Origin of the sequence: Butyrivibrio hungatei (assembly GCF_001858005.1) — a bacterium.
GTDB classification, from domain to species: domain Bacteria; phylum Bacillota; class Clostridia; order Lachnospirales; family Lachnospiraceae; genus Butyrivibrio; species Butyrivibrio hungatei.
Genome location: NZ_CP017831.1, coordinates 1,437,399 through 1,898,771 on the forward strand (window position 1 = coordinate 1,437,399; position 461,373 = coordinate 1,898,771).

At 38.7% G+C, this 461,373-nt stretch carries 385 protein-coding genes, 2 tRNA genes, 2 other RNA genes, 3 pseudogenes, 1 riboswitch and 1 other annotated feature (2 of these 394 running past the window's edge); of the genes and pseudogenes, 107 read left to right on the forward strand and 285 right to left on the reverse strand.

What is annotated here, in order from left to right:
* The 35 genes from bhn_RS06790 to bhn_RS06960 form a co-directional block, all read left to right on the forward strand.
* Nucleotides 1-301: the 3' end of an SGNH/GDSL hydrolase family protein gene (locus tag bhn_RS06790; RefSeq protein WP_071175980.1), read on the forward strand. It extends 818 nt beyond the left edge of the window; 301 of the gene's 1,119 nt are visible here — the last part of the coding sequence; its start codon lies off the left edge, out of view; the stop codon is at nt 299-301.
* A 17-nt stretch (nt 302-318) separates the two neighbouring features.
* The gene (locus tag bhn_RS06795; RefSeq protein WP_071175981.1) at nt 319-777 is read left to right on the forward strand and encodes a PaaI family thioesterase; all 459 of its coding nucleotides are present in this window, start codon (nt 319-321) and stop codon (nt 775-777) included.
* Between the two features lie 125 nt (nt 778-902).
* Nucleotides 903-1,085 carry a 50S ribosomal protein L32 gene (gene rpmF / locus bhn_RS06800; RefSeq protein WP_071175982.1) on the forward strand — a complete coding sequence of 61 codons (183 nt, stop codon included), beginning with the start codon at nt 903-905 and terminating at the stop codon, nt 1,083-1,085.
* Between the two features lie 171 nt (nt 1,086-1,256).
* Nucleotides 1,257-2,267 (forward strand): phosphate acyltransferase PlsX, encoded by a 1,011-nt coding sequence (gene plsX / locus bhn_RS06805; RefSeq protein WP_071175983.1) that lies wholly within the window; start codon nt 1,257-1,259, stop codon nt 2,265-2,267.
* Nucleotides 2,268-2,319: 52 nt separating this feature from the next.
* A complete protein-coding gene (acpP, locus tag bhn_RS06810; protein WP_071175984.1) occupies nt 2,320-2,556 on the forward strand; it encodes an acyl carrier protein in 237 nt (78 codons plus the stop codon).
* A 77-nt stretch (nt 2,557-2,633) separates the two neighbouring features.
* Nucleotides 2,634-3,347 (forward strand): ribonuclease III, encoded by a 714-nt coding sequence (gene rnc, locus bhn_RS06815; protein WP_071175985.1) that lies wholly within the window; start codon nt 2,634-2,636, stop codon nt 3,345-3,347.
* Nucleotides 3,328-6,885 (forward strand): chromosome segregation protein SMC, encoded by a 3,558-nt coding sequence (smc, locus tag bhn_RS06820; RefSeq protein ID WP_071175986.1) that lies wholly within the window; start codon nt 3,328-3,330, stop codon nt 6,883-6,885. The genes rnc and smc overlap by 20 nt, the downstream gene beginning before the upstream one ends.
* Entirely contained in the window at nt 6,885-7,814 is a 930-nt protein-coding gene (gene ftsY, locus bhn_RS06825) for a signal recognition particle-docking protein FtsY (RefSeq protein ID WP_071175987.1), read from the forward strand. The genes smc and ftsY overlap by 1 nt, the downstream gene beginning before the upstream one ends.
* Before the next feature lie 18 nt (nt 7,815-7,832).
* The gene (gene ilvA / locus bhn_RS06830; RefSeq protein WP_071175988.1) at nt 7,833-9,059 is read left to right on the forward strand and encodes a threonine ammonia-lyase; all 1,227 of its coding nucleotides are present in this window, start codon (nt 7,833-7,835) and stop codon (nt 9,057-9,059) included.
* 2 nt (nt 9,060-9,061) lie between these two features.
* Nucleotides 9,062-9,940 carry a YitT family protein gene (locus bhn_RS06835; RefSeq protein WP_071175989.1) on the forward strand — a complete coding sequence of 293 codons (879 nt, stop codon included), beginning with the start codon at nt 9,062-9,064 and terminating at the stop codon, nt 9,938-9,940.
* Nucleotides 9,941-10,035: 95 nt separating this feature from the next.
* The gene (locus tag bhn_RS06840; RefSeq protein WP_161487308.1) at nt 10,036-11,031 is read left to right on the forward strand and encodes a glycoside hydrolase family 25 protein; all 996 of its coding nucleotides are present in this window, start codon (nt 10,036-10,038) and stop codon (nt 11,029-11,031) included.
* A 4-nt stretch (nt 11,032-11,035) separates the two neighbouring features.
* On the forward strand, nt 11,036-11,881 hold the full coding sequence (locus bhn_RS06845) for an AraC family transcriptional regulator (protein ID WP_071175991.1): 846 nt from the start codon (nt 11,036-11,038) through the stop codon (nt 11,879-11,881).
* A gap of 80 nt (nt 11,882-11,961) precedes the next feature.
* A complete protein-coding gene (gene ylxM / locus bhn_RS06850; RefSeq protein ID WP_071175992.1) occupies nt 11,962-12,312 on the forward strand; it encodes a YlxM family DNA-binding protein in 351 nt (116 codons plus the stop codon).
* A complete protein-coding gene (gene ffh / locus bhn_RS06855; protein WP_071175993.1) occupies nt 12,312-13,682 on the forward strand; it encodes a signal recognition particle protein in 1,371 nt (456 codons plus the stop codon). Before ylxM ends, ffh begins: the two co-directional genes overlap by 1 nt.
* Nucleotides 13,683-13,761: 79 nt before the next feature.
* Nucleotides 13,762-14,007: a 30S ribosomal protein S16 gene (rpsP, locus tag bhn_RS06860; RefSeq protein WP_071175994.1), complete on the forward strand. Its 246-nt coding sequence runs from the start codon at nt 13,762-13,764 to the stop codon at nt 14,005-14,007.
* 44 nt (nt 14,008-14,051) lie between these two features.
* The gene (locus bhn_RS06865) at nt 14,052-14,279 is read left to right on the forward strand and encodes a KH domain-containing protein (protein WP_071175995.1); all 228 of its coding nucleotides are present in this window, start codon (nt 14,052-14,054) and stop codon (nt 14,277-14,279) included.
* Between the two features lie 59 nt (nt 14,280-14,338).
* The gene (trmD, locus tag bhn_RS06870; protein ID WP_071175996.1) at nt 14,339-15,082 is read left to right on the forward strand and encodes a tRNA (guanosine(37)-N1)-methyltransferase TrmD; all 744 of its coding nucleotides are present in this window, start codon (nt 14,339-14,341) and stop codon (nt 15,080-15,082) included.
* A 3-nt stretch (nt 15,083-15,085) separates the two neighbouring features.
* The gene (rimM, locus tag bhn_RS06875) at nt 15,086-15,598 is read left to right on the forward strand and encodes a ribosome maturation factor RimM (RefSeq protein WP_071175997.1); all 513 of its coding nucleotides are present in this window, start codon (nt 15,086-15,088) and stop codon (nt 15,596-15,598) included.
* Between the two features lie 90 nt (nt 15,599-15,688).
* Nucleotides 15,689-16,465 (forward strand): uridine phosphorylase, encoded by a 777-nt coding sequence (gene udp / locus bhn_RS06880; protein ID WP_071175998.1) that lies wholly within the window; start codon nt 15,689-15,691, stop codon nt 16,463-16,465.
* A 48-nt stretch (nt 16,466-16,513) separates the two neighbouring features.
* Nucleotides 16,514-17,704: a BMP family lipoprotein gene (locus bhn_RS06885; RefSeq protein WP_071175999.1), complete on the forward strand. Its 1,191-nt coding sequence runs from the start codon at nt 16,514-16,516 to the stop codon at nt 17,702-17,704.
* Between the two features lie 153 nt (nt 17,705-17,857).
* Nucleotides 17,858-19,399, forward strand: a complete 1,542-nt coding sequence (locus bhn_RS06890; protein ID WP_071176000.1) for an ABC transporter ATP-binding protein — start codon at nt 17,858-17,860, stop codon at nt 19,397-19,399.
* Entirely contained in the window at nt 19,399-20,541 is a 1,143-nt protein-coding gene (locus bhn_RS06895) for an ABC transporter permease (protein WP_071176001.1), read from the forward strand. Before bhn_RS06890 ends, bhn_RS06895 begins: the two co-directional genes overlap by 1 nt.
* The gene (locus bhn_RS06900) at nt 20,538-21,482 is read left to right on the forward strand and encodes an ABC transporter permease (RefSeq protein ID WP_071176002.1); all 945 of its coding nucleotides are present in this window, start codon (nt 20,538-20,540) and stop codon (nt 21,480-21,482) included. The genes bhn_RS06895 and bhn_RS06900 overlap by 4 nt, the downstream gene beginning before the upstream one ends.
* Before the next feature lie 5 nt (nt 21,483-21,487).
* Nucleotides 21,488-21,910: a cytidine deaminase gene (locus tag bhn_RS06905; protein WP_071176003.1), complete on the forward strand. Its 423-nt coding sequence runs from the start codon at nt 21,488-21,490 to the stop codon at nt 21,908-21,910.
* Nucleotides 21,911-22,013: 103 nt separating this feature from the next.
* Entirely contained in the window at nt 22,014-22,364 is a 351-nt protein-coding gene (gene rplS, locus bhn_RS06910) for a 50S ribosomal protein L19 (protein ID WP_071176004.1), read from the forward strand.
* Nucleotides 22,365-22,434: 70 nt separating this feature from the next.
* On the forward strand, nt 22,435-23,031 hold the full coding sequence (lepB, locus tag bhn_RS06915; RefSeq protein ID WP_071176005.1) for a signal peptidase I: 597 nt from the start codon (nt 22,435-22,437) through the stop codon (nt 23,029-23,031).
* 16 nt (nt 23,032-23,047) lie between these two features.
* Nucleotides 23,048-23,923 carry a ribosome biogenesis GTPase YlqF gene (ylqF, locus tag bhn_RS06920; RefSeq protein ID WP_071176006.1) on the forward strand — a complete coding sequence of 292 codons (876 nt, stop codon included), beginning with the start codon at nt 23,048-23,050 and terminating at the stop codon, nt 23,921-23,923.
* Nucleotides 23,924-23,955: 32 nt separating this feature from the next.
* On the forward strand, nt 23,956-24,489 hold the full coding sequence (gene lepB / locus bhn_RS06925; protein ID WP_071176007.1) for a signal peptidase I: 534 nt from the start codon (nt 23,956-23,958) through the stop codon (nt 24,487-24,489).
* Complete coding sequence (locus bhn_RS06930) at nt 24,489-25,250, forward strand: ribonuclease HII (RefSeq protein ID WP_071176008.1); 762 nt, start codon at nt 24,489-24,491, stop codon at nt 25,248-25,250. Before lepB (bhn_RS06925) ends, bhn_RS06930 begins: the two co-directional genes overlap by 1 nt.
* On the forward strand, nt 25,247-26,911 hold the full coding sequence (gene fliK, locus bhn_RS06935; RefSeq protein ID WP_071176009.1) for a flagellar hook-length control protein FliK: 1,665 nt from the start codon (nt 25,247-25,249) through the stop codon (nt 26,909-26,911). The genes bhn_RS06930 and fliK overlap by 4 nt, the downstream gene beginning before the upstream one ends.
* Nucleotides 26,912-26,925: 14 nt before the next feature.
* Nucleotides 26,926-27,210, forward strand: a complete 285-nt coding sequence (locus bhn_RS06940) for an EscU/YscU/HrcU family type III secretion system export apparatus switch protein (protein WP_071176010.1) — start codon at nt 26,926-26,928, stop codon at nt 27,208-27,210.
* Complete coding sequence (locus bhn_RS06945; RefSeq protein WP_071176011.1) at nt 27,207-27,569, forward strand: YraN family protein; 363 nt, start codon at nt 27,207-27,209, stop codon at nt 27,567-27,569. The genes bhn_RS06940 and bhn_RS06945 overlap by 4 nt, the downstream gene beginning before the upstream one ends.
* A 54-nt stretch (nt 27,570-27,623) precedes the next feature.
* Nucleotides 27,624-28,490, forward strand: coding sequence for a peptidoglycan editing factor PgeF (gene pgeF, locus bhn_RS06950; RefSeq protein ID WP_071177459.1), 867 nt, complete (start codon nt 27,624-27,626; stop codon nt 28,488-28,490).
* Between the two features lie 90 nt (nt 28,491-28,580).
* Entirely contained in the window at nt 28,581-29,276 is a 696-nt protein-coding gene (locus bhn_RS06955; protein WP_071176012.1) for a response regulator transcription factor, read from the forward strand.
* Nucleotides 29,273-31,735 (forward strand): HAMP domain-containing sensor histidine kinase, encoded by a 2,463-nt coding sequence (locus tag bhn_RS06960; protein ID WP_071176013.1) that lies wholly within the window; start codon nt 29,273-29,275, stop codon nt 31,733-31,735. Before bhn_RS06955 ends, bhn_RS06960 begins: the two co-directional genes overlap by 4 nt.
* Before the next feature lie 66 nt (nt 31,736-31,801).
* Here the strand turns inward: bhn_RS06960 and bhn_RS06965 are convergent, their stop codons facing one another.
* Nucleotides 31,802-33,001: a ribose-phosphate pyrophosphokinase gene (locus tag bhn_RS06965; RefSeq protein WP_071176014.1), complete on the reverse strand. Its 1,200-nt coding sequence runs from the start codon at nt 32,999-33,001 to the stop codon at nt 31,802-31,804.
* A 135-nt stretch (nt 33,002-33,136) separates the two neighbouring features.
* Here bhn_RS06965 and bhn_RS06970 point away from each other — a divergent pair, with 135 nt between their 5' ends.
* The 4 genes from bhn_RS06970 to bhn_RS06985 are packed head-to-tail and all read left to right on the forward strand — an operon-like array spanning nt 33,137 to nt 37,575.
* Nucleotides 33,137-34,501 carry a DUF512 domain-containing protein gene (locus bhn_RS06970; RefSeq protein ID WP_083385804.1) on the forward strand — a complete coding sequence of 455 codons (1,365 nt, stop codon included), beginning with the start codon at nt 33,137-33,139 and terminating at the stop codon, nt 34,499-34,501.
* A gap of 3 nt (nt 34,502-34,504) precedes the next feature.
* Nucleotides 34,505-35,833, forward strand: coding sequence for a ribosome biogenesis GTPase Der (gene der / locus bhn_RS06975; protein ID WP_071176015.1), 1,329 nt, complete (start codon nt 34,505-34,507; stop codon nt 35,831-35,833).
* 4 nt (nt 35,834-35,837) lie between these two features.
* Nucleotides 35,838-36,539: a glycerol-3-phosphate 1-O-acyltransferase PlsY gene (plsY, locus tag bhn_RS06980; RefSeq protein ID WP_071176016.1), complete on the forward strand. Its 702-nt coding sequence runs from the start codon at nt 35,838-35,840 to the stop codon at nt 36,537-36,539.
* A gap of 13 nt (nt 36,540-36,552) precedes the next feature.
* Entirely contained in the window at nt 36,553-37,575 is a 1,023-nt protein-coding gene (locus tag bhn_RS06985) for an NAD(P)H-dependent glycerol-3-phosphate dehydrogenase (RefSeq protein WP_071176017.1), read from the forward strand.
* A gap of 786 nt (nt 37,576-38,361) precedes the next feature.
* Here the strand turns inward: bhn_RS06985 and bhn_RS06990 are convergent.
* Both bhn_RS06990 and bhn_RS07000 read right to left on the reverse strand, forming a co-directional pair.
* Nucleotides 38,362-38,994 carry a folate family ECF transporter S component gene (locus bhn_RS06990; protein ID WP_083385805.1) on the reverse strand — a complete coding sequence of 211 codons (633 nt, stop codon included), beginning with the start codon at nt 38,992-38,994 and terminating at the stop codon, nt 38,362-38,364.
* A gap of 66 nt (nt 38,995-39,060) precedes the next feature.
* A riboswitch (THF riboswitch) is annotated at nt 39,061-39,156 on the reverse strand.
* A 674-nt stretch (nt 39,157-39,830) separates the two neighbouring features.
* Nucleotides 39,831-40,127 carry a hypothetical protein gene (locus tag bhn_RS07000; RefSeq protein WP_071176019.1) on the reverse strand — a complete coding sequence of 99 codons (297 nt, stop codon included), beginning with the start codon at nt 40,125-40,127 and terminating at the stop codon, nt 39,831-39,833.
* A gap of 148 nt (nt 40,128-40,275) precedes the next feature.
* Nucleotides 40,276-40,530, forward strand: a binding site (T-box leader).
* A 64-nt stretch (nt 40,531-40,594) separates the two neighbouring features.
* On the opposite strand from bhn_RS07000, the gene tyrS reads away from it, so the two are divergent.
* The 13 genes from tyrS (at nt 40,595) to trpS (ending at nt 55,441) form a co-directional block, all read left to right on the forward strand.
* Nucleotides 40,595-41,815: a tyrosine--tRNA ligase gene (gene tyrS / locus bhn_RS07005; RefSeq protein WP_071176020.1), complete on the forward strand. Its 1,221-nt coding sequence runs from the start codon at nt 40,595-40,597 to the stop codon at nt 41,813-41,815.
* A gap of 36 nt (nt 41,816-41,851) precedes the next feature.
* On the forward strand, nt 41,852-43,585 hold the full coding sequence (locus bhn_RS07010) for a glycoside hydrolase family 27 protein (RefSeq protein ID WP_071176021.1): 1,734 nt from the start codon (nt 41,852-41,854) through the stop codon (nt 43,583-43,585).
* A gap of 18 nt (nt 43,586-43,603) precedes the next feature.
* Nucleotides 43,604-43,993, forward strand: coding sequence for a hypothetical protein (locus tag bhn_RS07015; protein WP_071176022.1), 390 nt, complete (start codon nt 43,604-43,606; stop codon nt 43,991-43,993).
* A gap of 164 nt (nt 43,994-44,157) precedes the next feature.
* On the forward strand, nt 44,158-44,517 hold the full coding sequence (locus tag bhn_RS07020) for an ArsR/SmtB family transcription factor (protein WP_071176023.1): 360 nt from the start codon (nt 44,158-44,160) through the stop codon (nt 44,515-44,517).
* Between the two features lie 35 nt (nt 44,518-44,552).
* On the forward strand, nt 44,553-44,771 hold the full coding sequence (locus tag bhn_RS07025; protein WP_071176024.1) for a cation transporter: 219 nt from the start codon (nt 44,553-44,555) through the stop codon (nt 44,769-44,771).
* Between the two features lie 22 nt (nt 44,772-44,793).
* Complete coding sequence (locus tag bhn_RS07030; RefSeq protein ID WP_071176025.1) at nt 44,794-46,689, forward strand: heavy metal translocating P-type ATPase; 1,896 nt, start codon at nt 44,794-44,796, stop codon at nt 46,687-46,689.
* Nucleotides 46,690-46,694: 5 nt separating this feature from the next.
* Nucleotides 46,695-48,635, forward strand: a complete 1,941-nt coding sequence (locus bhn_RS07035; protein ID WP_071176026.1) for a serine hydrolase domain-containing protein — start codon at nt 46,695-46,697, stop codon at nt 48,633-48,635.
* Nucleotides 48,636-49,473: 838 nt separating this feature from the next.
* Entirely contained in the window at nt 49,474-50,304 is an 831-nt protein-coding gene (locus bhn_RS07040) for a purine-nucleoside phosphorylase (protein WP_083386078.1), read from the forward strand.
* Nucleotides 50,305-50,325: 21 nt separating this feature from the next.
* Nucleotides 50,326-51,630: an amidohydrolase gene (locus bhn_RS07045; protein ID WP_071176027.1), complete on the forward strand. Its 1,305-nt coding sequence runs from the start codon at nt 50,326-50,328 to the stop codon at nt 51,628-51,630.
* Nucleotides 51,631-51,633: 3 nt separating this feature from the next.
* Nucleotides 51,634-53,307 (forward strand): MutS-related protein, encoded by a 1,674-nt coding sequence (locus tag bhn_RS07050; RefSeq protein ID WP_071176028.1) that lies wholly within the window; start codon nt 51,634-51,636, stop codon nt 53,305-53,307.
* Entirely contained in the window at nt 53,307-53,801 is a 495-nt protein-coding gene (rnhA, locus tag bhn_RS07055; RefSeq protein ID WP_071176029.1) for a ribonuclease HI, read from the forward strand. The genes bhn_RS07050 and rnhA overlap by 1 nt, the downstream gene beginning before the upstream one ends.
* 16 nt (nt 53,802-53,817) lie before the next feature.
* Complete coding sequence (locus tag bhn_RS07060; protein ID WP_071176030.1) at nt 53,818-54,450, forward strand: metallophosphoesterase; 633 nt, start codon at nt 53,818-53,820, stop codon at nt 54,448-54,450.
* The gene (gene trpS / locus bhn_RS07065) at nt 54,440-55,441 is read left to right on the forward strand and encodes a tryptophan--tRNA ligase (RefSeq protein WP_071176031.1); all 1,002 of its coding nucleotides are present in this window, start codon (nt 54,440-54,442) and stop codon (nt 55,439-55,441) included. The genes bhn_RS07060 and trpS overlap by 11 nt, the downstream gene beginning before the upstream one ends.
* An 83-nt stretch (nt 55,442-55,524) precedes the next feature.
* On the opposite strand, the gene fsa is transcribed toward trpS, so the two are convergent.
* Nucleotides 55,525-56,178, reverse strand: a complete 654-nt coding sequence (gene fsa / locus bhn_RS07070) for a fructose-6-phosphate aldolase (RefSeq protein WP_071176032.1) — start codon at nt 56,176-56,178, stop codon at nt 55,525-55,527.
* Between the two features lie 284 nt (nt 56,179-56,462).
* Here fsa and bhn_RS07075 point away from each other — a divergent pair, with 284 nt between their 5' ends.
* From bhn_RS07075 to bhn_RS07090, 4 genes are all read left to right on the forward strand, one after another.
* The gene (locus bhn_RS07075; protein ID WP_071176033.1) at nt 56,463-60,704 is read left to right on the forward strand and encodes a SpaA isopeptide-forming pilin-related protein; all 4,242 of its coding nucleotides are present in this window, start codon (nt 56,463-56,465) and stop codon (nt 60,702-60,704) included.
* A complete protein-coding gene (locus bhn_RS07080; RefSeq protein WP_071176034.1) occupies nt 60,691-61,305 on the forward strand; it encodes a class D sortase in 615 nt (204 codons plus the stop codon). Before bhn_RS07075 ends, bhn_RS07080 begins: the two co-directional genes overlap by 14 nt.
* A 92-nt stretch (nt 61,306-61,397) precedes the next feature.
* Complete coding sequence (locus bhn_RS07085; RefSeq protein ID WP_071176035.1) at nt 61,398-62,951, forward strand: sodium:solute symporter family protein; 1,554 nt, start codon at nt 61,398-61,400, stop codon at nt 62,949-62,951.
* 11 nt (nt 62,952-62,962) lie between these two features.
* Nucleotides 62,963-63,433: a GNAT family N-acetyltransferase gene (locus bhn_RS07090; RefSeq protein WP_071176036.1), complete on the forward strand. Its 471-nt coding sequence runs from the start codon at nt 62,963-62,965 to the stop codon at nt 63,431-63,433.
* Between the two features lie 55 nt (nt 63,434-63,488).
* Here the strand turns inward: bhn_RS07090 and bhn_RS07095 are convergent, their stop codons facing one another.
* From bhn_RS07095 to iorA, 4 genes are read right to left on the reverse strand one after another with little or no spacing between them, the layout of a single operon-like run.
* Complete coding sequence (locus tag bhn_RS07095) at nt 63,489-63,923, reverse strand: ACT domain-containing protein (RefSeq protein WP_071176037.1); 435 nt, start codon at nt 63,921-63,923, stop codon at nt 63,489-63,491.
* Between the two features lie 37 nt (nt 63,924-63,960).
* Nucleotides 63,961-65,262 carry a phenylacetate--CoA ligase family protein gene (locus bhn_RS07100; protein WP_071176038.1) on the reverse strand — a complete coding sequence of 434 codons (1,302 nt, stop codon included), beginning with the start codon at nt 65,260-65,262 and terminating at the stop codon, nt 63,961-63,963.
* 26 nt (nt 65,263-65,288) lie between these two features.
* Complete coding sequence (locus bhn_RS07105; protein WP_071176039.1) at nt 65,289-65,867, reverse strand: indolepyruvate oxidoreductase subunit beta; 579 nt, start codon at nt 65,865-65,867, stop codon at nt 65,289-65,291.
* A 3-nt stretch (nt 65,868-65,870) separates the two neighbouring features.
* Entirely contained in the window at nt 65,871-67,625 is a 1,755-nt protein-coding gene (gene iorA / locus bhn_RS07110) for an indolepyruvate ferredoxin oxidoreductase subunit alpha (protein WP_071176040.1), read from the reverse strand.
* Nucleotides 67,626-67,814: 189 nt separating this feature from the next.
* On the opposite strand from iorA, the gene bhn_RS07115 reads away from it, so the two are divergent.
* From bhn_RS07115 to bhn_RS07140, 6 genes are all read left to right on the forward strand, one after another.
* A complete protein-coding gene (locus bhn_RS07115) occupies nt 67,815-69,449 on the forward strand; it encodes a class I adenylate-forming enzyme family protein (protein WP_071176041.1) in 1,635 nt (544 codons plus the stop codon).
* A gap of 344 nt (nt 69,450-69,793) precedes the next feature.
* A complete protein-coding gene (locus bhn_RS07120) occupies nt 69,794-70,114 on the forward strand; it encodes a metal-sensing transcriptional repressor (protein ID WP_071176042.1) in 321 nt (106 codons plus the stop codon).
* A 14-nt stretch (nt 70,115-70,128) separates the two neighbouring features.
* Complete coding sequence (locus tag bhn_RS07125; RefSeq protein ID WP_071176043.1) at nt 70,129-72,726, forward strand: heavy metal translocating P-type ATPase; 2,598 nt, start codon at nt 70,129-70,131, stop codon at nt 72,724-72,726.
* A gap of 29 nt (nt 72,727-72,755) precedes the next feature.
* Nucleotides 72,756-73,193: a dUTP diphosphatase gene (locus bhn_RS07130; RefSeq protein WP_071176044.1), complete on the forward strand. Its 438-nt coding sequence runs from the start codon at nt 72,756-72,758 to the stop codon at nt 73,191-73,193.
* A gap of 82 nt (nt 73,194-73,275) precedes the next feature.
* Entirely contained in the window at nt 73,276-74,739 is a 1,464-nt protein-coding gene (gene gltX / locus bhn_RS07135; protein WP_071176045.1) for a glutamate--tRNA ligase, read from the forward strand.
* A complete protein-coding gene (locus bhn_RS07140) occupies nt 74,729-76,648 on the forward strand; it encodes an ATP-dependent helicase (protein WP_071176046.1) in 1,920 nt (639 codons plus the stop codon). Before gltX ends, bhn_RS07140 begins: the two co-directional genes overlap by 11 nt.
* Here bhn_RS07140 and bhn_RS07145 read toward each other — a convergent pair.
* A complete protein-coding gene (locus bhn_RS07145; RefSeq protein ID WP_083385809.1) occupies nt 76,579-76,941 on the reverse strand; it encodes a DUF1292 domain-containing protein in 363 nt (120 codons plus the stop codon). The two genes, bhn_RS07140 and bhn_RS07145, sit on opposite strands and share 70 nt — an antisense overlap.
* 175 nt (nt 76,942-77,116) lie before the next feature.
* On the opposite strand from bhn_RS07145, the gene bhn_RS07150 reads away from it, so the two are divergent.
* The 23 genes from bhn_RS07150 to bhn_RS07260 all read left to right on the forward strand — a co-directional run bounded on the left by bhn_RS07150 (nt 77,117) and on the right by bhn_RS07260 (nt 104,034).
* Nucleotides 77,117-79,063 carry an alpha-amylase family glycosyl hydrolase gene (locus tag bhn_RS07150; protein WP_071176047.1) on the forward strand — a complete coding sequence of 649 codons (1,947 nt, stop codon included), beginning with the start codon at nt 77,117-77,119 and terminating at the stop codon, nt 79,061-79,063.
* Nucleotides 79,060-80,304, forward strand: a complete 1,245-nt coding sequence (pepT, locus tag bhn_RS07155) for a peptidase T (RefSeq protein ID WP_071176048.1) — start codon at nt 79,060-79,062, stop codon at nt 80,302-80,304. Before bhn_RS07150 ends, pepT begins: the two co-directional genes overlap by 4 nt.
* A gap of 3 nt (nt 80,305-80,307) precedes the next feature.
* A complete protein-coding gene (gene miaB / locus bhn_RS07160) occupies nt 80,308-81,750 on the forward strand; it encodes a tRNA (N6-isopentenyl adenosine(37)-C2)-methylthiotransferase MiaB (RefSeq protein WP_071176049.1) in 1,443 nt (480 codons plus the stop codon).
* A gap of 65 nt (nt 81,751-81,815) precedes the next feature.
* Complete coding sequence (gene mutS / locus bhn_RS07165; protein ID WP_071177464.1) at nt 81,816-84,458, forward strand: DNA mismatch repair protein MutS; 2,643 nt, start codon at nt 81,816-81,818, stop codon at nt 84,456-84,458.
* On the forward strand, nt 84,459-86,381 hold the full coding sequence (gene mutL / locus bhn_RS07170; RefSeq protein ID WP_071176050.1) for a DNA mismatch repair endonuclease MutL: 1,923 nt from the start codon (nt 84,459-84,461) through the stop codon (nt 86,379-86,381).
* Nucleotides 86,378-87,316, forward strand: coding sequence for a tRNA (adenosine(37)-N6)-dimethylallyltransferase MiaA (gene miaA, locus bhn_RS07175; RefSeq protein WP_071176051.1), 939 nt, complete (start codon nt 86,378-86,380; stop codon nt 87,314-87,316). The genes mutL and miaA overlap by 4 nt, the downstream gene beginning before the upstream one ends.
* Nucleotides 87,309-88,592 carry a methionine gamma-lyase family protein gene (locus tag bhn_RS07180; RefSeq protein ID WP_071176052.1) on the forward strand — a complete coding sequence of 428 codons (1,284 nt, stop codon included), beginning with the start codon at nt 87,309-87,311 and terminating at the stop codon, nt 88,590-88,592. Before miaA ends, bhn_RS07180 begins: the two co-directional genes overlap by 8 nt.
* 97 nt (nt 88,593-88,689) lie before the next feature.
* Complete coding sequence (gene radC, locus bhn_RS07185) at nt 88,690-89,385, forward strand: RadC family protein (RefSeq protein ID WP_071177465.1); 696 nt, start codon at nt 88,690-88,692, stop codon at nt 89,383-89,385.
* A gap of 9 nt (nt 89,386-89,394) precedes the next feature.
* Nucleotides 89,395-90,399, forward strand: a complete 1,005-nt coding sequence (mreB, locus tag bhn_RS07190; protein WP_071176053.1) for a rod shape-determining protein — start codon at nt 89,395-89,397, stop codon at nt 90,397-90,399.
* Nucleotides 90,400-91,269, forward strand: a complete 870-nt coding sequence (mreC, locus tag bhn_RS07195) for a rod shape-determining protein MreC (protein ID WP_071176054.1) — start codon at nt 90,400-90,402, stop codon at nt 91,267-91,269.
* Between the two features lie 5 nt (nt 91,270-91,274).
* A complete protein-coding gene (mreD, locus tag bhn_RS07200) occupies nt 91,275-91,799 on the forward strand; it encodes a rod shape-determining protein MreD (protein WP_083385813.1) in 525 nt (174 codons plus the stop codon).
* Entirely contained in the window at nt 91,792-94,650 is a 2,859-nt protein-coding gene (locus tag bhn_RS07205) for a penicillin-binding transpeptidase domain-containing protein (protein ID WP_071176055.1), read from the forward strand. Before mreD ends, bhn_RS07205 begins: the two co-directional genes overlap by 8 nt.
* A gap of 12 nt (nt 94,651-94,662) precedes the next feature.
* On the forward strand, nt 94,663-95,787 hold the full coding sequence (locus tag bhn_RS07210; RefSeq protein ID WP_071176056.1) for an FtsW/RodA/SpoVE family cell cycle protein: 1,125 nt from the start codon (nt 94,663-94,665) through the stop codon (nt 95,785-95,787).
* Between the two features lie 4 nt (nt 95,788-95,791).
* The gene (gene mgsA / locus bhn_RS07215; RefSeq protein ID WP_071176057.1) at nt 95,792-96,187 is read left to right on the forward strand and encodes a methylglyoxal synthase; all 396 of its coding nucleotides are present in this window, start codon (nt 95,792-95,794) and stop codon (nt 96,185-96,187) included.
* 28 nt (nt 96,188-96,215) lie between these two features.
* Nucleotides 96,216-97,136 carry a D-alanyl-D-alanine carboxypeptidase family protein gene (locus tag bhn_RS07220; RefSeq protein ID WP_236845978.1) on the forward strand — a complete coding sequence of 307 codons (921 nt, stop codon included), beginning with the start codon at nt 96,216-96,218 and terminating at the stop codon, nt 97,134-97,136.
* 71 nt (nt 97,137-97,207) lie between these two features.
* Nucleotides 97,208-97,627: a twitching motility protein PilT gene (locus bhn_RS07225; RefSeq protein WP_071176059.1), complete on the forward strand. Its 420-nt coding sequence runs from the start codon at nt 97,208-97,210 to the stop codon at nt 97,625-97,627.
* Nucleotides 97,628-97,740: 113 nt separating this feature from the next.
* Nucleotides 97,741-99,288 (forward strand): HlyD family efflux transporter periplasmic adaptor subunit, encoded by a 1,548-nt coding sequence (locus bhn_RS07230; RefSeq protein WP_236845979.1) that lies wholly within the window; start codon nt 97,741-97,743, stop codon nt 99,286-99,288.
* Nucleotides 99,289-99,368: 80 nt separating this feature from the next.
* On the forward strand, nt 99,369-99,896 hold the full coding sequence (locus tag bhn_RS07235) for a cell division protein SepF (protein WP_071176060.1): 528 nt from the start codon (nt 99,369-99,371) through the stop codon (nt 99,894-99,896).
* A 69-nt stretch (nt 99,897-99,965) separates the two neighbouring features.
* Nucleotides 99,966-101,069 carry a 3-dehydroquinate synthase gene (gene aroB / locus bhn_RS07240; protein WP_071176061.1) on the forward strand — a complete coding sequence of 368 codons (1,104 nt, stop codon included), beginning with the start codon at nt 99,966-99,968 and terminating at the stop codon, nt 101,067-101,069.
* Between the two features lie 14 nt (nt 101,070-101,083).
* Nucleotides 101,084-101,623 (forward strand): signal peptidase II, encoded by a 540-nt coding sequence (lspA, locus tag bhn_RS07245; RefSeq protein WP_193399767.1) that lies wholly within the window; start codon nt 101,084-101,086, stop codon nt 101,621-101,623.
* On the forward strand, nt 101,623-102,552 hold the full coding sequence (locus bhn_RS07250; RefSeq protein WP_071176062.1) for an RluA family pseudouridine synthase: 930 nt from the start codon (nt 101,623-101,625) through the stop codon (nt 102,550-102,552). The genes lspA and bhn_RS07250 overlap by 1 nt, the downstream gene beginning before the upstream one ends.
* Before the next feature lie 34 nt (nt 102,553-102,586).
* Entirely contained in the window at nt 102,587-103,222 is a 636-nt protein-coding gene (locus bhn_RS07255; RefSeq protein WP_071176063.1) for a cytidylate kinase-like family protein, read from the forward strand.
* A 227-nt stretch (nt 103,223-103,449) separates the two neighbouring features.
* Complete coding sequence (locus tag bhn_RS07260; protein ID WP_071176064.1) at nt 103,450-104,034, forward strand: DUF6033 family protein; 585 nt, start codon at nt 103,450-103,452, stop codon at nt 104,032-104,034.
* A gap of 63 nt (nt 104,035-104,097) precedes the next feature.
* Here the strand turns inward: bhn_RS07260 and bhn_RS07265 are convergent, their stop codons facing one another.
* The 4 genes from bhn_RS07265 to bhn_RS07280 form a co-directional block, all read right to left on the reverse strand.
* A complete protein-coding gene (locus bhn_RS07265; protein ID WP_071176065.1) occupies nt 104,098-105,108 on the reverse strand; it encodes a tyrosine-type recombinase/integrase in 1,011 nt (336 codons plus the stop codon).
* Between the two features lie 161 nt (nt 105,109-105,269).
* Nucleotides 105,270-106,397, reverse strand: a complete 1,128-nt coding sequence (locus bhn_RS07270) for a D-alanyl-D-alanine carboxypeptidase family protein (protein ID WP_071176066.1) — start codon at nt 106,395-106,397, stop codon at nt 105,270-105,272.
* A 138-nt stretch (nt 106,398-106,535) separates the two neighbouring features.
* The gene (locus bhn_RS07275; protein WP_071176067.1) at nt 106,536-108,059 is read right to left on the reverse strand and encodes a DHH family phosphoesterase; all 1,524 of its coding nucleotides are present in this window, start codon (nt 108,057-108,059) and stop codon (nt 106,536-106,538) included.
* 57 nt (nt 108,060-108,116) lie between these two features.
* Nucleotides 108,117-108,533: a LysM peptidoglycan-binding domain-containing protein gene (locus bhn_RS07280; RefSeq protein ID WP_071176068.1), complete on the reverse strand. Its 417-nt coding sequence runs from the start codon at nt 108,531-108,533 to the stop codon at nt 108,117-108,119.
* Nucleotides 108,534-108,706: 173 nt separating this feature from the next.
* Here bhn_RS07280 and lexA point away from each other — a divergent pair, with 173 nt between their 5' ends.
* Entirely contained in the window at nt 108,707-109,327 is a 621-nt protein-coding gene (lexA, locus tag bhn_RS07285; RefSeq protein WP_071176069.1) for a transcriptional repressor LexA, read from the forward strand.
* A 46-nt stretch (nt 109,328-109,373) separates the two neighbouring features.
* Here lexA and rsfS read toward each other — a convergent pair whose 3' ends face one another.
* The 31 genes and pseudogenes from rsfS to bhn_RS07440 form a co-directional block, all read right to left on the reverse strand.
* Nucleotides 109,374-109,736: a ribosome silencing factor gene (gene rsfS, locus bhn_RS07290; RefSeq protein WP_071176070.1), complete on the reverse strand. Its 363-nt coding sequence runs from the start codon at nt 109,734-109,736 to the stop codon at nt 109,374-109,376.
* A gap of 7 nt (nt 109,737-109,743) precedes the next feature.
* A complete protein-coding gene (yqeK, locus tag bhn_RS07295) occupies nt 109,744-110,328 on the reverse strand; it encodes a bis(5'-nucleosyl)-tetraphosphatase (symmetrical) YqeK (RefSeq protein WP_071176071.1) in 585 nt (194 codons plus the stop codon).
* Nucleotides 110,325-110,933, reverse strand: a complete 609-nt coding sequence (gene nadD / locus bhn_RS07300; protein WP_071176072.1) for a nicotinate-nucleotide adenylyltransferase — start codon at nt 110,931-110,933, stop codon at nt 110,325-110,327. The genes yqeK and nadD overlap by 4 nt, the downstream gene beginning before the upstream one ends.
* 30 nt (nt 110,934-110,963) lie before the next feature.
* Nucleotides 110,964-111,275 (reverse strand): ribosome assembly RNA-binding protein YhbY, encoded by a 312-nt coding sequence (gene yhbY, locus bhn_RS07305; protein WP_071176073.1) that lies wholly within the window; start codon nt 111,273-111,275, stop codon nt 110,964-110,966.
* On the reverse strand, nt 111,272-112,618 hold the full coding sequence (gene obgE / locus bhn_RS07310) for a GTPase ObgE (protein WP_071176074.1): 1,347 nt from the start codon (nt 112,616-112,618) through the stop codon (nt 111,272-111,274). The genes yhbY and obgE overlap by 4 nt, the downstream gene beginning before the upstream one ends.
* A 69-nt stretch (nt 112,619-112,687) precedes the next feature.
* Nucleotides 112,688-112,975, reverse strand: a complete 288-nt coding sequence (gene rpmA / locus bhn_RS07315) for a 50S ribosomal protein L27 (protein ID WP_071176075.1) — start codon at nt 112,973-112,975, stop codon at nt 112,688-112,690.
* A gap of 3 nt (nt 112,976-112,978) precedes the next feature.
* Entirely contained in the window at nt 112,979-113,308 is a 330-nt protein-coding gene (locus bhn_RS07320; protein WP_071176076.1) for a ribosomal-processing cysteine protease Prp, read from the reverse strand.
* A 21-nt stretch (nt 113,309-113,329) separates the two neighbouring features.
* Nucleotides 113,330-113,638: a 50S ribosomal protein L21 gene (gene rplU, locus bhn_RS07325; protein WP_071176077.1), complete on the reverse strand. Its 309-nt coding sequence runs from the start codon at nt 113,636-113,638 to the stop codon at nt 113,330-113,332.
* An 85-nt stretch (nt 113,639-113,723) separates the two neighbouring features.
* Entirely contained in the window at nt 113,724-114,890 is a 1,167-nt protein-coding gene (locus bhn_RS07330; RefSeq protein WP_071176078.1) for a ribonuclease E/G, read from the reverse strand.
* The gene (locus tag bhn_RS07335; RefSeq protein WP_071176079.1) at nt 114,883-115,611 is read right to left on the reverse strand and encodes a TIGR03936 family radical SAM-associated protein; all 729 of its coding nucleotides are present in this window, start codon (nt 115,609-115,611) and stop codon (nt 114,883-114,885) included. The genes bhn_RS07330 and bhn_RS07335 overlap by 8 nt, the downstream gene beginning before the upstream one ends.
* Nucleotides 115,604-117,484 carry a TIGR03960 family B12-binding radical SAM protein gene (locus bhn_RS07340; protein ID WP_071176080.1) on the reverse strand — a complete coding sequence of 627 codons (1,881 nt, stop codon included), beginning with the start codon at nt 117,482-117,484 and terminating at the stop codon, nt 115,604-115,606. Before bhn_RS07340 ends, bhn_RS07335 begins: the two co-directional genes overlap by 8 nt.
* 9 nt (nt 117,485-117,493) lie before the next feature.
* Nucleotides 117,494-118,711 carry a bifunctional phosphoribosyl-AMP cyclohydrolase/phosphoribosyl-ATP diphosphatase HisIE gene (gene hisIE, locus bhn_RS15425; RefSeq protein ID WP_083385819.1) on the reverse strand — a complete coding sequence of 406 codons (1,218 nt, stop codon included), beginning with the start codon at nt 118,709-118,711 and terminating at the stop codon, nt 117,494-117,496.
* Between the two features lies 1 nt (nt 118,712).
* Nucleotides 118,713-119,303: an imidazoleglycerol-phosphate dehydratase HisB gene (hisB, locus tag bhn_RS07350; RefSeq protein WP_071176081.1), complete on the reverse strand. Its 591-nt coding sequence runs from the start codon at nt 119,301-119,303 to the stop codon at nt 118,713-118,715.
* Nucleotides 119,304-119,486: 183 nt separating this feature from the next.
* Nucleotides 119,487-120,776, reverse strand: a complete 1,290-nt coding sequence (gene hisD / locus bhn_RS07355) for a histidinol dehydrogenase (protein WP_071176082.1) — start codon at nt 120,774-120,776, stop codon at nt 119,487-119,489.
* Nucleotide 120,777: 1 nt separating this feature from the next.
* A pseudogene (hisG, locus tag bhn_RS07360) lies at nt 120,778-121,415 on the reverse strand (ATP phosphoribosyltransferase).
* An 11-nt stretch (nt 121,416-121,426) separates the two neighbouring features.
* A complete protein-coding gene (hisZ, locus tag bhn_RS07365) occupies nt 121,427-122,539 on the reverse strand; it encodes an ATP phosphoribosyltransferase regulatory subunit (protein WP_071176083.1) in 1,113 nt (370 codons plus the stop codon).
* A 75-nt stretch (nt 122,540-122,614) separates the two neighbouring features.
* Nucleotides 122,615-123,163: a Holliday junction resolvase RecU gene (locus bhn_RS07370; RefSeq protein ID WP_071176084.1), complete on the reverse strand. Its 549-nt coding sequence runs from the start codon at nt 123,161-123,163 to the stop codon at nt 122,615-122,617.
* A gap of 1 nt (nt 123,164) precedes the next feature.
* Nucleotides 123,165-124,139: an RluA family pseudouridine synthase gene (locus bhn_RS07375; protein WP_071176085.1), complete on the reverse strand. Its 975-nt coding sequence runs from the start codon at nt 124,137-124,139 to the stop codon at nt 123,165-123,167.
* An 11-nt stretch (nt 124,140-124,150) separates the two neighbouring features.
* Nucleotides 124,151-124,753: a hypothetical protein gene (locus tag bhn_RS07380; protein WP_071176086.1), complete on the reverse strand. Its 603-nt coding sequence runs from the start codon at nt 124,751-124,753 to the stop codon at nt 124,151-124,153.
* A 9-nt stretch (nt 124,754-124,762) separates the two neighbouring features.
* Nucleotides 124,763-125,425, reverse strand: coding sequence for an HAD family hydrolase (locus bhn_RS07385; RefSeq protein ID WP_071176087.1), 663 nt, complete (start codon nt 125,423-125,425; stop codon nt 124,763-124,765).
* A gap of 3 nt (nt 125,426-125,428) precedes the next feature.
* Nucleotides 125,429-126,157, reverse strand: a complete 729-nt coding sequence (locus bhn_RS07390) for a pseudouridine synthase (protein WP_071176088.1) — start codon at nt 126,155-126,157, stop codon at nt 125,429-125,431.
* 22 nt (nt 126,158-126,179) lie between these two features.
* A complete protein-coding gene (locus bhn_RS07395; protein WP_071176089.1) occupies nt 126,180-127,229 on the reverse strand; it encodes an N-acetylmuramoyl-L-alanine amidase family protein in 1,050 nt (349 codons plus the stop codon).
* Nucleotides 127,230-127,285: 56 nt separating this feature from the next.
* Nucleotides 127,286-127,984 (reverse strand): ATPase, encoded by a 699-nt coding sequence (locus tag bhn_RS07400; protein WP_071176090.1) that lies wholly within the window; start codon nt 127,982-127,984, stop codon nt 127,286-127,288.
* A gap of 18 nt (nt 127,985-128,002) precedes the next feature.
* Nucleotides 128,003-128,488, reverse strand: coding sequence for a pantetheine-phosphate adenylyltransferase (coaD, locus tag bhn_RS07405; RefSeq protein WP_071176091.1), 486 nt, complete (start codon nt 128,486-128,488; stop codon nt 128,003-128,005).
* Entirely contained in the window at nt 128,485-129,042 is a 558-nt protein-coding gene (gene rsmD / locus bhn_RS07410) for a 16S rRNA (guanine(966)-N(2))-methyltransferase RsmD (protein WP_071176092.1), read from the reverse strand. Before rsmD ends, coaD begins: the two co-directional genes overlap by 4 nt.
* Nucleotides 129,039-131,276: a DNA gyrase/topoisomerase IV subunit A gene (locus bhn_RS07415; RefSeq protein WP_071176093.1), complete on the reverse strand. Its 2,238-nt coding sequence runs from the start codon at nt 131,274-131,276 to the stop codon at nt 129,039-129,041. Before bhn_RS07415 ends, rsmD begins: the two co-directional genes overlap by 4 nt.
* A 21-nt stretch (nt 131,277-131,297) precedes the next feature.
* Nucleotides 131,298-133,220 carry a DNA gyrase/topoisomerase IV subunit B gene (locus bhn_RS07420; RefSeq protein WP_071176094.1) on the reverse strand — a complete coding sequence of 641 codons (1,923 nt, stop codon included), beginning with the start codon at nt 133,218-133,220 and terminating at the stop codon, nt 131,298-131,300.
* Between the two features lie 35 nt (nt 133,221-133,255).
* On the reverse strand, nt 133,256-134,125 hold the full coding sequence (locus bhn_RS07425) for a DegV family protein (RefSeq protein ID WP_071176095.1): 870 nt from the start codon (nt 134,123-134,125) through the stop codon (nt 133,256-133,258).
* 70 nt (nt 134,126-134,195) lie between these two features.
* On the reverse strand, nt 134,196-136,265 hold the full coding sequence (recG, locus tag bhn_RS07430; RefSeq protein WP_083385821.1) for an ATP-dependent DNA helicase RecG: 2,070 nt from the start codon (nt 136,263-136,265) through the stop codon (nt 134,196-134,198).
* A gap of 68 nt (nt 136,266-136,333) precedes the next feature.
* Nucleotides 136,334-138,100: a DAK2 domain-containing protein gene (locus bhn_RS07435; RefSeq protein ID WP_071176097.1), complete on the reverse strand. Its 1,767-nt coding sequence runs from the start codon at nt 138,098-138,100 to the stop codon at nt 136,334-136,336.
* A 39-nt stretch (nt 138,101-138,139) separates the two neighbouring features.
* Complete coding sequence (locus bhn_RS07440; RefSeq protein WP_071176098.1) at nt 138,140-138,502, reverse strand: Asp23/Gls24 family envelope stress response protein; 363 nt, start codon at nt 138,500-138,502, stop codon at nt 138,140-138,142.
* 208 nt (nt 138,503-138,710) lie between these two features.
* Here bhn_RS07440 and rpmB point away from each other — a divergent pair, with 208 nt between their 5' ends.
* Nucleotides 138,711-138,896: a 50S ribosomal protein L28 gene (rpmB, locus tag bhn_RS07445; RefSeq protein WP_071176099.1), complete on the forward strand. Its 186-nt coding sequence runs from the start codon at nt 138,711-138,713 to the stop codon at nt 138,894-138,896.
* Nucleotides 138,897-138,950: 54 nt separating this feature from the next.
* Here rpmB and bhn_RS07450 read toward each other — a convergent pair whose 3' ends face one another.
* The 8 genes from bhn_RS07450 to bhn_RS07485 form a co-directional block, all read right to left on the reverse strand.
* Nucleotides 138,951-139,355 (reverse strand): hypothetical protein, encoded by a 405-nt coding sequence (locus tag bhn_RS07450; RefSeq protein ID WP_148661928.1) that lies wholly within the window; start codon nt 139,353-139,355, stop codon nt 138,951-138,953.
* 13 nt (nt 139,356-139,368) lie between these two features.
* Nucleotides 139,369-140,136, reverse strand: a complete 768-nt coding sequence (locus tag bhn_RS07455; protein ID WP_071176101.1) for an RNA polymerase sigma factor region1.1 domain-containing protein — start codon at nt 140,134-140,136, stop codon at nt 139,369-139,371.
* Nucleotides 140,137-140,148: 12 nt separating this feature from the next.
* Nucleotides 140,149-141,027, reverse strand: a complete 879-nt coding sequence (locus bhn_RS07460) for a hypothetical protein (protein WP_071176102.1) — start codon at nt 141,025-141,027, stop codon at nt 140,149-140,151.
* 17 nt (nt 141,028-141,044) lie between these two features.
* Nucleotides 141,045-143,762, reverse strand: a complete 2,718-nt coding sequence (locus bhn_RS07465) for an ATP-binding protein (protein WP_071176103.1) — start codon at nt 143,760-143,762, stop codon at nt 141,045-141,047.
* A gap of 116 nt (nt 143,763-143,878) precedes the next feature.
* Nucleotides 143,879-146,146 (reverse strand): HD-GYP domain-containing protein, encoded by a 2,268-nt coding sequence (locus bhn_RS07470; protein WP_236845895.1) that lies wholly within the window; start codon nt 146,144-146,146, stop codon nt 143,879-143,881.
* A gap of 114 nt (nt 146,147-146,260) precedes the next feature.
* Nucleotides 146,261-147,034: a response regulator gene (locus bhn_RS07475; protein WP_071176105.1), complete on the reverse strand. Its 774-nt coding sequence runs from the start codon at nt 147,032-147,034 to the stop codon at nt 146,261-146,263.
* Between the two features lie 12 nt (nt 147,035-147,046).
* The gene (locus bhn_RS07480) at nt 147,047-151,261 is read right to left on the reverse strand and encodes a hybrid sensor histidine kinase/response regulator (protein ID WP_071176106.1); all 4,215 of its coding nucleotides are present in this window, start codon (nt 151,259-151,261) and stop codon (nt 147,047-147,049) included.
* 12 nt (nt 151,262-151,273) lie between these two features.
* Nucleotides 151,274-153,409, reverse strand: coding sequence for an HD domain-containing phosphohydrolase (locus bhn_RS07485; RefSeq protein ID WP_071176107.1), 2,136 nt, complete (start codon nt 153,407-153,409; stop codon nt 151,274-151,276).
* 227 nt (nt 153,410-153,636) lie between these two features.
* On the opposite strand from bhn_RS07485, the gene bhn_RS07490 reads away from it, so the two are divergent.
* Nucleotides 153,637-157,884 (forward strand): 2-hydroxyacyl-CoA dehydratase, encoded by a 4,248-nt coding sequence (locus bhn_RS07490; protein ID WP_071176108.1) that lies wholly within the window; start codon nt 153,637-153,639, stop codon nt 157,882-157,884.
* Between the two features lie 47 nt (nt 157,885-157,931).
* Here bhn_RS07490 and bhn_RS07495 read toward each other — a convergent pair whose 3' ends face one another.
* The 49 genes from bhn_RS07495 to bhn_RS15430 form a co-directional block, all read right to left on the reverse strand.
* A complete protein-coding gene (locus bhn_RS07495) occupies nt 157,932-158,414 on the reverse strand; it encodes a hypothetical protein (protein WP_071176109.1) in 483 nt (160 codons plus the stop codon).
* 75 nt (nt 158,415-158,489) lie between these two features.
* Nucleotides 158,490-159,314 carry a polysaccharide deacetylase family protein gene (locus bhn_RS07500; RefSeq protein WP_071176110.1) on the reverse strand — a complete coding sequence of 275 codons (825 nt, stop codon included), beginning with the start codon at nt 159,312-159,314 and terminating at the stop codon, nt 158,490-158,492.
* A 14-nt stretch (nt 159,315-159,328) separates the two neighbouring features.
* Complete coding sequence (gene metA, locus bhn_RS07505) at nt 159,329-160,294, reverse strand: homoserine O-acetyltransferase MetA (protein WP_071176111.1); 966 nt, start codon at nt 160,292-160,294, stop codon at nt 159,329-159,331.
* Nucleotides 160,295-160,316: 22 nt separating this feature from the next.
* Nucleotides 160,317-162,335 (reverse strand): NAD-dependent DNA ligase LigA, encoded by a 2,019-nt coding sequence (ligA, locus tag bhn_RS07510; protein WP_071176112.1) that lies wholly within the window; start codon nt 162,333-162,335, stop codon nt 160,317-160,319.
* Between the two features lie 44 nt (nt 162,336-162,379).
* Nucleotides 162,380-163,093: a pseudouridine synthase gene (locus tag bhn_RS07515; protein ID WP_071176113.1), complete on the reverse strand. Its 714-nt coding sequence runs from the start codon at nt 163,091-163,093 to the stop codon at nt 162,380-162,382.
* A 70-nt stretch (nt 163,094-163,163) separates the two neighbouring features.
* Nucleotides 163,164-164,042 carry an adaptor protein MecA gene (locus bhn_RS07520; RefSeq protein ID WP_071176114.1) on the reverse strand — a complete coding sequence of 293 codons (879 nt, stop codon included), beginning with the start codon at nt 164,040-164,042 and terminating at the stop codon, nt 163,164-163,166.
* Nucleotides 164,043-164,097: 55 nt separating this feature from the next.
* Nucleotides 164,098-165,216: a hydrogenase expression/formation protein HypE gene (gene hypE, locus bhn_RS07525; protein ID WP_330393183.1), complete on the reverse strand. Its 1,119-nt coding sequence runs from the start codon at nt 165,214-165,216 to the stop codon at nt 164,098-164,100.
* The gene (gene hypD / locus bhn_RS07530; RefSeq protein ID WP_071176116.1) at nt 165,122-166,168 is read right to left on the reverse strand and encodes a hydrogenase formation protein HypD; all 1,047 of its coding nucleotides are present in this window, start codon (nt 166,166-166,168) and stop codon (nt 165,122-165,124) included. The genes hypE and hypD overlap by 95 nt, the downstream gene beginning before the upstream one ends.
* A complete protein-coding gene (locus bhn_RS07535) occupies nt 166,168-166,386 on the reverse strand; it encodes a HypC/HybG/HupF family hydrogenase formation chaperone (protein WP_071176117.1) in 219 nt (72 codons plus the stop codon). The genes hypD and bhn_RS07535 overlap by 1 nt, the downstream gene beginning before the upstream one ends.
* Nucleotide 166,387: 1 nt before the next feature.
* Nucleotides 166,388-168,667 carry a carbamoyltransferase HypF gene (gene hypF / locus bhn_RS07540; RefSeq protein WP_071176118.1) on the reverse strand — a complete coding sequence of 760 codons (2,280 nt, stop codon included), beginning with the start codon at nt 168,665-168,667 and terminating at the stop codon, nt 166,388-166,390.
* A complete protein-coding gene (locus bhn_RS07545) occupies nt 168,667-169,170 on the reverse strand; it encodes a 4Fe-4S binding protein (RefSeq protein ID WP_071176119.1) in 504 nt (167 codons plus the stop codon). The genes hypF and bhn_RS07545 overlap by 1 nt, the downstream gene beginning before the upstream one ends.
* 25 nt (nt 169,171-169,195) lie before the next feature.
* Entirely contained in the window at nt 169,196-170,275 is a 1,080-nt protein-coding gene (locus bhn_RS07550; RefSeq protein ID WP_071176120.1) for a hydrogenase large subunit, read from the reverse strand.
* A 15-nt stretch (nt 170,276-170,290) separates the two neighbouring features.
* The gene (locus bhn_RS07555; protein ID WP_071176121.1) at nt 170,291-170,623 is read right to left on the reverse strand and encodes an NADH-quinone oxidoreductase subunit C; all 333 of its coding nucleotides are present in this window, start codon (nt 170,621-170,623) and stop codon (nt 170,291-170,293) included.
* A complete protein-coding gene (locus bhn_RS16065; protein ID WP_071176122.1) occupies nt 170,623-171,306 on the reverse strand; it encodes an NADH-quinone oxidoreductase subunit B family protein in 684 nt (227 codons plus the stop codon). The genes bhn_RS07555 and bhn_RS16065 overlap by 1 nt, the downstream gene beginning before the upstream one ends.
* Nucleotides 171,307-171,329: 23 nt before the next feature.
* Nucleotides 171,330-172,199 carry a complex I subunit 1 family protein gene (locus bhn_RS07565; RefSeq protein ID WP_071176123.1) on the reverse strand — a complete coding sequence of 290 codons (870 nt, stop codon included), beginning with the start codon at nt 172,197-172,199 and terminating at the stop codon, nt 171,330-171,332.
* A complete protein-coding gene (locus bhn_RS07570; protein WP_071177469.1) occupies nt 172,199-174,082 on the reverse strand; it encodes an NADH-quinone oxidoreductase subunit 5 family protein in 1,884 nt (627 codons plus the stop codon). The genes bhn_RS07565 and bhn_RS07570 overlap by 1 nt, the downstream gene beginning before the upstream one ends.
* Before the next feature lie 95 nt (nt 174,083-174,177).
* Nucleotides 174,178-174,474, reverse strand: coding sequence for a metal-sensing transcriptional repressor (locus bhn_RS07575; protein ID WP_071176124.1), 297 nt, complete (start codon nt 174,472-174,474; stop codon nt 174,178-174,180).
* Nucleotides 174,475-174,608: 134 nt separating this feature from the next.
* Complete coding sequence (locus bhn_RS07580; protein ID WP_071176125.1) at nt 174,609-175,052, reverse strand: MarR family winged helix-turn-helix transcriptional regulator; 444 nt, start codon at nt 175,050-175,052, stop codon at nt 174,609-174,611.
* 89 nt (nt 175,053-175,141) lie between these two features.
* Nucleotides 175,142-175,420 (reverse strand): cell division topological specificity factor MinE, encoded by a 279-nt coding sequence (minE, locus tag bhn_RS07585; RefSeq protein ID WP_071176126.1) that lies wholly within the window; start codon nt 175,418-175,420, stop codon nt 175,142-175,144.
* A 15-nt stretch (nt 175,421-175,435) separates the two neighbouring features.
* Nucleotides 175,436-176,215: a septum site-determining protein MinD gene (gene minD, locus bhn_RS07590; RefSeq protein ID WP_071176127.1), complete on the reverse strand. Its 780-nt coding sequence runs from the start codon at nt 176,213-176,215 to the stop codon at nt 175,436-175,438.
* Nucleotides 176,216-176,227: 12 nt separating this feature from the next.
* Nucleotides 176,228-176,989: a septum site-determining protein MinC gene (gene minC, locus bhn_RS07595; RefSeq protein WP_071176128.1), complete on the reverse strand. Its 762-nt coding sequence runs from the start codon at nt 176,987-176,989 to the stop codon at nt 176,228-176,230.
* Nucleotides 176,990-177,148: 159 nt separating this feature from the next.
* The gene (tsf, locus tag bhn_RS07600) at nt 177,149-178,102 is read right to left on the reverse strand and encodes a translation elongation factor Ts (RefSeq protein ID WP_071176129.1); all 954 of its coding nucleotides are present in this window, start codon (nt 178,100-178,102) and stop codon (nt 177,149-177,151) included.
* A gap of 76 nt (nt 178,103-178,178) precedes the next feature.
* Nucleotides 178,179-178,928, reverse strand: coding sequence for a 30S ribosomal protein S2 (rpsB, locus tag bhn_RS07605; RefSeq protein ID WP_071176130.1), 750 nt, complete (start codon nt 178,926-178,928; stop codon nt 178,179-178,181).
* 304 nt (nt 178,929-179,232) lie between these two features.
* The gene (locus bhn_RS15715; RefSeq protein ID WP_071176131.1) at nt 179,233-179,988 is read right to left on the reverse strand and encodes an MltG/YceG/YrrL family protein; all 756 of its coding nucleotides are present in this window, start codon (nt 179,986-179,988) and stop codon (nt 179,233-179,235) included.
* Nucleotides 179,989-180,003: 15 nt separating this feature from the next.
* On the reverse strand, nt 180,004-181,002 hold the full coding sequence (locus tag bhn_RS07615; protein ID WP_071176132.1) for a DUF6115 domain-containing protein: 999 nt from the start codon (nt 181,000-181,002) through the stop codon (nt 180,004-180,006).
* A 72-nt stretch (nt 181,003-181,074) separates the two neighbouring features.
* Nucleotides 181,075-181,464 carry a hypothetical protein gene (locus bhn_RS07620; RefSeq protein ID WP_071176133.1) on the reverse strand — a complete coding sequence of 130 codons (390 nt, stop codon included), beginning with the start codon at nt 181,462-181,464 and terminating at the stop codon, nt 181,075-181,077.
* 42 nt (nt 181,465-181,506) lie between these two features.
* Complete coding sequence (locus bhn_RS07625) at nt 181,507-183,084, reverse strand: DUF342 domain-containing protein (RefSeq protein WP_071176134.1); 1,578 nt, start codon at nt 183,082-183,084, stop codon at nt 181,507-181,509.
* 33 nt (nt 183,085-183,117) lie between these two features.
* Nucleotides 183,118-183,891 (reverse strand): FliA/WhiG family RNA polymerase sigma factor, encoded by a 774-nt coding sequence (locus bhn_RS07630; protein ID WP_071176135.1) that lies wholly within the window; start codon nt 183,889-183,891, stop codon nt 183,118-183,120.
* Nucleotides 183,892-183,917: 26 nt separating this feature from the next.
* The gene (locus bhn_RS07635; protein ID WP_071176136.1) at nt 183,918-184,253 is read right to left on the reverse strand and encodes a hypothetical protein; all 336 of its coding nucleotides are present in this window, start codon (nt 184,251-184,253) and stop codon (nt 183,918-183,920) included.
* The gene (locus bhn_RS07640; RefSeq protein WP_071176137.1) at nt 184,250-184,735 is read right to left on the reverse strand and encodes a chemotaxis protein CheD; all 486 of its coding nucleotides are present in this window, start codon (nt 184,733-184,735) and stop codon (nt 184,250-184,252) included. Before bhn_RS07640 ends, bhn_RS07635 begins: the two co-directional genes overlap by 4 nt.
* 14 nt (nt 184,736-184,749) lie before the next feature.
* Nucleotides 184,750-185,382, reverse strand: a complete 633-nt coding sequence (locus tag bhn_RS07645; protein WP_071176138.1) for a chemotaxis protein CheC — start codon at nt 185,380-185,382, stop codon at nt 184,750-184,752.
* Between the two features lie 14 nt (nt 185,383-185,396).
* Complete coding sequence (locus bhn_RS07650; RefSeq protein WP_071176139.1) at nt 185,397-185,891, reverse strand: chemotaxis protein CheW; 495 nt, start codon at nt 185,889-185,891, stop codon at nt 185,397-185,399.
* A gap of 36 nt (nt 185,892-185,927) precedes the next feature.
* On the reverse strand, nt 185,928-188,039 hold the full coding sequence (locus tag bhn_RS07655; protein ID WP_071176140.1) for a chemotaxis protein CheA: 2,112 nt from the start codon (nt 188,037-188,039) through the stop codon (nt 185,928-185,930).
* Nucleotides 188,040-188,178: 139 nt separating this feature from the next.
* Nucleotides 188,179-189,249 carry a protein-glutamate methylesterase/protein-glutamine glutaminase gene (locus bhn_RS07660; RefSeq protein WP_083385830.1) on the reverse strand — a complete coding sequence of 357 codons (1,071 nt, stop codon included), beginning with the start codon at nt 189,247-189,249 and terminating at the stop codon, nt 188,179-188,181.
* Nucleotides 189,250-189,251: 2 nt separating this feature from the next.
* Nucleotides 189,252-189,974, reverse strand: a complete 723-nt coding sequence (locus bhn_RS07665) for a flagellar brake protein (RefSeq protein ID WP_071176141.1) — start codon at nt 189,972-189,974, stop codon at nt 189,252-189,254.
* Nucleotides 189,975-190,009: 35 nt separating this feature from the next.
* On the reverse strand, nt 190,010-190,942 hold the full coding sequence (locus bhn_RS07670; RefSeq protein WP_071176142.1) for a MinD/ParA family protein: 933 nt from the start codon (nt 190,940-190,942) through the stop codon (nt 190,010-190,012).
* 24 nt (nt 190,943-190,966) lie between these two features.
* Nucleotides 190,967-192,226, reverse strand: coding sequence for a flagellar biosynthesis protein FlhF (gene flhF, locus bhn_RS07675; protein ID WP_071176143.1), 1,260 nt, complete (start codon nt 192,224-192,226; stop codon nt 190,967-190,969).
* A gap of 1 nt (nt 192,227) precedes the next feature.
* Nucleotides 192,228-194,285: a flagellar biosynthesis protein FlhA gene (gene flhA / locus bhn_RS07680; protein WP_071176144.1), complete on the reverse strand. Its 2,058-nt coding sequence runs from the start codon at nt 194,283-194,285 to the stop codon at nt 192,228-192,230.
* Nucleotides 194,286-194,325: 40 nt separating this feature from the next.
* Entirely contained in the window at nt 194,326-195,486 is a 1,161-nt protein-coding gene (gene flhB, locus bhn_RS07685; protein WP_071176145.1) for a flagellar biosynthesis protein FlhB, read from the reverse strand.
* Nucleotides 195,455-196,240 (reverse strand): flagellar biosynthetic protein FliR, encoded by a 786-nt coding sequence (gene fliR / locus bhn_RS07690; protein WP_071176146.1) that lies wholly within the window; start codon nt 196,238-196,240, stop codon nt 195,455-195,457. The genes flhB and fliR overlap by 32 nt, the downstream gene beginning before the upstream one ends.
* A gap of 9 nt (nt 196,241-196,249) precedes the next feature.
* The gene (gene fliQ / locus bhn_RS07695) at nt 196,250-196,522 is read right to left on the reverse strand and encodes a flagellar biosynthesis protein FliQ (protein WP_071176147.1); all 273 of its coding nucleotides are present in this window, start codon (nt 196,520-196,522) and stop codon (nt 196,250-196,252) included.
* 11 nt (nt 196,523-196,533) lie between these two features.
* A complete protein-coding gene (gene fliP / locus bhn_RS07700) occupies nt 196,534-197,469 on the reverse strand; it encodes a flagellar type III secretion system pore protein FliP (RefSeq protein ID WP_071176148.1) in 936 nt (311 codons plus the stop codon).
* Nucleotide 197,470: 1 nt separating this feature from the next.
* Entirely contained in the window at nt 197,471-197,809 is a 339-nt protein-coding gene (locus bhn_RS07705; protein ID WP_071176149.1) for a flagellar biosynthetic protein FliO, read from the reverse strand.
* 11 nt (nt 197,810-197,820) lie between these two features.
* Complete coding sequence (gene fliY / locus bhn_RS07710) at nt 197,821-199,056, reverse strand: flagellar motor switch phosphatase FliY (protein WP_071176150.1); 1,236 nt, start codon at nt 199,054-199,056, stop codon at nt 197,821-197,823.
* Between the two features lie 3 nt (nt 199,057-199,059).
* Nucleotides 199,060-200,043 (reverse strand): flagellar motor switch protein FliM, encoded by a 984-nt coding sequence (gene fliM, locus bhn_RS07715; RefSeq protein WP_071176151.1) that lies wholly within the window; start codon nt 200,041-200,043, stop codon nt 199,060-199,062.
* Nucleotides 200,044-200,091: 48 nt separating this feature from the next.
* A complete protein-coding gene (locus tag bhn_RS07720) occupies nt 200,092-200,628 on the reverse strand; it encodes a flagellar basal body-associated FliL family protein (RefSeq protein WP_071176152.1) in 537 nt (178 codons plus the stop codon).
* Between the two features lie 19 nt (nt 200,629-200,647).
* Nucleotides 200,648-201,481, reverse strand: a complete 834-nt coding sequence (locus bhn_RS07725; RefSeq protein WP_071176153.1) for an OmpA/MotB family protein — start codon at nt 201,479-201,481, stop codon at nt 200,648-200,650.
* On the reverse strand, nt 201,481-202,284 hold the full coding sequence (locus tag bhn_RS07730; RefSeq protein ID WP_071176154.1) for a motility protein A: 804 nt from the start codon (nt 202,282-202,284) through the stop codon (nt 201,481-201,483). The genes bhn_RS07725 and bhn_RS07730 overlap by 1 nt, the downstream gene beginning before the upstream one ends.
* Before the next feature lie 65 nt (nt 202,285-202,349).
* The gene (locus bhn_RS15430; RefSeq protein WP_083385831.1) at nt 202,350-202,523 is read right to left on the reverse strand and encodes a flagellar FlbD family protein; all 174 of its coding nucleotides are present in this window, start codon (nt 202,521-202,523) and stop codon (nt 202,350-202,352) included.
* Between the two features lie 577 nt (nt 202,524-203,100).
* On the opposite strand from bhn_RS15430, the gene bhn_RS07735 reads away from it, so the two are divergent.
* A complete protein-coding gene (locus tag bhn_RS07735) occupies nt 203,101-203,829 on the forward strand; it encodes an ion transporter (RefSeq protein ID WP_071177471.1) in 729 nt (242 codons plus the stop codon).
* Between the two features lie 58 nt (nt 203,830-203,887).
* Here the strand turns inward: bhn_RS07735 and bhn_RS15940 are convergent, their stop codons facing one another.
* From bhn_RS15940 to bhn_RS07850, 23 genes are all read right to left on the reverse strand, one after another.
* A complete protein-coding gene (locus tag bhn_RS15940; protein ID WP_071176155.1) occupies nt 203,888-207,148 on the reverse strand; it encodes a flagellar hook-basal body complex protein in 3,261 nt (1,086 codons plus the stop codon).
* Nucleotides 207,149-207,262: 114 nt separating this feature from the next.
* Complete coding sequence (locus bhn_RS07745; protein ID WP_071176156.1) at nt 207,263-207,697, reverse strand: TIGR02530 family flagellar biosynthesis protein; 435 nt, start codon at nt 207,695-207,697, stop codon at nt 207,263-207,265.
* A gap of 67 nt (nt 207,698-207,764) precedes the next feature.
* Nucleotides 207,765-208,463, reverse strand: coding sequence for a flagellar hook capping FlgD N-terminal domain-containing protein (locus bhn_RS07750; RefSeq protein WP_071176157.1), 699 nt, complete (start codon nt 208,461-208,463; stop codon nt 207,765-207,767).
* 22 nt (nt 208,464-208,485) lie between these two features.
* Nucleotides 208,486-209,976 carry a flagellar hook-length control protein FliK gene (locus tag bhn_RS07755; RefSeq protein ID WP_071176158.1) on the reverse strand — a complete coding sequence of 497 codons (1,491 nt, stop codon included), beginning with the start codon at nt 209,974-209,976 and terminating at the stop codon, nt 208,486-208,488.
* Nucleotides 209,977-210,072: 96 nt separating this feature from the next.
* A complete protein-coding gene (locus bhn_RS07760) occupies nt 210,073-211,011 on the reverse strand; it encodes a MotE family protein (RefSeq protein ID WP_083385833.1) in 939 nt (312 codons plus the stop codon).
* Nucleotides 211,012-211,013: 2 nt separating this feature from the next.
* The gene (locus bhn_RS07765) at nt 211,014-211,472 is read right to left on the reverse strand and encodes a flagellar export protein FliJ (protein ID WP_071176159.1); all 459 of its coding nucleotides are present in this window, start codon (nt 211,470-211,472) and stop codon (nt 211,014-211,016) included.
* A gap of 3 nt (nt 211,473-211,475) precedes the next feature.
* Nucleotides 211,476-212,795: a flagellar protein export ATPase FliI gene (fliI, locus tag bhn_RS07770; protein WP_334293128.1), complete on the reverse strand. Its 1,320-nt coding sequence runs from the start codon at nt 212,793-212,795 to the stop codon at nt 211,476-211,478.
* Nucleotides 212,796-212,846: 51 nt separating this feature from the next.
* Nucleotides 212,847-213,728: a FliH/SctL family protein gene (locus bhn_RS07775; RefSeq protein WP_071176161.1), complete on the reverse strand. Its 882-nt coding sequence runs from the start codon at nt 213,726-213,728 to the stop codon at nt 212,847-212,849.
* On the reverse strand, nt 213,721-214,758 hold the full coding sequence (gene fliG, locus bhn_RS07780; RefSeq protein ID WP_071176162.1) for a flagellar motor switch protein FliG: 1,038 nt from the start codon (nt 214,756-214,758) through the stop codon (nt 213,721-213,723). The genes bhn_RS07775 and fliG overlap by 8 nt, the downstream gene beginning before the upstream one ends.
* A 24-nt stretch (nt 214,759-214,782) precedes the next feature.
* Nucleotides 214,783-216,402, reverse strand: a complete 1,620-nt coding sequence (gene fliF / locus bhn_RS07785) for a flagellar basal-body MS-ring/collar protein FliF (RefSeq protein WP_071176163.1) — start codon at nt 216,400-216,402, stop codon at nt 214,783-214,785.
* Nucleotides 216,403-216,433: 31 nt separating this feature from the next.
* Nucleotides 216,434-216,778: a flagellar hook-basal body complex protein FliE gene (locus bhn_RS07790; RefSeq protein WP_071176164.1), complete on the reverse strand. Its 345-nt coding sequence runs from the start codon at nt 216,776-216,778 to the stop codon at nt 216,434-216,436.
* Between the two features lie 23 nt (nt 216,779-216,801).
* Nucleotides 216,802-217,251: a flagellar basal body rod protein FlgC gene (flgC, locus tag bhn_RS07795; protein ID WP_071176165.1), complete on the reverse strand. Its 450-nt coding sequence runs from the start codon at nt 217,249-217,251 to the stop codon at nt 216,802-216,804.
* Between the two features lie 15 nt (nt 217,252-217,266).
* Nucleotides 217,267-217,659, reverse strand: a complete 393-nt coding sequence (gene flgB, locus bhn_RS07800; protein WP_071176166.1) for a flagellar basal body rod protein FlgB — start codon at nt 217,657-217,659, stop codon at nt 217,267-217,269.
* Nucleotides 217,660-217,866: 207 nt separating this feature from the next.
* Entirely contained in the window at nt 217,867-218,646 is a 780-nt protein-coding gene (gene codY / locus bhn_RS07805; protein ID WP_071176167.1) for a GTP-sensing pleiotropic transcriptional regulator CodY, read from the reverse strand.
* Nucleotides 218,647-218,781: 135 nt separating this feature from the next.
* Nucleotides 218,782-220,896: a type I DNA topoisomerase gene (topA, locus tag bhn_RS07810; RefSeq protein WP_071176168.1), complete on the reverse strand. Its 2,115-nt coding sequence runs from the start codon at nt 220,894-220,896 to the stop codon at nt 218,782-218,784.
* A gap of 132 nt (nt 220,897-221,028) precedes the next feature.
* Nucleotides 221,029-223,788 carry an FAD-dependent oxidoreductase gene (locus bhn_RS07815; RefSeq protein WP_071177473.1) on the reverse strand — a complete coding sequence of 920 codons (2,760 nt, stop codon included), beginning with the start codon at nt 223,786-223,788 and terminating at the stop codon, nt 221,029-221,031.
* A 136-nt stretch (nt 223,789-223,924) separates the two neighbouring features.
* Entirely contained in the window at nt 223,925-224,269 is a 345-nt protein-coding gene (locus bhn_RS07820; protein ID WP_071176169.1) for a hydrogenase maturation nickel metallochaperone HypA, read from the reverse strand.
* Nucleotides 224,270-224,389: 120 nt separating this feature from the next.
* Nucleotides 224,390-225,058: a hydrogenase nickel incorporation protein HypB gene (gene hypB, locus bhn_RS07825; protein WP_071176170.1), complete on the reverse strand. Its 669-nt coding sequence runs from the start codon at nt 225,056-225,058 to the stop codon at nt 224,390-224,392.
* On the reverse strand, nt 225,058-226,179 hold the full coding sequence (locus tag bhn_RS07830; RefSeq protein ID WP_071176171.1) for a DUF5692 family protein: 1,122 nt from the start codon (nt 226,177-226,179) through the stop codon (nt 225,058-225,060). Before bhn_RS07830 ends, hypB begins: the two co-directional genes overlap by 1 nt.
* A gap of 173 nt (nt 226,180-226,352) precedes the next feature.
* The gene (hemZ, locus tag bhn_RS07835; RefSeq protein WP_071176172.1) at nt 226,353-227,768 is read right to left on the reverse strand and encodes a coproporphyrinogen dehydrogenase HemZ; all 1,416 of its coding nucleotides are present in this window, start codon (nt 227,766-227,768) and stop codon (nt 226,353-226,355) included.
* Nucleotides 227,769-227,787: 19 nt separating this feature from the next.
* Nucleotides 227,788-228,450 (reverse strand): MBL fold metallo-hydrolase, encoded by a 663-nt coding sequence (locus bhn_RS07840; RefSeq protein WP_071176173.1) that lies wholly within the window; start codon nt 228,448-228,450, stop codon nt 227,788-227,790.
* Nucleotides 228,450-230,729, reverse strand: coding sequence for a RelA/SpoT family protein (locus tag bhn_RS07845; RefSeq protein WP_071176174.1), 2,280 nt, complete (start codon nt 230,727-230,729; stop codon nt 228,450-228,452). The genes bhn_RS07840 and bhn_RS07845 overlap by 1 nt, the downstream gene beginning before the upstream one ends.
* Nucleotides 230,730-230,735: 6 nt before the next feature.
* Nucleotides 230,736-231,260 (reverse strand): adenine phosphoribosyltransferase, encoded by a 525-nt coding sequence (locus bhn_RS07850; protein WP_071176175.1) that lies wholly within the window; start codon nt 231,258-231,260, stop codon nt 230,736-230,738.
* A gap of 921 nt (nt 231,261-232,181) precedes the next feature.
* On the opposite strand from bhn_RS07850, the gene bhn_RS07855 reads away from it, so the two are divergent.
* Nucleotides 232,182-232,254: transfer RNA gene (locus bhn_RS07855), tRNA-Thr, on the forward strand.
* 204 nt (nt 232,255-232,458) lie between these two features.
* Here the strand turns inward: bhn_RS07855 and glgB are convergent.
* From glgB to bhn_RS07925, 14 genes are all read right to left on the reverse strand, one after another.
* Nucleotides 232,459-234,963 (reverse strand): 1,4-alpha-glucan branching protein GlgB, encoded by a 2,505-nt coding sequence (gene glgB / locus bhn_RS07860; protein ID WP_071176176.1) that lies wholly within the window; start codon nt 234,961-234,963, stop codon nt 232,459-232,461.
* Between the two features lie 33 nt (nt 234,964-234,996).
* Nucleotides 234,997-236,256, reverse strand: a complete 1,260-nt coding sequence (locus tag bhn_RS07865) for a DUF1015 domain-containing protein (RefSeq protein ID WP_071176177.1) — start codon at nt 236,254-236,256, stop codon at nt 234,997-234,999.
* Between the two features lie 84 nt (nt 236,257-236,340).
* The gene (locus bhn_RS07870) at nt 236,341-237,510 is read right to left on the reverse strand and encodes a phosphoglycerate dehydrogenase (protein ID WP_071176178.1); all 1,170 of its coding nucleotides are present in this window, start codon (nt 237,508-237,510) and stop codon (nt 236,341-236,343) included.
* Complete coding sequence (gene serC / locus bhn_RS07875) at nt 237,510-238,592, reverse strand: 3-phosphoserine/phosphohydroxythreonine transaminase (RefSeq protein WP_071176179.1); 1,083 nt, start codon at nt 238,590-238,592, stop codon at nt 237,510-237,512. Before serC ends, bhn_RS07870 begins: the two co-directional genes overlap by 1 nt.
* 409 nt (nt 238,593-239,001) lie before the next feature.
* The gene (locus bhn_RS07880; protein ID WP_071176180.1) at nt 239,002-240,516 is read right to left on the reverse strand and encodes a L,D-transpeptidase; all 1,515 of its coding nucleotides are present in this window, start codon (nt 240,514-240,516) and stop codon (nt 239,002-239,004) included.
* A gap of 25 nt (nt 240,517-240,541) precedes the next feature.
* A complete protein-coding gene (gene ilvB, locus bhn_RS07885) occupies nt 240,542-242,230 on the reverse strand; it encodes a biosynthetic-type acetolactate synthase large subunit (RefSeq protein ID WP_071176181.1) in 1,689 nt (562 codons plus the stop codon).
* Nucleotides 242,231-242,266: 36 nt separating this feature from the next.
* Nucleotides 242,267-243,943: a dihydroxy-acid dehydratase gene (ilvD, locus tag bhn_RS07890; RefSeq protein WP_071177474.1), complete on the reverse strand. Its 1,677-nt coding sequence runs from the start codon at nt 243,941-243,943 to the stop codon at nt 242,267-242,269.
* Nucleotides 243,944-243,961: 18 nt separating this feature from the next.
* Nucleotides 243,962-245,656 (reverse strand): glycosyltransferase family 39 protein, encoded by a 1,695-nt coding sequence (locus tag bhn_RS07895; protein ID WP_071176182.1) that lies wholly within the window; start codon nt 245,654-245,656, stop codon nt 243,962-243,964.
* Complete coding sequence (leuB, locus tag bhn_RS07900) at nt 245,631-246,734, reverse strand: 3-isopropylmalate dehydrogenase (RefSeq protein ID WP_071176183.1); 1,104 nt, start codon at nt 246,732-246,734, stop codon at nt 245,631-245,633. Before leuB ends, bhn_RS07895 begins: the two co-directional genes overlap by 26 nt.
* 75 nt (nt 246,735-246,809) lie before the next feature.
* Complete coding sequence (gene yajC, locus bhn_RS07905) at nt 246,810-247,172, reverse strand: preprotein translocase subunit YajC (RefSeq protein WP_071176184.1); 363 nt, start codon at nt 247,170-247,172, stop codon at nt 246,810-246,812.
* Nucleotides 247,173-247,248: 76 nt separating this feature from the next.
* Nucleotides 247,249-248,463, reverse strand: a complete 1,215-nt coding sequence (tgt, locus tag bhn_RS07910; protein WP_071176185.1) for a tRNA guanosine(34) transglycosylase Tgt — start codon at nt 248,461-248,463, stop codon at nt 247,249-247,251.
* Nucleotides 248,442-249,557, reverse strand: coding sequence for a M15 family metallopeptidase (locus bhn_RS07915; protein WP_071176186.1), 1,116 nt, complete (start codon nt 249,555-249,557; stop codon nt 248,442-248,444). Before bhn_RS07915 ends, tgt begins: the two co-directional genes overlap by 22 nt.
* 84 nt (nt 249,558-249,641) lie before the next feature.
* Nucleotides 249,642-250,751, reverse strand: a complete 1,110-nt coding sequence (gene aroC / locus bhn_RS07920; RefSeq protein ID WP_071176187.1) for a chorismate synthase — start codon at nt 250,749-250,751, stop codon at nt 249,642-249,644.
* Between the two features lie 101 nt (nt 250,752-250,852).
* Nucleotides 250,853-251,917, reverse strand: coding sequence for a lactonase family protein (locus bhn_RS07925; protein ID WP_071176188.1), 1,065 nt, complete (start codon nt 251,915-251,917; stop codon nt 250,853-250,855).
* Nucleotides 251,918-252,134: 217 nt separating this feature from the next.
* On the opposite strand from bhn_RS07925, the gene bhn_RS07930 reads away from it, so the two are divergent.
* The 3 genes and pseudogenes from bhn_RS07930 to bhn_RS16100 all read left to right on the forward strand — a co-directional run bounded on the left by bhn_RS07930 (nt 252,135) and on the right by bhn_RS16100 (nt 255,867).
* A complete protein-coding gene (locus bhn_RS07930; RefSeq protein ID WP_071176189.1) occupies nt 252,135-253,208 on the forward strand; it encodes an ABC transporter ATP-binding protein in 1,074 nt (357 codons plus the stop codon).
* Between the two features lie 37 nt (nt 253,209-253,245).
* The gene (locus bhn_RS07935; RefSeq protein ID WP_071177475.1) at nt 253,246-254,019 is read left to right on the forward strand and encodes an ABC transporter permease; all 774 of its coding nucleotides are present in this window, start codon (nt 253,246-253,248) and stop codon (nt 254,017-254,019) included.
* Nucleotides 254,019-255,867 (forward strand): annotated as a pseudogene (locus bhn_RS16100) (extracellular solute-binding protein). Before bhn_RS07935 ends, bhn_RS16100 begins: the two are co-directional and overlap by 1 nt.
* A 244-nt stretch (nt 255,868-256,111) precedes the next feature.
* On the opposite strand, the gene bhn_RS07950 reads toward bhn_RS16100, so the two are convergent.
* The 20 genes from bhn_RS07950 to bhn_RS08045 form a co-directional block, all read right to left on the reverse strand.
* Nucleotides 256,112-256,798, reverse strand: coding sequence for a hypothetical protein (locus bhn_RS07950; protein ID WP_071176192.1), 687 nt, complete (start codon nt 256,796-256,798; stop codon nt 256,112-256,114).
* Nucleotides 256,799-257,466: 668 nt separating this feature from the next.
* Nucleotides 257,467-258,543 carry a S66 family peptidase gene (locus bhn_RS07955; protein ID WP_083385841.1) on the reverse strand — a complete coding sequence of 359 codons (1,077 nt, stop codon included), beginning with the start codon at nt 258,541-258,543 and terminating at the stop codon, nt 257,467-257,469.
* An 18-nt stretch (nt 258,544-258,561) separates the two neighbouring features.
* Complete coding sequence (locus bhn_RS07960) at nt 258,562-259,662, reverse strand: class II aldolase/adducin family protein (protein WP_071176193.1); 1,101 nt, start codon at nt 259,660-259,662, stop codon at nt 258,562-258,564.
* A gap of 24 nt (nt 259,663-259,686) precedes the next feature.
* Complete coding sequence (locus tag bhn_RS07965; protein ID WP_071176194.1) at nt 259,687-260,928, reverse strand: glutamate-5-semialdehyde dehydrogenase; 1,242 nt, start codon at nt 260,926-260,928, stop codon at nt 259,687-259,689.
* Nucleotides 260,929-261,099: 171 nt separating this feature from the next.
* Nucleotides 261,100-261,669: a 5-formyltetrahydrofolate cyclo-ligase gene (locus tag bhn_RS07970; protein ID WP_071176195.1), complete on the reverse strand. Its 570-nt coding sequence runs from the start codon at nt 261,667-261,669 to the stop codon at nt 261,100-261,102.
* A 12-nt stretch (nt 261,670-261,681) separates the two neighbouring features.
* Nucleotides 261,682-263,565, reverse strand: coding sequence for an RsiV family protein (locus tag bhn_RS07975; protein ID WP_071176196.1), 1,884 nt, complete (start codon nt 263,563-263,565; stop codon nt 261,682-261,684).
* 68 nt (nt 263,566-263,633) lie between these two features.
* Nucleotides 263,634-265,301, reverse strand: a complete 1,668-nt coding sequence (locus tag bhn_RS07980; protein WP_071176197.1) for an NAD(P)/FAD-dependent oxidoreductase — start codon at nt 265,299-265,301, stop codon at nt 263,634-263,636.
* A 331-nt stretch (nt 265,302-265,632) separates the two neighbouring features.
* Nucleotides 265,633-266,859 carry an aminoacetone oxidase family FAD-binding enzyme gene (locus bhn_RS07985; protein ID WP_071176198.1) on the reverse strand — a complete coding sequence of 409 codons (1,227 nt, stop codon included), beginning with the start codon at nt 266,857-266,859 and terminating at the stop codon, nt 265,633-265,635.
* Nucleotides 266,860-266,861: 2 nt separating this feature from the next.
* Complete coding sequence (locus bhn_RS07990; RefSeq protein WP_071176199.1) at nt 266,862-268,499, reverse strand: MATE family efflux transporter; 1,638 nt, start codon at nt 268,497-268,499, stop codon at nt 266,862-266,864.
* A 16-nt stretch (nt 268,500-268,515) separates the two neighbouring features.
* The gene (gene ybeY / locus bhn_RS07995; RefSeq protein WP_071176200.1) at nt 268,516-269,019 is read right to left on the reverse strand and encodes an rRNA maturation RNase YbeY; all 504 of its coding nucleotides are present in this window, start codon (nt 269,017-269,019) and stop codon (nt 268,516-268,518) included.
* The gene (locus bhn_RS08000; RefSeq protein WP_071176201.1) at nt 269,000-270,211 is read right to left on the reverse strand and encodes a hypothetical protein; all 1,212 of its coding nucleotides are present in this window, start codon (nt 270,209-270,211) and stop codon (nt 269,000-269,002) included. The genes ybeY and bhn_RS08000 overlap by 20 nt, the downstream gene beginning before the upstream one ends.
* A 2-nt stretch (nt 270,212-270,213) precedes the next feature.
* Nucleotides 270,214-271,239 (reverse strand): PhoH family protein, encoded by a 1,026-nt coding sequence (locus bhn_RS08005; protein ID WP_071176202.1) that lies wholly within the window; start codon nt 271,237-271,239, stop codon nt 270,214-270,216.
* Between the two features lie 9 nt (nt 271,240-271,248).
* A complete protein-coding gene (gene rlmH / locus bhn_RS08010) occupies nt 271,249-271,731 on the reverse strand; it encodes a 23S rRNA (pseudouridine(1915)-N(3))-methyltransferase RlmH (protein WP_071176203.1) in 483 nt (160 codons plus the stop codon).
* Nucleotide 271,732: 1 nt separating this feature from the next.
* A complete protein-coding gene (locus tag bhn_RS08015; RefSeq protein ID WP_071176204.1) occupies nt 271,733-272,758 on the reverse strand; it encodes an MORN repeat-containing protein in 1,026 nt (341 codons plus the stop codon).
* A gap of 159 nt (nt 272,759-272,917) precedes the next feature.
* Entirely contained in the window at nt 272,918-274,303 is a 1,386-nt protein-coding gene (gltA, locus tag bhn_RS08020) for an NADPH-dependent glutamate synthase (protein ID WP_071176205.1), read from the reverse strand.
* A 29-nt stretch (nt 274,304-274,332) separates the two neighbouring features.
* Nucleotides 274,333-275,208, reverse strand: coding sequence for a sulfide/dihydroorotate dehydrogenase-like FAD/NAD-binding protein (locus bhn_RS08025; protein WP_071176206.1), 876 nt, complete (start codon nt 275,206-275,208; stop codon nt 274,333-274,335).
* 100 nt (nt 275,209-275,308) lie between these two features.
* Nucleotides 275,309-276,757 carry a chitobiase/beta-hexosaminidase C-terminal domain-containing protein gene (locus bhn_RS08030; protein WP_071176207.1) on the reverse strand — a complete coding sequence of 483 codons (1,449 nt, stop codon included), beginning with the start codon at nt 276,755-276,757 and terminating at the stop codon, nt 275,309-275,311.
* Nucleotides 276,758-276,770: 13 nt separating this feature from the next.
* Entirely contained in the window at nt 276,771-277,631 is an 861-nt protein-coding gene (gene folD / locus bhn_RS08035; protein WP_071176208.1) for a bifunctional methylenetetrahydrofolate dehydrogenase/methenyltetrahydrofolate cyclohydrolase FolD, read from the reverse strand.
* A gap of 94 nt (nt 277,632-277,725) precedes the next feature.
* The gene (locus bhn_RS08040; protein ID WP_071176209.1) at nt 277,726-279,402 is read right to left on the reverse strand and encodes a formate--tetrahydrofolate ligase; all 1,677 of its coding nucleotides are present in this window, start codon (nt 279,400-279,402) and stop codon (nt 277,726-277,728) included.
* Nucleotides 279,403-282,246, reverse strand: a complete 2,844-nt coding sequence (locus bhn_RS08045; RefSeq protein WP_071176210.1) for an FtsK/SpoIIIE family DNA translocase — start codon at nt 282,244-282,246, stop codon at nt 279,403-279,405. It lies immediately after the preceding gene.
* 168 nt (nt 282,247-282,414) lie between these two features.
* On the opposite strand from bhn_RS08045, the gene bhn_RS08050 reads away from it, so the two are divergent.
* Nucleotides 282,415-282,987 (forward strand): hypothetical protein, encoded by a 573-nt coding sequence (locus bhn_RS08050; RefSeq protein WP_071176211.1) that lies wholly within the window; start codon nt 282,415-282,417, stop codon nt 282,985-282,987.
* 57 nt (nt 282,988-283,044) lie between these two features.
* Here the strand turns inward: bhn_RS08050 and glmS are convergent, their stop codons facing one another.
* The 3 genes from glmS to ssrA form a co-directional block, all read right to left on the reverse strand.
* Nucleotides 283,045-284,913: a glutamine--fructose-6-phosphate transaminase (isomerizing) gene (glmS, locus tag bhn_RS08055; protein ID WP_071176212.1), complete on the reverse strand. Its 1,869-nt coding sequence runs from the start codon at nt 284,911-284,913 to the stop codon at nt 283,045-283,047.
* A 78-nt stretch (nt 284,914-284,991) separates the two neighbouring features.
* A complete protein-coding gene (proB, locus tag bhn_RS08060) occupies nt 284,992-285,795 on the reverse strand; it encodes a glutamate 5-kinase (RefSeq protein ID WP_071176213.1) in 804 nt (267 codons plus the stop codon).
* Between the two features lie 120 nt (nt 285,796-285,915).
* Nucleotides 285,916-286,271, reverse strand: a transfer-messenger RNA (tmRNA) gene (gene ssrA / locus bhn_RS08065).
* A gap of 203 nt (nt 286,272-286,474) precedes the next feature.
* Between ssrA and bhn_RS08070 the strand changes: the two genes are divergently transcribed.
* Nucleotides 286,475-287,653, forward strand: a complete 1,179-nt coding sequence (locus bhn_RS08070) for an acyltransferase family protein (RefSeq protein ID WP_071176214.1) — start codon at nt 286,475-286,477, stop codon at nt 287,651-287,653.
* Between the two features lie 35 nt (nt 287,654-287,688).
* On the opposite strand, the gene smpB is transcribed toward bhn_RS08070, so the two are convergent.
* The 8 genes from smpB to bhn_RS08110 all read right to left on the reverse strand — a co-directional run bounded on the left by smpB (nt 287,689) and on the right by bhn_RS08110 (nt 297,708).
* Nucleotides 287,689-288,159, reverse strand: coding sequence for an SsrA-binding protein SmpB (gene smpB / locus bhn_RS08075; protein ID WP_071176215.1), 471 nt, complete (start codon nt 288,157-288,159; stop codon nt 287,689-287,691).
* Nucleotides 288,160-288,177: 18 nt separating this feature from the next.
* Complete coding sequence (gene rnr / locus bhn_RS08080) at nt 288,178-290,637, reverse strand: ribonuclease R (protein WP_071176216.1); 2,460 nt, start codon at nt 290,635-290,637, stop codon at nt 288,178-288,180.
* An 83-nt stretch (nt 290,638-290,720) separates the two neighbouring features.
* Nucleotides 290,721-290,963, reverse strand: coding sequence for a preprotein translocase subunit SecG (gene secG / locus bhn_RS08085; protein ID WP_071176217.1), 243 nt, complete (start codon nt 290,961-290,963; stop codon nt 290,721-290,723).
* Nucleotides 290,964-291,050: 87 nt separating this feature from the next.
* The gene (gene gpmI, locus bhn_RS08090) at nt 291,051-292,598 is read right to left on the reverse strand and encodes a 2,3-bisphosphoglycerate-independent phosphoglycerate mutase (RefSeq protein WP_071176218.1); all 1,548 of its coding nucleotides are present in this window, start codon (nt 292,596-292,598) and stop codon (nt 291,051-291,053) included.
* 144 nt (nt 292,599-292,742) lie between these two features.
* On the reverse strand, nt 292,743-294,464 hold the full coding sequence (locus bhn_RS08095) for a DUF4153 domain-containing protein (protein WP_071176219.1): 1,722 nt from the start codon (nt 294,462-294,464) through the stop codon (nt 292,743-292,745).
* Between the two features lie 18 nt (nt 294,465-294,482).
* On the reverse strand, nt 294,483-295,676 hold the full coding sequence (locus tag bhn_RS08100) for a cation diffusion facilitator family transporter (protein WP_071176220.1): 1,194 nt from the start codon (nt 295,674-295,676) through the stop codon (nt 294,483-294,485).
* Nucleotides 295,673-296,344, reverse strand: a complete 672-nt coding sequence (locus bhn_RS08105) for a thiamine diphosphokinase (protein WP_071176221.1) — start codon at nt 296,342-296,344, stop codon at nt 295,673-295,675. The genes bhn_RS08100 and bhn_RS08105 overlap by 4 nt, the downstream gene beginning before the upstream one ends.
* Nucleotides 296,344-297,708, reverse strand: a complete 1,365-nt coding sequence (locus bhn_RS08110) for a tetratricopeptide repeat protein (RefSeq protein WP_071176222.1) — start codon at nt 297,706-297,708, stop codon at nt 296,344-296,346. The genes bhn_RS08105 and bhn_RS08110 overlap by 1 nt, the downstream gene beginning before the upstream one ends.
* A 226-nt stretch (nt 297,709-297,934) precedes the next feature.
* Here bhn_RS08110 and bhn_RS08115 point away from each other — a divergent pair, with 226 nt between their 5' ends.
* Nucleotides 297,935-298,579 carry an RpiB/LacA/LacB family sugar-phosphate isomerase gene (locus tag bhn_RS08115; RefSeq protein ID WP_071176223.1) on the forward strand — a complete coding sequence of 215 codons (645 nt, stop codon included), beginning with the start codon at nt 297,935-297,937 and terminating at the stop codon, nt 298,577-298,579.
* A gap of 62 nt (nt 298,580-298,641) precedes the next feature.
* Here the strand turns inward: bhn_RS08115 and bhn_RS08120 are convergent, their stop codons facing one another.
* The 20 genes from bhn_RS08120 to bhn_RS08215 all read right to left on the reverse strand — a co-directional run bounded on the left by bhn_RS08120 (nt 298,642) and on the right by bhn_RS08215 (nt 320,719).
* The gene (locus bhn_RS08120; RefSeq protein WP_071176224.1) at nt 298,642-300,558 is read right to left on the reverse strand and encodes an alpha-L-arabinofuranosidase C-terminal domain-containing protein; all 1,917 of its coding nucleotides are present in this window, start codon (nt 300,556-300,558) and stop codon (nt 298,642-298,644) included.
* Complete coding sequence (locus bhn_RS08125) at nt 300,551-301,405, reverse strand: HAD-IIA family hydrolase (RefSeq protein WP_071176225.1); 855 nt, start codon at nt 301,403-301,405, stop codon at nt 300,551-300,553. Before bhn_RS08125 ends, bhn_RS08120 begins: the two co-directional genes overlap by 8 nt.
* Nucleotides 301,398-302,624 carry an ion transporter gene (locus bhn_RS08130; RefSeq protein ID WP_236845896.1) on the reverse strand — a complete coding sequence of 409 codons (1,227 nt, stop codon included), beginning with the start codon at nt 302,622-302,624 and terminating at the stop codon, nt 301,398-301,400. The genes bhn_RS08125 and bhn_RS08130 overlap by 8 nt, the downstream gene beginning before the upstream one ends.
* Before the next feature lie 15 nt (nt 302,625-302,639).
* Nucleotides 302,640-304,484 (reverse strand): DEAD/DEAH box helicase, encoded by a 1,845-nt coding sequence (locus tag bhn_RS08135; RefSeq protein ID WP_083385845.1) that lies wholly within the window; start codon nt 304,482-304,484, stop codon nt 302,640-302,642.
* A 28-nt stretch (nt 304,485-304,512) separates the two neighbouring features.
* Complete coding sequence (pgsA, locus tag bhn_RS08140; RefSeq protein ID WP_071176227.1) at nt 304,513-305,055, reverse strand: CDP-diacylglycerol--glycerol-3-phosphate 3-phosphatidyltransferase; 543 nt, start codon at nt 305,053-305,055, stop codon at nt 304,513-304,515.
* Nucleotides 305,055-306,413 (reverse strand): 30S ribosomal protein S12 methylthiotransferase RimO, encoded by a 1,359-nt coding sequence (gene rimO, locus bhn_RS08145; protein WP_071176228.1) that lies wholly within the window; start codon nt 306,411-306,413, stop codon nt 305,055-305,057. Before rimO ends, pgsA begins: the two co-directional genes overlap by 1 nt.
* Nucleotides 306,410-306,661: a DNA-directed RNA polymerase subunit omega gene (gene rpoZ / locus bhn_RS08150; RefSeq protein ID WP_330393188.1), complete on the reverse strand. Its 252-nt coding sequence runs from the start codon at nt 306,659-306,661 to the stop codon at nt 306,410-306,412. Before rpoZ ends, rimO begins: the two co-directional genes overlap by 4 nt.
* Nucleotides 306,662-306,728: 67 nt before the next feature.
* Nucleotides 306,729-307,352, reverse strand: a complete 624-nt coding sequence (gmk, locus tag bhn_RS08155; protein ID WP_071176230.1) for a guanylate kinase — start codon at nt 307,350-307,352, stop codon at nt 306,729-306,731.
* Nucleotides 307,342-307,605, reverse strand: a complete 264-nt coding sequence (locus bhn_RS08160) for a DUF370 domain-containing protein (RefSeq protein ID WP_071176231.1) — start codon at nt 307,603-307,605, stop codon at nt 307,342-307,344. The genes gmk and bhn_RS08160 overlap by 11 nt, the downstream gene beginning before the upstream one ends.
* Nucleotides 307,598-308,485 carry a YicC/YloC family endoribonuclease gene (locus bhn_RS08165; RefSeq protein ID WP_071176232.1) on the reverse strand — a complete coding sequence of 296 codons (888 nt, stop codon included), beginning with the start codon at nt 308,483-308,485 and terminating at the stop codon, nt 307,598-307,600. Before bhn_RS08165 ends, bhn_RS08160 begins: the two co-directional genes overlap by 8 nt.
* A gap of 85 nt (nt 308,486-308,570) precedes the next feature.
* Complete coding sequence (locus bhn_RS08170) at nt 308,571-309,935, reverse strand: PFL family protein (RefSeq protein WP_071176233.1); 1,365 nt, start codon at nt 309,933-309,935, stop codon at nt 308,571-308,573.
* Nucleotides 309,936-309,958: 23 nt separating this feature from the next.
* Entirely contained in the window at nt 309,959-310,231 is a 273-nt protein-coding gene (locus bhn_RS08175) for an ACT domain-containing protein (RefSeq protein WP_071176234.1), read from the reverse strand.
* An 88-nt stretch (nt 310,232-310,319) separates the two neighbouring features.
* Entirely contained in the window at nt 310,320-311,117 is a 798-nt protein-coding gene (locus tag bhn_RS08180; protein ID WP_071176235.1) for an MBL fold metallo-hydrolase, read from the reverse strand.
* Between the two features lie 75 nt (nt 311,118-311,192).
* Nucleotides 311,193-313,352 (reverse strand): cell division protein FtsA, encoded by a 2,160-nt coding sequence (locus bhn_RS08185; RefSeq protein WP_071176236.1) that lies wholly within the window; start codon nt 313,350-313,352, stop codon nt 311,193-311,195.
* A complete protein-coding gene (coaE, locus tag bhn_RS08190; protein WP_083385847.1) occupies nt 313,352-313,972 on the reverse strand; it encodes a dephospho-CoA kinase in 621 nt (206 codons plus the stop codon). The genes bhn_RS08185 and coaE overlap by 1 nt, the downstream gene beginning before the upstream one ends.
* Before the next feature lie 4 nt (nt 313,973-313,976).
* On the reverse strand, nt 313,977-316,091 hold the full coding sequence (gene polA, locus bhn_RS08195) for a DNA polymerase I (protein ID WP_071176237.1): 2,115 nt from the start codon (nt 316,089-316,091) through the stop codon (nt 313,977-313,979).
* A gap of 22 nt (nt 316,092-316,113) precedes the next feature.
* Complete coding sequence (locus tag bhn_RS08200; protein ID WP_071176238.1) at nt 316,114-316,437, reverse strand: zf-HC2 domain-containing protein; 324 nt, start codon at nt 316,435-316,437, stop codon at nt 316,114-316,116.
* Between the two features lie 117 nt (nt 316,438-316,554).
* Complete coding sequence (locus bhn_RS08205) at nt 316,555-318,003, reverse strand: glycoside-pentoside-hexuronide (GPH):cation symporter (protein WP_236845897.1); 1,449 nt, start codon at nt 318,001-318,003, stop codon at nt 316,555-316,557.
* Nucleotides 318,003-319,475, reverse strand: coding sequence for a DUF6937 domain-containing protein (locus tag bhn_RS08210; RefSeq protein ID WP_071176239.1), 1,473 nt, complete (start codon nt 319,473-319,475; stop codon nt 318,003-318,005). The genes bhn_RS08205 and bhn_RS08210 overlap by 1 nt, the downstream gene beginning before the upstream one ends.
* A gap of 158 nt (nt 319,476-319,633) precedes the next feature.
* Nucleotides 319,634-320,719, reverse strand: coding sequence for an HD-GYP domain-containing protein (locus bhn_RS08215; RefSeq protein ID WP_071176240.1), 1,086 nt, complete (start codon nt 320,717-320,719; stop codon nt 319,634-319,636).
* A gap of 189 nt (nt 320,720-320,908) precedes the next feature.
* On the opposite strand from bhn_RS08215, the gene bhn_RS08220 reads away from it, so the two are divergent.
* Nucleotides 320,909-321,505: an NUDIX hydrolase gene (locus bhn_RS08220; RefSeq protein ID WP_071176241.1), complete on the forward strand. Its 597-nt coding sequence runs from the start codon at nt 320,909-320,911 to the stop codon at nt 321,503-321,505.
* Nucleotides 321,506-321,593: 88 nt separating this feature from the next.
* Nucleotides 321,594-321,676: transfer RNA gene (locus tag bhn_RS08225), tRNA-Leu, on the forward strand.
* Between the two features lie 36 nt (nt 321,677-321,712).
* On the opposite strand, the gene bhn_RS08230 is transcribed toward bhn_RS08225, so the two are convergent.
* The 14 genes from bhn_RS08230 to bhn_RS08295 all read right to left on the reverse strand — a co-directional run bounded on the left by bhn_RS08230 (nt 321,713) and on the right by bhn_RS08295 (nt 341,307).
* The gene (locus bhn_RS08230) at nt 321,713-322,015 is read right to left on the reverse strand and encodes a hypothetical protein (RefSeq protein WP_071176242.1); all 303 of its coding nucleotides are present in this window, start codon (nt 322,013-322,015) and stop codon (nt 321,713-321,715) included.
* A gap of 86 nt (nt 322,016-322,101) precedes the next feature.
* A complete protein-coding gene (locus bhn_RS08235; RefSeq protein WP_071176243.1) occupies nt 322,102-323,748 on the reverse strand; it encodes a putative manganese-dependent inorganic diphosphatase in 1,647 nt (548 codons plus the stop codon).
* A gap of 99 nt (nt 323,749-323,847) precedes the next feature.
* Nucleotides 323,848-325,578 carry an ABC transporter ATP-binding protein gene (locus tag bhn_RS08240; RefSeq protein WP_071176244.1) on the reverse strand — a complete coding sequence of 577 codons (1,731 nt, stop codon included), beginning with the start codon at nt 325,576-325,578 and terminating at the stop codon, nt 323,848-323,850.
* Nucleotides 325,575-327,299, reverse strand: coding sequence for an ABC transporter ATP-binding protein (locus tag bhn_RS08245; RefSeq protein WP_071176245.1), 1,725 nt, complete (start codon nt 327,297-327,299; stop codon nt 325,575-325,577). Before bhn_RS08245 ends, bhn_RS08240 begins: the two co-directional genes overlap by 4 nt.
* Complete coding sequence (locus bhn_RS08250) at nt 327,292-328,800, reverse strand: RsmF rRNA methyltransferase first C-terminal domain-containing protein (RefSeq protein WP_083385851.1); 1,509 nt, start codon at nt 328,798-328,800, stop codon at nt 327,292-327,294. The genes bhn_RS08245 and bhn_RS08250 overlap by 8 nt, the downstream gene beginning before the upstream one ends.
* A 707-nt stretch (nt 328,801-329,507) precedes the next feature.
* Nucleotides 329,508-334,634 (reverse strand): InlB B-repeat-containing protein, encoded by a 5,127-nt coding sequence (locus bhn_RS08255; protein ID WP_161487311.1) that lies wholly within the window; start codon nt 334,632-334,634, stop codon nt 329,508-329,510.
* Nucleotides 334,635-334,810: 176 nt separating this feature from the next.
* A complete protein-coding gene (locus bhn_RS08260; RefSeq protein ID WP_071176247.1) occupies nt 334,811-335,182 on the reverse strand; it encodes a metal-dependent transcriptional regulator in 372 nt (123 codons plus the stop codon).
* A 123-nt stretch (nt 335,183-335,305) separates the two neighbouring features.
* Entirely contained in the window at nt 335,306-336,850 is a 1,545-nt protein-coding gene (gene rny, locus bhn_RS08265) for a ribonuclease Y (protein ID WP_071176248.1), read from the reverse strand.
* A gap of 170 nt (nt 336,851-337,020) precedes the next feature.
* Nucleotides 337,021-337,632 carry a regulatory protein RecX gene (locus tag bhn_RS08270; protein WP_071176249.1) on the reverse strand — a complete coding sequence of 204 codons (612 nt, stop codon included), beginning with the start codon at nt 337,630-337,632 and terminating at the stop codon, nt 337,021-337,023.
* Between the two features lie 53 nt (nt 337,633-337,685).
* Nucleotides 337,686-338,753: a recombinase RecA gene (gene recA, locus bhn_RS08275; protein WP_071176250.1), complete on the reverse strand. Its 1,068-nt coding sequence runs from the start codon at nt 338,751-338,753 to the stop codon at nt 337,686-337,688.
* Between the two features lie 245 nt (nt 338,754-338,998).
* The gene (locus bhn_RS08280; protein ID WP_071176251.1) at nt 338,999-339,535 is read right to left on the reverse strand and encodes a J domain-containing protein; all 537 of its coding nucleotides are present in this window, start codon (nt 339,533-339,535) and stop codon (nt 338,999-339,001) included.
* A gap of 23 nt (nt 339,536-339,558) precedes the next feature.
* Nucleotides 339,559-339,951, reverse strand: coding sequence for a GerW family sporulation protein (locus tag bhn_RS08285; protein ID WP_071176252.1), 393 nt, complete (start codon nt 339,949-339,951; stop codon nt 339,559-339,561).
* A 16-nt stretch (nt 339,952-339,967) separates the two neighbouring features.
* Nucleotides 339,968-340,969 carry a hypothetical protein gene (locus bhn_RS08290; protein ID WP_071176253.1) on the reverse strand — a complete coding sequence of 334 codons (1,002 nt, stop codon included), beginning with the start codon at nt 340,967-340,969 and terminating at the stop codon, nt 339,968-339,970.
* An 11-nt stretch (nt 340,970-340,980) separates the two neighbouring features.
* A complete protein-coding gene (locus tag bhn_RS08295) occupies nt 340,981-341,307 on the reverse strand; it encodes a hypothetical protein (RefSeq protein WP_071176254.1) in 327 nt (108 codons plus the stop codon).
* 107 nt (nt 341,308-341,414) lie between these two features.
* Here bhn_RS08295 and bhn_RS08300 point away from each other — a divergent pair, with 107 nt between their 5' ends.
* Nucleotides 341,415-342,476: an HD-GYP domain-containing protein gene (locus bhn_RS08300; RefSeq protein ID WP_071176255.1), complete on the forward strand. Its 1,062-nt coding sequence runs from the start codon at nt 341,415-341,417 to the stop codon at nt 342,474-342,476.
* Here bhn_RS08300 and bhn_RS08305 read toward each other — a convergent pair whose 3' ends face one another.
* From bhn_RS08305 to bhn_RS08565, 53 genes are all read right to left on the reverse strand, one after another.
* On the reverse strand, nt 342,477-343,928 hold the full coding sequence (locus bhn_RS08305) for a peptidoglycan D,D-transpeptidase FtsI family protein (RefSeq protein WP_071176256.1): 1,452 nt from the start codon (nt 343,926-343,928) through the stop codon (nt 342,477-342,479).
* Nucleotides 343,897-345,267: an FtsW/RodA/SpoVE family cell cycle protein gene (locus bhn_RS08310; protein WP_071176257.1), complete on the reverse strand. Its 1,371-nt coding sequence runs from the start codon at nt 345,265-345,267 to the stop codon at nt 343,897-343,899. The genes bhn_RS08305 and bhn_RS08310 overlap by 32 nt, the downstream gene beginning before the upstream one ends.
* Before the next feature lie 4 nt (nt 345,268-345,271).
* A complete protein-coding gene (locus tag bhn_RS08315) occupies nt 345,272-347,509 on the reverse strand; it encodes a peptidase U32 family protein (protein ID WP_071176258.1) in 2,238 nt (745 codons plus the stop codon).
* A gap of 62 nt (nt 347,510-347,571) precedes the next feature.
* Nucleotides 347,572-347,979 (reverse strand): cell division protein ZapA, encoded by a 408-nt coding sequence (zapA, locus tag bhn_RS08320; protein ID WP_071176259.1) that lies wholly within the window; start codon nt 347,977-347,979, stop codon nt 347,572-347,574.
* 50 nt (nt 347,980-348,029) lie between these two features.
* Nucleotides 348,030-349,040, reverse strand: a complete 1,011-nt coding sequence (gene ruvB, locus bhn_RS08325) for a Holliday junction branch migration DNA helicase RuvB (RefSeq protein ID WP_071176260.1) — start codon at nt 349,038-349,040, stop codon at nt 348,030-348,032.
* A gap of 29 nt (nt 349,041-349,069) precedes the next feature.
* The gene (gene ruvA, locus bhn_RS08330; RefSeq protein ID WP_071177480.1) at nt 349,070-349,687 is read right to left on the reverse strand and encodes a Holliday junction branch migration protein RuvA; all 618 of its coding nucleotides are present in this window, start codon (nt 349,685-349,687) and stop codon (nt 349,070-349,072) included.
* Nucleotides 349,688-349,793: 106 nt separating this feature from the next.
* The gene (locus tag bhn_RS08335; protein ID WP_071176261.1) at nt 349,794-350,825 is read right to left on the reverse strand and encodes a branched-chain amino acid aminotransferase; all 1,032 of its coding nucleotides are present in this window, start codon (nt 350,823-350,825) and stop codon (nt 349,794-349,796) included.
* Nucleotides 350,826-350,898: 73 nt separating this feature from the next.
* Nucleotides 350,899-352,314 carry an AI-2E family transporter gene (locus bhn_RS08340; RefSeq protein ID WP_071176262.1) on the reverse strand — a complete coding sequence of 472 codons (1,416 nt, stop codon included), beginning with the start codon at nt 352,312-352,314 and terminating at the stop codon, nt 350,899-350,901.
* A 26-nt stretch (nt 352,315-352,340) separates the two neighbouring features.
* Entirely contained in the window at nt 352,341-353,159 is an 819-nt protein-coding gene (locus bhn_RS08345) for an Mrp/NBP35 family ATP-binding protein (protein WP_071177481.1), read from the reverse strand.
* A gap of 25 nt (nt 353,160-353,184) precedes the next feature.
* On the reverse strand, nt 353,185-354,168 hold the full coding sequence (locus bhn_RS08350; RefSeq protein WP_071176263.1) for a glycosyltransferase family 2 protein: 984 nt from the start codon (nt 354,166-354,168) through the stop codon (nt 353,185-353,187).
* Nucleotides 354,169-354,276: 108 nt separating this feature from the next.
* Complete coding sequence (gene leuD / locus bhn_RS08355; RefSeq protein WP_071176264.1) at nt 354,277-354,765, reverse strand: 3-isopropylmalate dehydratase small subunit; 489 nt, start codon at nt 354,763-354,765, stop codon at nt 354,277-354,279.
* A gap of 18 nt (nt 354,766-354,783) precedes the next feature.
* Nucleotides 354,784-356,055, reverse strand: a complete 1,272-nt coding sequence (leuC, locus tag bhn_RS08360) for a 3-isopropylmalate dehydratase large subunit (protein WP_071176265.1) — start codon at nt 356,053-356,055, stop codon at nt 354,784-354,786.
* A gap of 85 nt (nt 356,056-356,140) precedes the next feature.
* Nucleotides 356,141-358,579 (reverse strand): YfhO family protein, encoded by a 2,439-nt coding sequence (locus bhn_RS08365; RefSeq protein ID WP_071176266.1) that lies wholly within the window; start codon nt 358,577-358,579, stop codon nt 356,141-356,143.
* 92 nt (nt 358,580-358,671) lie between these two features.
* Entirely contained in the window at nt 358,672-359,700 is a 1,029-nt protein-coding gene (ilvC, locus tag bhn_RS08370; RefSeq protein ID WP_071176267.1) for a ketol-acid reductoisomerase, read from the reverse strand.
* A 214-nt stretch (nt 359,701-359,914) separates the two neighbouring features.
* On the reverse strand, nt 359,915-360,418 hold the full coding sequence (gene ilvN, locus bhn_RS08375; protein ID WP_071176268.1) for an acetolactate synthase small subunit: 504 nt from the start codon (nt 360,416-360,418) through the stop codon (nt 359,915-359,917).
* 270 nt (nt 360,419-360,688) lie between these two features.
* Nucleotides 360,689-361,999, reverse strand: a complete 1,311-nt coding sequence (locus tag bhn_RS08380; RefSeq protein WP_071176269.1) for a sensor histidine kinase — start codon at nt 361,997-361,999, stop codon at nt 360,689-360,691.
* Nucleotides 361,987-362,784: a LytR/AlgR family response regulator transcription factor gene (locus bhn_RS08385; RefSeq protein WP_071176270.1), complete on the reverse strand. Its 798-nt coding sequence runs from the start codon at nt 362,782-362,784 to the stop codon at nt 361,987-361,989. Before bhn_RS08385 ends, bhn_RS08380 begins: the two co-directional genes overlap by 13 nt.
* A 115-nt stretch (nt 362,785-362,899) precedes the next feature.
* Nucleotides 362,900-366,604, reverse strand: coding sequence for a hypothetical protein (locus tag bhn_RS08390; protein ID WP_071176271.1), 3,705 nt, complete (start codon nt 366,602-366,604; stop codon nt 362,900-362,902).
* Between the two features lie 442 nt (nt 366,605-367,046).
* Nucleotides 367,047-367,529, reverse strand: coding sequence for an acetolactate synthase small subunit (gene ilvN / locus bhn_RS08395; RefSeq protein ID WP_071176272.1), 483 nt, complete (start codon nt 367,527-367,529; stop codon nt 367,047-367,049).
* A gap of 42 nt (nt 367,530-367,571) precedes the next feature.
* Nucleotides 367,572-369,197: a biosynthetic-type acetolactate synthase large subunit gene (ilvB, locus tag bhn_RS08400; protein ID WP_071176273.1), complete on the reverse strand. Its 1,626-nt coding sequence runs from the start codon at nt 369,195-369,197 to the stop codon at nt 367,572-367,574.
* A gap of 18 nt (nt 369,198-369,215) precedes the next feature.
* Nucleotides 369,216-371,657 (reverse strand): homocysteine S-methyltransferase family protein, encoded by a 2,442-nt coding sequence (locus bhn_RS08405; protein ID WP_071176274.1) that lies wholly within the window; start codon nt 371,655-371,657, stop codon nt 369,216-369,218.
* Nucleotides 371,654-372,706 carry an acyltransferase family protein gene (locus bhn_RS08410; RefSeq protein WP_083385856.1) on the reverse strand — a complete coding sequence of 351 codons (1,053 nt, stop codon included), beginning with the start codon at nt 372,704-372,706 and terminating at the stop codon, nt 371,654-371,656. The genes bhn_RS08405 and bhn_RS08410 overlap by 4 nt, the downstream gene beginning before the upstream one ends.
* On the reverse strand, nt 372,703-373,203 hold the full coding sequence (locus bhn_RS08415) for a hypothetical protein (RefSeq protein WP_071176276.1): 501 nt from the start codon (nt 373,201-373,203) through the stop codon (nt 372,703-372,705). The genes bhn_RS08410 and bhn_RS08415 overlap by 4 nt, the downstream gene beginning before the upstream one ends.
* 38 nt (nt 373,204-373,241) lie before the next feature.
* On the reverse strand, nt 373,242-373,667 hold the full coding sequence (gene atpC, locus bhn_RS08420) for an ATP synthase F1 subunit epsilon (protein ID WP_071176277.1): 426 nt from the start codon (nt 373,665-373,667) through the stop codon (nt 373,242-373,244).
* Nucleotides 373,668-373,670: 3 nt separating this feature from the next.
* Complete coding sequence (gene atpD / locus bhn_RS08425) at nt 373,671-375,062, reverse strand: F0F1 ATP synthase subunit beta (RefSeq protein WP_071176278.1); 1,392 nt, start codon at nt 375,060-375,062, stop codon at nt 373,671-373,673.
* Nucleotides 375,049-375,981, reverse strand: coding sequence for an ATP synthase F1 subunit gamma (gene atpG, locus bhn_RS08430; RefSeq protein WP_071176279.1), 933 nt, complete (start codon nt 375,979-375,981; stop codon nt 375,049-375,051). The genes atpD and atpG overlap by 14 nt, the downstream gene beginning before the upstream one ends.
* The gene (gene atpA, locus bhn_RS08435) at nt 375,968-377,761 is read right to left on the reverse strand and encodes a F0F1 ATP synthase subunit alpha (protein ID WP_083385858.1); all 1,794 of its coding nucleotides are present in this window, start codon (nt 377,759-377,761) and stop codon (nt 375,968-375,970) included. The genes atpG and atpA overlap by 14 nt, the downstream gene beginning before the upstream one ends.
* Nucleotides 377,754-378,245, reverse strand: coding sequence for an ATP synthase F0 subunit B (locus tag bhn_RS08440; RefSeq protein WP_071176280.1), 492 nt, complete (start codon nt 378,243-378,245; stop codon nt 377,754-377,756). The genes atpA and bhn_RS08440 overlap by 8 nt, the downstream gene beginning before the upstream one ends.
* Before the next feature lie 14 nt (nt 378,246-378,259).
* Nucleotides 378,260-378,478 carry an ATP synthase F0 subunit C gene (gene atpE / locus bhn_RS08445; RefSeq protein WP_071176281.1) on the reverse strand — a complete coding sequence of 73 codons (219 nt, stop codon included), beginning with the start codon at nt 378,476-378,478 and terminating at the stop codon, nt 378,260-378,262.
* A 21-nt stretch (nt 378,479-378,499) separates the two neighbouring features.
* Entirely contained in the window at nt 378,500-379,189 is a 690-nt protein-coding gene (locus tag bhn_RS08450; RefSeq protein ID WP_071176282.1) for a F0F1 ATP synthase subunit A, read from the reverse strand.
* A 141-nt stretch (nt 379,190-379,330) separates the two neighbouring features.
* Nucleotides 379,331-381,625 (reverse strand): hypothetical protein, encoded by a 2,295-nt coding sequence (locus tag bhn_RS08455; RefSeq protein ID WP_071176283.1) that lies wholly within the window; start codon nt 381,623-381,625, stop codon nt 379,331-379,333.
* Between the two features lie 57 nt (nt 381,626-381,682).
* Entirely contained in the window at nt 381,683-382,003 is a 321-nt protein-coding gene (locus tag bhn_RS08460; RefSeq protein WP_071176284.1) for a PilZ domain-containing protein, read from the reverse strand.
* Nucleotides 382,004-382,225: 222 nt separating this feature from the next.
* Nucleotides 382,226-384,745, reverse strand: a complete 2,520-nt coding sequence (locus tag bhn_RS08465; RefSeq protein ID WP_071176285.1) for a DUF342 domain-containing protein — start codon at nt 384,743-384,745, stop codon at nt 382,226-382,228.
* Nucleotides 384,746-384,776: 31 nt separating this feature from the next.
* On the reverse strand, nt 384,777-385,184 hold the full coding sequence (locus bhn_RS08470) for an ATP-binding protein (protein ID WP_071176286.1): 408 nt from the start codon (nt 385,182-385,184) through the stop codon (nt 384,777-384,779).
* Nucleotides 385,185-385,251: 67 nt separating this feature from the next.
* Entirely contained in the window at nt 385,252-385,929 is a 678-nt protein-coding gene (locus tag bhn_RS08475; protein ID WP_071176287.1) for a TVP38/TMEM64 family protein, read from the reverse strand.
* A gap of 33 nt (nt 385,930-385,962) precedes the next feature.
* Complete coding sequence (locus bhn_RS08480) at nt 385,963-387,009, reverse strand: FAD:protein FMN transferase (protein ID WP_071176288.1); 1,047 nt, start codon at nt 387,007-387,009, stop codon at nt 385,963-385,965.
* The gene (locus bhn_RS08485) at nt 387,006-389,276 is read right to left on the reverse strand and encodes a glycoside hydrolase family 31 protein (RefSeq protein WP_071176289.1); all 2,271 of its coding nucleotides are present in this window, start codon (nt 389,274-389,276) and stop codon (nt 387,006-387,008) included. Before bhn_RS08485 ends, bhn_RS08480 begins: the two co-directional genes overlap by 4 nt.
* A gap of 16 nt (nt 389,277-389,292) precedes the next feature.
* Nucleotides 389,293-391,512, reverse strand: a complete 2,220-nt coding sequence (locus bhn_RS08490; protein ID WP_071176290.1) for a glycoside hydrolase family 95 protein — start codon at nt 391,510-391,512, stop codon at nt 389,293-389,295.
* Between the two features lie 18 nt (nt 391,513-391,530).
* Nucleotides 391,531-393,375 (reverse strand): glycoside hydrolase family 36 protein, encoded by a 1,845-nt coding sequence (locus bhn_RS08495; protein ID WP_071176291.1) that lies wholly within the window; start codon nt 393,373-393,375, stop codon nt 391,531-391,533.
* Nucleotides 393,376-393,500: 125 nt separating this feature from the next.
* The gene (locus tag bhn_RS08500; RefSeq protein WP_071176292.1) at nt 393,501-395,261 is read right to left on the reverse strand and encodes a type 2 periplasmic-binding domain-containing protein; all 1,761 of its coding nucleotides are present in this window, start codon (nt 395,259-395,261) and stop codon (nt 393,501-393,503) included.
* A 41-nt stretch (nt 395,262-395,302) separates the two neighbouring features.
* Nucleotides 395,303-396,190 (reverse strand): carbohydrate ABC transporter permease, encoded by an 888-nt coding sequence (locus tag bhn_RS08505; protein ID WP_071176293.1) that lies wholly within the window; start codon nt 396,188-396,190, stop codon nt 395,303-395,305.
* Between the two features lie 30 nt (nt 396,191-396,220).
* Entirely contained in the window at nt 396,221-397,156 is a 936-nt protein-coding gene (locus bhn_RS08510; RefSeq protein WP_071176294.1) for an ABC transporter permease, read from the reverse strand.
* 139 nt (nt 397,157-397,295) lie between these two features.
* Nucleotides 397,296-399,773 carry a glycoside hydrolase family 2 TIM barrel-domain containing protein gene (locus tag bhn_RS08515; RefSeq protein WP_071176295.1) on the reverse strand — a complete coding sequence of 826 codons (2,478 nt, stop codon included), beginning with the start codon at nt 399,771-399,773 and terminating at the stop codon, nt 397,296-397,298.
* A 37-nt stretch (nt 399,774-399,810) separates the two neighbouring features.
* Nucleotides 399,811-402,045, reverse strand: coding sequence for a helix-turn-helix transcriptional regulator (locus bhn_RS08520; protein WP_161487312.1), 2,235 nt, complete (start codon nt 402,043-402,045; stop codon nt 399,811-399,813).
* Nucleotides 402,046-402,326: 281 nt separating this feature from the next.
* Complete coding sequence (gene ppdK, locus bhn_RS08525; protein WP_071176297.1) at nt 402,327-405,155, reverse strand: pyruvate, phosphate dikinase; 2,829 nt, start codon at nt 405,153-405,155, stop codon at nt 402,327-402,329.
* Nucleotides 405,156-405,355: 200 nt separating this feature from the next.
* Nucleotides 405,356-406,216: a glycerophosphodiester phosphodiesterase family protein gene (locus bhn_RS08530; protein ID WP_236845898.1), complete on the reverse strand. Its 861-nt coding sequence runs from the start codon at nt 406,214-406,216 to the stop codon at nt 405,356-405,358.
* Nucleotides 406,217-406,469: 253 nt separating this feature from the next.
* Nucleotides 406,470-407,153 (reverse strand): hypothetical protein, encoded by a 684-nt coding sequence (locus bhn_RS08535; protein ID WP_071176299.1) that lies wholly within the window; start codon nt 407,151-407,153, stop codon nt 406,470-406,472.
* A gap of 32 nt (nt 407,154-407,185) precedes the next feature.
* Nucleotides 407,186-408,661 carry an MBOAT family O-acyltransferase gene (locus bhn_RS08540; protein ID WP_071176300.1) on the reverse strand — a complete coding sequence of 492 codons (1,476 nt, stop codon included), beginning with the start codon at nt 408,659-408,661 and terminating at the stop codon, nt 407,186-407,188.
* Nucleotides 408,662-408,687: 26 nt separating this feature from the next.
* On the reverse strand, nt 408,688-410,169 hold the full coding sequence (locus bhn_RS08545) for a hypothetical protein (RefSeq protein WP_071176301.1): 1,482 nt from the start codon (nt 410,167-410,169) through the stop codon (nt 408,688-408,690).
* Nucleotides 410,170-410,199: 30 nt separating this feature from the next.
* The gene (locus bhn_RS08550; protein WP_236845899.1) at nt 410,200-412,269 is read right to left on the reverse strand and encodes a glycosyl hydrolase 115 family protein; all 2,070 of its coding nucleotides are present in this window, start codon (nt 412,267-412,269) and stop codon (nt 410,200-410,202) included.
* Between the two features lie 126 nt (nt 412,270-412,395).
* The gene (locus tag bhn_RS08555) at nt 412,396-413,676 is read right to left on the reverse strand and encodes a sensor domain-containing diguanylate cyclase (RefSeq protein WP_161487313.1); all 1,281 of its coding nucleotides are present in this window, start codon (nt 413,674-413,676) and stop codon (nt 412,396-412,398) included.
* Nucleotides 413,677-413,943: 267 nt separating this feature from the next.
* Entirely contained in the window at nt 413,944-415,251 is a 1,308-nt protein-coding gene (locus tag bhn_RS08560; protein ID WP_071176304.1) for an MFS transporter, read from the reverse strand.
* A gap of 26 nt (nt 415,252-415,277) precedes the next feature.
* A complete protein-coding gene (locus bhn_RS08565) occupies nt 415,278-416,918 on the reverse strand; it encodes a CoA transferase (protein WP_071176305.1) in 1,641 nt (546 codons plus the stop codon).
* 520 nt (nt 416,919-417,438) lie between these two features.
* Here bhn_RS08565 and bhn_RS08570 point away from each other — a divergent pair.
* Nucleotides 417,439-418,326: a DegV family protein gene (locus bhn_RS08570; protein ID WP_071176306.1), complete on the forward strand. Its 888-nt coding sequence runs from the start codon at nt 417,439-417,441 to the stop codon at nt 418,324-418,326.
* A 45-nt stretch (nt 418,327-418,371) separates the two neighbouring features.
* Here bhn_RS08570 and bhn_RS08575 read toward each other — a convergent pair whose 3' ends face one another.
* From bhn_RS08575 to bhn_RS08630, 12 genes are all read right to left on the reverse strand, one after another.
* Nucleotides 418,372-418,620: an HPr family phosphocarrier protein gene (locus bhn_RS08575; protein ID WP_071176307.1), complete on the reverse strand. Its 249-nt coding sequence runs from the start codon at nt 418,618-418,620 to the stop codon at nt 418,372-418,374.
* A gap of 123 nt (nt 418,621-418,743) precedes the next feature.
* On the reverse strand, nt 418,744-420,402 hold the full coding sequence (locus bhn_RS08580; protein WP_071176308.1) for a putative bifunctional diguanylate cyclase/phosphodiesterase: 1,659 nt from the start codon (nt 420,400-420,402) through the stop codon (nt 418,744-418,746).
* A 189-nt stretch (nt 420,403-420,591) separates the two neighbouring features.
* Entirely contained in the window at nt 420,592-420,870 is a 279-nt protein-coding gene (locus bhn_RS08585; protein WP_071176309.1) for an HU family DNA-binding protein, read from the reverse strand.
* A 144-nt stretch (nt 420,871-421,014) separates the two neighbouring features.
* Nucleotides 421,015-422,274 (reverse strand): 6-phosphofructokinase, encoded by a 1,260-nt coding sequence (locus bhn_RS08590; protein ID WP_071176310.1) that lies wholly within the window; start codon nt 422,272-422,274, stop codon nt 421,015-421,017.
* Between the two features lie 67 nt (nt 422,275-422,341).
* Nucleotides 422,342-423,424, reverse strand: a complete 1,083-nt coding sequence (locus bhn_RS08595) for an endonuclease/exonuclease/phosphatase family protein (protein WP_071176311.1) — start codon at nt 423,422-423,424, stop codon at nt 422,342-422,344.
* 73 nt (nt 423,425-423,497) lie between these two features.
* Entirely contained in the window at nt 423,498-423,704 is a 207-nt protein-coding gene (locus tag bhn_RS08600) for a hypothetical protein (protein WP_071176312.1), read from the reverse strand.
* 41 nt (nt 423,705-423,745) lie between these two features.
* Nucleotides 423,746-424,891, reverse strand: coding sequence for an AI-2E family transporter (locus bhn_RS08605; protein ID WP_071176313.1), 1,146 nt, complete (start codon nt 424,889-424,891; stop codon nt 423,746-423,748).
* A complete protein-coding gene (locus bhn_RS08610) occupies nt 424,881-425,714 on the reverse strand; it encodes a YihY/virulence factor BrkB family protein (protein WP_236845900.1) in 834 nt (277 codons plus the stop codon). The genes bhn_RS08605 and bhn_RS08610 overlap by 11 nt, the downstream gene beginning before the upstream one ends.
* 57 nt (nt 425,715-425,771) lie before the next feature.
* Nucleotides 425,772-425,980, reverse strand: a non-coding RNA gene (gene ssrS / locus bhn_RS08615) — 6S RNA.
* 119 nt (nt 425,981-426,099) lie between these two features.
* A complete protein-coding gene (locus bhn_RS08620; RefSeq protein ID WP_071176314.1) occupies nt 426,100-427,923 on the reverse strand; it encodes an aminopeptidase P family protein in 1,824 nt (607 codons plus the stop codon).
* Nucleotides 427,924-428,041: 118 nt separating this feature from the next.
* Nucleotides 428,042-428,524 carry a hypothetical protein gene (locus tag bhn_RS08625; RefSeq protein WP_071176315.1) on the reverse strand — a complete coding sequence of 161 codons (483 nt, stop codon included), beginning with the start codon at nt 428,522-428,524 and terminating at the stop codon, nt 428,042-428,044.
* Nucleotides 428,525-428,684: 160 nt separating this feature from the next.
* Nucleotides 428,685-430,439 (reverse strand): GDSL-type esterase/lipase family protein, encoded by a 1,755-nt coding sequence (locus bhn_RS08630; protein WP_071176316.1) that lies wholly within the window; start codon nt 430,437-430,439, stop codon nt 428,685-428,687.
* 215 nt (nt 430,440-430,654) lie between these two features.
* On the opposite strand from bhn_RS08630, the gene bhn_RS08635 reads away from it, so the two are divergent.
* Both bhn_RS08635 and bhn_RS08640 read left to right on the forward strand, forming a co-directional pair.
* Entirely contained in the window at nt 430,655-432,295 is a 1,641-nt protein-coding gene (locus bhn_RS08635; RefSeq protein WP_071176317.1) for an ABC-F family ATP-binding cassette domain-containing protein, read from the forward strand.
* Between the two features lie 84 nt (nt 432,296-432,379).
* Nucleotides 432,380-433,252 carry a phosphoribosylaminoimidazolesuccinocarboxamide synthase gene (locus tag bhn_RS08640; RefSeq protein WP_071176318.1) on the forward strand — a complete coding sequence of 291 codons (873 nt, stop codon included), beginning with the start codon at nt 432,380-432,382 and terminating at the stop codon, nt 433,250-433,252.
* 68 nt (nt 433,253-433,320) lie between these two features.
* Here bhn_RS08640 and bhn_RS08645 read toward each other — a convergent pair whose 3' ends face one another.
* The 5 genes from bhn_RS08645 to bhn_RS08665 form a co-directional block, all read right to left on the reverse strand.
* Nucleotides 433,321-435,351: a methyl-accepting chemotaxis protein gene (locus bhn_RS08645; protein WP_071176319.1), complete on the reverse strand. Its 2,031-nt coding sequence runs from the start codon at nt 435,349-435,351 to the stop codon at nt 433,321-433,323.
* 257 nt (nt 435,352-435,608) lie between these two features.
* On the reverse strand, nt 435,609-437,633 hold the full coding sequence (locus bhn_RS08650) for a methyl-accepting chemotaxis protein (RefSeq protein WP_071176320.1): 2,025 nt from the start codon (nt 437,631-437,633) through the stop codon (nt 435,609-435,611).
* A 443-nt stretch (nt 437,634-438,076) separates the two neighbouring features.
* Nucleotides 438,077-438,679, reverse strand: a complete 603-nt coding sequence (gene thrH / locus bhn_RS08655) for a bifunctional phosphoserine phosphatase/homoserine phosphotransferase ThrH (RefSeq protein ID WP_071176321.1) — start codon at nt 438,677-438,679, stop codon at nt 438,077-438,079.
* Between the two features lie 11 nt (nt 438,680-438,690).
* Nucleotides 438,691-440,067 carry a TrpB-like pyridoxal phosphate-dependent enzyme gene (locus bhn_RS08660; RefSeq protein ID WP_071176322.1) on the reverse strand — a complete coding sequence of 459 codons (1,377 nt, stop codon included), beginning with the start codon at nt 440,065-440,067 and terminating at the stop codon, nt 438,691-438,693.
* A gap of 70 nt (nt 440,068-440,137) precedes the next feature.
* Nucleotides 440,138-441,001, reverse strand: a complete 864-nt coding sequence (locus tag bhn_RS08665; protein ID WP_071176323.1) for a PHP domain-containing protein — start codon at nt 440,999-441,001, stop codon at nt 440,138-440,140.
* 161 nt (nt 441,002-441,162) lie between these two features.
* On the opposite strand from bhn_RS08665, the gene bhn_RS08670 reads away from it, so the two are divergent.
* Together bhn_RS08670 and bhn_RS08675 are read left to right on the forward strand one after the other, a co-directional pair.
* Nucleotides 441,163-442,095: a UbiA family prenyltransferase gene (locus bhn_RS08670; protein WP_202816783.1), complete on the forward strand. Its 933-nt coding sequence runs from the start codon at nt 441,163-441,165 to the stop codon at nt 442,093-442,095.
* A 4-nt stretch (nt 442,096-442,099) separates the two neighbouring features.
* Nucleotides 442,100-443,605 carry a glycosyltransferase family 39 protein gene (locus bhn_RS08675; RefSeq protein ID WP_071176325.1) on the forward strand — a complete coding sequence of 502 codons (1,506 nt, stop codon included), beginning with the start codon at nt 442,100-442,102 and terminating at the stop codon, nt 443,603-443,605.
* A gap of 34 nt (nt 443,606-443,639) precedes the next feature.
* On the opposite strand, the gene bhn_RS08680 is transcribed toward bhn_RS08675, so the two are convergent.
* Genes bhn_RS08680 through pheA form a run of 6 tightly spaced genes read right to left on the reverse strand, consistent with a single transcriptional unit; the run spans nt 443,640 to nt 450,199 of the window.
* Nucleotides 443,640-444,458, reverse strand: coding sequence for a Cof-type HAD-IIB family hydrolase (locus tag bhn_RS08680; RefSeq protein ID WP_071176326.1), 819 nt, complete (start codon nt 444,456-444,458; stop codon nt 443,640-443,642).
* Between the two features lies 1 nt (nt 444,459).
* A complete protein-coding gene (locus tag bhn_RS08685; RefSeq protein ID WP_071176327.1) occupies nt 444,460-444,714 on the reverse strand; it encodes a glyoxalase in 255 nt (84 codons plus the stop codon).
* A 15-nt stretch (nt 444,715-444,729) separates the two neighbouring features.
* Nucleotides 444,730-445,314 carry a Maf family protein gene (locus bhn_RS08690; protein WP_071176328.1) on the reverse strand — a complete coding sequence of 195 codons (585 nt, stop codon included), beginning with the start codon at nt 445,312-445,314 and terminating at the stop codon, nt 444,730-444,732.
* Between the two features lie 17 nt (nt 445,315-445,331).
* Nucleotides 445,332-447,482 carry an RNA degradosome polyphosphate kinase gene (locus bhn_RS08695; protein ID WP_071176329.1) on the reverse strand — a complete coding sequence of 717 codons (2,151 nt, stop codon included), beginning with the start codon at nt 447,480-447,482 and terminating at the stop codon, nt 445,332-445,334.
* Nucleotides 447,483-447,506: 24 nt separating this feature from the next.
* Nucleotides 447,507-449,054, reverse strand: a complete 1,548-nt coding sequence (locus bhn_RS08700) for a Ppx/GppA phosphatase family protein (protein WP_071176330.1) — start codon at nt 449,052-449,054, stop codon at nt 447,507-447,509.
* Nucleotides 449,055-449,071: 17 nt separating this feature from the next.
* Nucleotides 449,072-450,199 (reverse strand): prephenate dehydratase, encoded by a 1,128-nt coding sequence (gene pheA / locus bhn_RS08705; protein ID WP_071176331.1) that lies wholly within the window; start codon nt 450,197-450,199, stop codon nt 449,072-449,074.
* 103 nt (nt 450,200-450,302) lie between these two features.
* Between pheA and bhn_RS08710 the strand changes: the two genes are divergently transcribed.
* From bhn_RS08710 to bhn_RS08720, 3 genes are read left to right on the forward strand one after another with little or no spacing between them, the layout of a single operon-like run.
* Nucleotides 450,303-451,307 carry a DUF5050 domain-containing protein gene (locus bhn_RS08710; protein ID WP_071176332.1) on the forward strand — a complete coding sequence of 335 codons (1,005 nt, stop codon included), beginning with the start codon at nt 450,303-450,305 and terminating at the stop codon, nt 451,305-451,307.
* A 50-nt stretch (nt 451,308-451,357) separates the two neighbouring features.
* Entirely contained in the window at nt 451,358-452,305 is a 948-nt protein-coding gene (gene pyrB, locus bhn_RS08715) for an aspartate carbamoyltransferase (RefSeq protein WP_071177484.1), read from the forward strand.
* A gap of 27 nt (nt 452,306-452,332) precedes the next feature.
* Nucleotides 452,333-452,776: an aspartate carbamoyltransferase regulatory subunit gene (locus tag bhn_RS08720; RefSeq protein WP_071176333.1), complete on the forward strand. Its 444-nt coding sequence runs from the start codon at nt 452,333-452,335 to the stop codon at nt 452,774-452,776.
* A gap of 77 nt (nt 452,777-452,853) precedes the next feature.
* Here the strand turns inward: bhn_RS08720 and queA are convergent, their stop codons facing one another.
* From queA to deoC, 6 genes and pseudogenes are all read right to left on the reverse strand, one after another.
* Nucleotides 452,854-453,894, reverse strand: a complete 1,041-nt coding sequence (gene queA, locus bhn_RS08725) for a tRNA preQ1(34) S-adenosylmethionine ribosyltransferase-isomerase QueA (RefSeq protein ID WP_071176334.1) — start codon at nt 453,892-453,894, stop codon at nt 452,854-452,856.
* A 4-nt stretch (nt 453,895-453,898) separates the two neighbouring features.
* Nucleotides 453,899-455,398 carry an aminopeptidase gene (locus bhn_RS08730; RefSeq protein WP_071176335.1) on the reverse strand — a complete coding sequence of 500 codons (1,500 nt, stop codon included), beginning with the start codon at nt 455,396-455,398 and terminating at the stop codon, nt 453,899-453,901.
* Between the two features lie 142 nt (nt 455,399-455,540).
* A complete protein-coding gene (gene pheT, locus bhn_RS08735; protein ID WP_071176336.1) occupies nt 455,541-457,964 on the reverse strand; it encodes a phenylalanine--tRNA ligase subunit beta in 2,424 nt (807 codons plus the stop codon).
* 37 nt (nt 457,965-458,001) lie between these two features.
* Nucleotides 458,002-459,023, reverse strand: a pseudogene (gene pheS, locus bhn_RS08740) (phenylalanine--tRNA ligase subunit alpha).
* 1,095 nt (nt 459,024-460,118) lie between these two features.
* Complete coding sequence (locus tag bhn_RS08745; RefSeq protein ID WP_071176337.1) at nt 460,119-460,760, reverse strand: manganese efflux pump MntP; 642 nt, start codon at nt 460,758-460,760, stop codon at nt 460,119-460,121.
* 57 nt (nt 460,761-460,817) lie between these two features.
* On the reverse strand, nt 460,818-461,373 hold the 3' portion of the coding sequence (gene deoC, locus bhn_RS08750; protein WP_071176338.1) for a deoxyribose-phosphate aldolase. It continues 104 nt past the right edge of the window; only the last 556 of its 660 coding nucleotides appear in the window; its start codon lies off the right edge, out of view; the stop codon is at nt 460,818-460,820.

Below are 461,373 nucleotides of genomic sequence, written 5' to 3' on the forward strand. Positions count from 1 at the left end.
TAGAGAAGATGAGCTTAAGGTTGTCAATGCAGCAATTTCTTTCCTTGAGATGCTTAGAAAACACAATCATCACGCCCATATCATCTGGGCTTATGGAATGCTTGAAAGCAATCTTAATCTGACTCTTACAGAGGCTATTAACAAATATAGAGAAAAGAGCGGTGACAACAACGTATCTTTCTTCCAGCTTCCAAATACAACTATGAGAACCTTTGGCGCACATATGCATCCTGGAGCACAAGCACATCTTGAAGCCAGCAAAGTTCTCGTGGATTATATAAAAGAAATATTTAATCGTTAATTGGAGTCTATTTAGTAATGAGAAAAGCAAGAAATGAAAAAGAAAATGCCATTAGAGAAAAGCTTATTGATGAGCTTTACGGCAATAAATATAATCAATTTATTGGTTTTGAGATCCTTGAACTTAGTAGTACCTATAGTAAGTCCAGGATCAAATGCGATGAGAGGCTTCATAACAGCTATGGAAGTATCCATGGGGGAGCGCTTCTTTCTTTTGTAGATGCCATGGCCGGGGCAACAGGAAGCATGAGTGGAAGATATGTGACAACAGTTTCTGCCAATCTTAATTTTCTTTTGCCTGCAGTTAATACAGAATATATTTATTGTGAGTGCATGAAGCTAAAGACCGGCAAACATATTCTTGTATTTGATATCAGAGTCACTGATGATAGTGGAAATCTCCTTGATAGCGGTGAGTTTTCATTTTTTGCAAGCAAGGTAAATGTTCTTGAAGACAATCTTAAAATTGGTCAATAAAAAAACTGTTGACAAATAGTAGTCTCATGGGTATACTACATAGGTATGCTAATGAATAAACGTAAACAATTGCCTTAAAACATAGGCAGTTTCTTATACGGTTACTGTAAGGAGGTGTTACTCAAATGTCAATCTGCCCAAAGAATAAGTCATCAAAAGGCCACAGAGACCAGAGAAGAGCTAACTGGAAAATGACAGCTCCAACTCTTGTTAAGTGCAGTCATTGTGGAGCTCTTATGCAGCCACATATGGCATGCAAGAAGTGCGGCTATTATAACAAGAAGAGCATTGTAGAAGTTGAGGCTTAATTAGTTTTTGTTTCACCTTATATGTTCCGATTTATAAGGCTTTCCGATTTGATTCGGAGAGCCTTTTGTTATGCTTAAAATCCCCCAAATATTGCTTTTATATTCTATTGATTTTTGGTTTTTAACCTAGTATATTAGAATAAGTCAAAAATCAGACAGGGGGATGCGTACATGTCAGAGCTTGTAAGAGTTGCTGTTGATGCAATGGGTGGAGACAATGCTCCATTTGTCACAGTAAAAGGAGCTGTTGATGCTGTCAGTGAGTCAGCTAATCTTAAGGTTTTCCTTGTTGGTCAGAAGGAAGTTGTTGAGAAGGAACTCTCAGCATATCAGTATGACAAGGAAAAAATCGAGATTGTTGATGCTACTGAGGTTATAGAGATGGCTGAGCCACCAGTAATGGCCATCAGAAAAAAGAAAGACTCATCCATCGTTAAGGCTATGTACATGGTCAATCATGGTGAGGCAGATGCTTATGTTTCAGCTGGTAGTACCGGCGCTACACTTGTAGGTGGACAGGTTATCGTAGGCAGATTAAAGGGGGTAGACAGAGCACCACTTGCTCCACTTATTCCTACGGAGAAGGGAAGCTCACTACTTATAGATTGCGGCGCAAATGTTGATGCCAGATCCAATCATCTTGTTCAGTTTGCCAAGATGGGAACTGTATACATGGAGAATATCATGGGCATCAAGAATCCAACAGTTGCTATTGTCAACATTGGTGCTGAGGAAGAGAAGGGTAACGCTCTTGTTAAGGAGACATTCCCGCTTCTTAAAAATTGTCCAGATATTAACTTTATTGGAAGTATCGAGGCTAGAGATATTCCAGCTGGTTTCGCAGACGTTATCGTATGCGAGGCTTTCACTGGTAACGTTATTCTCAAGATGTACGAGGGCGTTGCCAAGTCACTTATGCATGTTATCAAGAAGAGTCTTATGGGCAGTCTCAAGACCAAGATTGGTGCACTTCTTATTAAAGATGATCTTAAGAAGTCACTTTCAAACTATAGCATGGATCAGTACGGCGGAGCCCCTATGCTGGGACTAAAAGGTCTTGTAGTTAAGACTCACGGAAGTGCTAACGCGGTTGAGGTCAAGAATTCAATCCTTCAGTGCGTAACCTTCACTGAGCAAAAGATCAACGAGAAAATTAGTGCAAAGATTTCGCAAGAAAACTAAGGCATTGATTATATTTTTATTATATTTTTGACAGTAAGAGAGGTCGATTATTATGGAATTCGAAAAGATGAAAGAAGTTATTGCAAATGTTTTAAATGTTGATCCTGAGGAGATCACAATGGAGACAACATTTACTGAGGATCTTGGTGCTGATTCACTTGATCTTTTCCAGATCATCATGGGTCTTGAGGATGAGTTTGATGTACAGATTGATCCTGAGAAGACTGAAAACATCACAACTGTTGGCGAGGCAGTAGAGCTTCTTAAGACAGCACTTTTAGATAAATAATTTTTATTCGGATTTGATAATGCATTTTGGATGAGGCAGAATAAAAACTGCCTCATTTCCATTTAAAAGAGGTAATTATGCTTACAGCAGCAGATATTGAAAGTTTTGAAAAAGCAATCGGATATACATTTAAGGATAAGGCACTTATTACACAGGCTTTTACTCACAGCTCTTTTGTTAATGAGCAAAAGATAAACAAAAAGTCTGACTACGAAAGACTTGAATTCCTTGGAGATGCAGTTCTTGAGATGATCTCAAGTGCATTTCTCTTTAGAAAATATCCTCAGAAAAAGGAAGGTGAACTTTCCAAGATCAGAGCATCACTTGTTTGTGAGCCTGCACTTGCTTTTGCTTCAGAGAAACTTAACATCAAGAAATATATGCAGCTTGGTAAGGGCGAAGAGGCCACAGGAGGCAGGAATAAAGAGTCTATCATAGCAGATATGATGGAAGCTGTTATAGGAGCTCTTTTCCTGGATGGCGGAATCGAAGAGTCCAAGCGCTTTATTGATACATATGTGCTCACAAACGTTGAGAGCATGCAGATGTTCAGTGATAGCAAATCTATACTTCAGGAGATTGCCCAGGGGCAAAATTTGGGAGCTGTCAGATATGAAATATGTGGCGAAAGTGGTCCTGAACATGATAAAATATTTGATGTCCGCGTTTTTGTTGGAGATAAGAATTTGGGAGAGGGGTCAGGAAAAACCAAAAAAGCTGCCGAGCAAAAGGCTGCTTATGAGGCGCTTCTTGTATTAAAGAAAAAGAACAATGTATTTAAAGAGCATTGAGATTCATGGCTTTAAGTCATTTGCTAATAAAATAAAATTTGATTTTCACAACGGAATCACTGGTATTGTAGGACCTAACGGCTCAGGTAAGAGTAATGTTGCCGATGCTGTCAGATGGGTCCTTGGTGAGCAACGTATCAAACAGCTGCGTGGAGGATCCATGCAGGATGTTATCTTTTCGGGAACTGAGCTTCGTAAGCCTTTGGGCTACGCTTATGTTGCCATCACTTTGGATAATTCAGATCATTCACTTGCAATCGATTATGATGAAGTAACTGTCTCCAGACGTCTCTATCGTTCTGGAGAGAGTGAATATATGATCAACGGCTCAGCATGTCGTCTCAAGGACGTCAACGAGCTCTTTATGGATACAGGTATCGGTAAAGAGGGCTATTCTATCATCGGACAGGGCCAGATCGACCAGATTCTTTCCAGTAAGCCTGAGGATAGACGTAATCTTTTTGATGAGGCTGCCGGTATCGTTAAATTTAAGTCCCGCAAAGAGACTGCTATCAAGAAGCTTGAAGAGGAAAAGATCAACCTCACAAGACTTAGTGATATCTTATCAGAGCTTGAAAAACAGATCGGACCTTTGGAGAAGCAGTCAGAGGTTGCCAAGGAATATCTTAAGCTCCGTGAAAGGCTCAAGACTTTGGATGTTAATATGTTCCTTGTTGAAAACAAGAATCAGAAGGAACAGCTTGATGCAGCTGAGAAAAACCTTGAAATTGCTAATGGTTCACTTGCTGAGGCAAAAGATAATTACGAAAATGCCAAGGTTAGCTATGAGGAAATCCAGAAAGAACTTGAAACCCTCGATAGAGAGATCGATGAAGCAAGAGCAAAGATCACAGATTCTTCTGTAAAAAGAGAGAAGCTTGAAGGACAGATCGGTATCTTAAACGAGAAGATCAAGGCAGCTTCTACAAATGATGCTCATTACAAGACCCGTATCGAAGATGAGCAGGCTAAGATTGCTGATAAGAATAAAGAAAAAGAAAAGTATAAGGCAGAAAAAGATGTTATAGATTCAGAAGCTGAGAAGCTTTCTGAGAGTAGAAATGAAGCTAGAAAAGAGCTCGATAGGGTACTTACACAGATCTCTAATATCAATGACGAGATCGAGGAGTGCAAGAGCACAATCATTGAGACTCTTAATAATAGAGCTACTATTAAATCCAAGCTTTCATCCCTTGATACTATGAAGGAGCAGGTCAACATCAGAAAGGCCGAGCTTACTGGTAAGCTTGTTAGAGCACAGTCTGACGAGTCCAAGCAGCAGGAGACTATTCAGAAACTCAAGGATGAATTTGACAGGATCACAGCTGAGATCTCTGAGATGAACAAGAAGCAGAAAGAGACGGACCAGGAGATTGTTTCTATCAGAGAGAGCATGACACAGAAGGATGCTGAGCTTCGTAAGACTCAAGGGCTTTATCAGCAGGAAAAATCAAGACTTGAAGCTCTTGCTAACCTTACTGAGAGATATGAAGGTTACGGCGGCTCTGTCAAGAAAGTTATGGAGCGCAAGGATGATACTAAAGGTATTATTGGCGTAGTAGCTGATATCATCAAGACAGAGCCAAAGTATGAGACAGCTATCGAGGTTGCTCTTGGCGGAAATATCCAGAACATCGTTACTGACGATGAAGAAACGGCCAAGAAGATGATCAGATATCTAAAGGATACAAAGGCAGGTAGAGCTACATTCCTTCCTCTTACATCACTTGATAATCCTCCTGAACTCAAGGCAAAAGAGGCACTTAACGAGCCTGGTGTTTTAGGAATGGCTGATGAGCTAGTAGATACTGATCCTAAGTACAGATCTGTTGCTAAGGCTATGCTTGGCAGGATCGTTGCTGTAGACAACGTAGATAATGCGGTCAAGATCGCAAGAAAATATAATTATACTGTTCGTATGGTTACCCTTGAGGGTGAACTTCTTGTTCCTGGTGGCGCTATCAGTGGTGGTGCTTTCAAGAATAACAGCAATCTCCTTGGAAGACGTCGTGAGATGGATGACATGGAGAAGAATGTCAAGAAGTACAAGGAACAGATGGATACTCTCCAGAAAGAAATCGAGGAAGCCAAGGCTAAGAGAAATGAACTCAGAACTCTTTCTGAAGAACTTAGAACAGAACTTCAGGGAAAATTCATCGAGCAGAATACTGCAAGACTTAATGTTCAGAATGAGGAAGAGAGACAGAAAGAACAGAAGGCTGGCTATAGCGACCTCAAGGCTGAGAATGATGAGATAGAGAACAAGATCGAAGAGATCGCCAGAGAAAAAGAAGCGGCTGAGTCAGCTCTTTTATCATCTGAAAATACTGAAAAGCTCTGCACAGAGAAAGTTGAAAAGTTCCAGAAGGAACTTGAAGGGCTCCACCAGATCGAAGAAGCTGAGAACGAAAAGGTTTCTAAGTGGGATATCGAGTACGAGAAGATTGCTCAGAAGCAGGAATTCCAGCAGCAAAATATCGATCGTGTAGATGCTGATATTGAAACTGAAGAGAAGGCTCTTTTAGAGATTCAGGAAGCTATGGCTGAGAATGCTGCAGCACTTGAACAGAACAAGCATGATATCGAAGAGATCAAGCTTACTATTGAGGCTTCAGCAGATGTCCAGTCTGGTGCTACCAAGGAACTTGATGAAAAGAAGGAGAGGAAGCTTGCTCTTTCTGAGTCACAGAAGGAATTCTTTGGAAAGACAGAAGAACTTAACAAGCAGATGTCTGACCTTGAGAAGGAAGTAATAAGACTTACTTCCAAGAAGGAAAAATGTCAGGAATCTATTGAGTCACATATTAACTACATGTGGAATGAATACGAGATTACTCTTTCAGACGCTGCTGAACTTAGAGATGAAGAGATGACTGATGTTCCTGCCATGAGAAAAGAAACTAATTCTCTTAAGGACTCCATCAGAAAGCTTGGCGATGTAAACGTCAACGCCATCGAGGATTATAAGAACCTCATGGAGAGATACACATTCATGAAGACTCAGCATGATGACCTTATTGAGGCTGAAAGACAGCTCAAAGAGATCATCAAAGAGCTTGATGAGTCAATGCGTAAGCAGTTTATTGAACAGTTCAGACTTATTAACAATGAGTTTGATAAGGTATTTAAAGAGATGTTTGGAGGCGGTAAGGGTAGCCTTGAACTTGCTGAGGACGAGGATGTCCTTGAGGCAGGAATCAGGATCAATGCTCAGCCACCAGGAAAGAAACTTGTTAATATGATGCAGATGTCCGGTGGTGAGAAGGCACTTACAGCTATTGCGCTTCTTTTTGCTATCCAAAATCTTAAGCCTTCACCATTCTGTCTTCTTGATGAGATTGAGGCGGCGCTTGATGAAAACAACGTAGTACGTTTTGCCAAGTACCTGCATAAGCTTTCAAGTACACAGTTTATTGTAATCACCCACAGGCGTGGTACAATGGAAAGTGCTGACAGACTTTACGGTATCACTATGCAGGAGAAGGGGGTATCTACTCTTGTTAGTGTCAACCTTATTGATAAGGAGCTTACGAATTAATGGCTAATAATTTTTTTAGTAGATTACAGGAGGGCCTGTCAAAGACAAGAGATAATATTACAAAAGGCTTTGACAATGTATTTAGTGGCTTTTCTAGTATCGATGAGGACTTCTACGAAGAGCTTGAAGAGATCCTGATCATGGGTGATATTGGTGTAAATGCCACCAGCAGGATAATGGATCAGCTCAGAGAAGAGGTCAAGAAGCAAAAGATTAATAATCCTAATGATTGTAGGGAACTGCTTATTTCTATTATCAGACAGCAGATGAAGACTGACGAGCATGCCTATGATTTTGAGGATAAGAAAACAGTTATATTTGTTATCGGTGTAAATGGAGTTGGCAAGACAACATCGGTTGGTAAGCTTGCATCTATTTACAAAAACAGGGGCAAAAAAGTTCTGATTGCTGCGGCTGATACATATAGAGCAGCTGCAACAGAGCAGCTCAGAGAGTGGGCTAACAGAGCTGATGTACCTCTTATTGCGGGCAAAGAAGGTGCTGACCCTGCCAGCGTTATTTATGATGCGGTAGGTGCATATAAGGCAAGAGGCTGTGATATCCTTATTGTTGATACTGCCGGTAGACTCCATAATAAAAAGAATCTTATGGAAGAGCTTGCCAAGATGAACAGGATCATTGATAAGGAGCTTTCTGATATCTGCAGAGAGAACTTTATCGTTCTTGATGGAACAACTGGTCAGAATGCTATCATTCAGGCTAGAGAGTTTGGAGAAGTTGCAGATCTGACAGGTATCATCCTAACTAAACTTGATGGAACAGCAAAGGGCGGAATTGCAGTAGCAATCGTATCAGAGCTTAATATTCCTGTTAAGTTTATTGGAGTTGGTGAAGGAATCGATGATCTTCAGAGATTCAACTCTGATGAATTTGTTACAGCACTCACTGAATTTGACAAAAAAGACTAAAAAGCGAGGAGACTAGAAATGGCAGACGATAGCAAGATGACACTTGATAAATTTGAAGAAGCTTATGAAGATGTAAAAAAAGTAACTCTTGAAACAAAGCTTATTTACAGCGATTATTTTAGTAACTTATCTGGCAACAAGGTTTATCTCAAGCCTGAGAATCTTCAGAGAACCGGTGCATACAAGGTTAGAGGCGCTTATTATAAGATCACAACTCTTTCAGATGAAGAGAGAAAAAAGGGACTTATAACAGCTTCTGCTGGTAACCATGCTCAGGGCGTTGCTTATGCTGCCAAAGCTTACGGTGTTAAAGCTACTATCGTAATGCCAACTTCTACACCTCTTATTAAAGTTAACAGAACCAAGGCTCTTGGAGCTGAAGTTGTTTTACATGGTAATGTCTTTGATGAAGCTTATGAACATGCTTGCAAGCTTGCTGAAGAGAACGGCTATACAATGGTTCATCCTTTTGATGACCTTGATGTAGCTACAGGACAGGGTACGATCGCTATGGAGATCATCAAAGAGCTTCCAACAGTTGATTACATTCTTGTTCCTATTGGAGGAGGCGGACTTGCTACAGGCGTTTCTACACTTGCAAAGCTACTTAACCCTAAGATCAAAGTTATTGGAGTTGAGCCAGCTGGTGCTAACTGCATGCAGGAATCTCTTAAAGCTGGACACGTTGTGACACTTCCAACAGTTAATACCATTGCTGATGGTACAGCTGTTAAGAAGCCAGGAGAGAAGATATTCCCATATATCTCCAAGAATATTGATGAGATCATCACAGTTCCTGATGAAGATCTTGTAGTTTCCTTCCTTGATATGGTAGAAAATCACAAGATGGTAGTTGAAAATTCAGGTCTTTTATCAGTTGCTGCGCTCAAGCAGCTTGATGTTAAGGACAAAAAGGTTGCCTGTGTATTGTCAGGTGGTAATATGGATATTATAACAATGTCATCTGTAGTTCAGCAGGGTCTTATTATGAGAGACAGAATCTTCACAGTTTCAGTTCTTTTACCAGATAAGCCAGGTGAACTTTCAAGAGTTTCTGGAATTATTGCAGATGTAAATGGTAATGTTATCAAGCTTGAGCATAACCAGTTTGTATCTATTAACAGAAGTGCGGCCGTTGAGCTTAGGATCACACTTGAGGCCTTCGGTACCGAGCACAAAGAGCAGATAATGAATGCTCTTAATGAAAATGGCTATCAGCCAAGGATAGTAAGGACGAATATTTAAAAATGAAAATCGGTAAATCTAAAACAACAAAAAGAATCGCAGAGTATGGACTCATAACATTGGGTGCTATTTTATATGGAGCAGCTACAGCACTTATGATCGATCCAAATAATATAGCGCCTGGAGGACTTACAGGTCTTGCCATCGTACTAAATCGTATCGTTAATATTGGTACTGGTCTTTGGTTCATGATCATGAATATTCCTATCTTGATCATAGCGATATGGAAGTTTGGTATTAGATTTACTGTTTCTACGATTTATTGTACTGCAGTTATTTCCTGGGTTACTGATCTTTGTACCAAGTATTTATCAGGCTTTATTGTGAGGGATACTTTTCTTGGTGCAACTTTTGGTAGCGCCATACTTGCTGTAGCTATTGGATTTGTATTTAAATGTCATGCCACAACTGGTGGTACAGATGTTATAATCAAATTACTTAGAATTAAATACCCACATATCAAAACTGGAATGCTTTATCTTTTGACTGATGTGGTAATTCTGATGATAGCGGGATTTGTATTTGGAGATTTCAAAGCATCTCTATATTCATTTATGTCAGTTATGGTTACATCTTATTGCCTTGATCTTGTTTTATATGGTAGAGATGAGGCTAAGCTTATCTATATTATTTCTGACAAGCCTGATATCATTACATCAAGACTTCTTGAGGAGCTTGATATTGGTGCAACACATGTTTTTGCCAAGGGTGCGTACAGCGGCGAAGACAAGAAGGTTATCATGTGCGCAATTAAAAAGAGACTTTCACCTCTTGCTGAGGATATCGTAAGAGACGAGGATCCTAATGCATTTATGATCATCTCAAGTGCAAGTGAGATCTACGGTGAAGGATACAAAAGCTACTTTGATGAGAGAATCTAATTATGAATAATACTAGCTTGGACACTCGTGAGAGACGAGGGGTGCGTAATACTCATAACATAATTTCTATTATATTTTTGAGCTTACTTGCTGTAATGGCATTTATCTTTAGTATCACTTTGCTTATCAAGAATGCAACTCTTCAGAGAGAAGAAGAGGCAGTCAAGAGCGAGTTGGAAGCTCTTAACAATGAGGGCTACTATACAGAGTCAGAAGCCAGGATCATGCTTGATGAAGCTAAAAAAGAGGCTGAGGAAAAGACTAAGAAGTCTTTTAGAGACATGATCCAGCAAAAGCTTGAAGCTGGTGAAGGCACTACAGCTACAATCAGATCTCTTTTCCCTGATCAGATAGTTGTTGCAAGTGCAGGAAGATATTACTTCTTCCCAATATCTGACCAGATTGAGCATCACGGATTCTCACAGGGAGATTTTGCTTATAATGACAAGGGATTTCTTGAATATGTGGGTCCTGATATCAATGTTAAAGTGAAACAGGGCGTTGATGTATCAAGATTCCAGGGTAAGATCAACTGGGAGAAGGTTGCAGCACAGGGCATAGATTTTGCATTTATCAGAGTTGGCTTTAGAGGTAATACTGAGGGCAAGATCGTTCTAGATGACTGCTTTACAGATAATATTGAAGGCGCTTTAGCGAATGGTATTGATGTTGGTGTGTATTTCTACACACAGGCTATCAATGAGCAGGAGGCCCGTGAGGAAGTTCAGATACTTCTTGATATGATCGAGCCTTATGATATCAAATACCCTGTAGTTATTGATGTTGAGTCTGCTGAGTCTGATTCAGCCAGAACTTTAAATCTGACTACTGATGAATATGAACTTATAGCTAGGACTTTCTGTGACACAGTCAAGAAGGCTGGCTATACTCCTATGATCTACGGCAATGTTAAGTCCTTTACATTGCTTATGGACGCAGCAGATGTTGATGATTATGACATCTGGATCGCATATTATGGAGAAGAACAGTATTATCCATATCACTTTAATATCTGGCAGTATACAGATTCTGGTAAAGTGGATGGAATCGATGGAAACGTTGACCTTAACATTTGTATAACTGATTATTGATACTATGAATAATATTGATAAAAGCTATGAACAAAAGGGTTATTTGAATCAGGATTATAAGTTCTTTCACATCAAAAATAGTGAAAAGCTTGATGTTCCTTTTCATTATCATGATTTTCATAAGCTGATACTTGTTCTTGGCGGAAATGTAAAATATATAATCGAAGGGCGAGAGTATGATCTTTTGCCCTTCGATTTTGTGCTTGTAAACAGGTATGCCATTCATAAGCCTGTTTTTGAGGCTGGTGATGGCAAGGATTATGACAGGATCATTCTTTATCTGAGTAACGATTTCCTTGAAAAGTATGGTCTTTTAAATGCCTTTGATAAAACAGAAGAAGTGGCAAGCCACGTGGTGAGATTTCCGGCAAATGTAAGTGCTGATATCTATGATTCTTTGATTAAGATCAAAGAGGATCTTAATATAGAGGATAAGGAGTACGCAGGTAAGCTTACTACCAGGATCGATGTTTTGCGGTTCCTTATTTCTTTTAACAAGGCCTGCATTGAGGAAAATTTCGGATTTAAGCCAGAGGCAAGATATAACAGAAAAGTTGTGGATCTTATCGAATATATAAATGAGAATCTTAGTAAAGATCTTTCAATCGATTTTCTTGCAGATCACTTCTTTATGAGCAAATATCATATGATGAGGATCTTCAAAAATGAAACTGGATATTCTGTTCATCAGTACATTTCTGAAAAGAGGATATTGATGGCCAGAAACCTGATAATGTCAGGAATGCCGGCTACTACAGCCTGCCTTGAGTGTGGCTTTAAAGATTATTCCTCTTTTAGCAGAGCATTTAAAAATCAGCTTGGAATCTTACCATCTGATGTCAAAATATAGGTGTCAAGAAAAAATACTTGACACCTATTATTATTTTGTATAATATATTCATTGTGCAATTTTGCCGGAAGAGGTCATTCATGAAAAAAATCGTAGAGCAAGGCTTGTTGTATGATTTTTACGGCGAGCTTCTAACTGAACATCAGAGAAAAGTATATGAAGCAGCTGTTTATGACGATCTGTCACTGACTGAGATTGCAGATGAACATGGTATCAGCAAGCAGGGAGTACATGATCTTATCAAGAGATGTACCAAGACCATGCAGGGATATGAAGATAGACTTCACATGATCAGAAGATTTGAAGCTATCAAGGAGAATGCAGAACAGTTGCAGAAGCTTTCCAAGGGATCCACTGATATCAGTGATATAGAATTTCGAAACAAAGTAAACACTATTTCCAGTAATATATTAGAGGAGCTAAATAGTTAATGGCTTTTGAAAGTCTTACAGATAAATTACAAAATGCCTTTAAAGGGCTTAAGAGTAAGGGTAAGTTAACAGAAGATGACGTTAAGCTCGCATTAAAAGAAGTCAAGATGGCGCTTCTTGAAGCGGACGTTAGCTTTAAGGTTGTTAAACAGTTCATTAACGCTGTACAGGAGAAGGCAATCGGTGAGGATGTTTTAAACGGACTCAATCCTGCACAGATGGTAATCAAGATTGTCAATGAAGAGTTGACCAATCTTATGGGTTCTGAAGCTACTGAACTTCAGCTTCAGGATAGCAAGTACATCACAGTTATCATGATGTGCGGTCTTCAGGGTGCTGGTAAGACTACTACAGCAGCCAAGCTTGCAGGCAAGCTTAAGAACAAAAGAAAACCTCTTTTGGTAGCCTGCGATATTTACAGACCAGCTGCTATTGATCAGTTGGAAGTAAATGCCAAGAAACAGGAAGTTGACTTTTTCTCAATGGGAACAGATGTTAGTCCTGTTAAGATTGCCAAGTCAGCTATGGATTATGCCAAGGAACACGGCCACAATGTAGTAATTCTTGATACTGCTGGTCGTCTTCAGATAGATGAAGCAATGATGAAGGAACTTAGGGACATCAAGGATGCCGTAACAGTTCATCATACACTTCTTGTAGTTGATGCCATGACTGGTCAGGAAGCAGTTAATGTTGCTGAGCAGTTTAATGAAAAGGTCGGCATCAATGGAATCATCCTCTCCAAGATGGATGGTGATTCACGAGGCGGTGCAGCTCTTTCAACCAAGGCTGTTACCGGTAAGCCTATCATCTATGTATGTATGGGTGAGAAACTTACAGATATTGAGCAGTTCTATCCAGATAGAATGGCAAGTCGTATCCTTGGAATGGGAGATGTCTTAAGTCTTATTGATAAGGCTGTAGAGGCAAATCAGGAACGCGATATTGAAAAAGATCGCGAGATGGCTTCCAAAATGAAGAAGGGCAAGATCGATTTTGAGATGTACCTTGAGAGCATGAAGCAGATGCGCAACATGGGTGGCCTTTCAGCAATCATGGGAATGCTTCCTGGAATGGGCAAGATCAGTGATGATCAGCTCCCGGATGAAAAGAAACTTGCAAGAATTGAAGCCATCGTGCTTTCAATGACGCCTGAGGAACGCAAGAATCCTAAGCTTATGAGCCCACAGAGAAAGTTCAGAATAGCTAAGGGATCAGGTAATGACATTGCAGAAGTTAACCGCTTTATCAAGCAGTTTGAACAGATGCAGAAGATGATGAAACAGATGCCAGGACTTATGGGCGGTAAAAGAGGCTTTGGCAAATTTGGTGGCCTTGGCGGCTTTGGCAAAGGTGGATTCCCATTTTGATATGTCTTTCAGCGAAATGCTGTTTAACACATATAAAATTAAAAATTCTATTTTATTTATTTAATGGAGGAAATTTAAAATGGCAGTAAAGATCAGATTAAAGAGAATTGGTAAGAAGAAGGTTCCTTTCTACAGAATCATCGTTTCTGATTCAAAGTTCCCTGTACAGGGTAAGTTCATCGAGGAGATCGGAACATACGATCCTAACACAGATCCTAGCACAGTTAAGGTTAACGAGGAGCTTGCAAAGAAGTGGATCGCTAATGGTGCACAGCCTACAGAGTCAGTTGCAAAGCTTTTCAGACAGGCCGGTATCACAAAGTAATTTGTATTGATATTTAAAAAATTACTTATGCCGGAGGTTAACATATGAAAGAGTTAGTTGAAGTAATCGCAAGGGCGCTTGTTGATAATCCTGACGAGGTAGTTGTTACCGAGAAGGCTGACGGGCGTAATATTATGATCGAGCTTCATGTTGCACCTTCAGACATGGGCAAGGTAATTGGCAAACAGGGCCGTATTGCTAAGGCAATCAGAGCTGTAGTTAAGGCAGCATCTACTAGAGAAAACGTTAAGGTTGATGTTGAAATAGTTTAAGCCAGATATGAGTCGAATAGAGTTAATACTTTATTCGACTCATTTTTAAGAGAAAGATTATGAATTTTCATATTATGACTTTGTTTCCTGAGATGATACAGCAGAGTCTTTCCAACAGTATTACCGGAAGGGCCAGTGATAAGGGTTATATATCCTTTAATGCTGTTAATATCAGGGATTATACTAATGACTATAAACATCATAAGGTTGATGATTATACATACGGTGGCGGAGCTGGTATGCTTATGCAGGCTCAGCCTATTTATGATTGTTATTTGTCTATTAAGAATAAGATTTCAGAAAAGACAGATAAAAAGCCACGTGTGATCTATGTTACTCCTCAGGGCAGCGTATTTAACCAGAAAATGGCGGCAGAACTTGCCAAGGAAGAAGATATTATTTTTCTTTGTGGCCATTATGAAGGCGTTGATGAGAGAGTTCTTGAAGAAATCGTAACAGAGTATGTTTCTATTGGCGATTATGTACTTACTGGTGGTGAGTTACCAGCTATGGTCATGATCGATGCCATTTCCAGACTTGTCCCTGGAGTTCTTAGTAATGATGAATCAGCTATGACGGAGAGTTTTAACAACAATCTCCTAGAATACCCTCAGTATTCTAGACCTGAAGAGTGGATGGGCAAAAAAGTGCCTGCAATACTGCTTTCAGGAGATCACAAAAAAGTTGATGAATGGCGCTTAGAACAGTCTATAATTAGAACTAAGGAACGCAGACCTGATCTCTATGAAAAATGGCTTTTGGAAAATCCACCAAAGCCTGAAAAAAAGAAGAGAAAGAGGTAGTAAATGACAGATAGATTCCAAGTTGGCGTAATAGCCTCTACCCATGGACTTCATGGTGAAGTTAACGTTTTTCCTACTACTGAAGATCCAAACAGATTTAAAAAGTTAAAAAAGGTAACTCTTCATACAAAGCGAGGTGAAGAGATAGAACTTGATGTTCAGAGTGCCAAATTTTTCAAGAAATTTGTTATCGTTAAGTTTAAACAGTTCAACGATATAAATGAAGTTGAGAAGTTAAAGGGCTGTGAACTTACAATCGAGAGAAAGGATGCAATAAAGCTTCAGCCTGGGGAATATTATTGTGCTGATCTTATTGGCCTTACGATCGTAGATGAAGAGGGAACAGTTCTCGGAACATTGGTAGACGTCATTCAGACTGGAGCCAATGATGTCTATGAAATGAAAAGAGAAGATGGCGAAGAGAATGTTTATATTCCAGCCATAAAGGATTGTATCTTGGATATTGATATAGAAAATAAGCAGATCAAGATACATGTGATTCCAGGTCTTTTATAATTGATGATGACTTTTATTATCAATTAATCTATAATATTAGTGGGTTTTTTAAATTTTCTTTTAATTTAAATGGAGTGAATTAAGGTATTTATGGTAGATTATACTGAAGGTGCTGGTTATCAGTACCATACACATGTTGGTAAGGGGGATGTGGGCAGATATGTCATTCTTACAGGTGATCCTGGAAGATGTGAATATATTGCTAGTTTCTTCGATGATCCCAAATTTGTTGCATATAACAGAGAATATAATTGTTACACTGGCACTTTGAATGGTGAGAAGGTCAGTGTTATTTCTCATGGTATCGGTGGAGCTTCTACAGCAATCTGTGTTGAAGAGCTTGCAAAGTGCGGAGCTGATACTTTTATCAGAATGGGCACATCAGGCGGAATGCAGGATGATGTCATTGGTGGAGACGTAGTTATTGCTTCTGGTGCTATCAGAGCAGAGGGAACTTCTAAGGAATATGCTCCTATCGAGTATCCGGCAGTAGCTACATTTGATGTTGTAACAGCGCTTGTACAGGGTGCCAAGAAGACTGGCGCCAAGTATCACGTTGGGGTTGCACAGTGCAAGGATTCATTCTTTGGTCAGCATGAGCCAGAGACTAAGCCTGTGGGACCAGAGCTTTTGTATAAATGGGATGCATGGATAAAGTGCGGTGCACTTTGTTCTGAGATGGAGAGTTCTACACTCTTTGTTGTGGGAGATTATTTGAGAGTCAGAACAGGTTCTATCCTTTTAGTTGTTGCCAATCAGGAAAGAGCCAAGAAAGGACTTTCAAATCCTCAGGTCCATGATATGGATATAGTCTATAAGACCACAATCGAAGCGGTTAAGAATCTTATTGAGTGGGATAAAGCCTAAATGGTTTTATTATAAAAATTTTCATCAATCAAAAAATGGAGGACGATTATGAAAAAGAAATTCCTTGCAGTACTTATGGCTGCAACAATGGTAGCTTCTCTTGTAGCTTGTGGTTCAACAGAAGCACCTGCAACTGAGACACCTGCTACAGAAGAGCCTGCAACAGAAGAGGCAGCTCCAGAAGCAGACAACACAGAGGCAACATCTGACATTAAGATCGCTATGATCACAGACTCTGGTGACATCACAGATATGTCATTCAACCAGACAACTTACGAGGCTTCAGATGCTTTCGCTAAGGCAAATGGTCTTGATTTCCAGTACTACAAGCCAACAGAGGACTCTGATGAGGCTCGTACAGCAGCTTTCAACAATGCTGTTGCTGATGGCTATAACGTAATTGTTGTTCCTGGATATCTTTTCGCTGGAATGATCGCATCAGTAGCTGATTCTAACCCAGAAGTAAGAATCATTGCTCTTGACGTTTCACAGGGTGACTTCGAAGGCGCTGGTGTTACAGAGCTTCCTGCAAACGTTTGCTCATTCACATACCAGGAAGAGCTTGCTGGTTACATGGCTGGTTATGCTGTAGTTAAGGAAGGCTACAAGAAGCTTGGTTTCCTTGGCGGTATGGCAGTTCCTGCTGTTGTTCGTTATGGTTATGGTTTCGTTCAGGGTGCAGACGCTGCAGCTAATGAGCTCGGTATTGCTTCTGACGTAGAAGTTAACTATGTATACGGCGGACAGTTCTTCGGTGACGAAGCTATCACAGCTACAATGGATACATGGTATTCTAACGGAACAGAAATCGTATTTGCTTGCGGTGGCGGTATCTTCACATCAGCTGGTGAGGCTGCTAAGAAGGTAGACGGTAAGCTTGTTGGTGTTGACGTTGATCAGTCTGGCACAATTGATGGACTTTATGGTGAAGGTGTTTGCGTAACATCTGCTATGAAGGGTCTTGCTGCTACAGTTAATGCAACACTTACAGATGTAGTTGCTGGTAACTGGGATGCTCACTCAGGAAAGATCGAGAACCTCGGTATTGTTTCAGGTGATGATCCATCACTTAACTATGTTCAGCTTCCAACAGATACATGGTCAATGAAGAACTTCACAGTTGACGATTACAAGGCTCTTGTTAAGTCAATGGCTGATGGCACTGTAACAGTAGATAGCAATATCGATGCTATGCCTACAACAGCTATCAAGGTTACAACATTTGATAACATTCACTAATTAAATATTTCTAATTTATGTTGTTCTTCAAAAGGGAAGGAAACTTTATTCCTTCCCTTTTTTCAAGAACATAATAATTTCTATTACAGATCAGTAGTGGAAATTATTATGGTTTTGCCATGAAAAAATTTTGTTAGGAAGGTGTTTTTAATTATGGATGATTATGTAATTGAGATGTTGCATATCACTAAAGAGTTTCCTGGCATAATTGCAAATGATGATATCACTTTGCAGTTAAAGAAAGGTGAGATTCATGCACTCCTTGGAGAAAACGGTGCAGGAAAATCGACTCTTATGAGTGTTCTCTTTGGCCTTTACACACCAGAGAAAGGCGTAATCAAGAAAGATGGTAAAGAGGTTACTATCAAAAATCCTAATGATGCTACTGACCTTGGTATTGGTATGGTGCATCAGCATTTTATGTTGGTAGATATTTTCTCAGTTCTTGATAATATTATTCTGGGAGCCGAACCTAGTAAATTTGGCTTTTTGACCAAAAAAGATGCAAGAAAGAAGGTTCTTGCTCTTTCTGAGAAATATAATCTTAAGGTTGATCCTGATGCTCTTATTGAGGACATTACTGTTGGAATGCAGCAGCGTGTTGAAATACTTAAGATGTTATACAGAGATAATGATATCCTTATTTTTGATGAACCAACTGCGGTACTCACACCTCAGGAAATTGATGAGCTTATGAAGATCATGAAGAATCTTGCTGCAGAAGGTAAGTCGATTCTTTTTATTACTCACAAGCTTAATGAGATCATGGAAGTTGCTGACCGTTGTACGATCCTTCGAAGAGGTAAGTATATTGGTACTGTTAATGTTGCAGATACTACCAAGGAAGAGCTGTCATCTATGATGGTTGGCCGTGATGTTAAATTTGCGGTTGACAAGGAAGTAGCTAAACCTGGTAAGGAAATACTCAGAGTAGAGAATGTCTGCGTAAAGAGTAAGATCCATCAGAATGATTCTGTTCATAATGTTTCCTTCAATGTTCGAGAGGGCGAGATTGTTTGTATCGCCGGTATTGACGGAAATGGTCAGACTGAATTTATTGGGGCGCTTACAGGTCTTGATGATATTTCAAGTGGTACTATCAAATTTATGGGTGATGACATCACACATAAATCTATCAGATACAAGAATACACATGGTATGAGCCATGTCCCTGAAGATAGACATAAGCATGGTCTTGTTCTTGACTATACTCTTGAAGAGAATATGATCCTTCAGAGATATTTTGAACCTCAGTTTTCTAACCATGGTTTCATCAAGAAGAATGAGATGAGAGAGTATTCAGATAGGCTATCAGAAGAGTTTGATGTAAGATCTGGTCGTGGGGCTCAGACAATTGTTAGATCTATGTCCGGAGGTAATCAGCAGAAAGCTATTATTGCAAGAGAAATGGATAGAGATCATAAGCTTTTGGTAGCTGTACAGCCAACGCGAGGACTTGATGTTGGTGCTATTGAATATATCCACAAAGAAATAGTCAAGCAGCGTGATGAGGGATGTGCTATCTTACTGGTTTCACTTGAACTTGAAGAGGTTATGAATCTTTCAGACAGAATTCTGGTAATGCATGACGGTGAAATCGTAGGTGAAGTTGACCCTAAGACAACAACACTTCAAGAACTTGGACTTTATATGTCCGGAGCTAAACATGATGAGAGAAAGGAGGTATTTAGGTAATGAAAGAGAAGTCTAGTTTTTTTAAGAAACCTGCAGTTCAGACTATATTAGCATCAATCCTATGTGCCGTCCTTGGTATTATATTAGGTTATATTATTCTTCTTTGCATGAATCCAGCTCATGCAACAGAAGGAATGGTGGCAATTCTTAAGAATTTCTTTAAGTTTAGTGCTAAGCCTCAGCAGCTTATGTATTATCTTGGTTCAACCCTTGTTAAGGCTGTTCCTGTTATTCTTTGCTCTGAAGCTATCCTTTTCGCATATAAGGCAGGCCTTTTCAATATTGGCGCAGCAGGACAGTATACAGTAGGTATTCTTGCCAGCCTTTATACTTCACTAGCTCTTGGCTGGAATTGGTTTTTCTGTTTGCTTGCTGCTGTGATCGCAGGAGCTTTATGGGGAGCTATCTGTGGCTTTTTCAAGGCTTTCTGTAATGTCAATGAAGTTATTGCCGGTATCATGCTTAACTGGATATCACTTTATATCTGCAATATCGTTCTTAGCAATGAGACTTGCATGAATACAACCAAGTCTGAGACATATGATATAGCAGCCAAGAATCCATCAGGAATTCTTCCTGGATTTTTGCAGGAACTGTTTGGTAAGAACCAGTACATGACAATTGCTGTTCCTATTACAGTGATTGTTGCTATCATTATCCTTCTTGTTCTTAATAAGACTACTTTTGGCTATGAGCTCAAAGCTACAGGACATAATAAGGATGCAGCCAAGTATGCGGGCATGAATGCTAAGAGAAATATTGTGCTTACACTTCTTATTTCAGGTGCTATTTCAGGCCTTGCAGCTGCTCTTTATTATCTTACAAGTATTGAGCATTACAAGATTGCTTCATCTGTTCCAGGAATGGGCTTTTCAGGAATTGCTGTTGCTTTCCTTGGAGGTCTTCATCCTATTGGAGCTATCGTTGCAGGTCTTTTCGTTGAGTATATTACACTTGGTGGTCAGTACCTTAATACAAATTATTTCAATCCACAGGTTGCTGATCTGATGATCGCTATCATCATTTATCTCTGCGGATTTGTGCTTTTCTTTAAATCTATAATCAATAGGCCTAAAAAGGTGCAAAAGTCTGGCGCTGAGGCTGATAAGAATGCGTCAATAAAGAAGGAGGTGCAGAGATGATACTACTGATCCAATATACACTCATCTTCTCAGCAGTACTTATCCTTGTTGCTTTGGGCGGCATGTTTTCAGAGCGAAGCGGTATTATCAATCTGGGACTTGAAGGAATAATGGTATTTGGTGCAATGGCTGGTGCTATGGTAATGGTTCTTTTGCCAGAATCAGCTTCTAAATTTACACTTGTGTTTCTTACACTTGTTGCAGCAGCTCTTGCAGGAATGATCTCTTCACTGCTCATTGGTGTTGCATGTATCTATTTCAAGGCGGATCAGACACTTATTGGTACAGCTGTAAACATGCTTGCTACAGCTGCAGCTACAGTTATTGTTAAGGCATTTAACACTAACCGTTCAAAGGGATCGGATTTCTCTGCTAAGCTTGATTATGTCAGAGGACATGATGCTTTTATGTTTAATATCGGACCCTTACAGCTTAGCTGGTTTATAGTAATTGCTGCAGTTCTTCTTGTGGCTGCTATTATCTTTTTCTATAAAACAAAATTTGCACTTAGACTTCGTGCTTGTGGTGAGCATCCTCAGGCTGCAGATTCTGTAGGTATCAATGTTTATGTAATGAGATATTCAGGAGTGCTTTTGTCAGGATTTCTTGCAGGCCTTGGCGGCATTATTTATATTGCGGCTGCCAACTCTACATGGCATTTTGATTATGGTGTTGCAGGCGCAGGCTTTCTTGCTCTTGCTGTTATGATCTTTGGTCAGTGGAAGCCTGAGAGAATTGCATGGTCTGCTGTACTCTTTGCAGTATTTAGATCATTGTCAAATGTATATATGGGAATAGGCTTCCTTCAGGCACTTAAGATTCCAGGAACTATTTACAATATGTTCCCTTATATTGTTTCACTTATCGTACTTGCATTTACATCACAGAAATCAAGAGCTCCTAAGGCTGAGGGTATTCCTTACGATAAGGGATCAAGGTAATTATTATGAATGAGAATGAGATTAAGAGTTTGATCCGCAGAGCGCTTGATATGAGACTTTTCTCATATACACCATATTCCCACTTCAATGTGGGAGCTGCGCTTCTTGCAAAGAATGGTGAAGTATATACAGGCTGCAACATAGAAAATGCCTCTTATACACCTACTAACTGCGCTGAGAGAACTGCATTTTTCAAGGCTGTTAGTGAAGGCGTTAAGGAATTTAAGGCTATTGCTATTGTTGGAGGCGAGGATGGTGCAAAAGAACTTGATTATTGCCCACCTTGCGGAGTATGCAGACAGGTTATGAGTGAATTTTGCAACGATGAGTTTATCGTTATCATTGCAAAGTCAGAAGATGAGTATAAAGTCTATACTTTACCCGAAATACTTCCAGAAAGATTCGGACCTAAAGATCTTTTAGGTTGACTTTTGACATAATATTGTGTTATATTATACTGCGTTGTATAAATCAGACGGTCCTCTGTTGCAATAGGTGCATTAAGAACGTCCATAGAATAGGAGAAAAGAAATGAGTACAATTATCGAAGAGCTCGAGAAAGAGCAGTTAAACGCAAACGCACCTGAGTTCAATACAGGTGACACAGTAAGAGTTCACGCTAAGATCAAGGAAGGAAACCGTGAAAGAGTACAGATCTTCGAAGGAACAGTTAAGAAGATCCAGGGTGGTAGCAACCGTACAACATTCACAGTTAGAAAAGAGTCTTACGGCGTTGGCGTTGAGAAGACTTGGCCACTTCACTCACCTATCGTTGAGAAGGTTGAGGTTGTTAGAAGAGGTAAGGTTAGAAGAGCTAAGCTTAACTACCTTAAGGGTCTCACAGGTAAGAAGGCAAAGGTTAAGGAACTTGTTACCAGATAATTTGTGTTTTAAAAGGGCAGTTACTTTTTAGTAATTGCCTTTTTTCATATAAAAGTATGAGGTGCGGGGTATGTTTAGAAGGAAAAGAAACAGATATTCTTTCTATCAGAAAAAGAAAACATTAACACCTAAGATCATCAGAGAGGTGTTATCATGGCTTTTTGTAACAGTTGTTGCAGTTGCTCTTGCGTTTGTCTTTGTCAGTGTATTTGGCATGCAGGTTAGCAATATAGGAGATTCAATGACTCCTACTTTTTCTAATGGTCAGATTCTCTTAGTAAACAGACTTTCATACAAGATCCTTAGACCATCTAAGGGCGATATTATAGTTTTTTTACCAAATGGAAATACCAATTCTCATTACTATGTTAAGAGAGTTGTTGCTGTCTCTGGTGATGTTGTTCAGATCATTGATGGCAAACTATATATAAACGGAGAAATCGCTGAGGAAGATAGCGAATTATATGATAAAATGGAAGATGCAGGTATAGCTGCTAATGAGATCAAGCTTAAGAGCGGAGAATATTTCGTTCTTGGAGATAACAGAAATAGCAGTGAGGACTCGCGCAGTGCCAACATTGGTGTTGTAACAGGCAAGATGATTGTTGGAAAAGTTTGGTTCAAATTTAAAGCCGCTGATGCAGGCGGTGGATTTGTTCTCAAATGATAAGAAAGGTAGTTAGATGAATTTACAGTGGTATCCTGGTCACATGACTAAGGCAATCAGAATGATGCAGGAGAATATCAAGCTTATTGATATCATTATAGAGATTACTGATGCCAGAATCCCAGCATCAGGTAGAAATCCTGATATTGATGAACTTGGCAAGAATAAGTTCAGACTCATCATTTTGAACAAGGCTGATCTTGCGGATCCAGCTATTACTAAAAGATGGAAAGAATATTATCAGAAACAGGGCTATTTTGTAATGGAGATGAACTCCAAGACTGGTAATGAAGCTGGTAAGGTGAAGGAACTCATTCAAAATGCCTGTGCTGAAAAGATAGAAAAGGATAAAAAAAGAGGTATTGTTGGAAGACCTATCAGAGCTATGGTTGCAGGTATTCCTAACGTTGGTAAGTCAACATTTATCAATAAGCTTGCAGGTAAGGCTTCTGCCAAGACAGGAAATAAGCCTGGTGTTACAAAGGGTAAGCAGTGGATCTCCCTTGGCAAGAACCTTCAGCTTCTTGATACTCCAGGTATTTTATGGCCTAAATTTGAGGATCAGACTGTAGGTCTTCATCTTGCATTTATTGGCTCTATGAATGACGAGAACATCGATACAGATGAACTTGCCTGCGAACTTATCAAGATATTAAAACAGTACTATCCTAATGCTATTTCTGAGAAGTATAATATTACTGATGAACAAATAGATGAGCTTATGGAGGATCAGTATCAGACTCCAGCAAGTGCTGTTTTATCAGCTATAGCTATTAATAGAAAATGTTTTAAACAGGGGGCTACTCCTGATATTTCAAGGGCATCTGCGCTTCTACTTGATGATTTTAGAAATGGAAGGCTTGGCAGACTTTCTCTTGAAAGACCAGACTAATTAGTGTATCAGACACGGAAACGGCGGAATGTATGAAAAGGGTCTTAAAGGAAATTCTTAGTACAGTAGCGTATATTGCGGTTATCTTTTGCCTTACATATCTTTTTATTACATTTGTAATGCAGAGAACTGAGGTTAGTGGAACTTCAATGGAACCAACTCTTCAAAATGGTGACTCATTGTTGATTGAGAAGGTATCCTATAGATTCAGTGGACCTAAGCGTTTTGAGATAATCGTATTTCCATACAAATATGGAAATCAGCAGTTCTTTATCAAAAGAGTCATTGGCCTTCCCGGGGAGACGGTAAGGATCGATTACGCTGGAAATATCTATATTAACGGCGAGATTCTTGAAGAAAACTATGGAGCTGAAATAATGAGAGATCCTGGTAGAGCCGAGACGGAAGTTGTACTTGGTGATGATGAGTACTTTGTTCTTGGAGATAACAGGAATAACAGTATGGACAGCAGAGATATTTCTGTTGGAAGTATCAAGAAAAAAGATATTATGGGACGAGCCTTTCTTAGAATCTTTCCTTTCGATAAGATGGGAGGAATTGATTGATGAAGGCTATGTCTGAGATAAAGTCTTTACTTTCAGGGCTTGGGACTATTGATGAGTATTCCATGTTTATTGATGAGTTTTCTTCTGACGAGAGAGCTGGAGTTCAGAAGATGGTGGCTACTGCCCACAAGAAGGTAGAAGCCATCCAAAAAGAGCTTTTGCGTCTCGATGAGATGAAGAAATATGAAAAGGAATATGCTTCTTTAGGTTATCTTTGTGGTATCGATGAAGTTGGTAGAGGACCTCTTGCAGGTCCTGTGTATGCCGCGGCAGTTATTTTGCCAAGCGATTCCAATATTCTTTATATTAACGATTCCAAGAAATTATCCGAAAAAAAGAGAGAAGAGCTTTATGATATCATCATGGATGAAGCAATAGCTGTAGGTATTGCTTGTAATTCTCCTGAGAGGATCGATGAGATCAATATTTTGCAGGCTACCTACGAGGCTATGACTATGGCTGTTAATAACCTTAAGGTTAAGCCTAATGCTCTTTTGATAGATGCTGTTCACATTCCTCAGCTTGAAGATTACAAACAGATATCTATCATAAAAGGTGATGCCAAGAGTATGTCAATTGCTGCGGCAAGTATCATTGCCAAGGTTACAAGGGACAGACTTATGAAGGAGTATGCCAAGAAGTATCCTGAATACGGTTTTGATTCAAATAAAGGATATGGCAGTGCAGATCATATCGCAGCTCTAAAAAAATACGGACCTTGTGAACTACATCGAAGATCATTTATAGGTAACTTTGTATGAGTAATATACAGAGCGTATCACAATCAAATAATACTATCCTTGTGAATGGTAGTCAGCTTAATCAGGTAGGAGCAGATAAGCAGCCTCTTGAGCTTAAGAATGGTTCTACCATTCAGGGGAAGGTATTGTCTATAGAAGATGCAGAAGGCGAGAAGATAGTTAATATCAGCGTTGGCGATAATGTATTGTCAGCAAGGCTTTCTGAGGGCATGGGGCTTAGAGAAGGCCAGATGCTTAATTTTGTTGTAAAATCTCTTTCATCTAACAATGTTTCTATTACTCCTTTGTATGAGAATACATCTATTGATCAGAGTACAGAAAAAGCTTTAAATGCTGCTGGGCTCGAGGTCAATCGCGACAATGTCCAGATGGTGAAGACTATGATGGAGCATTCGCTTCCAATCGATAAGAATTCACTTCAGGATATGAGTAAAGCCCTTTCAGCTTTTCCCAATACTTCAATTGATACTTTGGTAGAGATGAAAGCCCTTAATATTCCAATAACTGATAACAATATAAAAGGTTATGAGAGCTATAGAAACTATGAGCATCAGGTTATAAATGAGATGCAGAATATCATAGATGAGCTTCCAAATGCCTACGAAACTCTTACAAATAGCGGAAATTCTGACACAGCTATGAAACTTTATGGCGAGGTACTTAAGCTGTTTGGAAATGAAGAGGCAGCTGTTTCTGAAGGAACTGTTAATGCTGAAACGGTAATTTCTCAAAACGAACAGACTGTTACTGATGTAGCAAAAGAGCTTCCCAAGGCCGAAGTACTTCTAAATGAAGCTGTTGAAGAAACTGTTTTGGACAAAGCAGATAACAAAGCCCAGAACACAGCTCATTTTTCTGACACCTTAAAAGAGCTTGGAATAAAGGAAGAGACTATAAACAGGTTTTTAAGTGATGTTAAGGGAAGTAGCGGTTCTTTGTCTGAAAAAGAGCTACTTGGAGAGCTTGCAAAAGCTTTTAACGAAGCAGATCTAACCAATAATGCAGAAGCTGCTGCCTGGAAAAAGCTCTTTTCATCAAATGAATACAATAAGCTTCTTAAGAATAATATTGCTGATCAATGGATGCTAAAACCTGATGAAGTAGAAAACAAGGAAAATATCCAAAACCTTTATCAAAGGCTTGGTAAACAGATAAATAATCTTACTGAGACCATCAATAATACTATGGGAGCTGAATCAAAGCTTGGTCAGGCTGCCAATAACCTGCAGAACAATCTGGATTTCATGAATCAGCTAAATCAGATGTTTCAATATGTTCAGCTTCCGCTTCAGATGACAGGGCAAAATGCTCATGGAGATCTGTATGTATATAGAAATAAAAATAAGCGTATGAGTGAGGACGGCTCCGTCAGTGCTATGCTTCACCTTGATATGGAGAATCTTGGACCTGTAGATGTTTATGTGAAGATGCTGGAAAAGAAGGTTTCTACCCATTTTTATGTAGCAGATGACTCAGTACTTGACCTTATAAATGACAACATCCATATACTTAATGAACGACTCGAAAAGCGCGGCTATTCTATGCAGGTCACAATGAAGCTTCATACTGATGAAGATGGAAAGGATATGGCAGTAGATGAGATGCTGGATGTAAGTAAGATGCCAATCATATCAACAGCTTCTTTTGACGCAAGAGCATAACTTGAGGACTAGAAATGGAAAATAAGAAAAATAAGACTGCGGTAGCACTTGGATATGATCCAAATGAAGATGGCGCTCCTAAGGTAATAGCTTCTGGTAAGGGCGCCCTTGCTGAAAAGATCATTGAAAAGGCTAAAGAAAATAAGATACCTGTCCATGAGGATGACAAACTGGCAGATACTTTGTCGAGACTTGAGATTGGCGAAATGATCCCGCCTGAACTCTACGAAGTAGTTGCAGAGATCCTTGTGTTTGTTGATGCCATGGACAAGATCAAAGCAAAGGATAAGACCAGGTGAGTAGTAAAGAAATAGGAAAATGGTATGAAATTGTTGCCCGGGAATATATTAAAAGCAACGGCGGACGGATATTAGATGCAAACTTTCGGGCAAAATGTGGTGAAATAGATATTATAGCTGGTGATGGAGAATATCTATGTTTCATAGAAGTTAAGTATCGTAAAGATGCAAAATATGGCGGCCCGGAAGCCGCCGTTAGTTTGTCAAAACAAAAGAAAATCTGTAAAACTTCTTTGTTTTATCTTTTTTGTCATTCTCTTTCTGAAGACATTCCCATTAGATATGATGTGATAAGTATTTCAGGCGAACAGGACAGCGTTTCCATTCATTGGGACAAAGACTCATTTGACTTCATATAGCCAGATGCTATAGTGTGTAAATATAAGAATGAATTGTAGAGGCAGATTATGAACATGGATTTACATATAAAAAGAACTGGCGAAAACAAGACGATGGAGCTTAGAGAAGCCGATGGCCTTAAATATCTTGTTTTTCCAAAAATTGAAGAACTTGGTATCGTGGACCATATGTTTAGCACAAGGCTTGGTGGCGTATCAACAGGATATTTTTCAGAGTGCAACTTGAGTTATACAAGAGGCGATGATAAAGACCATGTAGATGAAAACTACAGAAGAGTTGCAAATGCTCTTGGACATGGCAGGACTTTAGATGATTTTGTTCTGACATTTCAGACCCATACTACAAATATCAAGGTTGTAACGGAAGAAGACAGAGGAAAAGGGCCTGCCAAAGCTCGTGATTATACTGATATTGATGGGCTTATTACAAACGTCCCAGGCATCATTCTTGGAACCTTCCATGCAGACTGTCCACCTATATATATTGTTGATCCTGTTCATAAGGCCATCGGAATGGTACATTCTGGCTGGAAGGGCACCAAAGGTAAGATTGGAGCCATTGCTATTAAAAAGATGCACAAAGAGTATGGAACAGATGCAAAAGACTGTATCTGTGCCATCGGTCCTTCAATCTGTGGTGACTGTTATGAGATTGGCGATGACGTAGCAAAAGAGTTTTCTGAAAGCTTTACAGATGCTGAACTTTCAGATGAACGTATTTTGGTTCCTTATCCTAATGGAAAATACAGACTCTTTTTATGGAATGCAATAAAGCTGACATTAAGACAGACTGGTGTTAAAGAGGAAAATATATTGGTTACGGATATCTGCACAAAGTGCAATCCTGACCTATTATTTTCACACAGGGTTCATCATGAAGAGCGCGGTAATCTCTGCGCATTTTTGTCACTGAAAAAATAAATTGTAATTCTTAAGAAATCTTAAGAAATTTCGTAGGTAAATCTTAAGATTTTGATGGTTTAATTGATTATAGGAATATGTGAGGTTTATATGGAAAATATTTTAGTATGCGATGATGATAAAGAAATAGTTGATGCTATTGAAATCTATCTTCAGCAGGAAGGCTACAGAGTCTATAAGGCTTATGATGGGGAACAGGGACTTGAGATCTTGAAAAACGCCAGTATTCAGCTTGCTATCGTAGACGTGATGATGCCTGTGCTTGATGGTATCCATCTTGTGATGGAGCTTAGAAAATTCAGCACAGTTCCAGTTATCTTTTTATCTGCAAAGTCAGAAGACTCTGACAAGATTCTTGGCCTTAATATTGGCGCTGATGACTACATAACAAAGCCTTTTAACCCACTGGAGCTTGTTGCAAGGGTTAAGTCTAATCTGCGCAGGTACATGAAGCTTGGAAGCAGAGAGAGTCAGGAAAATGTTTATTCTACTGGCGGACTTGTTGTTGATGAGAACTCAAAAGAGGTTACAGTTTATGGCGAGAGTATCAGACTTACTCCTATAGAGTACAGTATTTTAGCTTTCCTTGTGAAAAATAAGGGAAAGGTATTCTCCATCAACCAGATTTATGAGCAAATCTGGAGAGATTCTGCAGTTTGTGCTGACAATACTATTGCAGTCCATATAAGACATATCAGAGAAAAAATAGAAATAAATCCTAAAGATCCAAAGTACCTTAAGGTGGTTTGGGGAGTTGGGTACAAGATTGAGGACGAAGTTATATGACGAAGTATTTAAAACACCCTAAATTATTAAGCTTTTTACAGCATCTCATGGCTGCTTTTATTGCATTTACTTATTTTTATGTATTTGCTGGATCAAGCATTATTATTTCAGGTGTTAGAGGAGATTATTCTTATAATCTTTATGAGTCGGACAGAACTAAGGGCTATGAAGAATCATATCTTTTTAACAATATTCTTGGAAACAATATCTCAGATGTATTAAAGCTTGTGGCAGAGCGAAGCCAGCTTGAAACATCAGGAGAATATGATGGCAAAAAGAAGATTGATGTTACTGCCTACGTAAATAGAGGAACGACGCTTCCTGGAGATTATATTACAGCTACCTATTATCTTTCTGATCTTCTTAAATGGGGACAGAGCGGTTTTGAGTATGAGACACGTGATTTTACTGGTGAAGAAAGTGCTAAATTCCTTAGTAAGTCAACTACTTATACACATCTAAAGAACAATATTGTATCTGGTGGCATGAATTCTTATCTTAGTTCCCAGCTTGAAGATAATAGCATGACCTTTACTATTACAAGCAGTACACAGCCTGAAGGAGGCAAACACAACATCCTTGTATCAAGATACGAGACAGTTGATGGCAAGAATGTTGAGGACCTTGTATCTAACTGGGAGGAGTACAATCTCCTTTGTTCTTATGTAGAAGAGGCGGCTCTTACACTTACTAATAATTTCGAGGATTACGGCAAGCTGATTTCTTATTATAGCTATCAGAACAGTAATGTTAGATATTTTATATCAAGAACCATAAACGGTAAGACTGAGACCTATACCAATGTTGAAGAGCTCTCTAAAGAGACTACTGGAATCGACATCAAGAGTATGTTCGAAGGCTATGGCAAATACATTTATTATTGCCCTTATGAACTTCAGTATGAGACCAATACTCTTATAAAAGAGAGTGTAGTTCGTTCTCTTGTAAAGAGTTACAAATTTGCTTTCCCTGATCAGATCAAGGTGTATATTGCTGTTGATACCAATGATTATCCATGCATTGATGGCTTTACTCAAGGAAAGATAAGCTTTTCAAAATATATGCCTTACAGAACGCAGCTTTATATCCTTAGCTTTGTTGCTGCAGTAGTATATCTCTTTATTCTGGTGATCAGACTAAAAGCTAGTAATAATGGTGCTGATGAAGAGCGCAAAAAAACTATATACACAGGTGCGATCATTGGGATTGGTTTAGGCATAATTCTGATTCCTTTTGCGGCGTTTGTTATTACGAGCCTTATTATGGATATCAGCTATGGTAAGCTTCTTCAGATAGCACATTTTCCGGTTTATGCTGCCATGGGAGCATTTGTCTTTGATATCGGTCTGTTGTACCTTGTTTATGGACTTTTTAAGAAGTACAAGGAAAAGACCCTGTGGAAGGATTCTTTTACGAGACAGGTGATCATAAAGGCCAAAAAGCTTATCCTTTCAACAACTGATAATGCTAACGTTATCATCAGAACCTGGATCCCTTATGTTGGCTTTGTGGTTCTTAACACACTTCTTTTTAATATTGGACTCGCCGGAATTGTGCTGGCAGTTATTTTTGATGTATTGGTTGGAGTGTATCTTTACAGGCAAAACCTTGATAGAGACAAGATCATACATGTAATAGAGAATATTCAAAATGGCGACGTTAAAGCAAAGGTTAAGATTGATAATCTCCACGCAGATAATATAAGTCTTGCTGAAGCTGTTAATACAATTGGTGAAGGCATAGACAGAGCTGTAGATACCAGTATGAAGGATGAAAAGCTAAAGGCTGACCTTATTACTAATGTATCCCACGATATTAAGACTCCTCTTACATCTATCATCAACTATGTTGATCTTATTAAGAGAGAAGATATCGATAATGCAAGAGTAAAAGAGTATGTGGCAGTGCTTGAGGCTAAATCTCAAAAACTCAAGCAGTTAACAGAAGACCTTGTTGAAGCTTCAAAGATAAGCTCAGGTAATATCAGTATTCAGCTTGATAAAATCGATTTTGTAGAGCTTGTTAATCAGACTATTGGTGAATTCTTTGAAAAACTTGAAGCCAGCAAACTTACTCCTGTATTTAAAGCAGAAAAGCCATCAATTATTATCATGGCAGATGCAAGACATCTCTGGAGAGTTGTTGAGAACCTCATCAATAATGTATGCAAATATGCACTTCCTGGCACAAGAGTCTACATGGATATGCGTATCAAAGAAGAAAATAACAAGAAATACGTGGTATTTACAATCAAGAATATTTCAGCTAATGAGCTCAATGTAGATGAAGGAGAGCTTACAGAGAGATTTATTAGAGGAGATGAGTCCAGAACTACAGAAGGAAGCGGACTTGGTCTTTCTATTGCCAAGAATCTTACAATATCTCAGGGCGGTAAGTTTGATATCAAGCTTGATGGAGATCTTTTCAAGGCAATGCTTACTTTTGAAGTGATCGAATAAAGCTTTATTGCATAATACAATATCAAAAAACGAGGCTATAAAAGCCTCGTTTTATTTTGTAAAAGATTATTCAAATAACTCTTCAGGAGTCTTGCATCCTGAGTTGTACTTACCAACGATCTCGTGAATCTTGTCTGTTGGCATGTTAACTGTTGACATTGAAGCATCGTGATTAAGGAAATCAATGATAGTTGCAAGAAATTTACCCATATCAGCGATGAATACATATTCTCTTGAAGTGATCTCTTCATTCATGTATGTAAGGTTAGTAGTGATGACTGCGTCGAAGTAGCCATTCTTGTAACCTTCATCAAATTTATGCATACCATCTGTGAAAAGACCAAAGGTTGTGCAGATAAATACTCGCTTAGCACCCATGTTCTTGAGCTGCTTGGCTGTATCTATCATACTTGATCCTGATGAGATCATGTCATCGATTACGATAACGTCACGACCTGAAATATCAGAACCAAGGAATTCGTGAGCAACAATAGGGTTTGTTCCGTTAACTACGTGAGCATAGTCACGTCTTTTGTAGAACATACCTGTGTCAGCACCGATTACGTTTGCAAAGTAAACGGCTCTATCCAGAGCGCCTTCATCAGGGCTGATAACAGTAAGATGGTCCTTGTCTACAACAAGGTCATCAATATGAGATAAAAGAGCCTTCATAAACTGATATGAAGCAAGGAAGTTATCAAATCCACCAAGTGGCTTAGCGTTTGAGATTCTAGGATCATGAGCATCAAATGTAATGAAGTTTGAAATACCCATGTCATGAAGCTCTTTAAACATCTGAGCTGCATCAAGAGACTCCATTCCGTTTCTCTTGTGCTGACGGCCTTCATAAAGGAAAGGCATGATAACATTTATTCTTTTTGCTTTACCTGTGATTGCACCAATGACTCTCTTAAGATCCTGGTAATGATCGTCAGGAGACTTGTGATTGATATAGTTGTACATTTTGTATGTAATGCTATAGTTACATACATCTGTGAGAATATAGACGTCACTTCCGCGAACACTTTCATTGATTGTACATTTAGCTTCGCCACTTCCAAATCTGTCCAGGCTGTAAGCTGTCTGATAAGTGCTTTTTACATATCCGTGAAAAGCGGGATCATTTTCCGGCATTTTATACAAGTCGTGTCTGAACTCTGAAATATAGCGGTCTACACTGTCTCCAAGTTCCTTGGCAGACTCCATAACAATAAGACTAAGTGGGGCAACTGGAATAGTACCTTCCAGCTTGTGAAAATCTGGCATAATAATCCCTTCCTTTTTTGCATTTATAAAAGAACATAATTCTACATTTATTGTTTTACCATCATGAATGCTGACACGTCAATAAAAAAAATGTATAATATTGTGACGAAGTATTTAAAGATAAAGGAAATTTTTATGCCAAAAGAAAAAGGTCATCTTATAGGTAGAATAGATGAGAACAGTATTGCAGAAGAATTAAATATAGAACCGGGAGACAAACTCCTTAAGATAAATGATCAGGAGATCACAGATATTTTTGATTATCAGTATCTTGTTCAGGACGAACATCTTGATGTTTTGATTCTCAAACAAAATGGTGAAGAGTGGCTTCTTGATATAGACAAGGATTATTACGAAGACCTTGGTATTGAATTTGAAAATGGTCTTATGGACAACTACAGACGTTGCTCCAATAATTGTATCTTTTGCTTCATAGATCAAATGCCAAAAGGTATGCGAGATACATTATATTTTAAAGATGATGATTCAAGACTTTCTTTTTTGCAGGGGAATTATGTAACACTTACGAATATGTCTGACGCAGATATAGACAGGATACTTAAATATCATTTATCCCCTATCAATGTGTCTTTTCAAACGACTAATCCGGAACTTCGATGCAAGATGCTGGGGAACAGATTTGCAGGTGAAGCTCTCAAGAAAGTAGACAGACTTTGTGCACCCGGGTCTGGTATTGAGCTTAATGGACAGATTGTTTTATGTAAGGGAGTCAATGATGGTGCGGAGCTTGAGAGATCAATAAGGGATATGTCCAAGTATATTCCTAATCTTCAGAGTGTGTCTGTTGTACCAGTAGGTCTTTCCAAGTATAGAGACGGACTGTATCCTCTTGAACCATTTGATTCCAAGGATGCAGCAGAAGTTATTGATCTGATAGAGAGCTGGCAACGCAAGATCTATGATGAACATGGTATCCACTTTATTCATGCCAGTGATGAATGGTATTTCCTTGCTGGCAGGCCTTTCCCTGAGGCTGATAGGTACGACGGTTACATTCAGCTTGAAAACGGCGTTGGAATGGTGAGACTTTTAATTGATGAGTTTGATGAAGCCCTTGAGGTTGCTGTTTCTGAGCATGGAGATCACATTGCTGGACTTGAAAGAGAGATTTCGCTTGCTACAGGAAGACTTGTTTATCCTTGTATAAAAGAGCTGGTTGAAAAGGCTATGAAAGTTTCAACTGGACTTAAGGTACATGTTTATGAGATAATAAATGAGTTTTTTGGCGAGAGAATCACAGTTTCCGGACTTTTAACTGGACAGGATATCATCAAACAGCTTAAAGGCAGGGAACTTGGTAGCACACTATATCTCCCTGAGAATCTTCTTAGAAGTGGTGAAGACTATCTATTAGATGATGTGAGGATCGGAGACATAGAAAAGGCTCTTGATACTAATGTAGGAATATCAAAGTGTGATGGACACAATCTTGTATCACTTCTTTTGGATATTCCTGAAGATGAATTATATAAAGGATAAGAAATGAGTAGAAAAAATATTGTTGCAGTAGTAGGAAGGCCAAACGTTGGTAAATCTACTTTATTTAACGCTCTTGCTGGTAGCAGGATTGCTATTGTTCAGGATACTCCTGGCGTAACAAGAGACAGGATCTATCAGGATGTAGAATGGCTTAATCATAACTTTACACTTATTGACACAGGCGGTATCGAGCCTGATTCAAAGGATGTCATTCTGTCTCAGATGAGAGAGCAGGCACAGATCGCTATTGATACAGCTGATGTCATTATCTTTATGGTGGATGTCAAACAGGGACTTACTGACTCTGACTCAAAGGTTGCAGATATGCTCCGTAAGTCAGGTAAGCCAATAGTTCTTTGCGTCAACAAGGTCGATAATTTTAATAGAGACAGCCTTGATGTTTACGAGTTCTATAATCTCGGTATCGGTGAGCCATTCCCGATATCTGCTATCAACAAGCAGGGTATCGGTGATCTTTTAGAAGAGGTTGTAAGCCATTTTGTAAAAGATTCTGTGAATGATACGGAGGATGACACTACTAAGATAGCTATCATCGGTAAGCCAAACGTAGGAAAATCATCTATTATCAATAAGCTTATTGGTGAGAACAGACTTATTGTATCAGATATTGCAGGAACCACACGTGATGCCATTGATACAGAAGTTAAGTACAATGGCAAAAAGTATACATTTATTGATACAGCTGGTCTTCGCAGAAAGAACAAGATCAAAGATGAGCTTGAGCATTACATGATCGTTAGAACTGTAGGTGCTGTAGAAAGGGCTGATATAGCAATTCTTGTTATCAACGCTGAAGAGGGCGTTACAGAACAGGATGCAAAGATCGCTGGTATTGCTCATGAAAGCGGTAAAGCTGTTATCATCGCTGTTAATAAGTGGGATCTTATTGAGAAGGATAATCATTCTGTAAAAGAATTTACAAAGGATATTAGAAATACTCTTGCATTTATGAATTATGCCGAGATCATCTTTATTTCAGCTGAAACAGGTCAGAGACTTGTTAAGCTCTATGATATGATCGATATGGTAAGCGAGAATCATGCCCTTAGAGTTTCTACAGGTGTACTTAATGAAATCATGACACAGGCGGTTGTAATGCAACAGCCACCTAGTGACAAGGGTAAGATACTTAAGCTGTATTACATTACTCAGGCATCTGTTAAGCCTCCTACATTTGTAATATTTGTCAATGACAAGAAGCTTATGCATTTTAGCTACACCAGATATATCGAAAATCAGATAAGAGAAGCCTTTGGTTTCAAGGGAACTCCTCTAAGATTCATTATCAGAGAGAGAAAAGAGGAAAAATAAAGAAATGAACAGCTTGAGTTTGTTTGGGGTTAGAGTATTTTGCCTTGTTGTTGGATACGCATTTGGTATGTTCCAGACTGCAGTTTTGTATGGAAGACTTAAAGGAGTAGATATCCGCAAGGTTGGAAGTGGTAATGCAGGTACAACCAATACTTTGAGAGTACTTGGAACTAAGGCTGGTTTTATAGTCCTTTTTGGAGATATGATCAAGTGCATTCTCGCTATATTCCTTACAGGATTTGTATTTAAGCAGATTTTTGGAAGTGAAGTATATGCAAGTTACAATTACTTCCTTAAGATCTATACAGCAGCTGGATGCGTACTTGGACATGATTTCCCATTTTTCCTTAAGTTTAAGGGTGGTAAAGGAATAGCAGTTACTTCAGGCTATATTATTGCAACAGGAACTCCTTTTGTTTTAGTAGGTCTTCTTGCTTTCCTTGTTCCATTTAATATTACACATTACGTATCACTTGGAAGTCTTTGCCTTTATACATGCTTTTTTATCCAGCTTATTGTTGAAGGCCAGACAGGAATCTGCAATATGGCTATCAATGTAATGCCTCAGGGCGTTAGGATTGAGATGTATGTTGTTGCATTCCTTATGACAGTTCTTGCTTTTTATCAGCATAGAACCAATATCCAGAAGCTTTTATCTGGAAATGAAAGAAAAACATATTTGTTCAAAAAGAACAAGATTGACTAAATGAGGGAAAATTGTGAGTAAAAACATCGGTATAATTGGTGCAGGAAGCTGGGGAATTGCTCTTGCTTACCTTCTTACCAATAATGGACATAAGGTTACAATCTGGTCCAGAAGCGATTCATCTGTTGAAAAACTAAAGAGTTATCATGGAAATGAAGATAAGCTTCCAGGAGTTAAGCTTCCAGATGATGTGATCTATACCTCAAAGATTCAGGAGGCAGTTGAGGACAAGAATATTATCGTTCTTGTTATTCCTTCTGCTCATATGAGAGAGACAGCAAGGCTTATTGCTCCATATATCAATCCTACTGAGGAATGTCAGCAGATCATTGTCAACTGCTCAAAGGGTATCGAAGAAGATACTATGATGCTTATGTCTGATGTCATTCTTGATGAGATACCAGGAAGTAATGTTTGCGTATTATCAGGCCCTTCGCATGCTGAGGAGGTTGGTCGTAAGATGCCAACAACTATAGTTATTGGAGCCTTTGATAAAGATATTGCAAGATACGTACAAAACGTATTTATGAATAACGTTTTTAGAGTTTATACTAGCCCTGATATGCTTGGTATTGAGATTGGTGCAGCTTTAAAGAATGTTATTGCTCTTGCAGCAGGAATTGCTGATGGCCTTGGATGTGGAGATAACGCTAAGGCAGCTCTTATTACAAGAGGTATTGCTGAAATGTCCAGACTTGGAATGGCAATGGGCGGCAAACTTGAGACCTTTAGCGGACTTTCAGGAATAGGTGATCTTATAGTTACCTGTGCATCTATGCATTCCAGAAATAGAAGAGCTGGAATCCTCATCGGACAAGGCAAATCCTATCAGGAAGCCATGGATGAAGTTAAGATGGTTGTAGAAGGCGTATATAGTGCTAAAGCTGCACTTAAACTTTCTGAAAAATACGAAGTTGAAATGCCTATAGTATCTGAAGTAAATGAGATACTTTTTAAGGGAAAAAAACCAGAAGATGCTTTAAGAAATCTGATGGAAAGAGATAAGAGAACAGAAAACAGCTCCCTCGATTGGTGAGGAAGCTGTTTGTTACCATTCACAGTTTTTGGGAGCCGCAAACTGGTTCCCTGGGGCCGTGCCCTGCCTCTGACCAGCAAACTGCGGTGGGGCCGCCAGCCTGAAGTTTGTTTTTGTTCATCCTTCGGATTTTTATGTTCATGGCATTATATTTCTTACTTTAAATTCTTTGAAACAAACTCGCCTTTGATTGCCATTTTTTGCATGTAAAGTTTTGGGTTTGAACAATTTCAAAAAAACGCCATTTTCTTATGCTCATAAGCAGCTTTTGAAACGCATGCGGTTTGCGTTGTCTGAAGCAGGGCGTTAAGAATTTATATAAGTGGTCACGCCCGCTTTTGGCGGGCTTTGTAAAAAGGAATAAGAGGTGACTCTGCAAGCTAGCTTGCGAGATCACCTCTTTTCCTTTTATTGGAGCGTAGCTCCTATGACCACTTATTATAAATTCCGCCCTGCAAGTATATGGCAAGAGCATGCGTATTAAAACAAAAGCTGCATGAGCATATAGAAAAGTATCGTTTTTTTGATTAGGGCAAAACAAAACTTTACAGTAAAAATGGCATCAAAGACTCAGACAGTGTTTCAAAACAGAATTTAAAGTAAGAAATATAACGCTCATGAACATAGAAAAATCCTTAGAGATTTACAAAAACAAACTTCAGGCTGGCGGCCCCACCACAGTTTGCTGGTCAGAGGCAGGGCACGGCCCCAGGGAACTAGTTTGCGTTTTCTCAAAAAACTGAGAATGGTAACAGCTGTTTTTTCTTTACTATATTTTGAAGATCATTAGTTTTTCTTCGGCTTGCAGACTACGTTCCCATGTGGTTTTCTACCGGATTCAAACTCAGGTCTTAGGATCTTGTTGACGATAGGTAAGAGGATCAGCATTATAGCAACGTCGCATGGAAGCTTACCTGCATTGGTGATTATTCTTGGAAGCATGATAGCTTTAAAGGCATTTCCTGTTGTGAGCATGATAAAGTAAGTGTTCATTCCAAGGTTGCAGATGATCTTAACGAGTAGCTCAGCAAAAAAGATATTCCAGATATTGATCGGTCTCTTGTAGAGGAAGAATCCGTATATAAGACCACTTACCATTGGAACTAAAGTGAACAAAAAGTTAAACTGTCCGTCAGGGTGAACCATGAACTTTACTATATCCATGGCTCCGCCAAAGATCATTCCAATCCAGGGTCCAAACAGAAAAGCAACAATTTGGTTTGGAATACTTGAAAAACCAATCCTTAAGAAGTCACCAATCTTAATGGTTGCAACTGAACTTAGGACAACAGCAATTGCTCCCATGACTCCGCAAAATACCATAACTCTGGTATCGGTAAGCTGATTCATGGTTTTTGGACTTAATCTTTCTTTGTTAAAAAAATTGGAGTTGGTGCTAGAATCAAGAAATTCATTCATAATAATACCTCCTTTGCAGTTTTTCCTTTACCACATCGGAGGATAAAAAAGATATTCAAACGATGTAGCAGCGGGATGCGAGACGTAAACCGCGGATAAACCTTCGTCCTAATGACAACTCCCTGTTCAAAAGGCACTTAACGCTTATGTCTCTACTCTGCGTTTGTTTTTTATTTTCTAGCATCATAATACTTTAGTGTAGTTTTTTTTTCAACAACTTTTTTGTAGTTATCATTCACAGTTTTGGGTAGCCGCTGGCTGGTTCACTGGGGCCGCGCCCTGCTTCTGCCTAGTCTAGCTAAGTGGGGCCATCAGCCTAAAGTTTGTTTTTGAGAATCTCTGAGGATTTTTCTATGTTCATGAGCGTTATATTTCTTACTTTAAATTCTGTTTTTGAAACACTGTCTGAGTCTTTGATGCCATTTTTGCTGTAAAGTTTTGTTTTGTCCTCATCATAAAAACGATACTTTTCTATATGCTCATGCAGCTTTTGTTTTAATACGCATGCTCTTGCTGAGCGCAAACCGCATGCGTTTCAAAAGCTGCTTATGAGCATAAGAAAATGGCGTTTTTTTGACAATCGTTCAAACCCAAAACTTTACAGCTAAAAATGTGCCTAAAAGACGAGTTTGTTTCAAAGAATTTAAAGTAAGAAATATAATGCCATGAACATAAAAATCCAAAGGATGAACAAAAATAAACTTTAGGCTGGCGGCCCCACTTAGCTAGACTAGGCAGAGGCAGGGCGCGGCCCCAGTGAACCAGCCAGCGGCTATCCCCAAAAATGTGAATGGTGATTTTGGACAAAAGAAAAAACTTCCCAAAAGAGGGAAGTTTTATCTATTTACGGTACGTAACATGTACTTTTGAAGTAAAAATGAAAGTGGTGCGTAGAACCTGTTCCAAGTAATAGCAGCTCTCATGAGTTTTAATTCGTTGTCATTGTATGACATGTAGCCATTTTCTAATTTGTTTGTAAGAGTACTATACTGATTGTTACTTTTGTCAATGTCAAAGTCAGTTTGAAGATTCTTTAAGTATTCGCTTAACTTTCTACGTTGACGCTTGGTCATCATAACTGCAAATGTACTTGGGTTGTTTTTTTGTAGCGTATAAAGACTTGTTGTAAACATTTTATTTCCTCCTTGAAAATTGCCTTTATTATTTTCTGAAAATATTGTGTCGAAAATGTGTACATGGTTTTAACAAATTTCAAAATTTATGTTTACAAAAACTTGACATAGTTTCCATAGAATCTTAGAATAGGCTATAAATATAAAAGAAAAGGCATTGATCGGAATAAGTAATTGTCACAGCCTGACAACAGAGAATAGCTGGTTGGTGAGAAGCTTTAGTTAAGAGTGATGATGAATACCTCCGTGAGCAGCAGAGGCGAAATTGCAGTAGTTTCTGACGGAGACTGACCGTTATATCAGGAGAGTATCGTCTTTTTAGTTTTAAGATCGTACTTATTGAGGCATATGGTGTGAGCTGTATGTGAATGAAGGTGGTAACACGGATTTTTTCGTCCTTCGCAATCAGATTGGTTGCGGAGGATTTTTTTATGCCTTCGCACCGTGAATAGAAAAAGGAGACAGATATGAAGATTTTCGAGGAACTTAAGGCAAGAGGACTTATCGCACAGGTAACTGATGAAGAACAGATAAGAGACCTTGTAAACGAGGGAAAGGCTACATTCTACATTGGATTTGACTGTACAGCTGATTCACTTACAGCTGGTCACTTCATGGCACTTACACTTATGAAGAGACTTCAGGAAGCTGGTAACAAGCCAATCGCACTTATTGGCGGCGGTACAACTATGATCGGTGATCCTTCAGGCAGAACTGATATGAGAAAGATGCTTACTAGAGAAGATATTGATCACAACGCAGAGTGCTTCAAGAAGCAGATGGAGAAATTCATTGATTTTGGCGAAGACAAGGCTATGATGGTCAACAACGCTGACTGGCTTCTTAACCTTAACTACATTGAGCTTTTAAGAGAGGTTGGTGCATGCTTCTCAGTAAATAACATGCTTAGAGCAGAGTGCTACAAGCAGCGTATGGAAAAAGGACTTAGCTTCCTTGAGTTTAACTACATGATCATGCAGTCATACGACTTCTATTACATGTTCCAGAAGTACAATTGCAACCTTGAGTTCGGTGGAGATGATCAGTGGAGCAACATGCTTGGCGGTACAGAGCTTATCCGAAGAAAGCTTGGTAAGGATGCTCACGCTATGACAATTACTCTTTTAACAGATTCTCAGGGAAAGAAGATGGGCAAGACAGCTGGTAATGCTGTATGGCTTGATCCTAACAAGACTTCACCATTTGACTTCTACCAGTACTGGAGAAACGTAGGCGATGCAGATGTTGATAAGTGCATCAAGATGCTTACATTCATTCCTATCGAAGAGATCCTTGAGATGGAGAAGTGGGATCCTTCAAGAATTAATGAAAAGAAGGAGATCCTTGCATTTGAACTTACTTCACTTGTACATGGCAAGGAAGAGGCTCAGAAGGCTCAGGATGCTGCTAGAGCTCTTTTTGCTGGCGGTGGAGATATGGCAAACGTTCCATCTGTTGCTCTTAAGGAAGAGGACTTCAGAGATGGCGTAGTTGATATCATGCAGGTTCTCGTTTCTGCAGGTCTTTGCGCAACAAGAAGCGAAGCCAGACGTGCTGTAGAGCAGGGCGGTGTTCTTGTAAATGATGAAAAGGTTACAGATGTAAAGACAACATATGCTAAGGACTTCTTTGCAGATGGAATCATGGTTAAGAAGGGTAAAAAATCCTTCAAGAAGGTTACATGCTAATAGACTGAATATTATTACTTAAGGGGTATTTACTGCATGGGTTACGACAACTTATTTCCTGATCATATCGGGGAAGAGGGTAGGTTTGATCAATTTGATAATGGGAAGGTCCTGGCAGGCAAGCAAAAAAATAAGCTTCCTGCCATGGGCTGGAATAGCTGGAATGCTTTTGGAAGTGGCAACACAGAGGCACTTACAAAGGTTATGGCTGACAAGATCGTAGAACTTGGCCTTGATAAGCTTGGTTATGAATATGTCATTCTGGATGATGGCTGCTATAAGCCAGAAAGAGTAGACGGCAGGCTTTCTAACGAGGAAGTTAAGTTTCCATCAGGCTTTAAGGCTTTATCTGACTATGTTCATGATAAAGGCCTTAAATTTGGCATGTACAATGACATTGGTACAAATCTTTGCGCCGGAGCACAGGTTGGAAACTGCGGCTACGAAGATGTAGATGCAAAGAGTTATCTCGAGTGGGGCGTTGATTTTTTAAAGGTTGATAATTGCTATTATCCTTTTGATAATGCCACTTTTTCTAATGCTGAAAATGCCAGATTTACATTTGCACCTAATATCAAGGCAATTAAGGTTGATGGCTTTGAGTATAAGGTAACTTCTGATGGTAAGATCACTGGTGATCTTGCAAGATTAGAGGATGACCATGTTACATTTCTTGGAACCTATGATGGTACTGGCCCTGATGCCAGTCCTGTTGGTCCAAGAAGTAGCGAGCTTATATTTGATATCTTTTCAGATTCAGAAAAGATTGTCAGCTTAAATGTTTTATATGCTACGGGCAAGAAAGAAGGCATTGGCCAATGGCTTCAGGTTGCCGTTGAGGACAGCTTTTTTTACGATGACCTGTTAAAAGAAACTGAGACAGAAGGAAGCTATGAGTGGAGCCAGGAAATTAAGATCTCTTTATCCAGAGGTAATAATAAGCTAAGGCTTATGAACCACAGAAGACAGGAAAATACTCTTAATTCCTATGCCAGACTTTTAAAAGAACTTAAAAAACTTGATCCTGACAAGGATATTTATTACTCGGCCTGTGAATGGGGCAAGACTCAGCCACATAACTGGGGCTATAAAGTTTGTGACTCCTGGAGAATCCTTAATGATATTACCTTTAGAGTTGGAAGCGACGGAGATCCTGGTCATGGCGCATGGATAGAGGACTATACTACAAGTGTTACAACTCAGTACAATAAGGCGGTTATCATGGATGAGTTTTCAGGCCTTGATAAAGGCTGGAATGACCCTGATATGCTGATGATCGGCATGGATGGTCTTACTGAAACTCAGAATAAGACTCACATGGCTATGTGGTGTATGATGAATTCACCACTTATGCTGGGAGTTGACCTTAGAAGAGTAAGTAAAGGCGATGAGATCTATAATATAATTGCCAATGAAGACCTTATAGCAATAAATCAGGACAAACTTGGAGTTCAGGCTAAACGTGTATATTCAAGCCTTGCTAAGGATGATCCATCAAGGGAATACATCAGAGACATTGACAGAGTCGATATCCTTAAAAAGAACTTATCTGACGGCAGACTTGCCATAAGCTTCATTAACCTTAGTCTTAAGGACAATAATGAGGAATATGCAGTTACATTGCATGATTTTAATCCTAAGGGATTTCAGAAGTACATGGTAAAAGATGTATATACCAAGGAAGAAGTCTTAAATGATAAGGATGTTTTAATGGTCAAAGGTCTCAAAGCCTGCGACAACAGGACATTTATCTTAACTCCAGTAGATTAATGGCTTTTGAGCAAAAGTATGAATTCTAAAGATTTTACTTATGAGCTTATAAGTAAATATGAAAAGTTAACAGGGCAAACCCTTTCAACCGATGATATAGGTTTCTATCTGACTGAGATCATTGATGAAAAGGGGAATGCCCTTTTTGAATTGCAGCTAACTAAAAGACAGGCAGCCAGAATATGCTATGAATTTATGAAAAATGCTCTTAAACTAAAGGATGAAGACTGGAAGGATGCTGGAAAGCTTAAAGACATCTATTCCTGTAAGGTCTGTGCTAATCCTATTGCACAGTGTTACGTAAGAGGAATCATATTGCCTCTTAGAGAAGACTTATTTGGATGTGATGATATCATTGGAACCGATGAAGCAAAAATGATAGTTAATAAAATAATGGCTCTAGTGTAGCTGTTTTATATCAAGAAATATAAGTGCTCCAATTATTTTTAAAACAAAGTGTTGACAAATAATTGGAGTAGTTTTATATTGAACATATGAACAGTCATTCATATGTTCAAATCAAAAAATGAAACTCGTATTTGGAATATGCATTTACTTAGGAGGTAAGAGATATGGCACTTAATGATGTTGAACACTGCGACGTGCACCATTGCCACAGCAATATTGTGCTGAAGGTTCATAGAAAACTTCCAAGTGAAGATGAATTATATGATCTTGCAGAGCTGTTTAAAGTATTTGGTGATTCCACCAGGATCAAGATATTGTTTGCTTTATTTGAGTCAGAAATGTGCGTTTGTGATATAGCTGAATCATTGGAAATGACGCAATCAGCAATATCGCATCAGCTCAAGATCTTAAAACAGAGCAAGCTCGTAGGTAACAGACGAGAAGGTAAACAGGTAGTTTATTTCCTTGCAGATGATCATGTCAGAACTATTATCGATCAGGGACTTAATCATATTGAAGAGTAAATTTTTAAAGCCGATCACGGCGGAAAGGATAAGTTATGAAAAAGACATTTAAGTGTGAGGTTGATTGTGCAAACTGTGCAGCAAAGATGGAGGAAGCAGTTAAGAAGATCAGTGGCGTTGAGAATGCCAGAGTTAACTTTATGACTCAGAAATTTACTTTAGAGGCTGCTGAGGAAGAATTTGATAAGGTTTTAGATGAAGCTGTTAAGGCTTGTAAAAAGGTTGAGCCAGATTGCGAGATCGAACTTGCCTAACTTATTTTAGAGGTTTATGGCTATGACAAAGAAACAGAAAAAAGTTAGAAATAGAATACTAATAGTTCTTGCTCTATTTGTTATCTTACTTATTTGTGACAAGACTGGGCTTTTTGATAAGACGCCAGAACTTGTAAGATTTGTATTATATCTGATCCCATACATCATCATTGGCTATGATGTTATCAGAAAGGCAGCTATCAACATAAGCCACGGACAGGTCTTTGATGAGAATTTTCTTATGATGATCGCTACATTTGGTGCATTTGGAATCAGAGAGTACTCAGAAGCCCTTGCAGTAATGCTATTTTATCAGGTTGGTGAGCTGTTCCAGAGCTACGCTGTTGGTAAGTCAAGACAGTCAATTACTGAGATGATGAGCATAGCTCCTGAGTTTGCCAATATTGTATCAGATGATGGGCAGGTAAAAGAAGTAGATCCTGAAGAAGTTAGTATTGGCGACGTGCTTCTTATCAGAGCAGGAGAAAAGATTCCTGTAGATGCTGAGGTTGTAGAGGGGGATTCCTTTATCGATACAGCAGCTCTTACAGGTGAATCTGTTCCTAGAAGAGTTGCAGTGGGAGATCAGGTTATCAGCGGATGTGTAAATGGTGAGGGTGTTCTAAAGGTCAGAGCTACCAAGGTTTATGAAGATTCTACTGTTGCCAAGATCTTAGAGCTTGTTGAAAATGCAAGTAATAAGAAGTCCAGAATGGAGAATTTCATCACAAGATTTGCCAAGTACTACACACCTGTAGTTACTATTGGAGCAGTGCTTCTTGCAGTACTTCCTCCACTTTTTGGTCAGATGGCATTTTCAGATAGTATCAGAAGAGCCTGCGTATTTCTAATAGTTTCTTGTCCTTGTGCTCTTGTTATTTCTGTTCCTCTTGGTTTCTTTGGAGGAATTGGAGCAGCATCAAAGATTGGTGTCCTTGTTAAAGGAAGTAACTATCTCGAGGCAGTATCCAAGGCAAGTACAGTAGTGTTTGACAAGACAGGAACACTTACAAAGGGTGAATTCAAGGTTACCTCAGTAACTCCTTATGAAAATGCTGTTACAGCTGATGAGCTTTTAAAGATCGCTGCGTTTGGTGAAGCTGTTTCTAATCACCCTATTGCAAAATCTATAGTTACTGCTTATCAGGAAAAATTCGGTGAAGCAGCCTTAAAGGATATGCTTTCAGATGCTAATTCCAAAGAACTTGCTGGACATGGTCTTGTTTCAACCTATGAAGGCAAGGAACTTCTCTTAGGTAATGCCAAGTTAATGTCCGATGAAGATATCTCTTTTGACCTGGCAAAAGAAGTTGGAACAGCAGTATATGTAGCTCTTGATAAGAAATTTATAGGTTCGATCGTTATATCAGATGTCATTAAGTCTGAAGCAAAGGATGCCATCAGTCTTATGAAGAAGGTTGGCGTAAAGAATACAGTAATGCTTACTGGAGACAGAAAAGAGACTGCTCTTGATGTGGCTTCTAAGATAGGCATAGATACTGTAGAATCTGAGCTTCTTCCAGCTGACAAGGTTGCGAAAGTTGAAAAATTACTCACATCAGAGGATAATGATAATAAACTTGTATTTGTGGGTGATGGTATCAACGATGCTCCTGTTCTCATGAGAGCAGATGTAGGAATTGCCATGGGGTCACTTGGAAGCGACGCTGCGATTGAAGCTGCAGACATCGTTATCATGGATGATGACATCAGGAAAATTTCACAGATCATCAAGATTGCCCGCAAGACTATCACAATCGTGAAGGAAAATATCGTATTTGCTCTGGCTGTTAAACTACTTATTCTTGTACTTGGAGCACTTGGTATTGCTTCTATGTGGCTTGCAGTATTTGGAGATGTTGGAGTAGCGGTTTTGGCTATCCTAAATTCCATGAGAGCATTGCGTCTTGAGAGGTAAGATAAATGGCTAATGCAGGACTTGACGTTGGAGAACTTCTTTTAAAGCTTATGACCAGGGAAACTGGTGAGATCAGTAAGGTTGACTATAAACCTCAGAAACCTGAGTTTTCTAGTAACCCTTTACCTGGAGAGGAAGCGTTATTAAGGAAGTCACCTGAATCACAGGGCGTCAGTTCTGCATTTTTTACTGGTCTAATAAGAGAACTTTCTGAAAACAAGGAATGTAATATGCATAAGATCATGTTTTTAAGGCATGGTTATGTGGTTGCGGAATGTTCTTTTGAGCCATATGTGATGGACACCTGGCATGTCTCATATTCTATGTGTAAGAGTATTGTTGGCATGGCTATAGGTATCCTGGTTGATGAAGGAAAGCTTTCGATCACAGATAAGCTTTCAGATATCTTTAGTTCTAGAATGGGACCACTAGGTCTTTTCAAAAAGCCTGTAACAGTTCAGAATCTCCTAAATATGAGCAGCGGCGTTTCATTTAACGAAGCCGGTGCCATAAGCGGAAATGACTGGAGAAAGAGCTATCTTAGTTCGAGCTTTAATTTTGAACCCGGATCAAAGTTTGAGTATAACAGCATGAATACTTATATGCTGTCTGCCATAGTAACTGAGATCACAGGTGAGTCTTTATTTGAATTCTGTAAAAAAAGAATATTTGATCCTATGGGCATTAAGAGAGTCTTTTGGGAGAGCTGCCCACAGGGTATTACAAAAGGCGGTTGGGGCCTGTTTATGCGTATTGAGGATATGGCTAAAATGGGACAGCTTTATCTTCAGAAGGGCATGTGGCACAAAGCTCAGATCGTACCAGCTCAGTGGGTAGTGGAATCCACCTCATGGCAGATAGAAACAGGTCAGAACGATAATGAGCATTATGGCTACCAGCTTTGGATAAATGATGACAGACCTGGATCATATGCTTTTAACGGTATGCTTGGACAAAACGTCTTTGTATATCCGGATATAGATATGGTAGTTGTCACAAATGCTGGTAATTCTGATATTTTCCAGACTTCACTTATGGCAGTTACCATAAGAAAAGCCATGAAATCTGATATAAAAACTAGTCTTGTTCCTTTGGATGATGACTTTGCAGCTTTATCAGAGCTTAAAGCTATCTGTAAGTCAGTAAGCGGAAGAATCAAGGATTTTCCAGTGATAAGTAGCGGAGGCTACAAGAAAAAGACTATTTCAATGACCTGTGGAAGTACAAGGAGAGTAAAGCTGTCTCATGACAATAAGAGAGGATGTTTTAGAGCATCACTTGATACTTATAATCTTAGAAATGAGAACCAGCTCTTAAGTAAATGGCTTACTAAGCTGGATGGCCTTTTTTATGACCTTGATGTAACGGGTGTTGGCATTTTTCCACTTATGATGCAGGTTGTACATAACAACTTTACTGATGGCATGTACAAAATTGGCTTTAGGAAAGGAGCCAATAACTCCTTTTACATTGATATCTTCGAAGGCACTGATATTTACTCTCTTCGATGCGGCTTTGGAGGTAAGAGATATAAGAGCCTGATCAATATGCATGGGGAAAAATACATAGTGTCGATGGCTTCTATGTGCACCACAGATGAATATAACAGATTCGTTATCAGAAATGAGGTCTATTTCCTAGAAGAAGCCTGCTCAAGGACTTTCAATATTTATTTTAGTGATGATTCTGTAGACAGGATCGACAGAAAGGGCACTTTTATCCATCCTTCAGTTCCATCGGGGATTGAGCTTAGGCTCTTTGAGACACCAGGCACTGATATGCTGATAGATACGATGAAAAATATAGCACCTGAAGGAATTACAGGAGTTCAGGGTGTTATTTTTTCAAAGATCGTCAAGGGTGGTATGAAAGAGGTACTTGAGGAAGCTGTTAAGAATACTATTCAGCCTGTAATTCATGGAAAGTTGTTAACATTCACAGTTTAGGGATAGCCGCTGGCTGGTTCACTGGAGCCGAGCCCTGCCTCTGCCTAGTTCAGCCCAGTGGGGACGCCAGCCTGAAGTTTATTATTTGTGAATCTCTGAGGATTTTTCTTTGTTCATGAGGGCCTGATTTCATCCTTGAAATTCCGTTTTTGAAACACTGTCTGAGTCTTTTATGCCATTTTTGCTGTAAAGTTTTGTTTTGCCCTCATCAAGAAAACGATACTTTTCTATATGCTCATGCAGTTTTTGTTTAATACGCATGCTCTTGCTACAGACTTGCAGGGCGGAATTTATAATAAGTGGTCATTAGAGCTTCGCTCTTATAACAGAAAAAGAGACGACTCTCCAAGCTAGCTTGAGAGATCGTCTCTTTGTTCTGTTAACAAAGCCCGCAAAAAGCGGGCGTGACCACTTATTATAAATTCTTACCGCCCTGCTTCAAACAACGCAAACCGCATGCGTGTCAAAAACTGCTTATGAGCATAAGAAAATGGCGTTTTCTTGACAATCGTTCAAACCCAAAACTTTACAGACAAAAATGTGCATAAAAGACGAGTTTGTTTCAAGGAATTTCAAGGATGAAATCAGGCCCCATGAACATAAAAATCCGAAGGATGAACAAAAATAAACTTCAGGCTGGCGGCCCCACTGGGCTGAACTAGGCAGAGGCAGGGCGCAGCTCCAGTGAACCAGCCAGCGGCTATCCCAAACTGTAAATGGTAACGGAAAGTTAAGCTCATGAATACTAAATAAGTGATTTTTATGGTATGATAACAAGGTCGGAAATATGTATGTTTTCGGCCTTGTTTTTCATTTTGTTATAGAAAGGGTGATCATAATGGCTAATAAAGTTTATGAAAAGCTTGTAAGTTGCAAGGAGGAGATTAGAAAGAGAACTGATTTTGTGCCTGACGTGGCTTTGGTTCTTGGATCTGGTCTTGGTAACTACGCTGATAATATAAAGATCGAAACAGAAATTGAATATAAGGATATTCCAGGTTTTCCAGTATCTACAGTTCCTGGACACGCAGGAAAGTTTATCTTTGGATATGTTGGAGATACTAAGGTTGTATGCATGAAGGGAAGAGTCCACTTCTATGAAGGCTATGACATTAGTGATGTTGTTCTTCCAGCAAGACTTATGGGAATGCTTGGAGCCAAGATTCTTTTCCTTACAAATGCTTCAGGCGGACTTGGCAAGGGATTTAAGGCTGGAGATCTTATGCTTATTACAGATCATGTTTCAGTTTTTGCTCCAAATCCGCTTATTGGTGCAAATCTTGATGAACTTGGTCCTAGATTCCCTGATATGTCCAATGTTTACAAAAAGGATCTTCAGGAAGTCATCAGAGAAACAGCAAAAGAGAACGGAATAGACCTTAAGGAAGGCGTTTATTGCCAGCTTACAGGTCCTTCATTTGAGTCACCTGCTGAGATCAGACTTCTTGCAGGACTTGGAGTTTCAGCTGTTGGCATGAGTACTGTAAATGAGGCTATTGCTGCAAATCACATGGGACTTAGAGTCTGCGGTGTATCTTGCATCAGTAATCTTGCTGCTGGTCTTTCGGACAATCCACTTTCACATGAAGAAGTTCAGGAAGCAGCTGATAAGGCAGCACCTCTTTTCACAAAGCTTGTGACAGAGTCTATCAAGCGCTTTAAATTATAATAATATTTTATGGGAGTAGGTATGAGATATCGTTTTTTTAACGCCAGAGTACTTACTATGGAGCCTGGCAGGGACATTTTTAATGGGGAAGTTTGGGTTGTTTCAGACAGGATCAAATTTTCCGGGACTGAAGAGGAAGCTAGTACATATTGTGAGAGTCATCCCGATGAGATGCTTGTCTGGGATGAGGAGATTGACTGCAAAGGAAATCTCTTAATGCCTGGTTTTAAGAATGCGCATACTCATTCAGCTATGACACTTATGAGGTCCAGTGCTGATGATCTGCCACTTTCTGATTGGCTGAATAAACAGATATTCCCAATTGAAGCCAAGATGACAGCGGAAGACATCTATGAACTTTCCAAGATATCTATTTTGGAGTATTTGACTAGTGGTATCACTGCTGCTTTTGAGATGTACCTTACTCCTTTTTCTGTTGCTGATGCATTTAGAGACTGCGGATTTAGATGCGTACAGACTAGCTGTGTAAATAACTTTAGTCAGTCAGTAGAACTTTTGGAAAAATACTACAAGGAGCTCAATGGAAGAGATGAGTTTAATTCATTTATTCTTGGAGTTCATGCAGAATATACGTGTTCAAAAGAGCTTTTAGAAAAGTGTGCAGAACTTGTTCACAAGTACAAGGCTCCATTCTGGGCTCATATTCAGGAGACAGAGTCTGAGACTAAGGAGTGCATGGATAGATATGGCATGACTCCTATAGAATTCTTTGATTCTCTTGGGCTTTTTGATTACGGCGGAGGTGGTTATCACCTTGTTTGGACTAGTGACAAAGACAGAGAGATCATGAAAAAGAGAGGCCTTTATGCTGTTACTAATCCAGGGTCAAATACAAAGCTTGCTAGTGGTATCGCTCCTATAAAGGAATATCTTGAATGTGGCATTCCTGTAGCTATTGGTACTGATGGACCTGCAAGTAATAACTGCCTTGATATGTTTAGAGAGATGTTCCTTGTGACAGGACTTGCTAAACTTAAGAATATGGACGCATCTTGCATTGATGCCGCAGAAGTTCTTAAGATGGCAACTGTTAATGGCGCAAGATGTATGGGACTTAATGATGCAGACTACCTTACAGAAGGCAAGCTTGCGGATATGATCATGATCGATATGTCTCAGCCAAATATGCAGCCTATTAACAACATAGTTAAAAACCTTGTTTATAGCGGCAGTAAGAGTAACGTCCTTATGACTATGATAGGCGGCGTTATCCGTTATCAGAATGGTAAATTTAATATTGGGGAAGAGCCTTTAGAAATCTATGAGAAGGCTGAAAAAATTAAGAAAAGGATTTACGGCTTATAAAGTATGGAAAGTATAATTTTTTTAAGTGTGCTTGTTGGTATTTCATTTATTGCATACATATTAGGAATACGTGATCAGAAGAATTCTGAGAGATATCTTTTAAACAAACTTAAAAAGAACTTTGGTGAGGCACCAAACAGAGAATACAAGGCTGATGAGCTTGATCATCTTCTTGGTTATTTTAAGGCCCACAAAGAGGAGTTTCAGATTGATGATACAACCTGGAATGACCTTAACATGGACGGCGTTTTTGCTAGAATGAACTATTGCCTTAGTGCCACTGGTGAAGAGTATCTTTATTATCTTTTAAGGTCACCAAAGACTGAAGATGATTTTGAGGAACTTGAGAAAAAGGTTGAGTACTTCAGAACTCATGATGAAGACAGAAGAAAGCTTCAGCTTATTTTTTCAAAGATAGGAAGACAGATCAGATATTCAATCTACGACTATATTGATTACCTTGATGATGTAACAAACTTTAGTAACAGAGAGCATTATCTTATGCTTTTGATCATTGCTATTACGATTCCGGTTTGTTTCATCAACTTTAGGATAGGCTTTATCGCATTTCTTCTGGCAGTTGCATATAACGTTGTAAGATATTTCAAAGTTAAGGGGGATATTGATCCCTATCTTGCTTCTTACAGATATATCATGAGAGTCATCAATACTGTGGCTTATTTTGAAAAGTTCGATATGGATATTATCTCTGATGATGTGGCGGATATGAAAGAGGCAGGCAAAAAGCTTAGTTCTATTACAAAGGGATCATATATTTTGATGTCTCCAAATCGTATGAATTCCAGTGGAAATCCTGCCGAACTTATGCTTGACTACATCAGAATGGCAACTCACGTTGACCTCATTAAGTTTAATCAGATGTACAAGCAGATCATGAAAAATAGAGATGAGCTTGATAAGGTTATTACTATTACAGGTAAGATCGAAAGCTATATTTCAATTGCTTGCTTTAGAGAGAGTTTTAAGGAGTTTTATTGCATCCCTGAATTTGCTGATGGATCATATGAGGCAAAAGAGCTTCTTCATCCACTTATTGAGGGGGCAGTTACTAACAGTATCTCAACTGATAAGGGCGTTCTTATCACAGGTTCAAATGCTTCTGGTAAGTCAACCTTCCTTAAGTGCTGTGGTATAAATTCACTACTTGCTCAGACTACTCATACTGTGCTTGCAAAGAGCTATAAAGCTCCTCTTTATCTTATCTATTCATCTATGGCTCTCAATGATGATATCTTTGAAGGCGATAGCTACTACATTGTTGAGATCAAGTCTATCAAGAGGATTCTTGATGCAGCAGCAAATGCTCACAAGAAGGTGCTGTGTTTTGTAGATGAGGTTCTAAGAGGAACTAACACTATTGAAAGAATCGCAGCTTCAACTGAGATTCTTAAGACCTTTGCGGTTAATGATGTGACATGCTTTGCTGCAACACATGATATCGAGCTTACAACTCTTTTGAAAAATGAATTTGGTATTTATCACTTCGAAGGAAATGTAACGGATAACGATGTTCACTTTGATTACACTATCAAGGAAGGTCCTGCAACTACCAGAAATGCTATTAAGCTTCTAGGTGTTCTGGGATATGATGACAAGATTGTTCAGAACGCCCAGTCACTTGCAGATAATTTCCTTGCAACAGGAGTTTGGAAATAATGAAGGTTGAATTATATTCTGATGGTTCAGCCAGGGGGAACCCTGATGGACCAGGCGGATTTGGAACAATCCTTAGAGTCGTTGATTCTAAAGGTGAGGTTCATGAAAAAGAGATAAGCGCTGGCTTTGACAAGACCACAAATAACAGAATGGAGCTTCTTGGAGTTATCAAAGGTCTGGAGAGTCTTAACAGGCCCTGTGAAGTCTTTGTTTATTCTGATTCCCAGTATGTTATCAAGGCATTTACTGATAACTGGATCAGTGGTTGGATCAAAAAAGGCTGGAAAACAGCAAGTAAGCAGCCAGTTAAAAACGTCGATCTCTGGAAAAGGTTACTTCAGGCTACAGAGCCCCATAAGATAACCTGGAACTGGGTTAAGGGACATGCTGGCCATCCGGAGAATGAGAGATGTGATGAGCTTGCCACAACAGCTGCTGATCAGGATGTGTCGCTTTTATATCATGATGATGGCGGCGACCTTAGAGTAATATGATTGACGAGGATTTATATTGATATACTACATTGCGGATTGCCATTTTTTTCATGGTGCACTTAATGATAGGATGGATAAGAGAGGCTTTGAAAGCGTAGAAGCAATGAATGACTATATGCTTACAAAGTGGAACAATAAGGTTACGAATGCAGATACAGTTGTTATTCTGGGTGACCTTTCTCTTGGAAAGGTTGATGAGACCAACGAGCTTATTCATAAGCTCAAAGGAAAGCTTTGTCTCATAACTGGTAATCACGACAAATACATCAAATCAGCTGATTTTGACGCTTCAAGATTTGAATGGATCGAAGATTATAAGGAGATAACTGATTCTCAAAAGAAGGTAATCTGTAGTCATTATCCAATTCCGTTTTATGATGGACAGTATAGACTTCGTCACAATGGTGATCCCAAGACTTATATGCTCTATGGTCATGTTCATGAGACAAGAGATGAAGTTCTTATGAAAAAAATCATTGAGATGATAAAGACTACGCCTTATAATCCTATTGGAAGCACACATGAAAGTTTTATTCCCTGCAATATGATAAATTGTTTCTGCAAAAGATCTGATTATACGCCACTTACGCTTACGGAGTGGATCAAGTTAAATAAAGCAATAGAGGAGAATTCTGATTATGGAAAATGAAAAGAAGATTATGCTTTCAGGAATTCAGCCAAGTGGGGACCTTCACCTTGGTAATTATCTTGGAGCGATCAAAAATTGGGCGGATAGAGTTAACGAATTTGAATGCTATTATTTCATGGCAGATATGCATACAATAACAGTTCGTCAGGATCCTAAGGAGCTTCGTCGTCGTTCACTTGAGATGCTTGCTCTTTATATTGCATCAGGCCTTGATCCTGAGAAGAACACATTGTTCCTTCAGTCACATGTACCTGCACACGCACAGCTTGGATGGGTTCTTGACTGTTATACAATGTTTGGTGAGCTTTCACGTATGACACAGTTCAAGGATAAGTCAGAAAAGCACAAGGATAACATCAATGCTGGTCTTTTCACATATCCGTCTCTTATGGCTGCTGATATCTTGCTTTATCAGCCACATTATGTACCAGTTGGTGAGGATCAGAAGCAGCACGTAGAGCTTACAAGAAATATCGCAGAGAGATTCAACAATATATACGGTGATGTATTCCGTATTCCTGAACCATATATTGCCAAGACTGGTGCTCGTATCTATGGTCTTACAACACCAGGTTCCAAGATGAGCAAGTCTGAGCCAAACGGTTGCGTATTCCTTATGGATGAAGATGATGTCATCATGAAGAAGTTCAAGAGAGCAGTTACAGACTCAGATACAGAGAACTGTGTACGCTATGATAAGGAAAATAAGCCTGGCGTAGCAAACCTTATGAACATTTATTCAACTATCACAGGCAAGAACTTTGAAGAGATTGAAAAAGAGTTTGAAGGTAAGGGCTATGGTGTATTCAAACCTGCTGTAGGCGAAGCTGTAATTGAGACAATTGCTCCTATTCGTGATGAAGCTAAGAGACTTATTGCAGATAAGGCTTATCTTGAGAATGTTTATAAAGAGGGTGCTGACAGAGCAAACTATATTGCCAACAAGACTCTTCGTAAAGTTTATAAGAAGGTTGGATTCTATCAGTTATAATTTGATTATTTACTGTAAAAAAGCTCCTTGTAGTATTTTACACTACAAGGAGCTTTAATTATTTAGCGTATTTCAAAATTGAATTATTCACCAAATACTGCAAGATAGTCCTTCTGGAATTTCTCAATACCTGCATCTGTAAGTGGATGATGTGTCATCTGCTCAATTACTTTGTAAGGAACAGTTGCGATATCAGCACCTGCAAGTGCGCAGTCTGTAACGTGCATAGGATGACGGATACTAGCAGCGATGATCTCTGTCTGGATGTTGTGAATGTTGAAGATCTCAGCAACTTCTGAGATAAGATCTGTTCCACGAACGCTGATGTCATCAAGTCTTCCAAGGAATGGACTTACATATGCAGCGCCTGCTCTTGCGCAAAGAAGAGCCTGGTTTGCTGTGAAGATAAGAGTCATGTTAACCTTGATACCTTCGCTTGAAAGAACCTTACAAGCCTTAAGACCTTCAATTGTCATAGGAATCTTAACAACCATGTTCTTGTGAAGCTTAGCAATTTCTCTACCTTCTGCGATCATGCCTTCTGCATCAACTGTAGTAGCCTTAACTTCGCCGCTGATTGGTCCGTCAACGATAGAAGCGATCTCTTTAACTACTTCATATACGTCACGGCCTTCCTTAGCGATAAGTGAAGGGTTTGTTGTTACACCGCAGATAACTCCCATGTCATTTGCTTTTTTGATTTCTTCAATGTTGGCTGTGTCTACAAAAAACTTCATTTTACTTACTCCTTTTGACTTAATTTATATGCTTTTTAAGCAATTTTTGAACTTTTGTTTATTACTTTGCCTAGAATATGATAGCACTTATGTTTTGGGAAATATATTTGCATATTGCTTATTTTCACTCACTTAATGCTATGTGAGTTTTCACAGTTTTGTCACATATTAAACACAGAATGTTTAGATATACTTATTGCTGTTATATGGTGATTTGCTTATCATATTATTGAAATAAAATGTAGACTTAATATCATTACATGATTGCTCAAGGGGAAGGCATAATGAAAAGTATATCAAGAATCTTTATAAGTCTGGTGCTTTGCATTAATTTGCTTGGCACTGGTTTTTTATCGTATGCTGAAAATTTAGATAATGAGGACTTTGCAGACGATGTCTATACTACATCTGATGAACCAGGTTTTGCAGCATCTACTGATGAAGATGATGATCTGTGGGAGACTATTCCAGATGAGGATAAGGATAAAGTAGAAAATAAGGACAATACTGATAATAAAGAAAATGTCACATCTGATGATAAGAAGGTTGATGATGAGCAAGCTTTGATCGGAAATGAAGATGAGACTTTAGATGATGACCCTGAATCATCTCTTATTTTTTCAACATTTAATCTAGGATCATCAGGGGCATTAGATCCTGCACTTCTTGGAGAATCAAAGATTGTAGTTCCTGGAAAATCAGCGCCAACAGATGCAGACCTTTTATCATCTGTCACAATGACCATAAATGGTAAGAATGTAACTGATATAGAAGCTCTTTCTCTTGACGATGTTATCACAGTTAATTACCAGTTAAAGAGTCCTATTGGTGTTAACTATAGTGATGAGGATATTGCGGCTGATAGTGAGCCAGCTCCTGTTTATGTAGCAAAGGGAGAGGTTTTCTATTTTGATACACCAAACGTCGGCTTTGATTACAGCGGTATTTCTATTCCTACACTTACATGTAATGGAAATGATTTTGCAACTGTTGAGTTTGAAGGCGGTAAGATCAAGCTCACAATTGTAGATGAAGAGTATGAAAAGAATGAAAATGCTCAGTTCGGCTTTCAGTTTACTCTTAACAAAGTGGCAGATGCATACAAAAATCAATCTGAGATAGACCTTAAGATCGGTGATAGAGACGTTCTTGTAAAGGTATCTGAAAACCAGCCTAAGGCACCAAGCTTAAATAAGACTGGTACTTATGATAATGCTAATGATGTTATCAACTGGACGGTTAATATTGACAGAGACGCTAATGCAATTTCCTATGCTAACGGCTTTAAATTCGTTGATACTTTTGCTGGGGAACAGGTCTATGTTGATGGCTCTTTTAAGGTGAATGACACAGCAGTTACTGATGGACTTAATGTTTCAACTAGTTCCATAGAGTATGCTGTACCAGCAGCAACTACAGATTCAGATATAGTCATCAAATATCAGACTAAGCCAACTGCTGACTTCATGAAGGATTCTTTTAAAGATAATACTTCAGGTGGCAAGACTATCAAATTCTCAAATAGTGCAAAGATCCTTGATGATGCTGATAAAGAAATTGCAACAGATAGCGCTACTGTTCCTGTTACTAAGGAGTACAATCAGTGGATAAAGAAGGAAGGCGGAGAGATCGACCTTTCAACTGGTAGAGCAAACTGGACTGTAACTATTGATACTAATAACTATGGCCTAAAGAACCTTAAGCTTTACGATAAGTTTGATACAGATAATGAAACTACTATGGAGCTTGTAAGTGGAAGCCTTTCTATTGACGGACCTGCAGGCACATTAGAGGGCGCAGGAAGCGGATATGATTTCTGTGTTTCTTTTGGTAATGTTTCAAATGCAGGTACTATCAAGGTTTCTTATACTACACAGATCAAAGATTTTGAAGAGTTTCAGAAGACTAATAGAAAAGTTCCAGAAAACAAGGCTTGGATCTCATATGAAGACGAAGATGGAACAGAAGTATTTACCAAGAACGTTGGGGTTGGTATAAAAGGTCTTTCTGTAAAAGCTGGTATTCACAAGGAATATACTGCTTATGATTCAAAGACTCATCAGATCACCTGGACCGTAACAGCAAACAAGAATAAGATGCCTATTACTGATATTACTATCAAAGACGTTTTACCAGCTGATCAAAAGCTTATTGTGATCAATAACATCAAGATAAGTGACGGAACAACTCTTCCTGATGTGACTTCTTTTGCTGACCCGAATGAATATTCAATTGTTTTTGATGATAAGCTTAATGGAAATAGCGTTACGTTTAACGTTGTGTCTGAGATAGTTGATAAGAACTTCTGGGCAAATAATAAGTCTCAGGCTTTTTCTAATAAAGCAGAGATATATACAGGCGATAAACTACTTGCTCAGGATACAGCATCCAAGACACTTACAAGTACAGTTATCACAAAGACTTCAAGTTCATACAACTATGATACTCATGAGATCGAATACAAGATAGTTGTTAACGAAAATAAGATGGCCATGAAGAGTGTTACCGTTACTGATGAACTTATCAAAGCTGGTGTAGAGCTTGTTGATGGTTCACTTAAGATAAATGGAAGCGCAGCTAGTGGTTACACCTATAAAAATGGCGTTTTGACAATAGACCTTGGAGATATTGCTGCTGGTGACGATTCCAAGAAGACTATTACCTTTAGCGTTAAGGTTAAAGATGAGCTGATATTAGGTCTTAAGAATAATGAGTCCACTCAGATAAAGAATGAGGCAACAGTTAAGTTTGATGATAACGCAGCAGGTCTTTCTTCAAACTGCACTACACCTATTAAAAACGTTATTCTTTCCAAGAAGGGTAAGATAAATCCTTCGACAGGACTAGTTGATTATACTGTTTACTTAAACTATGGAAAACAGGAAATTCCAGCTGGAACAGTACTTAGAGATACTCTTGGCGCAAGTTTTGAATTTATCTCTGATTCAATTCATCTTTATGAATGCACAGTTGATCCATCAACCGGAGATCTATCTGCAACATCTACTGAGGTGCCTTCTAAAGTAACTGTAGAAAAAGATGGCGACAAGACAAGAATTGATATTAAGCTTACTAGTGGCACAAATAAAGCCTGCGTACTTGTTTACTCAGCAAGTATGGAGGATAAGTCACTTAATGACTTTACTAATGATGTAAAGCTTATTGGCTTCCAGGAAAATGAGGATATTTCCTCAAATTGCAGCTTCTCTGCAAGTGAGTTTAGTTCAGTTAATAACTCATCTTCAACAAGACTTGTTATTACAAAAAAAGATTTTGAAGACGGATCTCTTTTGCCAGGTGCTACATTCCAGATCCTTGATGCAGATAAAAAGGTAATTGCTGAAGTAACAACTAACTCAAAGGGTCAGGCAAGACTTGTAAATAAGCTTGTTAAGGGCAATACCTATTACCTTAGAGAAACAAAGGCTCCAGATGGATATCAGGTTAATAAGGACGATATAGAAGTTGTATTTAACAAGAATTCTCTTGAAGCTACTGTAACAAACAAAAAGATCGGATATGATCCCAAGAAAAATATATTTGAGCTTAGTGTAAATGATCTTTCTGACAAGCAGTCTGAAAAGCTTACAGGAGCAACACTTGTAGTTAGCAAAAATGCTGATGGTTCAGATCCTATTGCTACATGGAATACAGACGGAACCAATAAGTCAGTAGAGCTCAAAGAAGGCGAGTATTACATAGTTCAGAAGGATGCTCCAAAGGGCTTTATTAAAGCAGATGCAATGAAGATCAAGATTGCAAAAGACGGAAATAAATTAAAGCTCTTTTCATGGAATGGTTCAAGCTATACACCAGTAGATAATAATCTTTTAAGCGTTGTTAATAAGGTTGATACATCTAAGAAGAGTGGCATTTCTGTTGAAGGACTTGGACCTGATGGAAATCCTTTAGATGGAACAAAGGTCACTGTTAGCGTGCTTGAAGGGGGCTCAGCTGGAGATCCTCTTGCAACAGGAATTGTTCCAAATGATTCTACTAATGGAACTGCAAATGTTAACTATCAGACCAAATACATTGCAGTTCAGGATGAGGTTCCAGAAGGCTATCTTAAGGCTGACCCTATCATATTTAAGATTGATAGTGATGGTAATATATGGACTTTGAATGCAGATGGTTCCTTTACAAATACTGGCAGCAAGAAGCTTGTATTTAAGAATAAGCTGATTCCAAAATCAAATCCTTCAAATGGCTCATCTTCAAATGGTGGTGAGTCTGGATCAGGGGATGGTAATGGTTCAGGAAGTGGCTCTGATTCACAGAGCTCAAGCGGTGGTGCTACAACAACTGCCGCTAATACTAATGCTCAGGCTGTGAAGAAGCCTATAGACATGAGTGTTCTTCCAGATGTTCTTGGCGAGTATCTTGGCGATGAAGATGAAAGCGGAGCTCCTAGACTTGCTAAGACATCAGGATTCTTTGGAACTGTTTTGTCCTATGTATTTGGACTTGTCATGCTTTTAGTTGGTATGTACTTATGTTTTGGTAAGAAGAATGAAAAGAAATAAATTTGTTAGATTCCTTGGCTTTGTTCTAATGGTAATTGGTGTCCTGGTACTTGTGACATCAATTACCGTTAATACCTTCCAGTATCTTACTAAGCTCGAAGCCATTAATTCATTTAATGAGGATGATACTTGGGAAAAAATAGAAGATACTGAGGATATAGTTTCAAGTGAAGGTGAGAATTCTGAAGAGGAAGCTCCTATCTTTGGTTCCAAGATAAATTATCTTGTTAGGATTCCAAAGATTGATTCTGTTGAACCTGTAAGTGAAGGAACTTCAAAGGAAGCTCTTGCTAATTCTCTTGGACATGATACATCTACTGTAAATCCTGGAGAAAAGGGTAACTGCGTAATAGCAGGACACAGAAATTATACCTTTGGAAAGTTTTTTAACAGACTTGATGAAGTTGAAATCGGCGACATGATCTATGTTGATACACATGAAGAGACTTATACCTACAAGGTAAAAGAAATAAAGGTCGTGGAGCCTGAAGATGTCAGTATATTGGAAAATACAGAAGAAGAGATATTAACTCTTTATACCTGCACACCTATCTATATAGCTACTCACAGACTTGTTGTGATTGCTGAAAGAGTTGAATAAAAAGTACATTTAGCCTCGCAATTTTGTTGACTAACTCGATTTAAAGCATTAAAGTATTAAAGAGGGTTATTTCAAAATTGGGAGGTTTTACTATGCTTATCAAAGTTCTTCTTTTACTTGTCTTTTTTGCTGTAATGCTGATTATCGGCTTTATCTGCAGAAAGAACTCGACAGATGTTAATGGTTTTGTATTGGGCGGAAGAGCAGTTGGTCCTTGGGTTACAGCTTTTGCTTATGGAACAAGCTATTTCTCAGCTGTAGTATTTGTGGGCTATGCCGGACAGTTTGGCTGGAAATACGGTATTGCTGCCACATGGGCTGGAATTGGAAATGCGCTACTTGGCTCACTTCTTGCATGGGTTGTTCTTGGAAGACGTACCAGGATCATGACTCAGCACCTTGATTCAGCTACTATGCCTCAGTTCTTTGCAGCGCGCTTTGGAGGAAAATCTTTAAAAATAGCAGCATCTGTAATTACCTTTATTTTTCTTATTCCTTACACAGCATCTCTTTATAATGGGCTTTCAAGGCTATTTGGAATGGCCTTTAATATTGATTACTCTGTATGCGTTATCGTTATGGCTGTTTTAACCGGTATTTATGTTATTGCAGGCGGATATATGGCTACAGCAATAAATGACTTCATTCAGGGCATTATAATGCTTATAGGCATATCTGCAGTTGTAATATCTGTATTAAATAGTCAGGGCGGTTTCATGGCTTCGCTAAATGGTCTTGCAGCTATTACAGATGAAAGCGTATCTAGTGCTCCAGGAGTCTTTGCTTCATTTTTTGGACCAGATCCTGTTAACCTTCTTGGTGTTGTTATCCTTACTTCTCTTGGAACCTGGGGACTTCCACAGATGGTTCAGAAGTTCTATGCAATTAAAAGCGAAAAGGCTATAGCTAAGGGAACAGTGGTTTCTACAGTATTTGCCTTTGTGGTTGCTGGTGGATGCTATTTCCTTGGAGGCTTTGGAAGACTCTTTTCCGATAGGATAGATATTGCGGCTAATGGCTATGATAGCGTTATTCCTACAATGCTATCAGGTCTTCCTGATATTCTGATTGCAATAGTTGTAGTCCTTGTTTTATCTGCTTCTATGTCTACGCTTTCATCGCTTGTTCTTACAAGCAGCTCAACCCTTACGTTGGATCTTTTAAAGGGGCATGTGATAAAAGACATGAATGAAAAGAAGCAGCTTCTTATAATGAGAGCGCTTATTGTCGTGTTTGTGGCTATTTCTGTTGTGATTGCCATTGTTCAATATAGGCAGAATGTCACATTTATAGCTCAGCTTATGGGAGTATCCTGGGGAGCTCTTGCAGGAGCATTCCTTGCACCATTTCTCTATGGACTATATTGGAAAAAGACCACAAAGACAGGAGTATGGTGCAGCTTTATCTTTTCAACTCTTGTGATGCTTGCAAATATGTTTATGAGACCAAGCTTTCCTAAGCTCTTACAGTCTCCAATAAACGCTGGAGCCTTTTGTATGCTGGCAGGCCTGATCATCGTACCTTTAGTGTCTTTGGTTACCAAAAAGCCTGATAAAGAGCTGGTTGACAATGCTTTTGCATGCTATGATAAAGAAGTCATGGTACATCAGAGCACATCTCTTTCTGATGATGAAACAGTAGCATAAGGAAAATTGATATGAATATTAGAAGAGCAGAAACAAAGGATATAGACAGAATATTGGAGCTTCTTAGCCAGGTTCTTGAGATACACGCAAGGATCAGGCCGGATATCTTTATATCAGGTACAACAAAGTATACTAAAGAAGAGTTGTCAGAAATTTTAATTGATGATAATAGACCCGTGTATGTGGGAACAGACGATAAAGGTGCAGTGATTGGCTATGCTTTTTGCGTATTAAAAGAGCAGCCTTTTACCACCACAATGGTTCCATTTAAATCTCTTTATATTGATGACCTTTGTGTAGATGAAAATGCTAGAGGAAATCATGCTGGAAAAGAGCTTTTTGAATTTGTAAAACAGGAAGCAAAAAGGCTTGGCTGTTATGAGGTCAATTTAAATGTTTGGGAAGGAAATGAAAGTGCCAGAGCATTTTATGAAAGAATGGGTATGAAGGTAAAAGAAACCCAGATGGAATTCATATTATAAAATTAACCCTTGTATGCTTATCACAAGCGTACAAGGGTTTTGCTTTTTTATTTGGTTAGATTGATTCAATGTCTTCCTGAGTTAGTATCTTTACGCCTTTGCCGTTTAGTTTGGCTTCAGCTGCCTTTGTGTCAGATACTCTAAATATCATGTAGGCGTGGTCAGTGTTTTTGCCGCCAGTAAAGGCGTACATGTACTCAATGTTGACCTCGGCATCATCGAAGTTTTCTAAAAGCTTATCAAGTCCGCCTGCTTCATCTGGAATCTCAATAGCAAGTACTGGTGTAAGGCTTGCTACAAAGTTATGCTCCTTAAGTGTGTTGACTGCTGACATGGCATCGTCTACAACTAGTCTTGCAATACCAAAATCCTTGGTCTCAGCAAGAGAAGTGGCGCGCATGTTGATCTTGTTGGCTGCAAGAACGCCAGTCATTTTTTTTAAGGTTCCAGGCTTATTTTCAAGAAATACAGAAATCTGCATTATACTCATGATCGTCCCTCCGTAATCTAATTAGATTATATCATATTCAGATCTTTCTCTTATCAATAACTCTTACGGCTTTTCCCTCACTTCTGGCAATGGACTTAGGAGCCATAAGTGAAACTTTGGCTTTGATTCCAAGCATTGATTTAAGGTCATCTACGAGCTTTTTCTGATTTTCTTCGATCTCACCTACATTATCAGTGAATTTCTCTGGAGTCATTTCTACCTGAACATCAAGGGTGTCAGTATTGTTTACTCTATCTACAACGATCTGATAGTTAGCGGCATAGCCATTATTTAAAAGAACTGTTTCAATCTGGCTAGGGAATACATTTACGCCACGGATGATGAGCATGTCATCTGATCTTCCCATAGGCTTAGCCATTTTTACATGAGTTCTTCCGCAGGAGCATTTTTCTCTGGTTAGACGACAGATGTCCCTTGTGCGATAACGGATCATTGGGAAAGCTTCTTTATCTACTGCGGTAAATACAAGCTCGCCTTGTGAACCTTCTGGCAGGACTTCTTCTGTATCAGGATCAATGATCTCTGCAATGAAGTGGTCTTCATTTATATGCATTCCATTTTGCTCTGAACATTCAAACGCTACACCTGGACCTGAAAGCTCTGTAAGACCATATATGTCATAGGCTTTGATACCTAATGATCTTTCGATATCATGGCGCATTTCCTCGCTCCATGCTTCAGCACCAAAGATTCCAGCCTTTAAAGGAATATCATCTGGCTTGTAGCCAAGCTCTTTAAACCTTTCTGCAAGGTATGCTGCATAGCTAGGAGTGCAGCAAAGAAGAGTAGCCTTGAGGTCGTTGATGAACATGATCTGTCTGTCGGTGTTTCCTGAACTTGTGGGAACAGTAAGGCATCCAACCTTGTGTGAACCGCCGTGGAGTCCAGCTCCTCCTGTAAACAGGCCATATCCATAAGATACCTGACAGACGTCTTCATCTGTTATGCCTGCTGCCATGATAGCTCTTGCGCAGCAATCCTCCCAAAGGTCTACGTCATGCTGTGTATAGAAAGCGATGACTCTTTTACCTGTTGTACCAGAAGTTGAGTGGATCCTAACGCAGTCCTTTTGAGGAACTCCAAGAAGTCCAGTTGGATATGCGTCTCGGAGATCTTTTTTTGACAAGAATGGGAGTTTATGAAGATCATCAACTGACTTGATATCATCAGGAGTTACTCCTTTTTCTTCCATTTTCTTTCTGTAATATGGGACGTTATCCCATACATGCTTAACTTGTTTAATCAGCTTTTCGCTTTGAATCCTTCGAATTTCTTCGTAGGGAGCACATTCGATTTCTTTTTGATAATACCTTTCCATAGTTTTGACCTCTCTGCAGCTGTAATTTAGTTTGTCGCGTTTTTACCAAGCTCAAAGGCTTTTTTATTCATTTCAAGGAACTTGGCTGGAACATTTGCTTCAAGTGAAGCCATCCATGCTTCATCTGGTAGATCAAAGTAATGAGAAAGTCTTCCAAGTAAGACAATATTAACGGCCTTGGCAGAACCAGCCTCTGTTGCAAGAGCCAGGCAGTCGAGAGCGTCGACATTTGCGCCTGTTGCTTTTAATTTGTCTACAAGATTTTCAGGATAGTCTGCAGCACCTGTAATAACAGGCATTGGATCTATCTGCTGAGTGTTGGTAACGATCTGTCCGTCCTTTTTAAGATATGGGAGCCATCTTGCGGCTTCTAATATTTCAAAAGAAACTATGTAGTCAGCTTCGCCTTTATCAATAACAGGAGAGTAGACTTTATCGCCATATCTTACATAGGTAACAACTGATCCGCCTCTTTGAGACATACCATGAACCTCAGATACTTTTACGTCATATCCCTGATTCATTAAGAGGTGTCCAAGTAATTTGCTTGCAAGTAGTGATCCCTGGCCGCCTACGCCAACGATCATTATATTTTTTGTCTCCATAACTTAGGCCTCCCTTCCTGCAGTTTCTAACGCATTCATGCCGCAAAGCTGGCTACATACATTACAGCCAACACATAGTGTGGTGTCGATCTTTGCTTTTCCATGTTTAACTGTAATAGCAGGACAGCCAATTCTCATACAGGATTTGCAGCCTACGCATTTATCCTCATTAACATGTAAAGGAGGATTGTGCTTAACATATTTTAATAATGCACATGGTCTTCTTGAGATGATAACTGAAGGAGCCTCGGTGTTTAATTCTTCTTTGAGCACTGTGTCGCATTGTTTTAAGTCATAAGGATCAACAACTCGTACTCTTTCAAAGCCCATAGCTCTGCAAAGTGCCTCAAGATCGATCTTTCCGGCAGGATCACCTTTGATGTTGTAGCCAGTTGTAGGATTTTGCTGATGGCCAGTCATTCCGGTTATGGAGTTATCAACGATGATGATGGTTGAGTTTGACTGGTTATAAGCAACGTTGGCAAGGCCTGTCATACCGGAGTGCATAAATGTTGAATCACCGATAACAGCAACAGTTTTCTTTTCACTTTCTTTGCCTCTAACTTTATTAAAGCCATGAAGAGCACCAATTGATGCACCCATGCAAAGAGTCATCTCGATTGCGCCAAGAGGTGGAACGGCGCCGAGGGTATAACAACCAATGTCGCCAAGAACTGTGCAGTTATTCTTTTTAAGAGTGTAAAAGAGTCCTCTGTGAGGGCAGCCTGCACACATTACAGGAGGTCTGTTTGGAATATCCTCATCCAAAGAGATGCTTTCCTTTGTATCCTTTCCAAAGGCTTTAGCAACCAGGCTCTGAGAGAACTCGTCGATCATAGGAAGTAGCTCTTTACCTGATACAATAAGCCCAAGGTTCTTTACATGATTTTCAATGATAGGGTCAAGCTCCTCGACTACAAAGAGCTTATCTACCTTCAGAGCAAATTCTTTGATAAGAGTATCTGGAAGAGGATTGGTCATACCAAGCTTAAGTACAGATATGCTATCACCAAATACCTCTTTTACATACTGGTAAGATGTGGAAGCTGTAATGATTCCAATCTTTGTATCGCCCATTTCTATCCTGTTAAGTGGGCAGTTGTTTGCATATCTTATAAGATCTTTTGTACGTTTCTCAACGATAGGATGGCGCTTTTTAGCGTTTCCTGGCATCATAACGTACTTAGCAATATTTTTTTCGTATGGAAAATCTGGAACAGTTCTTTCTCCCGTTTCTACTAGGGACTGAGAGTGTGCTACTCTTGTGCACATTTTAAGAAGTACAGGAGTGTCGAATTTTTCAGAGATATCAAAGGCAAGCTTGGTAAATTCAAGAGCTTCCTTTGAATCAGATGGCTCGATCATTGGAACTTTGGCAGCTATGGCGTGGTGCCTTGAATCCTGCTCGTTTTGAGATGAGTGCATACCAGCATCATCGGAAACGTCAATAACAAGACCTGCGTTAACACCAGTATAAGACATGGTGTACAGTGGATCAGCTGCTACATTAAGACCTACGTGCTTTTGAGCACAAAATGATCTGCGGCCGGCAAGAGAAGCGCCGAAAGCAGCTTCCATAGCAACCTTTTCATTTGGAGCCCATTCACAGTAAATTTCATCATATTTGGCGGCTTCCTCAGTAACCTCAGTACTAGGAGTACCAGGATAACTTGATATGAAGCATACGCCAGCTTCAAAAAGCCCACGAGCAACTGCTTTGTTGCCTAGCATGAGCTGTTTGCCATTGTTACTTGTCATGAAAAAACCTCCCTACAAAACTTTTAATGGTTTAAAGCATTAAAGCTAACCTTACTATAGAATAATAGGAAAAAACACTAAAGTCAAAAGGAAAATCACAGATTATTTGACCTTTTGCACAAAAATCTTTATACTATACTTTAACGCGTTAATGCACGTTAGAGAAGAATTTCTTTTTGGGAGGATGCAATGCCAATTACAGATCTACTTGAGAGAAATAGCAAATTATATGGGGATGAGATTGCTCTGGTTGAGATAAATCCTGAGATCAGGGAAGAGCAAAGAGTTACATGGAAGGAATATGAGCTGATCCAGCCTACACAGACATCTTATTACAGAAGACAGATCACTTGGTCTGTATTTGATGAGAAAGCCAACAGAGTTGCAAATATGCTCATGGAAAGAGGAATCAAAAAGGGACAGAAGTGCGCAATTCTTTTGATGAACTGCCTTGAGTGGCTTCCAATCTATTTTGGTATCTTAAAGTCTGGTGCTGTAGCAGTTCCATTAAACTTTAGATTTACAGCTGAAGAGATTGATTATTGCTTGAAGGCTTCAGATTCTGATGTTTTGTTTTATGGACCTGAGTTTATTGGCAGAATTGAAGACATTGCAGAAAAACTTAAGAAAGAGATGCTTCTTTACTACGTTGGTGATCAGTGTCCTTCATATGCTGAAGATTATTACAAACAGGTCTCAAATAGTTCATCTGTTGCGCCCAGAGTCCTTGTAGAAGACAAGGATGATGCAGCTATTTACTTTTCATCCGGTACAACAGGCTTTCCTAAGGCTATTTTACATATTCATACTGCTCTTATGCAGTCTGCCAAGATGGAAGCTATCCATCACGAGACAACTCATGAAGATAATTTCCTTTGCATTCCACCTTTATATCACACAGGTGCCAAAATGCACTGGTTTGGATCTTTATATACCGGAAGTAGAGCGGTTCTTTTGAAAGGTAATTCTCCTGAATCTATATTTAGAGCAGTTTCTGAGGAACATTGCACTATAGTGTGGCTCCTGGTACCTTGGGCACAGGATATTTTGGCTGCTCTTGATTCTGGAAAGCTTAAGATTGAAGACTACAAGCTAAGTCAATGGAGGCTTATGCATATTGGTGCTCAGCCTATTCCACCAAGTCTTATTAAGAGATGGCTTGAGTATTTCCCACATCACAAATACGATACTAACTATGGACTTTCAGAATCTACTGGTCCAGGCTGCGTACATCTTGGTCTTGAGAATGTTCACAAGGTTGGCGCTATTGGTATTCCTGGATATGGCTGGAAGGCGAAGATTGTTGATGAAGAGGGAAAACCTGTAACAAAGGGAGAAATCGGCGAGCTTTGCGTAAAGGGACCGGGCGTAATGGTCTGTTATTACAAGAATAAAGAGGCAACAGATGAGATATTAAAGGATGGATGGCTCTTTACCGGCGACATGGCAAAAGAGGATGAAGATGGATTTATCTTCCTTGTAGATAGAAAGAAGGATGTGATCATATCTGGCGGTGAAAACTTATATCCAGTGCAGATCGAGTCATTCCTAATGAAGAATGATAAGATTCACGATGCGGCGGTTATAGGGCTTCCGGATTCAAGGCTTGGGGAGATTGCGGCGGCGATAATTCAGGTAAAGGAGGGAATGACTTTAACTGAGGATGAGGTTGATGCTTTCTGCGTTGATCTGCCTCGTTATAAGAGACCACGAAAGATCATTTTTGATACGGTTCTTCGAAATCCAACCGGCAAGATCGACAAACCTAAACTCCGCGAAAAATACTGCGGCGACCATCTTGTTGAAAAGCAGAATCAGTCTTGAAAGGACGCTTGGGATTATAAGGAATTATCAGTAGCTCCATAGTATTTTTTGTCTGATAAATTAACATTCAATAAGCTCTATTATTTTTACTTCACATTCGTTCAGAGAGTAAAAATAATAGAGCTTCTTTCGTGTTATTTATCAACGACAAAAAATAAATCGCTACTGCTGATTCCTTATAAATCCCAAGCTGCTCTTTTAAGGCGGATGGTTGTGTTTATTAAATAAAGGTATTTACAAATACCCCTAGGGGGTATATAGTAAAGGGGCAAAAAATGAAGAGTAATACACTAAAAAGTGATACAATGTTGTTGTGATATTGGCTATGAATTTGAGGTGATGTTATGGGATGTCCTAAGTGTGAGAACAGGGAGAAAAGTGAAGAAGTTAAGCATAAAAAGAGGGATGATAAGGAATATAGGGATCTGCTGAACAGGCTTAAGAGGATTGAAGGACAGATAAGGGGCATTGAGAGTATGATCGAGAATGATGCCTATTGTACTGACGTTTTGATGCAGGTTGTTGCGGCTAGAAGTGCTCTTAGCAGCTTTTCGAAGGTTCTTTTGGCAAATCATATTAAGAGCTGTGTGACATATGATATCAAGGCTGGCAAGGAAGAAACTGTTGATGAACTTGTTGAACTGTTACAGAAGATGATGAAGTAATAAAAGGAAAAAAGATGGATAAATACATGGTAACTGGCATGAGCTGTGCTGCATGTCAGGCGAGAGTTGAAAAAGCAGTTAAAGAGGTGGATGGCGTCACTAGTTGCAGCGTTAATCTTCTTACTAATTCTATGGGCATAGAAGGAAATGTCCCGAAGGAAAAGATTATTAAAGCTGTTGAAGATGCTGGCTATGGTGCAAAGCTTATGGATGATATTGGAAATGAGTCTTCAGCTATGGATTTTTCCAGAGAGGAAGAGATATTAAAGGATAGGGAGACTCCACTTCTTAAAAGAAGGCTTATATTATCAATAGGATTTCTATTGGTGTTAATGTATTTTTCCATGGGACATATGATGTTTAAATTTCCTTTGCCAGCGTTTTTTTCAGGAAATCCTGTAGCAAATGGAATTATTCAGATGATTCTGGCAATTATTGTCATGACTATCAACAGGAAGTTTTTTATCAGTGGATTTAAGGGCCTTGTTCATAGGGCACCTAATATGGATACACTGGTTGCTCTTGGAAGCTCTGCGTCATTTATATATAGCCTTGCAGCTCTTTTGCTTATGACAGATGCTGCTATAAAGGGGAATATAGAAAAAGCGTTTGCCTTTAGCCATGAGTTTTATTTCGAATCAGCGGCTATGATAGTTACGCTTATTACTGTAGGCAAGATGCTTGAAGCCATGAGTAAAGGCAGGACCACTGATGCTATAAAGGGGCTTATGAAGCTTGCGCCCAAGACTGCAACTATCATTCAGACAGATGGCTCTGAAAAGATTGTTTCGATAGATGAGGTTAGGCTCGGAGATATATTTGTTGTAAGACCTGGAGAAAATATACCTATAGATGGTGTTGTGATCGAGGGTAACAGCTCAGTTGATGAATCAGCTCTTACTGGTGAAAGCATTCCGTGTGATAAATACGAGGGCGATGAGGTATCTGCTGCCACAATAAATCAATCTGGATTTATTAAGTGCAGAGCCTCAAGAGTTGGGAGAGATACAACCCTTTCTCAGATAATTCAGATGGTCAGTGATGCTGCTGCCACAAAGGCTCCTATTGCCAAGATCGCTGATAAGGTATCAGGTATATTTGTTCCAACTGTTATAGGAATAGCGCTTATTACTATCATAGTCTGGATGATACTTGGCGAAGATTTTGGCTTTGCTCTTTCGAGAGGAATAGCAGTTCTTGTTATCAGTTGCCCATGTGCTCTTGGACTTGCAACACCTGTTGCCATCATGGTAGGTAACGGTATTGGGGCTAGAAATGGCATTATGTTTAAGACTGCAGCTTCTCTTGAAAATGCTGGTAAAACTCAGATAGTTGCCCTTGATAAAACAGGAACTATCACAAAAGGCGAACCTGTTGTAACAGATGTCTTTTCAGCGGATTCAATTTCAAAGAGCGGTTATACAAGCAGTAATTATTCATCCTTTGATGATGAGCTTTTGGTACTGGCTGGTCTACTTGAATCAAAGAGTGAACATCCTCTTGCAAAGGCTATTGTTAAGCATATAAATGATCTTCATATAGAATTTGATGAAGATATTGTTGATTTCAGGGCTGTTTTTGGAAAGGGACTTGAAGCAAAGCTTGGAGATAGTATCATTAGAGGTGGTAACATGGAATTTATCAGCTCTTATGCAAGGATTCAAGGTGAGATGCTTGAAAAAGCTGATTCCTATGCATCTGAAGGAAAGACTCCAATGTTTTTTTCAAGAGATAATAAGCTTATTGGTATAATTGCAGTTGCTGATACCATCAAGGAAGATTCAGAAAAAGCTATTTCCGAGCTTAAGAATATGGGCATTAAGGTTGTGATGCTCACTGGAGACAATGAAAAGACTGCAACTGCCATTGGTAAAAAAGCAGGAGTTGATGAGATCTTTGCTGAGATCATGCCTGATGGAAAGGCTAAGGTCATTGACAGACTTAGTAAATGCGGCAAGGTTGCCATGGTAGGTGATGGAATAAATGATGCACCAGCCCTTACTATTGCAGATACAGGAATTGCGATTGGAGCAGGTACTGATATAGCAATCGATGCGGCTGATGTTGTTCTTATGAAGAGTGGTCTTCTTGATGTAGCAGGTGCTATAAGGCTTTCAAGAAAGACTCTTAAGAATATTTACGAGAACCTGTTCTGGGCATTTTTCTATAATGTAATAGGAATTCCCCTTGCAGCAGGCTGTTATATCAAGCTCTTTGGCTGGGCGCTTAGTCCAATGTTTGGAGCTGCTGCAATGAGTTTATCAAGCTTTTTCGTTGTGATGAATGCTCTAAGGCTTAACCTTGCAGATATTTATGACTCTTCAAAGGATTGTAAAAAAGTTAATTCTTTAAATATTGATAATGTCAAAAAAGAAATAAAAATAGATTTGGAGGAAAACAAAATGACAAAGAAGATGATGATCGAAGGAATGATGTGTGCTCACTGCGAGGCAAATGTTAAGAAGGCACTTGAAGCTCTTGAAGGAGTAGAAAATGCTCAGGTTAGCCATGAAAAGGGCGAGGCTATCGTAAGTTTGTCTTCAGAGGTAGATAATGATATCCTTAAAAAGGCTGTTGAAGATAAGGACTATAAAGTAACAAGCATTGACTGATGCGGCACAAATTGTTAGTGGGAGAAAGTATGGAAAAGAAGATTAAGATCAAATATTTTAATGACAAGATTGAAAAGCTTGAATATATCGATGGAAAGTCAGATTGGATCGACCTTAGAAGCGCAGAGGATGTAGACCTTAAGCAGGGTGAGTTTCACCTGATCCCTCTTGGTGTTGCCATGGAGATTCCAGAAGGCTATGAAGCTCATGTGGTTCCAAGAAGTTCAACCTACAAGAATTTTGGAGTGATTCAGGCTAATCACATGGGAGTTATCGATCATTCCTATTGCGGAGACAATGACCAGTGGTTTGTTCCTGTAATTGCTATGAGAGACACTCACATTAGCTTTAACGATAGAATTTGCCAGTTCAGGATCATGGAAAATCAGCCACATATCCTTTTTGAAGAATGTGACCACTTAGAAGGCGCAGACAGAGGCGGATTTGGTTCTACCGGCACAAAATAATATTGGCATTGAAAAAATATTTTCAAACATTATAATAGTAATTTGTTGAAAAAATTATTTAAAGATTATGAATGGAGCGAAAATGGTTAAGATTCGTACTAGATATGCACCAAGTCCTACAGGACGTATGCATGTTGGAAATTTAAGAACTGCTCTTTATGCTTATCTTATTTCAAAGCATGAGGGTGGAGATTACATTCTTAGAATTGAGGATACAGACCAGGAGAGATTCGTAGAAGGTGCTACTGAGATCATCTATCAGACACTTAAGGATACTGGTCTTGTTCATGATGAAGGTCCAGACATCGGAGGACCAGTTGGCCCATATGTTCAGAGTGAGAGACAGAAGGCTGGAATATATATGAAGTATGCCAAGGAACTTATAGATAAGGGTGAGGCATATTATTGTTTCTGTGATGAAGAGAGACTTAAGACTCTTGTTCAGAAGATCGAGGTTGATGGTGAAGTTAAAGAGATCAGTGTATATGACAAGCACTGTCTTCACCTTTCAAAAGAGGAAGTTGAGAAGAATCTTGCAGAGGGCAAGCCTTTTGTTATTAGACAGAACAACCCTACAGAGGGCACAACTACATTCCATGATGAGCTTTATGGAGATGTTAGCGTTGAGAACAAAGAGCTTGATGATATGATCCTTATTAAGTCTGACGGATATCCTACTTACAACTTTGCAAATGTTGTAGATGACCACCTTATGGGAATCACACACGTTGTAAGAGGTAATGAGTATATCTCATCATCACCAAAGTACAACAGACTTTATGATGCATTTGGCTGGGAAGTACCTAAGTACATTCACTGCCCACTTATCACAGATGAGGATCATCATAAGCTTTCTAAGAGATCAGGTCACTCATCATTTGAGGATCTTATCGAGCAGGGATTCTTACCAGAAGCTGTAGTTAACTTTGTAGCACTTCTTGGTTGGTCTCCAGATGACAACCAGGAGATCATGAGCCTTGAGGATCTTATCAAAAAGTTTGATTATAAGAGGATCAACAAGTCTCCTGCAGTATTTGACTATACAAAGCTTAAGTGGATGAATGGCGAATACATGAAGGCTATGGATGATGACAAGTTCTTTGAGCTTGCTAAGCCATACCTTGAGAAAGCTATCACAAAGGATTATGACCTTAAGAAGATTGCCAATATGGTTAAGACACGTATTGAGATCTGGCCTGATATCGAGCCTATGGTTGATTTCTTCAATGAGCTTCCTGAGTATGATACAGCTATCTATACTCACAAGAAGATGAAGACAAATGAAGAGACTTCTCTTGCAGTATTAAAAGAGGTACTTCCACTTCTTGAAGCACATGATGATTATACAAATGATTCTTTATATGCACTTCTTACAGACTATATCAAGTCTCATGAGTACAAGAATGGCTATGTTCTCTGGCCAGTACGTATTGCTGTTTCTGGTAAAGAGATGACTCCTTGCGGAGCTACAGAACTTATGGAAGTTATTGGTAAGGAAGAGACCATTAAGAGAATCAAAAAAGGAATTGAATTACTTGAGAAATAATTTGCCTAAGGGCAATGCCGCACAGCTCATGGCTATAAACCATGTAGATGGCCCCGCAATGGTTCTTGCGGGGCCTGGAAGCGGCAAAACCTTTGTTATTGTTGAGAGACTAAGGTGCCTTATTGAAGAACACAAGATTGAACCTTCTTCAATTTTAGTCATTACTTTTACCAAGGCAGCTGCACTTGAGATGCAGCACAGATTTTTAAAGATCACGGATAGTTCTTATCCAGATGTGAATTTTGGAACATTTCATTCATGTTTTTACCAGATAATTCGCTGGGCTAATTCCAAAAGAAAAATTGATATAGCAAGTGAGAATTTTAAATATAAGCTTATTTCTGATATTTTGCATTCCTTATCAGTTTCTGATAACAGGATAAAAGCAGAGCTTGAACTTGGAGATGATATAGTAAGGGATGTTATTTCTGAAATTTCCAGGATCAAAAACAGCGGTCTATCAGCAGCTGATTGCGATAAATCCTTTGCTTTTTCTAGCTCTTTTCACTTGATAATCAAAAAGTACAGTGCTCTAATGGATGAGTTTAACAAGATAGATTTTGATGACATGATACTTATGTGCAGGGATAGCTTATTAAATGATGGAGAACTATTAAGAAAATGCAGAGAAAAATATAGATTTTTCCTGGTGGATGAGTATCAGGATATAAATAAAATGCAGTTTGATGTTCTGACACTGCTTTGCGGGGATGAAAATAATCTTTTTGTTGTAGGTGATGATGATCAGTCCATATATGGCTTTAGGGGTTCTGATCCAGGACTCATGCTTGGGTTTAATGATTTTTATGCGGCAAAGAATATACAGCCTAAGATAATTAATCTAAATATAAATTACAGGTGCGGAAAAAGGATACTTGATTGTTCAAAGCTTGTCATAGAGCAAAACACTGAAAGATTTAAAAAAGAGATACATGCTGATAAAAAAAGCATCGATGGAAAAATTCTTCCGCTCATATATTCGTCTAAAGAAAAAGAATGCGAAGCCTTGAAGAGGTTTCTTTTGGCAAACATGGATGATCTTTCTGAAATTGCCATAATCTGCAGAACTAATGCTCAGTGTGGTCAATATGCAGCGTTTCTTAAAAAGAATGGTATTAAGACTAACCTCGATGATAGGAAAATGGCCTTTTATGAGTGCGAGGGTGTTAGAGTTTTGCTAAGTTACTTATCTTTCGCTTATTTGGGCCATAAAAGAGAGGACTTCCTAAAGATCATAAATAAGCCTCTTCGGTTCATAACAAGAGAAACGGCTACTAAAGAAACTGTGTCTGAGGGAGATGTCATTAGATTTTATACTGGGAATTTAAAAATGCAAAGGACTGCTTCAATGTTTTTTAAGCAGATCAATATGATAAGTCACTTAAGGCCTGGTCTCGCAGTTAGATATTTAAGAAAAGACATAGGTATCGATAAGCTTTATCAAAAGGATATGGATAAGCTTGATGAGCTTGAAAAGGTTGCAAGGGAATATGTTGATGTAAAGAAGCTTTTGAAAGATCTAAACGATTTGATCGATGAGTCTTTTGAAAACAAAAAGAAGACAAGTAAGAAATGTGAAAGAACTGTAAATATAATAACAATGCATGGTTCTAAGGGCCTTGAATATAAAGCAGTATGGATACCTTCCATAAATGAAGGAATCATTCCCTCTAGATCAGCCCTTACCAAAAAACAGATAGAAGAAGAGCGCCGAATGCTCTATGTAGCTATGACGAGGGCAAAACAGGCGCTCATAATGTCTTATTTGGCTGGTACAAAGGAAAATCCAATGCTACCATCTAGATTTTTAAGACCTATCAGGTCTTTGTGGGAAGAAAATTATTCTTCGCCGTCTAAACCTTCCTCTGGAAGCTCCACAAGTTCATCGAACTCAACATCATCAAGATAAAGATCGAAAGCCTCTGATACAGCTTCATATTCTGCATCATCACTGATATAGCCAAGTTCTGGTTCCTTGTCTGATCCATCCCAGATGAATTCATAAAACCAAACGTTTCCGTCGTGATTCTGTCCGTTTTTATCAAGTGGAAGAAGAACAATATAATCTTTCTCATTAACTGTAAGAACGATCATAATAGCACAATTAACAACTTCGCCATGATCGAGCTCTATTTCAACAGTCTCCTGATCGCCGTTTTCTATTCTAGTGTTCATCTCAGTTGCAATCTTTGAAAACTCCATAAAAATCCTCCTGAATAAGTTTTTCATTACTTAGTGTCATTATAGCACAGCTCACCTGTATATGAGAACAGATTTAATATGGGAATAGTGCATATATACTAAATTTGTGATAAAATAATAAGACTTGTGAGGATTTTTAAATTAGGGATAATTTACTTTTTACCAGGAGCTAAAAATGCAGGCTAATACATTAAAGATTGCTAGTGAAAAGCCTTATCCATTAGGCTGTTATATAGATTATGACAAATCTCTTGTGGTACGCACTGTGTTTGACAAGTGTGACAGCTGCGGAATAACTCTTTATAGTTCTGATGGCGACGAGGATCTTAGTATTGAACTTCCTAAAACTATCAAAAGAGGAAATATCTATTCTGCAAGGATATCAGGAATAGACAATATTGATAAATACACGTCCTACAATTATTTTGAGGATGATTCCTTTTTCTGTAATTCTTATTCCAAGCATCTTATAGGTTTAGAGAGCTTTGGCAAGGATGTTCCAGACAGCGATATCAGGGCCAAGCTTGATAACAGATCAACTCTTAAGGCTTCTGAGTTCGCTTTTGACTGGGAAAGCGATTCTTTTCCTGAGATTCCTTATGAAGACAGCTTTGTATACCTTATGCATGTGAGAGGCTTTACCAAGGCTTCAAGCTCTGGTGTTGCCCATGGTCATAGAGGAACTTTTATGGGAATTCTTGATAAGCTTCCATATCTCAAGGAACTTGGCGTTACAACTATTGAGCTGATGCCGGCTTATGAGATGAATGAAATCGAGAACCCTTCCAAGATCAGGGGAAATAAAGTGTTAGGAGATCTGATCTATTCTAAGGATGGAAGTATTTCCAATAAGAGCGCTGTAAAGCCAAGGCTGAATTTCTGGGGCTACAAAAAAGGATATTATTTTGCTCCAAGAACATCTTATTGTGCTGATCCATCTGATTGTGAAAATGAGTTTAAGACTTTGGTAAAAGAGCTTCATAAAAACGGTATTGAAGTTATCATGCAGTTTTACTTCGAAACTGATGAGAATGAAAGCCTTATCATAGATGCCCTTAGATACTGGAGATGTTCATATCATATCGATGGTTTCCATTTGAAGGGAGCAAGTGTGCCAATAAGGCTTATTACCAAGGAGCCTCTTTTCTCTGACGCCAAGATCTGGTACGACGGATTTGATTACTTTGATATCTATGGCTCAGATGAGCCTGAGAAGCGCTATCTTGCTGAATATAATGGCAGATTCATGTATAACTGCCGAAGATTTTTAAAGAGCGATGACAATACAGCATCTGACTTTATGAATTCTATGATCAACAATGGTACTGACCACGGCGTAATCAATTATATCTGTGATTATGAAGGGTTTAGACTTGTTGACATGGTTTCCTATGAGCACAAGCATAACGAAGAAAACGGCGAAAACAATAAGGACGGAAATGACAATAACCTTACCTGGAACTGTGGTATTGAAGGCAGGACCAGAAAGCAGAGTATTTTGTCGCTTCGTAAAAAACAGATGAAGAATATCCTGACTATGTTGTTTATGGCTCAGGGAACGCCTATGATATTTAGCGGAGATGAATTTGGTAATTCTCAATCTGGTAATAACAATCCATACTGTCAGGACAACGAGATAGGATGGGTTGACTGGAAAGCCTTTGACAAGAATAAAGATATTTATGAATATATCAAACTTCTTGTAAAGATAAGAAAAGAAAACAGGATACTTCATGCAAGTAAGCCACTTAAGCTTATGGATTATACATCCTGTGGCTATCCTGATCTTTCATGTCATGGTAGAGATGCCTGGCGCCCGGATCTTTCTGGTCATAGTCATATGCTTGGTATGCTGTACTGCGGCATGTACGATGACAGGAAAAAGGATTCGCCATTTGTGTACGTTTGTTACAATATGCACTGGTTTGACGCTGAGATGGCGTTACCTAAAATGCCAGATGGTTATAAATGGGAGCTTATATGTGATACTGCCCAGGAAGATGTTAAGCCTAAAGAGATTACAAAAGAGCTTGAAACACTGCCTGACAGATCAGCCAGAATTTATATAGGTTCTAAGGATCCAAACTATAAACAAAAGAAAGAAGTGAGAAAAAAGAAATGAATAAGCCAGACGTAATTGAAAAATTCTTAAGATACGTTAAGATCGATACTCAGTCAGATGACGAGGCAGGCACATCTCCTTCAACTATGAAACAGCATGACCTTGCAAAGCTTCTTGTTTCTGAACTTAAGGAGATTGGCGCTTCAGACATCATATATGATGAAGACCATTGCTATGTATATGCAACTATTCCATCAAATATAAACGATGGTAAAGATAGACCAGCAATTGGTTTTATCTCACATATGGATACTTCTGATGAAGTAAGCGGCAAGAATGTTAAGCCTAGGATCGTTGAAAAGTACGACGGAAAGGACATTGTATTAAACGACAAGGAGAAAGTAATTCTTTCACCAATAGATTTCCCGGAGCTTTCAAATCATGTTGGAGAAGATCTTATCGTTACAGATGGAACAACACTTCTTGGAGCAGATGATAAGGCTGGTGTAGCCGAGATTATGACTATGGCAGAGATTCTTTTAACAAATCCTGACCTTCCTCATGGCGAGATCAAGATTGCATTTACTCCAGATGAAGAGATTGGAGCAGGTACAGCATTTTTTGATGTTGCCAAATTTGGAGCCAAGTACGCTTATACAGTTGATGGTGGTAAGCTTGGAGACCTTGAATATGAAAACTTCAATGCAGCTAGTGGCAAGATAACTGTTCATGGCAGAAGCGTACATCCTGGCGATGCCAAGAACAAAATGATAAATGCAGCTCTTATCTGCTACGAGTTCCATGCACTTTTACCTGTATTTATGAACCCTATGTACACCGAGGGAAGAGAGGGATTCTTCCACCTTACAGAAGTAAATGGAGGAACAGAGACTGCTACAGCTTCTTATATCATCAGAGATCATGACGAGAAGCTTTTTGCCCAGAAAAAAGAGCTGTTTGTAAACGCAGCTGAGTATCTTAACAAGAAATATGGTGAGGGAGTTGTTGAGGTTACTGTAACAGATCAGTATCGCAACATGATCGAGAAGATCCGTCCTCATATGCATCTTATTGACAATGCAAAAAAGGCTATGACCGATCTTGGTGTCACACCTCTTGAGTTTCCTATCAGAGGCGGCACAGATGGAGCAAGCCTTTCATATATGGGACTTCCTTGTCCTAACTTATGTACTGGCGGATACAATTATCATGGCAAGTACGAGTACGCATCAATTCAGGAAATGAGAAAGGTCGTTGATATTCTTCTTGGAATAGTAAACGCATATGGTAAAGAGTTTTAATTTATGAATATTTTAAATAGTAATAAAAGTGAAGTATTAGATAAAGAGAGCCTTCGTCAGCTTGAGTTTATTGAAAAGGCTAAAGGATATGTTGAGGAACTTAAAAAGGAGCTTGGAAGAACACCTACAGCCTGCGTTGTGACATTTGGCTGTCAGATGAATGCCAGAGATTCTGAAAAGCTTGTGGCTACACTTAAGCTTATTGGTTATGAAGAAACAGAATCAGAAAATGCTGATTTTGTCATCTATAACACCTGTACTGTAAGAGATAATGCAGACCAGAGAGTTCTTGGAAGACTTGGCGCATGCTCAAGTCACAAGAAAAAGAATCCTCATATGAAGATCGCTATCTGCGGATGTATGATGCAGGAGCAGTCAGCAGTTGAAAAGATCCAAAAAAGTTATAGATTTGTTGACCTTATCTTTGGAACACATAATATTTACAAGTTTGCAGAGCTTCTTTGCACATCATTTGAGTCAGATAGAATGATCATTGATATCTGGAAGGAAACAGACAAGATCGTAGAAGATCTTCCTGTTCTTCGTAAGTATCCTTTCAAATCTGGTGTAAATATCATGTTTGGCTGCAACAACTTCTGTACATATTGCATTGTTCCTTATGTTAGAGGCAGAGAGCGTTCTAGAAGCCCTAAGGATATCATAAGAGAGTGTGAGAAGCTTGCTAAGGATGGTGTTAAGGAAGTAATGCTCCTTGGCCAGAACGTAAACTCTTATGGACTTGATTTTAAAGAGGATGATCCAAACAGAATTTCATTCCCGCAGCTTTTGGATGAAGTTACAAAGGTTGAAGGAATTGAGAGAGTTAGATTTATGACACCTCATCCAAAGGATCTTTCTGATGAGCTTATTGAGGTCATTGCTAAGAATCCTAAGATTGCAAGACATATCCATCTGCCACTTCAGTCTGGAAGTACAGAGATACTTCGAAGAATGAATCGCAGATACACAAAGGAAGCTTATCTTGAGCTTGTAGCCAAGATAAGAAAGAGACTTCCTGATGTGGCGCTTACAACAGATATTATCGTTGGATTCCCAGGGGAGACTCCGGCTGATGTTGATGAGACAATTGATGTTGTAAAGAAAGCCTCTTTTGATAATGCGTTTACTTTTATCTATTCAAAGCGAACAGGCACACCTGCTGCCGGCTTTGAAGATCAGGTACCAGAAGCAGAAGTAAAAGAGAATTTTGACAGATTACTTAAAGTTGTACAGGAAACAGCAAGAAAGACTACTGAGAAATATCAGGGAATCACAGCATCTGTTCTTGTTGAAGGTGTAAATGAACACGATTCAAGCCTTCTTACTGGAAGACTTTCAAATAATACTTTAGTACATTTTCCTGGTGACGAAGGCCTTATTGGAAGTTTTGTAGACGTTAAGCTTACAGAGTGCCACGGATTTTACTTTATGGGAGAAAAGGTTTAAGGGGGAATTTTGCCGTGGGAAGTACCACGATGTTTGAAAGCGTTGACATAGATAAAGTTTCACCTATGATGCAGCATTATCTGCAGACTAAGAGGGAGTATAAGGATTGTATTCTTTTTTATAGACTTGGTGATTTTTACGAGCTGTTTTTTGATGATGCCCAGGTTGCATCCAAGGAACTTGAACTTACTCTTACTGGAAAGGCTTGCGGTTTGGAAGAGAGAGCTCCTATGTGTGGAATTCCTTTTCATGCAGTTGACTCTTATCTTACTAAGCTTGTTTCTAGAGGCTTTAAGGTCGCTATCTGTGAGCAGACAGAAGATCCAAAGCTTGCAAAGGGTATTGTAAAAAGGGATGTAACAAGGATCGTCACACCTGGAACAAACCTTAATATGCAGTCTCTTGAGGAAACCAAGAACAATTACATCATGAGCATAATCTATACTCCTGATAATATTGGTATTTCTGTTGCAGACCTTACAACTGGTGATTATTATCTTACAGAAGTTGAAAACCTTAGAGCTGCTGTTGATGAGATTGGTAAGTATTCTCCATCTGAGATTATCTGCAACGAAGCTTTTAATTTCTCGGGAATAGATATTGATGAGCTTAGAAACAGGCTTCAGATTTTTATAAATCCTCTCGATTCAAGATATTTTGATGAGGATTCATGTAAAAAGCTACTTATGAAGCACTTTAAAGTATCATCACTGATAGGTCTTGGAATTGAAGATTTTCCTAATGGTGTAGTGGCTGCAGGAGCTCTTTTGCAATACCTTACAGATATGCAAAAGTCTGATATTTCCATTATCACTCATATCTATCCATATCTTACAAGCAAGTTTATGCTTCTAGATAGTTCAACCAGAAGAAACCTTGAGCTTGTGGAGACTATGAGGGATAAGCAGAAGCGGGGAACACTTCTGTGGGTACTTGATAAGACTAAGACTGCTATGGGAGCCAGAATGCTCAGAAGTTTTATTGAGCAGCCTCTTATTGATAAAGATGAGATCTTACTTAGACAGGGCGCAGTTGACGCTCTTGTAAAGAACGTGATCACAAGAGAAGAGATCAGAGAATATTTAAATCCTGTCTACGATCTTGAGAGACTCATGTCCAAGATTATCTTTAAAACTGCTAATCCAAGGGATCTTTTGGCATTTAGAAATTCCATTAAGATGATACCTGCGATCATAACAGCCCTCACGGATGTTAAGGATAATGAAGCTCTAAATAAGCTCTTTTCAGAGCTTGATCCACTTACGGATATCTATGAGCTTATTGACCAAGCTATCGTTGAAGAGCCTCCTTTAACTATCAGGGAGAGCGGCATCATCAAGGAAGGCTTTGATAAGGATATAGATCACTTTAGAGAAGCTGGAACAAACGGTAAGGGATGGCTTGCTAAACTTGAGGATGAAGAAAAGGAAAATACTGGTATCAAGAGCCTTAAGATCAAGTACAGTAATGTGTTTGGTTATTCCTTTGAGGTTACTAATTCTTTCAAGGATAAGGTTCCTGACTACTTTATAAGAAAGCAGACGCTTGCTAACGCAGAGAGATATACAACTCCTAAGTTAAAAGAACTTGAAGATACGATCCTTAATGCTCAGGATAAGCTTAACAACCTTGAGTATGAGATGTTTTGCAAGATCAGAGATTCAATTGCCCTTGAGATCAATAGGATACAGTCTACAGCTAAGGCAATAGCACTTCTTGATGTTTATGCTTCTTTGGCCTATGTTGCAGAAAAGAACCACTATGTAAAGCCTGTTATCAACGATAAGGGTGTGATCAACATAAAAAACGGCAGACATCCTGTTGTAGAAAAGATGCTTGATTCGGCTGATATGTTCATTTCAAATGACACATATCTTGATAACAAAAAGCATTGTATCTCTATTATTACCGGTCCTAACATGGCTGGTAAGTCAACTTATATGAGACAGACAGCGCTTATCGTCCTAATGGCACAGATCGGATGCTTTATTCCGGCAGAGAAGGCTGATATTTGCGTTGTAGATAGAATCTTTACCAGAGTGGGAGCTTCTGATGATCTTGGAAGCGGTCAGTCAACCTTCATGGTTGAGATGAATGAGGTTGCCAATATTCTTAGAAACGCAACTCCAAATTCTCTTTTGATCCTTGATGAGATCGGAAGAGGTACTTCAACCTATGATGGACTGGCAATTGCTTGGGCTGTTACAGAGCACATCAGTAACAGAAAGATACTTGGTGCCAAGACTTTATTTGCTACACATTACCACGAGCTTACAGAGCTCGAAGGCAAAATGGATAATGTAAACAACTACTGTATTGCGGTTAAGGAAAACGGTGATAACATTGTATTTCTTCGTAAGATAGTAAAGGGCGGCGCAGATAAGAGCTATGGTATTCAGGTAGCCAAGCTTGCCGGTGTCCCGGACATGGTAATAGACAGGGCTAAGGAGATTGTAGCTGAACTTACAGATAATGATATTACTGAGAAGGTTCAGGCTATAGCTAGGGATAGTAAGGGCGACAAGAAGGTTAAAGTTCAGCATTATGACGATGTAGATATAGATCAGATGTCACTATTTGATACTGTAACTGATGAGGATGTGCTTAAGAGACTTCAGGAAATTGATATTACAACTCTTACGCCAATGGATGCTCTGAATACTCTTTATAAGCTTCAGAGTGATTTGAAAAACAGGTGGAAAAACTAAATGGCCTTCATAAATGAACTCGATAAAACTACTATTGATCAGATCGCAGCTGGTGAAGTTGTTGAAAGACCAGCAAGTGTTGTAAAAGAACTTGTGGAAAATTCTATTGATGCCGGTGCCACTGCTGTAACAGTTGAAATAAAGGGCGGCGGAATCGATATGATCCGTGTTACTGATAACGGCTCTGGAATTGAGAAAAGTCAGATCAAGAAAGCTTTTAAAAGACATGCAACCAGTAAGTTAAAGAATATTGATGACCTTTTTACTATCCATTCCTTAGGATTTAGAGGCGAGGCGTTATCAAGTATTTCTTCTGTTGCGCAGGTTGACCTTATTACCAAGACAAAGGATGACCTTACTGGTACAAGATACAGCATAAATGGTGGTGAAGAAGCCGGAATGGAGGAGATTGGTGCTCCTGATGGTACTTCTATCATAATGCGAAATCTCTTTTACAATACACCTGCCAGAAAGAAATTCTTAAAGACACCGCAGACTGAAGGAAGCTATATTGGAGATGTCATGGAGCATCTTGCTCTTGATAATCCTACGGTTTCATTTCACTTTATCAATAACAAAGAAGATAAGTTCTCTACTTCTGGTAATGGCGATCTTAAAGAGATAATCTACAGGATCTATGGAAGGGATATTTCTGTTAGCCTGATTCCAATTAATGTGTCACAAAACGACATTACTCTTGAGGGATATCTTGGAGAGCCTTCCATCAACAGATCTAACAGAAATTTTGAAATATTTTTTGTTAATGGAAGATATATCAAGGACAAGGTAATTTCTAAAGCACTTGAGGAGGGGTACAAGCAGTATCTTATGATGCACAAGTTTCCATTTTCTGTGCTTCATTTAAGACTTGATCCAGCTCTAGTTGATGTAAATGTGCATCCAGCCAAGCTTGAAGTTAGATTCGATAATCAGGCTGCGATATATGATTTTATCAGGACCAGCGTAGAGAATACCTTACGCGACCATGAGATGATCCCTGATGCACTTCTTGGGGATGATATTAAGGATAAGGAAAAAGAAATAGCACCACCTAAAAAATCTCTTTCTCCTGAACCTTTTGAAGCTATAAGATTCGAAGAAAATAAGGTTGCTGAGGAAGAACCTGTATTTGCGGTTGGTGTTAAGGCTGAGCCTATCAAGATCGAAGATACAAATAAGTCAGCTGTTTGGACCAGGATTTTTGGCGACTCAGATGGTTCTGCCCTAGAAAAAAAGGAGCGTCCTTCACCGATCATTAAGCAGGAGCAAGCTGTTATAGTAGAAAAGCCTATGCAGCTTAATCTTTTTGATGAGAAAGTCCTTACCAAGGACAATGTAAAGGAATATGACATACTTGGTCAGATCTTTGACACTTATTGGATAATCGCATTCAAAGATAAGATGTTTATGGTTGATCAGCATGCGGCCCATGAGAAGGTCAACTATGAGAGGATGATAAAGCGCTTTAAATCAGGTGAGATGCTTTCACAGATGGTCAATCCTCCTGTGATTGTTTCATTGTCCTCTGCAGAAGAAGATATTTTTATCCATTACAGACAGTACTTTGAGAAGCTTGGTTTTAATATCGAGAATTTTGGTGGACATGAATACGCCATGAGAGCTATACCTGTTGATCTTTTTGGCTGCAACAATGAAAAGGATATGTTCATTCAGATCCTTGATGAGCTTTCTCACGAAACTAGTCTTGATAGAACACCTGATGTCATCAATTACAAGATAGCAAGTATGGCTTGTAAGGCTTCTGTAAAAGGTAATACCAAGATGACAAGACAGGAGATGGAAGCTCTTTTAGATGAACTGTTAACACTTGAAAATCCATATAATTGTCCTCATGGAAGGCCAACTATTATATCGATGACCAAGTATGAGATTGATAAAAAGTTTAAGCGAGTTGTGGAATGAATAAACAAAAGCTTATAATTTTGACTGGACCGACGGCTGTCGGTAAATCAAATCTATCAATTAAGCTTGCTAAGACAATTGGCGGAGAGATAATCTCCGCTGATTCTATGCAGGTCTATAAATACATGAATATTGGAACTGACAAGATATCGAAAGAGAAAATGCAGGGAGTTCCTCATTATCTTATTGATTTTCTTGATCCCAAAGAGGATTTTAACGTAGTCATGTTCCAAAAGATGGTGAAGGATGCCATAAAAGATATTTCATCGAGAGGAAAGATCCCTATCCTTGTTGGCGGAACGGGTTTTTATATACAGGCAGTACTATATGATATAGATTTTACTGAGACTGATGATGATGACTCTTTTCGTAAGGAATTAGAAAAAAGAGCTGAAGATGGAAAAGCCCATGAGCTATTTATGGAACTTAAGGCTGTGGATCCTGAGTCAGCAAATATCATACATGAAAACAACGTTAAGAGAGTTATAAGAGCTCTTGAATTTTACAAAAAGACTGGAAAACCAATCTCTGAGCACAACAAAGAGCAGCATGAGAACGTGTCTCCGTATGATTTTTCTTACTTTGTATTGACAGATGACAGAGAAGAGTTATACTCACGCATAGACAAAAGAGTGGATTTGATGATTGAGGAAGGGCTTGAAGCTGAAGTCAGAGAACTTTTAAAGCTAGATATTCCTCTTACTGCCACATCTATGAAGTCTCTTGGATATAGAGAGATGATCGGCTATTTGAATGGCGAATATGACCTTGAGAGAGCTATTTATCTAATAAAGCGAAACACCAGGCATTTTGCTAAGAGGCAGCTCACATGGTTTAGGCGCGAAAGCGATGTCCACTGGATAGACAAAAGAGATTTTGATCACGATGATGATCGTATTTTAGAAGAAATGATAAAGGTATTTAAAAATGAATGAAGTAATGTTTGAATCACTTGGTATTTCCAAGAATGTATATGAGTTTGGCGAAAAGATTTTAAAAGAGCTTGAGCCAAGATTTAAAAAGATTGATGAAATTGCAGAGTACAATCAGCTTAAGGTTATCAAGGCTATGCAGGACAACAAGGTTAGTGAGGCTTGCCTTCTTGGAACAACTGGTTATGGTTACAATGACATAGGAAGAGAAAAGCTTGAAGCTGTGTATGCTTCTGTTTTCCATACAGAGGATGCACTTGTTCGTCCTCAGATAACATGCGGAACTCATGCACTGGCACTGGCGCTTATGAGTAACCTTAGGCCTGGTGACATGCTCTTTTCACCAGTAGGTAAGCCATATGATACTCTTGAGGAGGTAATCGGCATCAGACCATCTAAGGGCTCCCTTGCTGAGTATGGCGTAGAGTATTCTCAGGTGGATCTTTTACCTGATGGAAGCTTTGATTTTGACAATATCAAAAAGACTTTGCTTGAGCATTCTAATATCAAGCTTGTTACAATCCAGAGATCAAAGGGATATCAGACAAGACCAACTCTTTCAGTTGAAAGGATCGGCGAACTTATTTCTTTTATCAAGGGAATCAAAAAAGACGTTTATTGCATGGTAGATAACTGCTATGGAGAATTTGTTGAAACGATCGAGCCTACAGATGTCGGTGCAGACATGGTAGTTGGTTCACTTATCAAGAACCCAGGCGGCGGACTTGCACCAATCGGCGGATACATTGCCGGCAAGAAGGAATGCGTAGAAAATGCAGCATTTAGACTTACATCTCCAGGACTTGGAAAAGAGGTGGGAGCTTCCCTTGGAATCCTTCCACAGTTCTATCAGGGATTTTTCCTTGCTCCAACTGTTACAGCATCTGCTTTAAAGGGAGCTATTTTTGCTGCGAATATCTACGAAAAACTTGGATTTGATGTGGTTCCTAATGGAAAAGAGGATAGATATGATATCATTCAGGCTGTTACCTTTGGTAAGCCTGAGGGTGTCATTGCATTTTGCGAGGGTATTCAGTCTGCAGCACCAGTTGACTCTTTTGTTACACCAGAGCCTTGGGATATGCCTGGCTATGATGCACAGGTCATTATGGCTGCTGGTGCCTTTGTATCTGGCTCATCTATTGAGCTTTCTGCTGATGGACCAATAAAAGAACCTTATTCTGTATTCTTCCAGGGAGGTCTTACTTGGCCTCATGCTAAATACGGAATATTAAAAACTTTGCAAAAGATGTGTGACGCTAAGCTTGTTTCGTGTTAAACTATAATCTGATGATTCTGTATTCTTTTTGACCACCTGGAGAAGTGGCGTGCTTTTGTGCGTTTCAGAAAGGATTTGGATGAAGTCATTTAACAATATGATAGCGGATGGGGATACATGTGAAGATATGCTTCCCTATGAGAGGTTCCTTAAGTCTGGACCTGAAAGCCTTACTGATGCAGAACTTTTAGCGATTATCATCAGAACTGGAGCAAATGGTTATTCACCTGTTGATATAGCAAGGAATGTTTTGGAACTTGGTAATACCAAGGAAAAGGGGCTTAACAGTCTTTATTGTCTTTCTATTGATGAGCTTTTGAAGGTTCACGGTATTGGTAAAGTCAAGGCGATCATGCTAAAGAGTGTTGCTGAACTTGCCAAGCGAATGTCTCTTCAGAGGGCTTCTGTTGGGATTTCTTTTGAAAATCCAGAGATGATAGCTCGTTACTATATGGAGAGGCTAAGGCATGAGGATAGAGAGAATGTTGTGATCTTAAGCCTTAACAACAAATTAAAGCTTATCAATGAGACAACTCTTTCTCTGGGAACTGTTAATTCTGCTATTATTTCTCCAAGGGATATCTTTATTCAGGCACTTAAGTCAGGTGCCAGCAGCATTGTGATGCTGCATAATCATCCTTCAGGGGATCCTGCTCCTTCGAGAGCAGATATTAGTATTACTAATAAAATCAGAGATTCAGGCAATATGCTTGATATCAATCTTAAAGATCATATCATAATAGGAGATCAGTCATATTTTAGCTTCCTTGAAAAGGGGCTTTTGTGGCAATAAGGAGAAAAAATGGGTAATATTTTTGGAATCGACCTCGGTACTAGCAACATCAAGATTTTCAACAAGGATGAGGACAACCTTACAGTTGAAAAAAACATGATTGCCATAGAAAATAAAACAAACGTTTTTGCATATGGTAATTCAGCTTACGATATGTATGAAAAGGCTCCAGATAAGATCAAGATATCTTATCCTTTAAATAGCGGTGTTATTGCTGATATCGAGCACATGGAGACACTTGTAAAGCTTTTTATCACAGATCAGATGAAGGGCGCTGTTAAGCCTTGCGACGTTTATATCGCAGTTCCTAAGGATGTAACAGAAGTTGAGAGAAGAGCTTTCCATGATCTTATCAATGATGCAGGCATCAAGGCCAAGAAGATCATGATGGTCAAGAAGCCTCTTGCAGATGGTCTTGGAATGAATGTTGACGTTATGAACTCTCAGGGTGTTTTAGTTGTTAACGTTGGTTATGATACAACTGAGATCTCAATCCTTTCACTTAGAGGTATCGTTGTAAGTAAGCTTATCAAAGTTGGTGGTAAGAAGTTTGATGAGTCTATCAGAAACGTTATCCGTAAGGAGTTTGGTCTTCTTATCGGAGAAAAGACATCTGAAAACGTAAAGATGTCTCTTAAGGAACTTGAAAAAGAGGGTAAAGATGCAGTTGTTTATGGTAGAGATATCGTTACCGGACTTCCTGTTGAGAGAATGATACCTACAGAGCTTATCAATCAGGCTCTTTTAGAGAACTTTGATGCTATCCTTGATAATGTTAAAGCTACTCTTGAGAAGACTCCACCAGAACTTGCTGCAGATATTTTTAAGCATGGTCTTTATCTTACAGGTGGTGCATCACAGGTTAGCCATCTTGCTCAGAGACTTAGCAATGGTGTTGGCCTTAACGTAAATATCGCAGAAAATCCAATTGGTTCTGTTGCACTTGGTCTTGCAAAGATTATTAAGGATGACCAGTATAAAGCTCTTGCGTATGGAATTGAAGAGGATAAATAAATGAGTCCCATAATCAAGAGAAGAGGAGAAGAATTTACACTTCCAAGTAAATATCTCCTCTTTATTTTAACAATAGTATGTACGGCACTTATTGTGATCACGTTCAATACAAACCTGTTTACAGGGCCTTTGAACTCTTTTGCAGGTGTTTTTGTTGTGCCTTTTCAAAAGGGTATAACATCTGTTTCTACTAGTATCAAAGAAACAACTGATAAGCTTTCATCTATTACTAAGCTCCTTGAAGAAAATGAGAAATTAAAAGAGCAGGTTGATGAGCTTACAATTGCAAATACTAATCTTGAACAGGAAAAATATGAACTTACAGAGCTTCGTACTTTGTATGAACTTGACGCACAGTATGAAGAATACAAGAAGACTGGTGCCAGGATAATAGCTAAGGATGCTGGTAACTGGTATTATTCCTTTGTTATTGATAAAGGATCAGACGACGGCATTCAGGTTGATATGAATGTTATTGCAGGCGGCGGGCTTGTGGGTCGTGTAATTGATGTTGGACCAGATTGGGCTAAGGTTCAGTCTATTATTGCTGATAATTCATCTGTCAGTGGAATGGTTCTTTCTTCCTCTGATAATCTTATTGTTTCAGGTGATCTTGAGAAATACAGAAATGGTTACATTAGCTTTTCAAAGCTTGTTGATGATGTTGACAGGGTTAAGATTGGTGACAAGATCGTTACATCCAATATCAGTGATAAGTATCTTCCAGGTATTTTGATCGGCTACATTTCAACTATCGATGATGACTCAAATAACCTTACAAAATCAGGAACTATAACACCTGCCGTGGATTTTGAGCACATGAATGAAGTATTGGTACTTTTGGAACTCAAAAATAATGGCGGCAAATAAACACTATGAATATTAGAAGAGTATTAATTAATTTCATATTTGTTATTGTGTCGTTTATTTTACAGACTACTATTTTTCGTATTATTGACCTAGGCGGAATAACACCAAATCTGCTTATGATAATGACTGCTTCCATCGCTTTTATTAAAGGTGATAGGGCAGGACTTTTATCAGGCTTTTTTTGTGGACTTTTAGTTGATATATTCTTTGGTACATATCTAGGCTTTTTTGCTCTGATATATATGTATATTGGTTTTATTGTCGGCAAGCTCCACATCATTTTCTTTTCCCAAAATGTGGCAATTCCTATTGTGGTAATTACGATATCAGATATTATCTTCGGATTTATCTGTTATGTTTTGATGTTCTTATTTAGGACCAAGTTCAATATTGGCTATTACATGATGACAGTTATACTTCCGGAAGCTGTATACACTGCTATCATTGCTATTTTCTATTATCCTATAATCCTGAAAGTCAATAATGCTATTGATGAAAAGGAGCAAAGGAGCGCAAAGAAGTTTGTTTGAGAATATTAAAGAAGGATTTGTAAAGTTCATAACATCCAGAGCAGTCATTGTTTGCTTTGTCCTTTTTTCTCTTGCTTGTATCCTGGTGTACAGGCTTTTTTCGCTACAGGTAATTAATGGCGAGTATTATCTTGATTCCTTTAAACTTAGGATCAAGAAGGAAAAGACTATTCCTGCGGCCAGGGGTAATATTTACGACAGAAACGGAAATCTTTTGGCATATAATGAGCTGGCAAACTCTGTAACTATTGAAGACGTATATAAGTCTGGTTCAGGAAAAAATGCTGCAATCAACGAGACTCTTAATAGACTTATCGATATCATAGAACAAAATGGTGATAACGTAGATCATGATTTCAGCATTGTACTTAATGACAATAATGAGTTTGAGTTTAATGTAACGGGTAATTCACAGCTTCGTTTTCTTGCAGATGTTTATGGCCATACATCTATCAATGACCTTAAATACGAGGAAAAGACCAAAACAGCAGAAGAGGTTGTAAATGACCTTTGCAAGACCTTTGGTATTGGTGAATATGAGACGCCTGGCGTTTCATCCAGCTTTGTTCCAAGAAAAGGCTATACCAATGACAGAGCACTTAAGATATTGACTGTCAGATACAATATGAATGCTAACAGTTTCCAGAAGTACATTGATACAACAGTTGCTTCTGATGTTAGTGATCAGACTGTGGCTGATGTTATGGAGAATGCATACACTCTTGATGGTGTATCTATCGAGGAAAGCACTGCTAGAAAGTATGTTGATTCAGTGTATTTTTCTCAGGTTCTTGGATATACAGGTAAGGTTTCTGAGGATGAACTTGCTGAACTTCAAAAGGTAGATAGCAGCTATGGAATCAATGATATAGTTGGTAAATCTGGTATCGAGCAGGCTATGGAATCAACTCTTCAGGGAACAAAGGGTTCTGAGACTGTTTATGTTGATAATACAGGTCAGGTTATCGAAACAAGTAATTACGTTGATTCTGTTGCTGGTAATGACGTGTATCTTACTATCGATAAGGATCTTACTGAGGCATGCTATAACATCATTGAGCAGTCCCTTGCGGGTATCCTTGTTTCTAAGATACAAAATGTCAAAACCTATACATATACTGAGACTTCCAGCTCAAGCAACATTGTCATTCCTATCTATGACGTATATTATGCTGTTTTTGATAATGATATTGTAGACATCAATCATTTCTCATCTGATAAGGCTAAAGATACTGAGAGTAAGGTATATCAGTCTTATCTGGACAAGAATGCATCTGTTCTTGCAGAGATCAGGAATGAGCTTTTAGAAAAAAAGACTCCTTATGAATCTCTTTCTAAGGAATATCAGTGGTACATGAGTCACATTGCCGCAAATCTGTATTCAGATGGCATCATCAATTCTGCTTTAGTTGATAAACAGGATGCTACTTATATTGCCTGGACAACAGATGAGGTTATTTCTCTTACTGAGTATATTAAATATGCTATTGCTATGAACTGGGTTGATGTCAGCAAGCTTAGTATTGATAATCAGTATGCTGATTCAGAAGAGATCTTTAATCAGATTGTCAATTATATAATTGATGAACTATCTGCGGATTATGATTTCCAGACAAGGCTTTACAAATATCTTTTGCTGGATGGAAATATAAGCGGAACCGATGTATGTAACCTTCTTTTGGAGCAACAGGTAGTTGAGATAACAGAAGAAGAAAAGGCTTTATGGAATAGAGGCGGAGAGTCCTCATACACCTTCATGGTAAACAGGATCTCTAATTTGGATATCACACCTGCTCAGCTTGCTCTTGATCCATGTACCGGATCAATGGTCGTTACTGATGTTAATACGGGTGATGTACTTGCACTTGTGTCATATCCTGGATATGACAATAATATGATGGCTAATGGTGTAGATGCTGAGTATTACGCTAAGCTTCGTAGTGATAATTCTAATCCACTTTATAACTATGCTACACAGCAAAAGACTGCGCCTGGTTCTACATTTAAGATCGTTTCTTCAACAGCTGGTCTTATGGAAGGCGTGATAACAACTGACTCTGTCATATATTGCGGCGGTATATTTGAAAAACTTGATCACCCACCTAAGTGCTGGATCTATCCTAGAGGACATGGCGGTCTTAATGTTACTGGGGGTATCAGAAATTCCTGTAACTTATTCTTTTATGAGGTTGGCTATAGGCTTGGACTTGTTGGTAATTCATATTCTTCTGATATTGGTCTTCAGAAGCTTGCCAAATATGCGGATATGTACGGACTTTCAGAAAAGTCTGGTATCGAGATTGCAGAATCTGAGCCACAGGTTTCTGATGAAGACGCTGTTCGTTCTGCAATTGGACAGGGTACTAACTCATATACAACAGTTGGTCTTGCAAGATATGTTACAACTGTAGCCAATAGCGGTACTTGCTATAATCTTACTCTTATAGATAAGACTACTGATTCAAATGGAAACCTTTTGGAAGATTATAGTTCTTCTGTTAGAAATACTGTTGATATGCCACAGGCATACTGGAATGCAATTCATCTTGGTATGAGACAGGTGGTACAGGATAAGTCATATTATGCTAATCTTGGCGTTTCTGTTGCAGGTAAGACAGGTACTGCACAGGAATCAAAGAATAGACCTAACCATTCATTGTTCATTTGTTACGCGCCATATGAGCAGCCTGAAATAGCTATTGCTACTCGAATCGCTTATGGTTACACATCAAGCTATGCAGCACAGATCACTAAAGAGGCGCTTACATATTATTTTGAACTTAAAGATACTGATGATATTATTTCTGGTACAGCTCAGACACTGCAAGATGGTGCTACAAACGCTGACTGATTTGGAGATCGTATGTTAAAGAAATACAAGTTGTCTAATTACGACTTTGCACTTTTGCTCATGGTCATTGGACTTACAATCATTGGAATAATGAGTATCAGTTCTGCTAAACCTGATTTTGTTACAAAGCAGACTGCAGGTATGATTTTTGGAGTAGTGGTTATGATATTTTTATCATTGCTGGATTATGGCGTTATACTTAAGCTCTTTATACCATTTTATTTGATTAATATTGTCTTGCTTGCGCTGGTCCTTTCTCCTCTTGGCAGCACAACAAACGGTGCTCAGAGATGGATCAGCCTTCTTGGCATTACCTTTCAGCCTTCTGAGGCAGCTAAAATATTATTGATTTTATTTTATGCGCAGTTTATTATGAAATATAAGGACAAAATTAAGAATTTTGGCTTTGTTGTCATATGTGTAATTCTTTTAGCTTTACCTTTGGGGCTCATATATATGCAGCCTGATCTGTCTACTTGCATTATGCTAATGCTTATTTTCTCATCTATAATGTTTGTTGCTGGAATAGATTGGAGAATAGTTGTAGCAGTACTCGGAGTCTCCATTCCTGCAGCACTGTTCATTATTTATAATGCTGTTCAGGAAGATACAAGCATTCTTAAAGATTATCAGCAGAGGCGTATTTTGGCTTGGCTCCATCCTGAAGATTATGCTAATGCCGAGGCTTATCAGACTTTAAATTCAATGATGGCTATTGGTTCCGGACAGATATTTGGTAAGGGCTATAATACTAATGAGATCAGTTCTGTTTTGAATGGTGGCTTTATTTCTGAGTCACAGACAGACTTTATCTTCACTGTTATCGGTGAAGAATTTGGATTTGTGGGTTCAGTGATCGTGCTTGTCTTGGTCTTTGCTATTGCTATTGAGTGTTTTATTATTTCAACAAAGGCAAAGGATAAAGCAGGAGAGCTTATTGCAGCTGGTGTTGGTGCTTGGATAGGTTTTCAGGGCTTTATCAACGTAGGCGTGGCAACAGGCGTGCTTCCAAATACTGGATTGCCACTGCCGTTTGTTAGTTATGGATTAACATCACTTCTTAGTGTTTATGCAGGCATAGGCTTTGTATTAAACGTTAGACTTCAAGGTAATAAAAATTTGTTTGGGAGGTTATGATTAGATGAATATCGCACTGATCGCGCATGATGCGAAAAAGAAACTTATGCAGAACTTCTGCATTGCATATAGAGGTATCCTTAGCAAAAATGATCTTTATGCTACAGGTACAACTGGTAGATTAGTTGAGGAAGTAACAAATCTTTCTGTGCACAAGTATCTTGCTGGACATCTTGGTGGAGCACAGCAGCTTGGCGCAGCTATTGAACATAATGAGATCGACCTTGTAATTTTTCTTAGAGATCCTCTTACAGTTAAGTCACATGAGCCGGATATCAGTAATATTATGTCACTTTGCGACATGCATAATATTCCTGTAGCAACTAATCTTGCTTCGGCTGAGCTTCTTGTAAAGTCATTGGATAGGGGAGATCTTGAGTGGCGTGAAATGTACAAGTAAGTTTTTTAGACTGATAACGTTAATAACAGTGGTAGCTTTTTGTTTAAGCGGCTGTTCTTACTTTTCTTACTCTGCTAAGTATTCTGTTTCTTCTTCTACAGCAGATGCAAGGGATTCTGAAGTTTATCCAACCTTCGCATCTGATATCTGTGTAGCCAATACAGATGTGAATCAGGATAGCCTTGAAATCGGCGATTCATTAAGTGCGGGTCTTTTTGACCTTAATAGCAGAGAAACCCTTTTTGCACAAAATGTAAATGATAAAGCACTTCCAGCCAGCCTTACCAAGGTTATGACTGCCTATGTTGCGCTTAAATATGGCTCTTTAGACCAGGTGCTTGTTGCTGGTTCAGATGTATATGTAAATGAGAGTGGAGCGCAGAAGGTCGGCCTTAAAGAGGGAGATAGAATGACCCTTGATCAGGCCCTTAGACTTCTTTTGATCTATTCTGCTAATGATGTAGCTAACCTTATTGCTTCTAACATCGGTGGCTCTATCGATGGCTTTGTAGATATGATGAATCAGGAAGCTATAAACATTGGTGCGACTAATTCTCATTTCCAGAATCCCCATGGACTTCAGGCAGAAGACCATTATGTAACTGCTTATGATATGTACCTTATCTTTAATGCAGCCATGGGCTATGATACCTTCCAGGAGATCATCAATATGAAGGAGTACTCAACTTCATATCAGACTGCATCAGGTGGTACTAAAGATGTGTCAGTTTCTAGTACTAACGGCTTTGTCAATGGTAATTCCAAAGCTCCATCAGGTATTACAGTAATAGGTGGTAAAACAGGTACTACAACAGCTGCTGGACATTGTCTTATACTACTTGCAAAAGACGGAAATGAAAATCCCTATATCGCAGTGATCATGCGCGATACAGACTCTGGGACTCTGTATAAAGACATGTCGAATTTGCTCTCTGAAATCACTAATTAAGGTTGTCATTTATTAGTTAATATTTTATAATTAATACATGAAATAATTCTAACTTGCAGGAGGGTATGCCGATGGTTCAGTTAATTGTTGGGAAAAAGGGAAAAGGAAAGACCAAATGCTTATTGGACAAGGTTAATACCGAGGTTCAGAATGTACTCGGAAGCGTAGTATTCTTAGATAAGAATACCAAGCACATGTATGAGTTAAACAACAAAATTCGTCTTATTGTAGTTCCAGAATTTATGGTTTCAAATGCCGATGAATTTATCGGATTCGTAAGTGGTATCATTTCTCAGGACCATGATCTCCAGCAAATGTATTTTGATAGTTTTTTGAAGATTTCTTGCCTTGAAGGTGAGGATATTTCCAAGACAATTGATAAGCTTGAAAAGCTTAGTGAAAAGTTCAATGTAGACTTTGTTCTTAGTTTATCTATGGATGAGTCAGAACTTCCAGAAAGTGTTAAATCCAAGGTTGTAATTTCACTTTAATGTTAAAGTATTATTTTTATATAAGCCGCGGTTTTCCGCGGCTTATATAATGTATGAATGGAAAAGATATGTCAGATAGATCAGGCAATAAATTAACTAGATATCCTAAAAATTTGAATAACATAAACATTGGTATGGTATTCTTTGCTGTAATGGCAATCTACATCTTGATCAGTGTTGTTACTTATCTTAAAAAAGACCATATGATAGGCTACCAGGTAATTGAAGGTTCCCTGTCTTCAAATAATATCTATACAGCAGTTGCACTTCGAACAGAAAAGATCATTACCAGTGAAAATGCTGGATACATCAACTATTTTGCCACAGAAGGCGGAAGAGTTGCCGTTGGCAATCTTGTATATACCGTTGATGAATCTGGTCAGCTTCTTGAATACTTAAAGTCACAGGGATCTGAAGAAGTTGCCCTTAGTGATGAAGATCTTTCAGAGCTTAGAACACAGATAGTTAACTTTGATTCTTCTTTTGATGCTAATAGTTTTTACACTGTATATGATTTCAAGATAAGTCTTGATGGTACAGTTCAAAAGCTTTCTAATAGCAGTATTTTGCAGAATATTCAGTCCCTTAATGAAAATAGCGGAACTCTTTCATCTATCATTTATAAGAATGCGCAGGATACTGGTATAGTTGTTTATTCAACAGATGGTTATGAAGATCTTACCCTTCAGACAATTACAGCTGCTCATTTCGATGAGTCTGCCTATGAAAAGAATCAGCTTATAAACAATACTCTTGTTAAACCAGGCGATCCTGTTTACAAAATATGTACTAATGAAGAATGGTCTATTGTTATTCAGGAAAATGATCCTGAAAGGGTAAAAGAGCTTGAAGAACTTGAATATGTAAAGGTTCGATTTATTAAGAACCAGGATGAGTCCTGGGGCAAGGTTTCTACATATACAAACGCTGATGGAGACACCTTTGTAATGCTTACATTTACAAACTCCATGATTACGTTCTGCAGAGACAGATTCCTTAGCGTAGAGATCATTACAGAGGATGAGACCGGGCTTAAGATTCCTAATTCAGCAATCGTTAATAAATCCTTTTATTTAATACCTAAGGATTATTTGATCAAAAATAATGACAATTCTACTGGCGTATTGAGAGATAAATACGATGAACAGGGTAATGAAACTACAGAGTTCATTGAACTTTCAATCTATAATGAGACAGAGACTGAGTATTACATTGATACTGATACTATCAGAACCGGTGATATATTGATAAAGCCTGATTCGAATGATAGATATACAGTAAGTAAGACTGATACACTGATCGGCGTTTATAATATAAATAAAGGCTATGCTGATTTTAGACAGGTTAAGATCCTGTATCAGAACGATGAATATGCAATTGTCAGGTCTAACACCATGTATGGCCTGAACGTATATGATTACATTATTCTTGATTCTTCTGTTATTGATGCAGATGCAAGTAATAAACCTGTTACAAATAGTGATGATTCTTCAAATGAGTCTTCTATAGATTCATCAGGTTCAGAAAGTAGTGAAGAAGAGGCAAAAACTGCTAATAGCGATGCTTCAGTAGAGGAAACCTCTGAAGATATCCCTGAAGAGGAAAATGGTGATGAGTTAAATGAGGGTTCCAATGAGGGTTCTGAACTTAGTTCTTCTTAATTAAATTTGACAGATTATGTAAAACTAAGTTAATATTATATGTGATTTGTTGGGAAAAATTTTCGAGGAGTTTTAATACAATGAGCGTAATGGATAAGTTTTTAAAAGCAATTCAGCTTAATGGGGATGACGAAAGCGGATATTATGATTCCGATGACGGCTACTATGATAGCAGCTCAAAGAGTGATTCAATAAATACTGGAGCACCAGTTGGTAAAGACGATCCATCAATTGATGTTTCTGAAGATAAAGCAAAGAAGCCAATTCCTAAGGTACCTTCAAAATCCAGAAAGGCATTGTCTACAGCAGGTATGGAAGTTTGTGTTATCAAACCTACCTCTGTTGAGGATGCAAGAGAGATTACAGAGACACTTTTAGCAAATAGAACTGTAGTGCTTAATCTTGAGGGCCTTGATGTTGATATTGCACAGAGAATCATTGATTTTACATCAGGTTCAACCTTTGCTATATCAGGTAACCTTCAGAAGATCTCAAGATATATATTCATTATCACACCTGCTTCAGTTGATATATCTGGTGATTTCCAGAACATATTAAGCGGAACCTTTGGAGGCGGTATCTCAGAGGGACCACAGCAAATTGATTGAGAATATCAAGCTGTTGACAAAATGTTAATTAGTCAACAGCTTTCTTTTTATGCTTAAGGAGATAAGGCCATGGAAAACAGAATGACTGTAAATTACAACAACAAGCCATGTTATGACATTCTTTTTGAGAAAGATTTTGATAAGCTGGCTGATGAGATTGATAAGCTTGGATTTAAAGATAGAAAATTTGCGATCATTACAGATACTAATGTAAGTAAACTTTATGCAGAAGAAGTCAAGGTGAAACTTGAAGCTCTTTCAGCTAAGATAATTATATTTGAGATTCCTGCTGGTGAAGAAAATAAGAATCTTACTGAGATTGAAAAGATATATGAAAAGCTTATTGAAAATAAGTTTGACAGACATGATCTTATAATTGCACTTGGCGGCGGAGTTGTTGGAGATATGGCTGGCTTTACAGCAGCTACTTATCTTAGAGGAATAGCTTTCATTCAGATTCCAACAACACTTTTGGCTCAGACAGATAGTAGTATTGGTGGCAAGACCGGTGTTGATCTTAATGGTTACAAAAATATGGTGGGCGCTTTTTATATGCCGCGTCTTGTTTATATGAATATTTCAACCCTTAATTCTTTAAGTGGAAGACAGTATGCATCAGGCTTTGCTGAAGTTATGAAACATGGACTTATTAAGGATGCTTCATTTTATTCCTGGCTTATCGAGAATATGTATGAAATTGATGACAAGGACCCTGATGTTGTTCTTGAGATGGTTTACAGAAGCTGTGACATCAAAAGAGCTGTTGTTGAAAAGGACCCTACAGAAAAGGGAGACAGAGCTCTTCTTAACTTTGGTCATACACTTGGTCATGCCATTGAAAAGTCAAAGAACTTTGAACTTGCCCACGGTGAATGCGTAGCTCTTGGTTGTGTTGCAGCTGCATTTATTTCCTGGAAGAAAGAAATGATCTCTATGGATGAGTATTATGAGATCAGAGATATGTTTGTTCCATTTAACTTGCCTATTTCCGTCGAGGATATTAGTATTGACGATGTAATTGAACTTACAAAGTCAGATAAAAAAGCTGATGGAAACAAGATAAGATTTGTTCTTTTAAAGAAGATCGGAAAGGCTGTTGTCGACCTTACTGTTACTGAGGATGAGATGAGAGCGGCTTTAGACGAAATAATATATATTGAAAATAATGACTGATCTAGGAGTTTGTTATGAATAAGATGTCAAAAAAGAAAAAGATATTTTTAATCGTTGATCTCGTGTTAGTAGTTCTTTTTGTAGCACTTGATCAGCTTACCAAGCAGCTTGCATGCGAATATTTACAGGATAAGCCAGCTATAGTTATCTTCAACAATGTTCTTGAGCTTAACTTTCTTAAAAATAGCGGCGCAGCATTCGGTTTATTCCAGAATCAAAAGGTATTTTTTGTACTTGTTGCTGTTTTGATCCTTTTTATCATTGCGTATGTACTTTTCAGAATGCCTGATGACAAGAAATATGATATTATGCATATTCTTCTGGTTCTGATAGCAAGTGGTGCTGCTGGAAATATGATAGACAGAGTAAGACAGGATTATGTTGTAGACTTCATCTATTTTGTTATCATCAATTTCCCAATCTTTAATGTGGCTGATATTTACGTGACAGTAGCAACCTTTTTATTTATCATTCTTTTCCTTTTCTATTACAAGGAAAATGATTTTAACTTCTTAAGCTTCAAGCAGCAAAAGAAATTCAGGGAAATTAAATAATGGATAATGACAATAATCTTTTTGAGTATTATGTAACAGATGAATATGACGGATACAGGATCGATAAGCTTATCAGCGAGCTGATCGATTCTTTTTCTCGTACATATATCAAAAAGATAATTGATGATAAAAAAGTATCCTGCAATGACAAGATCGTTAAGGCCAGTTTCGTTGTGTCTGAAAATGATCATATTAAGATGGAGATTCCTCCTGTTGAAGTTCCAGAGATCTTACCTCAGGATATTCCACTTGATATTTTGTATGAGGATAGTGACGTTCTTGTTGTGAATAAGCCAAAAGATATGGTTGTTCACCCTGCAGCTGGTCATTACAAGGACACTTTAGTTAATGCAGTGATGTATCACTGTAAGGATAATCTGTCTGGAATCAATGGCGTTTTAAGACCAGGAATAGTTCATAGGATTGATAAGGATACAACTGGTTCAGTTATTATCTGTAAAAATGATAACGCTCATCAAAAGATTGCTGAGCAGCTTAAAGAACATTCTATTAACAGGGTTTATCATGCTATCTGTTACGGTATCATCAAAGAAGATGAAGGAACTATCAGTACACTTATTGGCAGGAGTCCTAATGATAGAAAGAAAATGGCAGTTGTTCAAAGTGGTGGTAAGGAAGCGGTTACTCATTTTCGCGTTTTAAAGCGATTTGAGGAGGATTCTTTTACCTATATAGAATGTAAACTGGAAACAGGTAGAACCCACCAGATTCGCGTTCATATGGCTCATATTGGACATCCTCTTTTAGGTGATGAAGTTTATTCTTCTAGAAAAAGTAAATTTAAGACAAATGGTCAATGTTTGCATGCAAAAATATTAGGTTTTGTACATCCTACAACTAATGAGTATATTGAGACAAATGCACCTCTTCCAGAGTACTTTTCACATTTGCTTGATGTTCTCAAATAGAGTAAAATAAAAGAAAAAGGGGGAAGGAGTATTTATGAATACTATAATCACTATTGGAAGACAATTTGGATCAGGCGGAAGAGAAATAGGGGAAATGGTAGCAAATCACTTTGGAATAAAGTGTTATGATAAAGAGCTTCTTTCACGTGCAGCTAAGGAAAGTGGTTTTTGTGAAGAGATGATCCAGAACCACGATGAAAGACCTACAAATTCATTTCTTTATAACCTGGTAATGGATACATATTCTTTTGGCTATAATTCATCTAGTTTTGTAGATATGCCTATCAGTCATAAGGTATTTCTTGCACAGTTTGATACAGTAAAGAAGATTGCTGAGGAAGGCCCTTGCGTTATCGTAGGAAGATGTGCAGATTATGCTCTTAGCGAATTTCCAAATGTATTAAATCTTTTTATCTGTGCTGATGAAGAGTCCAAGATTAAGAGAATCAGAGAGAGATTTGATGATATTACTTCTGATGATAAGGCCAGAGAAATGATGAATAAGAAAGATAAGCAGCGTCAGAGCTATTATAACTACTATTCATCCAAGAAATGGGGAAGAGCTGATAGCTATGATCTTTGTATCAATTCCAGTATTCTTGGCATAGACGGTACAGTTAAGTTTATCACTCAGTATATTGAAGATTTTGAGCAGGCTAGAAAGGCTTGAGTTAATAGAATAATTAAATGATTTAAATAAACTTTCAAGATAGGTTTTTCTGTTTTGAAAGTTTATTTTTGTTTGGAATATTGTTTATTCTTTTTTAATTGTTATTCATTAATTTGGATGATATGCTGACTTTGTAATGGATAAAACAATAGGAAAAGTGTGCAATTGTAATAATATAGTTTGATCACAGAATGGAATCTGTGCATGATCTTTCAAGGAGGAAAGCCATGAATACTAATATCAGTAATTCAATTAGTAAGTATCTTCAAAACAGTAACATTGGCAAAAATCTTACCGTAAAAGGTAAGGCTAAATCAGAAGCAAAAGATATAGGCTCAAAAAAGGATGTAAAAAACACTGTTTTTGGTACTGGTGTAGGTAGTAGCGCATCTGTTGAGTTCTCTCCAGAAGTTGAGATGTTTGGCAAGGTTGTCGATATGCTGCAAAAGAAATACGAAAATGCAGACATATTTGTTGCAGGGCCTGATGACGATCTATCTCAGATAGGTGGAGATCTTGAGTACAGTATCATTTTATCTGAAGATGAGATGAAGCTTTTAGCATCTGACGATGAGAAGGATAAAAAGGCTAAGGATAAGCTTCTCAAAAATATTGATGATGCTATGAATAAGATCAGCGATCTTAGTAAGAAGATAGAAGAGAACACTGGTGATGACGATGAAATTTCCAATTTTGGTATCAGTATTGGAAAAGATGGAAAGGTAAATTTCTTTGCCGATATAAATGGTCAGTCATTTAAAAATACATCAGTCGATTCACTACTTAAATCTATTGTAAGTTCTAAGGCATAATCTGTAATAAAACGTAAGCCTGTAGGAATAGAATTTCCTACAGGCTTTATTATGTTCTTATTATTATCTTAAACCTTGAAGTAATGATCTTGAATCCTTCATTGCCGTATCTGAAGCTTTTGCATATATATTTGTTGTCTGTATGCTTTTATGATTCATTTTCTTTTTTAACAATAAGATATTGTTGTTACTTGCTGCATAAAAGCTCATAGCAAAGCTGGAACGAAGCTTGTGTGGGGAAATTATCCTGGCTTTTTCTGGAAGGCAAACAGATACATATTTTTTTACCAATATTTCTACAGCTCTTACGCCTAGTCTATTACCGGTAGAAGTAGTAAAAGCAGGGAATTTTAGGTTATTTATGCCGTATTTGGCCTTTTGTGATGAGAAGTATATGTCCAGATAATCCCTGCATTCATCACTAAAATAGACAATTTGAGTATCGCCACCTTTTCTGGTAACAACAACGCTGCAATCATCAAGGTTGTAGTCGATAATATCAGTATCAAGCATCTCAGATACACGAAGTCCAGTATCTAATAATAAGAGAAACATTGCTGAATCTCGATCTGCATAGATATAGTGTACCTTGGCAACGGATTCGTGCAATTTGGTTCCGTGCCTAACAGTATCTAAGAGTATTCTTTGCTCATCATTTGTTAAATAAATAACATCCTTTTCAGGAATTTTAATTGTCTTTGTAGCGGCAATTGGGTTACGAGGCATTTTACCTGTAGCTACGAAAAAGCCATACATACTTGATAATGAAGCACGTTTTCTTTTAACTGTAGATTCCTTATGATTACCTGAAAGCGTTGTCAGGAACCTGTTAATATCAAGAATCTCTACAGAAGCTACATCATCAATAGTGAGTCCCTTTATGGATTTTTCGCTGTACTGAGGAAGGAAATTTATAAGATATTCTAAGTAGATCTTAATGTCACGACAATATTCAAGTTTAGTGGCATAATTTTCAACACGACCAAAGTTGTAAATGAAGTCGCTGACAAAATCAGGCATTTCATTTAAGAGTGCGTTTATCTTGTCGGAATAGTTTATCCTGTTTGTTGGCATATTAGATTCCCCCAAAAATAAAATAGACCTTGAGGCGCTGATAAAGCCAAAATTTTGGCCTTATTTTGCCTAGGTCTATTATATCACAGTTTCATTTTTTCGTAAAACTAGAATTTTGCGAAAAAGTTTATTACTATCCCCAAATGTTTATTTGTATAGATTTAGCTTGTGTAGGTATCATAGATGTCAACATGATCATATATACATCTCCAGGTGCTCCAAGCATCTGCAGTTACGCATATATAATGTGAACCGTCATTTGAAATCTGATAACTTGCTCCGCAGCAACCTGATTCGTTTACAAATCCTGTTTTAGCGCCAACAACATCACCATGAGTATCTTTATCCTCAATACGTCTAAGGAACCAGTTTGAAATTGTTATTCCTTCTGGATGTTCTGAGGTTGGTGAAGTCGTGTAGGTTCTTGCATTTAATACTTCATGGCAAAGCTCGTTCTCTTCTGCTGCTTTGAGGATCATAGCCATATCAAGCAGTGTGCAGTAATGGTCTTTGTCGTATATTCCAATACAATTTGTAAAATGAGCTGTTGAAGAAATGCCTAGTTCATCGAGTTTTTCATTCATCAGCTTAACAAATTCTTCCTGAGAGCCTGAAACATATTCTGCAAGGCACATTGCAGCATCTGCGCCAGAAGGAAGTATTGTTCCATACATTAAGTCTCTTATGGTCTGAACATCTCCAACCTTAAGGCCTACAGCACTACAATCTTTGCTGAAAATATAATTGCCGATTTCCTGAGTCATAGTAAAGGTATCGTCAAGATTTTCTATATGTTCAGCCGCAACTAAAAGAGTTAATATCTTAGTCATTGAAGCTGGATTTATTCGTACATTGCCGTCTTTTTGTGCAATTACTTTTCCAGAATCAAGATCTACTAATACACCATAGGAACTCTGAACATTATCACTTGTAATAAGCTTGGTGTTGTCATCGATGGTCACTTCATAACCACTAAAGAATGAAGCTGAATCTTCAGATGTCTTGAGATATGGATTATCCTTTTCTATCACTACATCTTCAACTATCGTATCGACAATCGTAAGCTCTGCTGTTGCTGAATCTGTAGCTGTTTCTACAACTTCTTGTGTATTCGCATTATGAATAGACTTATGTATTAATGTAACTGCAAGGCAGATGACAGCTACAATGCAAGCCACAAGTAATGATAAATGAAGTATTATCTCGAATTTTCTTCTATTTTTATACTGCTGCGCAGTAAGACGCTGACCGTCTTTAGTTCTATAATTAGCTTTTCTATAATTACTCAAAGTAAAATCCCACCCAACAAAAGAATATAACAAGAAAATCTTAACATCTCTGACATATTTAGTTCAATGTAAAAAAGAAACAAAAAAGCCCTGATTTTTTTTACATATAGAGTAGAAAAAATCAGAGCCTTACTGCCTTTACGCTAAATCATATGTTTTTTTGAAGATGTTTTTTTCAATAATAAAAATATTATTTGGATCGTCTATGCTTGCAGCTATATAATCGCCTTTTAATCCAAGCATATATTTCTCATTGTCCCATGTAGTAAATAACTTGGTAGTCTTTGTAAGCTTTTTAGCATAGATATTGATCTCGCCATTTGAAATATATGGCTTAACTTCTGTGATAATATGATAGGTTTTACCTGTATCTGCATTTTTGATTATTGGTGAGTAATCTGTTGTGATCTTAAAATGTTTTCTGGTCTTAATATAGTTCTTTTTGAAAATATCTTCAGAAATACCGTATATTTCACCTGCTTCTGTAACAATAAATAAAGTGTTCTTCTTTATTTCTATGTTTTTGTCGCCGGATATTGTTCTGATGATAGCCATATTACCAGCTGGAATGTATTTCTTTGGATCTATAACGCCCACAACAAAGGGATTTGCTTTGTAGCGCTTCATTTTACTTGTATCTATTTTGGTTTTCTTGGCATATATAATATCGCTATTTTCAAAATAGTCATTTAATCTTTGTTTCAGGATATTGGAAATTGAGAATTTAGCTGATTGATCATCAATTTCTACATATTCAGGATAAATCTGCTTGATCAGATCATTTTTAAGAAGACCGCCGGCTTTTTCTATATGTCCACCTCCGGAACCAATCTTGTCCGAAATGAACATTGCTAGTTCATTTGCCTTTGTTTCCTTAGAACAGCTTCTGATTGAAAACTTAACGCCAAATGAAAGGATGCTATAAACAAGGCATACATCAACAGTGTCAATAGCAATGATAAAGTCTCCAATTAAACCTAGAATATTAGGATCGCAGGCTTCTGTCTTGAGGACAGCGTATCTGTTATCTGGATGATAATCAATGCCGAGCATTGCTACTCCTGCTACTTTTGCTTCTCTTAAAGTTAAGTTCATGTTTTTTAGCTTTAATATAAGAGATTTATCATAGTCTAGAAATTCGATCATATCTCTATCTAGAGGATGTGATATCTCTGAAAAAGAGTTTGTATCACAATAAAGACCATAATATAGCGCAGTTGAAATCTTTTTATCAAAGAAATCAATCAAATCTTCTAGCATTAAAAGGTTCCAGATTACTGTACAGCAACTACCAAGATTGCTTCGCACTTCATTTTGTTTTGGAAGTTTGGTTGAAACCTGGTGATGATCTATAACTGCTATTTCTTTGGCATCAAAACGCTGAACATTACCTTCTCCGTATTGGCAGTCAGTCATCAGAAGAAGGTCAGGTTTAGACTTGAGCTTAGTTACATATTCTATAGGGATGTGTAATTTATTGATAAGATATACAAGATTACTCTTTGTAACTTCAAAATTTCCGGAATAGATAAATCTTACATTTTTGGAAAAGAAAGAAAAATAGCGATACAACACATATCCAGAACAAAGAGCATCTGCATCTGGATTGTCGTGACATTGAATTACTATAGAGTCATAGCTAAGTAAACTTGAAAGTTTCATGAAATATCTCCCTATCAACGATTATTATATCATCAATAGGGAGAATCTTATTGGGATTTATTTAAATTCTTTTGAAAAATATGGGATTATCAGAGATTCGCCAGCCTTTACCTGATCAGCATCACTGATGGAATTGATGCTTAGAATCTCATTGATATAAGAATTCATATCTGAATATTTGCCACTATTATAGTTGTTGCTGGCAATGTCCCATAATGTATCACCGGAATAAACTGTAACAGTCTTGTAGTATTTGTATTCTGGCTCAAATGTATCAGATTGTGCATCTGTCAGGACTGATAATTTGAAGAACATCATTACAAATAAAAGAATTGATACGACTAAAGATAAAAGAATATATTGTCTACGAACTATTCTCTGTCTCTTTATCTTGTTCTGTCTAATTCTGATCTCACTTGGATCAAAATATCTAGGATTATTGTAAAGTCTTGCTGCTAACATTGCATCACTCATATCATCACCTCATTCAAAATCGAACATCTGTTACGAACAACCGTTCTGATATCATAATACAGAACAAACATTTGTTTGTCAACAAAAATCGAACATATTTTCCGAACAAATATTTGCTTTTTGGATTTGCATTTGTTATACTTAACACAGATATTGATAAAAGGAGGGGTTGTATGGAAAAAGGCAACATTTCAAAAAAGCAACAAGAAATTCTTGATTACATCAAAGAACAGACATTATCAAGAGGTTTCCCACCTTCTGTTAGAGATATATGTGCTGCAGTTAATCTTAAATCTACTTCTTCTGTTCATTCTCATTTAGCTACTCTTGAAAAGAACGGATATATTAGAAGGGATCCTACAAAGCCTCGTGCCATTGAAGTTTGTGATGATGGCTTCAATATGGTGAGAACTGAGATCGTAAGCTTGCCTGTTGTTGGTCAGGTCGCAGCTGGAATGCCTATTCTTGCTGAGGAGAACATTGATTCATATATTCCTATTCCTGCTAGTATGTGCCCTAAGGGATCGGATGCTTTCATTTTAAATGTTAAAGGCGATTCAATGATCAATGCTGGAATCTATAGTGGAGACAAGCTTTTTGTTCAGGTTTGTGATACTGCTAAAAATGGGGATCAGGTAGTTGCTCTGATTGATGATTCAGCAACTGTTAAGACTTTTTATAAAGAGCAGGGCCATATCCGACTTCAGCCAGAAAATGATTCTATGGACCCAATAATCGTAGATGATTGCAAGATACTTGGCAAAGTGTTTGGTGTCATGAGATTTTATCGCTGATTAACTAAAAAAGAGCTACTTACTTTTTAGTAAGTAGCTCTTATTTTTACTTGAGTTCGTTTGTATCTACAAGTTTTCCGTCTCTCCAGATTCTTTCAAGATCATAAAACAATCTGTTTTCATTATCAAATACATGTACAATAATATCTCCAAAATCAAGGAGAACCCAATTTCCGGCGTCATATCCTTCAACATCTTTTGTCATGAACCCCTGTCTTCCAAGAACTTCCTGCACATTATCTGCAAGAGCTTGCACTTGATTGATATTAGTTCCGCTTGCAATAACAAAATAGTCTGCAAGAGTAGAAATTTCGCTGATGTCGATTACGTGAACATCCTCTCCTTTTCTATCTTCTAATGCATCAACAGCCATAGCTGCCATTTTTTTTGAAACACTTAAGTCTGCCATATTCACCTCAAATTTGATAGTATTTTTTGTAAAAATGATACGCATTCATAGTCGCATCATCGCATTCTTTGCCAATAGTGTTAAGATATACAACTGAATCATGAAGAATATGTGCTAGGCACCTATCGAGATCAGTAAATGCTTCTTTTCTGATTTCGTCCATACCCTCAAGAGGCTTCCTATTTGGCTCGATAAAATCTGCTATATAGACGATTTTTTCAAGAAGTGACATATCTTCTTTTCCGGTAGTATGCCATCTGATAGCATTTAATATTTCTGTATCATATACATCATATTTGGTACGAGCTAAGTACATTCCAACTTTAGCATGAAGTAAGGAATGATTTTTCTTCTCAACTTCTGATACTTCTATATGATTTTTTTCACATATATTTAGCTGTTCTTCATGAGACATACATTTTGCGCAGTCATGAAGCATTCCGGCAACTAATGCTTTTTCTACATTGGCACCATGTACCATTGCCATGCTTGCAGCTGTATAAGCTACGCCAAGAGTATGATCAAACCTATCTGGCTTAAGTTCTTTAGCCAGTTCTTTTCTGAGCTTTTGTGATATTTCCAATGTCTTCATTTGTATAAGCCCTTTATACACAAAAATTCAACTACTTCATCAGGAAGCATATATCTTACGGATCTTCCTGAACGAATGCGCTGACGTATCTCAGTTGCAGAAATATCAATTCTGTTAAATTTCAGAAGTCTGATATCTGCATTGTAGATCTTTTTAAGTTCATTTCTCTTTTTATCTAGAGCAGCAAGATCATCATCTTCTCTTACAGCAGCAAGTATTGTGCAAGAAGTCAAAAGATCTTTTGCTCTATACCATGTGTCTATTCCAATGATTGAGTCTCCGCCAAGAATAAGGTAAAGCTCATCTCCTGGATACATGACTTTTAATTCCTGAATGGTATTGTATGTATATGTTCCTTCAGGTTTATCAATTTCTATTCTGGAGCATGTAAAATATGGGTTATCACTTATGGCCATCTTGACCATCTGATAACGAACATCTCCTGGAGTGATCTCCGTTCTGTTAGGGAGATGAGCTAGATTATTGGGAATAAAAATGACTCTGTCGAGATTAAATTGTTCTCTGGCAGATTCACCTAGTAGTAAATGAGCATTATGAATAGGATCAAAAGTACCACCTAATATTCCGATTCTCCTATGTTCCATATAATAACCTCCATTTATTTAATGATAAGATTATTTTTCTTTTTTTGCCTTTGGAAGAATTATCTTTGGTTCATCTTTGAAAGGCTTGTATAATACAAACTTTCTGCCAATTACCTGGACAAGCTCTGAACGTGTCCTTTCAGATACCTTAATAGCTGCGTTTGTAACATCCTCTGTGCAGTTCTTGAGAACTGTTATCTTTACAAGCTCATGAGTATTGAAGGTTTCAGAGATTGCTTCAATTATTTCTGGTGTAACTGTTGCCTTACCAATCTGAAATACTGGTTCTAATTCAGATGCAAGACTCTTTAAATATGCGCGTTGCTTACTAGTTAAAGTCATTCGTTTGTTTCCTCTTCATCATCATATACAGGCTGAGTGTCTGCATTTCTATAATATTCGAAACTATAGCCATACATTCTAACTGTATCACCTTCTCCAATATGGAGCTTTTCAAGTTCATCGAGAATACCATTATCAGCAAGGAATTTCTGGAAGAATGCAAATCCTTTTTCTGATTCAAGATTAGTGTATCCAAGCATCTTCTCAATCTTAGGACCTTCAATAACGTACTCTGATGTTTCATCATCGTAAAATACTGAATAAGCTTCGTCATTTTCACGAGCCATTGTTTCAGGGAAGAATTCCTGCTCAAATACTACCTTCTGTTCTGGCATTTCAGAAAGGGTCCTACTTACATAGTATAACAGTTCCTGTATGCCTTTTCCAGTAAGGGTAGATGTGGCAAATACTTTAACGCCCAAAGGTTCGTACTTGTCCTTTATCTTCTGGATCATCTCATCATTTTCACCATCAGGAAGCATATCTATCTTGTTTGCTGCAATTACCTGAGGCTTCTTTGAAATATCAGCATTATAATTCTTTAATTCTTCGTTGATTGCTTCAATATCTTCTATTGGATCTCTACCTTCTGTAGAAGCTGCATCAACTACATGGATCATCATCCTGGTTCTTTCTACATGCCTTAAGAATTCATGTCCAAGTCCAGCACCTTCTGAAGCACCTTCAATAAGTCCTGGAATATCAGCAACTACAAATCCTCTTGCATCTGCAAGATCAACAACTCCAAGCATTGGAGAAAGTGTTGTGAAATGGTAATTTGCAATCTTTGGCTTAGCATTAGAAACCTTTGATAAAAAGGTAGATTTACCAACATTTGGAAATCCAACAAGTCCGACATCAGCAATCACCTTAAGTTCAAGCATGACTTCAAGACTGATAGCTGGCTGGCCAGGCTGAGCATATTTAGGAGCCTGCATTGTAGATGTAGCATAATGCATATTTCCATTTCCGCCCTTACCGCCTTTTAAAATAACAGCTTCCCTGTTATCACCACTCATATCAGCAATAACTTTGCCTGAATTAGCTTCTTTTATGACTGTTCCTTCAGGAACCTTTATATAAAGATCAGCTCCATTTTTTCCATGGCAGCGTCTCTTATTTCCATCTTCACCGTTTTCAGCTTTATATTTACCACCGTAGTGAAAGTCTGAAAGAGTATTGATTCCTTCATCCACTACAAAAATAACGTCGCCGCCTTTACCACCGTCGCCGCCGTCTGGGCCACCGTTTGGTACATACTTTTCTCTTCTAAAAGAGATATGTCCATCTCCGCCCTTACCACTTTGTATAAAAATTTTCGCCTTATCAACAAAAACTGGCATGATCACACCTCAAGTTTCGTTTAAAAAAGGCTCCAAACATTATGTGTTTGAAGCCCGTTTTTGCAATAATTACTTATTCTCTACAGGATGAACGCTAGCCTGCTTTTTATCTCTGCCCTTACGCTCAAATCTAAGAACACCATCAACAAGTGCGTATAATGTATCATCTTTACCGATGCCTACATTTACACCAGGATGAATGTGTGTTCCACGCTGTCTGTATAAAATATTACCGGCCTTTACGAATTGTCCGTCAGCTCTTTTTGCTCCAAGTCTCTTTGACTCTGAGTCTCTACCGTTCTTAGTAGATCCTACACCCTTCTTGTGAGCAAAAAATTGAAGGTTCATATTCATCATGACTTATTCCCTCCTAAATTTAATGTTCAAAAACTTCTTACCATATTGCTGGAATATACTGCTTACTCCTAATTCAAAAGATTTAAGAAGCAGATCTGAATCAGAACCTGGTTCATTTCTAAACTTCAATCTGATAATACCTTTATCTTCATCTTGTTCAAGATCAATCTCATCGTCAGTAAACTTTTCAATGGAATTGATCAGGTTAATGGTCAAAACTGAAACTGCAGCACAAACGATATCCTCGCCATACTCAGCAAATCCTGCATGCCCATTACATTCAATACATTTATATGTATCATTAGATGATTTTGTAATAGTTATAGTAGTCATTTATATTCCGTTTGTTAATAATTACATTGAGATCTTGTCAATCTTAACGAGAGTGAATGGCTGTCTGTGACCGTTCTTCTTATGATAGCCAGTCTTTCTCTTGTACTTGTAAACAACAACCTTCTTAGCACGACCCTGCTCAACAACTGTAGCAGAAACCTTTGCTCCGCTAACGTCACCAGCAACCTTAAGTGCCTTGTCATCATTTACTGCGATAACATTATCGAATGTTACCTTTTTTCCAGGCTCAACATCAAGCTTCTCAACTTTGATTTCATCGCCCTCGGAAACTTTGTACTGCTTACCACCAGTTACAATAATTGCGTACATAAGTTACCTCCTTCTTCATAAAAACTCGCTAACTTTGGCGGGGATAAACCCACTTATGCCTAGTTATGCGGCATACCATGATATATTAACACTGATGTTTACTGTTGTCAACACTATTTTCAACATCTTCTAATATTTCTTTTAATGTTTTATCGTTTTTATTTCTTGTTAATTCCATTATTCCAAGGCCTGTAATATCGATGAATGCAGTATGTACCTGTTCAAGTCTTGCCAAACTTACAACCTTTGATATTAGGGTCTCGTTCTTATCTTTTTCTTTCATATTGATGAAATCTATAAGGATCATTCCTGTGAGATTTCTCAATCGTATCTGCCTTATTATCTCTTCAGCAGCTTCTAAGTTTACCTTTTCTATAATATTGTTTTTACCGTTAATAGCCTTACCAGTATTAACATCGATAGCATTAAAGCTTTCAAGCTGCTCAATTATCAGATAAGCTCCGCTTTTAAGCCAGACCTTCTTTTGCCTTAGTTCATCAATTTTGGATCTAATGCCATGAATGCCGCTATCTTCTATAACTTTATATTCCGTAATATTTCTTGATCTTAAAAAAGCTTTTGTATTATCTATGTTTGATTCTAGGGAATCTTTGTTGTTTGAGGAATCTAGTAGTGTCCCGCAGGTTCTAGTATTTCCTTCTTTGAGTATATCCTGAATCTTTATCAGATTGACCTTGGCATCATTTAAGACCTCTTCTTTTATATGGGCTTCATCTAGATCACATGCTGAGGTTCTAATAATAAGACCAGCGTCACCTATCATATTCATTGAATCTACAAGTTCATTAAATGAGTCGCGTACATTCTCTACTATTTTCTTTCTGACTACATCATTAAGTTTGAGAGATGCTCCAACGCCTTTTTTACCAAGAGTAACAGCAGTGTACTTACCTGAAACCGAGATATTTGTTGTAAATTTAGGCTTTTTGGTCTTAACAGGTTCAGCACTCATCTGTACCACGACCATATCGCCGCATTTTAAAGAGCTTCCTTCGAGCTTTCTATTAAGGACGCAGTCTTCATTTATTCCTTTTAAAGACAGATAACCAATCTCATCTTCGTGGTACTTAATAAATGCAGCATCAATATTTTTTACAATATGATCTACTCGTCCTACATAGATATTATTAAGTTTACTTTCTCTCACAAATGACAAATACTCCAGTTTGCCATCTATAAAAGCTGTAACCACTGGAGTATTCATATATTTTGAGATTATTATCTCAGCCATTTAAATAAAACCTTTCATTCATATCATTTGTTATAAATGGCTCAATGTAGCGTCTGTCGCCATTATCAACAAGTTTGTAGATATCAACTCTGTGAATATTTAAAGATGAAGTGCTAAATTCCTTACCAATGCTTTCAAAGAAAGCACCAAATAAAAGTGTAGGTTTTAGTGTTTCTAAGCTACTCATGCTAAGAAGAAAAGTTCCTGTTTGCTCTTTTTCATCAAACTCATGAGCAAAGATCATAGGCTTCATATCGATCTCTTTCATGCCACTTTTTGTCTTTTTCATGGCAGGAAGCTTATCACCACTTAGATACTTTTCCATTTCGGCGATCCAATCAAAATCAGGCTTGGAATTTGGCCTAAAGGATAATACATATTTAGCGGCATAGGTATCAGTCATAGCCTTAGCTGAATGCTCGTTAAGCTCTTCTACAGCGAGGATTTTGATTCCTTCGTTCATAACAGAGTTAAGTCTATTCATAACATCTGTTGTTGAAACCATTGAATTAACAGTCATATCAAGGTATTCGCCATCACTTGTAGCGCCAACACTAAGTGGCTGTGCAAAAGAAAGAAGCTGATGAGGGCTAAAGCCTTCAGAATACTTGATATCTACTTCAGCTCTTCTTATGGCCTTTTGGAAATACCTCATTATATCAAGGTGACCAACAAATTTGATAGGACCGGTCTTTGAAAATTTAAGTCTTAATTTATGCATTTGTTCTGCCCTCCTTACATACACCTACTCCGTAAGAAGCAGCTCCGCAGCCAAGACAAGACTGTCTGCAGTTAAAAGATTTATTTCCAGCTAAAGCATTCTTCCATTCGCGAAGGAGGAATTCTTTGGTTACACCACAATTTAAGATATCCCAAGGGAAAATCTCATCATCTTTTCTTTCTCTTGTTGTATAGAAGAATGGATCAACGCCGCATTCCTCAAAGGCTTCCATCCAAGTATCAAACTTGAAGTATTCACCCCAGGCATCAAATATGCAGCCTTTTTCATATGCTTTAAGAATAACTTTGCAAAGTTTTCTGTCTCCTCTTGCAAGAACGCCTTCCATCATACTAGCGTCAGCTTCATGCCAGTTATACTTTATGTGTTTCTGATTGAGCTGTGACATAATACCTTTTCTAGTCTTGTTTGCCTTATCAAGGAATTCTTCTTTTGTGTTCATTCTAGCCCATTGGAAAGGAGTGAATGGCTTTGGAACAAAGAATGAAGTACTTGCAACAATATCAATTGTTCTTCCGTTTCTCTTTTCCTTTGGCACGGTTTCAAAGTATTCTACAGCTACTTTATTGGCTATATCACCGATGCCGTAGATATCTTCATCGGTTTCTGTAGGAAGTCCAAGCATAAAGTAAAGCTTAACTTTATTCCAACCGCCCAAGAATGCCTCATGTGAACCTCTTAAGATATCTTCCTCAGTAAGTCCCTTATTTATTACGTTTCTCATTCTCTGAGTACCAGCTTCAGGGGCAAAGGTCAAGCTACTCTTTTTAACATCCTGAACTTTACTCATAACATCAAGAGAGAAAGCATCGATTCTAAGTGATGGTAAAGAAATGTTTACTTTCTTTTCACTACAGTTCTTGATGAGGAAATCAATAAGTTCAGGAAGCTTTGAATAATCACTCGAACTTAAGGAACTAAGTGATATTTCTTCATAACCTGTGTTTTTTAATGCTTCGAGAGCTAGTTCTTTTAGATGCTCAACATCTTTTTCTCTTAAAGGTTTATAAAGCTGCCCAGCCTGGCAAAATCTACATCCACGGATGCACCCTCTCATAATCTCAAGTACCACTCTGTCCTGAGTAATCTTGATATAAGGAACGACCGGCTTTGTAGGATAAAAAGTCTCTGAAAGGTCAAGACACATTTCCTTTTTAATAACACTTGGAATATCATCATAGATAGGCTTCATTGAGGCTATCGTGCCATCTTCCTTATACTGTACATCATAGAATGCAGGCACATAGATACCGGAGAGCTTGGCACACTCATGAAGAAAGTCTATACGAGACATATTTTCTTTTTTGCATTTCTTGTACAGATCAAAAAGTTCTCTATACTTGGTCTCACCTTCACCTATATAGAAAATATCAAAAAAGTCTGCGATTGGCTCAGCATTATAGGTACATGGGCCACCACCAATTACAATAGGATCGTCCCATGTTCTATCCTTTGATAAAAGAGGAATCTTTGAAAGATCTAGTATCTGCAAGATGTTTGTATAGCACATCTCATACTGGATAGTAAATCCCAGGAAATCAAAACCCTTGATCGGATCCTGAGATTCAAGCGCAAAAAGAGGAATGTCCTTTTCTCTGAAGGTTTTGTCAGCGTCTACCCATGGAGAATAGACTCTTTCACACCAAACATCATCATAAGAATTAAACATTCCATACAAAATCTGAATACCAAGATGAGACATACCAATCTCGTAAACATCCGGAAAACACATTGCAAATCTGATATCAACAGCATTCTTATCTTTAGTTACGCTGTTGACTTCGTTTCCAATGTATCTTTCTGGTTTCTCAAGATCTAATAAGATCTCATCGGATAAAGCTAAATTATAATTCATACCATTTCCTTATCGTCTTGCTAGTTCACTAGTTATATCCTCCCAGCTGACATTTTTTTCAGCCATAAGGACCATCATATGATACAGGAAATCGGACATTTCGTAAACTACTTCATTGCTATTTGGATTTTTGGCTGCAATAACTATCTCTGTTGCTTCTTCGCCGACTTTTTTAAGGATCTTATCAATTCCTTTGTCAAAAAGATAATTTGTATAAGAGCCTTCCCTAGGATTAACCTTTCTGTCATTTATTACGTCAAAAACATTTTGAAGGATCTTCTGGGGATTCTTTTCGACATAATCCTTTTTAGCTATCTCATTAAAGAAGCATGAGTATTTGCCAGTGTGACAAGCAGCTCCTATCTGCTTGACCTTGGCAAGTATAGTATCAAGGTCACAGTCAGCATACAAAGATTTAACATACTGGTAATGAGAGCTTGTTTCTCCCTTTATCCAGAGCTCGTTTCGGCTTCTGCTGAAATATGTCATCTTTCCTGTTTCGAGAGTTTTATTATAAGCCTCTTCGTTCATATATGCCAGCATCAAAACTTCATCTGTTTTATAGTCCTGAACGATTACAGGAATCAGACCATCAGAGTTTTTCTTAAGTTCATCCCACTTAAAACTAGGTTTCATAGAAAAGAACTCAAGTCCAGCTTTTTTGATTGATGCCTCATAAGATGCTGCGTCATCTTTAAAATTACTAACTACTAAATTTATAGGAAGATCAAGAGTATTTTTTCCAAGATCATCCTCTTTATCAGAAAAATAAAGGAGTTCTGAAACATAAGAAGTTAATTCATCTTTGCATTCAGAAATAATTGAAACATCTGAATATAGGGCAAAAATCTTATTTGCTCCAAACTTATCGGAAACTTCAGCTAATATATCCTGATTCTTTTTATCTATATAGCTAATAGCAACCTTCTGGCAACCAGCATATAAGAGTTTTTTAACATCTTCCATGCGCTTTATATTTCCAGTACCTATTATTGATGCGTCAGAAGCGTTGCAGATATCCTTTATGATATCAAGAGCTTTCTCGTGATCTGCATCTGTCATACCTTCGGACATATCATAGACTAAAATGTCATTTACATTAAGCTCATTAAGCCTTTTTGCATATGCTAAAGGGTCATTATCAATGACATTTTTATCATTTAAGGAATTAACTACTTTGCCATTATAAAGATAAATGCATGGCAGAATTTTATATATCTTTGACATATTATAGTGCTCCTTTTGTGCTAAGTACGTCTGTGATCCTAGGATCGATGGTTGTTGCCTCATCTAAAGACTTGGCAAATGCTTTGAACATAGCTTCTATCTTGTGGTGATCATTTATTCCAGTTATGACACGAAGGTGAATGTTCATCATAGCAGAATAAGAAAGAGCATAGAAAAACTCACGCACAAGCTGAGTGTCGAAATCTCCAACCATTGGACTTGAAAATTCAGCATCCATAACAAAATATGGTCTGCCGCAGAGGTCAATAGCGCTTAAGACAAGGCTTTCATCCATAGGAAGGATCATATTGCCATAGCGCTTAATTCCTTTTTTGTCGCCTATAGCCTGCATGATTGCCTGACCAAGAACTATTCCGGTATCTTCAACTGTGTGGTGTCCGTCAACATTAAGATCGCCTTCAACGGCCACTTTTAGATCAAATAAGCCATGTTTTGCAAATCCTTCAAGCATATGATCAAAAAAACCAATACCTGTATTTATTTCGGATTTTCCAGTACCATCAATGTTAATGGAAACTGTAATTTTAGTTTCTTTCGTGTTTCTTGCAACAGTTGCAGTTCTGCTTCCCATAAATAGTGTCTCCTTTTATAAATCTTCAACATATAGCATGAAAACAAAGAACTTTAATTCATTACTTGCAATTTATAGTTAATTTAGAAAGTTAACTTGCAATAATTATACAATTTTATACAATTACAATCTTTACTTATCGGAATTAACCATAGTGGTCAATATAATAACCAATGTAATTATTTATTCAAATCGTACTGCGATTGAGTTTGCATGCGCTGTTAAGCCTTCTTCTTTTGCAAAAAGTTCTATATCATTATGAACTTTTCTTAGCGCATCTTCTGAATATGAAATAATACTTGTTTTCTTAAGGAAGTCATCAACATTTAGTGGTGAGAAAAATCTTGCCGTTCTGTTTGTGGGTAAAATATGATTTGGACCAGCATAATAATCTCCCAAAGGTTCTGATGAATACTCGCCAAGAAAAATAGCACCTGCATTTTTAATTTTGGTCATGGTCTCAAAAGGATTTTTGGTAATGATCTCAAGGTGTTCAGATGCAATTGCATTTGCTGCATCGATCATATCCTGCATATTATCAGCAATAAAGATATAGCCATAATTATCAAGAGATTTTCTAATGATATCTGCTCGAGATAATGTCTTTAAAAAGCCTTCAATCTCTTCCTTTACCTTTTTAGCTACTTCTTCAGAAGTTGTAATAAGGATTGCTGATGCAAGCTCGTCGTGCTCAGCTTGAGATAAAAGGTCAGCGGCAACATATCTAGGATTCGCTGTTTCATCTGCAATTACAAGGATCTCACTTGGGCCTGCAATTGAATCAATTGAAACATAGCCAAAACATGCCTTTTTGGCAAGGGCAACGAAGATGTTTCCAGGGCCTGTGATCTTATCAACCTTAGGAATTGATTCCGTTCCGAAAGCCATAGCTGCAATAGCCTGTGCTCCGCCTACTTTATAGACTTCAGTTACTCCTGCAATATCTGCAGCTACCAACGTTCCGGCATTGACTTTCCCATCTTTTGAAGGTGGTGTGCACATTACGATTCTTTCAACGCAGGCAACCTTTGCAGGAACTACATTCATAAGTACACTTGATGGATAAGCAGCCTTTCCGCCAGGAACATATATTCCGGATATTTCTATGGGAAGTATTCTCTGGCCTAAGATGCTTCCATTTTCATTTGTTTCTATCCAACTGTTTCTCTTTTGCTTCTCGTGAAAAACTCTGATGTTTTCAGCGCTTTTCTTCATAACTTCGATAAATTCAGGGCTAAGCTCTTTATACGCTTCTTCTATTTCACTGCGGGTTACTTTAACAGTATCTTTTGTTAAAGAGCATTTATCAAACTTCAAAGTGTAATCAAAAAGAGCAGAATCTCCATTTGCTCTTATATTGTCTATTATATCATTGACTGTTTTTTCATATTCAGAGTAACTTCCGGTATTTCTACCAAGAAGATTACCAAGTAGTTCTTTTTTAGTTTCTGTATTTAATCTAAGGGTCTGCATTTTAATCTAGATTCTCCTTCATAGCATTGATGAGTTTGCGAATTCTATCTGTTTCCATCTGCATACTAACCTGGTTTACGATCATTCTTGCAGATAATGGACAGATTTCTTCTAATACCTCTAATCCGTTTTCTCTTAGTGTAGAACCAGTCTCTACAATATCTACGATCACATCAGATAAATTGACGATAGGTCCAAGCTCTACTGAACCGTTTAATTTGATTATGTCTACAGTCTGATGCTTTTGGTTAAAGAAATAGTCTTTGGCTATATTTGGATATTTGCTGGCAACTCTTATCATCTCTCGATGCTCTAAGAGCTTTTTGGCTTCTTTTGGTCCACATACGCACATTCTGCACTTTCCAAAGCCAAGATCAAGTACTTCATATACTCTTCTGTTTTCTTCAAGGATTGTGTCAGCGCCGACTATACCAATATCAGCTGCTCCATATTCTACATATGTTGGGACGTCAGGACCTTTTGCAAGGAAGAATTTAAGACCAAGCTCTTCGTTTGTAAAGATCAGTTTTCTTGTTTTTTATCTAATATTTCATCACATTTGATACCGCACTTATTTAAAAGTTCCATTGTAGAATCTACAAGTCTTCCCTTTCCAAGTGCAAATGTAAGATATCTCATAGGGCCTCCAATTACTTTGTGCATTTAAGGACAACGTTTTGACCTTTATTTCTAAGATCATTTGCTTTACTTAGAGCATCTTTGAAAGAATCATCATTAAATTCAATGACAGTTGCCTCGCTTTCATGCTCCAGATCACAGCTCTGCCTATATAAAGCAGACATCAGATCGTCAAGTACAATTGAAAAACCAATTGCTGGTGCATCCTTACCATATTTTCCAAGAAGATTATCATATCTTCCGCCCTTAGCTATAGCATCTCCAACGCCGTAGGTATAGGCACTAAATATGACACCTGTGTAATAATTGAATTTACTTAGCATACTAAGGTCAAAAGAAATGTACTTCTCAACACCATACATTGTAAGAACCTTATAAAGCTCTTTTAATCTCTTGATAGAGCTTAGGGACCTTTCATTTGTAACCTGACTTTGAGCTTTATCTAATGCATCATCTGAGCCAATAAATTCAGATACCTTTAGGATGAGATCCTTGTATTTTTCAGGAACGCCCCTTGAAACCATGATATTCTCAGCTGCAAAGTAGTTCTTGCCTGTAATCTGTTCTCTGATATCTCGTTCAGTATCATCATCGATACCAGCTTCTTCGCATAATCCTTTGTAGTAATCAGCGTCGCCAATGCTGATCTGGAAATCTGAAAGACCTGTAGCTTTGAGGGACTCTATCAAAAGAGATATGACTTCAGCATCTGCATAGACACTGTTTTCATTCATGAACTCAATGCCGATGTTTCGGTTTTCTTTAAGCTTTCCCTGAAGACTTGATGTATTAAGATAGGCTTTACCCTGATAACAAACCCTCACTGGTTCTTTGTTTTCAAGCATTACCTTTGATGCACATCTTGCAATAGATGGAGTAAAGTCTGGTCTAAGTACAAGCGTATTTCCATCTTTATCAAAGAACTTAAATAGTTCCTTTGCATCAGAAGCATTTATCTCTTCCGCAAATACATCAAAAAATTCAAATGTAGGAGTATCTATATCCTGATATCCGTAACTCTTTATTACTCTATGGATCTTGTCGCGGACAATATTTCTGTCGCTGCACTCTCTTCCATAGATATCTCTAACACCATCAGGTGTATGCAATAAGACCTTGTTCATATCAACCTCACTTTAATGTGGTACAGTGCTAATTGGGTATCATATTAAAGAGTTTAACATTCGAATCATCCAATGTCAAACCAAAGTTTCTCTGTCATCCAAATCTTTTTGTATTGATTCTAAGTAGGGAACAAGAATACCATTAAGGCTCTTTGACGATATTATGTATGATGGATCGAGCTCATCATGTCTAAAGCTCTTTCTTCCGCCATTTTCTGCTCTATCCCAAAACTCTTTTAGCTTTCTAAAGGGCAGATAATAAAATTCATTTAAACTTGTGAAATAAATAAGAAAAAAAGCGATACCATCCTGTTTTTCAAAGTTTTCCATGAATGTAACCTGATGAGGATGGATGTTTTCTAAAGTAAAGGTTGTAGTTGCGCATTCCTTTGCATCAAAACAAACAGGAATGCCTTGAACTACACCTATGTAATCGACTGTACTTTTTTGATCAAAATAAGCCAGAGTAATATGACGAGACTCCTTATCAATATTAATAGGAGTTATTGGAGTAGGTATCTTCTGGATAAGAGCAAGGTTCTGCTCAAGATATCTTTCATTGGTCCTATTTATGAGTTCTTCTAAAGTTGAACCTCTTAAACCTCTTGATTTCCAAGTAGGCATCTTACCCCTTTCCGAGTACTTTCTCAAAAGCAGTTGGAAGTTTTGAAATATACTCTTTTCCTGCAAGATACATAAATTCTTCAGGAAGATCATTAGGAAATTTGATCCTGTAACTATGAAGCAGCTGATAATTTAACCCTGCTATTTTATGTCCGCCGTACTTGATATCTCCAATGATAGGATGGCCTATGCTTGATAAATGCGCTCTGATCTGATGAGGCTTACCAGTTATAAGTTTAACTTCAATTACTGTCAGATTCCTATCGCTTAAATATTCAAGCGGCACATATTCTGTTTCGATATAATCTGAATCACTATTTATAGGCTCACTAGTGATCTCAACCTTATTTTTCTTTTCATCCTTGGTCAGATAACCTTTTAACATAAAGCTATCTGACAGCTTACCCTCTACTATTGTCCTATAGTATTTATCGAGGTTTCGCTCCTTTAAAAGTCTGTTCATACACCTTGCACCAGCAAGGGTCTTAGCGCATATTACCAGTCCGCTGGTGTTTCTGTCTAGTCTGTTGCAGACAGATGGTTTATAGGTTTCAAGGGACTTTTTTGTTATTGCACCTGTGTCAATAAGGTACTCTATAAGATAGTCATTTAAGCTTATATCCTTAGGCTGGGCCTTTTGGGTTAAAAGACCTGCTGGCTTAGATAAAAGAACAATATTTGAATCTTCGTATATAACCTCTACTCCAAGCTTTTTGTAGTCAAAAGATATAGTTGGCTCGAAAGCTCCTGATTCTTTACCCATAAATTTTTCTAAAGTTTCATCAGCAAAAAAAATCTTAATGGAATCTCCTAGCTTTAACTTTTCAGTGCCCTGAGCCTTTTTATCGTTCAGAGTTATATTCTTTTTTCTAAGCATTTTGTAAATAAATCCGCCAGATGCATTTGGAAGATAACCCTTAAGAAAGCTATCCAGCCGCTTATCTAACTGATTATTATCAATGATTATTTCTTTCATATAAAAACCTGTTATAAAGATATGGATAAAAGAACTCCTGCAGGAGTTTCAACTGTTCCGTTTTCCCAAGAATCCTCAATCTTTTGAGGATCAATTCCCTTATCAGCGCGAAGCTTCTCAAGCTGATCAAGTCTGTCACAAAAACTCTTAAGGTCATCAAAAATCTTTATGCTATAGCTGGAATATCCGCTGCCAGCCATCATCTTTTTGATGTGTTTTTCGCAGTCAGAAGTATCCATGTCCTTATCTGATGTATAGCAACAGATATTTTTATCAAGAACAGTTGATGCCATTACATAATAGTTCTTTTCATATGATGTGATAATGTGATCATAATGGATCAAGAGGTCTCCTTTATGAGCCTCAATTTCATCATAGTCTTCCTTTGAACAGCCTTTAGCCTTAAGGAACATTATCATATTAACGCCGCTCCATCCAGTAGGAAGGCAAAAAAGAGCTGCTAAAATGCTAAATACATTTTTTTGCGTGTGCTTTAAGATTAAACCAGTAAAAAAAAGCAATAGTACTATCGTCAGAAATATAGCAGTTCTGATAATTGCTTTTTTTCTATTGTTTTCAATATATCCAAATTCGCCTTTGTAAACTTTTTTCATAAATTCCCCTTACTCAAGAACGATATCATTGTAGTCCTCAATATAGTAGTCAGACAGGTCTTTTTTGGCATCATCGCTATGTCTTGAATAATCATCGCTGACAGCAATTACAGTCATACCTGCACTCTTACCTGCTTTGATGCCATCCACAAGATCCTCAAACACCAGACATTTTTCTGGAGCCACAGACAGTTCATTTGAAACTTCAAGATAAACGTCAGGTGCAGGCTTACCCTTTAACACTTCTGTTCCTGATTTGATACTTCCAAACATATCTTTTATGTTGTGAGATCCCAAAACCTGTTCAATAAGCTCCGTGGAATTACTAGAAGCAATTCCAAGCTTTAAGCCCTTAGCTATACATGCTTTAATAAAAGAAAATGCTCCATCCTTTAGTGGGACTTCATTAGTGTACTTATCCCAGGCCATTTTATTCCAATCATCGCCAATCTTTTCAATGGAATCTTTAATTCCAAATCTTTCTTTAAAATACTGCGCTGTTTCTATAAAACTTCTGCCACCTATATCCTGCTGTAATGTCTTAGGTGGTGTTATCCCAAAGCCTGTTAGATATTCTTGATCAATGGCTTCCCACATCCACATGGAATCAACTAATGAACCATCAAGATCAAATATTACAGCTTCATAATCATCAAGGCATAAATTAACCATATTTTATAATCCTAATTCTTTTAATTCTTTTTCGTTCAATGGTCTGTATTCAGAAGGACTTAAGCCTTCATCCAGTACAAGAGGACCAAAGGTGATTCTTTTAAGAAATTCAACCTTATTTCCAACTGCTTCAAGCATTCGCTTGACCTGATGAAATCTTCCTTCATGAATTATAAGATGAATGACAGGTCGCCCCTCACCATCTTTTTCTTGTTTTATGATCTTGGCAGGAAGCGTAAGATATGGAGTTCCATCGTCCCTGGTATCTCCAATATCGATTCCATCCTCCAATAATCTGATATCTTCATCTGAAAGTTCTTTTCTTAGATGGACTTCATAGGTCTTATCTACATGCTTCTTTGGAGAAAGAAGTTTGTGAATGAGCCCTCCATCATCAGTTAAAAGAAGTAATCCTTCAGTATCTATATCTAATCTTCCTGCAGGATTCAATCCCTTAACATTTTCATTCTTTAAAAGATCAAGAACAGTCTTGTTTTTGCCATCTGTTGTTGCAGAAACAACGCCTTGAGGCTTATAAAGCATAAAATAATGAAACTTAGAATATGTAAGGGGGATCTCATCAAAAGAGATTTCGTCGACGTTTTCATTAATATGAGTATCAGACTTCGTGACAGCTACGCCATTTACTTTACATCTTCCGTTTTTTACGTATTCTTTAATTTGTTTTCTGGTGCCAATATTATGATCACCAAGGAATTTATCTAATCTCAATTTATACTCTTTCTATCAATCATTAGTAGCCAGGAACTACAGCTGGAGCACTTTGTGTGAACAGTTCAAAGTTATTATAGGCCCTGCACACAATAATAGGATTTGTAACGCTCTTTGGAATATTCACATTAAAGGATTGTGTTTCCTGAGTTCTATCCCACATCTGAAGGTATGAGAATGTCTTTCCTCCGTCATAGCTGTAGGCAAAATAGATTATAGGGCTCTGACTATCCTTTGTAGACATTTGTACAAGTGCATTTCTTGATGATTTGTCATAAGAAATCACAGAAATATTGCAGTAATCTGGATCGGTAAGATCCTGTCTTACAGGTGCACCAGGCTTTTTAACTGATGTAAACTTATAACCTGAATAATCAATTCCAGTAGAACTAGAAGTTAATTTAAAATATTTTGCAACTGCTGTTGCATCACATACTCCAAGTTTACTTGTAAAATCAGCCTGTTTCAATAAAGGAAGATCATATCCATGGTCAAGGTAAGCATGTTCAATGATTACACAAGGAATGTTTCTTGCTACGCTTGCTCTGATGATACCGTAGTAGTCTTTTCCAGTGCTGCCAAGCTTTGATTTAACGCCTTTTTGATAAAGGCCAAGTGTAGATAGTTCACCTGATTCAATCTGGCCGAAATCGTAACCAGCCTGATAAAACGATCCAAAAGCTGAAGTCCAGACTTCTGAACCATAGAAATTATGCTCTGTAGAAGCATTGAAATGAATGCTGTAAACAAAATCTGCGTTTACACTTTTAGCAAATGCTGCTCTGTCCTCGAGAGAAATAAAGCCATCAGTAGTTCTGGTAAGATAAACAGTTACATTATCGTACTTTTCAAGCTCTGCTTTCATTGCATTAGCAACTTTTAACGTAAGATCTTTTTCAGAAAAGCCGTTGTACTGTGCGCCAAGATTTCTATCACCGGTTCCGCCATGGCCTGGATCGATAACGATCACAACAGGCTTATTTGCAGCTTCAGTTTTGATAGTAAAGCTTGGTAAAAATAGAAATGAGAATAAACTCATAATAATAGCAAAAGAAACTAAAACTTTTTTCATTTATATCCCCTTTTTCAAAATAAGCTGTCGCATAAAAGCGGCAGCTTAATGTTTTCTTAATTGATCATATCTAGATTAAGTGCTTCCTGTTCAGTGATTCCAGCCTCTTGTACAGCCTGTGGCTCTGGAGATGGCGTCTGACTTGAAGCTTCCGGCATCTTGAGATCAGCTCTGTTTGACTTGATCACTTCACTATACTGAGTAAGAGCTGAAAGAATGCTGTCATTGCTCTGGCTGATATTCTTGACCATCTCAACGCTGTGAAGCTTGATGGAATCAATAATATCATCAGTGTTCTTGCTGGTTGCATCAATTGACTGAGAAATAACATCCTCAACACCTGCAAGTAACTGATCTGTATACTGTACAGCTGAAGCTTTCATGTTATTAGCTTCGATCATAGCGTTATCAAGAATCTCTTTTGCCTGCATCGCAGCCTGAGAAACTACTTCGTTGGCCTGAGCATAGGCCTGCTGCATGATCTCATGCTCATTAATAAGCTTGTTTGTCTTGATAGTTGCCTGATCTACGATCTCTTCAGCTTTCTTTCTTGCGTCATTCAAGATAGCTTCTTTATTACTGATGATCTTCTGATACTTCTTGATCTCTTCAGGAGTTTTACTCCTAAGCTCTCTTAAAAGCTCATCAATTTCCTCTTTATTTACTATGATCTTGGTCTGAGAAAGAGGCTGAGGCTTACAATTATCGATATATGTTTCGATCTCATCAATAAGTTGTTCAATCCTGCTGGTCATTTTATTACCCCCGTAGTTTTATCTAAAACCATATTTTTTGTACAGCGCATCTGCCACAAAATCAGAAACACATGGCGAAATATCACCGTTATAGCTGGCTATTTCTTTAACAACAGAGCTACTAAGATAAGAATACTTAATGCTGGTTGTTAAAAATACAGTATCTACCATATTATGCGAAAGTTCTTTATTAGTCTGTGCTATCTGAAGTTCATATTCGAAATCAGTTATAGCACGAAGTCCCCTTATAACAATATGTATATTTTCTTTTTTGCAATAGTCTATAAGTAGACCATCAAAAGATTCTATTTCGACATTATTAAGAGCTTTTACGGACTCTCTTAACATTTTAACACGTTCATCAAGGGTAAACAATGGAGTTTTGGCGGAATTGCACATTACTGCCACAACAACCTTATCAAACATGGCTGATGCACGCTGTATCACGTCCAAATGTCCCAGTGTGACTGGATCAAAGCTACCAGGATATACTGCTACTTTCATAGACTTTCCTTTCTGTACAAAAATACATGTTTGTTAGTTTTGTACTCTTTTTCTCTTCTAACTTCAAAACCATAGTCTGAAACAAAAGAGAAATCCATGTCTACGGCACTTTCTAGAATGATCATTGTGTTCTCAGTAACATAAGACATATTTGATAATTGAGAAAGCGTTCTTTCATAAAGTCCAGCCTGATATGGAGGATCAATAAAAATGATATCTGCTTCCTTTTCATGTATATTTCTAAGAGCAATTACCACATCCTGCTTGAATACAGTAGCTACGTCTTCGAAATGAGTGGTCTTAAGGTTTTCCATTATACATTTATAGGCTTTAGCGGCATTTTCAATAAAATATGCTCTAGAAGCGCCTCTTGATAAAGCTTCAATGCCTATTCCACCGCTTCCAGCAAAAAGATCGATAAAAACAGCTCCTGGAACGTCATTCTGTATCATATTAAATAAAGTTTCTTTGATCCTGTCCTGTGTAGGTCTGGTATCATTTCCCTCAGGAGTCAAAAGACGAAGTCTTCTGGCGCTACCTGCAATTACTCTCATAATCTCACCTTTGTTCCTTTTGTATCTCTGCTTGTTACTTTTAAGTGTCCAAGATGAAGTTCTTTGTCGTTGTGTTCTATGGATTTTTCTTCCATGTCATCGAGATAATAGACATCTCTGACAAAGTCATTCTTTCCAAGTCTCATACCTCGTACACCTACAGCGGCTTTCTTTTTCTCAGGAACCTGTTCAACGTAGAATCTAAGGAAATAGCCTTCATTAGACTGCAAGATCACTGTTTTTTGAGTGTGAAGGATCTCTACGTTTACAACCTCATCGCCGTCACTTAGCTTAGTTGCAGCTACGGTTCTCTTTGAAACATCAAATTCTCCGCCATCTACTACTTTCATCATAGACATTTTAGTAGTAAATAACAACATGTAAAGGTTAAGGTCTGACTGACTTGCGGCAAGGACAATAGTTTCCTTGGAGGTATCAAAATTACTTACATTATCAATAGGTACACCCTTATCTCTCATCTTACCCTGAGGAAGATCCATAGCCTTAACAGTATGGAGATTACCAGTATTAGTAAAGAAGCATACCTTACCTGTGTTCTTCATGATAAATGAGAACTTAAACTCAGCTTCGATAGTCTCTTTGTTCTTTTCGTATGTAGTAGCATCGATAGTCTTGGCATAGCCAAACTTATCCATGATAAATGCTACATCGATCTCTTCAACAGGCTTTTCTTCATATACAGCAGTTTCTCTGTTATCGATAACAGTTTTTCTCTGTGCCTGATACTCTTTTTTGATCTTGAGTAGCTCATTTTGGATAACCATTGACATAGAGTCATGGCTCTCTAAGATATCTTCATATCTGTAGATATTAGCAACTGTCTGCTCGTGTTCTTTTACAAGGGCATCAAGTTCAAGTCCAATGAGCTTGTAGAGACGCATCTCTAAAATAGCATCTGCCTGAGCCTCTGTGAAAAGAAGCTGTGCAGCCATTGCCTGTGATTCTCTGGACTTAAAGTTAATTCCATCTGTAACGCCATTTACAAGGCAGTTCTTGGCCATGGCGCGGTCTTTTGACCCTCTAAGAACTTCGATAACAAGGTCGATCACATTACAAGCCTTAATGAGGCCTTCTTGAATCTCCTTCTTATCCTGTTCCTTTTTGAGAAGTGTTGTATATTTTCTGGTTGCTACTTCAAACTGGAAGTCAGCACAGGCACGCATGATCTCTTTTAAAGACATGGTCTCTGGCCTGCCGTTGTCAATAGCAAGCATGTTTACGCCAAATGTATCTTCAAGCTTAGTCTTCTTGTAAAGAAGGTTTGTAAAGTTCTCAATATCAGTATCTTTCTTTAGCTCAATTACGATTCTGATACCTTCTTTTGAAGACTGGTTAGAAATATCGATAATGTCATTTGTTATCTTCTTTTCAGCAAGCTCAGCCACATCAGCCATGAACTTACCAATTCCCATACCTATCATAGTATAAGGAATCTCAGTGATAACAAGATTTATGTGACCGTTTTTGCCCTTCTCAGTCTCAACCTTACCTCTGATCCTGATCTTGCCGACTCCTGTTTCATAGATTTCTCTAAGGTCATCCTTATTGATAACTATGCCGCCAGTTGGGAAATCAGGTCCTTTGATATACTTCATCAGGTCCTTGGTAGTAAGTGTATCATCCTGAATATATGCAATCTCAGCGTCAATTACTTCTGCAAGGTTATGAGGAGGTGTGCTTGTTGCCATACCTACAGCAATTCCTTCAGAACCATTGATCAAAAAGTTAGGAATCTTAACAGGAAGTACTGAAGGCTCTTTTTCTGTCTCATCAAAGTTTGGAAGGAAATCAACTACGTTCTTATCAAGATCTTCAAGGAAGTTCTCCTGAGTGATCTTGGATAATCTAGCCTCTGTATAACGCATGGCAGCGGCTCCATCACCTTCGATGTTGCCAAAGTTACCATGTCCATCAACAAGTGGAATAGCTTTCTTAAAATCCTGAGTCATTACAACAAGACAATCATAGATAGAGCTGTCACCATGAGGATGATATTTACCCATTGTATCACCGACGATTCTGGCGCTCTTTCTATAAGGTCTGTCATATCTGATGCCAAGTTCATACATATCATATAGTGTTCTACGCTGAACGGGCTTAAGACCATCTCTTATATCAGGAAGTGCACGTGCAACGATAACACTCATGGCATAATCGATGAATGATTTTTGCATTATTTCAGAATATTCTGTTCTTATAATTCTGTCTTCCATTTTATCTATCCTTTGTATTTATCAAACATCAAGCTCGGCATCTGTTGCATGCTGATGAATAAAGTCTCTTCTTGGTGGTACGTCTACGCCCATAAGAAGTTCTGTCATCTGAGAAGCCATCTTGGCATCCTCGATTTCTACTGCTCTTAACATTCTGCGTTCAGGATCAAGTGTTGTCTCCCAAAGCTGCTGAGGATCCATTTCACCAAGACCCTTATATCTCTGCAGAGTGAAATTACCCTTATGAGTGTTTCTATACTTGATAAGGGCACTGTCATCATAGAGATACTCCTCTTTGCCCTTAGAAGGCATAGCTTTATAAAGCGGAGGCATAGCAATATATACATGTCCCTGATATATAAGCTCGGGCATGAATCTATAGAACAATGTTAAAAGAAGTGTGGCAATATGCTCACCATCGACATCAGCATCGGCCATGATGATGATCTTGTCATAGCGTAGCTTGTTGATGTCGAAGTCATTACCATATCCTTCTGAGAAGCCGCATCCAAAAGCGTTGATCATGGTCTTGATTTCGGCATTTGCAAGGACTTTATCAATGCTAGCCTTTTCTACGTTAAGAATCTTACCTCTGATAGGAAGGATAGCCTGATAGTTTCTATCACGAGCCATCTTGGCACTACCACCGGCAGAATCTCCCTCTACAATAAAGATCTCGCACTTTGAAGCATCCTTACTGATGCAGTTTGCAAGCTTACCATTAGAATCAAATGAATATTTCTGTTTGGTAAGCATGTTTGTTTTAGCTTTTTCTTCTGTCTTTCTGATCTTGGCAGCTTTTTCAGCGCAACCAATTATAGCCTTTAATGTTTCAAGATTTCTGTCAAAGAATCTTGTTATCTCATCGTTAGTAATCTTGGATACGATCTTGGCTGCATCCTGGTTATCAAGCTTGGTCTTGGTCTGACCTTCAAATCTAGGATCAGGATGCTTGATGGAAACAACAGCTGTCATACCATTTCTAACATCTGTACCTGTAAAGTTATTGTCTTTATCCTTGAGAATATTAAGTTCCCTAGCATACTGGTTGATGATATTTGTAAACATTGTCTTAAAGCCAGTAAGGTGTGTACCACCTTCTGCATTATAGATATTGTTACAAAAACCAAGAACTTCCTCATGAAATTCATTTACATACTGGAAAGCTACTTCAACTTCTACGCCTTCACTTTCTCCGCTAAATGAAACAACGTCATGAACAGCCTCTTTTGACTTGTTCATATCCTTGATAAAGCCAGTGATACCATCAGGCTCATGAAATTCAACATACTCCTCAATTCCAGGTCTTTTATCCTGGAAAATGATAGTAAGTGAAGGATTAAGATATGCTGTTTCATGAAGTCTTGATTTTATATCATCTTCTTTGAAACGAGTTTTCTCAAAGATAGTATCATCAGGAAGAAAACTGATAGTAGTTCCGCAAGCCTTTGTAGTACCTACAGGATCAAGCATACCGTTATTTAGCTTGGTCGTAGGGATACCTCTTTCGTATGTATCTTCGTATATATATCCGTCTTTTCTAATCTGAACCTTCATCCAGGTAGAAAGAGCATTTACAACGGATGAACCTACACCATGAAGACCACCACTTGTCTTGTAGGCGTTATTATCAAATTTACCACCGGCGTGGAGCATAGTAAGAACAACACGCTCTGCTGTAATGCCCTTAGCGTGCATTCCTACTGGAATTCCTCGACCGTTATCTTCAATTGTAGCTGAACCATCAGCTTCTAATGTCACATGAATTTGTGTGCAGAAACCTGCGAGATGCTCATCTACAGCGTTATCAACTATTTCGTAGACAAGATGATTTAAGCCTCTTGTAGAAACGCTTCCAATGTACATACCTGGGCGCTTCCTTACAGCCTCAAGACCTTCAAGTACTGTTATGCTGGAAGCGTCATATTGTTCGTATGTAGCCATTAAGTTACCCCTTTTCAAAACTTTTTATATCAAAATTATACATGGACTTTTTTGGTGACTGTTACAGCCAAAGCGCCTGGTCCAATGTGGCAGGCAACAGAAAGAGAAAGTGGATCCATATGAATATCAAATCCAGGGAAGGCTTCCTCTAACTCTTTTTTCCAATCATTTGCAAGATCAAGGTCCTGAGTATAAGCACAAGCAATGTGGAAATCCTTGGCATCCATACCGCCAAATCTATTCTCGATATCTGCCTTTATGGCGTTGATCATGATAGTCTTTCCCTGGCTGCTTGTTCTAGCCTTGGCGAATGCATCAAGCTTCTCACCCTGAATCTGTAGAACTGGCTTAAGTCTAAGAAGTGTTCCTAAAGCTGCAGCTGCAGGAGTGATACGACCTCCTTTTTTGAGGTAATACAATGTATCAAGCATGATATAGATACTAGATTCAAACTTAGTATCCATTAGAACTTTTACAATTTCTTCAGCAGAATATCCTGCGTCAGCCATGGCCTTAGCATCCAGGGCTGACTGCCTTTGAGTTACTGATATTCTCTGGTTATCAACTACGAATACTTTGCCTTCGTACTCTTCCTGCGCGATCATGTAAGCGCTCTGGCAAGAACCAGAAAGACCGCTGCTCATTGGTATATAAATGATCTGGTCATACTCTTTTAATACCTTATCCCAAAGAGTCATAAGAGAATCAGGAGTTGGCTGGCTTGTAGATACTGATGCATCTTCGCCAAGCTTTGCATAAAACTGCTCCTGTGTTAGATTAATGTCCTCAAAAAACTCTTCATTATTTATCATGAAAGGCATTGGAACAACAAAGATTCCAAGCTCCTCAGCCTGAGACTGAGTAACACCACTATTACTATCTGTGATAATTGCTATCTTTGACATACTAAAAGTAGTCGACAAAAGGCCGACAATCCTCCCATTTTTAAACTTAAACACTAGTTCTATATTACTTTTATAAAGCCATTAAGTCAACCGGATTTACAGATTTTGTATATAGCATATCTCTAATCACACCATGTTGTGGCTTGGTTAAATCCGGATCTTCTAAAAGGATCTTATCAGCATCCATGGCAGCTGCTTTTACAAGGTCACTGTCGTGGTATATGTCGCCAACTCTGAAGTTCAAATCTCCGCTCTGTCTAACCCCAAATAGATCCCCGGGTCCTCTTTGCCTCAAGTCCTCTTCTGCAATCTTAAAGCCATCATTTGACTTATTCATGATATCAAGCCTTTGTTTTGCCTCATCTGACTCTGACGTATTAAGGAAAATGCAATAAGACTGCTCTTTTCCTCTGCCTACTCTTCCTCGAAGCTGATGAAGCTGTGAAAGGCCAAATCTCTCAGCATTTTCTATCATCATAACAGTGGCGTTTGGCACATTGATCCCGACTTCGATTACCGTTGTAGAAACCAGAACATCTATATCTTTCCTTGCAAAGGCCTCCATGATCTCATCCTTGGCAGAAGGCTTCATCCGGCCATGTAGCATTTCCACCTGAATATCAGAAGGAAGGGCCGCTCTTAGCTTATCAGTATAGTCTGTTACATTCTCAACGCCGTCAAGTTCCCCTTCTTCTACCATTGGACAGATCACATAGGCCTGCCTTCCTTTTTCTACCTGGTCCTTTATGAATTTATAAGCAGTTGGCCTATAGTCAGTACCTACCACGCAGTTCTTGATAGGAAGCCTGCCTCCAGGAAGCTCATCAATAACCGAGATATGAAGGTCTCCATATAATATGATGGCCAAAGTTCTAGGTATAGGCGTGGCACTCATTGCAAGAACATGAACATTTTCTCCCTTTCCTGCCAAGGACTCTCTTTGTCTTACACCAAATCTATGCTGCTCATCAGTTACAACAAGGGCAAGGTTCTTGTAATTAACCTTTTCCTGAATAAGAGCATTTGTTCCGATGATGCAGTTAACTTCCCCTTCACTGATCTGTCTTTGGGCTTCTTTTTTATCCTTTGCAGAAAGTGCTCCTGTTAAAAGAACTGGTTTTATGCTCTTTAAGTTATATTTTTGAATGATCTCTTTGAAGCTTTCGTAGTGCTGGGCGGCTAAAACTTCAGTAGGAGCCATTAAAGCACCCTGATAACCGTTTGCAGCAGTTGTTAAAAGAGTAAGCAGCGCAATTACAGTCTTACCAGATCCTACATCACCCTGAATAAGCCTGTTCATAACGCCTTCTCCAGAAATATCATTTTTGATATCTTCCCAGGCATTCTGCTGAGCTTTTGTGAGTTTATATGGAAGCTGTTCCAAAAGTCTATTAACTTCTGAAACTTCTATCATAGGAAAAGAATTCTTTAAATCTTCCTGTGTATTTTTTAATAGACGCAGCTTTAAGACAAATAAAAGGAATTCATCATAAGCAAGACGTCTTCTTGCATTTTCTAGATATTCTCTACTTTTGGGAAAATGAATATTATAAAGAGCCTCGGAATAACCCATGAGTTCGTATTTATCTAGTATCTCTTTTGGTAGGAACTCTTCAAAAGATCCAGCTGAAGTGAATGCACCTTTAACAGCTTTCATGACAGCAGTATTTGTAAGACCTTTAACCAAAGGATATCTAGGCTGCATGCTCCTTACGATTCCCATATATTCATCAAGCTTGTACATTTTGGGCTGATTCATAGTAAAAAAAGAACCTTTTCTTTGTACTTGGCCTCTAAATACATGAGTGGTACCTGACTTAAGAGAATTCATAAGGTAAGGTGCGTTAAAATAAGTAATCTTGATCTTACCAGTCTGATCAGCAGCATCAAAAGCAATAATAGTAAGATTTCTGACTCTTCTTTTAACTACGTTACCAATGATAGTAAGCCTTACTGTATTGACTTCACCATTTATGACATCTGAAGCATTAACTATCTCATTAAAAAGGTCATAGGTTCTGGGATAGTAGCCTATCAGATCCCCACATGTTCTGATGCCGCATTTTTCAAAAAGCTTAGCAGTCTTATCTCCAACGCCTTTTAGATTTATGATGTTTTCCTCAAGTTCTCTTTTCCCCAAATCACACCTCATAATTCAATATAGAAATAAAGCCAGGCAAAAAAGCCTGGCTGAATATTTCTAAATAATTACTCTGCTGAAAGAATGTAATAATAGATTGGCTGACCACCAAACTGAAGCTCAACGTCACATCCAGGATATTCCTTGGAAATGCGTTCTTTAAGTGCTTCTGCATCCTTCTCTTCTACATCCTCACCGTAATATACGCTGATGAGCTCGAGATCTTCATTCATCATCTTAGAAAGCATCTCAAATGCTACATCTTCGATGCCAGATCCAACTGAAAGGATACCGGAATCACCGATTCCCATGTAATCGCCCTGTCTGATCTGAACATCATCAATAACTGTATCTCTTACGGCGTAAGTAACTTCACCAGTATTAACAGTAGAAATAGCATCTGTCATTGCAGCTACGTTATCTTCTACAGGAACATCAGGAACATAGTTAATGATAGCTGTGATACCCTGAGGAACTGTCTTGGAAGGAACTACTACGATCTTCTTATCTTCATCGCCATCTTCACACATGATAGCTGCCTGATTAGCTGCAAGAATAATATTCTTGTTATTAGGAAGAACTATAACAGTGTCAGCATTGACTTTAGCTACAGCATCAAGAATATCAGCTGTGCTAGGGTTCATTGTCTGACCACCTTCAATAACATAATCTACACCAAGACCTCTGAATATATCAGCAAGTCCTGAACCTGCGCAAACAGTTACAAAACCGATTTCTTTACGTGGTTCATTGGATGCAGCTTCATCTATCATCTCAACCTTGTCTCCAAGAGGAATATCATCTCCAGGAAGATATGTAGGTGTGAGCTCTGCTGCTCCATTTATCTCTGTCTTTATCTCTGCCCATGAACCATCGTTGTTCTCATGGAAGAGCTTCTCTCTATGTTCCATTCTCATGTTGTCGATCTTCATATTAGAAAGCTGGCCATACATAAGAGCTCTCTGAATAGCAAGACCAGGATCATTAGAATGTACGTGTACTTTGCAGATCTCATCATCTGCAACCATTACGATACTGTCACCAATTGACTCAAGGAAGTTCTTGAAATCAATTTCCTGCTTAACATTAAGAGGTTTTGATAAAAGAACTATGAACTCAGTACAATAACCGAACTTGATATCTGCTTCTTCCTGTACTTCATTCTTTGTAACAGGAGTTGCTGACTCTTCATTTATTGAAAGGTCAATCTCTTTGCCGAGATAACCATCAAATGCTCCCTTTAATACCTGTACAAGTCCCTGTCCGCCTGAATCAACTACACCAGCCTGCTTAAGAACAGGAAGCATATCAGGAGTCTTTGAAAGAACCTCTTCTGCATACTTGATAACTTCTGCACAGAAGAACTCAATATCTTCAGTTCCTTCTACAGCAAGCTCATGAGCCTTCTCGCTTGCTCCCTTAGCAACTGTAAGGATGGTACCTTCCTTTGGCTTCATAACAGCCTTGTAAGCTGTCTCTACAGCCTTATCGAAAGCTTCTGCCAAAATCTGAACATTAACTTCATCATTTGTCTTAACAACCTTAGTAAATCCTCTAAGGAGCTGTGAAAGAATAACACCTGAGTTACCTCTTGCTCCACGAAGAGAACCAGATGAAATTGCTTTACAGATAGCTTCCATACTAGCACTATCATTTAATGCAGAAACCTCTTTAGCTGCAGACATGATAGTCATTGTCATGTTAGTACCAGTATCTCCATCAGGAACAGGGAAAACATTAAGCTCATTTATCCATTCCTTCTTGGCCTCAAGATTCTTGGCACCAGATAAAAACATCTTTGACAGCATCTTAGCGTCAATTACATTATTACTCAAAACAAAATTCCTCCTAGACTTGCCTAAATCGAATACTTATCAATCTATCACGCGGACACCTTCGATGTAGATATTGATCTTCTCGATTTCAAGCCCGGTAAATTCTTCTACTTTATATTTGACGTTATCAATCAAGTTGTCTGAAACAGCTGAAATGCTAACACCATAAGCAACTATAACATGGAAATCTAAAACCAGTTTATTATTGTCATCAAGAGATACATTAATACCTCTTGTCATGGAATCGATCTTAAGAAGGCTTACAAGGCCATCCTTAACGTTGACGTTAGCCATTCCGACAATTCCAAAGCACTCCATAGCAACAGCACCTGCATATTGGGCAATTACTTCATTATCAATAGAAATATTTCCCATGTGAGTGTTAACCACCGAAGTCTTCATATTTGTCCTCCTTATCAGGTAGCCATAGGACCACCTTTTTAGCATACATATAGTATTATAATAGCAGTTTCTAAAAAAATAAACCATAAATTTTGTATATTTTGCTTGCAATCCGTTTTTGTTTCTGCTAATATATCAATGTTGCGGATGTAAATCCTCAATAATATCGCTATTGATTAGATTACATGGCTTATAAGGAGGTGTCAAAATGGCTAAATGTGATATTTGTGGCAAGGGCGTTCATTTCGGAAACAACGTAAGCCATTCTCATAGAAGATCTAACAGAGTTTGGAAGTCTAACGTTCAGAACGTTACATGTAAGGTTAACGGACAGTCAAAGAGAATGCACGTTTGCACAAGCTGCCTTAGATCAAACAAAGTTGAAAGAGCTTGATAATCTTAAAAATAAAAACCACCGAGTTTTCGGTGGTTTTTTTGTACTATCTTTTTAAATCTGAAAAGCAAATAATGAAAGCTTTCCAATAATAAGTTCTCTTACTATTATACCCATCTCTTCTTTTTCATTTCCGGGAATTTTAACCAGTTGTTCTATAGTAAATACCTTTTCCTTATATCCTTTAGTATTATCTCCTCTTTTTTTATAAAGAGATGTTCTTACTCTGGCTTTTAACTGTTTTAACACCTTATAATCAAAAGAATCTTTATCTAAATAATAAAGATGGCTTTCTATTGTAGTTGATGGATCAATCTTTTCGATAAGATATTTTGAAACGATAGTCTTAAATTTAAAAGGAACCATCTCATTATTTAAGAGCTCATTATAATCATAACGAGCTCCAAAATAATATCTTTCAAGATCCTGCATATAGTATTTGAAATCGTCTTCATTCACAATATTGTTCATGTCAGTTTTTCTTTTTTTCTCCGCTATCAAGATCTTCTATATTATCACCGCTAAATTTAATGGCGGATCTTATTTTATCTTCATCCCAGCCTGTTTCCTGCATAAGTTCAGCTACAGTAACTTTTCTTCTAAGGTCTTCTGCAAGCTCTGCAGCCTTGTCAGCCACTTCCTGAACAAGCTTTAAAACCTTCTGACTTCCTGCATCCTCAGCAAGATTTTCCTGGATGATATTCTCCATTGCATCAAGCATCAGTTTATAAAGAAAACTCTCAACTTCATCTGGCTCTCCAACGGCATCAAGCATTGTTACACCTTTTGTAAGAGCAACATTTCCTTCTCCGATCAGATCTTCAAGAAAAACGCCCTGATCTGAGTACATTCTTGCTACATCAACTACAAGTGGAAGATACATTTCGATAAGCTTACTTTGTGCATCCTTATCTCCTGCTATTGCAGACATCGCAATTGCTTTCTTTTCACCATCAGAATATGTAGGAAGAGCTTCAAGGCTTTCGATATAGTCCTGAAGGTAATTCTTTTCTTCGGTAGAAAGGCCTTCATCTGTATCAACTGCTTCTCCATCTACGGAGATTTTATGATTCTTGAGGTATTCAAATACCATCTCGAACTGCTTATCATCAAAATCAAGTTCTGAAAACGCTTCTTTTACCTGCTCACTTGTGATAACATTCTTATTTTCTCTGGCAAATCTTGTGACCTGCTTTAATATTTCTGCAAATTCTTTTTCTTTATTATCAATATTTCCCATTACTACTCCAAATTATTTAATATGCTGATGTGTAAATAAATGATCCTGGCAATATTCATAGTTGCCATTACATTTTGAACAGAATCTGAACTCTGCGCTTGGATCACTTATTTCTGTCTTGCCGCAAACTGCGCATTTATGCCTTGTGATTCCTGGTGGTACGATCTTAGTATTTTTTTTAAATTCATTTCTTCTCTTAACTTCAGAAGGCTTTAAATGATGAGCTTTACCAAGCGAGATATAGAATAAAAGAAGGTTGATAAGCTGTAAAAGAACTGCAAACAATGTAGCATAATCAAGGGCAAATAAAGCAATTAACACTTCTATAACCATTCCCACGCCATAAAGAATTCCAAGATATTTAACCTTTACAGGAATAATGAACATCAATAGTACCTGTAAATTTGGATAACAGATTGCAAAAGCAAGAAATACTATTGTCTGTATATGTGTTGTAGAAAATAGTAAAGAAGCAAGATTTAACTCATATGCAAAATCTTGTGTACCAAAGCCAAGCTGCAGTCCATAAAAGAAATATGTAAGAAACGCAGCAAGAATCATAAAAAGACAACCTGCAAAAATAAATACATTGTATCTAAAGGTTCCTAGAGTCTTCTCCATTGTATTACCAACGAAGTAGTAAAAAAGTAAAGTGATGATGGTTAGCAGGTTAAATCTTCCCATAGGAATGATCACCCATGTAAATAATCTCCATATCTGACCTTGCAAAACAAGATTTGGATCAAGAGTCATATATGATAAGATTCCAGTTCCATTTCCTACTATGCTTATCATATATCCAATTATATATAGTCCGATAATATACATAGTAAGATTTGGAATAGCATATTTTCCAATCTTCCTCTCAAGGTTATTAAGGAATTTGTTCATTTAGTTAAAACCTCATTTCAAGTATTTAACAGCTCTGAAATATTCTTCATGAGAGAAGGTGTATCATTTGTAAAAGGAATAATAGGTGTATCCGCCTTTGCAGGATCATCTATCATTTTTAATCTTTTACTGAGCTCGTTATCTCCATTATTATAGACATCGCTGTTCATAAGCACAAGGTCAAAATAATCAGAATGAGCCGCTTTTATCTTTTCATAGGCCTCAAATTCATCAAGTGCTATCTGAATTTCAAAGCCTACTTTCTTCATGATCTTGCTGACAAAGAGCTGATTTGGAAGACTGTCTTCCAATACAAGTACTCTCTTACCTGAGAAATTATATGAATCAATTTCTGCTTCGTTTTCATTTGATCTAGCTTTAGATTTTGTGTTGATAAGAAGTGGAACTTCGACAGTAAACTCAGATCCCTTGCCTTCAATAGAAAAGACATCTATCGTTCCTTCCATCATATCAACTATCTTCTTGCATATGGCAAGTCCAAATCCTATTGTATGGAAATTCTTGAAATTTGCACGTTCCTTGGCATATGGATCAAAAATGGAATTGATTATATCCATACTCATTCCTGGTCCATTATCTTTTATCTGGAACATAAATCTTGCTTTCTCAGGATCGTAGGATGTAATCTCTTCAACATTCATGACAAGAAGGCCTTCAGCAGGAGTATACTCAATAGCATTTGTAAGTATATTTATGAGAACCTGAGTAAGTCTTATTCTGTCCGTCAAAACATCAGGATGCTTTATATTTCGATAGTTTACACTGATAATGTGCTTCTTTTCTTCCATTGATTCAGAAGTAACAGTTCTAACGTCCTTGATGATCTCATAGATGTTTACTGGTGTATTTTCAAGCAGGACCTGACCGCTTTCAATCCTGCTAAGGTCCAGGACATCATTTACAATATTAGAAAGACATTTAGCACAAATATCGATCCTGTCGACAAAAACAATAGTTTCTTCTTTACTGTTTGAATGCTTAATGAGATCCACAAGTCCTTCAGTCGCATTGATATAAAATCTTAGATTTTCACTATAATTACTTAAGAAATTAGTTTTCTCGAAACTTGTTTTTTGTATATCGAGTTTTTCTGATTCTTTTTCCTTGATCCTTCTGCGGGTTCTGTTTATGTCTCTGACGCTAAGAGCAATTATTGCAGATAAAAGAACAACAATGATGATAAACACGCCAAAGAAATGATCATTTATAAAATCCTTGAAGGTATAAGCGCTCATAGCATCCATATATTTGTAAGAAAGATTTTGGATATACTCATCTCCTACAACATGGACACCACGGTTAATAAGTTTTAACAGGCCTTCATTACCAATCTTGACACCAATGCATCTGTCATCACTAAAGCTTAATTGTCTAAAGGACAAATTCCTGTAATCGTTCTTTTTTAAGAAGGTGTTGGTTCTGATACCATTAAGAGTTGTAAATGAAACTTCGCCTTTAACCACTGCATTCAAACACTCTTCAATTGAAGAATAGTAAGAAATTGAAGCCTCAGGAAAGTGTGTCTTTACATAGTAATACTGCATCTTATTGTTCTTGTTTACAGCAAAATCAGATACAGGAGTTCCCAGAAAATCAACTCTGTATATAAGATCGGTAAGTGAGGAAACAAGTGGATTTGAAAGGTAAATACCATCTTCTTCTGAGTAATAAAGTCCACCGCCTACAGGAAAAGCGATATCTACTTCATCACTTGTAAGGCCTTTGATTAGTTCGTCATAAGAATCATAACCCACATATCTGACAACAATATCCGGAATATTCAGCTCTTTAAATAATGCCGGTACAAGCTCACATATCATACCGGTAACATGACCATCCTTATCAGTACCACTATATGGCAGATAATTATTGAGATAACCTACTGTAATAGTCTGATGTGAATTGATCCAGTCTTTTTCTACTTTACTGTAGGCTCTACTCGAAAGTGTAACCGGATAATACTTATTTCTAAGGGTTGCAACGTAATTTGGTTCCTCAAAAGAAAGCTGCTCCTGGGCGTCATTTAATTCTTTTAGCAAATAAGGCTTACCAGGGCAAACGCCAATGTAATAATCTGATTCACCAAAAGAAAAAAGATACTCTGCATGTCTTCTGTCGTAGATACCGTCATTTTCAGCTGCAAGAATATCAATCTGCTTTTTGTCAAAGGCATTTAGCAGCGTGCTGTAATCTGTATAAGTTATAATTTGGGCGTTTATTCTATGGTTTGAAATATAATTATTTAGAATATCATAGATAGCACTATCAAGGACACCAATAGTTTTTCCATTAAAAGAACGAGGATCTATAGTTATATCCTTATCAAAATCATGCTTTACAAAACTATACTTTTCTGACCCCATTGATTTTTCGGGAAAAAGAATAATGCTAGATCTTTCTGATGTATAAGCAAGACCTGCAACAAAATCAACTTCACCCTTAAGGAGCATCTGATAGATTTCTGAAAAATCGCCATAAACATATTCATATTCCCATCCAGTATATTCAGAGAGTTTACGATAATATTCATATGCGTAGCCACTTTTAACGGCATTATCTGAGGCACCATCTTCAAAGACCTCATTTTCATAGTAACCGACACGAACCTTCTTGGTATAAGCACTAGATGCATTACAATTAATTGGAAAATAAGTGAATGAGATCAAAAAACAAAGAATAAAAAGAATTAGACTTTTTGTCTTATTTTTTACCATAACCTTTATCCCCTCCATTAAGGTTATACAACATTTTAATCATACCATTATTTAGACAATAAAAAAAGCCCCACATAACGCAATTTCGCATTATGCAAGGCTCTGGATCTAAATGATCATCTTACGATCCTGATATCAGTAAGGGCAACTTCATCTCCTGTAAGGGCTACGTATACCTTGTCGTTATGATCACGAAGAATAGTTGTGTTATCAATAGATATGCCTAGAGTTTCAGTAACTGTCTCGACCTTATTACCCCTCTTCATGAAAAGAACCGAGTATTCAAGGCCTTCTTTATTGATCTCTCTCCACTTATCCCAGCCAGGGAAGCTTTCTTTTTTCTTCATGTTAAAGTTGTTATCTGCAAAAGAACTATTTCCGGAAATCTCACCATTTAGCTTAATAAGGGTATATTCTTTATATCCTTCTCCGAAAACCTTCCCATCATCTGAATAGAAAATAACTACATAAGGACAATGCCATACAAGATTAGATGAAGGAAGGCTAAGGGAATGAAAATCAATCCTAAACTCTTCATCTATCAGAACGCTCTTTGTATAAGCTGATCTAGTCTTGTCTATTTGAATATTTGGTATATCTGATTCAAGTCTGTCAGTATAAATGAGAGAATCAGAAATCTTGGCAATTGAAAGTGAATCAATCCTGGTATCGGTCTTCTTATAAGCAATATTCTTGATATAACAGTTTTCGCCAGTAAGTCCTATATAAGCTGATTTTGAATTATCATAGAGTGATATGATAGCAGATACAGTGCAGCAGCTGTTTGTCATTTCAATTTTAATGTGATCATCATATTTTGAAGCTGTTATCTCATACATTCCAAATGCATCATATTCAGACCTGTTTTTGTGTTCAATAACCTTAACTTCCATGTTCCTTGCGGAAGTAGAAACATATTTTCCATCTGGCCATATCTCTGCATATTCCTGGTATCGATAAGCCTTAACTGCTCTTGGATTAGTGTGATGATGCATATCATAGGAATCAAATACAATTATTGAAGGCGTAGAGAACTCCCCCTCTTTATGTTCTATAGGTTCGGCCTCAAACTGAATTATGGTGATCATATCAGTTAATTCAATTCCAGTCGAAACCTTTTCCTTATACAGTTTGCACTGGATCTCAGTTTCTCTAACGCTTTTATCAGCCTTAATTAAATTTTCTTTATCCATAAGATGGATCATGATATTTGCATAGATCGGATCATAGATGATTCCAGCATTCTTAATAAACTCTTCCCTCATGATGATATAAGGAAGGGCCTCCTCATCATCGCCGCCTCCGGTCATTTTAATATATGATTCTGCTACAGCTATTATCCTTGCAGCCTGTGGAATATTATTGCCTTTCAAGCCATCTGGATAGCCACTGCCGTCATAGTTTTCGTGGCAATATTTAGCGGCATTTTTTAGGAATGGATATTCATCAATGCCTGATAATATATTACTGCTAAGAATAGGAATTTCTTTTATCAAAAGTTCGTCTGCAGGACTTGGCGCATTCTTATTTAGAATCACTACATCAGGAAGACAGAGTGTTCCAACATTATATAAAAGAGCTGCATAATAAACTTCATCACATTTATCCGGCTCATTTCCTGCACCTTCAGCAATTGCTCTTGCAAGATTAGCCAGATTGAATATATAACCTTTCTCGTAGATACCCTTTTGTTCCATTGCTTTAACAAAAGAATTAGCTGTCTGATTAAAGAGCCTTTTCATGCGCAGCTCATCTTCTTTTAGCTTACCAATCTCTATCTGATGAGCTCTGGCAACCGTTCTATTGATATCAAGATAAGCAAATATATAAAGGGATATAGAAACAGCAACCAGCGACATATTTACTATGGAAATTCCATAAGTAAAAATCTGGATCAAAGCAACAGTTATAGGAACTGTAATATATAAAATAAGAGAAATATAGATCAGTTTACTAAAGAATCTTTTAAATCTAACGATGACAGAATATTGAATAAACGGGCAAACAACAGGCAAAATATAACAGAGTAAGAATCCCTTACCTCTGTGATAGATATTATTTTCATCGATATAGTAAATAAAGTCATTAAACTGAGAAGCTACTACTAAAAGCAACTGGATCAAACAGCCAATAGTAACAAATTGAAGTCTTTTTGGAATCTTGTAACTTTTATCATAATCTTTGATAAGATTTATGATGTAGTAATTGAAGATCAGGATAACAGCAGTTGTCATGAAGAATACTAAGAAATTGCTGACCCTGACCATAATATAGCCGGTTTTGGTCAATACACCTGAATAAAGGTATGCCTGCCTGTCAAATAAAAGAAGGAATGTGGCGCTCAGCTCCATATAGAGAAGAATAGTCTTTCGTCTTTTATCCAAAGATTGGGTAAAACAAAGTAAGACAACAAAAGAAAGACACGCTGCAGACAAAGCTAACATAATATCTAATTGATACGTTCTTATGAAATCAAACATAAATCGCATCTCCTTAAATTATGCGCTGTGCATAATAAAGAACTCCTTGAGCTTTTCCAAAAGCTCTTCTTTCTTGATATCCTTAAGAAAATAACCTTCAGGTCTTAAGGAAACAACTGCCATTACGCTTTCTTTATCACTTTTACCAGTAAGGAAAAATACTGGAATTGAACTTGTTTCAGGATCGCTTCTTAGCATTTCAAGTACCTGAGGTCCACTTGTTACAGGCATTTCATGGTCTAAAAGGATAAGATCAACCTTATTTTTGCCAAGGTATTTAATGGCCTGTAAACCAGAATTAGCCATAAAAACTCTGTATGAATCCTTGAGCCACTGTCTGACAAGCGATAGGTACTGAGGGTCATCATCAACGATCATGATGCTCTTTTGGAATTCGCCAGAATTTGATTTATCAAAAAATGCCTTTATAGCAGTGATAAATTCATCATTATTTACAGGTCTTACGAATTTCTTATAGATAAGATCTGCATTCATCTGCTTAGTTGTATAATCAATCTCTGCTTCCTCACCTACAAGAAGGATCTTATAATCATTTTGAGACACCATATCGATAAGGAAATGAAGTGTATCCTCTTTTTGCTTGATACCGTCATCCAGGTAAAGAACAAAAAGCGTTGCGGCATCCTTTACTGCATTTAGATCATTAACTGTAAAGGGAACAAATTGACCGTCTACTCTGTTTGAGCAGACTTTTTCGATAAGTGCCCTCAAAATAAATGATTCTTTTTCTGCTGTAAAGACTACCTTTTTGAATATTGATGTGTTTTCCATGATGTTTCCCCTTTACTTTAATATAAGATCTTCCATGCCTTCCCAATCAAACTTCTTTAGTAATCTGTTTAATTCACTTATCTTATTTGCATCTTCCTCAGGAAGAAGATATTTAGTAAGATTATTAACTATCATCTCTACTGAATCATAATCCATTTGAGGTATAAGTTCTGCAAGAGCTTCATAGGCATCCTTAAGATTTTCTTCAGTTATCATTTCCTTTTCTGTGTTATCATCCTGCTTGGCGATTATTCTGGATAGCTTATCCTTATATTCATTATACTGCTTTAGGAAGTCATCTGTCTTAGCACTGATAAACGTTATATCTTTTTGATTTCCGGCATCTTCAAGACTCTTTGCAAAATTAGAAAGATCAAGAGCACCAATGATCCTGCAGGAACTCTTAAGAGCATGAACCTTGATAGTATAAAGTCTTATATTGTCGCTTTCATAAGCGTCTTTGATAAGCTTTGTATTTTCATCGATAGTTTCAAGGAAAAGATCAAGTGCATACAAAAAGCCTGCAACACCGCCAGAATTCTTTATACCCTCTTCTACATTTATACCTTCTACGTCATAGATCCAAGACATATCTTCCGGAATCTCTGTAAGCTCTACTGGAACATCTTCCTCTGAAGGCTTTTCCATCTTGCTCTCAGGAAGATGTTTCATAATGGTCTTTTCAAGAGATTCACCATCAACAGGCTTTCCCAAAAATCCATTAAATCCCTTGGATAAATAGAAATCTTCACCAGCAACTGAATTTGCGGTAAGGGCGTAAACAGGGATGTCTGGTTTAAATTCTCTTATAATGGCAAGTGTCTCAATTCCGTCAAGGCCAGGCATCATATGATCAAGGAATACCACGTCATAATCATTATCCTTAAGCTTATCGATTGCCTCTTCTCCACTATCAGCAGTTGTAACAAATACCTTGGTTGCTTTTAACAATCCCTTGAATACGTTAAGGTTCATAGGATTATCGTCAACAACAAGGATATCTGCATCAGGAGCTACAAACTTAGGAACATAGTGTCCGCTTGCCTTGCTTTCTTCTAAAACAAAAGCACCAACAGGAGATTCATCAGCAATTATCTGTTCAAAGGTAAAAATAAATTCTGAACCTTCTCCATAAACGCTCTCACACCATAGATTTCCACCCATGAGCTCTGCAAATTTTCTTGAGATATTAAGTCCAAGACCAGTTCCCTGAATAGAACTGTTCTTTTCTTCATCAAGACGCTCATATGCAGTAAAGAGCTTTTCCATGTCTTCTTCTTTAACGCCCATTCCTGTATCTTTTACAGAAATCCTTATCTGTGCCTTAGCTCCATTTCTTTCATACATAGATACATTAAGGCAGAAACCTCCCTTACTCGTATATTTAACCGCATTGGTAAGTATATTCAAAACAACCTGTTTTATCTTTCCTGCGTCACCATAAAGTCTCTTAGGAAATATCTCATCAACAACAACATCAAATGAAAGGCCTTTTTCATTACTCTTAATCTTGATCATGGAAATAATAGAACGCAGCATATCTGCTGTATCATATTCCTGTTCCACAAGGTGCATCTTGCCGGATTCAATTTTGGAAATATCCAGCAGATCATTAATAAGACCAAGGAGTGAATCTGCGGCGTTTCTAATATCAAAGGCGTAGTTCATCATGGACATGTAGTAGCCCTTAGGAACATTGGCAGAATCCTCTCTTAGAATCATCTCATTCATACCCAAAATGGTATTGATAGGCGTTCTTATTTCATGAGAAATATTTGCAAGGAATCTCGACTTTGCTTCGTTTGCTTTTTCTGCTTCTTCCTTTGCTCTTGTGATCTCAGCATATTGCCTACTGATGACTGTGGTTCTAAGCGTCCACCAAACGATAAGACCTGTAATAATCGCAAATACAAATACCGTCAGCACTCTTACGAATATAAGTTCATCGATTCTTGCAGATTTTTTTATTCTATATGCATTATCCTGTATTACTTCACCTGTTGAAGAATTCAAAAGTTGAATATGAACCTTATAATTTCCATATGGAAGATTTGTAAATTCCATTGGAACAAGTTCATCTCTATTATAGGTAACTCCATCATCCTTGCCGCCTTCAAGATAAAGACGAATTGTTGGATTGACCATAGTGTAGTCCATTACTGAAGGCGTTATCTGTACGCGGCGACTGGTAGATGGAATATTATAGACCCCGTCTTTATCAGGAAGAACATACTCTTTATTGCAATAGACAGACTTTATGCCCACTAATACATGTTCATTCTTTTCAAAATAATTATTGATATTTACGCCTATCAGGCCATATCTTCCTGGAATATATAGATTTCCTTCATTATCAATATAGCCAAAAGAATTACCAGTAATTGCAAAAGGAAGACCGTTTGCAAGTGTATATAGCCTGTAATCAGTTACATTATCCTGCATCATATCATCTGCTTTTACTTTGTAAATTCCATAAGATGATAATATCCAGGCATTATCTTCATCATCAAAATATATGTCATAGTTATTATTATAAGGGAAAGTGGTAACTTCGTAGATCGTTTTGTCCTTCATATATTGGATAGAGTTTGAGGTTATGATCCAGATCAGCTGCCTCTTTTCATCTTTGACAATTCGCATGACAACATCACTAGTAAGTCCCTCTTCCCTATCTATCTTATTGATATCATCTCCGTCAATTGCATAGATTCCATCACCGTCCGATCCGGCAAAGATAATTCCTTCGTTTCCCTCGACCAAAGTAAGGAATACAGGATTTTTGATACCATCTTTAGATGTGAATTTTTTGATAACTTTATCATTTTCAATAATGGCTATTCCGCCGTTAGTTGCGGCAATAATGCCACCATCTTTTGAAACGATGATGGTCCTTACCTGATTATCAGGCATTCCAGTACTTTTATCAAAAGACTTTATTTCTTTTTCTGCAGAATAACATACAAGTCCCAGATCATGATTGAATGTTGCGACCCAGAGATTGCCTTTTTCATCAGATATAATATCTCTAACCCTGGCGTCCCCAATATACTCTGTAAGCTCATTCTCAATACTTTCGCCATTTTTATCAACAATCTTTAAGCCGCTATTAGTTCCTATGTACAGATTTTCGTTGAACTTGTATGCTGCATTTGTAACTTCTGATGGGAGGCCAGCTTTTTCTGTTATGTTGATGAAATTATTGGTGACAAGCTTCATGACCCCTTGTGTAGACGAAGCAACCCACATATTTCCCTGATAATCAGAGGTTGTCATTTCAATTCCGCTTGTAAGCGGCAGGTTTTCAAAAAGATGGAAGTTACTATCTTCATCAATGTATCCAAGCATATTTATAGATGACACCCAAACTCTTCCACAGTCATATGAAAGCCAATGGGTCTCGCTGATTGGAGATACATCAATCCTTTTCATATTCTCTTTTTTGTCACCAAATTTTCCGTAATATACATAGGAACCTTCAGTGCCGATATATACCATATCTTCTTTGTGCGGGTCAGCCAAAATAGATGTTATCTTCTCAAATCCAAGGACCTTGTGATCATACATTTGAGAAATTTTGCAATCATCTATAGCAAAGATAAGTCCGTTTGTGGCCTGCCCATAAATTGTCCCTGAAGGGCTTTTGTCCATTTTAAGGACTCTTTCATCAGCAATCTTATATCTTGTAAGGAAATGTACTTCATACGCAGGATCAATATAGCAAACACCTGAAGTCGTACCAACAAAGATATTTCCTGAATTATCTTCTGCAAAAATTCTGATGGATGAGGAAGTAAGACCGTCTTTATAAGTAAAATGTCTGCTTTCGTTTCCGTCAACAACAACTACACCGTTATCATTTGTTCCTACCCAGATTCTGCCTTTGCTATCTTCAAATATTGCCCTGGCACTTGTTAGGCCTTCAATTCCTTCTATTCTGTCAAAAGAACTGCCATCATATTTGAACACACCACTATAACCTCCAACGTAAATATGTCCGTCGGAAGCACCAAGAATAAACATGGCGTCAGATGTAGGAAGTCCATTTGAAGAGTCATAAATTTTAGTAGAAAAAGATGATCCTTCTATTTGACCTGTAGCTGCAAAACCGCCACCATAAATCTTGTATTCATTCAGTTCATCGCTTTCCTTGGCATAAGAAATTAACTGGCTACTATTGCCAGCTGCAAGGAAAAATAAAATTGATAGAAGCAGCAATATTTTCTTCACAGATATTCTCCGTTAAACACTATGGTTATATTTGCCAAGAACAACCTTTACTTCATCTAGTGAATCAAGTAATACTTCTACACACTTTGGATCAAACTGCTTTCCAGATTCTTCCTTTATGATAGAAAGAGCTTTATCCAAAGAAAAAGCCTGTTTATAAACTCTAGGAGATGTTAACGCATCGAATACATCAGCAACTGCCATTATGCGGGCTGATAACGGAATAACCTCTCCATGAAGGCCTTCGGGATAACCCTTACCATCCCATCTTTCATGGTGATAAGCGGCCATATTCCTTGCTTCCTTAAGGTAACTTTCTCCCTTAACAGTATTGATTGTCTTCTCAATGATCTCTCTACCTGCAGTTGTATGTGTCTTCATAATTGCAAACTCTTCGTCTGTAAGCTTGCCCGGTTTATTAAGAATCTTATCTGAGATATTTATCTTTCCAATATCATGCAAAGGAGCACTTCTGACACAATTTGATATGAACTTAGGATTTATCTTTTCCGGATAATATCCCTTTCTATATAATCCTTCTGATATGATCCTTACATACTCAGAAGTTTTCTGAACGTGTGCACCTGTATCAGAGTCTCTGCTTTCAACCATATCCGCCATGGTGATAATAAGACCATCTTGCATCTTCATGGTTGAATCAGAAATTCTGCGGACATTTCTGATGATCTCAGTCTGATTTAATGCCATGTCACAGATTATGTGATACATTTTTTCAAGCTCGTCTTCTGTCTGAATATTGATAGTCCTCATTTTCTTTACAGCTGCATCAAGCTTTTTCTGGTCATCTCCAGCTTCAATGAACTCTTCAATACTTTTTTCTATACTGTTGATAGGATAAACCATTAGTGTTCCAGCCATCCACATACCAAAAGCAAATATAAGAATGAAGAAGGATGACATGATAAGGACTACGCGCATAATAAATTTAGTCATATATCGTGTCATATATTCAAGTGATACGCCAGCACAGGCATAGCCTCTACAGATACCGTTATTATCAGTTATTGGACAATATGAAGTTAATACCCAACCTGACAATCCATCTGTTTCTATGGTTCCAATTTCTGTTCCATCCAAAAATCCCTTTACATATGGGAGAAGTTCCTTATCAAATGGAACAAATTCTCCAGCTTTATGACTAGTACCATCTTCTTTATCTGCGTCAAAAACGTAATAATAACCATCTTTTGTCATCTTGACTATGTACAGATAGTCTACGCCAATAGCATTTGTTTTAATGGTATTAATAAAAAGCTTGGTCTGAGTATATTCAAGGGAAAATTCACTTTTTTCAATGTAATCATCAATTTTGTATGGATCAATAAAACTTGCAGCGTAACTAGCTGCATTTAATGCTGATTCAGCTCTTTCTTCTTTAGAATTATCATAATAAAGCCCGATTCCAACCCAGCACATAATACCTGTAAGGGAAATGGCACAGACAAATAACATAAATGTCAATCTGACACTTAATGAATGTTTAATATCCTTACTGACTTTTCCAAGCTCTTTTGTCTCTTCTACTGTAAGAGGTTTTTGTCTCCAGGCGGAATTTTTGATACCAAGGCGTATTTTTTCCGGCACCACATAGAATATAAAAAGAGCTACAGTAATAGATATTGCTTTATCAAAGATATTGATAAATATTTCGATGAGGATATAAGAAATAAGATCACTAACGCCAGCTAAGTCAGTTATAGCTTCTATTGAATCAATGATTGCTGTGTTTTGTGGATTTCCCAAAAAGAACCACTGAATAAGCGCACTTGTTACGCCGCTCATGGCACCAATTGAAATAACAAATAGAGTTATCTTCTTAACTCTTTTATAGTGTTCTTCTCTGAAGAACCAAGCTGTAAAAATTGCTACAAGAGCATTGATAAAACCAAAATAAATATTAGCTCTATAGAAGACTGTTGCAAAAACGTTAGTTACAACACCACATAGAATTCCTGGAAATATACCACCTATCGATGCTACTATCATGGTTCCGGTAGTATCCAAAAAAATAGGTAGTTTTAATTTATTTGCAAAATATGCAAACAATACATTAGTTACTATGCCAATGTTTATCAGAAGAATTCTGCAGAAAACATTATATTTTGATTTGCTTATCGATATTTTCAATTAAAATCCTCCATTGGATAGAAACTCCATTCATAATAGATTATAGCATATTGCAAACGCTCATTCGCTTATTTGTATTATATTTTAGCGTTATTTAATACTTCTATAATATTGCTTTTCTTAAAGTAGTTTACAAAACTACATCGATTGATTTTTGCAGACACCTGCTTTATAATCATATAGATTGCCTTTAGCAACATTAATTTAGAAGAAACAAGAGGTATTACATGATTTCTAAAGACTATACATTAGGCATTGACATTGGTTCTACAACAGTTAAAGTCGCACTGCTTGATAAAGATTCAAACATAATTTTTTCAGATTACAAAAGACATTTTGCTAATATTCAGGAGACCTTAGCAGATCTTCTTCAAGAAGCATATAAAATAAGCGGGAATGTAACTATACATCCTGTGATAACAGGTTCTGGCGGACTTACTCTCGCCAAACACCTTGAAGTTCCTTTTGTACAGGAGGTTATCGCAGTATCTACTTCACTCAAAAAGCTTGCGCCTAAAACAGATGTAGCCATCGAGCTTGGCGGAGAAGATGCCAAGATCATTTATTTTGAAGATGGTAATGTTGAACAGCGTATGAATGGTATCTGTGCCGGTGGTACAGGTTCTTTTATTGACCAGATGGCAGCTCTTTTACAGACTGATGCATCTGGTCTTAATGAGTATGCAAAAAACTACAACTCTCTTTACACAATTGCAGCCAGATGCGGTGTATTTGCAAAGTCAGATATTCAGCCGCTTATCAACGAAGGAGCAACAAAGGAAGACCTTTCTGCTTCTATTTTCCAGGCTGTTGTCAATCAGACAATCTCTGGTCTTGCTTGTGGTAAGCCTATCAGAGGACACGTTGCATTTTTAGGCGGTCCTCTTCACTTCCTTGATCAGCTTAAGGCTGCATTTATCAGAACTCTTAAGCTTGATGAGGAACATACTATTGAAACTGACAACTCTCATCTTTTTGCAGCTATAGGTTCTGCATTAAATGCAAAAGAAGAAACATTCTATTCGATGGATGAGATGGTTTCTAAGCTTTCACACAAGATCGTTATGGATGCTGAAGTTTCAAGACTTGATCCTCTATTCAAAAATGAGGAAGATTACAAGAAATTCAGAAATCGCCAGGATCAGTACAAGGTAAAGACTCGAAAGCTTGATAGCTATAAAGGTAATGCTTTCCTTGGAATTGATGCTGGTTCTACTACTACAAAGTGTGCACTTATCAGTGAAGATGGTGATCTTCTCTATTCTTTCTATTCAAGCAATAACGGAAGCCCACTAAAAACAGCTATTTCTTCTATTCAGGAAATCTATAAGCTGATGCCTGAAGGTGTTAAAATTTCCAGAGCCTGCTCAACCGGTTATGGAGAAGCTCTTCTTAAATCAGCTCTTTTACTTGATGATGGCGAAGTAGAAACAATCGCTCACTACAATGCTGCTGCTTTCTTTGATCCTGAGGTAGACTGTATCCTTGATATTGGCGGACAGGACATGAAGTGCATCCACATCAAAAATCAATCAGTTGACTCTGTTCAGCTTAACGAAGCTTGTTCTTCAGGCTGCGGTTCATTCATTGAGACCTTTGCCAAGTCTCTTGATTATACTGTTCAGGATTTTGCTAAAGTTGCTTTATATGCTAAATCTCCAGTAGATCTTGGTACAAGATGTACTGTATTTATGAACTCACGAGTTAAGCAGGCTCAAAAGGAAGGCGCAGATGTAGCTGATATTTCATCAGGACTTGCTTATTCTGTTATTAAAAACGCTCTATTTAAGGTTATCAAGGTTTCAGATGCCAAGGATCTTGGAGAACACATTGTAGTTCAGGGCGGTACTTTCTATAATGATGCTGTTCTTAGAGCATTTGAGATTATTTCTGGTGCAGAAGCCATAAGACCTGATATCGCAGGTATCATGGGTGCTTTTGGTGCTGCTCTTATCGCTAGAGATCGTTTCTTTGAAACTGATGATTACAAGACCACAATGCTTAGCATTGATCAGATCAACAACCTTGAATACACAACCAGCATGACTACATGTCAGGGTTGCACAAACCACTGCAGACTTACTGTAAATAAGTTTACAGGCGGACGTACTCATATTTCTGGTAATAGATGTGAAAGAGGTATCGGTAAAGTCAAGAACGAAAAGAACATTCCTAACCTCTTTGATTATAAATATAAGAGAATATTTGGCTATGAGCCTCTTAGCGCAGAAAAGGCAAAAAGAGGTAGCGTAGGTATTCCAAGAGTTCTTAATTTCTATGAGAACTATCCTTTCTGGTTTACCTTCTTTACTAACCTTGGATATCAGGTAGTTTTATCTCCTAGATCAACTCATCAGATCTATGAACTTGGAATTGAGTCTATTCCTAGTGAGTCTGAGTGCTATCCTGCCAAGCTTTCTCATGGACATATTGAATGGCTCATTAAACAAAAGGTAGATTTTATCTTCTATCCAGGACTTTTTTATGAAAGAGAAGAAGTTAAGGGTGCAACTAACCACTACAACTGCCCTATCGTAACTTCTTATTCTGAGAATATTAAAAACAACGTTGAAGCCATCACAAATGGTAATGTTAAGCTTAGAAACCCATTTATGGCATTCACTTCACTTGAGACAGCAACTACTGCCCTTGTAAAAGAATTTGCTGAAATTCCAGCTGAGGAAGTCATCAAAGCAGCTAAGGCTGGCTGGGATGAAATGGCTAAAGCAAGGCTCGATATTCAGAAAAAGGGCGAAGAGACAATTAAATGGATGGAAGAAAATGGTAAGCATGGAATCGTTCTTGCTGGACGTCCATACCACGTAGATCCAGAGATCAACCATGGTATTCCTGATATGATCTGCTCTTACGGTGTTGCAGTTCTTACAGAGGATTCTGTATCTCACCTTGGCACTCCAGAAAGACCCCTTATCGTATCTGACCAGTGGATGTATCATTCTAGACTTTATGCTGCTGCAAGCTTTGTTAAGACAAGGGATGATCTTGATCTTATTCAGCTTAACTCCTTTGGATGCGGACTTGACGCTGTTACAACAGATCAGGTCAACGATATCCTTTCAGGATCAGACAAGATATATACATGTCTTAAGATCGACGAAGTAAATAACCTTGGTAGTGCTAGGATCAGAGTTCGTTCTCTTCTTGCTGCTATCAGAGTTCGTAAGCAAAAAAACAAAGAAAGAACAATTAGATCAAGCGCAATTAACAGAGTATTATTCACAGAAGAAATGAGAAAGAACTATACAATACTCTGTCCTCAGATGTCTCCTATTCACTTTGATATCTTGGAACCAGCTTTCAGATCATGTGGTTATAACTTTGTAGTAATGCAAAATGACAACCGTCATGCCATAGATATGGGCCTTAAGTATGTTAATAACGATGCTTGTTACCCTTCTCTTTGGGTAGTCGGTCAGATAATGGATGAGCTTCATTCAGGAAAATATGACCTTAATAGAACTGCTGTCATTATGTCACAGACTGGTGGTGGCTGCAGAGCTACAAACTATGTTGGATTTATCAGAAGAGCTCTTAAAAAGGCTGGTATGGAGCAGATTCCTGTTGTTTCACTTAATCTTTCCAAGCTTGAAGCAAATCCTGGCTTCCATATCAATCTTGAAATGCTTGAAAGAGCTGCTTTTGGAGCAATCTTTGGTGATATATTCATGAGATGCGTATATAGGATGCGTCCTTATGAGAAGGTTCCTGGTTCAGTTGATGCCTGCCATGCAAAATGGCTTAAGGTTTGTCAGGACTTTGTATCAGCCAAGCACATGAATATCTTTAAATTTGAAAAGATCTGTGCTGATATCATTGCTGATTTTGATAAGATTGAGATCACAGATGAAGTAAAGCCAAGAGTTGGTGTGGTTGGCGAAATTCTTGTTAAATTTGCTCCAGCTGCAAACAATCACCTTGTAGAGCTTCTTGAAGCTGAAGGTGCTGAAGCAGTTGTTCCTGATCTTATTGATTTCATGCTCTACTGCTTCTACAATCAGATTTACAAGGCTGAAGAGCTTGGAACAAGCAAAAAGACAGCTGCATTTTGTAAAGCTGGCATCTGGGCAATTGAAAGACTTCGCTCAGGGGCTACAAAAGCATTTAAAAAGAGTGTACACTTTGATCCTCCAACAAGCATCTATAAACTTGTTGAATATGCTAAGCCTATCGTTAGTATCGGAAATCAGACAGGTGAAGGCTGGTTCCTTACAGGTGAAATGGTTGAGCTTATCAAAGAAGGTGCTTCAAACATTGTTTGTACGCAGCCATTTGGATGTCTTCCAAACCATGTAGTAGGTAAGGGAGTTATCAAGCAGATGAGACATCTTTATCCTGGATGTAATATCGTAGCAATTGACTATGATCCAGGCGCTTCTGAAGTTAACCAGCTTAACAGGATCAAGCTTATGCTCTCTACTGCTCAAAAGAAAGTTGAAGAAAAGAAAGCTATGTAATAAAAAAGGCACGCCTCATGGCGTGCCTTTAAATTTCTAATATTTAGTTATACTTTTAATTTGGCATTAAGCTTTTCTATTGCATCTTCATGACGCTGAATGGCAAAGGTAGCAGACTTAGATTTAAGCTCTGCATTCATGCGCTTTTTGTGAATCTCATTACATTTCACATAATACTCATAAACACTTTCATCACTTACTTCTAAGTATTTATCAGCAATACATCCAGGTAAAACAAATTTCTTTACAACATCACTGAACTTTACCTCAATATATTTACCATCCTGGCTTATCACCTTTCCTTCACCAAATTTCTTGTGAGTAACCGTCATCTTAAGAGCTGAACGTTCTCCAAGTTCTTTGTCTTCTTTATCAAGCTGTGATAATTCTTCTGTGAGCTCTTTCTGAAGAGCTTTTAATTCTTCAATCTGTTTAGCGTTTTCTTCTAGCATCTCTTTCGTCTTCTTGGTTGGTTTCTTCTTAAGATCAGTCTTTGGTTCAAGGTCATCATTTTCCATATTAAGGGCCATAAAATAATCTCCTTGTCAAATTTCGTCTAAAAATATACAACCTAACATATTTATTTTAACTTATAAAATGAAAAATTACAACTCAGTCACTACTCCAGGCTTAAGTTCTACGTGCTTACCGTCTACTTCTAGCCATACACTGATGGCATTTGGATTGAACGCAAAATCACCATTAACTGATACCTGAATTCTTGAAGCAGCATCCATATAATCAACGATCTCGATATTGGTTGCGTACCAAATATCTTCATGACCGCCCATATCCTTGGCAAACTTCTCAATGATATTCCAGTTGCCATCTTTTTCAAACTCGTAGCTGTGGCCCCATACGTACATCATGTACAGATACTGAGTTTTGTGAAGCTCTGAAAACTCCTTTGAAAGTCTTTCCAAGGCTTCATTTCTGTGTGAACATGTTGGATTCCATCTAAGGAAATCAGTTGGCATACTAAAGCCAAGTGTTGAATGAACTGTTCTGGCATGAACAATTCCACAGGCCTTCAATGCGTCAACTACATTATCATCAAAAGAGCCATTAGGATAAGCAAGGCCTCTAACAGTATAGCCAAGGGCTTCTTCAAGTTTTCTTCTATCTTCGATAACCTGAAGTACCATCTGTTCTTTTGGACATCTGGCAATTGTTGGATGTTGTGCTGTGTGACAAGCAACTTCGTGTCCTTTATAGAGCTCTTTAAACTCGCTTAAAGGAATTCTTGGATCATATGGCTCTGTGCAAGGATAATCATAAAGATCAGAGTTAACATTAAATGTTCCCTTAAGTCCGTATTCATTAAAGATAGACACAAGTCTCCTATCAGCAATCTTGCCATCATCATAGCTAAGTGTCAGTACCTTGTGTTTACCACCTGGAAAACAGGTATAAATATTTCTAAGCTTCATTTTGAATCCTCCTGTCAAATTTTCTGTGTAAGTGTCTTCGAAGCTATTTCTCTCTTTTCTTCATCAAGAATCTGTCCCCATTTATATGGAGTATTCTGATATACGTAGTAGTTGAGCCAGTTAGTATACAAGATATTTGCATGACTTCTCCATAATAGATCCGGTTTTTTATTAGGATCATCATCCGGATAATAGTTTATAGGCATATCTATAGGAAGTCCCTTGGAAAGATCTCTCTTGTATTCTGCATCAAGGGTAAGCCTATCATATTCAGCATGACCCATAGCAAATATCTGGCTTCCAGATCTGTTCATGCAAAGGAAAATGCCAGCAACCTCTGATTCTGCCAGCACAACAAGATCATCACAAGCGTGGATCTTATCTGCAGGAGTTTCAGTATGACGAGAATGTGGCATACAAAATACATCGTCAAAGCCTCGCACAAGTGGTACTTTCCTGTTCATTACACGATGCTTATATATTCCAAATCTCTTTTTATCAAGGTACTCTTTGTCGATTCCATAATGATAGTAGATTCCGGCCTGAGCCCCCCAGCAAATGTGGAAGGTAGAAGTTACATTTGTCTTGGACCACTCAAAGACCTTGCAGAGCTCATCCCAGTAGTCTACTTCTTCAAAAGCCATCTGTTCCACAGGGGCTCCTGTAATGATAAGTCCGTCATAGGTGTTATCCTTGAGCTCTTCAAAGGTATTGTAGAACCTGTTTAAGTGGTTAGGTGATGTATTTGTAGAGTGATGTGAACTCATCTGCATAAATGACACATCTATTTGAAGAGGAGTATTTGACATTGACCTTAAGAGCTGAAGCTCCGTGTCCTCTTTTAAAGGCATAAGATTCAAAATACAGATCTGTAGGGATCTGATATCCTGATGCAAGGCTCTATTTTCATCTACTGCAAATATATTTTCTGTCTCTAATATTTCTCTGGCAGGAAGATCATTTTGAATTTTAATAGGCATATTCGTTTACTCCATGCATTTTTTATTTGATCATATCTAAAAACTTAGCTTCGTCAATGATTTCAATTCCAAGTTCCTGAGCCTTTGTAAGCTTACTTCCAGCGGCTTCACCTGCAAGAACATAGCTTGTTTTCTTTGATACGCTACCTGAGGCTTTACCACCATTTTTAGTAATGAGCTCTTCTGCCTCTTTGCGTCCAAGAGTTGGAAGTGTTCCAGTTACAACGATTGTAAGACCTGAAAGCTTATCAGATGCTTCTTCATCCTTGGTGACCACCATGTTAAGTCCAAGTTTGTTCATCTCATTGATGATGGCTATATTTTCTTCATTATGGAAGAAATCATAAAGGTCACCAGCTGTAGTCTCGCCAATATCAGGGATCTGCAAGAATCCATCTACAGTAACCTTAGTAAGATCCATAAGATTATCAAAATGCTTCATGATCTCTCTAGCTGTTGATTTACCTACGTTTCTAATGGCAAGACCTGTAAGAAGTCTTACCGGATCATTAGCCTTTGACTTTTCTATTTCACCAAGGAGCTTATCAGTATTTTTCTCTTTTCCTATGATACCTTTTTCAATAAGCTCATCTCTATGTTCCTTAAGATGATATATATCCGCATAATTTTTTAGATACCCATCAGATACCAATGCATCTACTAGTGTATCACCAAGTCCCATGATATTCATGGCATCTCTTGAAGTAAAGTATGCAATTGTTCTTGTAACTTGTGCCGGACAAGTAGGATTTATACATCTTATATCAGCTGTATCTTCCTCTCTGACAAGATGTCCACCACAGATTGGGCATACATCAGGAGCTTTATATATGACATCAGGAGCCTTAACGCAACCGTTGAGCTTAGGAATGATCTCGCCGCTCTTAAAGAGCTTATATTCACCACCAATTCCAATTTGCATCTCATTGATATAGTCCTGATTGTGAAGCGTTGCTCTAGAAACACTTGTACCGCATAATCTTGCAGGTTTACCTGTTTCTCTATCATGAAAGCTTCCGGTAAAGGTAAGCTTACCAGTTCTACCTACATCAACAAGTATCTCATCCATCACGATTATCTTTTCTTCAGGAGGATACTTATAAGCGATATGACCGCTTGAATACTTGGAACCAGCAGGGAAATCTGATCTCCATTTTAAATTATCGACTTTGATAACTGCACCATCAAGGTCAAAATCAAGGTCTTCTCTCATATTTCCAATAATATCTATCGCTTCAGATACTTCATCAAAGGACTTGCAGGCTCTATGATAAACTGTTTTAACACCGGCTTTTTCTAAAATATCTAAGGAATTAACATGGGAATTTTTAAGCTCTTCTGGTCCGTCCTGAACATTAAAGACGAACATCTTAAGTCCACGAGCCCTTGTAACCTCAGGATCAAGCTGTCTTAATGTGCCTGCAGCAAGGTTTCTGGGGTTCGCAGCTATTTTCTTTCCAAGCTTTTCCTGTTCATCATTAAATTTTTCAAAGTCTTCATGAGACATGTAGACTTCACCGCGTAGCTCAAGGTAATCATATGGCAGATCAATGATCTTCCTGATATCTGAAATTACCATGGCATTAGCTGTGACATCCTCACCGATAAGGCCATCACCTCTTGTTTCTGCCATAGTCAGGTGAAGCTTATTATCTTTAGGATCCTTACTATATCTAAGAGACAAGCTAAGTCCATCGATCTTTTGCTCAGCAGAAAACAAAGCATCAGGATGCATCTGATGAACCTTTTCTACCCAGCTTTTTACATCTTCCTTATTGAAAACATCCTCAATCGAAAGCATTGGAACATTGTGTGTGATCTTAACTCCAGCCTCTCTTTTGGCCGTTCCGCCAATTATCCTTGTTGGAGAATCACTGATAACTAGTTCAGGATGTTCTTTTTCCATTGCCTTTAATCTGAGCATGAGCTGATCGTACTCATAATCTGAAATTTCGGGCTCATCCTGATTATAATAAAGATCCATATGATGCTTGATAGTCTTAACAAGCTCATCGTATTCCATTTTAATATCTAATGGCATATTTACCCCCAAAAATAAACATATCTTAATAAGTATAGTATGATTTAAAGCTGAATTCCAGCGGCCTTATACAATTTAAGTATTTCACTTTCATCAAGCTTGTGATATGTAGATGGCTTTAGATCATAATCAGAAAGCTTAACTGTCATAACACGTACCCTTTTAAGCGAAACCACTTTAAAACCAAGCTCGTCGCACATTCGCCTGATCTGTCTGTTAAGCCCCTGAGTCAGGATTATGTTAAAAGAATCATTGGAAAGCTTTTTTACCTTACAAGGTCTCGTGGTCCTATCAAGTTCTTTTAAATAGACACCCTTTGACATTTTTTCAATAAAATTGTCATCAAAACTTTTGTTTACCTTGACCACATACTCTTTTTCATGCTTGTTTGAGCCCTTCATCATAGCATTTATGAGATTACCGTCATTAGTAAGGATCAGAAGTCCTTCTGAGTCCTTATCAAGCCTTCCGGCATAGGTTACTCTTTCAGAGTAGTTTACATCTTCAATAACTGTTTTTTCTGCATGGGAGTCTTTTTCTGTACAGACAATTCCTCGTGGTTTGTAATATGCAAGAACTATGTGCTCTGATTTTTGCTTTATTTCTTTTCCATCAACTTTAACCAAGTCGCCTTCTTCTATTTTCATGCCAAAAGAAGCTGTAACATCATTTACAGTAACTTTACCTGCGTCTATTAACTTATCGGCTTCTCTGCGGGAACAAAGGCCGCAAGAAGCTATATACTGGTTTAATCTCATAAAAACCTCGTAGTAGTCAAAATACAAAAAAAGAACGGTCTGTTGCCGGACCGTTCAGTATTTGCATAACTTAATCTGAAACTTTGGCTAAAAGAACTATTGCATCCTCAGCGATGATAAGGTCACTGCTTTCCTTGATATAAGCTAAAATATGCTGATTTGTAGCCTGGAAATGACCAAATTCATAAGCCATAGTAAATAAAGATGCAAATGCTCTAGGATCTTCGTCCTGTCGCTGAAGATCTAAGTAATACTTACCTGTAGTCGGATTCTTGTACAAAGAGCTCTTAAACTTAAAATGCTTAGGAGCTTTATTACAAAAATCGATCACAGTTCTGATATTGTCAAAAGTAAAGATATACTCATGGAATGAAAGCCTTTGACTATCAGGAATATCTTTGCCTTCGTCATCAAGGATCTTAGATCTTCTGGATGCACCATTAGAAATCTTGTCTGAAAGCAATTTATCTTTTTCTACAGTTGCTCCATCGTTTACAGGGATCTTACCCTGTTCTTCGCCTGAATTTACTTCTTCCATAATATTCTTCACAGAATTAGTAAACTGCTTAAGACTCTTTAAATATTCATTTAATCTATTAATGCGCTCTTCATCTACTGAATCGCCAAGGTCCTCAAGAACATTCTTAGGAATCTTGATACCAGCCTTGTCTGTAAGATTTTTGAGTATCTCACCAAATGAAGCTGAAGCATTTTCTGAAAGCGTAAGAGAAATAGAATGATCAGGAAGCACTGTAATCTGCATAGGCATAAATGAACCTGTTGGCTTATAATCAACTTCTTCCTGAGCTTTTCTCATTACATCATGAAGAAAATCCATGGCTTCCTTTTTCTTTTCAAAAAGGTCCTCAAGCTTGATTCCCTGCTCGTCCATATCATCTTCAGTGATAATACATGTAACTGTATCTTTATTGATTCTCTTAAATTCCATTAAAAATTTAATCCTTTCAAAAGCACTCCAAGGGATAAATATTATTTTACAACATTTAACAAATTCTTGGAAGTCCCTCACCATACATAAGACCAATAGTACGTTTACCACCAATCTTTGTATTAAGTATTACACCTTTTATATCGTCATCATCATTTACTTTGACAACATCACCGATTATAGTAGCATTTTCGCCATATTTTGAGCTCCTGATAAGAGAAACTGCTCTATCAGCATCTTCAGCAGCAACAGATAATACCATTTTGCCTTCGTTACCCATATACATGACATCAAGGCCAAGAATTCCGCAGAAATCCTTAACTGCATCTGATACAGGAAGTGCTTCCTCATATAGGTTTATCTGGCATTTAGAACTGCTTGCGAACTCATTTAATACTGTTCCAAGGCCGCCTCTGGTTACATCCCTCATGGCATGGACCTTTATGCCATTATCAAGAAGCTTAGAAACCATTTCAACTAAAGGAGCCGCATCAGAACAGATATTGTTACTGATACCCATTCTTGCTCCAAGGATAGTTGCATGATGATCACCAAGATTTCCAGAAATAATGATCTTATCTCCGCCCTTTAGATTAAAGGGTCCTGGAACCTCAACGTCTTTTCTGATAAATCCAACGCCGGATGTATTTATGATAAGACCAGGCTCTCCGCCCTTATTTTCTATAACTTTTGTATCTCCGGTAATTATCTTAACGCCGGCTTCGTTAGCTGTTTGAGCCATGGATTCGATTATCTTATCCAAGACATCAAGATCTAGTCCCTCTTCGAGGATACAACCACATGTAAGATATTTAGGTGTAGAGGAACTCATAAGAAGGTCATTTACTGTACCGCAAACAGATAATCTTCCGATATCTCCGCCTGGGAAAATGATGGGTGTAACAACGAAGCTATCTGTTGTTACTGCAATCTTTGAACTTCCGTCTACAACAGCGGAATCCTCTAATCTATCAAGTATTTCATTGTGAAAATGCTTGGCAAATACGCTTTCAATCAGCTTGGAAGTGGACTCTCCGCCGCTTCCATGAGCCATAGTAACTTTCATATTAAAACCTTCCTTATCTTCTTCCTGAAACAAAGTAGTTATAGCAGCTGCCTTCAGTTGAGACCATGCAAGCTCCATGAGCGTTATCAGGAGTACAGCTCTTTCCAAACAAAGGACACTCATAAGGTTTTACTTTACCAACTAAAACCTTGGCGCAGCTGCATCCAGGTGGCATATGGTCTTCATCAAGGCTCGTGCTACCTGCATCAAAAGAACTGTATTCTGGTCTAAGCATCATTCCAGAGCCTGGAATCTTCCCCATCCCTCTCCAAGATGCATCAGATGGGCAAAAATACCTATCTACTATTTCTTTAGCCTTTAAATTACCTTCGGGTAAAACGACGTCTTTGTAGAGGTTTTTGATTCCTTTTTTACCCTTCATATTAACAAGAGCATAAATTGTCATAAGGAGCTGTTTTCCTTCAAAACCTGAAACTACAAAAGGTATTCCAAGTTCATCAGAAAGCTCTTTAAATACATCACTTCCAGTAATAGCAGCCACGTGTCCCGGAGCTATAAATCCATCAATCCCGCCGCCATTATTAACTACCCATCTGATAACTTCCGGCATAGTCTTTAGTGATGTCAAAAGCTTTAAATTCTTAATATCCTGTTCAATTGCCTCTTTAAGGACCATCGCATAGACAGGAGTTGTTGTTTCAAAACCAATTGCTGCAAAAACATAGGTGTGATCTGGGTCTTCTTTGGCAAGAGTTATGGATTCCATTGGTGAATAGACCATTCGAACATTAGCACCCTCAGCTTTTGCGTCAGCAAGGGACTTATTAGTGCCCTTTACTCTTATAAGATCCCCAAATGTCAAAACTGTTGTATCAGGTCTTAATGAAAGTTCAACAAGTTTATCTATTACAGCTGTCACTGTTACGCAAACAGGGCAGCCAGGACCGGATATAAGTGAAATTTTAGGCGAAAGCATAGATGGAATACCATTTTCCGAAATTGCGGCAGTATGAGTTCCACATACTTCCATGATCCTGACTTCTTCGCCATCATAATTTTTTAGAAAATCTATAATTTCCTGAAAACTCTTATTAGCCATTAAACTGTAAGATCCTCTATTTCGTTAAATAATTCTTCCATTTCGTTGGCCAGCTTGTCATCCATAGTCTGAATGATACATCCAGCATGAACTAAAACTCTGTCGCCAACTTTAACATTTACAAGGCCAGCCTCTGCAGTGACTATGTTACCACTAAAATCTACTGTAGCCTTTGTTCCATCAATCTTAATTACCTTTCCAGGTATTGCAACACACATTTTAACGCCTTTCTAAACCTTTACAGATAAGTCCATAATAGGCCTGACCTGTAGCTACACCGGAATCACCACAAGGAACCTGGTTATTCCAGTATACTTTAAAATCATTATCTCTAAGAATCCTGATACATTCTCTAAGAAGTATCCTGTTATTAAATACTCCGCCAGATAAACAAACCTTATCTTCTGAAGTTTCACGTCTTATTATACAACATATTTCTTTTACAAAGGATACGATCGCCATATGAAATCCATAGGCTATATCAGATATTTCATAGCTTTTTTCTACGTAAACCCTCTTTATCTGATCAAAGAGATCAAGCTGGTCTGCTATATATGTACCATCATGATCTTTTAATATCTTAAACTCAAAGCCTGGATAGTTTTCTTTATTCGAAGATTCAGCCATATTCTCTAAAAGAATTGCGCATTCACCTTCAAAGGAGTTGTATTTTTTTATATCTAAAAGCGCAGAAACACAGTCAAAAAGTCTTCCCATACTGGATGTTTCAAAAACATTTATCTTATTTGATAAAGCTGCTTCAACAAGTTTATCATCTATATCGTAGTTAAGAGCTTTTTCATAGCATTTTTTTACAAGTTCAGCGTTCTTTGGAGCACTATTTCCGCCTGAAAGCATCACATATGACAAATGGCATTTTCTTGAAAAATCACTGCCATTACAATGTAATATCTCCCCGCCCCATACTTTACCGTCTGTTCCATATCCTGTTCCATCAAAAGAAATTCCGATACATGAAAGCAGTGAATGTTCTGCCATTACTGAAAGAGAATGGGCAAAATGATGCTGAACATAGGAAATATCCAGATTCTTTTCATCTGAAAGTTCCTTAGCATACCTAGTTGAAAAATACAAAGGATGAAGGTCACAAATAATATGATCTGGCTTAAATTCAAATAGCTTAAGATACTGATCAATTATTTTTTTATAGGATATGTAAGTATTAGTACTTTCAAGATCTCCAATATACTGAGAAGGAATGATCCTATCCTTTTTGGCCAGAGCAAAAGTGCTCTTTAGATCTCCGCCAATTGCAAGATAAGAGTTTTTTTTCTTGTTTCCAGCCTTTATCAATAATGGAAGTGGTGCATAGCCTCTAGCTCTTCTGATATATTGAACAGAATATTCGTTATTTCCAGTATCTATCACAAAACAAACCGAATCGTCCTGAGGCATCACTATTTCTCTATTGTGAAACAGCATTCCATCTATCTTTTTCAAAAAAGCTTCTTTAAATATCTCATCATCTATAATGATATTATCATCAGATAAATTGCCACTTGTACAGATGATTGGACCTACAGCGTCACACAAAAGCCTGTGAATACCAGATGAAGGTAAAAACGCACCAATATACTGACTGTCTCTGCATACTTCATAAGGCATATCTTTTATTTTATTTAATAAAACTATAGGTCTTGCAAAAGACCTAAGTAATTCTTCTTCTTTTTCATTGACAAGACAATACTCTTTAACATGCTTTATATCAGCAAACATTACGGCAAAAGGCTTATTTTCTCTTCCTTTTATGCTTCTTAGCCTCTTAGCTGGTTCTGCACAAGTTTTACAAACAAATTGATATCCAGAAAGACCCTTCAAACCGATTATCCCACCATTTGAAAGTACTTCTATCGCCTTATCTACTGCTTCATTACCGGAAGCTGAAAACAGGTTTCCATTACTAAAATGAGCAAATACCATCTGCGGACCACAATCATGACAGGAAATAGTCTGTGCATGCTTTCTTCTGCCATCAAGATATTCTTTGTGGCAGCTCGGACACATTTTAAACTTTTTCATTTTAGTTGTGTTTCTGTCATATGGGAGACTTTCTATGATGCTAAGTCTAGGACCACAAGATGCACAGCTAATAAGGGGATACCTATATCGTCTGTCTTTTTTGTCTAAAAGCTCATATAAACAATGATCACAAATTCCAATATCCGGTAAAAATACAGGAAGTTCATCGGATAAAGAGATGCTTTCACTATCAATAATCCTGAAATCATCATAGTTTGTAGATGGATGATCAATTGTTTCATATTCGACATCCAAAATAATAGCACCTGAAGGATAATCAGAATAAAGAGAGCCTAAAAAAGAGCGCACTTTATCTTCATTTCCAGATGCTATGATCTCAACAGCTGCGCCAATGTTTTTGACGTAGCCTGTTATTCCATATTCAGTTGCTTTATTTGCAATAAAGGGGCGATAGCCAACACCCTGCACCGCCCCTTTAACCTTAATGGAAATAACCATCAGTCTTTCTTTTCTTCTGTATTTGTAGTCTGAGCTGTTGGAGTAACAGGAGCCGCCTTAGGTGCTTCTGTGTTACCTGCCGCCTGAGCGGCTTGAGCAGCTTTAGCAGCGGCTGCGGCAGCAGCACGCTCTTTTGCAGCTTTCATAAGTGCTTCCTGAGCAGCTATAGCCTTTTCAGACTGTTTAAATGTCTTAGTTACTTTTTCATCACCTGGTTCCTGGAATCTAAGTCCCATTGAAAGTGACTTTTTAGGACAATTATCTACGCAGCATCTACACTGAATGCAGCTCATAGGTCTGATAGACCAGGTCTTTGCAACCTTGTCTACAGTGATAGCATGTGTAGGACATTTGATTGAGCAAAGTCCGCATAATACGCAGAGATCCATGTCATTTTCAACGTGTCCTCTTGTTCCTTCAGGATATTCTTTTTCTGATTTTCTTGTATATGGCTTTGATACCAGGTTACGAAGAATTGTTTTCTTAAAACTTACAATTGCCATTTTTCATCTCCATTTATATGACGTATTATCTCTCAGTACAGCTAATGCAAGGATCGATAGTAAGTACAAGAATAGGAACATCAGCAAGGTCGCATCCCTTCAAAGTCTCTACAAGACCTGACAGATTTGCAAATGTGGGGGTGCGGACTCTCATTCTGTCTATGAACTTAGTTCCGTTTGCCTTTACATAGTAAAGAGCTTCACCTCTTGGCTGTTCTATTCTCATCATATATTCGCCGTTTGGCATTCCCTTAACAGGAACATCGATATCACCTGAAGGCATCTTATCAATGAGCTGACGAATAATATCAAATGACTGGAATATCTCTTTGATACGGCATTCTGTTCTTGCGTAAGAATCGCCTTCATTTGAGATAATTGGCTCGAAATCTACATCGCCGTAAGCACAATAACCTGTTGATCTGATGTCTCTGGCAATTCCACTAGCTCTAAGGAATGGTCCAGCACATCCTAAAGCATCAGCCTGCTCTGCTGTTAAAACACCAACACCGCGAAGTCTTGTCTGAACAGCTTTATCAAGAAGGAATGGCTTAGCGATTGTCTTTAAGTCTTCTTCCATCTTATTGATTCTCTGATAGAAATCCTTGAGCATCTCATCACTTACATCTCTTCTGATACCGCCAACCTTCATTACAGAGAAGATAACTCTTCCACCTGTTGAAGCTTCAAACATATCAAGGGCATCCTCTCTAAGTCTCCAGCAATCCATGTAAAGAGACTCAAATCCGAATGCATCAGCTAAAAGGCCAAGCCAGAGAAGATGTGAATGGATTCTGCTAAGCTCTGACCAGATAGTTCTAAGATATTTTGCTCTTGCAGGAACATCGATATCCATAATATGCTCTACAGCCTCAGAATAACCAAGACCATGGCCAAGTGAACAGATACCGCAGATACGTTCTGCAACATAAACCATCTCATTAAAATCTTTTTTATCTACCAGCTTTTCAAGACCTCTATGGATAAATCCAATTGAAGGAATGGCTTCTATTACCTTTTCATCCTCCATTACAAGGTCCAAATGAATTGGCTCCGGAAGAACCGGATGCTGGGGTCCAAATGGTATTACACTTCTATTAGACATTATTGGTTCCTCCGATTACTTAAATGGTGTCTCGATCGCTGTGCGATAGAGTTTACCTTCAAAGTCAATATTGATCATCTTGATCTGTACGCCAAAAAGATCATGCATCTCGTTTTCATAAATAAAAGCACAAGGATAAATACTTGTGATACTTGAAATCTCCTGATCTTCAGGAAGAGTCATCTTGAGCTGTTTAACTTCAAGTTCTTTTCCAAATGTATAGATGAGTTCATAAGCATCAGGAACTCGTGTAGCACACTGCTGCATAAGATGATAACCTGCAAACTTAAGCTTCTGAGACTCATCAATAATGTTTTCAGGATTAACATTAACAAATTCTGTATTCATTATGCTTTGTCTCCTTTCTCAGAATCAACTGTTGCAGCTACTGCCTGTGCAGGCTTTGGAGCTACATTTGCTGCTGGTGCTGCAGGTGCTACTGGCTTAGGAGCGGGCTTATTTGTAGCCTTGATCTTCTCTTCAGCCTGCTGTCTAAGTGCTTCCTCAGTAAGAACAGCATCGTACTGAGTACTTGGATCATAGTCATCTGCAGTCATATGAATAGCCATCTTGCTATAGTCTACTGTACAGTAGCCAGCCTTCATGGACTCTTTTAATTTCTTCTTCTTTTCTTCAAGGATGCCTACTGCCTTAACAACACCCTCGATAAGTGCTTCAGGTCTAACAGCACAACCAGGAACATATACATCTACAGGAACAACCTTATCGGCACCTCCTAAGATGTTATAGCATTCCTTGAAAATGCCGCCGTCACAAGCACAGATACCACATGCAACTACAACCTTTGGATCAGGCATCATATTGTAAAGCTGTCTGATAACTGGTGCTGTCTGAGCATTAACACCACCAGTCAAAAGAAGCACATCTGCATGCTTAGGATTACCTGTGTTAATAATACCAAAACGCTCTACGTCATATAGTGGAGTCATTGTGGCAAGAACTTCTATATCACAGCCGTTACAGCTGGATCCATCATAATGTAACACCCATGGTGATTTAGATATTTTCATAGATCTCACTTTCCCTTCTCGTCTTATTTAAGTACGTTAAGAATCAGCAGATTAGTTCCTGCAAATATAAGGATAACTGACCATGTAACCTTGAGCATTGTAATGTATTTAACACGTGGGAAAAGATTATCAATAAGTGTCTCAAGGAAAAATACTACTGCACAAGCAAGTATTGCCCAAAGTCTGCTAATTGGGTTAGCTGTAATGAAGAACATTCCAACAATACCCATCATAAGTACAAGATCATACCACTCTGCGATCTCTACAAACGCAAGGTTATTACCAGAAAGATCTGTTGTAAGACCTTTTACCATTTCCTGATGCATATGGTGTGAAGTACTAAGGTCAAATGGTGACTTACGAAGCTTGATGATAAGAATGAACACAAATCCAATGAAGAAACCAGGAATCTGAGCGATTGCTGGAATCTTTGCCTGAATCAGATCATCAACCATAAAGCTTCCATTTGCATAATAGAAACCAATTGCTACAAGAAGTGTCATAGGCTCATAGCACATCATCTGTAAAAGCTCACGCTGAGCGCCCATTATACTGTAAGGTCCATTGGTTGAAAATGCAGCCATAACCATAACTACTTCTGACATTGAAAGGGCGAAGAAAACAAGAAGCATATCACCGCCTGCAAAGAACAATGCACCTGTGAAAATAGTCATAATAAGATATCCTGTAACAAACAAAACCTGAATACTGTTAACAACAGTTGTCTGCTTGTTAAGGAGCTTAAATACGTCATAAAAAGGCTGGAAAAGAGGTGGACCCTGTCTTCCCTGCATACGAGCAGAAATGATTCTATCAAGTCCTGCAAGTGTGCCTCCAATCAGAGGAGCAAGTAAAATATAGATCAACGCTTTAATAAACATTCCAAGTGTCATTAGAAAGCACCTCCAACCACAATAATAAGCATAACTGCAACAAGTACAGTCGCAACATAGATGCATGGTCTAAGCAGCTTCTTTTCACCGAAGTAATCATTCATATACCAGTTTGACATATAAAGAGCTCTCTCTTTACCAAAAGAGTCGATATAATGTCTGTCATCACCAGCATTGACACCAGCTACATAAGACATAGTCATCTTAGAATTCTTACCGATTGAAAGGAATCTTGATCCAATAGGAATCATAAAGATCATAGCAACCATTATCATCATTACGATTGAATCTCCGGTTCCGATAACATCAGGAATGTTAGTATGGAAAGCCTCATCAAGTATAGGCTGAACCATATGACCAGACATCCAAGGGAATGCAAAGCACATTACTACTATCATTGTTGTAAGTGGGAAGATTGAGATCATCTCACTTCTTGGAGTAATATCATCAAGTTCAAAGGACTGATGAATTACAGCACAGATCTTACCAAGCCATTTTGCCCAGTAGAAAAGTGTGCTTCCTGAACCAAATACAAGGAAAAGAACAAGCCATACTGAACCTGAATCTACGAATGATTTAAGAGCAGCCCACTTTGATACCAACATACCAAATGGAGCCATGAACATTCCGCAGATACCAATGATCATGATAAATGCAAGTCTAGGAAGCTTAATGATAAGTCCATGCATATCCTCAATATCACGGCTACCCATACAGTTCTCAATATCACCAACTGTCTGGAAAAGAAGTGACTTAGATACAGCGTGGAATAAAACAAGCATGATAGCAGCCCAAACACCTTCTGTTGTACCAGTACCAGCGCAGGCTGTAATCAAACCAAGATTTGAAATTGTTGAATAAGCAAGTACCTTTTTTCCATCGCTTACTGTAATAGCAAGAAGTGATGCAGCAAAGAATGTGAAACCACCAATGACTGTGATCATAATACCAGTAAGTGTTCCATACATAACTGGAGATACTCTGATGAGCATGTAAACACCGATCTTAACCATTGTTGCTGAATGAAGAAGTGCACTAGATGGTGTAGGCGCAACCATGGCACCAAGAAGCCATCTTGAGAATGGGAACTGTGCACTCTTTGTAAGAGCAGCAAATGCAAATAATGTTACAGGAACAATAACAAGCTCTGATGCTCCTGTCTGTGTAACCTGGCTGAGGTTTGAGAAGCCAAGTTCAGGATTTAAACTGCAATACAAGAGACCAGCTGCAAATCCGCAACCGCCAAGAAGGTTCATCCAAAGAGCTCTGAATGAATTGTCTACTGCTTCCTGAGTTCTTGTATAACCGATCATAAGGAATGAACAAACACTGGTAATCTCCCAGAAGAAATAGATCCATCCAAGATTATCAGAAGAAATAAGTCCAAACATAGCACCAAGGAAAACAAACATGAGTGCAAGGAAATAGTTTGAACGATCCTGTACATCTGTGTGATGATGATGATAATCCTTCATATATCCAGATGCATAGATACAGATAAGAATACCTACAATACCTACAATAAGGTACATAACTGCAGCAAAAGTATCAATGCGAAGATGCATATTTCCTTCTACTGCTCTACCTGTAAGATCCATCCAAAGAACTGGAATAGTTCCTACAAGAGAAAAGATGATAGCATAGTATTTTTTATACTTAATGCTAAGGAAGCAAACAAGTCCCATCAGGAATATTTCGCCGGCAATAACGAATTTATCAGGAAGTTCAGTATGCTGTAAAAATACAAACTGTGATGTATCACCAGATGTTAATACACTTACAGCAACATAAATAGCAGCTATCATAATAGTAAATCCACCAATTATGATAACCGCACTTCTCAAAACACTAGTCTTTTTGAGACATCCTATAATAATTGCCATGATAAAGGGAAATAAGATAAGAAAGTTTACTACGTTTAAAATTGGAATAGCCAAGGTGTTTCGCCCCTTTCACATACAATTTTCATGAGAGAACCTCATGAAGTCTTCATAAATTTGTCGATAGCTTCGTTAAGTTCAACGATAGCTTCTTCATCTCCATCCTGAGCTGCATGAACAATACAATGACTGATATGTTCTTTAAGGATCTCCTTGCCACAGTTGTTGATTGCCGACCTTACAGCTGCTAGTTGAACCAAAACCTCAGAACAATCTCTGTCATCCTCTACCATCCTCTTTACAGATTCTAGATGCCCTATTGCCTTAGACAATCTATTGACGATAGCTTTCATCTTCTCAGGATCATGGTGATGATTATGGGTATGAGTACTCATAAAAACCTCCAAAAAACAAAGTGCGTTTTCGTTAATTTTTTGACTTTTAAGATCAAAAAATATCAATACCCAACAAAACCGCACATTTGACCGAAATTTATTATATTTCTATTGTAAAAAAAAATCAATAAATATTATCTTACATTTCCGATAATCTTATATAAAAGTTTATAGAGCACAGCTGCTTCTTCCTTGGTAAGCTTAACGCAAGCTCCCATTTCAGAAGGAATCTTAATGGCTTTATCTTTCAAAGCCTCTCCCTCTTTGGTAATAGTAACTACCAGATTACGTTCATCCTGATTTGATCTCTCTCTCTTTATATAGCCTTTTGACTCAAGTTTTTTGAGTACAGGAGTAAGAGTTCCGGAATCAAGATAAAGATTCTCACCAAGAGTCTTAACGTTAACACTCTTCATCTCCCACATTACCATCATAGTAATATACTGAGTATAAGTGAGATCGATCTGATCTAAATAAGGCTTATATCTTCTGATAATTTCCTTGGAACAAGCATATAAAGGAAAGCAAAGCTGGTTACATAACTTTAGTGTTTCATATTTTTCTTCGTTTTCGCTCATATCATTCTCCCAAATATAATTTTATGCTATTTAATTATACAACAAAAAGAACGGAAAGTCACTTAGAAATGACCTTCCGTCCAATCAACTTATTTTACGTTGTGATTCATATTCTTGATAGGAATATTTGCATATAATGCAGGAACTGTTTTCCCATCATTTTCTTCAGCATCAATATGTGTGAAGTTGATGTCAATTCCATCCATATCAATTTCAGCGTATTTTGAAAGAACTTCTATAATATCACTACGAATCTTTTGCATTATTTCAGGAGAGCATGTGGCACGATCTGAAACAAGTACAAGCTTCAACCTGTCCTTAGCAACATCGCTAGAAGATTTTTTCTTAAATAAATCAGATATCTTCATACCAATCCCCTCCTATTATTTTTTCTTAAACCAGCCAAAAATACCTTTCTTGGCATCAAGGTCAAGAAATGGCACCTGCTCACCAGTTACTCTACGGCAAATGTTCATATATGCCTGACCAGCAAGTGAGTTGTCGCCAACAAGAGGTTCACCATTATTAGTAGCAATAACGATATTCTCGTCATCTGGTACCTGACCGATGAGTTCAACAGCCAGAATATCGATAACGTCATCAGCAGACATCATCTCATGTCTCTTAACCATATCAGCACGAAGTCTGTTAACAATAAGCTGAGTCTTCTTGATCTCATTTGCTTCTAAAAGGCCAATGATCCTATCTGCATCACGTACTGCAGAAACCTCAGGTGTAGTTACTACTAACGCTCTGTCTGCGCCAGCAATAGCGTTCTTGAATCCTTGCTCGATACCAGCTGGACAATCAAGAATGATGTAATCATAATCCTGCTTAAGTTCTTCTGTGAGCTTCTTCATCTGTTCAGGAGTAACGCTTGTCTTGTCCTTTGTCTGAGCAGCTGGTAACAGGAATAAAGTCTCATACCTCTTATCTCTGATAAGAGCCTGCTTGATCTTGCAGTTACCTTCAATAACGTCAACAAGATTATATACGATCCTATTCTCAAGTCCCATTACTACATCAAGGTTACGAAGACCTATATCTGTATCAATAAGAACTACTTTTTTATTTAATTTAGCTAGACCGGTACCGATATTAGCTGTTGTGGTTGTCTTACCAACACCACCTTTACCTGATGTAACAACTATTACTTCTCCCATACTATCCTCCAATTACTTATTATTGTACTGGCGTAAAAAACCAGGTCCATAGGATGTTTTTACAATATGTCCATCACAAATGTATGCTACTTCTGGTTCATCCACAGACATACCAGATTTCTTTCTTCTGATCCTAAGCTTAGGTCCCTTGTCTGCATCTGCATCCTGTGAAATGGCAATAGCATCAGCAATCCTAACCTGTAAAGGATCAAGTTTAAGTGACATGATCACTGCATTTCTGTCTCCACCTGCGCCAGCAAAAGCATTGCCCCTAAGTTCTCCAAGAATAAAAATACTGCCATAGGATACAACATTTGCACCGGGCTTAACATCGCCTAATATAACAACATTCTGTTCACAAGAAATATCCTGACCAGAACGAAGATTACCTTTATAGATCAATGCATTATTGTTGCTAGAAAGAACGGGCTGTTCAATATCGTCTCCCTCTACTTGAGTAACCTCTCTCTTATCTTCCTGAGTAGCATTGGAAACTGCATAGGCAAAACGCTTCTCAATATCAGCTTCCTCATCAATAATACATACAATTTTCAAACTGGAATTGTCGTTGATAATATCTATAACCTGACGCTCTTCTGATTCAGAAAGCTTACGTCCCCTAACGATCAGTCCCATATTACTGCTTCCTAAAAAACCGGAAGCCTCTTGGAACTTAGCTGCGATCTCACCCTTTAATTCCTCAAAAGGTGTATCGCCATCAAGAACTAAAATAATACCAGATTTAGTCCCCTTAATTGTAACTGTATCGTTCAAATGTCCTCACCAACCTTAAAAAATCATACCAATACAGTATAAAACATTTGTTCTGAAATTTGAAGTCTTTTTAATGAACTCTTTTTGAACAAATGTTAAAACAAAAAAATCCCACTTTCAGTTCAAACAAAGCTGAAAGTGGGAAATATATACACTTAATTAGTTAAGTCCAGCCGCCTGCTTAGCAACTTCCTCAGCAAAGTTCTCGTTCTTTTTCTCGATTCCTTCGCCAGTCTCGAAACGAACGAATCTCTTGATTGAAAGCTTAGCGTTGTTGTTCTTTGCAACCTGTGCAATGTACTGACCAACTGTCTGCTTACCATCCTCAGCTCTTACATAAACCTGTTCGTTAAGGCAGATTTCCTTGAGCTCCTTGTTAAGACGACCGATAAGCATCTTCTCGATGATCTCCTGTGGCTTTCTCTTGCCTTCTGGAAGCTCCTCGTTCTCCTTCATTGCCTGAGCAAGAAGAATTTCCTTCTCGTGATTTCTGTACTCTTCTGAAACATCTTCAGAAGCAACATACTTAGGATTAAGAGCTGCAACCTGCATAGCTACATTCTTAACAGCATCCTTGATATCGTCGTTAACAACATCTGTCTCAGCCTCAACTAAAACAGAAATTCTTCCATTACCGTGAACGTAAGGAACAATGATACCGTTAGAAGCAACAACCTTCTCAAAACGTCTGATTGAAAGTTTCTCACTGATAACTGCTGTGATCTCTACAAGAGCATCATTTACAGTCTTAGATGTATCCTGGTTCCACTTCTCTGCCATGAATGCATCCATATCCTTAGAATCTGAATTTACAGCCTGCTGAGCAACTGCCTCAACAAATGCCTGGAACTTCTCGTTCTGAGCAACGAAGTCAGTCTCTGAGTTAACCTCAACAACTGCAGCTGTTGTATCATCCTTAACAGCAATTCTTGTAAGACCTTCAGCTGCGATTCTGCTAGCCTTCTTCTCAGCCTTCATGATACCATTCTTTCTAAGGTATTCAACTGCTGCGTCCATATCTCCATTAGTCTCTGTAAGAGCCTTCTTGCACTCCATCATACCTGCGCCAGTAGACTCACGTAACTCTTTAACCATAGCTGCTGTGATAGCCATCTGTATTATCCTCCGTTATTTTATTTAAATTCGCAGCCCACCATACAGGCAGACTGCGTAAAAAATTCAATATGAATTACTCTGCAACTTCCTCAGTAGCAACTTCTTCCTCTGCTTCGTAGTTAGCAGCTGCATCTGACTCAGCACCCTGATTAGCCTCGATAACAGCATCAGCCATCTTACCAACGATAAGCTTAACTGCTCTGATAGCATCATCATTACCAGGAATGATGAAATCAAGCTCTTCTGGATCACAGTTTGTATCACCGATACCGATAAGTGTGATTCCAAGAGACTCAGCTTCCTGGATGCAGATTCTTTCCTTCTTAGGATCTACAACAAAGATAGCATCTGGGATTCTCTTCATATCTCTGATTCCGCCAAGGTTAGCCTGAAGCTTAGAAAGCTCTTTCTTAAGCTGAGCTACTTCCTTCTTAGGAAGAACATCAAATGTTCCATCTTCCTGCATCTTCTCGATAGACTTCATTCTAGCGATTCTGCTCTGGATTGTCTTGAAGTTTGTGAGCATACCACCAAGCCATCTCTCATTTACATAGTACATTCCGCAACGCTCTGCCTCAGACTTAACTGCGTCCTGAGCCTGCTTCTTTGTTCCAACGAAAAGGATTGTTCCACCCTGCTGTGCAATCTCAAATACTGCCTTGTAAGCCTCGTCAACCTTTACAACTGACTTCTGAAGGTCGATGATGTGGATTCCGTTTCTCTCTGTGAAGATGTAAGGAGCCATTTTAGGGTTCCATCTTCTTGTCTGGTGTCCAAAGTGTACACCTGCCTCAAGTAACTGTTTCATTGATACAACGCTCATTTTAATACCTCCATTTGGTTAAAATCTTCCGCATATCCTTGGCCATTGATCCACAAAAGCGCGTCTTCTAAAGTGGCGGCTCCCATTCTGATCAGCAAGCTGACACCATAATGAGAATCAGATATACGTGCATATTTTGTTACTGTCCTAAGACAGTCCGTGTTAATAGGCATAATTCACCTATTAGTCCACAGCTTTTTTATACTAACACAGCTATATTCATATTTCAACACTTTTTTCAGAACAACAATCCAAAAAGTTTTCTATAAAAGAAAAAACTTTCTATTTTATAAATAGAAAGTTTTTAGTGAGTAATAATATATGCAACATCTTCATATGTAGATCCAGCCGGAAATGTTCTGGTTCCGGATCTGATGATCCTGTCTAAGCCTTTATCAATAAGATATCTGTTAAAAGAAACCGCGTTATCAATTACTCCTGCTTCGAAAAGTATCTGTGCTACAGCATCTGAGCTCTTTCCTCCAGGAATTGTAACTGTCTTAGTTGATCCCGAAGTTGAAGCCTGAGTATTGTTCGTCATCTCAGCTGGTTTTTCTTCTGATTTAGCAATTTCCTGAGCCTTTTCATCGGTTTGAGCTTCTACGACTTCATTTTTTGGCTCTTCTTTAGGTTCTTCTTTTTTATCTTCTACTTTAGTTTCTGTTTTCTCAGTACTTATTTCTTTTGATGTTTCAATTGAAGCTTCTGTAACAGCTGTTCCCTCTTTTGCTTCCTTATCTTTTCCTTCTTCCTCTTTTGAAGCCAATAAAGAAGCAGATTCACTTGACGAAGCGAATTCTTCGTCGACTTCTTCAGATATTTCTTTTCCTGCTTCATCCAATGCCTGATCGGATGAAGATGTATTCGATTCTTCAACTTCATCACCTTCATTCACAGAGTCAGATAAAACACCACCATCAGTCATTCCAAGCTCTTTGGCTCTCTCAATTACTTCAGCATCACTCATTGTTGTCTTACGTCCGCCTAGAGCAAATCCCATGACAATAGCAGTTAAAATGACTCCTATGCCAATACCCCTAAGATAATACTTTAATTTCATTCCTCTGTAATTTCCTTACTTAACTTTTCTATGTTTATTAGAAAGATCTATAACAAGCTTGACTTCACCAATACCAAGTCCCAGCTCTCTTGCTATGACCATATTAGACTTTCCAGCCTTATGCATCTCAATGATCTGTCTATTCTGAGAAATAGGATCATTAGCTGTAAGTTCTTTCATATTCCTATCTGGGTTAGAAGGTTTAACATCATTTATTGAAACAACCTTTGCACTTGGCGTCTCTTTTGGCTCTGCACTGATCTTATTGCCGATCACGTGAAGATTCAAAGCTTGTTCTTCCTTGATGACTTCAACAGGAATTGCATCAAGCTCTTTTAATTCCTTAACATTCTTTTCTTCAACGTATCCACTGGACACATTACCTATTGGTTCAGGTCCTGCTAGATCCTGCTCAACCTCAACTACAGGAGAAACTGGAGAAACGTTATATTTTTCTTTGTAAGGAATCCTGATACCACTTGGTTTATCCTCTTCTTCATCAAGAAGGATAGCTCTGACATTACTCTCAGCAAAAGGAGCACCTGAAATAGTCTTAAGTGAATCAGTTGCCTGCCTTGCCTCATTGGCAGTAGCTTCCGCATCCATAACAGTTTTTTTGGCTTCATCAGCCTTTCTTGTAACTTCAGAAACTACATCAGTAAGATTCTTATGCTTATCATTAAGCATATCGTACATAAACATTACTTCATCATGATTTTTATGGATATCATTTATGACGGTGTCAGAATATTCACCAATTGCAGAAAGTTTTTCGTTAGAAATACGCTCCATAGCGCGTTCAGTTCTATCAAGGGAATTATCGACGGTGTCATCTACCATGTTCTCAATGGTTTCCTTCTGGTCTTCTACTTCACGACGAACAAGCTCACGGATTTCTCTTTCCATAAGCAATTTATCCTCTTCGTCGATATCTTTTCCAGCAGGAAGAAGATAACCCAATATGATTGCTGCAAATCCTGCAACAATGAGCACAATCTCAGTAATACTTATCATTTCTCCGCCCAAGCACCCCATATTAAATCTAATTACAATACTATTGCAATACTTTATTATAATATAGAAATATCAAATCTTCAAATCAAAACCCGACGAAATCTGAAGATCAATAGGTTTACCATGTCTGTCGAGCATATTACTTGCCATTTTTTCCATTTTGTCGGTAGAAAGCTGTCTTTCCAATAAAGGATTCTTATCATCCTTTTCTTTTTGCTTTCTGTTACGTCCGCCATCGCCCATGTACTCATTACTACCCTTACCCTGAGCGTCAGATTGTAACTCTCCCCGGCCGACATCATCCTTTTGATTTACAGAGTTCTTTTGATTATCGACTTCTTCATTAAACTGAGTCTGAAAGATCTCTCTGTCCATCATAGGTCTGGCATCTTCAGCAGCCTTGACGTTTGATACTTCATTGGATGCAGCAATTACCCCGAAATCGATTCTGTTGATTGACATAGTCTGCTCCTCCGTTTCAGGCGAGCACTCCAAAAATGTTCGTCAAATCGGTGCAAGCCTTACATCGCCTTCTTTCACTACAAATTTACTATATTGCACTGTTTTTTTCACTATCATGGACAATTCCCCAATGTTCACGGTAGTTCCAGGATATGCTGTTCCTTCGACAACTACATAGGCTTCTTTGGATTCTGAAAGCTTTTCCATAAGTTCGCTATATTCTTCTGAATCATTCGCAATAGCCTCTGTTAAAGTCTTATTCATATCAATGAGCTTTTTAGCATTAGCAACCTGATCAGGTGAAAACTTAGCTCCTGCCTTGAGCATCTTGGTGAAACCTTCAATAGTAGGTTTAATGCTCTCAATTGTCTTTTGGTTAGTTGTCATATTCTTTTGTAATTCTTTAAGCCTAAGCTTTAACTGAGGATCTGCGCCAACCTCAACAATTGTATTGGCCCCCATCTCAGATCCAAGGATCTTTGCCTGTATCTTCTCAGCAGCAATAACCTTGCCTCCAGCAATAAATCCTCTTTTTCCAGTTACGATCACTTCTGTGCCAGAAGAAACATTTGAATGCAGTATACATTCACTTGTAATACTTCCTTTTGCAGTAATTGTAGCATTTTCTATAAATTTTGTAACTATATTTCCGTCAGCTTTGATATTACCGCCAGCTTTAGCTCCACATTCCAAAATGATATCTGAGCCAGCTTCAAGTGTAGCACCTTCAACAATGCCCTTTACAACGATATTGCCGCCTGCTTTAACAGAAAAGTTAGAGGCTACAACACCTTTCACCTGAACGCTGCCTTCATAATCGATGTTTCCAGTTGAAACATCTACATTTTCAAGAGTTAACACATCGGAAACAGTAACTTTTCCTTCTTTGATAGTTACATGTCCTGATTTTGCTGCAGTTAAAGTCATCTTATCTTCTGATAAAGTCGTATTTTTACCAAATTTGATAAAAGTTGTTTTAACAGCTGCTGGCTTAATGTTTTCACCATAGATATTTATGCCGGCTTCACCTGGAACTTCGGGATGAAGCGTTGCCAAAAGGTCTCCTTCATTTACATTGTTTATAAGATTTAAGTGGAAATAATCTACGCTTCCGTCTTCTCTTAAGGTTGGCTTTGGACGAAGGTTACGGTTAAAGTGATATTCAACCATAGCGTTCTTGCCCTGCTTAACCTCTTTTCCCTGACATATTACTATTTCCTTACAATATTCTCTATGCTCAAAGAACTTATGAATATTTTCAGTCTGAATACCATAGGTATATTTCCTGTAAGCAATGGTATCCATGATCTCTTTTTCTGTCAGAAGCTCAGCTCCTTCTGTAGGAGGATAAAAAATAGCTGTGACAGTCATACGATCCTTTGAAACGTCAAATTTTACCCCTTCTCTTTCAGGCAAGATCTGCGCCTCTGTAAAAATAACCACTTCATCGTCAGCCTTTGTCACAGCGTCATTAATAACTACTACATCATATTGAATTTTTCTATCTTCCAAATAGTCTCTGACATCATTGACGTTTAAAGGCTCATCCCCATCTGTTGGAGGATATACTTTTATGCCAGTGCCTTTGGGTGTTATAACCAGTTGAAAATAACCATGCATACTATAGTCCCCTTTTCAATTAAGTTAAAATCACTATCTGGAGTTTGTAACTAGACCCAGGTAATTGCCAAGCTTAGTTCTCATTTTCTGAAGAGCTTTAGTGTGAAGCTGAGATATTCTGGATTCAGAAACCTCCAATACCTCACTGATCTCTTTTAATGTAAGGTCTTCATAATAATATAAAAGTATGACTTTCTTTTCTTTATCAGTAAGAAGTTCCAAAGATTCTGCAAGCATCTTCTTTAGTTCTTCTTTTTCAACAGCTTCTTCAGGTTTAACAAAACCAGCGCTGTGATTATTTACATCCTCCGTAATATCTGAGCCCTGATCCATGAACTCATTTAATGATACAACACCTGTAACCTTCATCTGATTCTGCCATGAAAGATATTCATCCTCTGAAATCTCCATTTTGGCAGCTATCTCAGCATCTGTAGCCACATGTCCTGTATCTCTTTCAATCTCTCTGATTGCCGTTTCAATCTTTTTCTGTCTCTGTCTAATAGTTCTGGGGATCCAGTCCATCTTTCTGATCTGGTCAAGTATGGCACCACGTATGCGAAGGCTTGCGTAAGTTTCAAACTTAACATCCTTGAGTAGATCAAACTTGTCTATGGCATCGATAAGACCAAAGATACCATATCCCACAAGATCGTCATATTCGACGTTAAAGCCAAGATACATGCTGAGTCTTCCAGCTACAAGCTTGACTAAAGGAGCATACTCTAAAATGAGCTGCTCTCTTATCTCCTGGGATTTAGATTTATTATATTCCGTCCATAACTTATTTCTGCCTGCGTCATCCATGTAAATAGTCCCCAAATCCTGTTATTTTATTCCGGGATATCATGAACATCCAAAGGTTCAACATTCTCCCCATTTTCGCCTTCGGCCTCCATGGCAGCTCGAGCCTCTTCTTCAAGACGCTCAGCCTCCATTTTTTCAGCCATGGCTTTCTCATAATTAATCTCTAAAAACCTAGTTATCATTTTTTCAACGATAAGACCTATAACCAAAAAAACGACAACTGATGTAAATACTATAACAAAGAAATCCCCCGCTGGGTAGCGTTTGAAATAAGTAAATATAGCTATGACCGCAGTAGCGGAAAGCACTACTAGCGGAGTGATAAGCTTTGTATTGATCTGTTTAATTTCATCAGTATTCATATGACCTTCTCTGGTTTCCCTACCGCTCTGATAATATAATCTCCATTTTCTGGATAAAAAATGACCGTTCGTCCATAAGAATCGCCAGTGTCTTGCGCAAGTACAGGTATGTTAAGCTCTTTTAATTTTTTCAAAGAAGCCTGTACATTTCTGTCACCTACTCTCATAGTAGCATTATTTGTCTGAAACGCAAACATCTGAGCTCCGCCAGCTATCTTAGCAACTAGTCTTGATCTGTTTGCTCCCTTAGCCACGATCTGCTTGACCAATTCCTCAATTCCTGTGTCAGCAAACTTAGGAATATTTGAATTATTCTTGATCTCAGTAGAATCCGGAAGCATAACATGAGCCAGGCCACCAATCTTGGTAACCGGATCTCTAATAGCTATTCCAACGCACGAGCCTAACCCCAAAGTGGTTATTCCATCGGGGCTTACACAAATATTTAGATCGGCCATTCCAACCTTAATAATTTGACTCATAAATTGCCCCTTTGTTAAAGAGAAACATCTCCCATGCCAAGTGAAGAGAGAATTTTACTGTAACCATCCATATCAGGTAATAGAATAAAATAGCCACTTAACTTAAGCTCATCAAAGAATTGAGTCTCGATCAAAAGAATCTTGTCACCCATCATACCGAACTGAATAGCAGGTACACTAAGAATAGCTGCCGCCATATCAATTGCAACATATGGTATTGAAGGAATAAGCTTTAAATTTGTCATCATTGAAAGAGAATTAAGGTATGATCCGGTAATGATGTTTCCTACCTCTTTAAGAGCGGACATCTCTACTTCGTCAAAATCCTCTTCTTCAGATTTAGCACCTGTTCCCATAAGCTTATCTACAAGATGTCTGGCTGCCTGCTTACCAAGAAGGAACATGATACTTCCATCAATATCACCTTCTACTGCAAGGTAGATACCAGCCATTATCTTTTCAGCTCCACCCATCAGATCACCAACATCCTTAAAATCAAGGAGTCTAACCTGAGGAACATTCATATCAACCTTTGTTCCAATCATCTGTGCAAGAGCTGTCGTAGCATTTCCTGCACCGATATTTCCCAGTTCTTTTAGAACATCAAAGTACTGGCTGGACAAATTGTCCAAACTCATTTCACCCATATTCAATCCTCCAATCAGCTAGCATTTGATGCTTTTTCTTTAACTTCCTTCTCAGAAACAACAGCCTCAAGATCAAGGATAGAAACAAGTCCGCCCTCATAATGGCCTACGCCACCAACAAACTGTGCTCCAGTTGTTCCCTTCTTGTCGTCGTAACGCATCTTTTCAATGCTATTGACATCAAGTGTAAGCACTTGATTAACCTGATCTACAATAATTCCAACAAGATCACCTGTCTCTGTCTTTAAGATAATGATTCTGGACTTATTAGTAAACTGATCCTCTTCAAGTCCCATTTTCATTCTAACACTCATAACAGGAACAATCTCACCACGAATATTGATAACTCCCTTAATATAGTCATCAACCTTTGGAACTCTGGTGATCTGCTGCATTCTTACAATATTATCAATATATTTGATGTTGATGCCATACTGTTCGTCATCGATCTTGATAACAATAAACTGAATAAGCTCACCTACATCAGAATTATCTCTAAGTTCGTTCATAATGGTTCATCCTTTCTTCTTAATAATCAACCGTCATTAGAAAATTGAATTAGTGTCAAGAATAAGAGCAATCTCACCATCACCAAGGATAGTAGCACCACTTATAAGCTTGCACTTATTAGTGTATCTACCAAGAGGCTTGATAACGATTTCCTGCTGTCCCATAAGTTCATCAATTACAAGACCTGCAAGCTGATCGCCCTTTCTGGCAATAACAACAACCATATCTTCATCTGGCGACTTTGTAGACTCAGTATCAAGAACCTGATTAAGTCTGATAAGAGGAAGAACGCTTCCACGAAGATTGATAACTTCCTTATTTTCAACGAATTTAACTTCTGATGGAGATACATCCTCAATACTCTGAATAGAATCAAGAGGAATAGCATATTTTTCTTCACCAATGATAACCATCAGAGCCTGAATAATAGCAAGTGTAAGAGGAAGTCTGATAACCCATGTTGAACCTTCACCAAGCTTAGTCTTAACTGTTACTTCACCTGAAAGTGATTCAACCTTTGACTTAACAACGTCAAGTCCTACACCTCTACCAGAAATTTCTGAAACCTGTTTAGCAGTTGAGAAACCTGGATGGAACAAGAGCTCTACGCACTGTTTTTCTGTTAAAAGAGCTGCCTGTTCAGGAGTAACAACTCCTTTTTCAATAGCCTTATTCTTAACGACTTCAGCATCAATACCGTTACCATCATCACCTACTTCAATAACAACACTGTTACCATCCTGGAAAGCGTGAAGGAATATCTGTCCAACTTCAGGCTTACCTCTCTGAGCTCGAAGCTCGGCGCTCTCAATACCGTGGTCAGCACTGTTTCTGATAAGATGCATCAAAGGATCACCGATCTCATCAACAACAGTACGATCCATTTCAGTATCTTCACCAGTCATTGTAAGTTCCATCTTCTTATTCAGAGTCTTGTTAAGGTCTCTGATCATACGAGGGAATTTCTGAAGAACGCTCTCAATAGGAACCATTCGAACCTTCATAACAGATTCGTGAAGGTTTGTTGTAACGCTCTCAAGATATTCGATCTGCTCATTTACATTTGATACACCTGATGTATTTGCTGCAGAAATAAGTGAGTTCTTTGCAATAATAAGCTCACTTACAAGATTCATGAGCACATCAAGTTTTTCAATATCTACACGGACTGTTCTGTTAACTACAGGCTTGCCAACAGGCTTCTTGCCTCCAGCTGCTCCGCCAGCTGCTGGTGCAGGAGTATTTGCTGCAGGTGCTGCAGGTGCAGGTTTATTGTCAGCAGGAGCTGCTGCAGGTGCTTCATCCTTTTCTTCTGGAGCCTTTGCTCCGCTAGGATCGAATTCACCACAATCGCAACCTTCAACTTCAGAAACAGCCTTAACTATCTCTTCAACCTTTTCTTTTGATTCATCAGTAATGAGGATCAAACTAAAAGAGAAATCGAATTTTTCATCTTCAATATCCTGTGTATTAGGATCTGAAACTGCGATCTCACCGATCTCTTCCAATCCCTTGAATACAAGGAAGCCTCTTGCAGCCTTAAGGATACAAGACTCCTGAATATGAACTGTAACGCCATAGATCTTCTTTCCCTGGCTCTTTGCTTCTTCTAATGTGGATTTAACAGATGGATCAAGGCGAATTGCCCTATAATCCGTAGAACCATCAGCACCCTCTGCTGGTCCATCAGCTGCAGGCGCTGCTTCTGTAGAAGCTGCTGCTTCTGCTGGTGCTGCTGCAGGAGCTTCATCACCACCGCTTGCGCCACCATTTCTGATATCAGCGAGAGACTTAATTATATCTTTGTGCTCATCAGTACCTTCATCCTGATTCTCAGTGATATTATCAACATATCCCTGAATAGCATCAAGACACTGAAGCAGAACGTCGATATCAGCAGATTTGATCTTAATCTTGCCAGCACGAACGTCTGAGAAAACATCTTCCATATCGTGTGTAAGATTCTGCATTCTGGTATAGCCCATGGTACCAGCCATACCTTTCATGGAATGGGCTGATCTGAAGATCTCGTTAATACAATCTTCATTCTCAGGGTCCTGTTCCAAAGTCATAATGTTGTCATTGAGCGATTGAAGGTGCTCCTTTGCCTCATCAAGAAAGACACTTAGATACTGAGAAACATCCATAACCAATTTACCTCCATTTGAAATGTGATAGATTTTCAAAAGTATAGTCTTATTATCGCATACTTTTGTTCAAAATATCGGCATTTGAATGGAGGAATTAGAAAATTTGGATAAAAGAACTATTAAAAAAGATAAAACCTCAATTCACGCCGACATTCATTATAATTTCCTGGGCTACGTCCTCTAGTTTTACAACCTGATCAACGAGACCAGCTACTGCTACTGCTTTCGGCATTCCGTAAACGGTACAGGTACTTTCATCCTGCCCGATCACATGAACTTTTTTCTTAGATTTAAGATTCTTTATTCCTTCGGTTCCGTCAGCTCCCATTCCTGTTAGAACTACACAGCAAACTTCGTCGTAATCCGACTCCATAAGTGATTCATACATAAAGTTCGCGCAAGGCCTTACGCCTTCTCTTGTGGGGCCATCCATATAATGGATTGTGCTCTTTCCACCGCTCTTTATGATATGCATATGCTTGCCTCCTTTGGAAATGTATACAGTACCCGGCTGAAGTACATCTCCTTCTGCAGCTTCTTTTACACTGACTTCACTAAGTGAATCAAGTCTTTCAGCAAGAGAAGCTGTGAAGCCTTCCGGCATATGCTGAACCAGAACAACTGGCGTTTTTAAATTTTTTGGTAATTTTGGAATAACTGATTGTAGTGCTCTTGGACCCCCTGTCGAACTTGCAATCGCAACTATCCTGTTGCCAGTGATCTTACTGGCGGATTTGCTTACGAGTTCAACAACTTTTTTCGACTCCTTCACATCTTCAATAGAAAAAGACTTCGCATGAACTGGAGCTTTACTGTCAGCTACAGCAGCAAGGGTATCGATGAAATGAGCTGTGAAATCCTCACCTCTGCATTCAGAAGCTCGATCTGGCTTATGAACAAAATCCAGAGCTCCTAGATCAAGAGCATCCATGGTGACCTTTGCGCCTTCCTTCGTGTCTGTACTTGCCATCATAATCTTTGCTCTTATATTATTTTTTTGAAGCTCTTTAAGTAACGTAATGCCATCCATCCTTGGCATATTAATATCAAGAACGACGGCATCATATGTGTTCTTTTTAAGCAGTTCGAGACCTTCGACTCCGTCTTTTGCGGTTTCAACCACGTGGAATCTTGAATCTGAATTAATAATATCACTGAGTACGGTTCTCATAAGTGCAGAGTCATCAATTATCAAAATATTTTTCATAATCAAGTTTGCTTCTTTCTTATTTTGCGCTCTTCCTCAAAGATGAAATGGATAATATCTTCTCTGGAAGTTTCGTCAATGTAAACATACTGGATTCTGTGCTCATACAGTCCTGGTCTACTCTCAAGCTCACTCACTTTTAGCACTGTACATATCATTTCATACTCTTTGTCATTGGCATTCCCAGGTAAACGATAGGAACAATAGATAGTACTACCTTCGTCGTATTTAAAATTCGCTACAAACCTAAGTCCGCCACCGCTTATATCAACAACAACGCTTCTTTGAAGACCAAAATCAGCATCTACTAGGTATTTCCTGTTTCTTTCAAATGCTTCAAGTTCTTCTTTGGAACATAACCTGGATTTAAGTTCTAGTGCACAACTAAACCTGTAATATTCCCTGCGTTGGAGTTTTTGTAATTCACTTATAAGGTCCAGGACCAAAATGTACATATTGTCACTTCGGTATCTGTCTATTATTCTGGCATAGCACTGAAAAAGCCCTCGTGTGCTGTAAAAACACAGGCTGTACTCCCCATCGACTGGTAAAAGTACCACCTTACCTTTCTCAAAGGGCATCAGGATCTCGATTCTGTCATCCGAAGTCACATCCATGACCTTACTCATGTAAATATGCTTCGTTCTAGCATCCTCATCCATCCAGATCTTTCCAGTAGCCTTTAACTCTACTCGATTTCCTGGTGAAATATAATCAGAAAGCATCTATTTTTGTCTCCATTCACGTACTTAATGAAGTACTATTGTGTATTTGGCGCATTGCCTATTATATTTGGAACATTCCCGGTACTGCTAAGCTTCCTGCCAGTAATGATATGGGAAAAGAAAGCTGCCATACCGCGTTGTTTTACCTCCTCTGTATAGCCCGGATTCATCAAATTGGTTGCAATAGATTCAAAAGCCTTCGTAGCCTTGGCATTTGGATATTGTATAGAAACAGGTGACTGCTGCATAACGCTTCTGGCAAGCATCTGGTCCTGCGGAATTGCTCCCATATATGTAAGTGGAAGTTTCAGATATCTAGCAACCACAGCATTAAGCTTGTTAAAGAGCTGTTGTCCTTCTTCATCACTAGAAACCCTGTTTGACACTACCTTAACCTTAGTATTCTCCCTTGAGAACCTAGGTGACTGATTAAGTGCTTTTAAAAGAGAATACGAATCCGTAATAGACGTAGGTTCAGGAGTAGTAACAAGCATTATCTCGCCACTTGCTACAAGGAATTCCATAACCGCACTTGATATACCTGCACCGGTATCTATTATTATTATATCAGCAATTGCGTCCAATTCGGCAAGATTTACAATAATATATACTAAATAATCTCTTGAAAGATTGTACATGCCCGAAATACCTGAGCCTCCGGAAATAAATCCAACACCTTCAGGTCCCCAGGTTATGATATCTTTAATATTTTTGCCTTGATAAATTAGGTCGCAGAGATTATGCTTTGGTACAGTTCCGAACATGATCTCAATATTAGCAAGTCCAAAGTCCGCATCAAGGATGATTACTCTTTTTCCCATCTTGCGAAATTGAATAGCAAGATTTATGGCTACGTTTGACTTACCAACGCCGCCCTTACCACTTGTAACAGTAATGATCCTGGCAAGTGGCCTTTGAGGCTTATTTGAATTCTTGATTATATTTCTAAGTTGTTGTGCCTGATCCATAAATTTCCCCAAAAAATTTATTAATTAACTTTTTCCACCCAAAAGATTCTTAACGATGCGCTGTGCATCAAACACAGCAATATCATCAGGAACGTTCTGCCCATTAGTGATATATGCAACAGGAGCACCTGTATGCATTCTAACGTTGTAAAGATTTCCTTTTGCACCGGTCTCATCCATCTTGGTAAAGATAAGTCTATAAGCAACCATCTCAGAATAAGCATCTGCGATTTCGATGAGATCTCTGTACTTTGTAGTTGCAGAAAGAACAAGGAAATTCTCACATTCCATTATATCTTCCAATGTTCTGATAAAGCTCTCAACACCCTGCTTTAACTCTTCATTATGAAGTGAATGTCCAGCAGTATCTACCATGATGAAGTCGTAATCCTTGAAATCTTCAGCAGCCTGCTTCATCTCTTCAACAGAATAGATAACTCTAAATGGAATCTCCAAAATAGATGCGTATGTACGAAGCTGTTCTGCAGCCGCGATTCTATAGGTATCAACCGTTAAAAGAGCCACCTTCTTTTTCTGAGTTACAGAAAGTTCTGATGCAAGCTTAGCAATGGTTGTTGTCTTACCAACACCAGTGGGTCCGATAAAAATCTCTGCCCTTGGTCCTGGCTTATCCATAACTATAGGCTCAGATTTTCCAAACTTAAGTACCATCTTCTGGTATACATTCGCAAGGGCAAAATCAAATGGAAGCCCTGGTTTGCTTATCTTTTCAACCTCATCAGTAAGTTGATTTACATATATCTCATCAACCTCATTTTCAATAAGAGTATTGTATAAAAGCTTGATAAAAGACATTGTCTCTTCTGAAATCTCATCCTTTTCAGGAGCTTTAACGCCAGTATCAGAAGGTGTGTTATCAGAAGAACTGTCTTTTTCATTTTTACTAAAGTTCTTTTCAAGAAGATTACTGAGATTATCAAGTTTTTCTTCTATTGCACTGTTATCATCTCTATAATCTTTACTCTCTCTGACTTTTGTAGCATTCTGAGTAGCCGAAACGATAGTATCTCTCTGAGAACTATCCTTTGAAGGGGTCACGATCTGAGGCCTGTTTTCCTTTGGCTGAGAATAGGTTTTAACAGGTCTTTCCGACTCTTCTTCGAGAGCAACAGTCACTTCAATTTTCTGAGACTGAAACAAAGAGAAAAATCCAGTTTTCTTGGTTGGCCTGACATTCATTACAACGATGTTTTGGCCAAGTTCTCTTCTTGCCTCTTCAGTAGCTTCACTTTCAGTTTTTCCAACATACTTTTTGATAATCATATTATGCAGTTACCATCCCCACAGATTGTAATTCGATGTTAGCCTCCACCTCATTATATGAAATTACTACTAAATCTTTGTAGTAATCTTCAGTCATTTTCTTAAAATACATTCTGACAATCGGAGAAGCCATGATAATTGCCTGTCTTCCGGCTTCTTCAAGCTTTCTGACCTGCTCTCCAACTGCATTCAAAATAGCTTTCGTTCTGGCAGGATCAAGTGTTAAGTAAGCGCCAGTCTCAGTCTGCTTGACGCTGTTCATGATCTCCTGCTCGATCTTAGGATCTAGAGTTACAACGCTTGTTGTCTCACCGGGCATAAAGTACTTACTTGAAATAGCTCTCTTAAGACTCTGCCTTACATACTCAGTAAGGATATCAGGGTCATGGGTTGAAGGAGCAAAATCAGCAAGAGTCTCAAAAATTGTAACAAGGTCTCGTATAGAAATACCTTCCTTCAAGAGATTCTGAAGCACCTTTTCAATCTCACCAAGGCTCATAAGCTTAGGTACAAGCTCATCAACAAGGGCTGGATTGTTCTCCTTAAGATTATCAACAAGATTCTGAACATCCTGTCTGGTCATAAGTTCAGCAATATGTTCTCTAATAATCTCAGTAAGATGTGTAGCAATGATAGAAGGCGGATCAACAACTGTATAGCCAAAGCTTTCAGCTCTTTCTCTCTGTCCTTCAGTAATCCATATAGCAGGCAGATGGAATGAAGGTTCAAATGTAGGAATACCTGTGATCTCTTCCTCTACATGACCTGGATTCATAGCCATATAATGGTCGAACAAAATCTCACCATCGCTTACCTGTATACCTTTAATTTTAATGATATATTGATTAGGATTCAACTGAATATTATCTCGAAGTCGAATGATAGGCACTACAGTACCAAGTTCAAGCGCAACCTGTCTTCTGATCATAACAACTCGATCAAGAAGGTCTCCTCCTTGATTTACATCAGCAAGTGGAATGATTCCATAGCCAAACTCAAGCTCGATCGGATCAACTGACAAAAGACTTGTAACATTCTCAGGCTGCCTGATCTCTTCAGCTTGCTGTTCCTCTGGAGAAGCAACCTCACTCTCAACATTAACCTCTTCAATGGTCTGGCTTGCGATCCTTCCAAGAAGAATGAATCCTGCGCCAAATGAAACATACAAAACTGTAGGAAGAGGTGACAAAATACCAAGTCCAGCCACAACTCCGCCAACCAGATACAAGGTCTTTGGCATACCAAAGAGCTGTCCAATAAGAACATGGCCAAAGTCCGCCTCTTTTGATCCCTTTGTAACAAGAATACCAGTTGACATTGAGATCATAAGTGAAGGAATTGAACTTACAAGTCCATCACCCATTGTAAGGATTGAATATGTATTTATAGCTGTGTTGGCATCCATACCCTTTCTGAGCATACCCATAGCAATACCACCAAGAAGGTTGACCGCTGTAATGATAAGGCCCGCAGTCGCATCTCCTTTTACATACTTGGTAGCACCATCCATAGCTCCGAAAAAGCTAGCTTCATCCTGTATCTTTTGTCTTCTTTCTTTTGCTTCCTGATCGGTAATGGCACCAGTGTTAAGATCGGCATCAATAGCCATCTGTTTTCCTGGCATAGCATCAAGAGTAAATCTTGCAGATACTTCAGCTACACGTTCAGAACCTTTGTTGATAACCATCAGCTGAACGATAATCAGGATTACATATACGATAGCTCCAACAATAAGATCGCCACCGCCAACGAAAGATCCAAATACTGTAATAACCTGACCAGCACTTCCCTGTGTAAGTATCAGTCTTGTAGATGATACGTTTAATGAAATCCTAAAGATAGTCGTAAACAAAAGAATTGTTGGAAAAAACGACATATCCAGAACATCCGTCGCAAACATAGCAGTAAACATGATCACAAATGAAAGTGACATATCAAATGCTAAAAGAATATCCAAAAGAAAGTCAGGCAGAGGAATGATAAGCATTACAATAGCTGCAACAATATAAAGAGCAAGTCCGTAGTCAAATACACGGTCTCGTAGTTTTTTTAAATCCATATTTTCCTCTCCTTTCTCTCGTTATAGTAAGTACAATTCATCATATCTTTCCCTGCAGGTGATATACATAAGCAAGGACTTCAGCAACCGCCTTATAAAGTTCTGGAGGAACCAGTTCTCCAACTTCAACGTTAGCATAAAGCATTCTGGCAAGTGGCTTATTTTCAACTATTTCAACATTGTTTTCCCTTGCTATCTCTTTGATCTTTTGAGCAAGGAAATCAGCACCCTTTGCGATGACCATAGGCGCTTCTGCTGACTCAGCATCATATTTGATAGCAACAGCAAAGTGAGTAGGGTTCGTAATAACAACATCTGCCTGAGGAAGCTGCTGCATCATTCTGCGCTGTGAAGCCTGCATCATTCTTCTCTTCTGAGCACTCTTAACTTCAGGATTTCCTTCAGAGTTTTTGTACTCATCCTTTACTTCCTGCTTGGTCATCATCATATCTTTTCTGAATTTACGTCTCTGATAGATGAGGTCTGCAAAGGCAATAAACATATAAGCAATTGCAATCCTGATGCCTAGGCTAATGACAAGATTACCCATTAGTCCAATTGCCTGATTAAGTGGCATGTCATATAGCAGAAACAAAGACTCTTTTCTGCCAATAAAAAATGTATAGATAACCACAGCCATGATTGAAAGCTTAAGTATAGATTTTAAAAGTTCAAAGAGCTTTCTAGTTGAAAAGATCTTCTTCATTCCAGAAACAGGATTAAGCTTAGAAAGTTTTGGCTGCAAAGGCTTAGTTGTGGGCTTATATCCAACCTGAACAAAATCGCAGATAAAAACTACGGAAAAACCAATGATAAAAAACGGAGCACAAAGAAGTAACAGCGTAAGCATTGAATTATTTACAATGCTCCTAAGATAGGCTATGGGTAGATATCCATCATAGGTTCTTGCCACATTTGGAATAGCGTTATATACCCTTTCGAATGTGCTCTTAAATACACTTCCCATAAAGGAATAAAAAAATCTTAATATGAGAAAAAGTGCAAGCAAACTAAAAGCCGTCGCTATTTCCTGGCTCTTAGCCACCTGTCCTTCTTTTCTGGCATCATCAAGCTTTTTAGCTGTTGGCTCTTCTGTCTTCTCAGCACCGTTTGCATCTTCAGCAAAAAACTGAAGATCATATGAAATTAGTAGCTGGCTATCATCAAGTTTAGCCAGCTTGCATGCTGTAGACAAAATCATGCATTAACTCCTTGATATTGATATAAACAAAGTTCGATGCACTTCCCAGCATAGAAACTGTAATAAACATAACCATTAGACCAATAATGATCTTGATCTGAATACCGACAGAGAACATGTTCATCTGCGGTGAAACCTTTGCTAGAACGCCAAGAACAACGTTTGTAATGAAAGTTATGATAAAGATCGGAAGGGCTATTCTAAAACCTATTACAACGTAATCTCTTAAAAATGAAACTATAGCATCAAGCATTCTGTCTGAATGAATAGTTACCGTATTTATAGGAATCAATACAAACGAGTCAGCCAAAGCCTTAAGAATATAGTGATACATTCCTGATAAGATAAGCATCACAGTAAGAGTCTGTGAATACAATGTACCAGTAATAGATGTCTGCTCATTTGTATTAGGATCAAACAGGCTTACCATAGAAAGACCTATCTGCATATCAATAATGGTACCTGCAAAGTTAACTATAAGAGTACTAAGCTGAACTGCATAACCAATCAGGAATCCTGCCATAACCTCTTTTAACACGATAACTGTATAGCCAATGATCGTGTTATAATTTGGCGCTTCATAAGGAACAGCACCGTAGATAAGTATAGAAAGCAGTAAGCTAAAGCCAATCTTGACCTGATTAGGGGTCTGTCTGCCACCAAAAAACGGACAAACAAATATGAAGCTTGTTATTCTTACAAGAATCAAAAGAAATATCTCAAGATCCCCATATCTAAACGTGTAATCGATCATGTGATACCTCTATCTGACATACTGTGAAAAATCAGACCAAAGCTGATTGATATAACCAGATAATTCTGTAAGCATCCAGTTACCTATCAGCATTATCATTATAAAAACGCCTATTACCTTAGGAACAAAGGTAAGGGTCTGCTCCTGAATAGATGTAACAGTCTGAAAAATCGAGATGATAAGTCCGATGATCATTGATGTCAAAAGTACAGGCAGTGACATCTTGATAACTAAGAATAACGCACTATTTATTATTGTGTTGATGTCTGATAATGTGATCATAAAATGCCCCCTTAATAGAACGACTTAACAAGGTTGCCTATTATTAAACTCCAACCATCAGCCAGAACAAATAATAAAATCTTAAACGGCATTGAAATTGTAGTTGGCGGCAGCATCATCATACCCATACTCATAAGTACCGAAGCTACTACCATGTCTATAACAATAAACGGAACATAAATAAGGAATCCAATAATAAACGCTGTTCTAAGCTCACTTATAATAAAGCTTGGAATCAGAACGACATTAGGGATGCTGTCAAGCTCACCATCCCACTCTATTCCGTCGATTTCCATAAACAAAATAACATCTTTTTTCTGAGTCTGGCCATACATAAACTGCCTAAACGGCTTCATTGCTGTATCTATGAACTCTTTCTGGTCGATCTCACCGTTCTCAAAAGGAACAACAGCATCATTATATGCAGCTGTCAAAGTAGGCTGCATAATAAAAAGTGTCATAAACAAAGCAATCCCAATCATCACCAGATTAGGTGGCGATGTTTGGGTTCCAATAGCAGTTCTTGTAAAGTGTAGCGCAACGATGATCCTGGTAAAAGAGGTCATCATCACAAGAAGAGTTGGTGCCAAAGAAATAAGCGTAAGTGTAATAAGTATTCTAAGAGCACCATTTACCGAACCGTTGCCGTTATCATATGTAACAGTCACAGTATTGGCAATATTCAGCTCCTTAAGATCATCCGGGTCTTCCGAAGAACCTGGAGCATTGATATTTGTCCTTTCATCCTGAGAGCCAGTCAGGTGGCTATCTCTATCAGTTGTAGGATCAGTTGGCGTTGTATCCTCAACAACGTTTTCAGTAGCGTGTACTGAAAGTGGAACTGAAAAAGCAAAAGTTGAGATAAGTAACACAGAAACAACGGCCAGAACAAATCTCTTGATTACAGTTTTCTTATTCAGTTTTGATTCTCCCCGCTTAATCTTCATGTTACTTTTTTATCTCGCCCTTAAACTTTTCAAATACTTCTTTAAAACTAAGTGTTGTAGAACCATCCTCTTTGGTAATTAGAGAGTCCTTATCGATCTCACCAAGAGCAGTGATCTCATCCTTGCCAACAGCAATAGCCATGTACTTATCTCCTACACGAACAATCTGAATATACTTGTTGACAGATATTCTACTGGTCTCGATGATCTCAATATTCCCTGAGGAAGTTTTCTCTTTTTGGTATCCCGCAAGAAATTTAGTTACATAGTAAGTAGCCGCAAGAACACCGACGAAAATGATCAATATAGAAATAAACTGTAAATATGAATCAGCTGTCATCTAAACTTCCTTTACTGAACTATCTCAGTAACTCTTACACCAAAACTTTCTTCGATAACTACAACTTCTCCCTTTGCTACGAACTTACCATTAACAAGAACGTCTACAGGTTCACCTGCAACCTTGTCAAGCTCAATGATAGTTCCAGGAGCAAAATCAAGGATATCTGAAATAGGTTTTGCTGTTCTACCAAGCTCAACAGTTACTTCAAGAGGAACATCCTTGATGATTCCGATATTCTCTCCACCTGCCATGATAGTTGTACCACCAGAAAAATTCTGGAACTGAGCAGGCTGAATATTCATATTCATCATCTGAGGAGCCATCATCTGCGGCATTGCCATCTGCATCTGAGGCATTCCCATCTGAGGCATTGGCTGACCCTGCATCATAGAAGGATCCATCTGAGGAGCCATCTGTGGCTGTGGAGCTGGTGCTGGTGCTGGCTCTGGAGCAGGCGCAGCAGCTGGTGCAGCTTCCTGTGAACTTTCATCAGCAGCAATAACTGTATCTTTAAGAGTCTTAGCAAAATCAATTGGATAAAGCTGCATAAGCGTTGAATCTACAAGCTCTCCAACCTGCATCTTGAAAGAGATCTTAACAAATGTTCCAGTAAGGAACTCAGCAATATCTGATGGATCATCGTTGATCATATCAAGAACAGTAGCCTGTGGCGGGCTGATATCAACCTTCTGATTGATCATTGTAGAAAGAGATGTGGCAGCAGCACCCATCATCTGGTTCATAGCTTCTGAAATAGCAGAAAGCTGTAATTCGCCTATCTCTCCATCTGTATTAGTACCATCACCACCCATCATGAGGTCGGTGATTACCATAACGTCATGTTCTTTTAAGATCAGGATATTTGTTCCATCAAGACCAACAGTGTATTTGATCTGGATAAATACGCATGGTCTTTCATAGTTATTTATTACATTCTCCCAATTAGCAAGTTCTACTTGAGGTGTTGTAATATTAACCTTCTGATTTACAAGGGAATACAGCGTTGTAGCTGAAGATCCCATGCTGATATTAGCTACTTCACCGATTGCATCTTTTTCAGAATCAGTAAGTAGCGATTCATCTATTGCTCCACCTCCAACTGGTGGTGTAGATACAGCAGCCTCTGCTGGAGCAGCATCACCGCCTCCGTCAGCAGGTGCATCAGCTGGTGTATCTCCGCCAGCAGACGTATCCATTCCGGCAAGCAAAGCATTAATTTCGTCCTGTGACAACATTCCATCCATGCTCTACTCTTCCTCCTCTCTCACAACCGAAGTAATTCTTACGGCATATTTCTCTTTGGCAGTTCCAGGTAGTGCAGTAAACTTAAACAGATTACCCACATATACCTGCATGTCAGTATTTACCCTATTATCAAGCCTTATGATATCTCCGGCCTGAAGATGTACAAAATCATTAACAGAAACATTACATTTACCAAGTATGGCTTTAACTGGTACATCAACATGTCTGACCATGGTCTCAAGAGTTTCCTCATAGTCCTCATCATTGTTCTTTTGCATCGTTGAGAACCAGAACTTGGTATTCAGCTTATCCATAACACTCTCTAAGGTGAAATATGGCAAGCATACATTCATAAGACCTTCTGTATCGCCAATCTTGATATTCAGCGTAACGATAGCGATCATATCTGTTGGTGAAATAACCTGCGCAAACTGTGGATTTGTCTCTATCCTCTCCATAACAGGATTGATAGAAACAACGTTCTGCCAAGGTTCTACCATAAGCTGCATACAGATTGTTACAAGCTTCTCTATAAGTGGCATCTCAATGTCGGTGAATGGTCTTGGTTTATCCAAGGTTCCTCCTTCACCTCCAAGCATTCTGTCAATAAAAGAGAATCCTATGTTTGCCTGCAATTCCAAAATAATATTACCCTGTAAAGGAAGGAAACTTATTACTCCCAAAATAACAGGATTGGAAAGAGCATTACTAAATTCAGAATATGTAACAGTCTCTGAGTTAGCTACAGATACAGTTACGTTCTTTCTGAGATATAGTGGCAAAGTTGTGGATAAAAGTCGTCCATAATGTTCGTAGATCATCTCCAAAGTTCGAAGATGCTCTTTGGAGAATTTAGCAGGACGTTTGAAGTCATAATCTTTGACTTTCTTTTCGTCAGCTGCCTGCATCTGATCCACATCAAGTTCACCGCTACTTAGCGCTGCCAACAGACCATCTATTTCGCTTTGTGACAGTACTTCACTCAAAATGGATCTCCTTTCTGTATTTATTAAATACCGATCTATTCATGATCATCATGAATAGATTGCACTAATACTTACGTCGTAAATAAAGTTTGAACCGTAAAGCTCCTGAACAGCTTCAAGAACCTGGTCTTTTGCTGTCTGCATATCAGCCTGAAGTTCTTCCATTGTGTAACTTGAAAGGACATCAATAACTTTAGCCTTAACAAGATCGCTCATACTAGCAAGTGATTCAGAAGAACCATAGGTTGCATAGTCCTGAGAAGCTGTATTCATTGAAAATACAACATCAGCAAGCATGTAATGAGTCTTTCCATCTGCGCCAGGCTTAAGACTGATAGTAAGGTTGTTATCACCTGTATAACCAAATGTAGCTATGTTTGCTACACCAACAGTTCCTGAATTTGAATTTGAAAAGCCTCCGCCTGCTCCGCCGCTAGCTTCAAGCTCAAGCGCAGCAGCAATATCAGAGATAAGCTTTGCTGTCTGAGAATTTGTTGTCATTACGCTAAGAAGCATAAAGCCATTCATAGCAAGGTTAATGACTAAAAGTGCCAAGATGATGATTGATAAAAGATTCTTTTTCATTTAGGACTATCTCCCCTCTTTAATAAGATGAACTAAGTGGATTGTAAATCTTTATTTCTACTCTTCTGTTGCGGGCTCTGCCCTCATCTGTAGAATTGTCAGCAATTGGAGAATACTCTCCTCGACCTGTATGAACAATGTTTGCAGGATCAAGATTAGTATTTTCACAAAGGTAATAAAAGATTGAAAGAGCTCTTCCTGAACTAAGCTCATCGTTGTTAGCATATTTTCCGCCAGAAGACATAGGAACATTATCCGTATGTCCTTCAATCTCAATAGTACCTCCAGCATAGGTTTCAAGTATCTGACCAACCTTATCGATAACAGGTATAGCGTCATCTTTAATATCTGTCTTACCAGAATCAAAAAGAATTGAACCCTGAATAGTGAGCTGTACAAACTGGCTTGTGTAATTCAGAGATACTTCATTATCTACATCTCCAGCTTCAAGAGCTGCTTCAATCTTTTCAGCAAGCTCTTCTGATGCTTCCATCTGTTCCTCTTCAGCAGCTTCTAACAGTTCCTTTTGTTCCATTTCTCCAATAGCTGTCTCTTCTGAATCAGAATCCTCGCCGCTCTGAGCAAGTCCCATTGAAGTGATATAACTAGATAAAGCACTAAGCTGAGAAACACCATCACCAATAAGTGCTCCCTGTCCTATAGCCATTTCTCCACCGGAGAAGATACCGAAAGCATTACTAAATGATGCTGCTACTTCCTCGAACTTTGCCGCATCCATGTTAGCCATTGAGAAAAGAAGTACGAAGAAACAAAGAAGCAGATTCATCAGATCACCAAAGGTACCCTGCCAGGCCGGCAGACCAGGTTTTATCTCCTCTTGTCTCTTTGCCATTATTCTCCGCCTCCATCGCCAGTGCCATTTTCAGCTTCATAAGCAGATCTATCAGCAGGTGAAAGGAATGATTTAAGCTTCTCTTCTGTAACACGTGGGTTTTCACCAGCCTGTATAGACAAAAGACCTTCAATGATAATGCTCTTTGTCATGTACTCAGCATTACTTCTGGCCTTTAACTTATTTTCAGCAGGATAACAGAACCAGTTAGCAAGAACTGATCCATAGAATGTTGTAATGAGGGCAACCGCCATGGATGGTCCGATTGATGAAGGATCAGACATGTTCTGAAGCATAAGAACCAGTCCAAGGAGGGTACCGATCATACCCCATGAAGGACCCATACCAGCAACATCGCCAAAGAATGAATAGTTCTCTTTGTGACGCTCCGCCATGGCATCAATTTCAGCTTCAAGAATGCTCTTTACAAGTTCAGGCTCAGTACCGTCTACGATAAGCATGACGCCCTTCTTCATGAAAGCATCCTCCAAACTACCAGCAGCTTCTTCCAATGCAAGAAGGCCTTCTTTTCTAGCTGTATTTGAAAGATCAATGATTTTTTTGATAACAGATTTGGTGTCATCAGTTGGCATCTTAAAGATCAAAGTATATGACTTAAGACCGCTCATGAAACTCGGCATACTTCTTGATCCCAAAACGGCCATGAAGGCTCCTCCAAAGGTGATCATAGCTGAAGGCGCATCAAGGAAGTATTTAACACCCGTGATACCAGCTGAGAACACAATACTCAGGATCATGAATATAAAACATAGACCTACACCAAGTAAAGACGCAATATCCACAACAAACTCCCCTTTCTCATATTTATAGTGAACATCATTTACTTATTCGATAATTTATTTCAAAATTAATTTTCTTGAATCATCTTGTAGATTTCATCAGGGTTTTCTTTGACTAATAACTTCCTACCCGAGTTTAGGATAATGATGGTATCTGGATTAGCTTCTACAGTCTCAATGGAAGAAATATTTAGAAGAATCTTACGCGTATCCATTTTGGTCAACTCAATAATCTTAGACATTAACCCCTCACCTAATATAAAATTTCACTCATTCAAAAAATTTCATTCTAAAATGAAACTTTATTTCTAATCACTACTATTTTACCACGTTTTCAATGCAAAATCTCTATGCCACGTTCACAATTTAGACATATTTTAAATTTTATTACAGAAATGCAATGTGATTTATGTAATATTTTTTCACATTTACATTGTCCAAAATCTATTTTTGGACATAGTACTACATATTGTGGTATTAAAATCATTTTACCACAACAAGTCAATATATTACAGTAGATTATTTAAAGAATTGCTAAAAGAATAATCTTTGTCTAATATACAGTTAGTGTTTGCATGGTATAATGTTTTTATAGATACGCTATTTAGTTTCTTTAAACAAGGAGCTCCCATGAAAAAAGAAATAGATAACTCAGTTCTTATCTCAGATGATGGCACTATTAAGAGCAATAAAAAGATATATACTATCTCCTTTGTAATAATATGCCATGTTTTTACTATTATTCTGATTGTTTTAGGATTACTTGCATTTATAAGTGGTAACTTTTAATTTCTGCGCTTACCAAAAGGGTGAATGATTATGGCTGATTCAAAGCAAAGAATATATGAAGTCATAGAAGTTTCAAAAGAAGGCGATGCCTCCAGTAGAGCCTACGATATCTTAATGAACACTACTATCTTTGTAGGCATGATACCGCTTACTCTCAAAGCTGATAATCTCTATACTCAGTTCATTGAGATATTAACTGGCATCATTCTTATAATAGATTATTGTTCAAGAGTCTATACTGCAGATTATAAGATGGGTTACAAAAGTGCTAAGGCGTATATAGCTTACATTTTTACGCCTCTTGCCATTTTTGATTTTCTGTCTATTCTTCCACTTTTATATTTCGTCTTTCCTATATCTTCTGCTATCAAGCTCTTAAAACTCTTTAGGATATTTAGAGTCTTAAAGCTTATAAGATATTCAAAGACAATGATCGTTATCGCAAATGTAATAAGAAAGGTAAAGAATCAGCTCCTAGCTGTACTTATCCTGATAATCATTTATATAGTTGTTTCTGCAATGCTGATCTTCCAATTAGAACCAGATCTCTTCACTAACTTTTTTGACGCATTATACTGGGCAACCATTTCCATCACAACAATTGGTTACGGAGATATTTCCCCTTGTACTCAAGTTGGACGAATGATCACTATGATATCTGCTCTTGTGGGAGTTGCAGTCATTGCTCTTCCTTCAGGCATCATTACAGCTGCCTATATGAATGAGATCAACAAAAAGAAATCCAAATATGAATTATAGTTTTAAGCACATAAATGGCCCCGCCGAAAACCGGCAGGGCCTTAATTTTGTCTAAAGATTATCTCTTAAGGTTTGTAAGCTCTTCAAGAAGTGTATCAGATACTGTGATGATACGGCTGTTAGCCTGGAAACCACGCTGTGTTGTGATCATCTCTGTAAACTGTGATGAGAGGTCTACGTTAGACATTTCAAGTACACCAGTGTTCATGTAACCACCATCAGTGGTGATGTCCTGAATTGTAGCTTCACCAGAGTTAAGTGTTGATGCATACAGGTTATCACCTTCCTTTGAAAGACCTGATGCATTAGCAAACTCCGCAGATGCGATCTGTCCAAGGAGCTTGGTCTGACCATTTGAATATGTTGCATAGATCTGACCGTCTGTACTGATCGATACGCCATTCATCTCACCAACTGCACGTCCTGTGTTAAGAGACTTCTTGTCGCCCTTAACAGCCTTGATCGTAGATGATCCGTTTGTGTTGTAATTTGTAACTGTTGAGAAGTCAAACTGTACATCACCAGGATTATGAGTTGTATCGCCTGCTGTCTGCTGATAGCCAAAGGCTTCAAGACCAGGAATTGACTGGTTGAAGTTCATTGTTACAAGACCTGCATCACTTGTATCAGCTGAAACAAGAGAACCATTAGCTGCATCAAACTTAAGCTGTACAGAATGCTTACCTACTGTAAGGTTAATAGCACCTGTTGAAGTATTGATCTCATAAGTACCATCAATACCATATGCATCAGCCTGTTCATCAGTGATTCCATAAACCTTATTTAAAAGACCTTTGTTATCGCCTTCTGCTGTTGTAAGAAGATCTGCTATATTTCCCTTTACAGGTACTGATTCATAAGCTGTCTCTGATGTATAGTTAAGTGTTCCATCACCATTATCAGAAACTGAATATCCAGTAGACATTCCCTTTGCAGTCTCGGTTACGCTGTGAGCAATTGATACATATCCTAAAGTATCAGTATTGTTTGAGAATGTAATTGTATATTCCTGACCAGAAGCTAAGCTTGGAATATTTGTATTTGTTCCAAATGCATCACCAAGAAGTGTCTCGTAAGGATTATTTCCACTTGTAATTGTTGCTGTAAGACTTGTAAGTCCATAAGCCTTAGCAAATGTAGAAGCTCCAACATATACGCCCTTTGGCTGTACTGGCTGTGTATCAGTAAACTTTGTAGTATCAAGTTCACCTTCAGCTTCAATCTGATGTGAATAAGTGATCACAGCACCAGTTCCATCTCTAAGAGCCTGTGCTCCGCCAAGTTCCTGAGCTTCATATGAGAACATAAGACCTGTAGTACCTGTAATTGAAGTTTCCTTTACATCAGTAACAACCGAAAGACTCTTAGCTGTCATTGCGCTCTGAATTTCTTCAGCAGCCTTCTTTGCTGAGTTGTATTTAGCAATCTCAGTATTGTTAGCTGTGATTTTTGCATCAGCAGCATCATAATCTGCCTGAGCTGCAGCTTTATCTGCCTCAGCCTGTGTAACATCTGTAGGATCTGAATTTGGATCATTAATGATAAGATCTGCAGCTTCGATTGCCTGCTGCTTTTGTGTCTTTATCTCTTCTTGCGCCTCATTATCAGAAGTAAGAGTATTGATCTGATTATCAATATAGTCAAGAACATCAGTTATATCCTGAGTCTCAATTCCAGTAGATACATCAATACTGCCATCTGTAAATGCAGTTGTAAGATTATTAACATCTGCCTGTACTGCAGAACCGCCTGTAGTCTCAGTCTTTGTTACATCTTCATAATTCTTTACATATAAAGTGATGTTATCATCAGCTGAATTGAATGAATAAAATACCTGATCAAGACTTCTTGTCTCACCAGCAGGAGCTGCATCTACCCAATCCTGAGCTGCCTGAAGTACAGTCTTACCTGTTGTTGTTCCATCAAGTGTATAGTACTGACCAACAGTTGCAATCTTATTATATGCACCTGGGTTAGTTGATGTAGCCTGTGGAACTGATACATGTCTCTTGATCTCCATCTTAGGTGGAGTTGTCGCATTATAATATGTATAGTCGTAATCTGCTGAGCCATAAAGATCAGAGATTCCAAATACCTTTGAAAGGAAATCTGTATCAGCAAAAGCACTTGCGCTTGAATTTGCTGTAGAATCAGGAATATGATAAGCCTCAAGTGTTGCTGGATCTACAAAGTACTTCTCTGATGAGTTTGTCTTATAAGTGTACTTAGCTGTTGCATACCATCCATCAGCTGCAGCAAGGTCAACCTTGTTGAACTTTATTGTAAGTTCACCAGTCTGGTCATCAATCTTATATGTTGCATCTGCTGGATAATTCTTTTCATCTGTATCTGTAACGTTATAAACAGTATTAAGGATTCCTGAATAGCTCTTTGAGCTTGTGCTCATAAGATCTGATAAATAACCATTTAATGGAACCTGTTTGTACTTAACATCCCCGCCTTCTGCATTGATAGCGATATTTTCGCCAGAAGCATCAAGTACGATTGAATACTTAGTTCCCTTATCAAATGACTGTGATCTTGTTGGGCTCTCAACATTACCGAATGTGATCTCTTTTAAAAGATCGGGTCCGATACTCTTTCCATCAGAATCGATGATATCTGTAAGAGTAAGTGCGAACTGGTGATCATAGCCAGTATCCTTTAATGTAAACTTACCTGTGTAAAGGTAACCTTTGTTGTCATAGAACTCAAGTGTTACAGTCTTACCATCATCAGAAATGAGGTTCTTGTCATGGTCATCGATGTTTCCACTGTAAAGAGCTGCTGTTGTAGATGCTGGTGAATATGTGCTATTAGCTGCACTCATGATCTGAAGGCTTGAAAGTCCGCCATTCTTGTTAATTGTGATCTCACCAGTTTCCTTATCTTCCTGAGCTACCCAGCCCTGTACGAAGTAACCATTTGACTGCATTGCAAGGTTACCAGCACCATCTACATAGAAAGAACCATCTCTTGTGTAAAGGTTTTCATTACCGTTGTTAACGATAAAGAAAGACTCACCTGTGATCATAATATCGAATGGGTTATTGGTTGTCTGTGTTGCACCCTGAGATGTAATAGCTGTATTGATAGCACCAGACTTAGCACCAAGACCGATCTGGCGGGCATTTACACCACCCTTGGTCTCTGTAGCTCCTGAAGCTGTCTGTGTTGTCTGATACATAAGATCTGAAAATGTAATAGACTGTGATTTGAAAGATGTGGTGTTAACGTTGGCAATATTGTTACCGATAACATCCATCTTGGTCTGGTGTGTCTTAAGACCTGCTACACCAGAATAAAGTGATCTCATCATAAGGCAAAGTCCTCCATCTTGTATTTAGCTTTTTTGAGATTTTGGACGGATGAGTGATAAAGAATGATCCCTTCAATCGGTCGGGGATCAAATGATTTCCTGCAATAGGTCCAATCACGCAATCACTGCTCCGTCAATATTTGTAAAAACATTACTTTTATTTTCTGTCTGATCCATTGCTGTCACTACTGTATTGTTCGGTACATTTACTATGAAAGCAAGCTGATCGATAAGTATAAGGGAATCCTTGATACCTTTCTCTGAAGCTTCAATCTTTCCATGCTCAAGTCTAGCCATCTGCTCTTTAGTAAGTTCGATATTTCTATCACTTAATCTATTTACAGCATGCTTAGAAAACTTAAGACTTTCCGAACCAATATTATTATCGACAGATTCCTCAGCTTTTTTAAGGATGTTAGCAAAAGAATTTTCACCTACAGGCAAAGTTCCAGAAGGCTTGTTGATCACACTTCCAGCATTTACAGATCCTGTCTTGATCTGATTCTGCATCTGGCCTATTGATAAAAACTGTCTATCATCCATTATCATGACTGTCTTTCCTCCTTTCTTCTAAATTTTCCGCAGCACCCGGATCCTTCCGGGCGCCACGTATATTTTAAGTAGTTGCTTTAATAAGTGTTCTGTGATCATTTCCTCTAATATCATCAATTCTGTTAACGAACTGAAGAAGTGATGTCACATAATCCTTATTCATAAGGTTCTTAGCTTTTTCATCCATCTTGTTCATGTAGAAATCATACATAGTATCGATGGTTGATCCGTGCTCTTCCTCAGAAATAAGATTGAGGTTAGGAAGCTTATCAATAGCTTCCTGGAAGTCCTTAACAACTTCAAGTGCATCTGTATAATCAGTAGAAAGAACTTCTGTAACATCATCGATGTTATAGTTAGTACCATTAATGCTAAGGTATGCTTTGTTGCCACTGTATGTAACAAAGTCTACAACGCCCTGTACCTCTGATGTCTTACCTGTATCAGCATTGACCTGAGTAACAGTTACAGTTTTACCTACCATCTCAGATGCTCTAGAAAGAGACATTGAATTAGCCATATTGTTAAGCTGTTCTACCTGAGTAAAGGTTGCATACTGCGAAATATATTCAGTATTTGATGTAGGTTCCATAGGATCCTGATATTTCATCTGAGCTACCAAGATCTTAAGAAAAGAGTCTTTGTCATAGCCAGATGCTGTGTTCATATCCTTGCTTTCTTTTGACTTATCAAGATTCTGAACCTGTCCATCCTTGATGATTGCGCTTACTGAATTATTATTTACTGCATTTGTTTCTGCCATTTTGACCTCTTTTCATAAGCAATTAGGCGGTATAATCAACTGTATTACCGTTTGCAGCCATCATCTGAGCTGTTATCTTATCTGAATCATCAAGTGCTTCGTCCTCAAGATCTGAAATAGATGAAAGATTGATACGTCTTGTATTCTTCTTACCCTTTTCAGTCTCATCACCGGTGCCTTGATGTTTACCTTGTTCATCAAGATTTCTTTCGAATTCATGACTTGCAATCGTAACTTCAATTGATGTAACCTTGATTCCCTGTGCTTCAAATTTTTGCTGAAGCTGGATCATCTGGCTTTCTACTGCCTCTTTTACTATCTCATTCTGAGCTGTGAACTTAGCAACTATTCCATCCTTGCTGCTAGTAAGCATTATGTTCACATTTCCAAGGCTTGCTGGATGAAGCTGAAGTTCCATCGTAGTCTCATCCTGACCAGAAGAAATAGTGATTCTCTCTGTGATCTGCCTGATGATATCTGCCATCTGAGCTCTGTCAGTGTACTGCATCTCTTGAGCCGGCTCATTCATAGCAGCTTCAGTAATATTATTTAGTACCTGATTGAAAAGATTAGGAGCACCAGCATCCTGATGGAAAGAACCTTTATTACTGTCATTTTCTGATCTTCCAGAAGCTTCTACTGGTCTGTTTTCCTCTGCATAGCTTCTTTCCAATGTAATTTCAGTTCTTTCTGCTGATGTCTTATCAGACTGTAGTGCGGTCTTGTCCTTAAACAATTCATCTCCAGCTTCGTTAATGATAACCTCAGGCATCTTCTCAGTCTCTTTTGAAAGATGTTCTGTAAAATCAGCCTTCACACCATTTATTACGTTCTGAAGTTCTTCATCAGATAAGTCAAACTCATTCATAAGCTGACTTCTCATATCTTCCGCACCCTCTAAGAGGTCCTGCAATGAAGTATAGAGATCTGAATCTGTTAAAAGTTCAAGTGCCTTGTCCTGTCCGATAACTCGTGTTACGAGCTCCTGTAAATTCTGCGGGTCTAAAAGATCTGCCATCATTAGTCCCATTGCCTGCATCATGCCAAGTATCTCGTCCTCTGATACATCGAAGGCTTCTGCAATTTCAGATACAAGCTTTTTGCCATCTTCCTCAATGGCTTCCTGCAGCTTTTTATCTGCTTCCGTGCTGTCTGTTTCTTTTAATCCTGTAGCATTAGCTTTTTCTGCATTATCTGCATTATTATAAGCTTCAGAAAACTTTTTGATATCCTTATCACTAGGACTTCCATTTTCCTTTTCAGTCTTCCTTGTAGCATCATCAGAGATGTTTTTCTGATCTGCATCCTTAAGTATCGCCTTATTGTCTTTTCCTGCATCATTTGCTTTTGTCTGCATCACTGTATCTGAAAACTGATTCAGGATGTTGTCAAAGCTTGCAGATGCTTTCGACGTGCCTTTGTTTGATTCTGCTACAGATGAAACATTAGTCGCTGCAGTACTTTGCGTCATGATCGGTAACAATGTACCAACCTGATTGGTTGTACTGCCCATCAAGATCCTCCTTTCTATTGGTAAGCATAAAAATACCGATATACTTCCAACTTGTATATCGGTATTTTTTTATTTTATTTATATCTATTTTGAAATTTATCCAGTAACTTTTGTAGATTTTTGTTCGAGAGATGTTGGCTCTAGAAGTTGTGTAAGCTTAGCTGCATTTTCTTCCTTCATAGCAGCAAGGATATCTCCTCTATTTTCAACGCTCATCTGGGCCAGGATCCTCGAAACAAGCTCAATCTGATTTTCTGCTACCATCTCATCAAAGATTGCTGCAGCTTTCTTGGCTTTCATTCCAGAATATGTTGTTGCAAAAGCTTTGATAGCCGCATCATCATATTCGCCCTGCACAACCTTCCTGTAGATCTCAGCTGCATTATCAGGATCGATCATCTCATAATATGAAGCATAGGCAGAAGCATCCGGAGCATAATCGCCATAAACTATGCTGTTATAAAAATTAGCTTTTTCTTCATAAAACTCTTTTTGCTGCTTTTCAAAAGGCTCAAGCCTTGCTACTTCAGTTTCAAGCTTTTCAATTGATGAAGCATAGCTGCTATTAAGTTCCATCTCTGACTGAAGAGCCTGTTCAAGTCTCTTGATATAGGCATTTGCTTCTTCCATGGAGTTAATGCCTGAAGCAGAACTCTCAGCATTACTAAAATCAACCGGTGTTTCAGAAGAATCCGTTGAAATACTTCCATCAGGAAGAATAATATTCACATAAGGAATATCCCTAAGAAGTGGAGCAAGTATCTCTGATCCAAAATGTCCAACATCAAGCTTTACTAAAAGAGCCATGATAGCAAGCCATATCAGAATAATAAGGAAAGTGATGATAAGAGTTGCAAGACCACCAGCATCGTCTCCATTGATCTCAGCAGTTCTTTCAGCAAATTCAGCTTCTTTTTCTTTCTGCTCTTTACGCTGTTCCCTTAGCTTTTTTCTATATTCTTTTTTCTCATCCGCAAGCTTTTTCTTGGCAGCTTTAGGATCATCCATAGGTGTCATCATGCTGTTATCAGCCATAATTAACCATTCTCCTGTCTTTTTTGTCCATAAGTAAAGCTAGTTCGCTGATCGTTTTCCTTAGCTTCTTCTTGCTTTTGTTCTTCAACAAATTCAGCATAAGCTCTGTCTCGTAGAGTTTCCTGCATCTTTCTTTCCTGCATGGCACGTGCAAGTTTTACTCTTACTTTTTCGACTTCTGCTTCATGTTTCTTAACTACTTTAGCCTGAGATGCTATCATAACATCCATCTGAGCAGTTGCGTATTGATTATCCAATATATCCTGAAGCCTCAAGCTATCTTCATTTCTAAGTTCTTCAGCTTCTTTTAGATAATTCGCTCTTCTGTAGATATATTCATCCAAAATATCAAGTTGTTTGTTAAGCTCTGACTGGGCAGCAGCAAATTCCATCTTGACCTGTCCCTCAGTTTTTTGCTTGATATTTAGAATGTTTTGCATCCTATAATTAAATCTAGCCATTTATCAGTCCCTAAAAATATCAATCAGGGTCTGCCTGATCTCTTCGAAACTAAATTTTTCATCAGTTTCCTGCATCAAAAACTCATTAACAGCATCGATCTTGGATACCGCATAGTCAATGTTCTTGTTGGCACCACTACGGTATGCTCCTATATTAATAAGGTCTTCAGCATCGTTATATGTTGCAAGCACGTTCTTAAGTTTGCCTGCAGCCTTCTTGTGTTCTGGATCTGCAATAGCCGACATACACCTGGAGATGCTGGCAAGAACATCGATCGCAGGATAATGATTTCTCTGAGCAAGCTTACGATTAAGAACAATATGACCGTCCAGAATACCGCGGGCTGTATCTGTGATAGGCTCATTCATATCATCGCCATCAACAAGAACTGTATATAAGCCTGTGATAGAACCCTTTCTTGATCTTCCAGCTCTTTCTAAGAGCTTAGGCATCTCAGCATATACTGATGGCGGATATCCTCTAGAAACAGGTGGCTCACCACTTGCAAGTCCAATCTCTCTTTGAGCCATTGAAAAACGTGTAAGAGAGTCCATCATCAAAAGCACATCTTTTCCCTTATCTCGAAAGTACTCAGCTATTGAAGTTGCAGTCTTTGCAGCCTTAAGTCTCTCAAGTGCAGGCTTATCAGAAGTTGCACAAACTACAATAGACCTTCGCATACCTTCTTCGCCAAGGTCTCTTTCAATAAACTCTCTAACCTCTCTGCCTCGCTCTCCAATAAGAGCAATGACATTTATATCAGCCTGAGTGTTTCTGGCAAACATTCCAAGTAGCGTTGACTTACCAACACCAGAACCTGCAAAAATACCGATTCTCTGACCCTTACCAACTGTAAGAAGTCCATCAACAGCCTTTACTCCAAGGGATAACACATCTGAAATAGGATCTCTTGTCATAGGATCTGGTGGCTGATTCTCAACAGAATAAGCAACGCCGCCTTCAAGGGAAACGCCTTTACCAAAGCTTGTTCCATCGATCCTGCCAAGGCCATCCAGGGTCTTACCAAGAAGTCCCTCACCAACATTTACCCTAAGAGGTGAATCAGTATTTTCAACAATTGAGCCATTACCGATACCACTGGTATTTTCATAAGGCATCAGCTGAACGTGATTGTCCTTAAATCCAACAACTTCAGCCATAGCTGGCCTAGCGCTAAAATCAGATAAAGAGTCACTGTCTTTCTTTTTGGGATAAATAAGACAAATGTCACCAAGCTTAGCATCTGGTCCTGCTGATTCGATAGTTAAGCCGATAACATTTACAACCTTGCCTCTCATTCGGTAAAATGGAGCACTCTTCATTTTTTTGTATTTCGATAGATCAATTGAAGAAACTAGCATTCCATCACCTGTTTATCTCTTCTTTCTGTCAAAAGACAGAAGTTTTAGTTTTCTGCTGATTTCTGAAAGTTCAACTCCCAGACTGCAATCAAATACACCACTATCTGATTCGATCATGCATTCATTTTCTTTCAAAAGAGGATCTTCAATAATTTCCATTGTGGTGTTAGGCGAAGTGATGCAGGCATCAAGACTATCTCTTTCATCGATTACCTCATCATAGTCATCGGAAGAAACATGAACAATAAGATCATTTCCCGGTTCGATTCTTGATAAAGTACTCTTTAAAAGATGAAGGATAATAGCCTTATCCTCTCTAAGTTCAATTCCAAAAACATGCTCATAGATCTGAGTAAGAATATCAACCATTTCTGGCTCAAGCTCATCTACAAGTTGCTGATACTCTTTTTCAAGTCCTTCTCTTTGTTGCTCGATCTCAGCCTTTAAGCTTTCAGCTGCAGCAACACCTTCCTGATATCCAGCATCGTAGCCTTCTCTTCTTCCCTGATCTATTGCGTTATTACGAATAGCATCAGCTTGTTCGTTGGCTTCCTGAATGATAGCGTCAGCCTGTTCCTGTGCCTGCTGAATCTTAAAATCTATTTCAGCCTGCATAGCTTCCATGTCAAATTGAGAATCAGGACTTTGCATAGGCTCGATCACGCCCTGGTCTTCTGTAAGCTGATTAAGCTGTTCCATTTCAAGCCCAGGAATAAAGTCAACTGGCTCTTCACCTTCTTGAAAGCCTTCTTCAGAAGCCATCTGAGCTCTTTGTCTCTTTAACTCCTGTTCCTGAAATGCTTCTATTTTTTTGTTCGCAAGTTCATTGCTATCAATGATCCTGGCTTCACCCTGATCAAAGCTCACAAAACCTGCCTTAAACAGATTAGACAACTAACTCATCACCTCCACCTCTGGAGATTACGATCTCGCCAGCGTCCTCAAGCTTTCTGATGACGTTAACGATCTTCTGCTGAGCCTCTTCAACATCCTTCATACGAACAGGTCCCATGAAGTCCATATCTTCCTTGATCATAGCAGCAAGACGCTTTGACAGGTTGTTGAAGATTGCTGTCTGAACGTTCTCTGTAGCGCCCTTAAGAGCAAGTCCAAGGTCACTATTTTCAACTTCACGCAGCACTCTCTGAATAGATCTGTCGTCCAAAAGAAGAACATCTTCGAATACGAACATCTTCTTTCTGATCTCGTCTGCAAGCTCTGGCTCTTCGATCTCGAGAGTTTCCATAATGTGCTTCTCTGTTGCACGGTCTACAGTATTGAGGATCTCTACAACTGCGTCTACACCACCAACAATTGTGTAATCCTGATTTACAAGAGACGATAACTTTGATTCCAATACTTTCTCTACTTCCTTTATTGTATCCGGACTTGTACGGTCCATAGAAGCGATTCTCTTAGCAACATCTGCCTGCCTGTCAGGTGGAATAGCCGAGAGAATAAGCGCACTCTGTGAAGGTGACATATAGGACAAAATAAGAGCAATAGTCTGAGGATGCTCGTCCTGAATGAAAGTAAGGAGCTGCGAAGGCTCAGTCTTACGAATAAACTCGAAAGGCTTAACCTGAAGTGAAGCAGTAAGCTTACTGATAACGTCAAGAGCCTTATCCTCACCAAGAGCTTTCTCAAGAAGTTCTTTGGCATAGTTGATACCACCTTCAGCAATATACTGCTGTGCAAGGCAGACACCATAGAACTCTTCTAAGACCGCCTCTTTGATCTGAGAAGTTACACTTCTGGTGTTGGCGATCTCTAAAGTAAGCTCCTCAATTTCCTCGTCCTTGAGATGCTTGAATATGGCGGATGATTTTTCTGGTCCAAGTGCGATCAGAAGAATTGCCGCTTTTTGAGTGCCTGTAAAACCCGCTGTTAACGGATTTCCTCCTGCAGAAACTTCAGTATCCATAATACTTCCAACTCCCTCATAAAATTATAGACCGTAGTCCTCGTTAAGCCAGTTGCGCAACAGTGTCGCTGCAGCTTCTGGATTTTCATCAACAAACTTTTCAATAAGACGCTTGGTTTCTGAACCTGTATCCATCTCAATATCTTCAAGAACTTCTTCTGGCTGAGACTCAAGCAATGATTCAACTGAAAGAGGCTCTGGCTCTTCCTCTTCCTCCTGAGCCTTCTTGGTCCACATGCTCCTGATGATAATGAATGCAAGAAGTCCAAGGATAACAAGGATAAGCAAGATCTGTAATACATCTGTAAGTGTTATAGCCGCACCTGTTCTGTCAAAGAAGACATATTCAGTATATGCAGCCATTGCTACATTCTCTGCACTGATACCGGTTGCCTTAGAAACAACATTTATCATCTCTTCAGGAACTTCCAATGTAACAGGCTGAGCATTTGCAACTTTGTACTCATCCCAAGTCATATTATTGTTATCAGCGCTCTTATAATCTTCTTCTTTTACAACTACATAGTTGATAGCTGTAACAGATATAGAAGACTGATCATATTGAATAGCCCCCGGCTGATTTGTCTTAGTAGTGATCTCCTCATTAGGAAGATAATCACGAGATTCCTCAGTAATACTTGATGTTGAATTCTGATTGTCCTGAGTAACATAAGTTGTTTCATCATCAGCGTTTGTATCAGTACCAGGAATACCGCTTATACCATTAACATTTTCTGCGTTATATGTATCCTCATGACTTAAAACACCCTGAGTCTGATCCTGTGCAGGAGTGTAGTTATGAGTTGTCTTTTCTTCTTTAGAAAAATCCATAACAAGGTTACTTGCTACTTCAATATCATCATAAAGCTTCGTTCCAAGAAGAACCTTTTTAACTTCACTTTTAACGATCTGCTCTGCCTTAGCCTTTAATGAGAGCTGTGAACTTGCAAGCCCTGAAGTTGTAGTCTCCTCACTTCCAGAGAAAAGCATATTACCGTTAGTGTCAAGAATAACGATATTCTCTGTGTTTTCATTACCTATTGCTACAGCAACTGCCTTTGCAAGAAAGGCTGCATTATCTTCAGAAAAATTCGCACCATCAGCTATATTCAAAAGGATCCAGGCTGATGCTTCTTCCTGATTACCAATAAGTGTTCCATCATTGTCAGGAATATTAAGCTGAACATTAGCACTCTTGATTGCTTCAAACTTTGAAATAAAATCCGATTCCAGTCTGCTTTCCAGATATAGGACGTATTTCTTTTGCTTATCAGATTCTGTAGTTGAAAAGCTGCCATCAGTAACATTATCAATACTATAGGCATATGACTGTATATCATTTGCACCCAAAAGAAGGCTGGCATCACCCTGATCCTTTTTTAGGACCCTGAATTCCAGACCATCATCTGACATTTTATAATTTACTGAATTTGAATCAAGAAGCTCTTTTATCTCTGAAGCTTCCTTTGTAGAATTGGCCGTAGCCAAAAGAACATACTGAGGCTGGTTCAAAATAGAAACCAATATAATGATGGTCAGCAGTATTACTGAACCGGCTCCAATGATCAGAGTCTTTTGTTTAGCAGTAAACTGATTCCACCAGTCGAGAACTTTTTGCCACAAGGCTTTAAGTTTATCAGCCATGCTCTCTCCCTCCCCAAAATCTTAAAACATATTAAATCTGCATCTGAGTAAGTTCTCTATATGCAGAAAGAACGCGGTCTCTTACAGCAACTGTATATTGAAGTGCTGTCTGAGCCTTCTGTATCGCTACAGAAAGATCATGAGTATTATCTGTCTGACCAAGAGCCCATTTAATCTCTTCATTCTCAGCGTCAGACAAGTAAGCGTTAGTAGTATTTATATTTTCTACAGCCTGACCAAAGATAACAGAAAACGCCTGGTCATTTCCCTTTTGATCATCTCCAAGGACATTGTAAACTCTGCTATTAGTCTTTTCTGCACTTTTGATCGCGCCTGATGTAACATTCCTAAGTTGTGAAATATCAAGTGATGCCATTTATCATTCCTCCATAAAAACTATCAGCCGCCCTGGCCAAGCTCGAGTCCTCTTGAAGCAATATTCTTGCTGGCATTAAATGCTGTAGCATTAGCTTCATAGGATCTGCTTGCATCTATAAGGTTAGTCATTTCTGTGACTGTATTAACATTAGGATAAGTAACATATCCGTTAGCATCAGCATCAGGATGTGAAGGATCATATACAACGTTCATCTGTGTCCATGTATCATCCTGAACCTTAGTAACCTTAACACCTCTACCTGAATAATGATCAAGTCTTTCGTTAAGGATCCTTGAAAAAGGAGTCTGTGTACCTTTTTCTGCAAATGTAACTACCTTTCTGACATAAGGAGTTCCATCCTGAGTGCGGGTTGTATTGGCATTGGCAATATTCTCAGAAATGATATCCATTCTGAATCTCTGAGCTGTCATACCAGATGAATTAATGTTAAAAGAATCAAATATACTCATAATCCTACTCCTTCATCAAGACTTCATAACAGACTGCAGGTTCTTAAATTCATTGTTAAGACCTGACATAAGTCCCTGATACTTGAGCTGGTTAGCTGCAAGTGTTACATTCTCAGTGTCAATGTCTACGTTATTCTTGTCTGTTCTATATGAAAAATTAGAATAGTCATTGATAACCCTTGGTTTCAAGTGCTTATCCTTAAGATCCCCGACCTTTTGATCCATAGTCTTGTATCTTGAATGTCCAAGCGCTCTTTCCAGTTCGTCCTCAAAATTAAGATCCTGTCTCTTGTATCCAGGAGTATCAACATTGGCTATATTATTTGCAATAACTTCATTTCTGGTCCAAGAAGCATCTGCAGCCTTATCCAGAACATTGATGTAATCAAAAGCATTACTGTTGATCATAGAAATCCTCCTTAAATGAGAACATAATAAGACCTATTATCTTATTATTATTAATAATATGATTTTTATTTGAAAAAAACAAGAAAAATATACTTCATATTGTGTTTTTATATTTTATTAACTACAACATGTATAAAAAATGAACGGATTTATCATAAACGATAAATCCGTTCATCAACATCCATCCTGCAATATAATACATTCTAGTTATAATTCCTGCTTTAACTTCTTGATCTCGTTAAAGACTACGTCATTAGTAACCTTGATGTAAGTTCCCTTCATGCCAGAGGATCTAGATTCAATTACACCTGCGCTCTCAAACTTTCTAAGAGCATTTACGATAACGCTTCTGGTAATTCCTACTCTGTCAGCAATCTTGCTGGCAACCAGAACTCCTTCCATTCCATCAAGCTCATCAAATATATGAATAATGGCCTGCATCTCAGAAAATGAAAGTGTACTGATAGCAGATTTAACAACTGCAAGCTTTCTGCTCTCCTCTGCATTCTCTTCATTTACTGCTCTTAGCATTTCAAGACCAACCACTGTTGTTCCATACTCACAAAGAATTATGTCATCAATATCATATGGAGTATCGGTCTTGTAAATAAATAATGTTCCTAATCTCTCACCTGCAATCTCAATAGGAGTAATGATTGCCTGAAATTTAGAACTGTCAATTCCTTCAAAACCAAGAGTTTCTAGATTAACATTTTCTTTTGTAGACAAAATCGTAAGTAATCTCTCATTAAGCATTGGATCAATAAATGATCCTACATTGTCTACAAGCAGATCACTTAATGATTCCACATTTGCACTTTCACCGATTCCGAGCACTTTACCTTTTTTACTGATAACAAACATGTTAGAAGATAAAATGTCACATAACACTCGGCAAATGTCATTGAATACAACCTTTCCAGAGTTACTGTTATGTAATAGTTTGCCAATCTTGCGGGTCTTATCTAGTAGTTGAACACTACTCATTTTTGTTCTCCTTTAAGATTATTTTGCATATTTAAACTATTGTTATCATAGCACAAAAAAATAGGCGCTTCAAACGTTGAAGCGCCTACAATTATGAAAAAAGACTTAAATTTTCTAAAAATTCTGATTTATTGTTCAGTCCTTATTTGAATCGCTTGATTCCTTAGAACAGATATATCCGCACTGCTCATCTGAACATACAAGTTTGTTGCCCTTAGCAACCATTATAGATCCGCACTTCGGGCATTTTTCCTTGGTTGGTCTTGACCATGACATATAGTCACAATCAGGATTATCAATACAGCCGTAGAATATACGTCCCTTTCTGGTACGCTTAAGAACAATATCCTTACCACACTTAGGACACTCTACTCCGATCTTTTCAAAGTATGGCTTTGTGTTCTTACACTCAGGGAATCCAGGACAAGCAAGGAATTTGCCATGAGGGCCATATTTGATAACGAGATTTCTGCCACAGTTTTCGCAGATCTCATCTGTAACCTCATCCTGAACCACAACTTTTTCCATGTCCTTCTCAGCTTCTTTGACAGCCTTATCAAGGTCTGGATAGAAGTTCTCTATAACAGTCTTCCACTTAACGTCACCATCAGCGATTCCATCAAGTAACGCTTCCATATTGGATGTAAAGTTTACATCTACTATCTGAGGGAATGCTTCCATCATCATCTTGTTGACTGCCTGACCAAGCTCAGTGATGAAAATGCTCTTATTTTCCTTGGTGATATAATGTCTTGCCAAAATTGTAGAAATTGTTGGAGCATATGTACTTGGTCTGCCAATTCCTAAAGCTTCAAGATCATGAACAAGTGAAGCTTCTGTATAGTGAGGAGCTGGCTGAGTAAAGTGCTGAGCACTGTCAAAAGAATCAAAGGAAAGCTTTGTGTTTGTGTCCAGATTCTTCATGAGAACATTCTTTTCGATCTGGTCCTCATCATCTGTGTAAACATTAAGAAATCCATCAAAAACAGTCTTAGATGCAGATACTGTGAATCTATGCTTGCCTGCATCGATCTTGACTGATGTTGTCTCATACTTGGCAGCAGCCATTCTGCTTGCCATGAATCTTCTCCAGATAAGCTGATAAAGTCTGAACTGATCTCTTGAAAGGAAATCTTTTACTTTAACTGGAGTATTCTCAATATATGTTGGTCTGATAGCTTCGTGAGCATCCTGGATCTTGGCATCTGACTTTTTAGAAGATACTTCTCCTGCAAGATACTCCTTGCCAAAATTCTGCTGGATATAATCATTTGCTGAAGCAACAGCCTCAGCTGACACTCTTGTAGAGTCAGTTCTAAGGTATGTAATAAGACCTACTGTTCCCTGACTACCAAGATCTATTCCTTCATAGAGCTGCTGAGCAACTCTCATTGTCTTCTGTGTTGAGAAATTAAGTGCCTTAGACGCTTCCTGCTGAAGAGTTGAAGTAGTAAATGGCAGTGGAGCCTTCTTGGTTCTTTCACCCTTCTTCACATCTGAGATAACATACTTAGCATCCTTAAGTGAAAGGCAGATGCTGTCAAGTTCTTCCTTGGAACTTATCTCTTTCTTCTCATTGCCTTCACCATAATAATGAGCAACAAGCGGCTTCTTTTCTCCGGCTGCAGAAAGATTAACATCTAAAGTCCAATATTCCTTTGGAATAAATGAATCGATTTCTTCTTCTCTATCTGCAATTATCCTGAGTGCAACTGATTGAACTCTTCCTGCACTAAGACCTCTTTTGATCTTTGACCAAAGAAGCGGAGAAATACTATATCCAACCATTCTATCAAGAACACGTCTTGCCTGCTGAGCATCTACAAGGTTCATATCAATCTCTCTCGGATGCTTCATAGCTTCTTTTACTGCATTCTTGGTGATTTCATTAAAGGTTACTCTCTGAACCTTAGCATCAGCCTCTTTAAGCTTGAGCGCTGAAACAAGGTGCCATGAAATAGCTTCTCCCTCACGGTCCGGGTCGGTTGCAAGATACACTTTATCTGCTTTTTTAACCTGCTTACGAAGTTCAGCAAGTATATCTCCCTTTCCACGGATCGTAATATATTTAGGCTCAAAATCATGCTCCACGTCTACTCCCATCTGACTTCTAGGAAGATCTCTGACGTGTCCGTTGCTGGCTGCAACCTCATAGCCTGATCCTAAAAACTTCTTAATAGCTTTGACCTTTGTTGGAGACTCAACTATTAAGAGTGTATTTTTCTTGTTACTAGTTGTTTTAGTTGCCATTCGAAAACTAAATTTCCCCTTCATAAAAATTTGTTGTTAACATATTTCATATTAATATACATTTTTAAAGATTAAGTCAAGTGCCCCTTTTAAACACTTGACTTAATCTTAACATTTTTAATATTTAAATTTTTACTTTTTGTCCTTAGGAAGCCATGCTGTTTCCTCAGGTGTCTTCTTAACAAATGGTCTCTTGATAGCCTGCTTGATACCATTTGGAAGAATGTATTTAAGCTTATCTTCTGCAGTTCTCATTGTAGAAGCATCTGGATTATCTCTTGTAAGCTTGATAGCATCAAATTCGCAACGAGTTGTGCAAAGTCCGCAGCCTACACACTTATTAGGATCGATGATTGAAGCACCGCATCCAAGACAACGAGATGTCTCTTTCTTAACCTGTTCTTCTGTAAATACAAGCTTTGTATCACGGAATGTAAGCTTCTCGCCATCTTTCTTGCTATTTCCAGCAACCTGACGTCCAACATGATCATAATCCTTAACGGAAATGTCATCTTTATCAAGCTCAATAAAGAAGTTAGGATCACGACCAATTGTAAGTGAAGAATGAGGCTGAACAAATCTATGGATTGACTCAGCACCTTCTCTACCACATGCAATTGCATCAATAGCAAATCTTGGTCCGTAGAACATATCTCCACCAACGAAGATATCAGGAACTGTTGTCTGGAATGTGATCTTATCAGCAACTGGTGCAGGACCTCTGAACTCTACGTTCTCATCCTTTAAAAGATCACCCCAGATAGTAGCCTGTCCTACTGAAAGGATTACATTTGAACAAGCAATTTCCATTGTCTCATTCTCATCGTACTTAGGATCAAATCTTCCCTCAGCATTCTTAACCTGAGTGCACTTCTTAAATACAATTCCTTTAACTTTGCCATTTTCTGCGAGGATCTCTTTTGGTCCCCATCCGCCCTTGAACTCAATTCCTTCAGACTCTGCAATTTCAATCTCTTCAGGAAGAGCTGGCATGATATCACGTGTTTCAAGTGATACCTGTGTGATCTTAGGTGAACCACATCTGATGGCTGTACGGCTTACGTCGATAGCAACGTTACCACCACCGATAACAACTGTATCACCTGAAAGCTTGTAGCTCTCATCATCAATTACAGCGTGGAGAATATCTACACCCTTGATAACGCCTTCAGCATCCTCACCAGGAACGTTCACTCCACGTCCGCCCTGACATCCAATAGCAATATAGAACGCCTTATAGCCTTCATCACGAAGCTGCTTTAAGGTAATATCCTTACCAACTTCTACTCCAAGACGAATGTCTACGCCAAGTTCTCTGAGAACATCAACTTCAGCTTCTACAACATCTTTTTCCATAACGAATGAAGGAATTCCGTATGTTACCATTCCGCCTGGCTTCTTGTTCTTATCAAAGAGTGTTGGCTTGTAGCCCTTAAGTGCAAGATAATATGCACAAGAGATACCTGCTGGACCAGCACCAATGATCGCAACTTTCTCATCAAAGCCGCCATCAAGCTTAGGAATAACCTTTTCAGGAATATAGCGAGTATCAGACTTAAGATCACGCATAGCTACGAATTTCTTAACTTCATCGATAGCAAGTGCCTGATCGATAGTTGCTCTAGTACAAGCATCTTCACATCTTCTGTTACATACATGTCCGCAAACTGCAGGAAGTGGATTGTATCTCTTGATAAGTGCAAGAGCTTCATCATATCTTCCCTGAGCAGCCATCTTAAGATAACCCTGAACAGGAATATGTGCAGGACAAGCTGTCTTACAAGGAGCTGTACCAGTCTTGTGAGTGTTGATCCTGTTAATATCTCTATAATCTTCTGTCCACATATCCTGTGACCACTTCTTCTGTGTTGGAAGAGGCATCTTAGGATAAACTACTTCACTACCATCTTTCTTACAAAGCTTCTGACCAAGTGTAGCCGCACCAGCTGGGCAAACCTCTACGCAACGTCCACATGCTACACAGTTATCCTTGTCAACGTGAGCAACATAAGCTGAACGTGACATGTTAGGAGTATTGAAAAGCTGTGAAGTACGGAGTGCATAACATACATTAACGTTACAGTTACAGATAGCAAAGATCTTGTGCTGTCCGTCAATATTTGTGATCTGATGCACAAATCCATTATCTTCAGCCTTTTTAAAGATCTCAAGAGCTTCTTCCTTAGTGATGTAGTGACCATCTTTCTGAGTCTCAACGACATAGTCAGCCATATCACCAACAGCAATACACCAGCCCTCTGGATCATCAGCGCAGCCCTGGTCAAATGTCTTTCTGGATCTTCTACATGAACAAGGAGAAGCTGCATACTTTCCTTCATAGTAATCAAGCCAGTAAGAGATCTTCTCAAGGTTGATTGCTTCACCCTGCATCTCAATAGCCTTCTCAACAGGGATTACATGCATACCTACACCAGCACCACCCATTGGTACCATATGTGTAAGTCCCTCAAGAGGAATACGGCTCATTCTCTCAAAGAATGGTCCTACTTCAGGATGCTTTTCAATAACATTATGATTCATGTTACCAAACTCAGCAGAACCAGGAACATACATAGGAAGTACATACTGCTTCTCATGCTTGTCATTTTCATAGTTCCATTCAATTACGCCGTTGTATGACATCTCATCAAGGTTTTTCTGAAGTTCTTCCTTTGAATACTCAGGGCAAAGAGCCGCAATCTCCTCAAAAGTCTTAGGTTTGCGCTTCTGCATCTTGAGGGCAATCTCACACTGAGCGTCAGTAATAAGATTATAAAGTCCCCAATATTCAGGGCTTTCTTTTGTGATCTTCTCAATGCCAAGCTTAATGTTTTTTCTATCCGTAACAGCCTTTGCAAATCTAGCAAGAGGCTCACGGAAAGGTGCATTCATATCCACCCACTCAGGAATGATACCAGCTCTAGGATCCTGTTTATTACGGTTAGGATCTAAGGAATATGGAGTGCTAAGATCATTCATATCAAATTTGTTCATATCCATCTCTCTACCATCATCTTTCTAAAAATAGTTATGTTGCCGCTATCTCTTTTATCAAAAACTCGTTGCCTTTTAAGAGATATGTATGCTCGCTGCCACAATATGGGCAGATCTTGCCATGTTCTACCGTGCTATATTCCTTCTTACAATCCTCACAATAAGTAACAGCTGGAAGATTCTCAATAATAAGTTCTGAATCTTTCATGAGCTCTGTCTTAGCCGCAGCCCACTTCCAAGCATCTGTCAAAAAAGAAGGAACAACCCCGGAAACCTCACCAAGTTGCAAAGTCACTGAATGTATCTTGTGAATATCATTTTCCTTGCCAACCTCTGTAAGGTCATCAATTATGCGAAATACTACACCTAATTCATGCATACCTTTAACCTTTAAAGTGTAAAAAACTGTTTTAAAATTTTCAGTTCCCATATAGGTCAGAAAAAGGCCGGGACGGTTAAATTTTTGCATATAATCGCCTGGCCTTTTTCATAAGTCAATTTATCTAATGTTCTCTTCAATTTGAGCTGAAAGCCAATCAGCCCATTCCTGCATTCCCTCACCTGTCTTTGCACAGATAGGAATGATCTTTGCTTTAGGATTTCTGAATAAGATGTTTTCCTTACATTTCTCTAGATCAAAATCAAAATAAGGCATAACATCAATCTTATTTATCAAAACCACATCGCAAATAGAGAACATAAGAGGATACTTAAGTGGTTTGTCATGTCCTTCTGGAACAGAAAGAATCATTGCATTCTTGGTACTTCCAGTATCAAATTCTGCAGGACATACAAGATTTCCAACATTCTCCAATATAGCAAAATCGACATCACTTGTATCAAGCTCTTTGATACCTTGTCTTGTCATATCAGCATCAAGATGGCACATACCACCTGTATGAAGCTGAATAGCTTTGACTCCTGTGGCTGCAATAGTCTTGGCGTCAACATCTGAATCAATATCAGCTTCCATTACGCCAATCCTATACTTGTCCTTCAGAAGTTCAATAGTTCTCGTAAGTGTTGTTGTTTTTCCTGATCCAGGTGAAGACATAAGGTTCAAAAGAAATGTCTTACTCTCCTTAAGTTCCTTTCTGAGTTTCTCTGCATCAAGATCGTTGCTTTCAAAAATACTTCTTTTTACTTCGATTACTCTAACATTGTCCATTACTGTTCAGCACGCTCCATTGCAAGCTGGAAGTCCTTAGTATCCTTGAATACCTCATGAGAATATGGACTCTTACCAAGCTTGACTGATCTCTTTATAATCTCAGCAATGCAGATCACATTAATGGCGATAGCGAGAATAGCAACAAATCCCTGCATTCTAGGGTCTGCTGTGATTCCCATTGAAGAAATGATCTCGCCAGCCTGTGCTGTTTTGCCTGCACCTGAATTATACAGGTTAATTGCCTTTTCGTAAAGGTCCATTGTAGTAATACCAGCCTGAGTTGCACCGCCATATACTGAAGGAAGAGCTGCTGCAAATCTAGAACCAAGCTGGAAGAATGGAACAACCTGTGCCCACATGCACCAAATTGCAAGTGTATTAGCACGATTCTGGATCCAAGCGCCCTTGTTCCAGAATGCATTTGCAAATGTAGGAGCAAGTAAAAGAGCTACACCACAATACCATGAATGTGTAGGAAGATTTAAGTATGTATACTCAAAATTCCAAACATCATATGCAAGAATGAACCAAACTGTCATATCTGGCCAAAGCATATCTGCATGATTCTTATCCTTTGATGTATAAAGATGCACACAACCTGTCATACAGAAGATATTGATCATACCAGCGATAGCGTTAACAACGTTCCACCATCCACCGTAGATAAATACACCTTCGTTAGATGCCCACCAAGCACCACTTAAATTACCAGTAATGCTAAATGCAGCAAGAGCTGACTCCATATCAGATACATTCGCAATCATGATATTTGCAGCAACGATAGCCCATGGGAACCAGGCAAACCATTTTTCTTTGCCAATGCCCCATTTATATTTGATCATCATAAAGCCTACGCAACCGATATCAGCAGCATAAAGCTTGAAATAATGGAACCATCCATCCATATATGCAACGGTAGGATTTGCCTTTCCTCCGAACATACCAAGATGAGCAAGAATAAAGTAAATAGTTAAGATACATGGAATAACTACGAAAACAATCATTCCACCGAGTTTGGTCCTACGACCAATTTCATTCATAAGAATGAGTCCAACAAATACAAGAACCCAACCAACTAGTTGCATAGCTGCAGAGTTGCCATATAATTGGAATAACATAAGTGACCTCCTTTGATATACCATCAATATATCATGTTTTAATTTTTATACATCACTATTATAGCACATTGCACAATACCAAACAATAAATTATGTCTAAACTAATGCAATGTGGGGCACCACTTTTTTTGAAGCGGTTTCCTTTATTTCACATAGCGTCTACTTTTTAACGCTTAGTCGTAAAAGAGTTTTCTCTTACGATCGATCATTTCATCAATCTGATCCATATAGAGCTTTACATCTTTTACATTATCGCAGCGCTCAATCCTGCCGCCATAACCATAGACTCTTTTTGTAACAGTACCTGCACCAAGAGCAACAATTGACTGAACCTCTTCATTTATGAGGATATTATATATTCCAGCCTTCCCATCTCTTGCATAACCGGTATTTTCAAAGTTACCACTTATGTTCTTTTGTCTATAGAGATAATATGGAGAAAGCCCCATCTTTAAAGCTCCATCAGAAGCAATCTTCATCATTTCTTCTGTGTTATTTATAGAATCAAGAACATTTTCAGATATTTCTCCCCTCATGGCCTTTTCATGAATGATCTCTGCAAGTTTTGAGCCTCTTTTAATAGCAAGGGAATGAACAGTAAGATCATCAGGAGAAAGCTTTTCTATTTCTGACATTGTATATGCCACATCTTTTGCATCTTCGCCAGGAAGACCAAGGATGATATCCATATTGATATTATCAAAGCCCTCTTCTCTTGCCATTTTGAAAGCATCTATAAGCTGCGCTACGTTATGTCTTCTACCAATAAGTCTTAGTGTCTCATCCTTCATTGTCTGAGGATTTACTGATATTCTGGTAACTCCCATCTCTTTCATGGCTATAAGTTTGTCCCTGGTGATGGAATCAGGTCTTCCGGATTCAACAGTAAGTTCTTTTACCTTAGAGGTATCAAGTTTTTCCTTAATATAGCCAAGAAGCCTTCTTATCTGGTGAGGCTCAAGCGTAGTTGGAGTGCCTCCACCAATATAGATAGTATCTAAAGTCTTACCTTTAAAGTTCTCAGCCACATAATCAATCTCTTTTTCAATACAGCCAAGATAATCGTCTACTATCCCTGAAAAGGCACCTATTGGATAAGATGTAAATGAGCAATAAAGACAAGTTGTAGGGCAAAACGGAATTCCGATATAAAGACTATATCCATTCTTGTAGTCTATATTTTTTAGGATTTCTTTTTCCCTATGTGCAATAGAAAGGCTAAGAGCAATCTTCTCATCAGAAACGCAGTACACATTCTTCATGTACTCAACTATTTCTTCATCACTCTTTCCTTCTTCCATGAGATTCATGACTATCCTTGTAGGTCTAATACCAGTAAGATTACCCCAAGGAAGCTTCTTTCCAGTCTTGTTAGAAAGATCCTCATATATGGATTTTTTTAATTCATTCTTTGTTTTTTCTACATCAATAAAGGATATTTCATCTTTATCTGAAATATCCTTCTCTTTCTCTGGAAAATCGCCTTTATTTCCTGGAAGAACTCTTATCTCTTCCTCAGGATAAAAAGCTTTATACAAAGAATGTATGTCATATGAATACTTATCAGTACCTGTGTAAATTACCTGCATTTCATCACCTTTATCATGCTCAAAATCTGCAAAAAGGATTATACATCATTTCATGCTTAATGGTTGTAATATCTCCATGTCCCGGATAAACAATCGTTTCTTCAGGAAGGACAAAAAGCTTATCATTTATTGAGCGGACAAGATCGCTTGTTGAACTAGTAGGAAAATCAGTTCGTCCAACAGATTCCTCAAAAAGAGTATCACCGCTTATAAGGATATGCCCTTCTTCAAAATAATAGCAGCAGCTTCCTGAAGTATGTCCAGGTGTAAAAATAAGTTTGCAGCTCATACCTGCAGCCTCTATAATATCTCCGTCTTTGTAGAGTTTATCAGGCATTACCTTTAAATGCATTCCAAAATCATTGGAAAGATTAAGATATGGATCATTACAAAGAGCCATTTCCTTTTCATAACAACCAACAGGAGCACCTGTCAATTTTTTTATCTCATCAACTCCGCCGATATGATCAAAATGACCATGTGTTAAAAGAATAAGATCTACCACAAGCCCATTTTCTGTAAGGGTATCGTAGATCTTTCTTCCTCTATCTGCAGGATCAAATAAGATCACATGCTTTGTCTTTTCATCATTACAATCTGCTTCTTCTTTAAAAACAAAGTAGCAGTTTGTCCCCACCATACCTAAAGTCATACTGCCAACTGAAAGCACGTTCTTCCCCATCAGCCTGTTGTCCTTTCGATGTCAATAACGCTATCAATCTGTCTGATCTTGTCAACAATCTCTCTAAGCTGATCTCTTGAAGATACCTGGAAAGATGTTTCCATTGTAGCAAGACCTTGTTTACTTGTTCTGGTATTCATAGAAATAATATCTATGTTCTTTTCAGTAAGCGCTCTTGAAACATCAGCAAGAAGGCCGCTTCTGTTGTTAGCAAATATCTTGATTGTTGCAGCATACTTTCCGCCACTCTTAGAATCGGACTGCCATCTTGCTTCAATAAGTCTGGTTCTGTCTTCTTCCTGCATCTTAACTACATTGACGCAGTCTCTGCGGTGAATAGATACGCCTCTTCCTCTGGTAACAAATCCACAAATATCATCACCTGGAACAGGGTTACAGCACTTGGAAAATCTAACTGCTACATCATGAACACCTTTTACGATAATAGCATTGTCTGATCCAGAAACCTGAGGTGTTACGTTAGATTCAGCAACAGCCGCAAGGACTTCTTCATCAGTGATGTTGCGCTTGTGCTCTTTGTCACTAAGTTCCAACATCTTGTTGATGATCTGGCCTTCCTTAAGTCCGCCATGACCAACAGCAGCAAGAACAGCATTCCAATCGTGGAATCCATATTTCTTGATAACAATATTCTGGAATTCCGGCTTGGAAATAGAGAAAAGATCTATGCCTTTACTCTTACAATACTCAATAAGAAGATCTCTACCCTTAGCGATATTCTCCTCTTTGAGCTCATTTCTAAACCATTGATTTATCTTATTCTTGGTGGAAGTAGATTTAGCGATCGCAAGCCAGTCTCTACTAGGTCCACGTGAATTCTGAGAGGTAACAACTTCAATTCTGTCACCATTTTGAATCTTATAATCTATAGGAACAAGCTTACCATTTACCTTGGCACCGATCATCTTGTTACCTACAGCACTGTGAACACTGTAAGCAAAATCGATAGGTGTGGAACCTGCAGGAAGATTTTTAACTTCACCTGTTGGTGTAAAGCAATAAACGTCCTCAGAAAACAAGTTGAGGTCGCTTTTTAGCAGGCTCATGAACTCCTGGTTATCAGACATATCCTGTTGCCATTCAAGGATCTGACGGAGCCAGATAAGCTTTTCTTCTTCACCGGTTTCAGACTTTTTGCCATCAGATGCTTCTTTATACTTCCAATGGGCAGCAATACCGTATTCAGCAGCCCTATGCATGTCATAGGTTCTGATCTGTATCTCAAAAGGCTGACCTGTATGTCCGATCAGTGTTGTGTGAAGGGACTGATACATATTTGGTTTTGGCATTGCGATATAATCCTTGAATCTGCCAGGAATAGGTTTGTACATCTCATGGATGATACCAAGAGCTGCATAACAGTCCTTGACAGTTCCAACTATTATTCTGATAGCAAAAAGATCATATATCTGATCAAGGGTCTTGTTCTGATTGCGCATTTTCTTGTAAATACTAAAGAAATGCTTGACCCTTCCATTAACATCGCCAACAATACCTGCATCAGAAATAGCCTTTCTGACATTTTCAGCGATGTCTTCTACATACTTTTCTCTCTCACTCTTTCTGGCAGCAACCTTCTCAACAAGGTCGTAATAAACATCAGGATTGAGGTACTTAAGTGACAGATCATCAAGCTCAACCTTGATCCTGCTGATACCAAGCCTTCCAGCAATAGGTGAATAAATATCAAGGGTTTCCTGTGCTATCCTTGACTGTTTCTCTGGAGGCATATGAGAAAGAGTTCTCATGTTATGAAGTCTATCGGCAAGTTTTATCAGAATAACTCTGATATCCTTTGCCATAGCAAGGAACATCTTACGCAGGTTCTGAGCCTGCATGTCGATCTGTTCCTGTGTCTTATTGGTATTATCAGTAGACAGTTGCAAATTGGTGAGTTTTGTAACACCATCTACCAAAAGAGCTACATCAGCCCCAAACTCTTTTTCTATTTCTTCTTTGGTCAAGATAGTATCTTCAACGACATCATGAAGAAGCCCTGCTGCAATGGTCTCTTTATCCATTTCAAGATCAGCAAGGATAATAGCCACGCAAAGAGGATGAATGATGTATGGTTCACCAGATTTGCGCAGCTGATCTTTGTGGGCTTCAGCAGCCTGCTGATAAGCTTTTTCTATAAGAGAAATATCATCCGATGGATGATATTTCTTTACTCTTTCAATGAGTCCTTTATATAACTTATCAGGTGACTGAAACTCCTCAATAGCTTCAATTTTTCCGTCGTCGAAATTCTGAGGCATTAAATATTATTTCCCTTCGTAGCTAATTGCAGCATCAAGTCTATATTTGCTAAGTCTCTCTCTTCCCTTAAGTCCCTTAAGTTCCATAAGAACAAGGATTCCAGCAACTTCACCGCCAAGTTGCTCAACAAGTTTGATCATAGCTTCTATTGTACCACCTGTAGCCATAAGGTCATCTACTAAAAGTACCTTCTGACCTGGCTTGATAGCGTCCTTATGAAGCTCAAGAACTGCCTTACCATATTCAAGGTCATACTCAACCTGAATTGTCTCGCAAGGAAGCTTACCCTTCTTACGAACAGGTACAAGTGCCTTGCCCCTCATATATGCGATAGGAGCACTGAAGATGAAGCCTCTTGACTCTGCGCCAAGGACAACATCAAAATCAAGGTCACTTACAAGTCTCGCCATCTCATCAATTGCAAGCTTGAATCCATCAGGATCCTGAAGAACTGATGTGATGTCTCTAAACATTATTCCTTCCTCTGGAAAGTTAGGTATAGTTCTAACGTAATCTTTTAAATCTTTCATCGTTTTAATTTCCTCTCTAAAATAAAAAACAAAACTTCAACTTTAGATTATAGCACAAGACCCAATTTCTTAACAGAATTAATTCGCGTTTTCTGTTACCATTCACAGTTTTGGGGTAGCCGCTGGCTGGTTCACTTGGGAGGACGCGCCCTGCCTCTGCCTAGTTCAGCTAAATGGGGCCGCCAGCCTAAAGTTTATTTTTGTTCATCCTTTGGATTTTTATGTTCATGGCATTATATTTCTTACTTTAAATTCTTTGAAACAAACTCGTCTTTGAGGCACATTTTTGGCTGTAAAGTTTTGGGTTTGAACGATTGTCAAAAAAACGCCATTTTCTTGTGCTCATAAGCAGCTTTTGACACGCATGCGGTTTGCGTTGTCTGAAGCAGGGCGTTAAGAATTTATAATAAGTGGTCACGCCCGCTTTCTGCGGGCTTTGTAAACAGGAATAAGAGGTGACTCTGCAAGCTAGCTTGCGAGATCACCTCTTTTCCTGTTATGGGAGCGTAGCTCCAATGACCACTTATTATAAATTCCGCCCTGCAAGTATGTAGCAAGAGCATGCGTATTAAAACAAAAGCTGCATGAGCACATAGAAAAGTATCGTTTTTTTGATGAGGGCAAAACAAAACTTTACAGCAAAAATGGCATCAAAGACTCAGACAGTGTTTCAAAAACAGAATTTAAAGTAAGAAATATAACGTTCATGAACATAGAAAAATCCTCAGAGATTCTCAAAAACAAACTTTAGGCTGGCGGCCCCACTTAGCTGAACTAGGCAGAGGTAGGGCGCGGCCCCAGTGAACCAGCCAGCGGCTACCCCAAAACTGTGAATGGTACCAATTAATTCACGTTTTCTCCTTGTCAAAAGAAAAGTCTAAAGGTATAATCTTCATTGTGCCTGTGTTTACACAGATGCTAGCTGGAATGGCGCAGTTGGTAGCGCAACTGATTCGTAATCAGTAGGTCGAGGGTTCAAGTCCCTTTTCCAGCTGTTTTTATAGGACGTGGTAAAGTAAAAATATAGTGCCCAAACCTCCGATGATTTCTGCGAAATCAAATCGGTTTGGGTCACTATATTTTTTTACTTTACCACTGGTTATGAAAAAGCCAGGAGAGGGACTTAAACGATACTCTCCTGGCTATTTTTGGGTTTTGGTTTAATATTTACGTAATGCAAGAAATCTAATTCACAAATTTATTTAGTAGATTTCTTTTTTGTTGTTTTCTTAAAAGTAGTATTCTTCTTGATAGTAGCTTTGTTTGCAGTATTTGAGGTTTTCTTTGTTTTTGCAGTTTTTGAAGAGGTCTTGGAGATGCTCTTAACTGCTTCCTCTGATACTATCTTGAAGATCTTTTCTTCTTCGATCTTTTCGTATTTTTCTTCGATGGCTTTTTCCTGTTCTGCAAGTTCGCGCTCATACTTAAGCTTAAGTTCTCTAAGGAGCTGTTCTTCTTCCTGTGTCTGTCTTTCCTTAAGAGCTGCTATTTTTTCTTCACGCTCTTTTTCTTTCTTTATTTCCTCTTCTTCCTTGATAGCACGGATCTTCTTTTCCTGAACAGAATATGGTGCAAAAGAAAGAATTGATAAGGAAGCTGGTCCAAGATTAATCTTAATGGAATAATCCCTTCCATCAACTTCTTTTCTTCTTGCTTCGCGCTTTCCTTCATTAAGGATTCCCTGGCCGCCAAAGTTCACATCATCGCTGTTAAAGACCTCTATGTATCTTCCGTCAGCCGGAACCCCAAGCTCTATTTCTCTTTCAACACCAGCAAAATTAGCTACAACAACTAATATTTCCTTGTCATTGTCACTTTTTCTTGCAAATGAAACCATACACTCTTCAGCAGCCATGTTATTGATCCACTCAAAACCGCTATCTGAACTATCAAGTTCATGTAAGGCAGCGTGACCAAAATAAAGCTCATTAAGTTTCTTTATCATATTTTCAATAAACACAGACTGATCGATAGTAAGCGCGTCAGGTTCCATGTAAAGGTGCTTTCTACCTGGATGGACCATCATATAGCTAAGAGCAAGTCGCAAATTAGCCATCTTCTGAGATGAGTCACCTGGCATAAGATAATAAAGACCTTCTAAACCCTTCTCCATATCTTCATGGGTAAATGCCAGAATAAATCTCTCAGTGTAGCTGTATATAAGGCTAAATGTAAGCTTGTCGTGATGTCCTGCTCTAAACAATGGATCGTTTTCCATGTATGAAAGGAAATCTCTTGTCCATCCATTATTCCACTTATAGTCAAAGCCAAGACCGCCGTCTTCAATGGTATCAGTAAGCTGTGGCCAGCAGGCAGTTTCTTTGGTGATCAGCATCACGCCTGGATTATCCTTATGAACTGCTGTTGTAAGCTGTTTTAAGAACTCTAACGCTTCAAGGTTTTCATTGCCACCATAAATGTTAGGAGTCCATTCTCCCGGATTTCTGTCATAGTCCAGATAAAGAATCTTAGAAATATCTGAAGTTCTAAGTCCATCAATATGAAATACCTCAATCCAGTAAAGGGCATTTGAAATCAAAAAATTAGTTACTTCTTTTCTGCCATAGTCAAAGATCAGATCTCCTGACCTTGGCTGAATTCCTATCCTTGGATCTTCATATTCATATAAAGGCTTGCCGTCAAAATCGCTAAGGCCACATGACGACTTAGGAAAGAAGGTTGGAACCCAGTCCATGATGACTCTGATGCCCTTTTCATGGCATCTATCAATAAACTTCATAAACTCCTCAGGAGTTCCATTTGTATCATCAATAGCAAAGAAATCGAGAATATGATAGAAATGTCCAGGAAGATGCTTCATTACAGGCATAAGCTCGATAGTATCAAAGCCATGATTCTGTACATATTCAAGTACGTCTGCCGTAATCTCTTCCATTGAGCTTGTGCCTTCGTGTCTTCCAGCAAAAGCTTCAAGAGATATCTCACAGATAGAAAGAGGTGCCTCATCAAGGTCAACCTTTCTCCTGTTAGATATCCATTTAGAATCAGTCCAGGAAATGGATCTGTTAGAGCTGATAACAGAAATTATTCCATTTTCTCCTCTGGACATTATTGCATATGGATCTGGTCTTTTATAAACCAGTCCACTTCTAGTCTTAATTTCAAACTGGTAGCCATCCTTTTCCTTGGCACCTGGAACAAAGATCTCAAAAACTCCGATAGGGTCAAGTCTTTGCATCTGACACAGTCTGCCATCCCAGTTATTAAAATCACCAATAACACTTACTCTTGCAGCTGAAGGAGCCCATACAGCAAATATACAGCCCTCTACTCCAGCTCTTTTGGATAGATGTGCACCAAGTTTTTCATAGATGTGGTAGTGAATGCCACTTCCAAACTTTATAAAATCCTCCCGGTCCATAGTTGGGCCAAAAGCGTAAGGATCATAAACTTCCTTTTCTGCGCCATCAGAATCCTTGATGATAAGCTTATATTTAAGCTTGTCAACATAAGGAACTATAACAGCATAAAAACCAGCCTCATCAGCAAGCTCCATCGGATATGTTTTTTTGCTGTTCTCAACATATACGCTCACTTCTGAAGCATCAGGATAAAAAGCCTGAACAAGGAAATTGTTCCCGACTTTATGAGCCCCCAATATTCGATGTGGATTGTCACCATCTGAATAGATGATTTCTTCGATTTCCGGCCAATTCATCATTTTATACAGTTTGTTATTCACTGCACATCCCCTCCTAATGAATCACTCAATACCTTAATCTATAATACCATTAATATCGTGAATAAATAACCCACTTAGAAGCTTTGGTTCAAACCATGTAGACTTAGGTGGCATAAGCTTTTCCTGATCTGCAACTTCAAAAAGTTCAGATAATGAAGTTGGATACATTGAAAAAGCAACCTTCATGTCAGTTCCGCATCTTTTCTCAAGTTCCGAAAGGCCTCTTATCCCTCCTACAAAATCAATTCTTTTGTCAGTCTTTGGATCTCCGATTCCAAGGATTGGACCAAGCACCTCATTCTGAAGAATAGAGACATCAAGCCCCTCAACAGCATCGTCTTTTAAAATATCCTTATGTGCATTAAGCCTATACCAGTTTCCATCTAAAAGCATGCCAAATTCGCCCTTTTTAGATGGTTTAACGCTTGTTTCTTCTTTAGAAACTTCAAATTTCTCAGAGATCTTAGCCATGAATTCATCTGCTGTAAGGCCATTTAGATCCTTTACAACTCTGTTATAGTCCATGATCTCAAGCTCATCATCAGGGAAAAGAACTGACAAAAAGTAGTCAGACTTTAACTTTCCGCGAAGTTTTCCTTCCTTTTCTCTTTCTTCCCTCTTTTTAAGTCCTACCTTCACAGCTGATGCACATCTATGGTGACCATCAGCGATATATACAGATTTGATAGTAGTAAAAACTCTGCTGATAGTATTTATCTCATCTTCATCCGAAATGATAAAGATCCTGTTGGCAACGCCATCTTCAGATACGAAATCATATACCGGTTCATCCAGCTCTTTTACCCTTGCAACCAGCTCTGATAAAAGCTTATTTTTTCTATAGCACAAAAAGATCGGACCAGTCTGCGCATTGCAGGTATAGACATGTTTTATTCTGTCTTCTTCCTTGTCAGCTCTGGTGTTTTCGTGCTTTTTGATAACATTTGAAAGATAATCATCAATAGAAGCACAGGCTACGATTCCAGTCTGAGTTCTTCCTTTAAAGGTCTGTTCATATATGTAAAAGAACTTTCCTTCATCCTTTACAAAATCGCCCTTTTCAACCCTTTCCCATAACATATCATGAGCTTTTTCATAAACTTCTTTTGCATACATATCATGATCTTTAGGAAACTGAGTTTCTGGTCTGTCTATTGCAAGAAAAGACTCTGGATTTCTTTTTACCTTTTCATAAGCTTCTTTTCTGTTAAAAACGTCATAAGGAAGTGATGCAATAATCTCCTCCTTACCCTTTGCAGGTCTTATTGCTCTAAAAGGTCTTATATCTGCCATAAATATTCCTCCATAATCTTGTACATCAAAAATCAGGTAGGAAAGCTACGTTTCCTACCCGATATTATACTATAAATCTTATATTTATACGTCTTTTCTAACTACGCGAACCCTGATAACATTGTCGATCTTAGAAATTTTCTTTACAAGTGCATCTGTAACCTTATCCTCAAGGTCAATGATAGTATATGCATAGTCTCCTCTAGATTTATTCGTCATATCTGAGATATTGTATCCGCTCTCACCAAGAACAGTTGTAAACTGGCTGATCATGTTAGCTACATTCTTGTGGTAGATAGCAATTCTAGGGCTATGGCAAACGCCCATATCACAGTTAGGGAAGTTAACAGAATTATTGATGTTTCCGTTTTCAAGGAAGTCCTTGAGCTCCAGAACAGCCTTTACTGCACAGTTATCTTCTGATTCTTCAGTAGAAGCACCAAGATGAGGGATAACAATACATCCGTCGTGGCCAGCAATAGTAGGATTTGGGAAATCAGTGACATACTTGCGGATTTTACCAGCATTGATACCTGCAAGAATATCAACTTCATTGCATAGAATATCTCTTGCAAGATTGATGATGATAACACCTTTTTTCATCTTAGCGATGGCGTCTGCATTTATCATTCCCTTAGTTGAATCCAAAGCAGGAACATGAATAGTAATAATGTCGCACTTAGAATAGATATCATCAACGTTTGTGACATGCTTAACATCAGATGACAATCTCCATGCAGCATCAATAGAAAGATATGGATCATAACCATAAACCTCCATACCAAGCTGTCTGGCAGCATTGGCAACTCTAACGCCTATAGCTCCAAGTCCGATAATACCAAGCTTCTTTCCAAAGATCTCAGTACCTGCGAATTTCTTTTTTGACTTCTCAGTGATCTTAGCGATATCCGGATCACCAGCATTTGCTTTAACCCATTCTGTTCCGCCGATGATATCTCTAGAAGCAATAAGCATTGCTGCAAGCACCATCTCTTTTACGCCATTAGCATTTGCTCCTGGAGTGTTAAAAACTGCAATTCCCTGCTCTGCGCATCTATCAAGAGGGATATTATTAACACCAGCACCAGCTCTTGCAATAGCAAGGAGTTTATCTGAAAACTCCATTTCAAGCATGTTTGCACTTCTAACCAGGATGCCATCAGCATCATCTACGTTGTCAACAGCTTCATACAGATCATTAAAGTTGTTAAGACCTATCTTTGCAATTGGATTCAAACATTTATATTTGTACATCAGCCATTCTCCTTTTCAAACTTATCCATGAATTCTACAAGCTTCTGAACGCCCTCGATTGGCATTGCATTGTAGATACTTGCTCTCATACCGCCTACTGTTCTGTGTCCCTTAAGTGATACAAAACCAGCCTTTGTAGCTTCAGCAATAAACTTAGCATTAAGTTCCTCACTGTCTGTAACAAATGGAACATTCATAAGTGAACGATCTTCTTTTCTTACTGTTCCCTTGAACATCTTGCTCTGATCAAGATAATCATATAAAACCTTGGCCTTAGCTTCATTTCTCTTCTTCATTTCTTCAAGGCCGCCTTGTTCTTTAAGCCACTTGAATACTAAGCCGCACATATAGATGCTCCAGCAGTTTGGTGTGTTATATAAAGAGCCGTTATCAGCCTGTGTTTTCCATTTGAGCATTGTAGGTGTATATGAAGGTACATCGTCAGTGATCAGATCTTCTCTGATGATACTGATAACAAGACCTGCAGGTCCGACGTTCTTCTGAACACCGCCATAGATAACGCCGTACTTAGTAACGTCTACCGGTTCTGAAAGGAAACAGGATGAAACATCAGAAACCAAGATATGGCCCTTTGTGTTAGGCAAAGTCTTAAACTTTGTTCCGTAAATTGTATTATTCTCGCAGATATATACATAATCTGAATCTTCTGGAATATCAAGATCCGAACAATCAGGGATATATGAGAATGTCTTATCAGCACTTGAAGCTACCTCAATGGCTTCTCCATACTTCTGTGCTTCCTGATAAGCTTTCTTAGCCCACTGGCCAGTGATGATATAGGCAGCCTTACCATTCTTCATAAGATTAAGTGGAACTGCAGCGAACTGCTGGCTGGCACCGCCCTGCAAAAAGAGGACTTTGTAGTTATCAGGAATATTCATAAGATCTCTGATATCCTGCTCAGCAGTCTGGATAACACTGTCAAAAGTCTTGGATCTGTGGCTCATCTCATTGATAGACATACCACATCCGTTGTAATCGAGCATTTCAGCAGCAGCTTTTTTTAATACCTCTTCTGGTAAAACTGCAGGACCAGCAGAAAAATTGTAAACTCTAGACACTTCTAAATCCTCCAATATAATTAAATTTTAATTCTTGGTTTTGACGAAAAATCAAGAATATACTTTATCGGTTTAAACCGATAAATATTTCTCATTAAAATCATTTTAATATGATTTTATTTTTTGTCAATAATGCAATTGTATAACCTTTGTTATTTTATATTTTTATTCATGTATAAGATTTGTTTGATTCAGATATTTAGCGGACATTTTTTAATACCACAGATTAATTTTAATCAATTTTAAAATAAAAAGCATCAATTTTTCTCTTAAAAAATGATTTATTTTTTATAATTTATCTTCAATTTTCTTTCAAAAAAAGTAGCAGATCAAATACGATCTGCTACTAGTTTTTTACATTTTTTAATTTATGTAAATCAATTTTCGATAAGTCTACCCCTTCATTTTTTTAATAATAAAGAAGTACCGGCGTACCAACTTCTACTACTTCCCACAATTTCTCGACGCTATCTAAAGGACAATTGATACATCCGTGAGAACCGTCTCTTTTATATATCTCATCACCAAACTTTGATCTCCAGGTTGCATCATGGATACCAACCCCCTTATGGACCCCGAGCCAGTAATTTACATAAGATACATAATCAACACCAATAAGATTTGTATGATATCTTTTGTTGTATACATTAAAAATACCTGTAGGAGTACCTCTGGATCTATTAACATTGCCGGTAACTATAGGCATATCCATTGAAAGCTCTCCATTGACATAATAATAAAGATGCTGCTCTCCCATATTGATCTCTATATATGTCTTTCCCAGAAGATCACTTGCGTCATATTCAATGACAGAATCAGAAGGTTCCAAAGTCACCGTTCTGTCTTCATAGAAACTTCCATGAAGATAAGAGCTTATCAGATCATCAAATTCACTCTGAATCTCAAATAACAATCCATCGCCCTTACTGTTATCCTTAACATAGATCATATTTGACTCGCCATTTCTGTACTTATCCATATAATAGGCAGTTCCATGATCCATAGAAATGCTCTTTAAGTAAGAATACATCTTACTTTCACTCAATATAACATTTCCATTTTCATCAAGAGCTATTCCATTATCAAATGTCACTTCTTCAGGAAAAGAACATTCTTCACCATTTATGATAAACAAACCTTTTCCCGGTTCCTTTTTAGAAGCTTTTTCTGATGCAGCAGCCTCATAAGTATCTTCAGTAACGATCCAATCTGCAACTACTCCTTTTGTAACATCAAAGTTCTCGCCTTCAACATCATAGCTAAGTCCACAATTCTGAAGAGCATCAACCTTCATGTAAAGGTCGTATACTTTTTGCTGTTCTTCATTAAGTCTATGAGATTTATAGCATCCTTCAATATCATAAAGGTATACTTCATCTTCTCTTTCCATCATAGAGAAATACACCGATTCAATTATCTCTTCCATCTGTGGAACAGCTTCAAGATCATTTTCTAAGATATAGCCATCATCTGACCTTATCAATGTTACATCAAGCTCAGAATCAGGCATAAAGATTTCCCAGTTAGCTATTTTGCCCGAAAGAAGCGATGTATCAAGGCTTACCTTCGGATCAAAGCTAGCTACTGGATTATGAAAGAAATAGTATCCCCATGCAAAAGGATTCTTTTTATCTAGAAATTCATTAAGGGAATCTGTAAAGTCTACCTGGTAATTTACGTCATCAGAAGAAACAAAAAGCTTAGTGCCATTTTTGTCTACGACAGAAATTCCATCATACTTATATTTGCGGCACAGCTCTCTGTTTACCTCTTCCACATTCTTGCCTGTACAATAAACTCCATTTATCCAGGTAAAACATGGAAATCCTTCCATATAGTAAAAACCAAGAAGTATGTATATGCCCGCAGTGAGAATTGTCACAATAAAAAGGCCAATACATACACCCTTTAATATACTTTTCATAATCCCCCCAACAGATTATAAATTTTTATTTTTTATTCTTAAGGTCGCCAGCATCAAATGCCTCACTTATAGAAGCTCCAGCTGGAACCATAGGAAATACTTTGTCATCTTCTTCAATATGACAGTCAATGACTACAGGGCAATTTGCCTTGATAGCCTTTTTAAGCGCAGCAGAAACCTCTGATTTCTTGGTAACCTTGATTGCCATACATCCAAGTCCCTCGGCAACCTTGCAGTAATCTACCTTATCTTCAAAGATTGTTTCTGAATAATGCTGTTCATAGAACAATGTCTGCCACTGTCTAACCATTCCAAGAACGTTGTTATTGATAACGATCTCGATAATAGGAAGGTTATACTTGGATGCGGTAGCCAGTTCGTTCATGTTCATTCTAAAGCATCCATCACCTGCTATATTAACACAAAGCTTGTCTTTGTTACCAGCTTTGGCGCCTATACATGCGCCAAGTCCATAGCCCATAGTACCAAGTCCGCCAGAAGTAAGGAACGTTCTAGGATATCTAAACTTATAATACTGGGCAGCCCACATCTGGTGCTGACCTACATCAGTAGAGATAATAGCTTTACCATCTGTAAGCTTATCAAGCTCTTCAATGATATAAGGGCATGTAAGCTTATCTGTCTCATATGAAAGCGGATATTTTTTCTTGTTTTCATAGATCTTTTTAAGCCACTCGCTATGATCAAGCTTATCTATCTTTTCAAGCTTTTTGTTTATATCAGCAAGGACCATTTTAAGGTCGCCAACGATTGAGAAGTTGGCTCGGACATTTTTATTGATCTCAGCTGCATCAATATCGATCTGTAAGATCTTAGCTTTAGAAGCAAATGTCTTTGTGTTTCCTGTAACTCTGTCTGAGAATCTGGCACCAAGTGTTATCAAAAGATCGCACTCACTTACACCAAAGTTAGAAGTTTTGGTACCATGCATACCTATCATTCCAGTGTACTTTTTGTCAGTACCATCAAAAGCTCCTTTACCCATCAAGGTATCGCATACTGGAGAATCAACCAGTTCAGCAAATTTCTTAAGTTCTGCTGAAGCTCCAGAAATAACTGCTCCACCACCAACATAGATAAAAGGTCTCTTTGAAGCCTTTATCATCTTTATAGCTGCATTTATATCGTCGCTTGTATACTTCTTTTCAGGCTTTTCATCAGCTATTGTCTCTTTTCTGTAATCACAGGTCTTGGCTGTAACGTCTTTTGTGATATCTACAAGTACAGGACCAGGTCTTCCGGTTCTTGCGATCTTAAAGGCCTTTCTAATAGTTGATGCAAGGTCTTTTACATCCTTTACGATATAACCATGCTTAGTAATAGGCATTGTAATACCTGCAATATCTACCTCCTGAAAAGAGTCTTTTCCCAAAAGAGGAAGATTGACATTACAGGTGATAGCTACCATAGGAACAGAATCCATGTAAGCTGTAGCAATACCTGTTACAAGGTTAGTTGAACCAGGGCCGCTTGTAGCCATACATACACCAACCTTACCAGTTGATCGGGCGTAGCCATCAGCTGCGTGAGCTGCCCCCTGCTCATGTGACGTCCTGATATGAAGGAAATCATCATGTTGTTTATAAAGTTCATCATAGATATTTAAGATTGTTCCGCCCGGGTAACCAAAAACTGTATCTACTTTCTGTTCCTTAAGGCATTCCAATACGATCTGTGCACCTGTTAACTGCATTTTTTCACACTCCTCAGAAAATAATATGTATTCAAATTACTTGGAAGATCCAGGAACCTCCAAAACAGCTCCTCTGTTACCACTTGTTACAAGCTCTCTGTATCTAGCAAGATATCCTGTTGTAACCTTTGGTTCTCTTGGCTGCCATTTCTCTCTTCTAGCCTTAAGCTCTTCATCTGAAACCTTAACATTAAGAGAATTATTTGGAATATCAATGCTGATGATATCGCCTTCCTCAATAAGAGCGATTGGTCCGCCTACAGCTGCTTCTGGAGAAACGTGTCCAATAGATGCACCGCGGCTTGCTCCTGAGAATCTGCCGTCAGTAATAAGAGCAACAGATGAGCCAAGTCCCATTCCAGCAATAGCTGATGTAGGATTAAGCATCTCTCTCATTCCAGGTCCACCCTTAGGTCCTTCATATCTGATAACAACAACGTCGCCAGCTACAATCTTGCCACCAAGTATAGCAGAGATAGCATCTTCCTCACAATCAAATACTCTAGCTGGTCCTTCGTGAACCATCATCTCAGGTACAACAGCCGACTTCTTGACAATACCTGTATCAGGAGCGATGTTACCCTTAAGTACAGCAATTCCGCCAGACTGCATGTAAGGATTTTCAATAGGTCTTATTACTTCAGGATTTAAGTTTCTAACTCCCTCAAGGTTTTCTTTGATAGTCTTACCTGTAACTGTTAAAAGAGATGTATCAAGAAGGTCCTTTTTAACAAGCTCTGACATAACAGCAAGTACGCCGCCTGCCTCATTAAGATCTTCCATGTATGTTGGACCTGCAGGTGCAAGATGGCAAAGGTTAGGAGTCTTATTTGACACCTCATTAGCAATTTCCATATTGATCTCAACTCCAGCCTCATGAGCGATAGCTGGTAAATGAAGCATTGTATTAGTTGAACAACCAAGAGCCATATCCATTGCAAGAGCATTCATGAATGCGCCCTTTGTCATGATATCCTTTGGTCTGATGTTCTTTTCAACAAGGTTCATGACTGCATAGCCGGCCTTCTTGGCAAGTCTGATACGTGCTGAATAAACAGCTGGAATAGTTCCATTTCCAGGAAGCCCCATACCAATTGTCTCTGTAAGGCAGTTCATAGAGTTAGCTGTGTACATACCTGAACATGAGCCACAGGTTGGGCAAGCCTTTTCTTCATATTCACAAAGCTTTTCATTAGTCATCTTACCTGCTGAGACAGCTCCAACTGCTTCAAACATAGATGACAGAGAAGTCTTGTGACCATCTACTCTTCCAGCCATCATAGGACCACCAGATACAAAAACGGTAGGAATATTGACTCTGGCAGCAGCCATCAAAAGACCTGGAACATTCTTGTCGCAGTTTGGAATGCAGACCATACCATCAAATGCATGAGCCTTAGCAAGACACTCAGTACTATCAGCAATAAGATCTCTTGTAACAAGAGAATACTTCATACCAATATGTCCCATGGCTATTCCATCACATACTGCAATAGCAGGAACAACAACCGGCATTCCGCCAGCTTCTGCAACGGCAAGCTTAACAGCCTCTGTGATCTTATCAAGATTCATGTGTCCAGGAACTATCTCATTATACGAACTCACAATACCGATAAGTGGTTTTCTTCTCTCTTCTTCAGTAAATCCCAAGGCATTAAACAAGCTTCTGTGTGGTGCCTGCTGTAAGCCTTCCATTACTCTGTCACTATTCATAGCCATTTTCATCTCCTCCTATTTCACATATAACACAAAATTGTCATTTTCATAGATCACGTGCATTGTCTTTAGGTAGTCCCAATCAATAGTCTCATAGGTCTGATAGAACTTCCAAAAATCTTCCCCACTATAATTCGGAGTAAACATATCTTTATCCAAAATAACCATGTCTGCGTCAAACACATCGGTCTTTTGGCAATCAATATCCCATCCAAACTTAAGTAGATATTGCTGTTCACAATCAAGAACTGCAGGAATCTCTCTTTTTCTAACATCTGCTATATAAAGCGTGTTAAAAACATCGTTTTCTCTTTCTCCAAGCTGACAACTAAAGTTAGGACTAAAGAATCTGAAAAGGAATACGATCAAGATAGCAAGAACCGGAATGTAAACGCCAATTCCTGAATACCAGGCATCATGTCTTTGTACCCTTTCTGTCTCCCTGGATAAAGTTATTTCATCAACGTTTCCGCTTTTTTCCTTGTTATAAAGCCTTATAGATACATTGATGAGTCTTTCAAGTGCACTGCATACACATATAGTTACAAGGAAGCACATGTAACTAAAAACTCTAAGGTATGGCAGTTTGTGCTGTAAAATCAAGATAATGAACACAAATGCAAAATTCACAACAGCAATAATATTTATCACTGTTCTACTATAATCAAAATGTCTGATGCACTCATATATCATGCATGCAATACCGGCAAAGATAAATATGGTAATGACATTTTCAATGCCCGGGATCATGTAAGCCAAAAGGCTCCAAATCCATCCAAAGTACCTGCTCCAGAAAACATCTTTTGCAAGACTCTGGATATAAGGCTGTGAAAGCATATAGTTGATACCTGTCCGCATAGCAGACATAGGTGCACGTACCAGTACAAGCACATGTGACCAGCCAAAGAACATTGATCCTTCAGTCTTAACCAAAAGATTAGATCCAATAGCTAGCCAGATAACTCCGTAAAGGATAAAGGTCACAAAGGCTGCTCCAATTCCAGCCATTACTAGACTGCTTAGCTTCTTGTAATAGATGTTATCCTTAAAATCAATGTACAAGCCTCTGCTTTTGTACGCATTTATCAAAAGATATATGACGCCAGAAAGTCCAACAGGCACAACCCAATATACACTACTAGGCACAGTATAAAGCCCCAGTACCATAAATGAAGCAAGGGAGACGTAATGAAATCTTCCCTTACTGCCATTTTTACAGATTTTGGTCAGTGTATAGACAGATAAAAGAAAACATGTTGTTGCAAGAGTGTATCCTCTTCCCTGAACGCTGTACTCATTTATTACCTGCATTCCAGAATATAAAAGAACAGCTGCAAAAGGAAGTCCGTGTGAGTAAAACATCTTGCATATCCTATATACAAGTATCAGATTAGATACAGCACACAGATATGACACTCCTCTAAGACCAATATATGAATTTCCAAGCAGATCCAAAAAACCAGATAATACAGAATAACCGACATGGTTATTAGGAAGTGGCCAGTGAATAGCCCCATAAACAGGACCTTTGCTAATAAAAGTGTAATAGGTATAAAGCTCATCATACTGAGGTGTTATGGCAAACATCCTCCAAATGTAATAGATAGCCATACCAAAGATAAATAGCGTTGTAGCCATGGTCTCCGGTTCATGTGGAAGAAGGTCATATATTTTCTTTTCACTTTTACTTACAAACGATTCGTTTAACAAGCAGATCTCCCATTTCGTGGCATGAAGCCAAAGTCAATTTTTCTTTTTCTTCTGATGGCATTAGATCAATTGTTCTATAGCCATCCTTTAAAACAGTTTTTACCGCATCTTCTATTGCAGTAGCTTCTTTATCAAGGTCAAATGAATATCTAAGCATCATAGCAGCTGAAAGAACTGTTGCAATAGGATTAGCAATGTCTTTTCCTGCAATATCAGGAGCACTACCATGGCTAGGCTCATAAAGTCCAAATTTAGTATCATTAAGTGACGCACTAGAAAGCATTCCTATTGATCCAGTGATCATGCTAGCTTCGTCAGAAAGAATATCTCCAAACATATTCTCTGTAAGAACCACATCAAACTGAGATGGCTCTTTTACCAGCTGCATAGCACAGTTATCTACCAGCATGTGCTCTAATGTCACATCTTCATAATTCTTATGTACCTCTTCTACAACCTTTCTCCAAAGCCTTGAAGAATCAAGCACATTAGCTTTATCAACGCTGATAACAGATTTTCTGCGCTTTCTTGCGATTTCAAATGCTTTTATGGCAATCCTTCTGATCTCACTCTCTTTATAAGTCAAAGTATCAGTGGCAACCATTTCACCATCTATATCCTTGGTGTATCTATCTCCAAAATATAATCCACCAGTAAGTTCGCGCATAATAAGCATATCAAAGCCTTTATTTGCAGCCTCTTCTCTTAAAGGGCATGAATCCTTAAGTTCCGGATATAAATAGGCAGGTCTGAGATTAGCAAAAAGATTAAGTTCCTTACGAAGCTTTAAAAGACCAGCCTCAGGGCGAAGTGATGGTTCAAGCTTGTACCAAGGAGATGTGCTTGTATTACCACCAATAGATCCCATAAGAACAGCATCTGCTGACTTAGCAATACTAATAGCTTCATCTGTAAGAGGTACACCGTAAGCATCAATAGAACATCCGCCCATTAAGATATCTTTATATTCAATCTCATGTCCAAATTCCTTACAGACTTTATCGAGACACTTCTTAGCTTCTCTAACGATCTCTGGTCCAATTCCGTCACCGGCAATGCAAGCAATATTTAATTTCATACCATCCTCCCTAATCTAGCCGTATAAACAATAAGCCTAGTTAGGCGCACCCTAACCAGGCTTAAAAAAGCATAATTATTTCTTCTTAGAATCCTTTGCATCCTGCTTGTCATTAGCAGTTGCAACAGCATCCTCAGGCTTCTCAACTTCAACGATTGCTTCTTTGATCATAGGAATACGGCAGTTCTTGTTGTTACCAAACTCAACGATAACCATATCATCGTTGATATCGATAACTGTTCCGATCATACCGCCAGTTGTACGAACGCTATCGCCAACTGCAAGAGCTGCTAAAACCTGAGCTTTCTGTTTCTGCTCTTTTCTATTTGGACGCATGAACAAAAAGTAAATAGCAACCATAAATACTGCATAAACAAGCAAAGTTGTGATAAATGCTGATGTGGAGCCTGTAGCTTCAGTAGTTAAAAATAGTCCCATATAATCCTCCAAAACTTTTTGTAGTATATACCAATCAATAATACTAGAAAGAATCCCTAAATTCAAGGGTGCAATATTAACCTTTACGCCAATTTCTAGCAATATTATAGCCGTCATTTACTGGTATAGAGTCATATTCCAAGAATCCATCAAGTTTTCTCTTCTTATAAGCTGAATATTCGCCCTTTTCAATAGCATCTCTGATCTCTATCATCATGTGATTATAGAAATATAGATTATGCAAAACGCAAAGGCGAAGTCCCAGCATCTCCCCTGACTTAAGAAGATGTCTGATATATGCCTTGGAATACCTGCGGCAAGCAGGACATCCGCATCCCTCTTCAATAGGGCTGTCATCAAGCTCATATCTGGCGTTTAACAGATTGATGTGTCCCTTATTAGTATAAAGATGACCATGTCTGCCATTTCTACTAGGGTATACGCAGTCAAAGAAATCAACGCCTCTTTCAACTGCTTCAAGAATATTAGCTGGTGTTCCTACACCCATAAGGTATGTTGGCTTATTCTCAGGAAGGTAAGGAACTGTAGTCTCCAATACATGGTACATTTCCTCATGACTTTCACCAACTGCAAGTCCGCCAACAGCGTAGCCATCAAGATCAAGCTCACTTATTCTCTTGGCATGCTCAATTCTGATATCATCAAAGATTGCTCCCTGATTGATTCCAAAAAGCATCTGATTCTTATTGACCGTATATTCAAGGCCATTAAGTCTATCCATCTCTTTTTTGCAGCGCTCAAGCCATCTGGTAGTTCTATCTACAGACATCTGAACATATTCATGCTCAGCCTTGGCAGATGGGCACTCATCAAAAGCCATGGCAATGGTAGAACCAAGATGAGACTGGATCCTCATACTCTCTTCCGGGCCCATGAACAGCTTGTGTCCGTCAATATGTGAATGGAAATAAACTCCCTCTTCCTTGATACGTCTGGTCTTGGCAAGAGAAAAGACCTGAAATCCGCCCGAATCAGTCAAAATAGGTTTGTTACAAGACATAAACTTGTGAAGTCCGCCCATTTTATAGACTACGTCGTCTCCCGGTCTCAAATGCAAATGATAAGTATTAGAAAGAACGACCTGAGTATCGATTCCCTCAAGGTCTTCCGTAGAAACGCCACCTTTGATTGCTGCAACTGTCGCTACATTCATGAATACAGGAGTTTGTATCTTGCCATGAACTGTAGTAAACTCTGCTCTTTTGGCATTTCCATCTTTTTTTAAAATTTGTACATAAAAATCCTCTGTTACTCTACATAAGTGCTCCAGAACTCTTCCAGGCAGATATTATTTTCTGCCATAACGGTAGCTGCGTCAACCCCAACATACCTAAAGTGCCAAGGCTCATACTCAATACTGGTGATATCTTCCTTGCCTGCAGGATATCTTAAGATAAATCCATATTTATAGCTGTTAGCTGCAAGCCACTGTCCAGCTCTAGTATTAGCAAAGCCCTCATCAAGGCTAGAATAACCATCGCTTATGATATCTATCGCAAGTCCAATCTGATGCTCTGATGATCCAGGAACCGTAACAGCCTGAGATGCCAAATTGTAAGCCTCCATATATGACATGCCACCATTCATGTATCTTCCAACCTTGTTGGTAAAAAGCATTGTCTGTCTATCCATATCTCTATAAGGAGAACAGATAATAAGACTAACACCGTCTGAACTGGCTGCTCTCATCATATCAAGAAGCGGAGTAATAATTCTCTCATCACATCTCATGGTTCCACTAATAGTTCCAAGAGGAAATTCATAGTCATCAGGAATAGGATGATGCTTGTTTACCAGGATGATCTTCCAGTCATCACTGCTAAAGGTTGTTGCAACCATAGATGCAGCTAGAGGAACCTCCTGATTCTCATCTATCTTTGTATCATCTTCAGCTGTTGTAGCAAGAATCTCAGATAATGATACCTGACTATCTGGATTCATATGCTCCGCCTCAGTTACATCAGGGTTATCACTTTCCATAGCTTCAACAATAAGCGCCTGATCAACTTCACCGATAACAGCAAGCTCAGCATCAGATTCATAATCAATAGCGTCACTGACCACATCTGCAGAATCAGTAGAATACTCTTCTGCAGATAATCCTGAATCAAAGCTGATATTTAATGACATTGCTGGATATGAAAAACTACTACTAGAAACAAAGAACAACAAGATACAAGCAAGACAAGTAAATCTCTTAATATTTCTGTAGAAATAAAACATCACATTGTATGTTGTGATGGCACAAACAGCATAAGCAAGGCCTAGAAAAGACAAAGCCTTATGTTTTCTATTAAATTTCTGAACTCTGTTAACTATCTTCTCTTTATAAGACAGTTTAAGCTGTAAACTACTAGCATTCATATCGAAACCCCTCATTTTCTCGATATTTAGCCTAAAACTACAAAATCACAATATATATTATATAACTTTTTCACAGTATTTTCACTATTTTTGCAAATAAAACTGTTTTATGTAATCCGATCTTGATGACATATTAGATATCATCTGGTCGAGAACTGTAATGGCACACATTGCTTCCACCACTACTACAGCCCTTGGAACTACAACAGGGTCATGACGGCCATGAATATTGATTTCAATATTCTCATTGTCTTTATTAACAGTACTCTGACTTCTTGCGATACTAGGGGTTGGTTTAACATGAGCTCTTAATACGATCTCGCTTCCATCTGAGATCCCGCCAAGGATTCCCCCGGCATGATTTGTCTTTTTTACGACTTTTCCTGTACTGTCATCTATAGCAAAAGAATCATTATTTTCAGAGCCCTTGCGTCCTGAAACCAAAACGCCATCACCGATCTCAATAGCCTTGACTGCTCCAACACTCATTACAGCCAGACTCAAAGCAGCATCAAGCTTATCAAAAACAGGATCGCCAATTCCAGCTGGTACGCCATTAATTCTGCATTCAATAACGCCGCCGACAGAATCCTGCTCCTCTCTGCATTTCATGATATAGTCCATAGCTTTTTTATCAGCCTCTCTATCAGGCATAGCTGAAGGTGATTCGTAAATGCTATTTCTTTCAAATTTAGCCATATCAGCTTCTATAGGACCAATAGACTTGGTATAAGCCATAACATCAACGCCCATCTCAGATAAAAGCTTCATGCAGATAGCTCCGGCAGCAACTCTTCCGATTGTCTCTCTGCCAGATGATCGTCCACCACCTCTGTAATCTCTAAAGCCGTACTTCTCATCAAAAGTGTAATCAGCATGTCCCGGTCTGTAATAAGACGCAATATCACTATAATCTCCTGAGTGCTGATTTGTATTTCTTACCAAAAGAGATATTGGTGTACCAGTAGTCTTACCTTCAAATACACCAGACAAGATTTCTACCTTATCATCCTCTTTTCTGGATGTTGTGGCACTAGATGTACCAGGTTTTCTTCTATCCAGAAATTTCTGAATATCCTCACCGCACAATTCCATACCTGCAGGAAAGCCATCTATGACTACTCCAAGTGCTTCTCCATGGGATTCTCCCCAGGTTGTTATCTTTATGTTTTTTCCAAATGTAGAGCCTGACATAGTTTCTCCTCCAAGTCTTATTCTCCTAATTTTCGCACGTTAATGAAAAAAAGTGAATACTTAGACAAAAAAAATGTGGCATTAAGCCACATTTTTTAAGATCAATCATCAAGTTTATGGAAGATAATGCAGTTTGGTCTTGTGACATTAAGCTCAGGTCCATTCATGACCATTGTTCCCTTATCCATATCAACTGTGAAGAATGTAAGAGAATCTGACTCATGATTAAGAGAAACAAGGTGCTTGTTGTCTGGGAAAAGAGCTGCATCCTTAGGATACTCACCAGCAACAGGAAGCTGGATCTTCTGAGTGATAAGTCCAGTCTCACTATCAACTTTAAATACTAATACGTTGTTCTCGCCAGCTGTTGAACTAACAAGATACTTGTAGTCCTGTGAGAAATTAAGTGCGCTGCTTGCAACACCGATTGAATCAGCTTCTTCTGAAGTAGATACTGACTGGATCTTATTAAATTCAGGATCACCATTTTTCTCAGTATACTCATAAACTTCTACTGCACACTTCTGCTCAAGGCAAACATAGAGGAATCTGCCATCCTTTGAGAACTGCATATGTCTAGGTGAAGACTCCTGGTCACAATGGATAACATCTGCATCCTTGATCTTACCTGTCTCGAAATCAAGTGAATAAACATTGATTCTATCCATACCAAGGTCAGCAGCCAAAAGATATTTATTATCCTTAGATACCTTAATACACTGAACATGTGGAACGTGATTACGTCCTGCAGCAGTTCCAAGTCCCTTATGGTATCTCTCATCAGTTATCTCACCGATGCTACCGTCTTTATTGAGCTTAAGGATTGTGATCTTGCCATCATGATATCCAGCAGTGAAAAGATAATTGTCCTGCTGATCCATGTTTACATAGCAGCCACGCATACCATTTATAGACGCTTCATTAAGAAATTCCAGGCTTCCATCAGGAAGAATGTGATAAGCCTCCACTCCGGCATCTGTAATAGAATACAATGTCTTATTATCATGAGAAATATTAATATATGATGAGTTAGTGATCTCAACCTTCTGTTTCTCAGTAAGTCTGCCATTCTTGAGATCTACATCATAAATTCTAATGCCATATTTAGTGCCAAGTCCTGAAGTGTAGCTAGACACATAGGCTACATACTTGTCTTTTCCAGCCATCTAACGCATGCCTCCTAGAAATTACTACTATTTTTTCTCATTTTATCACAATAAATGCAAACTTTAAATATATCTGGAAAACTTCCACCTTCACTTTCTAAATAAAAAGAAGTTTCGTAAATTAAAGGGTAAGTTTTGGAAAAAATAATTGACAGTAGTTTTTTGTCATTTACAATTAAAGGGATTGTTAAATTCTACATATTAATAGGAGTTAAAAATGGGCAAAGATCTGATAACACTTAAGAATATTTGTAAAGCCTATGATGGGACTACAATTTTAGATGATTTAAATCTGTCTATATATGAAAATTCGTTTGTAACACTGCTAGGTCCTAGTGGATGTGGTAAAACTACTACCCTCAGGATCATTGGCGGTTTTGAAAAGCCTGACAAAGGTCAGGTTATTTTTGATGGACAGGATATTACGGATCTTGCTCCAAATAAAAGGCAGCTTAATACTGTATTCCAGAAGTATGCTCTTTTCACACATATGAGCGTTGCTGAAAATATCGCCTTTGGACTTAAGATAAAGAATAAGTCTGATAACTACATTAAGGATAAGATCAAATATGCACTTAAGCTTGTTAATCTCGAGGGCTACGAAAACAGAAGTCCCGAATCTTTATCAGGTGGCCAGCAGCAAAGGATCGCTATTGCCAGAGCTATCGTAAATGAGCCAAAGGTTCTTTTACTTGATGAACCACTTGGTGCTCTTGACCTTAAAATGCGTCAGGACATGCAGTATGAGCTTAAAAGGCTTAAGGAAGAGCTTGGTATTACATTTATCTATGTAACACATGATCAGGAAGAAGCTCTTACTATGTCTGATCATATTGTAGTCATGAATCAGGGCTACATTCAGCAGGAAGGATCTCCAGAGACCATCTATAATGAGCCTGAGAATGCCTTTGTTGCAGATTTTATCGGTGATAGCAACATTATCCGCTCTACCATGATAAGGGATGAGCTTGTAGAAATTCTTGGAGCCAAGTTTGCATGTGTAGATAAGGGCTTTGGAAACAATAAACCTGTAGATGTTGTTATCAGACCTGAGGATATTGAACTTGTAGCTCCAGAAGATGGCACATTAACAGGTGTAGTTACTGACCTTACATTTAAGGGTGTTCACTATGAGATGGACGTTGAAACCTGTGGCAGAGAACTTTTAGTTCATTCAACCAAGCTCTCCGCTGTTGGAACAAAGGTTGGCATAAAGGTAGATCCATTTAATATTCAGATCATGAATGTTCCTGTTTCTGAGGACGAGGAGGCTATCAGTGAAACTGTTTAAATCCAATAGTTCAGCCGGACTTTTGTCTGCTCCATACATGGCCTGGGCACTGATCTTCATCTTAGTACCTCTTGGAATGGTCTTCTACTATGGACTTACAAACGATAGCGGCTCTTTTACATTAGAAAATATCACAACCATTGCTAAGCCAGGATACCTTAAAGCTCTTATAAGGTCCCTTAGGCTTGCTGTTATCAGCACTTTTGTTTGCTTCATTTTGGCATACCCGCTTGGAATGATACTTTCATCCATGAAGCTATCAAAAAACACTTATATAGTTACTTTGTTCATCCTCCCTATGTGGATGAACTTCCTCTTAAGAACTCTTACATGGATGACTCTTTTAGAGGGAAAAGGTGTTATCAACACAGTACTTGAGTTCTTTCACCTTCCTACTATAAATGTGATAAATACAGGTGCTGCCATTGTTCTTGGTATGGTCTATAACTTTTTACCATTTATGATCCTGCCAATATACAATTCACTAAATAAGATCGATGAAAACGTAATCAATGCAGCAAGAGACCTTGGAGCAAATACTCTTCAGACTTTCCTTAAGATCACTCTTCCGCTGTCTCTTCCAGGTATCCTTAGCGGAATCACAATGGTATTCATTCCAGCCCTTACGACTTTCGCTATTTCTACCATGCTTGGAGGCTCCAAGATACTGCTTATCGGTAACATCATCGAGCAGGAATTCACCCAGCTCTATGACTGGCACCTTGGAAGTGGCTTATCGATAGTGCTTATGGTATTTATCATCCTTAACATGATAATCGAGACAATATTTGATAAAGGAGGTAATGCCTGATGAAGAATGTATTAAAAAAGCTTTATCTTGCCCTTCTTTTGATATTTATGTACGCTCCAATCATTACACTTATAGTACTTTCATTTAACTCTAGTAAATCAAGAGCTAAATGGGGCGGATTTACACTTAACTGGTATATAAACCTCTTATCAGATGAGGCTGTAGCTGGAGCACTTATAAATACACTTACTATAGCAATACTAGCTACTATTTTTTCAACAATAATCGGTACTGTTACTAGTATTGCTATGATAGGCCTTAATACAAAGCTGCGCTCTTTTATCATGGGCATAACAAATATCCCAATGATTAATGCTGATATCGTAACAGGTATCTCTTTGATGCTCCTTTTTCGATTTCTTCATATCGGAACCGGCTTCACTACTATTCTTTTGGCACATATTACCTTCAACATTCCATTTGTAATGCTAAGTATCATGCCAAGAATAAAGAACATGAACTTCTACGTTTATGAAGCAGCACTAGACCTTGGTGCTTCTCCTGTTTACGCATTTACTAAGACCATTTTGCCTGACCTTGTTCCTGGAATTGTATCTGGTGCACTTATGGCCTTTACTATGTCCCTTGATGACTTCATTATCACTTACTTTACCAAGGGATCAGGTTTTGAAACTCTTTCAACACTCATCTATAACGAGGTTAAAAGAGGCATACAGCCTGAAATATACGCTCTGTCAGCCATCATATTTGTTGTAGTATTGACACTTCTTATGATCGTTTATAGAGTACCTTCTTCAAAAACAAAGGAAAAAGCTAATGAAAAATAAACCTCTTTCAATAATTCTTTGTCTGCTACTCGTATGCTTTTGCATATGTGGATGTACTGAAAATGATAAGGCAACTAATAAAAAAGCAAAACTATACGTATATAACTGGGGCGAATATATTGACGATGAAGTAATAGATAAATTCGAAGAAGAAACCGGAATCGATGTTGTCTACGATATGTTTGAAACCAATGAGATCATGTATGCCAAGCTTGCTCAGGATGATTCAGCCTATGATGTCATCTGCCCTTCAGACTACATGATACAAAAGCTTATAGAAAATGATCTTATTCAGGAACTTAACTTTGATCATATTCCAAACAGCAAGAACATTGGTGCTCAATACTATGAATCCTCAAGATCTTTTGACCCTGAAAACAAATACTCTGTTCCATATTGCTGGGGAACTGTAGGAATTCTTTACAACAAGACAATGGTAGATGAAACCGTTGATAGCTGGGATATTCTTTGGAATCCTAAGTATTCAGGTCAGATCCTCATGCAAGATTCAGTTAGAGATGCGTATATGGTAGCTCTCCTTAAAAATGGCTACTCACAAAACACCAAAAATCCTGATGAAATTGCAGTTGCAACAAAAGACCTTATAGCTCAAAAGCCCCTTGTTCAGGCATATGTTGTTGATCAGGTCCGTGATAAGATGATCGGCGGCGAAGCTGCACTAGGAGTTATCTATTCTGGTGAAGCTATCTACACAGCCAGAGAAAATGATGACCTCGTATATGTAGTACCCAAGGAAGGAACCAATGTTTGGATTGATTCCTGGGTTATTACAAAGGGATCAAAAAATAAAGAAAATGCAGAAAAATGGATAGACTTTATGTGCCGTGGTGATATAGCTCTTCAAAACTTTGAGTACATCACCTACTCTACTCCAAATACAATTGCCCAGGAAAACATTGAGGATGAAGACATCAAAAACTCTAAAGTAGCGTTTCCTGACCTATCAGAATTCCCGTCAGAATCCTATCAGTACCTTGGTCAGGACGGTGACCGACTCTACAACGACGCCTGGATGGAGGTTAAATCAGCCGATTACTGATTTGTGGAGTGGCCACCCGGAAGGTTGTGGTACCGGACGCTTTGCTGTATAGGACCGATTCCTTCGCTTGGTATTTTTTTCAGGATACATTAAACATTCAAAAACCCTGCAAAGATTTATTTCATGTTATTCAAAACATAAATCTTTGCAGGGTTATTTTCATGTTATGTATCAGCTGAAAAAAATAAATCGCTCAGGGAATATGTCCTATACAGTAAAGCTGTTTGGACTATAATCTTTCGAATTACCAGTTCTTATAGATTCCGTTTACACAAATGCCAGCATAACCGTTTGCTATCATTACTGCTTTATCTGACTCTGAAATCTTAGGGTAATAGATGGTTGATGGAGCAACGATAACAAAATAGTTACTGCCATTATTTGTAACGGAAGTGATGCCAAAGGTGCCCATGTTGCCATTGCCGTTGCTGATTGAGAAGGACGCCATGGCAATTCCCTGATCATTATAGAGCATTGCAACATTTCCCTGTTTCATCAAGGTTCCTGTCTTCCCTCCAGCAATTCCAACTGGAATGGACTGATACTGAGGAACAATATTCTGAACATAAACTTCTATACAGTCATGTACGTCTCCACTTTCAAGTTTTGCATCATTTACATAAAAATGGAAAAATACATTCTTAACTGTCTCGTCTGGGCCGATATGAACTACCATATACTCAGATCCAGCTCTATAAGTACATTCAATATATGTACCGTCACTAGTATGATCACCAACGAAGTAAGTATAGTTATAATCACTTCTAAACCATACTTTCTTGCTCTCTCCTGCATTTATGGACATCACAGTATCGCCAAAATCAAAGCAGTCCACATCACTATATGCCTCTACCTTAGCAGGAATCAAAAGCATAATTGCAAGAACAAAAGCAAATACTATACAAATATATTTCTCTACTTTTCTTAACATGCTAATACCTCCATTAACACATCATATTCATCCTTAGGTACCATCATTTTAATTCCATCTATATGTAATTTCACGTAAAGTTTCCCTAAATATCCTTAACTTTTTGTTACCTGTCATCCAAAACCTTTCGCGGATTATTTGAGGCTTCGCCTGAGGGGCGCCCTGCCTCTGCCTAGTTCAGCCCAGTGGGGCCGCCAGCCTAAAGTTTGTTTTTGAGAATCTCTGAGGATTTTTCTGTGTTCATGAGCGTCATTTTTCTTACTTTAAATTGAGTTTTTGAAACACTGTCTGAGTCTTTGATGCCATTTTTGCTGTAAAGTTTTGTTTTGCCCTCATCAAAAAAACGATACTTTTCTATGTGCTCATGCAGCTTTTGTTTTAATACGCATGCTCTTGCTAAACGCAAACCGCATGCGTTTCAAAAGCTGCTTATGAGCACAAGAAAATGGCGTTTTTTTGACAATCGTTCAAACCCAAAACTTTACAACCAAAAATGTGCCTCAAAGACGAGTTTGTTTCAAAGAATTTAAAGTAAGAAATATAATGCCATGAACATAAAAATCCAAAGGATGAACAAAAATAAACTTTAGGCTGGCGGCCCCACTGGGCTGAACTAGGCAGAGGCAGGGCGCCCCCAGGCGAAGCCTCAAATAATCCCAGCCAAGAAGTTATAATGACAGGTAGTCAACAAAAAGGTTATTGTTTCTGGTGGAAACTTTGGCGTTTGCACCCATTACTACAGGAAGCATTGGATCGATGTGACCGATGTCGGCGTCCATTATGATTGGAACGTTGAAATCTTTGAGTATTTCGGTAACTGCGTTATATTGGTCTACTCCCATCATGTTCTGACCAAATGATGTGCATGGTCTACCTATCACAAAGCCTTTCGCGTTAGTAAACCAGCCGGCTTCTCTGAGGTTCCAGAGAGCTCGTCTATAGCTCATTGGTGTAAGGTCGCAGGCTTCAAGAACCCAGATTACATCTTGGTTCTTTTCGTTAAAAGATTTCATGTTATCAAAGCGTGTTCCAACAAGGTTTGCAAGAACATCAAGACATCCACCAAGAAGAATTCCTTCGAAGGATACTTCTGCATCTTTTGATAGTTTATTAGCTTTGCCATTCTCGCAGCTATATATAACTAATTCTTTTTCTGCGTTATATTCATAGGTCCAGTCGTAATAGAAATCTGCCTTTGGAGGCTCAGACTCATTATCATCATCTGTTTCAAAGGCAACCTTTTCATAGCCACTAAAAGAAGTCTTTGTTCCCTCCAGAAGCGCAAATGAATCTTCTTCTGTCCCTTCCCATTTCTTGGCAAATCCAGAAATGCAAGGTCCATAAATTCCCATAACTCCAGTCATGGTAACAAGTGGAAAGATAAAGTTTGTATTATCAGAATAGCCAATAAACCACTTTGGTGGGTAGTTTTTAAGCTCATTAAAATCAACATGAGTAATGGTTTCATTCATGAGCTCACCTCCGCCAGCAGAGATAATGGCGTTTATATCATCTCTTTTATAAAACTCCATAAGCTCAGAAGCTGCAACCTTTGGATCAGTACTGATACCAATGCCATCACCAAGTCTAGCTGTCTTACCTTCAAGTATCTTATAGCCTCTTTCCTTTATCTTATCCAAAGAGACATCTATCATTGTACTGTAAGGCTCTGTTGCCGCACCAAAAGAAGGTGCTGTTATTCCTATTACATCTCCTTTTTTGATTGAAACAGGTCTTTTTATCAATTATAAATTCCTCCAAAATCACTTAGCCGCGTCAGCCAGCTTAGAATATGACTTTCTATAATGTCTGTTCATCTTGTAACAATCAAGAAGTGAAAGGTAATGACCCTCTCCATGGCGCATAACAGCAGTGTGAGCAATGCAGCCCTTATCAAGGACTATAGCAACTGCCATAGCTTCATCCTCAGTTGGTCCAAAGCAATATGCTCCATCATTTAAACAAAAGGCTACATTTGCATTTTTCTTTATATGATGGAAGCTGTGGCCGTCCTTACCATGCTCATTACTAGGCACCTTAATGCTATAACCGATAAGCTGTGCAAAGTCATCAAGAAGCGGTCTCATATGATTTGCTCTTCTTGAAACTGTCATAACAGCTTCTGATTTATTTTGGATAATGTACTTAACATCCGGTCTCTTGGCATAGATTGCCTCATGTATCTCTTTTACCCTCTTAGGAGTATCAGCCACGTCATAGACAATATTTCCATCTTCCAAATGACTGTTAAATCCAACCTCAACGCCGTGGTGCATATCAGTTTTGCAAACATCGATAAGGAAATTATTGCAGGCAACCTCCATCTTCTCAGCCTCGTAGATAGCTTCTTTAGAATTCTTACCAAGGCAGACAGTTCCATGATTTGCCATTATAAAACCATTGCAGTCAGTATATTTTCTTAGTACCTTTTCTACATTCTCAGCAAGCTTATCTGTTCCAGGAAGCGCATAAGCTGCCACAGGAATAGTAAGATCTTCATCATCAAAATATGTAAATATAGACTTCTGACCAAGTGTTCCTGCACATGAAGCATATACCTGATGTGTATGAACGATAAACTCTACGTCACTTCTGACTTTATAACAAACAGCATGAACCTTAAGTTCACTTGAAGGTTTAACATCTCCTTCATAAGAAAGATCGTCGATATTAACCTGAACGATCATCTCTGGTACAAGATCTTCGTATCTGATACCGCTTGGAGTAATAAGAAAGCTCTTTTCATCTACTCTGCAGCTAATGTTTCCCCATGTCCTTACTAAAAGACCTATTTCATGAAGCTCTCTTGAGACTTCTATAATGTGCTTTTTTGCTTCTAGTATTTCTTCCCCATTATGTAGCATTAAATCAAAACTCCTTCAAAACATTTATCTTATTTGTCCATTTCCTGTGATCTGATATTTGTAAGATGTCAGTTCTTTAAGTCCCATTGGTCCCCTTGCATGGAGCTTCTGTGTACTTATACCGATCTCAGCACCAAAACCAAACTCAAAACCATCAGTAAATCTAGTGGACGCATTAACATAGACACATGCAGCATCAACTCTTTTTAAGAATTTCTTTGCTGCATCTTTATTCTCAGTAATGATCGACTCTGAATGACCAGTATTATACTTGTTGATATGGTCAATTGCTTCATCAACATCACTTACTGTCTTTACTGAAATAATATAATCAAGATATTCCTTGTAAAAATCATCTTCTGTTGCAGGAACTGCCCCATCAAGATTCTCAATGCTTTCCTTATCAGCCCTGATCTCAACTGAATGCTCCTTCATAGCTTTTTCAAATAATGGCAAAAAGCTATCCTTGATGTCCTTATGAACAATAAGAGATTCTGCAGCATTACAGACTCCAATCCTCTGAGTCTTGGCATTTACGATGATAGGAATAGCCTTTTCGAAATCAGCATCCTTATCAACATAGATGTGACAATTACCTGTGCCAGTCTCAATAACAGGGATAGTTGAATTCTCAACAACAGCTCTGATAAGACCTGCACTTCCTCTAGGGATCAGGACGTCAACATAGTCATTCATCTGCATGAACTTAGTAGTAACCTGTCTGTCAGTGTTTTCAATAAGCTGCACAGCATCAGGCTCAATATTCAAACTTCTAAGGGAATTCCTGATTGAATTCGTGATAGCGATATTACTGTTGATAGCGTCACTACCACCTTTAAGAATTACTGCGTTACCTGCTTTAAATGTAAGAGCAAAAGCGTCCGCAGTAACATTTGGACGTGATTCATAAATGATACCAATTACACCTAAAGGCACTCTAACCTTACTTATCTTAAGACCATTAGGTCTTTTGAAGCTTTCCATTACTTCGCCGATAGGATCCTCAAGGGCGCAAACTTCCCTAATGCCCTCTGCCATTGCTTCTATACGCTTTTCATCAAGCTTAAGCCTGTCAAGCATGCCCTGATGCATTCCCGAAAGCTTACCCTCTTCATAATCAGCGTTATTGGCATCCAAAATAGTCTTGGTGTCCTTAATAAGGCCATCCGCCACCTTTAAAAGAGCCTTGTTCTTCTCTTTAGTCGTTAAGTCCTGTACCTTATATTTTGCCTCTTTAGCTCTTCTGCAAATTTCTATAAGTTCCATACCATTCCTCCTGTTTGCACAAGTAGTATTTACTTATCTCAAATAGCCCTTACAGAATAATACCACATACAGAGCCTAAAACACTACTCTTTTCCAATGCTTCTAGGAGAAATTACATGCAAATTTTTGTTTAAAATTCACAGTTTCTAATACTTCCAAACCTTCGCAAAATCAATTACTCTCAGTGATAACTTGTAAAACAGGGATATCATGAGCATCCGCTGGAATACGATCTACCATCTGAAGTTCAAAAGCCAAGGCTATAGTCTTTATCAGTGGATACTTTGAAAGGAACCTGTCGTAATAACCTCCCTTATATCCAATCCTGTTGCCCTGTCTGTCAAAAGCAACACCAGGAACAACTATAAGGGTCTTTAGCATATCTTTTGGCACATCGAATATCTCAGCATTCTCATGGTACAGCGGCTCTCTAATTCCGTAATAGCCCTCTTTAAGATCATAAGGACTATCGATTCTTATAAACTCCATTACACCGTTTTCTATATCCGTGCATTTGGGGCAAAAGACACTTTTTCCGCTTTTAAGAGCATCAGCAATAATTCCATCTGTAATGACTTCACTTCTCATAGAAGCATAAATAAGGATATTTTCTGCATTTTTATATTCATAAGCAGAAATAAGCTTATTAGCAATACCCTTACTCTTATCAGATATTTCTTGAGAAGTAAGGCTATCTCTTTTTGAAATTATTTCTTTTCGGATCATGTCTTTGCTATTCATCTAAGCCCTCGATCATGCATGAAAATCTTCATATGGTATGTCTATATAAAAGCATCCCGCTGCATAATATGCAATTTCATACTGGTAATAAACTAATGTAACGTGATCTTCATAAAAATCTAGATGTGTTGTATCAAATCCAGCCTGCTCATAGGCATTATGATATATGGCTTCATCATCTCCTATATCATCATGATTGTTTCTCTCTTCACCTTCAGGAGAGTTAAAGTATTCAACAGTCTTTTCAGCCATTAGCTTTTTAAACTCTTCCTCTGTTCCGTCAAAGAAATCGCTTATGCCCATCTTTTTACCTGTATCAAGGTCATAGACAAGCATGTAACCTGCGCCGTAACCGTGAGCTGCGCCAACGCCCATTGAATAGTAGCTTAAATCTACAGTAAGATAATGATCTTTGATGATATCAACATTCCATACAATTTTTTCATAGGTATCTGTAAGAGTATCCGTGTACTGATCATGATAAGAACAATCATCATCAGAATAGCCAAAAGCATTACTTTCATCCTCTATAGAATTTTCTTTTATGCTCTTATTGATCTCGTCAGCATGATCTGAATATTCGTCAGATAAAACAAAATACTCCTGATATGCCCTAATTAGTGGCTTGCCACATTTATCACATAGGGTCTTAGAATAATCATATTCTACAGTTCCATATTTAAGAGCATTATATTCGTTATAAACGCAATCCGTTGGAAGTATATCACCTGAGCTAGCATCGATAATAAGCCATTTTCCCTGACTTCCATCTACATCAGTAAAATATATCTTTCCATTATTTATATAATAACCATCATGATAGTTAGAATTATAGCCGCTTCCTGGAGTTCTTTTCTTTTTATAGAGTAGCTTTTCTTCACCATTTTTTACATCATAGGCATAGTAATAGGTCTCATCCATCATATATGTGTCAGTGTATACTTCATCAATATAATAGATGTAATTATTATCAAAGCCTTTGCAATATACATAAGAATCAGAACAGAACTCTTTAGCTTCTCCAGTTTTGGGATCAACAAGCTCAGCCTTTATAAAGTTATGGTCCTCATCATAGGAATAAATGATAAAGCCATCCTTATCATATCCAAATAATGAATCACTATGCTGGTATTCATAAGGAACCTTTGTTACTTCGCCATCTTTAGAAATAGCAAAAAGCACTTCGTCCTTATATTCATCATTAAATGCTGGAACAAAGCCAATTTCATCAAATACTCTTGTGTAAGAGCCTTTTTCAAAAATAAGACTGATCTGGATAGCATAGTCTTTTGCACCTTCAAAAAAGTCCTTAAGGTCTACCTCACTTTCAGAATACTCAAGACTATCAGTAAACTCAAACTTCTTCTCAAAGTCTCTTCCCGTGATATAAATACTGCCCTTATAATAATCGATATTGTAATAATAGCTTCCTTCAATCTCGCAAAAAAGAACCGAGTCTTTGGTTTTAGTATTTACTGCATAAAAATCATTTTTCTTCCAATCAGTTGTAGAATTGAAAACACTGCAAAAAACAATATCACCGTAAGAGTACTCAATATCAATACTATGTTTATCTTCTCCAACTTCAAACTTATTAGAAAGAATGTTATAAACTTCTGCTCTATCTATAGTCTTAACGCATTTGCCAGCCTCATCAACTATATAACTATAATCGCCATCCTCTGAACCAAGGAAAAAATAAGGATAATCAAAATCGGCTAAAGAGTCATCTAATTCATCCTCTTGCGCATTCTGATCTTTAGAATCCTCGTTTGTAGCTACATCAGAAGAAGCTGTGCTACTTGATTTAAAAGATGCCTTTTCACCGCAACCAGATAAAGCAATATTCATACACATAATAGCTGAAATAGCTAATATAAATTTTTTATTTCTCATTGGTATTCCCCTTTTGTAAAAAAATGTCTCCGTGAAGAATACACATCAAAGTCCTCATATGTTGCCACTTAGATCATCTTAGCTGCCACAAATTCAGCAACTTTCATGCCATCCATGGCTGCAGACATGATTCCGCCTGCATATCCAGCGCCTTCCCCACATGGAAAAAGACCTTTCACATTTATAGACTCTCCACTTTCATCCCTGTTGATCCTTACTGGAGATGAGGTTCTAGACTCTACTCCAGATACAAGTGCGCCATCACTGTTATAGCCCTTTATCATCCTTCCAAACTTTTCCATGCCTTCAACAAAGGCTTCATTTAGATCCTTTGGGAGGATCTCATGAACATTTGCAAAAGTATACTGTCCCCTCATATTAGGAGTATTAGTTCTATCCTCTACCAGGCCATCACTTGTCTTTGATTCAAGATCTGGTCTTATAGCCTTTCTAAAATCTCCATAATATTCAACAGGAATCTTTCCTCCACCTATTTCATAAGCCTTTTCTTCAAGCTTTCTCTGAAACTCTACGCCTGATAATACATCTTCACTTCCAAAATCCTTAGGATCAACTGTAATGATGATAGCAGAGTTTGCATTCTTACCATCACGCTTTGAATAACTCATTCCATTGACAGCAAGTCTGCCTTTTTCTGAAGATGCATTGACAACGAAGCCGCCAGGGCACATACAGAATGAATAAACGCCCCTTCCCTCGTCAGTTGTAGCTGTAAGCTTGTAAGGGGCAGCAGGCAGTGCCTTTGGACTTTCTACTCCATACTGAGACAGATTTATAAGAGTCTGTGGATGTTCTACTCTAAAGCCAACAGCAAAAGGCTTTGGCTTCATATCAACCTTCTTGTCACTTAGCATATAAAATGTATCTCTCGCACTATGACCAATAGCAAGAACAACTTCACTACATTCAATATTCTCAGTATTCCCTGTATTTTGATCTACCACCTTAACTGAAGTAATTTGACTATTTCCATCAATGTTTATCTCAGAAACAAGGCTTTCAAATCTAACCTCTCCGCCCCATTCAATAATCCTGTTTCTCATATTCTTAACTACATTTCTAAGAATATCTGTACCAATATGAGGCTTGGCATCATATAAGATATCTTCAGGAGCACCATTTTCTACAAAGATCTTAAGGGCAGCTCTCCCCCTTCCGTCCTTGTCCTTAACCATAGTATTAAGCTTACCATCAGAAAATGTGCCAGCTCCACCCTCTCCAAACTGCACATTTGTCCTCTCATCAAGCTCTCCAGTCTCCCAGAAATGCTCAACTATCTCAGTCCTCTTATCTACATCCGCTCCTCTTTCTAAAATAAGCGGCTTAAATCCATTCCTTGCAAGCTCGTATCCGCAAAAAAGTCCAGCAGGGCCAGAACCAATAATAACTGGCCTCTTAGTTCCTGCAACATTCACGCACTTATAAGGAAACTCATAAACTACCTGCTCTACAAAGCTAACATTCTTATCCTTACACTTCTTTAGAACCTTCCCCTCATCAAGTCCCTTTAACTTCACATCAACCATATACACTTCATAGATCTCAGGCTTCTTCCTGGCATCAATAGACCTTCTAATGATCTCCAAATTCTCAATCTGCCCTCTATCAACCCTAAGAGCCTTACAAACATGTTTTTCAAGCTTCCCCTTAACTTCCTCCTTAGAAAAAGCTCTCTCCAAATCTATCTTAATTTTTATCTGATTTACTCTTATCATCTAACTTTCCTCATATAGTTCTTAAACTAAAACCATCTTACAATTATGAACTTATCAAATTGTTTTATTTATACAGTATTGGTCTACTTCATTTATTATTTTACGTCCATTGTTATTTCTTGCATTAGATTATTGAATTCCCATACGTAATGAAGGAGATGCAGGGAGTTATATGAGCATCTTTATGGTCTTTAAAATCGTCAGTACTTAGGCATTGTTTTTTAATGCCTTAGTACTGCTACGATTTTAACGAAGCGAGAGCGTCCATAAAATGCTCATATAACCCCTGCATCTCCCCAAAACCTACCGGGAATCCAACAACCTACCGGCATCACAAAGACGCCACGGTACCAGCGATACTTCCGGATGTCCAAGCCCACTGCAAGTTATAACCACCGCAGCGACCGTCCACGTCGAGAAGTTCTCCTACTACGAAAAGCCCGTCGTGGTCTTTCACCGTCATGTCATCCCTGATATTTCCTAGGCTCACTCCCCCCGCCGTTACCTGCGATGCCTGATATCCATAGCTATCTGAAAGCTTAAGCTTAAAATTCCTGTAACTATCAAAGATACTCATTACCATGCTCTCTGAAATATTCTTCATCTTCATTGAGCGTCCCATCTTCATCTTTCTGATAATAAGATCATTTATGTAACTGTTATGAAACCCATTTAAGAACTCTTCTAATGTCCTGTCGTCCCTTAGCTGTAGCATCTCTTTGCAAAGAGACAGATAATCATCCTCGTCGTAATCTGCAAAGAAATTAATTGAAACAGTTATAGGTTTCTTTTCCTCAACAAACTTTATGATCTTGCTACTAGCCTGCATTACAGGGATTCCAGATATTCCATCCTTAGTTAGCTGCAATTCTCCATATTCTTTTGCAAGCTCTTCATTACCAAGATAAAAGCTAACTTCGGCTGTTGACCTAACTCCTGCCTCAGGAAGTATCTCACCCTCCTCGCATTTAAATCCCACAAGTGCTGGATGAGTGTCCTTAATGGTCATGCCAAGCTTCTGGCAAATATAATAGCCATCTCCTGTGGACATAGTACTCTTGGCACCAGATAAAGAGCCAATTGCCACAATAACCCTATCTGCAAAGTAGTAGTTTTTGGAAGTCACTACTTTGTAGATATGCTCTTCCTTATTTTCCTCTATAGACTTGACCTGCTCACCAAATATGATATTTACGCCAAGTCTCTTTAATTCATTTTCAAAAGCTGAAACGACAGTGCTAGCCTGTCCAGAAATCGGATATAAATATCCATCTTCACTTTTAATTATAATACCTAAGGATTTAAAGAAATTTATGACATCTAATACGCCATAAACAGATAACCACTGCTTCATTCTATTTTCAGCAGCGGGATTATACATCTTTTCACTCATATCAAGATTTGACAGATTACATCTGCCATTTCCTGTCATAGAGAGCTTTTTACCAAGCTGAGTATTCTTTTCGATGATGGTTACATCTGCACCATTTCTTGCAGCATAGATAGCTGCGCACATACCAGATGCACCACCACCTACAACAATAATCTTTCTACCCAATTTTATTCCTCATAATAATCTCTTGAATTTCTAGGAACAAATCCATTATAAACAAATCCAAAAGGAATTTTCTTTAGTGAATTCCTATTGAACTCACCTAAAAATACCATAGCAAACAGGTATCCAAAGTAAAATACAACAAAACAAATGACAAAAGTCAAAATATCACCTACAAGATTTATGAACAACTTATTTATCAAAAAGATCACAAAGCCTGCTACAGCTGCGGCAAATAAAGGCTTACCAAAATTCTTGGCAAAGTCAAAATTGTATTTAAGCATCTTCTTAAGCATAAAGAACGAGCTCAAACAATAAAATATTACAGACACAAGAGTTGCAAGCATCATTCCATATACGCCAAGCTTAAGAAGAACTGTAAAGGCGATAAGTAAAGCCACATGAACAGCCCATGAAAGAGCCAGACATACTGTTGTAAGAATGGTCTTACCCATATGATTTAAAAGCCATGATAAAAACATAGCTACAGCTCCAAACACGATCAGCGGACTTCCAATCCTGATGAGCATGCTGGACATCTCTACGTCTTTACCAAATAAGGCAATCTCTAAAGTCTGAGCCATTACAAAAACAAATATCATAACAGGAATAACAAGCTTAAGGCTTACAGAAGCCAGATCATCAAGTCTGTCTCTGGCGCCTTCTATCTCGTCTCTTTCTATTCTAGCCATAACTCTGTTCCATGGTCTTATAAATGGAACACAGCAAAGTAAAATGCAGGTAACGATGACAGGAATTGCTCTTCCTGCATATATTCCCATCAGAGTCTGAAAATCAAGCTCTGCTTCTGCCTTTTTATGTGTGATCACAAAGAAAATCTGATCCACAAGAACTAAAAGCGCAGGACTTACATATAAAAGAACTATGGATCTTATGCTTGTAAGTACATCATTCTTATTATCAAGATATCTTGGAGCGCCTTCCTTTACGATCTCTTCTATCTCTGCTTTTCTTATAGTGAAACTGATAAGGATCTGTAATAAGCCTCCTAGTGAACCAATTAAAATTCCTAAAAGCATTCCAGCTGATCCGTATACAGCACTAAGTTCTGATATATGGAAAAGATCATTTACCTTAAGTCCATACCTATACATGATAAGTGATAAAAATATTCCTGAAACAAAAGAGATAACGGCTATTATAAGGTCTGAAATCACGATAGGTTTAGTATATCCAATTCCCTGAAGGTAACCTCTCAAAACTCCTTGTATACATAGCACAATGGAAGTAATTCCAACCATGATGCAGGCAAAGTTTCCTCTGCTGGAGCCAAACAGCTTCTCAGACAAGAAAAAGCTTCCGATAAGAAGCATTGCCATTACTACGATGCCAGAAATAATAAATATCCTAAAGGATCTCTTCATATTGGCCTCTGCATTTAAAAACTGAGACCTTCTTGCTCTTACACGAACCATGACCCACACAGACTTTTGTACTGCCAAAACAAATATCAGGTACAAAATATAAAAAACAGATAACGGACCAGCCAAAAAGCCTGCTCCCTTATCCCCATATATTCTAAGTCCACATATTGTATAGACCATCATTATGATAATAGCCCAATATACAGCAGCTGTTAGTATATCAGGTCTGATTCTCTTTTCCTCAAAATACTGCTTCATACCGCTCTCCCAAAGCTTAGCCTCTAGTAATACCCAGTTTGTCTAAAACATCTTTCTGCTTCTTCTCCATTACAGCAGCTTCGTCTTCCTCCATGTGATCGTAGCCACAAAGATGTAGCATACTATGAGCGACTAAAAAAGCAAATTCCCTCATCTCACTATGTCCATACTCAACAGCCTGTGAGCGAACTCTGGCTTCATTTATAACAATATCTCCAAATATAATGTTTCCAGTATCAGGATTAAGCAGGTCAACATTCTGTTCCCCATCCATTACAGAAAAGTCCCCTGGCTCATCGTAGCTAACATTAGGAAAAGAAAGGACATCAGTAGGTCTGTCTATACCACGAAAATCTCTGTTCATTTCGTGAATGCCCTCATCATCTGTAATGATAAGGCTTATCTCAACTTCATGCGTGCAGCCTTCAGAATCAAGTACTGCCTGTGATACCTTTTTGGCAATTTCCTCTATATCAAAGTCAAAGGAAGCAGATACCTCATTATCTACGTAAAAAACCATAGTATAGCTTCTCCTTTTTAAGTAATTTTCTCATCTGTTCAAGTTCTCTGAAGGTGATGGCATAATCCATAAGCTCACCATCCTGGATCTTTTTATCTATAATCTTATCAATTAGCTTATCATAGTCAATATCAGCATCAGAGTTCTTGTTTAAAAGATACATGATAGATGCGATAACTGTCTCAGAAAGCTGAACAGTAAGTGCTTCTTTTGATTTAACCTTACCCTTTTGAGGCTCCATATATTCTTTAAGGAACTCAATCGCCTCTATCGGGAAGTTGTTCTCAGTATAGTAATGTTCTACATCACTCCACTTCAGGCTTCCATCAAGAACACCTATCCTGTGGTAATAAGAGCAAGCCTTGACTGCTCTTGCATTAAAACCAAGACCAAGAGCAAGTCTCTCAGCCAGATATGCTGTATGAATAGCTCTAAAATACTCGTCCTTATTCTTCTCTTTTAACTGCACCAAAAGAGAAAATTCAGCATCATTGATCTCCATATACATATCATTAGACCTTCTGATGACATATACACCAAACATATTAAGGAAGATCAAAAGAATGATCAGATTAAGCATAAGGTTAAGGATAGGCAGGATCAAAATGTTGATAGACAGTGTCCTGTTAAGAAAAAGAACATTGAAAGCTATCAGAAGAACTGCCTGAGTTACAAGAGAAATAAACACTGGAAATCCAATGGAAGTATTCTCTTTAAGATCTCTAAACATTGCTACTGCAACGCATCCAGCAAGAACATACATAAATAGCTCGCCAAAATTACCGTTTTCTTCAAGCATAACAGATATAGTGGCAAAGCCTACGCCTGATACGATAGCAATCTCACTATTAGAGAAAAGAGCCATCATTACAAATAACGACATGTATGGCCAGAACTCATTAGGAATAAGTGCAAATATGCAAGAAAGGATAAGAACGACAACATATATGATCATGAATCTGCTTTTTTTGTCGTAATTATCGTAAGAAAGACCACTCCTACCTCTGGTAAAGGCATCAAGCAGCATAAAGATAATTGTTCCGGAAATAATAAGGGAAACGATCACATTTCTAAGTATAGCTTCATAGCTCTTTCCCATGAAAAAAGAAAAAGCAAAAACAATTACGCCAGTCAAACAAAAAAGCGCGCCATATATGAATTTGATCATAACAGAAGACTTTTCTGTTTCCATCCTCATCTTCTCTCCAATTTCTTTATAGATTTATTTCTCTGCTTGTTAGCAGCCTTCTTTTCGTAGTCCTCATAAGCCTTAACTATCTTCTGAACAAGAGGATGTCTAACTACATCGCTGCTTGTAAGAGTGCAAAATTCAATATCATCAATTCCCTTTAATACGCCCTGAGCTATATCAAGACCTGACTTAACATCAGGTGCAAGGTCCTTCTGAGAAGCGTCACCTGTGATGATAACCTTAGAGCCAAAGCCAATTCTGGTAAGGAACATCTTCATCTGAGCAGGTGTTGTATTCTGCGCTTCATCAAGGATGATGAAAGCATTATCCAGGGTTCTACCACGCATATATGCAAGTGGTGCAACCTCTATAAGTCCTTTTTCCATATTTTTGATGAAGTTCTCTGTGCCCATGATCTGATAAAGAGCATCATATAATGGTCTAAGATATGGATCTACCTTACTCTGAAGATCTCCAGGCAGAAAGCCAAGCTTTTCACCAGCTTCTATAGCAGGTCTTGTAAGGATGATCCTGCTAACCTCTTCTCTTTGGAAGGCTGTGATAGCCATTGCCATTGCAAGGTATGTTTTACCAGTACCTGCTGGTCCAAGACCGAATACTATCATCTTGTTTCTGATAGCATCTATATACTTCTTTTGTCCGAGAGTCTTTGGCTTTATAGGCTTGCCTGAAATTGTATGACAGATAACATCTCTATCAATATCTACCAAGACGTTATCATTTTGAACACTATCCTTTTTGTCATCTCCCTTTAATGAGATGGCATAATCAACGCTCTGCTCTTCGATATTAGAACCTCTTCTTGATAATTGAACAAGCTCTCTTAAAATGCCTGAAGCCTTGGTAGCTCCGGCTTTGTCCCCAATAATATGAAGCTCACCGTTTCTATCTATGATCTCAACGTGAAAGCTGTCTTCGATCTTTCTGATATAACTGTCGTTGCCACCAAAAATATTGCGCTGATCTTCTGCTGATAAAGTAAGTTTTAATTCTGTAATCTCGCTCATATAAAACCCTTACTTATGGTAAGGCTCCCCACTTAATATTTTATATCCTCTATAAATCTGCTCAAGGAGAATAACTCTCATCATCTGATGCGGAAAAGTCATATCCGAAAAGCTAAGTTCTGAATCCGCCACATCCATAACGCTTTGATGAAGTCCAAGAGAACCTCCAATAATAAACTGGATATGATTTATCCCGCTGATTCCCTGTTTAGAAATAAATTCAGAAAAGCCTTCTGATGTATATCTTTTACCTTTGATAGCAAGTACGCATTTACATGCTCCTGGATCTATATGCTTTAAGATCCTGTCTGCTTCTTTTTTCTTTATCTGCTCGCAAACAGCTTCTGGAGCATTATCAGGAGTCTTTTCATCTGCAACCTCGATTATATTGAGCTTACAGTATCTTGATAATCTCTTAGAATACTCCGCTATTGCATCGTTCCAATATTTCTCTTTAATTTTTCCAACACAGATTATTGAAATAGTACTCATATTACTTTGCTACTGATCCGCCGGTTATCATGCCATCGATGCCATTATTCTGACTACCTTCAGATGTCATGTAATAGTAAGATTTATTATCTTCTCTCTCATACAACACCGGAATCTTTCCATTTTTATCCTTTGTAGTATTTATGATCTGCTCCCAATTACCATCAATGCACTTTCCATACCATTCCGTTGAATGATCATCCTTATCAACTGAAATGATATACATGTCTCCATTGTACTTGCCATCTTTAAAGGTTCCAATAGCGTTCTGAAGGTAAAAATCCTGCTTGTTCATATACTCAGCATTATAGTCGTAATGCTCCTGTCCTTCGCCGTTTGGAAGATCAGCTGACCATGAACCTGTATAAAGATGCTCTGTTACAACATATCTGCTATAAGATGGATAAAAAGCAACCCAGGTTCCATTTCCGCTTCTAACACCTTCAGCCCATTCGCCATAATAATACTGGTCATTAGCATATACAGCTATACCTTTACCATTTGGCTTACCTTCAGCATTTGTTTCACCGTAATAGTAAAAGAAATCTGTTCCTCCAAGCTGATATGACATAACTTCAAAGCGTTCGAGATGTGCAAGATCTCTAACTGCTTCCATATTGCCATCTTCCCAGTATGTCATCATCTCTTTGAGCTGAGCATTCTTGTCAAAAGTAAGACCATTGTATACATCTCTTAGGACTGCAGCTTTGGTCTCATAAAAGCTGTTACCAGAAACACTACCTGCTACAGAATCCACATACTCTGAATATGACATCACTTCTGATGAACCAGAAGTAGAAGCACTATCTGCGCCATCTTCACTAGATGCTAAAACAGCACTGTCATCAACCTTTCCTGCGCCCTCTTCTGAAAAGCTTGCATAATCTGTAATATTCTCAGAAAGCTTCGTATCATCATCTACTGCATCCTTTTTGGTCGTAACTGCCAAAAAGATCACTAAGATCAATAGAATTACTGAAACAATTCCTGCTGTAATCGCTACTTTAATTTTTTCGTTGTTGTTCATTTAAGTTTCTCCAATTAAAATCTTTATAATTATAACATAGTTAAAGCTCCTGTTCTTATAATACTTCCTAAATCTTAAGATTTACCTACGAAAAATCTTAAGATTTTTTGTAGAAAAAAAAGTCTGGTCTCATGGACCAGACTTTTAAATATATCAAGATCATTTATTTGAAAGATACTCATCAATACCCTTCGCAGCAGCTTTACCAGCTCCCATAGCAAGAATAACTGTAGCTGCTCCTGTAACAGCATCTCCACCAGCAAATACACCTGGCTTAGATGTCTGACCTGTAGCCTCTTCTGCAACGATACATTTTCTGCGGTTGATCTCAAGCCCCTTTGTTGTTGAAGAAATAAGAGGGTTAGGTGATGTACCAAGTGACATGATAACTGCATCACACTCGATCTCAAACTCAGAACCAGGAACCTCAACAGGACTTCTTCTTCCTGACTCATCAGGCTCACCAAGCTCCATTCTGATGCAAGTGATACCTGTTACCCAGCCGTTCTCATCAGCATGGATCTCAACAGGGTTTGTAAGAAGATCAAAGATGATTCCCTCTTCCTTTGCATGTCCAACTTCTTCTTTACGTGCAGGAAGCTCTTCCTCACCACGTCTATAAACAACATGAACTTCTGCTCCAAGTCTAAGAGCTGTTCTTGCTGCGTCCATAGCAACGTTACCGCCACCAACTACAACGCACTTCTTAGGCCTCATGATAGGTGTACGTGAATTCTCATCAAATGCCTTCATGAGGTTACTTCTTGTGAGGAACTCATTGGCTGAGAATACACCCATTGCCTGCTCACCAGGAATGTTCATGAATCTTGGAAGTCCCGCACCTGATCCAATAAATACAGCTTCAAAGCCTTCTTTTTCCATAAGATCATCGATAGTAACTGACTTACCTATAACAACGTCTGTCTCAAGCTTAACGCCAAGAGATTTAACGTTCTCGATTTCCTTCTTAACTACTGCTTCCTTAGGAAGACGGAACTCAGGAATACCATATACAAGTACTCCACCTGCCTCATGAAGAGCCTCAAAGATTGTTACATCATAGCCCATCTTAGCAAGGTCTCCAGCACATGTAAGACCAGAAGGACCTGAACCAATAACTGCAACCTTCTTTCCTTTCTTTTCCTTAGCTCCCTCAGGTAAAATACCCATCTCTCTTGCAGTATCAGCAACATATCTCTCAAGCTTACCAATTGAAACAGCGTCACCTTTGATTCCTCTTACGCACTTACCTTCGCACTGGCTTTCCTGAGGACAAACACGTCCGCATACAGCTGGAAGAGCGCTTGATTTACTGATTGTCTGATATGCACCCTCAACATCACCAGTCTTAACCTGCTGAATGAAAGCTGGGATATTGATTGATACAGGACATCCCTGTACACACTGTGGGTTCTTACAGTTAAGGCATCTTACAGCCTCTTTCTCTGCTTCTTCTTTGTTATATCCAAGGCATACTTCTTTGAAATTAGTAGCACGCACTTTAGCATCCTGCTCACGAACAGGAACTCTTACAAATCCATCCATCTGTTTTTCTCCTATCTGTTTCGCTTACATTAATCACAATTTCCGCATCCGCCGTGGTGAGTATCACCTTCCTGAGCCTTAAGAAGAAGTCTGCCCTCTTCTGTCTTATAAAGTTTCATACGGTTCATAGCCTGATCAAAATCAACCTTGTGTCCGTCAAACTCAGGTCCGTCAACGCAAGCGAATTTAACCTGTCCATCAACAGTTAAACGGCAAGCTCCGCACATTCCTGTTCCATCTACCATTATAGGGTTCATACTTACAACTGTAGGAATACCAAGTTCCTGTGTAAGTTTGCATACGAATTTCATCATGATCATTGGTCCAATAGCTACGCAGTGATCATATTTGTTGCCTTCATCCCAAAGATCCTGAAGAGCCTTTGTAACCATACCACTTCTGCCATATGATCCGTCATCAGTTGTAACATGCAAATTACATACCTTTTTGAATCTATCCTCTAAGATAACAAGATCCTTATTCTTGGCGCCTATGATAACATCACAATCTACACCATGTTCCTTAAGCCATTTAGCCTGAGGATATACTGGAGCAGTTCCAACACCACCGGCAATAAATACGATCTTCTTTTTCTTAAGATCTTCAATGCTTTCTTCACAAAGATCTGAAGGTTTACCAAGAGGTCCAACCACATCTGCAAGATGATCTCCAGCCTTTAATTTTGAAAGTAAATGAGTCTCTGCACCGATAGCCTGAACAACAATCTCAACAGTTCCCTTTTCTCTGTCATAATCACAGATAGTAAGAGGAATTCTCTCTCCCTCTTCATCAACACGTATAATAAGAAACTGTCCTGGTAAGCACGCCTCTGCCACACGTGGAGCTTCAACGATCATCTGATAAATGTTCGTAGTGAGCTCATTAGCCTCTAAAATCTTGAACATAGTCATCCTCCTACAAAAAATGTAATTACCTAGTACATGATAAATGATAAACCTAAAAATTTCAATTCATAATTTAAATTGGTAAAGCGCTAAATTGTTTTTATCTGTTAGAAATGGTTATGAGCGTATATTTGCCACTTGAGTCATAGCCAAGTCTATTGACCGTGCCATCATGAGTATTAACAGCATACATAAGACCTGTAGGTGTCGACTTTCCATCATTAGAAACATGATTTTCTATGATGACATAATATTCACCTGCACCCTGGATTTCTATCTCTGAGTTGTAAATATATTCATTATGTCCCTCTACACCTCTGACTTTACCTGAAGTATCCAGCAAAATATCAAGTCTTACAAGTGTACTTACAAGGCTATTTACAGCCTGCTCGGTAGAAACAAGTCTTGTAAATACCAGATGATAATCTCTTTCTACGATCTCACTTGAATTGCCATCCTGATCAAAAGTAGCAAACTTAAAATGAGAAGTTCCAACCGGCATAGTAATAGGTGAAATATATTGCTTGGACTCCATAGTAGGGTCGCTTCCATCTGTAGTATAGAAAATGGTGTACCCCTGCTCTGCCACTGCAACTATCATGGTGTTCTGATTATAATCACCACTTGGCTCCATGATCTCAGGCGCTACAGGAGCTCCCTTTTCAAGTACATAGTTGCACTCCGTAACAGGACTAAAGATTCCGTAGTCATTAACACATATTGCCTTAATATTGTATTCACCGTCAGTTTCTATGGCAATCTCACCTTCGTATAAAATACTATCGGTGTTTGGTTCATCGCCATTTACTGTGTAGTAAATTGGATTGTTCTGATTATCACTTGTAATTATCTTAATCTGAACAATTCCCTCATATGTGCCGCTTTCAGGTAACATGATAGGACTGCCCGGCACATATTTTGCTCTTAAAGCAGATACTATTTCGTTATCAGTATCTGATAAAACTTCAGTTATCTTGTTAAACTCACCTGTTTGCTTATAGATTGAAATAATGCCTTCATAAGCTGTTATCACTATATCATCAGCAAACCTGTCAGAGGTGGTGATCGTCTTCAAGGTTTCTACTGCTTCATCAGGCATCTCAGCTTCCATGTAATAATCAGATAATCTAAAAACCAGCTCTGAATTACCTGGATTTTCAGCCATACCACGCTTTAGATAAACTATTGCCTGATCCATATTACCTGCAGCCTTGGAATTCTCCGCAAGGCCCATGTAATAATTTGATGATCTGTCATTGTAGGACGCTAAAAAGCCAACGAAAAGCACAAGGCCAACAACTGAAGCAACACCAATAGCAGCAACTTTCCAATGAGCTTTTAGGATAATAAAGAAATTCTGGATCTTTTCTTTTCTCAAAAGTTTCTTCCTGGCATCCTTATTAAGCTCATCTGCCAGACCTGACAAACTGATATTTATTTCATTTTCAACTTCCGGCTCGAAATCTGGGACAATGTTTATCTCCGTTCCACAGTCGTCACAGTACATATGTCCTTCAGGTATTTCTTTGCCACAATTTGGACATTTCATAGGCCAAATCCTCTTAGGAATTCATATGCATGATGGCAGCTTCATAACAATTGTACATGAGCATAGCTATGGTCATAGGACCAACGCCGCCCGGAACAGGTGTTATGGCACTTGCAATCTCTGATACCTCATCAAATTTAACATCTCCGCAAAGCTTACCATCTTCGCTTCTATTGATGCCAACATCAATGACAACTGCTCCAGGTTTAACATGATCTTTTGTGATCATGCCAGCCTTGCCAACTGCTGCTATTATGATATCTGCTCTCTTACAAACCTCTTCAAGATTCTTGGTCCTTGAGTGAGCTATTGTCACTGTTGCATTTTCCCTAAGCATCAAAAGAGCCATTGGCTTACCAACAATATTGGATCTGCCGACAATTACGCACTCTTTTCCGGAAATATCAAAACCATCAACACCTCTTTTAAGAAGCTGTATGATTCCAGCTGGAGTACATGATACAAAGCCTTTGTCTCCTACACAAAGAGCACCAACGTTCATAGGATGGAAACCATCTACGTCCTTATCAGGACTTATTGCAAGAGTGACCTTCTTTTCATCAATGTGCTTTGGAAGTGGCATTTGAACAAGAATTCCATCAACATCCTTTCTGCCATTCAATTCATCAATAAGTTTAAGGAGCTCTTCCTCAGAAGTATCTTCTGGGAGCTCGTAGGACAAAGATCTGTAGCCAATATACTCACATGCTCTCTTTTTATTACGCACATATACCTGTGAGGCAGGATCAGCGCCCACAAGAATAACTGCAAGAGTTACTTCTATGCCTTTTTCTTTCAAAAGAGCTGTCTTTTCTTTAAGCTCATCCTTGATCTGTCCTGATATTATTTTTCCATCTATTATCTTAGTATTCATATAACCCTTTCATAATGAAGTTCTGCTCTCACTACGTTCGCCAGAACAAAAATTCATACTAGCTTCGATAGCACCTCAGCAAGTATTCATTTTTTTAGAACAATCCTGTAATCTTTCCAGATGCATCTACATCGATGTCGTATGCTGCAGGATGCTTTGGAAGTCCTGGCATTGTCATGATAGTACCTGTAAGAGCTACTACAAATCCAGCGCCTGCTGATACATAGGCTTCTCTAACAGTGATCTTATAATCCTTTGGTCTACCAAGAAGTGTAGGATCATCAGAAAGAGAATACTGAGTCTTGGCCATGCATACTGGAAGATTGCCAAAGCCCATTTCTTCAATCTTGGAAAGCTGCTTGCTTGCAGGTCCTGTGAATATTACGCCATCAGCACCATAAATCTTAGTAGCAACTGTTTCGATCTTCTCTTTAAGAGAAAGATTATCCGGATAAATTGGAGCATAGTTACTTGGCTTATTTTCGATAGTATCGATAACTGCCTTAGCAAGATCCTCTCCACCGGCTCCACCTTTTTCCCATACTTCAGAAAGAGCAAATTTGCATCCTCTCTCCTCACAGAACTTCTTAACGAAGTCTTTTTCAGCTTCTGTATCTGTAATAAATGCATTAAGTGTTACAACAACAGGAACACCATACTGCTGTATGTTCTCAATATGCTTCTCAAGGTTAACGATACCCTTCTTCAAAGCTTCAAGGTTTTCATTTGAAAGCTCTGTTTTTGGTACACCTCCGTTATACTTAAGAGCTCTAATGGTTGCTACAAGAACAACTGCGTCAGGCTTAAGACCTGCAATTCGGCACTTGATATCAAGGAATTTCTCGGCTCCAAGGTCAGCACCAAATCCTGCCTCAGTTACTGTATAATCAGCAATTCCAAGAGCTGTCTTAGTTGCTCTAACAGAGTTACATCCGTGTGCAATATTAGCAAATGGTCCGCCATGAACGATAACTGGTGTATGCTCAAGAGTCTGAACAAGGTTAGGCTTGATTGCATCCTTTAAAAGAGCTGCCATAGCTCCAACAGCCTGAAGGTCACCTGCAGTTACAGGCTCACCTTTATAGTTATAAGCAACTATGATCTTTGAAAGTCTCTTCTTGAGATCATCCATATCACTTGCAAGGCAAAGGATTGCCATGATCTCAGAAGCTACAGTGATAACAAAATGGTCTTCTCTTGGAACACCGTCAGCCTTTGCGCCAAGGCCTACAACGATATTTCTGAGAGCTCTGTCATTCATATCTTCAGCCCTTTTCCAGATGATCTGTCTGGTATCGATCTGGAGTTCATTTCCCTGCTGAATATGATTATCTAAAAGAGCTGCTAAAAGGTTATTAGCAGAAGTGATAGCGTGAAAATCACCAGTAAAATGAAGGTTAAGGTCTTCCATTGGAACAACCTGAGCATATCCGCCGCCAGCTGCACCACCCTTAATACCAAAGCATGGTCCAAGGGAAGGTTCTCTAAGAGCGATCACTGTCTTGTATCCAAGTCTGTTGAGTGCATCGCCAAGACCTACGCTTGTAGTGGTCTTTCCTTCTCCTGCTGGAGTTGGGTTAATAGCTGTAACAAGAATAAGTTTTCCTTTCTTGTTGCTTTCAGCTTTTTTGAGGTATTCTTCTGTAAGTTTTGCCTTATATTTGCCATAGAATTCAAGATCATCTTCCTGAATACCTATAGAACCTGCTACATCTCTGATATGAAGCATCTTTGCTTCCTGTGCGATCTCGATATCACTTTTTACTGCCATTTACTCTCCTCCTAACATCTCCTCAAACTGTTCCATTGTCATAAGTATCTTTCTTGGCTTAGTACCTTCTTCATCGCCTACGACACCTGCTTCGCAGAGCTGATCCATGATCCTGGCTGCTCTATTAAAGCCAATCTTGAACACTCGTTGAAGCATTCCAATAGATGCCTTTTCTTTTTCGATGATGAATCTGCCTGCCTCAGCAAAATACTCATCCCTATCAGACCCTGGTTCACCGTTTGCGCTGCCTGATCCCGAGAAGCTCTGGAAGTTTTGAATCTGCTTCTCGATCTCTTCGCCATATCCTGTATCAATGTCCTGATTTCTAAGGAAATCTGTAACATCCTGAACCTCTTTGTCAGATACAAACGCGCCTTGGACTCTGGCTGGCTTGGTGTATCCCTGAGGGTAAAATAGCATATCTCCTTTACCAAGAAGCTTCTCAGCACCATTGATATCAAGAATTGTTCTTGAATCAACACCACTTGATACTGCAAAGGCAACTCGGCTTGGCATGTTAGCCTTGATAAGACCTGTGATAACATCAACAGAAGGTCTCTGTGTGGCAATAATAAGATGTATTCCAGCAGCTCTTGCTAGCTGTGTAAGTCTGCAGATAGCATCTTCAACTTCACTGGCTGATACCATCATAAGATCAGCAAGCTCATCTACGATAACAACTATCTGAGGCATTACTGACATATCCGGATCATCGCTCTTTTCAGCAAGTTTATTATATCCCTTAAGATCTCTGACTCCTGCTTCTGCAAATTTCTTGTATCTGTTAGTCATCTCTGCAACTGCCCAGTTAAGAGCTGCAGCAGCCTTCTTAGGATCTGTTACAACAGGGATCATCAGATGAGGAATTCCGTTATAAACGCTAAGCTCAACGATCTTAGGATCGATCATGATCATCTGGACTTCTTCCGGCTTAGCTTTGTAGATGATACTCATGATGATCGTATTGATACATACAGATTTACCTGAACCTGTAGCACCAGCTATGAGAAGGTGTGGCATCTTGGCAATATCAGTAACAACTGTCTTACCGGCAATGTCCTTACCAACTGCAAAGGCAAGTTTTGATGAAAACTCCTTATATTCCTTGGATTCGATAAGATCTCTAAAGGCAACCATCTGGTTCTCTTTGTTTGGAACCTCAATACCAACAGCTGCCTTACCAGGAATAGGAGCTTCAATTCTGATATCCTTGGCAGCAAGATTCATCTTGATATCATCAGCAAGTCCAACGATCTTATTTACTCTTACTCCGGCCTCTGGCTGAAGTTCAAATCTTGTAACAGAAGGTCCCTGACTTATGTCTGTAACAGTTACATTAACTCCAAAGGTCTTTAGTGTCTCCTGAAGCTTAAGAGCTGTCTCTTTAAGCTGCCTTGCAGAATCAGAGTTCTTGTTCTTTTCTCCCTTCTCAAGAAGAGATACAGGAGGAAAAACATACTTTTTAGGAAGTGACTTTTTGTGTCTCTCTATTTCTTTTTCCATGCCTGGACTAGTTGTAACCGGACCAGATGCATTTATTACATGACTTGATGTTGTTGCACTTGAAGAAATCTTTGAAGAAGCTGAAGGACTTCTTGAAATATGCTCCTGAGCGTGAATAGAATACTCACCATTCATTCCATTTCCAATATCTTCAGCATGAATAGGTACATCAGGAAGTATATCCTCTTCTATCTCTTCCTTTGGCGCTGTTGCAACAAGCTTTCCTGAAGTCGAAAGCAAGATAGCCTCATCAGCATGAACCTCTTCATGTTCAAAGGAAGGAGCAACTTCCTCCATCTCATCACTTTCATAGGTTTCTTCATATGGCTCGTCATAACCCATTCCATGAATTGTTGGTTCAGTTCTAAGAACTCTCTGTCCATCAGGCTCAATATCAGTTTCAATTCCCTTATTGAGGGTAATCTCATGAATATCATCATGGAACTCATCCTCATCAGGAATAAATACATTCTTCTTAACTGATTCCTGCTCATCATGAATCTTGATTTCTTCAACATTATCCTCCTCAAGGTCTTCTTCCTTAAGGGTTGTATCAAGACTTACTCCTCGAACATTCTTTTCCATGCGAAGGATCTTGGCATCTTCCTTCTGCTCTATCATAAGACGCTTTTCTTCTTCAATCTCAGCGCGTCTTTGTTCCATCTTTTCTCTGCGCTTCTCAGCAAATTCTCTATAATTGGCTGCATCCTCTCTAGTACGCTCGATGATCTTTCTGCTACCTTTCTTGAGGCCGCCTACAAAGGACTGCTCAGTAAATACAACCACACTTGCAATACCGATCACTAAAAGAAGCAATGCAGTTCCCGCAAAAGATAAGTACTTATAAAGGAAATATGCTAAAGTACCTGCAAAGAAACCACCGCCATTTCTGGCACTTCTGGCCTGATCAAAGATATATGGAATGTCATAGGTAGTAAGATTCTGAGGCCTTCCTGTAATAAGGTCTGCAATTATACCAATTACCAAAAAGATAACTATTCCAGAAACAATCTTGCGAATGGATGCACTATTACCAAAGTTTGCAATGCCAATAACTACTGCTCCCAACATGATAAGTGGTGCCACATATGCTGTGATTCCAAATAGTCCAAATAAGATACTACTAACAGCGTTGCCAAAATCGCCGCATATACCAAAATTACATAAAAACAGGAAAATAGTCAGAGCGATCATTACGATCACGATAAGCTCACTCTTTAGAGAATAATCAAATTCCTCATCCTGCCTAGTGACAGGTCTTGAAGCACTTCTACTCCTTGATTTAGAATTTGCTCTATTAGAATTATTTGACTTTTTTCTCCCCTTTGTTTGTTGTGCCATGTCTTCCCCTTATTTCATACAAAATCCTTATAAGTATACCATTTTCTGTGTGTTTATGCTATACTATCAACTGATTTTAACTATGAGAACTTAAGCAGTTTTGGGGATTAAGTTTTATATGTTATGACCAAAAACTTCATTTCAAAAATAATCAAATAGGAGAAAAAAATGGAATTTAAACAGGAATTAGAAACTGGCACATTTAAAATGGTCGGAACAACTGAAACCACTCTTAAAATAAAAGATGTAGCAAGCAAATGCCGTCTTGTTAAGACAGATAACGGCGTTAAGGTTGAACTTGCTTATACTGGTCCAAATGCCAGCAAGTATCTTCAGTATGTTGAGAAGCACAGAGAAGAGCTTACCAAGTACCTTATGAATCCTGATGAAGCTGATCTATATGAATGGCTTGAGACATCTCATCAGACAGCTGAGACACTTAAAAAGCATGAGAAAGAAAAGCTCATCCTCTATGTCAATTTTGATCCTGATACACATAAGATGCTTACAGGAATCGCAGATGAGAACATCACACTTAAGCTTGGCTCACCACTTATGGAAGTTAACATCAACGAAATTACCAGAGATGAATTCAAGCTCAGCATCTACAATATGCTTCTTTTAGCTGATGAAATCGCTGTAATGATGGGCAATCACGATCTTCGCAAAATGGCAAACATACAGATCGTTAAGACTTACCTTTCTGAGATCTTTGATAAGTTCCATGACAGCGCAAATTAATTGCTTTTTAACATAACAAAAACCTGAGATCATATGATCTCAGGTTTTATTTTTGTCTTATTCTACTGTTACGCTCTTTGCAAGGTTTCTTGGCTTATCAACGTCAAGACCTCTAGCAACAGATACATAATATCCGAGAAGCTGAAGTGGAATAACAGCAAGTGATCCGATAAAGTGCTTGTCCATCTTTGGAACGTAAGTTACAAAGTCTGCTGTGTCTTCTATCTCATATCTTCCATATGGTGCAAGTCCCATAAGGAATGCTCCTCTTGACTTACACTCAACCATGTTAGAGATTGTTTTCTCATAGAGGTTATCCTGGCAAAGGATACCGATCACTAATGTTCCATCCTCAATAAGGCTGATAGTACCGTGTTTGAGCTCACCAGCAGCATATGCCTCTGAGTGGATATAAGAAATTTCCTTCATCTTAAGGCTTCCCTCAAGACCGATGGCATAATCGATACCTCTTCCAATGAAAAAGATATCCTTTGAGTTAGCAATCTTTGAGGCAAACCACTGAATCCTCTCTTTATCATCAAGGATCTTCTGAATGCACTCAGGGATTCTCTCTATTTCTGAAATATAGTTCTCATAATCCTTCTGTTCAAGCTTGCCTCTTACAAATGCAAACTGAAGAGCAAGAAGATATGTAACTACAAGCTGGCAGCTGTAAGCCTTTGTTGTAGCAACTGAAATCTCAGGTCCAGCAAGTGTATATAATACATAATCAGCTTCACGAGCAATAGAAGAACCAACTACATTTACGATGGCAAGAGTCTTAACTCCTCTTTCCTTTGCTTCACGAAGTGCAGCAAGTGTATCAGCTGTCTCACCTGACTGAGATATAACAATTACAAGTGTATTCTTGTCAAGGATAGGTCCTCTGTATCTAAACTCAGATGCAAGCTCTACTCTTACTGGAATACCACTTAATTCCTCAAATACATACTGAGATGCCATACCTACGTGCCAGGCTGAACCACAAGCTACGATAGTGATATTTGAAATATTTTTGATAGTCTCGTCATCAAGTTCGATTTTTGAAAGGTCAATGGCTTTGTCTGATACAAGTGAACCAATTGTATTCTTAATAGCTGTTGGCTGCTCATGGATCTCTTTCATCATGAAGTGCTCGAATCCGCCTCTTTCAGCAGCCTCTGCAGAGAATTTGATCTCTACAAGCTCTTTCTCAATAATATCACCGTTAAGGTCATAGAACTCAACCTTACCAGCCATAAGCCTTGCCATTTCGTTATTTCCAATGTAATAAACGTTTCTTGTATGACTGAGGATAGCTGGAACGTCAGAAGCAACAAATGTCTCATCTCCAGATGTTCCGATGATCATTGGGCTATCTTTTCTTGCAACATAGATCTCATCTGGATAATCTGCAAACATCACCTCTAATGCATATGATCCACGAACTCTGACCATAGTCTTAGCAAGAGCATCGATAGGTCCAACCTTATACTTCTTGTAGTAATAATCTACAAGCTTGATAACAACCTCAGTATCTGTATCACTATAAAACTGATATCCGTTCTTAAGAAGTTTCTCTTTAAGTTCCTGATAGTTCTCGATGATACCGTTATGTACACCGACTACCTCAGATTCAACAGTACCTGAAGCAGAACCTGTACAATTGCCTGATACATGAGGATGAGCATTGATCTGTGAAGGACTACCGTGTGTAGCCCATCTTGTATGACCGATACCGCAGCATCCAACAACGCTCTGTCCATTGTCAGTCTTCTCTTCAAGGTTCTTAAGTCTTCCAACTGCTTTAACTACCTCTGCCTTGTTGCTACCATCTCTAACTGCAATACCAGCAGAATCATATCCTCTATATTCTAGTTTAGAAAGTCCTTCAAGCAGTATAGGAGCTGCCTGATGCTTTCCGATAAATCCAACTATTCCACACATAAAGTTCCCTTTCTTTAAGGTTTTTAGAAAATTCAACTTTTCTAATGATAAAACGAAAGTCTAAAAAAGGCAAATCCTTTATGAATTTGCCTTTGCTACAAACAAGGTACCTACCTTCTTTTTTTCGATTATATCATATAATTTTTCAGGATTTTTGCCATTGGTAACAAGAACATCAATGCCATGAGCTGTGGCATATTCAGCAGCTTCTAATTTAGTGATCATACCGCCTGTACCTCTGTTAGATCCAGAACCTGAGGCAATACTCTTAAGTTCTGTAGTTATTTCTTCTACTCTGCTGATAAGCTTGGCATTTGGATCAGTACTTGGGTTACCATCATAAAGGCCATCTATATCTGAGAAGATAATAAGCTTACAAGCATTACAGAATACTGCAACAAATGCTGATAACATATCATTATCTGAAAAGAGCTTTTTCTCTGATTCAATCTCTGCGTGAGTTACAGAGTCATTTTCATTAACGATAGGAATAATATGATTTTCTAAAAGAGCTTCAAATGTATTCTTGAGATTTTCCGACCTGGTAGGATTTGCAATATCTTCGTTATCAAGAAGGATCTGTCCAACCATTCTGCCGTATTCACCAAAAAACTTATCATACAGATGCATAAGTTCAGTTTGACCTACTGCAGCTGCAGCCTGCTTCATTCTGATCTCTTTTGGCTTCTGTGAAAGTCTCATCTTACCTGCTCCAACTGCTATGGCACCAGAAGATACAAGTACAAGATCATACCCCATATTCTCAACGCCAGCCAAGGCTCTGCATAAATGATCAAGCGATCTGATATCAATATTTCCCTCACTATTAGTAATTGTGGAAGTTCCTACTTTTACCACTATTCTCTTCTTACTAACGCTCATAATTTACCCCTTTAACTCGTTAAATCATCTTCAATATTATATCTAAAAACGCATTTGCGCAATATAAAAATCCATAAACACGAATAAAGAGCAGAGGTTAAAAACTCTCTGCTCTTTGTATAGTGGATTAGGCGGGAGTCGAACCCGCGTCCAAAAATTCATCCCCTGTACTTCTACTATCGTAGTCAATTATTTCGAAGTTCTGCACTTCCGTTCCCTTCTGTCTGCGGTAATTGACAACTACAAACAAAAGGTAGCTTCATGATACGACCATAGCCGCAAAGCTTAAGCTATGTCGTTTCCTACAAAGTTTGATGCCAGTTACTAAATGTGTAGGTGCACTTAGGCTGACATGCTGCACTTAGGCAGCGTAAGCTAAATTATCGTTAGCGTTTAATTTTAATTTGAGGTTTGACGCACCGTCCTGCGGATAGCTTCTCCAGCTTCAAAATCCCTGTCGAAACCTTTACTAACCCATATTAAATTGTTATGCCCCTTTAAGGTGCTTACTTAGTATATCGTTAAAAGTCCAAAAAGACAATATACCAACAGTTTAGTTTTTTGATTATTTTTTCAAAATATAGCAATAAATGAGAATAACTTAGTAGTATTTCGTTTGTTTATAAAACTCGCAGATACTATGATGATTATGGGGATTACATCTATGGAGGTATAGTGTATGAATAAACTAGTTTACTCAGTCTACATCATTATGCCACTGATTCTTTTGTGGCATAGCAAATTCTACGGAAAGGGCAAATTTAATGATGAGTTCTTGTCTTTAGAGCAGACCAAGGCTCTTCAAGGTTTTCTGGCCCTTTGCATCATGCTCCATCACATCGGTCAAAAGACCTGCGCATCATGGCTCACACCAAAGACAAGAATTATTCATGGTCTTGATCTTTTTGAGCCCATGGGCTTTATGTATGTAGCAGTATTTCTTTTCTTTAATGGATACGGCGTTTATAAGAGCTTTCATTCAAAAGACAATTACCTTAAGGGCTTTATCAAAAGAAGAATATTGCCTGTAGTTTTAGCTCTTTATACAACTACTATCATATTCTTTATTGCAAGGCTTATATTAGGTGAAAAGATGGACGGAAAGCTTGTATTCTTTTATTTGACAAGTATCAAGCTCTGCAATCCAAATACCTGGTATGTTATAGTTCTTCCATTTTTCTACCTGGTATTTTATCTGGCATTTAAGTTCATCAAAAAAGATGGCCTTGCAGTAGCCGCTGTTACTGCCTTTGTACTTCTCTATATGTTTGGATCTTGTTATCTTTTGCACAACGATTTCTGGATCCGCGGCGAATGGTGGTATAACTGTGTTCATCTATTTCCTATAGGAATCATCTTTGCAAAGTTTGAAAAACAGATTATAGCTCACCTCAAGAAATTCTATTATATCTATCTTGCGATATTTGTACTTGGCGTATATCCAGCTTACCGTTTTTCTAAATTTGTGCTGATGTTCCACGGATACTACATGGAATTTTTACCAGACTACCCATATCACAAGATGATCGGTCTTTCATCAGAAATGCTAGTCACATTTGTATTTACTGTAGCCGTATTACTAATTGGTATGAAGCTCAAGATTGGCAATAAATTCCTTGCTTTTATGGGTACTATAACCCTTGAATTTTACCTTATTCACGGTATTTTCGTTGAGATGTTTGATCATCAGTTCTGCGGCGTAGTAAAATCGCCATTTCCAATCAGGAACGTTTTTCTTTATGTAGTCCTTGTATTTATCTTAGGAATCCCCTCAGCCGTACTACTAAAGAAGCTCCACAACTTGATCTTAGGACTTGGAAAAAGTAACAAAGATTCCAAAAACAAAAAGATAGCATAAAGAAATGGGACAGGTGATGAGCCTGTCCCATTTCTTTATCGTAAGCTAACTTTATAGTCTCTAAGTGCTTCTCTTTGCTGATCTTTCTTGGCCATATCTGCTCTCTTATCATAGAGCTTTTTACCTTTAGCAAGTCCCACTTCAACCTTTACTTTACCATTTTTGAAGTACACTTCAAGCGGAACAAGAGTATAACCTTGAACCTGCTTTTGCTGTTCAAGTTTTCTGATCTCAGCCTTGTGCAAAAGAAGTCTCTTAACTCTAAGAGGATCCTTGTTAAAGATATTACCCTTCTCATAAGGGCTTACATTCATGCCCATGATAAAGGCTTCTCCCTTATCAATGCTGATCCAAGCCTCTTTAATACTGCACTTTCCCTGTCTTATAGACTTAACCTCTGTACCAAAGAGTTCGATTCCAGCTTCATATTTCTCTTCTATGAAGTAGTCGTGATATGCTTTTTTGTTATTAGCTACAAGCTTTCTAGCCTTGTTATCTTCTGCCATATTACACCTTTATAATAATTATTTTCTCTTTCTGCCTTTGCCCTGGGCGCTTCTAGCAGCCTTACTTGTGGCAGATTTCTTATACTTATGTACCTTATAAACCTTGCGTGTAGATTTCTTTTCAGAATCACTACTACCTGATTTCTTACCTCTTTTTGAAGTAGAAAGCTTATCGGACTTACTGCGCTTTTTCCTAAATCCTCCCGTTACAGAGTCAGGTTCATACTCAGATAAGTCTATCATCTCTCCGTTATATTCTACAAGTCTTCCAGAGTTTTTATCCGCTTTCTTTGATTCTTTCTTAGAGGATCTACCAGATGCCTTCTTTTCCTTCTTTTCAGAAGTATATTCAGTCTCTTCGCCTCTTGCGATAGCACCAAGCTTCTTTATCTTTCTTGATCTCTCATCAGAAATTTTCTTGGCCTTAGGAATATCTATATAGCTGTCATAGACATTCTCATCAAACTCATCATCGTCATCATTGTCACTTACAAGTCTGAAATCTATAGTCTTGGCTATTCTATCAGCACCAACAACCTTGACCATGACCTTCTGTCCCAGGCTGTATTCCTTGTGAGTACTCTCTCCGACAAGCTTCATGGAATTTTCATCATAAACATAGAAATCATCATTCATTGAAGCTGCTCTTACGATTCCTTCACAGGAATTTTCAAGCTCAACAAACAGTCCCCATGCTGTGACACCGGATACAATTCCTTCAAAACGTTCACCAATGTGATTTTCCATGTACTGAGCCTTTTTAAGCTTATCTGTTTCTCTTTCTGCCTCTTCAGCACGTCTTTCTGTCTCTGATGAATGCTTAGCTACTTCATCCAAGATATCAGCATAATGTGATGCCTTAGCTTCTGTCATCCTTCCCCTTAAGTGATCCTTGATGATCCTGTGGATCTGAAGGTCAGGATATCTACGGATAGGTGAAGTAAAGTGGCAATAATAGTCAAAGGCAAGACCAAAGTGCCCAAGACATTCAGTACTGTATTTAGCCTGCATCATGCTACGAAGAGCCATTCTACTGATAACAGCTTCTTCCTTGGTTCCTTCTATTCCTTTAAGGAGTTTCTGTAGTTCTTTTGGCCTGACACCAGTATCTTTTCTGGTCCTGATATGAAGTCCAAAATTGCTTATAAAAGCAGACAAAGTAGATATCTTCTCAGGATCAGGCTGCTCATGAATACGATATACAAATGGACTTTGTAAAAAGAAAAAGTGCTCAGCCACAGTTTCATTAGCTGCAAGCATAAAGTCCTCAATAAGCTTTGTTGCTACATTTCTCTCGTGAGGTACTATGTCTATAGGATTTCCCTCACTATCAAGTATTATCTTAGTCTCAGGGAAATCAAAATCAATAGATCCCTTGTCTTCTCTTTTCTTTCTAAGAATCGCAGAAAGTTCTGCCATCTCCTGAAACATTGGTACAAGCTCTTTGTATTTCTCAATCTCAGCTTCATCTTTTTCTTCAAGTATCTTGGCAACACTTGTATAGGACATTCTCTCATTTACATTGATAACTGATTCTACTATCTGATGGTCTATTATTCCGCCATTTTTATCAATTGTCATAAGACAGCTAAGAGCCAGTCTGTCTTCACCATGATTAAGAGAACAGATACCATTAGAAAGTCTATGAGGAAGCATTGGTATTACTCTGTCCACAAGATAAACACTGGTTCCCCTCTTAAGAGCTTCTCTATCAAGGGCAGAGCTTTCCTGTACATAATTGGTTACATCAGCAATGTGAACTCCAAGATGATATAGCCCCTTTTCGTCAATATAAAGACTGACTGCATCATCCAGGTCTTTGGCATCTTCGCCATCAATAGTCACCATCTGAACATCTCTAAGATCTTCTCTTCCATACATATCAGCTTCTGATATCTGGTCCGGGCATCTATTTGCCTGATTTATGACCTTTTCAGGAAACTCGTAAGGAATATCAAAGCCTTTTACTATAGATAAAATATCAACTCCAGGATCATTGATATTGCCAATTACCTGTGTAACCTTCCCTTCAGGCTTTTTTCTAAGGGCCTGATTACCATAATCAGTAAGCTTTACAACAACCTTATCACCTGTAACAGCTTTTCCACTGTGCTCAATTGGAATGAAAATATCACTTAAAACCTTGGAATTGTCAGGAACCACAAAGCCAAAATTCTTCTCAGCCTGATAGGTTCCAACAAGTTCTTCCATTCCTCTTACTAATATGTTCCTGATTCGGCCTTCCTGCCTCTTACCTGTCTGCTCAGATAAAAGCTCAACTTCAACTGTGTCAGTATGGAAAGCTCCATGAACATATTCTTCGGGAATAAAGATATCCTCTTCCAGGCCTTCAACTTCAACAAATCCAAATCCTCTAGGATTAGAGATAAACTGGCCAACTATATATTTGTCAGTTTTTTTCTTGCCTGCTCCATATAAATTTTCTTCTACTCTTTTAAGCTTCTTGCCTTTGCTCATAAAATCCTCTTAATCATCTGTGTAAAAAAAGGCACTCTAAAAACTAGAGTGCCTTTCATAAATGCAAATACTAGAATATCTGATCAGAACAAATTCATGTTAAGAACTACACTGAGAATAATAAAAACAACTGATAAAAATACAGTAACCTTCTTAAGAATTCCTTCTCTTGAACGGCCTTTGTTCTTGCCCCAGTATGTGTTTTCTACTGTACCCTGAATAGCTCCGAGGCCCTGGTTCTTACCTTCCTGTGCAAGTACAAGTACAACCAAAGCGGCACAAATTATAATAAAACATACACCAACAAAATAAGCTAAAGTACTCACGAAATAAATCCCTCCCAGTACAACTGTCAATATAATTACTTGCTTGAAAATCGTAAAGTCACAAGCACGTAATAATATATCATAAAATTACTTTTTTATCAATAAAGACTTACCTGTCATCTCAGCAGGCTGCTCTTCACCCATGCACTCAATAAGTGTAGGAATGATATCAGCAAGGCATCCGCCTTCCTTAAGAGTATAAGCCTCATCATAGTTAACAAGGATAAATGGAACAGGATTTGTAGTATGAGCTGTCCATGGCTCACCTGTCTCATAATCGATCATCATATCTGCATTGCCGTGATCAGCACAGATAAACATTGTACCATTCTGAGCCTTAACAGCATCAACAACCTTACCAACGCACTCATCTACTACTTCAATAGCCTTTACAGCAGCTGGAATAACACCTGTGTGTCCAACCATATCAGGATTAGCAAAGTTTGCGATGATAACATCATATTTCTGTGAATTTATAGCATTAACGATCTTCTCGCATACTTCAGGAGCGCTCATCTGAGGCTTAAGGTCATATGTAGCAACATCCTTAGGTGAATTAACAAGTACTCTGTCCTCACCTTCATTTGGCTGCTCAACACCACCGTTAAAGAAGAATGTTACATGCGCATACTTCTCTGTCTCAGCGATACGTGCCTGCTTCATTCCCTTTGCTGCAAGCCACTCACCAAATGTGTTGTTAAGAAGAACCTTCTTGAATGCAACTTCCTTGTTAGGAATAAGTGGATCGTAATCTGTGAAGCAAACATAAGTAACATCTAATCTGTTACCTCTGTTAAATTTATCAAACTCATCATCGCAGAAGCAATGTGTGATCTCTCTTGCTCTGTCAGGGCGGAAGTTAAAGAAGATAACTGAATCGCCATCCTTAACTGTTGCTACAGGAGCACCATTCTTCATGATAACTGTAGGAATAACGAACTCATCTGTCTTGCCGTTCTTGTAAGACTCAACCATGCACTCGTGTGCGCTGTTTGCCTTGTTTCCTTCACCCTTTGTAAGTGCGTTGTAAGCAATCTCAACACGGTCATAGTTGTTATCTCTATCCATAGCGTAGTAACGACCAGAAATAGAAGCAATCTCACCTACGCCAAGTTCCTTCATCTTGTCTTCAAGCTGCTGAACAAAATCGATACCACTTTCTGGTGGAGTATCTCTTCCATCAAGGAAGCAGTGAACGTATACCTTGTTAAGGCCGTTCTTCTTTGCAAGCTCTAAAAGTCCATAGATATGTGTAATGTGGCTATGAACACCACCGTCAGATACAAGACCATACAGATGAAGGGCTGAATTCTTTTCTTTGCAGTTATAGATAGCTGCCATAAGTCCTTCATTTGTAAAGAAATCGCCATCCTCGATTGACTTTGTGATTCTTGTAAGCTCCTGATATACGATACGGCCAGCACCCATATTCATGTGACCAACCTCTGAGTTACCCATCTGTCCATCAGGAAGTCCAACTGCAAGACCAGAAGCATATCCCTTAACAAAAGGATAATCCTTCATAAGGCCATCCATTACTGGAGTCTTTGCCATAGCAATAGCGTTTCCCTCTGGGTTATCATTAAGTCCATATCCATCAAGGATCAAAAGAACTGTAGGCTTAGAACCTCTCATTTATATATCCTCCATTCTACGCTCAAGGCGTTAAAAACATTGATAATTAAAACTTTCCTTGCATAGTATAGCTCATGTAATTACCATCTGACAAGCATTTAACAAAAAAGTTAGATTATGTTTATTATTCCATAGAATCTATCATCACTTGAATACATAACCTTCAATGCTGATAGATTCGATTGGATTCTCCGCAAGATGATCGCCTCGAACTACAAGATTAGTGATCTTTAAAACTCCTCCATCAGAAAGCGGAACATAAGCGTCAATTACATTTCCAAGCTGATTCTGATATTCCATAGAATCATTCTTATCAGCATTTTGTTGAAGCTTAGAAATCTCATTTACAATGTCACTAAGGTCAGCATATCCTATGATCTCTTCATCAGCGTCATTACCAAAATCATATGCATAAATAGGTACTTTACTAAGATCAAGCTCTGTATAATACCTGTCTCCAAGATCTTCATCCACAAAATAAAGAGTATCGTAAGCACTCACATCATAAGAGGTATAATTGCTAAATGCAGAAACAGAGAAATCATCAGTAGGAACGCTCCTTTCTTCTCCAGATAGTTCCTCAACCTGTTCATCAGTTAGATTCTTTTCAATATATCTTTTAGCTGCTAATCCGCCATTTCGTTCAAGCATCCTAAATGCACTTTTAGCTTCCTCAATATCTTCAAGCTCTGCTGCATCTCCAAGTTTAAAGTATTGTTCGATTCTAGCTTTCTGAGACATAAATACCACGCTATTAACGTTGACAAAAGGCATAATAAACACAATAAATGCAGCGATCATACCCATATAGAGAATGTAATAGTTTTTATCCCAATTCTTTATGCTTGATATAGCATGGAAAATGATATATGCAATCTCAAAAACAATAAGTGCCATACCAAAATATCTTGAAGAAGTAAAGCCATACTCAGATACTCTCATAGAAAGACACATGATCTGAAGCACAATAAAAGGAATAAATGCATAGTGCATTATGTTTACTGTCTTTTCCATGCTCTCTTTATTGGAGCCAAGAGCAAGAAACCACGCTGGAACAGAGCATACAAAGAGTCCTGTAAGGATCGAGAACACCTCATTTGATGGGAATGTCCATGTAACAACGATCTTAATGATATAAGCATAAATAATCACATATGCAATACCTAAAAGAGCCATGAACACATATGAAAAAAGTGCTTTGCAGAATTTATCAAGTTCTTCAGAAGTCTTAGAAAAGCCTGCTAAAAGACATGGAAACTCAACAAGCCCAACTAACATGAGCTCAACTCTTTCAATCAGATAAATCTCATAGGAATCAAATAAAAGAGAATCGACAATCCCGATAAGAATAAGAAAGCCAATTGCCAGGATCATGTAAACAACCTGAGCCTTTACCATGCTGCAAAAAGCTTTAGCAATATATGTTTCAAATTTTTCACCGCTTTTTTTATAAAAGAAATATATAGAAAGTAAGACCGCGCTTATTATATAAAACAAGCAATAATCCTCAGAAATCTCTCTTATAACTTCATTTTCGATGATATTATTGCAAAGAGTATTTACAAGAGAAATACCAATAGACACAACTAAAATAGTTGTATATAGGATAATATATTTTTTCTTCTTATTCCCGTACTCAGGATCATAAGCCTTTTTATACTTATGTATTGTCTCACATAAAACTATTCCAAAAGCTGAAAAAATAAGGAACGTAGATAGAAAAGTGGAATAAGAATCATAATTCGAGTGTTCATAACCATACAAGACTGTAGCAATGACAAACGCCAGTAAAACAGTGACAAAGGAAAACTTATGCTCTTTGATGATATCAAAGTAAATCTGCTTTAATTTCTTTAGTCCCGACATATACTCTCCTTTTGCGCCTTAAACTTTTGCCTTATCCTGCTTTTCCTTTTTCTCCTTGTCGATAGTAACTTCTATCTCAAGTTCAGGATCAATTCCCTTTATATGGTCCTTTAGATAATCCAAAATATGATCATCACTTAGGTCATACTTGTATGGAACTTCAAGATCGAAGGTAAGCTTTTTGCCCTCTTCGCCAGAATGAACAAGCCTAAAATCATGAAAATCAAGCTCCGGATCAAGCTCATTTATAAGATGCTTGACCTTTCTCTTAAGCAGATCCCTCTCATCATCCTTAACTACTACAGGGTCCATGTGAATAACTGCTGTGCAATGATATTTCTGATGAAGCTCATTTTCTATATCATCAATAAGGTCATGAATAGCGATAATATCTTTATCCGCAGGAACTTCTACATGCAAAGACATGAAGATCCTGGTTGGTCCATAGTTGTGAACCACAAGGTCATGAGCACCAAGAATTCCTTCATGAGCAGTGACTGTAGTAATAATCTCATTTACAAGTTCCCTGCTAGGTGGTTCTCCAAGCAAAGGGCTTATGGTATCCCTTGCTGCATCAATACCAGCCTTGATAATAAGAAGTCCCACTACAATTCCTACAAAGCCATCGATATTAAGTCCCATGTAGTAATTGATGATGGCACATATCAAGACTATAGATGTGGTGAAAACATCAGAAATACTATCTATCGCAGTATTTCTCAACGCGGCGCTGCTTATTTTTTTTGAAGCCTGCATGTTTCCTTGAAACATGATCAGCTTTATACAAATAGAAAACAACAGAATAACACCTATCGTTGCATTAAATTCAATTTTTTCCGGATGGAATATCTTGTCAAAGGAAGAATGAATGAGCTCAACACCCATTATGACAATAAAAAGAGAAACGATCAGTCCGGCTATATACTCTATTCTACCATGACCAAAAGGATGATCTTCATCAGCTTCCTGACCGGAAAGCTTGAAGCCAACAAGTGTAACCACTGAAGACGCCGCATCAGATAAGTTATTAAAGGCATCACCCATGATAGCAATAGAACCACTGACTAACCCTGCAAAGAATTTAGACAGGAACAATATAATATTAAAGGCAATGCCAGTAGCGCCACTTAAGACGCCATAGCTTTGCCTTACTGAAGGTAGATTTACCTTATCATTATCTTTAATAAAAAACTTCGCGAGAAAACATATCATAATTCATCAGAGAAATATGCCGTTATCAGAAGTGTTCCCTCCTCAACGGTTATCTCAGCCTCCTCATCAATAATAAACTCGTTACTGACCCCCAAAGGAAAATCTGAGCGAAGCTCTCCTTTATCCAAATTATACATCAATCCCTTTAATGTGACACCTTTTGAAACTTCAGACAATGAAAAAACTGATATATATCCTGAATTTCCAGCATGGAACCTAACAGTCTCATTTTCAGCTATCATAAGAACTCTGTTATGCTCCATGATATAGCCCTTACCACCGTTGTGTTTGATATATGTAAGAGTCTGAATATTTGCAATAGTATGATCTACTCTCTTGCCTCCAAGAGCTCCATAGAGATAAAACTTTGTATAGCCCTTAGATAAGCCAACTTTAACAGCTTTAATGGTATCTGTGTCATCCTTCATAACATCAAGTCTCATGACACGGGAAGGATCTGCATCTTCTATTTCACGAAGGGCGCTAAGACCAAGACTTCCTGTTTCAGAAAGAGAATCAAAATCTCCGATGATAAGATCTGGTAAAATTCCGAGCTTTTGAACATTCAAAAAACCAGCATCACATGCTATCAGATAATCTCCGTCATTAAGATCAAGATCAACCGGAACAAAATCACCAGCTGAAACAATAACACATTTTTTATCCATTATGCTTTAATCCTAGATTCTATAGTATCGATATCCATAACCCACTCATTGGCTCCGCCCCAATCTCCAACTATAGTCTCATCCACCTCACCGTTTTCTTGAGTGATGGTAGTATCAAGTCTGTAGTTCATCTGGGCAACCTTAGTTGATTTACCAGATGTGATATAGCTGTAAAGATATGTTACAGAATACTGAGTATGAGGAAAATAATTACCATTTACAGCAGCTGGTTCATAAGAAATAGCTGCCCTTTGAACGCCGTTATCCTCAAAGAAATTTGCCCAAAGAGTAATGACTCCGCTAGTCTGTGGATTTTCTTCAAAATTCATAAATCTGTATGACCATGTAGCATCTTTTCTATCAAGAACAATAGCCTCACGGCTGATAGGAACATAGGTTGTATTCTCCTGCGGAGTGTCCTGATTATTAAGGAACACATCTCTAAGAGCGATATAAGAATCAGAAACAACAAAGTCCCTGAGTTCATCTACATTTCCAACGTCAAGCTGAGTGAATATATCAGAAAACACTGATAAAACCTCTTTTGAATTATTAAGGCATGCTTTAAATGAATCGATCTCGTCGTTTGAACCCACAACAGCTGTTGTAGAATCAATCAGTCCAAGATATGTATCAACATTAGCTACATCTAATGCAAAAGAATCAATGTTAGGAACAAGATAGTCCTGGATAGCCCCTTTGAGTTCTTCAGAACCATTGTTTTGATAAACGGATACCATCCTTCCGATCATATCAGCATACTGCTCATAAGTTGGCATATTTTTATCGCCTGATCTAAAAAGCTGGTTCATATCAGAGCTGTATGAATCTGCAAAGCATCTGTCAGATGCAGCATTTAAAAGTTCCACTGCATGGGCGTTCTCACCGTTTTCTTCCAATACATCTACAATAGATAAAACAGTGTTAAGATCAGTCTTCTGATCGTTCATGGCATATACTGCCTGATTAAGAACTACTGTATGATAATTATCTAAAAGAGCTGTATTTCCGGTATTCTGATATCCTTCATAAAATACACTTTTGGCTGATTCAAGATCATCTAAACTAAGATAAGCTCCAGCTAGATTTGAATAAGCTGTAACTGACTCTTTATCAATATCAAGGGCTTTCTGATATGATTCGATTGCTGACTGATAATCCGCATTTTCTGTATACTTATCACCAGCGGCAATTGCCTTATTTACCTTAACAAAAGGAAGGTGACTGTAAACAACATATCCGCAGATCACTATTGCAACTGTAGCTACTGCGACAACCCCTATTCTTTTTAGATCGATTCCTCTTTTCTTTTTCCTATAGCCTTTTCTTTTTCTGTTAATATTTCTGTTTCTGTTGTAACCCAAATCCTTAACCTCTGTACATAAATCTCATAATAATCAAACAATCTATAGTATAGCATGATTTATTCTATACCTAAAGAAATAAAAACTCACAAAAAACTTTGACAGAAATCTTGCAAAAATAACACAAATCTTGATAACAAGTAGACTTTAAATCCGTATAAATCTAAAATTATAATTACAATAAACTACTACCATTTGTAGATGATGATTCGGAAAGGAAATTAAAATGAAAATCGCACTTATCAATGAAAATAGTCAGGCAGCCAAGAATGAAATGATCTATGGTGCCCTCAAAAAAGTTGCTGACAAGCACGGCTTTGAAGTATTTAACTACGGAATGTACTCTGCAGAGGACGAGGCTCAGCTTACATATGTTCAGAATGGTATCCTTGCTTGCGTTCTTCTTAATTCAGGTGCTGTTGATTATGTTGTTACAGGATGTGGTACAGGTGAAGGCGCTATGCTCGCTTGCAACAGCTTCCCAGGTGTTATCTGCGGACATGTAACAGATCCTCTTGATGCTTATACATTCGCACAGATCAACGATGGAAATGCTATCTCAATAAACTTCGCTCTTAAGTCAGGCTGGGGTGCTGAGTTAAATCTTGAGTACACATTCGAGAAGCTCTTTAGTGAAGCAAGCGGACAGGGATATCCTAGAGAAAGAGCTGTTCCAGAGCAGCGCAACAAAAAGATTCTTGATGAAGTCAAGAAAGTTACATACAAGCAGGATGTTGTTGAAATATTAGAAAATCTTGATAAAGACCTTGTTAAAGGTGCTCTTTCAGGTGAGCACTTCCTTGAATACTTTGATGCTAACGCAAAAGATGCCCGCATCAAAGAGGCTGTTCACAAGATTCTTGGAAAGTAATTATTAAGATAGAAAAGGATGTGTCTTAACAGACACATCCTTTTTTCTTAAATGATTTATCATCAGATATCAGAAACAATAACTGAAATGGTATTAGGCTTAGAAATATAGTTAAATCCAAGCTCAGCGTCCTCTTCTACAAGTGAAACCTTTGTAGGCTCTTCGATGCTGTTGCAATCATCTACATCGCCTTCCATCTTGTAGATCTTGGATACTCCTTTATGGTATCCACTAATAGCAGCGAGATTAAGTTCTACATCAGCATTTCCTGCATTGATAACCTTGATGTACATCTTTTCAGAATCCTTAGATACAGTTACATATACTCTATCCTTCTCAAGGTCATTAAAGTCTACATCAACAAGCTCAGTTCCTGTAAATCTTGAATAGATCTTCTGAACATAGTAGCTTGGTGAACCATAAGCTGAGGAAGCATCAAACCAGATAAGATCTGGCTGCCACTGTGTAAACTTAAGTCTTGCAAATAATGGTGCATAAGAAGCCATAAGTACAACGTCACAGTTCTTTTCAAGACCAGTCATAAATGCTGCCTCAGCAAGAGCTGCTCCGAAGCTGTTTCTCTTTTCAGGTACTCTGTCTGGATTGATATGGCAGGCATACTCTCCAGCAAATACCTTCTTGTGCTTGTCATATGCATCATACATGTGAACGTTGTTGTACATCCACTCGTCTGAAACATAATAATGCTCATCTACAGCATAGCTGTAATTTGGATCTGCCTTCATCTTTGGTGAGAAGTGATTCCAGGCATCTCTGTAATGATCTGATGTAACATCAGGGCCGGCACTACCACAGCACTTGATCTCAGGATACTTGTCGTGGATAGCCTTCTCAAATACATCATAGCGGTGGAAGAAATCAACCTTATCAGTCTCCCACTGCTCATTACCGATACCAATAAGCTTTAAGTTAAAGCTTTCTGGATGTCCCATCTTAGCACGAACTGCGCCCCATTTTGTGTTGACATCTCCATTTGCAAATTCAATAAGATCAAGGGCGTCCTGAACAAACTCATTAAACTCAGGTGATGAGCTCTCTACGAGCTGATCTGACTGATACTGGCAAGCAAGTCCAACATTCTGAACTGGAAGTGGCTCACAACCAAGATACTCGCAAAGAAGGAAGTACTCATAATAACCAATTCCAAGAGTCTGGTTGTAATAAGGGAAATCTCCCATATCCTTGTTGCCGTGGTCGTTGTCATTGCCATGAACAGCCCATCTGTTCCAGTTAGCCTTTCTTTCCTCAGAAGGGCCTACTGTAAGCTTCCACTGATATCTGTTAGTAAGCTCATTTCCTTCTACTACACATCCGCCAGGGAATCTCATAAATCCAGGCTTAAGATCCTTTAAGAGCTCCACAAGGTCTTTTCTGAAAAGGCCAAGTACAGCATCCTTTGGATATGCTCTGAACTGGTCAAAAGAAATAACGCCGCAATTACCCATAACTACAGTAAATTTACCTGCTTTGATGTCCTCATTGTTAATTAGCTCTGTAGTATATTTTGTCCAGCTTGGTGATGAAACCTTGATCTCTGCACTAGATACAAGCTCTTTTCCATCTTCTGAAAAGATCTTGATAAATACAGATGTCTCTTTTTCAGCCTTAGCATAAAAGCTAATATCAGCGCCTACACCCTTCTTTAAAAAAATTCCTTCATAAGCCTTGTTAGTAAAGCCTGCGCCATCTTTTTTTACATCTGCAACCAAGTGACTTGGATTTACATCATTAAGTGGATTTTCCTTAGAAGCTGTAAGCTCGATATCTGATTCAGAAGGATATGCGCTCCATCCATATAAAGGAGCCTCCTGCTGATAATAATTTGATTTATGTCCGTGACACTCCAAAAAATCAAAACTACGGTTCTCAAGCATTTCTGCATGAAGACCACCGTCAAGACCGTAGTTGATATCCTCAAAGAACAGTCCAAACATACCTTTGCTAATAGTCTTACTCATTAGCTAAACACCTCCCGATATTTCCAATTTCTTTTATAGACTCAAAAACCACATCTGGTTTTATGTCTGACTTTGCAATGTCTTCTTCTTTGGTTTCCCCAGTAAGAACAAGAACTCCCTTGGCTCCGTTATTAACTCCAGTTGCAACATCAGTGTAAATCCTGTCTCCAACAAAAGAGATCTTGCTGCGCTCTACACCTGTAGCATCAGCAACCATATCAACAGTCTCTTTAAAAGGCTTACCTACAAACCTTGGAGAAACCCCTGTAGAAAGCTCGATAGCTTTACAGATAGATCCGCAATCAGGAATAAATCCACCCTTCATAGGGCAATTTATATCAAGATGAGTTGCCAGGAAAAGAGCTCCTTCTCGAATATATGTACATGCATTTGAAAGCTTTTCAAATGTAAGAGTTTTATCAAATCCAACTACAACAATGTCAGGTCTTTCTGACATGTTAGCAAGAGCATCGCTATTATCCTTGTTAAAAAGGGTAATGCCAGCCTCTTCAAAACTATCTTCAAGTGGCTTAGTGCCAAGAAGATAAACCTTTTTTCCCTGGTAATGTGTCTGAAGAAATCTGATCATAACATCTCCCGAAGTCATGATCATATCTCTTGTGATATGACAGTTCATCTTAGCAAGCTTTTCGATATAAAGCTCAGCTGAAGTTGAAGAATTGTTAGTAAAAAAGAGGTATCTTTTTCCTGACTTTTTTACTACATCAAGAAAATCCAAAGCTCCATCAAGGATGTCATTTTCAAGATAAAATGTGCCATCCATATCAAGAACAAAAAGATCTGTGTCTTTAAAGATCTGCTTTTTTAATTCTATACTGTTATACATTCTCGTTTTTCACGTGCTTCTCATAAAGAAGCACTACATCTCCTGCTTTGATAACAAGGCTGCCCTTTGGAAGTATTGCTTTTCCATTGCGCCTTACCATAAATATATAGCTTTGCCTTGAAATATCAAGGTTTTTAATTGCAACTCCATTCCAGGAATGGCCTTCATTTATAACAATCTCTTTTAGATCAATAGGCTGGATTTCCTTGATCTTCTCAGCACACATGACTACTATATCGTTCTTCTTGATAACAGTGTCGCCTCTTGGAATGATAGTATCAGCGCCTCTTTGAATAGCAACAATGATAACATCCCTAGGTAATGCAAGTTCAATGATCTTCTTTTCATTCCAGGTATCACTTTCAAGAATCTTAACTCTTATAAAGTGAAGGTTCTCTTCCTCTGCGTAGTCTCCAACGGTCTTAAGTCTCTGGTACTGTTCCACGAATCCAGCAGAAATAATACCTGTAGGAATCGCAACCATTCCAACACCAAGGAAACTGATAATGATGCCCAATATCTTACCAGTTATGGTAACGGGATATATATCTCCATAACCAACAGTTAAAAGTGTAGATGCGGACCACCATAATCCTGAAAATGCATTTTGGAAAACTCTAGGCTGTGCCTCATGCTCCACGCTGTACATACAAAGACTTGATGCAAGCATAAGGATAAATATGATAAATACTGAGGCAAGGAGCTGTTGGCTCTTGGATACTATGACTTCAGTAATAACATTTAGTTGATCATAATAGGAATTGATTCTAAAAAGTCTCAGTATTCTAGCGACTCTAAAAAGCCTAAATACTGTACTTCCTGCCGGAAAGAATACCGGAAGATAATAAGGTAAAAATGATAAAAGATCGATCAGACCTGTAAAGGAAAAGATATATCTGATAATAGATTTTCCTTCTGAGAGCTTAGGATAAAGCTCATTAGCTGAAACGATCCTTAGAACATAATCAACTGCAAAAAAGGCAGTTGTAACTGCTTCAATAGCAAGGAGGAGCCCTTTATAGTGCTCCTCCATATAATCAAATGTAATGGCAAAAGCTGCAGCAAGGTTTAGGATGATAGCAATAATACTGATAACGTCATAAAACTTATTAATTGGCTCATCAATAACTCCAACACTAACCATGTTGAAGATCTTGACCTTAATTCGTCTGGAATTAAAACGCTTTTCTAGATTACCTGCATTCATCCCCTTTGACACAGCTATCCCATCTCCTTATTTTTTGCGCTTTCCAAAGCTCTCCATTACAAGATCATTTACATCCTGTAAGTAATCAATACTTCTCTTCTTGTTTTCAGACTTGATCTGCTTTTTCTCTTTCTTTGAAACGTTCATGGTGTTTGTATCTTCACCAACATACCAAGCCTTTGTTGAAGACTCGCCCTTTATGCTAACGCGTCCAACCTTTTCGAAGCCTTCTCCGGGATTGTTTCTAGGTCTGCGATCCTTCTTCTGGCTCCTAATCATGTCTGTTCCAGTTTTTGATCTTTCCTTGGAATCTTTATCAAAACGTCCTCCATCGCGAGTAGCACCATTTCTATCTGAGCGTCTTCCATCGCGGCTCTTACCGTCTCTATCGAAGCGTCTGCCATCACGGCTCTTACCATCTCTGTCAGAGCGTCTTCCATCGCGGCCCTTACCATCTCTGTCAAAGCGTCTGCCATCATGGCCTCTGCCGTCACGACCTCTTCCTTCAGATCTGCCGAATCTGCCTCTTGAAGGTCTGTCAAAGCTAAAATCAAGATCTTCGATATCAGCGCCCATCTTGAGCTTCATAAAGCCTGCTGCAAGCTGCTCTGCTGTATACTCACCTTCTTCTACCTTCTGCTTAACAAACTCAAGAGCTGAAGTGATATCACTATTCTCAATAATATCAATAACTTCAGCAAATACCTTCTGAGATTTAGCTCTTGTAATCTCTTTTGCAGAAGGAACCTTTCTCTCTTCGATCTTGGTATGACATACCTTTTCGATCTCTCTGAGCTTGTACATTTCTCTTCCACCAACAAGAGTAAATGATCTGCCGCTCTTACCTGCTCTACCGGTACGTCCTATTCTATGTACATAATACTCAATATCTTCAGGAATATCAAAATTAAATACAGCCTCAACGCCACTGACATCAATACCTCTTGCAGCTACATCTGTAGCAATAAGGATATTGATTCTTCCGCTTCTAAAGAGATTCATTACTGTATCTCTCTGATTCTGTGAAAGATCTCCGTGAAGGCCATCAGCAAGATAACCCTTACCCTTAAGATTCTCAGCAAGCTGATCAACCATTCTCTTTGTATTACAGAAAATAAGTGATCTTGAAGGATTATAGTAATCCATAAGTCTGCAGAGTACTTCTTCCTTAGACTTCTGAGGAACTCTGTAGTAAGCCTGATCGATAGCTGCTACTGTGATCTCCTTAGGAGTCATCTTGATGTACTCAGCATCTTCGCTCTGGTACTTTCTTGTGATCTGCAGGATAGGCTCTGGCATTGTTGCAGAGAAAAGAGCTGTCTGTCTCTCTTCAGGCATACCCTGTAAAATAGTCTCGATATCTTCTCTAAAGCCCATATCAAGCATTTCATCTGCTTCATCAAGTACAAGGACCTTAACATCCTTCATCTTCATGGTATGTCTACGCATATGGTCCATAACTCTTCCTGGTGTACCAACAACGATCTGAACACCTGAAGAAAGAGCTCTGATCTGTCTTGAAATATCCTGTCCTCCATAAACAGCAAGGACCTTGATGCCAAACATATACTTGGCAAAATCTCTTATATCATCAGCAGCCTGCATTGCAAGCTCTCTGGTAGGGCACAATACAACGGCCTGTAAGTGCTTGTTGTCTGGATCTACCTTCTGAAGAAGAGGTATTCCAAAAGCAGCTGTTTTACCGGTTCCAGTCTGGGCCTGCCCTATGATATCCTTTCCTTCAAGCATGACAGGAATTGCTGCCTGCTGAATTGGGGACATGTATTCAAATCCCATCTCTGAAACGGCTCTGATGATCTTCTCATCAAGGCCTGACTCGTCGTATCTGATCTTTACTTCGTTATTACTCATTAAATTTCTCTTTCTATAAAACTAAAAATTACATCTCTCCACTCATAACATCCTTGTTCTTTACGAGGTAGTCAATAAGTGAAATTACAGTAAGTGCAAGAGCTACCCACATAACAACTGTAGTTAATATCTGCACTGCAGGGATTGGTAAATTAGCGATCATAAGGATTACCATGATCATCTGGAAAGTAGTCTTGAACTTTCCCCAATAGCTTGCTGCAATTACCCTGCCATTGTCTGCAGCAATAAGTCTAAATCCGCTGATAACAAACTCTCTTGCTATAATTATGATAACGATCCATGAAGGAATCCTATGAAGTTCAATAAGTCCGATCATGGCGCTGCACACCAAAAGCTTGTCTGCAAGCGGATCCATAAATTTACCAAAATCAGTGATAAGGTTATACTTTCTTGCAATCTTGCCATCAAGCATATCTGTAAGGCTTGCTACGATAAAGATTGCAAGTGAGATCCACTTAAATGTCACATTAGATGGATCAAAAAGTAAAAAGAATACAAAAAATGGAATCATTATTACTCTTGCTACAGTTAACTTATTTGGTAAATTCATTATGCTTCCTCCCCAATAAGGTCATATTCATTTGAGCCTGTAATATTGACCTTTAAATAGTCTCCAGTCATCAGTTCTCTGTGAACACCTGTTACAAAAACAAATCCATCAATATCAGGAGCGTCCTTGTAGGTTCTTGCCACATAAGTAAATCCATCAAGATTACTGTCACCAGAATCTACGATTTTTCCCTCAACAACAGCGTCTACTGTTCTGCCGACCATCTTACTTGCAGATTCAAAAGCTATTTCCTGCTGAAGTCTCATAAGCTTATTTCTTCGAGTGTTCTTGACTCTCTCTGTAACCTGATCAGGCATAGTAGCTGCAGGAGTATCCTCTTCCTGAGAATAAGTAAATACTCCAAGTCTATCAAATTTAAGGTCCTTAACAAGGTCATAAGTCTCATTGTGATCAGCGGCAGTTTCGCCAGGAAAACCACTGATAAGAGTTGTTCTGAGACAGATATCAGGAATTTCCTGCCTTAAGTAGCTGACAAGCTCTCTTATCTCTGCATTATTAGTTCTTCGTCCCATCTTTTTAAGAATTCTGTCTGAACCAGACTGAATAGGAATATCAAGATAATGACAAATCTTTGGTTCTTCCTTAATGGTCTGAACAAGCTCTTTGGTGATCTCTTCCGGATAACAATACATGATCCTTATCCACTTAAAGCCCTCGATCTTACAAAGCTTATGTAAAAGCTCTGGAAGTTTCTTTTCACCATACAGATCAGTTCCGTAAAGGGTAGTTTCCTGTGCCACTAAAATAAGCTCAGTAACACCCTCATCCGCAAGATTCTGTGCATCTACTAAAAGCTGTTCCATAGGAACACTTCTATAATTGCCTCTGACCTTAGGAATAATGCAGTAAGTACAGTGCTTATCACAGCCTTCTGCAATCTTAAGATAGTCATAAAGACCACCTGTAGTAACGATTCTCCTTTGACCGCCTACAGGCTTTTTATTGATATCATCAAAATAATTCTTGTGTGTAAAAAGCTTATTTCTCTTAAGTGTCTCTTCAAGCGCTTCAATTATCTTATCTATAGAAGATATACCAAGGATCTCATCTACTTCTGGAATTTCCTTTTGTATTTCTTCTTTGTAGCGCTGTGCAAGACAACCTGTAACTATAAGTGCCTTAAGCTGGCCGCTCTTTCTTCGCTCAGAGAGTTCTAAGATTGTATCTATACTCTCCTGCTTGGCATCATTGATAAAGCAGCAGGTGTTAACAACTGCTGCTTCGGCTTCTTCTTCATCATCTGTAAAAGTAAATCCGCGTCCGCTCAGCATTCCAAGCATAACCTCGGTGTCTACTCTATTTTTATCACATCCAAGTGATACGAACAAAATCTTCAAGCTTCTGTTTCCTCGTTATTCTCTTCTGCAAGAGCATCCTTCTCTTCATCTGTAAGGATTCTAAGTGTATCCTGATTCATCTCTTCAACAGCGATTGAAAGAGGCTTCTGCTTGTCCTTAACCTTAACCATTGGCTCATCACCAGCAATGATCTGTCTAGCTCTCTTTGATGTTGCCATAACAATTGAGTATCTTGAGCTGATAACTGGCTCTTCTCCCTCTTCTACTCCCTTGTTTACTACGTTCATTAAGTCTACGTATGATGGATGTATCATAATGTTCCTTTCCTGCGGTTTCTCCGCATACAAAAGCCTGTTAGTTTAACTCTCCAAGCTCTTTTCTAATAGTATTTATAAATTCTTGATTTCTGGCAGGACTCAAATGTGCCGCTGAAATGATCTCATGAACACATTCTACACTATCCTGGAGATTATCATTTATAACAATGTAATCATAATTTTCAATGCCGATAGCTTCTTCATTAGCCCTTGAAAGTCTCTTTCTGATAACTTCATCGGTCTCTGTACCTCTGCCACGAAGTCTCTCTTCCAAGACCTTTGCTGATGGTGGCATTACAAAAAGAAGTACTGCATCATTATATCTTTCTTTTATCTGAAGAGCACCCTGGATCTCGATCTCGAGAATAACATCAATGCCCTGAGAAAGCTTGTCTTCAACATATTTCCTAGGAGTACCATAGTAATTATCTACATATTTTGCATGCTCGATGAGGCCATCCTCTTCGATCAACTTCTCAAACTCCTCTTTAGAAATAAAGAAATACTCTCTGCCATTTTCCTCACCTTCACGAGGCTTTCTGGTTGTGGCTGAGATTGAAAGAGCATACTGATCATATTTCCTGGTCAGCTCCTTCATGATTGTTCCCTTACCAGCTCCTGAAAAACCGGAAACAACAATAATAATACCTTTACGTTTCATCTAAACTACTCTCACTCTCTGATGATAAACGCATACTGATAGTTTCTGGTAAAAGTGCAGATAAAACAAGCATACCATTTTCCATAACGATAACAGCCTTGGTCTTACGGCCCTGAGTGGCATCAACACTTGTTCCTTCCTCTCTGGCTTTCTGGACCATTCTCTTAATAGGAGCTGCCTCTGGACTTACTATGCTGATTATCTTGTCTGCATTTACTATGTTACCAAATCCTATGTGAATGAGTTTACTCAATGTTCTGTATCTGCTCCCTTACTTTCTCGATATCAGTCTTAAGAGCAATACCTCTGTCTGATATCTTAAGGTCAGTTGACTTAGAAAGAATCGTGTTAGCTTCTCTGTTCATTTCCTGTGCAAGGAAATCGAGTTTTCTGCCTATTCCATCCTTGTCATCACCCTTAATAAGTGCATCTCTCATAGCCTGAATATGGCTGCGAAGTCTTGTGATCTCTTCATCAACACAGATCTTGTCTGCGTAGATAGTAACTTCCATAGCAAGGCGATTCTCATCTACCTGCTTGTCCTCTAAAAGATCCTGGATCTTCTCTCTAAGCTTGGCTTTGTACTCATCGATGATCTCAGGTGAACGTTCTGAAATATACTCTACATTTTCAAGCATACCATCGAGTTTCTCTGTAAGATCACCTGAAAGGAACTCACCCTCTCTCACTCTGGAATCCAGGAACTGCTTGCCTGCAACAGCGATTGCCTTCTGAAGGCCGCTTAAAACCTCTTCTTCATCAAGCTGCTCATCTTCCATTGTGAAAACTTCTGGAAATCTTGACAATACTGAAATCCTAACATCATTATCAAGTCCAAAATCACTGGCCATCTCATTTAAGTATGAATAATACTCCTGAGCAACAGCCTTATTGTACTTAACTCTTGTATCTGATTCAGAAAAGTCCTCGTAGCTGATATATACGTCAACCTTACCACGTTTCATGAAGTTCTTGAGCTGATTTCTGATCTCAGATTCAAAAGCATTGAACTTCTTTGGCATCTTGATATTTATATCAAGATATCGGTTATTCACTGATTTAAGCTCAACGATGTACTTTCGTTCCCCTTCTGTAATCTCACTCCTGCCAAAACCTGTCATACTGCAGACCATAAGAAAATCCCCCTTATTTTTGGGCATAATAATACAAAAGTTATTATAATATATAGCAATTTTAAGGTCAATGTCAAGACGGATGTCAGTTCTTGAAGCTGTGGACCGGAGCTGGAATTCGTCCACCACGGTTTACAAAATTGTCGCATGAGAACTGGTTTACTGGCATGATTGGTGCATATCCAAGGAGGCCTCCAAATTCAACTGTCTCACCAACGCCTTTTCCAATTACTGGAATAAGACGAACTGCTGTTGTTTTTTGATTGATCATACCGATTGCCATTTCATCTGCGATGATTCCGGCAATAGTTGTGTCTTTAGTGTCTCCAGGTACTGCTATCATATCAAGACCAACTGAACATACACAGGTCATTGCTTCAAGCTTTTCAAGTGTAAGGCATCCGGCATTAACTGCATTTATCATACCCTGATCTTCACTGACAGGGATAAATGCTCCAGAAAGGCCTCCCACATAAGATGATGCCATTACTCCACCTTTTTTGACCTGATCATTCAAAAGAGCAAGGGCTGCTGTTGTTCCAGGTGCGCCAGCATGCTCAACACCGATCTCATGTAATATATCTGCTACGCTATCGCCAATTGCTGGTGTAGGAGCAAGTGAAAGGTCGATAATACCAAATGGAACCCCAAGTCTCTTAGAAGCTTCCTGTGCTACCAACTGACCAACTCTTGTAACCTTGAATGCTGTCTTTTTGATGGTCTCGCAGAGAACTTCGAAATTCTCTCCCCTAACGCTCTCAAGAGCTGTCTTAACAACACCAGGTCCGCTTACGCCGACATTTATTATCTTGTCAGATTCTGTTACGCCATGGAATGCTCCAGCCATAAATGGGTTATCATCAGGTGCATTACAGAAAATAACAAGTTTAGCACATCCAAGGGAATCGTTTTCCTTAGTTGCTTCAGCAGTCTTTTTAACTATGGTTCCCATGAGCCTTACTGCATCCATGTTGATTCCAGTCTTTGTTGAACCAACATTTATAGATGAACAAACAACATCTGTTGTAGCAAGAGCTTCTGGGATTGATTCAATAAGAAGTCTGTCAGCTTCTGTCATTCCCTTACTTACAAGGGCTGAATAGCCACCAATAAAGTTAACGCCAACTTTTTTGGCTACGTCATCAAGAGTCCTAGCGATCTGAACAAAGTCAGATGAAGTCTTACATGCAGCTCCGCCCACTAATGCTATAGGTGTCACTGATATTCTTTTGTTAACGATTGGAATTCCGAATTCTCTAGAAATCTGATTGCCAGTACTTACGAGGTCCTTGGCAGTATCATAGATCTTGTCATAGATATTTTTGCAGAGCTGATCCAAATCTGAAGAGATACAATCTAAAAGGCTGATACCCAGAGTGATTGTTCTAACATCCAGATTCTCTTTCTCGATCATTTCATTGGTCTCGACAACCTCATTTACATTTATCATATTACATACCTTCCTCTGAAAGATTAAATTCTGTGCATAGAATCAAAGATCTCTTCTCTCTGACATTTGATGACAACACCAATCTCTTTGCCCAGAGCTTCCAGATCATCAGCGACAGTATTAAAATCCTTGGCTGCACCAGCCATATCAACAACCATCATCATATTAAAATATCCGCTGACGATAGTCTGTGAAATATCAAGGATATTGATACTCTCACCTGCAAGATATGTACATACCTTAGCTATAATACCAACTGTGTCTTTTCCAACTACTGTTATGATAGTCTTATTCATGTCTCCTCCATATTTAAAAAGCTGAAATTATAGATCTAATGCAATTTGTTATCAATAGTAAATGTAATCTCTAAATTAATCAAGAAGTTTAGAACTCTAAAATAGGAGAAATACTACTTCTATCTGCAACAATGAGAGGAAAATCATTGCCATGATAAGGGTTGTCTCCCATTTCTATCTCAACGCGAACCGTTTCATAGGCTAGCTCTGGAAGGTTATTCTCCTTTGAAAGATGCCCCAGAAATACACCTCTTATCTTGTCATTTAAAAGCTTACATAAAAGCTCACCACTCTTTTCATTGGACAAATGGCCTCTATCCCCTAAAATCCTGGTCTTTAACACGTAAGGATAAGGGCCTGTCTGAAGCATTCTCACATCGTGGTTTGCTTCTAATAAAAGAGCATCACAGTCTTTAAGACACTCAACTGTATAGTCTGAGTAGCAGCCAAGGTCAGTTGCGATACCAACTTTTTTATCGCCGATAAAAAATCTATATCCGCATGGTTCAAGGGCATCATGAGAAATTACCATTGGGTTTATCTTCATATCGCCAACTGTAATTTCTTTGTCGCAAGTAATAGGAATAAACCTGGAATCTGTCATCTCATTTTTCTTGTCGCTGTTTCTGATACCTTCAATAGTGCCTTTAGTAGCATAAATTGGAATATCAAACTTCTTTAAGATAGTTCTAAGAGCTGCTATATGATCTGAATGCTCATGAGTTACAAATATAGCATCTATATCTGAAAGACCTAATTCAAGAGTCTTAAGTCCTTCTTCGATTCTCTTTTTGCTAACACCCGCATCAACTAAGACATGGGTATTGTCTGAACCTATATATGTACAATTTCCGCTACTTCCGCTGGCAATACTAGTAAATCTCATAAATAAATCTTATCCTTTAAAATCTCTATACATATTTAAAGACTTATCTATATATCAGATAAGTCTTTAATCGCTTTATTTCCAATATACTTCTATTCTGTCGCCTTCCTTGATAGGCTGGAGATATTCTGGAGTTGCTCCATTTAAACTTGTAACTATAGCTCTTCCATTTGGCTTGGACAGGTCAAAATCAATAGCATCGAAAATATCTACAAATACATAATCTGCTTTGCCATGAAGAGTTATAGGATCATTGTTAACTGTAACATGAAGATCATGAGCCAGGATGTTCCTTACAACTTCATGATCTTCCTTCTTGTAATCATCATCTGGAAGATCATCAAAAGAAAGCTGTCCATCAGCATCCTCTACAAGTCGGCCATCTTCTGTGCTTTCATAGGACTCCTCATTCTCCTGACTGATAGCAACCTCGTCAGCACTTGGGAAATCCTTATAGTAGTCCATGATAACTTCTTCCTGAGCCTTAAACTCGATCTTGAAGTTCTCATAAACAGGTGTATCCTTATTACCTCTTTCGTTGTTAACAAAAATTACAGTATCTTCATTGATATCTATATCCATAAGAGCTGCAATCTGTTCAGCAGTATTGTAGTCAAGAACTTTAACTTCATCACCAGCCTGAATGCTATATAAAGGAGTTGATGGCTGTCCATTAACTGTGGCAAATCTTGAAGCCTCAATGTTCTTACCATTTACATTTACATTAAACTTAGTCTTAAATTCAGGAATACTCTCAATAACAGCCTTACCAGGAGCTCCGGCTGTAGATGGAGTAACCTCAATGATATCGTTTGCCCTGATCTTGGTATGGATATCAGCCGGCTTACCATTGAGCTGGATAATAGCTGCTTCACCGGGCTCACCTCTTGAGCTTCTCTCTTTGCCATTAACAGTAAACTTAAGCTCCTGACCTCTCTTTGGGAAAAGATCTTCATTAGGGAACTGGGCCTGCATAGCAGCGTCCACTACCTGAAGCTTACCATTATCATAGATCTTGGTCTGTACGCCGTTAAACGAAACAAAGATAAAGTTATTTGCCTCTTCATAATAGCTGATACAGATACCAAGAGGAGTTACAAGAAGTGAATCTCTCTCGATTCCATCATTATTCAGGAAGGTGATGTTCTTCATGACTTCTTCGCCACGAAGAGCAACTCTTTCTTCTGGAATATCCATCTCTCTTGCAATAGCCTTAACATATCCTGGAACGCATCCGCCACCACCTACAACGAATACGGCGCTGACCGGCTTGTCACCATTTAATCTCTTGATCTCATCAACGGCTTTTTTGGCCATCTCATCAACCTTAGGCTTAACGATCTTGGCGATATCCTTGGAAGAAATAGTCTTGTTAAGACCCATGATATCAACATAGTCAACCTTGTCATTATGGCTTGCTGCTATCTTGATCTCATCAGCCTGATTAAAGTCCACAAGACAGTGCTGAGCGATTATCTCAGTAATATCATCACCTGCTATAGGAAGCATTCCATAAGCTGTGATAGAACCATCATCAGTAACGCAGATATCGGATGTACCTGCTCCTACGTCTACAAGCGCAAGATTCAACATTCTGAATCTATCTGGAATAGCAACCATCATAGCTGCAATAGGCTCCAAAGTGAGGTTTGCAACCTTAAGGTCCGCCCTCTCACAAGCCTTATAAAGACCGTCTACGCAGTCATCAGGAAGGAATGTCGCAATAAGTTCAACACTTACCTTACCTGCATTATGTCCTTCAAGATTGGCAATCTGATATCCATCAAGGTAATAATGCATAACAGAATAGCCAACAAGATAAAACTTAAGATCAGATGTATTGTTCTTAATAAACTCAGAATAAGCCTGCTCAACTGCAGCAGAATCCAGGTTATAGATATCCTCTTCTGTAATATCGTGAGCATCTACATACTCGTAGTCGTAAGTTGTTCTGACAGTTTTAAGAACACGACCAGCAGCAGCAATACAAACATCTGTAAGATGAATATCTGTCTGCTGTTCAAGCTTTTCTTTGACAACCTTGATAGTGGATCCAACTTTACCGATATCATGGATCTGACCATCATGCATTGCTCTTGTCTCATGTTTCTCGACACACTGGGCAATAACGTTAAATTGTCCATCATTCATGTATCCGACTGTACCAACAACACTTCTGGTTCCTATATCCAGTCCGAATACAACTTTCTGATCTGCTTGTTCTAAACTAGCCATTACTTTCTCCACTCCCAAAGTTTATTATCAATCTGTTTTGCAGCATCTGACAGATCTGTACTGTTATCTATCACAAAGCTGCAATACTCCCTAAATACTTCATCACTTAGCTGATTAGCTAAGATATCAGTTATCTTTTCATCCGAATAGCCTCTAGAAGCCTTTAATCTCTCTCTTCTGGCTTCTTCAGAAGCATATACATACCACAGTTCATCAACGATCTTGTCATAACCATTTTCTATCAAAAGAGCTGCTTCTACAAAAACAAAGTCATATACGTTATTTTTTCGTTCATTCCCTATAATATTTATAATATATGTATTTACTGCAGGATGCAAAATATTATTTACTTTTTCTAGGCTATCTTTGTCATTAAATATAGCCGCTGCCATCTTGGCTTTGTCGATCTCTCCATCATCAGATAGGATCTCTTTTCCAAGGAGCTTAACAAGCTCATCATAGGCGGGATACCCCTTCTTTTTTATCTCGTTAGCTACATCATCAGAAAAGATCACAAGGCAGTTATAATTGTCCCGTATATAACCAAGAACAGTGGATTTTCCAGCGCCGACGCCGCCTGTGATCCCGATTATGTTTGTTTTACCCTTAATAAGTCCCATTATCTTACTTTGCCTCGTACCAGTCTGAACCTGTGTGGCAATCAACCTCCATAGGCACAGATAAAGTAACTGCCTTTTCCATTTCTTCTGCCAACAGCTTTGTTACTGTATCCACTTCATCTGGAGCAGTCTCTATGACAAGCTCATCATGAATCTGCAAAATAAGCTTAGACTTAAGTGACAGTTCTTTTAACTTAAAGAAAACATCTATCATCGCTATCTTCATGATGTCGGCAGCAGTTCCCTGGATAGGAGCATTCATGGCAACTCTCTCGCCAAACTGCCTTAAATTAAAGTTAGAAGCCTTAAGCTCAGGAACAGGTCTTCTTCTGCCAAACATAGTCTCGCTATAGCCCTTTGCCTTGGCGCTTGCTATAACATCTTCCTGATACTTTTTAACTCCAGGATAAGTCTCAAAATACTTTTCCATATACTCTTTTGCTTCATGAGCTGATATGGAAAGATCCTGTGATAGACCAAAAGCGCTTATACCATAAACAATTCCAAAGTTAACAGCTTTGGCATTTCGTCTCTGAAGCGGTGTTACCTCTTCAAAAGGAACATGGAACACCTTGGATGCAGTGATCCTATGGATATCCTCACCTTCATGGTAGGCATCGATAAGTCCCTTGTCCTTAGACATATGGGCAAGGATCCTAAGCTCGATCTGTGAATAATCCGCATCAGCAAAGACATAGCCATCCTTAGGAACAAAGACCTTTCTGATGAGTCTTCCAAGTTCTGTTCTCATAGGAATATTCTGAAGGTTTGGCTCTGTTGAACTGATTCTTCCTGTTGCAGTGATAGTCTGATTAAAGCTTGTATGTATCCTGTTGTCATCAGCGATAAAAGCTGCAAGTCCATCTGCATAGGTTGATTTAAGCTTAGTAAGTCCTCTGTATTCCAGGATGTCTGCAACAATCTTGTGCTCTGGCGCAAGTTTTTCAAGTACATCAGCTGCCGTTGAATAGCCAGACTTTGTCTTCTTTTCAGCAGGAAGTCCAAGTCTTTCAAATAATATCTCTCCAAGCTGCTTTGGAGAATTGATATTAAATTCAACTCCTGCGGCTTCATAGATTGCCTTTTCAAGCTCATCGATCCTTACAAGGAGCTTATCTCCATAGGCTTTAAGCTCATCTCTTTTAACAATGATGCCTTCCTTTTCCATGGAATAAAGAATATATGAAAGAGGCATCTCTATGTTATACATAAGCCTCTCCATGCCTGTTTTGACAAGCTTAGCCCTTATAATAGGCTCAGCATTGTAGCAGATATAAGCTATCTTGGAAGCATAATCAGAAAGCACCTTAACATCCGCATTTTCAAGTGGCTCTTTTCCAAAAAGATCAGCTCTCTTTGGAAGGGTTAACTTGAGGTACTCTTTTGCAACATCCCAAGGTTCATAGTCATTCTTAAGAGGATTGATAAGATATGCTCCAATCAGCACATCAAAGCTCTTATTTCCAGATACATCCTCATCTTTGTAGCCATTTGTCCTGTTTACAAACTCATAAGGATCAAAATACTTGTAGCTTTCTTTGATATCAAAACTGCAAAGACTCATTTTCTCACTTAATAAAGTCAATTTCTTGCCAAGATAATCTGCAGTTATAAAGTTCTCAACCGGAATATATGTTACATTACTGCCATCAAAAGTAATTGAAAGACCAAGGATCTTTTCTTTATCCGTAAGAAAATAGAAAGCAGCTCTATCAGCCCTGGTTTCAAAAAGAGCTTCTACTTCATTAAGGTCAGATGTAACCTTCATAGTCATATCAAAAGAAGCTCCCTTAACTTCTCCTGATGGAGAAAGGTTTTTCAACGCATTTTCAAGGGATTCCAAAAGCTCTTTGGTCACAGCGATCTCTCCCTGACCGTTTTCTTCTATGATTTCCCTGAATTTCAATATCTGAGGCTTTAATCTTTCATTTACACTATCCTCAGAAAAAGAAATACTCATAGACTTATATTCACTTGTCTTTAATATTGAAATAAGCTTGAAGATACCACCATAGACACCATTTACAAAAACTCCGTCAGAGTCTGTAAAGGCTGGTGTTTTGTAAAAAGCATCACTGACCAGCTCATTACCATTAATAATTAATAGATTTTCAGACATAAACCACCAACAATATAAAGAATTATAAAATAAACGAAAGAACTACTGTAATCACACCCAAGACTATAACAGCAAGTTCAAGGACATAGCTGGTAAACACAAGATATCTTCTGGCTTTAAGACTCTTTTTAGAATCTCTCATAAGAAGTTCAAGTTCATCTCTTAAGTTAAATGTATTACCATCCTCAAGACGCTTCATACCAACCTTAACAAGGAACTGGATAGTAAGCTCTTCTTTACATTCAGAGCAGCTCTCAATATGAGAAATAAACTCTGAAAGATCCTTGTTATCAAGGTCATCATCAAGAAAAGATGGAATTAACTTTTCAATATCTTTACAAGTCATCAGCTCACCTTTTATACAATACAATCAAAATTATTATAGCATAAAAAACACCGTATGCCCCGAAAAATCGAAGCAAACGATGTTTTTTATATATCCTCATAAGATGCAAGGCACCTATTAATTCTTAGACATTTCTTCTGTCTTTCTCTGTACAAGAGTAACTGAGATCTCCTGAAGCTTTTCATCAGTTAAGAAATACTTATTTTTAAACCAGAATATTGCAAAAACAAGTCCGATTATAGGTACGATAGTCATTGCCATTCTAAGTCCCATCTTCTGGGCAAGCGAAACACCCATTGAGTAATCGATCTCTTTTGCTGTCTCTGCAGTATCATTTGATAAAGCAAGGATCTGAAGTGAGATGGCAGCTATAAAAGCTGAAATACCTGATGCAAGCTTAACTACAAATGTCTGCATTGAGAAGATAACTGACTCATCTCTGCGGTTATTCTTGAGATCACCGTAATCTACAGTATTAGCAAGAAATACTGTTGTAATAACTGAGAGCATTCCATTTGCTGCGAAGATAAAGAATCCAGGAATGAACAAAAGGAATACGTTATTCATTGATGTAGAAGCAAGAACAAGAAGTGAAATATAGCCACAAATTGCCATGCCCATACTGATGTAATAAATGTTGATAGACGTAAACATTTTTCTAAGAAGTGGATAAAGGATCATCATTGAAAGGATCTGAATTCCGCCTCCAAATGTTGAAAACAGTGTGTAATCACCTCTCCAGCCTGTTCCACCAAAATCATACTTAAAGAAGTAGATAACGAGGTTAGATGTGATGTAGATTGAGCAGTTAACAACAACGATAGCCACTACTACTGCCATAGCCTGATCGTTCTGGATAAGAGCCTTGAACATCTCTCCAATAGATGCTGTCTTCATATCTACTGTTGATTTCTCTTTTACAAAGATGCAACAGATAACAGTAAAGAGAACAAATAAAACAGCTATGATAATTGAAAAGTATGAAAAACCAAGTCTCTCAACTTCTCTATCAGTAATATTAGCTCCACCAAAGGCATGTCCAAGAGCTGATACGGTCATTACAGTAATGATGGTGATAATAGCTGATCCAACACCTGCACATGATCTGGCAAGAGTTGTAAGTCCTTCTCTCTCTTTGCCGCCTTCTGTAAATGCAGGAATCATTGACCAATATGGGATATCCATCATTGTGTAAGTAACACCCCATAAGATATATGTCACAGCTGCATATGTTACAAGCCCCTGACCATTAAGTGCTGGAGGTGCAGAAAACATTAGGAACATCACGATTGCATTTGTAATAGTTCCGATCAAAAGCCAGGGACGAAACTTGCCCCATTTAGTCTTTGTCTTGGCAACAATTGCGCCCATGATAGGATCATTAAAAGCATCAAAGACTCTGGCAATCATAAGGATAACTCCCATGGCAGCTGCACTGACGCCCAAAATATCCTGATAATAATACAGAACATAAGACGCTGAGAGCATGTATACCATGTCCTTACCAACTGCGCCTAGTCCATAGGAAGCCTTTGCTGCCCCTGATAAACTGATCTTCTCTTCCATCACTTATCTTCCTCCTTAAGCTTCATCGCAAGCTCAATTACTTTTTTGGCTCCATCATAGATGCCCATATTCTTGTTAAGTACAATGTTGTCGCACATCTCACAAACAAGATCTGTCTGAATAAACTGGTCTATCATCTGCAAAATATGTGGTATATCTCTGCACTCAAGTGTTCCATCGCCAATCTCAGCTGAATGGATTGCCCCCCACATCTCGTGTTTACCAACTCGTTTAATAAACAGCTTAGGAACAGGATAAAAGGCAAGTTCACTAGGCTTTGTAACAAGTACATCGCAGCTTCTCATCAAGAGATTAGTTGCATAAACTGCTTCAAAAATATTCTTATGATAGAATCCGTGGATTCCCTCTATTTCAAGCTCAGGATCAAGAGATTTCTCAGCAAAAGAAACTGTATCTTCCCAATTGTCCATATGCTCTGTCTTTAAGGCATTCATATCTGGAATTTCTTTGCAAAGCTCATCCCAGACATTTCTATAATCACCAACATTTACATAAAGAGCTGCAATACCAGATTTGATAGCTGGTATCAGATGCTTTATGATCTCAGCAAAAATCTCTTTCTGAGCACCTGCTCCGCCAATAGTCAAAAGGAAACGGATTGGCTTTCCTTTTCTATGTCTGATCCTTCTAGCTTCGCAGTCATTATCTATATTGCTGACAAGTTCATAATCAATGTAATGACCAGTGTATACAAGTGACTGCTTTGGCATAGGCTTACAAACCTTCTTTTTATCCATGCCATTTAACACTCTATAGCCCATATAAGCATTTCTGCACTGTATAGTATGCACACTGCCTTCAGATAAATGAAGGGCCATTGGCCAGTTATCAGGAATTGCATTGACTACATACTTCATTCCAGCATGGACAGCTGCCTGCGCAGGCCATGCATGAGTTGCAACAACCGGAATATCCTTTGGGACATTTTTGTAAACAGGAGCCATAAGCTCAGCATTTTTCTGGTCCTTTGCATTATATGAAAGAGCTCTGAATCCTTCGTAGTTCATAGGTTCCCAAACGAACTTATTAAAAATTGGATTTTTGGAAAGTCTTGATCCAAGAGAATAAAGATCATTCTGAGCTCCAATAACCTTGGTACATGTAGTCTCCTTAAAAGAATTAAGATCCATCCAATAAGGAGTAAGTCCAAGATGATGCGCATATGAAGCCATAGCCATGGATATACGGTAATGGCCAAACCCCATTCTGATGTTTCCTACTATAATTCCTTTTTCAGTATCTATCTTACCCTCAGAAGGTTTAGTAGAAACTTCAATGTTCTTCACTCCCAGTATAGGTCCGATGACGTTATTGTCTGTAATCTGTACGCCATAATCCACGCCGGAATCATCGCCATATTTCCTGATATAACTTTTCTTGGATTTGATGGCACTGTGATAATCTTTGTCACTAATCTTGTTTCCGAAAATCTGTTTTGATTTCTCTGTCATGATCACCCATTCTGCTGGTATAACCAGCTAACATATACAACTTATAAGGAAACGGATTTATTTTATCCGGTTTCCTTATAACAATAATATGATACTGGGGTTTAATTAACAAGAAACGTTTTTTACAATTTTCGTTTCCAATATTTGTGCAAATTTCCTTAGATAACTGCCACGATAGATAGATTTCTTTCTATTTCCAGATTGATATATTTCTCACCACATTTTACTGTTGGTCTAGATAAATGTTCCGCATGATTATAGATAATATCGCCAGTCTGCCCATTATTGAGCATAACGCGATTTGCAATGAAGGTATTGGCTATATTGGTAAGGAAAGTCATGATAACATCTGCATCAAACTTCTCATAACCTTCCTCTTCAAACTTACTGATAACTTCAAATGGGCAAAGAGGTGCTCTATACTTTCTCTTGCTGGTAAGCTCGTCATAGATATTGGCAACAGTTACAATGCTGGCAATCTCGTCAATCTGGTCGCCCTTTATATGGAATGGATATCCTGATCCATCGCGGAACTCGTGATGCATGATGACACTATTTTTGATGTGCTGATCAATATCCTTATCCTTTACAAGCTCATATCCCTTTACCACATGCTCTTTTAACAGTCTGGATTCATACTCGGTATATGGTGTACTCTTGTCCAGAAGATCCTGTGGAAGGAGCACCTTACCAATATCGTGTAAAAGACCAGCTGCTGTAGCAAGCTGAACCTTTTCCTCTGGAAGTTTCATCCAGTTAGCAATTGTATTACAGATAAGTGAAACGTTAAGGCTGTGCATATAAACTGCATCACTGTTGTCGCGGAGATTGTGAAGCATGTCAAAAACCCCTGCTGTACCACCAGCTTCTACAAAGAGGTGATAAACAGGTTCTGTAAGCTTCTCAACATCAAGAGCCATAGTGCCATTTGCAATCATCTTAAATGACTCTTCTAGTTCTTTAGCGTTTTCTTCGATATGCTGTTTAAATTTGATGAATTCTTCAGAATTTCTGAGCTTTTCTGCATAAGATAAAGCGACAGCCGGCTTATGTGGAGCTTCCACAGGAACAGGCTTTTTTTCATTTTCTACAAAGATATTGTAAAGTGAATGAGATCTGATCCTTGCTATGTCCTTGTCAGAAAGGACAGTTCCTTTAGGAAGAACAAGTCTGTCATCAATAGTATAGATGTTTTCAGAAACAACAAGCCCCGGTTCAAGTTTATCAACAGATATTAGTTTCATACACGCCGCCCACCGTAATATTTATAAATATAGCATAATCATTATACCATAACTCATTATATGTTACTATTTATCAAATAGAAACTATTATCATTACAGAAATAATTTTTCAAAATAATTTAATCTTGTAGCAATATCCTTACTTGGAGTATCATCATAAATAAAAACGAATAAGCAGAGGTAGTATAGATGCAAAACAATGCCCTAACCTGGAAACTGATAAAAGAAGAACACGTAGTTCAGGACGAATGGATCGACTTTAGAAGAAATGAATACAAGCTCCCTAACGACTCCGTGATCGGTCCTGTATATAACTATTCCAAGCACAGCTTCTCTCTCATCGTAGCCACAGATGAAAAGGGACAGTATATCTGCGTCAAGCAGTACAGACATGGTATTGATGAGATCACAACTGAATTTCCAGCTGGTGCCATCGAATACAAAGAAAAAAGCGACGTTCCATACATAACAAGCAAAAACATAATCGCTACTGAAGATGACGCCTTTGAAGCTGCCAAGAGAGAACTCAAAGAAGAAACCGGATATATATCTGATAACTGGGCTCACCTTCTCACAATCCCAGCAAATGCCACATTATCAAATAGTAACGTTCACATCTACTGCGCTACAGCTTGCAAAAAAATCTGCGGTCAGGACCTTGATGACACCGAATTCCTTAACATCGAGACCATTTCAGAAAAAGAACTTCTATCTAGAATCTATGGCGGTGACTTCAAGCAATCTCTTCACGTGCTTGCTTACTATCTTTACAAGAACAAGATGTAAAGAAATCTATTTAAAAACTCCTTGAATATAATCAGCTCCTATGCTAAACTAATAAAGCTGTATTCCACATGGGATACAGCTTTTATAAGCCGGCATGTCGGAATGGCAGACGATGCAGACTCAAAATCTGTTGTGGGTAACCACGTGTGGGTTCAAGTCCCACTGCCGGCACTATAAAAGCCTGATCTTTCGATCAGGCTTTTTTCTTTACATTTTTATATTCATATCTTCGTAGGCACCAAAAAGACTCTTATCATTAAAGTCGCATCCAGTGACAACAAAGTTCGAGCTCTTGTGTCCAAGCTCTTTTCTTCCATAAAGGACTAAATGAATCCGCTTATCTTCTGTCATATATTCCTCAGACACTTCATCAAAAGAGTCCGTCTTTTCAAGGACTTTTTTAAAGTCCCCAAGGAAAGCAGGAATAATGACAGCACCAATAGATTGGCCCTGATTTGGACCATATACACCCATAATCTCATGTAAAAGTCGCATACGTAATTCGTCCATAGTCCCCTCCCATTTTTCAAGGTAGTTCTGCTCTCGCTGCGCTCGACAGAACAAGCTTCGATCACGGAAATCAAAGATTTCCTATCTTAGCTTTGTATTGCTTCAACTATATTAGGAAGGAGCTGCTTCTTACGGGATACCACTCCTGGAAGGATTGCGCTGTCGTCCTTTGGAGTAACTCCAAATGCACTTCCTAATGTATGCTGTGCCTTGGCTCCAGTAAAGATAATCTCAGAAGATTCATCAATGATATTTGTAAGCATAAAGAACAACATATCAAGTCCGTCATCTGATGATACCTTGCTAAGCTCAGGCATAATCTTTTCTTTGATCTCAGTCAGCTCTTCAGCACTCATGGAATTGATCTGGCCAATTCCGATAGTAAGATCATCAACAGTAAACTTCTTGAAATCCTGATGAAGGATCTCAGTAGCTGTCTTGCCACTTAAATTTGATCCGGCATGGAACATCTCTTTTGCAAAAGACTCATAATCAACGCCAGCGATCCTAGCTAGCTCTTCTCCTGCCTGCTTGTCTATAAGTGTGCAGGTAGGTGACTTGAACATAAGAGTATCTGATAAAATAGCAGCCATTAAAAGTCCAGCAATAGTCTTGTCAATCTCAACCTGATATTCCTTGTACATCAGATAGATGATAGTACATGTTGAGCCAAGTGGCTGATTTCTGAAAAATACAGGTCCTGCAGTTTCAATGGTACGAAGTCTATGATGATCGATGATCTCAAGGATCTCAGCTGTGTCTGCACCATTTACTGCCTGATTCTTTTCATTGTGATCTACAAGGATCAGTTGCTTTTTCTTGGCACCAAGGAAATTTCTTCGGCTGATCATACCAATGTAGTGATCATTCTTGTCAAGAACAGGGAAATATCTGTGTCTCATCTGAGCCATTACTTCCTGGATATCTTCAATATAATCATCCATATGGAAGCTTACAAGATTATTCTTTTTCATCACATGTTCAATTGGCATGGACTGATTTATAAGCCTTGCCACAATGAAAGTATCATGAGGAGTTGTGATGATCTTGGTACCATGCTCTTTGGCCTGGATCTGAATTGTCTTGGCTACATCAGCGCCCTCGCAGACTATGATACATCCAGCATTCATCTCAATTGCACACAGCTGCATATCATATCTGTTACCAAGGATTACTACGTCACCTTCCTCAATAACATTCTCCATCATATCAGGGTTGGCAGCCGCAATTACAACTTTGCCCTTCTTTAATATGTCATCAATCTCACCAACAATAAGCTCACCGTCGAGAGTCTCAACAATATTTCTATAGCAGGTACTTGCTTCTGAAAGGATCTTTGGATCGATAACATCCATGTATGTCTCAACAATATCATTAGTTGTAACAATGCCCTGAAGTTCTTCATCTTCAGTTACGCAAAGAGTTACAACCTCATTATCTCTCATTTTTGCCCATGCATTTTTTAGGGAAAGATTTCTATCTGTACCCTCGAGCTGTTTGATCTCCATGTCTCTAACTTGAGTTCTAACGTCCTTGACATAGCTAGGAACTTCTACTCCAAAATGAGACAAAACAAACTGTGTCTCCTCGTTAAGGTGTCCAGCTCTGCAGGCAATGTACTCGCCGCCTGTAATCTTTCTTTTTAAGTTAGCGTAAGTTATAGCTGCACAGATTGAATCTGTATCAGGATTCTTATGTCCCATTACTATAACCGGTCTGTTCTGCTTGTTCATATATATCTCCTAAAACGAATAAGTCTGTAACCCACCATCCTTATTTCATATTAACGCATTTTAGTGAATATTTGCTATACTTTTAAAAAACATATTTTATCATGCAAACTGACTGTTATAAAGATTATAATAAAATCCCTGCTTAGCTAGCAAGTCCTCATGATTTCCCTTTTCAATAATATGTCCATCCTTCATTACAAGGATAACATCAGCCTCTCTTATAGTTGAGAGTCTGTGAGCTACGATAAAACTTGTTCTACCCTGCATCATTCTATTAAATGCTTTCTGAATACGGATCTCAGTGCTTGTATCAATTGATGATGTAGCTTCATCAAGTATCAGCATCGGAGGAATGCTAAGCATTACTCTAGTGATGCAAAGGAGCTGCTTCTGTCCTTGAGATAGATTACCACCATTTTCAGAAATAACTGTATCATAACCATTTGGAAGTCTCTTGATAAAGCTGTGAGCATGAGAAGCCTTAGCTGCTTCAATGATCTCTTCATCAGTAAAGCCTTCTCTTCCAAGAGTGATATTATCTCTTATAGTTCCATTTCGAAGCCATGTTTCCTGAAGGACCATACCAAAGTTATCTCTGATATCACGTCTTTTCAGCTTTCTAAGGTCATAACCATCTATCTTGATAGCCCCCTCATCTACGTCATAGAATCGCATAAGAAGATTGATAAGAGTTGTCTTACCACTTCCTGTTGGTCCAACAATGGCTACTCTCTGACCTTTCTTGATATCAAGGTCAAGGTCTTCAATAAGCTTTTTAGACTTATCATATGAAAATGCTACATCCTTAAAGTCTACAACGCCTTCAGGCTCAAAGCTTTCTGGTGCATCCTTATCCTCAGGGATTTCTTCTTTTTCTTCGATAAGAGCAAATACTCTCTCAGCACATACAAGTGAATTCTGAAGCTCTGTAACTACGCCTGTAATCTCATTAAATGGCTTGGTATACTGATTGGCATATCTAAGAAATACGACAAGTCCGCCAATAGTCATAGTACCTGACATGCAGGCAAAAGCCCCAAATAAAGCAACTGCAGCATAAACCAGGTTGTTGATAAATCTGGTTCCTGGATTAGTAAGTGATGAAATAAATGTAGCCTTGATGCTTGTCCTTTCAAGTCTGTCATTAACATCATCGAACACTTCCATATTCTCATCTTCGTGTGCAAAAGCCTTAACTACTGAGAGATTTCCTATCATCTCATCAACAAAGGCTGTCTGATCAGCTCTGGCCTCGCTCTGGCTCTTAAAATAATTAAAGGACCTGGTAGCAATGAACTTAGCCACAAGAAGTGACAGTGGTGTAAGGAAAACTACAACCAGCGCTATCTTATAGTTTTTCATAAACATGATGATAAGAGTAGCTGCTATAGTCACAACACCAGTAAAGAGCTGTGTAAAGCCCATAAGTAGTCCATCAGAAAAAAGATCAACATCAGAGATAACTCTGCTTACTATCTCGCCAGTCTGCTTGGAATCAAGATATTCAAAAGGAAGATGCTGAAGTCTCTTGAAGGCATCCTCTCTTACATCTCTTACAACCTGGAAGGTGATCTTATTGTTTGCGATGTTCATTATCCACTGGAAAAGAGCTATTGCAAGAACCACAAACACTACCTGATACAGGATCTTAACAATCCTTGCCATATCTACCTTGCCTGTATCAACTATGCAGTCAATGGCATCACCAACAAGAATAGGCACATAAAGAGTCAAAAGAGCTGTAACAATTGAAAGAAACAAGGATACAAATATAAGAAATCTGTATCTTGATGCATATCTTAATACCTTTTTAAGTGTTCCTTTTTTCATACTGCTCCCTCCTTCTTGAACTGAGAATCATAGATTTCCCTGTAAAGGTCGCAGTTATCTAAAAGTTCGTCATGCCTTCCTATTCCAGCAACTTTGCCGTTATCAAGCACCACGATCTTATCACAATTAGAAACAGCAGATGTCCTCTGAGAAACAATAAAAGTCGTTGGCGGATCAGGCATATTGGCTATAGCTTCACGCAAATTCTTGTCAGTCATATAGTCAAGAGCTGAAGCACTATCATCAAGTATCAAAACTTCAGGCTTTCTTACAAGAGCTCTGGCAATAGTAAGTCTCTGCTTCTGACCACCTGAGAAGTTTTTACCGCCCTGAGCAACTACAAAGTCAAGGCCGCCTTCCTTGCCATCCACGATCTCTTTTGCCTGCGCTATAGATAAAGCTTCATAAATCTCTTCATCTGTGGCATCCTTCTTGCCCCATTTGATGTTGTCTCTGATGGTTCCATGGAAAAGAACTGCCTTCTGAGGAACGATACCTATTTTCTCCCTAAGGGCGTCAAGCTTGTACTGCCTAACATCCTTGCCATCAAATAAAACAGTGCCTTCCCTAGCATCATAAAATCTGGGGATAAGATTTATGAATGTAGATTTACCGCTACCAGTACCACCGATAACTCCAATCTTTTCACCTCTATTAACTACAAGGTCTACATTTTCAAGAGAATCTTCGCTGTCTCCAGCATATCTCATAGATACATTCTTAAATACAACATGCTCAGTTGTTTTTTCAAAGCTATCTGTTGAGCCATCTTCCATTGAAGACTTAAGTTCAAGAAGCTCCTGCACTCTGTTACCAGAAGCAATCGCCTTGGTAATAGTCAGGATAAGATTGGCAAACTTAATAAGTTCTACAAGTATCTGAGACATATAGTCATAAAGAGCTACCATATCGCCCTGAGAAAGATCTCCTGAATTAACAACAATTGCTCCCTTATAGATAAGAAAAGCTACAGCAAGATTAAGAATGCCAAAAGTAAGCGGATTCATAAGAGCTGAAACGCTTCCTACGAATTTTTGAAGATTCATAAGGGCATTATTTTGCTTATTAAAGTTCTTTACTTCCCTATCCTCAAGACCAAAAGCCCTGATAACACGAACGCCGCTATGATTTTCTCTTGTAAGTCTAAGAACTGTATCAAGTCCAGCCTGAATCTTGCCATATCTTGGAATGCTCCATCCCATGATAAGTGCCACTACAACAGACAAAAGAACTATGGTTACTAGGAAAATAAGCGCAAGCCTTGTATCAATAGTAAAGGCCATAGCCATGGCTCCCAAAACAACAAAAGGAGACCTAAGAAGTAGTCTTATGGTCATATTAACGCCCTGCTGAACCTGATTTACATCAGTTGTCATTCTGGTGATCATGGCTGAAGTGCCAATCTGATCCATATCTGTATAAGAAAGCTTTTGAATATTATCAAAAAGAGCTCTTTTTACCTTCTTGGCAAAGCCTGTGGCTGCCTTAGCTGCAAAGAACTGGGCAGTAACTGCACTTATAAAGCCAACAAGACATAAAAGCACCAGAATAATGCTCATCTTAATAATATATTCTTTGTTGCCAGTCTTGATACCGTCATTTATCATTGCTGCGATAACAAGAGGAACCATGAGCTCAAAAGACGCTTCAAGAAGCTTAAATAAAGGACCTAATATGGTCTCTTTCTTATAATCATTTAAATATACCAGTAATTTACGCATAATTTATTCTAAGTCCCTTGGGATAATGATTCTTGAGCATACCACCTGCAGCCTTTGCCCAACCAATACTAAGGCCTGATGCTGTAACAAGTGCCCAGCCCTTTTGCCCAGAAAGCTCAGCTCTTATGGTCTGTCCATTAAGATAAGCTTTGATATCATCAGAGTCTGCGTCGTGATCAAAGGCTATATTCACATCTTCCTTTTTTAGTAAAAGAGCTAGCGCATGCGAGGGCTCAAATCTGTCTTTTTTGAGAGTTCCAAGGTGAAGACCCGGGCGCATACATTTAAGTCCCATTACAGAAGGCATGTCGCCTGGAGCAAGGTACATCTGATCTCCAAACATAAATATAATGCCCTTAAGTTCCTGCCCGCTTTCAAGTCTGCAATATATATTTCCTCTCTTAAGTTCAAAAGTCTTTTTATCAAACTTTAAGCTCTCCATAACAAAAGTTTCAAATGGTTTGATACATTCAGGCTTAGCAGGAATATTTCGTCCACCTGGCACAAAAGATGATTCTTTTAAAAGCTCTCCATCTCTTTCAAGTACGCACAAAAAATGGCCCTCACCTTTAAGTTTATGAGGCCACAGCCTTATAGAATATTGAATCTGTTCAAGGCTCTTTTCAAAAAGAGCTTTATCCTTAGCTTCTAATGATGCTCTAAGCTCAGGGCTAATAAGTTCAGCCCTTCCCGGATCCATGCCATCAAAGGCATCCACCTTGACTACATGAAAATCAGAATGAGCACACAAAAACTTAAGGATGCTCTCTTCATTTTCATCAGCAGCAAAGGTGCAAGTTGAATACACAAGTCTTCCTCCTGGAAGAAGCATCTTGGATGCATTGTCTAATATTTCTTCCTGTCTTAAGGCACAGGTCTTAACGTTCTCCATGCTCCATTCATCAGCTGCATTGTCATTTTTTCTAAACATTCCTTCACCGGAGCATGGTGCATCTACTAATATCTTGTCAAAATAGCCTTCAAATACTGAGGCAAGCTTTGCTGAATCCTCATTTGTCACAAGTGCATTACTGATTCCCATTCTCTCCACGTTTAGAGAAAGAATTCGCGCCCTGTCCCTATTTATCTCATTGGTTATAAGAATGCCCTGCCCCTTCATCTTAGAAGCGATCTGAGTTGTCTTACCTCCAGGAGCTGCACACAGATCAAGGACCTTATCTCCAGGCTTTGGATCAAGAAAGCACACCGGCGACATAGCGCTTGGCTCCTGAATGTAATAAAGCCCCGCCTCATGATAGGGGTGCTTTCCTGGAGTTACCATATTTGCTGGATCTTCATTATAATAAAAAGCTGTTTTCTCCCATGGAACATTATTTCCAAGGTAAGAAAGCATCTCTTTTGCGCTTAAAACATCGCTTTTTAATTCATTTATCCTAAGAGCCTGATATCTTTCATCAGTATCAAAAGATGAGATAAATTCCTCATACTCTTTTTCTGAAAGGTACGCCCTCATGCGTTCTTTAAACTTTTCAGGTAACAATATCTTATCCTCCAATAGTCTATGGTTATACTATCAGTTTTTATCAAAAATCACAAATAATGAGGCTAAGTTACCATTCACAGTTTTTTGAGAAGCCGCAAACTATTCCCTGGGGCCGTGCCCTGCCACTTCCCAGTAAACTGCGGTGGGGCCGCCAGCCTGAAGTTTGTTTTTGTGAATCTCTAAGGATTTTTCTATGTTCATGAGCGTTATATTTCTTGCTATAAATTCTGTTTTGAAACACTGTCTGAGTCTTTGATGCCATTTTTGCTGTAAAGTTTTGTTTTGCCCTAATCAAAAAAACGATACTTTTCTATATGCTCATGCAGCTTTTGTTTTAATACGCACGCTCTTGCTAAGCGCAAACCGCATGCGTTTCAAAAGCTGCTTATGAGCATAAGAAAATGGCGTTTTTTTGAAATCGTTCAAACCCAAAACTTTACATGCAAAAATGGCAATCAAAGGCGAGTTTGTTTCAAAGAATTTAAAGTAAGAAATATAATGCCATGAACATAAAAATCCGAAGGATGAACAAAAATAAACTTCAGGCTGGCGGCCCCACCGCAGTTTACTGGGAAGTGGCAGGGCACGGCCCCAGGGAAACAGTTTGCGGCTCCCAAAACTGTGAATGGTAACGCTGATAAATAAAAAGAACTGGTGCAAAGCACCAGTTCTTTTATGTTAAACGTACCTGTTTAAGTTTGATATTACTCTTTTTCTTCCTTCTTTTTTCTGCCAACTAATGTCATGCATGAAGCAAGACCAGCAGCAATAAGGATAACGATAAATCTACCTGTATTATTTGTAGCATCTTCAGTTCTAGCACGTCTAGCACCAAGTACTGCCTGACCATTTGCAGCAGGATCTCTTCTAGCACCAAGTACTGCACCTGCAGGAGCTGCAGCTGGAGCAGCTGTTGTTACTGTGCCACCCTCTGCAGGAGGATTGTCCTCTCCGCCAACAGTGTAGATCTCAAGAGTACCAAATACTGTAGTAATGTTGTAGTTATCTGCCTTAGTGTTTTCCTGAAGTGTATATGTGAATGTGTTAGGAGTGCTTCCTTCACTGGAGATTGAACCAGTTACATTGTAAATTGCACCTTCCTGACCAGCTTCACCATTTGCAAATCCATCACCAGATACTGTAACAGTACTATTTGTAAGAGGTGATCCGTCCTGCTCTTTTCTGCCAGAACCAGAAGTAAGAATTACATTTCTCTTTTCTACTACAAGGTTACCGATCACTACTTCAGATGACTCAGGTTTTTCTTCTGCTTCATTTTCATTAGTTACTGTTGTGATGTTGTTCTCAACTTCGATTCTAACCTGCTTGCTAAGGTTAATCTCTTTACCATCGATAACAGCATCAACAGTCATATTATCTGAATTAAGAACAACAGGATATTTACCTACGTCAGTTCCTTCTCCGCCTGATACATAGAGGTTATCTACAGTAACTTCTACGCCATTTATCTTAACTGTTTCAGCATCTACCTTTGTTCCTTCAGGAGTTTCAGGTTCACTCTCCTCTGCATGAACTACAAGAGTACCAATGCTAGTTACATTTGATAAAAGTGAGTTAAGTCTATTTACAAGATCCTCAAGACCTGATGAACTCTCAGCATCAACATATACATGAACTGTAAGGTCAGCATGCTGCGAACTTCCGTTATAAGGAAGTACTGTGTCGCCACCATTTCCTTCAGCACCAAGGCGAACCTTGATAACAAATTTCTCTTCTCTATCTGTAACTACAAGATCACCAAACTCAGTTGCAATAGTGTAGTTCTCAGCCTTTGTTTCTTTTAAAAGACCTGATGCAAGGACATAAGTAAATTCGTTCTCCTCTTCACCTGTACCACCAACTTCTACTCTGCTTCCAGTAAATTCTGTCTTAGAAGCATCGATTCCTTCGCCAGAAACAAATCCTTCACCTGTTTCAGCGTTAAATGCTGTTGCTGTAATTTCTTTTGCATCTGTCTCGCCAGCCTCAACTCTCTCATCAGCTGTAAGAGCCTTGAGATCAAATTCCTTAGTAAGAGTCTTAGATGTAAGTGTTACTGTTCTAGGCTTGATCTTAAGAGATCCGTTTACAACAGTTACTTTTGTTGCTGCATCGCCGCCTGTTACAACCTTGCCATCCTTAACTGTTAATGAATATTCCTTACCAGTTTCAGTATTCTTGATCTTAAGAGCTGTTATCTCATTGTTACCAGGCTTGTTGTCACTTACGTTTGTTACTTTATTAGATGCAAGTGTAACATCAGTTACCTCAATGTTTTTAGATGAACTTGTGTAAGTGAACTTCTCTTCCTTGTCATACTCATGAGCTGTTCCATCATAGAACCATTCCTCGTCTAATGATGTAACAACTACGTCAGTACTAAAGTCATCACGCAAGTAGTAGATATTAAGAACTAACTGCTCACCATCTTCGCTTACTGTTCCTGACCAGTTACCAGCAACTTCTTCTGGAGCAACTGTATAAGTAACACCCTGCTCATCAACGATGTTTCTATCAAACATCATCTTAACGCCGCCTATTGCAGGGATAAGATAGCTTGAGATCTTTGAAGGCTTACTATTTTTATATACTTCTGGAGTAACACTCTTTGTTTCGCCATCCTTCAGCTTGATCGTGAATTCTTTCTGCATGATATAGTTAAGTGCTCCATCTGTGTAGAAAGAACCATCCTCACCCTGAACAATGAAATTAGCCTTAAATGTTACTTCATTATCCCACTGAGCATAAAGAACAATCTTATCATTTACTTTGATTGTCTTGTTATTATATGTTGTTCCATACCACTTTCCTGATCCATCAGCCTTTGTATTCCAGCCAACGAAGTTAGAATTTGAATTGGTAAACATATTGGCAAGTACGTCTGTTGTTGTTCCAAATCTAACCTTATTACCAGCAACTTCTGTCTTACCATCTAAAGTTTTTCCGCCGTTATTTGCATTGTATGTAACGTTAGCTGCTACATATCCATCAATATGTCTAGAACCACCTGACTGTCTCTTATATACGTACCAAACCACATCGCTTTCTGAGAAGTTAGAACCAAATGTGCTGCTTACATAAGCGTTGATCTTGTCCTTAACACCAGTATCATATGCCCAACCTGTGTACTCCTGGTTGATACCATTTTCCCAATTATAGATAGAAACATAACCATTTGAACCTGTATATGTAGGTGTCAAAAGATCAAAGTTCTTGGCTGAACCTTTCCAATCATATTTACCACTTTCTGGATAATAGTACTTTGATTCCTGTGGTCCAGCATTTGGTACACCTGCATAAGAATCCTTAATGATAAAGAATGCAAGGCTCTCTCTCTCTGACTTAGTAAACTTAGCATAAAGAGTCATATTAGCTGAAATAGCCTCAAGTCCATTAAACTTCTGAGTGCAAGCTTCATCTGTATAAATATCTTCAAGCTTATAGCCGTTTGCATAAGCTGATACAACATCAGATGCATCCTTGTAGGTTAAAGGCGTTCCTGAAAGATATGAAGTGCTTTCTCCAAGATCCTTAGTTTCAATATGTTTTTCACCTACATAATAAAGACCCTTAAATGATACATCATTAGTAGTAAATCTAAGATCAAGATGGTACTTGAAGCTTCCACCATCTGGGTGGCTTATAGAAGGACTATATGTGTAATCAAAAAGTGCTGTGAACTTAGAATTTGAATCTTTACCTATATCTCTCTGCACATATTTAAGATTTTCAGCAACTGTATTATTTGCGTTACCAACGCCACCATCTTTAAGGCAGCTCTTATCGATAGCCTTAACAGCATCTAATACTGCATTAAGGTCCTCCTCTGAAGTGATGTATGGAGATGTCTTTCCTTCAAAAAATGAAGCAGGAAGTTTGATAACACCTACTGGGTAATAGGAATCCCACTGAACATACTCAAGTCCAAGAATTGACTTGAACTGAGGATTTACAACAGATTTTCCAGATCCATCTGTGGCATATACTGGAATATAAACATCTTCTTCTCCCCAAACTGCATAGAGCTCTTTTCTTCCATTCTTTTCAACTACAATTGGATCTCCAGCCTTATACTGAGGAACCTTAGCATCTGCACTTTCAGACCAACCAAGGAATGTATGTCCCTCAAATGTTCCAAGGCCTGTATCCTTAATATCTTTTACAGTAAATGTAAATGATGTTGCATGTTCTCCTTCCTGCTTGTCAGCTACAGGTAATGTTGTAGAACCATCATTCTTGTTATAGATAAGATTTCCAACTACTTTAAACTCTTCTGTAAAGCTATAGTAATAGTCAAATCCAAAATAATCCTGAATATATCTGTGAGCATAGTAGCAGCTCTCGAAAGCCTTGGCATTTTCAAATGAAGTAGGCTCATAACGATATGTCTGTCCCTTATACTCAACTTCAAATACGATTGTATCTGTTGATTTAACTGATTCTGGAGCACCATTTACGCCAAGGTCAAGTCTGTACTCGTATGTTCCAAGTTCTGCATCATAACCATTGTAAGGACCTGTTATGCCCATGCTATACTTATGACCATTGACATAAGCATAGATTTTAGTAGATGAATCATTCTTGTAAAGTTTGAACTCTTCATCTGTAAAGCCAAGATCAAGATGCTCATATGTTTTATAAACAGCTTCTTTATAAACAAAAGTGACTTTACTATCAGATTTTATCTCACCAATCTTTTTATCAAATCCAAATTTCTCAACATAGGCATATACTTTTCCATCATCTACTTTGAAACGATCAAATTCTTCATCTCCAAGTTTTGCCATAGAAAAATCATAGCAAGAAATTGTAGGTGCCACTTCGCTGGTAGATATTTCATACAGATCAAGCAGACCAAGTGAAACTGTATGAGATACATCTTTACCAATGCTTTCTCCCTTTTCATTTACCATTGAAATAGTAATTGTATTTTTCTTATCCTTGCCGACCAGATGATATTCAATAAGTGTAAGTGTATAAATTGAGAAATGCTCAGCATCGAAACTGATCTCAGTCTCTGTAGAATTTTTGCTTCCTTCAGCAACCTTTTCTACATTCTGAACTTCTCCATCATTTTCTTTTACATGGTAAACCTCAAGGGAAAGATTCTTGTCACTAGCCTCATGAACCTGTTCGAATGTGACTCTTACATTTCCTTCTTCTGGCTGTACATTTTTGCCCTCGCTCTCAGAATAAATGTTGATATCATATGAATATGTCTTTTCAACATTTACATCAGAACCTGTCTCAGCATCAATTGCATCTTCGATCTTTTCTTCTAAAGATGTCTCGACCTTCTCAACACGAAGCTCTGCATCTGCAGGAAGAACACCCTTCTTTGCATAAAGAGAGATCTTGATTCCGTCGATCACTTTATCCTGATCAAATTCAAGCTCTTCTACGCTACTTGCAAGTGTAGCAGCATCTTCTGAAGCTTCAGTGCTTGCTACTGCACTAGCATCCTCACTTGAAGCCTCTGAACTTGCATCTACTGAAGCATCTACTGAAGTTTCTTCTGTGGATACCTCAGTGCTTTCTTCATTAGAAGTATTCTCTTCTGATGCGATTATATTAGTAGCTTCCACGCCACTTTCATCAGAAGGTTCTGTAACAACGCCTTCATTTGCATTGTCTACAGCATCGCTTTTCTCATTTACTTCTGAAAAGCTTTCAAATATATTTCCATCTTCAGTGTTATCAGTAGTTTCATTCATTTCTTCTACTGATCCAACCGCATATACCCTAGTGCTTGCAAGATCACTACTAAAAGTAGTAAGTATAAGCGCTAAAGCAAGTAAGAATGATAAAAACCTTTTAATTCCTTTGCACATTTCTATGCCTCCCTTTAATCTCATAAAAAATCCTTTTAAATTGTACTAAGAAGGCAATCATACAAATCATCATATTTTTATTTTTTTTGTAAAATTGTGATTATTTTCTAGAAATTAATGAAAAAAGCCACCTAGCAAAGCTAAGTGGCTAAATAATCTTTCATTAATATATATATTCAATTATCTTTATTCTCTTTCACATACTTCTTGATACCCTTAAAGGTCTCAGGACTTATGATGTGTTCAATTCTGCAGGCATCAGTTTCTGCGATAGTCTCATTTACTCCGGCAGTCATCATAAGGAACTTAGTAAGATTAGTATGCTTCTCATATACATGTTTAGCAGTTTTTAGTCCTTCTTCTGTAAGAATCAGCTCGCCATCATCTTCTACAGTGATAAGGCCGTTATCTTTAAGTATTCCTACAGCTCTTGATACTGAAGGACGTGAAAAATTAAGTTCATTAGCTACATCTATAGAGCGAACTGAACCATTGCGCTTCTTTAACAGATATATAGTTTCGATATAATCTTCACCAGATTCGTGCATAGTACTAACCCCTTTTCATCATTATATTTTTTATTATATTGCACGCAATCATTTTTTACAAGTAATTCTACTTGAGAAAAATATTTAAAAAGAAAAAAGCTGTCCATAAGGACAGCTTTTTAATTATTTAGCATATTCAGTTGCTCTGCTCTCTCTAATAATGTTTACCTTGATCTGACCAGGATATTCCATCTCATCCTCGATCTTCTTGGCAATATCACGAGCCATAAGCACCATATCTGCATCTGAAACCTGCTCAGGAACTACCATTACTCTGACTTCACGGCCAGCCTGAATAGCAAATGAGTGATCAACACCCTTAAAGCTATTAGTAATATCCTCGAGTTCTTTTAATCTAGATGTGTAAGTTTCAAGAGTCTCTCTACGAGCTCCAGGTCTTGCAGAAGAAATAGTGTCTGCAGCCTGAACAAGAACTGCTATAAGTGACTGAGGTTCAACATCTCCGTGATGTGCCTCAACCGCATTGATTACAATCTGAGATTCCTTGTACTTCTTACAGATATCAACACCGAGCTGGATATGTGAACCTTCAAGTTCATGGTCAACAGCTTTACCAATATCATGTAAAAGTCCGGCTCTTTTTGCTACTCTAACATCGAGTCCAAGCTCTGATGCAAGAAGTCCACAAAGCTGAGCTACCTCTACAGAATGCTTAAGACAATTCTGTCCATAACTTGTTCTGAACTTCATACGTCCTAAAATCTTGATAACTTCAGGATGAAGTCCGTGAACACCTGCCTCTATCGCAGCATTTTCACCTTCTTCTTTGATCTTAGCAGCAACTTCTTTCTGAGCCTTCTCTACCATCTCTTCTATTCTAGCTGGATGGATACGACCGTCTACGATAAGTTTCTCAAGTGCTATACGAGCAACTTCTCTACGTATAGGATCAAAGCCAGAAATAACTACCGCCTCTGGTGTATCATCAATAATAAGATCTACACCAGTCATTGTCTCAAGAGTTCTGATATTTCTACCCTCTCTACCAATGATACGACCTTTCATTTCGTCATTTGGAAGCTGCACTACAGAAATTGTAGTTTCTGATACGTGATCAGCTGAGCAACGCTGGATCGCATTAACAACGATCTCCTTTGCTCTCTTATCAGCTTCTTCCTTTGCCTCAGCTTCCATGTTTTTGATCATGACAGCTGATTCATGCTTTACATCATCTTCGACTATCTTTAAAAGATACTCTTTTGCCTGCTCGGAGGTTAAGCCAGAGATTTTTTCTAGTTCCTGTATTCTCTGTTCATTAAGCTTAGCAACCTCTTCGCTCTTTTTGCTGAGTGCCTCTTCACGGGCATTTAAACTCTGCTCTTTTCTCTCGATCGCTTCGGATCTCTTTTCGACATTTTCCTCTTTCTGCTGAACTCGACGTTCGCTACGCTGAACCTCGTTTCTACGATCCTTAACTTCCTTCTCAAGCTCGTTACGTGTCTTAAGTGCCTCTTCTTTGGCTTCTAGAAGTTTCTCACGCTTTGTTTCTTCAGCATTTTTGAGTGCTTCGTCAATAATTTTTCTTGCCCTTTCTTCAGCACTTCCAATCTTACTATCAGATACCTTCTTGTGATGTAACGTAGAAAGCATCCACGCTGCAATAAAAGCGACAAGAGCTGCTACTACTGCAATAATGACATAGTTCATTACAGGAGCACCTCCTTATTCAATTTTCATTGTACAATATTTTGTATAGCAGGTCCCCTCAGAGCCCACTTATATACAATTTTACAACACTTAAATTTTACCTTTAATAAAGTACAGTGTCAAGATATGTACATACAATAGACCAAGAAAAAATGCCTTAGTTCAGACTTTTAGTAAGAAAAATTAATTACGCTTTTAATTTTTTCTAAGGAAAAACCTCTTCTTAAAATAAACGCAATTATCTTTTGTTGTTCTTTATATTCCAAATCTTTTGAATAGTGCTTTTTTTGAAGAAGTGCCTCTATCTGAGATGCTTCTGGGTCCAAATCTTCATCCTCGTAGAGTTCTTCCAAGATTGGAATAAGTATATCTTTCTTTATTCCCTTGTTACTTAGGTCTTGTACTATCCTATTTTTGCTCTTAGTAGGCATATGATAAGTAATATAGTCTCGGGCATATCTTTCATCATCAAGGTAATGATAAGATTTTACATATTCAATTGCTGCATCTATAGCTTCTTGCGGATATAAGCCTTCAGATAACTTTTCTCTTAATTTAGCTTCTGTATAGTCCCTTTTTTGAAGAAGGTTCATAGCACGCTTTGTCGCTCTTTTTGGAAGAAGAAGAGAAATAATGGTCTCATATGTCTCATCTGATATTTCAGCCTCTAATTTGATGCCATATTCACGAAATTCGCCCTTATACATTACAAAGGCAAACTCTCCATCTATAAACACCTTACTTCTTTTTTTATCAAGCTCCAGGATATCACTAACGATCATCTACTTACTCCTCTTATGAAAATCGGTGACCCGAAGGTCACCGATACAGGTCATTATTTTGATGATTTTGTTTTCTTAGGTGCTGGAGCTTCCTCTTCTGCCTTAGGAGCTGTTACAGCGCCATTTACTGGAAGTCCATAGTGAGCTCTCACCTTAGCATCGATCTCAGCACGAATCTCTGGATTATTCTCAAGATAGAGCTTGGCATTCTCACGACCCTGACCAATCTTCTCACCTTCGTACTGATACCAGGCACCACTCTTATTAACGATATCCACACCAGCTGCAAGATCAAGGATGTCTCCTGTAGCTGAGATTCCCTTACCAAACATGATATCAAACTCTGCTTCCTTGAAAGGAGGAGCAATCTTGTTCTTAACCACCTTAACTCTTGTTCTGTTACCGATATTCTCACCGTTCTGCTTGATAGCCTCGATACGACGAACATCCATACGAACTGATGAATAGAATTTAAGAGCACGTCCACCAGTTGTTGTCTCAGGATTACCAAACATAACACCAACCTTCTCTCTAAGCTGGTTGATGAATACTACTGTACAATTTGACTTACTGATAACAGCTGTAAGCTTACGAAGAGCCTGTGACATAAGTCTTGCCTGAAGACCTACGTGAGAATCTCCCATATCGCCATCGATCTCAGCCTTAGGAACAAGAGCTGCAACAGAGTCTACAACTACAATATCAATAGCGCCTGAGCGAACCATTGTCTCTGTGATCTCAAGAGCCTGCTCACCACTATCTGGCTGTGAGATATAGAGGTTGTCTACATCTACACCAATATTCTTGGCATATACAGGATCAAGAGCATGCTCAGCATCGATAAATCCTGCAATTCCGCCTCTCTTCTGAACCTCTGCGATCATATGAAGTGTAACTGTTGTCTTACCACTGGACTCAGGTCCATAGATCTCTATAATTCTACCCTTTGGAATACCACCAAGACCAAGCGCGATATCAAGGCTTAATGATCCTGTAGGGATAGTCTCAATATTCATAGTATCAGATGAATCACCAAGCTTCATTACAGCTCCCTTACCGAACTGCTTCTCAATCTGTCCGAGAGCTGCCTCTAATGCTTTTTGTTTTTCTTCTCTTTCCATACTAATCTCCTTCTCAAAAGAACATTCGTTCTATCCATGAATTTATAGTAAAACAAACGTTCGATTATGTCAATAAATATTTTTTGATTTTTTACTTTTGAAATCTTCAGCAGAATCACTGTAAGAATCAAAGAATCCCCGTAGAACACACACAAGTCATTACTCAGAAAGAGCAATGACTTGTTTAATTTATCATAAATATTTTTTTATGTCAAAAATAAGCTTCCCCCTAGACTAATCCATTATTAGTTGGTTGCACTCATATCATACTGTCTGCAAAGTGCACTATATTCCTGATTGATAAGCTGAACCATATCATGGTCTCCACTTATGTTATCAGGATGGAACATCTTCATAAGATCCTTGTATCTCTTCTTGAGTGTAAGTGGTGTATTGGCACCTCTAAAGAGCAGATCAAGGGCGTCATACTCATTTTCTCTCTGATAGACTTTCTCACGTTCAAGTCTGCAATATTCTGTCTCAAGTCTCCTTCTGTCATTGTTAAGCTCATCAAAGCCATTATTGAGTATTTTGAGCCTCTGCTCAAACAAAGCTTTGTCATTATTTAATTTTTTTTGTGCATTTTCAAGCTTTCTTTCAGCCGCATCCATCTTTTCCTTAAAAGCTATCTCATCAGCTTCTAACTTAGCATAACGTTCTGAAAGAGCACTTTCATGATTCTCTAAGCGAACACTTTCCTTAAAAAGCCATACTCTTAACTCGGCAAGCTCATCTTTACTGCCGTTTAAGATAATTTCTTCAAGATTTCTTCTCTCGTCCATAAAGGTACCCCTGCCTTTCTGGATTACTTTTCCTCATTCTCCGGAAAAGCAATATCTACTGCTGATTTGTCATCCATGATTTCTTCTTTTTTTGAAAAACGATCCACAATATCAGGTACGAGATCTAAAACCTTTGTTACTGCATCCTGGTTTTTGATATTAACTAGCTTGGTAGATCCGTTCTTTATAACAAGGACTGCGCTGGGAGACATCTTTGCACCAAATCCGCCTGCGCCGCCATCCTTTTTATCTGCATTTGTTGAACCTGCTCCTACACCAAAAGAAACATCTACAAGAGGAAGAATGATAGTATCTCCTACCTGAGTTGCCTCTCCAACTACTGTCTTTGTTGCAAGTATAGAATTCATTCCCTTTAAAAGGGATTCAACAACACCACTAAAATTTGATTCTGCCATATTAACCTCCAGCTTATCAGGATTTCATGATCTTCTTGAATCTCCTGATCACTTTTTTCACATCTTTATTAAAATAGCAAACAGCTACACAATACACTACTGTAAAGCATGTTATATGGCCCTTTAGATGAGCCTTAAGTCCAATAACACTCTCTTCAAAAACAGGGTCCATATAAACCTTACCTGCAAGCACTGGATAAAGTGCTCCATAGGCTGCCATAACCTCTGCTGTCTGAGCAGGATCCCCTGTTCCAAGTGTGATCCTTATATCTGTTTTGTCAGGTAGGATCATCTTGACAAGCTTTATGATCTTGCTTTTTACAAGGGCATATGCTCTTTTAAATATATCATTTTCAAGCGTGGTTTTGATCATATCTATCTTACCACAAACTCTAGATATTGTATATTGTATTTTCGAAAACACATTTTGTGGCGTTTCGATAAGTTTTTTCACAAAATCTATGATCTTCCAGATGACATCCAGAAAGCTTTTGGAATCATCCCCATCCACATCGTCAGATGTGGTCTCTTCCTTTACTTCATGAGCCTCGTCTGGCTGCTCTGATTCAGTGCTTTCAGATACCTCTATATCTTGTTCCTGTAAAGCTTCCTCATTTTGAGGTTCTTCATGCTCCTCTTCTTTGGGCTTGTCCTCCATATTACTCATTTCGATAACACCCTCAGAAGGTTTGTCCTCAATATCTTTATCGGCCTTTTCAGAGGTCTTTTTTACTTTTCCTGGGAACACTTGGATCCCCAAAATTTTCACTTCAAACTCTTTTTGCTTGGGATACGTGATCCCGGCATTTATATAATGCAAAAGCCAGGTAAATCTGGCGTTTAGGAACATCTTTTCCATGTCAAAGCCGCTTTGCAGCTCGGTTCGAGGTATATCAATATCCAGTTTGTATCTAAGTGGTACAAATAAAACCAATAGGATAATGGCAATAAGCAGTGCTAATATCACAAGTAATACTATGCCAATTATCTTTAATACTGTCAGAATTCCCGCCAACATATGTTACTCCGTTATTCTCTGTCAAGATACGCCAGTAGCCTGCCTTCATATCCATTCTGAATTGCCTCATCAGATATCTTTACTACAAGTTCTAGCGCTTCATCATAGCTTTTGGCAACGCCATATATCATGACCGGATGCTCAAGATAATAAGACTGTTTTAAAAAGGCACAGTGAATGATATCAAGCTGGTCTCTGTCATTCATAGATCTTGTGATGCAGAAGATATTAAACTGTCCTCTTCCGTGTACAAGCCGCCATTTTATAAGAGAATGTTTTTTTAATGAACTTCCCCAGTAAAGATTTTTGTAAAAAATACAAAATCCTCTTTTTTTCATAAAAATATATGTCTCCCATGTGCAGAAAATCTATTCAAAACAAGGATTTTATATTAGAATAAATCCATGATAAGTATATCACATGACGGAATGATATGGAGAACTAAATGAAAGCAGTCGCTAGAATGGAATTAAAGCCCGGTATGATCACCGCGGAAGATATTCTTAATTACAAAAATGAGATCATTGTTTCTGCCAATACTAAAATAACAGAAAACATCATCAAAAAACTTGCCAGACATTCTATAATGGTAGTTCAGATCAAGGAAGAATCAGATTTTATCACTACTCACTTTGAGAAAGTCAGACAGAGTGAAGGTTTCAAGAAATTTGAGTCCACCTATAATATTTATTTCCCTGTATTCAAAAATCTTACGCTTACATCTGTAAACAACAGACAGCCTATCAACATGGGTCAGCTGATGGAGGTTTACAGAAATATCATAGTATGCGCCAAAAGTGGTGAGCTCCTTTTGGATTACCTTTACAACATGCTTCCAAGTGAAGATGATCTTATCTATGCTCACTGCCTGAACTCAGCACTTATTGCCAGCGTGTTTGGAACATGGCTTGGTCTTTCAAATAAAGATATAGACCTTCTCATATACTGCGCTTTTGTTTACGATATTGGTAAGCTCAGTATTCCATATTCTATTTTGTGGAAGCCAGAAAAGCTCACCTCTGAAGAATATAGACTTGTTATGCAGCACACTACTATAGGACACGATTTCCTTGCTTCATTAGGAGGATTTGATGAGCATGTATTAAATGCCACGCTTCAACACCACGAAAGATGTGATGGCACTGGTTACCCAAAAGCTCTTAAGGATCAAGAAATAGACAGATTTGCTAAATATATAGCTATCATTGACACCTACGAAGCTATGACTTCACCAAGAGCCTACAGACAAAAGCTTCACCCATTCCAAATCATAGCCAACTATGAAAATGAAGGTCTGACCAAATATGACTATGCATCCATTAAATCAATACTGTCTCACCTTGCTAACTCACAGCTTGGCTTTAATGTCCAGCTAAATAACGGCAAGATCGGTGAGATCATATTAATAAATGAGAGAGCGCTCTCACGCCCTCTCATTAAAATGAACGATGATTCACTTATAGATCTTTCTACCAGAAATGATCTGTTTATCATATCAGTATTCTGATCATTCTACTCCAAAGTATGCATCGAATATTCTCTTTGCAATTGGAACTGCGTAGCTTCCGCCACTTCCTGCGTTCTCTACTATGATAGTGACACATATCTCAGGATCATCAGCTGGAGCATACCCCGTAAACCATGCATGTGAATCTGAATAAGAATTAAACTCTGCTGAACCGGTCTTTCCTGCTGCTGTGTAGGAAAGGCCTTTTAATTTACTTGCCGTTCCCTTAAGAACCACCTGTTCCATCATATCTCTAAGTATCCCAGCTTCTTCACTAGAAATTAGTCTCTTTACCTTTTCTTCCTGGAACGTATCTACTACTTTTCCATTGGCACATTTAACCTCAGAAATAAGATAAGGTTTCATGAGCACGCCATCATTAGCAATGGCTGATGTGATCATATTGATATGAAGTGGTGAAACTGCTGTTGTTCCTTGTCCAATAGATAGCTGCATCACATCTGCTGTTGACATGCCTGCAGTATATTCAGCACTACTCTTTGAATATCTAAAGTCAACAGGAAGGTCCTGCCCAAACATGAGCTTATCCAGGGTATCATTAAAGGTCTTTTGATTAACAGAAAGACCTATATTGGCGTAGGAAGAGTTACAGGATTCAGCAAAAGAGCCATAAAAATCCAGGTTTCCATGATTCTCTCCGTGATAACATGAAATCACGTCGCTCCCTTTAGCAAATTTACCATTACAGCTAAATCTATACTGGGTATAATCTGTAGGATGCTCCGTAAGATACGCTATTGAAGTTACTATCTTAAAAGTAGATCCAGGTGGATAAAGCCCCTGAGTTGCTCTATTTAGGAGCTTTGCGTCTCCTGATGTATCTTTTAACATGTTATCCCACTCTGTCGCTACTGTATTAGGATCAAAGTCTGGCTTGGAAACCATAGCAAGGATCTCACCTGTTTTAGGATTAGTTACAATGATAGCGCCTTTTCTGGAAGCCAGTGCATTGTAAGCAACTTCCTGAAGATGAGTATCAAGGGTTGTGATAACGTTGTCACCAGGGTACTTCTGACCTGCTTTATCAAGCGCTGCCTTCTCCGACAGTTCAATACTTGTGTTTATTAGGTAATAATTGGCAAACTCCTCTATTCCGGACTTTCCATTTGTTGAGTAACCTACTACATGAGCAAACTCTTTTTCATAGGGATATACTCTTTTTTCTTTGCCTTCAGCATCAAGCTCTGTAGTTGCCAGGACTTTGCCATCTCTAGATAGTATGTCGCCTCTTTTATTCTTGGCTGTCAGTATCTGCTGTCTTGTATTGTACTTGTTATTCATAAACTCCTGCTTGTTTGTATAGGAGTAATAACAGATATATCCAAGCATTAATGCAAACAAAAGACAATAAACGATCGATAATACTATGATCGGATATGATCTTATTCTTTTTTTCTTTTTAGTCTCGCTGCGAAGCTTTTCTTCTCTCATTATCTCTTTGCCTTTTAATACGTTCTATTGCTTCTTTCTTTTCATCGGTCCTGATCATACTGATTCCTTCAACTATCATGATCATTATGATAGTAACAAGGACAGAGGATCCACCGTAGCTAACAAAAGGAAGTGTGACACCTGTTAAAGGAATGAACTTAGCTCCACCTCCGATAGTTAAGAAAGTCTGGAAAATATAAGCCACTCCGATACCGCATACCACAAGCCTGTAGTATTTGTCACGAAGAAAATATCCTATCCTCATGATTTCAATAAAGGTGCTGACGCAGATAAGTGCCATCATCACGGCAAATATAACTCCAAGTTCCTCTGCTATAGCTGAAAAGATAAAGTCCTGCTCAACAAATGGTATCGAGGAAGGCGAGCCACCATATAGACCAACTCCGAACCATCCGCCGCTGCTTATACCGAACAAAGACTGTGATACCTGATAGCCTGAGCCTTCGATATCAGTGAAAGGATCCATCCATGCCCGCACTCTCACCTGAACATGAGAAAAATGCTGATAAGCTACTGCACTTGCAAGAGTTGCAAAACCAAGCCCCATTGCAAGATAGCCTATATTCTCTGTTGAAATATAGATCATGGCAAGGTATATCACAAAGAAAATAAGCGCACTTCCAAGGTCTTTTGACAAGACCAGAATGATAACGTGCACAGCTGCCACAAATGAAGTAAGTAAGAGCTGCCATATATTTTCTGAGGAATAAAGCGCACCTGCCATAAAGAAAAGGAAAAGTATCTTAACTACTTCGGATGGTTGGAATGTAACACCGCCAACCGTGTATGAGATCTTAGAACCGTTTGTAACAGCTCCAAGCAAAAGAACCACTCCAATTGCTGTAACGCCAAGTGCCGCATATATCCATGTAAACTTCTTGAGAAAATCAAACTTAAAAATGATCTCTGGAACAAAAAAACCTATAACAAAGGATGCAACTATGATAAAGAACTGTCTCACCGCTCTGTCGTAGGAAAGCCTTGTTAAAATGATCATTCCTATCATAAGAAGCATGCAGCTATTGTTGATAATTAGCCTGTTGCCTTCGGGATAAATGATATAAAAAAGCATTATCACCGAAGCAAATATTATGATCTGAAAAGCGAAGAAAAAAAGATAGACTGCTTTACCAGTTCTAGCCATTATCTGCACAAAACATGCGATCTGAACCGCAAACATCAGTATGATCTGTCTGGCATACAGCCATTTTCTCTTTTCTTCATTCTTAAATCTAAACGCCATGAAGGCCTCTAATGAATATAGAAAAAGAAGTCCTGCAATGACGTATTTTGATATTTCAGTAATATAAACTTCCATCTATTTACTCTACTCCGCGCTTAAAATGTCCTGTCGTATATTCTGCATTTTCAAAAATGTCAGACACACTCTCACTCTTTAAGCTATCAAGATAATAGCTGATGATATCTGCACATTCTTTTTGACTCTCAACAGACATATCTATTCTGTAATGGTCAAAGCATCCCGCATCCTGTATGTTTGTAAGCTTCTTGTGAAGAGAAGTAGGATGTGCATTCCAGATTATATTATAACAATCAAGGCAATTAGTAGTGATCTTAAGCTCATTGTCCATTCTGTCATAAATTGAAAGTTTCTCAGAATGCAGTTTATTCTGAAAACCGCTACAGGTGCCAAGCGTCTTCTTAACACAGCCGGCACTTATCATCATAGGTGTGTATCCATAAATATTATAGGTTTCAGGAAGACCTGTCTTTTGTCGTACCTTTTTAGAAACCTCTTTAGCCTCGTGGAATGTAAGTTCATAAGGAATCGATGCCTCACAAGCCAGATCTTTAAGCATTTCAGCCGCCTGCCCATTCCAAATATAGATTCCATAATCAAGAATAACTTTGCCAGAAAACTTTCTGTCATGCAAAAGTCCAAGCTGTTCAAGGTTTCTGACTAGTACTCCATCAAATCCCTTATCTCCAAGTGAATCTAAGATACGCTCTATCTCAGAGACGCCATCATACTGCTCAGTTCTTGTCATATATGGAAGCGCCACCATAAGCTCTAGTCGGCCTCGACTTGAAGGAGTGTTATCAAGAGACTGATATAGATTACTGTCAACGTAGATCCTTGTAATATCGCTATACTCATCAGCTTTTTTAAGTGCCACTTCAAGCTGATCCTTTGTAGTCACAAGTATATGCACGTCTCCCTTTACATTCTCCGGAAGGCTTTCTTTTTCATTAGCCTGACTCTTACCATAGTCTTTTTTGACCGTTTCCACATGTTCATCTGTTAAAAGAGCTTTCTCCAGTTCTTCACACAAAGCTCTTCTGAGCTCATTTAACTCACTAACAGGCACAAATATTCCCGCACCATTTCCTTTATCATCAATAGATATAGAAATATTCTCAGCTTCAAAAGGAGTATTTCCAAGTCTTGAAAGCTGCTTGTATACGCTCTCTTTATCCATAGGCCGCTTCGATGCAGTCTGAACCTTACTACCTCTGATCTCCTTAACTATGTGCTCTGCTCCTTTAAAGGCAGACATAGTGATATATATATCCTCATCAAGTGAAAGCTTACAGTCAATATCACACTTGATCTTAAGCTCTCCCCCAAGAAATCTGTCTTTGATATCAGCAAGTACAGCATCAGATGTTCCGTTATAGGCTGGAGAAGCCAGTGTCACCATGTCTTTGCCGTTATGCTTGTGGTAATAGCCCTGACTTATCTCTGTTCTTAGATATAACGATCTTAAGATCTCCATATCTTCACGGGAAATCTCATGTTTTTTATCTGGTTCCTTATAATATAGGTCAATATACTTTCTATAAATATGAGTTACACCTGCGGCGTACTCAGGCTTTTTCATTCTGCCTTCGATCTTAAAAGAATCAATGCCTGCCTCAATAAGCTCTGGAATCAGATCCACTGTGCACATATCTTTAAGACTAAGTGGATACTGCTCTTTATTTTTACCAGTAAGATCTGAGCGATAAGGAAGTCTGCAAGGCTGAGCACATCTTCCTCTATTGCCACTTCTGGTGCCGACCATACTGCTAAATAAACACATTCCAGAATAGCAATAACACATTGCTCCATGAATAAAGGCTTCTACTTCTATGTCTGCTTTATGCTTTATGCTCTTCATCTCAGAAAGGCTAAGCTCTCTTGCAGGAACAACTCTCACGCAGCCAAGTTCCTTTAAAAGCTTTGCTCCATATACACCAGTAACAGTCTGCTGGGTACTGCCGTGAAGCTCTATTTCCGGAAACTCATCTCTTATGAGCTTCATAACTCCAAGATCCTGAACAATAACACCATCAAGCTTCTTTTCAGCAAATGGAAGCATGAAGTCGTATACTTCTCCATACTCTCTTTCCTTAACCAGAGTATTAACTGTCATGTAGATCTTTTTTCCATGTAAATGGGCATAAGAAATGGCATCCAGAACCTGCTCTTTGTCAAAATTGTCAGCATAGGCTCTGGCTCCAAATTTAGAACCGCCAAGATAAACGGCGTCAGCACCTGCATTAAATGCTCCCACCATTGTTTCATAGCCCCCAGCAGGGGCAAGTAATTCAACCATAATAATTCCTATCTATAAATCTCACTAATGAAAAAGGCTGTCAAAAGACAGCCCTCAAAGTCTCATTTCTTTGCACTCTTGACCTGTGTCTCAAGCTGAATGATCTTCTTAGATGAATCATCAAGCTTAGTCTGGAGTGACTTACTATTTTTCTCTGTGTTCTCAAGCTTCATCTGAGTTGCAATAAGCTCATGCTTGATATCGTACAATTCTTTTTCTTTTTCGGAAAGCTGCTCTTCCATAAGCTCGATCTGCTTCTTGGACTTAAAATAGTCATCAGCAATGTTAAGCTGTAAAAGAACATTCTGTGTATCAATAGGCTGTCTCTTAAAACCATCAATCTTGTTGTATTCGGATATCTTGTTGTTAATATATGAAGCAACCTTCTGAAGATACTCCTCGCTCTCATATCCGCTAAGAGTAAATACTTTTCCGCCTATAATTACTTCGGTATCTGTCTTAGATGCCATCTATCTTTCCCCCTCGTAATTGCATGGTAAAATTATAAATCACAGAGACTTTACTTTTCAAGTCCTAAATGTGTAAGTGCAAGATCCGTGACTACACGGCCTCTTGGCGTTCTATTGATAAGTCCATTCTTGATAAGATAAGGCTCATAGACATCTTCTATAGTGCCTGCATCTTCGCCTATCGCAGCTGCCAAAGTATCAAGTCCTACAGGGCCGCCGCCAAACTTATCGATCATTGTCATCAAAAGGTTTCTATCTGTATGATCAAGTCCCATCTTGTCAACGTCCATAAGATCAAGAGCCACATTAGCAACCTTCTCAGTAATAACGCCGTCATATTTAACCTGAGCAAAATCCCTTACTCTCTTAAGGATCCTGTTAGCAAGTCGCGGCGTTCCTCTACTGCGTCTTGCCATCTCTTTTGCTCCATTGGCATCAACCTCAACTCCTAGAATCCCTGCAGACTGCATGATGATCGTACAAAGTTCATCGATATCATAGAATTCCATCCTGTGGATCATTCCAAATCTGTCACGAAGTGGTGCTGATAGCATACCTGCCCTAGTAGTAGCACCTATTAGTGTGAAGTGTGGAAGGTCAAGCCTTATAGATCTCGCGGTAGGCCCCTTTCCGATCATGATATCAATGGCATAATCTTCCATTGCAGGATAAAGAACTTCTTCTACCTGCCTGTTAAGTCTGTGGATCTCGTCAACAAAAAGGATATCACCTTCCTGAAGATTATTAAGGATTGCAGCCATATCACCAGGTTTTTCAATTGCAGGGCCACTGGTGATCTTGATATTAACGCCCATCTCATTAGCTATAATACCTGCAAGAGTTGTCTTACCTAGTCCTGGAGGTCCATAAAACAGCAAATGGTCAAGACTTTCGCCTCTTCCCTTTGCAGCCTCAATATAGATCTTAAGACTTTCCTTAATTTTCTTTTGTCCTATGTAGCTATCAAGACTCTTTGGACGAAGGGAACCTTCTATCCTTGAATCTTCTATATTAGCTTCTGCATCAATTCCCCTTGATGTTACTATCTTTCTTTTTTCCATACTTATCAAAAACTCTCCAGTAGTAATTATCAGAACATTTCCTTAAGTGCCTTCTTAAGAAGTACTTCTGTATCAGATGCTGCATCAGGATCAGTTGAAAGAACTTTTCTAACTGCCTTAACTGCTTCTGATGAATTATAGCCAAGAGCCACAAGCGCTGCCACAGCTTCATCCTTAGAAAGAGCTGCCTCACCAGACAGATCTTCACTACCGGCAGATCTGTAAGAAAGCATATCATCTTCTGTAGCCTTTATCTTATCCCTAAGCTCAAGAGTTATCCTCTCAGCTGTCTTTTTTCCTATTCCAGGTGCCTTGGCAATAGAAGCGCTATCTCCTGCGATGATCGCAAATCTAAGATCATCAGGACTCATAACAGATAAAATAGAAAGGCCACCCTTAGGTCCAATCCCATTAACAGTAATGAGCATCTTAAATAAATTCAGCTCATCTCTAGATAAAAATCCAAATAATGTAAAAGCATCCTCTTTTACATTAGTATATGTATAAAGCTTAACAACTTCTCCGATACCAGGCATCCTATCCATAGTATTGCCGGAGATGTTCACATTATATCCAACGCCATTAACATCTATAACAGCATTACCCTCTTCAATATTTTCAAGGATTCCATTAACATATGCTATCAAGCCAAAATCTCCCCGCTTTCTCCTAAACTCCTTATATTCTACCACATTGAATGTATAAAAAAGAGGGCAAAAGAAAAATTCTTTTGCCCTCAAATACACTAAATTATTATTCTATAACGTGGATCCATCCCTCTGGAGCTGGAACTTTGCCCATCTGGATACCTGTAAGAGTATCGTAGAGTTTCTTGATAACTGGTCCCATCTCATCCATTCCGCTTGGGAAGCAGATTTCCTTGCCGTGGTCATTGATCTTACCAACAGGGCTTATAACTGCAGCTGTTCCACAAAGTCCCATCTCAGCAAAATTCTCTACCTCTGAAAGCTTAACAGGTCTCTCCTCAACATCAAGTCCAAGAATCTCTCTAGCTACATATACGATAGATCTTCTTGTGATTGATGGAAGTATTGAATCTGTGTGTGACTTAGGAACTACAAGTCCACCTTCCTTAGTAACGAAGATGATGTTAGCTCCACCGGTCTCCTCGATATATGTTCTTGACTCAGCATCAAGATAAACATTCTCAGCAAATCCTTCTTCATGAGCTGTAACGATAGCATGAAGGCTCATAGCATAGTTAAGACCAGCCTTGATGTTACCTGTTCCATGAGGTGCTGCTCTGTCAAAGTCACTTATCTTAACAACGATAGGCTTAGCACCGCCCTTGAAGTATGGTCCAACAGGTGTTACGAAAATTCTGAACTGATACTCATCAGCAGGTTTAACACCAATAACATTTCCTGTAGCGAACATAACAGGTCTGATGTAAAGAGTTGCTCCACTTCCGAAAGGTGGAACCCAATCTTTGTTGGCTGCTACAACTTCCTCTACAGCTTTGATAAATCTATCAGCCGGGAATGGAGGCATCTCAAGTCTCTTAGCAGAATCTTCCATTCTAGCTGCGTTCAGGTCAGGTCTGAAGGTTACGATCTTACCATCTTCTGTCTCATAAGCCTTAAGTCCTTCGAAGCATTCCTGTGCGTAATGAAGAACACCAGCATCCTCTGAAAGTGTGACCATGGAATTCTCTGTAATGACACCGTCATCCCACTTTCCATCTTTATAGTTAGATACAAATCTCTTATCAGCTACCATATAGCTGAATCCAATATTTGCCCAGTCTAAATTCTTCTTACTCATTTCTTCATCCCCTTCCAAACTTTAACACGCCAAAGCGATAATACATAACATTATAGACCTTTGTAATCAACCGTCAAGCGTTATCATTATCCTTTTTTTCAGATTTCTTGTCTTCTTTTCTTGATCTTTTTTCACCTAGTTTTTCTTTGATGCCTTCAAAATTAAAGATCTTATTGAAAGTATCTGCTTCTTTGCTGGCGTTGAACTTATTATTATTCTTGTCGCTAAGGGATTTCTTTTCTCCACCCTCGATATAGGCAAGATCATAGTAATCCTGTGTAGAGGTACTTAAGTTTTTCTTTTCAAGAAGCACATTGGTGATCTTGGCTATAAATGCATAGAATACTGCAAAGATAGGAACACCTATAAGCCATCCCACTATTCCCCAAAGCTTACCAAACAAGGTAATTGAGAAGATAACCCAAAAGCTTGAAAGACCTGTTGAGCTTCCAAGAATCCTTGGTCCTAAGATATTGCCATCAAACTGCTGAAGTATAATGACAAAGATAAGGAACACAAGTGCCTGGATAGGATCGATCAAGACAAGTAACAGTGCACCTGCTATTCCACCGATGTATGGACCAAAGAATGGAATAATATTGGTTACACCAACTATCACAGAAATAAGTACCGGATAGTCAATATGCAGCGCAAATGCACAACCTATATAACAGATAACACCGATGATAAGTGAATCTATAAGTTTACCACCAATAAAGCTCTCAAAGGTGTTGTTTGCAAATCGGAAGCCACCAATAAGCTCGTTTGCAAAATCCTCTCTGAATGTAGCATAAGCCATCTTTTTGCCGATAGTTGAAAAACGTTCCTTGGAATTAAGAACATAGATAGCAACAATAACTCCGACAACTATATCAAGAACACCTCCAATGATCGAAAGAAGACTCTTGGATGCAACCTTCACCATAGTATCAGCTGAAGGAAGCATAGGAAGGAGCTTCTTGGTCATGAATTCGCTTAAGTTCTCATAGTATTGATCCAGCTGTGAATCAATGATCTTTTGAAGATCAGGGTTGTTACTAAGGAACATATTTGAATACTCATCCATATTTCTGATATAGATAGGAAGATTTGTCGCAATCTCTTTTATACTGTCTATAAGCTGAGGAATGATGATCCTAAACAGTCCATAGATGATAAAGAGGAATATGATCATAGTCAAAAGAACTGCTATCTTTCTGATAGTTCCTCTTACCTTCTTGTCCTTTTTATCAAAAACAGATACTTCCTTGCCGCAAAGCTTAAACAATGGATACAGTATCTTTTCTTCAATACCCTCAAGTAAAGGAATGAGGATATAAGCAATAACGATGCCAATGATGATTCCTGACAGACCATTTATGATATCTGTAAGGCTTTTGGTCAGAGTCTTGCCATGAAATATGACCGAATATGCCAGCATAACTGCAACGCATAATACAAATATGGTAATGCCCCATGTTACTTGATTTTTTTCTGGTTTCATTTTCATAACACTTTTCTCCGAACAGTAAGTTTTTATTCGATCATTCCTTCAAGGATATATACAAGACTATCAAGATAATCTTCCTTCATATCTTCGATCCTGCCTGCGTCGCAAAGTGAAGCAAATTCAGGATCAAGAGGTATTCTTCCAAGAACACTAAGCCCCTTTGATGCTGCATAAGCTTCAAGGCCGCTCTCGCCAAAGATATTGAGCATCTCTCCGCAATGAGGGCACTTCATATAGCTCATGTTCTCAACAATTCCAAGTACTGGAATATTCATCATATTGGCCATATTAACAGCCTTTTCTACGATCATATTAACAAGTTCCTGAGGCGTTGATACAACAATGATCCCATCAACAGGAAGAGACTGAAAAACTGTGAGAGGCACATCTCCTGTTCCAGGAGGCATATCTACAAACATGAAGTCCACATCTCCCCAGTTAACATCTGACCAGAACTGCTTAACAATACCTGCTATTACAGGGCCTCTCCAGATAACAGGATCAGTCTCATGATCCATGAGCATATTAAGAGACATAACCTTTGTGCCATGCTCTGTTACTGCAGGAATAAGACCATTCTCATCAGCAACGTTTAATTTGCCGATTCCAAACATCTTAGGAATTGAAGGTCCTGTAATATCAGCATCCATGATTGCTGTCTTGTAGCCCTTCCTATTCATATAGGTAGCAGAAAGACCTGTAACAAGGCTCTTTCCTACGCCGCCCTTACCACTTACTATTCCAATAACTTTCTTAACGTGTGTATTTGCACCAGGAGCAACTTTAAAATTATCTTCCATCTGCTTCTTAAAATCTTCTGGTTTCTTGCCATGTCCGTTTGCCATTTCTTCCAAAAACTCCTATCTGTCTTTATCTTTTGTATGTATAATTTGCAATTTCTACATCCTCTTCATCACCGATATAATCTCTGATGATAAAGCGAGGTCTGTTCTTGGTCTCAAGGTAGATCTTGCCAATGTACTCACCAATTACACCAAGAGAGATCATAATAAGTCCGCCAATAGCCCATACAGAAAGAACTGTTGTAGTCCATCCAGGAATAGTATGACCTGTAAAATGTCTTACAAGTGAATAGATAAGTACGATGATGCTCACAAGAAAGATGCTTACGCCAAGACCTGTGATCATCTTGATGGGCTTGGTGCTAAGACTTGTAATACCTTCCATAGCAAAGCTGAGCATCTTGCGAAGAGGATACTTACTCTCTCCGGCAAATCTCTCTGCTCTTTCGTAGTAAACAACATCTGAGTTAAAGCCAACCATAGGCACGATTCCTCTAAGGAACAAGTTGACTTCACCAAATTCAGAAAGTGCCTGAAGCGCACGTCTGCTCATAAGTCTGTAATCAGCATGATTGTAGACCGTATTGGCTCCAAGACCGTTCATAAGCTTATAAAATGATTCTGCTGTGAATTTCTTAAAGAATGTGTCAGTAGCTCTTTTTGATCTGACACCATAGACAACATCAGCTCCATTAAGGTATTTTTCCACCATTTCATCAATTGCATTGATATCATCCTGAAGATCCGCATCAAGCGATATCGCTGCATCGCAAAGATCTTTTGCTGTCATAAGACCAGCTAAAAGAGCATTCTGATGTCCCATATTTTTAGATAAGTTTATCCCCTGGAACAACTCACTTTTTTCATGAAGTTCACTAATGATGCTCCAAGTCTTGTCTCTAGATCCATCATTTACAAATAAGATCCTACTATCTTCTGCAATCTTACCTGCAGCAACAAGGCTCTTTATCTTGGCTTCAAGCCTGCTTGCAGTTTCATGAAGTACTTCCTCTTCGTTATAACAAGGAATAACACAAAATAATCTGTTCATATCGTCCTCCGTATTCATACCCTTACAATAATAATATAAATCAGTATTTTTTTAAAGGCGACAGCCAAAAAACAGGGTGGCTTTTTCTGCCACCCTGAAAAGTTTATCTTACTTTTGATTTATGTAATTTATAAGTCCCTCTGAGTCGATTATCTTTTGCATAAATGGAGGGAATGCCTGGCCTTTATAAGACTTTCCTGTTGTCTCATCTGTAATGATGCCTGAATCAAAATCGATGTTCACAACATCTCCAGCCTTTATTGCCTCAGCGGCTTCTTCACATTCTATGATAGGAAGTCCAATGTTTATACTGTTTCTGTAAAAGATTCTTGCAAAACTCTTAGCTACAACGCAGCTGACGCCTGCGCACTTAATAGCAAGTGGAGCATGTTCTCTTGAAGATCCACAACCGAAGTTTTTGTCAGCAACTATGATATCTCCAGCCTTTACCTTAGAAGCAAAGTCTTTGTCAATATCTTCCATGCAGTGCCTTGCAAGTTCAGAACCATCTGTGGTATTCAGATATCTTGCCGGAATGATCACATCTGTATCAACGTTATCGCCATATTTAAAAACGGTACCTCTTGCTGCCTTCATCTTACCTTTCCTCCTCCATTAAAGTCCCAGCTCTGATGGCTGTGATATTTTGCCTGTTACTGCGCTTGCCGCTGCAACAGCAGGGGAAGCAAGATAAATCTCAGAATCGATAGCTCCCATTCTTCCTACAAAGTTTCTGTTTGTAGTAGATACACATCTCTCACCCGATGCAAGAACTCCCATATAACCGCCAAGACATGGTCCGCAGGTTGGAGTTGATACGATAGCTCCAGCCTCTACGAAGGTCTTTAACAGTCCCTCTTCCATTGCTGTAAGATATATCTTCTGTGTAGCAGGGATCACGATACACCTGATTCCCTCTGCTACATGACGACCTGAAAGCACTTCAGCTGCTATTCTAAGATCATCGATCCTTCCGTTTGTGCAGGATCCAATTACTACCTGATCTATCTTGATATCTTTTATATCATCAAAGGTATGAGTATTCTCTGGAAGATGTGGAAATGCAACTGTTGGTTTCAAGGTACTAAGATCAATTGTATACTCCTCATCGTACTCAGCATCCTCATCAGCTTCATATACTGTAATCTTCTTGTTTGGCGCATGTTCCTTAACATAAGCCATAGCAACGTCATCCACAGGGAAGATTCCGTTCTTGCCACCAGCCTCGATAGCCATGTTAGCAATCGTAAATCTGTCGTCCATAGAAAGATTCTTTATACCCTCTCCAACAAATTCCATTGACTTATAAAGAGCTCCATCAACACCGATCATACCAATGATATGGAGAATGACATCCTTACCACTTACCCATTTTGAAGGCTTGCCAACAATATTAAACTTAATGGCTGATGGAACCTTGAACCATGCCTTACCTGTAGCCATTCCTGCAGCCATATCAGTAGAACCGATACCTGTAGAAAATGCTCCTAAAGCGCCATAGGTACAGGTGTGTGAATCAGCACCGATTATAAGATCTCCTGGAACTGTAAGTCCCTGTTCAGGTAAAAGAGCATGTTCAATACCCATCTTACCTACTTCAAAATAGTTAGTGATCTTGTTCTTAATCGCAAACTCCCTAACACATTTGCAGTTCTCAGCAGATTTGATATCTTTGTTTGGTACAAAATGATCTGGAACAAGAGCAATCTTGTCTTTATCAAATACTCCCTCTTTTGTGAACTTTGACATTTCTTTGATAGCTACAGGGCTTGTTATGTCGTTGCCAAGGACTAGATCAAGATCAGCCTCTATAAGCTGTCCAGCCTTAACTTCTGAAAGTCCTGCGTGTGCTGCCAAAATCTTCTGGCTCATGGTCATTCCACTCATACTGTCATATCTCCTTGCCTTAATTTATATCAAAAACAATATAGTAAATATAACATAGTAAAAGGAAGTAAAACACATAACAAATTTAATCGTTTTTCTTGATTATTTTTAATGTGTATGTGCCATAAACCAAGAGAATAATGAGGGCTATCAAACTAAGAATGCCGCCATTCTTGAACCCTTCTGGTGTATATGTAACTCTTATCTCATGAACACCGCCAGATACAGGTATTGCCATAAGGCCATAATCAGCTCTTACAATCTCTGTTTCTTTTCCATCTACAGTGCAGCTAAAGCCCTCTGTAAATGGCACTGAGAAGAATACCAAAGTGTTGTCCTTGAGTATTGAGGTTGTAGCACTAAAGCCATAAGTATCTGTAACAAAGCTTGAACAAGAAGTAGCTTTTCTGTTGTCGCACTCTTTTTCGAATCTATAGTAGTTCATCTCATCATTTAAGAGATCTTCTGCTGTAAGCTCTGTCATTATAAGGCTATCACCATACTTAAGGGCATCATCATCTGAAATGATAAGAACTCTGGAAAGATCATAGTCATGGTCTTCCGGATCAAGATCCTCCCACTCAGACTCTGTTATGTAGTAATCATATGTAAATCCCATAGGGATAAAGTTCTTGTTTTCAAAAACATCAAAGCCATTCTGTGTATCATGGAAAACGTATCCATCTGTTCCTTCTCCATTATTGAAGATCCTATTCTTACTGATAATAGCATTTTCCATATAGTATCTTGCAGATAGGATAGCCCTTGCTCCTACTCTGTTAACAGGAATAGTGGTCTCTACTGTTCTGTTAATATCAAGTGTTCCATGCAGGAAATCAAAGATCTCAGATGGAACTGTACTAAGGAAGCAGTGAATTGAAGGAATTCCCCAAGCCATATCATAGTTTGTAGAAGTGCTGTCAACTTCTCCTCTACAAAAATCGCTCTGATCAACAACTGTCTTATTAAAGAGCATCTGCTCCTGCCACTTGATCTTACCCTTATCACTTATGATAGAGCTTCCGTTCTGAAGAGGTATAAAGGTTGATAAGATACAGCTTGCTATAACTGTAAAGAGTACGATCCTGTCTCTTATAGTAATTGGAAATCTGTCTTTTTTGCCTATCTTCTTTGGAACTACAAATACCAGAATAAGGAGGATAAAGCTCATGATGGCTGTTCCAAGAACATCCAAAAGGAAGATCTTACTGTTTTCTGTCATATTAAAGAAAACCATTTCGCCCGCATCATTCTTGGATGGGAAGAAGTAAACTCCCACAAAGAAAAGGAACATAACAACAGCAACAGCAGTACCAACCTTAAGCTGATGAGATTTTCCTCTTTCTGCCACCTGTGCCGTCATAAGGCACATGATGAGAATTGGCATATAGAACCATCTAGCATAATATGAGCTGTTGAACATGGAAAAAGATGCATTAAGAACTGGGATCACAGCCATAACTGCGCATACGATAAGGATAGTCTTTTCCCAGTTTCTCTTCTTTTTGTTAAGAAGAAAGAACGCAACAACACCCGAAATACCAAACAAAGGAATATATGCAGCAAGAGAAGCATTCTTGACTGTTCCTGTGTAGAACAAGGTTCCCTTACCAATAATATCAGGAAGCATAGAAAGGCTCTTTACAATATCCCATAATAGTTTCTCACTTGGGTAGACAAGGATATCATAGCCATTTATGAAATTATCAAGTCTTGAGTTACCCTGAATTCCTGCAAAGGCCTGTAACAGGAAAAATGCAGCAAGCATAACACCTGTAATGCCACCAAGAAGGGCTCTAACAAACATCTTGCAGATAGTCTTAAAGTTATTACCCTGTGTGTATCTTACAAAGAAATAGATAACAAGGAACAACACCTGTCCAAAGAAGAAATAATAGTTAACTATGGACATAAATGCAGTTATAAGCGCAAAAAGAATAAATGGCTTACCTGAAAGCTTAAAGGCGCCCTCTTCATCCTTGTGATCCACTGCCATAAGATTCTCAAAGGCCATAAGGAACAATGGGAAAAATGCTACTGAATCAGTAAAGTGGTTAAATACGATGTTGCAGGCATTAAATCCTGAAAATGCATAGAGATAACCACCAACCATAGCATAAGTATATTTATGTACATAACGGGAAATATAGATATATGCACATGTTGCAGCTGTAGCATATTTAAGTGCCATCAAAAATGGCATAAGATAAGGAATTGCACTCTCATCAAAAAGCATAGTGATCCAAAAGAACGGACTTCCCCAAAGATAGAATGCAAAGTCGCCAAACATAGTTCCGCCAAGGTCAATATTCCAGTTCCAGAAAAAATCACCGTTTTCTACTGCTCTATGGGCAGCAAGATAAAACGGAATCTGCTGCACATTATAATCACCATAATAAAAGAAAGGCAGACCTCTCCTAATAAAGATAGGAAGTGCCGCCAGCACATACATAAGGAATGCGCTCAAAAACATTACTATAGGCACATAATACTTCTTTTTCTCAGACTTTTTCTCTTCAGACATTTTCATAATACCTCTGTAAAACACAAAATTAAAAAGAGTGTCATATAAATGACACCCTCTTTATATTAGTCTATCTTACTAACATTTTCAAATTAGTTATTGATAAGCTTGTCTGATTCGTTGTTCCAGCTGTAAAGCTTTCTGATCTCAGCACCGATCTGCTCTGATGGATGCTCAGCGTGAAGCTTTCTCATAGCCTTGAAGTGAACCTGTCCGCCAGCATCTGACATATCAAGCAGGAATTCCTTAGCAAATGTTCCATCCTGGATATCTGAAAGGATCTTCTTCATAGTCTTCTTTGTCTCATCTGTGATGAGCTTAGGACCTGTGATGTAATCACCATACTCAGCTGTGTTAGAGATTGAATATCTCATTCCTGCAAAGCCTGACTGATAGATAAGATCAACGATAAGCTTCATCTCATGTACGCACTCGAAGTATGCGTTTCTTGGATCATAACCAGCCTCAACAAGTGTATCGAAACCTGCCTGCATAAGGGCACAAACACCACCGCAAAGAACAGCCTGCTCACCAAAGAGATCTGTCTCTGTCTCTGTTCTGAATGTTGTCTCTAAAAGACCTGCTCTAGCTCCACCGATTCCAGCACCATATGCAAGTGCAAGATCAAGAGCCTTACCTGTTGCATCCTGCTCTACAGCAACAAGACAAGGAGTTCCCTTTCCTGCCTGATACTCAGAACGAACTGTATGTCCAGGAGCCTTAGGAGCGATCATTGTAACATCTACATCCTTAGGAGCCTTGATAAGTCCGAAATGAACATTGAAACCATGAGCAAACATAAGCATGTTACCTGGCTGAAGGTTTGGCTCGATGTCTTCTTTGTACATCTTAGCCTGCTTCTCATCATTGATAAGAATCATAATGATATCAGCCATCTTAGCAGCTTCTGCTGTGTTATAAACCTTAAGTCCCTGAGCCTCAGCCTTGGCTTTGCTCTTAGAGCCTTCGTAAAGACCGATGATTACGTTGCATCCTGAATCCTTGAGGTTAAGGGCATGTGCATGTCCCTGTGAACCATAACCAATAATAGCAATAGTCTTTCCCTCTAATAAAGATAAATTACAATCTTCCTGATAAAAAATTCTAGCATCCTGTGACATTTCTTCTTCCTCCTAAAAATGTGGTATGGGCGTAATGTATATGCGTTTTGGTGACGCTCCCGCTCTAATTAAAATGCAGCGGTACTAATGCCCTATAATACAGGGCATAAGTACCGGCATTTTAAAAAGCACCAAAGCCGTATATACATTTACGCCCATATATACGTTATGAGAATGTAAATAGATAAAACCTTCAATAAATACTTAGATATGATTACTCATCAAGGTAAATAACCTTGTCTGTGCCTCGACCTAAGCCAGCAATACCTGTACGGGCAAGCTCGAGGATCTCGTAGCCTTCAAGAAGTTTTAAGAAGGCATCTACCTTAGACTGACCACCTGTGATTTCGATGATAAGTGAGTCTAAGCTTACATCTACGATGTTTCCTCTGAAGATATCTGCTGTTGCAAGTATGCTCTGTCTCTGATCAGCGTCTGCCTTTACTTTTACAAGAGCTAGTTCTCTGTATACACTCTCGCTTGGCAGAAGTTCATGAATATCTCTTACGTCAACAAGCTTGGATACTTGCTTCTCGATCTGATCAAGTATCACATCATCACCAGACGCTACGATAGTGATACGTGTGAATCTGGGATCTGCAGTAGTTCCTGCTGTAATACTCTCAATGTTGTAGCCTCTTCGTGAGAACAAACCAGAAATTCGTGAAAGTGTTCCAGGGTTGTTATCAACTAAAAGCTGAAATACCTTTTTTCGCATTTTTTCTCCTCTAAATATGCGGTTCAAATTCAGTACTAGCGCTTATACTTTTGCACTTTAAAGTGTAAACGCGTTCTATGTTCTACTTCTGGTTTTTTGAACCATATTTACGATTATTAGTCCGCTAAATCCAACTAATTTATTCAAATTATACTCTTTTGATGTGTTATGTCAACATAAAATTCTTTTCGGCTTTAAACTTGCAATATTTTACCGTAGTAAAGTGGGTGATAAAAATAAAGATCAGTGTATAAATACACTGATCTTCGTTTAATTATCCGGAATTAAAATAACAACCGTTGTTCCTTTGCCAGGCTCAGATACCGTATCCATAGTAGCTTTCTTAAGGACTTTAAGACGTTTTTCAACATTTCTGATTCCTGTATGCTTGCCATAGGACTTCTCACTCTTATCATACTCATCAAGATCAAATCCCACTCCATTATCTGATACTACAATCTCTACACAGTTTTCTTTCTTTTGAGTCCTTATTGTAATAATGCCTTTCTCTCCCGCCGGCAATTTACAAACACCATGCTTAACTGCATTTTCAACGATGGGTTGTAATGTAAGTGCTGGAATATCAAAATCTTTATATCCAATCTTATACTCAACTTCAAACCTGTCCTTGAAACGTTCTTTTTCTATTGCAAGATACACCCTTGTATGATCAAGCTCTTTTTCAAAGGGGATAGGTTCGGCAGATTCTATAGAACCAATATTGGCTCTTAAATAGTCAGCCAGGTTATTTATCAGTTCTTTTGCCTCTTCATTATCACAAAGATAATAGATTGAATTCAGTGTATTATACAAAAAATGTGGTTTAATCTGTGATAACGCTATCCTTATTCTCATATCTTCAAGTTCATCTTCCTGCTTTTGGATATGGTAATGCTGCTTCAATAGGGCCTTTGCGTTTTCATCAAGCGCTTCCCCAAACAGTGCAAGTGAACTTACTATGCATGCAATATTTGATAATGAATAACCATAAACAAATAGCTGAATGACGCCCGCTATGAATGGCAAAATAAGGAAACATAAAATAACAATTGCTCCTTTTCGTTCCAAATAATTTCTCTTGAAATACATATATAAAATAATGGCAAATGCTTCTGTGAGGATTATCATTTCCCAGATAATAAAACCAGGTCCTCGCTGATAAAGGTTTGTTAAGGGATCAATAAAATAGATATAACCCGTAAATTGTGAAGCAGTAAGCCAAAGGACAGAAGCTGCAGCAATGCCGCCTTCAATGTACATAATTGTCATTTTTCTTTGTTCCTTTGGCACGGATAGAACCAGATAAGCAGTCAAAAATACCGGCATGATCATATTGCAGATAAAAGAGATATAGTTACTTATCACAAGAACTGAATATGCCTTTACAGACTCGCTGCCTCTAAAACTATATGCGACTGCATCAAAAAACAACATTACACTTACCGAAAGCTGAAGTTCTGCCAGAGCACGATACTTCTCCCTAATGGCTGACTTAACTATAGAAAGATAAAAAGCTGCAAGAAGAGCCATTAAAGCGCCACAAAATTCCATTCCTGTTAAGATTTCCTTTACATTGAGCACTTTATTTCCTCCAATATAGGGATTTTTTCCTCTGCCCAACTATACTGAGACATGTATTCCCCGCTAAATAAAGTTTTAGCAGCTACCCCCCCTTTTTTGAATTCGTAAAGATCGCATTCCACCTGACTTGTATCTATGCCATATGCTCCTTTTTGTTTAATTATCACCTTTTCAAGTCCATAGTTTTTAAAAACCTTGAATAGATCTGCCTGTAGATTTCTCATATATGAAGTATGATCTGATATATCATCTTCATCTTCCCACATTATGCTTATCACATTTCCAACAGTGCACATCTTACCTTCTCTGTCTACTAAAATAGCCAGAAATTCCTTAGTTTTACTATAATTAAACTTAACTGGTGTTCCATCGATAAACACCTCAAAGTCTCCGAAGGTCTTGATCTTGATCCTGTATTTATCATCATCTACTTCAAATCTAAGATTGTCCAGTTGACTTCTTATCTTTTCTTCTGTAGCAGGCTTTAATATATAGCCAGAGCAATATAATTCAAAGGCCTCCTCCATATATTCTCTATAACCTGTTGAAAAAATGATATTGATACGCGGATTAGTCTCTTTTAGCATTTTTGCCAGGTCTATCCCATTCACATCAAACATTTCAATATCACAAAATGCAATATCCACCCTGTTTTCTTTTGCATACAAAATAGCAGGTTCAACTGTTGAAAAACCTGTGATCTCCGCGTCCGGACATATCTTATTTAGAGTTTCTGTCATTCCTTTCAAGGCAATAGATTCGTCATCAATCGCTATTATCCTCAAATGTCGCCTCCTTTATATCAATATTTTAGCATATCCATTATCGCCAAAATGATTATTTTTCTATAAAAAAAGAGGTTGTGAACCTGTCACAACCTCTTTAAAATATCATGCTAGATTATCTGAGCTCTCTCTTCTTGCTAAATACAAGTGCAAGGATAAGAAGGATAGCTATAAGTGAAATTGTATACATAACTGCCATAAGTCCATTATCCTTAACAAGTGTCTGTGTTGATACTGCAGTTCCGAGCATCATACCGTTTGGAATGCTCTTCTTAAGTGATGTCTCGATATCATCATCATATACTACAAGATAATCTGAGAAACGGTCTGTCTCGATTGTAAGTGTAGAATCATCACCATCAAGGTCACGAAGTACTGACATCTGTCCATCATGATTTCTGATTACGAAGAATGTTCTTCCGCTCTTAACAAGCTCTTCTGGAACATCCAGTGCAATGCGGATCATATCGTTTGTCTCTGGGATGTACTTCCAATCGCTGTTATCAACTCTCTTTTCAAGAGAAATATCAATGTACTCACCTATTGTCATTCCTTCGTAAGACTCTTTAATAACGTCTACTACGTTCTCAAATTTCTGCTTTGACTCTTTAGATACTCTCTCTTCGTTAGGAATGATACGAAGTCTGATCTCCAATGATGAACCATCGTTAACTGCGTAAAGCTCTGATGTTGTAAGGCAAGCTGCTACGAATGTGTCTGTGTTTCCAAGTGAATAACTAACCTGTGTCTGTGTTCCTGGAAGGTTCTTATCCTTTGCACTTGATGTTGTCCACATACCGTCGCCAGATACTCTATCTGTAAGCCAAGACTGAACATTTATAATGATAGAACCTTCACCAAACATCTGATTAGTCTTCTGTGTAAGTGAACCTGCTAATTCAGTTGCTGCATTCTTGAATGTATCAAAGATACTCTCTTTCTTTGTAACTTCCTGGATTTCCTCTGTGTCCACATCGTCTCTATTATAAATAGTCTTAAGGGCATGTGCATTTTCTCTTCTAAGCTGTGGATCATCAGTTACCTTCTTTGTATTCTCGATATCTTCTACTGTGTTAGTCTTACTACCTTTTACTGGCTTTCTTTCTACTACAACTTCTTCAACAACTTCTTCTTTTTCTACTGGCTTCTTTAATACTGTAGGAACAACAACTACATCGTCATCTCTTCTGTTTTCTGTATACTGTGTTTCAGGCTCTTCTTCTGCATTACCACCTGAATATAAGCTTGCACGTATTCTTCTGGCATCATCTAAAAGCTTTTCAAAAGATACTTCTATAATTTCACTTTCTTCAGCATTATTAACATTGTTTCCAAGGTTAAGAGCTTTGTTTATATACTTGCGCTCTTCTTCTGTAAGATTATTCCATGCATTTGCTCCGTTAAGGATCTGATTATAATTTGCATAAGATACGTTTGAATATGTTTCTCTGCTCTCTTCATCAGTATTAGGATTCATAAGAATTGATGCATATCTTGCTACGAAATCATCAGCTGTATTCTTGATTTCTTTTGCTCTGCCAAGGATCTCTGCATAAGATGCTGCAGCGCCTTCTGTATTTGCGTATGTCTTTGCATATTCTCTATCGATGAAGTCCTTTACAGCCTGTGGAAGATTTTCATATGCTGTTTCACTATTTAAAATCTGATCTGTATTAGCTGCTGTTGCGTCATCATATAATGTACCTAACTGTGACTCAACAAGGTTATTTGAGAAGAATGTTTCCATATCCGCATTTACTCTTCTCTCAACCTGTTCCTGCTTTGCTCTAAGTGCTACATCAATGTAACCCTTAACTTCTTCTGGAACCTTTGTCTCAAGATTGTTGTTTGTATTTGTGATGAGGTAATAGTTATTTGAATCTTCAGCATCTGCTAAGATTGCTTCCTCATTATTTTTCTGCCATACAGCTGCTGCAAGTTTCTTTCTAAGTTCAATTATTTCTGGATCATCTGCATCAACTTCACCATTAGCAATTCCTTCACTTATTGCTTTCTGGATAGCCTGAGCCTGGCTACCTGTAACAGTTTCAGCGTCAATAACAGTCTGATTATCTTCGATCCAAACCTGTCTCTGGAGACCTGTAGTATCGATCTTGATTGTCTTATACTTATCCTGTCCAAGATTAATTGTAATAGTGTCATCACCTTTTCTAAAATCAAGAACGTTATCTGATAATGTACATCCACCTACTGTATATGAATTTCCATCATCAGTCTTAACAGCTACATCGAGGTACTTTGAAACTGTTGTATCTGATAATACAAATCTACCTGTAGGCATCTCTTCTAATGCTTCTTCTTTAATAGTTGCAGAGATATTATTAAGACTTACTGTAGTTGTAAGGTATGTATAAACACGGCCAAAAATATTATGTTTAAATGCCTGTGCTCCGCCATAATGGCACCAATATCCCATAAGTCCATTTAAATTTGCATTTGATGATGAAGAACTAATTCCTGTAATCTGGTAAAGAATACCTACTTTACAGCCATCAAATCCTGTTCCTTTTTCTTCTACATTAACATTATTTTTAAGAGTTTCACTATAATTTGCGCCTGCGTTCTTAAGTTCGTTTACTGCATAACTATTTGAATTTCCAAATGTACTTGAGCTTGTTGTCTTGCTTGCGTCAGAGTTAAGTTTAGCTGTTCCATAAGGTACACCCAAAATGGCACTATCTGCGCCAAGAAGGTCATACTGCTGAGGAACATAGAAATATGTCTTTCCACTTTCAATATTAGTTACTTCTGTAAAGTTATAATAAACTATTGTTGTCTCAGTACTAACTGTTCCTGAACCTGAACTTGTTCCTGTGCTGCTTCCTGAACTTGAACCTGTACTTGTTGCTGGAACTGTAGACTTCTTAACAATATTTATTATTCCACAATCAAGGTCATATTCTACATCATATATATCTGTATCAATACCTGAAAGATCAAAATCATCTATAGAAAGAGCTGAAAGTTCTGTATCACTGTTTTTTGAAAAGAAAAGGCTGATCATCTCTGTTCCAAGAGTTGATGTAATCTTTGTTGCTGAGAACTCATAGCCTGCAAGTCTTCCTGTAGGGATTATAGACTCGCCTTCGTTTCCTAATGTTCCATCATTAATATTTGCAGAGTTAAAACTCTCATCAAGAGTAACTGTGATCTTAGGTGCTGTAACTACAGGCTCAGTCTGTGCAGGTGTTGAAGTAAGACCCACTGTATTCTGAGGCTGTGCTCCATTATTATCATCTCCACCTTCTGTTGGATCTGTTGTAGTTGGTGTTGTAGGTGGTGTTGTAGGTGGTGTTGTTGTAGGTGGTGTTGTTGTTGGTTCTGTAGTTGTAGGTGCAGGAGTTGATGTAGATGTTGGAAGCACCTGAGGTTCTGAACCACCATTATTATTATTATTGTCTCCACCTTCTGTTGGATCTGTTACAGGTGGTGTATCTGTATTAGTAGGTGGTGTTGTAGGTGGTGTTGTAGGTGGTGTTGTTGGTTCTGTACTTGTAGGTGTCAAAGTTGGTGTAGATGTTGGAGTCACCTGAGGTTCTGAACCACCATTATTATTATTATTATTGTCTCCACCTTCTGTTGGATTTGTTACAGGTGGTATCTGAGTATCTGGAATTGTTGAGTCATCATTCTCATCAAGTGTAGTATCCTCATTAGATGTTGCATATACTGTTACGCTTTCATAATTTAGAAGAGCAAATGAAAGTACAAAAGCAGCTACAAATGCAAGTACTATATGTAAGCTGGTTTGTTCTTTCTTTATTCTTCTCTCTGTTAATCTTTCAGCTCTCTTTTCCATAATCTGTGTTCTCCTTTCAACTAAGCGCTCATCCTTGAGCAGTTGTTATGAACAAAAGGTTGTTTGGAATTCATGAGAACACATTACGACACAGAGCGTCACAGATTAGTCACAAAAAGCCCCATTTTGGGGCTTTTTAGCTTTCTTTTAGAATAATGAAACATTTTATAAATAAAATATGACTTGTGCTTTAGACTTTCGTAATCATATTTACACTTGGTAAATACAAATTATAAGCACTTTATGATTTTGACGTTGTTTTATTTGTTATAACAAAAATCTTCTTTATAAATATAAATAATAACCAGAAACAAAAATAGCCTGTAATCCATTGATAACAACTGCTATTCTTAGCGCTTTTTAGTGCTATACTCATCCTTCAGAGAATGAAAAAGGGCCTAAACCTGAATCTTTATAGCGTAGCTATTGTTATTATATATTTCTATATCTCCTTACACTTAGTAAGTGCTACAGTTCCAGTACGAGCAATCTCCACAATGCTGACACTCTTTAACATCTCGATAAAGAGCTCAATTCTTTCGGAAGTATCACATATCTGTATGATCATCATGTTCTTTGACATATCAACAATCTGTGCATTCATGATCTCGCAGTTTTCCATGATATCTCTTCTATTATCTTTGTTGTACTTAACCTTTATAAGCATGAGCTCTCTGTTTATACTCATACTTTCCTTAAAGGTCTTTACCTTGATAACATCTATTTTTTTATTTAACTGCTTTTCAATCTGCTCAATAGTTCTCTCATCACCGGTTGATACAATAGTCATACAGGATACACTCTTGTCATTAGTCTCTCCAACAACCAGTGAATCGATATTGAAATTTCTTCTGGAAAAGAGTCCTGATACCTTAGAAAGTACACCAGCTCTATTTTCAACCAAAACAGAATAAATTCTTTTCATATAATCATCGCCCTTTCATAGGTAAGATAACATGTGTTACGATTATTTTGTAAGTGCCATCGGGTCTACAACCACTTCCATAAGCGAAGAATTATCATCATTCAGGAAAGCTTTTATATCCTTTATCACGTTGCTATCGCCATTGATCTTCATATAATCCATACCATATGCTGCTGCAATCATAGAAAGATCCGGATCTCCAGAAAGTTCAACCATTGAATAATTATCGTTGTAAGCAAAATGCTGATGCTCTCTTACCATTCCAAGATAGCCATTTTTCATGACCACGATCTTTACAGGTATTCCATACTGTCTCATGGTAGCAAGCTCCATCATAGACATCTGAAATGCACCATCACCGATCACAGCTACCACCTGTTTATTTGGAGCAGCAATCTTGGCACCCATAGCAGCAGGAATAGAATACCCCATAGTTCCCATTCCGCCTGATGTAAGGAATCGTCCATCACGAACCTTACTGCACTCACAAGACCACATCTGATTCTGACCTACATCAGCTACATAAATTGCATCATCCTTCATGCATTCTGAAAGCTTACAAATAAAGTCCTTAGGATCAAGATATCCATCTTTACTTTCAATCTTTTGAGAAGTGTTCTCTTTCTTATATTTTTCAAGAAGCTTAACCCATTCTCTATGATCATCAGCATGATCATCCATTTCCAAGAAGTCATGGAAAATGTGCTTAATATCGCCTACAAGAGGAATTGTCGGACCAACATTTTTACCAATCTCAGCTGGATCAACATCAATATGGACCATGACCTTATTCTCTGTTATAAGATCTGGCCTGTTAACTGCTCTATCAGCTACTCTTGCCCCTACCATAAGAAGTAGATCTGACTCATTCATAGCTCTGTTTGCATAAGCCTGACCATTATTTCCAACCATGCCAAAATACAAAGGATGGTCAGTTGGCATAACACCTATTCCCATCATAGTGGATACAACAGGAACATCATTAAGCTCAGCAAACTTTCTAAGTTCTTCTACTGCGCCGCTTAAGTGAACACCGCCACCAGCACAGATAATAGGGCGTTTTGCCTTTTCAACTTCTTTTATGACTTTCTTGATCTGAGCCATATTTCCATTAACAGTTGGCTTATAGGTTCTCATAGAGATCGACTCAGGATAGTTAAACTTAGTAGTAAGCTCGGCCAGCTGAATATCATAAGGAATATCAATAAGAACAGGGCCCTTTCTGCCTGTACTGGCAATAAAGAAGGCCTCCTTAAAGATCCTTGGAATATCATTTACATCACGAACAAGATAGCTATATTTAACAAAAGACTCCACAGCACCTGTTATATCGGCCTCCTGGAAAACATCACTTCCTATCATGTCACTATTTACCTGACCAGTAATGGCCACAAGAGGAATACTGTCTGCATAGGCAGTTGCTATACCTGTGATCAGATTAGTGGCACCAGGGCCTGATGTAACAGCGCATACACCGACCTTGCCGCTGATCCTAGCGTATCCACTGGCGCAGTGGGCTGCATTTTGCTCTGTGCGGATAAGGACTCGTTTTATATCAGAAGCCAGCATCTTGTTCCAAAAAGGATCAATAGCTACACCTGAATATCCAAAAATAACATCTGTTTTTTCTTTCTCAAGGCATTTTACTATTGCCTCAGCTCCGATCATAGGTTCTTCCTCCTCAAATCATTCTATGTTCAAGATCTGTTTAACAACTCGAACTGCATCTGCTGCATCAGATGAGTATCCATCTGCCCCAATCTCATCAGCATAGTCCTGCGTGACAACAGCTCCTCCTATAACTATCTTGCTATCTAAATTTTCCTCATGAGCAAGATCAACCACGTTCTTCATTTCCTTCATGGTAGTAGTCATAAGTGCAGAAAGAGCTATAATACTAGCATTATTATCCTTGGCAGCCTTTATGATTTCTTCCTTCGGCACATCTTTTCCAAGGTCTATAACATTAAAACCATAATTCTTGAGCATAAGAGCTACAAGATTCTTGCCTATATCATGAATGTCACCATGTACAGTTGCGATCACGATAGATGGAAGGCTGCTTCCACTTCCGCCCTCCTGCTGTAATAGTGGCTCCAAATATCCAATAGAAAGCTTCATTGCCTCTGCTCCAGCTATGAGCTGAGGAAGGAAATACTTTCCTTTATCAAAAAGATCTCCCACTTCATTAATGGCAGGCATCAGCACAGTGTCAAGAATTTCCCTTGGATCTATCCCCTCGCTTACTGCCTTCTGCGTATCTTTTACAATAGTTCTCTTGGAACCATTTAATACATCCTGTTTAATTATATCAAGAATATTGTCGCTAGTTGCAGGTGCATTCTTAACTTCTTTTACGGTATTAGTAGCATTTGCCTCATCGTATCTCTGCATTCGCTGAATATATCTGATGTCTGCGCCTTCCTTGTTGCGTAAAAGATCTGACGCAAACGCAGCGTTTACAAGCATCTCCTGGGAAGGATTTGCAATTGCCATGGATAATCCTCTTGAAATTGCCATAGTCAAAAATGCTGTATTTACGTTCATTCTCTGTGGAAGGCCAAACGAAATGTTGGATAATCCACAAATAGTAGCATATCCATTGTCATGACAATAGCTGATCGTATCAAGGGTATTGATCGCAGCATTAGGATCTGCACCAACTGTAGCTACAAGGCCATCTACTACGATATCCTCCTTGTTCATTCCAAGCTCATATGCCATTTCAGAAAGGGCATTTATATTTGAGATTTTTTCCTCTGTATTCCTTGGAAGTCCCTCTGGATTTAATGGTAAAAGAATAAACATAGCGCCATATTTTCTGGCAAGAGGAAGGAATTTTTCAGCCTTACCCTTCTCCAGAGAAATAGAGTTCATCAAAGCTCTTCCCGGATAGAGACGTAGTGCTGCCTCCATTACTTCTGCGCTACTAGTATCAATGCAAAGAGGAAGGTCCGTGATAGACATAACCTCTTCCATTACCTTTAGCATCATATCCTTCTCGTCAATTCCGCTCATGCCAACATTTATATCAAGAACTGATGCTCCGTCTTCTTCCTGACTTCTGGCAAAATCTGATACCATATCGAGATTTCCTTCACGAAGTTCTGCCTGAAGCTTCTTTTTTCCAGTTGGATTAATCCTCTCACCAACTATCATAAATAAATCATCCATTCCAAATGAAAGACTTCTTCTCTCTGAAGAAAGGTATCTTCTACCAGAAATCTTTCTCGGAATATCTTTATCTATCTTTCTGTCTCCATAGACCTTTTTTAATTTTTCAATATATGCAGGCGTTGAACCGCAGCAACCACCAAGAATTGACGCTCCTGCACCTATAAGCCTCTCTATTTCTTCAGTAAAGGTGTCTGCATCCATGTCATACTCTGTATTGCCGTTAGCATCCACAGATGGAAGTCCAGCATTTGGCTTGGCGATAATAGGAATACGAGTAACCTGTGCCATATTCCTTATAACCTCTTCCATCTTGTCAGGACCTGTTGAGCAGTTGGCCCCAATAGCACTTGCTCCCATAGCCTCTAAAGTTATGGCACTTGCAGCAGCATCTGAACCGTATAAAGTCCTACCGTCAGCTTCAAAGGTAAGTGTAACCATAACAGCCATATCCGTTACTTCTGAAGCGGCAATAAGAGCAGCTCTGCATTCCTGGAGACTCATCATAGTCTCAACAACAAGAATATCGCAGCCTGCTTCTTCAAGAATTTTTATCTGCTGTTTATATACATCCACAAGCTCTTCAAAATCAAGATCTCCAATAGGTTTTAACTGCCTTCCTGTCATGGTAATGTCACCAGCAACCAAAGCCTTATCTCCTGCAGCCTCTTTTGCCAGTTTAACAAGCTCTGTATTTATCTCTTTTATCTGGTCATTAAGCCCGTAGTCAGCAAGCTTTATCCTATTACCAGTAAAGGTTGGAGCATAGATGATATCTGAACCGGCATCCACATAAGCCTTCTGAAGCTTTAGCATTACATCCTTGTGCTCCAGGATCCACTTTTCAGGGCACACTCCAGCTGGCATTCCAGCCTTCATAAGGTTAGTGCCTGTTGCACCATCAAGGAATACCATTCTATTTTCACAAAATTTCAAAAACGCTTCTTTGTTCATTTTATCTTTCCTTTACTCTGTATATATGATGGGATAAACCATATAAAAAGTATGCAGATCACCATTATCAAAACAGGCTTAACGCTCATAGATATCACTGGAATATAGCCCATATTAGAAAGCTGATCGATCAAACTTATCAAAAGCACGTGGTAAAAATAGATATTAGAAGAACCCTCTTTTCCAATCTTCCAAAGGTATCTTCCGCCGGAAATCCCACTTTCAGACAAAAAGAGGATTCCGATAACAATAAGAAGTGAACCAAAATACACTTCCTTTTTTCCAAAAATGATAAACTCTATAACGCCAGATATCAAGCCTACAAATATAACCACTTTTCCAAAAAGTGCCCATTTTTCAGTTAAAGATTTATACTCTGCTTCTGAAAGTGCTTCTTTTTTGCCTGCCACATAGTCTGAAAACAGTATTCCTAAGAGCACAAAAGGCATTCCAACAAAGAGCCAGTTTCTCATGACATACCAGGTGCATATGCTGATTCCGAAAGGTCTAATTGGATAATAATTTTGCAAAAGCTGTCCAAAGAATAAAAAGAATAGCAAAATACCAATAAGTGCCTTATACCATTTTCTAAGAACTGGTGCAAAAATGTAGATCAGCCCATATACATAGATGAGCGCAAACAGATACCACATGTGATCAAAGGTAAAAGAGCCGTCATATATGAACTTACCTGAATTAAAAAAGAAAAACCATCTGGCCTCTGAAAGATTATACTTTGAAGAAAACCATCCTAAAAAAGACTCACCAATACAAAGATGATAGATCAATGAATAGATACTATAGACTAAATAGACTACGAAAGTCACCTTTAAAGTTTTAACTAAAGATTTTCCTACCTTTTGTCTGATATCAGGAGTTTTAGTCATAGAATAAGGAATCAGAAATCTTCCTGAAACAGCAAAAAAGAAAGGAACCGCAAATCTAGAAGTAGCATCCACAATGTCACCAAACACACCGCTAAAGCGGGTATGTATTGCTATGACACACATGGATGCTATAAATTTGATCAAATATAAAAATGTATTCATTCTTCAGAACTTGTTGCTACTGTTGAGAACTGATAGGACTCTTCGGTAGTAACAGTTACTCCCTCTCCTGATGGAACTTCTCCATGAAGAACCTGTAAGATTACATGAGCTCTGCTGTTAGCTCTCTGATAATACTGAGATGCAAGTGCCTCACTATCCTCATCAAAATCCCCATCATATGCCTGATGATAAAACTCATTGGCCATCTGCATGTAATCTGCAGCCTCTTTTGCTATATCTGATATACCAGAAAACTGATCAGGTATCTCATACTCTGCCATTTTCTTGTACTCTTCATTCATTTCATCAAGATAGCCTAAAAGCTCTGCCTTGGCACCTTCTGAACTGGTGTCTATTGAATTAATGGCACTGTCATAATAAGCAAGCTTATCATAAAAGTTAGACATGTTTGTCTTGTATGTTTCTAGTTCCTCTGATTTCTGAGCCCCGCAGCCTGCCATGATCAGGCACATAGCCATGATCATAATGCTAGCCAAAATACTTTTTTTCAACGAATTCAAATCTTAATCCCCACTTAGTCAGTATACTTAGATGCAGCCTTAAGCCTTGAAAGAGCTCTTGCAAGTCCTGCCTGCGATTTCTTAAACTCTTTGATAGACTGCTTTTGCGCCAAATGTTCCATGGCAAATTCATAGGCCTCCTGAGCTCTTCTCTTATCAATATCCTCAGGCCTCTCAACAGTGTTAACAAGAACAATGCATCTGTTATTGGCAACCTGAACTGAGCCAAGGCTTACTACGCCTATAAGCCATTCTCCTCCTGGCTTTTTGATCTTAATGATCCCATCGGACAAAGCTAGTATCATCTCCTCATGTCCAGCCAAAATAGCAAGTTCGCCATCTTCGCATGGAAGTATGATCTCTTCTGCTCTATCATCATAGAATACACCATTTACCGATATAACCTGAAGTCCAAAGGTAGCGTTTTTATTATCACTCATACATTACGCCTCTATCTGCTTTGCCTTCTCAATTACTTCCTCGATAGTTCCAACATTAAAGAATGCTGCTTCTGGATACTGATCCATTTCACCATCAATGATAGCCTTAAATCCCTTAACTGTTTCAGCAAGTGGTACAAACTTACCCTTGATACCTGTAAACTGCTCAGCAACATGAAATGGCTGAGACAAGAATCTCTGGATCTTACGAGCTCTGTAAACAGTACTCTTATCCTCATCACTAAGCTCTTCCATACCAAGGATAGCGATGATGTCCTGAAGTTCCTTGTACTTTTGCAATATTTCCTGTACCTTCATGGCTGTCTCATAATGCTCTTTTCCTACTATATCCTCCTCAAGGATACGGCTTGAAGATTCAAGCGGATCTACAGCTGGATAGATACCCTGTTCAACAATCTTACGAGAAAGAACTGTTGTAGCATCCAGGTGAGCAAAAGTTGTTGCAGGTGCAGGGTCCGTAAGGTCATCTGCAGGCACATAAACAGCCTGTACAGAAGTTACAGAACCAAATCTTGTAGATGTGATTCTCTCCTGAAGAGAACCAAGATCTGTAGCAAGTGTAGGCTGATATCCTACCGCTGAAGGCATTCTTCCAAGAAGTGATGATACCTCGGAACCAGCCTGAACAAATCTAAAGATATTATCAATGAAAAGAAGTACGTCCTGATGCTTAACATCTCTAAAATACTCAGCCATTGTAAGACCAGTCTCAGCAACTCTCATACGAGCTCCTGGTGGCTCGTTCATCTGTCCAAATACTAAGGCAGTTTTATTGATAACGCCTGACTGTGTCATTTCAGACCAAAGGTCATTACCTTCTCTTGAACGCTCTCCAACACCTGTAAATATAGAGTATCCGCCATGTTCTGTAGCAATATTCTGGATGAGCTCCTGAATAAGAACTGTCTTACCTACACCAGCTCCTCCAAAAAGACCTATCTTACCGCCCTTTGCATATGGAGCAAGAAGATCAATTACCTTGATACCTGTTTCCAAGACCTCAACTACAGGGCTCTGATCAACAAGCTTAGGTGGTTCTCTGTGAATATTCCATTTTTCAGATGTCTTTAGATCGCCCTTTTTGTCTATAGGCTCTCCTAGTACATTAAACAGTCTTCCAAGTACCTCTTCTCCAACAGGAGCCTTTATCGGTCCACCTGTATAATAAACCTCCATATCCTTAGCAAGGCCTTCACTTGGAGACAGCATAATACAGCGAACGACATCATCACCTATATGCTGCGCAACTTCCATAACTCTTTTCTGATCTTCTACATAAACTTCCAAAGAATCGCTTATGTATGGAAGGTCGCTATCATCAAATTTTACATCAACTACAGGTCCCATTACCTGTAAAATCTTACCGTTTTTCAAGTGCCGCTCCTTTTTTCTTTGCTTCCTTACTACGTTTAAGAGCTTTTGCTCCGCTGACAACCTCTGTTATTTCCTGTGTTATCAAAGCCTGTCTTGTACGATTGTAAGTCCTTTGAAGATTATCAAGCATCTTTTCAGCGTTCTTGTTGGCAGAATCCATAGCCATCATTCTGGCACTCTGAACACTACAAAATGCTTCAACAAGAGCTCCATATATAAATCCAGTGATATAGTTTGGAACAATATTGTCAAGGATTGCTGAAGGACTTGGTTCCATAAGGAACTCTTCTCTCATTACTCCAGCAGGCTGTTCCATCAACTGGATATCTGTAATGATATCTAGTGGAAGGAGCTTTTCATATCTGGTCTCGCAGACATTTCCATGAACCGTTGTATAGATAACATAGAATTCATCGATCTGTCTTGAATAGTAGTAATCCAATATTTCAGCAGCAATCTTTCTTGCTCTGTGAAGTGTTGGATTCTGAGATGTGAAAAGAAATGACTCTTCAATGTCCATATTCTTGGAAGCAAAGTGAAATCTTCCAACTTCACCAATGACAAAAAGCTTCCATTTATCGCCGTCATTTTTGATATGCTCTTCAGCTACATCCAAAACGTTATGGTTATAAGCACCGGCAAGTCCCTTATCATCAGTGAATATAATGTATCCTCTTCTTCTTTCCTTTTCAGGAATATCAAGCCTTGTCTCAAGAAAGATATTCTCTACGCCCTCTGGAAGATGGCGCACAACTCTTGATATCATAGCCTGAGTTGCAAAGAAAAATGGCTCAGTTTCAGTGAGCATCTTCTTGGCCTTTCGAAGCTTTGTAGAAGAAATAAGATACATCGCATTTGTAATTTTCTTGGTATCATTGACCGAATTTATTCGATCTCTGATCTCTTTAATTGTTGCCATGACTCTTTTCTATCTCTTCCTTAAGTAGCTTGTTCTCTGCATCATTAAACTCATCAACACAGTCAAGGATCCTCTTCTTTAACTGTTCTGACAGATCACCGCTCTTTTGAAGCTCTTCACAGATATCTGAGTGCTCTGTATTAAAGAATGTAAGAAGCTTTTCCTTATATGCTCTTACTTTCTTGACTGGAATCATATCAAGTCTTCCTGCACCAACTGCCACCAAAATAATAACCTGTTCATGCATAGCAAGGGGATGTTCCAAAGGCTGTTTCAACAGTTCCATAAGAACATCTCCATGACGAAGCTGATTCTTGGTAGTCTCATCAAGGTCAGAGCTAAACTGTGTAAATACTGCCATTTCTCTATACTGAGCAAGATCAACTCTTATGCTGCCGGCAGCTTTTTTCATAGCTTTGGTCTGAGCCGCACTACCTACACGGGATACAGAAAGACCTACGTTAACGGCCGGTCTCATACCTGCAAAGAACAGATCACTTTCAAGGAAGATCTGTCCATCAGTAATAGAAATAACGTTAGTAGGAATATACGCTGATACATCTCCACCAAGAGTCTCGATAATTGGAAGGGCTGTTATAGAACCGCCTCCCAGCTCTGAAGAAAGCTTACTTGATCTTTCAAGAAGTCTTGAATGAAGATAGAATACGTCTCCAGGATAAGCCTCTCTACCAGGAGATCTCTCAAGCAAAAGAGAAAGCGCTCTGTAAGCTACAGCATGCTTGGAAAGGTCATCGTAAACAATGAGTACATCCTTACCCTGATGCATGAAGTACTCGGCAAGAGCTGTTCCTGAATAAGGTGCAATATACTGAAGTGGTGCCATATCAGAAGCAGTTGAACTAACTACTATTGAATAATTCATGGCTCCAGACTTTTTAAGTGTCTGTATGATCTTGGCAACTGTAGATGCCTTCTGTCCTATAGCTACATAGATACAGATAACATCCTTGCCCTTCTGATTGATGATAGTATCAATGGCAATTGAAGTCTTACCAGTCTGTCTGTCTCCAATGATGAGCTCACGCTGTCCTCTACCAATAGGGAACATGGTATCAATTGACAAGATACCTGTCTCCATAGGCTCATTTACAGACTGTCTCTCAATAATTCCAGGTGCTGGTTCCTCGACTGCTCTATATCCTGACTCCTTGATATCTCCAAGTCCATCAATAGGCGCTCCGAGAGCATCAACAACTCTTCCTATGAAGGCTTCGCCAACAGGAATACCTGCCTCTTTGTAGGTTCTGACAGCTCTGGTTCCCTGTCTGATACCAGTATCATTACCAAAAAGAATACAGCCTATATGATCATCTCTTATGTCCTGAGCCATGCCTCTGGTTCCATCTTCAAACTCAATGATCTCACCATAAAAAGCATGCTCAATACCATCAATATTGGCAATTCCATCACCAACCCATGTAACAGTTCCAACCTCTCTATCCTCAATAGCAAGCTCAAAGTTCTCTACCTTTGAACTGAGCATAGAAATGATCTTGCCTGTTTCACGGTCTCCATTCTTTTTGCTGAGATTATTAAGCTCAGCACGGAGCTGTTTTGCTCTTCCTGCATCAGACCAGTCATACTCAAAGTTCTTGCAGGAAACAACAAAACCGCCGCCTATGGATGGATCTTCATAGACGTCAATTTCTATATCATCTGTATTAAATTTCTTTTTAAGAACAGCCTTGATCTTTTCAATCTGTTCATTGCTGGGAGCTGTGCTGGCATAGCGCAGCTTCGCTTTTAAACTTTCACTCATTACTTACTCCAGCTTCACTAATAAACTTGTCATAGAGTTCCAGATCATCCTGAGTGCTATGCTTGGTGGCAGCAATTTTAGAAGCTGCGTCAATTACCATATCTGTAAGCTGAGCTGCATAGACCTCTTTTGCCCTTTCATTCTCAACTTCAGCATTATGCTTGGCTTCAATAAGGATCTGCTCACCCTTTTTCTTGGCATCATTTACAATGCGCTCATACTCATCATAGCCCTGCTTCTTGATGTCAGAAAGGATCTGTTCCTTTTCCTCATCTGCAAGTTCAATCTTCTTTTCGTATTCTTTCTTAGTGTTAATAGCTTCCTGTGTAGCCTTATCAGCTGCCTTTGTAGCCTCATCCACTTCTTCTTTTCTCTGCATGAAGATATTGTCAATTCTCTGGAAAAGAAATTTCTTGGCAATAAAATACAAAATAAGAAGATTTATGATTGTGCATGCAATGTTTACAATACTAGTAGTTAACACGACTTACATCTCCTTTATGAGAAAAGAATGATCATGATAGCAACAACGAAACCATAGATGGCTGTTGCTTCTGCAAGAGCACAACCCAAAAGAAGAAGTTTCATGATCTTGCCATCTGCTTCTGGCTGACGAGCAACTGCGTCAGTTGCCTTAGATGTTGCGATACCGATACCAATACCTGCTCCAATACCTGTAAATGCAGCAATAGCTGCTCCAATAGCTGTTAAATTCATATTATTTCCTCCTAATTTTGCTCACTCAAGAGCCTCTTTTATATATAGTGATGTTAGAAATACAAAAACATAAGCCTGTATTGCGCCATCAAAAATATCAAAATATAAACTAAGCGCAGCTGGAACGATAACAGGAAGTGGCATAGCCACCTTGATAAGCTCCATAATAACTGTGGCTCCAAGAATGTTACCAAAAAGTCGCATGCAAAGAGACAGTGGTCTGATAAAGAGCTCAAGAACGTTCATAGGCGCTATTACTGCCATAGGCTGAGCAAAGCCCTTAGCCCATTTTCCTACACCTTTTCTCCTGATCCCTGCACCTTCTACAAGTACAATGCTCATGATGGAAAGAGCTATAGTGATGGTAATGTCCATCGTTGGCGGTGTCAGTCCAAAGAGGCCCATCATGTTAGAAAAAGCTATGAAAATAAGCACAGTACCCAAATAGTCTCTGTACCTGTAGCCCTCTTCTCCGATCATTCCCCCGGTAACGCCTCTTATCCAAATTACGAAAGATTCAACCGCAGCCTGTCTCTTGGAAATATTGTGAACCTTGAGATCACGCGTCATAAACAGGATAAGAAAAAAGACAATAGCTATGACCAACCAGGATACTACAACAGACTTGTATATATCAAAAAATCCGTCGCCATACGGAATATGGATCAGCGCTTTGTCTCCCATTAAGATTTCATATAATGTTTCTTTCATATCATTTGCCCCCAAAACTACACTTATTATAGAAAAATAACGCTAAATGTGCAATGTTTTTCATACAACATTTAGAGATAGACTAAATTTTATAAACAAATAAGAGCTGGTCATTTGACCAGCTCTTAAAAGCTATTTTTATTATTTTTTGATCTTCTCTTTCTTTGTTTTGTTCTTTCTGTACATCTCTTCGCCAGTTGCACCAAGGAATCCTATAAGGATGAGCCACCACCAGGATACCTTTTCCTGTTTCATTCCATCTGATGCTGGAACTTCCTCATCAAGAATAGTTACTACGGTAGGTGCCTTTACTTCTGCTTTTTCCTTATTTACATTCTTCTTAGCGGGAGTCTTTGCTTTACCTGCAAGTAAAACTTCATCAAGCTCGCCTCTTCTATCGCCAAGAACATCGTTCTGAACTGCATCGTTCATAACTGCCTGTGCTGCTGTCATCTCACCAGTACCTGCCTCTGCATTTATGTTTACTACTCCTGTATTAGGTACTGCATATACATTTGCAGCTCCGCTTTCTGTATTTCCAGCACTTTCTGTTGTATCATCAGTTGCCTCGTCGCCGCCATTTGACTGAACAAATTTCTTTAATGCCTCGAAAGCTTTAGCCTTCTTTTCTTCAAGCTCAGATAGACCAGCTTCTGCTTCTTTGATCTTTTCTTCTGCTTCTGCAAGGTACTTATCAAGGAACTCTATTGCCTCTTCTAAAGTCATGTTGTTAAGGTCAGCAGCTTCTGCTTCTGTAATATCAAGGCCAAAGAATGTAGCAAGATCATCAACTTCAAGAGCTGCCTTAGCATTAGCAAGTCTGTTCTTACGAGTATTCTTGAGTTCATCAATAGCGCCGCTAAGCTTATCTGTTTCTGTGATAGCATCTTCTACTGCCTGCTTGGCTTCTGTTACAGCCTTGTCATATTCCTTGTACTTAGCAGCATATGTTCCAGCCTTTTCACAGAATGCCTTAAACTCCGCATCATTCATTGTATCAACAGCGTATTCTCCGCCATGGACTTTGCTGTTCTTGTTCTGAACTACTTTGCGAAGCTCTACGCTTCCCATGATGAATTTTCCATCAACTTCTTTTACTTCACCACTAGTTTTAAGAGCCTCTACCTCTTCTCTTACAAGATACTTGGTTATGCCACCTTCATCGTAGGCAAATACATCCAGCTTACCATTATTAGCTCTGTCGTGAAGTTCATTTGTATCGTCATTGCTGTTCTTACCAAAATAGCTATTTAAATACTTGTCAGCATCTATTTCTTCCTGGCTCTTCTGATAGATTACGATATCTGTGCTACTTCCAAGATTGTTATATCTGTTATCACAAGGCTGTTTGTCTACTCTGTCATAGTTAAAGTAAACTGTCTGAGTAACGCCATTACTATCAACATATGTAAAGATGTTGTAGTTATTATCCTGTTTGTCATAGCCTCTTACATATTTAACAAACTTGATATTTGTAGCACCGCTATCAAGGACCTGTGGAATATAGTAGTTAACTACTATGCTCTGCATTCTTGCTCTCTGCTTATTCCAATCTGTTCCCGTATTAACAAGGCTATTGATCTTTTCAGCTGCGCTAGCTTCTACTGCAAGTTCTGCCTTTGCATCAGCTACTGCAGTTTCAAGAGCATCTGCGCTTGCCTGTGCCTTCTCAAGTTCTTTTCTAGCTTCATCAGTATTTGTACCTGCATCAACCAAAGCTGCCTGATACTCAGCTTCTTTCTTCTGAAGATTCTCTACAGCTGTCTGATACTGTCCCTTTAATGACTCATAGAGCTCTTTCTTGGTAGAAATATCCTCATTTGTATATTCAACAAGCTTTGTAAGCTCGTCATATGCCTTATCTGCTTCCACCTTATTTCCTGCATTTGCAACTTTGTCTGCAAGCTCGTTAGCTTCTACCTTTGCATCAGCTACAGTTTCAGCAGCGTTTTCAGAAATCCTTGTTGCTGCTCCAAGGCTATCAATTGCCTCTTTTGCCTCTTCGTCAGCAGCTTTATCAGCTTCACCAGCTACTACAAGGTTAGCCTCTGCATTTGTAATATCTTCAGCAGCATTTTCAAGATTCTGATTTTTGCCATCCTCTGAAATAATTTCTTCAGCTTCAAGATTCACTGTTTCTACTGCATCCTCAGAAAGCTTTCCTGCTTCCTGTGTAGATACTGGTGCTTCAGCAATCTCTTCGAATCTTTCCTCAGCAGTATCGATCGCATCTGAAGTTACTTCTGCCTGTTCTTTTGCTTCACTAGTAACGCCACTTTCTTCATTTGTATTACTTTCCGCTGTATTCTGATCATTTGTGCTATCAGGATTTTCCTCAGCATATACAGTTAATGGATTTGACATAGCCATCATTGCTGAAATGCCAACAAGCATTGCTGATATAAGCTTTGTGTTTGTCAAATTGTTTTTCTTCATAATTTCTTTCCTCATATTAAGTGGTGAACCAGTTACATTTGATCAAATAAGTTACTATCAGATCTCTACGTCCTGTGCGATATGTTCGAACAGATACTCAAGTACATCAGGTGTAAACTTTCTCGCCTTTAATGCTATTGTCTTTGCGTTGTCAGATTCTTCATCTATTCTGACTACGTCAGCGTACATGATAAGTGTTTCTGCAACTACTATCACATCCCTGCCGACTATATCGGGTGTCTTTGCATCTACCGTAATAGCGATTCCCAATGGACTGACATTTTTTACTTCTCCATAATATTTTTCTAATGTCTCTTTATCGACTATTACGCTGTTTGCTTTAAAATCAACTCTATTTATTTGTCTACGTTCTTCCATAGTTTTTTCTCCTATTCTTAGTTTTATTATATTTATTATAAATCATAAAAATCATCATAATAAGCAGAAAAAACGTGTTTTATGATACTTTTATAACTGATTTATCGTCCGTTAATTTTATTTGCTTTACCCTTTATCGTATAAAATACTCTTTATATTTATTAAAAAAAAATAAAAATCCCCAACATGGCTCTACGACCACGTTGGGGATCATCAAATCCTTTAACCTTCAATAACTATTATGTTTTCTCGAAGGGCATCTGCTTTAAACGTGAGTTTATCGTAAGTTTTACGATCACTATCTGCCCTATATACAATTCCATCTATAACAAATATCGTACCGGCATATACCATCTCGGTAACAACAGCCTGAGCCTGACTGCCCTTATTTATCTCTTCTTCGAGCTTTTCCTTCTTTATCTTAAGCTCTTTTATCTTACTCTCTTTCGTACCAATAGCAGCATTTATCTTGATCTTCCACTGCATCTGCTGTCTGTCAACCGCTCCGATCTCCTGAAGCCTGTTCTTTTCATTTGTAAGAGTACGAAGGTCCTCTTCTTCTCTACTAATACTCTTTTGGATAGCATTGAATTCTCCAAGAAGCGCTCCGTTTACACCAAGATTTATGATAGTCTTGGCACCTGACTTATTGCCCACAACAGCTGACTCTACGCCAAACAGACTTTGACAGGTTCCGCCATAGATTATTCCTGCTCTTCCATAGGTCTTAATAAGTCCCTGAGCATTTATAGTACAGTTGATAAAGTAGTTTGCTGAGATATTCTTGGCATTTATTGAAACGCCCTCAAAGAACTTGGCTGAAACATCTCCCTTAGCAGTAATGCTACCTCTTATAGGACAAGTAGCACCACATTTTATTATTACATTTCCGCCGCTGTTGATCTCTGAGCTTTCCATGTGACCACCAATTATGATATCACCGCTTGCATATATGACACTTCCGGAATTAACGTCACCAGTCACATACACAACGCCATCATAACTGATCTTCTTGTCAGTGATCTTAACTTCAGGCATTACCATGATCTTCTGGATATCTATGATCCCATCTTTATAGGTAAGAGCCCCTGTGTACTTAGCAACATAGGTTACTCTGTCGCTTAGTATCATAAAGCCTTCACCTTTAAGGATTGGAATCTCCTTACCTGATTTAGCCTTAACAACTTCGCCAAATACGTTAAAACCATCTGAACCTCTGGTTGCCCTATGATATTCAGCAAGCTTATCACCTACATGTACCTGAATAAGATCCATGTTAGAGAGATCTGCGGTTCCATCCTTTAATATTACAGGCTCTGTATTAGCCTCTGTATCAAAGAAATACTCATAATAGCCATCAGAACCATCTATTACTTCTTTTCCTGAAGCCACAAGATACTTCTGATTATGATTATGTTCTTTTACCATATCAGAGATGATGTCTCTGTTTATTCCCTTTCTGACATTACATTTGAACAGGAATGCCAGCACAACATCCTCTGTATACTCCATACCGTCAGCTCTAAGTGGGAGCTTCATCCAGCAGAGCATGTTATTTTGTGTAAAGGACAGATATAAGTCCTTATTTTCAATCATAGATTCAATAAGAACCTTGTCATCCTTTATTCCACCTGTTCTATCAAGTGCTATAGCCTCAGGTGTTTCATCCGGAAGAACAGCCTGATATTCACCAGAGAGCATAAGCTCCCTGATGCGTCTCATATCCTTGGCTGTATACATCATTGTAGAATACTGACTTACATCAAGCCCGTCCTCAAGGCCAAGTCTGATCTCGCGCATCTGATCAGCTCTATAAAGAGGCTTGCTATAAGGAGTAATATCTATCTGATGCTCCAAGCCCATTCGCATCTCATACATCTGTTGCCATCCATAGGCACCATCTGCGTATTTACCAACGTCAACGCCATTTTCAAGACCAATTCTGATCTCTTTTATAGCATCTCCGCGCATGTCTCCTGTAATAAAATCATCAATAGGAAGTCCTTCCTTAAGTCCTATCCTGATCTGTTCGATCTGATCCCCATCAAATCTTTCTTTGATATATCTGGAAATATCTACGTTGTCTAAGTAAGCCTTATGCATCTGATTAAGTATATTGGCATTATATCTAGCAATTTCCTGATCTGTGAAAAATAGCCCATCCTCCGCGCTGTGTCTGATAGCTCGCATTTTCATGTACGGCACATCTACAGCTGCATAAGAAGAAATATCGATTCCTGCCTCTAAGCCCTTTCTGATTTCCCGCATTTGCAGATTATCGTATTGTGGATCTTGGAAAAAAATAATTGGAACGCCGCCATTTTTAGACATACCAAGCCTGAGTTCTCGCATCTGGTCTGCTAAATACTCTTTCTTGGCATATACAGAAACATCTATACCATTTTGAATTCCCTGCCTTATCTGAGAAATCTGCCTTAGATCAAAGCCTTCTTCTCTGTATTTTGTCATGTCAATATTCTGAGTCATTTCGAGACGAAGCTCTTCCATCTCAGTCCATGGCATTTTTGGATCAAGATATTTAGAAATATCTACTTTATCGGTGAGACCCTTCCTGATCTCAGCCAATTGAAGCGCATTAAACTTAAGAGCTTTCAGTTTGTCAACATCAGCTCCTGCATACTTGCACAGATCTAGCTCTTTTTCTAATGAATTCTGATCAAAAGAATCAAGGCCAGAATAAACATTAAATTCACTAATAAGGTCCGCTTCCTGAGTAGCCATATGTGCTCCTAAAATTTGGCATATATAGTCTTTACAGTTTCTTTATGAGGGAAAGCTTGTTTTTCCCATCTTCATAGAGATAATTAACCTCATCCATGCTCTTTTTTACTATATAAATACCTAATCCACCTATCTGCCTTTCTTCAGCAGATAGTGTAATATCAGGATCTTCTTTTTGTAATGGATCATATCTGGCGCCGCTATCAATAAATGTTATGACCGCGCTCTCTTTACCAGTATCATAATCAAAAGATATTTCAGCCTGCCCTACTTTATCTCCATATGCGTAGTGACAAATATTAACGAATATTTCCTCAACTGCTACATCGATCTGAGTCTGTACCTTCAGTGAAGCATTATGCTGTTCAAGCTCTGCGTCAACAAATCCAATGACTTTATCCAGGTTATCTACCAGAGCATCAATTTTTAGTACACTCATATCTACTCTCCAACTGATTTACATAGACTCCTACAATTATATTATATACAAAATATCGTTAATATGTTTAATTATTTTTTCTGCTATTACCTTCTTTTTCTTTTTTTACAAATAGCGCAGCTACTACATATACGATGATCGCGATCACTGCTCCTAGCACAAGGAAGCTGTACTGATTAGAAATAAGCATTGCTCCGCTATAGGTATATAGGAAAATATGTGGAAATCTGAAAATGAGTGTCAGAATGATCCACACAATAAGTTTTTCTTCTGAATAATAGCCAAGATAGGCATATGTATCTTTTGGTAAAGGAAATAACATAAAAAGAATGTGAATAAGCATAGGTTTTCCTCTTTTTATGAAATCCTCAACCTTTATAAGTTTGTCTTCTGGGAATAAATATAGAAGGAAATCTCTACCAAATCTCCTACCAATAAGAAAAGCTAAAGAGTTCGCCAAAGTAGCAAAAACATCACATATGACCGCGCCCTTTAATCCGCCCCACACGTAACCAGCCGCCAGATAAAACGGTAGTCCTGGAATGCAAGTAGAAAGAGTTTGAATAAAGATAAAAATACCAAATATAAGTAACCCCAACACCCCTTGCTCAGCAACATACTGCTTAAGCTTATCGGGATCTCCTACAAATTTTATCATAGGACGTCCGATAAATAAATACAAAGATAGCATAAATACAACAACTAATGCAATTGTTAATATAGTTCTAAAGACACCCTTTTTCATATGATCGCCTCTAGATCAATTATACTATGTGAATCACTTTCTAACTACAGTAAGCTTAGCATCATAATACTCAGAAGAAAGAGAAAACTTGTCAGCTATCCCTTCTGTCACATACACATTTCCATCATCAGTGATAAATACTGCATCGAAGTCATCTCTCGTCTTCCAAAAATCTATAGCCTCATCAAGACCCTTCACAAAAAGAGCTGTTGAAAATCCGTCACACATAAGACCATCCTTACCGATTATAGTGACAGATACAAGGCCATTCTTTGCAGGCTTTCCTGTATCCGGATCCAGGATATGCCAGAACACTTCTCCATTACTTTCAAAGAATCTCTCATATCCTCCAGAGGTGATAATAGCTACATCTTCTGCCTTTATCACTCCCAAAATCCCGCTCTTAGTATCTTTAAATGGGCTCTTTATGGCAACGTTCCATGGCTGACCGTTTGGCTTTTTCCCAACGCACTGTACATTGCCTCCAAGATTTATCAGAGCACTTTTCACTCCCATCTTCCTGTAGTAATCAGCAAGCATGTTGCTGGTATATCCCTTTACGATACTTCCAAGATCAATCTTCATATCGGAAGGGATAGTAACAAGAGATGTTCCGTTAGATCCGTTCCTTATGCTGATCCTTCTGTAATCAACATATTTTAAAAGATCTTTTATCTCAGTTTCCTCAGGGATCCTATACTTACTGGTAGTGAATCCCCAGGCAGTCAGCACCGGATATATTGATATATCAAGATCTCCATCAGTCTCCTTGCATATATCAAGTGCATTCTTTAAGATCTCAGTAGTCTGTTTAGACATTGTGTACTGCTTTTTTTCATTTAGAAGTCCTATTTCGCTTTCAGGATCAGTAACAGATAGCGCCTTTTCAAGATTTCCTATTCTTCTTTCAGATTCATCCAAAAGAGCTTCATCTCCCGCAACCTGGATCTCCATTAGCGTATCCATTGCATAAAGCGTTGTAGTTTCAAGATTGTCTTCCTTGGCATGATAAAATTTTAGTATAACCAGAAATACCGCCAGGCCTAATACTACTCCGACGACTCCTAAAAGCTTTTTCATGAATAATCCTCTGTTAACTCCTGTTTTTCTTCATTCCAATAATAGCTCTTTATATGATAATTTCCCTTTTCATAGCCGTATCCATCTCCGGAATCCTCATATAATCTAAAACTTCCATCACATCCGGGGTAAACTGAAACTTCCACAGCATTATCATTCATATCCCTGGTACACAGCTCCGGCTTTTTCATAGGAATTATAGATCCTTCCTTAACAAAAAGTGGAATCTTATCAAGAGGGCACTTATATGAAATATCCTGTCCTCCCTTATAGCACTCCTTCGTGTAAAAGTCGTACCATTTTGTTCCTTCAGGAAGGTAAATATTTCTCTCATTCTGATCATCAACAACAGGACACACCATAATACTTGGTCCAAACATGTACTGATCAGAAATATATCTTGCTTTTTTATCATTTCCAAAATCAAAAAGCAAAGGACGGATAAATGTACCATCTTCCAGACAGACCAAAGCACCCACAGAGTAGATATAAGGCATCAATTGGTATCTGAGCTCTATAGTCTTACAGATGGCTTCATAATATCTGTTTCCTTCATCACCAAAAGCCCATGGTTCTCTTTCTATATCAGTGCCATGTGCCCTGAATACAGGTAAAAACGCTGCAAACTCAAGCCACCTGACATAGAGCTTTTTGTATTCTTCAGTGATCCCATCAGGATATTGTCCATTCCAAAACCAGTTTCTGCCCTTTTTGACAAAAAAAGCTCCTGTATCCATTGTCCAATAAGGCATACCACTTGCAGCAATCTGAAGCCCAGCTCTTACCTGGTTTCTAAGGCACTGCCAGCTGGCAGAAATATCCCCTGACCACAGAATAGTACCATACTTTTGACTACCTGCCCAGCCGCTTCTTGTGAGGTTTACAACTCTTTTGTCATGATCCTGTTTTCTTTGATTTTCCCATATCCCCAATGCATGATACTTTCCATATGAATTAGCCCTCTCAAATGGCATGATATTATCAGCATCTTTTTTATACTCACAGTATTTTTCACCAGCAGATGGTTCGATAATATGCCCCCATTCAGGTGTGATAGGCTCACTGCTGTCACACCACCAGCCATCAACACCTGCAGGATAAAGAGATTTCTCGATCTGTTTCCAATAGATATCTCTTCCCGCTTTTTCAAATGCATTATATACATCAGTCCCCGGGAATAAAAGACCTGCATCCATAAATTCAGTATTATCAGCTGTGCCCTGACTCATATTAGGCCAGATTGACATCATGAAATGAATTCCCATTTCATGCAGCTTTGCTGTCATCTTCTTTGGATCAGGAAACCGCTCTTTATCAAAACTCTTTTGTCCCCACTGCCCATCAGGCCAGCTAAGCCAGTCAAGTACCAGACAATCTACGCCGATTTTTCTTTTTCGAAACTCCTTAGCCGTATCAAGGATTTCTTTTTGACTCTGGTAACGCTCCTTACTCTGAATATAGCCATATGCCCAGTTTGGAAGCATAGCAGCTTTACCAGTGATTCTTCTAAAGTTTTTCACAACATCAAAAAGGTTGTCTCCAAACAGGAAAAAATAGTCAAGATAGAAATCTGCTTCCGTTTGAAGATAAGCTTCATTGTCTTTTTCCTCAAACATGAATAAAGACTCTGTGCTCAAAAGGATCCCGTAATTTTTGGAAGATATCATAAATGGAATGCTGATCTTACGATTTCCCTGATGTCCATAGTAAGTGGTATTTCTAAGATTCCACTCACCGTGCTCTCCCTGTCCAAGACCTAGCAAAATCTCATCTTCATCAAAGCAAAAATAATTTCTTGTCTTATAGGCATAGCCGCATTCTCTTTTTTCTGCTTCCTTTACCTTCTTTTTCAGCCCATCTGCCGTTTCGATCTCTTCAACTTTAAGATTACCCACTGTCTGATAAAGTGTTATCTTTTCAAGAAATCTTGGCTCAAATGCTCTTTCTTTTAGTAAAAGTCTTCCATTATCATTTTCAAAAGATACAGCCCCGGTTTTCTTTGAAATAATGATCTGTCCTTCAGATGACTTGATAAAAAAAGAAGTAGATGACTCCATCAATTTGTATTTTATGCCGTTTATAAAGCCATCGTAATCTCTTCCCTGCTCTGGAGAAAACTCTGCCTCTTCTGAAAAAGATACTCTTACAATGCCCCCATTTTGCGGAATGATCCTAAGCACACCTGCTTCAGAATAAAAAAGTAAGATTCCATTTTTATCTTCACACCTTGTAATCTCGTAGCTTTTTGCTGCAACTACCTCCATCATAACCTTTTCTCCCCATTTATACCGTCATTTTCAAAGCCTTACCATTTACATTTACTGTAACTAAGGTCTTTTCACCATAAGTTCTTTTAAGCTCCCAATCAGTTACCTTCATATCCTTCCATTCCATAGAAAGCTCAAGACCGCCCCTTAGGCGCACTCCTTTAACACTTCCTTTTGAAAACATACTAGGAAGAGCTGGCAAAAGAACAAATTCATCATCCCTTCCCTGTACCAGCATCTCAAGCATAGCTGCTGCCGCGCCAAGATTTCCATCAATCTGGAATATAGGTGAAGGATGATAAGGATGGTTATCCATAAGATTATCAAATGTGCTTCCTGTTAAAAGAGCTTTAAGGTTCTCATACACCTTCTCGCCATCAAGAAAATGTGCCCAAAGTCCAATGATCCATGCTCTTGACCATCCCGTGTGACCACCTCCATATGAAAGTCTCCTTTCAAGAGTTTTCCTGGCTGCCTTCATTAGATCAGGCGTCTTTTCAAAGCTGATCGAGCTTCCCGGATACACACCATATAAATGCGAAATGTGTCTATGTCCAGGCTCTTCTTCATCGTAATCTTCCATCCATTCCATGATCTGGCCAAATCTTCCGATCTGTATTTTTGGAAGTCCATCCAGGATCTTTTTTGCCCTTGAAATTTCAGTTGCATCAGCTGATAAAGCCTTACACGCTCCGATATATCCATTTAAGAGTTCCATCAGAATCTCTGTATCCATTGTTGCGCCCTCACACAGGCACCCTTTGACACCGCTTTTTAAGATATATGTATTTTCAGGAGATACCGTTGGCGATACAACAAGGTCCCCCTTATCATTTTTGATCAAAAAGTCCTCAAAGAAATCTACACACTCTTTAAGAACATCAAAGTTTTCTTTTAAGAACTCTACATCCCCGGTAAAAAGATAGTGCTCCCAGATATGGGTTGCCATGAAGGCTCCTCCCATTACCCAGTAAGAAGCAGGGATATAGTGATCCTGAGGAGCAGTATCTGCGTAGATATCCGTATTATGGTGGGCTACAAATCCCCTGCAGCCATACATTTTTTTTGCAGTTCCTTTGCCGTTATCACATACTCTTTTTAAAAGTTCAAAATATGGCTCGTGGCATGATGATAAATTGCCGCTTTCTGCGATCCAGTAATTCATCTCCAGGTTTATGTTGATCGTAAACTTGCTTCCCCAAGGCGGAGTAAGACTTGAATTCCAGATACCCTGCAGGTTCGCAGGAAGGCATTTGCCCCTGCTCGATGAAAAAAGGAGATATCTTCCGTACTGGAAGTATAGTGCGAACAGATCAGGATCGCTCTCTCCATTTTTGAGTGCAAAAAGCCTCTTATCAACAGGCATTTTTCTTGCACCTATGGTCAAGTCAGAGTCTGAGCCATCTCCCAGACATAATGATAATTTTTCAAATCCTTCTTTATATTCCAGGAGATGATCATTATATATATCAGCAAAAGATTTCTTGCAGACACGCTTTATATTTCTTTCTGATTCCCCTAAATAATCTTCATGATAGAACCTTGTCCTGATATCAATTATCAGATCTGCTTCTTTTGCATCTCTTATCAAAAGATGATCGCCAATAGTACTTATCCTTCCATCAGATCTGGCTTTCACTCTGACAGCAAAAGGGATGCCTATCCCTGTTACAACTTTAAATCCAATTTCATCCTGGGATGCCCATTCATCATCAAGGTTGTTGTAATCTCTTGACAGCCTGCAGCATAAGTTAATAGGCCCTTCATCTGCAGTCAGATGATAAACAATGACTCCATCGGGACGTGAAGCTATAAGCTCTCTTTTATAGCTGGACTCTCCTGCCTTATAAGAAGTTGTAACGCATCCTGTGTGAAGATCAAGTTCTCTTTCGTAACAATGAACTTCTCCAGAATGTTCCATATCAATAGTAAGAACCCCCGCCATCTGGTAAGAGCGTTCAGAATTGGGAGTACCTGATAAAGCCATGACAGCCAATTTTTCAGCCTCTGGTATCTTGCCATCATGAAGAAGTCTTCTGATCTCTCCAAGATATTTATATGCATCAGGATTGTTGCGATCTATAGGACCCCCACTCCAGATACTGTCCTCGTTTAGAAAAAGAGTATCTCTATTTGGCCCAGATGTAACCATAGCTCCCAATCTGCCATTACCTACAGGCAGTGCCTCTTCCCACTTATAAGCAGGTTTGTCGTAGTACAAGCTCAAACTGTCCATATTATCTACACCTCGGTTTTATTTCTGCAAAATGCATGCATATGCAGAAAAATCTTTATCCGCTTTACCAAATTCTGCTATTATCCTGCCTTCTTTAAGCAAGCTCTTATCAAGCTCCTTGGAATCTTCAAAACGATGATAGATCGCCAGAACTTTTCCTTCATATTCCCTTAACACAAGCTGCTGTCCAGTAGGCTTATTGTAACTGTAAACACTGCTGTCAATTACTTTAGTCACGCCGCTTTTTATAATATCTGAAGCCTCATTATAAAATGCTATAGCTTCATCAACTATCTTCATCTGCTCATCTGAAAGATCATATATATCACCACTAAGACACATTCTTCCAAGGAATGTAGAAACAAGTGAATAATAAAGGCGATCAGCATTGTCACTTGCTCTAAGTACTGCCCAGATCTGACTCTGTCTTGGCAAAATAACCCTGTGCATATTTGCAGCAATAACAGGAATAGCCAAAGTCTCATGGGCATCAGAAAAGCTTGCCTGACTTGCTATTTCCATCATTGAGTAAACAAGCCTGTGTCCGCCGCTTGAACAGTTTTCGATAACGATATCCGGTATTTCCTCTTTTATCTTGCGTATAAACTTCTGGGTTGCTAAAACCTTTCTGTAAAGCGCTTCTCCAAGACTATCGCCGCCATCACAACCTATTCCTATAGTGTCATTGTAATCAATCTTAATATATCCAAAGCCAGCCTCTTTTAGTGTTCCGATAACATCCTTTGTAAGATGCTCTATAACCCAGGGATCTTCCATATCAAGGAATCGTCTTCCTGCTACTGTAAGAGGATGACCGTCCTTTTTCAAAAGATGATCCGTCTCTTCAAAATACTTACTGTGTGGTCCTGCAAATTCAAATTCAAACCATAATCCTGGGATCATTCCTTTAGATCTGACATAATCAGCTGCCTCTTTTAGTCCATGTGGAAATCTTTCCTTATTTATTTCCCAGTTTCCTACGCTGCAAGCCCAGTCACATGGAAGTCCGTACCATCCTGAATCAATTACAAGATACTGTACTCCCTTGTTTTCAAGCTTATCAGCAAGTCTTTTTACACTGTTAATATCAGGATTTCCCCAGCTGATACAGTACTCATTAAACATGATTCCCATCTTGTCATCTACAGGTGAAATATCAGGATGCTGTGCTTTAACAAGCTTGTCGCAAACTTCAGCTAAAGAGTTTCCTGTAGCAACAATGGCATCAGGGGTTCTAAAGCTCTCACCACTTCTAAGCTTTTTCATCCAATGTCCCATATCTCTATCTGCTATGCCACCCATTACATCAAAATCCTGAGTCTCCTTACAGGAAAACTCTATCTGCCAGGAAGAAGCATGTCCCATCAAAAAGCCTATGAAAGTTCCATCCTCAGAATTTTCCATGGCAAGGAAAGGAAAATACTTTCTGACAGGCATAGAGCCCGTATTTCCAAATTTCTCAATTCTTCTTGCGCAGCCATTCCAGGACTTTTCCAAATGGAGATCCTGTATAGTCTCAGTCTTAAGTCTTCCCTCTTCACTCCAAAAGCTCATAAGCCTGTGAAATTTGTCAGCCTTTATTCCCTTAAGTGCAAAGCTCGATAACATCTCCAAAGTAACTTCTCTGCCACTTCTATTTTCAAATTCTGTATATACGCGGATTGCCTCCCCGTCCTTTTTCTCAAATACCCTTGCTCTATATCCCCTCTCATCTACAAAGAGAGTTTCTTTCCCATTTTCTTTTTCTAATACATCTACCTTTTTCAGATTCCAAAACGTTTCGCTAGAAACCATACTTAACCCGCAGGAAAAGCCTCCTGCATACTCATCACCAATAATCTTAGCTTCTACTACAAATTCCATAATAACCTTCCTGTCCACACATAAATATAGGCGGACGCAGCCTTTGGTTATGGGCCGCAGCTTTCAAAACTGTGGCCCATAACAGCATTTGTGTGCCCGCCAAATATAATTATATCGAAAAAGCTTTATTTTTCTATATTTTCCATGTACTTATCATAGTATTTCTGGTATAAAGAAACGTAATTATCTACGCCCATACTCTCAAGCTTACTGATATATGTTTCCCAATCCTTATCAACGTCCATGTCTCCTGTAATAAACTGTACCGTTGCCTGATTTACATAGTCGCCAATTGTAAGTGTAAGCTCTGAAATAGTCTGTGCATCCTGACCTTCGAATACAAGATTTGGTACCAGAGTATCTTCACCTGGATCAAACTTGCTGTATTTTTCTGCTGCAGCCTGAAGGAAATATTCACCGTCGTGACTTGGATCTTCTACCTGCATATCACCTCTGAACTTGGATGTGCTGCATCTGATCATAGCATCTGAAACATATGTAACCTTCTTGCCTGTGTAATCCTTAAAGCCGGCACCTACCCAGTCAAAGTCATCTGGAATATCGTATGTCTTGTAAGTTGGTGTTCCACCTGAAAGAGATGAACCTTCAGTTGTGTAATCCCAGCCAATACCCTCAGGTCCATTTGCCTGAACAAGAGATGCCTCTTCTGAAGCCATAAAGTCCATAAGTGCTACTGCAATCTCTGGATATTTGCAGTTAACTGATACGCTTCCAATGCAAGAACCAAAATAGTTATCAGCATTTCTTGCTGCAAATCTTACTCCACCAGGGCCTTCAACAGGTTCCATAACTTCCCAGTCCTGCCACTCACCATCCTGGTTTTTCCAGAATTCATCGTTTTGTGGTCCGCCAGCAGAATACATAGCTACAAGATGATCCTCATTACTTAATGTAGCCTGGAACTGGTTATTGTCCTGTGTAAATGTCTGATTATCCAAAAGACCTTCTTTATAAAGCTTACTCATAAATCTGAAAGCTTCTTTGTACTCATCTTTCATAACTGAGTATTCGATCTTGCCATCATTTACAACAAGACCAGCTGCTACTGTTGGGTTAGTATTACTAAGAGGATTGTTACACTCAACAAAAGAGTTCACCATCCATACAGTAGGATCTGTAGCCCAGCCACCGATCATACCAGTCATAGGGATCTCATCTGCTTTTCCATTTCCATTTGGATCTTCTGTCTTAACTTTCTTTAAGAACTCATACATCTCGTCAGTAGTCTGAGGTATCTTTCCATCATTAAGTTTTTCAACCCATGGCTTGTAGATATACATTCTGTTCTGGAAGTGAGTATGGAAACACTCATTATCATCACCGTAGGTATAGATCTTGCCATCTGACATCACAAGGTCACCCTTTCTAAGTGGGCTCTCCTCATTAAGTCTGTTCCAGTTAGGGCAGTCTTTTAAATAATCATCAAGTGGAATAAGAAGTCCCTGCTGGCCATATGACTGAAGCTCAGACTTGGTCCAGTTTGTAGCAAGGAACATATCAGGAATAGTGTCCGGATCTGTCATGATAAGATTAAGTTTTGTCTTAGCATCATCTCCATCTACATCATAAACAAAGTTTAAATGTACGTTTGTTTTTTCCTCGATCCAGTCTGTGACATAGTTGTCCTGATAGGTGCCTCCACCTGTTGTAGTAGCATAGACAAAGCATGTAAGCTCCACCTTTTCAGCAAGTGGGAATTTCACATCACTTACAGAATCAAACTTAAGTGCATCAGATACTTCCTCACTTTTTGCCTGCTCATTTCCACCAGTTGATTTTGCCCCGCAACCACATAGCATTCCTGCAACAAGACCTACAGACAGACCAGCTGCCATAAGCCTTTTTCCCATAAGTTTCTTTTTCATTTTTGTCCTCCTTTTTTATTCTAATGTAAAAAGAACTTATATCAACCCTTTACCGATCCGACCATGACACCTTTTACGAAGTATTTTTGGATAAAAGGATAAATGATCATAAGAGGTAAGGTACTGATTATGATTGTTCCGTACTTGAGCATTTCGCTTAAGTACATATTCTTCTGGATCACCATTGGATCCACGTTTCCTTTACTTAGATTGACCTGAGACAAAAGAAGTATCCTTCTAAGTACAAGTTGAAGAGGGAACTTTGCCTCATCATTTATGTAGATCATTGGATTAAAATATGAATTCCAGATACCTACTGCGGTCCACAGACAGAGTACTGCGATGATAGGAGTCGATAGAGGAATTACAATGCTTTTGAAAAACTTAAAGTCTTCGCAGCCATCCATCTGCGCCGCTTCCAGAAGTTCCTTGGGTATTGTCTGTTTAAAATATGTTCTCGCAACTATGACGTTATACGCACTAACTGATCCAGGAAGTATGATCGCCCACATTGTATCTATAAGTCCCAGATTTTTTACCAAAAGATATGATGGAATAAGTCCACCTGAAAACATCATTGTAAAAAGGAATATGCCCATAAGGATCTTTTTTCCTTTGAAATCATCCCTTGATAATGGGTAAGCTGCAAAAAGCGTAAGTGTAATACTGATAAAAGTTCCTACTAACGTATAGAGTAAAGAATTGCTGTAACCTACCCAGATCGAGCTATACTCAAACACTGCCTTATAGCTATCAAGTGTTGGTGCAACAGGAAGGAATCTGACTCTTCCTGCCATAAGAGCATCACCTGAACTAAAAGAACAGCTCACAATGTAGATAAGCGGATATAGTTCTATTACAAGTAATAACGCCAGTAAAATATAATTTATGAAATATACGACCTTGTCCTGAGATATTTTCTTATTCATTGTTTATTTCACCTTCCCCCAAAATTAAGATTATAAAAATCCATTACCCGTCAACTTATCTGCTATCTTATTGGTAACAAGAATAAGAACAAGTCCTATGAGCGATTGAAAAAGTCCTATCGCTGTCGAATAGGAATAATCCGGAAATGTTGAAACTAATGAGACCTTGTATGCATATGTTGTTATTACTTCTGATGCACTTACATTGTTCTGATTCTGCATAGCAAGGACTTTCTCATATCCAATATTTAAGACACTTCCCATGTTAAGGATCAGCATTATGACCACAGTTGGAAGTATCGCTGGAATATCCACATATTTTATTCTCTGCAAAAGAGTTGCTCCATCGATTATGGCCGCTTCGTGCTGCTCCATATCAACACCCGCAAGTGCTGCGATATAGATGATCGAACCAAATCCAACTCCCTGCCATACTCCGGACCAAACATATAAGGATGGGAACAACCCTGCTGATCCAAGTACACTTACGCCAAATTTCTCATATACAAATTTTCCGATCACGCCTATTCTGGTATCCATCAAAAGGTTTATGATACCAACAAAGACTACTGTAGAAATGAAGTATGGGCAGTAACTAACCATCTGCACCGTTTTTCTAAACCTCAGATTTTTGGCATAGTTAAGTGAAAGTGCCAGTAAGATCGCAGTAGGGATTGATACGAGCATAGAATAAAATGAAAGAATAAGTGTATTTCCCAGGCATTCTTTAAAGTTATAGTTATTAAAGAATCTGATGAAATTGTTCATTCCACAGTTTTCTGCCCATGGGCTTCCCCATATTCCTTTGCTTACCTGATAATTCTTAAAGGCAAGTATTACTCCGTACATTGGTGCGTATGCGAATATAAAAAGAACTATGACCGGCAGCGACACCATAAGATACAACTGCCAATGTCTTAAAGCATATTGACCAAATCTTTTTAAACTTGATTCTGTGTTTTTCATTTAGCTTTTTTCCTTCCGTCAGATTTGATGGTTCAATTATTATTTCTTTCCGGGGAAAAAATCTATATACAATGTTTTTTGGGAATATTCAAAATTTAAAAGGGGCCCGAAGGCCCCTTTTTATCAGTGTTTTTTATATTCAGATGTTTCCGATCTTAAAATCTTCCTCAATAGAATTTAGACCATTTGCAGATATTTTTAGTGTTACAATTTCGTTTTCATATCCTGAACGAATAATTACTGTTGCTCTTCCTCTAAATGAAGTTGTATCTCCATCAGTATAATTATCTTCTGTAACAGGATTAGCTGATCCAAAGCCTGCAATAGTTGTTCCTTTATCTTTACTTGCAAGTTCAGCCTTTAAACTGATCTTTGCATCAGGAACTACATTTCCATCTTCGTCAATGACTTCTACTCCCACATAAATAAGTGAATGTCCATCAGCTTTCATCTCTTTCTTTTCAGGAATAAGTCTTAAGCTGTGAGGCACCTTAGTAGTAACAATCTCATCTCTGCTAACTTCAGAGCCTTTTTCATAGCTTATAGCTTCCACTTTACCTGGAACATACTCTGTCTCAAAAGAAACTGAGTTTGGTAATGGTTTTTCAAAACTTACCTTCTTTCTTCCAAGGCTCTTTCCATTTACAAGAACTTCTACTTCTTCCGCCTTTGAAAATACAACGATCTTTATATTCCTGTTTTCATAGCCTTCATAGTTCCAGTTCTTTCTGACTTCTGTGAATCCCCATGGAGTCATCATCTCTACTTTTCCAAAGGTATCAGGATGCATTGAATAAACATATGTCTTGTCGCTTCCCCATACTACACTTCTGTAGGCTCCTTGTGGAAGCATAAAACCTGTAATATCATAGTCAGCATCATTTGCAAGTCTCCATGGATATGGTGATGAGGCCGGAGGCATCAGGTACCATCCTCCTGACTTTGCCTTTGGGTCATTTTCATCAACATACTCAGCCTTACCAATTCCCGCTTCTCCAATGTAGTCCCAGGCTGTCCAGGTGAACTCTCCTATAACATATGGGAGTCTTTCTACCAGTGGCCATCTAAAGCCTATTTCTCTTGGGAAATTCTCAGATCCAAGGATCACTCTATCAGGGAACATCTCATGATCTCTTTCATACAGTCCTTCCATGTAGTTGTATCCCACAATATCAAGTCCGTTTGTAAAGGGCTCTGACATAGTTTCCCAGCTTGTACTTATAAGTCCCTCTGAAGAGTTTTGATTTTGACTTTGTCCTTTCATGAGATCATCGTCAAGACCTCCCCAGTATGAACAGATGCCATTACTTATTGGTCTGGTTGCATCAATCTCTCTGATCTTGTCAGAAAGTTCTTTAGCAAGTGTATATCCATTATCGAGGCCTCCTCTTTCGGGTATCTCGTTACCTGTAGACCAAAGGATAACAGATGGATGATTCCTGTCTCTTTTTACAAAGGCTGTAAGGTCTTTTTCCCAGTCAGATGCAAAAAACTGGCTATAATCTCCGCCACGCTTTGCCATTCCCCAGGCATCAAAAGCTTCATCAAAAACATACATTCCAAGTCTGTCACAAGCTTCGATAAATGCTGCAGATGGAGGATTATGTGCTGTTCGAACCGCATTAAAGCCTGATTCTTTAAGCTTTTTTATCTTTCTTTCTTCTGCTTCATATAATGAAACAGCTCCTAAAAGTCCATTGTCATGATGAAGGCATCCGCCCTTTAATTTAACTTCTTTTCCATTTATTCTAAGTCCTCTTTCAGCATCTGCTGTAATAGTCCTAACACCAAAGAGTGTCTCTGTCTCATCTGCCTTGAGGTTTTCTTCCGGAATAAAATGAGTTCTATAAATACCAAGGCTCTTTACACTCACCTTTACTTTATACAGGTTTGGGTTTTCTGCATCCCATAGCTTTGGATCCTGTAATATGAACGAAATCCTTGCTGTATCTGTTTTTCCTGAGTTTACCTGTATTACACTCTTTGTCTTTTTCTTCTCTTTTCCATCTTCTTCATCAAAAACTGATACATTAACTTCGCAAAGTCTGTTTTCCAAAGTCCTATTAGCTACTTCTATAACTGCTTCCAAATAAGCTCTGTTTCCATCCACTTCCTTGGTGCAAATAAATACTCCATTTTCTGGCACATGAACTCTTGGACCATGACATATCTTAACGCCTCTGTATAAACCTGATCCTGTATACCATCTGCTGTTTACATACATTGTGGTATTGCAGTTAATTGTTATCCTGTTTTCTTTTCCGAAGGTCACATAATCAGTAAGGTCTACATAGAATGGTGCATAACCATAATGCTGACTGCCTACCTTACACCCATTTACATCTATGGACACATTCATCATGGCGCCATCAATCATCAGTCCAACGCATTCATCCTTCCAGTCTTCAGGAATAAAAACCATCTTTGTATAATTAGAAAGGCCTCCTACAAAATAACCACTATCTGACCTTGCAGGTGCATCAGGTGAGACTTTGGTGCCTATCATTCCATCATGCGGAAGATTGACTACTTCCCCTGGATCTTCGTCCAGCATCCCCAGAGAATCAACGAAGTTCCTTCTAAATGTCCATTTTTCATCAATACATATTTTTTCCATAATAACTTACCCTCTCTTAGTTTATATGATCTTATTTTTAGTCATTTCTATATTCAGATGTATTAAGTCCTGTCACTCGCTTAAATGCCCTGCAGAAGGAATTTGTAGATCCATATCCTACCATCTCACTTATCTTAACTATAGGAAGGTCTGTAGTCCTAAGGAGATCTTTGGCCTTATCAATCCTGATATTTTCTATATAATTTGAGAACTTGATTCCCTGAGTCTGTTTAAAGAGACTTGATAAATATGGCTGACTTATCTCAAACTGATCTGCCACCATGGAAAGAGACAGATTCGGATCACCATAATGGCTATCTATATAAGATACAATGCCGCCAGCTATCATGTCTGCATCCTGCATCTTCTTTTGTCTGTTCATGAACTGGCATAATTCCTTAAACAGGTTAAGTGTTATTCTGATCTGGTTAAGTACAGGCAGGTTATGATTCTTTTCAAGTTCTTTGTAGTATCTTGCATACTCACTGTCACCGAGCTTTACAAGGTCAAGCAGCCTAAAGAGTGTGGACTGAAGATCTGTGATCAGCATGTGCTGCACATATACAGGAAGGTCTGACTCAATAAAGTATTCCGTGACTATCATCTCCAGATAATCATGAAGTCCCTTCTCATCACCAGTTGTCACATAATGTACAAGCTTAACATGCATATCTGCTGACGGATAGCCAATTGAGTGATTTTCTCTATGGTCATACCAAATGATAGTATTTTCAATCTGCTCTGCTTCATTGTAGCAAAGATACGCAGCATTAAGATATGACTCTCTGATGCGATCCGGACTACTTTCTATACTTCCTCCATATACAAATATCTTTTCAGCCAGTGATGGAGCCATCTGCATCTTTATATTTTTTACAAGTTCACTGGACTTTTTCTTTATCTCATCCTCACCTGCAGCTTCAGTATTCATTATAAGCGCAAGCTGTCCTTCTCCAAGGTCTGTATAAAGACTTCCTGGAAGCTTTTGATCTATAAGCTCTGTAAGAGAAGCTGAGAAGGTATTTAAAAGCTTTTGATCTCCTTCTTCGCCTCCATTTATGACCATATGGAACCTAAAAAGCAGAACCCAAAATGTCCTGTTCTCCACCTGATATTGTAGATAATCTGCCATTCTGAGGATCTCTTTTTCTTCCTGAAAGCCAGAAAATAAAAGTCTGTTAACAAATGCTGTCTGCAAATATGGTTTTTGATCATTCAGAGCATTTGAAAGTTTGTCATTAGAATCTGCCAAATATGTAAATGCCTCTTTTAAGCTGGCCAAAGCTGACTGATGGCCGCCAAATCTCTCTATCCTAAGTGACATTTTATTTAACATATCATTTATAGGAGTAGCATTCTTGATAGAAATCTGATAACTAAGGATCACATCTACCAAAATACCTACAAAAATAAATGCCACAAGTAAAAGAATGCAGTACGTAAGTCTTTGATTGATGATCTTGTTGGGAACAAAGTTAGTGTACCTCATACCTGAAGCTTCCGATTCAAGTGAGATCATAGTATACTGCTCTCCGCCAAGATTTACCTCTTTTTGAATTGCATCTTTTTCATCATCAGCTTCCTGCAAAAGATTTTCTATATCACTATCACTAATAGTCATCTCATCGTCAAAAGCTTTATATATGATATTTCCCGAAAAATCCTGAACAACCTGTATACTGCCTTCTTCCATGGCTGGCATCACAGATGATGCAACATCCTCTTTTATGTAGATAACTACATGTCCATCCCCTCCAATGGTCGTAGAAAGAAGAGGCCTTGTATAGCAGATCAGATTTTCTTTAGTCTTTTTTACATAGATTTCGTATTCTTCCATAGGAAGAAATCCGTAATGTTTACTTTCTTCAGTTCTATCTAAAGACCATTTTTCAAAATCTTCGATATTATCTTTCCTAAGATATAGATCATAAAACTGCTCATAAGTGTAGGCAATTGATTTATTGATAACAACTTCCGACTTATCAAAAAATATATAATAGTCATATACTGCCTGATTTACCAGGTACAGATCTGGCAGAGCTTCCTGGAGCTCATGGATCTTGTAGGTATTGGGATACTCCATGACATTATCAAGATTTTTAAAATGATTAACTTCTACATTTGAAGTAAGACAATCTCCCAGATAGTTCACCTCTGACACAATAGTATCAAAGATACTTGCTGAATGGATCAGCTCAGTCTTTCTGGTGTTGATGTCATCATGATTAATAACAGCAAGCATGTATGCATAGTAGCTACAGCATATCACCATAGGTAGCAGCAACGCAAAAAAGTACATAATAAAATATTTCTTGAACAGAATATTTTTATTTCCCCTCTTATTCATAAAGAAAGACTACCTTCCCCGCCAAATTTAGAGCTTGTACAAGCCAATTATAACAATACAATTATCATATCTTCCTGTTTAAAAAGATATATTCAATTTATATTTTCATATATTCAAATCTTTAGAACGCCCATAAATACAATGACTTGAAGCAAAAAAGAGGACTGTCAAAGACAGTCCTCTCAAAATAGTATAGATACTATTTATTATTTATTCTTAGAATCGTTGTAAGCCTTCTTTGCAGCTTCGAATCCAGCCTTAAGTCCCTCAAGACCAGCCTTAGCTACTTCTGCTGACTGCTGTGCAAGATCCTTTGCGATCTCTTCAGCCTTCTTTGCAGCATCCTCAAGCTTAGCCTTTGTCTCATCATCTACAACGCTCTTGCTTGAAGCCTTGTTTGCCTTGTCTGCAATAGCAGCCTGTGCAGCAGCAAGTCTAGCAACAGGTACACGGAATGGTGAGCATGATACATAGTCAAGGCCAATCTTGTGGCAGAACTCAACTGATGAAGGATCTCCACCGTGCTCTCCACAGATACCAACGTGAAGTGATGGGTTAACTGGCTTACCAAGCTTAAGTGACATTTCCATAAGCTTACCAACACCTGTCTGGTCAAGCTTAGCAAATGGATCGTTCTCGAAGATCTTTGTGTCATAGTAAGCATTGAGGAACTTACCAGCATCATCACGAGAGAATCCGAATGTCATCTGTGTAAGGTCGTTTGTACCGAAGCAGAAGAAATCAGCTTCCTTAGCGATCTCATCAGCTGTAAGAGCAGCTCTTGGGATCTCGATCATTGTACCAACTTCATAATCAAGCTTAGCACCTGCAGCAGCGATCTCAGCGTCAGCTGTCTCAACTACTATCTGCTTAACGTACTTAAGCTCCTTAACCTCACATACAAGTGGGATCATGATTTCAGGCTTAACATTCCAGTCAGCGTGTGCCTTCTGAACTTCAAGAGCTGCACGGATAACTGCCTTAGTCTGCATCTTAGCGATTTCAGGATATGTAACTGCAAGACGGCATCCTCTGTGACCCATCATAGGGTTGAACTCGTGAAGTGAATTGATGATAGCCTTGATCTCGTCTACTGACTTGCCCTTAGCGTCAGCAAGCTTCTTGATCTCGTCCTCTGTTGTAGGAACGAACTCGTGAAGAGGTGGATCAAGGAATCTGATTGTAACTGGGCATCCCTCAAGAGCTTCATAGAGCTGCTTGAAGTCGTTCTGCTGATAAGGAAGAATCTTCTCAAGAGCAGCTTCTCTCTCTTCTACTGTATCTGAGCAGATCATCTCACGGAATGCAGCAATTCTGTCTTCCTCGAAGAACATGTGCTCTGTACGGCAAAGACCAATACCCTCAGCACCAAGCTCTCTAGCCTTCTTAGCATCAGCAGGTGTATCAGCGTTTGTACGAACCTTAAGTCTTCTGAACTCATCAGCCCAAGCCATGATACGTCCGAACTCACCAGCGATCTTAGCGTCAACTGTTGCGATCTGACCATCATAGATGTTACCTGTTGTACCATCGATTGAAAGGAAGTCTCCCTCGTGGAACTCTTTTCCACCAAGTGTGAACTTCTTGTTCTCTTCGTCCATGTTGATGTCGCCACAACCTGATACGCAGCACTCACCCATACCACGAGCAACTACGGCAGCGTGTGATGTCATACCACCACGAACTGTAAGAATACCCTGAGCAGCCTTCATACCTGTGATATCTTCTGGAGATGTCTCAAGACGTACAAGAACTACCTTCTCGCCTCTCTCAGCCCAAGCTACAGCATCATCAGCTGTGAATACAACCTTACCGCAAGCAGCTCCTGGAGATGCACCAAGACCCTTTCCGATTGGTGTTGCAGCCTTAAGAGCAGCAGCATCAAACTGTGGGTGAAGAAGTGTATCAAGGTTTCTAGGATCGATCATTGCTACAGCTTCTTCTGGAGTCTTGTGTCCCTCATCAACGAGGTCGCAAGCGATCTTAAGAGCAGCTGGAGCTGTTCTCTTACCATTACGGCACTGAAGCATGTAAAGCTTCTTGTTCTCTACTGTGAACTCCATATCCTGCATGTCATGATAGTGATTCTCAAGAGTCTCACAAACCTTGATGAACTCAGCATATGCTTCTGGGAATTCCTTCTCCATCTGAGCGATTGGCATAGGTGTACGAACACCAGCAACTACGTCCTCACCCTGAGCGTTGATAAGGAACTCACCCATAAGTTTATTTTCACCTGTTGCAGGGTCACGAGTAAATGCAACACCTGTACCAGACTCATTGTTAAGGTTACCGAATACCATAGGCATTACGTTAACAGCTGTTCCCCATGAATATGGGATATCGTTATCACGACGATATACGTTAGCACGAGGGTTATCCCATGAACGGAATACAGCCTCGATAGCGAGCTTAAGCTGCTCTACAGGATCTGAAGGGAAGTCTTTTCCGAGCTGCTTCTTGTACTCAGCCTTGAACTGCTCAGCAAGTTCCTTAAGATCTGCTGCTGTAAGATCTACGTCAAACTTAACACCCTTCTTCTCTTTCATCTGATCGATGAGCTGCTCGAAGTACTTCTTACCAACTTCCATAACAACGTCAGAGAACATCTGGATGAAACGACGATATGAATCGTATACGAAACGCTCAAATGCAGGATCAGGATTGCCCTTGATCATTGCTGCTACTACGTCGTCGTTAAGACCGAGGTTAAGGATTGTATCCATCATACCAGGCATTGATGCACGAGCACCTGAACGAACTGATACAAGAAGAGGATTCTGAAGATCACCAAACTTCTTACCGTTGATCTCCTCCATCTTCTTAACGCCGTCCATAGCCTGAGCCATGATCTCGTCGTTGATCTTACGACCATCCTCATAATACTGTGTGCAGGCCTCTGTTGTGATTGTGAAGCCCTGTGGTACTGGAAGGCCAATGCTTGTCATCTCAGCAAGGTTAGCACCCTTACCACCGAGAAGGTTACGCATTGTCATGTTACCTTCGCTGAACATATAAACCCACTTGTTCGCCATGTTTTTTACCTTTCTTACCGATTCTATATTTAATCGGTACCCTTACTTTTTATTATAATCACTGTGCTAGTTATCATAAGCTTCCGCAATGATATGTAATTGCTCTAGCCTGTGGTAATACAGCTTGAAACACTTACATATCACCACGCAAGCTGTTCCATAATAAACTGCACAGAAATTACCATGATAAGAACAAAAACTTAAACCTTTGGTCCATTCTGAGGAACGAAACTATCAAAGATGAAAACATCAAAGTGTTTCTTGGCCTCAGCAAGCTCTGATTCGCTCTTTATCGTCCAGGCAGCTGCTGTACTCTTGTACAGGTTCTTGCAAAGTCTCCTTGAGCAATTAGCGTGATACTTGTGGTTAAAAGCAATAAAATCAGGCTTGGTCAAAAAGTTAAGCAAAAGATTGGTGAGTATGAAATACAATACTCCCTTAAACTCTTCTGGCTTGTCTCTATGGAAGTCATCTGAAAGCTGACCTCTGAATACATCAGGATGCTTTCTCCTGAACCAGAAAAGTCCCAGTGGGTTAAAGGACTCAATGCAATATATTCCGTTGTAATCCCTCAACAAACTGTCAACAATTGGACAAACCGATAAATCTGTAAGCTCGATCTTAAGCTCTATGATAAGAGGAACCCTTCCACCTACCATCTTAAGAAAGTCTTCAAATTTAGGTATCTTCTCCTCCGAATCAAGAAGATGGAAATTCATGAGTTCTTCGTAGGTATAATCGATCACCTTACCCTTTACCCCAAGACTTCCATCAGGATTCCTTACGGCATCCTCTGCTTCATGTCCCTTATCATATCTGGCAACTCTGGCCAATGTAAAATCGTGGAATACAACCGGGACATTGTCTTTGGTAAGCTGAACGTCACATTCTATACCATATCCGCCCTCTACAGCTTTCTGGAAAGCAGCCATAGAGTTCTCTGGAGCCATAGACAAATTGTCATGCAATCCTCTGTGAGCATACAAGACTTTGGTAAATGGTTCCCTTGAAGGCCTCTTTATCATTCTAGGCATTATCATAAGAAAATATAAAAATGCCAAAACAATGAAAATTATGAGTAAAACCCTCAATAACAGCATGAATATCACTTCCTAATTACAATTTAAAGCTTCGTTAAAAATTAGACGCGACGCGTCCGCTAAATATTTTACAGCCTTCTTCCGTATAACGCAACTATTTATTTATTAAATGTGTAGCTTTTGCTTTAAAATTTTTATCCTGTTTTTGTATGCTTCTTACAATAAAATAATCCTATCTGGTCTTCGCCAGATAGGACTAATGTTCAAAATATCACTATTGTAGAAGGTCTATCCTATCTACTGAGAAAAGGCAAGGTATTACAAGGAAATTGCTTCCTTCTGCTTTGATCCTGTCAAAATGAGACTCCGGATCTACTGAAAGCCACTTATCTATCACCTTAGACTCTTCATCTGAGTTTTTGATATTTACATTATTTCTAGGCTCTTCATAGTAGGAAAATAAAATATTCTCATGAACAGAGATAAATGCATATTTATCTCCCTTTAAAAGTCCCTCTTCTACTATCGCATTGTGATACATGATGTATGAAGGCAGCTTATGAGGATATACAAAAGCAATCCTTCCTATGCGCTGCTTTGAAGATGTAGTTCTTTCATGCTCCCACTTATCAAGGTCATCTTCTGGAATATGATGGTAATAAACGTTTATCATTGGAGCAAAAAATCTATCTCCATCCTCTTCTGGCCAAGGTTTTAAATATGGCTTTAAATCAGCCATAAGAGCATCAACATCAATGTTTTTTTCATCAGCATTTTCGATGATCTCCTCTAAATACAAAAATCCCATGTCCTTATATCTGTAAAACGAAGCATTGCATAGCTTTCCATTACTGATAAGCTCTAAAAGTTCCTGTCTGCATCTATCTAAGATATTATCAAGAGGCATATCGCCTCCCATTAGTTTAAAGCTGCATCTGTACTGTGATCTTCGTATCATTCCCTACTCCTCCAAGTAAAATAATATAAGCATTAAAAACTGGAATAGATAAATGTAGCTGCATCGTATCCTGGTCCCCAAACTCCGCAGGTAACCACAAATATGATCGCTACAATATATATGAGCCATCTAAGCCACAAGCTCTGTGCTACTATCCATTCTCTGATGACAATGCCCTTTTTGCCAAGTACATCGACTATTACCAAAAGAACTAAAGACAAGATAACAAGTCGCACATCCGCTTCAGCCAGGCCAAGTGTAAACATAGTACCATCAGTAAGGCTCCAAAGTGCTACCTTCCACATATGTGTCAGTACATAGATTGCAGTTCCAAAGCTGTCTGCTCTAAAGAATATCCAGCCAATATTAACAAGCATAAACGTTACAAGTATCTTTAAAAGGTGATGAGAAAAACTGTCTCTATCAATCTTAAAGACTTCTACAAGCTTATCTCTTGCAGGTTTAAGGACAATGCCAAGAACCTGGAATACTCCATGAAGAAGTCCCCATACTACAAATGTCCAGGCTGCTCCATGCCAAAGGCCGCTTACAGCAAAAACTATCATAAGGTTGATAAGCTTTCTGACATAGCCTTTTCTGTTTCCGCCAAGAGGAATGTAGAGATAATCTCTAAACCATGAGGATAAAGAGATATGCCATCTACGCCAAAATTCAGCCACTGACTCGGAAAGATATGGCTGAGTAAAGTTGTCCATGATCTTGATACCCATGATACGTGCTGTTCCAATGGCGATACATGAATATCCTGCAAAATCGCAGTAAATCTCAAAAGTATAAAAGATTGTTGCCAGAAAAAGTACTGTACCAGTATATGAAGAAGGTGACTCGTATACTTTATTTACAAGCACCGCTAATCTGTCTGCTATTATGATCTTCTGAAAATATCCCCAAAGCATTAAAAGAAGTCCATCTCTCATAGCTTCATAGGAGAAGTCCTTTGGTTCCTTGAACTGAGGCAGCATATTTCCAGCTCTTTCTATCGGTCCTGAAGTGATCTGTGGAAAGAATGAAATAAAAAGTGCCAGCTGGAGATAGTTCTTTTCAGCAGGGATCTTGCCCCTGTAGCAATCAATGAGATAACCAATACTCTGGAACAGATAAAAAGAAATTCCGGCAGGAAGTATTATATTTACTACCGGCATGGTATCTGAAAGTTTAAAAAGACTTACTATGTTTCCGACTGTTTCAAGTAAAAAGCCTGTGTATTTAAAATATCCTAATAAGCAGACCAAAAGCACTATGCTAAGTACAAGACAAAGCTTTGCTGTTTTAGGTGCCTTTTCGATATTTTTTTCGATAAGAAGTCCTGCACCATAGGTAACAAGCGTGACCGCTATCAAAAATACTAAAAATTTGCCACTTACAACATAGTAAAATGCCATGCTTGCCAAAAGAAGCCAGATATATCTGACTTTCTTCGGAATAATAAAATATATGAATATGGTTCCCATTAGAAAAGCCAGGAACTGAAGTGATACAAACTGCATTTCATTCCTCCATACTAGTTAGTAGATCATCTTTCTTCGTAGCTGTAATTAAAGCTATCGCCTGTGTAGTACTGGTGGGAAGTCACCTCCCCATCTTCAAAGAAGATCAGCTGTACATCTGAATAGGCAAATTCATCAGAATAAAGGTGGTTCGTTTCCTTGTCATCACCAATATTCATGATCCTGTAAAGATCACTTACGCCCTCATATGTGATCACACCATCTGCAGTTTCGATCACCTTTTCTTCATCATCTCCTGCAAACTCTGTGACATTTCCATGGTCTGATACCAGGAAGTACGAAGATTTAGAAGCTATTGCTTCATCTAGCTTTTCTCCTGCTCCAAGGCTCTTTAACTGTCTCATGAGCACATCATCTGCGTAAGCCACAGAGCCGCCTCGTATGCTAAAAGCAAAAGATGTTGAGTCACCGCATAGCTTCAACATGATAAGCTGGGTATGGATATCTGCATTACCAGTAAGAGTATTTCTCTGATTCTCGTAAAACTCATCTGCGCATTTTTGCCAGGTAGCATACTCTGCGTCGCCTCTATGATCAGCAAGGTCGAAGTTCTCTTTTAACCAGTTACCGATATATCTTGTAACCTTGGTAGCTCCTAAGATATTAAGATGACCGGCGTCCATGAAATCAAGTCCGTAATCTACTACATCCGTAATCTCCAGCATATTAAGACATGGAATACCATATTCAGAAGCAATCTGGCTAGCTGTATGAGCTGCAGCCTGATTTTCTGCCATAGCAAGGAAAGGCACTGTGACTATGGCCACCTTAATACCTCTTATCTGGCAGTCATCAATGATCCTTCTAAGGTATGTAGTACCAACTGTCTCTCTGTCAAGAGTTCCTGCGCCATAATCAGTATAAGTAAAGCCATCTGAGTGCATAACATATTTCATTTCTGCACCCATAAGTCTGTTGATATCTGCATTGCCGGTAAGTCTGTTAAAATCGTCTGAATCCAGTTCCTTCCATCTGTCATGATAGATAATGTAGTCGAAAAGGTACGGATATTTCTTGGAATCATCCTGAAACATGTCGTTTATAGCAAGGATCTTGGTCCTTGTAAGTGGAAATCTGTCGATGTTAAGATGGAGCTCATCACTATTAACATTGGCATTTGGATCATCCACATATCTAATGTCATTTTCAAGCATATAGGCATCGATCACTACAAGATCAGGTATGCGTCTCTCAAGAGCAAGTCTGAACTGCCAATAGCTTGATAAAAGGACACTGCCATATCCTCCAAGGTTATAAGCTGTAATGCCCTGCTCATCATAAAGCTGAACAGGATTGATACCATTTATCACATGAGAAGAACCCAAAAAGAACACGTCTACATGCTCTTTTTCAGCCTCCTGAATATACATTTCATTTTTTATGTAGCTGGATTTGCGCTCAACAACAAGCGCCACTGCCATAAAGCAGAATAATAAGATCAGCAAAAAAGCTACTGTCTTTGTAAGTAATAAGAATTTTCTTTTCATACGATCCCCTGAAATAAATTTATCACTTCATTATAGCATAAGTTCAAAGAGTTCCTGGTCAGTCAGGTGCTTTCTGATCCTAAGGATAAGATGAACCTTATTTCCACCTGCGCCCTGCTGATACATCCTCTGCCACTTATAAAAATGTGGTCCATCGCCATGGAATCTGACAAATGACATAAGTCCACAAAGAACATAATATGATTGCCTTATGTCTGCTTCGCAGTCGTTGTTAAAAAAGCCTTTGAATACGCCCTTTTCAGCTTTTCTCATTTCTTCATAGCCTGTTTTAAAGGCTCTTGCTGCAAGGCCCGCTTCATAAAAAGCTCCTAGATAATCAGGCTCTCCCTCTTTATCCTGTCCCTGTGAAATGCAGTCTATTACTTCTCTCTCTGCCGCATTGTCAAACTCAGGCTTCTTTTCTACGAGGCACTTTAATATAGCATCGCATGTATGAAGAGCACCAAGATAGCTATAATAGTGATACTTTACCTGCCAGATAAAGAGGTCTTCAAACCTGTCTTTATCTATTCCTTCAATCCTGTTATCAAGCTCAAGGGACTGATCTAAATACTCTTTGTAGCCGGTTAAAGCCTTTTCAATGATCGGTCTATAATCTAAAATCTGCTCTTTTAAGGTCTTTTTATCTGAAAACCACTTCCACTCATCAGCCGCCTTGGTATTTGCTGGATCTTTTTTGTCAAAAGCTGTTACAAAACCTGTAGTAAGAACCCTTGCTCCATGATTTGTAAACTGCTCTCCTGCGTGGTCGTCTTCATTTGGGCCATAGGACGGGCAATAAGAAGCCCACTTCTTGTAAAGAGCTGCAATTTCTTTAGCATTTTTTTCTTCAAAATAGCTATTGCAGTAATCATCGGTAAAGCTATCTGCAAAAGTCTCAAATCCATTAGTCTCTGGCGCCTTTTTCCACAATCTTGCCAAGAGATCAAGGTAATAAGCATGAGGCTTTATATTTGAGCAGTTTATGATCCAGAAATCATCAGCTTTTTTGTCATATACATTAGAGATCTCTTTTACAACAAAGGCTGGGGAATTTGGTAGCATGGTCATCTGAGCTGCCGCCTGAAGATCATAAAAAGATGCATGGTAATAGATTCCATGTCTGCCACCGGCGTTATCCTCAGGAAGCGCATATATCCTGGGGTTATGATTTCCCTGTCTTCTAGATACCATCTTGCCAAAACCATTGTCAGCCCAGATAAAGATCACATCCTCAGGAATATCAAGAAGTCCCTTTTTGTAAAGCTCCATGGTCTCCCCATAAAGATTGGTACAACAGATAGCTTTATCATCGTACTCTTTTACAAGATCATATTGCTTGCGGATCAGCTTACTCATGAGTTTTCCGCGCTTTTCATCTGTATCATAGGCTGGATCATCAGACCAAAAAGGCCTGTCTCCCTGACCTCTAAAGCCCAGATTCCATATTACCTTTTGATCCTCCTGAGAAATCAGAGCATCTCTCCAAAGCTTTTCAAATAGTTCAGGATACTTGTCATAAGAGGCATCAAGGTCAGGATAAGCCCTTGCAAACATCTTGGCGCCAAGAGGCTCTGCATGGTGATGTGTTACCCAAAGTCCCATTTTAGAAGCAAGCTTGTTATATATATGCGCGTTCTCGTCAGTTCCTGGAATAGTCATATTGCCACCGCATCGAAGAAGGGCTTCAAAAGCCATCTCCCAGGGTTTTTCATTATCCCCATCAACTTTCCAGTCATCAATCAGAACTTCATCATTCACAAACCAGCCTCTAAACCTAACCTCGTAAGGCTCAGATTCATAGTAATAATCATCCGGAATCTCTACTGATTCTTTTTTATGAAACTCCTGCTCACTCCAAAACCAAAACTCATTTACACCAAGGAAATTCTTGCTGACAAAATAGATTCCATAGATAAATCCAAGATCATCTGAAGCAGATATTACAAGAGATCTTAAACCTTCCGTACCTTCTTTTACCCTGATGACAAAGCATTCCTTTTGAATATCTTCTACATGGTTAAAAGAAATAGAAAGGCCCTCTAAGTCTGAATCAGACAGTGTATTTTGAATATCCCTTTTTAAGGCATTTACAGCCATCAAGACTGCCTCTGATAAATGTGATTCCCCTATTATTTTCGAATTACACGTGATCATTCCCCATTTTTCCCTTCAACTAAAATACAACTATTAAAGATAGTATCACAAAAAAAGTGGCTAGAGTATCTATTCTCTAGCCATTTTTGATTTTAATTTATCTTCATACATCAGAGCATCTGCCCTCTTAAATACATCATCCATGGAAATGTCCTTTTTACTGTCAAAAACCGCCATTCCAATAGCAGCTGAATACCTCTCCCATGGGTCTTTACTCTCATCTGCAGAAGTTAATGCAAATGTTGCTTTGATCTTATTTAAAAGCTCATCTCTGGTTTCGTAATCCTTATTTTCCAAAAGAACCACGAACTCATCGCCACCTATTCTAAATACCGGCGAGTGATCATATACAACGCAGATCTCATGGCAAGCGCCAAAGATGTAGTCATTTCCATGCTCATGGCCAAAGCCATCATTGATCTTTTTTAGATTATTAAGATCTACCATCACGATACCAAATCTGGCTTTTCCTTTTATGATATCATCATCAACTCTTTCCTTTGTCTTGTCGTACCAGGCTTTATTCTTTACATGAGTAAGAGCATCCTGGTAAGCCAGCATATCCATGTGATTTACCTTATTTCTCATGTCTTCTACTTTATCTTCTGCATCAAGAACGCTGATAACATATTTTCTCATGTCATCAGTCATCTGTATAACTGCATTTGATAAAGATTCAACTTCATTTTGGGTATGGATTTCTGGAGGATCATACTTTAATTTCTCAGGATCCTTTTGATCATGCGAAGTCTTAGCAAAAGCTACTACGCTCTTTTCAAGCTTACTGATGGGCTCTGTAATGTTTTTGTTGAGCCACATCATAAAGATCGTTATGAACATTATAGCAAGTGCCACAATAAGTATTACGTTTACAGCAGTATGAAGCTTTATGGTATTTCTAAGTTCAGATACTTCTATATCTACGCAAAGAACTGCAAACTTGTTGCCATCTGGATCAATAAGAGATTTAAGCCCTGTATAGTCATATCCCCAGGCACTAAAGTCCTTAAAAAAAGTTATATCTGAGCCATCGTTTTCATTCATAGCATCATAATAAAGCTTTAATTCATCCAGTTCATAATCATCATAGGCTACAGAACACAGATAATATCCATCAGGTTCAAACTCTCTTCCATACTTGGTATCTGCTGATAATATATTTACCATACAGGGTTCGTCGCCCATGATCGGATAAACAATGTAAAGATAGTGAATATCAAAGTCTTCCATTATGCCGTCCATAAAATCCATAAGTTCCTTGTACTTATCGGATTCCACTTCTGTTCTGACACACTCTGAAAGATCCTCGATATCAATATGATTCTCAACGTAATTTATAATGTCTGTCATTCTCTCTTCATATGAGCGATAAAGAGATTTTGTGTATGTACTGTATGTCAAGATACTTAAAATAAGACACAAAAGGACAAAGAATACAAAGCAGCCCCAAAAAATACTTCTTTTTAAAGGTTTGTTGTATATCTTCATCCTTTTTAATCCTCAAATATAGCGTGGTTAACCTATCTTGTTTACATAAGTACACAGATAATTATACTATATTTCAGCAACTTATATTCCGTTTTTTATATAGCTTTTACAAACAATTTATTATTTATCTTAGTCATCAACATCGAAATGCTCTAAGATCTTTTCCTTCTTTGGTGGCTTAACATCTCCATGTTTGACCATCATCATTGTGCAGAATGCGAGGCAGGAAAATACCACTGCATAAGGGAACAAAGTCCTGTAGGAAACATGCTCAAGTAAAAATCCGGATAATATTGGAGTCAGCACCTGGGCTGCCATTGAGAATGTGTAATAAGTTCCTGTATATTTACCGATGTCACCGGCTCTACTCATCTCAACTACCATAGGATAAGAGTTTACGTTTATCGCTGCCCAGCCAATTCCGATGAGAGCAAAAAAGATATTGATAGATGATGAATAAACCGGCATGAGAGCTGCTACTAAGTAGCAGACAGTCATGATCACAACTCCAGCAAGGATAGTCTTTTTTCTACCAACCTTTGATGAAATAAAACCGATAGGAATATAGCTAAGTACTGCGGCAACTGTTGCTATAAGTAAAGTTCCAGCATATCCATCCTGAAGATGCCATACCTCTTCTACATATCTTGTATAGGCTGTTGTTACAGCGTTGTATGCCATATACCAAAAAGCCACAGATAAAAGAAGGAAAACAAGGCTCTTAAATACATCCTTTGGAAGCTTTGCGCCTTTGCCTTTATTTTCTTCCATATCAGATTCTATCTCTTCCCCAAGAGAATGAAGTCCACCCTCTTCCTCTATCTGCTTTTTGATCTTGTTTTCATTTATTGTTGCCACAAGGATAGCAACCGCAAGTAGCATCAAGATCACTATACTGAGCATCAAAGGCAGATAATTTGTATCTGCTTCATTTTCTGCGCTTTTTAAAAGGACCATAGTCATTACAAGGGTAAATACGCCGCCCAATGCTCCCATAAGGTTGATGATGGCGTTACCCTGACTTCGAAGTGGAGCCGGTGTAAGCTCTGGCATAAGTGAAACCGCTGGAGACCTGTAGGTTCCCATAGCAATCAAAAGCACCAGCAAAATGACAACGAAAAATGGAAGATTGCCTGATGGCTTTGCCACCAGGATCAGCACTGACAAAGCAGTTACTGCTACTATTGTTCCAACTACGATGTATGGAGTTCTTTTACCAAATCTGCTATCAGTCTTGTCTGACAGAACTCCAAATATAGGTAAAAGAAACAGCGCCAATATATTATCAAATGCCATGATAAAGCCTGTTGCTGTCTCACCAAGATTGAAGTTGTACTTAAGTATTCTTGGAATCTCGTTGTCGTAGAACTGCCAAAATGCGCAGATTGACAAAAAGGCAAGTCCTATCAAAATTGTGCGCTTATAATTTAGTTTCATTTCCCCATTCTCCCAACATTTTCTTTTTAGTGTTTTTTCATTCTAAAGTCTTTGTGACCATCCGCAAACCACATATTCTTGGCTCTATATGGATTGGTCTCTTTGCCAGCATTTGTGGCAGGTGTCGTAAAGTATACAGTTCCCACAGCTGTATCATCTACTTTAGTGAACACATCATCCCAGGTATTCATGGACATGTTGTTACATATAATGTACTTGTTGGAATCCATGGTGATCCTTCCACGTTTCTTTTCCCAAAGGTCAGTACATTCATGCAGCCAATAGCCGCCTCTTGTCAGTGAAGCTGTAACTGTATAACTTCCGCCTTCTGTAAGCTGCTTTTTGATGGCACTTACTATTCCTGCAAAAAGGATCATTCCAGGAATGTAATCAAGCGGTACACCGTTTAGATTAACAGGTTTTTTTAGTGAACCATTTCTGATGCTAAGACCAGTGATATCCTCTGCACATGGTGCCCATCCTGGTCTTGTAGCCCATACTGTATCTGAAAAGCACATGAGACTTCCATATATGACATTAGGATTTAACTTATGGATATCCTTTTCTGAAAGTCCGAATTTATCAAGGGCTCCCCTCTGATAAGAACAAACGACAACGTCAGCTTTCTTTACCAGCTCTTTTGCCTTCTTTAGCTGTTCCGGAACATTGAAGTCGAGTTGGACACTGTTCTTACCAGCCCAGCCATCAAGCTCAAGCATTGCCTGCTCCTGTTCAACATATCTGCCCCTTCTTACCATGAGCACATCTGCGCCAGCTTCAGCTAAAAGCCTAGTACAAGCAGGCCCTGCAATGATATGTGTAAGGTCAAGAACTTTAAGTCCTGAAAGAGGTCCTCTCTTTTTTTCATATATGCCATACTTCTTTTTGGAAGTATTACTGATCCTTGTGAGCCTATATAGCGGCATTTCGCACACTGCCTTGCCAACTTCAGACTCTTCCCACTCCTGTCTTGTCCTTAGCATACAGCCGCAGGCACCGTTTTCAAAGGTCTTTTCCTCAAGATCAAGAGCATCAAATTTCCTGACTGCCCTGCGGGTCCTTATCTTATCAAATAAAAGTGAGCCAAAAACAAACTTCTCAGGGTCTTTCTTGATACCTAAAGTCTCCAGCATTATTTTCTTTTGGGATTCATAATAGACATGAGCAGAGAACTTTCTGCCATCTTTGGTCTTATACTTATAAAAAGAGCCATTTAAAGCATTATCAACTCTCATAGCAGAGTTATATCTTGCCTTTACAAACTCTCTGTTTCCTGAATATGAGCTCATATAAAGTCTTACGACCTGAAGACCAGCCATATCAACATCACAGATTATAGGCAGGTTTTCTTTTGAACCGCCTCTGATATTGGCAATATCCTGCAAAAGAGCCTGATCAAGCGCAAGGATAGCCGCAGCGGGACCAGTCTGAAGAACCTTTTCATCTTCATAGAGCTTTTTTACCGCTTTTTTTCGGAGTGATAATAAAACCGGCTTTAACACACCTGGAAATGGATTGTGAGTGCGACATGCTTTTTGAATCTGCTTTTGTCTGGAATCAGACAGATTAAAGATAACTTTTGAATCAACTTCTACATCGAGCCTGTCAAGAAGATCTGCATAGCACATTATTGCCTGAAGAGCCTTCTTCCCCATAACTTTACTCATGCATTTACCCCTTCATAAGTGATTGATTATTAGATATCCTTTTTATATTATACCATCTCATCATCTATAAAAAAACACAATGTAATAGGCGGGCATCCATTGTTTCAATGAACACCCGCCCTCAATTCTGCTTTTCCAAGGGTAGTTTCCTCTTCTTTCTGCATTCTTTTAATGCTTTATATTTTAAATCACATCCTTTAGCGACTCCTTGACATCCCTAGGCTAATGTGAAGCATCGCCACCGTCGCTGTTGATGTCAGTCGCCTCGATAACCGTTGCTCGTCTTTGATGAAGCGTAGCCATCTCGACTGCTTTGGTTTTTCTTCTGTGTGATTGTATATATAATATAACATGTACGATAAAGTTTGTCAACAACTTGAAAGAATTATTTTTATTTTCAGACAATTCAGACAATTCCTGTATTTATGGGAATCAAATTTCCATACAATTCTATTTGCTACAAAAGTAATTATAATGTATGATATTTTTTGAAGATTTATTTAAATAAAGGGGTTTTATTATGAGCGAATATATTATCAGTTGCTGTTCTACAGCAGACTTAACAGCTGAGCATTTTACAGAAAGAGATATCCACTATATTTGCTTTCATTTTGAACTTGACGGCAAGGAATATCCTGATGATCTAGGACAGTCTATCTCTTTTGAAGATTTCTACGGTCAGATGGCTAAAGGAGCCATGACCAGAACATCTCAGGTTGGCGTCGGTGAATATGTTGAATATTTTGAATCCTTCCTCAAAGAAGGAAAAGATGTGCTTCATCTTACACTTAGTTCCGGAATCTCTGGAACACTTAACTCTGCTACTATCGCAAGAGATCAGCTCAAAGAAAAGTATCCGGAAAGAAAGCTTTATGTAGTTGATTCACTTGCAGCTTCTTCTGGCTTTGGTCTTCTCACAAATAAGCTTGCTGATCTTCGTGATCAGGGAATGGGCATCGATGAGTTATATGAATGGGTCATCGAGCACAGACTTGAGTGCCAGCACTGGTTCTTTGTATCAGATCTTAGCTATCTCGTTAGAGGCGGCCGTGTATCAAAGGTTGCAGGCACAATCGGAAGCGTCCTTAACATCTGCCCTCTTATGAACGTAGATTATCAGGGACACCTCATTGTAAGATCTAAAGTAAGAGGTAAATCAGCCGTTATGAAGGCTCAGGTTCAAAAAATGATCGAGCTTGCTGAAAATGGTGCAGACTATGATGGAGATTGCTACATTTCTAATTCAGCTTGCTATGAAGATGCCAGAAAAGTTGCCGATATGGTTGAAGAAGCTTTCCCTAAGCTTAAGGGTAAGGTCAAGATATATAGCATCGGTACTACTATTGGTAGTCATACAGGCCCAGGAACAGTTGCATTATTCTTCTGGGGAAATAAAAGACTTGATTGATCCAATATTTTAAGCAAACAAAAAACCGCCAAAATGGCGGTTTTTTTATTCTGCTAAAAGCAGGTTATGTGTATCATAATCCTTGATCAGATTAGTGATCTTCTTGTCATCTCCGATCACTGTAACATCAAGTGGTCTGTAAAGATTAAGTGATAAAAGACCAACTATTGATTTGCCATCAATGAAGCTGTGTCCGTCCTGAACATCTATCTCACACGAAGATTTTGAATTCATGTTGATAAACTGAACAATCTGAGACTTGCAGCCCAGTGAAACCTTAACATCTTTTTTCATAATTTTCCCCTCTTTTCATAACTCGCAGACTCTCAAAAGAAACAACAGAATAAATGATATCACTTTGTGAACAAATTGTGAACGGGGATATTATAAATTTTCTATTAAGTTTTTATAATAAAATTACGAATAAAACTTCTTTTCAAGTCGCTTATCGAAGTCATCCTTAGGCATTGGGTTATCATAAAGGAATCCCTGAACAACATGGCATCCGACATGCATAAGAAGCTCAGACTGATCTTCTCTTTCAACACCTTCTGCAATTACATCGATATCAAGTTCCTTGGCCATGCTTATGATGTTCCTAAGAACTATTTCATCATTTTTGGTAAGAGTCTCACTTGTAATAAAGGATCTGTCTATCTTTATAGTCTTTACAGGGAAATCTCTAAGGGTAGAAAGAGATGAATAACCTGTTCCAAAATCATCAATGGAGGTTGCGATATCCATTTCCCTAAGTTTGTTTAGAAATGCTGTCATAAGCGTTCTCTCATCTTCGCTAGAAGTCTCTGTAACTTCTATCTCAATGAACTTGTGCTCAATACCTGCTTCATCTATGATATTTCCAATTTCTTTAGCCAAGTGCTTGTAACTTAAATCTCTTCTTGAGAAATTAACTGATACAGGAACAGGGATCATTCCCTTATCCATCCAGTCTTTAATAAAAGAGCAGGCCTTCTTTAAAACATAAAGATCAAGAGAAGCTACCATTCCCTCCTGCTCAAGGATTGGCACAAACTCTGTAGGATAAAGCACTACGCCGTTGCAGAACCATCTAGAAAGAGCCTCTGCACCAATTATCTCACCAGTTATCGTGTCTACCTTTGGCTGAAGATAAATTCTAAACTCATCATTTGAAAGAGCTTCTTCATATCTATCCTCAATTTGCTTTTGTCTGTATATTCTGGTACTCATAGCCTTATTAACAAATACATAAGGCTTATTAGCAACGTTTTTAGCATAACTGCAAGCCATTGTTGACCTTGAAATAAGCTGTCCCGGCTCTTTTAATGATTCATCTACAGCATATACGCCTATAACTGCTGCAATGTTAAAGTCTTCTCTCTTCTCATTTTTGATTCCGTAAACAGGAACGCATAATAGAAAGTTCAAAAAATCTTTTGTTCTTTCTTTTTTAATAAGGGCAGCAAAATTATCACCACCAAAATGAGATATTATCTCGTCTTTCTGGCAGAATTCTCTGAGCTTTGCGGCGTATCTTTTCATGATCTGATCACCTTCAGCAAGTCCATACCTTCTGCTGATAAGACCATAGCTCTTTAAATTAAACGCAAAGGAATCGTACTCATAAATAGCGCCACTCTCCATTTTGGAAACAGCAAATTGAATAAAACCTCCTGAATTAGGAAGCCCTGTAAGATACTGAGTAAGCGCGCTCTTTTCCACTATCTTGGACAACAGGAAGCGCTCCATGTGAAATGACAATATATCTATGACAACTGCAAAGCTTTTGTACTCTTCTTCACTCCAGGATTTGTCACCATAAAGATAAATATTATAAGAAATGTTCTTCTTATCTCCTATTGGATGCTTGAACAGGTACGCTGGAACTTCCTTTTCAGGAACAGGTCCAAAAAGAGATATGACCGTATCCGGCTCTCCTGCATTATCTGAACCTGGTGCACTAGAAACAATCGCAACAATTGAACGAAGTGAAAAATCCTTGGCGATATCTGAAAGCGCTCCAGGAGAGATTTCAGGTGTCACATTTTCTTCAGATAAAATCTGCACAAAATTTTCAAAGCTTTTTTCAAATGTCATAAGATCTCTCTCCCTTTACATAAAATCATAAGAATACAATATAATCTTATTAAAAAACCAACTATTTTTCAACAATATTAGAAATGGTTACCATTCACAGTTTTGGGGAAACCGTGACTTTTATTTAGAAATTTTAGGCATTGAAAAAGGCTGTATCAAATTGATACAGCCTTCAATCTCATAAAAAAATTACTTCTTGTTTACAAGATCCTTAAGTGCCTTACCAGCCTTGAACTTAGGTGCTACAGATGCAGGAATCTTGATTGCAGCGCCAGTCTGAGGATTCTTACCTGTTCTAGCAGCTCTCTTTGTTGTCTCGAATGTACCGAAACCAACAAGCTGAACCTTTCCCTTCTTCTTAAGCTCCTTAGTTACTGTCTCTGTGAAAGCATTAAGTGCTGCAGCAGCGTCCTTCTTTGAAAGTCCTGCCTCCTTAGCGATTGCATCGATAAGTTCTGTCTTGTTCATGTAATTTTCCCTCCAAAAAGAAATATTTTATTACAAAGCCCATTTTACCACGTTTTTTTACACATAACAACACTAAAACGCAGAAAAATGGCGGATTTTTTTCAAAATCCGCCATTTTTTACTAGACTTTTCCTAATTTTCACCTTATAAGATATCCTGGAAACCAGGTCTATACAAATGTCTAGGAATACCATCTACCATAATTGGGCCAACATCGCCCTGAATAAGAGGTCTTACATATGTAATAAACTCATTTGTTACATATGTGCCGTCTTTACTGATCCACTCTCTTGGTACAGTACGTTCATCATTAGCGATCTTGTGAACATCCTTAACCTCTGTACCTGCCTGATAAGGATCATCTGAAAGTCTCTCAAGTACAACCATCTTGCCGCTATCGCCTTCATCTGCGGCCTTCATAGCTGCACCACCAACCTCATAAGCTTCAAGGATATCAACACGTGATGCGCAGTGGCTGGCAGCTCTCTGAAGAGTTGAAAGCTCGATTGCACGTGTCTTGCATCCGCATTCTGCAGAAACAATGTTGCAGAGGTATCTTGCTGTACCTGTAAGCTGCTTGTGACCAAAAGCATCAACATACTCTACTGATTTATCCATATCGCTTACATACTTACCATCTTTAGTTCTGATACCTTCTGAAACTGCTATAACTATAGATGCCTTGGTCTTAAGAAGAGCTTTGATCTTCTTAATGAATGCATCCATATCAAATGGAATCTCAGGAAGATAGATTGCATCTGGTCCATCACAGTCCTCGCCCTTGGCAAGTGCTGTAGCACCAGTAAGCCATCCAGCATTTCTTCCCATTACTTCCACAATAATAACCTGTCCGTGACTGGTTTCAAGAGACCAGCTGTCTCTTATTATCTCTTTTACTGAAGTACCGATGTACTTGGCTGCTGAACCATAGCCAGGAGTGTGATCGGTAAGTGCCAGATCATTATCGATTGTCTTAGGACATCCAACAAATCGAATGTCTGAACCTGAAATGATCGCATAATCTGACAACTTCTTAATGGTATCCATAGAGTCATTACCACCAATGTAGATAAAGCAATCGATCTCAAGCTTTGCGAGAATATCAAAGATCTTCTCATAAATTTCTTTACTCTCAAATATTTCGGGAAGCTTGTACCTGCATGAACCAAGATAAGCTGAAGGTGTTCTCTTAAGAAGCTCGATATCAAGTCCGCTCTGAATGTGATCAGAAAGATCTACATATCTCCCTTCCATGAGACCCTGGACACCATGGATCATTCCGTAAACCTTATTGTATCCACGGTCAATTGCGGTTCTATAAACTCCGGCAAGTGAAGAGTTGATAGCCGCTGTAGGTCCCCCCGACTGTCCAACAATTACGTTTCGTTTCTTTTTCTGTACCATTTCTCCTGTCCCCTTTCATGAGATGTCTTATCCCCTATTATATGCGAAAAAACGTACACTGTCACTATTATTTCAGTGTTATCTCAACGCATAATGGATTGTGGTCAGAGTACACAAAATCTGTACTTATCGTATTAATATCGTGAACCTCAATGTTGTCAGAAATAATAAAACCATCTATAACGTAATATTGAAAATTTTCCGGATCTTTATTTTGAACTGAAACAAATGGTGCATCCAAAGATCTGCATGTAGGAATACTTGCATCTGTCATGAAGCTGAATCTGTCATCAAATTCATTAATATCAATGACTCCTGCTTGCCAGGTTTTCTCGTGAAGTGGATATGCACTTAGATCCGTATTTGAAAATACCTGATTAAAATCGCCTCCTGCTATTACATAATTTCCTTTATCAAGTTCAGATTCCAAAAGATCTTTTAAGACCTTTGTCTGCTGTATCCTACCTTTGCCATCATCATAGGCATCAAGGTGAAGGTTAATAAGAACAAGCTCTTTGTCAGAATTATTGATAGGAAGTCTTGATACTTCCAAGCATCTTTTCAGGTTGATGGTTCTAAGTGGCCAGCTAAAGGGACAAGGAAGCTTAACTCTTGTACACTCAGAAACATCATACTTACTAAACAGGCCTATTCCTGCATTAACCTTTCCTATTGGTGGAACTGGCAAAGGAATATAAGATACTACATAATTATAGGCAAAAGCTCTTTCATTACTAACTGCGTCTATATCTGCAAACTGTCTGATATATTCAAACTCATCAAAATAGTGGGATCTTGTAGAATACCTGTCTACCTCCTGAAGCATCAAAATGTCTGGCTTTTGTGCATTTATAACTTTGATCATACCATTTAAGTTATATTCAACTCTTCCCTCGTCAGCGGTATTGACCATCCTGCCGCCATCCATGAAAAAGTCTGCGTTGTCTCCGAGAGCTCCATAACCGATATTCCAGGTCATTATGACTAAATTTTCTCCAATTGAAAGAGTCTCACCCTCTTCCCCGTTGACCATAAGATACTCAAGATCCTGTGGCTCATACTCATCAATTGATAAAAAACCCAGAATAGTTCCCAATATAAGGACTAACAAAAAAACGCCTATGCCAGCGCACTTTACAAATCTCTTCATAAAAACCTTTCCGTTTTGATTTTAGACAATAAAAGCACCTGCTGGTAAAAGCAGATGCTTTTTTGACTATATCTTAAAAATCTTCCTCGAGAGCAAGCTTTCTCCCGTGGGATTTGCCAATGCCGTAAGCAATTGAGGCGATAACGATCACACTAACTGCTGCAACGGCGCAGCCAATTAAAAGCTTCTTCTGATCATCATCGAAGCCCTCCCAGATTTCAAGTCCTTTATCTATCTTATCTTTTGCAAAGCTGATTGCTGCATCTAAAAATTCTGTCATAGCACCCCTCCTATAGACACGAATATTTTGTGCTCATTACACTATATATTGTACCTCTTAGCCTTTCTTTCCTCAAGTTTTTTTAGTATGAAATCCTTCCATACAAAATCGAAAATAGCAGCAAATGGAATAGCCAGAAGGATTCCTACTACGCCAAAGAGTCTTCCACCAAGGATGATAGAGATAAGTATCATAAGTGGCGACACTCCAAGACTCTCTCCGAATAATCTTGGTTTTAATATATATCCATCAACTGTCTGAAGGATAATGGTAAATATAAGGAACCATAAAGCGTACCATGGATTAACCAGTACAAGGATGAAACCACCGATAACAGCTCCTACTATTGGACCAAAAGTTGGTGCAAGGTTTGTTATTCCAACGATAACAGAAATAAGCACCGCATAAGGAAGTCCTGCGATCAACATGTAGATTGCATTTACTATACCAACGATAACACCATCGATAATATCAAAGCTGATGTATCTGATAAGGATCTTGTTGCATTTATCCAAAAACTCTCCAGAGCTTTTATAGGTCTTTTCCTTGAGGATAAGTTCCATAAGTCTTGAAATACCATTGATGATCCTTCTTTTGTCCAGCAAAAGATATATTGCAAGGATAAAGGAAATGACTATATCAAATACGTTCTTTCCAGCACTAACAGAGCTGTTGACGATGCCCTCCATATTGTCAGTAAACAGACTGCCGATGTTTTCCAGCACTTTGTTTACAATATTTGCAAGACCGCTGAACTCAGAGCTTAAGATACCGTTTGCGTGAGCTTTCTCAAACTGGTCAATGAGCTCTTGTGAAGATTCAACATAGCTTCCGATGTTTGAAGCAAAGGTTGTGATACTATCGACTATCTGAGGTATAAGTGCGACAAACAAAAGTACAACAGCTGCGATTATTACTATGATAGCTGTCGCAACAGACATCTTCCATCTTGTCTTTTCATTCTTTAGCTTCTTGTATATAGAAGTTTCAAAGAGCTTGGATAACGGATCAAAGATATAGGCAATAACACAGCCTACTACTACAGGCTTAATAAATCCAAATATACTATTTATCCCATCCAGGATCACTGAAAAATGTGAAAGCAACATGTACAGCACAACTGCTGAGCAAGTTGCGATCGTATAAGAAACCCATTTCTTTTTGAACCACTTAGTGTTAAACTTCATAATCCCTCCGACCGAATTCATCAAAAAATCTGTTGATAAAAGCTCCTATAAAGAAAATATAGAAACAAAAATATAGCCAAAACATCATGATAACCGGAGTTGCAAGGCTACCATAAAGTGAGTAGTTATCAGTCTTATTGACATAAATTGAAAAGATCCAGGAAAACACGTACCAGACAACCGCTGAAAAGATCGCACCAGGAAGCTGATGAACAAACTTTATCTTGGCACTTGGTACATAAGTATATATTAACGCAAATAACATAATCGCAATACCTATAACTAACACAAATCTAAAATTGATCAAAAAAGACATCACATAGCTAAAGGTTGGAGATGCACTTACTATGAGATCTTCCAGAATATTTCCAAATACCATGAGGATTAGCATAGTCACCAGAATAACTGCCATAGCAACAGTATAAAGAGCTGCAATAAGCCTTAAATAAAAATAATTTCTGCGCTCATTTACATCATAGATACAGTTAAGTCCTCTTATAAGCGCCAGCATTCCAAGAGATCCTGACCAGAGTGCGATGATAGCTGTAAGAGAAAGGATGGCTGTACCCTGATTGTATGTCTCATCAACAAGCCTTATCAAAATGTCATTGGCAAAATCAGGCGTTACCTCTACTACAGCCCTTACCAGGTCATTTTCCGTCAGATTCGTATAAGGCAAGATCGATGTAAACAATAAAAGCAGTGGAATAAGTGAAAGGATAAAGAAAAAAGCTGTACTACTTGCAAAGGCTGGAATATTCTTTTTTTGCATTTTTTCAGAAAAATCTTTGCCCATTGCAAAGAGCGCAGCTAAAGCATTCATATTGCCCCCTAAAATGGAAAAAGCAGCCATGATCAAATGACTGCTTTTATTTCCTAAAATAACCCCAAAATGCCGGTTCCTGTTATTTGACTCCTAGCTATCGCCAGGTGGGTTACCGCAACTATAATCTCTGCCTCCCTCTCCCATAGCTGGTCTGCGCATGCGCAGGGCCGAAGGTGTGACATCAAAGATAGCAATGTAGGATTCCCGTTTAAAGTAACTGTAGGTTCAAATTACGCAGGAGTTGTCGGACATCCCAGGAGAAATACATTAGTACTTCTAACTATTATTATATTCAACAAGAGGCTTTTTTCAAGCTATAGCGCCATCTTTTCACACATATTTTAGGAATATTAAAAAGTTCTGTAAATATGATTACTTAAGTTTAGATCTCTCTTGTTGCCTCTTTTAACCAGTTAAGAACCGCTTCATCCTTGATTAATGGACTGATCTTTTTATATACAGCCTTGTGATAAGCATTGAGCTGTTCTACACTCTTGGCATCCATGTACTTCTTGTCGATAGCTTCAAGATCGATAGGTACATATGTAAGATGCTCGAATCCAAAGAACTTACCAGACTCTGTCTTGCATCTGTCTACTACTTCTACGATATTTTCAATACGGATACCATGGCTGCCCTCAACATAAACACCTGGCTCATCAGATACGATCATACCAGGTAAAAGAGCCTGCTCATCAGCTCCCTTTGCAAATCTCCATCTGATATTGTGAGGTCCCTCATGTACATTTAACATGTAGCCGATTCCGTGACCTGTTCCGTGGTTGTAATCAAGACCGATGTTCCAAAGTGGAGCTCTCGCAAATGTATCTACGTTTCTGCCTGTGCAGCCTTCCATAAAGCTTGATGCTGCAAGATTAAGCATACCACTAACAGTTGCTGTATAGTGCTTTTTGATTTCGTCTGAGATCTCACCTACTACGATAGTTCTGGTAACATCTGTTGTACCGCCCATGTATGTAGCACCTGAATCCACAAGAAGCATGCCCTCAGCCTTAACCTCTGCTGCGTTATCTTCTGTCGCCTCATAGTGTGCCATAGCTGCATTTGCATTGTAAGCGCTGATAGTAGGGAATGAAAGCTCAATAAATCCAGGAAGCTCTGCTCTCATACCATCAAGCTTCATTGCAGCTGTGTACTCAGTCATAGGTACCTTGCCCACATTCTGTTTTACCCAATAAATGAACTCTGTGAGCTTAGCACTATCCTTTACATACACTTCTCTGATGTTCTTAAGCTCTGTCTCATTTTTTACAGCCTTCATAAGCTCAGTTGGATTGTATTTATCTACAAGCTTGACACCGCAGTCAGCAGCCTTCTTTAAAAGAGTCTTGTATGTAAGGAAATTAGTGTTTCTCTTATCGTAAAGAACATCTCCCTCAAACTTAATATCTTCAAGGAATGAAGTTAATTCGTGATAATCCTTTAATTCAATGCCTACCTTATGGCAGTAATCCTTTACATCAGCTGTTACCTCTTTTGACTGAACAAAAAGAACAAACTGATTCATTGTAATATATGCGTATGAAAGAGCTACTGGATTGCACTCTACATCATTTCCACGAAGATTTGTAAGCCACATGATATCATCAAGCTTACTGAGAAGATGAGCCTTTGTGCCATATTCTTCCATCTTCTTTCTGACATCAGAGAGTTTTTCCTTAAATGACTTACCGCAAAGCTCATCGCTAAGCACATACATATCGTGGCAAGGAAGCTCTGGTCTATCTGTCCAGACATCTTCAGCAAGGTCCTTATCGATCTTAAAGCTTACGCCCTTGTCTGAAAGCTTCTTTTCGAGGTCTTCTCCAATGCTGGTAGAAATAACTCTTCCGTCAAAACCAAGTGTCTGTCCACTCTTCATATTCTTTACAAGATATTCTGAAATAGTTGGAACTCCAGGATTCATCATTTTGAAAAGAGCTACATCAGTTCCCTTCATCTGATTCTCAGCCTGAATAAAGTATCTGCCATCTGTCCACATTCCAGCTTCATCCTTGGATACAACCAGGGTACCGTTAGATCCATCAAATCCGCAAAAATACTCTCTTACTTTAAAATAATCTGCAGAGTACTCTGAGTTATGGAAGTCTGATGTAGGCATCATATAGTAATCTACTGAAAGTTCAGCCATCTTCTTGCGTAAATTTGCAAGTCTTCCTTTTATTTCTGTGTTCTCATACGCCATTTTAAAATTCCTCCTATGTAAAGATCTGTTAATACAAATCCTACCTGCAAAAAAATCCTATTTATGCCCTTTAGCACAAATAGGATTGTATCACTAATTCAATATATTGTCATGATTTTTAAGCAGGAGTTTCCTCATCAAAACTGCTCAAATACTGTATCGCCGCCCGCTTGTTCTTCATTATCTGAATCCTGTTTAATGAAACAAAAATCACAGGAAATATGATCACAAGGCAAAAAGCAGTAAAAGAAGCCATAAGCCCAAACAAAATATCTAATGGAACAAACGGGATGATGTACCATACTATCTTGCCTGCTTTAACAGCTACGCGCACTGTATTTACAAAGCCTCCACCTATAGAATAAACAATCCCAGCCAGTGCCCCTGATAAAAGAATATATCCAGGAAGTGCATAGTCACTGAAAAGCTTATTAACTAAAGCTGGTACAACTGTAATATCCAGGAGCATCACAATTACTGACACAACTATAGCAACTGTATTTCTGCGAAGCCTTACCTTGGCGTCATCGTAGACTCTTTTGGCATAAACTGCATCATCAAAGACCATTTCATCAAATATCTTTGCCCTAGTCTTTGCCATTTTTGTAATCCTCCTAATGTGTGTATTTCAGGCTATAAACATAATTGCTTACGTGGAAATATTAACATTAGTTGTAATATTTTACAAGATTGTTTTACTCATGTTGTAATTTCATTAACAATTAAGTAATACTTTAATATCATTATTCTATCAACATTTTTTAGTGAACAGGATGTACCTCAACATCAGACGGCAACTCTTTTTTTGTATCTCCTGTCCTTTCTATGAACAATGAAAGTGCAGAATATACCTCAGCTCTTGAAATATACTCTCCTTTTGCAAGTCTATACTTTTCATTTTTTATTGACTCATTGACATGATCATCAGTACTTCTGGCTTCGGATAATACAAATCCAAGTTCTACAGCCTTTTTTTCGCATTCGCTTAAGGAAATATTCCTTTTCGTAACATCTTTTTCCATGTACCTGACGATAAAGCTTGCAAATTCCTTATATGTCAAAGGATCATCCGGTCTAAAGAAAAGCTTACCTGCACCATCTTTTTTGACAGTTTCCGAATCAATAAGGTTTCCATCATAAAGAGCCTGCACATAACCTGCATCCCAATCAAGCTCACTTATGTCAGCATATTCATTTAAATATGGCCTCTTACCTGCGAGCCTGAAAGCTTTAAACATGACCATTAAAAGCTGAGCTCTTGGCATGACTGCATAGGGGTGAAGATGCATGACACAAGGGTCTAAAAGCCCATATCTAAAAGCTTTCTTTATACCTTCATATTCAGGAATCCCCACTGTATCGACAAATGGAGGTTCTATACTAAACACATCCTTTGAAGGAAGCTCTTTTGGAAGTTCCCTGGTATCTTTATCAGGTGTAAAAAAAATATCCTCATCTATATCATAAAAATAGTCTTCATCAAGCTTTCCATTAATACTCTTTAAGAAAAAGTCTGCGATCAAAACTGCTCCATACTCATTTGTATGAGTGATATCGCCCTTTATAAAGTAATCTCTTGCCTTTTCACCATATTCTATCCACTTTTCAAAGGTATAGCCGTGGAGATCAACAAGAATCGTATCTGTTTCCTTTGAAACCTTGTAGCAAGCTTTTGAATACTGATCAAGCATTGAAAAATACTTTCCGTTTTCATCCTTGCCTGGAACCCTGCTGATCGGAGTACATAGTATAGGCAATGCTCCAAGACTTCTTACTTCTTCAATATATTTTTTCAGATTATCCTCATAGCCTCCAAAGGCAGCAAGATTTCTTCTCTTTTGGTCGTTATGTCCAAACTGAATTATGAAAAGATCTCCCTTTTTCATGAGCTCTTTTGCAATATCATAGTGACCATCGTCCCTAAAGCAGTTTGATGTCATTCCTGAATGTGCAAGATTGCACACTGCGGCCCTATGAGCTGCCCTTGAAATTGTCTGAGCCCAGCCGGCGCAGCTTCCATATGGATAATATGGATCTCCGGCATTTTGATCTGTAAGTGTTGAATCTCCAGCTACCCAGATGACTGGCACATCTTCCCTGGTGATACTGACATTTACTTTTACATCAGGGTCATCAGTTCCTAGCCCTGTAAAGCTCACAAATATCACCTTATCATTACATCTGTTTGGAGAAAGAGCTGGAATATAAGGCGTTACTGCCACATAGAATTCTTTTTTATATGTCTTTCCTTTACTTGAAGAAACACTGATCTTTCTCTCGATCATATTTCTCCTGCCAGCAAAAAGAGTCATATTCTCGATATCTCTTTTGCCAGGCTTAAGTTCAAAGGAAACTTTATAGGTCCCAAATTCTGAGACATCATATCTTAAGATAGTCACTTTTCTTCCTGCTATTTCTTCTTTGGCAGGTTCTACTTCAAACCTTCTATCGTTCCAACCACCATTTTTCAGTGCAAGTTCTGCATCTGTTGCTGAATTATCGTTTTGTTTTTTCATTTTGGCTCCCGTTGATAAATTGTAATACAAATAGCTTACTCTAAAATGCCGGTAAAAAGAAACTTCATTATGCAGGAATAATGGTCATTTTCGTCCATTTATAGCATCTTTTTAAGATTACAACCTTTTTGTTGCATTTTATAGTAGATTCTCATATAATACGAACTGTTGCAAAGAGAATAATTTATTGATTTATTTTAAGTGAGGCTATTTTAATGATAAGTGCTAATAACGTAACACTAAGAGTTGGTAAAAAGGCTCTTTTTGAGGACGTCAACATTAAGTTTACAGCAGGTAACTGCTATGGAATCATCGGTGCTAACGGCGCTGGTAAATCTACATTCCTCAAGATCCTTTCAGGTCAGATTGAGACTACTAATGGTGATGTAGTTATTTCTGATGGAGAACGTCTCTCCTTCCTTGAACAGGACCACTTCAAATATGATGACAACGTAGTTTTAGATACAGTTATGGCTGGTAATGCTCGTCTTTTCGAAGTAAAAAATGAAAAAGACGCTATCTATGCCAAGGAAGATTTCACTGACGAAGACGGAATCAGAGCAAGTGAGCTTGAAGCTGAATTTGCTGAAATGAACGGATGGGAAGCTGAGTCAGATGCAGAAAGTCTTCTTAACGGACTGGGAATCGACACAGAGTTCCACTACAAGCTTATGAAGGAGCTTGATGGTGCACAAAAGGTTAAGGTTCTTCTTGCAAGAGCACTCTTTGGTAATCCTGATATCCTTCTTCTGGATGAGCCTACTAACCACCTTGATCTTGATGCTATCGCATGGCTTGAGGAATTCCTCATCAACTTTGAGAATACAGTCATCGTTGTATCCCATGACCGTTACTTCCTCAACAAGGTATGTACATATATTGCAGATATCGATTATGGCAAGATTCAGCTCTATGCTGGTAACTATGACTTCTGGTATGAGTCATCACAGCTTATGATCCGTCAGATGAAGGAAGCCAACAAAAAGAAAGAGGAACAGATCAAGGAACTTAAAGAGTTCATCGCTCGTTTCTCTGCTAACGCAAGTAAGAGTAAACAGGCTACTTCCAGAAAGAAAGCCCTTGAGAAGATCGAGCTTGATACTATTAAGCCATCAAGCAGAAAGTACCCATATATAGACTTTAGACCAGATCGTGAGATTGGTAATGAAGTTCTTACAGTTGATGGAATTTCCAAGACTGTAAATGGTGAAAAAGTATTAGATAATATTTCTTTCGTAGTTCAAAGAGATGACAAGATCGCATTTGTAGGCGGCAATGAGCTTGCAAAGACTACTCTCTTCCAGATCCTTACAGGCGAGATTGAGCCAGACGATGGAACATACAAGTGGGGTGTTACAACATCTCAGGCATACTTTCCTAAGGACAACACCAAGGAGTTTGACAATGACTACACCATCACAGAATGGCTTACAGGTTATTCTGAGATCAAAGATGCAACTTATGTAAGAGGCTTCCTTGGACGTATGCTCTTTGCAGGTGAAGATGGTGTCAAGAAAGTTAAAGTCTTATCCGGAGGAGAAAAAGTTAGATGTCTTCTCTCCAAGATGATGATAAGCGGTGCCAACTGTCTTATCTTTGATGAACCTACAAACCACCTTGATATGGAATCAATCTCCGCTCTTAACGACGGAATGATCAAATTCCCAGGTGTTGAGCTCTTTGCCTGCCGTGACCACCAGGTCGTACAGACAACAGCTAACAGAATTATGGAAATCCTTCCAGATGGAACACTTATTGATAAGCGTTCAACATATGATGAGTACCTTGAAAATGATGAAATGGCTAGAAAGCGTACAGTATATAACACTGCTGCTGACGAAGAAGAGGATGACTGATCCTCACGCCATCAATATAGTAACCACGTAAATATCAGCCAGGCTGATATAAATATATTCAACCCATTTAAGGAGGAGCATATTATGCAGGAATTTAGTCCGGTAAAAGAGGGAAAGGTCAGAGAGATCTACGACATCGGGGAAAATCTCATCATGGTAGCAACTGATAGAATTTCAGCGTTTGATGTCATTCTTAAAAACAAAGTTGTTAAAAAAGGTGCAGTTCTTACGCAGATGTCCAAGTTTTGGTTTGATCTTACAAAGGATATCGTAAACAATCACATGATCAGCGTTGATGTGGCTGACATGCCAGAGTATTTTAGAGCTCCAGAATTTACTGGTAACAGTATGCTTTGCAAAAAGCTTACAATGATTCCTGTTGAATGTATTGTTCGTGGTTATATTACAGGAAGTGGCTGGAAGAGCTATGTAGAAAACGGAACAGTCTGTGGCATCAAGCTTCCAGAAGGTCTCAAGGAATGTGGTAAGCTTCCTGAACCAATCTACACTCCTAGCACAAAGGCAGAGATCGGTGATCACGATGAGAACATCGATTTTGACAGAAGCGTTGAAGTACTTGAGAAAGCTTTCCCAGGTCACGGACTTGATTACGCTACAAAGATCAGAGATTATACTATCGCTCTTTACAAAAAATGTGCAGACTACGCTCTCACTCGCGGCATCATTATCGCTGATACAAAGTTCGAGTTTGGTGTAGATGAGAATGGTGAAGTAGTTCTTGCAGATGAAATGCTCACACCTGACAGCTCAAGATTCTGGCCAGTTGAAGGATATGAAGAAGGTCATGATCAGCCATCATTTGATAAGCAGTTCGTTCGAAACTACTTAAAGGCTAATCCAGATTGTGATTACAATCTTCCACAGGATGTAATCGACAAGACTATTGCTAAGTATCTTGAAGCATACAAGCTTCTTACAGGCAAGGAACTTGCATAATTTATCAAACAAAACAGAGGCGCTTTAGCAAATGCTAAAGCGCCTCTTTATTATTAAATTCATATTATTTATTTGAAGAACTCCATATCTGAACTTAACTTATCAGCGATACTCTTAAGGGAATTAGCTGATCCAGCAAGTGTTGTAACTGTAGCAGAAAGCTCCTGCATCGATGCTCCTGTCTCCTCTGAAGAAGCTGCATTTTCTTCTGAAATAGCTGAAAGAGAACTCATAGCATCTGATACAACGTTCTTGGCACTTACACAGGTTCCTGCATCTGTCTCGATACTCTTTACACTTGATACTGTAGAAGTAATATCTCCGATCATAGCATTTACACTCTGTACTGTATTTCCAAGAACTGACTGCTGTTCGTCATTGCCCTTCTTAACATCAGCTGCCATCTGAACTGCTGACTGTGACTCTGCCAAAAGAACATCCATCTCTTTTCTGATATCATCAGCCATCTGCCTTGAGTCTTCTGCAAGTTTTCCGATCTCACCGGCAACAACTGCAAATCCCTTACCAGCTTCTCCTGCTCTAGCAGCCTCAATAGAAGCATTAAGCGAAAGGAGGTTTGTCTGTGTTGCAATTGATGTGATACCTTCAACCTTCTCATTGATATTCTCAACAGCCTTACTTGTTGCTCCGATTTTTTCAGTGATCTGAACGATATTCTCGCTCATAGCCTCTGAACTTCTCTGGAGATCTGCAAGAGACTGTGCAGATTCTGTACTAACTTCCTGCATTCTAGCTGCAAGATTTGAAAGATCATCTGTGCTGGACTGTACGTTACCAGTAGCTACATCAATATCACCAACAGATTCTGTAACACTCTGAATCTCATCAGCCTGCTGTGTAGCACCAGATGCAATTTCCTGTACTGCATTTGATACATCATCTGCAGTCTGTGATATCTGACTAGCTGCATCTGCAAGTTCTTCAGAAGAATTATGTACTGAAACTGCGGATTCTTTGATATTTGTTACTATTCCACTAAGTACATCCAAAACAGAATTTGTATTTGCGATCATCTCGCCAAACTCGTCTTTTCTATTCTGGAACTTTTCGATCGATACGAACTCACCGCTTGCCAAATGGCTAAGAGCACCATTGATCTCGTGGATAGGTCCTGTAAAGGAGTTAGCCATTGCAAAGGATGCAATTACAGCTACGATTGCCATGATAATAGCAAGTCCAACACTAATATTTGCGCTTCTCTTAGCAGATGCAAGTGTCTTGTCATAATTTGAAGATACTACTACGATCCATCCTGTAGTTGGTTCCTGCTGATATGATACGATCTGTTTATCAGAGCCCTTACCTGTTACATAAGTACCTGAACTACTACTCTGAGCCATCTTAAAGAAGTCTCTGTCACTTCTATCATCTGGTTCATCCTCTGAACTTATCTCATAATCAGAATGAGCAATTACGATACCAGATTTATCTGTAATGAACGCTCTTTGGTCATTACCAATATTTTCCTTAAGAAGCTTGTGTAATACAGAAAGATCATAACTTCTCTGTACTACACCAATTGGTGTTGAATAACCATAATCATAAACAGGAACAGCAGGAATAATGATTCTTGAACCTGTAGCTTTTGATACGAGGATATCTGAAATATAATCTTTTCCCTTCATCGCTTCCTGGAAATACTCTCTCTCATGAATATCAGAAAGCTTATTTCCATCATCTCTTACTAACTGCTGACCTGTAGAATCAGATATAACAAGAGCATTTCCATCATTATATGGAGCATTTACCTTCTGAAGGAAAGCAATCATTTCGCTTTCATTTCTGGTAGACGGATTCTTAACGTATTCAATAGTATAAGGAGTTTCAGCCACAGCATCTAAAGTTCTGAGCATCTGGTTGATCTCTTCCATAAATGCCCCTTCTACGATTGCGCACTGCTTTGAATTAGTTGTCTCAGCATCTTCAAGGCCTTTGCTGATGGAACTATTAAAATTAATAATCATTGTAATTATAAGTGGTATTGTAACGACTAATACCATTACCAAAACAAGTTTCGCTTTAACACTGTTTAAACCGAAATTCTTTGTATTGTTAGTCTTAGGTTCCTTTTTTCCCATATCGTTTATTCTCCTTAAATAATATGAATAAAACTTTTTAGATTGTTCTAGAAACTAGGCATTTATAATTATACACCCCCGCACTGTAAATGTGCGTTTTTTCGTGTATACTTAATAAAAATTTAATGAGTAATCGTACATTTTATCACTTTGCACCTATGCAAATCCTCAGCAGAACCTCTTTTTTCTGAATAAAAATACCGTCACTATTTTCATAGTGACGGTATCTGAATTGTTTCGGATTAAGTTGACCTATTTTAATCTTTAAAGAACTGAATATCTTGATTGAGCTTATCAGCAATTGACTTAAGACTGGTTGCTGATTCAGCAAGTGTTGTAACTGTTGCTGAAAGTTCCTGCATAGATGCACCTGTCTCTTCTGAAGAAGCTGCATTTTCTTCTGATATAGCTGAAAGAGCACTCATAGTATCTACTACTGCATTCTTGGAAGTTTCACATGTATCAGCACCTTCTGAAATAAGCTGAACACCTCCTACAGTACTTCCGATATTAGCAAGCATTCCATTTACTGCCTGGAGTGTTTCGCCAAGGGCTACCTGCTGGTCATTATTACCCTGCTTAACATCCTCTGCTGCTCCAACAGCTGCCTTACTCTGTTCAAGAAGAACATCCATCTCTTTTCTGATGTCATCAGCCATCTGCTTGGAATCTTCTGCAAGCTTTCCAATCTCTTCAGCTACAACTGCAAATCCCTTACCAGCTTCACCAGCTCTTGCAGCCTCGATTGAAGCATTAAGTGAAAGAAGGTTTGTCTGTGTTGCAATTGATGTAATGCCTTCTACCTTATCACTGATATTGTTAACAGCTTCCTGTGTTGACTGAATTGTCTTTGAGATCTCATCGATCTTTTCTGTCATCTCAGTTGAAGAATCCTGAAGTGAAGCAAGTGATTTACTTGAAACCTCTGATGCTTCCTTCATCTGATTTGCTAGATTTGAAAGGTTTCCTGTCGAACTCTGAACATTACCAACCGCATCACCAATCCTGCCAACATTTTCAGATGCATGCTGAATCTCTTCTGCCTGCTGTGTTGCACCAGATGCAATTTCCTGAACTGCATTTGATACATCTTCTGCTGTCTGTGAGATCTGATTTGCCATATCTGAAAGGTCTTCAGATGACATGCCAACTTCATTTGCTGAAGCTTTGATATTTGAAACAATTTCATTGAGTGTTTTTATTACTGAGTTCGTATCCTTTGAAATCTCACCGAATTCATCTTTTCTTGCATCATGCTTTTCAACAAGTGAAAATCTACCATCTGCAAGATCTCTTAATGAATTACCTACTGCCTTTATAGGTTCTGTAAAGCTCTTTGCCATCATAAATGAAATTGCAATAGCGACTCCAAGAAGTACAATTCCAACGATGACAACAATAAGAGCCGCGCTCCTTGCTGACGCAAGAACTATTTTGTCATTAGTTGCTGTACAGATGCAATAGCCTGACTGAAGCTCTTTTTCATAGGCAACGTATGCATTATAGCCTCTACCTGTATCTACGTAGTAAAAGCCCCTATCAAGACCTGAAGTCATGAACTCTGAATTAGCTCTGCTCTCTTCTTCATGAGCGCCTTCGCCGATCTCATACTGAGCGTGTGCTGCAATTGTTCCTTCTCTATCTACAATGAACGCATCCTCTGATTCTGCTGCAAGCATTTTATGGAAATTGTTTAGATCATAGTTTCTTTGAACGATGCCGATTATCTTATCGCCATCTTTGATTGGACATGCAAAAGTAATGATACGTTTTCCGGTTGTCTTACTAACCTGAACGTTAGACACAAATAGCTCTCCAGCCATTGCTTTTTTGAAATACTCTCTCTCTGATACATCTACAAGATCGCCTTTTGCTCGTGCAATCTGTTTGCCATCAGCCCCTGTAATAACTGTTGTATCGCCATCTGCCATAATCTCATCGCACTCAGCAAGTGTTGCAAGAATAGCGTCCTCAGGAATACCGGCTTCACCCTTTACATAATTGATGATGGTAGGATTACCAGCTATGCTCCTAACCATGTTCATATTCGCATCATAAACACCTTTGAAATTATCTTCGATGTATCTTGCCTGCCATTCCAACGCTGTTTGAGCATCTGCCAATGCCTTATTTGTAGATGTGATGTAACTTACTATCACTGCTACAGTAAGCGGTATTGCAGCTACAAGTACCATTATTGCGATGAGCTTAGTCTTGATACTGTTTTTAAAGCTGACACCCCTTTCCTTTTTTGTCCCTTTTTGAGCCTCGTTATGAGCCATTTTTGTCCCCTCCATGTGTGTGTTTTGAGTTGAGTTGCTATGATCATTTAGAGTTTAACCGATTAACAACTTTACTATTATTATCGCCTTTTTTTCTAAAATAGTTTATATTCCATTTGAATTATTTCTAAAATAAATATAAACTATTTCTTAAAAGCCTATAAAAAAGATAACATCCTCGGCTATGCTATACATAACGAGAATGTTATTTGAGTTTTTCTATAAAATTTAAATAGAAAATAAAACTAAAACTTTGTAATTAATAAACTTTTAAGGATTGATCTAATGTATTTTCTATAATGTATTAAAAAGTCTCTCCGATAAAATTATCAAAGGAAAAAGTACTATGAATATACTAAAAAAAACAGAGCATCGTCACTGAGGCAGGATCCCGGTGGCGGTACTCTTTATTTTTTTATAATGATTAGTCTTGAAAATAAGCTTTAATTCAAATTCTTTTTGATTGCCTCAAGCAGTTCACTATACTCTTCAAAGGCAGGAAGTTCCGGATTATCAGCTTTGATCTTATCTGTTGACTTAAATAAGAATCCGGCCTTACTAGCCTTTATCATAGCAAGATCATTGTAGCTGTCTCCACTTGCGATAGTATCATATCCAATAGACTGAAGAGCCTTAACTGTAGTGAGCTTAGAATTTTCTATTCTCATCTTAAAGCCTGTGATCTCGCCGCTATCTGCTACTTCAAGCGAATTACAGAATATAGTAGGCCATCCAAGCTTTTCCATAAGTGGAGTTGCAAATTGAGTAAATGTATCGCTAATGATGATCACCTGAGTCATGCTTCTAAGTTCATCCAAAAACTCTTTTGCTCCTGGAAGCGGATCAATCTTAGCGATAGTCTCCTGAATCTCCTTAAGTCCAAGACCGTGCTCCTTTAAGATTCCAAGTCTCCATCGCATGAGCTTATCATAATCAGGCTCATCACGTGTTGTCTTTTTAAGTTCAGGAATTCCTGAAGCTTCAGAGAAAGCGATCCAGATTTCTGGTACTAATACTCCCTCAAGGTCTAAACATACTATATTCATAACTACTCCTCTCAAATCTCTACCTTAGGCAATGTAGCAAAACTCTTGTTAAGCTCATCATCTGTAGGAATATAATCTGACATTTCTCCGTCGTTGAACTTCTGGTAAGCAACCATGTCAAAATAGCCTGTTCCAGTAAGTCCAAAGAGGATAGTCTTTTCTTCGCCTGTTTCTTTGCACTTTAATGCTTCATCTATAGCAGCTCTGATAGCGTGACTACTCTCTGGAGCTGGAAGGATACCTTCAACTCTTGCAAACTGCTCAGCAGCCTCAAATACTGCTGTCTGCTCAACAGATCTAGCCTCCATATAGCCATCGTGATAAAGCTGTGAAAGGATTGGGCTCATGCCGTGATAACGAAGTCCTCCTGCATGGTTTGCTGAAGGAATGAAATTGCTTCCAAGTGTGTACATCTTGGCAAGAGGGCATACCATTCCGGTATCACAGAAGTCATATGCAAATTTGCCTCTTGTAAAGCTTGGACAACTTGCCGGCTCAACAGCTATGATCCTGTAATCCTTCTCTCCTCTTAACTTTTCTCCCATGAATGGAGAAATAAGTCCACCAAGGTTTGATCCACCACCTGCACATCCAATGATGATATCTGGAGTAACTCCATACTTCTCAAGTGCAGCCTTTGCCTCAAGTCCGATAACAGTCTGATGTAAAAGAACCTGATTAAGAACGCTGCCAAGTACATATCTGTAGCCTTCTGTCTTGGTTGCAACCTCTACAGCTTCTGAAATTGCACATCCAAGGCTTCCTGTTGTTCCAGGATGCTCTGCATTTATTTTTCTACCGATCTCAGTTTCCATTGATGGTGAAGGTGTTACACTAGCTCCATAGGTACGCATAACCTCTCGTCTAAATGGTTTCTGCTCATAGGATACCTTTACCATGTATACCTTGCAATCAATTCCAAGATAAGCTGACGCCATAGAAAGAGCTGTTCCCCACTGACCTGCGCCAGTCTCAGTCGTAACGCCCTTAAGGCCCTGCTTCTTGGCATAATATGCCTGAACAATAGCTGAATTAAGCTTGTGGCTTCCGCTTGTATTATTACCTTCAAATTTGTAATATATCTTGGCTGGTGTTCCAAGAGCCTTCTCTAGACAGTAAGCCCTAACAAGTGGCGCTGGTCTGTACATCTTGTAAAAATCTATGATCTCCTGCGGGATATCAATATAAGCTGTTGTGTCATCAAGTTCCTGCTTGATAAGCTCATCGCAGAAAACTGGGCGCAGATCCTCAAATCCCATAGGCTGTAATGTAGCAGGATTTAAAAGAGGAGCTGGCTTATTCTTCATATCAGCTCTTACGTTATACCACTGCTTAGGGATCTCATCCTCGCTTAAATATATTTTATAAGGAATGCTTTTTTCACTCATGTTCCCCTCCTCCAATACATGTAAGAATTAATAGCACTTCAATACATTAAAGCACAAAACTTTCATAAGGTCAACCTTGATCATTGGTGCAAGCGGCCTTAATTGGGCCAAGCAATTCCTCAGGTACAAAGAGCTTTCCAAAGCCTACTCCAAGATCTATCTTTTTCTTGTTGGCACCATGGAAGTCCGAGCCACCGCTCACAAGAAGATCATACTTAGCCGCAAGCTCTTTTATCTGCCGCTCTTCCCCTGCTGTGTAAGTTGAATAGATTGCTTCTATTCCCTTAAGTCCAGCGTTTTTGAGCCTTACTACAAGCTTTTCCAACTTCTCATCACTCATATGATACAAGACAGGATGGGCCAAAATAGGCACTCCGCCAACCTTTAATATGCATTCAATAGCCTGCTCAGGACATATCTTTTCTCTAGGAACGTAGTACTTGCAATGATCTCCAATAAATCTATCAAAAACCTCTTCCTTGCTCTTTGCAAATCCCTTATCCATTATAAGTCTGGCAAAATGAGCTCTTGTAACAACTGCCCCATTTGCAAACGCTGAGAGTTCTTCATAGCTTATAGGTATCCCTGCTTCATTTGTAAGTTTTTCACACATCTTTTTATTTCTGACAGTTCTTGAATCCACAAAATCTGTAAGACTATCAACAAATTCTTTATTGTGATGATCTATGTAAAGACCTACTATATGGACATCTTTGCCCTCATTTACTGTTGAAAACTCAATCCCTGGAATAACCTCCATATCATCATAAGTTTTCCTGCAATAATCTATTGCCTCATCCAGACCCTTTACTGTGTCATGGTCAGTAAGGGCAATTGCTGCAAGATTCTTTTCATGGGCGTAATCTATCAGCTCTTTTACTGAATAAGTTCCATCGGAACAGGTGGAATGCGTGTGAAGATCAATAGCTCTCATTTTGCCTCCTTAAGATCCATATTTACTATCACATTTTACTATTATCTTTAGCAAAAAAGTAGCCTGTAATGGTGCTATATGATATACTGATATGGTGCTATTTAGTGCGATATGTGGCATGACAGATGCCTTTGAATATTTTTATACAAGTAGAGGTCGAAATGAAAAAGTATATCAAGATTGCAAGATTAGATCATTGGATCAAACAGTTTTTTATTATGCCTGGTGTGGCAGTTGCTCTTCTTTTGACTGAGCACAGCCTTACAGATATTAGTCTTTTCAATCTTTTCTTTGGTTTCTTTGGTACATGCTTTATAGCCAGTGCCAATTACGTTATCAATGAATGGCTGGATGCTCCTTTTGACAAATTCCATCCTGTCAAAAAGAACAGACCTGTTGTTACAGAGAATATGCAGCTTAAGTGGGTATTAGTAGAGTATGCGATCTTCATCGTATTTGGTCTATTTTTCTCATACCTTGTAAATAGGCTTTTTTTATACACATCGATCGTCCTTTTGGTCATGGGTGTTATCTATAACGTTAAGCCTATCCGTAGCAAGGACATCGTTTATTTTGATGTTATTTCTGAGTCTATCAATAACATGCTAAGACTCCTTATGGGATGGTTCATTGTAACTTCTGATTCCATTCCACCTTCAAGCATCCTTCTGGGATATTGGATGGCTGGAGCTTATCTCATGGCTACCAAGCGTTTTGCAGAATACAGAATGATCGGTAATCCAGAGACCGCTGGTCTCTACCGCAAATCTTTTGTCAAATACACAGAAAAGAAGCTCCTTGCATCTTCTATCTTTTATGCTTTGGCTTCTACCTTCTGCCTTGGTGTTTTCCTTGTAAAATACCGAATCGAGTATTTGCTCTGCATTCCATTTGTTTTCCTTCTCTTTGCTTACTACTCAGCTATGTCACTTGATAATGACTCTGCTGCTCAGAAGCCTGAGAAACTCTACAAAGAAAAGAAACTCATGCTCCTTGTACTTCTTATAATCGTATTGTTTATAATCTGTACATTCTGCAATTTTGATTTCTTAAAGCCACTTACATCAAGTGCTCTGATTAAGCTTGAGGTCTGATAACATGCGCATTCTGAACTTTTGTAAAAAGAACTTAATATTCATCTGGTGTTTAGTAACAAGCTTTACTATCTTACTTTTCACCAGCAGATCATCATTCTTTTTCCCATATAACAACTGGGATGATGCCAACAGCTATTTCACCATGGGCAAAGGACTGATGAATCACATGGTAATCTATAGGGACCTTTACGATCAGAAAGGTCCTTTTCTTTATCTGCTTTATGGCATCTGCTATCTTATCAGTAATAACAGTTTTAAAGGCGTATTTCTTTTTGAGATAATCGCAGCCACTATTTTTCTTTACTATTCATTTATGATCATAAAACGCCACTGCGATATTAAGATCACCTATATGCTGATTCCTGTTCTTGCGGCAGGTGTATATTCATCAAAGAGCTTTTATTGGGGCGGTGCTGCTGAAGAGTTTTGCCTACCAATGTTCGCCTACGCTCTGTATGTTCTTAACAAGTTCCTGTACCCGGAATCAAATGATAAAAAGATATCTGAATGTGCCAAAGAGATCTTTATCGTTGGACTTCTTACCGGTATCACATCACTTATAAAATACACAATGCTTGGATTTTACTTTGCTTTTGGTGTTATAGTCCTTATCCTTATCATATATAGAGAAGGCCTTTTAAAGGCAATAAAGCCGGCACTACTCTACTTCCTTGGTATAATGATCCCGTTCATTCCATGGCTCATATTCTTTGGAATTAATGGCGCATTAGATGACTGGTACCGTTGCTATATATTTAATAACCTGTTCTTTTATAGCAACATAACAGGCGATAAGATCACTCTTTCAGCTAAGCTTTATAAACTATGCAAGCTGCAGTACTGGTTATTTATCGATAACTTTGAATACTTCCTGTATATTGCTGTCGGCTTTGTAGCTAATCTTTTCACTGAAAAGATCGTACTAAGAAAGATAATGTATCCATTCATGTACTTATGTACCTTTATGTTTATATTCTATGGTGGAGGAACACTTCCCTATTATTCAATTCCTCTCATGCCATTTTCAATCATTGGATTTGTAGCTATCGGAAAATTCCTCAAAAAGCTTTCCGAGCACTACTCAAATGAAAGCTTCTGGTACAACCTTGGAGTACTCGCTCTTATATCCTGTGTAGTATTTGCCAAAAACAACTGCCAAAGTGCAAACTACATCTTTACAGACAAAGATACCTTTTGGCTTACAGAAGCTGCATCTTTCATAGAAGAAGCTCCAGACACTACTCTTTTAAACGTAGGAGCACTGGACGTTGGTCTCTACACAATCACAGGTATAGTGCCAACCTGCGAATATTTCCAAACAAATGGTATCGCGCTTCCTACAATGTTCTCTGAACAGGAGCGCTACATCAAGGAAGGACTTACAACCTACGTTATCTCAAGCGAAGGTGAACCTGAACACATCTACGATCACTACGATCTCATATATCAAACCGCCTTCTATGACAACGGCTACGACCAATCCTACTATCTCTACAAACACAGATAGACTTTTAATAAGGCAAATTTTTAGGCTGTAAAGTTTAAATAGCGTCCTCTATGAAAGGGGCAAGGCCGTCATGGTCATTGTCATCCTTGGTGATCACATCGGCCTTTGATTTGACAAGGTCTGTGGCATTGGCCATAGCAATGCCGCATCCCGCAGCCTCGATCATTGAAATATCGTTCTGCTCATCACCAGCTGCAAAGGTGTTCTCAATGGGCACATTCAAGTATTCTGCAAGTCTCTTAACTGCGCTCCCCTTTCCTGCTTCTGATGGAAAGATCTCAAGGTAATAAGGATTAGAATAAAGAAGTGTTAACCTGTCTCCAACCATTTCCTTAAGCGCCTCTCTAAAACGCTCCTGCTTGTCATGGTCATGGAGTTCAATGGCAATCATCTTGGAAGGAGGTGTGGATATTTCCTTCATGATATCGTCAGTAACTATAAGAGGAGTTTTGATGACCCTTCTATAGTACTCCATGCATTCCCCATTTCTTTTGCTGACAATATGTGTTTCATTATAGGTATGACAGTGAACATCATACTTCTCAGAAAGCTCTATTATCTGTGGCACCAGTTCAAGAGGCACACCTGTCTTGTAGACATATCTGCCCTGATCAACGCTATAAATTTCAGTTCCATTAGAACCGCATAAAAAACTGCCCTTAAAGTTTAGCTGCAGACCATCATAGACAGCCTTGGCACTGTCTATAGCTCGGCCTGTATTTATGCAGAAATAATTTCCTGCATCAGTAAACCTTTTAAGGGCATCCATAGTCCTTTGAGATATTTTCTTGTCTCTGGTCAAAAGAGTTCCATCAAGATCAAAGAAAAATATCTTCTTTTTAGTTTTGTCCATTTTATCCCTCAACGATCAGATATCTGCCATCACCAACATCAAATACTTCGTCAGCTTCAAGCACGTTTGATCCTTCTGTATCAATTCCAGCTTCTTCAAAATACTCCTCAACTTCATCAGCCCCATCAACGACTACAGCCATGCAGTCCTCGAGGAATGCCTCTGCCTCTTCCATATTCTCTGCTACGTTCTCTGGAAAAAGCTGCCCCTGATTCTCTAAAAAGCATCTCAAAACCGCTTCATCATACTCGTGCATAACAAACCTCCAAACTTACAGTAAATTTAATTCTTTCATTTCCTTATAGAGTCTGGCAATTGGAAGTCCTACCACATTGTAATAATCTCCAACAAGACCTTTGATAAAGATTGCGAACCTGCCCTGTACTGCATAGGCACCAGCCTTATCATCTGATTCCCCGGTGTTGACATAGGCCTGTATTTCAGCATCTGTCATAGGCTCTACTTCAACCTTAGTCTCCTCATAAAAGGTGTGGCTAAAGTTTTCACCATCCTTTTGATAAAAAATAGTTACGCCTGTATATACTTCATGGGAATTACCCTGAAGCATCTTTATCATGGAAACCGCTTCATCTCTATCTTTAGGCTTGCCCAGTACTCTATGATTAAATGATACAATGGTGTCCGCGCCTATTACAATAGAGACCTCTGACTTATCCGTTAAGATTTTGTGAAAAATCTCTGAAGCTTTTTGAAATGACAATTCCTTTACAATATCACAGGGCTCGCTGCATTTAGTCTTTTCCTCTGATACTGCAGGTATTATCTCAAATTCAGGAACTACCTGCTTTAATAGTTCCTTGCGCCTTGGTGATCCTGACGCTAAAACGTAACGCATATATAAATCCTCTTTCTTTATGTATTATGAGTCTCTGGAACAAAGACTCTTGTGTTCTGAGTTGTAGGAAGCTTGGCCTTCTCTGTTGCTTCTAATCCAAATATCAGCTGAGAATTGATATCTTCGCCAAACTCATCATTAGTGATCTTTCTAAATTTTCCCTCAGCATCCATGATATGAGCTTTCTTGTTGTCCTTAAGTTCCACATCAAGAATATGCCATATCTTTTTCCTGAGCTTATCGTTTTCAATCGGGAAAAGAATCTCCACTCTTCGCTCAAGGTTTCTAGGCATCCAGTCAGCACTGCTTGCATAGTACTCAGGACTTCCCCCATTTTCAAAATAGAAGATCCTGCTGTGCTCAAGAAAGTTACCAACAATGGATCTTACAGTTATGTTTTCTGAGACTCCGGGAACCCCTGCCCTAAGACAGCATATACCTCTGACAATAAGATCTATCTTGACGCCTGCATTACTTGCTCTGTACAAAGCTGCAATTACATCCTTGTGACAGATTGAATTCATCTTGGCTATGATCCTTGCCGGTTCTCCTGCAAGAGCGTGCTCCTCTTCTCTCTTAATAAGGTCAAGTATCCTATCCTTGAGCCACAATGGAGCAATTGACAGCTTATTCCATCCAAGAGGCTCAGAATATCCGGAAAGCATATTAAATACAGCAGTTGCATCTTCACCAAATGCTGGAGCACAGGTAAAGAGGCCTACATCAGTATACTGCTTAGCTGTGGAATCATTGTAGTTACCTGTTGCCAGGTGAACGTATCTCTTTATTCCATCTTCTTCTCTTCTGACTACAAGAGTGATCTTGCAGTGAGTCTTAAGGCCCACAAGACCGTAGATAACATGGCAACCAGCTTTCTCAAGCATCTTTGCCCATACGATATTGTTCTCTTCATCAAATCTGGCCTTTAGCTCAACGAGAACTGTTACCTGCTTGCCATTGTCAGCAGCCTTAGCAAGGGCTGCAATGATAGGTGAATTACCACTAACTCTGTAAAGAGTCTGTTTAATAGCAAGTACATCAGGATCAACAGCAGCTCTTTCTACGAACTTAACTACATTTTCAAAGGTCTCATAAGGATGATGCATAAGAACATCACCTTTTCTGATCACTTCAAAAATATCCTTATCGTTATTAAACTCCGGTACTGCAGCTGGGGCTTTATATCTGTGTTCCTTGAGATGATCAAAGCCTTCAAGCTTGTACATCTTCATAAGGAAAGTAAGATCAAGAGGACCGTTTATGGTATAGATCTCATTCTTTTCAACTCCAAGGTCTTCTGAAATAAGATTAAGGAGCTTAGGATCCATTCCTTCATTTACTTCAAGTCTTATAGCCTGGCCCCACTGACGAAGCTTTATCTGTTTCTCGATCTCTTTTAACAGATCCTCTGCTTCATCTTCATCGATTGAAAGATCCGCATTTCTACCAACTCTGTAAGGAGCTGTTGTTAAAATGTCATAGTTAAGAAAAAGCTTATCCATGTTGTCCTGAATAACCTTTTCAAGAAGAACGACCTTTCTTACCTCGTCTTTTTCCTCATCATAAGGAATCTCGATGATCCTCGGAAGAACATCCGGCACCTGAACTGTGGCAAAATCAACTCCATCCTTACCCTCTTTCTTTTTAAGGAGCGCTCCGATATTAAGAGACTTATTTCTGATAAGTGGGAATGGTCTTGAAGAATCAACAGCCATAGGCGTCAAAACAGGATATACATATTCATCAAAATACCTGCTGACATAATCTGCATCCTTGCCACCAAGTTCACTTGGCTCACAGATCTTAAGTCCGTTATCTAAAAGAAGTGGTAAAAGCTGATTATTGTATATCTCGTACTGCCTGTCTACAAACTTATGCAAATTCTTTAAAACAGCACTTAACTGTTCAGTTGCAGTCATACCTGCAATATCAAGTTTTCTATAATCAGCATTTATCATGTCTATAAGTGACGCAACTCTGACCATAAAAAACTCATCCAGGTTACTGGCTGTTATGCTAAGAAACTTAAGTCTTTCAAATAAAGGATTGCTCTTGTCTACCGCTTCTGACAGCACTCTTTCATTAAATGAAAGCCAGCTAAGTTCTCTGTTTATGTACAATTTTGGATCATCAAAGTTTTGTTTTTTTGCTTCTTTGTTTTTCCTCATATACGACCTCATTTATAGTGAATCTTAATATATCTTTTTCTGACGGATAACCGGTTTTATCGCAAATACTTCTTCAAAGAAGTTTGCTCTGTTAGTAAAGAGCCCTTTTTCCATTGTAATATCATCTGAAGTATCAACCTTTATGATAAGCTCCTTGTCCTTGATGCTGACATCGACATCCTTAAACTTTTGTTTGTGAGTTCTATCAAGGCCGTTGGCTACTCGTATGATGGCTGTGAGCTTGGCAACCCTCAGATAATCTTCTCTTGAAAAGCCATCAAAGTACTGACTTCCTGTATTGAAATATTCAAAGTCTTCATGATTAAATCTGACTACATTGGCAACGATAGCTCTTTCTATATGGGAAAGGCCGATGATCTCCGTAGACATTATTATGTTGTAGGAGCAGTCTCCAAGATACACAAGACTGATATATTTGCCGCAGTCATGAAGAATAGTTGCAATATTTAAAAGAAGCCTGTCTCTCTTAGTGAGGCCATGCAGCTCTTTCGTATTATCAAAAATATTAAGTGCTATGCTCTGAAGAGTCTCTCTTCTTGATCTGCTTCCCAGAAATCTCTTAGAGATATTCTCAGAACAAGCAATGATGTCCTGTTCGAAATCGTGTGATGACTGAATATATTTCTTTTTCTCAGCGTACTCATAGGCTATTCCATCGCAGAGTGTAACGCCGGGAGCCCAGATATTCTCTGCCTTGGTCATATCAAGAATGCATTTGATAAGAAGGCCTGATACATACAAAAGTGGCACATTATCCTCAGGGATATTGAGCTTTTTAGCTACTTCAATGTCGCTCATGGTAGCAGATTTTTCAATGAATTTATTGTACTCTTCCTTGGTAGCAAATCCTTCCTTGCCGTTACCAATGCCCATTCTCTGCATGATAGGTGAAACATAGTCATCAATGATGACAATGTTCTCGATCTTTTTATCCTTGACATGCATCTTGGAAAAAACTGAAAGCTGAGAATTTACAAGCTCTGGCACAAGGTCGCTATACTTTGATCTTGTGGCCTGAACCAGTCTCATGGTTGAAAAAAGACGAAGCACACCCATTTTCAGATTCTGGGTGGCAAAAAGTCTTCCCTTTTCAAATAAAGAAATCTGGATACTTCCACCGCCTATATCTACGATGGCTGTAGGTCTTTTGATTATCTTCTCAAAATGATCATGCTTTAAGGCAATTGATTTGTAGTCCAAAAATCTCTGTTCTGAATTACTAAGAACATCAAAATGTATTCCGGTTCTCTGCTCTAAAAGGTCTCTTACTATCAAGATGTCGTTGGTCTCTCTGACTGCACTGGTGCCATAGGCCTGATAGTGAGTAACCCCGTAGCCTTTCATTATCTTTTTGAACTCACCAAATATTCTGATCATCTCATCCACATGATGACTTGAGATCCTTCCGGAAGCATATGTCTCACTTCCAAGATCCATCCTGTGTCTGACATGATCAAGCTCACGTACTCCATTCTTCATTGACAGCTCAAAGATCTTGAGCGCTATCTCATAAGACCCAACGTCAATTGCTGCAAATATTTCACCACCCATAAGATACCCCTGTGTTTTTAATAGTTCCCTAAGATTCTAAGTAACTTAGCTTCTTCTCTAAGACCTCTAAGCGCATTCTTGACTGCGCTGTCTGAAAGATTACCTTCAAAATCAATAAAGAATCTGTATTCCCAGTTCCTGTCCTCTATTGGTCTTGACTCGATCTTGGTCATATTAAGTCCATTATAGATAAAATGTGACATCAGATGATACAGCGCTCCTGTTTCATGCGGGATTTCCATGCAGATGCTGATCTTTGATGCACTCTTTAAAAATACCTTCTGATTAGTAACGATGATAAATCTTGTTGAATTTGAATCAGCCTGGTTTACGCCTTCCTCTATAACTTCAAGGCCATAAACATCAGCAGCTCTTTTGCTTGCTATAGCAGCCTGTGACTTATCACCATCTTCTGCTACTTTCTTGGCTGCAAATGCGTTGTTCTTCATACTGATCTGGCTGATATTGCTGTGATCAGACAAAAACTTTGCACTCTGCATAAGTGACTGAGGATGTGAATAAACAGTCTTGATATCCTCAAGCGTTGCTCCTGAAACTCCCATGAGGCAATGCTTAATCTCGATTATCTGCTCTCCAACAATGTAGTGCTCATATTCTGCAAGAAGATCATATATCTCGCTCACAACACCAGCTGTGGAATTCTCAATAGGAAGAACTGCGTAGTCGCAGCTGCCATCCTCCAATACAGCCATGGCATCTCTAAATGTTTCAACTGCGATACTGTTGACATCTTCTCCAAAAAATCTTTTCATGGCTTCTTCAGAATAAGAACCTGCTGCGCCCTGAAAACATACTCTTGAATTTGCTTTATCTATAGAATCTATCTCAATAAATGGAAGCTTACCTGAAGCTCCTGCTTCTGTGAGTTTTTGATACTGGAGTTTTCTACTCATGGACATAAGCTGTGAAAAGAGCTCTTTTACCCCGACCTTGTTAAACTCAGAAGTTGTCATATCCTGTACTGCCTGAAGCTTAACCTCTTCTCTTTCTCTGTCAAAAACCTTTTTCCCGGTAGCTATCTTATAATCAGCAACCTGTGAAGCTATATCCATTCTCTTTTCAAAAAGCTCCACTATCTGCTTGTCAACTATGTCAATTTCTGACCTTAGATCTTTTAAATCCATACCATCCTCCGCTGTTTTCATTAATAAGAGTTTAGAACAAATACCGCTTGATAGCAAGAAATAACGCGCCTATAATAGTATTAGTAAATTCGCGGGGTAACATATGAAAAAAGGATATATATTTATTAGTTTTATTTTACTCATACTTGCAGGTGCTTTTATAGCTTTCCACATCTACAGAAATATTATCCCTATGTCTCCTTATGATACTGGCAATTCTGCCGGCAATCTCCACAATTACGGATTAGTCTTTGAAATGGGTGACAAAGTTTATTTTGCCAATCCTTATGACAGTAACTGTCTCTATTCCATGGATCCTGACGGAACACATTCAAAGAGACTAACAAATATGGGCGTCAAATATATAAGCGGTGCTAATGGCATCCTTTATTTCTATATGGATTCCAGCAACACATCAGGTAAGGTAACTGGTCTTGGTTCTGCTACTAACCAGTACGGCGTATACAGATATAACACCAAGACAGGTGATCTTAAGTGTCTTGCAAGGGAAATGTGCGGCGAGGTTCAGCTCTGCGGCGAATATCTCTATTATCAGGTCAAGACTGATGGCGGATATCTCGAGAAGATAAAGGTCAACAAGACAGATAAAAAGGTCGTTTATGATGAAATGGCTTCTCCAGTTTGCTACGACAACGGCATTATCTTCTACTCCGGTGTTACCAAGGATCACAGCATCCATATGCTCTATACTCAAAACGGTGATTATACCAGGGATTTCCTTACTGGCTACTACTTCTTCCCTGTTGTAAAAAATGGATATATCTATTTCATGAATGGCGAATCTAACTACAGCTTGTGGCGTGCCAGCCTCCTTACAGGCATTCCTGAGCTTGTTACATCAGATAGGATCGATTTTTACACAATAGACGACAGATACATCTACTACGCATACTCTAGCGAGACTAATCCAGCTCTAAAGAGATGTAATCTTGATGGCAGTGATCCAGTTGTTTTATATAACGGAATCGTAAACAGTCTCAACACAACTTCAAGAGAACTATATTTTAAAGTTTACGGAAACGATGAAATGATGTATCATATGCCTTTGGATGGATCACGTCCTGCAGAAATGTTTTTACCGCAGTAATAATCCAAACATAAAATTATATATATAAAAGAGGAGATTGTATGAATAGTTTGCGTCACATGATGAACCCTCTGGACTTCTCAGTTGATGAGCTAGAGGACCTCTTCGATGTTGCCAAAGATATCGAAGAAAACATGGATGCCTACTCCCACAAATGTGATGGGAAAATAATGGCTACATGTTTCTATGAACCCAGTACCAGAACGAGGCTCAGTTTTGAAACAGCAATGTTAAGGCTTGGCGGCAAGTGTCTAGGATTTGCCGATGCCAGCAACTCATCAGCATCCAAAGGAGAAAGTGTTGCTGATACAATTCGTGTTATTTCTTGCTTTGCAGATATTTGTGCAATGCGTCATCCAAAAGAAGGTGCTCCAATGGTCGCAGCTTCTAAGTCTTCTATTCCAGTAATCAATGCAGGTGATGGTGGTCATCAACACCCCACACAAACTCTTACAGACTTACTCACTATCAGATCTTTATATGGTAAGCTTGGTGATTTCACCATTGGTCTTTGTGGCGATCTTAAATTTGGTCGAACAGTTCATTCTCTTATAAATGCTCTTACCCGTTACACCGGGATTCATTTTATTTTCATTTCCCCAAAGGAATTAAAAGTTCCTGATTACATCACAGAAATGCTTGATTCTAAAGGCATTACATATGAAGAAGTTATTAAACTTGAAGACGTTATGCCACGTCTTGATTTCCTATACATGACACGTGTACAGAAAGAAAGATTCTTTAATGAAGAAGATTACATCAGACTCAAGAACTTCTATATCCTTGATAAGGCCAAGATGGAACTTGCCAAGGAAAAGATGTACATTCTTCATCCACTTCCAAGAGTTAATGAAATTTCTGTTGAAATTGATAATGATCCAAGAGCTGCATATTTCAAGCAGGTTCAATACGGACTGTATGTACGTATGGCGCTTATCTTAACTCTCCTTGATATGACAGATGCCCACATGAATGAGGGGCTTCTTAGAAAATTTTGATCAGCACATTAAGAAAAGAGGTTATTCATGTTAAATATTGGAAAAATTGAAGAAGGCTTTGTTCTTGATCATATTCAGGCTGGTAAGGGAATGCAGATATATCGTCACCTTGGTCTTGATAAGCTTGATTCAACAGTTGCTATCATCAAAAATGCAAAAAGTAAGGTAATGGGCAAAAAAGATATCCTTAAAGTTGAATGTGATATTGATACTCTTGATCTTGATATCCTTGCCTTTATCGATCACAACATTACAGTCAATGTTATCAAGGCTGGAGAGATAATTGAAAAAAGAGCTTTAGTGCTTCCTAAAGAGATCACAGGAGTGATCAAGTGTCACAACCCAAGATGCATCTCTTCTATCGAGCAGGAGCTCCCTCAGATCTTCTATCTGGCCGACGAGAAAAAAGAAATCTATCGTTGCAAATACTGCGATGAGAAGTACTCTGAAGGCGCAGGAAATAAGGAATAAATAAAATGGACCTAGGGGACGGGGTTAGTGGTTCAAAAAATGAACCACTACCCCCGTCCCCTAGGTCCAAAATTTTTTTATTTGAAGAAACAAGCATCACCAAAAGAGAAGAATCTGTAACGTTCCTTGATGGCTTCTTCATAAGCGTTTAAAACATGCTCTCTTCCAGCAAGAGCTGAAACAAGCATAACAAGCGTTGATTCTGGTAAATGAAAGTTTGTAATGAGCTGGTCTAAAACTTTAAACTTATAACCAGGGTAGATGAAGATTGATGTTTCTCCACTACATTCTGATAAGTGACCATTCTCATCTGCTGCGCTTTCAATGGTTCTGCAGCTTGTAGTTCCTACGCAGATGACTCTGTGGCCCTCAGCCTTGGCTTTGTTGATCTTATCAGCAGCTTCCTGAGTTACCTGATACCATTCTGTATGCATGTGATGTTCTTTTACATTATCCACTTTTACAGGTCTGAATGTACCAAGTCCTACGTGAAGAGTTACAAAGGCCATATCTACGCCCTTTGCCTTAATATCTTCAAGAAGCTTTTCTGTAAAGTGAAGTCCTGCTGTAGGAGCTGCAGCTGAGCCCTCGAACTTGGCATATACAGTCTGATACATATTCTTGTCCTGAAGCTTGTGTGTAATATATGGAGGAAGTGGCATTTCTCCAAGCTTATCAAGTACTTCTTCCCAAATACCATCATAATAGAACTTAACGAGACGGTTACCCTCTTCTACTATGTCCAGTATCTCAGCTTTTAATATACCCCCGCCAAAAGATACTCTGGCTCCCGGTCTAAGCTTTTTACCAGGCTTAACTAAAGTTTCCCATACATCAGCTTCTTTTCTCTTTAACAGAAGGATCTCTACGGCAGCGCCTGTTCCTTCCTTCTCTCCAAGAAGTCTTGCAGGAATAACCTTTGTATTATTCAGAACCAGGCAATCACCTGGCTCTAAATAATTTATGATCTCATTAAATTTATGATGTTCTAATTCTCCAGTATTTTTGTCTACCACAAGGAGTCTGCACTCGTCCCTCTTTTCCATAGGGTCCTGTGCAATAAGCTCCTCAGGGAGATCAAAATAATAATCTGAAGTTGATAATCCTAATTCTGACATTTAATTACTCGTTTCTAAAATCAATGTTCTGAAGGAATGCTACGTAACCTCTAAGTGCTTCATAAAGGTCAGCCTTGTCGATTACTTCCCATGGTGCATGCATGTTAAGAACTGCTACACCAGCGTCGATAACATTCATTCCGTAAAGTGCAAGGATGTAAGCGATTGTTCCGCCGCCACCTACGTCAACCTTACCAAGTTCTGCTGTCTGGTATACAATACCTTCTTTATCAAGAGCACGTCTGATCTCAGCAATGAACTCAGCGTTAGCATCATTTGATCCGCTCTTACCTCTAGCACCTGTGAACTTGTTAAATACAAGACCTTCTCCAAGGAAAGATGCGTTCTTCTTCTCGAAGCATGATGCATATGAAGGATCAAAGCCAGCACTTACGTCAGATGAAAGCATGCATGAATTAGCAAGACATCTTCTAAGTGCAAGATCATTAAATCCTTCCTTTGTAAGAGCCATGAGCTCTGCTACTGCATTCTCAAAGAATCTGCTGCGCATACCAGTTGCACCAACTGATCCGATCTCTTCCTTATCAACAAGGATGCAGCAAGCTGTTCTCTTGAGGTTCTTGGCTTCCATGATAGCTCTCATTGAAGGGAATGCACATACTCTGTCATCATGTCCATAACCCATGATCATTGATCTGTCAAAGCCAGCGTCTCTTGACTTACCAGCAGGAACGATCTCAAGTTCTGCAGAAATGAAATCTTCCTCTTCAATTCCGTAAAGGTCATTGAGAATTGCAAGGATTCCTCTTCTAACTGCTCCTGATACCTTACCGCTCTCTGCCTTCTCAGCCTTCTCAGCTGCAATTGCATACTGCTGACCAGCTGTAAGCTTTGCATCCTTCTTCTCAGCCTTCTCTTTTTCTTTGCTCTCAATTACAAATGGTCTGTGACCAATGATAAGATCAAGGGCTTCACCTTCGATAACATTAGAAGCTTTCTTGCTGAGCTGATCCTGTGCAAGGTGGATCAAAAGATCTGATACGAAGAATACTGGATCATCCTCGTCCTCACCTACGTTAAGCTGAACTGTTGTGCCATCTTTTTTAACAAGTACACCGTGAATAGCAAGTGGCATTGCTACGTAGTGATACTTCTTGATACCACCATAGTAATGTGTATCAAGGTAAGCAAAGCCGCCATCTTCATAAAGTGGATTCTGCTTAACATCAAGTCTTGGAGAATCGATGTGTGCACCAAGAATATTAAGACCATTCTCCATTGGCTCTGAACCCATCTGGAAAATGGCGATTGACTTGTTCATCCATACTGAATAAACCTTGTCGCCCTTCTTAAGCTTTGTCTTGCTACCAATAAGAGTATTAAGCTCTCTGTAGCCTGCAGCCTCGATCTCGTTTACGATAGTATCGATAGCTTCTCTTTCTGTCTTGGACTCATCAAGGAACTTCTTGTAGTCCTCTGCAAACTGATCAACTTTCTTGAGCTGAGCAGCGCTATAGGTTGTCCATACATTCTTTCTATTCATATATACCTCCTAAATATTTGGTCATAAAAACTCTTACCTAAAAAATCTTGTGTAACAAGTAAAGAGGATGATGCAAATGCATCATCCCCAACTTTATTATTCGAAGAACAATCTTCTCTTTGCCAAATATGATTGTAACATATTATGAACGAAGTTCAATATTAAGAGACTCAAGTCCATTTAATATTTTCTTCATTGCAGCTGCTACTTCTTCATCCTCAAGGGTCTTTTCCTTGTCTCTAAATGAAAGAGAATAAGCCATTGACTTGAAGCCTTCCTTGATCTGAGCTCCTTCATAGATATCAAAGAGCTCAAGGCTTTCAAGCTTCTTGCCGCCGCGCTGTCTGATCATCTTCTCGATATCTCCAGCAAGAACGTTCTTTGGAACTACCATTGAAAGGTCTCTTGTAACTGCAGGGAACTTGGCAATTCCTGTGTAGATAGTATCAAATTTAGCATGTTCAACAACATGAGGCATATCGATAACTGCTACATATACTCTTGTATCAATGTCATAGTTATCACATACAGCTGGGTGAACTTCACCGAGATATCCAATAACTTCTCCGTCGTAAACGATATTAGCCTGTCTTCCTGGATGAAGGAATGGCTTACCTGCATTTGGATCATAAGTAAGCTTATCAAGCATATGCACGCTGTCAAGGAATTCCTCAACTGCACCCTTCATGCTATAGAAATCGCCTTCTCCATAGAATCCAAGTGTGAGCTGCATTCTCTCATCTGGAAGCTCTGTAAGAGGAAGACTCTTTGGAACATAGATGTTACCCATCTCATAGAGTCTTACATCTTTATTTCTACGATTGTAGTTTGTAGCAAGGCTGGTAAGGATTCCGTTAAGAGAAATAGTTCTCATGATTGAGAAATCTTCTCCTAATGGATTAGAAATCCTGATCGCCTGTCTCTCTTTTGCATCCTCAGGTAAAAGAAGCTTATCAAATACCTTAGGGCTCTCAAATGAATATGTATATCCCTGTGAGAATCCGCAGAACTGAGCAACCTCTCTTGCTTTTTTCTCAACTCTCATCTTGAATGAGATTCCGCCTGTAGTTGCGCTGTTCTTTGGAAGAGTTGTAGGGATCTTGTCATAGCCTGAAAATCTTGCAACCTCTTCTGCAATATCACACATCTGATTAAGATCCTGTCTGAATGAAGGAATGATCACTTCATCAGTCTTTGCATCATATTCAACTTCTTCTCTCTTAAGGATCTCAACCATCTCATCCTTAGAGATATCTGTTCCAAGAAGCTTATTGATCCTATCTGCTTCAAGAGGAATTCTCTTAAGTGGAGCGATTGGAAGTCCAACCTGAACTACTCCAGGAACTACTTTACCGCAACCAAGCTCTACAACAAGCTGGCAAGCACGGTTGATCGCATCAAGAGCATTGGCTGGATCAAGACCTTTCTCGAAAAGACCTGATGCATCAGTACGAAGGCCTACTCTCTTAGCAGACTTTCTGATATTTGGTCCATTAAATGTAGCAGCCTCGAAAAGAACTGTGTCTACATTATCAGTGATCATTGAGTTCTCACCGCCCATGATACCAGCGATACCAACTTCTTTCTCGCCGTCACAGATCATAAGAACGTCCTTATCAAGTTTTCTCTCCTGACCATCAAGAGTAACAAATGTATCTCCATCAGCAGCTCTTTTAACAACGATCTTGTTACCGGCAATAGTGCTCATATCGTAAGCGTGCATTGGCTGACCATATTCCATCATTACATAGTTTGTGATATCTACAAGATTGTTGATTGGTCTGATACCAACACTAGCAAGTCTTCTCTGCATCCATTCAGGTGAAGGAGCGATCTTGATATCCTTAACGACTCTTGCGCAATAATTTGTGCAAAGGTCTGTATCCTTGATCTCAACGCTGATCATATCCTTAGCGTTTCCATCAGCTTCTTCTTTAACTTCTACTACTGGAGCCTTGAAAGGAAGCTTGTATGTAGCTGCAGTTTCTCTAGCGATACCAAGAATGCTATAGCAATCAACTCTGTTAGAGGTTACTTCAAACTCAAATACAGTGTCATGAAGTCCAAGTACTTCAACTGCATCTGCGCCAACTTCTGTATCCTGAGGGAAAATATAAAGGCCTTCCTCTGGAGCTTCTGGATAGAAATCTCTTGTAGAACCAAGCTCTTCGATTGAGCACATCATACCAGCTGATGGTACTCCGCGGAGCTTACCGGCTTTGATCTTGATTCCTCCCTCTGGAAGTGGGCCGCCGTCATGACCGCCAGCTACTCTACCGCCATCAAGAACAACAGGAACCTTATCTCCCTCTTTCATATTATTGGCACCAGTAACAATCTGTATAGTCTCTGTTCCAATATTGACCTGGCAGATAACAAGCTTATCAGCGTCTGGATGAGGCTCAATTTTGTCGATCTGACCAACTACGATCTTGTCAAGATTCTTATCAAGTGGTTCGTATGTTTCTGTCTTGGTACCAGAAAGAGTCATTGCATCAAAGAATTCCTGATCTGTGCAATTTAAATCTGGTACATATGCTTTAATCCATGATTTGGATGAATTCATTTTTTTATCCCCTTTTCTTAATCTGCTAAATCTATTATTAGAACTGATTCAAAAATCTGATGTCATTCTCATAGAGAAGTCTCATATCATCGATCTCATACTTAAGAAGTGCGATTCTCTCAAGTCCAACACCGAAAGCGAAACCTACATACTCGTTAGGATCAATTCCACTCATCTCTAATACGTGAGGATGTACCATTCCACAGCCAAGGATTTCTATCCATCCCTCTCCCTTACAGAAACGGCATCCCTTACCGCCGCACTTAAAGCAGCTTACGTCCATCTCAGCAGATGGCTCTGTGAATGGGAAGTGATGTGGTCTGAACTTTGTCTTGGTATCTGGTCCAAAGAGCTGCTTTGCAAACTCTGCAAGAGTTCCCTTAAGATCAGCAAATGTAATATCTTTGTCAATTACAAGGCCTTCTACCTGATGGAAAGAAGGTGAATGAGTAGCGTCAACTTCATCAGCACGGAATACTCTACCAGGAGCGATCATCTTGATAGGAATACGACCCTTTTCCATCTCATGAACCTGTGTAGAAGATGTCTGAGTTCTAAGAAGAAGATCTCCTGTGATATAGAAAGTATCCTGCTCGTCCTTAGCTGGATGATCAGCTGGAATATTAAGAGCTTCGAAGTTGTAATAATCCTTCTCAACTTCTGGTCCTTCTACTACTTCGTAGCCCATTCCTGTGAAGATTCTCTCTACTTCTTCAAGAGCTACTGTATTAGGATGTCTGTGTCCAACCTTATTCTTCTTGGCAGGAAGTGTTACGTCAATAACCTCTGCCTTAAGCTTAGCATCACGTGCTGCAGCTTCCATCTTGGACTTAGTCTCTTCTAATACCTTTTCAATTGCTTCTCTTGTCTCATTAACAAGCTGACCAACCTTAGGTCTGTCCTCTGGAGCAACATCCTTCATGCTCTTAAGGATACTTGTAAGTTCACCTTTTTTTCAAGAACATTTACTCTGATCTCGTTGAGTTTCTCAAGACCATCAGAACTCTCTATCTGTTTAAGAGCTTCCTCTCTGATCTTATCAAGCTGTTCACTAATCATCATCTTTCTCCTTTTTTTGTAATAAAAAACGTCCCTAGTGTTTGTTCAACACAAGGGACGATAATATACCGCGGTACCACCCAAGTTCCTGCAACTAAATGCAGACTCCTTAGTCGTCTGTAACGTAGACTCACGATCCTAGCTACAAGAATCCTTCACCAGGACAGCTCCAGTGCGAAATTTCCGTATATAGTATTGCCCTAAGAAGCTCTCAGCCGATGACTTCTCTCTCTGAAAGGGATGCTACAACATCTCTAGGCTCTCGCCTAACACCATCAAAGCATTTAACATATTTTCACTTAGATAATTTTAAGTTTGTAAATAAAAAAAGTCAACCCATAATTACAGGTTACCATTCACAGTTTTGGGATAGCCGCTGGCTGGTTCACTGGGGCCGCGCCCTGCCTCTGCCTAGTTCAGCTAAATGGGGCCGCCAGCCTAAAGTTTGTTTTTGAGAATCTCTGAGGATTTTTCTATGTTCATGAGCGTTATATTTCTTACTTTAAATTCTGTTTTTGAAACACTGTCTGAGTTTTTGATGCCATTTTTGCTGTAAAGTTTTGTTTTGTCCTCATCAAAAAAACGATACTTTTCTATGTGCTCATGCAGCTTTTGTTTTAATACGCATGCTCTTGCTATATACTTGCAGGGCGGAATTTATAATAAGTGGTCATTGGAGCTACGCTCCCATAACAGGAAAAGAGGTGATCTCGCGAGCTAGCTTGCAGAGTCACCTCTTATTCCTGTTTACAAAGCCCGCAGAAAGCGGGCGTGACCACTTATTATAAATTCTTAACGCCCTGCTTCAAACACCGCAAACCGCATGCGTTTCAAAAGCTGCTTATGAGCACAAGAAAATGGCGTTTTTTTGACAATCGTTCAAACCCAAAACTTTACATGCAAAAAATGGCAATCAAAGGCGAGTTTGTTTCAAAGAATTTTAAGTAAGAAATATAATGCCATGAACATAAAAATCTAAAGGATGAACAAAAATAAACTTTAGGCTGGCGGCCCCACTTAGCTGAACTAGGCAGAGACAGGGCGCGGCCCCAGTGAACCAGCCAGCGGCTACCCCAAAACTGTGAATGGTAACAATTACAGGAAAGAACTGATAAAGATCTCAAGTCCTATTCCTATAAGAATGACACCGCCTACGATCTTTGCATTTGACGCAAGCTTTGTTCCGAATTTATTGCCAAGTTTAAGGCCAATGTAACAGATAACAAATGTAACAATGCCGATTATAAAAGATGCACCAAGCGCCATAACTGTCTTGTAATCTGCAATAGTAAAGCCTACTGAAAGAGCATCTATTGATGTGGCAATTCCCTGAACCATAAGGCATTTGAAATCCAGCTTATTAGTCTTAGGGTCAAGGCCGCATCTTGGGCACTCTTTATTGGTACAATCCTTGCAATTGCCATCCTCTGAGCATTTCTTTTCCTCAATAGCCTCTTTTATCATCTTGCCACCGATAAAAGAAAGAAGTCCTAAAGCTATCCATGGAATGAACTTCTGGAAACCATTAAAAAGCTCTGCAGCATTATGGACTAAAAACCATCCGATAACTGGCATAAGGAACTGAAATCCTGCGTAGATTCCAGCAATATACGCCTTTCTTTTTCTCTTCATCTCTGGTTCAATAAAACCATTTGCCAAAGAAACAGAAAAAGCGTCCATAGCAAGTCCAACGCCAAGCATCAAGCTGTTAAACACGAACAATACATATTTTGCCATTTTAAATCTCCTAAACAGATAAATAAAGGAACTGCTTAATGCAGTTCCTTTTAGCTATTACAGATTGTATTTTGCAGCGATAAGTGGAGCAACCTTTGATGATCCGATCCTGCTGCATCCAGCCTCTGCATATGCAAGAGCATCTTCTATTGTACGGATTCCGCCTGCGGCCTTGATCTTAACATCAGGTCCGATATGCTTTTTGAAGAGCTCGATATCCGCAAGTGTTGCACCAGCTGAGCCAAAACCAGTTGAAGTCTTGATGTAATCAGCCTTAACTTCTGTAACAATCTTGCAAAGCTCGATCTTCTCTTCTTCTGTAAGATAGCATGTCTCGATGATGACCTTAAGGAGCTTATCTCCACAAGCTTCTCTGATCATCTGAAGTTCTTTTCTAACTTCATCATATCTATGATTCTTAACATCGCTGATATTTACTACTGTATCGATTTCCTCTGCACCGTCTTTGATAGCCTCTTTTGCCTCTACTACCTTAGAAACTGCGCAGTTGTATCCAAGAGGGAAGCCAATTACTGTGCAAAGCTTTAAGCTGTCGCCGTACTTGTCATGTACTCTCTTCAAATATGTTGCAGGAATGCAAACTGTAGCTGTG

What these genes read in the sequence shown, in the direction of transcription:
- bhn_RS07635 (WP_071176136.1), bottom strand. Translation starts at nt 184,253, where the DNA reads ATGAATACTGATGAAATTAAACAGATCAATACAAAGCTTATCACTCCG.
- aroC (WP_071176187.1), bottom strand. Translation starts at nt 250,751, where the DNA reads ATGTCAGGCTCTACATTTGGAAAAAACATAAAGATAACAACCTGGGGA.
- bhn_RS08545 (WP_071176301.1), bottom strand. Translation starts at nt 410,169, where the DNA reads ATGAAAAGAAAATTCTTATTACTTACAAAGACAGTAGCTTTTTTGCTG.
- bhn_RS07050 (WP_071176028.1), top strand. Translation starts at nt 51,634, where the DNA reads ATGGAAAGTATAATTTTTTTAAGTGTGCTTGTTGGTATTTCATTTATT.
- bhn_RS07850 (WP_071176175.1), bottom strand. Translation starts at nt 231,260, where the DNA reads ATGAAAGATTTAAAAGATTACGTTAGAACTATACCTAACTTTCCAGAG.
- bhn_RS07265 (WP_071176065.1), bottom strand. Translation starts at nt 105,108, where the DNA reads ATGCCAACAAACAGGATAAACTATTCCGACAAGATAAACGCACTCTTA.
- bhn_RS07465 (WP_071176103.1), bottom strand. Translation starts at nt 143,762, where the DNA reads ATGGTAAAAAATAAGACAAAAAGTCTAATTCTTTTTATTCTTTGTTTT.
- bhn_RS07980 (WP_071176197.1), bottom strand. Translation starts at nt 265,301, where the DNA reads ATGATAAGAGTAAATCAGATAAAAATTAAGATAGATTTGGAGAGAGCT.
- bhn_RS07930 (WP_071176189.1), top strand. Translation starts at nt 252,135, where the DNA reads ATGGGCAAAGATCTGATAACACTTAAGAATATTTGTAAAGCCTATGAT.
- bhn_RS08640 (WP_071176318.1), top strand. Translation starts at nt 432,380, where the DNA reads ATGCAGGAATTTAGTCCGGTAAAAGAGGGAAAGGTCAGAGAGATCTAC.
- yajC (WP_071176184.1), bottom strand. Translation starts at nt 247,172, where the DNA reads ATGGGACTATTTTTAACTACTGAAGCTACAGGCTCCACATCAGCATTT.
- bhn_RS07880 (WP_071176180.1), bottom strand. Translation starts at nt 240,516, where the DNA reads ATGAAAAGTATATTAAAGGGTGTATGTATTGGCCTTTTTATTGTGACA.
- flgC (WP_071176165.1), bottom strand. Translation starts at nt 217,251, where the DNA reads ATGAGTATATTTGATTCTTTTAACATTAATTCATCTGGTATGACAGCT.
- metA (WP_071176111.1), bottom strand. Translation starts at nt 160,294, where the DNA reads ATGCCTATTAAAATTCAAAATGATCTTCCTGCCAGAGAAATATTAGAG.
- bhn_RS07660 (WP_083385830.1), bottom strand. Translation starts at nt 189,249, where the DNA reads ATGAAAAATATTTTGATAATTGATGACTCTGCACTTATGAGAACCGTA.
- bhn_RS08605 (WP_071176313.1), bottom strand. Translation starts at nt 424,891, where the DNA reads ATGAAGTTTAACACTAAGTGGTTCAAAAAGAAATGGGTTTCTTATACG.
- bhn_RS07395 (WP_071176089.1), bottom strand. Translation starts at nt 127,229, where the DNA reads ATGAAAAAAGTTTTAGTTTCTTTTGCTATTATTATGAGTTTATTCTCA.
- bhn_RS08505 (WP_071176293.1), bottom strand. Translation starts at nt 396,190, where the DNA reads ATGAATAAGAAAATATCTCAGGACAAGGTCGTATATTTCATAAATTAT.
- bhn_RS07010 (WP_071176021.1), top strand. Translation starts at nt 41,852, where the DNA reads ATGGGTTACGACAACTTATTTCCTGATCATATCGGGGAAGAGGGTAGG.
- mutS (WP_071177464.1), top strand. Translation starts at nt 81,816, where the DNA reads ATGATGCAGCATTATCTGCAGACTAAGAGGGAGTATAAGGATTGTATT.
- bhn_RS06900 (WP_071176002.1), top strand. Translation starts at nt 20,538, where the DNA reads ATGATACTACTGATCCAATATACACTCATCTTCTCAGCAGTACTTATC.
- bhn_RS08070 (WP_071176214.1), top strand. Translation starts at nt 286,475, where the DNA reads ATGAATAAACTAGTTTACTCAGTCTACATCATTATGCCACTGATTCTT.
- bhn_RS08050 (WP_071176211.1), top strand. Translation starts at nt 282,415, where the DNA reads ATGGAATTTAAACAGGAATTAGAAACTGGCACATTTAAAATGGTCGGA.
- bhn_RS08485 (WP_071176289.1), bottom strand. Translation starts at nt 389,276, where the DNA reads ATGATGGAGGTAGTTGCAGCAAAAAGCTACGAGATTACAAGGTGTGAA.
- bhn_RS07225 (WP_071176059.1), top strand. Translation starts at nt 97,208, where the DNA reads ATGGTTCAGTTAATTGTTGGGAAAAAGGGAAAAGGAAAGACCAAATGC.
- bhn_RS07915 (WP_071176186.1), bottom strand. Translation starts at nt 249,557, where the DNA reads ATGAATGCTAGTAGTTTACAGCTTAAACTGTCTTATAAAGAGAAGATA.
- bhn_RS07765 (WP_071176159.1), bottom strand. Translation starts at nt 211,472, where the DNA reads ATGGCTAGATTTAATTATAGGATGCAAAACATTCTAAATATCAAGCAA.
- bhn_RS07025 (WP_071176024.1), top strand. Translation starts at nt 44,553, where the DNA reads ATGAAAAAGACATTTAAGTGTGAGGTTGATTGTGCAAACTGTGCAGCA.
- bhn_RS07340 (WP_071176080.1), bottom strand. Translation starts at nt 117,484, where the DNA reads ATGAATTATAATTTAGCTTTATCCGATGAGATCTTATTAGATCTTGAG.
- bhn_RS08620 (WP_071176314.1), bottom strand. Translation starts at nt 427,923, where the DNA reads ATGGCGTATGAGAACACAGAAATAAAAGGAAGACTTGCAAATTTACGC.
- coaE (WP_083385847.1), bottom strand. Translation starts at nt 313,972, where the DNA reads ATGGGACTTATTAAGGGTAAAACAAACATAATCGGGATCACAGGCGGC.
- folD (WP_071176208.1), bottom strand. Translation starts at nt 277,631, where the DNA reads ATGAATACTAAGATAATAGATGGAAAAATAATATCAGGACAGATCAAG.
- bhn_RS08040 (WP_071176209.1), bottom strand. Translation starts at nt 279,402, where the DNA reads ATGGCAGTAAAAAGTGATATCGAGATCGCACAGGAAGCAAAGATGCTT.
- bhn_RS07370 (WP_071176084.1), bottom strand. Translation starts at nt 123,163, where the DNA reads ATGCCTACTTGGAAATCAAGAGGTTTAAGAGGTTCAACTTTAGAAGAA.
- ftsY (WP_071175987.1), top strand. Translation starts at nt 6,885, where the DNA reads ATGGCTAATAATTTTTTTAGTAGATTACAGGAGGGCCTGTCAAAGACA.
- bhn_RS07550 (WP_071176120.1), bottom strand. Translation starts at nt 170,275, where the DNA reads ATGTCTAATAGAAGTGTAATACCATTTGGACCCCAGCATCCGGTTCTT.
- bhn_RS07090 (WP_071176036.1), top strand. Translation starts at nt 62,963, where the DNA reads ATGAATATTAGAAGAGCAGAAACAAAGGATATAGACAGAATATTGGAG.
- bhn_RS08570 (WP_071176306.1), top strand. Translation starts at nt 417,439, where the DNA reads ATGAGCGAATATATTATCAGTTGCTGTTCTACAGCAGACTTAACAGCT.
- bhn_RS07000 (WP_071176019.1), bottom strand. Translation starts at nt 40,127, where the DNA reads ATGTTTACAACAAGTCTTTATACGCTACAAAAAAACAACCCAAGTACA.
- bhn_RS08710 (WP_071176332.1), top strand. Translation starts at nt 450,303, where the DNA reads ATGAAAAAAGGATATATATTTATTAGTTTTATTTTACTCATACTTGCA.
- hypB (WP_071176170.1), bottom strand. Translation starts at nt 225,058, where the DNA reads ATGGACAATGTTAGAGTAATCGAAGTAAAAAGAAGTATTTTTGAAAGC.
- bhn_RS08730 (WP_071176335.1), bottom strand. Translation starts at nt 455,398, where the DNA reads ATGAATAGAAAGAATGTATGGACAACCTATAGCGCTGCTCAGCTCAAG.
- bhn_RS07535 (WP_071176117.1), bottom strand. Translation starts at nt 166,386, where the DNA reads ATGTGTGTTGCAATACCTGGAAAGGTAATTAAGATTGATGGAACAAAG.
- bhn_RS08595 (WP_071176311.1), bottom strand. Translation starts at nt 423,424, where the DNA reads ATGAAGAGATTTGTAAAGTGCGCTGGCATAGGCGTTTTTTTGTTAGTC.
- bhn_RS08600 (WP_071176312.1), bottom strand. Translation starts at nt 423,704, where the DNA reads ATGACAGAATTTTTAGATGCAGCAATCAGCTTTGCAAAAGATAAGATA.
- bhn_RS08585 (WP_071176309.1), bottom strand. Translation starts at nt 420,870, where the DNA reads ATGAACAAGACAGAACTTATCGATGCAATCGCTAAGGAGGCAGGACTT.
- bhn_RS08390 (WP_071176271.1), bottom strand. Translation starts at nt 366,604, where the DNA reads ATGGAAAAGAGAGCTGAAAGATTAACAGAGAGAAGAATAAAGAAAGAA.
- bhn_RS08610 (WP_236845900.1), bottom strand. Translation starts at nt 425,714, where the DNA reads ATGAATGCTTTAGCTGCGCTCTTTGCAATGGGCAAAGATTTTTCTGAA.
- bhn_RS07130 (WP_071176044.1), top strand. Translation starts at nt 72,756, where the DNA reads ATGGAAAAGAAGATTAAGATCAAATATTTTAATGACAAGATTGAAAAG.
- bhn_RS07180 (WP_071176052.1), top strand. Translation starts at nt 87,309, where the DNA reads ATGAATGAAGTAATGTTTGAATCACTTGGTATTTCCAAGAATGTATAT.
- bhn_RS07705 (WP_071176149.1), bottom strand. Translation starts at nt 197,809, where the DNA reads ATGACAGCTGATTCATATTTACAGTTTATTTCTATATTGATCATTTTC.
- der (WP_071176015.1), top strand. Translation starts at nt 34,505, where the DNA reads ATGAGTAGAAAAAATATTGTTGCAGTAGTAGGAAGGCCAAACGTTGGT.
- bhn_RS07320 (WP_071176076.1), bottom strand. Translation starts at nt 113,308, where the DNA reads ATGACTACTATAACTATTACAAAATCATCTAATGATACATATAAATGT.
- bhn_RS08170 (WP_071176233.1), bottom strand. Translation starts at nt 309,935, where the DNA reads ATGATAAATGTAAATGAGGTTGTCGAGACCAATGAAATGATCGAGAAA.
- bhn_RS08260 (WP_071176247.1), bottom strand. Translation starts at nt 335,182, where the DNA reads ATGCACGAATCTGGTGAAGATTATATCGAAACTATATATCTGTTAAAG.
- rpmA (WP_071176075.1), bottom strand. Translation starts at nt 112,975, where the DNA reads ATGATGAATATGAACCTTCAATTTTTTGCTCACAAGAAGGGTGTAGGA.
- bhn_RS07100 (WP_071176038.1), bottom strand. Translation starts at nt 65,262, where the DNA reads ATGGAAAGGTATTATCAAAAAGAAATCGAATGTGCTCCCTACGAAGAA.
- mgsA (WP_071176057.1), top strand. Translation starts at nt 95,792, where the DNA reads ATGAATATCGCACTGATCGCGCATGATGCGAAAAAGAAACTTATGCAG.
- bhn_RS07760 (WP_083385833.1), bottom strand. Translation starts at nt 211,011, where the DNA reads ATGGCTGATAACAGCATGATGACACCTATGGATGATCCTAAAGCTGCC.
- bhn_RS07035 (WP_071176026.1), top strand. Translation starts at nt 46,695, where the DNA reads ATGGCTAATGCAGGACTTGACGTTGGAGAACTTCTTTTAAAGCTTATG.
- recA (WP_071176250.1), bottom strand. Translation starts at nt 338,753, where the DNA reads ATGGAAAGAGAAGAAAAACAAAAAGCATTAGAGGCAGCTCTCGGACAG.
- bhn_RS07150 (WP_071176047.1), top strand. Translation starts at nt 77,117, where the DNA reads ATGCAGGCTAATACATTAAAGATTGCTAGTGAAAAGCCTTATCCATTA.
- flhB (WP_071176145.1), bottom strand. Translation starts at nt 195,486, where the DNA reads ATGATTTTGTCTACAGCATGCAAGCTGGCTAAACTTGATGATAGCCAG.
- bhn_RS07960 (WP_071176193.1), bottom strand. Translation starts at nt 259,662, where the DNA reads ATGCTACATAATGGGGAAGAAATACTAGAAGCAAAAAAGCACATTATA.
- bhn_RS08510 (WP_071176294.1), bottom strand. Translation starts at nt 397,156, where the DNA reads ATGAAAAACACAGAATCAAGTTTAAAAAGATTTGGTCAATATGCTTTA.
- bhn_RS07990 (WP_071176199.1), bottom strand. Translation starts at nt 268,499, where the DNA reads ATGAAGCAGTATTTTGAGGAAAAGAGAATCAGACCTGATATACTAACA.
- bhn_RS08105 (WP_071176221.1), bottom strand. Translation starts at nt 296,344, where the DNA reads ATGGATAAAAAATGTGTTATTGTTTCAGCTGGTGATTTTGTTCCGGTT.
- bhn_RS07545 (WP_071176119.1), bottom strand. Translation starts at nt 169,170, where the DNA reads ATGGCAATTGTAAGTTTTAAGAAAACAATTCTTCGTAACCTGGTATCA.
- bhn_RS08175 (WP_071176234.1), bottom strand. Translation starts at nt 310,231, where the DNA reads ATGAATAAGACTATCATAACAGTAGTTGGAAAAGACACAGTTGGTATT.
- lspA (WP_193399767.1), top strand. Translation starts at nt 101,084, where the DNA reads ATGAATAAGATGTCAAAAAAGAAAAAGATATTTTTAATCGTTGATCTC.
- mreC (WP_071176054.1), top strand. Translation starts at nt 90,400, where the DNA reads ATGAGTCCCATAATCAAGAGAAGAGGAGAAGAATTTACACTTCCAAGT.
- ffh (WP_071175993.1), top strand. Translation starts at nt 12,312, where the DNA reads ATGGCTTTTGAAAGTCTTACAGATAAATTACAAAATGCCTTTAAAGGG.
- bhn_RS08645 (WP_071176319.1), bottom strand. Translation starts at nt 435,351, where the DNA reads ATGGGAAAAAAGGAACCTAAGACTAACAATACAAAGAATTTCGGTTTA.
- pepT (WP_071176048.1), top strand. Translation starts at nt 79,060, where the DNA reads ATGAATAAGCCAGACGTAATTGAAAAATTCTTAAGATACGTTAAGATC.
- bhn_RS08315 (WP_071176258.1), bottom strand. Translation starts at nt 347,509, where the DNA reads ATGGTTGAATTACTTGCCCCTGCTGGGGGCTATGAAACAATGGTGGGA.
- bhn_RS08335 (WP_071176261.1), bottom strand. Translation starts at nt 350,825, where the DNA reads ATGAGTAAGAAGAATTTAGACTGGGCAAATATTGGATTCAGCTATATG.
- bhn_RS08255 (WP_161487311.1), bottom strand. Translation starts at nt 334,634, where the DNA reads ATGTGCAAAGGAATTAAAAGGTTTTTATCATTCTTACTTGCTTTAGCG.
- bhn_RS08565 (WP_071176305.1), bottom strand. Translation starts at nt 416,918, where the DNA reads ATGAGTAAAGTTATGGGGAAGAAGGCTCTTCAGGCAATAATGTGCTAT.
- hisD (WP_071176082.1), bottom strand. Translation starts at nt 120,776, where the DNA reads ATGCAGACCCTTAGATTAAATACAGAAACTAAAAAAGAACTACTTGGT.
- bhn_RS08700 (WP_071176330.1), bottom strand. Translation starts at nt 449,054, where the DNA reads ATGGGTGGTGAAATATTTGCAGCAATTGACGTTGGGTCTTATGAGATA.
- topA (WP_071176168.1), bottom strand. Translation starts at nt 220,896, where the DNA reads ATGGCAACTAAAACAACTAGTAACAAGAAAAATACACTCTTAATAGTT.
- bhn_RS08495 (WP_071176291.1), bottom strand. Translation starts at nt 393,375, where the DNA reads ATGGAATTTGTAGTAGAAGCTAAGATTATTGGTGATGAGTATGCAGGA.
- bhn_RS08295 (WP_071176254.1), bottom strand. Translation starts at nt 341,307, where the DNA reads ATGAAAAAAAGAGGATTTTGTATTTTTTACAAAAATCTTTACTGGGGA.
- leuC (WP_071176265.1), bottom strand. Translation starts at nt 356,055, where the DNA reads ATGAGTGGAATGACCATGAGCCAGAAGATTTTGGCAGCACACGCAGGA.
- bhn_RS08030 (WP_071176207.1), bottom strand. Translation starts at nt 276,757, where the DNA reads ATGAAATGTCCAAATTGTGGCAAAGAAATACCTGAAGGACATATGTAC.
- bhn_RS08345 (WP_071177481.1), bottom strand. Translation starts at nt 353,159, where the DNA reads ATGGCAAACGGACATGGCAAGAAACCAGAAGATTTTAAGAAGCAGATG.
- bhn_RS07670 (WP_071176142.1), bottom strand. Translation starts at nt 190,942, where the DNA reads ATGGATCAGGCACAACAACTTAGAAATATAATCAAGAATTCAAATAAG.
- ylxM (WP_071175992.1), top strand. Translation starts at nt 11,962, where the DNA reads ATGAAAAAAATCGTAGAGCAAGGCTTGTTGTATGATTTTTACGGCGAG.
- bhn_RS08095 (WP_071176219.1), bottom strand. Translation starts at nt 294,464, where the DNA reads ATGTCGGGACTAAAGAAATTAAAGCAGATTTACTTTGATATCATCAAA.
- bhn_RS08520 (WP_161487312.1), bottom strand. Translation starts at nt 402,045, where the DNA reads ATGGTGATATGCTGTAGCTACTATGCATACATGCTTGCTGTTATTAAT.
- fsa (WP_071176032.1), bottom strand. Translation starts at nt 56,178, where the DNA reads ATGAAGTTTTTTGTAGACACAGCCAACATTGAAGAAATCAAAAAAGCA.
- bhn_RS08465 (WP_071176285.1), bottom strand. Translation starts at nt 384,745, where the DNA reads ATGGCTACTCAGGAAGCGGACCTTATTAGTGAATTTAATGTTTATTCT.
- fliK (WP_071176009.1), top strand. Translation starts at nt 25,247, where the DNA reads ATGAGTAATATACAGAGCGTATCACAATCAAATAATACTATCCTTGTG.
- udp (WP_071175998.1), top strand. Translation starts at nt 15,689, where the DNA reads ATGGTAGATTATACTGAAGGTGCTGGTTATCAGTACCATACACATGTT.
- bhn_RS07040 (WP_083386078.1), top strand. Translation starts at nt 49,474, where the DNA reads ATGGCTAATAAAGTTTATGAAAAGCTTGTAAGTTGCAAGGAGGAGATT.
- bhn_RS07580 (WP_071176125.1), bottom strand. Translation starts at nt 175,052, where the DNA reads ATGAGCGAAAACGAAGAAAAATATGAAACACTAAAGTTATGTAACCAG.
- codY (WP_071176167.1), bottom strand. Translation starts at nt 218,646, where the DNA reads ATGAGTAGTGTTCAACTACTAGATAAGACCCGCAAGATTGGCAAACTA.
- radC (WP_071177465.1), top strand. Translation starts at nt 88,690, where the DNA reads ATGATAGCGGATGGGGATACATGTGAAGATATGCTTCCCTATGAGAGG.
- pgsA (WP_071176227.1), bottom strand. Translation starts at nt 305,055, where the DNA reads ATGAATTTACCAAATAAGTTAACTGTAGCAAGAGTAATAATGATTCCA.
- bhn_RS07260 (WP_071176064.1), top strand. Translation starts at nt 103,450, where the DNA reads ATGAATACTAATATCAGTAATTCAATTAGTAAGTATCTTCAAAACAGT.
- ligA (WP_071176112.1), bottom strand. Translation starts at nt 162,335, where the DNA reads ATGCCATTAGATATTAAAATGGAATACGATGAGCTTGTTAAGACTATC.
- bhn_RS07080 (WP_071176034.1), top strand. Translation starts at nt 60,691, where the DNA reads ATGAAAAGAAATAAATTTGTTAGATTCCTTGGCTTTGTTCTAATGGTA.
- rny (WP_071176248.1), bottom strand. Translation starts at nt 336,850, where the DNA reads ATGAACTATGTCATTATTGCAGTAGTAGCAGCTCTTGTCGCTTTTATT.
- bhn_RS07555 (WP_071176121.1), bottom strand. Translation starts at nt 170,623, where the DNA reads ATGAATACAGAATTTGTTAATGTTAATCCTGAAAACATTATTGATGAG.
- bhn_RS08165 (WP_071176232.1), bottom strand. Translation starts at nt 308,485, where the DNA reads ATGGTCTGCAGTATGACAGGTTTTGGCAGGAGTGAGATTACAGAAGGG.
- ilvA (WP_071175988.1), top strand. Translation starts at nt 7,833, where the DNA reads ATGGCAGACGATAGCAAGATGACACTTGATAAATTTGAAGAAGCTTAT.
- mutL (WP_071176050.1), top strand. Translation starts at nt 84,459, where the DNA reads ATGGCCTTCATAAATGAACTCGATAAAACTACTATTGATCAGATCGCA.
- bhn_RS07440 (WP_071176098.1), bottom strand. Translation starts at nt 138,502, where the DNA reads ATGAAGACTTCGGTGGTTAACACTCACATGGGAAATATTTCTATTGAT.
- bhn_RS07935 (WP_071177475.1), top strand. Translation starts at nt 253,246, where the DNA reads ATGGCCTGGGCACTGATCTTCATCTTAGTACCTCTTGGAATGGTCTTC.
- bhn_RS06905 (WP_071176003.1), top strand. Translation starts at nt 21,488, where the DNA reads ATGAATGAGAATGAGATTAAGAGTTTGATCCGCAGAGCGCTTGATATG.
- bhn_RS07970 (WP_071176195.1), bottom strand. Translation starts at nt 261,669, where the DNA reads ATGAATAGCAAAGACATGATCCGAAAAGAAATAATTTCAAAAAGAGAT.
- pgeF (WP_071177459.1), top strand. Translation starts at nt 27,624, where the DNA reads ATGGATTTACATATAAAAAGAACTGGCGAAAACAAGACGATGGAGCTT.
- bhn_RS08535 (WP_071176299.1), bottom strand. Translation starts at nt 407,153, where the DNA reads ATGATACGAAGATCACAGTACAGATGCAGCTTTAAACTAATGGGAGGC.
- bhn_RS08625 (WP_071176315.1), bottom strand. Translation starts at nt 428,524, where the DNA reads ATGGCAAAGACTAGGGCAAAGATATTTGATGAAATGGTCTTTGATGAT.
- bhn_RS08305 (WP_071176256.1), bottom strand. Translation starts at nt 343,928, where the DNA reads ATGAGAGAAGAAAAGCTTCGCAGCGAGACTAAAAAGAAAAAAAGAATA.
- fliR (WP_071176146.1), bottom strand. Translation starts at nt 196,240, where the DNA reads ATGATCGATTACACGTTTAGATATGGGGATCTTGAGATATTTCTTTTG.
- bhn_RS15715 (WP_071176131.1), bottom strand. Translation starts at nt 179,988, where the DNA reads ATGAAATTAAAGTATTATCTTAGGGGTATTGGCATAGGAGTCATTTTA.
- bhn_RS08290 (WP_071176253.1), bottom strand. Translation starts at nt 340,969, where the DNA reads ATGTTGGCGGGAATTCTGACAGTATTAAAGATAATTGGCATAGTATTA.
- bhn_RS07490 (WP_071176108.1), top strand. Translation starts at nt 153,637, where the DNA reads ATGATTTCTAAAGACTATACATTAGGCATTGACATTGGTTCTACAACA.
- rpmB (WP_071176099.1), top strand. Translation starts at nt 138,711, where the DNA reads ATGGCTAAATGTGATATTTGTGGCAAGGGCGTTCATTTCGGAAACAAC.
- hisB (WP_071176081.1), bottom strand. Translation starts at nt 119,303, where the DNA reads ATGGGAAGCAGAACTGCAACTGTTGCAAGAAACACGAAAGAAACTAAA.
- gltX (WP_071176045.1), top strand. Translation starts at nt 73,276, where the DNA reads ATGGTTAAGATTCGTACTAGATATGCACCAAGTCCTACAGGACGTATG.
- bhn_RS07865 (WP_071176177.1), bottom strand. Translation starts at nt 236,256, where the DNA reads ATGGCAGATATAAGACCTTTTAGAGCAATAAGACCTGCAAAGGGTAAG.
- bhn_RS07830 (WP_071176171.1), bottom strand. Translation starts at nt 226,179, where the DNA reads ATGTTATTCCAATTATATGGCAACTCTGCAGCTATGCAACTAGTTGGT.
- ybeY (WP_071176200.1), bottom strand. Translation starts at nt 269,019, where the DNA reads ATGGTTTTTTACGTAGATAATGAGGTATCTGCTTCCTTTGACTTTGAT.
- plsY (WP_071176016.1), top strand. Translation starts at nt 35,838, where the DNA reads ATGAACAGCTTGAGTTTGTTTGGGGTTAGAGTATTTTGCCTTGTTGTT.
- ilvN (WP_071176272.1), bottom strand. Translation starts at nt 367,529, where the DNA reads ATGAAAAGAATTTATTCTGTTTTGGTTGAAAATAGAGCTGGTGTACTT.
- bhn_RS07335 (WP_071176079.1), bottom strand. Translation starts at nt 115,611, where the DNA reads ATGCATAAATTAAGACTTAAATTTTCAAAGACCGGTCCTATCAAATTT.
- rsmD (WP_071176092.1), bottom strand. Translation starts at nt 129,042, where the DNA reads ATGAGAGTAATTGCAGGTAGCGCCAGAAGACTTCGTCTTTTGACTCCT.
- atpC (WP_071176277.1), bottom strand. Translation starts at nt 373,667, where the DNA reads ATGAGTGATAATAAAAACGCTACCTTTGGACTTCAGGTTATATCGGTA.
- atpA (WP_083385858.1), bottom strand. Translation starts at nt 377,761, where the DNA reads ATGAGTGAAAGTTTAAAAGCGAAGCTGCGCTATGCCAGCACAGCTCCC.
- bhn_RS08235 (WP_071176243.1), bottom strand. Translation starts at nt 323,748, where the DNA reads ATGAACAAGCAGAACAGACCGGTTATAGTAATGGGACATAAGAATCCT.
- atpE (WP_071176281.1), bottom strand. Translation starts at nt 378,478, where the DNA reads ATGAATTTAACAGCTATTGGAGCAGCTATTGCTGCATTTACAGGTATT.
- mreB (WP_071176053.1), top strand. Translation starts at nt 89,395, where the DNA reads ATGGGTAATATTTTTGGAATCGACCTCGGTACTAGCAACATCAAGATT.
- queA (WP_071176334.1), bottom strand. Translation starts at nt 453,894, where the DNA reads ATGTCAGAATTAGGATTATCAACTTCAGATTATTATTTTGATCTCCCT.
- minE (WP_071176126.1), bottom strand. Translation starts at nt 175,420, where the DNA reads ATGAAGATATCTGATTTATTTAAGAAAAAATCTTCTAGCGATGTTGCT.
- bhn_RS08550 (WP_236845899.1), bottom strand. Translation starts at nt 412,269, where the DNA reads ATGGCTGTAAATGCCTTAAAAAGGGATATTCAAAATACACTGTCTGAT.
- rplS (WP_071176004.1), top strand. Translation starts at nt 22,014, where the DNA reads ATGAGTACAATTATCGAAGAGCTCGAGAAAGAGCAGTTAAACGCAAAC.
- miaA (WP_071176051.1), top strand. Translation starts at nt 86,378, where the DNA reads ATGAATAAACAAAAGCTTATAATTTTGACTGGACCGACGGCTGTCGGT.
- bhn_RS07515 (WP_071176113.1), bottom strand. Translation starts at nt 163,093, where the DNA reads ATGAGATTAAACCAGTATATAGCTTCTTGCGGCCTTTGTTCCCGCAGA.
- bhn_RS07145 (WP_083385809.1), bottom strand. Translation starts at nt 76,941, where the DNA reads ATGGAGTTTTCAAAGATTGCAACTGAGATGAACACTAGAATAGAAAAC.
- tyrS (WP_071176020.1), top strand. Translation starts at nt 40,595, where the DNA reads ATGAAGATTTTCGAGGAACTTAAGGCAAGAGGACTTATCGCACAGGTA.
- bhn_RS08005 (WP_071176202.1), bottom strand. Translation starts at nt 271,239, where the DNA reads ATGAGCGAGATTACAGAATTAAAACTTACTTTATCAGCAGAAGATCAG.
- bhn_RS07085 (WP_071176035.1), top strand. Translation starts at nt 61,398, where the DNA reads ATGCTTATCAAAGTTCTTCTTTTACTTGTCTTTTTTGCTGTAATGCTG.
- bhn_RS07275 (WP_071176067.1), bottom strand. Translation starts at nt 108,059, where the DNA reads ATGAAACTTTCAAGTTTACTTAGCTATGACTCTATAGTAATTCAATGT.
- bhn_RS07790 (WP_071176164.1), bottom strand. Translation starts at nt 216,778, where the DNA reads ATGGCATCACTTGATATTTCACAACTTAGGAATGTTACATCAGGCGCG.
- bhn_RS08455 (WP_071176283.1), bottom strand. Translation starts at nt 381,625, where the DNA reads ATGAAGAAAAACAATTTGACAAACACAAAGCTTATATCAGCAATGCTT.
- thrH (WP_071176321.1), bottom strand. Translation starts at nt 438,679, where the DNA reads ATGAATATAGTATGTTTAGACCTTGAGGGAGTATTAGTACCAGAAATC.
- fliG (WP_071176162.1), bottom strand. Translation starts at nt 214,758, where the DNA reads ATGGATACTGAAGTTTCTGCAGGAGGAAATCCGTTAACAGCGGGTTTT.
- bhn_RS06865 (WP_071175995.1), top strand. Translation starts at nt 14,052, where the DNA reads ATGAAAGAGTTAGTTGAAGTAATCGCAAGGGCGCTTGTTGATAATCCT.
- bhn_RS07415 (WP_071176093.1), bottom strand. Translation starts at nt 131,276, where the DNA reads ATGGAAGACAGAATTATAAGAACAGAATATTCTGAAATAATGCAAAAA.
- proB (WP_071176213.1), bottom strand. Translation starts at nt 285,795, where the DNA reads ATGAGCGTTAGTAAGAAGAGAATAGTGGTAAAAGTAGGAACTTCCACA.
- bhn_RS08230 (WP_071176242.1), bottom strand. Translation starts at nt 322,015, where the DNA reads ATGGACGAATTACGTATGCGACTTTTACATGAGATTATGGGTGTATAT.
- rplU (WP_071176077.1), bottom strand. Translation starts at nt 113,638, where the DNA reads ATGTACGCAATTATTGTAACTGGTGGTAAGCAGTACAAAGTTTCCGAG.
- ilvC (WP_071176267.1), bottom strand. Translation starts at nt 359,700, where the DNA reads ATGTCACAGGATGCTAGAATTTTTTATCAGGAAGATTGTAATTTATCT.
- bhn_RS07280 (WP_071176068.1), bottom strand. Translation starts at nt 108,533, where the DNA reads ATGAGTGATGCAATGTTAGCAGCAAGACTTTACAATAATCCTAGATAT.
- plsX (WP_071175983.1), top strand. Translation starts at nt 1,257, where the DNA reads ATGTCAGAGCTTGTAAGAGTTGCTGTTGATGCAATGGGTGGAGACAAT.
- lexA (WP_071176069.1), top strand. Translation starts at nt 108,707, where the DNA reads ATGGAAAAAGGCAACATTTCAAAAAAGCAACAAGAAATTCTTGATTAC.
- bhn_RS08210 (WP_071176239.1), bottom strand. Translation starts at nt 319,475, where the DNA reads ATGACAGAGAAATCAAAACAGATTTTCGGAAACAAGATTAGTGACAAA.
- bhn_RS06970 (WP_083385804.1), top strand. Translation starts at nt 33,137, where the DNA reads ATGCCAAAAGAAAAAGGTCATCTTATAGGTAGAATAGATGAGAACAGT.
- bhn_RS07495 (WP_071176109.1), bottom strand. Translation starts at nt 158,414, where the DNA reads ATGGCCCTTAATATGGAAAATGATGACCTTGAACCAAAGACTGATCTT.
- bhn_RS08350 (WP_071176263.1), bottom strand. Translation starts at nt 354,168, where the DNA reads ATGAACAGATTATTTTGTGTTATTCCTTGTTATAACGAAGAGGAAGTA.
- bhn_RS07045 (WP_071176027.1), top strand. Translation starts at nt 50,326, where the DNA reads ATGAGATATCGTTTTTTTAACGCCAGAGTACTTACTATGGAGCCTGGC.
- rnc (WP_071175985.1), top strand. Translation starts at nt 2,634, where the DNA reads ATGCTTACAGCAGCAGATATTGAAAGTTTTGAAAAAGCAATCGGATAT.
- bhn_RS08515 (WP_071176295.1), bottom strand. Translation starts at nt 399,773, where the DNA reads ATGGAAAAAATATGTATTGATGAAAAATGGACATTTAGAAGGAACTTC.
- glmS (WP_071176212.1), bottom strand. Translation starts at nt 284,913, where the DNA reads ATGTGTGGAATAGTTGGATTTATCGGAAAGCATCAGGCAGCTCCTATA.
- bhn_RS08045 (WP_071176210.1), bottom strand. Translation starts at nt 282,246, where the DNA reads ATGGCACAACAAACAAAGGGGAGAAAAAAGTCAAATAATTCTAATAGA.
- bhn_RS08285 (WP_071176252.1), bottom strand. Translation starts at nt 339,951, where the DNA reads ATGGCAGAATCAAATTTTAGTGGTGTTGTTGAATCCCTTTTAAAGGGA.
- bhn_RS07575 (WP_071176124.1), bottom strand. Translation starts at nt 174,474, where the DNA reads ATGAGTACTCATACCCATAATCATCACCATGATCCTGAGAAGATGAAA.
- bhn_RS08590 (WP_071176310.1), bottom strand. Translation starts at nt 422,274, where the DNA reads ATGGTACAGAAAAAGAAACGAAACGTAATTGTTGGACAGTCGGGGGGA.
- bhn_RS06955 (WP_071176012.1), top strand. Translation starts at nt 28,581, where the DNA reads ATGGAAAATATTTTAGTATGCGATGATGATAAAGAAATAGTTGATGCT.
- rnhA (WP_071176029.1), top strand. Translation starts at nt 53,307, where the DNA reads ATGAAGGTTGAATTATATTCTGATGGTTCAGCCAGGGGGAACCCTGAT.
- bhn_RS07380 (WP_071176086.1), bottom strand. Translation starts at nt 124,753, where the DNA reads ATGAAAAAAGTTTACAAAGGCGAATTTGGATATATTGAAAACAATAGA.
- bhn_RS08660 (WP_071176322.1), bottom strand. Translation starts at nt 440,067, where the DNA reads ATGAGTGAAAAAAGCATTCCTTATAAAATATATTTAAGCGAGGATGAG.
- bhn_RS07120 (WP_071176042.1), top strand. Translation starts at nt 69,794, where the DNA reads ATGGGATGTCCTAAGTGTGAGAACAGGGAGAAAAGTGAAGAAGTTAAG.
- bhn_RS08680 (WP_071176326.1), bottom strand. Translation starts at nt 444,458, where the DNA reads ATGGACAAAACTAAAAAGAAGATATTTTTCTTTGATCTTGATGGAACT.
- rpsB (WP_071176130.1), bottom strand. Translation starts at nt 178,928, where the DNA reads ATGAGCGTTGTATCAATGAAACAGTTACTTGAGGCAGGTGTACACTTT.
- bhn_RS08300 (WP_071176255.1), top strand. Translation starts at nt 341,415, where the DNA reads ATGAAAGCAGTCGCTAGAATGGAATTAAAGCCCGGTATGATCACCGCG.
- bhn_RS06890 (WP_071176000.1), top strand. Translation starts at nt 17,858, where the DNA reads ATGGATGATTATGTAATTGAGATGTTGCATATCACTAAAGAGTTTCCT.
- ilvB (WP_071176273.1), bottom strand. Translation starts at nt 369,197, where the DNA reads ATGATCGGAGCTGAGGCAATAGTAAAATGCCTTGAGAAAGAAAAAACA.
- rpoZ (WP_330393188.1), bottom strand. Translation starts at nt 306,661, where the DNA reads ATGAACGTAGTAAACAAGGGAGTAGAAGAGGGAGAAGAGCCAGTTATC.
- hisZ (WP_071176083.1), bottom strand. Translation starts at nt 122,539, where the DNA reads ATGAACAAGGTCTTATTGCATACACCTGATGGTGTTAGAGATATCTAT.
- bhn_RS07950 (WP_071176192.1), bottom strand. Translation starts at nt 256,798, where the DNA reads ATGTTAAGAAAAGTAGAGAAATATATTTGTATAGTATTTGCTTTTGTT.
- bhn_RS08650 (WP_071176320.1), bottom strand. Translation starts at nt 437,633, where the DNA reads ATGGCTCATAACGAGGCTCAAAAAGGGACAAAAAAGGAAAGGGGTGTC.
- bhn_RS07475 (WP_071176105.1), bottom strand. Translation starts at nt 147,034, where the DNA reads ATGGAAAACACATCAATATTCAAAAAGGTAGTCTTTACAGCAGAAAAA.
- acpP (WP_071175984.1), top strand. Translation starts at nt 2,320, where the DNA reads ATGGAATTCGAAAAGATGAAAGAAGTTATTGCAAATGTTTTAAATGTT.
- yhbY (WP_071176073.1), bottom strand. Translation starts at nt 111,275, where the DNA reads ATGACTTTAACTAGTAAGCAACGCGCATATTTAAAGAGTCTTGCATCT.
- bhn_RS07925 (WP_071176188.1), bottom strand. Translation starts at nt 251,917, where the DNA reads ATGGCTGGAAAAGACAAGTATGTAGCCTATGTGTCTAGCTACACTTCA.
- bhn_RS07845 (WP_071176174.1), bottom strand. Translation starts at nt 230,729, where the DNA reads ATGCCTCAGAATTTCGACGACGGAAAAATTGAAGCTATTGAGGAGTTT.
- bhn_RS07015 (WP_071176022.1), top strand. Translation starts at nt 43,604, where the DNA reads ATGAATTCTAAAGATTTTACTTATGAGCTTATAAGTAAATATGAAAAG.
- bhn_RS07870 (WP_071176178.1), bottom strand. Translation starts at nt 237,510, where the DNA reads ATGTACAAATATAAATGTTTGAATCCAATTGCAAAGATAGGTCTTAAC.
- rnr (WP_071176216.1), bottom strand. Translation starts at nt 290,637, where the DNA reads ATGAGCAAAGGCAAGAAGCTTAAAAGAGTAGAAGAAAATTTATATGGA.
- trmD (WP_071175996.1), top strand. Translation starts at nt 14,339, where the DNA reads ATGAATTTTCATATTATGACTTTGTTTCCTGAGATGATACAGCAGAGT.
- bhn_RS07115 (WP_071176041.1), top strand. Translation starts at nt 67,815, where the DNA reads ATGCCAATTACAGATCTACTTGAGAGAAATAGCAAATTATATGGGGAT.
- bhn_RS06835 (WP_071175989.1), top strand. Translation starts at nt 9,062, where the DNA reads ATGAAAATCGGTAAATCTAAAACAACAAAAAGAATCGCAGAGTATGGA.
- hisIE (WP_083385819.1), bottom strand. Translation starts at nt 118,711, where the DNA reads ATGTCAAAGATATATAAAATTCTGCCATGCATTTATCTTTATAATGGC.
- bhn_RS08630 (WP_071176316.1), bottom strand. Translation starts at nt 430,439, where the DNA reads ATGAAAAAACAAAACGATAATTCAGCAACAGATGCAGAACTTGCACTG.
- bhn_RS06965 (WP_071176014.1), bottom strand. Translation starts at nt 33,001, where the DNA reads ATGCCAGATTTTCACAAGCTGGAAGGTACTATTCCAGTTGCCCCACTT.
- bhn_RS07655 (WP_071176140.1), bottom strand. Translation starts at nt 188,039, where the DNA reads ATGGATGTTTCTCAGTATCTAAGTGTCTTTCTTGATGAGGCAAAGGAG.
- bhn_RS07640 (WP_071176137.1), bottom strand. Translation starts at nt 184,735, where the DNA reads ATGAGTCAAATTATTAAGGTTGGAATGGCCGATCTAAATATTTGTGTA.
- rimM (WP_071175997.1), top strand. Translation starts at nt 15,086, where the DNA reads ATGACAGATAGATTCCAAGTTGGCGTAATAGCCTCTACCCATGGACTT.
- bhn_RS07330 (WP_071176078.1), bottom strand. Translation starts at nt 114,890, where the DNA reads ATGGCTGAGATAATAATCTCAAAATATATGAATACTCCAGTGGTTACA.
- bhn_RS07250 (WP_071176062.1), top strand. Translation starts at nt 101,623, where the DNA reads ATGGATAATGACAATAATCTTTTTGAGTATTATGTAACAGATGAATAT.
- bhn_RS08560 (WP_071176304.1), bottom strand. Translation starts at nt 415,251, where the DNA reads ATGAAACTAAATTATAAGCGCACAATTTTGATAGGACTTGCCTTTTTG.
- polA (WP_071176237.1), bottom strand. Translation starts at nt 316,091, where the DNA reads ATGTCTGAAAATCTATTAATTATTAATGGTAATGAGCTGGTCAGTGAT.
- bhn_RS07815 (WP_071177473.1), bottom strand. Translation starts at nt 223,788, where the DNA reads ATGAATGCACCTTTCCGTGAGCCTCTTGCTAGATTTGCAAAGGCTGTT.
- bhn_RS08245 (WP_071176245.1), bottom strand. Translation starts at nt 327,299, where the DNA reads ATGCGTAAATTACTGGTATATTTAAATGATTATAAGAAAGAGACCATA.
- leuD (WP_071176264.1), bottom strand. Translation starts at nt 354,765, where the DNA reads ATGAAGGCAGCAAGAGGTACCGTTTTTAAATATGGCGATAACGTTGAT.
- bhn_RS07665 (WP_071176141.1), bottom strand. Translation starts at nt 189,974, where the DNA reads ATGCTTTCTGATTATATTTCACCAGGAAATCGAGTAGAGTTAAAGGCT.
- bhn_RS15430 (WP_083385831.1), bottom strand. Translation starts at nt 202,523, where the DNA reads ATGTCTAAGATTATTGAGTTGACCAAAATGGATACGCGTAAGATTCTT.
- obgE (WP_071176074.1), bottom strand. Translation starts at nt 112,618, where the DNA reads ATGCCAGTTTTTGTTGATAAGGCGAAAATTTTTATACAAAGTGGTAAG.
- bhn_RS08635 (WP_071176317.1), top strand. Translation starts at nt 430,655, where the DNA reads ATGATAAGTGCTAATAACGTAACACTAAGAGTTGGTAAAAAGGCTCTT.
- bhn_RS08015 (WP_071176204.1), bottom strand. Translation starts at nt 272,758, where the DNA reads ATGAACAACAACGAAAAAATTAAAGTAGCGATTACAGCAGGAATTGTT.
- bhn_RS08280 (WP_071176251.1), bottom strand. Translation starts at nt 339,535, where the DNA reads ATGGACGAGAGAAGAAATCTTGAAGAAATTATCTTAAACGGCAGTAAA.
- bhn_RS07840 (WP_071176173.1), bottom strand. Translation starts at nt 228,450, where the DNA reads ATGGGGAAGAACGTGCTTTCAGTTGGCAGTATGACTTTAGGTATGGTG.
- pheA (WP_071176331.1), bottom strand. Translation starts at nt 450,199, where the DNA reads ATGGATTTAAAAGATCTAAGGTCAGAAATTGACATAGTTGACAAGCAG.
- ilvD (WP_071177474.1), bottom strand. Translation starts at nt 243,943, where the DNA reads ATGAATAGTGACAGAGTAATGGAAGGCTTACAGCAGGCACCACACAGA.
- bhn_RS08115 (WP_071176223.1), top strand. Translation starts at nt 297,935, where the DNA reads ATGAAAATCGCACTTATCAATGAAAATAGTCAGGCAGCCAAGAATGAA.
- bhn_RS07650 (WP_071176139.1), bottom strand. Translation starts at nt 185,891, where the DNA reads ATGAACGAACTTAGAGATAATTCTGATGTAGGTGAGCTTATTCAGTTT.
- bhn_RS08135 (WP_083385845.1), bottom strand. Translation starts at nt 304,484, where the DNA reads ATGAGTAATAACGAAGTAAAGATCAGATACGACGAGTCAGGCCTTGAT.
- bhn_RS08540 (WP_071176300.1), bottom strand. Translation starts at nt 408,661, where the DNA reads ATGCAGTTTGTATCACTTCAGTTCCTGGCTTTTCTAATGGGAACCATA.
- miaB (WP_071176049.1), top strand. Translation starts at nt 80,308, where the DNA reads ATGAATATTTTAAATAGTAATAAAAGTGAAGTATTAGATAAAGAGAGC.
- bhn_RS08025 (WP_071176206.1), bottom strand. Translation starts at nt 275,208, where the DNA reads ATGTTCAAGATTTTAGAGGCTAATGAGCTCACTACGAACATTTATCAG.
- nadD (WP_071176072.1), bottom strand. Translation starts at nt 110,933, where the DNA reads ATGGAACATAGGAGAATCGGAATATTAGGTGGTACTTTTGATCCTATT.
- rpsP (WP_071175994.1), top strand. Translation starts at nt 13,762, where the DNA reads ATGGCAGTAAAGATCAGATTAAAGAGAATTGGTAAGAAGAAGGTTCCT.
- bhn_RS08675 (WP_071176325.1), top strand. Translation starts at nt 442,100, where the DNA reads ATGCGCATTCTGAACTTTTGTAAAAAGAACTTAATATTCATCTGGTGT.
- flhF (WP_071176143.1), bottom strand. Translation starts at nt 192,226, where the DNA reads ATGATTATCAAAAAGTATGTTGGAAAAACTGAAAGTGAAGCTACTGAA.
- minD (WP_071176127.1), bottom strand. Translation starts at nt 176,215, where the DNA reads ATGGGAGAAGTAATAGTTGTTACATCAGGTAAAGGTGGTGTTGGTAAG.
- bhn_RS07375 (WP_071176085.1), bottom strand. Translation starts at nt 124,139, where the DNA reads ATGAAAGAAATAATCATTGATAATAATCAGTTAGATAAGCGGCTGGAT.
- bhn_RS07500 (WP_071176110.1), bottom strand. Translation starts at nt 159,314, where the DNA reads ATGAAGCTTAGAAATATTTATACCTGTTTTCCAGGTGGTAAACACAAG.
- bhn_RS07095 (WP_071176037.1), bottom strand. Translation starts at nt 63,923, where the DNA reads ATGAGTATAATGCAGATTTCTGTATTTCTTGAAAATAAGCCTGGAACC.
- ppdK (WP_071176297.1), bottom strand. Translation starts at nt 405,155, where the DNA reads ATGGCGAACAAGTGGGTTTATATGTTCAGCGAAGGTAACATGACAATG.
- bhn_RS08695 (WP_071176329.1), bottom strand. Translation starts at nt 447,482, where the DNA reads ATGAGGAAAAACAAAGAAGCAAAAAAACAAAACTTTGATGATCCAAAA.
- bhn_RS07625 (WP_071176134.1), bottom strand. Translation starts at nt 183,084, where the DNA reads ATGCATGGTTATTTTCAACTGGTTATAACACCCAAAGGCACTGGCATA.
- bhn_RS07750 (WP_071176157.1), bottom strand. Translation starts at nt 208,463, where the DNA reads ATGGCAGAAACAAATGCAGTAAATAATAATTCAGTAAGCGCAATCATC.
- bhn_RS08270 (WP_071176249.1), bottom strand. Translation starts at nt 337,632, where the DNA reads ATGATCGTTAGTGATATCCTGGAGCTTGATAAAAAAAGAAGTAAGGTG.
- bhn_RS07965 (WP_071176194.1), bottom strand. Translation starts at nt 260,928, where the DNA reads ATGGAACTTATAGAAATTTGCAGAAGAGCTAAAGAGGCAAAATATAAG.
- fliI (WP_334293128.1), bottom strand. Translation starts at nt 212,795, where the DNA reads ATGAAGAGTGCTCCATTTTACCGAATGAGAGGCAAGGTTGTAAATGTT.
- bhn_RS07620 (WP_071176133.1), bottom strand. Translation starts at nt 181,464, where the DNA reads ATGTCAATCAACAGAATCGATTTCGGGGTAATTGCTGCATCCAATGAA.
- bhn_RS07820 (WP_071176169.1), bottom strand. Translation starts at nt 224,269, where the DNA reads ATGCATGAATTAGGTGTAGTATTTCGCATAATTGATGACCTTACAGAG.
- bhn_RS06960 (WP_071176013.1), top strand. Translation starts at nt 29,273, where the DNA reads ATGACGAAGTATTTAAAACACCCTAAATTATTAAGCTTTTTACAGCAT.
- bhn_RS07460 (WP_071176102.1), bottom strand. Translation starts at nt 141,027, where the DNA reads ATGAACAAATTCCTTAATAACCTTGAGAGGAAGATTGGAAAATATGCT.
- bhn_RS07425 (WP_071176095.1), bottom strand. Translation starts at nt 134,125, where the DNA reads ATGTCAAAGATAGCAATTATCACAGATAGTAATAGTGGTGTTACTCAG.
- iorA (WP_071176040.1), bottom strand. Translation starts at nt 67,625, where the DNA reads ATGACAAGTAACAATGGCAAACAGCTCATGCTAGGCAACAAAGCAGTT.
- rpmF (WP_071175982.1), top strand. Translation starts at nt 903, where the DNA reads ATGTCAATCTGCCCAAAGAATAAGTCATCAAAAGGCCACAGAGACCAG.
- fliY (WP_071176150.1), bottom strand. Translation starts at nt 199,056, where the DNA reads ATGGATGGAATGTTGTCACAGGACGAAATTAATGCTTTGCTTGCCGGA.
- ilvB (WP_071176181.1), bottom strand. Translation starts at nt 242,230, where the DNA reads ATGCAGTTAACAGGTGCACAGATCGTATTGGAATGCCTTAAGGAACAG.
- bhn_RS08460 (WP_071176284.1), bottom strand. Translation starts at nt 382,003, where the DNA reads ATGGAAGAACGTAGACAAATAAATAGAGTTGATTTTAAAGCAAACAGC.
- bhn_RS08480 (WP_071176288.1), bottom strand. Translation starts at nt 387,009, where the DNA reads ATGAAAAAGCTTTTAGGAGTCGTCGGAGTAGTATTAGGCCTGGCGGTA.
- bhn_RS06990 (WP_083385805.1), bottom strand. Translation starts at nt 38,994, where the DNA reads ATGAATGAATTTCTTGATTCTAGCACCAACTCCAATTTTTTTAACAAA.
- bhn_RS06930 (WP_071176008.1), top strand. Translation starts at nt 24,489, where the DNA reads ATGAAGGCTATGTCTGAGATAAAGTCTTTACTTTCAGGGCTTGGGACT.
- bhn_RS08475 (WP_071176287.1), bottom strand. Translation starts at nt 385,929, where the DNA reads ATGAAAAAGGGTGTCTTTAGAACTATATTAACAATTGCATTAGTTGTT.
- bhn_RS08685 (WP_071176327.1), bottom strand. Translation starts at nt 444,714, where the DNA reads ATGCACGAGTATGATGAAGCGGTTTTGAGATGCTTTTTAGAGAATCAG.
- bhn_RS08365 (WP_071176266.1), bottom strand. Translation starts at nt 358,579, where the DNA reads ATGTCTGAAGAGAAAAAGTCTGAGAAAAAGAAGTATTATGTGCCTATA.
- bhn_RS08180 (WP_071176235.1), bottom strand. Translation starts at nt 311,117, where the DNA reads ATGAGATTTACTAGTATTGCCAGCGGAAGTAGCGGAAATTGTACATAT.
- bhn_RS08205 (WP_236845897.1), bottom strand. Translation starts at nt 318,003, where the DNA reads ATGGAAGAGAAGATCAGTTTATCAGGGGCAGCAAAGGCTTCCTATGGA.
- bhn_RS07520 (WP_071176114.1), bottom strand. Translation starts at nt 164,042, where the DNA reads ATGGAATTTAAGAGAATCAATAAAGATACAGTTACATGTATTATCACT.
- bhn_RS08220 (WP_071176241.1), top strand. Translation starts at nt 320,909, where the DNA reads ATGCAAAACAATGCCCTAACCTGGAAACTGATAAAAGAAGAACACGTA.
- bhn_RS08215 (WP_071176240.1), bottom strand. Translation starts at nt 320,719, where the DNA reads ATGAAACTAATATCTGTTGATAAACTTGAACCGGGGCTTGTTGTTTCT.
- ylqF (WP_071176006.1), top strand. Translation starts at nt 23,048, where the DNA reads ATGAATTTACAGTGGTATCCTGGTCACATGACTAAGGCAATCAGAATG.
- fliP (WP_071176148.1), bottom strand. Translation starts at nt 197,469, where the DNA reads ATGAAGATTAAGCGGGGAGAATCAAAACTGAATAAGAAAACTGTAATC.
- bhn_RS07565 (WP_071176123.1), bottom strand. Translation starts at nt 172,199, where the DNA reads ATGACACTTGGAATGTTTATTAAAGCGTTGATCTATATTTTACTTGCT.
- bhn_RS08470 (WP_071176286.1), bottom strand. Translation starts at nt 385,184, where the DNA reads ATGAGTGTACTAAAAATTGATGCTCTGGTAGATAACCTGGATAAAGTC.
- bhn_RS08185 (WP_071176236.1), bottom strand. Translation starts at nt 313,352, where the DNA reads ATGGCTAGTTTAGAACAAGCAGATCAGAAAGTTGTATTCGGACTGGAT.
- gltA (WP_071176205.1), bottom strand. Translation starts at nt 274,303, where the DNA reads ATGGATGGATTTGTAAGAGTTCCTGTTCGTGAGCAGGATGCTAAAGTG.
- fliF (WP_071176163.1), bottom strand. Translation starts at nt 216,402, where the DNA reads ATGGCTGATAAACTTAAAGCCTTGTGGCAAAAAGTTCTCGACTGGTGG.
- hypD (WP_071176116.1), bottom strand. Translation starts at nt 166,168, where the DNA reads ATGGCTAATAAGAGTTTTCAGGAAATTATAGATTTTCTAAAAAATTAT.
- bhn_RS07975 (WP_071176196.1), bottom strand. Translation starts at nt 263,565, where the DNA reads ATGAGAAATAAAAAATTTATATTAGCTATTTCAGCTATTATGTGTATG.
- bhn_RS07735 (WP_071177471.1), top strand. Translation starts at nt 203,101, where the DNA reads ATGGCTGATTCAAAGCAAAGAATATATGAAGTCATAGAAGTTTCAAAA.
- lepB (WP_071176005.1), top strand. Translation starts at nt 22,435, where the DNA reads ATGTTTAGAAGGAAAAGAAACAGATATTCTTTCTATCAGAAAAAGAAA.
- bhn_RS08120 (WP_071176224.1), bottom strand. Translation starts at nt 300,558, where the DNA reads ATGAGTAAGACTATTAGCAAAGGTATGTTTGGACTGTTCTTTGAGGAT.
- leuB (WP_071176183.1), bottom strand. Translation starts at nt 246,734, where the DNA reads ATGAAATTAAATATTGCTTGCATTGCCGGTGACGGAATTGGACCAGAG.
- bhn_RS08340 (WP_071176262.1), bottom strand. Translation starts at nt 352,314, where the DNA reads ATGAAAATGAAACCAGAAAAAAATCAAGTAACATGGGGCATTACCATA.
- bhn_RS07105 (WP_071176039.1), bottom strand. Translation starts at nt 65,867, where the DNA reads ATGGAGACAAAAAATATAATGATCGTTGGCGTAGGCGGCCAGGGATCA.
- bhn_RS07020 (WP_071176023.1), top strand. Translation starts at nt 44,158, where the DNA reads ATGGCACTTAATGATGTTGAACACTGCGACGTGCACCATTGCCACAGC.
- ruvB (WP_071176260.1), bottom strand. Translation starts at nt 349,040, where the DNA reads ATGGAAAAAAGAAAGATAGTAACATCAAGGGGAATTGATGCAGAAGCT.
- bhn_RS06895 (WP_071176001.1), top strand. Translation starts at nt 19,399, where the DNA reads ATGAAAGAGAAGTCTAGTTTTTTTAAGAAACCTGCAGTTCAGACTATA.
- bhn_RS08720 (WP_071176333.1), top strand. Translation starts at nt 452,333, where the DNA reads ATGTTAAATATTGGAAAAATTGAAGAAGGCTTTGTTCTTGATCATATT.
- gpmI (WP_071176218.1), bottom strand. Translation starts at nt 292,598, where the DNA reads ATGAGAGGTTCTAAGCCTACAGTTCTTTTGATCCTTGATGGATATGGA.
- bhn_RS06845 (WP_071175991.1), top strand. Translation starts at nt 11,036, where the DNA reads ATGAATAATATTGATAAAAGCTATGAACAAAAGGGTTATTTGAATCAG.
- bhn_RS07255 (WP_071176063.1), top strand. Translation starts at nt 102,587, where the DNA reads ATGAATACTATAATCACTATTGGAAGACAATTTGGATCAGGCGGAAGA.
- bhn_RS08665 (WP_071176323.1), bottom strand. Translation starts at nt 441,001, where the DNA reads ATGAGAGCTATTGATCTTCACACGCATTCCACCTGTTCCGATGGAACT.
- zapA (WP_071176259.1), bottom strand. Translation starts at nt 347,979, where the DNA reads ATGGCATCTAAGACAGATACCGAAGTAATTATAGGCGGAAAAGTATTT.
- ilvN (WP_071176268.1), bottom strand. Translation starts at nt 360,418, where the DNA reads ATGCGAAAAAAGGTATTTCAGCTTTTAGTTGATAACAACCCTGGAACA.
- trpS (WP_071176031.1), top strand. Translation starts at nt 54,440, where the DNA reads ATGGAAAATGAAAAGAAGATTATGCTTTCAGGAATTCAGCCAAGTGGG.
- bhn_RS08000 (WP_071176201.1), bottom strand. Translation starts at nt 270,211, where the DNA reads ATGGAAACAGAAAAGTCTTCTGTTATGATCAAATTCATATATGGCGCG.
- bhn_RS08575 (WP_071176307.1), bottom strand. Translation starts at nt 418,620, where the DNA reads ATGAAAAAAGATGTTAAGGTTTCACTGGGCTGCAAGTCTCAGATTGTT.
- bhn_RS06795 (WP_071175981.1), top strand. Translation starts at nt 319, where the DNA reads ATGAGAAAAGCAAGAAATGAAAAAGAAAATGCCATTAGAGAAAAGCTT.
- bhn_RS16065 (WP_071176122.1), bottom strand. Translation starts at nt 171,306, where the DNA reads ATGAAAATATCTAAATCACCATGGGTGTTACATTATGATGGATCCAGC.
- bhn_RS08200 (WP_071176238.1), bottom strand. Translation starts at nt 316,437, where the DNA reads ATGACTTGTAAAGATATTGAAAAGTTAATTCCATCTTTTCTTGATGAT.
- bhn_RS07400 (WP_071176090.1), bottom strand. Translation starts at nt 127,984, where the DNA reads ATGACCAGCAGGATTGAACAACTTATTGATGAGATCGAAACATATATC.
- hypF (WP_071176118.1), bottom strand. Translation starts at nt 168,667, where the DNA reads ATGGTTATTTCCATTAAGGTTAAAGGGGCGGTGCAGGGTGTTGGCTAT.
- bhn_RS07235 (WP_071176060.1), top strand. Translation starts at nt 99,369, where the DNA reads ATGAGCGTAATGGATAAGTTTTTAAAAGCAATTCAGCTTAATGGGGAT.
- bhn_RS07455 (WP_071176101.1), bottom strand. Translation starts at nt 140,136, where the DNA reads ATGGGAAATATTGATAATAAAGAAAAAGAATTTGCAGAAATATTAAAG.
- smc (WP_071175986.1), top strand. Translation starts at nt 3,328, where the DNA reads ATGTATTTAAAGAGCATTGAGATTCATGGCTTTAAGTCATTTGCTAAT.
- mreD (WP_083385813.1), top strand. Translation starts at nt 91,275, where the DNA reads ATGAATATTAGAAGAGTATTAATTAATTTCATATTTGTTATTGTGTCG.
- gmk (WP_071176230.1), bottom strand. Translation starts at nt 307,352, where the DNA reads ATGAAACGTAAAGGTATTATTATTGTTGTTTCCGGTTTTTCAGGAGCT.
- pheT (WP_071176336.1), bottom strand. Translation starts at nt 457,964, where the DNA reads ATGAATTCATCCAAATCATGGATTAAAGCATATGTACCAGATTTAAAT.
- rsfS (WP_071176070.1), bottom strand. Translation starts at nt 109,736, where the DNA reads ATGGCAGACTTAAGTGTTTCAAAAAAAATGGCAGCTATGGCTGTTGAT.
- bhn_RS08240 (WP_071176244.1), bottom strand. Translation starts at nt 325,578, where the DNA reads ATGAAAAAAGGAACACTTAAAAAGGTATTAAGATATGCATCAAGATAC.
- bhn_RS07075 (WP_071176033.1), top strand. Translation starts at nt 56,463, where the DNA reads ATGAAAAGTATATCAAGAATCTTTATAAGTCTGGTGCTTTGCATTAAT.
- rlmH (WP_071176203.1), bottom strand. Translation starts at nt 271,731, where the DNA reads ATGAGTACTATTTCAATAATCTGTGTTGGAAAAATTAAAGAGAAATAT.
- bhn_RS07125 (WP_071176043.1), top strand. Translation starts at nt 70,129, where the DNA reads ATGGATAAATACATGGTAACTGGCATGAGCTGTGCTGCATGTCAGGCG.
- bhn_RS07385 (WP_071176087.1), bottom strand. Translation starts at nt 125,425, where the DNA reads ATGGTTAATTTATGCCTTGATGATTATGAAGCTGTAATATTTGATCTT.
- bhn_RS06940 (WP_071176010.1), top strand. Translation starts at nt 26,926, where the DNA reads ATGGAAAATAAGAAAAATAAGACTGCGGTAGCACTTGGATATGATCCA.
- bhn_RS08310 (WP_071176257.1), bottom strand. Translation starts at nt 345,267, where the DNA reads ATGGAAGTTTATATTACTGAAATATCAAAATACGTCATTGCAGGACTT.
- bhn_RS08490 (WP_071176290.1), bottom strand. Translation starts at nt 391,512, where the DNA reads ATGGACAGTTTGAGCTTGTACTACGACAAACCTGCTTATAAGTGGGAA.
- bhn_RS08745 (WP_071176337.1), bottom strand. Translation starts at nt 460,760, where the DNA reads ATGGCAAAATATGTATTGTTCGTGTTTAACAGCTTGATGCTTGGCGTT.
- bhn_RS07755 (WP_071176158.1), bottom strand. Translation starts at nt 209,976, where the DNA reads ATGGGCAGTACAACCAATCAGGTTGGTACATTGTTACCGATCATGACG.
- tsf (WP_071176129.1), bottom strand. Translation starts at nt 178,102, where the DNA reads ATGGCTATCACAGCAGCTATGGTTAAAGAGTTACGTGAGTCTACTGGC.
- bhn_RS08580 (WP_071176308.1), bottom strand. Translation starts at nt 420,402, where the DNA reads ATGACATTTGAAAAAAGCTTTGAAAATTTTGTGCAGATTTTATCTGAA.
- lepB (WP_071176007.1), top strand. Translation starts at nt 23,956, where the DNA reads ATGAAAAGGGTCTTAAAGGAAATTCTTAGTACAGTAGCGTATATTGCG.
- aroB (WP_071176061.1), top strand. Translation starts at nt 99,966, where the DNA reads ATGGAAAACAGAATGACTGTAAATTACAACAACAAGCCATGTTATGAC.
- smpB (WP_071176215.1), bottom strand. Translation starts at nt 288,159, where the DNA reads ATGGCAGAAGATAACAAGGCTAGAAAGCTTGTAGCTAATAACAAAAAA.
- bhn_RS07720 (WP_071176152.1), bottom strand. Translation starts at nt 200,628, where the DNA reads ATGAAAAAGAATCTTTTATCAATCATCATCTTGGCACTTTTAGTCATT.
- bhn_RS07030 (WP_071176025.1), top strand. Translation starts at nt 44,794, where the DNA reads ATGACAAAGAAACAGAAAAAAGTTAGAAATAGAATACTAATAGTTCTT.
- bhn_RS08405 (WP_071176274.1), bottom strand. Translation starts at nt 371,657, where the DNA reads ATGAACAAAGAAGCGTTTTTGAAATTTTGTGAAAATAGAATGGTATTC.
- bhn_RS08670 (WP_202816783.1), top strand. Translation starts at nt 441,163, where the DNA reads ATGAAAAAGTATATCAAGATTGCAAGATTAGATCATTGGATCAAACAG.
- bhn_RS07745 (WP_071176156.1), bottom strand. Translation starts at nt 207,697, where the DNA reads ATGATAATGGATGATAGACAGTTTTTATCAATAGGCCAGATGCAGAAT.
- fliQ (WP_071176147.1), bottom strand. Translation starts at nt 196,522, where the DNA reads ATGATCACATTATCAGACATCAACACAATAATAAATAGTGCGTTATTC.
- bhn_RS07725 (WP_071176153.1), bottom strand. Translation starts at nt 201,481, where the DNA reads ATGGCAAAGAGACAAGAGGAGATAAAACCTGGTCTGCCGGCCTGGCAG.
- bhn_RS07420 (WP_071176094.1), bottom strand. Translation starts at nt 133,220, where the DNA reads ATGGCTACATACGAACAATATGACGCTTCCAGCATAACAGTACTTGAA.
- bhn_RS08450 (WP_071176282.1), bottom strand. Translation starts at nt 379,189, where the DNA reads ATGAAAGAAACATTATATGAAATCTTAATGGGAGACAAAGCGCTGATC.
- bhn_RS08410 (WP_083385856.1), bottom strand. Translation starts at nt 372,706, where the DNA reads ATGAATACATTTTTATATTTGATCAAATTTATAGCATCCATGTGTGTC.
- bhn_RS08555 (WP_161487313.1), bottom strand. Translation starts at nt 413,676, where the DNA reads ATGACAGACATTATAAATTACGTTGAGAATCATATTGATATCGAGGAT.
- bhn_RS08500 (WP_071176292.1), bottom strand. Translation starts at nt 395,261, where the DNA reads ATGAAAAAGAAACTTATGGGAAAAAGGCTTATGGCAGCTGGTCTGTCT.
- bhn_RS07630 (WP_071176135.1), bottom strand. Translation starts at nt 183,891, where the DNA reads ATGGATGACGCAGGCAGAAATAAGTTATGGACGGAATATAATAAATCT.
- bhn_RS07210 (WP_071176056.1), top strand. Translation starts at nt 94,663, where the DNA reads ATGTTAAAGAAATACAAGTTGTCTAATTACGACTTTGCACTTTTGCTC.
- bhn_RS08125 (WP_071176225.1), bottom strand. Translation starts at nt 301,405, where the DNA reads ATGTATAACAGTATAGAATTAAAAAAGCAGATCTTTAAAGACACAGAT.
- bhn_RS06840 (WP_161487308.1), top strand. Translation starts at nt 10,036, where the DNA reads ATGGCATTTATCTTTAGTATCACTTTGCTTATCAAGAATGCAACTCTT.
- bhn_RS07645 (WP_071176138.1), bottom strand. Translation starts at nt 185,382, where the DNA reads ATGGGTGAAATGAGTTTGGACAATTTGTCCAGCCAGTACTTTGATGTT.
- atpG (WP_071176279.1), bottom strand. Translation starts at nt 375,981, where the DNA reads ATGGCAACAATTAAAGAGATCAGAGATCGAATAAATTCGGTCAATGAT.
- bhn_RS08100 (WP_071176220.1), bottom strand. Translation starts at nt 295,676, where the DNA reads ATGATATGTTTTCTCGCGAAGTTTTTTATTAAAGATAATGATAAGGTA.
- flhA (WP_071176144.1), bottom strand. Translation starts at nt 194,285, where the DNA reads ATGGATTTAAAAAAACTACGAGACCGTGTATTTGACTACGGACTTGCT.
- bhn_RS08690 (WP_071176328.1), bottom strand. Translation starts at nt 445,314, where the DNA reads ATGCGTTACGTTTTAGCGTCAGGATCACCAAGGCGCAAGGAACTATTA.
- bhn_RS07615 (WP_071176132.1), bottom strand. Translation starts at nt 181,002, where the DNA reads ATGATAAGTATTACTGAGATTGTGCTCATTGTTGCAGGATTTGCAGCA.
- flgB (WP_071176166.1), bottom strand. Translation starts at nt 217,659, where the DNA reads ATGATCAACAGTAATGCTTTTGATTACATCAATGTTCTGGATAAGGCT.
- hemZ (WP_071176172.1), bottom strand. Translation starts at nt 227,768, where the DNA reads ATGCAGGTAATTTACACAGGTACTGATAAGTATTCATATGACATACAT.
- bhn_RS06885 (WP_071175999.1), top strand. Translation starts at nt 16,514, where the DNA reads ATGAAAAAGAAATTCCTTGCAGTACTTATGGCTGCAACAATGGTAGCT.
- yqeK (WP_071176071.1), bottom strand. Translation starts at nt 110,328, where the DNA reads ATGAAGACATTGGAAATATCACAAAAGCTCAGAAAAGAACTGGCTAAA.
- coaD (WP_071176091.1), bottom strand. Translation starts at nt 128,488, where the DNA reads ATGAAAGTAGCAGTATATCCTGGTAGCTTTGATCCAGTCACACTGGGA.
- bhn_RS15940 (WP_071176155.1), bottom strand. Translation starts at nt 207,148, where the DNA reads ATGATGAGATCACTTTATTCTGGTGTAGCAGGTCTTAAGACACACCAG.
- bhn_RS07570 (WP_071177469.1), bottom strand. Translation starts at nt 174,082, where the DNA reads ATGGCAATTATTATAGGATGTCTCAAAAAGACTAGTGTTTTGAGAAGT.